421 protein-coding genes, 1 tRNA gene, 1 other RNA gene, 3 pseudogenes and 1 riboswitch (2 of these 427 only partly in view) are annotated in these 449105 nt (G+C 69.6%); of the genes and pseudogenes, 230 read left to right on the top strand and 196 right to left on the bottom strand.

The window, feature by feature from the left end:
• The 4 genes in view from F6X38_RS02335 to F6X38_RS02320 are tightly spaced (at most 9 nt apart) and all read left to right on the top strand, a layout consistent with a single transcriptional unit that may run on beyond the window.
• Positions 1-518, top strand: the 3' portion of a protein-coding gene (locus F6X38_RS02335; protein WP_150967913.1) for a DeoR/GlpR family DNA-binding transcription regulator. It extends 265 nt beyond the left edge of the window; 518 of the gene's 783 nt are visible here — the last part of the coding sequence; its start codon lies beyond the left edge, outside the window; the stop codon is at positions 516-518.
• Positions 515-1477: an N-acetylglucosamine kinase gene (locus F6X38_RS02330; RefSeq protein ID WP_161992589.1), complete on the top strand. Its 963-nt coding sequence runs from the start codon at positions 515-517 to the stop codon at positions 1475-1477. The genes F6X38_RS02335 and F6X38_RS02330 overlap by 4 nt, the downstream gene beginning before the upstream one ends.
• Entirely contained in the window at positions 1474-2571 is a 1098-nt protein-coding gene (locus F6X38_RS02325) for an AgaS family sugar isomerase (protein WP_150967911.1), read from the top strand. The genes F6X38_RS02330 and F6X38_RS02325 overlap by 4 nt, the downstream gene beginning before the upstream one ends.
• Positions 2572-2580: 9 nt before the next feature.
• On the top strand, positions 2581-3882 hold the full coding sequence (locus F6X38_RS02320) for a class II D-tagatose-bisphosphate aldolase non-catalytic subunit (protein ID WP_150967910.1): 1302 nt from the start codon (positions 2581-2583) through the stop codon (positions 3880-3882).
• On the opposite strand, the gene F6X38_RS02315 is transcribed toward F6X38_RS02320, so the two are convergent.
• Complete coding sequence (locus F6X38_RS02315) at positions 3855-4538, bottom strand: helix-turn-helix transcriptional regulator (RefSeq protein ID WP_150967989.1); 684 nt, start codon at positions 4536-4538, stop codon at positions 3855-3857. The genes F6X38_RS02320 and F6X38_RS02315 overlap by 28 nt on opposite strands.
• 75 nt (positions 4539-4613) lie before the next feature.
• On the opposite strand from F6X38_RS02315, the gene F6X38_RS02310 reads away from it, so the two are divergent.
• The 4 genes from F6X38_RS02310 to F6X38_RS02295 all read left to right on the top strand — a co-directional run bounded on the left by F6X38_RS02310 (position 4614) and on the right by F6X38_RS02295 (position 11958).
• Positions 4614-5219: a glutathione S-transferase family protein gene (locus F6X38_RS02310; protein ID WP_150967909.1), complete on the top strand. Its 606-nt coding sequence runs from the start codon at positions 4614-4616 to the stop codon at positions 5217-5219.
• Between the two features lie 184 nt (positions 5220-5403).
• On the top strand, positions 5404-6849 hold the full coding sequence (locus F6X38_RS02305) for a tetratricopeptide repeat protein (RefSeq protein ID WP_150967908.1): 1446 nt from the start codon (positions 5404-5406) through the stop codon (positions 6847-6849).
• Between the two features lie 14 nt (positions 6850-6863).
• On the top strand, positions 6864-9665 hold the full coding sequence (locus F6X38_RS02300) for a FecR domain-containing protein (protein WP_150967907.1): 2802 nt from the start codon (positions 6864-6866) through the stop codon (positions 9663-9665).
• A gap of 13 nt (positions 9666-9678) precedes the next feature.
• A complete protein-coding gene (locus tag F6X38_RS02295) occupies positions 9679-11958 on the top strand; it encodes a CHASE2 domain-containing protein (protein ID WP_150967906.1) in 2280 nt (759 codons plus the stop codon).
• On the opposite strand, the gene F6X38_RS02290 is transcribed toward F6X38_RS02295, so the two are convergent.
• Entirely contained in the window at positions 11939-12463 is a 525-nt protein-coding gene (locus tag F6X38_RS02290) for a metallophosphoesterase family protein (protein ID WP_150967905.1), read from the bottom strand. The two genes, F6X38_RS02295 and F6X38_RS02290, sit on opposite strands and share 20 nt — an antisense overlap.
• A 124-nt stretch (positions 12464-12587) precedes the next feature.
• Between F6X38_RS02290 and F6X38_RS02285 the strand changes: the two genes are divergently transcribed.
• On the top strand, positions 12588-13985 hold the full coding sequence (locus tag F6X38_RS02285; protein WP_150967904.1) for a deoxyribodipyrimidine photo-lyase: 1398 nt from the start codon (positions 12588-12590) through the stop codon (positions 13983-13985).
• Positions 13986-13992: 7 nt separating this feature from the next.
• Here F6X38_RS02285 and F6X38_RS02280 read toward each other — a convergent pair whose 3' ends face one another.
• The 6 genes from F6X38_RS02280 to F6X38_RS02260 form a co-directional block, all read right to left on the bottom strand.
• Positions 13993-14589: an SAM-dependent methyltransferase gene (locus tag F6X38_RS02280; RefSeq protein WP_150967903.1), complete on the bottom strand. Its 597-nt coding sequence runs from the start codon at positions 14587-14589 to the stop codon at positions 13993-13995.
• Positions 14571-15278 carry a PIG-L deacetylase family protein gene (locus F6X38_RS02275; RefSeq protein WP_150967902.1) on the bottom strand — a complete coding sequence of 236 codons (708 nt, stop codon included), beginning with the start codon at positions 15276-15278 and terminating at the stop codon, positions 14571-14573. Before F6X38_RS02275 ends, F6X38_RS02280 begins: the two co-directional genes overlap by 19 nt.
• Entirely contained in the window at positions 15275-16384 is a 1110-nt protein-coding gene (locus tag F6X38_RS02270; RefSeq protein WP_150967901.1) for an acyl-CoA dehydrogenase family protein, read from the bottom strand. The genes F6X38_RS02275 and F6X38_RS02270 overlap by 4 nt, the downstream gene beginning before the upstream one ends.
• Entirely contained in the window at positions 16374-17456 is a 1083-nt protein-coding gene (locus F6X38_RS02265; RefSeq protein WP_210248875.1) for a glycosyltransferase family 2 protein, read from the bottom strand. The genes F6X38_RS02270 and F6X38_RS02265 overlap by 11 nt, the downstream gene beginning before the upstream one ends.
• Before the next feature lie 280 nt (positions 17457-17736).
• Positions 17737-17901, bottom strand: coding sequence for a hypothetical protein (locus F6X38_RS23235; RefSeq protein ID WP_161992586.1), 165 nt, complete (start codon positions 17899-17901; stop codon positions 17737-17739).
• A gap of 235 nt (positions 17902-18136) precedes the next feature.
• Entirely contained in the window at positions 18137-20698 is a 2562-nt protein-coding gene (locus F6X38_RS02260; protein WP_150967899.1) for a PBP1A family penicillin-binding protein, read from the bottom strand.
• Between the two features lie 233 nt (positions 20699-20931).
• On the opposite strand from F6X38_RS02260, the gene F6X38_RS02255 reads away from it, so the two are divergent.
• Positions 20932-21726, top strand: coding sequence for an SDR family NAD(P)-dependent oxidoreductase (locus F6X38_RS02255; RefSeq protein ID WP_150967898.1), 795 nt, complete (start codon positions 20932-20934; stop codon positions 21724-21726).
• 20 nt (positions 21727-21746) lie between these two features.
• Here the strand turns inward: F6X38_RS02255 and F6X38_RS02250 are convergent, their stop codons facing one another.
• Positions 21747-22301 carry an NADPH-dependent FMN reductase gene (locus tag F6X38_RS02250; RefSeq protein ID WP_150967897.1) on the bottom strand — a complete coding sequence of 185 codons (555 nt, stop codon included), beginning with the start codon at positions 22299-22301 and terminating at the stop codon, positions 21747-21749.
• A 10-nt stretch (positions 22302-22311) separates the two neighbouring features.
• Positions 22312-22923 carry a class I SAM-dependent methyltransferase gene (locus F6X38_RS02245; protein ID WP_150967896.1) on the bottom strand — a complete coding sequence of 204 codons (612 nt, stop codon included), beginning with the start codon at positions 22921-22923 and terminating at the stop codon, positions 22312-22314.
• Between the two features lie 188 nt (positions 22924-23111).
• On the opposite strand from F6X38_RS02245, the gene F6X38_RS02240 reads away from it, so the two are divergent.
• Positions 23112-23504 (top strand): GFA family protein, encoded by a 393-nt coding sequence (locus F6X38_RS02240; protein WP_150967895.1) that lies wholly within the window; start codon positions 23112-23114, stop codon positions 23502-23504.
• Positions 23505-23511: 7 nt separating this feature from the next.
• On the opposite strand, the gene dnaJ is transcribed toward F6X38_RS02240, so the two are convergent.
• From dnaJ to cueR, 6 genes are all read right to left on the bottom strand, one after another.
• Complete coding sequence (gene dnaJ, locus F6X38_RS02235; RefSeq protein WP_150967894.1) at positions 23512-24666, bottom strand: molecular chaperone DnaJ; 1155 nt, start codon at positions 24664-24666, stop codon at positions 23512-23514.
• 250 nt (positions 24667-24916) lie between these two features.
• Entirely contained in the window at positions 24917-26839 is a 1923-nt protein-coding gene (gene dnaK, locus F6X38_RS02230; protein WP_150967893.1) for a molecular chaperone DnaK, read from the bottom strand.
• Positions 26840-27039: 200 nt separating this feature from the next.
• Complete coding sequence (locus tag F6X38_RS02225) at positions 27040-27543, bottom strand: MmcB family DNA repair protein (RefSeq protein WP_150967892.1); 504 nt, start codon at positions 27541-27543, stop codon at positions 27040-27042.
• Between the two features lie 52 nt (positions 27544-27595).
• Positions 27596-27883 (bottom strand): type II toxin-antitoxin system RelE/ParE family toxin, encoded by a 288-nt coding sequence (locus F6X38_RS02220; RefSeq protein ID WP_161992585.1) that lies wholly within the window; start codon positions 27881-27883, stop codon positions 27596-27598.
• An 8-nt stretch (positions 27884-27891) separates the two neighbouring features.
• A complete protein-coding gene (locus F6X38_RS02215; protein WP_202617914.1) occupies positions 27892-28203 on the bottom strand; it encodes a type II toxin-antitoxin system ParD family antitoxin in 312 nt (103 codons plus the stop codon).
• A gap of 37 nt (positions 28204-28240) precedes the next feature.
• Positions 28241-28669, bottom strand: a complete 429-nt coding sequence (gene cueR / locus F6X38_RS02210) for a Cu(I)-responsive transcriptional regulator (RefSeq protein WP_150967890.1) — start codon at positions 28667-28669, stop codon at positions 28241-28243.
• A gap of 248 nt (positions 28670-28917) precedes the next feature.
• Between cueR and F6X38_RS02205 the strand changes: the two genes are divergently transcribed.
• Positions 28918-29733, top strand: coding sequence for a L,D-transpeptidase (locus F6X38_RS02205; RefSeq protein ID WP_150967889.1), 816 nt, complete (start codon positions 28918-28920; stop codon positions 29731-29733).
• A 117-nt stretch (positions 29734-29850) separates the two neighbouring features.
• Positions 29851-30210, top strand: a complete 360-nt coding sequence (locus tag F6X38_RS02200) for a VOC family protein (RefSeq protein ID WP_150967888.1) — start codon at positions 29851-29853, stop codon at positions 30208-30210.
• A gap of 11 nt (positions 30211-30221) precedes the next feature.
• Here F6X38_RS02200 and F6X38_RS02195 read toward each other — a convergent pair whose 3' ends face one another.
• The 3 genes from F6X38_RS02195 to F6X38_RS02185 all read right to left on the bottom strand — a co-directional run bounded on the left by F6X38_RS02195 (position 30222) and on the right by F6X38_RS02185 (position 33836).
• Positions 30222-30905, bottom strand: coding sequence for a ceramidase domain-containing protein (locus tag F6X38_RS02195; protein ID WP_246191141.1), 684 nt, complete (start codon positions 30903-30905; stop codon positions 30222-30224).
• 156 nt (positions 30906-31061) lie between these two features.
• Positions 31062-31598: an AAA family ATPase gene (locus F6X38_RS02190; protein WP_150967886.1), complete on the bottom strand. Its 537-nt coding sequence runs from the start codon at positions 31596-31598 to the stop codon at positions 31062-31064.
• A gap of 63 nt (positions 31599-31661) precedes the next feature.
• On the bottom strand, positions 31662-33836 hold the full coding sequence (locus F6X38_RS02185) for a malate synthase G (RefSeq protein WP_246191140.1): 2175 nt from the start codon (positions 33834-33836) through the stop codon (positions 31662-31664).
• 152 nt (positions 33837-33988) lie between these two features.
• Here F6X38_RS02185 and F6X38_RS02180 point away from each other — a divergent pair, with 152 nt between their 5' ends.
• The 14 genes from F6X38_RS02180 (at position 33989) to F6X38_RS02115 (ending at position 49450) form a co-directional block, all read left to right on the top strand.
• Entirely contained in the window at positions 33989-34987 is a 999-nt protein-coding gene (locus F6X38_RS02180) for a Bug family tripartite tricarboxylate transporter substrate binding protein (RefSeq protein WP_150967885.1), read from the top strand.
• Positions 34988-35381: 394 nt separating this feature from the next.
• Positions 35382-38309 (top strand): DNA polymerase I, encoded by a 2928-nt coding sequence (gene polA, locus F6X38_RS02175; RefSeq protein WP_150967884.1) that lies wholly within the window; start codon positions 35382-35384, stop codon positions 38307-38309.
• Between the two features lie 172 nt (positions 38310-38481).
• Positions 38482-39837, top strand: coding sequence for a PAS domain-containing protein (locus F6X38_RS02170; RefSeq protein ID WP_150967883.1), 1356 nt, complete (start codon positions 38482-38484; stop codon positions 39835-39837).
• Positions 39834-40541, top strand: coding sequence for an orotidine-5'-phosphate decarboxylase (pyrF, locus tag F6X38_RS02165; protein ID WP_150967882.1), 708 nt, complete (start codon positions 39834-39836; stop codon positions 40539-40541). The genes F6X38_RS02170 and pyrF overlap by 4 nt, the downstream gene beginning before the upstream one ends.
• Before the next feature lie 55 nt (positions 40542-40596).
• The gene (locus F6X38_RS02160; protein ID WP_150967881.1) at positions 40597-40887 is read left to right on the top strand and encodes a DUF1330 domain-containing protein; all 291 of its coding nucleotides are present in this window, start codon (positions 40597-40599) and stop codon (positions 40885-40887) included.
• A 196-nt stretch (positions 40888-41083) separates the two neighbouring features.
• Positions 41084-42505 carry a polyhydroxyalkanoate depolymerase gene (locus F6X38_RS02155; protein WP_150967880.1) on the top strand — a complete coding sequence of 474 codons (1422 nt, stop codon included), beginning with the start codon at positions 41084-41086 and terminating at the stop codon, positions 42503-42505.
• Positions 42506-42606: 101 nt separating this feature from the next.
• Positions 42607-43047, top strand: coding sequence for a DUF2852 domain-containing protein (locus tag F6X38_RS02150; protein WP_150967879.1), 441 nt, complete (start codon positions 42607-42609; stop codon positions 43045-43047).
• Between the two features lie 108 nt (positions 43048-43155).
• Positions 43156-43905: a M48 family metallopeptidase gene (locus F6X38_RS02145; RefSeq protein WP_150967878.1), complete on the top strand. Its 750-nt coding sequence runs from the start codon at positions 43156-43158 to the stop codon at positions 43903-43905.
• Positions 43906-43949: 44 nt separating this feature from the next.
• On the top strand, positions 43950-44618 hold the full coding sequence (locus tag F6X38_RS02140; RefSeq protein ID WP_150967877.1) for a phosphoribosylanthranilate isomerase: 669 nt from the start codon (positions 43950-43952) through the stop codon (positions 44616-44618).
• Positions 44615-45835, top strand: coding sequence for a tryptophan synthase subunit beta (gene trpB, locus F6X38_RS02135; RefSeq protein WP_150967876.1), 1221 nt, complete (start codon positions 44615-44617; stop codon positions 45833-45835). The genes F6X38_RS02140 and trpB overlap by 4 nt, the downstream gene beginning before the upstream one ends.
• Positions 45832-46281: a hypothetical protein gene (locus F6X38_RS02130; protein WP_150967875.1), complete on the top strand. Its 450-nt coding sequence runs from the start codon at positions 45832-45834 to the stop codon at positions 46279-46281. Before trpB ends, F6X38_RS02130 begins: the two co-directional genes overlap by 4 nt.
• Before the next feature lie 3 nt (positions 46282-46284).
• The gene (trpA, locus tag F6X38_RS02125) at positions 46285-47118 is read left to right on the top strand and encodes a tryptophan synthase subunit alpha (protein WP_150967874.1); all 834 of its coding nucleotides are present in this window, start codon (positions 46285-46287) and stop codon (positions 47116-47118) included.
• A gap of 53 nt (positions 47119-47171) precedes the next feature.
• Positions 47172-48098 carry an acetyl-CoA carboxylase, carboxyltransferase subunit beta gene (accD, locus tag F6X38_RS02120; protein ID WP_150967873.1) on the top strand — a complete coding sequence of 309 codons (927 nt, stop codon included), beginning with the start codon at positions 47172-47174 and terminating at the stop codon, positions 48096-48098.
• A 23-nt stretch (positions 48099-48121) separates the two neighbouring features.
• Positions 48122-49450: a bifunctional folylpolyglutamate synthase/dihydrofolate synthase gene (locus F6X38_RS02115; RefSeq protein ID WP_150967872.1), complete on the top strand. Its 1329-nt coding sequence runs from the start codon at positions 48122-48124 to the stop codon at positions 49448-49450.
• Between the two features lie 59 nt (positions 49451-49509).
• Here the strand turns inward: F6X38_RS02115 and trxA are convergent, their stop codons facing one another.
• From trxA to addB, 3 genes are read right to left on the bottom strand one after another with little or no spacing between them, the layout of a single operon-like run.
• On the bottom strand, positions 49510-49830 hold the full coding sequence (gene trxA / locus F6X38_RS02110; RefSeq protein ID WP_150967871.1) for a thioredoxin: 321 nt from the start codon (positions 49828-49830) through the stop codon (positions 49510-49512).
• A gap of 56 nt (positions 49831-49886) precedes the next feature.
• Complete coding sequence (addA, locus tag F6X38_RS02105) at positions 49887-53534, bottom strand: double-strand break repair helicase AddA (RefSeq protein WP_150967870.1); 3648 nt, start codon at positions 53532-53534, stop codon at positions 49887-49889.
• A complete protein-coding gene (addB, locus tag F6X38_RS02100) occupies positions 53531-56713 on the bottom strand; it encodes a double-strand break repair protein AddB (protein WP_150967869.1) in 3183 nt (1060 codons plus the stop codon). The genes addA and addB overlap by 4 nt, the downstream gene beginning before the upstream one ends.
• A 43-nt stretch (positions 56714-56756) precedes the next feature.
• Between addB and F6X38_RS02095 the strand changes: the two genes are divergently transcribed.
• A complete protein-coding gene (locus F6X38_RS02095; RefSeq protein WP_150967868.1) occupies positions 56757-57086 on the top strand; it encodes a GFA family protein in 330 nt (109 codons plus the stop codon).
• A gap of 7 nt (positions 57087-57093) precedes the next feature.
• On the opposite strand, the gene F6X38_RS02090 is transcribed toward F6X38_RS02095, so the two are convergent.
• The 4 genes from F6X38_RS02090 to ahcY form a co-directional block, all read right to left on the bottom strand.
• On the bottom strand, positions 57094-57828 hold the full coding sequence (locus F6X38_RS02090; protein ID WP_150967867.1) for a nucleotidyltransferase family protein: 735 nt from the start codon (positions 57826-57828) through the stop codon (positions 57094-57096).
• 3 nt (positions 57829-57831) lie between these two features.
• On the bottom strand, positions 57832-59397 hold the full coding sequence (tsaE, locus tag F6X38_RS02085; protein WP_150967866.1) for a tRNA (adenosine(37)-N6)-threonylcarbamoyltransferase complex ATPase subunit type 1 TsaE: 1566 nt from the start codon (positions 59395-59397) through the stop codon (positions 57832-57834).
• The gene (locus F6X38_RS02080) at positions 59394-61949 is read right to left on the bottom strand and encodes a sensor histidine kinase (RefSeq protein WP_150967865.1); all 2556 of its coding nucleotides are present in this window, start codon (positions 61947-61949) and stop codon (positions 59394-59396) included. The genes tsaE and F6X38_RS02080 overlap by 4 nt, the downstream gene beginning before the upstream one ends.
• 206 nt (positions 61950-62155) lie before the next feature.
• Positions 62156-63571 carry an adenosylhomocysteinase gene (gene ahcY, locus F6X38_RS02075; protein ID WP_150967864.1) on the bottom strand — a complete coding sequence of 472 codons (1416 nt, stop codon included), beginning with the start codon at positions 63569-63571 and terminating at the stop codon, positions 62156-62158.
• 231 nt (positions 63572-63802) lie between these two features.
• On the opposite strand from ahcY, the gene F6X38_RS02070 reads away from it, so the two are divergent.
• Together F6X38_RS02070 and F6X38_RS02065 are read left to right on the top strand one after the other, a co-directional pair.
• Complete coding sequence (locus F6X38_RS02070) at positions 63803-65446, top strand: hypothetical protein (RefSeq protein ID WP_161992584.1); 1644 nt, start codon at positions 63803-63805, stop codon at positions 65444-65446.
• A gap of 66 nt (positions 65447-65512) precedes the next feature.
• Positions 65513-65968 carry a cupin domain-containing protein gene (locus F6X38_RS02065; protein ID WP_150967862.1) on the top strand — a complete coding sequence of 152 codons (456 nt, stop codon included), beginning with the start codon at positions 65513-65515 and terminating at the stop codon, positions 65966-65968.
• Positions 65969-65993: 25 nt separating this feature from the next.
• Here the strand turns inward: F6X38_RS02065 and F6X38_RS02060 are convergent, their stop codons facing one another.
• The 7 genes from F6X38_RS02060 to F6X38_RS02030 all read right to left on the bottom strand — a co-directional run bounded on the left by F6X38_RS02060 (position 65994) and on the right by F6X38_RS02030 (position 70800).
• The gene (locus F6X38_RS02060; RefSeq protein ID WP_246191139.1) at positions 65994-66293 is read right to left on the bottom strand and encodes an HPr family phosphocarrier protein; all 300 of its coding nucleotides are present in this window, start codon (positions 66291-66293) and stop codon (positions 65994-65996) included.
• Positions 66294-66333: 40 nt separating this feature from the next.
• Positions 66334-66735 (bottom strand): PTS sugar transporter subunit IIA, encoded by a 402-nt coding sequence (locus F6X38_RS02055; RefSeq protein ID WP_150967860.1) that lies wholly within the window; start codon positions 66733-66735, stop codon positions 66334-66336.
• A gap of 34 nt (positions 66736-66769) precedes the next feature.
• A complete protein-coding gene (locus tag F6X38_RS02050; protein WP_150967859.1) occupies positions 66770-67009 on the bottom strand; it encodes a hypothetical protein in 240 nt (79 codons plus the stop codon).
• Between the two features lie 15 nt (positions 67010-67024).
• Positions 67025-67492: an HPr kinase/phosphorylase gene (locus F6X38_RS02045; RefSeq protein ID WP_150967858.1), complete on the bottom strand. Its 468-nt coding sequence runs from the start codon at positions 67490-67492 to the stop codon at positions 67025-67027.
• Positions 67489-69297: a sensor histidine kinase gene (locus F6X38_RS02040; protein ID WP_150967857.1), complete on the bottom strand. Its 1809-nt coding sequence runs from the start codon at positions 69295-69297 to the stop codon at positions 67489-67491. The genes F6X38_RS02045 and F6X38_RS02040 overlap by 4 nt, the downstream gene beginning before the upstream one ends.
• A 40-nt stretch (positions 69298-69337) precedes the next feature.
• Complete coding sequence (locus F6X38_RS02035; RefSeq protein ID WP_150967856.1) at positions 69338-70036, bottom strand: response regulator transcription factor; 699 nt, start codon at positions 70034-70036, stop codon at positions 69338-69340.
• A 284-nt stretch (positions 70037-70320) separates the two neighbouring features.
• Positions 70321-70800 carry a pyridoxamine 5'-phosphate oxidase family protein gene (locus tag F6X38_RS02030; protein WP_150967855.1) on the bottom strand — a complete coding sequence of 160 codons (480 nt, stop codon included), beginning with the start codon at positions 70798-70800 and terminating at the stop codon, positions 70321-70323.
• 280 nt (positions 70801-71080) lie between these two features.
• Here F6X38_RS02030 and F6X38_RS02025 point away from each other — a divergent pair, with 280 nt between their 5' ends.
• From F6X38_RS02025 to F6X38_RS02005, 5 genes are all read left to right on the top strand, one after another.
• Positions 71081-72673 (top strand): phosphoenolpyruvate carboxykinase, encoded by a 1593-nt coding sequence (locus F6X38_RS02025; protein WP_150967854.1) that lies wholly within the window; start codon positions 71081-71083, stop codon positions 72671-72673.
• A 96-nt stretch (positions 72674-72769) separates the two neighbouring features.
• Complete coding sequence (arfB, locus tag F6X38_RS02020) at positions 72770-73204, top strand: alternative ribosome rescue aminoacyl-tRNA hydrolase ArfB (protein ID WP_150967853.1); 435 nt, start codon at positions 72770-72772, stop codon at positions 73202-73204.
• Between the two features lie 133 nt (positions 73205-73337).
• Positions 73338-73841, top strand: coding sequence for a peptide-methionine (R)-S-oxide reductase MsrB (gene msrB, locus F6X38_RS02015; protein WP_150967852.1), 504 nt, complete (start codon positions 73338-73340; stop codon positions 73839-73841).
• Between the two features lie 207 nt (positions 73842-74048).
• Positions 74049-74480 carry an Hsp20 family protein gene (locus tag F6X38_RS02010; RefSeq protein WP_150967851.1) on the top strand — a complete coding sequence of 144 codons (432 nt, stop codon included), beginning with the start codon at positions 74049-74051 and terminating at the stop codon, positions 74478-74480.
• 95 nt (positions 74481-74575) lie between these two features.
• Complete coding sequence (locus F6X38_RS02005; RefSeq protein ID WP_150967850.1) at positions 74576-74827, top strand: BQ00720 family protein; 252 nt, start codon at positions 74576-74578, stop codon at positions 74825-74827.
• 69 nt (positions 74828-74896) lie between these two features.
• On the opposite strand, the gene ptsN is transcribed toward F6X38_RS02005, so the two are convergent.
• From ptsN to lptC, 6 genes are all read right to left on the bottom strand, one after another.
• Positions 74897-75364, bottom strand: a complete 468-nt coding sequence (gene ptsN, locus F6X38_RS02000; protein WP_150967987.1) for a PTS IIA-like nitrogen regulatory protein PtsN — start codon at positions 75362-75364, stop codon at positions 74897-74899.
• Between the two features lie 71 nt (positions 75365-75435).
• Entirely contained in the window at positions 75436-76023 is a 588-nt protein-coding gene (gene hpf / locus F6X38_RS01995; protein ID WP_150967849.1) for a ribosome hibernation-promoting factor, HPF/YfiA family, read from the bottom strand.
• A gap of 262 nt (positions 76024-76285) precedes the next feature.
• Positions 76286-77632 (bottom strand): RNA polymerase factor sigma-54, encoded by a 1347-nt coding sequence (gene rpoN, locus F6X38_RS01990; RefSeq protein ID WP_150967848.1) that lies wholly within the window; start codon positions 77630-77632, stop codon positions 76286-76288.
• Between the two features lie 172 nt (positions 77633-77804).
• Entirely contained in the window at positions 77805-78626 is an 822-nt protein-coding gene (gene lptB / locus F6X38_RS01985; protein WP_150967847.1) for an LPS export ABC transporter ATP-binding protein, read from the bottom strand.
• Positions 78627-78640: 14 nt separating this feature from the next.
• On the bottom strand, positions 78641-79285 hold the full coding sequence (locus tag F6X38_RS01980) for an LptA/OstA family protein (protein ID WP_150967846.1): 645 nt from the start codon (positions 79283-79285) through the stop codon (positions 78641-78643).
• Entirely contained in the window at positions 79282-80028 is a 747-nt protein-coding gene (gene lptC, locus F6X38_RS01975; RefSeq protein WP_161992583.1) for an LPS export ABC transporter periplasmic protein LptC, read from the bottom strand. The genes F6X38_RS01980 and lptC overlap by 4 nt, the downstream gene beginning before the upstream one ends.
• Before the next feature lie 245 nt (positions 80029-80273).
• On the opposite strand from lptC, the gene sppA reads away from it, so the two are divergent.
• From sppA to lhpI, 4 genes are all read left to right on the top strand, one after another.
• On the top strand, positions 80274-81248 hold the full coding sequence (sppA, locus tag F6X38_RS01970) for a signal peptide peptidase SppA (protein WP_246191138.1): 975 nt from the start codon (positions 80274-80276) through the stop codon (positions 81246-81248).
• Positions 81249-81388: 140 nt separating this feature from the next.
• Complete coding sequence (locus F6X38_RS01965; protein ID WP_150967843.1) at positions 81389-81673, top strand: integration host factor subunit beta; 285 nt, start codon at positions 81389-81391, stop codon at positions 81671-81673.
• Positions 81674-81746: 73 nt separating this feature from the next.
• A complete protein-coding gene (locus tag F6X38_RS01960) occupies positions 81747-82121 on the top strand; it encodes a lipopolysaccharide assembly protein LapA domain-containing protein (protein ID WP_150967842.1) in 375 nt (124 codons plus the stop codon).
• A gap of 14 nt (positions 82122-82135) precedes the next feature.
• Positions 82136-83125, top strand: a complete 990-nt coding sequence (gene lhpI, locus F6X38_RS01955; RefSeq protein ID WP_150967841.1) for a bifunctional Delta(1)-pyrroline-2-carboxylate/Delta(1)-piperideine-2-carboxylate reductase — start codon at positions 82136-82138, stop codon at positions 83123-83125.
• On the opposite strand, the gene F6X38_RS01950 is transcribed toward lhpI, so the two are convergent.
• Positions 83092-83571: an SRPBCC family protein gene (locus F6X38_RS01950; protein ID WP_150967840.1), complete on the bottom strand. Its 480-nt coding sequence runs from the start codon at positions 83569-83571 to the stop codon at positions 83092-83094. The genes lhpI and F6X38_RS01950 overlap by 34 nt on opposite strands.
• 101 nt (positions 83572-83672) lie before the next feature.
• Between F6X38_RS01950 and F6X38_RS01945 the strand changes: the two genes are divergently transcribed.
• The 4 genes from F6X38_RS01945 (at position 83673) to olsB (ending at position 86987) form a co-directional block, all read left to right on the top strand.
• Positions 83673-84686, top strand: coding sequence for an RsmD family RNA methyltransferase (locus tag F6X38_RS01945; RefSeq protein ID WP_150967839.1), 1014 nt, complete (start codon positions 83673-83675; stop codon positions 84684-84686).
• Between the two features lies 1 nt (position 84687).
• Entirely contained in the window at positions 84688-85548 is an 861-nt protein-coding gene (locus F6X38_RS23820) for a TrmH family RNA methyltransferase (protein ID WP_246191137.1), read from the top strand.
• The gene (gene lspA, locus F6X38_RS01940; RefSeq protein ID WP_246191136.1) at positions 85545-86036 is read left to right on the top strand and encodes a signal peptidase II; all 492 of its coding nucleotides are present in this window, start codon (positions 85545-85547) and stop codon (positions 86034-86036) included. The genes F6X38_RS23820 and lspA overlap by 4 nt, the downstream gene beginning before the upstream one ends.
• Before the next feature lie 93 nt (positions 86037-86129).
• Positions 86130-86987, top strand: coding sequence for a l-ornithine N(alpha)-acyltransferase (olsB, locus tag F6X38_RS01935; protein ID WP_343033182.1), 858 nt, complete (start codon positions 86130-86132; stop codon positions 86985-86987).
• A gap of 78 nt (positions 86988-87065) precedes the next feature.
• Here the strand turns inward: olsB and F6X38_RS01930 are convergent, their stop codons facing one another.
• On the bottom strand, positions 87066-87371 hold the full coding sequence (locus F6X38_RS01930) for a DUF1236 domain-containing protein (protein ID WP_150967836.1): 306 nt from the start codon (positions 87369-87371) through the stop codon (positions 87066-87068).
• A gap of 228 nt (positions 87372-87599) precedes the next feature.
• Here F6X38_RS01930 and mutS point away from each other — a divergent pair, with 228 nt between their 5' ends.
• From mutS to F6X38_RS01765, 34 genes and pseudogenes are all read left to right on the top strand, one after another.
• The gene (mutS, locus tag F6X38_RS01925) at positions 87600-90305 is read left to right on the top strand and encodes a DNA mismatch repair protein MutS (protein ID WP_150967835.1); all 2706 of its coding nucleotides are present in this window, start codon (positions 87600-87602) and stop codon (positions 90303-90305) included.
• Between the two features lie 258 nt (positions 90306-90563).
• On the top strand, positions 90564-93332 hold the full coding sequence (locus F6X38_RS01920) for a [protein-PII] uridylyltransferase (RefSeq protein WP_425482814.1): 2769 nt from the start codon (positions 90564-90566) through the stop codon (positions 93330-93332).
• Entirely contained in the window at positions 93329-94945 is a 1617-nt protein-coding gene (murJ, locus tag F6X38_RS01915) for a murein biosynthesis integral membrane protein MurJ (RefSeq protein ID WP_150967833.1), read from the top strand. Before F6X38_RS01920 ends, murJ begins: the two co-directional genes overlap by 4 nt.
• Positions 94942-95334 carry a VOC family protein gene (locus F6X38_RS01910; protein WP_150967832.1) on the top strand — a complete coding sequence of 131 codons (393 nt, stop codon included), beginning with the start codon at positions 94942-94944 and terminating at the stop codon, positions 95332-95334. Before murJ ends, F6X38_RS01910 begins: the two co-directional genes overlap by 4 nt.
• Positions 95335-95407: 73 nt before the next feature.
• Positions 95408-96490, top strand: coding sequence for a tryptophan--tRNA ligase (gene trpS / locus F6X38_RS01905; RefSeq protein WP_150967831.1), 1083 nt, complete (start codon positions 95408-95410; stop codon positions 96488-96490).
• Between the two features lie 43 nt (positions 96491-96533).
• Positions 96534-97025: a universal stress protein gene (locus F6X38_RS01900; RefSeq protein WP_150967830.1), complete on the top strand. Its 492-nt coding sequence runs from the start codon at positions 96534-96536 to the stop codon at positions 97023-97025.
• Between the two features lie 82 nt (positions 97026-97107).
• Positions 97108-97671: a NifU family protein gene (locus F6X38_RS01895; protein WP_150967829.1), complete on the top strand. Its 564-nt coding sequence runs from the start codon at positions 97108-97110 to the stop codon at positions 97669-97671.
• Positions 97672-97678: 7 nt separating this feature from the next.
• Positions 97679-98389 carry a tRNA (adenosine(37)-N6)-threonylcarbamoyltransferase complex dimerization subunit type 1 TsaB gene (gene tsaB / locus F6X38_RS01890; RefSeq protein WP_246191135.1) on the top strand — a complete coding sequence of 237 codons (711 nt, stop codon included), beginning with the start codon at positions 97679-97681 and terminating at the stop codon, positions 98387-98389.
• Between the two features lie 59 nt (positions 98390-98448).
• Positions 98449-98976, top strand: a complete 528-nt coding sequence (locus tag F6X38_RS01885) for a GNAT family N-acetyltransferase (protein WP_150967828.1) — start codon at positions 98449-98451, stop codon at positions 98974-98976.
• 17 nt (positions 98977-98993) lie between these two features.
• Positions 98994-99896 carry a lyso-ornithine lipid O-acyltransferase gene (gene olsA / locus F6X38_RS01880; RefSeq protein ID WP_425482809.1) on the top strand — a complete coding sequence of 301 codons (903 nt, stop codon included), beginning with the start codon at positions 98994-98996 and terminating at the stop codon, positions 99894-99896.
• Positions 99897-99940: 44 nt separating this feature from the next.
• Positions 99941-101338: a tRNA (N6-isopentenyl adenosine(37)-C2)-methylthiotransferase MiaB gene (gene miaB, locus F6X38_RS01875; RefSeq protein WP_246191158.1), complete on the top strand. Its 1398-nt coding sequence runs from the start codon at positions 99941-99943 to the stop codon at positions 101336-101338.
• 2 nt (positions 101339-101340) lie between these two features.
• Positions 101341-102396: a PhoH family protein gene (locus tag F6X38_RS01870; RefSeq protein WP_150967826.1), complete on the top strand. Its 1056-nt coding sequence runs from the start codon at positions 101341-101343 to the stop codon at positions 102394-102396.
• Positions 102393-102932, top strand: coding sequence for an rRNA maturation RNase YbeY (gene ybeY / locus F6X38_RS01865; RefSeq protein WP_246191134.1), 540 nt, complete (start codon positions 102393-102395; stop codon positions 102930-102932). Before F6X38_RS01870 ends, ybeY begins: the two co-directional genes overlap by 4 nt.
• Positions 102929-103975, top strand: coding sequence for a hemolysin family protein (locus F6X38_RS01860; protein WP_150967825.1), 1047 nt, complete (start codon positions 102929-102931; stop codon positions 103973-103975). Before ybeY ends, F6X38_RS01860 begins: the two co-directional genes overlap by 4 nt.
• A gap of 102 nt (positions 103976-104077) precedes the next feature.
• Positions 104078-105679 carry an apolipoprotein N-acyltransferase gene (gene lnt / locus F6X38_RS01855; protein WP_425482813.1) on the top strand — a complete coding sequence of 534 codons (1602 nt, stop codon included), beginning with the start codon at positions 104078-104080 and terminating at the stop codon, positions 105677-105679.
• A 111-nt stretch (positions 105680-105790) separates the two neighbouring features.
• Positions 105791-106216: a helix-turn-helix domain-containing protein gene (locus F6X38_RS01850; RefSeq protein ID WP_150967823.1), complete on the top strand. Its 426-nt coding sequence runs from the start codon at positions 105791-105793 to the stop codon at positions 106214-106216.
• Between the two features lie 133 nt (positions 106217-106349).
• Positions 106350-107564 carry a methionine adenosyltransferase gene (gene metK / locus F6X38_RS01845; protein WP_150967822.1) on the top strand — a complete coding sequence of 405 codons (1215 nt, stop codon included), beginning with the start codon at positions 106350-106352 and terminating at the stop codon, positions 107562-107564.
• Positions 107565-107592: 28 nt separating this feature from the next.
• Positions 107593-108312 (top strand): tRNA (guanine(46)-N(7))-methyltransferase TrmB, encoded by a 720-nt coding sequence (gene trmB / locus F6X38_RS01840; protein ID WP_150967821.1) that lies wholly within the window; start codon positions 107593-107595, stop codon positions 108310-108312.
• A 64-nt stretch (positions 108313-108376) separates the two neighbouring features.
• Positions 108377-108844 (top strand): GNAT family N-acetyltransferase, encoded by a 468-nt coding sequence (locus F6X38_RS01835; RefSeq protein WP_150967820.1) that lies wholly within the window; start codon positions 108377-108379, stop codon positions 108842-108844.
• Positions 108845-108991: 147 nt separating this feature from the next.
• The gene (rimP, locus tag F6X38_RS01830; protein ID WP_150967819.1) at positions 108992-109615 is read left to right on the top strand and encodes a ribosome maturation factor RimP; all 624 of its coding nucleotides are present in this window, start codon (positions 108992-108994) and stop codon (positions 109613-109615) included.
• Positions 109616-109643: 28 nt separating this feature from the next.
• Complete coding sequence (nusA, locus tag F6X38_RS01825) at positions 109644-111236, top strand: transcription termination factor NusA (RefSeq protein WP_150967818.1); 1593 nt, start codon at positions 109644-109646, stop codon at positions 111234-111236.
• A 25-nt stretch (positions 111237-111261) separates the two neighbouring features.
• A complete protein-coding gene (locus F6X38_RS01820; protein WP_150967817.1) occupies positions 111262-111915 on the top strand; it encodes an RNA-binding protein in 654 nt (217 codons plus the stop codon).
• Positions 111916-112002: 87 nt separating this feature from the next.
• A pseudogene (locus F6X38_RS24250) lies at positions 112003-112155 on the top strand (translation initiation factor IF-2 associated domain-containing protein); the annotation flags it as partial.
• A gap of 597 nt (positions 112156-112752) precedes the next feature.
• Positions 112753-115224 (top strand): translation initiation factor IF-2, encoded by a 2472-nt coding sequence (gene infB / locus F6X38_RS01815; RefSeq protein ID WP_425482812.1) that lies wholly within the window; start codon positions 112753-112755, stop codon positions 115222-115224.
• A 124-nt stretch (positions 115225-115348) separates the two neighbouring features.
• On the top strand, positions 115349-115765 hold the full coding sequence (rbfA, locus tag F6X38_RS01810; RefSeq protein ID WP_150967815.1) for a 30S ribosome-binding factor RbfA: 417 nt from the start codon (positions 115349-115351) through the stop codon (positions 115763-115765).
• Entirely contained in the window at positions 115765-116226 is a 462-nt protein-coding gene (locus tag F6X38_RS01805; RefSeq protein WP_150967814.1) for a hypothetical protein, read from the top strand. Before rbfA ends, F6X38_RS01805 begins: the two co-directional genes overlap by 1 nt.
• Positions 116226-117212: a tRNA pseudouridine(55) synthase TruB gene (truB, locus tag F6X38_RS01800; protein ID WP_150967813.1), complete on the top strand. Its 987-nt coding sequence runs from the start codon at positions 116226-116228 to the stop codon at positions 117210-117212. Before F6X38_RS01805 ends, truB begins: the two co-directional genes overlap by 1 nt.
• Positions 117213-117341: 129 nt before the next feature.
• Positions 117342-117635, top strand: a complete 294-nt coding sequence (locus tag F6X38_RS01795; RefSeq protein WP_150967812.1) for an SWIB/MDM2 domain-containing protein — start codon at positions 117342-117344, stop codon at positions 117633-117635.
• 196 nt (positions 117636-117831) lie between these two features.
• Entirely contained in the window at positions 117832-118101 is a 270-nt protein-coding gene (rpsO, locus tag F6X38_RS01790; RefSeq protein ID WP_150967811.1) for a 30S ribosomal protein S15, read from the top strand.
• A 339-nt stretch (positions 118102-118440) separates the two neighbouring features.
• The gene (gene pnp / locus F6X38_RS01785) at positions 118441-120582 is read left to right on the top strand and encodes a polyribonucleotide nucleotidyltransferase (RefSeq protein WP_150967810.1); all 2142 of its coding nucleotides are present in this window, start codon (positions 118441-118443) and stop codon (positions 120580-120582) included.
• A gap of 133 nt (positions 120583-120715) precedes the next feature.
• The gene (gene pabB, locus F6X38_RS01780) at positions 120716-122122 is read left to right on the top strand and encodes an aminodeoxychorismate synthase component I (RefSeq protein WP_150967809.1); all 1407 of its coding nucleotides are present in this window, start codon (positions 120716-120718) and stop codon (positions 122120-122122) included.
• Entirely contained in the window at positions 122110-122709 is a 600-nt protein-coding gene (locus F6X38_RS01775; protein WP_150967808.1) for an anthranilate synthase component II, read from the top strand. Before pabB ends, F6X38_RS01775 begins: the two co-directional genes overlap by 13 nt.
• Positions 122693-123568 (top strand): aminotransferase class IV, encoded by an 876-nt coding sequence (locus F6X38_RS01770; RefSeq protein ID WP_150967807.1) that lies wholly within the window; start codon positions 122693-122695, stop codon positions 123566-123568. Before F6X38_RS01775 ends, F6X38_RS01770 begins: the two co-directional genes overlap by 17 nt.
• A gap of 317 nt (positions 123569-123885) precedes the next feature.
• Positions 123886-124374, top strand: a complete 489-nt coding sequence (locus tag F6X38_RS01765; RefSeq protein WP_425482811.1) for an SH3 domain-containing protein — start codon at positions 123886-123888, stop codon at positions 124372-124374.
• A 42-nt stretch (positions 124375-124416) separates the two neighbouring features.
• On the opposite strand, the gene irrA is transcribed toward F6X38_RS01765, so the two are convergent.
• Both irrA and F6X38_RS01755 read right to left on the bottom strand, forming a co-directional pair.
• Positions 124417-124878: an iron response transcriptional regulator IrrA gene (gene irrA, locus F6X38_RS01760; RefSeq protein ID WP_246191131.1), complete on the bottom strand. Its 462-nt coding sequence runs from the start codon at positions 124876-124878 to the stop codon at positions 124417-124419.
• A 97-nt stretch (positions 124879-124975) separates the two neighbouring features.
• Complete coding sequence (locus F6X38_RS01755; RefSeq protein ID WP_150967805.1) at positions 124976-125416, bottom strand: hypothetical protein; 441 nt, start codon at positions 125414-125416, stop codon at positions 124976-124978.
• Between the two features lie 171 nt (positions 125417-125587).
• Here F6X38_RS01755 and fabA point away from each other — a divergent pair, with 171 nt between their 5' ends.
• The 3 genes from fabA (at position 125588) to fabI (ending at position 128284) form a co-directional block, all read left to right on the top strand.
• Complete coding sequence (gene fabA, locus F6X38_RS01750; RefSeq protein WP_150967804.1) at positions 125588-126112, top strand: 3-hydroxyacyl-[acyl-carrier-protein] dehydratase FabA; 525 nt, start codon at positions 125588-125590, stop codon at positions 126110-126112.
• 67 nt (positions 126113-126179) lie between these two features.
• On the top strand, positions 126180-127400 hold the full coding sequence (gene fabB / locus F6X38_RS01745; protein WP_150967803.1) for a beta-ketoacyl-ACP synthase I: 1221 nt from the start codon (positions 126180-126182) through the stop codon (positions 127398-127400).
• A gap of 32 nt (positions 127401-127432) precedes the next feature.
• Complete coding sequence (fabI, locus tag F6X38_RS01740) at positions 127433-128284, top strand: enoyl-ACP reductase FabI (RefSeq protein WP_150967802.1); 852 nt, start codon at positions 127433-127435, stop codon at positions 128282-128284.
• Here the strand turns inward: fabI and F6X38_RS01735 are convergent.
• The 10 genes from F6X38_RS01735 to mutM all read right to left on the bottom strand — a co-directional run bounded on the left by F6X38_RS01735 (position 128277) and on the right by mutM (position 136875).
• Positions 128277-128777 carry a DUF2937 family protein gene (locus tag F6X38_RS01735; protein WP_150967801.1) on the bottom strand — a complete coding sequence of 167 codons (501 nt, stop codon included), beginning with the start codon at positions 128775-128777 and terminating at the stop codon, positions 128277-128279. The two genes, fabI and F6X38_RS01735, sit on opposite strands and share 8 nt — an antisense overlap.
• An 8-nt stretch (positions 128778-128785) precedes the next feature.
• On the bottom strand, positions 128786-129469 hold the full coding sequence (locus tag F6X38_RS01730; protein WP_150967800.1) for an alpha/beta fold hydrolase: 684 nt from the start codon (positions 129467-129469) through the stop codon (positions 128786-128788).
• A 3-nt stretch (positions 129470-129472) separates the two neighbouring features.
• Positions 129473-129769 carry a putative quinol monooxygenase gene (locus F6X38_RS01725; protein ID WP_150967799.1) on the bottom strand — a complete coding sequence of 99 codons (297 nt, stop codon included), beginning with the start codon at positions 129767-129769 and terminating at the stop codon, positions 129473-129475.
• Positions 129766-130515, bottom strand: coding sequence for a molybdopterin-synthase adenylyltransferase MoeB (gene moeB, locus F6X38_RS01720; RefSeq protein WP_150967798.1), 750 nt, complete (start codon positions 130513-130515; stop codon positions 129766-129768). Before moeB ends, F6X38_RS01725 begins: the two co-directional genes overlap by 4 nt.
• A complete protein-coding gene (gene recF, locus F6X38_RS01715; protein WP_150967797.1) occupies positions 130512-131663 on the bottom strand; it encodes a DNA replication/repair protein RecF in 1152 nt (383 codons plus the stop codon). The genes moeB and recF overlap by 4 nt, the downstream gene beginning before the upstream one ends.
• Before the next feature lie 28 nt (positions 131664-131691).
• Positions 131692-132810, bottom strand: a complete 1119-nt coding sequence (dnaN, locus tag F6X38_RS01710) for a DNA polymerase III subunit beta (RefSeq protein WP_150967796.1) — start codon at positions 132808-132810, stop codon at positions 131692-131694.
• Positions 132811-132927: 117 nt separating this feature from the next.
• Positions 132928-134415, bottom strand: coding sequence for a chromosomal replication initiator protein DnaA (dnaA, locus tag F6X38_RS01705; RefSeq protein ID WP_150967795.1), 1488 nt, complete (start codon positions 134413-134415; stop codon positions 132928-132930).
• 50 nt (positions 134416-134465) lie between these two features.
• Entirely contained in the window at positions 134466-134900 is a 435-nt protein-coding gene (locus F6X38_RS01700; RefSeq protein ID WP_150967794.1) for a rhodanese-like domain-containing protein, read from the bottom strand.
• 647 nt (positions 134901-135547) lie between these two features.
• A complete protein-coding gene (gene rpsT / locus F6X38_RS01695) occupies positions 135548-135823 on the bottom strand; it encodes a 30S ribosomal protein S20 (protein ID WP_150967793.1) in 276 nt (91 codons plus the stop codon).
• Positions 135824-135969: 146 nt separating this feature from the next.
• Complete coding sequence (gene mutM / locus F6X38_RS01690; protein WP_150967792.1) at positions 135970-136875, bottom strand: bifunctional DNA-formamidopyrimidine glycosylase/DNA-(apurinic or apyrimidinic site) lyase; 906 nt, start codon at positions 136873-136875, stop codon at positions 135970-135972.
• Between the two features lie 106 nt (positions 136876-136981).
• On the opposite strand from mutM, the gene ubiE reads away from it, so the two are divergent.
• From ubiE to dut, 6 genes are read left to right on the top strand one after another with little or no spacing between them, the layout of a single operon-like run.
• Complete coding sequence (gene ubiE, locus F6X38_RS01685; protein ID WP_150967791.1) at positions 136982-137761, top strand: bifunctional demethylmenaquinone methyltransferase/2-methoxy-6-polyprenyl-1,4-benzoquinol methylase UbiE; 780 nt, start codon at positions 136982-136984, stop codon at positions 137759-137761.
• A complete protein-coding gene (gene ubiB / locus F6X38_RS01680; protein WP_150967790.1) occupies positions 137762-139354 on the top strand; it encodes a 2-polyprenylphenol 6-hydroxylase in 1593 nt (530 codons plus the stop codon).
• A 55-nt stretch (positions 139355-139409) separates the two neighbouring features.
• The gene (locus F6X38_RS23230; protein ID WP_161992582.1) at positions 139410-139670 is read left to right on the top strand and encodes a FitA-like ribbon-helix-helix domain-containing protein; all 261 of its coding nucleotides are present in this window, start codon (positions 139410-139412) and stop codon (positions 139668-139670) included.
• 2 nt (positions 139671-139672) lie between these two features.
• Positions 139673-140089, top strand: coding sequence for a type II toxin-antitoxin system VapC family toxin (locus tag F6X38_RS23225; protein WP_210248874.1), 417 nt, complete (start codon positions 139673-139675; stop codon positions 140087-140089).
• Complete coding sequence (coaBC, locus tag F6X38_RS01670) at positions 140086-141309, top strand: bifunctional phosphopantothenoylcysteine decarboxylase/phosphopantothenate--cysteine ligase CoaBC (protein WP_150967982.1); 1224 nt, start codon at positions 140086-140088, stop codon at positions 141307-141309. The genes F6X38_RS23225 and coaBC overlap by 4 nt, the downstream gene beginning before the upstream one ends.
• Positions 141303-141758 carry a dUTP diphosphatase gene (dut, locus tag F6X38_RS01665; RefSeq protein WP_246191156.1) on the top strand — a complete coding sequence of 152 codons (456 nt, stop codon included), beginning with the start codon at positions 141303-141305 and terminating at the stop codon, positions 141756-141758. Before coaBC ends, dut begins: the two co-directional genes overlap by 7 nt.
• A gap of 3 nt (positions 141759-141761) precedes the next feature.
• Here dut and F6X38_RS01660 read toward each other — a convergent pair whose 3' ends face one another.
• The gene (locus tag F6X38_RS01660) at positions 141762-142604 is read right to left on the bottom strand and encodes a GGDEF domain-containing protein (RefSeq protein ID WP_150967787.1); all 843 of its coding nucleotides are present in this window, start codon (positions 142602-142604) and stop codon (positions 141762-141764) included.
• A 312-nt stretch (positions 142605-142916) separates the two neighbouring features.
• Here F6X38_RS01660 and cysK point away from each other — a divergent pair, with 312 nt between their 5' ends.
• Both cysK and F6X38_RS01650 read left to right on the top strand, forming a co-directional pair.
• Positions 142917-143945, top strand: coding sequence for a cysteine synthase A (cysK, locus tag F6X38_RS01655; protein WP_150967786.1), 1029 nt, complete (start codon positions 142917-142919; stop codon positions 143943-143945).
• Between the two features lie 151 nt (positions 143946-144096).
• Positions 144097-144960, top strand: coding sequence for a mechanosensitive ion channel family protein (locus F6X38_RS01650; RefSeq protein WP_150967785.1), 864 nt, complete (start codon positions 144097-144099; stop codon positions 144958-144960).
• A gap of 13 nt (positions 144961-144973) precedes the next feature.
• Here the strand turns inward: F6X38_RS01650 and F6X38_RS01645 are convergent, their stop codons facing one another.
• Complete coding sequence (locus tag F6X38_RS01645; protein WP_150967784.1) at positions 144974-145273, bottom strand: hypothetical protein; 300 nt, start codon at positions 145271-145273, stop codon at positions 144974-144976.
• Positions 145274-145489: 216 nt separating this feature from the next.
• On the opposite strand from F6X38_RS01645, the gene gyrB reads away from it, so the two are divergent.
• Both gyrB and F6X38_RS23220 read left to right on the top strand, forming a co-directional pair.
• The gene (gene gyrB / locus F6X38_RS01640) at positions 145490-147925 is read left to right on the top strand and encodes a DNA topoisomerase (ATP-hydrolyzing) subunit B (RefSeq protein ID WP_150967783.1); all 2436 of its coding nucleotides are present in this window, start codon (positions 145490-145492) and stop codon (positions 147923-147925) included.
• Between the two features lie 104 nt (positions 147926-148029).
• On the top strand, positions 148030-148197 hold the full coding sequence (locus F6X38_RS23220; RefSeq protein WP_161992580.1) for a hypothetical protein: 168 nt from the start codon (positions 148030-148032) through the stop codon (positions 148195-148197).
• A gap of 74 nt (positions 148198-148271) precedes the next feature.
• On the opposite strand, the gene F6X38_RS01635 is transcribed toward F6X38_RS23220, so the two are convergent.
• The gene (locus tag F6X38_RS01635; protein ID WP_150967782.1) at positions 148272-148844 is read right to left on the bottom strand and encodes a DUF4142 domain-containing protein; all 573 of its coding nucleotides are present in this window, start codon (positions 148842-148844) and stop codon (positions 148272-148274) included.
• A gap of 334 nt (positions 148845-149178) precedes the next feature.
• On the opposite strand from F6X38_RS01635, the gene F6X38_RS01630 reads away from it, so the two are divergent.
• Together F6X38_RS01630 and F6X38_RS01625 are read left to right on the top strand one after the other, a co-directional pair.
• Complete coding sequence (locus tag F6X38_RS01630) at positions 149179-149676, top strand: DUF892 family protein (protein WP_150967781.1); 498 nt, start codon at positions 149179-149181, stop codon at positions 149674-149676.
• A gap of 355 nt (positions 149677-150031) precedes the next feature.
• Positions 150032-152593: a GcvT family protein gene (locus F6X38_RS01625; protein WP_150967780.1), complete on the top strand. Its 2562-nt coding sequence runs from the start codon at positions 150032-150034 to the stop codon at positions 152591-152593.
• 37 nt (positions 152594-152630) lie between these two features.
• On the opposite strand, the gene F6X38_RS01620 is transcribed toward F6X38_RS01625, so the two are convergent.
• The 5 genes from F6X38_RS01620 to F6X38_RS01600 all read right to left on the bottom strand — a co-directional run bounded on the left by F6X38_RS01620 (position 152631) and on the right by F6X38_RS01600 (position 157211).
• Positions 152631-154112, bottom strand: a complete 1482-nt coding sequence (locus tag F6X38_RS01620; RefSeq protein ID WP_150967779.1) for a carnitine 3-dehydrogenase — start codon at positions 154110-154112, stop codon at positions 152631-152633.
• A 1-nt stretch (position 154113) separates the two neighbouring features.
• The gene (locus F6X38_RS01615; RefSeq protein ID WP_150967778.1) at positions 154114-155016 is read right to left on the bottom strand and encodes a beta-keto acid cleavage family enzyme; all 903 of its coding nucleotides are present in this window, start codon (positions 155014-155016) and stop codon (positions 154114-154116) included.
• Positions 155017-155134: 118 nt separating this feature from the next.
• Positions 155135-156118 carry a GlxA family transcriptional regulator gene (locus tag F6X38_RS01610; RefSeq protein WP_150967777.1) on the bottom strand — a complete coding sequence of 328 codons (984 nt, stop codon included), beginning with the start codon at positions 156116-156118 and terminating at the stop codon, positions 155135-155137.
• 15 nt (positions 156119-156133) lie between these two features.
• A complete protein-coding gene (locus F6X38_RS01605; RefSeq protein WP_150967776.1) occupies positions 156134-156910 on the bottom strand; it encodes a glucose 1-dehydrogenase in 777 nt (258 codons plus the stop codon).
• 118 nt (positions 156911-157028) lie between these two features.
• Positions 157029-157211, bottom strand: a complete 183-nt coding sequence (locus tag F6X38_RS01600; protein ID WP_150967775.1) for a hypothetical protein — start codon at positions 157209-157211, stop codon at positions 157029-157031.
• A gap of 114 nt (positions 157212-157325) precedes the next feature.
• On the opposite strand from F6X38_RS01600, the gene F6X38_RS01595 reads away from it, so the two are divergent.
• A complete protein-coding gene (locus tag F6X38_RS01595) occupies positions 157326-158255 on the top strand; it encodes an AEC family transporter (protein ID WP_150967774.1) in 930 nt (309 codons plus the stop codon).
• Positions 158256-158413: 158 nt separating this feature from the next.
• On the opposite strand, the gene F6X38_RS01590 is transcribed toward F6X38_RS01595, so the two are convergent.
• The 5 genes from F6X38_RS01590 to F6X38_RS01570 all read right to left on the bottom strand — a co-directional run bounded on the left by F6X38_RS01590 (position 158414) and on the right by F6X38_RS01570 (position 161816).
• Positions 158414-158605, bottom strand: coding sequence for a helix-turn-helix domain-containing protein (locus F6X38_RS01590; protein ID WP_150967773.1), 192 nt, complete (start codon positions 158603-158605; stop codon positions 158414-158416).
• A gap of 6 nt (positions 158606-158611) precedes the next feature.
• Positions 158612-159625, bottom strand: a complete 1014-nt coding sequence (locus F6X38_RS01585) for an ABC transporter substrate-binding protein (protein ID WP_150967772.1) — start codon at positions 159623-159625, stop codon at positions 158612-158614.
• Positions 159529-160392, bottom strand: coding sequence for an ABC transporter ATP-binding protein (locus tag F6X38_RS01580; RefSeq protein ID WP_150967771.1), 864 nt, complete (start codon positions 160390-160392; stop codon positions 159529-159531). Before F6X38_RS01580 ends, F6X38_RS01585 begins: the two co-directional genes overlap by 97 nt.
• Positions 160389-161156, bottom strand: a complete 768-nt coding sequence (locus F6X38_RS01575; RefSeq protein WP_150967770.1) for an ABC transporter permease — start codon at positions 161154-161156, stop codon at positions 160389-160391. The genes F6X38_RS01580 and F6X38_RS01575 overlap by 4 nt, the downstream gene beginning before the upstream one ends.
• 45 nt (positions 161157-161201) lie before the next feature.
• A complete protein-coding gene (locus tag F6X38_RS01570) occupies positions 161202-161816 on the bottom strand; it encodes a YkoF family thiamine/hydroxymethylpyrimidine-binding protein (RefSeq protein ID WP_150967769.1) in 615 nt (204 codons plus the stop codon).
• A riboswitch (TPP riboswitch) is annotated at positions 161807-161923 on the bottom strand. It overlaps the preceding gene by 10 nt.
• 104 nt (positions 161924-162027) lie before the next feature.
• Here F6X38_RS01570 and F6X38_RS01565 point away from each other — a divergent pair.
• On the top strand, positions 162028-162795 hold the full coding sequence (locus F6X38_RS01565; RefSeq protein ID WP_202617912.1) for a lytic transglycosylase domain-containing protein: 768 nt from the start codon (positions 162028-162030) through the stop codon (positions 162793-162795).
• 42 nt (positions 162796-162837) lie between these two features.
• Here the strand turns inward: F6X38_RS01565 and F6X38_RS01560 are convergent, their stop codons facing one another.
• From F6X38_RS01560 to F6X38_RS01520, 9 genes are all read right to left on the bottom strand, one after another.
• Complete coding sequence (locus F6X38_RS01560; protein WP_246191130.1) at positions 162838-163836, bottom strand: sugar-binding transcriptional regulator; 999 nt, start codon at positions 163834-163836, stop codon at positions 162838-162840.
• A complete protein-coding gene (locus F6X38_RS01555) occupies positions 163833-165353 on the bottom strand; it encodes an FGGY-family carbohydrate kinase (RefSeq protein ID WP_150967767.1) in 1521 nt (506 codons plus the stop codon). The genes F6X38_RS01560 and F6X38_RS01555 overlap by 4 nt, the downstream gene beginning before the upstream one ends.
• Positions 165354-165363: 10 nt before the next feature.
• Entirely contained in the window at positions 165364-166380 is a 1017-nt protein-coding gene (locus F6X38_RS01550; protein ID WP_150967766.1) for a galactitol-1-phosphate 5-dehydrogenase, read from the bottom strand.
• A 19-nt stretch (positions 166381-166399) separates the two neighbouring features.
• On the bottom strand, positions 166400-167530 hold the full coding sequence (locus F6X38_RS01545) for a glycerol dehydrogenase (protein ID WP_150967765.1): 1131 nt from the start codon (positions 167528-167530) through the stop codon (positions 166400-166402).
• 5 nt (positions 167531-167535) lie between these two features.
• The gene (locus F6X38_RS01540) at positions 167536-168294 is read right to left on the bottom strand and encodes an SDR family NAD(P)-dependent oxidoreductase (protein ID WP_150967764.1); all 759 of its coding nucleotides are present in this window, start codon (positions 168292-168294) and stop codon (positions 167536-167538) included.
• 27 nt (positions 168295-168321) lie between these two features.
• Positions 168322-169827 carry a xylulokinase gene (locus tag F6X38_RS01535; protein ID WP_150967763.1) on the bottom strand — a complete coding sequence of 502 codons (1506 nt, stop codon included), beginning with the start codon at positions 169825-169827 and terminating at the stop codon, positions 168322-168324.
• A 2-nt stretch (positions 169828-169829) separates the two neighbouring features.
• Positions 169830-170822, bottom strand: coding sequence for an ABC transporter permease (locus F6X38_RS01530; RefSeq protein ID WP_150967762.1), 993 nt, complete (start codon positions 170820-170822; stop codon positions 169830-169832).
• A complete protein-coding gene (locus tag F6X38_RS01525; protein ID WP_150967761.1) occupies positions 170819-172339 on the bottom strand; it encodes a sugar ABC transporter ATP-binding protein in 1521 nt (506 codons plus the stop codon). The genes F6X38_RS01530 and F6X38_RS01525 overlap by 4 nt, the downstream gene beginning before the upstream one ends.
• Before the next feature lie 68 nt (positions 172340-172407).
• On the bottom strand, positions 172408-173379 hold the full coding sequence (locus tag F6X38_RS01520) for a substrate-binding domain-containing protein (RefSeq protein WP_150967760.1): 972 nt from the start codon (positions 173377-173379) through the stop codon (positions 172408-172410).
• Between the two features lie 243 nt (positions 173380-173622).
• Between F6X38_RS01520 and F6X38_RS01515 the strand changes: the two genes are divergently transcribed.
• From F6X38_RS01515 to F6X38_RS01495, 5 genes are all read left to right on the top strand, one after another.
• Complete coding sequence (locus F6X38_RS01515; protein WP_150967759.1) at positions 173623-174252, top strand: glucose-6-phosphate isomerase; 630 nt, start codon at positions 173623-173625, stop codon at positions 174250-174252.
• Positions 174249-175214 (top strand): shikimate dehydrogenase family protein, encoded by a 966-nt coding sequence (locus F6X38_RS01510; RefSeq protein WP_150967758.1) that lies wholly within the window; start codon positions 174249-174251, stop codon positions 175212-175214. Before F6X38_RS01515 ends, F6X38_RS01510 begins: the two co-directional genes overlap by 4 nt.
• Positions 175215-175219: 5 nt before the next feature.
• Positions 175220-176146, top strand: coding sequence for an NAD(P)-dependent oxidoreductase (locus F6X38_RS01505; RefSeq protein ID WP_150967757.1), 927 nt, complete (start codon positions 175220-175222; stop codon positions 176144-176146).
• On the top strand, positions 176143-177018 hold the full coding sequence (locus F6X38_RS01500; protein WP_150967756.1) for an MBL fold metallo-hydrolase: 876 nt from the start codon (positions 176143-176145) through the stop codon (positions 177016-177018). Before F6X38_RS01505 ends, F6X38_RS01500 begins: the two co-directional genes overlap by 4 nt.
• An 83-nt stretch (positions 177019-177101) precedes the next feature.
• Positions 177102-177962: an SIS domain-containing protein gene (locus tag F6X38_RS01495; protein WP_246191129.1), complete on the top strand. Its 861-nt coding sequence runs from the start codon at positions 177102-177104 to the stop codon at positions 177960-177962.
• A gap of 4 nt (positions 177963-177966) precedes the next feature.
• Here F6X38_RS01495 and F6X38_RS01490 read toward each other — a convergent pair whose 3' ends face one another.
• The 5 genes from F6X38_RS01490 to F6X38_RS01470 form a co-directional block, all read right to left on the bottom strand.
• Positions 177967-178695 (bottom strand): SDR family oxidoreductase, encoded by a 729-nt coding sequence (locus F6X38_RS01490; RefSeq protein WP_150967754.1) that lies wholly within the window; start codon positions 178693-178695, stop codon positions 177967-177969.
• Between the two features lie 23 nt (positions 178696-178718).
• Entirely contained in the window at positions 178719-179975 is a 1257-nt protein-coding gene (locus F6X38_RS01485) for a sugar ABC transporter permease (RefSeq protein ID WP_150967753.1), read from the bottom strand.
• On the bottom strand, positions 179972-180790 hold the full coding sequence (locus tag F6X38_RS01480; RefSeq protein ID WP_150967752.1) for an ATP-binding cassette domain-containing protein: 819 nt from the start codon (positions 180788-180790) through the stop codon (positions 179972-179974). Before F6X38_RS01480 ends, F6X38_RS01485 begins: the two co-directional genes overlap by 4 nt.
• Positions 180791-180882: 92 nt before the next feature.
• A complete protein-coding gene (locus tag F6X38_RS01475) occupies positions 180883-181953 on the bottom strand; it encodes an ABC transporter substrate-binding protein (RefSeq protein WP_150967751.1) in 1071 nt (356 codons plus the stop codon).
• 79 nt (positions 181954-182032) lie between these two features.
• The gene (locus F6X38_RS01470) at positions 182033-182911 is read right to left on the bottom strand and encodes an AraC family transcriptional regulator (protein WP_150967750.1); all 879 of its coding nucleotides are present in this window, start codon (positions 182909-182911) and stop codon (positions 182033-182035) included.
• Between the two features lie 369 nt (positions 182912-183280).
• On the opposite strand from F6X38_RS01470, the gene F6X38_RS01465 reads away from it, so the two are divergent.
• The 4 genes from F6X38_RS01465 (at position 183281) to F6X38_RS01450 (ending at position 186149) form a co-directional block, all read left to right on the top strand.
• A complete protein-coding gene (locus F6X38_RS01465; protein ID WP_150967749.1) occupies positions 183281-183919 on the top strand; it encodes a LysE family translocator in 639 nt (212 codons plus the stop codon).
• Between the two features lie 233 nt (positions 183920-184152).
• Positions 184153-184701, top strand: a complete 549-nt coding sequence (locus tag F6X38_RS01460; protein ID WP_150967748.1) for a sigma-70 family RNA polymerase sigma factor — start codon at positions 184153-184155, stop codon at positions 184699-184701.
• A complete protein-coding gene (locus F6X38_RS01455) occupies positions 184691-185476 on the top strand; it encodes an anti-sigma factor family protein (protein WP_150967747.1) in 786 nt (261 codons plus the stop codon). Before F6X38_RS01460 ends, F6X38_RS01455 begins: the two co-directional genes overlap by 11 nt.
• A gap of 37 nt (positions 185477-185513) precedes the next feature.
• Positions 185514-186149, top strand: coding sequence for a hypothetical protein (locus F6X38_RS01450; protein ID WP_150967746.1), 636 nt, complete (start codon positions 185514-185516; stop codon positions 186147-186149).
• 60 nt (positions 186150-186209) lie between these two features.
• Here the strand turns inward: F6X38_RS01450 and F6X38_RS01445 are convergent, their stop codons facing one another.
• Positions 186210-187547, bottom strand: coding sequence for a dicarboxylate/amino acid:cation symporter (locus tag F6X38_RS01445; protein ID WP_150967745.1), 1338 nt, complete (start codon positions 187545-187547; stop codon positions 186210-186212).
• 233 nt (positions 187548-187780) lie between these two features.
• On the opposite strand from F6X38_RS01445, the gene F6X38_RS01440 reads away from it, so the two are divergent.
• The 6 genes from F6X38_RS01440 (at position 187781) to F6X38_RS01415 (ending at position 195862) form a co-directional block, all read left to right on the top strand.
• Positions 187781-189646 carry a sensor histidine kinase gene (locus F6X38_RS01440; RefSeq protein ID WP_210248873.1) on the top strand — a complete coding sequence of 622 codons (1866 nt, stop codon included), beginning with the start codon at positions 187781-187783 and terminating at the stop codon, positions 189644-189646.
• The gene (locus F6X38_RS01435) at positions 189643-190983 is read left to right on the top strand and encodes a sigma-54-dependent transcriptional regulator (RefSeq protein ID WP_150967743.1); all 1341 of its coding nucleotides are present in this window, start codon (positions 189643-189645) and stop codon (positions 190981-190983) included. Before F6X38_RS01440 ends, F6X38_RS01435 begins: the two co-directional genes overlap by 4 nt.
• Before the next feature lie 184 nt (positions 190984-191167).
• The gene (locus F6X38_RS01430; protein ID WP_150967742.1) at positions 191168-192295 is read left to right on the top strand and encodes a sugar ABC transporter substrate-binding protein; all 1128 of its coding nucleotides are present in this window, start codon (positions 191168-191170) and stop codon (positions 192293-192295) included.
• Positions 192296-192360: 65 nt separating this feature from the next.
• Positions 192361-193899 carry a sugar ABC transporter ATP-binding protein gene (locus F6X38_RS01425; protein ID WP_150967741.1) on the top strand — a complete coding sequence of 513 codons (1539 nt, stop codon included), beginning with the start codon at positions 192361-192363 and terminating at the stop codon, positions 193897-193899.
• A complete protein-coding gene (locus F6X38_RS01420; protein ID WP_150967740.1) occupies positions 193896-194876 on the top strand; it encodes an ABC transporter permease in 981 nt (326 codons plus the stop codon). The genes F6X38_RS01425 and F6X38_RS01420 overlap by 4 nt, the downstream gene beginning before the upstream one ends.
• The gene (locus F6X38_RS01415) at positions 194873-195862 is read left to right on the top strand and encodes an ABC transporter permease (protein ID WP_246191128.1); all 990 of its coding nucleotides are present in this window, start codon (positions 194873-194875) and stop codon (positions 195860-195862) included. Before F6X38_RS01420 ends, F6X38_RS01415 begins: the two co-directional genes overlap by 4 nt.
• Positions 195863-195897: 35 nt before the next feature.
• Here F6X38_RS01415 and F6X38_RS23605 read toward each other — a convergent pair whose 3' ends face one another.
• On the bottom strand, positions 195898-196065 hold the full coding sequence (locus tag F6X38_RS23605; protein ID WP_202617911.1) for a hypothetical protein: 168 nt from the start codon (positions 196063-196065) through the stop codon (positions 195898-195900).
• 60 nt (positions 196066-196125) lie between these two features.
• Positions 196126-196665, bottom strand: a complete 540-nt coding sequence (locus F6X38_RS01410; protein WP_150967739.1) for a DUF3597 domain-containing protein — start codon at positions 196663-196665, stop codon at positions 196126-196128.
• Positions 196666-196995: 330 nt separating this feature from the next.
• On the opposite strand from F6X38_RS01410, the gene F6X38_RS01405 reads away from it, so the two are divergent.
• Positions 196996-197340: a hypothetical protein gene (locus F6X38_RS01405; protein WP_150967738.1), complete on the top strand. Its 345-nt coding sequence runs from the start codon at positions 196996-196998 to the stop codon at positions 197338-197340.
• 21 nt (positions 197341-197361) lie between these two features.
• On the opposite strand, the gene F6X38_RS01400 is transcribed toward F6X38_RS01405, so the two are convergent.
• From F6X38_RS01400 to F6X38_RS01385, 4 genes are all read right to left on the bottom strand, one after another.
• Positions 197362-197703: a hypothetical protein gene (locus F6X38_RS01400; RefSeq protein WP_150967737.1), complete on the bottom strand. Its 342-nt coding sequence runs from the start codon at positions 197701-197703 to the stop codon at positions 197362-197364.
• Positions 197704-197763: 60 nt separating this feature from the next.
• The gene (locus F6X38_RS01395; RefSeq protein ID WP_150967736.1) at positions 197764-197946 is read right to left on the bottom strand and encodes a hypothetical protein; all 183 of its coding nucleotides are present in this window, start codon (positions 197944-197946) and stop codon (positions 197764-197766) included.
• 148 nt (positions 197947-198094) lie between these two features.
• Positions 198095-198883 carry an anti-sigma factor family protein gene (locus F6X38_RS01390; RefSeq protein ID WP_202617910.1) on the bottom strand — a complete coding sequence of 263 codons (789 nt, stop codon included), beginning with the start codon at positions 198881-198883 and terminating at the stop codon, positions 198095-198097.
• Positions 198873-199409 (bottom strand): sigma-70 family RNA polymerase sigma factor, encoded by a 537-nt coding sequence (locus tag F6X38_RS01385; RefSeq protein ID WP_150967735.1) that lies wholly within the window; start codon positions 199407-199409, stop codon positions 198873-198875. Before F6X38_RS01385 ends, F6X38_RS01390 begins: the two co-directional genes overlap by 11 nt.
• 134 nt (positions 199410-199543) lie before the next feature.
• On the opposite strand from F6X38_RS01385, the gene F6X38_RS01380 reads away from it, so the two are divergent.
• Together F6X38_RS01380 and F6X38_RS01375 are read left to right on the top strand one after the other, a co-directional pair.
• Entirely contained in the window at positions 199544-200209 is a 666-nt protein-coding gene (locus F6X38_RS01380; protein WP_150967734.1) for a hypothetical protein, read from the top strand.
• Positions 200210-200348: 139 nt separating this feature from the next.
• Complete coding sequence (locus F6X38_RS01375; RefSeq protein WP_150967733.1) at positions 200349-201050, top strand: glycosyltransferase; 702 nt, start codon at positions 200349-200351, stop codon at positions 201048-201050.
• A 28-nt stretch (positions 201051-201078) separates the two neighbouring features.
• On the opposite strand, the gene F6X38_RS01370 is transcribed toward F6X38_RS01375, so the two are convergent.
• The 8 genes from F6X38_RS01370 to F6X38_RS01335 form a co-directional block, all read right to left on the bottom strand.
• Complete coding sequence (locus F6X38_RS01370; RefSeq protein ID WP_150967732.1) at positions 201079-201417, bottom strand: hypothetical protein; 339 nt, start codon at positions 201415-201417, stop codon at positions 201079-201081.
• A 224-nt stretch (positions 201418-201641) separates the two neighbouring features.
• Positions 201642-202175 (bottom strand): hypothetical protein, encoded by a 534-nt coding sequence (locus tag F6X38_RS01365; RefSeq protein WP_150967731.1) that lies wholly within the window; start codon positions 202173-202175, stop codon positions 201642-201644.
• A gap of 135 nt (positions 202176-202310) precedes the next feature.
• A complete protein-coding gene (gene iolB, locus F6X38_RS01360; RefSeq protein WP_150967730.1) occupies positions 202311-203117 on the bottom strand; it encodes a 5-deoxy-glucuronate isomerase in 807 nt (268 codons plus the stop codon).
• A gap of 23 nt (positions 203118-203140) precedes the next feature.
• Positions 203141-204046 carry a myo-inosose-2 dehydratase gene (gene iolE / locus F6X38_RS01355; RefSeq protein WP_150967729.1) on the bottom strand — a complete coding sequence of 302 codons (906 nt, stop codon included), beginning with the start codon at positions 204044-204046 and terminating at the stop codon, positions 203141-203143.
• 62 nt (positions 204047-204108) lie between these two features.
• Positions 204109-205953 (bottom strand): 3D-(3,5/4)-trihydroxycyclohexane-1,2-dione acylhydrolase (decyclizing), encoded by a 1845-nt coding sequence (gene iolD / locus F6X38_RS01350; RefSeq protein WP_150967728.1) that lies wholly within the window; start codon positions 205951-205953, stop codon positions 204109-204111.
• Positions 205950-207866, bottom strand: a complete 1917-nt coding sequence (locus F6X38_RS01345; RefSeq protein WP_150967727.1) for a bifunctional 5-dehydro-2-deoxygluconokinase/5-dehydro-2-deoxyphosphogluconate aldolase — start codon at positions 207864-207866, stop codon at positions 205950-205952. The genes iolD and F6X38_RS01345 overlap by 4 nt, the downstream gene beginning before the upstream one ends.
• 43 nt (positions 207867-207909) lie before the next feature.
• Entirely contained in the window at positions 207910-208926 is a 1017-nt protein-coding gene (gene iolG, locus F6X38_RS01340; protein ID WP_150967726.1) for an inositol 2-dehydrogenase, read from the bottom strand.
• A 29-nt stretch (positions 208927-208955) separates the two neighbouring features.
• The gene (locus tag F6X38_RS01335; RefSeq protein WP_150967725.1) at positions 208956-209738 is read right to left on the bottom strand and encodes a TIM barrel protein; all 783 of its coding nucleotides are present in this window, start codon (positions 209736-209738) and stop codon (positions 208956-208958) included.
• Between the two features lie 366 nt (positions 209739-210104).
• Between F6X38_RS01335 and F6X38_RS01330 the strand changes: the two genes are divergently transcribed.
• The 4 genes from F6X38_RS01330 (at position 210105) to F6X38_RS01315 (ending at position 213510) form a co-directional block, all read left to right on the top strand.
• The gene (locus tag F6X38_RS01330) at positions 210105-210383 is read left to right on the top strand and encodes a hypothetical protein (protein WP_150967724.1); all 279 of its coding nucleotides are present in this window, start codon (positions 210105-210107) and stop codon (positions 210381-210383) included.
• Between the two features lie 94 nt (positions 210384-210477).
• The gene (locus tag F6X38_RS01325) at positions 210478-211980 is read left to right on the top strand and encodes a helix-turn-helix transcriptional regulator (RefSeq protein ID WP_150967723.1); all 1503 of its coding nucleotides are present in this window, start codon (positions 210478-210480) and stop codon (positions 211978-211980) included.
• 102 nt (positions 211981-212082) lie between these two features.
• On the top strand, positions 212083-212529 hold the full coding sequence (locus F6X38_RS01320) for a DUF2382 domain-containing protein (RefSeq protein ID WP_150967722.1): 447 nt from the start codon (positions 212083-212085) through the stop codon (positions 212527-212529).
• A 3-nt stretch (positions 212530-212532) separates the two neighbouring features.
• Positions 212533-213510, top strand: a complete 978-nt coding sequence (locus F6X38_RS01315; RefSeq protein ID WP_150967721.1) for a YsnF/AvaK domain-containing protein — start codon at positions 212533-212535, stop codon at positions 213508-213510.
• 115 nt (positions 213511-213625) lie between these two features.
• Here the strand turns inward: F6X38_RS01315 and F6X38_RS01310 are convergent, their stop codons facing one another.
• On the bottom strand, positions 213626-216787 hold the full coding sequence (locus F6X38_RS01310) for a chemotaxis protein CheB (RefSeq protein ID WP_246191127.1): 3162 nt from the start codon (positions 216785-216787) through the stop codon (positions 213626-213628).
• Between the two features lie 168 nt (positions 216788-216955).
• Here F6X38_RS01310 and F6X38_RS01305 point away from each other — a divergent pair, with 168 nt between their 5' ends.
• Positions 216956-217360 carry a response regulator gene (locus tag F6X38_RS01305; RefSeq protein WP_161992578.1) on the top strand — a complete coding sequence of 135 codons (405 nt, stop codon included), beginning with the start codon at positions 216956-216958 and terminating at the stop codon, positions 217358-217360.
• 93 nt (positions 217361-217453) lie between these two features.
• On the opposite strand, the gene F6X38_RS01300 is transcribed toward F6X38_RS01305, so the two are convergent.
• The 11 genes and pseudogenes from F6X38_RS01300 to F6X38_RS01250 form a co-directional block, all read right to left on the bottom strand.
• The gene (locus tag F6X38_RS01300) at positions 217454-220294 is read right to left on the bottom strand and encodes an EAL domain-containing protein (RefSeq protein WP_150967719.1); all 2841 of its coding nucleotides are present in this window, start codon (positions 220292-220294) and stop codon (positions 217454-217456) included.
• A 6-nt stretch (positions 220295-220300) separates the two neighbouring features.
• Positions 220301-221773, bottom strand: a complete 1473-nt coding sequence (locus F6X38_RS01295; RefSeq protein ID WP_150967718.1) for a FecR domain-containing protein — start codon at positions 221771-221773, stop codon at positions 220301-220303.
• A gap of 278 nt (positions 221774-222051) precedes the next feature.
• The gene (locus F6X38_RS01290) at positions 222052-222735 is read right to left on the bottom strand and encodes a trypsin-like serine peptidase (RefSeq protein ID WP_161992577.1); all 684 of its coding nucleotides are present in this window, start codon (positions 222733-222735) and stop codon (positions 222052-222054) included.
• 562 nt (positions 222736-223297) lie between these two features.
• Positions 223298-225571: pseudogene (locus tag F6X38_RS01285) on the bottom strand (trimethylamine N-oxide demethylase); the annotation flags it as partial.
• 75 nt (positions 225572-225646) lie between these two features.
• Complete coding sequence (locus F6X38_RS01280; protein ID WP_150967716.1) at positions 225647-227002, bottom strand: NAD(P)-binding domain-containing protein; 1356 nt, start codon at positions 227000-227002, stop codon at positions 225647-225649.
• Positions 227003-227058: 56 nt separating this feature from the next.
• Positions 227059-228192, bottom strand: coding sequence for an aminomethyl transferase family protein (locus F6X38_RS01275; protein ID WP_150967715.1), 1134 nt, complete (start codon positions 228190-228192; stop codon positions 227059-227061).
• 46 nt (positions 228193-228238) lie between these two features.
• A complete protein-coding gene (locus F6X38_RS01270; protein WP_425482807.1) occupies positions 228239-229294 on the bottom strand; it encodes a heme-dependent oxidative N-demethylase family protein in 1056 nt (351 codons plus the stop codon).
• Complete coding sequence (locus F6X38_RS01265) at positions 229294-230259, bottom strand: PDR/VanB family oxidoreductase (RefSeq protein WP_150967713.1); 966 nt, start codon at positions 230257-230259, stop codon at positions 229294-229296. The genes F6X38_RS01270 and F6X38_RS01265 overlap by 1 nt, the downstream gene beginning before the upstream one ends.
• The gene (locus F6X38_RS01260; protein ID WP_150967712.1) at positions 230256-230852 is read right to left on the bottom strand and encodes a dimethylamine monooxygenase subunit DmmA family protein; all 597 of its coding nucleotides are present in this window, start codon (positions 230850-230852) and stop codon (positions 230256-230258) included. The genes F6X38_RS01265 and F6X38_RS01260 overlap by 4 nt, the downstream gene beginning before the upstream one ends.
• A gap of 71 nt (positions 230853-230923) precedes the next feature.
• Positions 230924-232636, bottom strand: coding sequence for a trimethylamine N-oxide permease (locus tag F6X38_RS01255; RefSeq protein WP_150967711.1), 1713 nt, complete (start codon positions 232634-232636; stop codon positions 230924-230926).
• Between the two features lie 99 nt (positions 232637-232735).
• A complete protein-coding gene (locus tag F6X38_RS01250) occupies positions 232736-232945 on the bottom strand; it encodes a hypothetical protein (RefSeq protein WP_150967710.1) in 210 nt (69 codons plus the stop codon).
• A 109-nt stretch (positions 232946-233054) separates the two neighbouring features.
• Between F6X38_RS01250 and F6X38_RS01245 the strand changes: the two genes are divergently transcribed.
• Positions 233055-233759, top strand: a complete 705-nt coding sequence (locus tag F6X38_RS01245; RefSeq protein WP_150967709.1) for a helix-turn-helix domain-containing protein — start codon at positions 233055-233057, stop codon at positions 233757-233759.
• Here F6X38_RS01245 and F6X38_RS01240 read toward each other — a convergent pair.
• From F6X38_RS01240 to F6X38_RS01220, 6 genes are read right to left on the bottom strand one after another with little or no spacing between them, the layout of a single operon-like run.
• Entirely contained in the window at positions 233710-234063 is a 354-nt protein-coding gene (locus F6X38_RS01240; protein WP_246191126.1) for a DUF6677 family protein, read from the bottom strand. The genes F6X38_RS01245 and F6X38_RS01240 overlap by 50 nt on opposite strands.
• 1 nt (position 234064) lies before the next feature.
• Positions 234065-234754 (bottom strand): hypothetical protein, encoded by a 690-nt coding sequence (locus F6X38_RS01235; RefSeq protein ID WP_150967708.1) that lies wholly within the window; start codon positions 234752-234754, stop codon positions 234065-234067.
• A 13-nt stretch (positions 234755-234767) separates the two neighbouring features.
• Entirely contained in the window at positions 234768-236177 is a 1410-nt protein-coding gene (locus tag F6X38_RS01230; protein WP_150967707.1) for an APC family permease, read from the bottom strand.
• A 12-nt stretch (positions 236178-236189) separates the two neighbouring features.
• Positions 236190-236357, bottom strand: coding sequence for a hypothetical protein (locus tag F6X38_RS23600; protein ID WP_202617909.1), 168 nt, complete (start codon positions 236355-236357; stop codon positions 236190-236192).
• A gap of 26 nt (positions 236358-236383) precedes the next feature.
• Positions 236384-236761, bottom strand: a complete 378-nt coding sequence (locus F6X38_RS01225) for a hypothetical protein (protein ID WP_150967706.1) — start codon at positions 236759-236761, stop codon at positions 236384-236386.
• Between the two features lie 14 nt (positions 236762-236775).
• On the bottom strand, positions 236776-237096 hold the full coding sequence (locus F6X38_RS01220) for a hypothetical protein (protein ID WP_150967705.1): 321 nt from the start codon (positions 237094-237096) through the stop codon (positions 236776-236778).
• Between the two features lie 284 nt (positions 237097-237380).
• On the opposite strand from F6X38_RS01220, the gene F6X38_RS01215 reads away from it, so the two are divergent.
• The 6 genes from F6X38_RS01215 to folD all read left to right on the top strand — a co-directional run bounded on the left by F6X38_RS01215 (position 237381) and on the right by folD (position 243656).
• Entirely contained in the window at positions 237381-238289 is a 909-nt protein-coding gene (locus F6X38_RS01215; RefSeq protein ID WP_150967704.1) for a class II glutamine amidotransferase, read from the top strand.
• A 29-nt stretch (positions 238290-238318) separates the two neighbouring features.
• Positions 238319-239005, top strand: coding sequence for a GltB/FmdC/FwdC-like GXGXG domain-containing protein (locus tag F6X38_RS01210; protein WP_150967703.1), 687 nt, complete (start codon positions 238319-238321; stop codon positions 239003-239005).
• 18 nt (positions 239006-239023) lie between these two features.
• Positions 239024-240352 carry an FMN-binding glutamate synthase family protein gene (locus F6X38_RS01205; protein ID WP_150967702.1) on the top strand — a complete coding sequence of 443 codons (1329 nt, stop codon included), beginning with the start codon at positions 239024-239026 and terminating at the stop codon, positions 240350-240352.
• A gap of 92 nt (positions 240353-240444) precedes the next feature.
• Positions 240445-241752, top strand: a complete 1308-nt coding sequence (glnT, locus tag F6X38_RS01200) for a type III glutamate--ammonia ligase (protein ID WP_150967701.1) — start codon at positions 240445-240447, stop codon at positions 241750-241752.
• A 130-nt stretch (positions 241753-241882) separates the two neighbouring features.
• Positions 241883-242767 carry a formyltetrahydrofolate deformylase gene (gene purU, locus F6X38_RS01195; RefSeq protein ID WP_150967700.1) on the top strand — a complete coding sequence of 295 codons (885 nt, stop codon included), beginning with the start codon at positions 241883-241885 and terminating at the stop codon, positions 242765-242767.
• 4 nt (positions 242768-242771) lie between these two features.
• Complete coding sequence (folD, locus tag F6X38_RS01190; protein WP_150967699.1) at positions 242772-243656, top strand: bifunctional methylenetetrahydrofolate dehydrogenase/methenyltetrahydrofolate cyclohydrolase FolD; 885 nt, start codon at positions 242772-242774, stop codon at positions 243654-243656.
• 12 nt (positions 243657-243668) lie between these two features.
• On the opposite strand, the gene F6X38_RS01185 is transcribed toward folD, so the two are convergent.
• The gene (locus tag F6X38_RS01185; RefSeq protein ID WP_246191125.1) at positions 243669-244607 is read right to left on the bottom strand and encodes a GlxA family transcriptional regulator; all 939 of its coding nucleotides are present in this window, start codon (positions 244605-244607) and stop codon (positions 243669-243671) included.
• Between the two features lie 113 nt (positions 244608-244720).
• Between F6X38_RS01185 and F6X38_RS01180 the strand changes: the two genes are divergently transcribed.
• The 6 genes from F6X38_RS01180 to F6X38_RS01155 all read left to right on the top strand — a co-directional run bounded on the left by F6X38_RS01180 (position 244721) and on the right by F6X38_RS01155 (position 252563).
• The gene (locus F6X38_RS01180) at positions 244721-245974 is read left to right on the top strand and encodes a sarcosine oxidase subunit beta family protein (RefSeq protein ID WP_150967698.1); all 1254 of its coding nucleotides are present in this window, start codon (positions 244721-244723) and stop codon (positions 245972-245974) included.
• A gap of 24 nt (positions 245975-245998) precedes the next feature.
• Entirely contained in the window at positions 245999-246283 is a 285-nt protein-coding gene (locus F6X38_RS01175) for a sarcosine oxidase subunit delta (RefSeq protein WP_150967697.1), read from the top strand.
• The gene (locus F6X38_RS01170; RefSeq protein ID WP_150967696.1) at positions 246280-249258 is read left to right on the top strand and encodes a sarcosine oxidase subunit alpha family protein; all 2979 of its coding nucleotides are present in this window, start codon (positions 246280-246282) and stop codon (positions 249256-249258) included. Before F6X38_RS01175 ends, F6X38_RS01170 begins: the two co-directional genes overlap by 4 nt.
• Entirely contained in the window at positions 249251-249835 is a 585-nt protein-coding gene (locus F6X38_RS01165) for a sarcosine oxidase subunit gamma (protein ID WP_246191124.1), read from the top strand. Before F6X38_RS01170 ends, F6X38_RS01165 begins: the two co-directional genes overlap by 8 nt.
• 702 nt (positions 249836-250537) lie before the next feature.
• Positions 250538-251305: an SDR family NAD(P)-dependent oxidoreductase gene (locus F6X38_RS01160; RefSeq protein WP_150967695.1), complete on the top strand. Its 768-nt coding sequence runs from the start codon at positions 250538-250540 to the stop codon at positions 251303-251305.
• A gap of 13 nt (positions 251306-251318) precedes the next feature.
• Positions 251319-252563: a D-arabinono-1,4-lactone oxidase gene (locus F6X38_RS01155; RefSeq protein ID WP_150967694.1), complete on the top strand. Its 1245-nt coding sequence runs from the start codon at positions 251319-251321 to the stop codon at positions 252561-252563.
• A 40-nt stretch (positions 252564-252603) separates the two neighbouring features.
• Here the strand turns inward: F6X38_RS01155 and F6X38_RS01150 are convergent, their stop codons facing one another.
• The 3 genes and pseudogenes from F6X38_RS01150 to F6X38_RS01140 all read right to left on the bottom strand — a co-directional run bounded on the left by F6X38_RS01150 (position 252604) and on the right by F6X38_RS01140 (position 255785).
• Entirely contained in the window at positions 252604-254115 is a 1512-nt protein-coding gene (locus F6X38_RS01150; protein WP_246191152.1) for an amino acid permease, read from the bottom strand.
• A gap of 586 nt (positions 254116-254701) precedes the next feature.
• Positions 254702-255443: pseudogene (locus F6X38_RS01145) on the bottom strand (transposase); the annotation flags it as partial.
• Between the two features lie 252 nt (positions 255444-255695).
• A tRNA-Ser gene (locus tag F6X38_RS01140) sits at positions 255696-255785 on the bottom strand.
• 263 nt (positions 255786-256048) lie between these two features.
• On the opposite strand from F6X38_RS01140, the gene F6X38_RS01135 reads away from it, so the two are divergent.
• From F6X38_RS01135 to F6X38_RS01125, 3 genes are all read left to right on the top strand, one after another.
• Positions 256049-256345 (top strand): hypothetical protein, encoded by a 297-nt coding sequence (locus tag F6X38_RS01135; RefSeq protein WP_150967692.1) that lies wholly within the window; start codon positions 256049-256051, stop codon positions 256343-256345.
• Positions 256346-256374: 29 nt separating this feature from the next.
• Positions 256375-257040, top strand: coding sequence for a peptide-methionine (S)-S-oxide reductase MsrA (gene msrA / locus F6X38_RS01130; RefSeq protein WP_150967691.1), 666 nt, complete (start codon positions 256375-256377; stop codon positions 257038-257040).
• Between the two features lie 159 nt (positions 257041-257199).
• A complete protein-coding gene (locus F6X38_RS01125; RefSeq protein WP_150967690.1) occupies positions 257200-258207 on the top strand; it encodes a BMP family lipoprotein in 1008 nt (335 codons plus the stop codon).
• Positions 258208-258264: 57 nt separating this feature from the next.
• On the opposite strand, the gene F6X38_RS01120 is transcribed toward F6X38_RS01125, so the two are convergent.
• Positions 258265-258465: a SlyX family protein gene (locus F6X38_RS01120; RefSeq protein WP_150967689.1), complete on the bottom strand. Its 201-nt coding sequence runs from the start codon at positions 258463-258465 to the stop codon at positions 258265-258267.
• 115 nt (positions 258466-258580) lie between these two features.
• Here F6X38_RS01120 and F6X38_RS01115 point away from each other — a divergent pair, with 115 nt between their 5' ends.
• Genes F6X38_RS01115 through deoA form a run of 7 tightly spaced genes read left to right on the top strand, consistent with a single transcriptional unit; the run spans position 258581 to position 265165 of the window.
• Complete coding sequence (locus F6X38_RS01115) at positions 258581-260113, top strand: ABC transporter ATP-binding protein (RefSeq protein ID WP_150967688.1); 1533 nt, start codon at positions 258581-258583, stop codon at positions 260111-260113.
• Positions 260110-260550: a VOC family protein gene (locus tag F6X38_RS01110; RefSeq protein WP_150967687.1), complete on the top strand. Its 441-nt coding sequence runs from the start codon at positions 260110-260112 to the stop codon at positions 260548-260550. The genes F6X38_RS01115 and F6X38_RS01110 overlap by 4 nt, the downstream gene beginning before the upstream one ends.
• A complete protein-coding gene (locus F6X38_RS01105) occupies positions 260547-261683 on the top strand; it encodes an ABC transporter permease (protein ID WP_150967686.1) in 1137 nt (378 codons plus the stop codon). The genes F6X38_RS01110 and F6X38_RS01105 overlap by 4 nt, the downstream gene beginning before the upstream one ends.
• Positions 261683-262651 carry an ABC transporter permease gene (locus tag F6X38_RS01100; protein WP_150967685.1) on the top strand — a complete coding sequence of 323 codons (969 nt, stop codon included), beginning with the start codon at positions 261683-261685 and terminating at the stop codon, positions 262649-262651. The genes F6X38_RS01105 and F6X38_RS01100 overlap by 1 nt, the downstream gene beginning before the upstream one ends.
• Complete coding sequence (locus F6X38_RS01095; RefSeq protein ID WP_150967684.1) at positions 262651-263043, top strand: cytidine deaminase; 393 nt, start codon at positions 262651-262653, stop codon at positions 263041-263043. Before F6X38_RS01100 ends, F6X38_RS01095 begins: the two co-directional genes overlap by 1 nt.
• A complete protein-coding gene (locus F6X38_RS01090) occupies positions 263040-263843 on the top strand; it encodes a purine-nucleoside phosphorylase (RefSeq protein ID WP_150967683.1) in 804 nt (267 codons plus the stop codon). The genes F6X38_RS01095 and F6X38_RS01090 overlap by 4 nt, the downstream gene beginning before the upstream one ends.
• The gene (gene deoA / locus F6X38_RS01085) at positions 263840-265165 is read left to right on the top strand and encodes a thymidine phosphorylase (protein WP_150967682.1); all 1326 of its coding nucleotides are present in this window, start codon (positions 263840-263842) and stop codon (positions 265163-265165) included. The genes F6X38_RS01090 and deoA overlap by 4 nt, the downstream gene beginning before the upstream one ends.
• Here deoA and F6X38_RS01080 read toward each other — a convergent pair.
• The 5 genes from F6X38_RS01080 to F6X38_RS01060 all read right to left on the bottom strand — a co-directional run bounded on the left by F6X38_RS01080 (position 265149) and on the right by F6X38_RS01060 (position 269214).
• Positions 265149-265688, bottom strand: a complete 540-nt coding sequence (locus tag F6X38_RS01080; protein ID WP_161992576.1) for a retropepsin-like aspartic protease family protein — start codon at positions 265686-265688, stop codon at positions 265149-265151. The genes deoA and F6X38_RS01080 overlap by 17 nt on opposite strands.
• A gap of 136 nt (positions 265689-265824) precedes the next feature.
• On the bottom strand, positions 265825-266454 hold the full coding sequence (upp, locus tag F6X38_RS01075) for a uracil phosphoribosyltransferase (protein WP_150967680.1): 630 nt from the start codon (positions 266452-266454) through the stop codon (positions 265825-265827).
• A 35-nt stretch (positions 266455-266489) separates the two neighbouring features.
• Positions 266490-267494 (bottom strand): adenosine deaminase, encoded by a 1005-nt coding sequence (locus F6X38_RS01070; RefSeq protein WP_425482806.1) that lies wholly within the window; start codon positions 267492-267494, stop codon positions 266490-266492.
• Positions 267491-268684, bottom strand: a complete 1194-nt coding sequence (locus F6X38_RS01065) for a phosphopentomutase (RefSeq protein ID WP_150967679.1) — start codon at positions 268682-268684, stop codon at positions 267491-267493. Before F6X38_RS01065 ends, F6X38_RS01070 begins: the two co-directional genes overlap by 4 nt.
• A 68-nt stretch (positions 268685-268752) precedes the next feature.
• Complete coding sequence (locus F6X38_RS01060) at positions 268753-269214, bottom strand: pilus assembly protein N-terminal domain-containing protein (RefSeq protein WP_150967678.1); 462 nt, start codon at positions 269212-269214, stop codon at positions 268753-268755.
• A gap of 239 nt (positions 269215-269453) precedes the next feature.
• On the opposite strand from F6X38_RS01060, the gene F6X38_RS01055 reads away from it, so the two are divergent.
• The 9 genes from F6X38_RS01055 to F6X38_RS01015 all read left to right on the top strand — a co-directional run bounded on the left by F6X38_RS01055 (position 269454) and on the right by F6X38_RS01015 (position 278265).
• On the top strand, positions 269454-269633 hold the full coding sequence (locus tag F6X38_RS01055; RefSeq protein WP_150967677.1) for a Flp family type IVb pilin: 180 nt from the start codon (positions 269454-269456) through the stop codon (positions 269631-269633).
• Between the two features lie 105 nt (positions 269634-269738).
• Positions 269739-270248 carry an A24 family peptidase gene (locus tag F6X38_RS01050; RefSeq protein ID WP_202617908.1) on the top strand — a complete coding sequence of 170 codons (510 nt, stop codon included), beginning with the start codon at positions 269739-269741 and terminating at the stop codon, positions 270246-270248.
• A 130-nt stretch (positions 270249-270378) separates the two neighbouring features.
• Entirely contained in the window at positions 270379-271194 is an 816-nt protein-coding gene (gene cpaB / locus F6X38_RS01045) for a Flp pilus assembly protein CpaB (protein ID WP_150967676.1), read from the top strand.
• The gene (locus tag F6X38_RS01040) at positions 271194-272753 is read left to right on the top strand and encodes a type II and III secretion system protein family protein (protein ID WP_161992575.1); all 1560 of its coding nucleotides are present in this window, start codon (positions 271194-271196) and stop codon (positions 272751-272753) included. The genes cpaB and F6X38_RS01040 overlap by 1 nt, the downstream gene beginning before the upstream one ends.
• Entirely contained in the window at positions 272750-273457 is a 708-nt protein-coding gene (locus tag F6X38_RS01035) for a CpaD family pilus assembly protein (RefSeq protein WP_246191123.1), read from the top strand. The genes F6X38_RS01040 and F6X38_RS01035 overlap by 4 nt, the downstream gene beginning before the upstream one ends.
• Before the next feature lie 13 nt (positions 273458-273470).
• Positions 273471-274736 (top strand): CpaE/TadZ family protein, encoded by a 1266-nt coding sequence (locus F6X38_RS01030; RefSeq protein ID WP_150967675.1) that lies wholly within the window; start codon positions 273471-273473, stop codon positions 274734-274736.
• Positions 274737-274767: 31 nt separating this feature from the next.
• Entirely contained in the window at positions 274768-276237 is a 1470-nt protein-coding gene (locus tag F6X38_RS01025) for a TadA family conjugal transfer-associated ATPase (RefSeq protein ID WP_246191122.1), read from the top strand.
• 13 nt (positions 276238-276250) lie between these two features.
• The gene (locus tag F6X38_RS01020) at positions 276251-277252 is read left to right on the top strand and encodes a type II secretion system F family protein (protein WP_150967674.1); all 1002 of its coding nucleotides are present in this window, start codon (positions 276251-276253) and stop codon (positions 277250-277252) included.
• An 8-nt stretch (positions 277253-277260) separates the two neighbouring features.
• A complete protein-coding gene (locus tag F6X38_RS01015) occupies positions 277261-278265 on the top strand; it encodes a type II secretion system F family protein (RefSeq protein WP_150967673.1) in 1005 nt (334 codons plus the stop codon).
• A gap of 6 nt (positions 278266-278271) precedes the next feature.
• Here F6X38_RS01015 and F6X38_RS01010 read toward each other — a convergent pair whose 3' ends face one another.
• Entirely contained in the window at positions 278272-279084 is an 813-nt protein-coding gene (locus F6X38_RS01010) for a tetratricopeptide repeat protein (RefSeq protein ID WP_161992592.1), read from the bottom strand.
• Positions 279085-279210: 126 nt separating this feature from the next.
• On the opposite strand from F6X38_RS01010, the gene F6X38_RS01005 reads away from it, so the two are divergent.
• Both F6X38_RS01005 and F6X38_RS01000 read left to right on the top strand, forming a co-directional pair.
• The gene (locus F6X38_RS01005; RefSeq protein WP_150967672.1) at positions 279211-280587 is read left to right on the top strand and encodes a leucyl aminopeptidase family protein; all 1377 of its coding nucleotides are present in this window, start codon (positions 279211-279213) and stop codon (positions 280585-280587) included.
• A 76-nt stretch (positions 280588-280663) separates the two neighbouring features.
• A complete protein-coding gene (locus F6X38_RS01000) occupies positions 280664-281524 on the top strand; it encodes a C40 family peptidase (RefSeq protein ID WP_150967671.1) in 861 nt (286 codons plus the stop codon).
• Positions 281525-281528: 4 nt separating this feature from the next.
• Here the strand turns inward: F6X38_RS01000 and F6X38_RS00995 are convergent, their stop codons facing one another.
• The 10 genes from F6X38_RS00995 to F6X38_RS00950 all read right to left on the bottom strand — a co-directional run bounded on the left by F6X38_RS00995 (position 281529) and on the right by F6X38_RS00950 (position 292720).
• On the bottom strand, positions 281529-282182 hold the full coding sequence (locus tag F6X38_RS00995; protein WP_150967670.1) for an NUDIX domain-containing protein: 654 nt from the start codon (positions 282180-282182) through the stop codon (positions 281529-281531).
• Complete coding sequence (locus F6X38_RS00990) at positions 282179-283834, bottom strand: ABC transporter ATP-binding protein (protein ID WP_150967669.1); 1656 nt, start codon at positions 283832-283834, stop codon at positions 282179-282181. Before F6X38_RS00990 ends, F6X38_RS00995 begins: the two co-directional genes overlap by 4 nt.
• The gene (locus F6X38_RS00985) at positions 283831-284859 is read right to left on the bottom strand and encodes a cation diffusion facilitator family transporter (protein ID WP_150967668.1); all 1029 of its coding nucleotides are present in this window, start codon (positions 284857-284859) and stop codon (positions 283831-283833) included. Before F6X38_RS00985 ends, F6X38_RS00990 begins: the two co-directional genes overlap by 4 nt.
• Positions 284859-285293, bottom strand: a complete 435-nt coding sequence (locus tag F6X38_RS00980) for a type II toxin-antitoxin system VapC family toxin (protein ID WP_161992574.1) — start codon at positions 285291-285293, stop codon at positions 284859-284861. Before F6X38_RS00980 ends, F6X38_RS00985 begins: the two co-directional genes overlap by 1 nt.
• On the bottom strand, positions 285290-285532 hold the full coding sequence (locus F6X38_RS00975; protein WP_150967666.1) for a hypothetical protein: 243 nt from the start codon (positions 285530-285532) through the stop codon (positions 285290-285292). Before F6X38_RS00975 ends, F6X38_RS00980 begins: the two co-directional genes overlap by 4 nt.
• 10 nt (positions 285533-285542) lie before the next feature.
• Positions 285543-286664 carry an ABC transporter permease gene (locus F6X38_RS00970; protein ID WP_150967970.1) on the bottom strand — a complete coding sequence of 374 codons (1122 nt, stop codon included), beginning with the start codon at positions 286662-286664 and terminating at the stop codon, positions 285543-285545.
• Between the two features lie 98 nt (positions 286665-286762).
• Entirely contained in the window at positions 286763-287851 is a 1089-nt protein-coding gene (locus F6X38_RS00965) for a microcin C ABC transporter permease YejB (RefSeq protein WP_150967665.1), read from the bottom strand.
• Positions 287852-287888: 37 nt separating this feature from the next.
• Positions 287889-289769 carry an extracellular solute-binding protein gene (locus F6X38_RS00960; RefSeq protein ID WP_202617919.1) on the bottom strand — a complete coding sequence of 627 codons (1881 nt, stop codon included), beginning with the start codon at positions 289767-289769 and terminating at the stop codon, positions 287889-287891.
• Positions 289766-291688, bottom strand: coding sequence for an extracellular solute-binding protein (locus tag F6X38_RS00955; RefSeq protein ID WP_246191121.1), 1923 nt, complete (start codon positions 291686-291688; stop codon positions 289766-289768). The genes F6X38_RS00960 and F6X38_RS00955 overlap by 4 nt, the downstream gene beginning before the upstream one ends.
• Positions 291689-291826: 138 nt before the next feature.
• Complete coding sequence (locus tag F6X38_RS00950) at positions 291827-292720, bottom strand: c-type cytochrome (protein WP_150967663.1); 894 nt, start codon at positions 292718-292720, stop codon at positions 291827-291829.
• Between the two features lie 194 nt (positions 292721-292914).
• On the opposite strand from F6X38_RS00950, the gene F6X38_RS00945 reads away from it, so the two are divergent.
• Positions 292915-293655: a 3-deoxy-manno-octulosonate cytidylyltransferase gene (locus tag F6X38_RS00945; protein ID WP_150967662.1), complete on the top strand. Its 741-nt coding sequence runs from the start codon at positions 292915-292917 to the stop codon at positions 293653-293655.
• Positions 293652-294584: a prephenate dehydratase gene (locus tag F6X38_RS00940; protein ID WP_150967661.1), complete on the top strand. Its 933-nt coding sequence runs from the start codon at positions 293652-293654 to the stop codon at positions 294582-294584. The genes F6X38_RS00945 and F6X38_RS00940 overlap by 4 nt, the downstream gene beginning before the upstream one ends.
• A 3-nt stretch (positions 294585-294587) precedes the next feature.
• Here the strand turns inward: F6X38_RS00940 and nudC are convergent, their stop codons facing one another.
• Both nudC and F6X38_RS00930 read right to left on the bottom strand, forming a co-directional pair.
• Positions 294588-295493: an NAD(+) diphosphatase gene (nudC, locus tag F6X38_RS00935; RefSeq protein WP_246191120.1), complete on the bottom strand. Its 906-nt coding sequence runs from the start codon at positions 295491-295493 to the stop codon at positions 294588-294590.
• Positions 295490-295903 (bottom strand): HIT domain-containing protein, encoded by a 414-nt coding sequence (locus tag F6X38_RS00930; RefSeq protein ID WP_150967659.1) that lies wholly within the window; start codon positions 295901-295903, stop codon positions 295490-295492. The genes nudC and F6X38_RS00930 overlap by 4 nt, the downstream gene beginning before the upstream one ends.
• 82 nt (positions 295904-295985) lie before the next feature.
• Between F6X38_RS00930 and ffs the strand changes: the two genes are divergently transcribed.
• Positions 295986-296082, top strand: an RNA gene (ffs, locus tag F6X38_RS00925) — signal recognition particle sRNA small type.
• An 18-nt stretch (positions 296083-296100) separates the two neighbouring features.
• Here the strand turns inward: ffs and F6X38_RS00920 are convergent.
• Positions 296101-296703 carry a methyltransferase family protein gene (locus F6X38_RS00920; protein WP_150967658.1) on the bottom strand — a complete coding sequence of 201 codons (603 nt, stop codon included), beginning with the start codon at positions 296701-296703 and terminating at the stop codon, positions 296101-296103.
• Between the two features lie 187 nt (positions 296704-296890).
• Between F6X38_RS00920 and F6X38_RS00915 the strand changes: the two genes are divergently transcribed.
• From F6X38_RS00915 to F6X38_RS00890, 6 genes are all read left to right on the top strand, one after another.
• Positions 296891-298783 (top strand): DNA polymerase III subunit gamma/tau, encoded by a 1893-nt coding sequence (locus F6X38_RS00915; protein WP_150967657.1) that lies wholly within the window; start codon positions 296891-296893, stop codon positions 298781-298783.
• Between the two features lie 13 nt (positions 298784-298796).
• Entirely contained in the window at positions 298797-299120 is a 324-nt protein-coding gene (locus tag F6X38_RS00910; protein ID WP_150967656.1) for a YbaB/EbfC family nucleoid-associated protein, read from the top strand.
• Between the two features lie 9 nt (positions 299121-299129).
• A complete protein-coding gene (gene recR / locus F6X38_RS00905) occupies positions 299130-299735 on the top strand; it encodes a recombination mediator RecR (RefSeq protein ID WP_150967655.1) in 606 nt (201 codons plus the stop codon).
• Positions 299736-299801: 66 nt separating this feature from the next.
• On the top strand, positions 299802-300047 hold the full coding sequence (locus F6X38_RS00900) for a type II toxin-antitoxin system ParD family antitoxin (RefSeq protein WP_150967654.1): 246 nt from the start codon (positions 299802-299804) through the stop codon (positions 300045-300047).
• 3 nt (positions 300048-300050) lie between these two features.
• Complete coding sequence (locus F6X38_RS00895; RefSeq protein ID WP_150967653.1) at positions 300051-300362, top strand: type II toxin-antitoxin system RelE/ParE family toxin; 312 nt, start codon at positions 300051-300053, stop codon at positions 300360-300362.
• 17 nt (positions 300363-300379) lie between these two features.
• Complete coding sequence (locus F6X38_RS00890; RefSeq protein WP_150967968.1) at positions 300380-301609, top strand: lytic murein transglycosylase; 1230 nt, start codon at positions 300380-300382, stop codon at positions 301607-301609.
• Here F6X38_RS00890 and F6X38_RS00885 read toward each other — a convergent pair whose 3' ends face one another.
• Positions 301610-303100: a serine protease gene (locus F6X38_RS00885; RefSeq protein WP_150967652.1), complete on the bottom strand. Its 1491-nt coding sequence runs from the start codon at positions 303098-303100 to the stop codon at positions 301610-301612. It lies immediately after the preceding gene.
• 200 nt (positions 303101-303300) lie between these two features.
• Between F6X38_RS00885 and def the strand changes: the two genes are divergently transcribed.
• The 4 genes from def (at position 303301) to F6X38_RS00865 (ending at position 307002) form a co-directional block, all read left to right on the top strand.
• Positions 303301-303816 (top strand): peptide deformylase, encoded by a 516-nt coding sequence (gene def, locus F6X38_RS00880; protein WP_150967651.1) that lies wholly within the window; start codon positions 303301-303303, stop codon positions 303814-303816.
• Positions 303817-303841: 25 nt separating this feature from the next.
• Positions 303842-304819: a methionyl-tRNA formyltransferase gene (gene fmt, locus F6X38_RS00875; protein WP_150967650.1), complete on the top strand. Its 978-nt coding sequence runs from the start codon at positions 303842-303844 to the stop codon at positions 304817-304819.
• A complete protein-coding gene (truA, locus tag F6X38_RS00870) occupies positions 304806-305633 on the top strand; it encodes a tRNA pseudouridine(38-40) synthase TruA (RefSeq protein WP_150967649.1) in 828 nt (275 codons plus the stop codon). Before fmt ends, truA begins: the two co-directional genes overlap by 14 nt.
• A 112-nt stretch (positions 305634-305745) precedes the next feature.
• The gene (locus F6X38_RS00865) at positions 305746-307002 is read left to right on the top strand and encodes an MFS transporter (protein ID WP_425482805.1); all 1257 of its coding nucleotides are present in this window, start codon (positions 305746-305748) and stop codon (positions 307000-307002) included.
• 4 nt (positions 307003-307006) lie between these two features.
• On the opposite strand, the gene F6X38_RS00860 is transcribed toward F6X38_RS00865, so the two are convergent.
• A complete protein-coding gene (locus F6X38_RS00860) occupies positions 307007-307639 on the bottom strand; it encodes a hypothetical protein (RefSeq protein ID WP_150967648.1) in 633 nt (210 codons plus the stop codon).
• On the bottom strand, positions 307599-308798 hold the full coding sequence (gene dapE / locus F6X38_RS00855) for a succinyl-diaminopimelate desuccinylase (protein ID WP_150967647.1): 1200 nt from the start codon (positions 308796-308798) through the stop codon (positions 307599-307601). The genes F6X38_RS00860 and dapE overlap by 41 nt, the downstream gene beginning before the upstream one ends.
• Positions 308799-308971: 173 nt before the next feature.
• Between dapE and F6X38_RS00850 the strand changes: the two genes are divergently transcribed.
• Positions 308972-310477, top strand: a complete 1506-nt coding sequence (locus tag F6X38_RS00850; RefSeq protein ID WP_246191119.1) for a lytic transglycosylase domain-containing protein — start codon at positions 308972-308974, stop codon at positions 310475-310477.
• A gap of 13 nt (positions 310478-310490) precedes the next feature.
• On the opposite strand, the gene F6X38_RS00845 is transcribed toward F6X38_RS00850, so the two are convergent.
• Positions 310491-311258, bottom strand: coding sequence for a phosphodiester glycosidase family protein (locus F6X38_RS00845; protein WP_150967645.1), 768 nt, complete (start codon positions 311256-311258; stop codon positions 310491-310493).
• A gap of 34 nt (positions 311259-311292) precedes the next feature.
• Entirely contained in the window at positions 311293-312150 is an 858-nt protein-coding gene (gene dapD / locus F6X38_RS00840; RefSeq protein WP_150967644.1) for a 2,3,4,5-tetrahydropyridine-2,6-dicarboxylate N-succinyltransferase, read from the bottom strand.
• A gap of 75 nt (positions 312151-312225) precedes the next feature.
• Between dapD and F6X38_RS00835 the strand changes: the two genes are divergently transcribed.
• Both F6X38_RS00835 and F6X38_RS00830 read left to right on the top strand, forming a co-directional pair.
• A complete protein-coding gene (locus F6X38_RS00835) occupies positions 312226-313086 on the top strand; it encodes an LOG family protein (protein ID WP_150967643.1) in 861 nt (286 codons plus the stop codon).
• Between the two features lie 87 nt (positions 313087-313173).
• Positions 313174-313458 carry a hypothetical protein gene (locus F6X38_RS00830; RefSeq protein WP_150967642.1) on the top strand — a complete coding sequence of 95 codons (285 nt, stop codon included), beginning with the start codon at positions 313174-313176 and terminating at the stop codon, positions 313456-313458.
• A 3-nt stretch (positions 313459-313461) separates the two neighbouring features.
• Here F6X38_RS00830 and F6X38_RS00825 read toward each other — a convergent pair whose 3' ends face one another.
• Positions 313462-314187, bottom strand: a complete 726-nt coding sequence (locus F6X38_RS00825) for a pyrimidine 5'-nucleotidase (RefSeq protein ID WP_150967641.1) — start codon at positions 314185-314187, stop codon at positions 313462-313464.
• Entirely contained in the window at positions 314184-315083 is a 900-nt protein-coding gene (gene argB / locus F6X38_RS00820; protein ID WP_150967640.1) for an acetylglutamate kinase, read from the bottom strand. Before argB ends, F6X38_RS00825 begins: the two co-directional genes overlap by 4 nt.
• 411 nt (positions 315084-315494) lie before the next feature.
• On the opposite strand from argB, the gene F6X38_RS00815 reads away from it, so the two are divergent.
• Positions 315495-315857 (top strand): response regulator, encoded by a 363-nt coding sequence (locus F6X38_RS00815; RefSeq protein ID WP_161992573.1) that lies wholly within the window; start codon positions 315495-315497, stop codon positions 315855-315857.
• Between the two features lie 2 nt (positions 315858-315859).
• Here the strand turns inward: F6X38_RS00815 and F6X38_RS00810 are convergent, their stop codons facing one another.
• From F6X38_RS00810 to modA, 4 genes are read right to left on the bottom strand one after another with little or no spacing between them, the layout of a single operon-like run.
• Complete coding sequence (locus F6X38_RS00810) at positions 315860-316204, bottom strand: winged helix-turn-helix domain-containing protein (protein WP_150967638.1); 345 nt, start codon at positions 316202-316204, stop codon at positions 315860-315862.
• Between the two features lie 43 nt (positions 316205-316247).
• A complete protein-coding gene (modC, locus tag F6X38_RS00805; protein WP_150967637.1) occupies positions 316248-317375 on the bottom strand; it encodes a molybdenum ABC transporter ATP-binding protein in 1128 nt (375 codons plus the stop codon).
• Positions 317372-318073 (bottom strand): molybdate ABC transporter permease subunit, encoded by a 702-nt coding sequence (gene modB / locus F6X38_RS00800; protein WP_150967636.1) that lies wholly within the window; start codon positions 318071-318073, stop codon positions 317372-317374. The genes modC and modB overlap by 4 nt, the downstream gene beginning before the upstream one ends.
• A 33-nt stretch (positions 318074-318106) precedes the next feature.
• Positions 318107-318898, bottom strand: a complete 792-nt coding sequence (modA, locus tag F6X38_RS00795; protein WP_150967635.1) for a molybdate ABC transporter substrate-binding protein — start codon at positions 318896-318898, stop codon at positions 318107-318109.
• A gap of 156 nt (positions 318899-319054) precedes the next feature.
• Here modA and F6X38_RS00790 point away from each other — a divergent pair, with 156 nt between their 5' ends.
• Complete coding sequence (locus F6X38_RS00790) at positions 319055-319261, top strand: TOBE domain-containing protein (RefSeq protein ID WP_150967634.1); 207 nt, start codon at positions 319055-319057, stop codon at positions 319259-319261.
• Here the strand turns inward: F6X38_RS00790 and F6X38_RS00785 are convergent.
• Positions 319242-320348 (bottom strand): AbrB family transcriptional regulator, encoded by a 1107-nt coding sequence (locus tag F6X38_RS00785; RefSeq protein WP_150967633.1) that lies wholly within the window; start codon positions 320346-320348, stop codon positions 319242-319244. The genes F6X38_RS00790 and F6X38_RS00785 overlap by 20 nt on opposite strands.
• A 112-nt stretch (positions 320349-320460) precedes the next feature.
• Here F6X38_RS00785 and F6X38_RS00780 point away from each other — a divergent pair, with 112 nt between their 5' ends.
• The gene (locus tag F6X38_RS00780; protein WP_150967632.1) at positions 320461-321789 is read left to right on the top strand and encodes an NAD(P)/FAD-dependent oxidoreductase; all 1329 of its coding nucleotides are present in this window, start codon (positions 320461-320463) and stop codon (positions 321787-321789) included.
• Here the strand turns inward: F6X38_RS00780 and F6X38_RS00775 are convergent.
• The 4 genes from F6X38_RS00775 to F6X38_RS00760 form a co-directional block, all read right to left on the bottom strand.
• On the bottom strand, positions 321786-322682 hold the full coding sequence (locus F6X38_RS00775; protein WP_161992572.1) for an NAD-dependent epimerase/dehydratase family protein: 897 nt from the start codon (positions 322680-322682) through the stop codon (positions 321786-321788). The genes F6X38_RS00780 and F6X38_RS00775 overlap by 4 nt on opposite strands.
• A gap of 6 nt (positions 322683-322688) precedes the next feature.
• Positions 322689-323843: a quaternary amine ABC transporter ATP-binding protein gene (locus F6X38_RS00770; RefSeq protein ID WP_150967630.1), complete on the bottom strand. Its 1155-nt coding sequence runs from the start codon at positions 323841-323843 to the stop codon at positions 322689-322691.
• Complete coding sequence (locus tag F6X38_RS00765; protein ID WP_150967629.1) at positions 323836-324723, bottom strand: ABC transporter permease; 888 nt, start codon at positions 324721-324723, stop codon at positions 323836-323838. Before F6X38_RS00765 ends, F6X38_RS00770 begins: the two co-directional genes overlap by 8 nt.
• Positions 324724-324835: 112 nt before the next feature.
• On the bottom strand, positions 324836-325837 hold the full coding sequence (locus F6X38_RS00760; RefSeq protein ID WP_150967628.1) for an ABC transporter substrate-binding protein: 1002 nt from the start codon (positions 325835-325837) through the stop codon (positions 324836-324838).
• A gap of 194 nt (positions 325838-326031) precedes the next feature.
• Here F6X38_RS00760 and F6X38_RS00755 point away from each other — a divergent pair, with 194 nt between their 5' ends.
• Complete coding sequence (locus tag F6X38_RS00755) at positions 326032-326451, top strand: VOC family protein (protein ID WP_150967627.1); 420 nt, start codon at positions 326032-326034, stop codon at positions 326449-326451.
• 3 nt (positions 326452-326454) lie between these two features.
• Here the strand turns inward: F6X38_RS00755 and glpK are convergent, their stop codons facing one another.
• From glpK to F6X38_RS00695, 12 genes are all read right to left on the bottom strand, one after another.
• Positions 326455-327951, bottom strand: a complete 1497-nt coding sequence (gene glpK / locus F6X38_RS00750) for a glycerol kinase GlpK (RefSeq protein WP_150967626.1) — start codon at positions 327949-327951, stop codon at positions 326455-326457.
• 134 nt (positions 327952-328085) lie between these two features.
• Positions 328086-329867, bottom strand: a complete 1782-nt coding sequence (locus F6X38_RS00745; RefSeq protein WP_150967625.1) for an ABC transporter substrate-binding protein — start codon at positions 329865-329867, stop codon at positions 328086-328088.
• A 95-nt stretch (positions 329868-329962) separates the two neighbouring features.
• Positions 329963-330253: a DUF2160 domain-containing protein gene (locus F6X38_RS00740; RefSeq protein WP_150967624.1), complete on the bottom strand. Its 291-nt coding sequence runs from the start codon at positions 330251-330253 to the stop codon at positions 329963-329965.
• 84 nt (positions 330254-330337) lie between these two features.
• Entirely contained in the window at positions 330338-331153 is an 816-nt protein-coding gene (locus F6X38_RS00735; RefSeq protein ID WP_150967966.1) for a carbohydrate ABC transporter permease, read from the bottom strand.
• 91 nt (positions 331154-331244) lie between these two features.
• On the bottom strand, positions 331245-332132 hold the full coding sequence (locus F6X38_RS00730) for a carbohydrate ABC transporter permease (protein WP_150967623.1): 888 nt from the start codon (positions 332130-332132) through the stop codon (positions 331245-331247).
• On the bottom strand, positions 332129-333214 hold the full coding sequence (locus F6X38_RS00725; protein WP_150967622.1) for an ABC transporter ATP-binding protein: 1086 nt from the start codon (positions 333212-333214) through the stop codon (positions 332129-332131). The genes F6X38_RS00730 and F6X38_RS00725 overlap by 4 nt, the downstream gene beginning before the upstream one ends.
• A 12-nt stretch (positions 333215-333226) precedes the next feature.
• Entirely contained in the window at positions 333227-334309 is a 1083-nt protein-coding gene (locus F6X38_RS00720) for an ABC transporter ATP-binding protein (RefSeq protein WP_150967621.1), read from the bottom strand.
• 67 nt (positions 334310-334376) lie between these two features.
• Positions 334377-335891, bottom strand: a complete 1515-nt coding sequence (glpD, locus tag F6X38_RS00715; RefSeq protein ID WP_150967620.1) for a glycerol-3-phosphate dehydrogenase — start codon at positions 335889-335891, stop codon at positions 334377-334379.
• A gap of 80 nt (positions 335892-335971) precedes the next feature.
• Positions 335972-336763: a DeoR/GlpR family DNA-binding transcription regulator gene (locus F6X38_RS00710; protein ID WP_150967619.1), complete on the bottom strand. Its 792-nt coding sequence runs from the start codon at positions 336761-336763 to the stop codon at positions 335972-335974.
• Between the two features lie 87 nt (positions 336764-336850).
• Positions 336851-338014, bottom strand: coding sequence for an N-acetylglucosamine-6-phosphate deacetylase (nagA, locus tag F6X38_RS00705; RefSeq protein ID WP_150967618.1), 1164 nt, complete (start codon positions 338012-338014; stop codon positions 336851-336853).
• Positions 338014-339021: an SIS domain-containing protein gene (locus tag F6X38_RS00700; protein WP_150967965.1), complete on the bottom strand. Its 1008-nt coding sequence runs from the start codon at positions 339019-339021 to the stop codon at positions 338014-338016. Before F6X38_RS00700 ends, nagA begins: the two co-directional genes overlap by 1 nt.
• A gap of 22 nt (positions 339022-339043) precedes the next feature.
• Positions 339044-339796: a GntR family transcriptional regulator gene (locus F6X38_RS00695; RefSeq protein WP_150967617.1), complete on the bottom strand. Its 753-nt coding sequence runs from the start codon at positions 339794-339796 to the stop codon at positions 339044-339046.
• 287 nt (positions 339797-340083) lie between these two features.
• On the opposite strand from F6X38_RS00695, the gene F6X38_RS00690 reads away from it, so the two are divergent.
• The 11 genes from F6X38_RS00690 to F6X38_RS00640 all read left to right on the top strand — a co-directional run bounded on the left by F6X38_RS00690 (position 340084) and on the right by F6X38_RS00640 (position 349696).
• Positions 340084-341364 carry an ABC transporter substrate-binding protein gene (locus F6X38_RS00690; RefSeq protein ID WP_150967616.1) on the top strand — a complete coding sequence of 427 codons (1281 nt, stop codon included), beginning with the start codon at positions 340084-340086 and terminating at the stop codon, positions 341362-341364.
• A gap of 71 nt (positions 341365-341435) precedes the next feature.
• On the top strand, positions 341436-342362 hold the full coding sequence (locus F6X38_RS00685) for a carbohydrate ABC transporter permease (protein WP_150967615.1): 927 nt from the start codon (positions 341436-341438) through the stop codon (positions 342360-342362).
• A gap of 10 nt (positions 342363-342372) precedes the next feature.
• Positions 342373-343221, top strand: coding sequence for a carbohydrate ABC transporter permease (locus F6X38_RS00680; protein WP_150967614.1), 849 nt, complete (start codon positions 342373-342375; stop codon positions 343219-343221).
• A 64-nt stretch (positions 343222-343285) separates the two neighbouring features.
• On the top strand, positions 343286-343588 hold the full coding sequence (locus F6X38_RS00675; RefSeq protein ID WP_150967613.1) for a nucleotidyltransferase family protein: 303 nt from the start codon (positions 343286-343288) through the stop codon (positions 343586-343588).
• Positions 343585-343938 (top strand): HepT-like ribonuclease domain-containing protein, encoded by a 354-nt coding sequence (locus F6X38_RS00670; protein ID WP_150967612.1) that lies wholly within the window; start codon positions 343585-343587, stop codon positions 343936-343938. The genes F6X38_RS00675 and F6X38_RS00670 overlap by 4 nt, the downstream gene beginning before the upstream one ends.
• Positions 343931-344986: a Gfo/Idh/MocA family protein gene (locus tag F6X38_RS00665; RefSeq protein WP_150967611.1), complete on the top strand. Its 1056-nt coding sequence runs from the start codon at positions 343931-343933 to the stop codon at positions 344984-344986. The genes F6X38_RS00670 and F6X38_RS00665 overlap by 8 nt, the downstream gene beginning before the upstream one ends.
• Positions 344983-346008, top strand: a complete 1026-nt coding sequence (locus tag F6X38_RS00660) for an ABC transporter ATP-binding protein (protein WP_150967610.1) — start codon at positions 344983-344985, stop codon at positions 346006-346008. The genes F6X38_RS00665 and F6X38_RS00660 overlap by 4 nt, the downstream gene beginning before the upstream one ends.
• Positions 346009-346096: 88 nt before the next feature.
• Positions 346097-347089 (top strand): glycosyltransferase family 2 protein, encoded by a 993-nt coding sequence (locus F6X38_RS23815; protein ID WP_161992571.1) that lies wholly within the window; start codon positions 346097-346099, stop codon positions 347087-347089.
• Positions 347086-347769: a class I SAM-dependent methyltransferase gene (locus tag F6X38_RS23810; protein WP_246191118.1), complete on the top strand. Its 684-nt coding sequence runs from the start codon at positions 347086-347088 to the stop codon at positions 347767-347769. The genes F6X38_RS23815 and F6X38_RS23810 overlap by 4 nt, the downstream gene beginning before the upstream one ends.
• Positions 347770-347771: 2 nt before the next feature.
• On the top strand, positions 347772-348176 hold the full coding sequence (locus F6X38_RS00645) for a GtrA family protein (protein ID WP_150967608.1): 405 nt from the start codon (positions 347772-347774) through the stop codon (positions 348174-348176).
• Positions 348173-349696 (top strand): hypothetical protein, encoded by a 1524-nt coding sequence (locus F6X38_RS00640; RefSeq protein ID WP_150967607.1) that lies wholly within the window; start codon positions 348173-348175, stop codon positions 349694-349696. The genes F6X38_RS00645 and F6X38_RS00640 overlap by 4 nt, the downstream gene beginning before the upstream one ends.
• Here the strand turns inward: F6X38_RS00640 and F6X38_RS00635 are convergent.
• A complete protein-coding gene (locus F6X38_RS00635) occupies positions 349659-351179 on the bottom strand; it encodes a YcaO-like family protein (protein ID WP_150967606.1) in 1521 nt (506 codons plus the stop codon). The genes F6X38_RS00640 and F6X38_RS00635 overlap by 38 nt on opposite strands.
• 164 nt (positions 351180-351343) lie before the next feature.
• Between F6X38_RS00635 and F6X38_RS00630 the strand changes: the two genes are divergently transcribed.
• Positions 351344-352318 carry a glycosyltransferase family protein gene (locus F6X38_RS00630; RefSeq protein ID WP_150967605.1) on the top strand — a complete coding sequence of 325 codons (975 nt, stop codon included), beginning with the start codon at positions 351344-351346 and terminating at the stop codon, positions 352316-352318.
• Here the strand turns inward: F6X38_RS00630 and F6X38_RS00625 are convergent.
• Together F6X38_RS00625 and F6X38_RS00620 are read right to left on the bottom strand one after the other, a co-directional pair.
• Positions 352306-353481: a glycosyltransferase family 4 protein gene (locus F6X38_RS00625; RefSeq protein ID WP_150967604.1), complete on the bottom strand. Its 1176-nt coding sequence runs from the start codon at positions 353479-353481 to the stop codon at positions 352306-352308. The genes F6X38_RS00630 and F6X38_RS00625 overlap by 13 nt on opposite strands.
• Complete coding sequence (locus tag F6X38_RS00620; RefSeq protein WP_150967603.1) at positions 353466-354527, bottom strand: glycosyltransferase family 4 protein; 1062 nt, start codon at positions 354525-354527, stop codon at positions 353466-353468. The genes F6X38_RS00625 and F6X38_RS00620 overlap by 16 nt, the downstream gene beginning before the upstream one ends.
• Before the next feature lie 55 nt (positions 354528-354582).
• Between F6X38_RS00620 and F6X38_RS00615 the strand changes: the two genes are divergently transcribed.
• Both F6X38_RS00615 and F6X38_RS00610 read left to right on the top strand, forming a co-directional pair.
• Entirely contained in the window at positions 354583-356676 is a 2094-nt protein-coding gene (locus F6X38_RS00615) for an HAD-IIB family hydrolase (protein WP_150967602.1), read from the top strand.
• Positions 356655-357524 (top strand): glycosyltransferase family 2 protein, encoded by an 870-nt coding sequence (locus tag F6X38_RS00610; RefSeq protein WP_150967601.1) that lies wholly within the window; start codon positions 356655-356657, stop codon positions 357522-357524. Before F6X38_RS00615 ends, F6X38_RS00610 begins: the two co-directional genes overlap by 22 nt.
• Positions 357525-357758: 234 nt before the next feature.
• Here the strand turns inward: F6X38_RS00610 and F6X38_RS00605 are convergent, their stop codons facing one another.
• Together F6X38_RS00605 and F6X38_RS00600 are read right to left on the bottom strand one after the other, a co-directional pair.
• Positions 357759-358865 carry a glycosyltransferase gene (locus F6X38_RS00605; protein WP_150967600.1) on the bottom strand — a complete coding sequence of 369 codons (1107 nt, stop codon included), beginning with the start codon at positions 358863-358865 and terminating at the stop codon, positions 357759-357761.
• 37 nt (positions 358866-358902) lie between these two features.
• Positions 358903-359232 carry a hypothetical protein gene (locus tag F6X38_RS00600; protein ID WP_150967599.1) on the bottom strand — a complete coding sequence of 110 codons (330 nt, stop codon included), beginning with the start codon at positions 359230-359232 and terminating at the stop codon, positions 358903-358905.
• Between the two features lie 35 nt (positions 359233-359267).
• Between F6X38_RS00600 and F6X38_RS00595 the strand changes: the two genes are divergently transcribed.
• The 4 genes from F6X38_RS00595 (at position 359268) to F6X38_RS00580 (ending at position 363397) form a co-directional block, all read left to right on the top strand.
• Entirely contained in the window at positions 359268-360362 is a 1095-nt protein-coding gene (locus F6X38_RS00595) for an SPL family radical SAM protein (protein WP_150967598.1), read from the top strand.
• A gap of 82 nt (positions 360363-360444) precedes the next feature.
• Positions 360445-361500: a phosphoesterase gene (locus F6X38_RS00590; protein ID WP_246191117.1), complete on the top strand. Its 1056-nt coding sequence runs from the start codon at positions 360445-360447 to the stop codon at positions 361498-361500.
• Positions 361497-362546, top strand: coding sequence for a UV DNA damage repair endonuclease UvsE (gene uvsE / locus F6X38_RS00585; RefSeq protein ID WP_150967596.1), 1050 nt, complete (start codon positions 361497-361499; stop codon positions 362544-362546). The genes F6X38_RS00590 and uvsE overlap by 4 nt, the downstream gene beginning before the upstream one ends.
• 5 nt (positions 362547-362551) lie before the next feature.
• A complete protein-coding gene (locus F6X38_RS00580; protein WP_161992570.1) occupies positions 362552-363397 on the top strand; it encodes an SDR family NAD(P)-dependent oxidoreductase in 846 nt (281 codons plus the stop codon).
• On the opposite strand, the gene F6X38_RS00575 is transcribed toward F6X38_RS00580, so the two are convergent.
• A complete protein-coding gene (locus F6X38_RS00575) occupies positions 363394-364407 on the bottom strand; it encodes an SDR family oxidoreductase (RefSeq protein ID WP_150967594.1) in 1014 nt (337 codons plus the stop codon). The two genes, F6X38_RS00580 and F6X38_RS00575, sit on opposite strands and share 4 nt — an antisense overlap.
• 162 nt (positions 364408-364569) lie before the next feature.
• Between F6X38_RS00575 and cyoA the strand changes: the two genes are divergently transcribed.
• The 6 genes from cyoA to F6X38_RS00545 all read left to right on the top strand — a co-directional run bounded on the left by cyoA (position 364570) and on the right by F6X38_RS00545 (position 371699).
• Positions 364570-365517, top strand: coding sequence for a ubiquinol oxidase subunit II (cyoA, locus tag F6X38_RS00570; RefSeq protein WP_150967593.1), 948 nt, complete (start codon positions 364570-364572; stop codon positions 365515-365517).
• A 2-nt stretch (positions 365518-365519) separates the two neighbouring features.
• On the top strand, positions 365520-367523 hold the full coding sequence (gene cyoB / locus F6X38_RS00565) for a cytochrome o ubiquinol oxidase subunit I (protein WP_150967592.1): 2004 nt from the start codon (positions 365520-365522) through the stop codon (positions 367521-367523).
• 35 nt (positions 367524-367558) lie between these two features.
• A complete protein-coding gene (cyoC, locus tag F6X38_RS00560) occupies positions 367559-368221 on the top strand; it encodes a cytochrome o ubiquinol oxidase subunit III (RefSeq protein WP_150967963.1) in 663 nt (220 codons plus the stop codon).
• A gap of 209 nt (positions 368222-368430) precedes the next feature.
• Entirely contained in the window at positions 368431-368853 is a 423-nt protein-coding gene (cyoD, locus tag F6X38_RS00555; RefSeq protein ID WP_150967591.1) for a cytochrome o ubiquinol oxidase subunit IV, read from the top strand.
• 105 nt (positions 368854-368958) lie between these two features.
• Positions 368959-369801 carry a type 1 glutamine amidotransferase gene (locus tag F6X38_RS00550; protein WP_150967590.1) on the top strand — a complete coding sequence of 281 codons (843 nt, stop codon included), beginning with the start codon at positions 368959-368961 and terminating at the stop codon, positions 369799-369801.
• Positions 369798-371699 (top strand): glycoside hydrolase family 15 protein, encoded by a 1902-nt coding sequence (locus tag F6X38_RS00545; RefSeq protein ID WP_246191115.1) that lies wholly within the window; start codon positions 369798-369800, stop codon positions 371697-371699. Before F6X38_RS00550 ends, F6X38_RS00545 begins: the two co-directional genes overlap by 4 nt.
• Before the next feature lies 1 nt (position 371700).
• Here the strand turns inward: F6X38_RS00545 and F6X38_RS00540 are convergent, their stop codons facing one another.
• From F6X38_RS00540 to F6X38_RS00530, 3 genes are read right to left on the bottom strand one after another with little or no spacing between them, the layout of a single operon-like run.
• On the bottom strand, positions 371701-372768 hold the full coding sequence (locus F6X38_RS00540; RefSeq protein WP_150967589.1) for a spore photoproduct lyase family protein: 1068 nt from the start codon (positions 372766-372768) through the stop codon (positions 371701-371703).
• A 43-nt stretch (positions 372769-372811) separates the two neighbouring features.
• On the bottom strand, positions 372812-374020 hold the full coding sequence (gene glcE, locus F6X38_RS00535) for a glycolate oxidase subunit GlcE (protein WP_150967588.1): 1209 nt from the start codon (positions 374018-374020) through the stop codon (positions 372812-372814).
• An 11-nt stretch (positions 374021-374031) separates the two neighbouring features.
• Positions 374032-375525, bottom strand: a complete 1494-nt coding sequence (locus tag F6X38_RS00530; RefSeq protein ID WP_150967587.1) for an FAD-linked oxidase C-terminal domain-containing protein — start codon at positions 375523-375525, stop codon at positions 374032-374034.
• 83 nt (positions 375526-375608) lie between these two features.
• Between F6X38_RS00530 and F6X38_RS00525 the strand changes: the two genes are divergently transcribed.
• Genes F6X38_RS00525 through F6X38_RS00515 form a run of 3 tightly spaced genes read left to right on the top strand, consistent with a single transcriptional unit; the run spans position 375609 to position 376834 of the window.
• Positions 375609-376073: a DUF29 domain-containing protein gene (locus tag F6X38_RS00525; protein ID WP_150967586.1), complete on the top strand. Its 465-nt coding sequence runs from the start codon at positions 375609-375611 to the stop codon at positions 376071-376073.
• Between the two features lie 4 nt (positions 376074-376077).
• Positions 376078-376575: a GNAT family N-acetyltransferase gene (locus tag F6X38_RS00520; protein ID WP_150967585.1), complete on the top strand. Its 498-nt coding sequence runs from the start codon at positions 376078-376080 to the stop codon at positions 376573-376575.
• Between the two features lie 55 nt (positions 376576-376630).
• The gene (locus F6X38_RS00515) at positions 376631-376834 is read left to right on the top strand and encodes a hypothetical protein (protein ID WP_150967584.1); all 204 of its coding nucleotides are present in this window, start codon (positions 376631-376633) and stop codon (positions 376832-376834) included.
• Here the strand turns inward: F6X38_RS00515 and F6X38_RS00510 are convergent, their stop codons facing one another.
• The 3 genes from F6X38_RS00510 to groES form a co-directional block, all read right to left on the bottom strand.
• The gene (locus F6X38_RS00510; RefSeq protein ID WP_150967583.1) at positions 376835-377527 is read right to left on the bottom strand and encodes a metallophosphoesterase family protein; all 693 of its coding nucleotides are present in this window, start codon (positions 377525-377527) and stop codon (positions 376835-376837) included.
• 139 nt (positions 377528-377666) lie between these two features.
• The gene (gene groL / locus F6X38_RS00505; RefSeq protein ID WP_150967582.1) at positions 377667-379310 is read right to left on the bottom strand and encodes a chaperonin GroEL; all 1644 of its coding nucleotides are present in this window, start codon (positions 379308-379310) and stop codon (positions 377667-377669) included.
• Positions 379311-379390: 80 nt separating this feature from the next.
• Positions 379391-379690: a co-chaperone GroES gene (groES, locus tag F6X38_RS00500; RefSeq protein WP_150967581.1), complete on the bottom strand. Its 300-nt coding sequence runs from the start codon at positions 379688-379690 to the stop codon at positions 379391-379393.
• A gap of 362 nt (positions 379691-380052) precedes the next feature.
• Here groES and F6X38_RS00495 point away from each other — a divergent pair, with 362 nt between their 5' ends.
• Positions 380053-380877 carry a TIGR01459 family HAD-type hydrolase gene (locus F6X38_RS00495; RefSeq protein WP_150967580.1) on the top strand — a complete coding sequence of 275 codons (825 nt, stop codon included), beginning with the start codon at positions 380053-380055 and terminating at the stop codon, positions 380875-380877.
• Positions 380874-381857, top strand: a complete 984-nt coding sequence (locus F6X38_RS00490) for a bifunctional riboflavin kinase/FAD synthetase (RefSeq protein WP_150967579.1) — start codon at positions 380874-380876, stop codon at positions 381855-381857. The genes F6X38_RS00495 and F6X38_RS00490 overlap by 4 nt, the downstream gene beginning before the upstream one ends.
• 11 nt (positions 381858-381868) lie before the next feature.
• Here the strand turns inward: F6X38_RS00490 and F6X38_RS00485 are convergent, their stop codons facing one another.
• Positions 381869-382504: a uracil-DNA glycosylase family protein gene (locus F6X38_RS00485; RefSeq protein ID WP_150967578.1), complete on the bottom strand. Its 636-nt coding sequence runs from the start codon at positions 382502-382504 to the stop codon at positions 381869-381871.
• Between the two features lie 183 nt (positions 382505-382687).
• Here F6X38_RS00485 and ileS point away from each other — a divergent pair, with 183 nt between their 5' ends.
• Together ileS and F6X38_RS00475 are read left to right on the top strand one after the other, a co-directional pair.
• Positions 382688-385744 carry an isoleucine--tRNA ligase gene (gene ileS / locus F6X38_RS00480; protein WP_150967577.1) on the top strand — a complete coding sequence of 1019 codons (3057 nt, stop codon included), beginning with the start codon at positions 382688-382690 and terminating at the stop codon, positions 385742-385744.
• A 194-nt stretch (positions 385745-385938) separates the two neighbouring features.
• Positions 385939-386634 (top strand): hypothetical protein, encoded by a 696-nt coding sequence (locus F6X38_RS00475; protein WP_150967576.1) that lies wholly within the window; start codon positions 385939-385941, stop codon positions 386632-386634.
• Positions 386635-386637: 3 nt separating this feature from the next.
• Here the strand turns inward: F6X38_RS00475 and F6X38_RS00470 are convergent, their stop codons facing one another.
• Positions 386638-387069 carry a nucleoside deaminase gene (locus F6X38_RS00470; protein ID WP_150967961.1) on the bottom strand — a complete coding sequence of 144 codons (432 nt, stop codon included), beginning with the start codon at positions 387067-387069 and terminating at the stop codon, positions 386638-386640.
• 89 nt (positions 387070-387158) lie between these two features.
• Here F6X38_RS00470 and F6X38_RS00465 point away from each other — a divergent pair, with 89 nt between their 5' ends.
• The 5 genes from F6X38_RS00465 to F6X38_RS00445 all read left to right on the top strand — a co-directional run bounded on the left by F6X38_RS00465 (position 387159) and on the right by F6X38_RS00445 (position 393403).
• Positions 387159-389057: a pseudouridine synthase gene (locus F6X38_RS00465; RefSeq protein WP_150967575.1), complete on the top strand. Its 1899-nt coding sequence runs from the start codon at positions 387159-387161 to the stop codon at positions 389055-389057.
• 3 nt (positions 389058-389060) lie between these two features.
• Positions 389061-389636 carry a 16S rRNA (guanine(966)-N(2))-methyltransferase RsmD gene (gene rsmD, locus F6X38_RS00460; protein ID WP_150967574.1) on the top strand — a complete coding sequence of 192 codons (576 nt, stop codon included), beginning with the start codon at positions 389061-389063 and terminating at the stop codon, positions 389634-389636.
• A 78-nt stretch (positions 389637-389714) separates the two neighbouring features.
• Positions 389715-391175 carry a M16 family metallopeptidase gene (locus F6X38_RS00455; RefSeq protein ID WP_150967573.1) on the top strand — a complete coding sequence of 487 codons (1461 nt, stop codon included), beginning with the start codon at positions 389715-389717 and terminating at the stop codon, positions 391173-391175.
• 30 nt (positions 391176-391205) lie between these two features.
• Entirely contained in the window at positions 391206-392528 is a 1323-nt protein-coding gene (locus tag F6X38_RS00450) for a M16 family metallopeptidase (RefSeq protein WP_246191114.1), read from the top strand.
• An 8-nt stretch (positions 392529-392536) separates the two neighbouring features.
• The gene (locus F6X38_RS00445) at positions 392537-393403 is read left to right on the top strand and encodes a patatin-like phospholipase family protein (RefSeq protein WP_246191113.1); all 867 of its coding nucleotides are present in this window, start codon (positions 392537-392539) and stop codon (positions 393401-393403) included.
• Here the strand turns inward: F6X38_RS00445 and F6X38_RS00440 are convergent.
• Complete coding sequence (locus F6X38_RS00440) at positions 393400-394440, bottom strand: DNA topoisomerase IB (RefSeq protein WP_150967570.1); 1041 nt, start codon at positions 394438-394440, stop codon at positions 393400-393402. The genes F6X38_RS00445 and F6X38_RS00440 overlap by 4 nt on opposite strands.
• A 151-nt stretch (positions 394441-394591) precedes the next feature.
• On the opposite strand from F6X38_RS00440, the gene F6X38_RS00435 reads away from it, so the two are divergent.
• Genes F6X38_RS00435 through lpxK form a run of 6 tightly spaced genes read left to right on the top strand, consistent with a single transcriptional unit; the run spans position 394592 to position 400146 of the window.
• The gene (locus F6X38_RS00435) at positions 394592-395932 is read left to right on the top strand and encodes a TldD/PmbA family protein (protein ID WP_150967569.1); all 1341 of its coding nucleotides are present in this window, start codon (positions 394592-394594) and stop codon (positions 395930-395932) included.
• Positions 395929-396726 carry a 3'(2'),5'-bisphosphate nucleotidase CysQ gene (locus F6X38_RS00430; RefSeq protein WP_150967568.1) on the top strand — a complete coding sequence of 266 codons (798 nt, stop codon included), beginning with the start codon at positions 395929-395931 and terminating at the stop codon, positions 396724-396726. Before F6X38_RS00435 ends, F6X38_RS00430 begins: the two co-directional genes overlap by 4 nt.
• 12 nt (positions 396727-396738) lie before the next feature.
• Positions 396739-396975, top strand: a complete 237-nt coding sequence (locus F6X38_RS00425) for a DUF4170 domain-containing protein (protein WP_150967567.1) — start codon at positions 396739-396741, stop codon at positions 396973-396975.
• Entirely contained in the window at positions 396972-397793 is an 822-nt protein-coding gene (locus F6X38_RS00420; RefSeq protein WP_246191112.1) for a lysophospholipid acyltransferase family protein, read from the top strand. The genes F6X38_RS00425 and F6X38_RS00420 overlap by 4 nt, the downstream gene beginning before the upstream one ends.
• On the top strand, positions 397790-399118 hold the full coding sequence (gene waaA / locus F6X38_RS00415; RefSeq protein ID WP_150967565.1) for a lipid IV(A) 3-deoxy-D-manno-octulosonic acid transferase: 1329 nt from the start codon (positions 397790-397792) through the stop codon (positions 399116-399118). The genes F6X38_RS00420 and waaA overlap by 4 nt, the downstream gene beginning before the upstream one ends.
• Complete coding sequence (gene lpxK, locus F6X38_RS00410) at positions 399118-400146, top strand: tetraacyldisaccharide 4'-kinase (RefSeq protein ID WP_150967960.1); 1029 nt, start codon at positions 399118-399120, stop codon at positions 400144-400146. The genes waaA and lpxK overlap by 1 nt, the downstream gene beginning before the upstream one ends.
• Here the strand turns inward: lpxK and F6X38_RS00405 are convergent.
• The 8 genes from F6X38_RS00405 to pgi all read right to left on the bottom strand — a co-directional run bounded on the left by F6X38_RS00405 (position 400143) and on the right by pgi (position 413052).
• Entirely contained in the window at positions 400143-400379 is a 237-nt protein-coding gene (locus F6X38_RS00405) for a DUF2093 domain-containing protein (protein WP_150967564.1), read from the bottom strand. The genes lpxK and F6X38_RS00405 overlap by 4 nt on opposite strands.
• 41 nt (positions 400380-400420) lie before the next feature.
• The gene (gene mutL, locus F6X38_RS00400) at positions 400421-402277 is read right to left on the bottom strand and encodes a DNA mismatch repair endonuclease MutL (protein ID WP_150967563.1); all 1857 of its coding nucleotides are present in this window, start codon (positions 402275-402277) and stop codon (positions 400421-400423) included.
• A 5-nt stretch (positions 402278-402282) separates the two neighbouring features.
• A complete protein-coding gene (gene glgX / locus F6X38_RS00395; protein WP_150967562.1) occupies positions 402283-404349 on the bottom strand; it encodes a glycogen debranching protein GlgX in 2067 nt (688 codons plus the stop codon).
• Positions 404350-404359: 10 nt separating this feature from the next.
• On the bottom strand, positions 404360-405988 hold the full coding sequence (locus F6X38_RS00390; protein ID WP_150967561.1) for an alpha-D-glucose phosphate-specific phosphoglucomutase: 1629 nt from the start codon (positions 405986-405988) through the stop codon (positions 404360-404362).
• The gene (gene glgA, locus F6X38_RS00385) at positions 405985-407448 is read right to left on the bottom strand and encodes a glycogen synthase GlgA (protein ID WP_150967560.1); all 1464 of its coding nucleotides are present in this window, start codon (positions 407446-407448) and stop codon (positions 405985-405987) included. Before glgA ends, F6X38_RS00390 begins: the two co-directional genes overlap by 4 nt.
• Positions 407445-408713 carry a glucose-1-phosphate adenylyltransferase gene (glgC, locus tag F6X38_RS00380; RefSeq protein ID WP_150967559.1) on the bottom strand — a complete coding sequence of 423 codons (1269 nt, stop codon included), beginning with the start codon at positions 408711-408713 and terminating at the stop codon, positions 407445-407447. Before glgC ends, glgA begins: the two co-directional genes overlap by 4 nt.
• Before the next feature lie 173 nt (positions 408714-408886).
• Complete coding sequence (locus F6X38_RS00375; RefSeq protein ID WP_150967558.1) at positions 408887-411406, bottom strand: glycogen/starch/alpha-glucan phosphorylase; 2520 nt, start codon at positions 411404-411406, stop codon at positions 408887-408889.
• Between the two features lie 5 nt (positions 411407-411411).
• Positions 411412-413052: a glucose-6-phosphate isomerase gene (pgi, locus tag F6X38_RS00370; protein ID WP_150967557.1), complete on the bottom strand. Its 1641-nt coding sequence runs from the start codon at positions 413050-413052 to the stop codon at positions 411412-411414.
• 288 nt (positions 413053-413340) lie between these two features.
• Between pgi and F6X38_RS00365 the strand changes: the two genes are divergently transcribed.
• On the top strand, positions 413341-413649 hold the full coding sequence (locus F6X38_RS00365; RefSeq protein ID WP_150967556.1) for a hypothetical protein: 309 nt from the start codon (positions 413341-413343) through the stop codon (positions 413647-413649).
• Positions 413650-413773: 124 nt separating this feature from the next.
• Here F6X38_RS00365 and F6X38_RS00360 read toward each other — a convergent pair whose 3' ends face one another.
• Entirely contained in the window at positions 413774-420028 is a 6255-nt protein-coding gene (locus F6X38_RS00360) for a translocation/assembly module TamB domain-containing protein (protein ID WP_210248872.1), read from the bottom strand.
• A 1-nt stretch (position 420029) separates the two neighbouring features.
• A complete protein-coding gene (locus F6X38_RS00355; protein ID WP_246191110.1) occupies positions 420030-422021 on the bottom strand; it encodes an autotransporter assembly complex protein TamA in 1992 nt (663 codons plus the stop codon).
• 382 nt (positions 422022-422403) lie between these two features.
• Here F6X38_RS00355 and F6X38_RS00350 point away from each other — a divergent pair, with 382 nt between their 5' ends.
• Genes F6X38_RS00350 through F6X38_RS00340 form a run of 3 tightly spaced genes read left to right on the top strand, consistent with a single transcriptional unit; the run spans position 422404 to position 426117 of the window.
• Positions 422404-422907: a (2Fe-2S)-binding protein gene (locus F6X38_RS00350; protein WP_150967553.1), complete on the top strand. Its 504-nt coding sequence runs from the start codon at positions 422404-422406 to the stop codon at positions 422905-422907.
• Between the two features lie 47 nt (positions 422908-422954).
• Positions 422955-425306 carry a xanthine dehydrogenase family protein molybdopterin-binding subunit gene (locus F6X38_RS00345; RefSeq protein WP_150967552.1) on the top strand — a complete coding sequence of 784 codons (2352 nt, stop codon included), beginning with the start codon at positions 422955-422957 and terminating at the stop codon, positions 425304-425306.
• Positions 425307-425325: 19 nt separating this feature from the next.
• Positions 425326-426117, top strand: coding sequence for an FAD binding domain-containing protein (locus tag F6X38_RS00340; RefSeq protein ID WP_150967551.1), 792 nt, complete (start codon positions 425326-425328; stop codon positions 426115-426117).
• A gap of 66 nt (positions 426118-426183) precedes the next feature.
• On the opposite strand, the gene F6X38_RS00335 is transcribed toward F6X38_RS00340, so the two are convergent.
• On the bottom strand, positions 426184-426708 hold the full coding sequence (locus tag F6X38_RS00335; protein WP_150967550.1) for a BA14K family protein: 525 nt from the start codon (positions 426706-426708) through the stop codon (positions 426184-426186).
• Positions 426709-426933: 225 nt separating this feature from the next.
• On the opposite strand from F6X38_RS00335, the gene F6X38_RS00330 reads away from it, so the two are divergent.
• From F6X38_RS00330 to F6X38_RS00320, 3 genes are all read left to right on the top strand, one after another.
• On the top strand, positions 426934-428178 hold the full coding sequence (locus tag F6X38_RS00330) for a putative DNA modification/repair radical SAM protein (RefSeq protein WP_150967549.1): 1245 nt from the start codon (positions 426934-426936) through the stop codon (positions 428176-428178).
• A gap of 35 nt (positions 428179-428213) precedes the next feature.
• Positions 428214-429689: a UdgX family uracil-DNA binding protein gene (locus F6X38_RS00325; RefSeq protein ID WP_150967548.1), complete on the top strand. Its 1476-nt coding sequence runs from the start codon at positions 428214-428216 to the stop codon at positions 429687-429689.
• A gap of 115 nt (positions 429690-429804) precedes the next feature.
• Complete coding sequence (locus tag F6X38_RS00320; protein WP_150967547.1) at positions 429805-431319, top strand: helicase HerA domain-containing protein; 1515 nt, start codon at positions 429805-429807, stop codon at positions 431317-431319.
• Here F6X38_RS00320 and F6X38_RS00315 read toward each other — a convergent pair.
• Positions 431316-431897, bottom strand: a complete 582-nt coding sequence (locus tag F6X38_RS00315; RefSeq protein ID WP_161992568.1) for a DUF2585 family protein — start codon at positions 431895-431897, stop codon at positions 431316-431318. The two genes, F6X38_RS00320 and F6X38_RS00315, sit on opposite strands and share 4 nt — an antisense overlap.
• Before the next feature lie 117 nt (positions 431898-432014).
• Here F6X38_RS00315 and F6X38_RS00310 point away from each other — a divergent pair, with 117 nt between their 5' ends.
• The 4 genes from F6X38_RS00310 to F6X38_RS00295 are packed head-to-tail and all read left to right on the top strand — an operon-like array spanning position 432015 to position 436875.
• Positions 432015-433277, top strand: coding sequence for a glycosyltransferase (locus tag F6X38_RS00310; RefSeq protein ID WP_210248871.1), 1263 nt, complete (start codon positions 432015-432017; stop codon positions 433275-433277).
• The gene (gene crtY, locus F6X38_RS00305; RefSeq protein ID WP_150967544.1) at positions 433264-434436 is read left to right on the top strand and encodes a lycopene beta-cyclase CrtY; all 1173 of its coding nucleotides are present in this window, start codon (positions 433264-433266) and stop codon (positions 434434-434436) included. The genes F6X38_RS00310 and crtY overlap by 14 nt, the downstream gene beginning before the upstream one ends.
• Positions 434436-435941: a phytoene desaturase gene (locus F6X38_RS00300; protein ID WP_150967543.1), complete on the top strand. Its 1506-nt coding sequence runs from the start codon at positions 434436-434438 to the stop codon at positions 435939-435941. Before crtY ends, F6X38_RS00300 begins: the two co-directional genes overlap by 1 nt.
• Positions 435934-436875: a phytoene/squalene synthase family protein gene (locus tag F6X38_RS00295; protein ID WP_150967542.1), complete on the top strand. Its 942-nt coding sequence runs from the start codon at positions 435934-435936 to the stop codon at positions 436873-436875. The genes F6X38_RS00300 and F6X38_RS00295 overlap by 8 nt, the downstream gene beginning before the upstream one ends.
• Here the strand turns inward: F6X38_RS00295 and F6X38_RS00290 are convergent.
• Together F6X38_RS00290 and F6X38_RS00285 are read right to left on the bottom strand one after the other, a co-directional pair.
• Positions 436811-437419, bottom strand: a complete 609-nt coding sequence (locus F6X38_RS00290; RefSeq protein ID WP_150967541.1) for a sterol desaturase family protein — start codon at positions 437417-437419, stop codon at positions 436811-436813. The two genes, F6X38_RS00295 and F6X38_RS00290, sit on opposite strands and share 65 nt — an antisense overlap.
• Before the next feature lie 16 nt (positions 437420-437435).
• Entirely contained in the window at positions 437436-438395 is a 960-nt protein-coding gene (locus tag F6X38_RS00285) for a polyprenyl synthetase family protein (protein WP_150967540.1), read from the bottom strand.
• A gap of 259 nt (positions 438396-438654) precedes the next feature.
• Here F6X38_RS00285 and F6X38_RS00280 point away from each other — a divergent pair, with 259 nt between their 5' ends.
• The 4 genes from F6X38_RS00280 to rpe all read left to right on the top strand — a co-directional run bounded on the left by F6X38_RS00280 (position 438655) and on the right by rpe (position 443837).
• The gene (locus F6X38_RS00280) at positions 438655-439650 is read left to right on the top strand and encodes a class 1 fructose-bisphosphatase (protein ID WP_150967959.1); all 996 of its coding nucleotides are present in this window, start codon (positions 438655-438657) and stop codon (positions 439648-439650) included.
• Positions 439651-439755: 105 nt separating this feature from the next.
• Positions 439756-441759: a transketolase gene (gene tkt, locus F6X38_RS00275; protein ID WP_150967539.1), complete on the top strand. Its 2004-nt coding sequence runs from the start codon at positions 439756-439758 to the stop codon at positions 441757-441759.
• Positions 441756-442952 carry a phosphoglycerate kinase gene (locus tag F6X38_RS00270; protein WP_150967538.1) on the top strand — a complete coding sequence of 399 codons (1197 nt, stop codon included), beginning with the start codon at positions 441756-441758 and terminating at the stop codon, positions 442950-442952. The genes tkt and F6X38_RS00270 overlap by 4 nt, the downstream gene beginning before the upstream one ends.
• A gap of 210 nt (positions 442953-443162) precedes the next feature.
• Positions 443163-443837 carry a ribulose-phosphate 3-epimerase gene (gene rpe, locus F6X38_RS00265; protein WP_150967537.1) on the top strand — a complete coding sequence of 225 codons (675 nt, stop codon included), beginning with the start codon at positions 443163-443165 and terminating at the stop codon, positions 443835-443837.
• Positions 443838-443841: 4 nt separating this feature from the next.
• Here rpe and eutC read toward each other — a convergent pair whose 3' ends face one another.
• Both eutC and F6X38_RS00255 read right to left on the bottom strand, forming a co-directional pair.
• A complete protein-coding gene (eutC, locus tag F6X38_RS00260) occupies positions 443842-444630 on the bottom strand; it encodes an ethanolamine ammonia-lyase subunit EutC (protein ID WP_150967536.1) in 789 nt (262 codons plus the stop codon).
• A complete protein-coding gene (locus F6X38_RS00255) occupies positions 444630-445994 on the bottom strand; it encodes an ethanolamine ammonia-lyase subunit EutB (protein ID WP_150967535.1) in 1365 nt (454 codons plus the stop codon). The genes eutC and F6X38_RS00255 overlap by 1 nt, the downstream gene beginning before the upstream one ends.
• A gap of 136 nt (positions 445995-446130) precedes the next feature.
• Here F6X38_RS00255 and F6X38_RS00250 point away from each other — a divergent pair, with 136 nt between their 5' ends.
• Together F6X38_RS00250 and F6X38_RS00245 are read left to right on the top strand one after the other, a co-directional pair.
• Entirely contained in the window at positions 446131-448689 is a 2559-nt protein-coding gene (locus F6X38_RS00250; protein ID WP_150967534.1) for a heavy metal translocating P-type ATPase, read from the top strand.
• Positions 448690-448816: 127 nt separating this feature from the next.
• Positions 448817-449105: the 5' portion of a Bug family tripartite tricarboxylate transporter substrate binding protein gene (locus tag F6X38_RS00245; RefSeq protein ID WP_246191148.1), read on the top strand. The gene runs 644 nt beyond the window's last position; 289 of the gene's 933 nt are visible here — the first part of the coding sequence; its start codon is at positions 448817-448819; its stop codon lies off the right edge, out of view.

Below are 449105 nucleotides of genomic sequence, written 5' to 3'. Positions count from 1 at the left end.
TCGAGCCGCACATGGCGGTGTTCCTCGACGCCGGCACCACGGTGCTGCAGGTGGCGCGGCTTCTGCGCATGGAGCCGATGCCGCTCAGCGTCTTCACCAACGGCCTGAAGGTCGCGCAGGAACTCTACGACGTGCCGAAGCTGAAGGTCTTCGTGCTCGGCGGTCACCTGCGCTACGAGAACGCCTCCTTGATCGGGCCGCAGGCGGAGGCGATGCTGCAGACCCTCTGGTTCGACACGCTGCTGCTCGGGGCCAGCGCCGTGACCGCGGACGGCGTCCTTTGCTCCATCGACGGCAGCGAGGCGAGCCTGAACGGCAAGATGCTCGCCCGCTCGACGCGGCAGGTGCTCCTGGCGGATTCGCGGAAGTTCGGCACCACCGCGACCTTCGCCGTCGGCCCGATCCCGGCTGGTGCAACGATCGTGTCGGACGCCGGGCTTTCCGCCGAATGGCGGCAGCGAATCCGCGACTGGAAGGCGGACCTCTACATCGCCGTGGCGGCGGAGGGCGCGGCGTGACGGTGCTGGCGGTCGACGGGGGCGGCAGCTCGGTCCGGCTCGCGATGGCCGACCGGGAGGGCGATCTCGTCCGCTTCGTCTCCCGCGACGGCGGGATGAACCCGCTCGACAATCCGGACTGGCTCGGGAATTTGCGCCGGGCGCTCGACGCGGTGGAAGCGGAACTCGGCGCGGTGGATTTCGCGGTGCTCGGCGTTCCCGCCACCGGCGAGGTGCCGGACAACGACCGGCGCGTCGCCGCCGAGATCGCCGGGTTCCTGCCCGTGCCGCACGCGATCCGCAACGACGTCGCGCTCGCCCATTACGGCGCCTTCGCCGGCGGCCCCGGCATACTCGTCCTGTCCGGCACCGGCTCGATGGCGATGGCCGGTCCGGGCGGCGATGCAGCGTTGGAGCGCACCGGCGGCTGGGGCGAGGAGATCGGCGACGAGGGCAGCGCGCTTTGGATCGGCCGCGAGGCACTGAGCCTCGCCGCGCGCACCGTCGACGGCCGCGCCGACGCGGTTCCCTTGCGCGACGCGTTGTTCCGCCACCTCGGCCTCGATGCGTCGGACGGGCTGGCGGCGCTGCTCGGCTGGTATTACGGCCAGCCGCACCGCCGCTCGGCGACGGCGGCGCTGGCGAGGGTGATCGACGCCCTTGCCGCCGGGGGCGATGCCCATGCGGGCGCGATCGTCGACCGCGCGGGCGAGCTTCTGTCCGAGCACGCGGACGCACTGCGCCGCCGCCTGCCCGGCGCGGCCGCCTGGCCCTGGAGCCATGCCGGCGGCGCTTTCGCTTCGGAACGGCTGCGCGCCCGCGTCGCGGAGCTGCAGGGAAGCCGGCCGCAGCCGCCGTCGCTTCCGCCGATCGGCGGCGGACTGCTGGAGGCCGCCCGGCGCGGCGGACTGGCGCCGTACGCCGGCTGGATCGCGCGGCTTCGCGGCGCGCTCGCGGCGGCAAACAAGGAAAAGACATGACCACGGCGACCTTCGACTGCGCCACCTGGAACGAGATCGCCGCGCAGCCCGCGATCTGGCGCGCCTTCGCCGGGCCGCTGGCCGAGCGCTCCGCCGAGATCCGGCGCTGGATCGAAGCGGCCGGCATCGGCCAGGTCTGGTTCTGCGGGGCCGGCACCTCGGCCTTTATCGGCGAAACAATCGCGGCCGTCGCCTCGCCAGACGGTCCGGAACTCTGCGCCGTCGCGACCACCGATCTCGTCGCCGCGCCGCGTGACCATCTCGCGGCCGCCGGCAGCGCTCCGCTGCTCGTCGTGCAGTTCGGCCGTAGCGGCGACAGTTCCGAGACGATCGGCACGCTCGACCTCCTCGACCGGCACCTGCCGGACGCGCACCAGCTCGCGGTCACCTGCAACGCGGCGGGCGCGCTGGCGACGCGGCGTCCCGCCGGTTCCGGCCGCGGCGAAGTCCTGCTCCTGCCGGAAGCGACGCACGACCGCGGCTTCGCGATGACCTCCAGCTACACGACCATGCTGCTCGCGGCGCTCGCCTGCTTCGACCGGAGCGGCGTCGACCCGAGCGAGCGGCTGCCGCGCCTCGCCGACGCGGCGGAAGACGCGATCCGGCGGCTGGCCGCGAGCGCGCCGCCCCGTCCGGGCCGGGCGATCTTCCTCGGTTCCGGCGCGCTGAAGGGCGTCGCGCGCGAATCCGCCCTGAAGGTGCTGGAACTGACGGCCGGGCGCACCGCGACGTTCTGGGACGGCACGCTCGGCTTCCGGCACGGGCCGAAGGCCTCGGTGGACGCGTCGAGCCTCGTCACCGTGCTCGTCCATCCCGATCCGCATACCGGGCGCTACGATCTCGACGTCGCGGTCGAAATCCGGCGGCAGTTCCCGCGAACCGAAGTGGTGACCGTCGGCCCGAAGGGCTGCGACGTGGAACTGGCGCTCACCGGCGACGCCCGCTGGGACGCGGTGCTCTACGTGCTTCTCGCGCAGATCCGCGCGGTGCAATGGTCGGCCGCGCTCGGGCTCGACGTCGACGATCCCTTCGCCGGCGAGGGCAACCTGTCGCGCGTCGTGTCCGGCGTCACGCTCTACCCCTTCGCGGCCTGAGGAGACGACATGAGCGAGAACGGGATCGCGGCCGCGGACGTCTTCGCCGAGGGGCTCCGGCGCAACGCAGCCGATGGCGGCTTCAGCTTCGCCTCCGTCTGCTCGGCCCATCCGGACGTGCTCGCCGCCTCGCTCCGCCTCGCCCGCGAGCGGGCGGTGCCGATCGTCGTCGAGGCGACGAGCAACCAGGTGAACCAGTTCGGCGGTTATACCGGCATGACGCCGGCTGACTTCATCGCCGCGGTCGGGCGGATCGCGGCCGAGGTCGGCGCGAACTTGGAAACCGTCGTCTTCGGCGGCGACCATCTCGGGCCGCAGGCCTGGCGGGCGGAACCCGCCGAGGCGGCGATGGCGAAGGCCGCCGACATGATGCGCGCCTATGTCGAGGCCGGCTTCACCAAGATCCATCTCGACTGCTCGGAAGGCTGCGCCGGCGAGGACCCGCAGGTCGGCGACGCGCTCGCGGCGGAGCGCGCCGCGATCCTCGCCGAGGCCTGCGAGCGGGCCGCGCCGGCGCCGGAGCGCCTGTCCTACATCGTCGGCACGGAAGTGCCGCCGCCCGGCGGCGCGCGTGCCGAGCATGCCGAAGCCATCCGCCCGACCGAGCCGGACGCCGCCCGCGCGACGCTCCTCGCCCATAACCAGGCCTTCGCGGCGCGCGGCCTCGGGGCCGCCTGGGACCGCGTGCGCGGCCTCGTGGTGCAGCCGGGCCTCGAATTCGCGCCCGACCACGTCGACCGCTTCGACCTCCAGGTGCCGGACCGGCTCAGCCCGGTGCTGCGCGACTGGCCGCGGATCGCCTTCGAAGCGCATTCCACCGACTACCAGGAGCCGGCGGTGTTTCCCGAACTCGCCCGCCGCCGCTTCGCCGTCCTGAAGGTCGGCCCGGCCTTGACCTACGCCTATCGCTCGGCCGTCTACGCCCTGTCCCATATCGACGGCTGGACGACCGGCGAGCCGCACCTTTCCGAACTGATGGAACGGCTGATGGTGGAAGCGCCGGGGCACTGGCGCAAGCACTACGAGGGCGACGCGGCGACGCTCCGGACCCTCCGCCATTTCGGCTATGCCGACCGCATCCGCTACTACTGGGCGCTGCCGGATGCCCGCGAGGCGGTCGCGGCGCTGGAAGCGCGCATCGATGCCGCGAAGTTCCCTGATCCGCTGGTCGAGCAATACTTCGCGGCCGGCGAGATCGCGCGGGCCGCGACCCTCCGCTCCGCCGCCGGCCTCGGGCGGGCGAAGGCGCTGATCCACGCGCGGATCGAGACGGCGCTCGAGCCCTATCTGTTCCGAAGCTCGGCGAGGTAGGCGCGCAGCAGCGGCACGCGCCGCGGCCGGAAGCTCGCCTCCGTTTCCAGCGCCTCGCCGATGCGGTCCGCCCGGAACATCCGGAAGGCCCGCCGAAGGCAGCACCAGGCCAGCACCGTCATCTTCTCGTCGAGATAGACGATCGACAGCGGCCAGATCGTCCGCTCGGTCGACGTGCCGTCCTTGTCGGCATAGCGGATGGCGACCGCCGTCTCGTTCCAGCAGCCGTTCCGGATCGCCTGCATGTCGAGGCTCGGCGGAAAGCGCGCCTCGAAGCGGCGCACCTGGCTGACGGCGTGGAGGAGATGCCGCTCGTCGCCTTCCGGCAGGGTCGCCGCGACCTTCGCGAGCACGGCGCCCGCTGCCTCGGCCAGCGCCGGATCGCCCATGTGCCGGACTTCGGCGAGGCCGAGCACCAGAGCCTCGATCTCGATCCGGCTGAAGGTCTGCGGCGGCAGCGAGCGGTCCTCGATCAAGCGGTAGCCATAACCGCGCTCGCCCTCGATCCGGGCGCCGGCCGCGCGCAGGGCGTCGATGTCGCGGTAGAGCGAGCGCTCCGACACGCCGGTCTCCTCGGCAAGGCGAGCGGCGGTGAGCGGCGGGGGAAGCACGCGCATCGCCTGGATCAGGCGCAAAAGGCGGTCGGCTCTGGCCATGGCGGGCAACTGACGGAAACTGACAGGTGGCTGCACCTATACCGTTCTCGTCGCCCAACAGGAAGGAACCCGCCAATGCTCACCCTCTTCCATTCGCCTCGCAGCCGCTCGACGCGGATCGTCGCGCTCCTGAAGGAGCTGGATGCCCTCGACGACGTCGGCATCGAGATCGTCTCGACCCGCCGGATGGACGGCAGCGGCGCGCGCGATCCGCGCAATCCCCATCCCGACGGCAAGGTGCCGGTGCTTCGCCACGACGGCGGCGGGCTCGTCTGGGAGTCCGGCGCGATCGTCCTCTACCTCGCCGACCTCTTTCCGGCTGCGGGGATGAGCGTACCGCCCGGCGATCCGCAGCGCGGCACCTATCTGAGCTGGCTCGCCTGGTACGGCGGCGTCATGGAGCCGGTGCTGATGGCGGAGGCCGCGGGCTTGCACCATCCGGTGCTCACCGCGACCTTCCGCGGCGCTGCCGAAATGAAGGCGCGCCTTGCCGCCGCGCTCGCCGACCGGCCGTTCCTGATGGGCGATCGCTTCACCGCAGCCGATCTCCTGCTCCATTCGCCCTTCGCCTTCTTCGGCAAGCCGGGGGAGCCGACCATCGACACTTGGGTGGACCGCTGCGTCGCCCGGCCGGCGACGGCTTTCGCCGCCGAGTTCGACACCCGGCACTCCGCCGCCTGACGCACCGGCAGCGGCGGTGGATCGCCGCTTACATGCTTGCGCGAAGCTTGCATTACGTTGCGGAACATGCTTCGATCGGTGACGCTCAGTGAGTGATAGCGACCCGGCATTGTGGGGATGCCGCGCCGCTTGCCGGGCGTGCAGGGGGCTGTTGATGCGAAGCGTTCAGGATCGGGCGGGGGGCTTGCCGGCTCCCGCCGAATGCGTCGGGGAAGTGCCGGTTACGCGGCGGCCGGGACATCGCGCGCTCGGCGTCGGCGGGGGTGCCGCGGCGCTGGCGGCGATCCTCGCGCTCGCCGCTCCGGCCGCTCTCGCCGACACTCCTCCGGACTCCAGCCGCAACGTCGAGCCCTTGGCCGACGCGGCGCGCCTACCCGCGATCGAGGCCGAGCGCCAGCAGCTCTTCGCCGCGATGCTGCGCGACCCCGCCAACCTCGACCTCGCCTTCCGCTACGCCTCGCTGTCGGCGCAGGCCGGCGATCTCGAGGGCGCGATCGCGACGCTGGAGCGGATGCTGATCTTCGCGCCTGGCCTGCCGCGGCTGCAGCTCGAACTCGGCGTGCTCTACTACCGGCTCGGCGCCTACGACACGGCCAGCACCTATTTCGACGCCGCGCTGGCGGCGCCGAACGTGCCGGAGGAGGTGCGGACGCGCGTCGAATCCTATCGGGTGGCGATCGCCGAGCGGAACGAGGTCGACCGCTTCTCCGGCTCGGTTTCCGTCGGCGTCCGCTACCAGACGAACGCCAACGCCGCGCCCGAGACCCGGCTGGTCCGCACTACGCTGCTGGCCGACCCGCTGCTGCTCGACGAGAACGCGCTGGGGCAGGACGACGTCAACGGCTACGTCTCGACCAACCTTCATTACAGCCACGACCTCGGTGCGCAGGGCGACCGGCTGGAAGCGAACCTCCAGGCCTACGGCGCGCTCTACACCGACGAGACCGACATCAACACCGGCTTCGCCGAACTGACCGTCGGCCCGACCTTCAACCTCGAGCGGATCTCGCTGGAGGACACGACCCTCAGCCTCTACGGCATCGCCGGCGGCCTGGTGCTGAAGGACGATCCCTATCTCGTGTCCGGCGGCGTCGGCGCGGCGCTGAACAAGGTCTTCGGCACCGGCACCCGCACCTATCTCGGCACGGAATACCGGCGCGAGGGCTTCCAGGATTCGGACCTCCGGCCGAACGCCTCCGACCGGACCGGCGACCGTTACCGCCTGTTCGCGGGCGTCAGCCAAGACGTCACCGCCCGCCTGTCGGTTTTCGCGGGGCTGAACGGCGAGCGCCGCGCCGCGGACGCCGACTTCCTCAGCTACACCGAGGGCGGCATCACGGCAGGGGCGCGGCTCGGTTTCCGCTCGCCGTTTCCCACGCAGGACGAGCCCTGGGTGTTCGGCCTGACCGGCGGCTACATCAAGCGCGGCTACGACGACCCCGACCTGATCTTCAGCCTGACGAAGGAGGAAGAGGACGACGAGAGCTTCGTCGAGGGCTCGCTGACCGTGCCGGTCGCCGCCGACTGGGCGGTGCAGACGACGGTCGGCTACCGCAACGTCTCGTCGAACTACGACCTGCGCAACTACGACAACGTCTCGACGTCGCTCGGCGTCGTGTGGCGGTTCTGAGAGGAGATTTTCCGATGCGGCTCCTTCTCGCGACCCTTCTCCTCGCCGGCGTCGCCGCGCCGGCCGGCGCCCAGAACGTCGGCATCACCTCCGCGGTGAACCAGCAGGCGCGCGGCACGCCGCCGAGCCAGGCGGTGCGCACGCTCGCGCTCGGCGACAACATCATCTTCAACGAGCGGATCGACACCAATCCGATCGGCCTCCTGCAGATCCTGCTGGCCGACGGGACGGCCTTCACCGCCGGGCCGAACTCGTCGCTGACGATCGACCGCTTCGTCTACGACCCGAACCGGGGCACGGCGGAGGTTTCCGCGACCCTGACCAAGGGCGTGTTCCGCTTCATCGGCGGCAAGACCTCGAAGACGCCGAACGGGGTGCGCATCAACTCGCCGGTCGGGACGATCGGCATTCGCGGCGCCGTGGTCGACATCGCGATGGGTGGGCGCGGCGACGGCACGGTGTCGATGGTGTTCGGGCGCGAGGTGACGCTGACGGGGCCGAACGGCCAGACGAACCGCGTCTACGAGCCCGGTTATTCCATCGTGGTCGAGACCGGCCCGGACGGGAAGCAGACCCGGCAGGTGGTGAAGACGCCACCCGCGGCCGCCGGCCAGATCCAGACCGCGCTGGCGGGACGCCCCGGCACGACCGGCGGCTCGGCGAACCCGCCGACCGACCGGATCGTCGCCGACAGCGACGTGCCGCGCGACAACTCGCAACTTGCGCTCGTCGTCAACCCGCCCGTGCCGCAGCCGCGGCCCGAACCGCGCAGCGAGGTGCTGACCGCGGTGCAGGAGCAGAACGTCGACGTGGTGCGGGAGGACGTCGTGGAAGAAGCCGGCACCGACACGCCGATCCAGCCTGGTCCGGGGCCGGAGCCGGAGCCTGAACCGGAGCCGAACCCGACGACCTTGACCGCGCGTCTCCTGACGGCCGGCCAGACCTTCACGAACAGCGATGGCGAAGTCGTGCAGAATCCCGGTGCGACCGGGCTCGTCGGCGGTTCGGCGGATGAGGACCGCATCGTCACGCTGCGCGGCGGCGGAACCGCTTCCGGATCGACCAACCGCGGCACGCTGGTGCTGCCGCTGTTCGCCGACGCCCCGTCCGGCGGACTGAGGGCGGAGGTGATCGGACAGGAGGCCGGGGCCTCGCTTGGCGGCGTGCAACTTCTCGGCGGCGGGTTCGTCGGATCGGACGGGTTCCGCTTCTATCAGCTCATCCTTGGCAACGACCTGACGCAACCTGTCTACGCACTCGCCGGCACGCCCATCGCCGACGCGAGCCGCCTGTCGTCCGGCGATATCCGGACCTACTCCTTCACGCCCGACCTCCTCCAAGGCCTGCCCGTTCCTTTTATGCAGAACGGCGTCCTCGGCGTCGACTATTCGACGGCATCGATCACGCCGTTCTACCTCGCCGAGAACACCACGGTCGGCAATCCGAAGCTGTTCCAGTCCTGGCTGGTGATCGACGGCGTCGGGCCGGAACAGCGAAGCGGCATCGGCGTCACCGCCGCCGTACTCGGGACGGACGACTCCGATGCTCTTAGCTTCGATTTCGGCCGTCGCGGGAGCTATCGCGACGACGCCTACGGCTTGTCGTACCGAATGGGCGGCGCCATCGCAGGTTTGAAGGGACCGAACGGCGGCAATCAGCTGTTCGGATCGAACGGACAGTATCTCGTTCTTGGCACCGACATCACCGGCAACAACACGTCCGCAGATGGCATCGCGACCGGCGGTCTGAGTCCTGATTTCGGCACCTTCCATCTCTTGGGCCTGCAGGACGAGCGTTCGGCTGCAGATTTCGCGGCAAATCAGGGAACGACCCGCAATCTCGGCGCGTCCGGCACGCAAGCCATCCGCGGCTTCGCTGCGGGCCTCCAGGAGGGGTTCTCGCCGAACAATGGCTACAACGACGTTTCGGACAGCGGCTCGGACCCCAACGCCGTCTACGTCGAGTTCAACCGTCAGCGGAATTCCGTTGGAGGCGAACTGGAGATCGGCACCACCGGTCTCAGGACGCACGTCGCCTTCGGCGCCGGCGTTCTCGGCAACACCAGTGGCGGCCAGAACGCTTATGTCGACGACGACAAGTTCGGCGCGATCCAAAACGGCAATCGTCAGCGAACGACGGTGACCGTCACCGACGACAACGGCGCGCCGGCGACCTATCCCCAGGTGCGCGACAACAATCCCAACACCTACTTCGTCTCCGGCGACGCCAACCCGCAGCCGAACCTTCTGCCGAACGGCCAGATGTGCGCCTGCAAGTTCCTCGAATGGGGCTGGTGGGGAACCGCAGTGCGCGCCAGGGCCGACAACGTGCCCGACGACGCGGACAACCGGATCCAGTCGCAGGTGCATCTCGGCCAATGGGTGGCCGGCGACGTCACGACGAACGCGCAGGTCGCGACGCTTTCCGGCTCTGCCAGCTATGCCGGCAGCGCGCTCGGCCATGTGACGGTCAGAGACAACAGCGGCATCGGCGACTATCTGGCCAGCGGTTCGATGCGAATGACCTACGATTTCGGCTCGCGCGCCGGGTCAATGAATATCGACAACTTCGACGGGCGTAACTTCGCGGGTACTATTGGCGCAAACACCGGCGACACCCCGGACGCCCTGTTCAACGGCGGCTTGGCGCAGACCAACAGCACGGGTGGCGCAAACGACGCCAGCGGCGCGGTGAACGGCGCATTCGTCAACAACGGCTCCGCGATCGCCGCTGGCGTCATCGGCAACTTCAATCTCGGCAGCGGCGACGGCGCGTGGAACGCCAGCGGCATCGTCGCCGGCGCGCGGACGCCCTGAGGGCGCGACGGCGGTGGCCGACGTCACCTATCCGGCGGGCGGCGCCCACCGCCGGGCCGGGGGAGGGGCGATCGCCACGACTCGCCGCTGGTTCGGCGTGCGCTCGCGACGCGAGGCGCTGATCGTCTGGAGCTACGGGCTCGCGACGCTCATCGCGACGATCGCCTTCGCCGGCACGCAGGTCACCGTGCTCGACCGCTTCAAGGCGCTGGTGTTCGATGCCTACCAGCGCGTCCTGCCACGCGAGGAGGCGCATGCGCCGATCCTCCTCGTCGACGTCGACGAGGCCTCGATCGCGCAACTCGGCCAATGGCCCTGGCCGCGCTCGGCGCTGGCGAAGATCGTCGACCGCCTCGGCGAGCTCGGCGCCGCGACGATCGCCTTCGACATGGTGTTCCCCGAGGCCGACCGCACCTCGCCGGCGCGCGTTGCGGCCGAATTGCAGAAGGCCGGCATCGCGGTGGTGATGCCGGCCGGCGGCGCCGGCCTCGACAACGACGCGTTGCTCGCCGAGAGCTTCGGCCGCAGCAGCGTCGTCGCGGGCTTCGCCGTGTCCGGCGAGACCGACAACGCGCTGCCTGAGCCGAAGACCGGCTTCGCCTATGCCGGCCGCGACCCGACGAGCTTCATGGCGGCATTCAGCGGCGGCGTCGCGAACCTCGCCGGTCTCGATGCGGCGGCGCGCGGCACCGGCTTCTTCTCCTTCCCGCCGAGCCGCGACGGCATCGTCCGGCGCATCCCGCTCGTCGCGAACGCGCAAGGGCGCTTGCAGCCGTCGCTGTCGGTCGAGGCGCTGCGCGTCGCGCAAGGAGCCTCCACCCTGATCCTGCGCACCACCAGCGCCAGCGGCGAGACGGATAGCGGCCGGCCGGCGGTCACAGCGCTGAAGGTCGGCGACTTCGAAGTGCCGACCACCGCCGACGGCAGCTTCTGGATCTACTTCTCGGGTCTCCCCTCGGTGAAGACCGTGTCGGCGAGCGTCCTTCTCGATCCGGAGGCCAGCCAGGCGCTCGCCGACGAGATCGCCGGGCATATCGTCGTGGTCGGCACGAGCGCCCTCGGCCTCCGCGATCTCGTGGCGACGCCGGTGGCCGCCTCGATGCCGGGCATGCGCGTCCATGCCGAGGTGATCGACCAGATCTTCGGCGGCGTGTTCCTGTCCCAGCCGGACTGGGCGCACGGGCTGGAGGTCGCCGCCGCGGCGCTCGCCGGCCTCATGCTGCTCGTCGTCATCCGGCAGGGCAGCGCCACGTTCAGCGCGGTCAGCGCGGTGACGCTGGTCGGCATCGTCCTCGCGGGATCCTGGTTCGCCTTCAGCCGCCACCGCCTGCTCGTCGACCCGATCCTGCCGACCACGGCCGTCGTCGCGGTCTTCGCGATCACGATGCCACTCCTCCTGCTGCTCACCAACCGCGAGAAGAAGTTCGTGCGCGGCGCCTTCTCGCACTACCTCGCGCCGGCGCTGGTGGAGCGCCTCGCCGACAACCCGGCCCTCCTGAAGCTCGGGGGCGAGGAGCGCGAGCTGACGATCCTCTTCTCCGACATCCGCTCCTTCACCTCGATCTCGGAGAAGCTCGGCGCGAACGAGCTGACGACGCTGCTCAACAACTTCCTGACGCCGATGACAGACGTCCTGCTGCGCTCCGAGGCGACGATCGACAAGTATATGGGCGACGCGATCGTCGCCTTCTGGAACGCGCCCCTCGACATCGCAGACCATCGCCGCCGGGCCTGTCTCGGCGCGCTCGCCATGGTGCGCGAGCTCGAACTCCTGAACGCCCGGAGCGCGGTCCCGCTGAAGATCGGCATCGGCCTCAACAACGCCGTCTGCTGCGTCGGCAATCTCGGCTCCGCCCAGCGCTTCAGCTATTCCGCCATCGGCGACGGCATGAACGTCGCCTCGCGCGTCGAAGGCCTGACCAAGGAATACGGCGTCGCCATCGCGGTGACCGAAGCGGTCCGGGCAGGGGCGCCCGATCTCGCCTTCGTCGCGATCGACCTCGTGCGCGTCGTCGGGCGCGCCGAGCCGCTGCCGCTCTTCGCGCTCGTCGGCGATGCGGATTTCGCCGGGACGGCGGACTTCCGGGGCCTCGCCGCGGCGCACGGCGCGATGATCGAAGCCTACCGCGCCGGCCGGTTCGCCGAGGCGAAGGCCAGCCTCGACCTCGCGCGCTCCTACGGTTTCGAGCCGCTCGCGAAGCTCCACCGCATCTACGCCGAGCGTCTGGCGCTGCTCGAAGCCGCGCCGGTCCCGGCCGACTGGGACGGCGTCTTCACCGCGCGGTCGAAGTAGCGGCGCGGCCCCGCCCCGGCCGGGAGGCGAGGATCTCGGCGAGGCTCACCGGGCGGAACGGGAAGGCGTCGATCCCGACATCGAACTGCCGCGGCATCGGCTTCAATTGGGCGTGGGAATGGCCGTGGAGGTCGATCGCGCCCTTGCCCATGCCGTTCCAGGTGCGGAAGGCGTAGTGGCATAGCACGAGCCGCCGGCCGTCGACGGCGAGCTCGGCATAGGCTTGCACGCTCGCCCATCCCGCCGCGCTGAGCGTTTCCGCGCCGTCGTTGTTGCCGACGACGAGGTGTTTCGCGCCGTTCAGCCGTTCGAGCAGTGTCGCCACCCGATCCGCGCTTCCCTTCGCGAAATCGCCGAGATGCCAGACCTCGTCGCCGGGAGACACCGCCGCGTTCCAGGCCGCGACCAGCGCCGCGTCATGGCTCGCGAGATCAGGAAAGGGCCGCCGGTCGAGCCGCAGCACGCGCGGGTCGCCGAAATGCGTGTCGGCCGTGAAAAACAGCATCCACCCGTCTCAAACCCAAGCTGTCCGACGCAAAGGGACATAGGGTCGCAGCGCCGATGCGCACTTCCTGTTCGCGGCTCCGGCTCCATCTCGCCCGAGAGGATGGCGGGCGGCGAGGTGGTCGATGTCGGAAATCGAGGCGGAGCGAATCAGGGTCCTCGCGGACCGGCCGGCGAACGAGAAGGGGACCTACGTCCTCTACCTCCTGCAGCAGGCCAACCGCTCCTCCTTCAACCCGGCGCTCGAATACGCGATCGCCGAGGCGAACCGGCTCGGCCTCCCCATCGTCGCCTGCTTCGGCCTGCTCGACGGCTCGGACGGCTTCCCGGAAGCGAACGAGCGGCACTACGCCTTCCTGCTGCAGGGCCTGTCGGACGCGGCCGCCGGTCTTGCAAAGCGCAGGATCGGCTTCGTGATGCGGAAATGCTCGCCCGCCGAGATCGCGATCGACCTCGCGAAGCATGCCGCGATCCTGGTGCTCGACCGCGGCTATCTCGCCATCCAGAAGCGCTGGTACGAGGAAATCCTGAAGGCCGTGTCGACCCGCGTCGTGCAGGTGGAGGGCGACGTGGTGGTGCCGCTCGAGACCGCATCCGACCACCACGAATTCGCCGCCCGGACGCTGCGCCCGAAGATCGGCAAGCGGCTGGACGAGTTCCTGCAGCCGCTCGCGGCAGTGAAGCCGAAGCACGATGCGGCGGCGCTCGGCCTGAAGAGCCAGCTCGACATCTCCGATCCGGATAAGGTGCTCGCCGGGATGACGCTCGATCGCTCGGTGCCGCCGGTGAAGCGCTTTCGCGGCGGCGAGACCGAGGCGCGGCGGCGGCTGAAGGCCTTCCTCGCCGGTCCCTTCGCCGACTACGGCGAGGTGCGCGGGAAGCCGGAGGCGGGCGCCGCTTCGCATATGAGCCCTTACCTGCATTTCGGGCAGATCTCGCCGGTCGAGATCGCGCTCGTCGTCCGCGCGGCGGCGAAGGGCGGCGAGGACGACAAGTCGGCTTACGTCGAGGAGGTGGTGGTGCGCCGCGAGCTCGCGATGAACCACGTCTTCTACACCGACGGCTACGACGCCTACGACCGGGCCATTCCCGAATGGGCGCGAAAGGCGCTCGCCGAGCACGCGAAGGATGAGCGGCCGCAGCTCTATTCGGACGACGAACTGGTCGAAGGCCGGACGCACGATCGCTACTGGAACGCGGCGATGGCGGAGATGCGCGAGACCGGCTTCATGCACAATCACCTGCGCATGTACTGGGGCAAGAAGATCCTCGAATGGTCGCGCTCGCCGAAAGAGGGCTTCGAGCGGACGCTTCGCATCAACAACCGCTTCTTTCTCGACGGGCGGGACCCGAACTCGTTCACCAATGTCGGCTGGGTCTACGGCCTGCACGATCGGCCCTGGGGGCGGCGCAAGGTGTTCGGCACCGTGCGCTACCAGGGCGACAACACGCTGAAGAAATTCGATGCCGACGCCTATGTGCGCACGGTCGAGAAGCTCTGCGCCGCCGAGCGCCAGGAATGATGCTCGCTCAGCGGGGTTTCAGGTAGGCCGCGCATTCGAAGCGGCCGCGGCTGGCGGCATGGACGCGCCGCATCGTCCGCGCTAGCGCGGCGCAGGCACGGGCCTGCGCCAGCGCCGGCAGTTGCGAGGCGTCGCCGAAGGGGCGCACGTGGTGCAGCACGACGACCCGCCCGCCAGGCGCGGTGATCCGCGCGACCTTCTGCATCAGCATCGCCAGCTCGCGCTTCGTCAGGTAGTAGGCGACCTCCGACAGCACCACGAGATCGAAGCGCCCGCGCGGCACCTCGCGGGGCAGGAGGGAGCGGCGGAAGGCGACGCGGCGGTTGCCGGCGTTCCGCCGCTCTGCCTCGGCAAGGGCGGTCGGCGAGGCGTCAACCGCGAGAAGCCTGAGGCAGCGGGGCGACAGGAAACGCGACGTCTCGCCGATGGCGCAGCCGAATTCCAGCGCCCGGCCGTAACGTCGGTCGCTGCCGCAGGCGCGCAGGAGGACGCCCCGCTTGTAGGCCTCGAAGGGCGAGGCGGCGTAGTTCCAGGGGTCGATGGTCTCGCGGAACTTCACCTCGAAGCCGGCGGCGTCGATCCGCTTCACCGGTGCGGCCGCCAATAGGCTTCCACCGGTCCGGCGAGGCGTTCGATCGTCGCCGGCGTCAGGTGGAAACCGTCCGGATCGTCGTGGATGAGATCGCCCGTCTGCGAAAGATGCGCCGCGACCGCCGCCCGCTTCGCCGGCAGAACGGCGGCGACGTCGAAGTCGACGCGCTCGGCCTCATCCGGCTGCGGCCGGTCCTCGGGGCTACCAAGTTCGTCGAGCCAGATCGCGTATTCGAGCGTGGCGGCAGGCATGTCCGTGGCCGCCAGCGCCCCGCTCGCGAGCGCGAAGGCGTCGCGGTGATCGCAATGCGGGTCGCGCCGCCAGGGCAGGAGGACGAGATCCGGCCGGAAGCCCCGCACGATGTCGACGAAGGCCCGAAGCGCCTTGCCGTGTTCCGCCGTTCCCGCCGCCGGCATGGCGGCATCGGGAAGGCGAAAGAAGCTGCGGGGATGGTCGCCGATCCCGAGCCGTCGCAGCGCTTCCGCCGCCTCCGCCTCGCGCGCCGCCGCGAGCCGCTCGCGCGGCCAGGAAGCGGAGTTGCGATGCGACGCCCCGCCATCCGTCACGAACACCGTGTGGAAGCGCCGGCCGAGCGGCGCCAACGTGGCGATGAGCCCGCCGCAGCCGAGCGACTCGTCGTCCTGATGCGGGGCGACGACGAGGATGCGCGAGGCCTCGATCGAGGCGGGATCGAGCCTCATCGCCCGCCGCCGCCCTTCGCCGGCAGTCCCGCCCGGCCCGGGCGCCAGCCACCCTCCGCGACGGCTTTCCCGAAGGAGGCGAGCGCGCCGTCGGGGTTCGGCTGGCGCAGATAGGTGCGAAGGTCGCGGACGAGCCGCTCCAGCGGATGCGGCGCGATCATGCCGGCCGCGCCGACCGACCGCTCGGCCTCTTCCAGGACGGCGAGGGCATGCGCCTCGATCGCGCTCCGGGCGGCGTTCGCAGTCGCGACGAGCGAGTCGCCCGCCGCCGGATCGGCCGCCGCCGCTTCCCAGGCGAGCGCGGTGCGGTCGAGCCAGTTGTAGCCTTCCTCCACCGCGATCCCCATCCGGGCGAGACGGTGGAGCTGGTAGGGATCGCCGGCGCGCCCGGTCTCCTGGAGATGCTGGAGGGCCGTGTCGAACACCGCATGCATGCCGCCGACATGCACCGCGGCGAAGCGGATCGCGCCGGCGAAGAACCAGGGCGGGCGGACGTAATCGTCGGGGCTGCCAAGCAGCCATTCCGGCCGGATGGGCAGGTCCTCGAAATCGACGATGTGACTGCCGGACGCGCGCATGCCCATCGGGTGCCACCAGGACCGGTCGACCGGTCGCCCGTCCAGCGGCACGACCAGCATCCGGCGTCCCTCTAGGCTCGGCACCGTGACGACCGCCTGCGCGAGGCCGTCGACGCCGGAAGAGAAGTTCTTCGCGCCCTCGAGGCACCCGTCGTCCCCAAACCGGAGCGGCCGGTCCGGCGCGTCCGTGTTCCAGACGCCGAAGAGCTCGCCGCGTGCGGCCGCCGCTTCGAGATGGTCCCGCTGATCCGCCGTGCCGTAGGCGCGGATCAGGAACAGCGCGTTGACGTGGCCCTCATAGATCCGCCCGACGCTGAGGTCGCCGCGACCGACCGCAGCGAGGAGGCGGAGGAGCCGACCGATCTCGCCGGGCGCCAGCGGCGGCCAGCCGACGAGGCCATGCCGCCGCAGCGCGTCGAAGCCTTCCGCCGGAAAGCTGCCATCGCGGTCGTGCTTGGCGGCGTCGCGCCCGATCTCCGCCGCCAGATCGTCGGCGTCGACCGCATGGCGGATCGGGTCAAGCCGCATGGCGTTCGCCTTCCAGCCGGGCGATCGCCGCGCGCAAGGCCGCGCTCGCCGCTTCCACCGGCACGGTCGCCGGCGCGTCCGGTGCGTCCGGCGCAAAGAGCTCGGCCAGCGCGAAGCCAGGCAGCGGTGCGCCGGTCGCGTCCGAGAAACCGCGCGGATCGAGGCCGAACCGTTCGGCGGCTCGGCGCCGCTCGGCCACGCCGGCGCCGTCCAGGTCCCGCAAGGCGCGCCGAAGGACGAGCCGCGCTTCGATCGCGTCGGGCGCTTCCACGAGGATCGGGCGGTTCTCCGCCTCCGCCCGCAGCCATTCCTTCAAGCAGTCGGCCATCCCGCCCGGCGCCCGCCCGGCGAGGCGTGCCGAGACCTCGACGCGGACCAGCGAATCGTGGCGCAGCCGGCCGCCGGCGAGGCGTACGCGGCTGGCGAAGGCGAGATCCTCCCGGAAGGGGAGGGGCGGCATGCCGCCGACCGCCGCATACACCTCGCCGCGAACCGCAAGGCTCGCGCCCGTATGGTCGCGGTGCCGAGGCCAGGGATCGTGCGGCAGCGGGTCGATCAGCGCGGCCAGGCGGTCGGCAAGCGCCGCATAGTCGAGAAAGGCCTCGGCCCGCCGCCGGAAGCCCGGGCCGAGGCGCGCCTCCTCGGCGGGATCGCCGACGATCAGGCCGCCGACGAGGTCCGCGCCCGCTGCGATGGCGTAAAGGTTCGCCTCGATCCAGTCCGGCGCGGGCACGGCGTCGGCATCGGTGGTGAGAAGCGCCACGGAAGTGGGGTCGCATCCCTCCAGCACGCGCTCCATCGCCATGCGGCGTGCTGTGCCGACATGCGCCGCGTCCGGCGGCAGCGAAACCTCGACCACGTCGAGCGCGAGACGCGGCTGCGCGGCCGCAGCCCGGATCGCGGCGCCGGCGGAATCGTCCGTGCAGTTGTTGAGGACGAGCACGACGCGCAGGCGGGCCCCGCCGGCATCGAGCCAGGTCTGGCCGCCCAGCGCCGCGAGGAGAGGCGGCAGGCGCTCCTCCTCGTCCCTGGCAGGAACGGCGACGACGGGAACACGCGCGCAGTTCGTCATCCGGCGCATGCCGCCGCCGATCGGCACTCGCGGCCGAAAGTGGCGATCCCGGCGGCCCGCCTGGAAACCCATGCGCGAAACAGGTCTACTTTGCGGAACATGCGAGAGGCTTTGCCTGCCGGTTCGAAGCTGGAACGGCAACGCGCAGGCCCGAAACGCGGTTCGCGATCGACGGCGACGATAAGCGGACCCGGCTAACGAGCGATGAGCCGCGGGGGTTTCACGGTCTGCGGGTGCGCGAGCCCATCCTCTTTCGGAAGAGATGGTTCGAACCGGAAACTCAGGCGACCGCGTCCTCCTCCTCCGCGAGTTGCTCCGCCTTCAGCCGAAACACCTTCTCGGCTTCCAGAAGCGCATGCTTCACGTCGGCCGGGACGGCCTCGCAAGCGAGCAGGGCCAGATCTTCGGCCCGCTCCTGATAGAATGCACTCCGCGGCTCGTGCATGATTGCAACCTCTGGGAGGCAAGGTTCCCGCAAGGATAGTGTCGCGGGAATTCGAGAAACGCTAGGGGTCCATGGCGCAAGGATACGAATTGTCGCATGGTGCGGTGCGATCGTTGCGGGCATGCAACAATGCCGGGTGAATTCCACTGGCGGTATGATTTATCCCTTGCCGAGTGTGAACCTCGTCATACCAGCACACCTTCCAGTGGCGCGATCGGACGCCGGCCGAACCGGTTCAGCCACCGAGGAAGTCGCGAAGCAGCGACCGGTCGACCGGTCGACCCTGCTCCTCGACCGGACCCTCCAGCACGGCGTCCGGCGGAAGCTGGTCGCGCCGTACCAGCCGCGAGGGGCCGCGCGCCGGCGGCAGGTCCGCCGGCGGCGGCGGAGCGATTTCCCGATCGTCGTAGCCGCCGGCGACGCCGTCCGGCGGCAGTTCCTCGTAGGCGCCGTCGTCCGGCAGCGGCGAGACGCCATAGGGATCGTCCGGCGGCAGGTCGCGGCTATAGGGGGCGCCACTCGCCGGGCCGCGTCCGTCGTCGCGCCGGATGATCCGTCGTTCGGGCTCCGGATATTCGCGGCCGGCGATGGCGCCGATCGGATCCCCCGACTCCGGTTGGCCGTGGCCGGCGACCGCCGGGATCTCGCCCGGCGGGGCGATCGCCTCGCCGCTCGGCGCTTCGCCGGCGATCGCGGCCGGGTCGCCGCCGTCCATGCCGTTCGAGGCGGTCAGCGGCGTGCCCGCTTCGCCGGGCGCCGTGTCCGGCACGCCCGGCAGCGGCATCGGCGGCAGGCCTTCGTGGGCGGCGGCCATGAACTTCTTCCAGACGTCGGCCGGCAGCGTGCCGCCGGTCACCTTCTTCATCAAGGCGCCGTTGTCGTTGCCGAGCCAGACGCCGGTGGTGAGGTTCGCGGTGTAGCCCATGAACCAGGCGTCCTTGAAATCCTGCGTGGTGCCGGACTTGCCCGCCGCCTGCCAGTCCTTCAGCGCCGCGCGCCGACCCGTGCCGCGCGTGATCGTGCCGGTGAGCATCGCGTTCATCATGCCGACGATCTCGGGCTTCACGATCACCGGCGGTACGCCGGCGGGGCGCTCGTAGAGCACCTTGCCGCTCGCCACGTCCGTCACCTTATTGATGAGGTGCGGGGTCGCCTGGTAGCCGCCGTTGGCGAAGACCGCGTAGGCGCTCGTCAGTTCGAGCAGCGTCACCTCGGAGGTGCCGAGGGCGATCGAGGCGTTGTCGACGAGCGGCGTCTTCACGCCCATCCGCGCCGCCGTCTCGATCACCGCCTTCGATCCGACCGCCTCGGTGAGCTGCGCCGCGATCGTGTTCAGCGAATGGGCGAGCGCGTCGGCGAGCGTGACGGGGCCACGGTAGCGCTGGTCGTAGTTCTGCGGCGACCAGTTGCCGATCCGCGTCGGCGCGTCGTTCACCACCGAGTCCGGCCGCCAGCCGGCTTCGAGCGCCGTCTCGTAGACGAAGGGCTTGAACGCCGAGCCGGGCTGCCGCCTGGCGTCCACCGCGCGGTTGAACTGGGAATCGGCGTAGTCCCGTCCGCCGACGAGGGCGCGGATCGCGCCGGTGCCGTCGACCGCGACGAGCGCGCCCTGGCTGACGTTCTGCTTCGCGCCGTCGATCGTGGAGCGGATCGCCTTCTCGGCGTCGCGCTCGAGGCCGAGGTCGATGGTGGTCTCCACCGCGACGTCGCCCTTCACCTCGCCGACGAGGGTCGAGAGGTCGCGCATCACGAGATCGGCGGCGTAGTTCTCCGCGCCGTTCCAGAAGCTCTTCGCCCTGATCGGCTTCTCGGCCTTCGCCGCCTCGAACTCGGCCTCGGTGATGGCGTTCTCGTCGCGCATCGCCTGCAGCACGACGTCGGCCCGCGCCTTGGCGGCCACCGGATCGTTGGCGGGCGACAGCCGGGAGGGCGCCTTCAGGAGACCGGCGAGGAGCGCCGCCTCGCTCAAGCTAACGTCCTTGGCGCTCTTGCGGAAATAGCGCTGGGAAGCGGCTTCCACACCCGTGGAGCCGGAGCCGAAGTAGACGCGGTTCAGGTACATCTCCAGGATCTGGTCCTTGGAGAACTTCTGCTCCAGCCAGAGCGCCAGGATCGCCTCCTGGCCCTTGCGCTTCAGGCTCTGCTCCGGCGTCAGGAAGATGTTCTTGGCGAGTTGCTGGGTCAGCGTCGAGCCGCCCTGCACGGTCGCGCCGGCGGCGAGGTTCTCGGCAAGCGCGCGGCCGATGCCGATCGGGTCGACGCCGTAATGGTCGTAGAAGCGCCGGTCCTCGATGGCCACCACCGCCTTCGGGATGAACGGGCTCATCTCGGCGAGCGACAGCGCCTGGCCGCCGGTGATGCCGCGATTGGCGAAGGGCTCGCCGGCCACCGACACCATCTTGACGTTGGGCGGACGGGCCGGAACGTTCCAGGCTTCCGAAGGCAGGCTCGCGGCGAACCAGACGACGACGCCGACGGCCGCGACCGAGCCCCAGACCGCCGCAAAGAGCGCCAGCCGGAAGAGGTGGCCGAGAAAGGAGCGCCGCCGCCGCGGCCGGCTCTCGCCGCTGCCACCGCGACCACCGCCGAAGAAGCGCCGCCGCTTTTCCGCCGGTTCCGGCTCGTCCTGCCGCGTCCTCGCCGCCGAACGGCGCTCTTTGCCGCGCGCCGGCCGCTCCGGCTCACCGGCCGCGCGCGCCGCGCGGTCGTCGGGCGACAAGCGGATCTCCTCGTCGCGGTCGCGCTCGCGGCCAAAGCTCGGCTCGACGCGTTCGCCCTGTCTGCGGCGTCCGGCCATTGATCCCCTTCTCGCGTGTCCGGCCGGGCGCTTCGCTCGCGCCGCTCCGGGTCGTGCGGTTCGCGCGCCGGTCCATCCCCCGCCGGCCGCACGCTCGCCCGCCCGCGGTGCAACCTAAATACGGCGAATTAACGGGCCGTTGAGGAATCGCGCACGCAGCGTCACCCTTGATCGGGCGCGTCCCAGCCGCATCTGCCGGAGCTCGAAACGGTTCGGGAAAGGACGGCGGAGCGATGCGTATCGCACTCGACGGCAAACGCGCCCTGGTGACGGGGTCGACCGGCGGCATCGGCTTCGCCGCGGCGAAGGGCCTTGCGGCAGCAGGCGCGACGGTGATCGTCAACGGCCGCACCGCGGAGCGGGTCGAGGCAGCGATCCGGGACATCCGGTTGGAAGTGCCGGAGGCGAAGCTGGAAGCGCTTCCCCTCGATCTCGCCGCGGCGGACGGTTGCGCCGCGGCGGCCGAGCGCATTCCCGCCGTCGACATCCTCGTCAACAATCTCGGCATCTTCGAATTGAAGCCGTTCTTCGAGATCGACGACGCGGACTGGGAGCGCTTCTTCCAGGCGAACGTCATGTCCGGCGTGCGACTGTCGCGCAGCTACCTGAAAGGCATGATGGAGCGCGGCTGGGGCCGGATCGTCTTCATCTCCTCCGAGTCCGCGCTGAACATCCCGGCGGACATGGTGCACTACGGCTTCACCAAGACGGCGCAGCTCGCCGTGTCGCGCGGCCTCGCCAAGGTGGCCCGAGGCAGCGGCGTGACGGTGAACGCCGTCCTGCCCGGTCCGACCGCATCGGAAGGCGTTTCCGCCATGCTGAAGCCGATGGCGGAAGAGCAGGGCATCTCCTTCGAGGAAGCCGGAGCCGCCTTCGTCAAGGCCGAGCGCTCGTCCTCCGTCATCCAGCGCCTGGCCAGCGTCGAGGAGGTCGCGAACATGATCGTCTATGTCTGCTCGGAACAGGCCTCGGCCACCTCCGGCGCGGCGCTTCGGGTCGACGGCGGCGTGGTGGACACGATCGCCTGAGGGCGCGTCCCGCCTTGCCCTCAGTAGCGGTGGCGGCCGAGCGCCTGCGCCTTGTCGGCGAGATCGGCGACGAAGAGCTCCAGCATCTCGTAGGCGCCTTCCAGACCCGCCGCGCCGTCAACCGTCGCCTGCCGGCCGATGACCTCGGCTCCGAGGTCCCGGAAGATCGGGCGCCAGCCGTCCAGCGCCCGGAAGCCGCCGGAGCGTCCCGGCGAGGCGGAGGCGAGCGCCACGACGAGGCCGCGGAAGGGCTGGATCGGTCGGCTGCCGGCGCGCCGGACGCGGGCGATCCAGTCGACCGCGTTCTTGAGAAGGGGCGGCACCGAGCCGTTCGCGTCGGGCGAAACGAGGAGGAGCGCGTCGGAGGCCGCGATCCGGCCGGCAAGCCGCACCGCCGCTTCCGGCGGATCCTCGCCCGAGGCGACGTCGATGAGCGGCAGCGGATAGTCGGCGAGCCCGACGAGCGTCACCGTGGCACTGGTCCCGGCGAGGAGCCGCGCCGCCTCGAAGGCGAGCGCGTGGTCGGGCGAGGCGGACTCCAGCGTGCCCGGCAGGACGAGGATTCGCGGGCTCAACGCGGCCGGCTCAGGCTGCCATGCGGCCGGACTTCGCCGGGGCGTAGATCCAGACGCGGGCCGGCGGGATGTTGTCCCAGACCACCGGCGAGGCGGAAACGTCGAACACGCCCGGAACGGGCTTCACGGGCGCCGTCACCAGGTAGGAAAGCTGGGTGATGTTGCCGCCGGGGAGGAGGCGCCTGAAGTAGTCGGCGAAGAGCGCCTGCCGCTTGTCCTGCGGCAGCCCGACGATCGGTACGGCGAGGAGGATCGCGGCGAACTTCTCGCCTCGGCGCTCGCCCAGCGTCCGGTCGAGGTCGAAGGCATCGCCCCGGATCACGTTCACCGCGGGGAACCGGTCCTTCAGCGTCGCCGCGAAACCCGGATCGTACTCGATCGACGTGATGCGCTTCGGATCGACGCCCTTGTCGAGGAGCGCCTTGGTCACGACGCCGAGGCCGGGGCCGAGTTCCAGCACCGGCCCGTCGATCTCGGTCGAGGCGCAGTTCGCCATCGTCGCGCAATAGGCGGCGGAGGACGGCGCGACGGCCCCGAGTTTCAGCGGATGGCGCAGCCAGGTCTTGAAGAAGCGCAGCGCATCGCCCCTGTTCTCTCCGGCCCGTTCGTCGCGTCCGTGCATGTGACTTCGATCCCGCTCGTTTCGCGACTCGCCCTATAGCATGTGGTGCGGGCTTGTCGCGTCTCGAACGGAAAATGGCGCAAACGGATGGCAGTTGTACGAAGCTCGCGGGCCGACGGAACGGTTTAACCGACAGACGACTTCGCTGGCGGAAGAATCATCTCGAGGATCGAGCGAGGAGGCACGGCATGGATCGGCTCGAAGGCGGTTGCGTGTGCGGCGACGTGCGCATCGCGGCGGAAGGACAGCCGTACCGGGTCGGCCTCTGCCATTGTCTCGATTGCCGCAAGCACCACGGCTCGCTGTTCCACGCCTCCGCGATCTTTCCCGAGGATGCGGTCACGATCGAGGGCGAGACCCGCGACTATGCTGGACGGCACTTCTGTCCGCGCTGCGGCTCATCGGTGTTCGGGCGGAGCGGCGACGAGGTCGAGGTGAGTCTCGGGGCGCTGGACGCTCCTGACCAATTCATGCCGACCTACGAGCTCTGGACCGTGCGGCGCGAATCGTGGCTGCCGCCGTTTCCGCTGGAGCGGCGCTACGAGCGCGACCGCGACAGTTCCGGCCGCTCGGAAGGGTAGGCGATCTTCAGCCCTCGCCGAGCCCGCCGAAGAACTCCTTCATGCGCGAGAAGAAGCCGGTCGACTGCGGCGAGTTGTCGGACGAGGAGATGTCCTCGAACTCCTGCAGCAACTCGCGCTGGCGGCGCGACAGGTTCTGCGGCGTCTCGACCTGCACCTGGATGAACAGGTCGCCGGTCTGCGCCGAGCGCAGCACCGGCATGCCCTTGTTCTTCACCCGGAACTGCTTGGCGGTCTGCGTGCCTTCCGGCACCTTCACGCGCGTCGTGCCGCCGTCGAGCGTCGTCACGTCGAAGCCGCCGCCGAGCGCCGCCGTCGTCATCGAGATCGGGATCTTGCAGTAGAGGTCCGAGCCGTCGCGCTGAAAGAACTCGTGCGGGCGGATCGACAGGAAGATGTAGAGATCGCCGGCCGGACCGCCGCGCAGGCCCGCCTCGCCCTCGCCGGCGAGCCGGATGCGCGTGCCGTCCTCGATGCCGGCCGGGATGTTGACGGCGAGCTTGCGCTCTTCCGGCAGCCGGCCCTCGCCGTGGCACTTGGCGCAGGGGTCGGCGACGATCTCGCCGCGGCCCTGGCAGGTCGGGCAGGTGCGCTCGATGGCGAAGAAGCCCTGCGCGGCGCGCACGCGCCCCTGGCCGGCGCAGGTCGGGCAGGTCTTGACACCCGAACCCGGCCGCGCGCCCGTTCCCGAACAGACGTCGCACTGGATCGTGGTCGGCACCGAGATCTCGGCGGTCTTGCCGTTGAAGGCTTCCTCCAGCCCGACTTCCATGTTGTAGCGCAGGTCCGACCCCCGCTCGCGCCCGCCGCCGGCTCCCGCGCGGCCGCCCGCCCCGCCGCCGCGCCCGCGCCCCATCATCTCGCCGAAGATGTCGTCGAAGACGTCGGCCATGGAGGAGGCGAAGTCGCCCCGGAAGCCCGCTCCGCCGCCGCCGTTCTGGAAGGCCTGGTGGCCGAAGCGGTCGTAGGCCGCGCGCTTCTGCGGGTCCTTGAGGACCTCGTAGGCCTCGCCGACCTCCTTGAAGCGCGCTTCGGCCGACGCGTTGCCCGGATTGCGGTCGGGATGGAACTCCATCGCGAGCTTACGGTAGGCGGTCTTCAGGACCTTGTCGTCGGCCGTCTTCACGACGCCGAGAACTTCGTAATAATCGGCCTTTACCAAGACTGGTCCGTCCGTTCGTGTCTGTGGTCAGAGGATCGGGCGTGGAAGGAACGCGTCCCTTGCGCGCCGCCTCCTCGCCGCAATGTGGGAATGCCGTTCCGGCGTTACCATAGGACGAGGCGATGCGAAATCGCGGCCGCGACACGCCTTGGCACCGGCGGCCGATGTGCCTCGCCCGACACACCGTCGCCCAAGAAAAAGCCCCGGCGGTTGCCCGCCGGGGTTCTCGAAGTCGTTCCGGAAGCCGGCGTCAGGCCGATTTCTTGCGGTCCTGCTCGTCGACTTCCTCGAAGTCGGCGTCGACCACGTCGTCCTTCGCAGCGTTCGCCGCGCCGCCGGCCTCGTTCGCCGCCGCCTCGCTCTGCGCGCTCTCGTACATCGCCTGGCCGAGTTTCATCGAGGCCTCGGCAAGGGTCTGCGACTTGGCGTTGATCGCCTCGGCGTCCGGCTCCTCGCGGTCGAGTTCGGCGCGAAGGCCCGCGATCGCATCCTCGATCGCCTTGCGGTCGCCCTCGGAGACCTTGTCGCCGTATTCCTTCAGCGACTTCTCGGCCGAGTGGACGAGGCCTTCCGCCTGGTTCTTCGCTTCCACCGCGGCGCGGCGCTTCTTGTCGCCCTCGGCGTTCTGCTCCGCTTCCTTCACCATCTTCTCGATATCGGCATCGGAAAGGCCGCCCGAAGCCTGGATGGTGATCCGCTGCTCCTTGTTAGTGCCCTTGTCCTTGGCCGAGACGTTGACGATGCCGTTGGCGTCGATATCGAATGTCACCTCGATCTGCGGCACGCCGCGCGGCGCCGGCGGGATGCCTTCGAGATTGAAGCGCCCGAGCAGCTTGTTGTCCTGCGCCATCTCGCGCTCGCCCTGGAAGACCTGGATGGTCACGGCGTTCTGCGAATCCTCGGCGGTGGAGAACACCTGGCTCTTCTTGGTCGGGATCGTGGTGTTGCGGTCGATGAGCCGGGTGAACACGCCGCCGAGCGTCTCGATGCCGAGCGAGAGCGGGGTCACGTCGAGAAGGAGCACGTCCTTCACGTCGCCCTGCAAGACGCCCGCCTGGATGGCGGCGCCCATCGCGACGACCTCGTCCGGGTTGACGCCCTTGTGGGGCTCCTTCCCGAAGAAGTTCTTCACGACCTCCTGCACCTTCGGCATGCGGGTCATGCCGCCGACGAGCACCACCTCGTGGATGTCGCTCTGCGAAAGGCCGGCATCCTTCAGCGCGGCCTTCATCGGGCCGACCGTCTTCTGCACGAGGTCGTCGACGAGGCTCTCGAACTTCGAGCGCGTCAGCTTCATCGTCAGGTGCTTCGGGCCGGTCGCGTCCGCCGTGATGAACGGCAGGTTGATCTCGGTCTGGGAGGCCGACGACAGCTCGATCTTGGCCTTCTCGGCCGCCTCTTTCAGGCGCTGGAGGGCGAGCTTGTCGTTCTTCAGGTCGATGCCCTGGTCCTTCTTGAACTCGCTCGCCAGGTAGTCGACGAGGCGCATGTCGAAGTCCTCGCCGCCGAGGAACGTGTCGCCGTTGGTCGACTTCACCTCGAACACGCCGTCGCCGATCTCCAGCACCGACACGTCGAACGTACCGCCGCCGAGGTCGTAGACCGCGATGGTCTTGCCGTCGTTCTTCTCCAAGCCGTAGGCGAGGGCGGCGGCCGTCGGCTCGTTGATGATGCGCAGCACCTCGAGCCCGGCGATCTTGCCGGCGTCCTTGGTGGCCTGACGCTGGGCGTCGTTGAAGTAGGCTGGAACCGTGATGACGGCCTGGGAGACCTTCTCGCCCAGATACCCTTCGGCGGTTTCCTTCATCTTCTGAAGGATCATGGCCGAGACCTGGCTCGGCGACTGCTTCTCGCCGTGCGCCTCGACCCAGGCATCGCCGTTCGGGGCGTTGACGATCTTGTAGGGGACGAGACCCTTGTCCTTGGCGACGGTCGGGTCGTCGTAGCGCCGGCCGATCAGGCGCTTCACAGCGAAGAGCGTGTTCTCGGGGTTGGTGACGGCCTGGCGCTTGGCGGCCTGGCCGACGAGCCGCTCGCCGTCGTCGGTGAAGGCGACGATCGAGGGGGTGGTGCGGGCGCCTTCGGCGTTCTCGATGACCTTGGCGGTCTTGCCGTCCATCACGGCGACGCAGCTGTTGGTGGTGCCGAGATCGATGCCGATGACTTTCGCCATGAATGTTCTCCTTCGAGTAGCAGGCCGCCCGGACCCTCTATGGAGGCGTTCCGACTGGGTGGCCCCCGGTGGCATGTGAACGTTCGGCGGTGCGCCTTTCAGGTGAAAAGGCCGCTCCCGCCGGGCTGCGAGGTATATATGGACGGGCGTTTTGCCGCGCAAGCCACGCGAGAGGCGGGATTTTTCCGATGCGCCGGGCTTCAGCCGGCCTCGGGCGGCGGACCCGTGAGATAGGGGTTCGCCGCCCATTCGGCGGCCTGCAGCCGGTCGGCTGCTGCCCGGGCGAAGCGCAGCGTCATGACTTTGCGCGTCGAGCCGGCGAGGCGGTGCTCCGGCGCCTCGCGCAGGATCTCCGCGCCATAGCCGTCCGACAGGATCAGCCCGCAATCCTCCGGGAAGATGTCGAGGGGCACGCCTGGATGCGTCGCGAAATACAGCCGGTCGCAGTGGAGGCGGTAGATCGGCCACTTCCGGTCGACGCGGAAATCTTCGATCGAGGACTTGATCTCGACGATCACGACGTCGCCCTTCTCGGTCAGGCCGGCGAGATCGGCCCGGCGGCCGGAATCCAGCGCCATCTCCGGCAGGAGCGAGATGCGCATCGCCCCCATCAGGCGCTGGACGCCGCGGCGCACCAGCATGGCGCGCTCGGACTGGCGCCCGTCGACCAGGGGGTCGCCGCGATGAAGGGAGACGATCGGCATACGCCGGAATGGTAAACGGGCCGCGATTGGCCGGCAAGCGCGGCGCGATGGCTCAGAGATCGTCGAAGCGGATGTCGCGGCCCGCGGCGAAGATGCGGACGATCGTCACCTGGCTTGGCTCCACCCGGAAGGCGATCGTCGCCATTCGCCGGTAGCCGACCGTTCGCAACCCGGGTTCGGCGTCGTGGCGCATCCGGCCGCGTTCCGGGAAAAGGTCGAAACCGAGGCAATGCGAGTAGAGCTCCTCGGCGGCTTCGCCGGCCCGGCGTTTCCCGAACCGGATCGCCAAGCCTTCGTAGATCCGCTCGATGTCCAGAGTTGCCCGTTCGGTGAAGATCACGCGGCGTATCACCGAAGATCGTCGGCCTCGCGGCTTCTCCGCTCGATGTAAGCCTTGATCCTGTGTCCGGCCTCCTCCGCCGACAGAAGGCGTTCGCGGCCATCACGGACCGCATCCATCGTCGGCACCACCTCCTCGCGCAGCCAGCATTCGATCTCCGCCTCGCCGTGCGGCGACGCGTCCTCGTCGAAAGCCAGCGCTTCGAGGCCGCTCGCCACGACGGCGCTCTCGTTCTCGTATTCGCCGGACGCGACCTTCGCCTCCACCAGCCGGACGAGCTCGGCCGGCAGGGTGACGTGCAGCACCTTGGTTTCGCTCAACGGCAGGGCTCCATGCGGGATCGCGGGCGGAGAAAGATTACGCCCGATGTCCCGGTCGCGGAAGGGCCGAGGCCGCGGCGGAAGCGCCGGCGATCTCGTCGAGGATCGGGCAGTCCGGCCCGCTGTCGCCGGGGCACTGTTCGGCGAGGCTCGCGAGCGCCCGTTTCAGCGAATGGAGCTCGGCGATCTTGCGGTCGATCTCGGCGATCCGGCCGTTCGCCATCGCGCGGACGTCCTCCGAATGGCGGTGCTCGTCGCCGTAGAGGGACAGGAGCTTCCTCGCCTCCTCGATGGAAAATCCGAGCGAGCGCGAGCGCTGGAGGAAGCGCAGGAGATGGACCTCCCGCTCGCCGTAGTCGCGATAGCCGTTGCGAGCCCGCGCCGGCCGCAGCAGCCCGACTTCCTCGTAGTAGCGGATGGTCTTCGGCGGCAGGCCGGAGCGGCGCGCGGCTTCTCCGATGTTCATCAGCCCTCCTCGGGTCGAGGGACCGGCATGTGCTTGGTCGGGAAGGCAAATGTCCGCGCGGCGGACGGGGTCAACTGTGACGCCCCGGCAACAAAGACTTTATTAACCATAAGTCGCTCTATTGTCAGCGTTGTCAGCGCCGACGCCAGGTCCTATTCAGGTCGCAGTTGGTCTCGCCCGGATCCCCTACGGCGGCGCATCCCGCAGACTTCCAAGTACCCGTTCGACCGGACCCCGCGATCATGCCGATGCCGCTCAAGACAGTCACGGTCAGCCTCGCGCTCGCCGCCACCCTTCTCGGCTCCGGCTGCGCCACCTCCTCGCGTCAGTCCGCCGGCGTCGTTTCCGACACCACGGCCGCTGTCGCCCGCATCACCGCCTACGTTTCCCCGACCGTCGAGGACGACCGCACCTTCGGCGCGACGCCGCTGGAAGCCTACGGCGCGACGGAGGACGACGGTTTCCACCTGCCGGCGATCCCGGTGAAGAAGATCGATCCGCAGTTCCTGCGCCAGCGCGTCGTCTACGATTCCGGCGGATACGAAGAGGGGACCGTGGTGGTCGATACGCCGCACCGCTTCCTCTACGTCGTGGAGCGCGGCGGCACGGCGATGCGCTACGGCATCGGCGTCGGCAAGGACGGCTTCTCCTGGGCCGGCGAGGCGCGGATCGGCGACAAGCAGCACTGGCCGCGCTGGTTCCCGCCGATGGAGATGATCGAGCGCCGCAAGGACCTCTCGAAGTTCAAGGACGGCAAGGGCATGGACCCGGGCCCGATGAACCCGCTCGGCTCGCGCGCGCTCTACCTCCACCAGAACGGTCGCGACACGCTCTACCGCCTGCACGGCAACCCGGAATGGCAGTCGATCGGCAAGGCCGCCTCGTCGGGCTGCATCCGCCTGATCAACCAGGACATCATCGACCTCTACGAGCGCGTGCCGCTCGGCGCGCGGGTCGTGGTGCTGCAGGGCGCCGAGCGTATGGTCGAGCCGAAGGCGCCGGCCACGGCCAAGTCGCGGAAGGTCGAGAAGGTCGCCTCGGTGCGCAGCCGCGTCGCCGGCTGACCGCAGACGGCCGGCGCGAATCCGTGCCGGCATGAAGAGTTTCGGAGCGGGGGACCGCTCGGCAGGCCGGGCGCTTCGGGGGAAGCGTCCGGCCTTTTTCTTGGTCGGGAGGCGCGCATGGAAGTCCGGCGGATCGTCGCCAACCTCGCCGCGGCCGAGCCGGCATCGGCAGCGGCCTTCTATCGCGACTTCCTCGGTCTCGACCTCGTGATGGACCATGGCTGGATCGCGACCTTCGTTGCGCCCGGCGTGACCGCCGCGCCGCAGGTGAGCGTCGCGCGCGACGGCGGCTCGGGGATGCCCGTGCCGGCTCTGTCGATCGAGGTCGACGACGCCGACGGCTTCCGCGAGCGCGCCGTGGCGAAAGGCATCGCCATCGTCCGGGACATCGCGGACGAGCCGTGGGGCGTCCGGCGCTTCTTCGTGCGCGATCCCTTCGGCAACCTTGTCAACATCCTGTCGCACGGCGGCGGCTGACGCCGTTCGGGCTACGGCCCGATCCGTTTCCGGCTCCGCTGCGTTCTATGCCGGATCGCCGCGAGAACGAGAATCAGCAGCGTCAATGCGTTGAGGACGTGCCAGAGGAAGTGGGTCCCGAGCGGCAGGCTCGGGCAGACCGGCATGTCGAGCGTCCGGAAACTCAAAGAGACGAGGAAGACCAGGCCGGCGGCGAGGAGCGCCCGTCCCGCCGGACGGCCGGCGAGAGCCAGCCACGCGCCGATGCCGAACAGCGCCAGGAGCGCGGGAACGTAACCGGCCGACGAGCCGACCAGCGGCGCGAACAGCGGCTCGGCAAGCCCTATGGACGCCGAGAGGAAGGCGAGCGTTCCTCCGAGCGCGACGCTTGCCGGCAACCCGCCGAAGCGATGGAGCGCCAGCGCGAAATAGCCGTAGATGAAGACGGCGATGGGAACCGTGTCGGCGAGCGCCGACCAGCGGTTCGCAAGCGTGTGGAACAGGAACGAGCCGACCCCGATCACGGAGACCAGAAGCGTGAGCAGCAGGGCGGCAAGATCGAGCGGCCGTCCCGCCCGCCGTTCGGCTCGCCAGGCCGCGAAGGCGAGGCCGGCTGCGAGGATGAAGGCGAGGTTCGTCGCGGCGTTCACCGGTTCCGCCCAGAAGGCGGCACTCGTCCGCTCGCAATAGCCGTCGATCGGGTCGGTCCAGTTCAACGAGTGCTCGCTCCTGTCGCCCGATCGATGCTTGCGGCACGGCCGATCCGGCGAGTGCCGCATTCCATCCGCGAGCGGACTTTCGCTTCGGATGCCGCCTGCCGGCGACTGCGGTCATGCCTGAGCGACTTCCCCGCCCATCGTGAACGAACCCGGCTACAGCGGGTCGATCGCCGTGCATCGCGAGAGAATCTCGTCGACGACCGAACTCAGCGGTCCCGTGGCGTCGATGCGCGCCGCGTGCTTCGGGACGTCCTCTTGCGTCGCGTGCAGTCGCACGATCAGCGCCCTCTCGTCCGGCTTTCCGCCGAACTCGTCCTCCGGACGCGCAGCGAGGCGTTCGTTCAGCGTATCCAGGTCGACGTCGAGCACGAAAACCGCGTCGAACAGATCGATGAAGCGGTGGAAGTTCCTTGCGCCGCCGCAGAAGAAAGTGACCGGCCGGCTTCGATCGGCGGCCAGCAATTCGACCTTGCCGACGTCCCAAAGGTGGTGGCCGTGCACGAAGGCCGCATCCCGAATAGTATATTCCCGCATGCGGTCGCCGATCGGTTCGCCCGTTCGCGGATCGCCTGCGTAAGCCAAGTCACGATCGCCGTGGATCACTTGGTGCCCGCGCCGCTGCAGTTCGTTGGCCACGGCGGTCTTCCCGGTCCCCGAGACGCCGTTGATCAGATAGTTCCTGCGGCCCAAGTGGCCTCCTCCCGGCCGATCGGCCGCGTTCGGTCGCCGGCCGGGAAAGAGGCGACGCTCACCCTAGCCCGCAGCCTTCCGCTCCAGCCGGCGCTTGTGGAGGATCGGTTCGGTGTAGCCGGAGGGCTGGATGCGGCCTTCGAAGACGAGGTCCTCCGCCGCCTTGAACGCGATCGAGTTCGCGAAATCCGGCGCCATCGGCCGATAGGCTCGGTCCCCGGCGTTCTGCGCGTCGACCTTCGCCGCCATCTCGCGAAAGGCGGCGCGCACTTCGTCCTCGGATACGACGCCGTGGTGCAGCCAGTTGGCGAGGTGCTGCGAAGAGATGCGGCAGGTGGCGCGGTCCTCCATCAGGCCGACATCGTCGATGTCCGGCACCGTCGAGCAGCCGACGCCCTGGTCCACCCAGCGCACGACGTAGCCGAGGATGCCTTGCGCATTGTTGCGGATCTCGGCGCGGACCTCGTCCTCGCTCCAGTTCGCGCCGCGGGCGATCGGCGGCGCGAGCAGCGCGTCCAGCGAGGCGCGCGCCCCGCCTCCCGCGATCTCGCGCTGCCGGCCCATCACGTCGACCGTATGATAGTGCGTCGCGTGCAGCGTCGCGGCGGTGGGCGAGGGCACCCAGGCGCAGTTCGCCCCCGCTTCTGGATGCCCGACCTTTTGCTCCAGCATGTCGCGCATCCGCGCCGGCATCGCCCACATGCCCTTGCCGATCTGCGCGCGCCCCGAGAAACCGCAGGCGAGGCCGATGTCGACGTTCCGATCTTCGTAGGCCTTGATCCAGGATTCGGCCCTCATCGCGCCCTTGCGCACCATCGGCCCGGCTTCCATCGAGGTGTGCATCTCGTCGCCGGTGCGGTCGAGGAAGCCGGTATTGATGAAGAAGATCCGCGACTTCGCGGCGCGGATGCATTCCCTGAGATTGGCCGAGGTGCGCCGCTCCTCGTCCATGATCCCCATCTTGATCGTGTTGCGCGGCAGGCCCAGCGCCTGCTCGACGCGCTCGAACAGTTCCGTCGCGAAGGCGACCTCGGCCGGCCCGTGCATCTTCGGCTTCACAACGTAGACCGAACCCGCCCGCGAGTTGCGGATCGGCGCATCGTCCGGCTTCTTCAGGTCGTGGATGGCGATCGCGGCGGTGACCATCGCGTCCATTATGCCTTCCGGCACTTCCGAACCATCGGGCAGGAGGATCGCCGGATTGGTCATCAGGTGGCCGACGTTGCGCACGAGGAGCAGCGAGCGGCCGGGCAGCCGCAGGCGCTCGCTGTCCGGCCCCGTATATTCGCGGTCGCCGTGCAGCGTCCGGCGCACGGTCTCACCGTTCTTCTCGAAGGTCTCCGCGAGGTCGCCCTTCATCAGGCCGAGCCAGTTGCGGTAGACGGCCGTCTTGTCTTCGGCGTCGACGGCGGCGATCGAGTCCTCGAGGTCGCAGATCGCGGTCAGCGCCGCTTCCACCACGACGTCCGCGACATGCGCGGGATCGGTCCGGCCGATCCGGTCTTCGCGGTCGATCCGCACTTCGATATGCAGCCCGTTGTGGCGGAGAAGCACCGCGCCTTTCGCGGCCGCCGGATCGCCGCTGGTTCCGGCGAACTGCGCGGGGTCCTTCAGCCGGGCGACGCGGTCGCCATGCGCGGCGAGGAGATGGCCGCCCTCGACGCGGTAGAGATGGGCGTCCGCATGGCTCATGCCGTCGAGCGGCGCGGCCTCGTCGAGAAAGCGCTTCGCCCATTCCACCACCCGGGCCCCGCGCGCCTCGTCGTAGCCGCCCGCCGGCGGCATGTCGCCCAGCGCGTCGGTGCCGTAGAGCGCGTCGTAGAGCGAGCCCCAGCGGGCGTTCGCGGCGTTCAGCGTGTAGCGGGCGTTGAGCAGCGGCACCACGAGCTGCGGTCCCGGCACGAGGGCGATCTCCGGATCGACGTTCGCCGTCTCGATCGCGAAGGCCTCGCCTTCCGGCACGAGATAGCCGATGCCTTCCAGGAAGCTCCGGTATTCGGCTGCGTCGATGTCGCGGCCCCGGCGCGCCCGGTGCCAGTCGTCGATCAGTTCCTGCAGGTCGTCGCGGGTTTGGAGAAGCTCGCGGTTGCGGGGCGCGAGATCGGCGAGGATGGCGGCGAGGCCCTTCCAGAAGCGCTCCGGCGCGATCTCCGTGCCGGGCAGCGCCTCGTCGTCGATGAAGTCCTTCAGGATCGCCGCGATCCGCAACCCTTCGACCTCGACCATCCCGGCTGCCATGACGCGTCTCCTTCTCTGTCGGAGCGGGAGATCGGTCGAACCGTCCTCGAAGTCAATTCGCGTTGCCCGACGCCGGATGCCGCTTGAGCTTTGCGGCGGCCTGCCGCAGTCTCGGCGGCGGACGCCGGGAGGGCCGTTCGGAGGAGTTCGCCATGACCACCATCGACCGCCGCGCGGCTTCCGCGCTCATCGGCGGCGCGTTTCTCGGATTCGGCCTCGGTCGACCCAAGCCGGCGCTGGCGCAGACGTCGGAATTTCCGGAAAAGCCCGTGACGCTCGTGGTGCCCTTCGCGGCCGGCGGCTCCACCGACCTCGTCGCGCGGGTCATCGCGCAGAAGATGGGCGAGATCCTCGGGGTGCAGGTGCTGGTGGACAACAAGGGCGGCGCCGGCGGCAACCTCGGCGCGAGCTTCGTCGCGAAGGCGGCGCCCGACGGCTACACGATCCTGATGGGCACGATCGCGACGCACGCGCTCGTCGCCTCGCTCTATTCCACGCCGCCCTTCGATCCCGTGAAGGACTTCACGCCGATCTCCTGGCTGGTGACGGTGCCGAACGTGCTCGCCGTCAATCCGGAGTTCCCCGCGAAGACGGTCGCCGACCTCGTCCGGATGGCGAAGGAGAAGCCCGGCGAATACGCCTACGCCTCGTCCGGCAACGGCACGCCGCTGCATCTTTCGGGCGAGCTCTTCAAGAGCCTCACGGGCGTCGATCTCGTCCACGTGCCTTATCAGGGCTCAGGGCCGGCGCTCGTCGACGTGATCGGCGGCCAGGTGCCGATCATCTTCGACAACCTGCCGTCGTCGACCGAGCCGATCCGCGCCGGCCAGCTCCGCGCGCTGGCGGTCACGACGAAGACGCGCGCGGCGAGCTTCCCGGACCTGCCGACCATGGAGGAGGCGGGCGTCTCCGGCTACGAGACGAACACCTGGAACGCCTTCTTCGGGCCGGCGGGCCTGCCGCCGGAGATCGTCGCGAAGCTCAACGCGGCTGCGGTGGCGGCGGTGAAGGATCCGGCGGTCGCCAAACGCCTCGGCGAGGCCGGAGCGGTGGTGGTCGGCTCGACGCCGGACGAACTGGCGACGCACGTTTCCAGCGAGATCGCCCGCTGGAAGCCGGTGATCGAGAAGTCCGGAGCGAAGATCGACTGACGGGGCGCGGAACGGTTCCGCCGAAAACAGCGGAGCCGTCGCGGCCCGAGGGGGGATGGCGGCGACGGCTCCGTCTTTCTCGAAGTTCCATAGGGTCCCGCGAGGGGGGATGGGACCGGGAACTTCTCATGTTCGGCACAAGAGCGGGGGACTTGCCTTGGCCGAAGCCGACGCGGTCCTGCCGCGCCGTTGCCCCACATGTGATCCCCTTTCGTTGCTTTTTCAACCCTCCCGAACCGGCTGCGACTCACTTGCGCGTGAAAACTCCATTACGATTCGGCAAGAATAATCGCAGGTCGCAAAGCAGCGCCAAGTAGGGCCGCCGCCTCCGCCCGGGTGGAACCCGCCGCCCCGCCGCATGGACTCGAAGGGCGCCGCAGGCTAGGCATCGCCCATGCAGAAGGGCGATCATCTCTTTCTCGTCGACGGCTCGGCCTACATCTTCCGCGCCTACCACGCGCTGCCGCCGTTGACGCGCAAATCCGACGGGTTGCCGGTCGGTGCGGTCGCCGGCTTCTGCAACATGCTCTGGAAGCTCGTCGAGGAGTCGCGCGACACGGCGGTCGGCACCGTGCCGACCCATTTCGCGGTGATCTTCGACCATTCGTCGACGACCTTCCGCAACGAACTCTACGAGCATTACAAGGCGAACCGCGCCGAGCCGCCGGAAGACCTTCGCCCCCAGTTCGCCCTGATCCGCGAGGCGGTGCGCGCCTTCGACCTGCCCTGCATCGAGCAGCAGGGCTTCGAGGCGGACGACCTCATCGCGACCTATACGCGCCAGGCGGTGGAAGCCGGCGGCGACGTCACCATCGTCTCGTCCGACAAGGACCTGATGCAGCTCGTCGGGCCGGGCGTCATCCTCTACGACCAGATGAAGGACAAGCGGCTCGGGCCGGAGGACGTGCGCGAGAAGTTCGGCGTCCTCCCGGAGAAGATGATCGACCTCCAGGCGCTCGTCGGCGACACGTCCGACAACGTGCCGGGCGTGCCGGGCATCGGTCCGAAGACGGCGGCCGAGCTTCTGGAGACCTACGGCACGCTGGAAGCCCTTCTGGAGCGCGCCGGCGAGATCAAGCAGGCCAAGCGCCGCGAGAATCTCCAGGCCTTCGCAGAGCAGGCCCGGCTGTCGAAGCGGCTCGTCACGCTGGAACAGGACATGCCGCTCGACGTGCCCTTGGCGGACCTGAAGCTGCACGAGCCGGACGGCGAGAAGCTGATCGCCTATCTCAAGGCGATGGAATTCACCACGCTGACGCGGCGCGTTTCGGCGGCGCTCGGCACGGATGCAGGCTCCGTCGAGACGGCGAAGATCGAGGTGACCGACGGCGAAGTGCGCGGGCCGGATCTCGATGCAGGGGCCAAGCCCGCCCCGGCCGCGAAGTCGGGGGGCGGCCTGCCGCTGCGGCCGGAAAACCTCGCGGCCGAGCGGCGCGAGCAGGCGGCGGCCGAGACGTTCGACCTGAAGGCTTACGCCACGATCCGCGATGCCGCGACGCTCGAAGCTTGGATGGAGCGCGCGCGGGAAACGGGCATCGTCGCCTTCGACACCGAAACCGACTCGCTGCTCGCGACCAATGCGAACCTCATCGGCGTTTCCTTCGCCGTCGCGCCCGGCGAGGCGGCCTATCTGCCGCTCGCCCATGTAGCGGAAGGGGCGACCGACCTCCTCTCCGGCGAGGAGGCGAAGGCGGGCGTCGGCGCGCAGGTGCCGGTGCGGGACGCGATCGCCATCCTGAAGCCCGTCCTGGAAGACCCCGCAATCCTGAAGGTCGGCCAGAACGTCAAGTTCGACTGGCTGGTGATGCGCCGCGAGGGGATCACCATCCATCCCTTCGACGACACGATGCTGATCTCCTACGTGCTCGACGCTTCCGCCTCGCTCGACGGGCACGGCATGGACGAATTGTCCGAGCGCTTCCTCGGCCACAAGCCGATCAGCTACAAGGACCTCTGCGGCTCGGGGAAATCCGCCAAGCCCATCGCGGCGGTCGCGATCGACAAGGTGACCAAATACGCCGCCGAGGACGCGGACGTGACGCTGCGGCTCTGGCGCGTCCTGAAGCCCCGCCTCGTCGCCGAGAAGCTGACCCACGTCTACGAGCGGCTGGAGCGGCCGCTGGTGCCGGTGCTGGCGCGGATGGAGGAGCGCGGCGTCAAGGTCGACCGGCAGATCCTGTCGCGCCTGTCGGGCCGCTTCGCGCAACGGACGGCGGAACTCGAAGCCGAGATCTCGAAAATCGCGGGCGAGAGCTTCAATCCGGGCTCGCCGAAGCAGCTCGGCGACGTGCTCTTCGGCAAGCTGGGACTTCCCGGCGGCAAGAAGACCAAGAGCGGCCAGTGGGCGACCGACGTCCGGAAGCTCGAGGAACTGGCGGCGGAAGGCCACGAGCTGCCCCGGAAGGTGGTGGACTGGCGCCAGCTCACCAAGCTGAAGGGCACCTATACGGACGCGTTGCCGGCCCATCTCGACGGCGAGGGGCGCATCCACACCTCGTTCTCGATGGCCTCCACCACGACGGGCCGCCTGTCCTCGTCCGACCCGAACCTGCAGAACATCCCGGTCCGGACGCGCGAGGGGCGCGAAATCCGCACCGCCTTCGTCGCGCCGGAGGGGAGCCGGCTCGTCTCGGCCGACTACTCGCAGATCGAGCTGCGGCTCCTCGCCCACATGGCCGGCATCCCGCAGCTGATCGAGGCGTTCCGCGAGGGGATCGATATCCACGTCATGGCGGCGTCCGAGATGTTCGGCGTGCCGCGCGAAGGCATGGACCCCGCCATGCGCCGGCGGGCAAAGACCATCAACTTCGGCATCATCTACGGCATCTCGGCCTTCGGCCTCGCCAACCAGCTCGGCATCGGGCGCGAGGAGGCCGGCTCGTACATCAAGCGCTACTTCGAGCGCTTTCCCGGCATCCGCGACTACATGGACGGCACCAAGGCGCTGGCGAAGCGCCAGGGCTATGTCGAGACGCTGTTCGGGCGGCGGGCGCACTATCCCGACATCGCCTCGTCCAATCCGCAGATGCGCGCCTTCAACGAGCGCGCCGCGATGAACGCGCCGATCCAGGGCACGGCGGCCGACATCATCCGGCGCGCGATGGTCCGCATGGAGGACGCGCTGGCAGAGGCGAAGCTTTCGGCCCGGATGCTGCTGCAGGTCCACGACGAGCTGGTCTTCGAGGTCGCCGAAGAGGAGATCGACGCGACGATCCCGGTGATCCGCGAGGTGATGGAGAACGCCGAGAAGCCGGTGGTCGATCTCCAGGTGCCGCTCGTGGTGGAGGCGCGCGCCGCCGGGAACTGGGAAGAGGCGCACTGAGAATTCTGCAGCCGGCCACCGAAAACCGGTTCCCGGCTGCGGCTATTGGTCCCCTAACGGTCGACAGGTTCCGCCGACGCCCTCTATGGTGAGGAACGGCGGCCGGGGCTGGCGCCGTCTGCAACATCCATCCTTGCACGATCCGACGTAACGGGGCCGATCGAACCACGGCATGCAGTCAGACAACACCGACACGTCGGCTCCGAGCGGGATGCCGGACGGCATCACCGCTGCGGCGCTCGCCAAGGTGCCGCTCGCACTGGTTCTGACGAACCCGTATCTCGAAGACAATCCGATCGTCTACGTCAACGACGCGTTCGGGCGGATCACCGGCTACGCGCCGGCGGCTGCGATCGGGCGCAACTGCCGCTTCCTGCAGGGACCGGACACCGATCCGAACGCGCATGTCAGGATCAGCGACGCCCTGAAAGCGCAGAAGGACATCTCGCTCGACCTCGTGAACTACCGGGCGGACGGCACGAAGTTCCTGAACCGGTTGATGATCACGCCGCTCTACGACGGCGAGGGCCGGCTCCAGTGCTTCCTCGGCGTCCAGCGCGACATGAGCGAGGGGCCGCACGATGCGATCACGGCGCGCGACGGCGGACCGGGGACGCTGTCGCTCGACACGCTGCTCGGCGAGATCCAGCACCGCGTGAAGAACCATCTCGCGATGATCATCGGCATGATCCGCATGCAGGCGCGGATGAAGACCAGCGAGGATTCGTTCAACGCGCTGGCCCGCCGCATCGAGAGCCTGCAGCTCCTTTACCAGGAGATGACGGAGGCCGGCGTCGCCCATTCGCGCTCGAAGCGCGTGCCGCTCGGCGCCTATGTCAGCCGCATCGCGGCGACGATCGGCCATCTCGACGGCCGGCGCTCGGTCAGGATCAACGTCGACTGCGACGCGGTGGACGTCAACGTCGACCGCGCCGCGCGGATCGGCCTCCTGTTCTCCGAACTCCTCACCAACGCCTTGAAGCACGCCTTCGACGGGCGCGAGGAAGGGCTGGTCGAGGCGCGGCTGAAGATGCTGTCCTCCGGCGTCATCCGCCTCACCGTCACCGATGACGGCGTCGGCATGGCGGCGAACAGCAAATGGCCGCACGGCCAGGGAGGCGAGCCCGACGCCATCGACCAGGCGGCGGCGCACGAGATCGAGTCGCATGTCGCCTCGGCGAAACCGGGTTCTGCCGGGGAGCCGGCTTCTGCCGAGCCGAACATGGCACGCCAGATCGCCGACGCCATTTCGGAAGGCACCGAAGGCAAGCTGCACGGCCGCGAGCCGGGACAACCGCCGGACCCGCGTCCGAACGCGGTTTCGACACAGGCTGCCCGCACCTCCGCTTTGGCGGAGGAGCCCGGCGGCGACGGGGATAGCGACGCACCGAGCGGCGGCAAGGGACTCGGCGGGCGGATCGTCCTCAGCCTCGTGCGCGGCCTCGACGCCCGGCTCGACGTCAATTCCGACACGATCGGCACCACCGTCACGGTGGATATCCCGCGCGAGGACGAAACCGCCGAATGAGCGCGGTGGCGGCCGACCCGCGGCTGATCGTCGGCCTCGACGTCGCCTCCCGCGCGGAGGCGGAAGCCGTCGTCGCGGAACTCGGGACAACCGTTTCGGCCTACAAGATCGGCTACCAGCTCGGCTTCGCCGGGGGACTGGACCTCGTCGGCGAGCTGGCCCGCGCGGGCAAGTCGGTGTTTCTCGACCTCAAGCTCCACGACATCGACAACACGGTGGAAAAGGGCATCGGGAGCGTCCTTCGTCTCGGCGCGGCGATGACCACGGTCCATGCCTATCCGAAGGTGATGCGCGCCGCGGCGAAGGCGGCGGCTGGCACCGACCTCCTCGTCCTCGGCGTCACGGTGCTGACCTCTATGGACGACGCCGATCTCGTTGAGGCCGGCTACGGGGAAGCGAGCGTCGCAAGTCTCGTGGAGCGGCGCGCGGCCCAAGCGCGCGATGCCGGCATGGGCGGCATCGTCGCCTCGGCGGCGGAAGCCGGGCGGCTGCGCGAGATCGTCGGTCGGGGAATGGCGATCGTCACGCCCGGCATCCGCCCGACCGGTGCGGCGGCGGGCGACCAGAAACGCGTCGTCACACCCGCCGACGCGCTTCGCGCCGGCGCCTCGCATCTCGTGGTGGCGCGTCCGATCGTCGGGGCGCCCGACCGGCGCGCGGCGGCGGCGGCGATCCTCGCCGAGATGGCCGCCGTTCCGGCTTGAAGGCAGAGGCCGGCGGCGCATCTTGCCTGTTCCAACGGAACGGGAGCCGAAACACATGCCGAAAGCCTACTGGATCGCACGCGTCGACGTGCGGGACCCGGAGCGGTACCAGGACTACGTCGCCACCGCCGCTCCCGCCTTCGCCGAATACGGCGCGCGGTTCCTGGCGCGGGGCGGACCGCTGACGGAACTCGAAGGCAAGGCGCGGACCCGCAACGTCGTGATCGAGTTCCCCAGCATGGATGCGGCCAAGGCCTGCTACGACAGCCCCGCCTACCAGGAGGCGAAGGCAATCCGGCGGGAGGTGGCGGATGCCGAGATGGTGCTCGTCGAAGGCGTCGAGTGACGGCCGGGCCGACGCAAGTTTCCGTTCATCCCACCGGCAGGTTTCCGCCGCCGGGCGACGATGCCGCAGCCTCCGGTAAGCTCCGTATGCCTACCTTGGGCTTTGCGGGCACGACGAGGCGGGCCGCAACGCCCGGTGTCGTTTGTGCGCTGCAGCAAGAGGTGCTAGTTCAGTAGCGGATCCCAGGCGAGTGCGGATGATGTACCATTTCTACGAATGGAACCACGCGGCGCTGGCGCCGCTCCGCGCCGTCGCCGACGCGACCAAGCTGCTCTACACCAACCCGCTGAACCCGTTCTCGCACACGGAAGGCGGGCGCGCCGTCGCCGCGATGGCCGAACTGTTCGAGCGCACCACCCGCGTCTACGGCAAGCCGGAATTCGGTCTCGACGAGACCGTGGTGAAGGGCATGCGCGTGCCCGTCGCCGAGCGGGTGGCGGTGGAGAAGACCTTCTGCCGGCTTCTCCACTTCGACCGGGCCCTACCGGAAGGCCGGCCGCGCGGCCCCCGCTTCCTGCTCGTCGCGCCGATGAGCGGTCACTACGCGACGCTGCTCCGCGGCACGGTGGAGGCGCTGCTGCCCTATGCCGACGTCTACATCACCGACTGGATCGACGCCCGCACCGTGCCGCTCGCGGCGGGGCCCTTCGGCCTCGACGATTACGTCGACTACCTGATCGAGTTCCTGCGCTTCATCGGCCCGGACACGCATGTGGTCGGCGTCTGCCAGCCCGCCGTGCCGGTGATGATGGCGACCGCCGTGATGGAGGCGGCGGGCGATCCGGCGTTCCCCGCCACGATGACGTTGATGGGCGGGCCGATCGACACGCGGGTCAACCCGACCGCCGTGAACCGGCTGGCGGCCGAGCACGGCATCGACTGGTTCCGCGACAACGCCGTGATGACCGTGCCTTTCCCGCATGCGGGCTTCGGCCGGGCGGTCTATCCGGGCTTCCTGCAACTCTCCGGCTTCATGTCGATGAACCTCGACCGCCACCTCATCGCGCATAAAGACTTTTTCATGCACCTCGTGAAGAACGACGGCGACGGGGCGGCCAAGCACCGCGAGTTCTACGACGAATACAACGCCGTGATGGACCTCGCGGCCGAGTTCTATCTCGATACGGTCGAGCGCGTCTTCATCCGGCACGACCTGCCGCGGGGCACGATGACCCACCGGGGCGAGCGCATCGACCTGGCGGCGATCCGGCGGACGGCGCTCTTCACGGTGGAGGGCGAGAACGACGACATTTCCGGCGTCGGCCAGACGGAAGCCGCGCACCGGCTTTGCCCGTCGATCCCGGCGGACCGGCGCGCGCACTACCTGCAGCCGAAGGTCGGGCACTACGGCGTGTTCAACGGCTCGCGCTTCCGCGCCGAGATCGCGCCGCGGATGATCGACTTCGCGCTGACCCACGGTGCGGCCGGCGTCGCGGCGCGGGCCGCGCGCGCGAGCGCGGCGGCAGGCGGGCCGGCCGAGGCGCAGCTTCCCGTCGAGGCGGTCGCCGCCGACGCGACCGCGCCGCAGACCGCGAGCGAAGCCGTCGCGTCGCTCGAAGCCGGCCGCGAGCCCGCCGCCCCGGCGAACCGCCCGCCGCGGTCGCGCCGGCCGCGCTGAGCGCGGATTTTAACGAATTCGCATTGAAGCCGGTTTTCGGCGCTCCCATCTCGAATCCGACGCGGCAGCATCGCCGCGGTTCTCGACAAGGAAGCGCCTCGATGACATCGCACGCCCTCATACGACCGGCCTGGACGCCCGCGACCATCGCCCTGATGGTCGGCGGCTTCATGCTCTACTGGCCGCTCGGCCTCGCCGTTCTCGCCTACATCATCTGGGGCGATCGGCTGGAAGCCTTCCGCACGGACGTGAACCGCTCCACCGACCGCTTCATGGGCGGCGTCCGCCGCGCCGGCTGGGGCCGGGGTCGCCGGGGCGGGCCAGTGTTCATGGATCGCACCGGCAACGTCGCCTTCGACGACTGGCGCGAGGCCGAGCTGAAGCGCCTCGACGAGGAGCGCCGGAAGCTCGACGAGTCGCGCGCCGAGTTCGAGGCCTATGCCCGCGAACTCCGCCGCGCCAAGGACCAGGAGGAGTTCGACCGCTTCATGTCGAACCGCCGCGGCCGCCCGGCCGGCGAAGGCCCGATCGTCGAGGGCTGAGCCCGTCCCGCACGAACGTCAACGGAGCGGCGGCCGCCTCTCGCGGCCGTCGCTTTTTCCTGGGCGGCGTGGTTTGATCGCCGCGACCATGCCGCTCGCCTCCTCCCCATGCCGCTGAGCCTGCTTCGCGCCGGACGAAGGCCCGCCGTCCTCCTGCCGGATACGGTGGAGATCGCCGGGCGCGCCGTGCCGCTGCGCCTGAACCGCCATCCGCTCGCGAAGCGCCTGACGCTCCGGCTGAAGGACGGCGGCATCGCGGTGACCGCGCCGCCGCGGGCGTCCTCGGCGTCCGTCCTCGACTTCGTCGAGCGCCATCGCGGCTGGATCGCCGCCCGGCTCGACCGCGCCGCGCCGACGCTCGTCGTGGAGCCGGGGGCGGTGCTGCCGTTCCGTGGGGGCGAGCTCACTCTCGTCCATCGCCCGGATCGGCGCGGCACCGCGTTCCAGGAAATCGATGGTGCATCCCATCTCGTCGTCGGCGGCGGGCTCGAACATTTCTCCCGCCGCGTCGCCGACGCTCTCAAGCGCGCGGCCCGGTCCGACCTGCAGGCCGCCGTCGACCGGCACGCCGCGACGGTCGGGCTGAAGCCGAAGGCGCTCGCCCTGAAGGACACGACGAGCCGCTGGGGCTCCTGCACCGCTGACCGCCGGCTCGCCTTCTCCTGGCGCATCGTCATGGCGCCGCCCGCCGTGCTCGACTACCTCGCGGCGCACGAGGTGGCGCATTTCCGGCAGATGAACCACGGCGCCGACTTCTGGGCGCTCTGCCGCGAACTCTGCCCCGGCACCCCGGCGGGGCGCGCCTGGCTGAAGGCGAACGGCGCGTCGCTCCACGCGATCGATTTCGGCGCGAAGTGAAGCCCTTGCGGCGGCAGTGGCCGAGCGCGATAAGCAGGACCGTCATGGCGATGGACATCAAGATCTGCGGGTTGAGCACGGCGGAAACGATCGAGCGCGCGAGCGCACGCGGCGCGACGCATGTCGGCTTCATCCATTTCCCGAAGAGCCCGCGCCACCTGTCGCTCGACGCGATGGCGGCGCTACGCCCGCTTGTGCCGCCTGGCGTGAAGCTCGTCGTCGTCACGGTGGATGCCGACGACGCGACGCTGGGCGCGATCGCCGCGCGCGTCCGGCCCGACATGCTGCAACTCCACGGGCACGAAACCCCGGAGCGCCTCGCCGAAGTGAAGCGGCGGACCGGGTTGCCGGCGATGAAGGCATTGTCGGTCGGGTCCGCTGCAGATCTGGATGCCGTCGCCGCCTATCGTCCGGTCGCGGATGCCATCCTCCTCGATGCCAAGCGGCCGAAGGGTTCGGAGCTTCCGGGCGGCAACGGCGTTTCCTTCGACTGGCGACTGCTCGCGGCGCTCGATCCGGCCACTCGCTACATGCTGTCCGGCGGCCTCCATGCCGGCAACGTGGCCGAGGCGCTGGCGCTCGTCTCGCCGGCCGGCATCGACGTCTCGTCCGGCGTTGAATCCGCGCCGGGCGTCAAGGACGTCGCCCTGATCGAGGCCTTCTTCGACGCGCTCGACGGCGCACCTCCCATTCAGGAACGGAAAGCCTCGTGAACGAGATCGCCCATCCCAATTCCTTCCGCGCCGGCCCGGACGAGGACGGCCGCTTCGGCCTGTTCGGCGGCCGCTTCGTCGCCGAAACGCTGATGCCGCTGATCCTCGACCTCGAGGAGGCGTGGAAGACGGCGCGGGCGGACGAGGGTTTCCGCCGGGAACTCGACAAGCTCAACGCGCACTATACGGGCCGGCCGTCGCCGCTCTACTTCGCCGAGCGGCTGACGGAGGAGCTCGGCGGCGCGAAGGTCTACTTCAAGCGCGACGAGCTGAACCACACCGGCTCGCACAAGATCAACAACTGCCTCGGGCAGATCCTCCTCGCCCGAAAGATGGGCAAGACGCGGATCATCGCCGAGACCGGCGCCGGCCAGCACGGCGTCGCGACGGCGACGGTCTGCGCCCGGTTCGGTCTGCCCTGCGTCGTCTACATGGGTGCGACCGATGTCGAGCGGCAGGCGCCGAACGTCTTCCGGATGAAGCTTCTCGGCGCCGAGGTGATCCCGGTGACGGCCGGCCACGGCACGCTGAAGGACGCGATGAACGAGGCGCTGCGCGACTGGGTGACGAACGTCGAGTCGACCTACTACCTGATCGGCACCGCCGCCGGCCCGCACCCTTATCCAGAGCTTGTCCGGGAATTCCAGTCCGTGATCGGCAAGGAGGCGCGCGAGCAGATGCTGGCCGCCGAAGGCCGCCTGCCGGACCTTCTCGTCGCGGCGGTCGGCGGCGGCTCGAACGCGATCGGCCTGTTCCATCCGTTCCTCGACGACCGCGACGTCGCGATGGTCGGCGTCGAGGCGGGCGGCAGGGGCCTCGACGGCGAGGAGCACTGCGCCTCGCTGACGGCCGGCTCGCCGGGCGTCCTGCACGGCAACCGCACCTACCTCCTCCAGACGCCGGAGGGCCAGATCAAGGAGGGCCACTCGATCTCCGCCGGCCTCGACTATCCCGGCATCGGGCCGGAGCACTCCTGGCTGAAGGACATGGGCCGGGTCGAATACGTGCCGATCATGGACCGCGAAGCGCTCGACGCCTTCCGCCTGCTTACCCGCGTCGAAGGCATCATCCCGGCGCTGGAGCCGGCCCACGCGCTGGCGGAGGTGGTGAAGCGCGCGCCGAAGCTGGGGAAGGACCGGATCATCCTGATGAATCTCTGCGGCCGCGGCGACAAGGACGTCTTCACGGCTGCGAAGCATCTCGGCGTGGAGCTTTGACCACAGAGGCCAAAGCCGAGACCGCTTACCGCCCCCGCGCGGTGCGCTCTGCCGGGCGATGGGAAGCGGACCACGCGGCGCTGAAGCTATTTACGATCACCGCCACGCCCGAGCCGATGAGCGCGGAGGCGATTGCGCTTGCCCGTGAAACCGTTGTGGCCGACGGTTCGGCCAACGGCCTCGGCTTCGTGATCCTGCATCGCGGCGAGGAGGCGCTTTGGCTGTTGCTCCACTGGTGGCTGCCGGGCGGCATCCTCGGGCAACTCCTGTGGTCCTCGCCGCTCGCCGGCCCGATCCGCTTCGAGGCACGTGACCGGCCGCTGATGGCCTGCGTCTGGGAACTCGTGCCGATCTCCTTCGAGCGCGACCTCTATGTTCGGACGATCATGCACGGTAGAAGCGCCGAGGACTACCTGGCAGCGTCGCTGCCCGACGGAAGCTACTGACCCATGACCGCCCGCATCGACGCCCGGTTCGCCAAGCTGAAGGAAGAGGGCCGGCCCGCGCTCGTCACCTTCCTGATGGCTGGCGACCCGGACCCGGACACGGCCTTCGCCATCATGCGCGGGCTGCCCGAAGCGGGCGCCGACCTGATCGAACTCGGCATGCCCTTCTCCGATCCGATGGCGGACGGACCGGCGATCCAGAAGGCGGGCCTGCGCGCCCTGAAAGGCGGCGAGACCCTGGCGAAGACGCTGGCGACCGTCCGCCGTTTCCGCGAGGCGGAGGGCGAGACGCCGATCATCCTGATGGGCTACTTCAACCCGATCTACGTCTACGGCGTCGAACGCTTCGTCGCCGATGCGCATGCGGCCGGCGTTGACGGCCTGATCGTCGTCGACCTGCCGCCGGAGATGGACGACGAACTCTGCCTGCCGGCGATGCAGGGCGGTCTCGCCTTCGTGCGCCTCGCGACGCCCACCACCGACGACCGGCGCCTGCCGGCGGTGCTCCGCAACACGTCCGGCTTCGTCTACTACGTCTCGATCACCGGCATTACCGGCTCCGCCGCGCCGGATGCGGGCCGCGTCGGGGCCGCCGTCGCGCGTATCAAGAAGCATACCGACCTGCCGGTCTGCGTCGGCTTCGGCGTCCGCACGCCGGACCAGGCGCGCGAGATCGGCCGGGCGGCGGACGGCGTCGTGGTGGGCTCGGCGCTGGTCGCAGCCATCGAGACTTCGCTCGAAGACGGGCGCGCGAGCGATGCCACGGCCGACGCCGTTCTCACGCTCGTGCGCTCGCTCAAAACGGGCATCGCCGAGAAAAGCCTTGCCGAGGCCTGAATTCGGGGCCATCTGACCCGCCAACCATTCGCACCGGCGACGGAACACACGTCTTGAACTGGATCACCAACTACGTCCGTCCGAAGATCACCAGCCTTCTCACGCGCACCGAGGTGCCGGAGAACCTGTGGATCAAGTGTCCCGAGACCGGCGAGATGGTCTTCCACAAGGACCTCGAGGCCAACCAGTGGGTCATCCCGTCCTCGAACCACCACATGCGTATCTCGGCAAAGGAGCGGCTGAAAAGTTTCTTCGACGACGGCGAGTACCATGCGCTGGAATTGAAGAAGGTCGCGGCCGACCCGCTGAAGTTCCGCGACGAGCGGCGCTACGTCGACCGCCTGAAGGATAGCCGCACGAAGACCGGTCTCGAGGACTCGGTCCTCGTCGCCCGGGGCTCGATCGAAGGCCTCGGCATCGTCGCCGCCGTGCAGGACTTCGCCTTCATGGGCGGCTCGCTCGGCATGGCGGCCGGCGAGGCGATCGTCACGGCCGCGGAAAGCGCCGTCGAGCGCCGTCGCCCGCTGGTGCTCTTCGCCGGCTCCGGCGGCGCGCGCATGCAGGAAGGCATCCTGTCCCTGATGCAGCTTCCCCGAACCACGGTCGCGGTCGAGATGGTGAAGGAGGCGGGGCTTCCCTACATCGTCGTCCTGACGAATCCGACCACGGGCGGCGTCACCGCGTCCTACGCGATGCTCGGCGACGTCCATATCGCCGAGCCCGGCGCGCTGATCGGCTTCGCCGGCCAGCGCGTCATCGAGCAGACCATCCGCGAGAAGCTCCCCGAGGGCTTCCAGCGCGCCGAGTACCTGATGGAGCACGGCATGGTCGACATGGTGGTGCACCGCCACGACCTGAAGCGGACGATCGCGCGGCTCCTGAAGGTGATGATGAAGCACCCGGCGGAGGTGCATCGGCCGGAGGCCGCCAACGACGCGGCGCCCGCCGCGCCCGCCGAACTCGCGCACGCGGCCGAGTGAGCGCGTAAGGCACCCGATCCTCCATGCCGGGCCTCGCTGCCGACGCCATCGAGCGGCTGTCGCTCGTCCACCCGAGGGGCTACGACCTCGCGCTGACGCGGATCGAGCGGCTCTTGGACCGGCTCGACAACCCGCACCGCCGCCTGCCGCCGGTGATCCACGTCGCCGGCACCAACGGCAAGGGCTCGACGGTCGCCTTCGTCCGGGCGATGCTCGAAGGGCAGGGGCTCGCGGTCCATGTCCACACCTCGCCGCATCTCGTCGACTGGCGGGAGCGCTTCCGGCTCGGCCGGACGGACGGTCCCGGCCGGCTGGTCGAGGACGCCGTGCTGGCGGAAGCGATCGGGCGCGTCGCCGCGGCGAATGCGGGCGAGCCGATCACGGTGTTCGAGATCCTGACCGCCGCGATGTTCGTCCTGTTCTCGGAGCATCCGGCGGATTGCTGCGTGATGGAGGTCGGGCTGGGCGGCCGGCTCGACGCGACCAACGTCGTGGAGCGCCCGGCGGCATGTGCGATCACCACGGTCTCGCTCGATCACCAGTCCTATCTCGGCGACACGGTCGCGAAGATCGCCGGCGAGAAGGCCGGCATCGTGAAGCATGGTAGCCCGGTGGTGATCGGCCGGCAGACGGAAGGCGCGGCGGAGGAGGTGCTCGTCCGCGCCGCTCGCCGGAGCTTCGCGCCGGTTTCCGTCTACGGCGAGGATTTCCTCGCCTTCGAGGAGCACGGCCGCATGGTCTACCAGGACGATCGCGGCCTCCTCGACCTGCCGCTGCCGCGGCTTCCCGGCCGCCACCAGCTCGCCAATGCCGCGACGGCGATCGCGACCCTTAGGCAAGCCGGTTTCGCGCCGACGCAGAAGTCGATCGAGCGAGGCCTTCTCGCGGTCGACTGGCCGGGGCGGATGCAGCAGATCCGGTCGGGACCGCTGAAGGCGGCCGCCGGCGAGGGGGCCGAGCTTTGGCTCGACGGGGGGCACAATCCAGGCGCGGGCGCGGTGATCGCGGAAGCTCTCGCCGACATGGAGGAGCGCGTGTCACGCCCGCTCGTCCTCGTCGTCGGTATGCTCAACACCAAGGACCCGGCCGGCTTCTTCGCGCCCTTCGCCGGCATCGCCCGCCGCGTCCTCGCGGTGCCGGTCCGCAACTCGGATGCCGGACTCGACCCCGAGGCGCTGGCCGAGGCCGCACGCAGTGCGGGTCTGGAAGCTGAAACGGCGGAGGGCGTCGAGGCGGCGATCCGCAGCGTCGCGGACGGCTGGCCGGAACCGGTCGCACCGCGCTTCCTCGTCTGCGGCTCGCTTTATCTGGCTGGCGAGGTGCTGGGCTTGAGCGGATTGGTCCCGGAATAGAAAAGCCCGGCGCATTGGCCGGGCTTCCTCGATGTTTCACGTGAAACGTGTCGCCGCGCTCAGGCGGCGTTGCTCTTGATCCAGTCGGCGAGCTTCGACTTCGCCGCCGCGCCGATCATCGTGTCGGCGTGCTCGCCGTTCTTGAAGATCATCAGCGTCGGGATCGAGCGCACGCCGTACTGCGCGGCGAGGTCCGGGTTCTCGTCGATGTTGAGCTTGGCGATCTGGACGTCGCCCATCTCGTTCGAGATTTCCTCGAGGCTCGGGGCGATCATCTTGCAGGGGCCACACCATTCCGCCCAGAAGTCGACGACCACCGGTTTGCCGGCGTCGAGAACCTCGGCCTGGAAGTTGTTGGAATCGACTTTCACCGTGGCCATGGAAGGCTCCCCACGCGTTCGTTGAACCGGATAGGTAGAGACCGGCAAGCCCCTGATCAAGCGGGATCGCCGTCCCGTGAACGCGGCGTTTCGCCTTCGGAAACGTGGGCGCGGCGGCGGAGCGCCTCGTCCATCGCTTCCCCCGGCACGTCCACCAGCCACGGCCCTTCGGTGAAGAGCAGCGCGGCGCGCACCTCGCGGTCCGGATAGATCGGTTGGAGGAGCTGCCGGTAGAGCGCGAGCTGCAGGACATAGGCCGGCGGCACCTCGTCCAACGCGGCGGGCGGGGGGCGGACGGTCTTGTAGTCGAGGACGAGCACTTCGTGCTCGGAGGCCGCGATCCGGTCGACGGCCCCCGCCACCGCGTAGGATCGGCCGCCGAGCTCGATCGTGCCGGCGACCGAGACTTCGGCGCGGCTGTCCGGCGCGAAGGCGCCGGCGAAGCGCGCGTCTTCGAGCACGGCCAGCACGGAGCGGGCCATCGCTTCGCGCTCGGTCGCAGCCAAGTCGGACGCGGCTCTCCCGAGATAGGTCCGGGCCGCATCCGCACGTTCCGCGAGGGGAAGGTCCGGCAGCACTTCCAGCATCCGGTGGACGAGCGTGCCGCGCCGCGCCGCCGCGGCATCGTCCCCCGCCGCGCTCAGGACCGGAGAGGCTCTCGTCGGCGTTTCCTCGGTGGGCGTCGTCTCGTCCTCCGCCGATTCCAGCCGGTGCACCTCGCCGGCCGCCGAGGGCGACAGGGGGCGCGGCGGCGGCGCTTCGCTCGGCAGTTCGCGAAGGTCGATGTCGCGCAGCGGTGCCGGCCGCTCGTCCGGCGCGGCTGGGACGGTCGCTTCCGCCGCGAGGCCGCCGTAGCGCCAGCCGGCCGGCTCGCCGTCCGCATCGGGGATCGGCTCGGCATGAGGGGCGAGCGCGGCGGCAACGCGCGCCAGCCAGCTTTCCTCGTGGCCGCCTCTTGTGCCGGCCGTGCCGCAGACCACCAAGCGGTCGGCAGCGCGTGTCATGCCGACATAGAGGAGGCGGCGGTATTCCTCCTCGGCGAGGCGCTTCTCCTCCTCGCGCAGCACCTTCACCGCCGCGTTCTCCAGCGACTTGTCGGCCCGCCATAGGAAACCCGGTGCTTCGCCGGGGCGAAGGCCCGGCATCGTGTCCCAGCGCATCAGCCGCGCCCCGTGCGCGTGGGAGAACGGCGCGGAGCCCGGATCGACTAGGAACACCGCCGGCGCCTCGAGACCCTTCGAGGCGTGGACGGTCATGATCCTGACTTCGGTCCGTCCGTGCTCCATCTCGCGCTTCACCTCCGGCGGCGCGCTCGCGAGGTCGGCGAGGAAGCTGTCGAGGCCGAGCCGGCCTTCCTCCTCCGCGGCTAGCGCGAGGTCGAGGAAGGCGTCGATCACCTCGCCGGCATCGTGCCCGAGCCGAGCCGTCAGCAGCGCGCGGCTGCCTTCCGGCCCGAGGATGCGCGAATAGAACGCGAAGACGCCGACGAAGCCGGTGCGGCTGCGGAGCGCCTCCAACCGCCGGTAGGCCTCGTCCGCCCTGGCGAGCAGCGCCGGGCGAGCTTCCTTCGGCACGAAGGCCGGCACCAGCGACGGACCCTTGCGGCCGGCGAGGTCGCGCAGCGCAAAGAACAGGCCCTGGTACTCGTCGTGCCCGTTGCGCGACAAGGCGAGCGCCATCAGCTCGTCGTCCGTGAAGCCGAAGAGCGGGCTCTTCAGGCAGGCCGCCAGCGACAGCTCGTCCTCGATATTGGCGACGGCGCGGCCGAGCGCCATCAGGTCCTGCACGGCGATGTGGTCGGTGAGGAGCAGGCGGTCGGCTCCGGCCACGGCGATCCGCTCGTCCCGCAGCGCCTTGCCCATGGCCTCGACGAAGCCGGAGCGCTTGCGCACCAGGATCAGGACGTCGCCCGGCGTCAGCGGCCGGGTGGTGCCGTCGCGCTGGCGCACCGGCGTGCCCAGCCACGCCTTGACCGCCGCCGCGATCCGCCGGGCGAGCCGGTTGGCGGGCGAGGATTCCGGCTCGACGTCGACCGCCTCCAGCCAGTCCTCCGGCTCGGCGAGGGGCGAGGCGACGAAGGGCGGCCAGACCTCGACGACGCCCGCCTCGGCGCCTCGCGCCGTCGCGTGCGCCGGGGCGAGGCCGTCCGACGACAGGCCCTGCCGGTTCGCCGGGTCGGCGAAGACGAGGTCCACCGCGTCGAGCACGGTCTTCGTCGAGCGGAAGGACTGGTGGAGCTGCTGCTCGGTGAAGCGCAGGCCGGCATCCTCGGCCCTGGCGCGCAGCCGCCGCCGCTCCTCGGCGAACATCAGCGGCGACGCGCCCTGGAACGAGTAGATCGACTGCTTCTCGTCGCCGACCGCGAAGACGGTGCGCGGTCCCTGCCGCGCCGAGGCGCCGACGAAGAACTCCTCCACCAGCGAGCGCATCACCTGCCATTGCCGGGGCGAGGTGTCCTGCGCCTCGTCGATGAGGACGTGGTCGATGCCGCGGTCGAGCTTGTAGTGCACCCAATTCGCCGCTTCCGAGCGGGTCAGGAGGTCGGCGGTGCGCACCACGAGGTCCTCGAAGTCGAGCCGGCCGCGCCGGCGCTTCAGTTCCGCGTAGTCCTCCTCCAGTCGGTCGGCGATGGCGAGCGCGGCGCGACTCGCCCGGAACAGGCGGAGCGAGGCGAGGCGGTCGTCCAGCGCCTGGATCTGACGGACGAGACGGTCCAGCCGGTCGACGAAATCCGCGTGGAAATCCGCCACCGCCTTGGTCGCGACCGAGCCCGGCTTCTTCGGCTCGCCCGCCTTGGTGAAGGCGAGGGCGCGGAGCGCTTCGAGCCGCGCCGCCGGCTTCGCCGTGTCGCCAGCCGCTTCGAGGAGCTGGGCGAGCTTCCTGTCGGTCGCCTTGTCGCTCGTTCGCGCGACGGCGAGAAGGCTCTCGCGGAACTCCGCGTCGAAGCCCTCGACGGTCGCGAAATGCCGCGCGATGACCGCGTCCTCCGTGTCGTCCGGCGAGGCGAGGCCGAGCGCCCGGGCGGTGCGCGCCACCGCCGCCTCGATGCCGCCGGACGCTTCCACGAAGCGGCGGACGGCGTCGCGGCGCGAGACGATCTCGGCGAGCAGCGCGTCGAGCCCCCATTCGCCGCCGAGCGCCAGCGCCTCGGCGAAGGCGCCCGCCAGCGCCGCCCGTTCCGCCGGCGGGTGGCCGTCGCCGGTGACGAGCCGCCGCCGCGCCTCGGCGAGGACGAGCGCACTCTCCTTGTCGTCCAGCACGTGGAAATGGCCGGGTACGTTGGCTTCCAGCGGGAACTGGTGGAGGATCGCCTCGCAGAAGGCGTGGATCGTCTGAATCTTCAGGCCGCCAGGCGTTTCCAGCGCCTCGGCGAAGAGGCGGCGGGCGCCGGCGCGATCCTTCGCCGCCACGGGCCGGCCGAGCAGTCGTTCGAGTTCCTTCGAGAGCGCCGCGTCGCTCGCGGTCGCCCAGGCCGAGAGGCGCGCGAAGACGCGGGTAGACATCTCGGCGGCGGCGGCCTTCGTGTAGGTGAGGCAGAGGATCTTCGAAGGCTCGGCCCCGGCGAGGAGGAGCCGCACGACGCGTTCGGTGAGGACATGCGTCTTGCCGGAGCCGGCATTCGCCGCGACGATCACGGAGGAAGTCGGATCGGACGCGCCGAGCTGGGCGAGCCGGGTCGCCTCGGAGACCTTCAGCGCGCTCATTCGCCGCCGTCCCCATCGTCGCTGCCGACCGACCATTCGCGGGCGCGAGCCAGATGGTCGTAGTCGCCCGAGAAGTCGCCGGCCATGAACGGGCGCGCCCGCGACGGGAAGGGCGTTCCGGCCTTGGCGTAGTGCGCGGCGAGGCCCCGGAACTTCTCCAGCGCCGCGTCGGCGAGGTCGTCGCCGGTGACGCGGGCGCCGGTGCGGCGGTCGTCGTAGCTGAGCGTTTCCTCGTAGAGCTCGCGCTCGCGCAGGCGCACGTAGGACAGATCGGCGACGGACTTCGCTCCCTCGCCGGTCTCCGCGAAGGCCCCGAGCTTCGCCATCGCCCCTTCCAGCGGCAGTTGCGGGCTGAGCAGCACGCGCGCTTGGCGTACCGACGGGTTGGTGCCGGTCTTGAAGTCGATGATCTCCAGCGATCCATCGGTGGCGACGTCGATCCGGTCGGCGAAGCCGCGGATCGCGGTGTCGATGTCGGCGAAATGGTGCTCGCCGCGCGTTTCCACGAGGCGCTTCGCGATGCGGTGCGCCCGGCCGCGCTCCCATTCGCAGTAGTTCGCCGCAAGCGTTTCCATGCGCGGCCACCAGACGGCCTCGACTTCCTTCGGCAACTTCTCGCGTTCAAAATGCTCGGCCGCGACGGTGAGGAGCCGCGTCTCCGCCCCCGCGCCGCCGGGGTCGGCGTCTTGTGCCGCGAACTCGGCGAGAATCGCGTGGAAGAGATTGCCGCGGTCGGCGGCGCCCGGATTGCGCAGGAGGTCCGGAAAGGGCTCGAGCTTCAGGACGCGGGATGCGTGGACGGCGTAGGGGTCGCGCACCAGCCGCTCCACCTCGGTGACGGAATAGCGCTTCGGTCGCTTCTCCGGCGGCGGCACGGGCGCTGGGCGCGTGGCCCGGGCCGGCGCGCCGGGGCCTTCCGCCGCCTCGTCCAGCCTTCGGGCATGGGCGAGGAAGGTCGCGCCCTCGGCCCGCAGCCGCCCTGCGCCCTCCGTGCCAGCCAGCGTCAGGATGCGCTGCAGCCAGCGCGACGCGATGGTCGGCGCGCCGTCGACCCGCATGGAGCGGGACATGACGACGCGGGGCATGCCGAGCGCCATCTGGATGTCGTGCGCCGCGAGGCCGATCAGCCGCTCCGGCGGCTCCAGCTTGATCTCGGCCCGCATCAGGCGCGACAGGAAGGCGTCGCTGACCGCCCGGTGCGGCCAGGTGCCCTCGTTGAGGCCGCCGAGGATCATCGTGTCGACGTGCTGGAGGCGCGATTCCAGCGCGCCCCAGACGAAGGCGCGGCCCGACAGGCCGCCGCGCGGGCGCACCCGTTCCGGCGCGACCAGCGCTTCCACCACGTCCGGCAACTCACGCGGCGAGAAGGAAAAGCCGGTCGGGACGCAGGCCACCATCTCGCGCAGGAAGTCGGCCAGCGCCCGGCCGGTCTCGGTGGCGTAGAGCGCCTTCGGATCACCCTCCTCGTCGCGGGCAAGGGCTTCCAGCGCCTGAGTGAGCGCGACCGCCTGCGGGCCGATCTCGGAGGGATCGGCGTCGCGAAGCTCGATCAGCGGCCGGAGGGCGTCTTCCAGCCGCTGCGCCACCTCGGCGGCCAGATCGCGATCGGCACGGGAAACGAGGCGCACGGCGCGCGTCACCCGGACCCCCGGCGACGCGGCCCGCTTCGCCGCCGCCGTATCCCCAGTCTCTTCCGCGGGCGGCTCGGCATCGGCGCGCGCCTTCGCGAAGAGCGCGGCTAGCCTCGCCGCGTCGGCGACGCCGACATTGCCGCGCAGCGCCATGATCTCGATCGCGCGGGCGGCGCGACGGGTGTCACCCGGCACATGGCCGAGCCGCACCAGCGGATGCTTCAAGAGCGCCACCAGCGCCACCGGGTCGCCGGGCCGGAGCGCGCAGGCGAGCGCCAGCGCCATCAGCGTGCCGGGCGGCGTCGCCGCGAGCGGCCGGCCGGCGGAATCGTTCGCGGCGATGTTGAAGCGTTCGAGCTCGGCGCAGACCCGGCGCGCGAGGGAGCGATCCGGCGTCGTCAGCGCCACCGTGGCGGCGGGATCCGTCAGGGCGTCGCGCATGGCGCAGGCGATGGCGAGCGCCTCCTCGTGCTCGTTCTCGGCCTCGATCAAGGAAAGACCGTCCAGCGCCTGCGCCGGGTGCCGGTGCGCCGGCTCCCCCCAGGCATCGGTCGTGGAGGCAGGGCGCAACGCGTCCGACAGGAAGGCCTCGCGGAGCGCGAGGGTAGCACCGTCCGGCGGCGCGAAATGGTCGACCGCGCCTCGCGGCAGCAGCATGCCTTGCAGGATCCGCTTCAGCGCGTATTGCGGGTGGCCCGGCGCCGAGCCGGCGCCGATGGCTGTGCCCGTATGGACGGCATCGAAGCCGGCCTCGTCCATGTGCCGGTCGAGCCCCGGCAGCACCACCGCGCCGCTCGGATGGTTCGCGACGGCCCGCATCAGCGCCACCATCGCCGGAGCCGTCGCGGTGGAGCCGGCGACGATCACCGGCCCCGGCCGGCGGCCGCTGCCGATCGCCTCGGCCTCGGCCCGGAGCCAGCGGTTGCGGGCCGCGACCTCGTCGACGCGGCCGCGCTCGGCAAGCACCGCCGGCCAGTGCTCGGTGAGGATGGCGAGGAAGGTCTGCGTCAACTGCCACCAGCCGGCAAGGCTGTCCGGCGCGAGACCGGTGAGGTCGCGAAGCGTCGTGCCCTCCGTTTCAGCCTCATCGAGCAGCGCCAGGAGGTCGCAGGCGAGCCAGAGCGCGTCGGCGCTGGAGGCCGGCACCACATGCTCCTCGCCGTCGTGGAGATCGGCGATCGCCGCCTCGCGCAACCGCGTCTTCCACTGCCGGACGAAGCGCGCGACCAGCATGCGCCGCTCGGTCGGGTCGATCACCGCTTCCAACGACTTCGCGCCGCCGTCGCGGTCGAAGAGGGCGGTCGGGTCCTCGTCGCCGAGCGTGCGGATGGCGGGCAGGATCGCGGCTGAACCGCCGAGCGCGCGGGCGAACTCCTCCCCGAGAGCGCGCACCGCGCGACGGGTCGGCAGGTAGATGGTGAGGCCGGCCAGCGCCAGCGGATCGCCGCGGAAGGACATGCCCGGCAGGATGCGGCCGTCCAGCACGCCTTCCGCGAGCGTGCGCAGGAAGGGGGAGCCGGGCGCGATGGAGAAGAGCTTGGCAGGCATCGCGAAAATGCTATCGCAGTTGGCGTCGGTTTGGGAGAAGCGAATGCTTGCGGCAACCTGCCATTGCAAGGCCGTCCACATCGAAGTCGATGCGCCGCCCGCCGCTTTCAACGCCTGCCAGTGCTCGATCTGCCGGCGCTACGGGGCGCTCTGGGCCTATTACCGGCCGGACGAAGTCCGCATCGCCGGCGAAACGGAATTCTACTGCTGGGGCGACCGGACGCTCGAGTTCCACCGCTGCCGGCAATGCGGCTGCGTCACCCACTGGGCGCCGACGGACAGGACGGAAACCCGCATGGCGGTGAACGGCCGGCTGTTCGACCCGGCCGACGTCGCGACAGTGCCGGTGCGCGGGTCCCCCGGGCCGGCGTGAGACCGTCTCAAGCCGCGCTGGACTTGAAAGCGGCTTCGGCGAGGGGGATGGCTTCAGGGGTGCCGACCGTGAACCAGAGGCCGTCGAGGCGGACGCCGAAGAGGCGGTCGGCCTCGATCGCGCGGTCGAAGATGCGGTTCAGCGAGAACTTCTCCTCCGCCATGCCGGCGAAGAGTTCCGGCTTCAGGATCGCCGCGCCCGCATAGATGAAGGGCGACATGTCGCGCTCGGCGACGCGCGTGAGGCGGCCCTCGACGTCCATCGTGAAGTCGCCGCGCCCGTCGTAGCCGGTCGCCTGCCGCATGTCGGCGATGAGGAGCAGCACGTCCATGCGCGCCTCGTCCCAGATCTCGGCCATGAGTTCGAGGTTGTCGCGATAGCCGTCGATCCAGAACGTGTCGGCGTTGACGACGTAGAACGGTTCGGAGCCGATCAGCGGCAGGGCGCGCACGATGCCGCCGCCGGATTCGAGCAGCGCGTCGCGCTCGTCGGAGACGGCGATCTCGATCCCCTTGCGGCGGCGCAGATGCGCCTGCATCAGGTCGGCGAGGTAGTGGACGTTGACCACCGCCCGCCGGACGCCGGCCCGTTCCAGCGCGTCGAGGCCGTAGTCGATCAGCGCCTTGCCGCGGATCTCCACCAGCGGCTTCGGGATGGTCGAGGTGATCGGCCGCATGCGCTTGCCGAGGCCGGCGGCCAGCACCATCGCCGTGTCCGGCCGCCGTGTCGCGGGAGCTGCCATCGGCTAGCCTTTCGGGTGATCGGGGGCGATGAGGACGCCCCACTCGTCGTAGAGTTCGCGCAGCGAGGCGAGCGCCGGATGCGTGATCGTCCGGCGGAGATAGGCTTGCAGCCGCGGCAGGTGGCGGCGGTAGTACGGCTTGCCGTCGCGCTTCTCCAGCCGGACGAAGATGCCGAGGATCTTGGTCGCGCGCTGCGCTGCCATGATCGCATAGGCCTCCTCGAACGCCTCGGCGTCGAAGCCGGAGCCTTGCGCGCGCCGCGCCGCGCAGTAGCTCGCCACCAGCCGCGCTTCCAGCTCCGGCGCGATGTCGACCCGCGCGTCCTGCGCCAGCGAGGCGAGATCGTAGGCGGTCGGCCCGATCATCGCGTCCTGGAAGTCGATCAGCCCGACCCGGTCCGTGCCTTCCCGCTCGCCGCGCCAGATGACGTTCGGCGAGTGGACGTCACGGAGGAGGATCGACGTCTCCGTCTCGTCCAGCCGGGCGAAGAGGTCGTTCCAGACGGCGAGGAAGCGCTCGCGCTCGGCATCCGTCGCCGGACGGCCGAAGCGATCGGGGAAGGACCAGTCGAGCAGCAGCTCGACCTCGATGCCCATCGCGGTGCGGTCGAAGGGCGGCACGGTATGCGTGAGGCCTTCGGCGACGGGCACCACCGGATCGACGGGTGCGCCGTGCAGCTCGGCGAGTACCAACGCCGTCGCCTCGTAGCGCTCCGGCACGGGCGCGCCATCCGGCCCGAGCATGGTCTCGATGCCGAGGTGTTCGATGACGAGGAAGCCTTGGCCAAGGTCGGCGGCGAGAATGCGGGGCGCGGCGAGGCCCCGCGCGCGCAGCAGCATGTCGACCGCGACGAAGGGCACGACGTCCTCGGCGAGATGCGCGAGCCGGCTGTAGGGCAGGCCGTCGCGGATCGGGGGCCCGAGCGGGCGCGCCGGCGCATCCATCACGATCACCGCCTCGCCGCCGTAGCGCGCCGTCTCGTAGCGGCGGGCGATGGAGGCGTCGCCGAAGAGGCGCCGCCGCTCGGTGACGGGGGCGGGAAGGGTTTCTAGGAAACGGGTCAGCGCGAGGCTGCGGGCGAGCCGGTCCAGCGCTTCCGGCCGGCCGGAGGCGAGGAGGAGCCGCCCGGCGCCGTCCGACACGAGTTCGAGCTGCAGCGCCGCATCCGCGAAGGCTTGCGGGGCGCGCTCCGGCCATTCGCAAAGGACGATGCCGTTCCCGGCGAGTTCCTCGAAGCCGAGTTCGTCCAGTTCCGCCGGGTCGCCGAGACGGTAGAGGTCGAGATGCGCGACCGGCGGGCTCGTCTCATAGGTCTGGACGAGGGTATAGGTGGGCGAGGGCACCTCCAGCGCCGGCTCGCCCGCGAGCGAGCGGATCAGCGCCCGCGCCAGCGTCGACTTGCCGGCGCCGAGATCGCCTTGCAGCGTCACTACGTCGCCGGCGCGCAGCATCATCGCCAGCGCCTCGCCGAGGCGCTGCGTCTCCGCTTCCGCCCCGAGGACGAGGCGGATCGGCGTCGCGCCATCGGCGATCGGCCGGCCGGCGGCGGTGGAGGGCAGGGCGTTCATTCGGCGGCGTCCGACAGGATGGCGCGACCTTCGAAGGGCAAGCGGCAGACGACGGTGGTGCCGTCCTCGCGGTTGGAGCGCACCTCGACCGTGCCGCGATGCAGTTCGACGAAGCTTTTCACGATCGACAGGCCGAGGCCGGCGCCCGAATGGCGGCCGCCGACGGGGTCGGCCTCGAAGCGCTCGAAGATGCGGTCCAACTGGCCCGGCGCGATGCCGGGGCCGCGATCGCGGACGGCGAAGACGAGGTCGCTCCCGTCGCGCTCGGCGGTGAGGTCGATCGCCGTGCCGGCCGGGGCGAAGTTGGCGGCATTCGACAGGAGGTTGAACAGCACCTGCACGACGCGGTGCTCGTCGGCGAAGAACGAGCGACCGGCGCGGGCGACGTCGACCGCGACCGTCAGGTCGTTCTCGCGCAGGCGGTCGGCGAGGCCCTCCATCGCCTTTTCCGCCACCTTGGCGATCTCGACCTCGGAAATCTCGAGGTCCATCGTGCCGGCGTCGATCGAGGCGAGATCGAGGATGTCGTTGACGATGGTCATCAGCGCCGCCGTCGAGGTCGAGATGTAGTCGAGATATTCGGCCTGGCGCTCGGTCAACGGGCCGGTCTCGCTGGCGCGCAGCAGCGCCGAGAAGCCGATGATGTTGGTGAGCGGCGAGCGCAGCTCGTAGTTCACGTGCTTGACGAAGTCGGTCTTCACCCGGTCCGCCATCTCGAGCGCGTCGTTCCTTTCGCGCAGCATCCGCTCGGCGGCCCTCGCGTCGGTGATGTCGGAGAAGGTCAGCATGGTCTGCCCGTTCGGCAGCGGCACGATGCCGTAGGACTGGACGCGGCCGTCGCTCAAGCGGAACTCGCCGGTCTGGTTGCGACGCTCGCCCTCCGCGAAGGCGGTGACGGCCCTGATGAAGCCGCCCCAGTCGATGCCGGGGCTGTCGGAACCGTCCTCCGGCGGCAGGATCGTCACGTCGACGGCCTTGCCGATCGCCTTGATGTGGGGTTTGGCCTGCACGAACTCGTCGGAAAGGCCCCAGAGCTCGGCGAAGGAGGGGTTCGACAAGCGCAGCCGCCCGTCCGGCCCGAACACCGAGACGGCCTCGTTCAGGTAGTCCAGCGTCTCGCCCTGGAGGCGGACGAGGACGTTCAGGCGCGATTCGAGCTCCAGCTTCTCCGTCAGGTCCTCGAAGATCCAGGTCGCGCCGCCCTGCGGGGCCGGGGCGGCGAAGACGCGGAGCGTCCGCCCGTCGGACAGATGCCAGAGCGTCTCGGTCGGCTCCGTCGCGCGGTAGGCGGCGAGGATCTCGTTCTTTAGCTCGCGCAAGGGGCGATCCTCGGGCAGGACGCCCTTCGAGCGCAGGTGATCCATCATCGACACCTGGTCGGGCCGCGCGTCGAGATAGACGGCGCTGAGGCCGAAGAGCTTGCCGAAGGCGGCGTTGTGGTAGACGAGCTGCGTCTTGTCGTCGAACTTGGCGATGGCGGTGGTGAGCTGGTCCAGCGTCTCGGAATGGCTCCGGATGGTCTGGCGCAGTTCCATGCGCACGGCTTCGGTTTCAGACACGTCGATCGCGACGCCCGCCGAGCCGGCGGGGCCGGCCGCCTCGACGACGTGGAAGTTGCGGCGGTCGGCGTCGACCACCGTCGACAGGCGCTCCGACGCCGCGCCCTTCTCCGCGACGGCGGCGGCGACGGCGGAGCGGTCCTGCTCGCCGAGGAACTCGGCCTGGCTCGCGATGGCGGCGGCGGCGTCGTCCGCGTCGACGGACGCCGCATAGGCACGGTTCACCCAGGACAGGCGGCGCTCGCCGTCGCGCAGCCAGACCGGCATCGGCAGGTCGTCGCAGAGCGCCTGCATCGTGCCGATGGTGGCCTGTCCGCGCGCGTGGTCGGCGCGCAGGAGCGCCAGTTCCTCGCGAAGCCCCCCGAGCGCCGAGAAGCGCACCACGGCGTCCGCGCCGATCGCGCGGCCGCAGGCCTCCACCGGCGAGCCGTTCGGCACGCCGAGGATCATGCGGAAGGTCTCGGCCCGGTCCTTCAACTGGCCGACCGCCGCGTCGAGCCGGCGCGCGGTTTCGGCCGGCAGCCAGCTTTCGAAATCGAGGAAGCGCCGCGGGTCGGCGGGCGCGCCGGAGGCGAAGGGCAGCATGCCCTGGACGCTCGGCAAGGCGCCGGCCGAATAGACCACGACGCGCTGGTCGTCGCCGGCGAGGAGCGCCGCGCTCCGCTCCGCCTGGCCGCGAAGCTCGTCCACCGCGGCGCGGAGATCCCGGTTCTCGCCCTCCGTCAGCGACTGCTGGCGGAGCAGCCAGACGAGGGTTAGCATGCCGAAGCCGACCGCGAGCGCGAGGAGCGCCAGCATCAGCGTCTCGTGCGGCGTCATGCCGAACTCCGTCGGCGCGCCGGCCTCCTGCGCGAGGCACGGCGCCGTCCAGGCGAGGACGGCGACCGGCAGGCCCGCGAGGCTCCGCCACGCGCCGCCGCCGGAGTCCTTCGGCGTGGCCGCCGGGGTCCGCACCCCCCGCGACGCTGCCGCCCTGTCGATTTGCGAAGGCATGCCTTCGTCCCTTCCAGCCGCATCAGGACAAGACGGTCCGCACCGTCACGCGGCCTCCGTCCCCGTACGGGTGCCGCGATTCGGCCATGATCGCCGAAGCGAATCGCCGAGCCTATCGCAGGAATGCGACACATGTCCGAAAACGATCGGGGCCGCCGGCGCAGGATGCGCCGGCGGCCCCGAAACCTCGCCCGGAAGGGGCGGTCTCAGTAGCGGTAATGTTCAGCCTTATAAGGGCCTTGCGGGGTGACGCCGATATAGGACGCCTGCTCCTCGGAGAGTTCCGTCAGCCTTGCGCCAAGCTTGCCGAGGTGCAGGCGCGCGACCTTCTCGTCGAGGTGCTTCGGCAGGACGTAGACCTGGTTGTCGTACTTCTCGCCCTTGGTGAAGAGTTCGATCTGGGCGAGCGTCTGGTTGGTGAAGGACGCCGACATCACGAAGCTCGGATGGCCGGTGGCATTGCCGAGGTTGAGGAGGCGGCCTTCCGACAGGAGGAGCATCCGCTTGCCGTTGGGGAACTCCACCATGTCGACCTGGGGCTTGACGTTCACCCATTTCAGGTTGCGCAGCGCGGCGACCTGGATCTCGTTGTCGAAGTGGCCGATATTGCCGACGATCGCCATGTCCTTCAGCGCGCGCATGTGCTCGATGGTCACGACGTCCTTGTTGCCGGTCGTGGTGATCACGATGTCGGCGGTCGGCGCGGCCTCCTCCAGCGTCACCACCTCGAACCCGTCCATCGCCGCCTGCAGCGCGCAGATCGGGTCGACCTCCGTCACCTTGACGCGGGCGCCCGCGCCCTGGAGCGAGGCGGCCGAGCCCTTGCCGACATCGCCGTAGCCGCAGACCACCGCGACCTTGCCGGCCATCATCACGTCCGTGCCGCGGCGGATGCCGTCGACGAGGCTCTCCTTGCAGCCATACTTGTTGTCGAACTTCGACTTGGTGACGCTGTCGTTGACGTTGATCGCCGGGAAGGGGAGAAGCCCCTTCTTCTGAAGCTGGTAGAGGCGGTTTACGCCCGTCGTGGTCTCCTCCGTCACGCCGCGGATCGCGTCGCGCTGGCGGGTGAAGAAGCCGGGCGACGCTTCCATGCGGCTCTTGATCTGGCGGAAGAGTATCTCCTCCTCCTCGTTGCCGGGCTTCGAAAGGATGTCCTCGCCGGCCTCGGCGCGCGCGCCGAGCAGAATGTACATCGTCGCGTCGCCACCGTCGTCGAGGATCATGTTCGAGGGCTGGCCGTCGGCCCATTGGAAGATGCGGTCGGTATAGGTCCAGTAGTCGTCGAGGCTCTCGCCCTTGATCGCGAAGACCGGCGTGCCGCCCGCGGCGATCGCGGCGGCGGCGTGGTCCTGCGTCGAGAAGATGTTGCAGGACGCCCAGCGGACCTCGGCGCCCAGCGCCTGCAGCGTCTCGATCAGGACGGCGGTCTGGATCGTCATGTGCAGCGAGCCGGTGATGCGCGCGCCCGTCAGCGGCTTGTCGGCGCCGAACTCCTCGCGGCAGGCCATCAGACCCGGCATCTCGGTCTCGGCGATCGTGATCTCCTTGCGGCCCCAATCGGCGAGTGCGAGATCGCGCACCGCGTAGTCGGACGTGGCGGAAGCGTGCGTTGCGGACATGGGGAGCGGCATCCTGGCTGGAAGGGTGGGCGCCGGCGAAGGCGCGCGTGCGGGAAATCGGATCGTCGGCTGATTAGCAGCCGTACGAACCTGCCGCAAGAACATATAAGGATATCTTTATATGCCTTTTCCGGTCGCGGCGGCAGGGTTTCGCGTCGGTTCCGATCCGGGCTAGAGCTTGCGGGGAACGCCCGGCGGGGGAGTCGGGCTCGGCGAGGGGAGAGTGCCGGCATGAGAAACCGCGCCATCGCACGGGCAGATGGCGGATCCTTCAGCGGGGGAGGCGGCGCGGCGATGCTCGCGGCCGCCATCTCCTTCGCGGCGGCTGGAACGGCGCTAGCGCAGGACGCGGGCGGCGCGGTGGCGCCCGCCGTCGCGGCTCCGATGCCGGATTCGCTGAGCGAGGCGGTGCTGCCCTATTCGCCCTACCTGTTCGACCTCGCGGTCTCCAGCCTGCGCACCGTGGTGGCGATCACCTACGACACGCGCGCCTACGATCCGGTGCGCCGGAACTTCGTCGTGGCGGGCCTGCGGCTGCACCGGGGGCCGTTCGACGCGCGGGTCGCGCAACTTCGCCTCGGGCCGAGCGCGACGCTGCTGCAGGGGCTGGAGGTGGACACCCGCCGCCTGCCGGTCGATCCGGAGTTCCGCGACGCGCTGCGGCGCCTCGACAGCGAGGTGGTGCGGGGCGACGTCTATCTCGCGGCGGACTTCTTCGCCAATGCCGACCTGACCGTCGCCGCGTCGCTGGACTTCGACCGGATCGGGCGCGCCGACCTCGAGGCCGAGCTGAAAGGCTTCCACATCCTCGCGCCGCTCGGCGAGGCGGCGGGAATCGGCGGCGATCAGCCGGAGGTGCTCGGCTCGCTCGGCCGGGTCCGTTTCACCTACGAGGATGCCGGATTGGCGAAACCGCTGTTCGAGGCGATCGGCCGCGAGCAGAACATGGGCGGCGAGCAGATGCAGGCGACCGCCGCCGCGCTCGCGCGGCCGCTGCTGGCGGGATACGTCGCCGGTCTCCCCGGCGGCGTGAGCCCGGAGTTCGTGCGGCGCGCCGACGGCTGGGGCGAGGTGGCCGGCCGCTTCCTCGGCGATCCGAAGCGCATCGAACTCCTGCTCGAACCGGCCGAGCCGGTGCCGCTCGACCTCCTGAAGGATGGCGCGGTCGACGAGGCCGTCCTCGTGCGCCTGAACCCGACCGTCGCGACCGAGCCGATCGGGCGGACGGCGCTGGTCGACCCGGATGCGGTGCCGGACGCCGGCGGCTCCGTGCCGCTGGCGCGCCGGCTGGTGGACGGGCTCGGCGTGCCGCGCGACGTCGGGCGCGGCGTCGCGCTGGCGCTCGCCGACACCGCGGCGGGAAAGCCCGGCGCGAGCGAGATCGCGGTGGACGGCATGATCGCCGACCCGGCGGCATCGCTGACCGCGGCGAACGCGGCGGACGCCTATGTCATCCTGACGCTCGCCCGCACCCGCGGCCGGATCGTGCCGGACGCGGTGCTGGCGCGCGCCACGGCCTTCCTGCCGGGGCAGGCGCTCGCCGAGGCGGAGGCGCAGGCGCTCGCCGAATGGCGCGGCAGCGAGGCGGGACGCGTCTCGGAAGCGGAAGAGACGCGAGCCATCGCCGCGCGCGACTGGCGGGCCTTGCGCAAGCTCGCCTTCGATCACTACGACGGGACGCGCCGGCCGCTCAGCATGGTGCGCGCCTTCGCGCTCGCGGACGTCGCGGCGGCGGGCGGCGACCGGCTGGCGGCCTCCCTGCGCGACGACCTGACGCTTGCGGCGGGCGACCGGCGGCTCGCCCTGCCGCTCGACGCGGCGCGGCAGGAAGCGGCCGAACTCTGGCGCCGGGTTCTCGCCGCGAAGGCACCCTAGAGGCGCTCGGCTCGAAGACGGTTCGAGCTCCTCTCGACCACGTTCGGATCCGGAAGGAGATGCGGCATGCCGAAGATCGAGATCGCCGCGGTGCCGTCCCGCAAGGGCGTCGGCTATCCGGAACCCTTCGCGGCCCGCACCGCCAACCGCCTGCGTCAGCGCCTCGGCGACGCCGGCGGCCTGACCGATTTCGGAGTCAACCTCACTCGCCTGCCGCCGGGCGAGTGGTCCAGCCAGCGCCATTGGCATTCGCTGGAGGACGAACTGGTCTTCCTCCTCGAAGGCGAACTCGTGCTGATCGAGGACGAAGGCGAGACGGTCCTGCGGGCCGGCGACGCCGCGGCCTTTCCAAAAGGCACCGGAAACGGCCATCACATGGTCAACCGCTCGAACCGCGATGCGGTCTATCTGGAGATCGGGTCGCGGCACCGCGACGACACCACCGTCTGCTCGGACGTCGACATGATGAGCTCGAACGCCGACGGACGCTTCGTTCGCAAGGACGGCACGCCCTACCCGTGACCCGGGACGAGCGGGTCCGCGACCTTCAGGCCTCCTCGCCGAAGCGGTCGGCGACGAGGCGCTCGATCGCGTCCAGCGCATCCGCCGCCTGCGGGCCCGAGGCCGCGACGTCGATCGTGGTGCCGATACCGGCCGCCAGCATCATCAGGCCCATGATCGACTGGCCGCCGACGCTCATGCCGTCGCGCGTCACGGTGATCTCGGCGTCGAACTTCTCGGCCACCTGCACGAACTTCGCCGAGGCACGGGCATGGAGGCCCCGCCGGTTGACGATCGGCAGCGTGCGGAAGAGCGACGACGCGCCGGCTTCGTCCGGGGGCGTCAAAGGGCGGCCCCGCGGCCGCGATGTCGCGCGCAACCCATCGTCATTGTCCGTTGAGGATGCGGCTTGCGACATTGATGTATTTCCGGCCGGCTTCCTGGGCGCAGCGCAGCACCTCGGCCATCTCGCCATCGGCGCGAAGGCTAGCGAGCTTGATCAGCATCGGCAGGTTCATGCCGGCGAGGACGTCGACGCGCGTCCCGTCCATCACCGAGATCGCGAGGTTCGATGGCGTGCCGCCGAACATGTCGGTGACGATGATGACGCCCCGGTCGCGGTCGGCGCGGTTCACCGCGGCGATGATGTCGCTGCGCCGCTGCTCCATGTCGTCCTCGGGGCCGATCGAGATCGTCTCGAAGGCCGATTGCGGGCCGACGACATGCTCCACCGCCAGGCGGAACTCGTCCGCGAGGCGGCCGTGCGTGACGAGAACGATGCCGATCATCGCGGGCCGCCCGCGCGCTGCTTCGTGGCGGCGGTCATGCTTCTCGCTGCGGCGTCTTCGCGTCGACAGGATCGCCGATGGTGGTCGGGCATGCGGCCTTCCGGTGGATGGTGATGTCCGGCAGCATGCGACCGCTGCCGTCCGAGAGATAGCGATGCGCCGCCTTTTCCGCGAGACGCGAACCGCTGAACGTCTCGCGCCTGTGGCCGGTGATGATGCAACAGTCCCTCGGCGTTCGCAACGGCGCGGCAGGTTGGAGCGCTTCCAGCGTCATTGAGCAAGGGTTTCGTCAACTCTTCGTTAACGCTGCCGCGTTCGGGCGCATCGCGATCCCCTGCAGGATGTCGGCGCCGAACGGGGCCTGCCGCGCCGGCAGGACGACGCGGCGGAGCGTAAGCCCGAGCAGCGTCGCGCTGCCGCTCGCCGGCAGGCGCTCGATCGCGGCCGGCTCGGCGAGGTCGACGAGGAGCGTCAGGACGACCTCGTCGACCGTGGGCTCCGGCAGGATGCCGACCCCGGAGACTTCGATGAGGCCGCGGATCGACGCCGGCGCCCTCGCGCGCACCCGCTCCCCCACCCGGTCGAGGAGCACCTGGTCGTCGGCGACGAGAAAAGCCGGAACCCCGAGGAGCTCGGCGCGGCGGAGCGCCGCGAAGGCGAGCGACGACTTGCCGGAGCGCGCCGATCCGCGGATCAGGATGCCAGCCTCGCCGACCGCGATGGCGGTGCCGTGATGGTTCGGCGCGCCCTCGCTCATTCGGCCGGCAGGCGCACGGTGAAGCGCGCCCCGGCAAGGCCCGAAGGCGAGCCGGAGCCGAGGTTTTCCGCTTCCAGCGTGCCGCCGTGGGCTTCCACGATCTGGCGCGAGATCGACAGGCCGAGCCCGGAATTCTGCCCGAAGGCCTCGGCCGCCGGACGGTCGGTATAGAAGCGCTCGAAGATGCGCTCGATGTCTTCGGCGCGGATGCCCGGCCCGTTGTCGTCGACGGTGACGACGACCTGCGAGCCGGAGCGGCGAAGCTGGACGAGGATGCGGCCGCCTTCCATCGGGACGAAGGAGCGGGCGTTGTCGACGAGGTTGGTGAAGACTTGGCTGAGGCGGAGGTCGTGGCCGGAGATCGCGAATGTGCGGCCCGGCGGCAGCGGCGCCGGCTCGAAGTCGATCGCGAGGTTCCAGCCTTCCTTGGTATGGGCGCGCGCGCCGTCCACCACCGAGCCGAGGAGGGCGGCGAGGTCGATCCGGTTCGCCGCCTCGCGGGCGAGCTCGGCGTCGAGGCGGGAGGCGTCGGAGATGTCGGTGATCAGCCGGTCGAGACGGCGCACGTCGTGCTCGATCACTTGGAGAAGCCGCGTCTTGGAGTTCTCGTTGCGGGCGAGCGGCAGGGTCTCGACGGCGCTGCGGAGCGAGGTCAGCGGGTTCTTCAACTCGTGGCTGACGTCGGCCGCGAAGCTCTCGATCGCGTCCATCCGCCGGTACAGCGCCCCGGTCATCTCGCGCAGCGCCGAGGCGAGATTGCCGACCTCGTCGGAGCGGTCGCCGAAATCCGGGATCTCCTCGCGCGCCTTCACCGAGCGCTTCACCCGGATCGCCGCGGCCGACAGGCGGCGGAGCGGTGTCGCGATGGTGGAGGCGAGGAGGATCGACAGGACCACCGTCACGAAGGCGGCGACCGCGAAGGTGCGGACGATCGCCATCCGCTCGGCCTGGACGATCTTGTCGATGTCGGAGCCTTGCGTCGACAGGAGCAGGACGCCGAGGATCGCGCGGAAGCGCTGGATCGGCACGGCGACCGAGACGATGAGCTCGCCCCGGTCGGTGACGCGCACGATCGTCGCGGGACTGCCGGTCAGCGCGTTCACCACTTCCGGATAGGAGGAGCCGGAGCCGCCGGGCGTCTCGGAATAGAGCGGCAGGTCGGAGCGCTGGAAGACGTGGCGGCGCAGCCAGTCCATGCCTCGCGCGGCGACGCTCTCCTCCTCGTCGGCGACGGGCGGCAGGTCGTAGCGCAGGATCTGACCGCGCGAATAGAGGTGGCGCGAGTCGAGAATGAGGTTCGCGTCGCGGTCGTAGAGGCGCGCCCTGGTGCGCGTCGGCGAGATCAGGCGGCGGAGCAGCGGCGCGACGCGCTCCGGATTGATCGGGAAATCGAGGCTGTCGGTGCTTTCCGCGTTCGGCTGCAGCGTCGCGCCGGCTTGGAGCTCGAGGAGCTTCTCGGGATCGAGCGTGATCGAGTTGGTGTCGACGGTCGCCGAGGAGGCGATGGCGCTGGCGATGATCTCGCCCTGCGTGAGGAGGCTCTCCACCCGCGCGTCGATCAGGCCGGCACGGAACTGGTTCAGGTAGAGGATGCCGGAAACGAGGACGATCAGCGCGACGAGGTTGAGGAAGACGATCCGGCGCGTGAGGGACGAGAAGATCGAATGGTCGAGGAGGCCGCGCGTGCCGAGATAGAGGCGGCCGACGATGGGGATCCGGCGGATTCGCGCCCGCGCCAGCGCGCGGCGGCGCTTCCGCCGCATGGAGGCGCGCTCACGCGAATCGATGTCGAAACCTGCGACCATTCAGCCTTGACGCGGCCGGTTCCGTGCCCCGCCTTTCCGCTCAGATTTCCCGGAAGCGATAGCCGACGCCGTAGAGCGTCTCGATCATGTCGAAGTCGTCGTCGATCGCCTTGAACTTCTTGCGCAGGCGCTTGATGTGGCTGTCGATCGTGCGGTCGTCGACATAGACCTGCTCGTCGTAGGCGGCGTCCATCAGCGCGTCGCGGCTCTTCACCACGCCCGGTCGCTGCGCCAGCGAATGAAGGATCAGGAATTCCGTGACGGTGAGCGTCACGGCTTGGGCCTTCCAGGTGCAGGTGTGCCGCTCCTGGTCCATCACGAGTTGCCCGCGCTCCAGCGAGGCTTCCGGCGAGGGGGCGAGCTTGGCCGCGTCCTTCGGCAGGCCGCGCCGCAGCACCGCCCGGACGCGCTCGACGAGAAGCCGCTGCGAGAAGGGTTTGCGGATGTAGTCGTCGGCGCCCATCTTCAGGCCGAAGAGTTCGTCGATCTCCTCGTCCTTGGAGGTCAGGAAGATCACCGGCAGGTCCGACTTCTGGCGCAGGCGCCGGAGCAGTTCCATCCCGTCCATGCGCGGCATCTTGATGTCGAAGATCGCGAGATGCGGCGGGCGCGACTGCAGGCCTTCGAGCGCGGACGCGCCGTCCGTGTAGGTCTCGACGCGATAGCCTTCGTTCTCGAGCGCGATCGACACGGAGGTCAGAATGTTCCGGTCGTCGTCGACGAGGGCGATAGTCGGCATGCTCGTTCTCCTGCAACGCCGGCCGGATCGCGATCCGCCCGGGCTCGGACGGTCGGATCGGGCCGAAGCGTCCAGCATGTTCGTCCGGAAAAACGGCGGAACACCGTGCGTCCGGCGGCGATGGAAGCGCCGATCCGCCGGGGACCGGAACCTGACCCGCGCTTCATTTCACGTGAAGCGGCTCGGACGCAAGAAGAATTTCGGAGAATATTACGAAACGGAAAGGAATCCATGCCGCGGAACGGTGCCCCGGCAAGGATATCCCCGTTTTCCTCACGAGAGCGTCAGAGCTTGACCTTGCGATACTCGGTCGTGTCCGGCCGATCCTTGTCGCCGAGATAGGCCTTGGCGAATTCCCACGCCTGCTTGACCTTGTTCGACGTCACGTCCCAGAGTTCGGCGCCGTCCGGGTCGATCACCAGGACCGCGACGCTCGGGTCGTCCGGCCCCTGCGGCATCCAGGCTTCGGCTTCCGGCGTCCAGATGCTCTTCACCAGGGCGCGGTCGGTGGAAACGCGCGCCCGCCCGCTCACGGAGACGTAGGAGCCGTGCTTGGAGAAGGTCAGCGCCACCTGATCGTCGGCCTCGATCTCCTCGACCTTGTGGGTGTTCCGGTCGGTCAGGAACAGGAGTTCACGCCGCTCCTCCGAGATGTAGGGGGCCATGGGCCGGGCCCTCAGCGTGCCGCCGGAGCGCGTCACCACCATGCAGGTGTCGAAATCCTCCACCATTTCCCAGAACTTGTCGCTCGCGTTCTCCGCCATGCCTGAGACTTCCCGTGCTCGTTTCGCCGGCTCCAAGCCGGCCGTTGTCGCACCGTGAACGCTCGAAACCGGAAAAAGCTGCCGCTCCCTTCCGCGTGCGACACGTCGTCGGGACTGCTCCCGGAACGCGAACCGATTGAAGCTGCGGTTTCAAACGATTCGATTTGCGGGCGAAATAATTCAATCGTTTAATATTATGAAATACTTGATTTCGACTTGCTTTGACTGATCGCGGTCAATAATTTCGCGCCATCCAAAAGGTCGAGCCGAAGGGGACGCCATGAGCCGGACGAACGAGTCGGGGGTTTGCAACCCGTATCGCGACTGGGAATCGATGGGCTTCGCCGAGCCGGCTGCCGTCGCCTGGAATCTCGGCGAGGCGGAACTCGTCGAGGCGGCGGTCCGGCGCGGCGAGGGCCGGCTCACCGCCCACGGCGCGCTGGCGGTGACGACCGGCATCCATACCGGCCGCTCGGCCGCCGACAAGCACGTGGTGCGCGACGCGGCCAGCGAGGACGCGGTCTGGTGGGACGGCAACCGCCCGATGAGCGAGGCTGCCTTCGAGCGGCTCTATGCCGACTTCAAGCACCACATCGCCGGGCGCGACCTCTTCGTGCAGGACCTCGTCGGCGGCGCCGACCCTGCGACCGCGATCAGGACGCGCGTCGTCACCGAGTTCGCCTGGCACGCCCTCTTCATCCGCAACCTGCTGATCCGCCCGAGCGAGGACGAGGTGCGTCGCTTCGAGGCGGAACTGACGATCATCGACCTGCCGAGCTTCCGGGCCGATCCCGAACGGCACGGCTGCCGGACGGAAACGGTGATCGCCTGCGACCTGACGCGCAAGATCGTGCTGATCGGCGGCACGTCCTATGCCGGCGAGATGAAGAAGTCGGTGTTCACCGTCCTCAACCACCTCCTGCCGGAGAAGGGCATCCTGCCGATGCACGCCTCGGCGAATGTCGGTCCCGCCGGCGACACGACGGTGTTCTTCGGGCTCTCGGGCACCGGCAAGACGACGCTCTCCGCCGATCCCTCGCGCACCCTCGTCGGCGACGACGAGCACGGCTGGAGCGAGGACGGCGTCTTCAACTTCGAAGGCGGCTGCTACGCCAAGACGATCCGCCTGTCGGCGGAAGCCGAGCCGGAGATCTTCGCGGCGACGCGCCGCTTCGGCACGGTGCTCGAGAACGTCGTGCTCGGCCCCGGCCGGGTGCCCGACCTCGACGACGGGTCGCTGACCGAGAACACCCGCGCCGCCTATCCGCTGGACGCCATCCCGAACGCCAGCGCCACGGGGCGCGCGCCGCACCCCACGAACATCGTGATGCTGACGGCCGACGCCTTCGGCGTCATGCCGCCGATCGCGCGGCTGACGCCGGACGAGGCGATGATGCACTTCCTGTCCGGCTACACCGCCAAGATCGCCGGCACCGAGAAAGGCGTGACGGAGCCGCAGGCGACCTTCTCCACCTGCTTCGGGGCGCCGTTCATCACGCGCCACCCGGCGGTCTACGGCGGCCTCCTGAAGGAACTCGTGGCCGAGCACGGCGTCCGCTGCTGGCTGGTGAACACCGGCTGGACGGGCGGCGCCTACGGCACCGGCCGGCGCATGCCGATCAAGGCGACGCGCGCGCTCCTCGCCGCGGCGCTCGGCGGCGAACTGGACGCGGCGGAGTTCCGCGCCGACCCGACCTTCGGCTTCGCGGTGCCGGTCGCGGTGCCGGGCGTCGACGCAGGCCTCCTCGACCCGCGCGGGACCTGGAGCGACGGGGCGGCCTACGACCGACAGGCGGCGAAGCTCCTCGCGATGTTCCAGGCGAACTTCGCGAAGTTCGAGCCGGTGTCCGACGTCGCGCTCGCGGCGGAATAACGCTGCCTTCGTTCACGAAATCCGGCGGCGGGCGCTTGCCTGCCGCCGCCTTTCGCTCGACCTTCGCGCGGGAGCGGGCGGAAGGGTCGGAGACGCATGGCGGACGAAGAAGGCCTTCGAGTGAACGCCCGGCTGCTGATCCCGGAAGGCGATCTCGCCGAGAGCTTCATCCGCGCCGGGGGGCCGGGCGGGCAGAACGTCAACAAGGTCGCGACCGCAGTGCAACTCCGCTTCGGCGCGGCGGTGTCCGCCGTGCTGCGGCCCGACGTCCTCGAACGGCTCCTGAAACTCGCCGGGGCCCGTGCGACGAAGCACGGCGAGATCGTCATCGAGGCCTCGCGCTTCCGCACGCAAGAGCGCAACCGCGAGGACGCGCGCCAGCGCCTCGCCGAACTCGTCGCCAAGGCGCTCGTCCCGCCGCCGCCGCCGCGCCGCAAGACGCGGCCCTCGAAAGGCGCGGTCGAGCGGCGGCTCGCCGCCAAGAAACAACGCTCCGGCATCAAGCGCGGCCGCGGCCGGGTCGACGACTGACCCAAGCGCCTTCAAGCAAGCGTGATCGGCGCGTCCGCATTCTTTTCCGCCGCCGGCCGTAACTCCTCCGTCGAACCAGCGAATTGCATCCGTACCGGGATGGATGGTCGGCGGGCGACGAGGGAACGAGACGATGCGGCGGAGAGACTTCCTGATGAGCGCGACGGCGATCGCCGGCCTTGGCCTCTTCGCCAGCCTCGGCTTCGGCTCGCGGCGGAGTGCGGCCGAGGCGGCCTTTCCGGTCACGAAGACCGAGGACGAATGGCGCAAGCAACTGACGCCGGACCAGTTCGCGGTCCTCCGGCAGGAGGCGACGGAGCGGCCCTTCACCAGCGATCTCCTGCACAATGCCAAGCACGGAACCTACAATTGCGTCGGCTGCGACACGGCGGTCTATGCGTCCGAGACGAAGTTCGATTCAGGTACCGGCTGGCCGAGCTTCTGGCAGGAGATCGGCGGCGGCATCGGCACGACCACCGACTACAAGCTGGTCTATCCGCGCACCGAGGTGCACTGCGCGACCTGCGGCGGCCATCTCGGCCACGTCTTCGACGACGGCCCGCCGCCGACCGGCAAGCGCCACTGCATCAACGGCATCGTGCTCGCCTTCCGTGAGACTGCGGCGGCCGCCGGCTGAAATGCCATCGCGGGTGCGGCTAAGCCTTTGTTTACGGGCTGGCGCGACCATGGAAGCGCGTGCCGCCGGCAGCCAACCGAGTTCCTCGTCCGGCCGCGCGGCCGGATATTGAAGTGGGCCGAGCGAACCGCCATATCGTGAAGTGTCGAGCGAGGGTGCCGCTTCTTCGGGCCCCGCCGGCAAGTCGCTTGTGTCAAGGACTTCACGATGAGCAGGGTCACGCCCTTTTCCAGCCCGTTGCTGCTCGGCTTCGACGCCGTGGAGAAGACGCTGGAGCGGATCGGCAAGGCCGGCGACGGATACCCGCCCTACAACATCGAACGGATCCGGGCGAGCGAAGGCGAGAACTCCGCCGCGTTCCTGCGCATCACGCTCGCGGTGGCGGGGTTTCGCCCCGAGGACCTGGAAGTCACCACCGAGGAAAGCCAGCTCACCATCCGGGGGCGGCAGACGGACGACCGGGAACGCGAATACCTGCACCGCGGCATCGCGGCCCGGCAGTTCCAGAAGTGCTTCCTGCTCGCCGACGGCATGCAGATCATCGGGGCGCAGCTCAAGAACGGACTGCTGCTGATCGATCTCGCCCGCCCCGAGCCGGAGCGGGTCGTGCGCCGGATCGCGATCGAGGTCGCGGACTAGGCACGCCGCAGCGAAGACGCCGGAAACCACACGGAAAGCCTAGCGGCCGCGCCGGCCGCAGGTGAAGCGTTTGCCTTCGAAAGGAGACGACCGATATGGCCTCTATGAACGATACGATCTCCACCAACGACCTCGCCGCGATCGGCGAAGGGCATCTGGCCTATCTCCGCCGCATGCGCTCGGACGACATCCGCGCCCGCTTCCCGGCGGCGCAGTCGATCCAGCCCGGTCTCGATCTCTGGGCGCTGTTCTCCGCCGACGGCACGCCGCTCGCGGTGTCGGACGATCGCGGCAGCATCCTCGCCAGCGCGACCGAGAACCAGCTTCTCACCGTCAGCATCCACTGAGACGCTTCCGGCGGAAGCCGGAGGCTCGCCACCGCGGCGGCGCGGCCTTCCGCCGCTGCCGCCGCGACGTCAGTCGGCGCGATGGTTCGCTGTCTGCTCCGTCATCAGCGCGTAGATCGACGCCGCGTCGCGCGACTCGCGCAGCCGCGCGACCGTCTCGGAATTGCGCAGGAGCCGCGCGATCTTCGACAGCGCCTTGAGATGCTCGGCTCCCGAGCCGCCCGGCGCGAGAAGCAGGAAGACAAGGTCCACCGGCTGGTCGTCCAGCGCATCGAACTCCACGGGGCGGTTCAGCCGGCCGAAGATGCCGACGAGCCGGCCAAGCTCGCCCAGCTTGCCGTGCGGGATCGCGATGCCGTTGCCGACCCCGGTCGAGCCCAGCTTCTCGCGCTGCAGCACGGTGTCGAGAATGTCGCGGGCGGCGAGACCGGTGCGCTCCGCCGCCTTCTCGCACAGTTCCTGCAGAACCTGCTTCTTCGTCGCCGCCTTCATGGAAGGCAGGATCGCCTCCGCGTCGACGAGGTCTCCGAGATCCATGGCGATGCCCGTGGGGAGGGAAGGACTGGACGTCATGCGGGGCGTTCGCCGGGATCCGTGCCGGACGCCGCTCAGGCGTCAGTCTTGACGGCGGAAGGGTCGACCCAGCCGAAATTTCCGTCGGCGCGGCGGTAGACGATGTTGACCTCGCCGCTGCCGGCGTTGCGGAACACGAAGAGCGGTCCGTCGCGTCGGTCGAGCTCCATCACCGCGCCGGCCACCGACATGGTGCCGACCTTCAGCGAGGTCTCGGCGATGATCGCCGGCGCGTAGTCGTCGGGCAGCCCGTCGTCCTCATCGTCCTCGCCGGGCGCGGCGACCACCGCATAGGCGATGTCGCGGTTCTGCTGCCCGTTCATCCCGGCGTGATGATCCTTCAGGCGGCGCTTGTAGCGGCGCAGGCGCTTCTCGATGCGCTCGGAGGCATCGGCGAAGCTGGCTTCCGGGTCGTGGGCCTCGCCGGTCGCCTGGAAGACGACGCCGGAATCCAGATGGATGGTGCAGTCGGCGCAGAAGCGTGCGGCGTCCTTCGAGACCACCACGGTGCCGCTGTAGTTGCCGTCGTAGTACTTCGAAACGAACTGGTCGAGGCGATCCTCGATGCGGGAGCGGAACGTCTCGCCGACATCCATGTGCTTGCCCGTAACCCGAACGCTCATCTGAGACACTCCCCCGGACGGATCGCCGCTGTTCCGCGTCGGCCCCGTCCTTTGCTTGCGCCCGCGCACGCCGCGGGCAGTTGCCGGATCGCCGCGAGGGTTCGCGGCGCGGTGACGTGCCGGCCTCTTTCGTCCGGATGCCCGCCGGGCCGTTCCGGACGGCGGGCTTCTAGGAGACCGCGGCACGCCCTGTCAACGCGCAGGGCCGGGTCCGTATCCTTGCGCTACACACGGCAAACGCGCTTTTGTGCGAAGCTGCGGCTCAGGAGGCCATCCGGCGGGCGTTCATCTCGCGCCGGCGCTGCACCGAGGAGGGGATGCCGAGCGCCTCGCGGTACTTCGCCACCGTACGGCGGGCGAGATCGATTCCCTCGCGCCGCAGCCGCTCGGCGATGTCGTCGTCGGAGAGGACGCCCGACGGCCCTTCCGCGTCGACGAGCGTGCGGATGCGATGCCGGACGCTTGTCGCCGAATGCGCTTCGCCGCCCTCGGTCGCCTGGATCGCCACCGTGAAGAAGAACTTCATCTCGAACGTGCCGCGCGGGGTCGCGACGTACTTGCCGCTGGTGACGCGGCTCACCGTCGATTCGTGCAAGCCCACCGCCTCGGCGACGGCGGCGAGCGTCATTGGCTTCAGGCCGGAGACGCCCTGCACGAGGAAGTCGTCCTGCCGCCGCACGATCTCGGCCGCGACCTTCAGCACCGTGCGCGCCCGCTGGTCGAGCGCCCGGGCGAGCCAGTTGGCCGTCGCCAGCGACTCGGTCACGAAGCCCTCATTCGCCGCAGCGGCGCCCCGCACCCGGGCGGCGTAGCGCTCGTCGACGAGGACGCGCGGCACCGCCCTCATGTTCAACTCCACCGCCCAGCCGCCGTCCGGAGCCGCCGACACGAGGACGTCCGGAACCACCGCCTCGCGCCCGTCCGAGAGGAAGCCGTGACCGGGTTTCGGGTCGAGCCGGCGGATCTCGGCGAGGATCTCCATCAGCCCGGCCTCGTCCTCGCCGGTGAGCCGCTTCAGTGCGGCGAAGTCGCGCCGCGCGAGGCGGTCGAGGTTGGCGAGAACCGTTCGCATCACCGGATCGAGGCGGTTCCGGCGGCGAAGCTGGATGGCGAGGCAGTCGGCAAGCCCGCGCGCGAAGAGTCCGGCCGGCTCCACCGCGTCCTGCACGGCGACGAGCGCCCGGTCGAAGGCGGCGGGGGCGAGCCCGAGCGCCGCCGAGGCTTGGTCCGGCTCGCAGTCGAGCCAGCCCGCCTCGTCGAGATGGCCGGCGAGGAATGTGCCGACCCGCCGGGTCTCCGCGTCGCGGCAGCCCTCGGCGATCTCCTTGAGCGCGTGCGCGGCAAGCGAGGGCGGCGCTTCGGGAACGAGGTCCTGCGCGCGGATGTCGGTCGCCGCGGCGGCGGCCGGTCGCGTCGTGCCGACGGCGACGGGGCGGTCGCCCGCCTTGCGCTGCGCCTCCCGATTCAGGAACGGGTTGCGTTCGATCTCGGCATCCACGTAGGCGGCGAGTTCGGCTGCTGAGAACTGCAGGAGCCGGATCGACTGCAGGAGCTGCGGCGTCAGCGCCAGCGATTGGCTCTGCCGAAGCTGAAGGCGCTGGTGAAGCATGCGCGGCGTTCGCCCCTTGCCGGACCGCTGGAAACAGGCCGCGCCTCGGGCGCGACCAGTCGCCAGAAGACTGGCACGCGCCTTGCATGTCAATCCGTATCAGGCGCCGTCCACCGCCGCGCGGCCGGCTTTGTCCCGCATGGTCAACGGCGCCGGGGCGTGGGGGACGGTTCTAGAAGGTGAACTGGTCGCCGAGATAGTGCCGGCGGACGTCGGCGTTGTCGACGATCTCCTGCGGCGTGCCGTGGGTCAGGACCGCGCCGGCATGCATGATGTAGGCGCGGTCGATCAGCCCCAGCGTCTCGCGCACGTTGTGGTCGGTGATGAGCACGCCGATGCCGCGCTGCGTCAGGTGCCGCACGAGGCCCTTGATGTCGGCGACGGCGATCGGGTCGACGCCGGCGAAGGGCTCGTCGAGCAGCATGAAGGTCGGGCGCGAGGCGAGCGCCCGCGCGATCTCGCAGCGCCGCCGCTCGCCGCCGCTGAGGGCGGTGGAAGGGCTTTTCCGCAAGTGCTCGATATGGAATTCCTCGAGGAGGGCGGTGAGCTGGTCCTCGCGCTCCGAGCGCTTCGGCTCCACCACTTCGAGGACGGCGCGGATGTTGTCCTCCACCGACAGGCCGCGGAAGATCGAGGCTTCCTGCGGCAGGTAGCCGATGCCGAGCCGCGCCCGCCGGTACATCGGCACCGGCGTGATATCGTGGCCGTCGAGCTCGATCCGGCCCGAATCGACCGGCACGAGGCCGGTGATCATGTAGAAGCAGGTCGTCTTGCCGGCGCCGTTCGGCCCGAGGAGACCCACGGCCTCGCCGCGCCGCACGAAGACGTCGACGCCGTCCACCACGCGCCGGCCGCGATAGGCCTTGGTGAGGCCGCTGGCGGCGAGCCGTCCGGTGCTGGCGGAGGCCGAGGAGCCTTCGCGGGCGGCGCTGCCCGGATGGGCGTCGGCACGCGGCGGCGCGGCGGCGCGCGCTTGCGCATCCGCATGTCGCATCGCTTCGCCTCGCATCAGTTTCGGGCTTGGTTCTGCCGCTTGGGCTGCTGTGCGGCGGCGCCCTGCGCATTGCCCTTGTTCTCGTCGGGCGCGACGAGGATCTTCACGCGGCCGCCGCCGCCGAGCTGCGCCTGGCCCGTATCCATGTGGATGGTCAGCTTGTCGCCGCGCGCGACGTTGTCGCCCTGGCTCATCACGACGTTGCCGGTGAGGATGGCGATCTGCGTCTTCATGTCGAAGTTGCCGTCCTCGGAGGTCGCCACCTGGTCGGCCGAGCGGACATAGACCTTGCCCGAGGCCACCAGCCGGTCGATCTGGTTGGAGCCGCCCGGCAGGGCGCCGCCCGTCGGCGCCGCGGCGGGCGCCGGCTTGGCGGAACCGTTCGCCGCGCCGCCTTCCGCCGGCGGCTTGGTGTAGTAGACGAGCAGCTTCGAGGTCTTCATCAGGGTGTCGCCCTGCGTCACCTCGACATTGCCGATGAAGGTGGCGATCCGCTCGCGGTCGTCGACGTCGAGCTGGTCGGCGTCGATGGCGATCGGCTGGTCGCCTTTCACCTGCAGGCCGGTGAAGCTCGAGCCGAAGCTCTGGGCACCGGCGGCCTGGAGGCCGGCGAGAAGGAGGATCGGCAGGATCGCCGCACGGGTGATGATGCTCTTCATCGAACGTCGTTCTTCGAAAAGTCTCCGAAGCGCGCCGGGTCGACGGAGGACAGGTTGCTGGAAGTGTCGGCCTCGGCACGCCGGCTGGCGGCGGGACGGATCGTCATGCGGACGCGCTCGCCGAAAGACAAGCCCTTGCCGCCGTCGCGCACCGCGATGCTACCGGCGGTGATGGTGCGCTCGTCGGACACGATCTCCACCGGCCCGCGCCCCGCGAGGGAGCCGGTCTTGAGATCGATGTCGGCCGAGCTGAGGCTGACGGTCATGCCGTCGGAGGTCTGGACATGGATGTCGTCCGCCAGCCGGAGCTTCTGTCCGGCCTGATCGAAGGCGCCTTTGGCGGCCACAATGTCGGCAGTCGAAGAATCGCTTACCGCGACGTTCGCCTTGATCTTCTCGAGATCGACGAGGCCGCCGCCGAGTTGCTGGATCGCGCGCTCCGCGATCATCGTGTAGGGGCGGTTGTTGCGGTCGAAGCCGGACATGCGCGGGTCCTGCATCACGATGCCGCGCGAATCGATCGTGGCGGCGGCGACGGAGACGTTCTCCGGCATGCGCCGCGCCGCCCAGGTGACGACGACGCCCCCGGCGACGATTGCGACGGCCGCGGCGGGCAGGCCGAACCGGAGGAGGCGGACCAGCAGCGTATGACGGCGGGCGCGACCGATCTCGCGGTCGAAACGGCCGGAATCGCCGTTCGTCCGCGCGTGCGTCGCCCTTTCCTTCTGCGCCGTTCCGCTCAAGCGTCGAACCCGTTTCCCTATGGCCTCTCCCGGGGCCGTCGCCATGCCGCTCGCACCGGACGCGCGACGGCGTGCCGGGGCGTCGACATGACGTTCCGGAACAGTCGCATTCCTCGATGACGCGCACAAGCTGCAGAAGCAATATGGGCTTTTTGCGTCGGATCGGGAAGGCCGGACGGCCTTGGCAAGCACGAGCCCGAAGTCTATCGGTCGCCCGGTTAGCAAACGGTAAGCGGGCTGTCGGCTTGAGCAACGCGCAGGAACTGATCGACCGCCGGCGGCTGCGCCGGAAGCTCGGGCGCTGGCGCGTCGCCGCCATCCTCTGCCTCGCCGCCGCCGTGGTCGCGCTCGCGCTGCCGCTCGCGCGCACCGGCCGGCTCGACGGCCTGTTCCGCCGCGATGCGGGCGCGATCCAGACGATCGCGCGCGTCTCGGTGGAGGGCATCATCACCGAGGACGACGACCTGATCGAGCTCCTCGGCGATCTCGGCGAGGAGAAGAACACGCGCGCGGTGATCCTGAAGATCGACAGCCCCGGGGGCACCACGGTCGGCGGCGAGGCGATCTACGAGGCCGTTCGCCGGCTGGCGGAAAAGAAGCCCGTCGCGGCCGAGGTCGGCACGCTCGCCGCCTCCGCCGGCTATCTCATCGCATCCGGGTCCGACCACATCGTCGCCCGCCAGACCTCGATTGTCGGCTCGATCGGCACGATCTTCCAGTATGTCGACGCCTCGCAGCTGCTCGGCAACGTCGGCGTGTCGGTGAACGCGATCAAGTCCTCGCCGCTGAAGGCCGAGCCCTCTCCCTTCGCGCCGGCGCCGGAGGAAGCCAAGGCGATGATCCAGCGCATGGTGCTGGACTCCTACGAATGGTTCGTCGGCATCGTCGCCAACCGCCGGCCGATCGACCTCGCCGAGGTGCGCCGGCTCGCCGACGGCTCGGTGTTCACCGGCCGCCAGGCGCTGCAGAACCGGCTCGTCGACGCGATCGGCGGCGAGGACGAGACGCGGCGTTGGCTGGAGGGCGACCGGCAGGTGCCGAAGGGGCTGGAGATCGTCGAGCGCGAGCCGAAGCGCGAGGGCTACGGCCTGCCGTTCTTCGCCCGCGCGAAGTCGGCGCTGTTCGGCGCCTTCGGCCTCGATCCGAAGACGGTGGTCGGCACCGGCGCCTCCGTCTCGGGCGGAATGATGTCGCTCTGGCGGCCGCCGGCGGGCCTTTGACGCGGAGGGGCGGGCCGGCTGTCGCCGACGAATCCGGCTTGCCTTCGCGCCCGACACCTTTTTAAACTGCGTTAATGGATCGATCGCGCCCCGGCTTTGGTTGAGTTCCGGGATTGCCGATCCGAGGGAGCCTTTTACCCGTGATCAAGTCCGAACTCGTGCAGATCATCGCGAGCCGCAACCCGCATCTCTACCAGCGCGACGTCGAGACCATCGTCAACGCCGTGTTCGACGAGATCACCGATGCGCTGTGCGACTCGAACCGCGTCGAGCTTCGGGGCTTCGGCGCCTTTTCCATCAAGAACCGGCCGCCGCGCTCGGGCCGCAACCCACGCACCGGCGACGCGGTGGACGTCGAGGAGAAGTGGGTGCCCTTCTTCAAGGCCGGCAAGGAACTGCGCGAGCGCCTGAACTCCGACGACTGAGGTCTTCGTCGCCGGTTGACCGGAACAGCGGTGCCGCCATATCGGGGGCAACCCGCGACGCCCGAGGTTCGTGATGATCTCCCGCTTCCTGTCCTTCGTGATCCTCGTGCCGCTTGCGATCCTGATCGTCGTGTTCTGCGTCGCGAACCGCGCGCCGGTGACGGTGTCGCTCGACCCGTTCGGCACGCTGCCGCAGTTCGTCTACCAGATTCCGTTGTTCCTGGCGCTGATGGCGGCGCTGATCGTCGGCACCGTCATCGGCGGCATCGGCACCTGGTTCACGCAGGCGCATTACCGCAGCGCCGCCTGGAAGCGCCGCCAGGAGATCGACCGCCTGAAACGCGAGGCGGACGACGCCCGCGAGCGGCTGCGGCAGGAGCGCGAAAGCCGCGCTGCCGCGCTGCCGCACGCCACCGGAACCGCGCTGGCCGCACCGCGTCCCGTCTGAGCGGCGGCTTCGGCTTGCGCATCGTTTCCGCCGCCGACGTCGACCGGCTCCTCGACTTTCCGCGCCTGATCGCCGCGCTGCGGAGCGCCTTCGCCGGCGCGGTCGTGCAGCCGGTGCGCCACCACCACCGCATCGAGCGGAACGGGGAAGCAGCCGATTCGACGCTGCTCCTCATGCCGGCCTGGACCGACTTCCGCCGCAAGGCGAACGGCTATGCCGGCGTCAAGATCGTGTCCGTGTCGCCGGACAACGCGGCGGTCGGCCTGCCCTCCGTGCTCGGCAGCTATCTTCTCCTCGACGGCGCGACGCTGCAGCCGGTCGCCCTCGTGGACGGCCCGTCGCTGACGGCCTGGCGCACGGCGGCGGCATCGGCGCTTGCCGCGACGTTCCTCGCGAGGAAGGATTCGGCGACGCATCTCGTGATCGGCGCCGGCGCGATGGCGCCGTTCCTGATCCGCGCGATGCGCGCGGTGCGGCCGATCCGTCGAACGCTCATCTGGAACCGCTCGCCCGAGCGCGTCGAGGCGCTCGTCACCCAGCTCGGCGAGGCGGGGATCGCGGTCGAGGCCGCGCCGGACCTCGACGCGGCTGTCGCCGGGGCGGACGTGGTTTCCGCCGCGACGCTGTCGCGCGAAGCGCTGGTGCGCGGGCGGTTCCTCGAACCCGGTACCCATGTCGATCTCGTCGGAGCCTTCGCGCCCGACATGCGCGAATCGGACGACGAGGCGGTGCGCCGCGCGCGCGTCTTCGTCGACACGCGGGACGGGGCGCTCACAGAGGGCGGCGACCTCGTCCAGGCCGTCGCGGCGGGCGCGTTCGAGGCATCGCGCGTCGTGGCGGACCTTTTCGAGCTCTGCCGAGGCACCGCGAGCGGGCGCGAATCGGCCGGCGAGATCACGCTCTTCAAATCCACCGGCGCGGCGCTGGAGGACCTTGCCGCGGCGGTGCTGGTTTTCGAATCGTTGGAGGATCAGGCCACCGCTTCGGTTTCGCCCTCGCCTTGAGACTTGGCGCCGCCGGTGACGTGGGCGGCGAAGTTGTCGAAGAACTGGCCGGACAGCTTCTTCGCCGAGCCCTCGATCAGGCGGCCGCCGAGCTGGGCGAGCTTGCCGCCGACCTGCGCGTCGACCGTGTAGGTGAGGATCGTCTCCGCCCCGTCCTCGGCGAGGTGGACGTCGGCGCTGCCCTTGGCGAAGCCGGCGATGCCGCCCTTGCCCTCGCCGACGATCCGGTAGCTCTCGGGGGCCTGGACGTTCTCCAGCCGGACCTCGCCGTTGAACTTCGCCTTCACCGGGCCGATCTTGGCGGTCACGGCGGCGGCGAGGTTGTCGCCGTTCCGCTCCAGGCTCTCGCAGCCCGGAATGCAGGCGCGCAGCACCGCCGGATCGTTCAACGCTTCCCATACGGTGTCCCGCGGTGCCGGCAGCCGGTATTCGCCCTTGAGATCCATGCGGCCTTCCTTCTCCCTGCCGCGCCCGGCGGACGCGTGCCGCGGAGGATGCCGGTTTTCACGGCTTTCTCAAGCCGCGCGCTATCGCTAAGAGAAGCGCGATGGCGAAAGCGAAGCACGATCGGGGGGCGGAACGGCCCGCCCGCCGGCCGGACGAGGGCGAGAGCGGCGGCGGCGGTGGACGCCGCCTCGAACTTCCGCCGCATGGCGGGGCGCGGCCGGCCGAGCGTTCGGCCGTCATCCTGCGCGTCGAGGGGAGCGACGACTACGCGCTTCTCGATTCGGGCGGAACCGAGAAGCTGGAGCGCTACGGCCCGCTCATGATCCGCCGGCCGGAGAACCAGGCGATCTGGAACCGTCGTTTGCCCATGCGCGACTGGGATGCGGCCGACGCCGTCTTCACCGGCGACACGGACGAGGAGGGGATCGGGCGCTGGCGCTTTCCGAAGGTGCCGCTCGGCGAGACCTGGCCGCTCCGGCACGACGGCCTCGCCTATCTCGGCCGTTTCACGTCCTACCGCCATGTCGGCGTCTTTCCGGAGCAGGCCGAGCACTGGGCCGCGACCGTGGGGGCGATCGAAGCCGTCGGCCGCGGGGCGCGCGTCCTGAACCTCTTCGGCTATACCGGCGTCGCGACACTCATCGCTGCGCGCGCCGGAGCCGAGGTGACGCATGTCGACGCCTCGAAGAAGGCGATCCTCTGGGGCCGCGAGAACGCCGCCGTCGCCGGGTTGGACGCCGCGCCGATCCGCTGGATCTGCGAGGACGCGGTGCGCTACGCCGAGCGCGAGGTGAAGCGCGGCAGCCGCTACGACGTCGTCCTGCTCGACCCGCCGCGCTACGGCCGCGGGCCGAAGGGCGAGGTCTGGGAGCTGTTCGAGGACCTGCCCTACCTCCTCGCCCTCACACGCGAGCTGATGAGCGAGCGGGCCATGCTCGCCATCCTCACCGCCTATTCGATCCGCGCCTCGTTCTTCTCGCTTTCGGCGCTGATGCGCGAGGCCTTCCGCGGCATGGGCGGCACGGTGGAATCGGGCGAACTGGTGATTTCCGAAACGGGGCCGGAGGCGCGCGACCTTTCGACCTCGCTCTTCTCGCGTTGGACGAGGGACTGACATGGCGGACAGGGACAGGCGGGAGCGAGGTCCGGCGACCCTCGCCGCGCCCGGCAGGGTCAAGGACCTGTCGAGCGTCGCCAACCCGATCGTCAAGGACATCCGGGCGCTGTCCCAGAAGAAGCACCGCGACGAGACGGGGCTGTTCCTCGCCGAAGGGCTGAAGCTGGTGCTCGACGCGCTCGATGCCGGCTGGACGCTGCGGACGCTCGCCGTCGCCAAGGCCGAAATCCACGGCGAGCTGCTGCAGAAGACGGCCGCGCGCGCCCGGGCCGTCGGCGCGGACGTGGTGGAGGGGAGCGCGAAGGTGATGGAGGCGATCTCGCGTCGCGACAACCCGCAGAGCGCGATCGGCGTCTTCCGGCAGAAGACGGTGCCGTTGGACAAACTCGGCTTCGGGGCGGACGGCGTCGTCGTTGCGCTCGACCGGGTGCGCGATCCCGGCAATCTCGGCACGATCCTCAGGACCGCGGACGCGGCTGGCGCGAAAGGCCTCGTGCTCGTCGGCGAATGCGTCGACCCGTTCTCGCTGGAAGCGGTGCGGGCGACGATGGGCTCGATCTTCGCCGTGCCGCTCGCGAGGGTTTCGGAAAGCGCTTTCCTCGAATGGCGGAAAGGGTTCAAGGGCCTCGTCGCCGGCACGCACATGCGCGGCACGCTCGACTATCGCGAGCCGGACTACAGCGGGCGGCCCGTGGTGCTCCTGATGGGCAACGAGCAGGCCGGCCTGTCGGAGCCGCTGGCGGGCGCCTGCGACAAGCTCCTGCGCATCCCGCAGGCCGGCCGCGCCGACAGCCTGAACCTTGCGGTCGCGACCGGCGTGATGCTGTTCGAGGCGCGGCGGAAGGCGTTGACGCTGTGAGCCGCCGCACCGTCCTCGATCTCCTGATCGTCGCGTTCGCCGTCCTCCTCGACCAGGGGGTGAAGGCGCTGGTGGTCGCGACCATGCCGCTCGGCTCGGCGATCGAGCTCCTGCCGTTCCTCGCGCTCTACCATGCGCGGAACGAGGGTATCGCCTTCTCGATGTTCGCGGGGCTCGGCGATCTCGGCCTCGCCGCGCTGGCGCTGCTGGTGCTCGTCTTCGTCGGGTGGCTCTGGTGGAAGACCCCCGCCGACCGCCGCCTGTCGCATTTCGCCTTCGCGATCATCGTCGGCGGGGCGCTGGGCAACCTGATCGACCGCGTCCGCCTCGGCTACGTCGTCGATTACGTCTACTTCCACACGCCGGTCTGGAGCTTCGCGGTGTTCAACCTCGCCGACGCCTGCATCTCGGTCGGTGCGGCGCTGATCGTCCTCGACGAGTTCCTGCCGACGCGCCGCGACCGGCGCGTCGTCGAACGGACGGATTGATACGCAGGGCGAAGCGGGTCATCAAATTTTCGCGCCGCCGTGCTTATGTTAGACAGGGCGGGGGCTCGTCGCGAAGATGGGGACGACGATCGGATGAGCATGGCGGCTGACATCGGAACGCTTCCCGCCCCGGCGGCGGGCAAGACCGGACGCGCGGCATCGAGAGTGCTGGGGCGACTCGGAACGCTCGAGGTTCGCCTGGCGCGCTCGGCGACCGAGGTGCGGGCGGCGCAGGAGCTTCGCTACCGCGTCTTCTTCGAGGAGATGTCGGCGAAGGCGTCGCGCCGGCAGCAGGCGTCGCGCCGCGACAGCGATTCGTTCGACCGCTTCTGCGACCACCTCCTCGTCGTGGAAACGGCCAGCGGCACGGACGCGATCGTCGGGACCTACCGGCTGATGCTGCCCGAAGGAGCGGCACGGGCCGGTGGCTACTACACGGCCGGCGAGTTCCGGATCGAGGAACTTCTCAAGCGGCATCCCGACAAGCGCTTCCTGGAACTCGGCCGCTCCTGCGTCCTGAAGGAATACCGCTCGAAGCGGACGGTGGAACTCCTCTGGCAGGGGATCTGGGCCTATGTGCTGGAGCACCGGGTCGACGTCCTGTTCGGCTGCGCCTCGCTGGAGGGCGACGATCCGGCCCTCCTCGCCGCGCCGCTGGCCCTCCTCGGCTCCGCCGCGCCGGCCCCGGCCGAATGGCGCGTCGGCGCGCTGGAAGGCCGCGCCGTGCCGCTGCCGGCCAACGCCGTTCCCGCCGACGCCAAGCGGGCGCTCGGCCTCCTGCCGCCGCTTCTGAAGGGTTATCTGCGGATTGGCGGCGTGATCGGCCCGGAAGCCGTGGTCGACCGGCAGTTCGGCACGGTCGACGTGCTCGTCGTCCTGCCGGTGGACAACATCAACGCCCGCTACGTCACCTATTACGGCAGCGACGCCGGCCGCCGCTTCGTCGCCTGACGGCGGCGGCGGGACGGGGACCGGCGGCAGAGGGCTGGCGGAAAGGAACCGCCGGACCGCTTCGGAGTGGTCCGATCGCTAGTGGCCGATGCGCACGACGCTGCGCGTCGACTGCTCCACGATCACCGGCAGGCCGTTGTAGTAGAAGTAGCTGTAGGTCTTCTCGTCCGCGCAAGGCGTGAGCTGCACGCCGACCGGCACCGACGCGCCGAGGCTCGGCGCGATCTTCAGGGTCGCGTTCTCCACCGGGTTGTCCACCGCGTACTGGTAGACGTTGACGCGCGCGGGCTGCGCGGCCTTCGCCGGCGCCTGTGCGCCGGCTCTCGCCGCCGGCAGCGCCAGCGCGGCAAGAAGGACGAGGGAACGCAACAGCTTCGCTTTCATCGATCAGCTCGACACGGTGCCGGAAGACGCGTCAAACGCGGCCGGCTGTAATTCACATATGCCGATATGGGTACAGCATGATCGAAATTCAGCCATACCGCAATCGTTCCATGAGCGAATGCCACGCAGGCCCCATCGGATGCGTTAAGCCGGCCGGCGCTGGGGACGAATCGGGCCGGCGGCTGTCATTTCCGCCACAGGGAGGATAGGGTCCGGCCCGGACGGCGGATGGCGGAGAACGCGGCGATTTCGGCGACGGACACGAGCGGCGGCGGCGCGCCGACGCCGATGATGGCGCAGTACATCGAGATCAAGGCGGCCAACGCCGACTCGCTGCTGTTCTACCGGATGGGCGACTTCTATGAGCTGTTCTTCGAGGACGCGGCGGTGGCCGCCCGCGCGCTCGGCATCGCGCTGACCAAGCGCGGCAAGCATCTCGGCCAGGACATCCCGATGGCCGGCGTGCCGGTGGTCTCGGCCGACGAATATCTCGCCAAACTCATCTCGCTCGGCCATCGCGTCGCGGTCTGCGAGCAGGTCGAGGACCCGGCGGAGGCGAAGAAGCGCGGGGGCAAGTCGGTGGTGCGGCGCGACGTCGTGCGGCTCGTGACGCCCGGCACGATCACCGAGGAAGCGCTGCTGGAGCCAGGCCGCCCGAACCACGTCGCGGCGATGGCGCGGCTCGGCGGGGCGAACGGGGCCTTCGCGATCGCGTGGGCCGAGTTGTCCACCGGCGCCTTCGCCGTGCGCTCGACCGAGGCCGGGCGGCTTCTCGCCGACATCCGCGCGATCGACCCGGCCGAGCTCGTCGTCGGCGACGCGCTGTTCCACGACGAGGCGTTGAAGCCTGTCTTCGCCAGCCTCGGCCGGCTCGCGCGGCCCGAGCCCGCCAGCCTTTTCGACGGCGCGACCGCGGAAGGCCGGCTCGCCCGCTTCTTCGACGTCGCGACGATGGGCGGCTTCGGCGACTTCGCGCGGGCCGAGCTCGCCGCCGCCGCCGGCCTCCTCGCCTATCTGGCGCGCACGCAGGTCGCGGCCCGCCCGCCGCTCGGCCGGCTCGCCCGCGTCGAGACCGGCGAGACCATGCTGATCGATCCGGCGACGCGCGCCAGCCTCGAACTGACCCGCTCGGTCGCGGGCAGGCGCGAGGGGAGCCTCCTCGGCGCGGTGGATCGGACCGTGACGGGCGCCGGCTCGCGCCTTCTCGCCGCGCGGATCGCCAACCCTTTGGCCAAGGCCGCGGCGATCGCGCGACGGCACGACGCCGTTTCCTTCCTTCTCGCCGAGCGCCGCCTCGGCGACGCGCTGCGCGCCGGCCTGAAGGGTCTGCCGGACGGCGAGCGGGCGCTGTCGCGCGTCGCGCTCGGCCGCGGCGGACCGCGCGATCTCGGCGCGCTCCGCACCTTCCTCGAAGGCGCGCGCGAAACCGCCGCCGTGCTGGCGGGGGCTGAGGCCCTCACGCACGAACTCGGCGAGGCCGCCGGGCAACTGCGCGCGCTGCCGGGCGACCTCGAAGCCGAGCTGTCGCGAACGCTCGGCGACGACCTGCCGCTGCAGAAGCGCGACGGCGGCTTCGTGGCAGCGGGCGCGATCCCCGACCTCGACGAGGCGCGGAGCCTGCGCGACGAGTCGCGGCGGGTGATCATGGAACTCCAGGCAACCTACGCGGCCGAGACCGGCATCCGCTCCCTGAAGATCAAGCACAACAACGTGCTCGGCTACTTCATCGAGGTGGCCGAGGCGCAGGCGGGGGCGCTGAACGGCACGGAGGAGGCGCGCCGCCGCTTCTTCCATCGCCAGACCATGGCGAACTGCATGCGCTTCTCGACGGGCGAACTCGCGGACCTCGAAAGCCGCATCGCCGCCGCCGCCGCGACGGCCCTGAAGCTGGAACTCGACGCCTTCGAGCGGCTCGTCGTCCTTGTCTGCGAGGCGGCCGCCCCGATCCGCGATGCGGCGCAGGCCCTCGCCGTTCTGGACGTCTCCGCGGCGCTCGCCGACCTCGCGAGCGCCGAGAACTGGACGCGCCCCCTCGTCGACGACAGCCTCGCCTTCCGCATCGAGGGCGGGCGGCACCCGGTGGTGGAGGCGGCGCTGAAGAGCGGCTCCGGCGACCCTTTCGTCCCCAACGACTGCGATTTGTCGGGCGAGGCCGGCAGTCACCGCGGCGGCGCGATCTGGCTCGTCACCGGGCCGAACATGGGCGGCAAGTCGACGTTCCTGCGCCAGAACGCGCTGATCGCCGTCCTCGCGCAGGCCGGCAGCTTCGTGCCGGCGGCAACCGCGCATCTCGGCACAGTCGACCGGCTGTTCAGCCGCGTCGGCGCTTCCGACGACCTCGCCGAAGGGCGCTCCACCTTCATGGTCGAGATGGTGGAGACCGCGGCGATCCTCAACCAGGCCGGCCCGCGCTCCCTCGTGATCCTCGACGAGATCGGGCGCGGCACCTCGACCTATGACGGCTTGTCGATCGCCTTCGCGGCGGTCGAGCATCTCCACGAGGTCAACCGCTGCCGGGCGCTGTTCGCGACGCATTTCCACGAGATGACGGCGCTGTCCGCCCGGCTCGACCGGCTGTCGAACGCCACGATGCGCGTCAAGGAATGGCAGGGCGACGTCGTCTTCCTCCACGAGGTGCGGCCCGGCACGGCCGACCGCTCCTACGGCATCCAGGTCGCCAAGCTCGCCGGACTGCCGCCCCGCGTCGTCACCCGCGCCCGCGACGTCCTCCGGCAGCTGGAGCGCTCCGGCGAAGGGCGGCGCGCGGCCTTCGTCGACGACCTGCCGCTGTTCTCGGCGGCGGCCAGCCGGCAGGAGCCGGCGGCGCCGGCCGAACCGCCCGCCGCGGTCGAGGCCCTCAAGAGCCTCGATCTCGACGCGCTGAGCCCCCGCGAAGCGCTGGACGCGCTCTATCGCCTGAAGGCGATGACGTGACGGGCGCGCCGTCGCCGGGCATCCGGGCGCGCTTAACGCCCCGGTCAGCCGTTCGGCCTATCCTCCTGCGGCGATAGCCCTTATAGGGCGACGCTCGAACGGAACGCGACGCTTCGGTGAAGCTTCGCGCCCGGCAGGACCGAACCCTTGATGCCCTTCCTCAACCGACGCGTTTCCGAAGCCGCGGCCCCGCCGGCCGCCGTGCCGCAGCCGGCCGATCCGGAAGGCGTGATCGAGGTCGGCTCGCTCCTGCCGCGGATGGCGGCGCTCGCGGCGGAAGGCCCCGGCGGGGCGGCCTCGCCCGCGGTCAGGGCCAGCGTCCAGGCCTTTCTGAAGGGACGGATCGCGGAAGGCCGTCGCCAGGCCGAGGCGATGCTGTTCTCCGACGGCAGCGGGCTCGGCTGCGCCCGGCGCCTGTCGGCCCTGCAGGACGAAGTGATCCGCGCCATCCTCGATTTCGCGGCGGCGCACGTCTTCGACGCGGCGAACCTGTCGAGCGCCGAACGCATGGCGGTGGTGGCGGTCGGCGGCTACGGCCGGGGCGCGCTCGCCCCCGGCTCCGACATCGACCTCCTGTTCCTCCTGCCCTGGAAGCAGACGCCGCTCGGCGAGCAGCTCGTCGAATACCTCCTCTACATGCTCTGGGACCTCGGCTTCAAAGTCGGGCATGCGACGCGCTCGGTGGAGGAGTGCGTCCGCCTGTCGAAGGAGGACATGACGATCCGCACCTCGATCCTGGAGCGGCGGCTCATCCACGGCGAGCCGGCGCTGTTCGCCGAGCTCTCCGCGCGCTTCGCGAAGGATGTGCAGGAAGGGACCGGCCGCGCCTTCATCGCCGCCAAGCTGGCCGAGCGAGATGCGCGGCATGCGAAGAGCGGCGACACGCGCTATCTCGTCGAGCCGAACGTCAAGGAGGGCAAGGGGGGCCTGCGCGACCTCCACACGCTGTTCTGGATCGCCAAGGACTTCTACCGCGCCGAGCGCGAGGAGGAGCTGGTTGCGGCGGGCGTCTTCTCGCGCGGCGAGGCCGCGACCTTCCGCAAGGCGGCCGACTTCCTCTGGGCGGTGCGCTGCCACATGCACTTCCTGACCGGCAAGGCCGAGGAGCGCCTTTCCTTCGACATCCAGCCCGAGATCGCGAGCCGGCTCGGCTACAACTCGCATCCGGGCCTTCGCGACGTCGAGCGCTTCATGAAGCACTACTTCCTGATCGCTAAGGACGTCGGCGACCTCACCGGCATCTTCTGCGCCGCGCTCGAGGACGAGCAGGCGAAGGAATCGCCCGGCATGGTCATGGGCTTCGTGCGCTCGCTGCGCCACCGCTCCCGCAAGATTCCCGGCACGCTCGACTTCCTCGTCGACCACGACCGCATCACGGTCGCGGACGCCAAGGTCTTCGCGAAGGACCCGGTGAACCTCGTGCGCATCTTTGCGCTCGCGGCCGCCCTGAAGCTCGAATACCACCCGGACGCGCTGAAGCTGATCCGCCGCTCGCTGCGGCTCGTCGACCGGACCTTGCGCGAGAACCCCGAGGCCAACAAGCTCTTCCTCGACGTCCTCACCGACCGCCACGACCCGGAGCTGCATCTCCGGCGGATGAACGAGGCCGGGGTGCTCGGCCGCTTCATCCCGGATTTCGGGCGCATCGTCTCGATGATGCAGTTCAACATGTACCACCATTACACCGTGGACGAGCATCTCCTGCGTTCGATCGCGATGCTCTCGAAGATCGAGAAGGGCGCGTTCGAGCACGACCACCCGGTCTCCACCGAGATCGTCGCGACCATGCGCGACCGCACCCCCCTCTACGTGGCGCTGCTCCTCCACGACATCGCCAAGGGGCGGCCCGAGGACCATTCGCGCGCCGGGGCGAAGATCGCGCTGGAGCTCTGCCCGCGCTTCGGCCTCGACGAGCGCGAGACCGAGCTCGTCTCCTGGCTGGTCGCCGACCATCTCATCATGTCGATGGTGGCGCAGCAGCGCGACCTCGGCGACCGCAAGACCATCCTCGACTTCGCCGAGAAGGTGCAGACGCTGGAGCGGCTGAAGCTCCTGACCGTCCTCACCGTCTGCGACATCCGCGCGGTGGGACCCGGCGTCTGGAACGGCTGGAAGGGCCAGCTCATCCGCAACCTCTACTACGAGACCGAGCCGGTGCTGACCGGCGGCTTCTCGCAGACGCCGCGCGCCAAGCGCCTCGAAGGCGCGAAGGCGGCGCTGGCTGCGCGTCTCGCCGACTGGTCGGCCGCCGAGCGGGAGCGCTACATCGATCTCCACTACCAGAACTACTTCCTGACCGTGTCGCTCGACGATCAGGTCCGCCACGCCGAGTTCGTACGGGCCGCGGACCGCGGCGCGGACCCGATCGCGACGGTTGCCCGCACCGACGCGTTCACGGCGATCACCGAGCTGACCGTCCTCTGCCCCGACCATCCGCGCCTCCTGTCGCTGCTGACGGGCGGCTGCGCCGCGGCCGGCGCCAACATCGCCGACGCGCAGATCTTCACCATGGCGGACGGGCGGGCGCTCGACGTGATCAACCTCAACCGCGCCTTCGCGGAGGATGCCGACGAGATGCGCCGGGCGGCGCGGATCGACGCGCATATCCGGGCGCTGCTCGGCGGCCGGGAGGCGATGCCGGGGCTCATCGCCAAGCGGCGCGGGGCGCGCGGGCCCGCCGCCTTCGCCGTGCAGCCGCAGGTGACGATCGACAACCAGCTTTCGAACCAGTTCACCGTGGTGGAGGTGGAAGGTCTCGACCGGCCGGGCATCCTGTCCGACATGACCGGCGCGCTCGCCGATCTTTCGCTCGACATCCGCTCCGCCCACATCTCGACCTACGGCGAAAAGGTGGTCGACGTCTTCTACGTCACGGACCTCACCGGCATGAAGGTTTCCAGCGAAAGCCGGATCGAGCGGATCGTGCGCCGCCTGACGGCCGTCTTCGAGGAGCCGGACGGCGAGGCGACGTCGCCCGCCGCCATGCGCTCCGACCGCGCCTTCGGCATCCGGACCGCGCAGCAATGAGTCTGGCGGGCAAGTTCGCGACCGTCGGCGGCGCGACCCTCTTCAGCCGCATCTTCGGCTTCGGCCGCGAGATGATGATGGCCTCCGCCCTCGGCATCGGGCCGGTGGCCGACGCCTTCAACCTCGCCTTCCGCTTCCCGAACCTCTTCCGCCGCCTCTTCGCGGAAGGGGCGTTCAACTCGGCCTTCATCCCGCTCTTCGCCCGCTCGCTGGAGGAGGAGGGGGAGGAGGCGGCCCGCGACTTCGCGACCGAGATCTTCTCGACGCTCTTCGTGGTGCTGGGCACGCTGACCGTCGTCGCCATGGTCTTCATGCCGGCGCTGGTGAAGACGATCATCGCGCCGGGCCTCGCGACCTGCGTCGACGACCCGACGGTGCCGGCGCGCCAGGCGATCTCCTGCGACGACCGCCTGGCGATCACCATCGCCTATTCGCGGATCATGTTCCCCTATCTCGCCTGCATGTCGATGCTGGCGATGGTGTCGGGCATCCTCAACGCCTTCCGCCGCTTCTTCGCCGCCGCCGTCGCGCCGTCGATCCTGAACTTCGTGCTGATCGCCGTGCTCGTCTGGGGCTTTTGGCACGGCGCGCCGCAGCGCGAGGTCGGATACCTGATGAGCTGGGGCGTCCTCGTCGCCGGCGTCGCGCAGCTCCTGATGGTGACGGTGGCGATGCGGATCGCCGGCTTCGGCATCGGGCTGCGCGTCCCTCGCTGGACGAGAAAGCTGAAACGCCTCCTGGTTCTCGCCGGCCCGGCCGCGCTGATCGGCGGCATCACGCAGATCAACCTCTTCGTCGGCCAGGCGATCGCCTCCTACAAGCCGGGCGCGGTATCGATCCTGCAATATGCCGACCGGCCGTACCAGCTTCCGCTCGGCATGGTCGGCGTCGCGATCGGCACCGTGCTCCTGCCGGAACTTGCACGTTCGCTGAAGGCCGGCCGCATCGCCGAGGCGCAGCACACGCAGAACCGCTCGCTCGAATTCGCGCTGTTCCTGACCGTCCCGGCCGCCGTCGCGCTCTTCGTCATCCCGGACCCGATCATCCGGCTGATCTACGAGCGTGGCGCCTTCGAGCCCTCCACCACCCACGCCGTCGGCGCGGTGCTCGGCCTCTATGCCCTCGGCTTGCCGGCCTTCGTCCTGATCAAGGTCTTCTCGCCGGGCTACTTCGCGCGCGAGGACACGCGGACGCCGATGGTCGTCACCGGCGCCTCGGCGCTCGCCAACATCGTCCTGTCGCTCGCACTGTTCTACACCATGGCTGAGCAGGGGATCGCGCTGGCGACGACGCTCGCCGGCTGGATCAATGCCGGCCTCCTGTTCGACGGCCTCAGGCGGCGCGGTCTCTGGGAGCTCGACCGGGCGCTGGCGAAGCGGGCGGCGCTCGTCGTCGGCTCGTCGCTGGCGATGGGGGCGGTGCTCTACGTGCTGCGGGCGGAGTTCGCCGCCTGGATCGGACCGGGCTCGAAGGTGCCGGAACAGGTGTCCGGCATCCTGGTTCTCGTCGCCGTCGCGATGGCGATCTACTTCGCCCTCGCGCTCGCCACCGGCGCGGTGGACCGGGCGCTGGTCAAGCGGCTGCTGAACCGTCGGAAGGAGCGTCGCGCATGAGCCGGATCGCGCTCGCGACCGTCCTCGTCGCCGACTACGACGAGGCGATCGGCTGGTACGCCGCCCTGCCGGGCTTCCGCCTCCGTGACGACACGCCGCTCGGGGAGGGCAAGCGCTGGGTCGTCGTCGGGCCGAAGGGCGGATGCGGCCTGCTCATCGCGCTGGCCGCGGACGAGGCGCAGCGCGCCGCGATCGGCAACCAGGCTGCCGGGCGAGTCGCCTTCTTCCTCCATACGGACGATTTCGTCCGCGACCATGCCGCGATGCTGGCGGCGGGCGTCGTCTTCGTCGAGGAGCCGCGGCACGAGCCCTACGGGACGGTGGCCGTGTTCCGCGACCTCTACGGCAACCTATGGGACCTGATCGAGCCGAAATCGGGAGCGGCTTGATCCACTTCCCGGCTTGGCCCATAGAGCGGCCGGCCTTCGTGTCCGCGGGGCCGGCAGTCCGAGGATCCCCGCGATGAGCACCCCATCCGAGCGCGGCTTCAGCCCGCGCGTCTTTTCCGGCATCCAGCCGACCGGCAACCTGCATCTCGGCAACTATCTCGGCGCGATCCGGAAGTTCGTCGAGCTGCAGGCGAGTCACGACTGCATCTTCTGCGTCGTCGACCTCCACGCCCTGACGGCACAGCTCGTGCAGGACGATCTCGTCTCGCAGACCCGCCAGATCGCCGCCGCCTTCATCGCCTCCGGCATCGATCCCGAGAAGCACATCGTCTTCAACCAGAGCCGGGTCCCGGGACACGCCGAGCTCGCCTGGATCTTCAACTGCGTCGCGCGCATCGGCTGGATGAACCGGATGACGCAGTTCAAGGACAAAGCGGGGCGCGACCGCGAGAACGCCTCGCTCGGCCTTCTCGCCTATCCGAGCCTGATGGCGGCCGACATCCTCCTCTACCGCGGCACACATGTGCCGGTCGGCGACGACCAGAAGCAGCATCTGGAACTCGCCCGCGACATCGCGGCGAAGTTCAACAACGACTTCTCGGGGCGGATCGAGGCGCTGGAACTCGGCGTCCCGATGCGGATGGGCGAGGAAGACGTGAACGGCTACTTTCCGCTGACCGAGCCGCTGATCGAGGGACCGGCGACGCGAGTGATGAGCCTGAAGGACGGCTCGAAGAAGATGTCGAAGTCGGACCCCTCCGACCTGTCCCGCATCAACCTCACCGACGACGCCGACACGATCGCGCGCAAGATCCGCAAGGCGAAGACCGATCCGCTGCCGCTGCCGGGCGACGTGGAAGGGCTCGCCGGCCGGCCCGAGGCCGACAATCTCGTCGGCATCTACGCGGCGCTGAAGGGCGTCACCAAGGCGGAAGCGATCCGCGACCAGGGCGGCCGGCAGTTCTCCGAGTTCAAGCCGGCGCTGGCCGAGCTTGCGGTGGAGGTGCTGGGACCGGTGACGGCCGAGATGCGGCGCATCATGGGCGACCCCGCCGAGATCGACCGCGTCCTCGCCCGCGGCGGCGAGCGGGCGAACGAGATCGCGGGAACGACGATGCGGGATGTCAAGCGGATCGTCGGCCTGCTGGACGACTGATCGCCGCTTGCAGGCGGCGCCTCGCCCGCGCATATCTTCGCCCATGGTCTCCATGCGCATCGGCCGGGACGCCGGCGGCAAACGCAAGTTCCTCGCCGTGATCGACGCGACGCCCGAATGCGGGCTCGCCGCGAACTATGCGGCGCGGCGCGCGAAGGCGAGCGGCGGCGGCGTCGTGCTGCTCTACGTCGTCGAGGCGGAGGACTTCTCGCACTGGCTCGGCGTCGGCGAGATCATGCGGGCGGAGGCCGCGTCGGAAGCCAATTCCCGGCTGTCGCGCATCGCCGAGGACATCCGCGAGGCGGTCGGCATCGAGCCGGAGGTGGTGACGCGCGAGGGCGTCGTCGCCGAGGAGATCCTCGCGCTCATCGAGGCCGACCGCGAGATCGCGATCCTGGTTCTGGCCGCCGGCACGTCGAGCGAGGGGCCGGGACCACTCGTCTCCTCGATCGTCGGCAAGCCCGCCGCCTTTCCGATTCCCGTGACGATCCTGCCGGGCTCGCTGACCGCGGATGAGATCGAGCACCTGTCCTGAAGCGTGCCGCCCTTTCGCGGCGGCCCACAAAGGCTTATCTGATAGGCGACGGCTTTTCCTGACGTTCGCACGGAACGGGACGATGTTCATCCAGACCGAGACCACGCCGAACCCGGCGACCCTGAAGTTCCTGCCCGGCCGCGTCGTCTACGAGGACGGCGCGACCGAGTTCCTGACCGCCGACGACGCGCTCGCCCGCTCGCCGCTCGCCGCCAAGCTGATGGCGGTGCCGGGCGTCGCGAGCGTCTTCTTCGGCTTCGATTTCGTGACCGTCACGAAGCGGGACGGCGACTGGGCCCACCTGAAGCCCTCGATTCTCGCGGCGATCATGGAGCACTTCATGTCCGGCGCGCCCGTGATGGCACCTTCCTCCGCCGCCCCCGCCGAGACCGGCGAGGAGTTCTTCGCCGACGGCGACGCCGAGATCGTCGCGACCGTGAAGGAACTCCTGGAAACGCGGGTCCGGCCGGCCGTCGCACAGGATGGCGGCGACATCACCTTCCGGGGTTTCCGTGACGGCACGGTCTACCTCAACATGCGCGGCTCGTGCTCGGGCTGCCCGTCTTCGACGGCGACGCTGAAGCACGGCATCCAGAACCTCCTCCGGCATTTCGTGCCCGAGGTCGAGGCGGTCGAGGCTGTCTGATCCCGGCTTGAACGGCCCGATCCTCGCGATCGATACGGCGGGCTCCCGCTGCTCGGTGGCGCTGGTCGCGGGCGACGGGCGGGCGCTCGCCGCCCGCGACCCGGATCTCGGCCGCGGCCATGCCGAGCGGCTGATGGGGCTCGTCGGCGAGGTGCTCGAGGAAGCCGGCGCGGCCTACGGCGACCTGTCCCGCATCGCCGTCTCGGTCGGCCCGGGCTCCTTCACCGGGCTTCGCGTCGGCGTCGCCGCCGCGCGCGGCCTCGCGCTGGCGCTCGGGCTTCCGGTAGTGGGCGTCTCGACGCTGGAAGCGCTGGCCGAACCGTTTCGCGCCGACGGCCCGACGCTTGCGGCGATCGACGCCAAGCGCGGCGAGGTCTGGCTCGCCGGCTTCGGGCCGGACGACGCAGTATTCCTGCTTCCCATCGCGGTCGCCCTCGACGGCCTGCCGGGGGCGCTCGAAGCGCTGCCCGTTCCGGCGGTCGTCGCCGGCAGCGGCGCGTCGATCCTCGCCGCCTCGTTTCCCGGCGCCCGCGTCGAGAACGGCGAGGGCCGCGTCGACGTCGTCGCGCTGGCCCGGATCGCGATGCGGCGGAGCGCCGGCGAACCGCCGCGACCCCTCTATCTGCGCGGCGCCGATGCCAAGCCGCAACGCTCCGGGCTTTCCGTCCGAGATTCCCGCGACCCGGACCTTGCCCCGACCGGACCGGGCGGACGATAGTGGGCTAAGCGTTCGGCAGGGGGCCGGCGCGTCGACCGCTGGAAGGGGGCGGCCACCCGATGCTTTGGTATCTGCCCTGGGTCTGGACCGTGTCGTTCTTTGACAATCTCGTCGGCGGCGGCGCGCAGGCTGTCGCGACCGAGCTCGATCCCGGCGACGTCGACTATGCCGCCGAACTGCATTCGGAAGCCTTCGACCGGCCCTGGTCGGGCGACGAGTTCGCCGCGCTGCTCGCGACCCCCGGCACCTTCGGCTTCCTGGCGAAGCGCGTCGGCGCGCCGACGCTGTCGCCGGTCGGCGTCGTTCTCGTGCGTGCGGCCGCCGACGAGGCGGAGATCCTCACCATCGCCGTCGCGAAACGGGCGCGGGGGCAGGGGATCGGACGGATGCTGATGGACCAGGTGCTCCAGCGCCTCCACGCCGACCGCACGGCGAGCCTGTTCCTCGAAGTCGACGAGGAGAACGCCGCCGCCCTCGCGCTCTATCGGCGCCTGCGCTTCGCCGAGGTCGGGCGGCGACCGGCCTATTACGCCGACGCGAACGGCCGGCGCACCAGCGCGCTGATCCTGAAGCGGGCGCTCCGCTGACGGCCCTCTCCCCCGGCTTGATCGCCAAGCTCCGTGTCGGCTTCGTCGCCGTCGTGCTTGCCGGCATGACGCTCGCGCTCTGGCCGCTGCAGGCGATCTCGATGCGGCGCGGCTGGCGGCTGCAGCGCCGCCTGCCGCAGCTCTGGCACCGGATCGCCGCGCCCGTCGCGGGCATCCGAGTGCTGACGGTCGGAGCCCCGGCCGCGCCGCGACCGCTGCTCATCGTCGCGAACCATCAGTCCTGGGCCGACATCGTGGTGCTCGGCCAGGCGATGGAGCTATCGTTCATTGCGAAGGAAGAGGTGCGCTCCTGGCCGGGCTTCGGCCTGCTGGCGCGCCTGCAGCGCACCGTCTTCGTGTCGCGCGAGCGTCGCCGCGGGGTCGGTACCCAGGCGGACGCCATCGCCGAGCGGCTGGCGGCCGGTGACGCGATGGTGCTCTTCGCCGAGGGCACGACCTCGGACGGCAACGGCGTCCTGCCGTTCCGCACCGCCCTGTTCGGCGCGGTGGAAGGGGCGCTGAAGCGCTCGGGCGAGCCGGAGATGACGGTGCAGCCGGTCTCCGTCGCCTGGCTCGCGGCGAACGGCCTGCCGCTCGGGCGCTTCGGCCGCCCGCTGGCCGCCTGGCCGGGCGCGGTGCCGCTCGTGCCCCACCTGCCGCGCTTCCTCGCCGAAGGCTCGCTCACCGCCGAGCTCCGCTTCGGCCGGCCGGTGCGATTCGCCGCCGGCGACGACCGCAAGGCGCTCGCGAAAGCCTGCGAGCGGCAGGTGCGGCAGCTTCTGGCGACGAGCCTCGCCGGCCACGGGTTCCGCCTCGCGCCTGCGGCGGAACAACCGGCTAGAGAAACGGTGCTTGCGTCGAGCGGCCCCGAGGCCGATACTGCGCACTCGGCGGACGGGACTTTCCAGAAAGGCGCATGACGCTGCGAAACGAAGGCACCATCCCGGCGCCAGCCGGGGGCGGAATGCAGGATGGGGCTCCCGGCGCGAGGGAGCCGAAGAAGGTCTTCATCAAGACCTACGGCTGCCAGATGAACGTCTACGACTCGCAGCGCATGGGCGACGCCTTGGCGAGCGAGGGTTTTCGCGCGACCGAGCGGCAGGAGGAAGCCGACCTCATCCTCCTCAACACCTGCCACATCCGCGAGAAGGCCGCCGAGAAAATCTATTCCGAGCTCGGCCGCATCCGCCTCCTGAAGGCCGAGCGTGCGCGCCAGGGCAAAGGCTTGAACGTCGCGGTCGCCGGCTGCGTCGCGCAGGCGGAAGGGCGCGAGATCATCGAGCGCGCCTCCGTGGTCGACCTCGTGATCGGGCCGCAGACCTATCATCGCCTGCCGGAAGCGCTGCGACGGGTCGGACGAGGCGAGCGCGTCGTCGATACCGACTACGCGGTCGAGAACAAGTTCGACCATCTGCCGAAGGCCGACCGACAGGCGACGCGCAGGCGCGGGGTCGCCGCCTTCCTTACCGTGCAGGAGGGCTGCGACAAGTTCTGCACCTTCTGCGTCGTGCCCTATACGCGCGGCTCGGAAGTCTCGCGCGCCCCGGACGCGATCCTCGCCGAGGCGAGGGAACTGGCGGAAGCGGGCGTCGTCGAGCTGACGCTGCTCGGCCAGAACGTCAACGCCTGGGAAGGCGAGGCGGAAGGCCGGCACCTCGGCCTCGGCGGCCTGCTCCACCGCCTCGCCGGAATTTCCGGCATCCGGCGGCTGCGCTACACGACCTCGCATCCGCGCGACATGGGCGACGACCTCATCGCCGCCCACCGCGACCTCGACATGCTGATGCCCTACCTGCACCTCCCCGTGCAGTCGGGTTCCGACCGCATCCTGAAGGCGATGAACCGCCGCCACAAGGCCGACGACTACCTCCGCCTCGTGGAGCGCATCCGGCAGGCGCGTCCCGGCATCGCCATGTCCGGCGACTTCATCGTCGGCTTCCCCGGCGAGACCGAGGCCGACTTCGCCGATACGCTGCGGGTCGTCAGCGAGGTCGGCTACGCCTCCGCCTTCTCGTTCAAGTATTCGCCGCGTCCCGGCACGCCCGCCGCCGACCTCGGGGAACAGGTGCCGGAAGAGGTGAAGACCGAGCGCCTCGACCGGTTGCAGGCGCTGATCCGGGCGCAGGCGAGCGGCTTCATGGACAGCCTCGTCGGCACTGAGATGGACGTTCTCGTGGAAAAGGACGGGCGCTACCCGCACCAGAGCGTCGGGCGCTCGCCCTATCTCCAGCCGGTGGTCCTGGCGAAATCGGCCGGCGCGGTCGGCGACATCGTCCGCGTCTCGATCTCGCGCGCCGGGCCGAACGCGCTGATCGCGGCCGGCGGCGAGCCGGAGGCCGTAGCCTTGAAGACGGTCGCGTGAGGATGGAGCGTCCTGCGGTTCCCGGCGCCGCGGCCCCCCGTTCCGGGGCGTCCGACATGGCCCACATCGTCCTGACCTACGAGGACAACCGTCTCGTCGGCGCGCTGTTCGGCCAGTTCGACCAGCATCTCGCCCTCCTCGAGCAGCGGTTGCGCATCGACGCGCGGGCGCGCGGCAACCGCGTCGAGCTGCGTGGCGAGCAGACCGCCTGCGAGCAGGGGCGGCGCGCCCTCGACATGCTCTACGAGCGGCTGCAGACCGGGGCCGACATCCAGGCTTCCGACGTCGAGGGCGCGATCCGCATGGCGATCGCGGAAGGCGACCAGCTCGTGCTGCCGACGCTGGAGAAGAAGGGGCGCATGGCGCTGGCGACGATCGCGACCCGCAAGCGCACCATCCATGCCCGCAACCCGGCGCAGGACGCCTATATGCGCGCGCTGGAGCGGGCGGAGCTGGTGTTCGGCATCGGGCCGGCCGGCACCGGCAAGACCTATCTCGCCGTCGCCCACGCCGCGCAACTCCTGGAGCGCGGGCAGGTCGACCGCATCGTCCTGTCGCGCCCTGCCGTCGAGGCCGGCGAGCGGCTCGGCTTCCTGCCGGGCGACCTGAAGGAGAAGGTCGACCCGTATCTCCGCCCGCTCTACGACGCGCTCTACGACATGATCCCGGCCGACAAGGTCGAGCGCTCGCTCGCCGCCGGCGCGATCGAGGTCGCGCCGCTCGCCTTCATGCGCGGCCGGACGCTGGCCAACTGCTGCGTCATCCTCGACGAGGCGCAGAACACGACCACCATGCAGATGAAGATGTTCCTGACCCGCCTCGGCGAGAATGCCCGCATGGTGGTGACGGGCGATCCTTCCCAGGTCGACCTGCCGCCCGGGCAGAAGTCGGGCCTTGTCGAGGCGCTGCGGGTGCTCGGCGACGTGCCGAACATCGTCACCGTCCGCTTCGAGGCGAAGGACGTGGTGCGCCATCCGCTCGTCATGGCGATCGTCGAGGCCTACGACGCCGACGCCGCGAAGGTCCGCGTGCCGGGCCTCCCCGGAGAGCGGGCGTGAGCGCCGCGGCGCTCGCCGTCGAAGCCGCCGGCGGCGATGCGATCGAGCTGAACCTCGCCCTCGAGGACGAGCGGTGGGTCGAGGCGCTGCCGGACTTCGAGGAACTCGCGCGCGGTGCGCTTCTCGCGCTCGGCCGTCGCCTCGCCGTAACCCCGACGGAACTCGGCCTGACCCTCGCGAGCGACGCGGCGGTGCGGACCCTCAACGCTGAGTGGCGCAACAAGGACAAGCCGACCAACGTCCTGTCCTTCCCCGCTCGCGACCTCACCCCCGGCGAGGCACCGGACGCGTTGCTCGGCGATCTCGTCCTGGCGCTGGAGACGTGCCGGCGCGAGGCGGCGGCGGAGGCGAAGAGCCTCGCCGACCATTTCCGTCATCTCGTCGTGCACGGCACGCTGCATTGTCTCGGCTACGATCACGAGGACGACGCGGCGGCGGACGAGATGGAGGCGCTGGAAGTCCTGATCCTCGGCGATCTCGGGATCGCCGACCCCTACCGAGACATGGAAAACCACGAGGAGCCCGTTCGGGCATGAATCAGAGAAGCCGCAACGAAGCGCGGGCGGAGATCGCCCGCGAGGAGAAGGAGGCGCCGGCCGAGCGCTCGCGCGAGGAGGACCGAAGTCCCGCGGCGGCCGACGCCGCTGCCGAATCCAACTGGCCGGGCTTTCTCGCCGGCATCGCGCATTTCCTCCGCCCCAAGGCGTCGAGTTCGCGCGAGGACATCGCCGAGGCGCTGCTGAAGGGCACCGGCGACGGCGCCTTCTCCGCCGAGGAGCGGGCGATGCTGACCAACATCCTGAAGCTGCGCGAGGTGCGCGTCGAGGACGTCATGGTGCCGCGCGCCGCGATCGACGGGGTGCAGATTTCCGCCAGCCTCGGCGAGCTGATGCTGGAATTCGAGCGCTGCGGCCATTCCCGCATGCCGGTCTACGGCGACGGGCTCGACGATCCGCGCGGCATGGTGCACATCCGCGACGTGCTGCTCCACGTCGTGAAGAGCGCACGCAGCGACGAGGGTGAGGGCGGGCCGCTCGATTTCGGCCGGGTCCGCCTCGGCGGGGCGGTCGAGGAGCTCGGCCTCCTGCGGAAGGTGCTGTTCGTGCCGCCCTCCATGCTCGCTTCCGACCTGATGGCGCGCATGCAGGCGACGCGCACCCAGATGGCGCTCGTGATCGACGAATATGGCGGCACCGACGGGCTCGTCTCGCTGGAGGACATCATCGAGCGCGTCGTCGGCGACATCGAGGACGAGCACGACGAGGCGGAAGCCCTGATCGCCGAGCGGGAGGCGGGCGTGTTCGAGGTCGACGCGCGAGCCGACCTCACCGACGTCCGGCGTGCGATCGGTCCCGATTTCGACATCTCCGCGCACGAGGAGGAGGCCGATACGATCGGCGGACTGATCTTCTCCGAGCTCGGCCGCGTGCCGCCGGTCGGCGAGACGGTCGAGGCGCTGCCGGGCTTCGCCTTCGAAGTACTGGAAGCCGATCCCCGGCGCCTGCGCCGGGTGCGCATCAGCCGCTCCGCCGCGAAGCGCGACGGCACGTCGGGGCCGCGCCTCGAGGCCGTCCACTAGCACGCCAGGCATGCTCCGGATCAGGTTTCGGGCAAGCTCCGGGTCGGAAAGCCCGGGTCCATGACGGCAAGCAGCGGAACCGCGACCGGAAGGGCGTCGATGATCGAAAGGCTGGCGGCGCGCATCGTGCTTCTCGGCGGCTGGCGGCGGGCACTGCTGGCGGTGGTCGCGGGGGCTCTGCTGACGTTCGGGCTGCCGCCGTTCAACTTCCCGGCCGTCGGCTTCCTGTCCTTTCCCGTTCTCGTGCTGCTCGTCGACGGGGCGGCCGGCGCGCCAGATCGCGGCTTCCTGCGCCGGCTCGCGCCCGCCTTCCGGATCGGCTGGTGTTTCGGTCTCGGTTATTTCGTCGGCGGCCTCTGGTGGCTGGGCGCGGCGATGACCGTGGAAGGCGACGCCTTCCTTTGGGCGATCCCCTTCGCCGTCCTGGGGCTTCCCGCGGTCCTCGCGGTCTATTTCGGCCTCGCGGCGGCCTTGGCCCGCGCGGTCTGGAGCGACGGGGCCGGGCGCGTCCTGGCGCTCGCCGCGAGCTTCGCGCTCTTCGAATACGGGCGCGCCAGGCTGTTCACCGGCTTTCCCTGGAACGAGCTCGGCGTTCTCGCCGCGCCCTCACCGCTCTTCATGCAGTCGCTGGAACTGATCGGCCTGCACGGCCTGACGCTTCTCGCCGTCTTCGTCTTCGCCGCGCCCGTGCTGCTTCTCGCCGTCGGGGGGCGCCCGTTCGCCGTCGTCGCGTTGGTGCTTCTCGTGGCGCATGTCGGCTACGGCGCCTATCGCCTCGGCACGGGGCCGGCGGGGACGGTGCCGGGCGTTTCGCTGCGCGTCGTCCAGCCGAACATCGACCAGGGCGAGAAGTGGGACGCGGCGGAGGCGGAGCGCATCTTCGACCGCCTGCTGCAGCTCACGAAGCGACCGGACGCGGGCAACGATGCGGGCCCGCCGCCGCCCGCCGGCCGGACGCTGGTGATCTGGCCGGAATCCGCCTTTCCCTTCATCCTCACCGAGCGGCCCGACGCGGTCGCCCGGCTCGCCGATGCCCTGGGCACCGGCGAAACGCTGCTCGCGGGCGCGGTGCGGCTCGACGCGTCGCCCGGCGCCGAGCCGCGCTACTACAATTCCGTCTACGCGATCGACGAGAACGGCGAGATCGTCGCCGCGGCAGACAAGGTCCACCTCGTGCCGTTCGGCGAATACGTGCCGTTCGAGGGCTTCCTCAAGAACGTTCTCGGGCTGCGCCAGCTCGCCGAACTGCCGGGCGGGTTCTCGGCCGGCGCGGCGCGGCAAAGCATCGCGCTGCCGGGGCTCGGCCCGCTTTTGCCGCTGATCTGCTACGAGGCGATCTTCGGCGACGAGATCGCGGCGCGCGGCGAGCGCCCGGCCGCGATCGTCAACGTCACCAACGACGCTTGGTACGGCAGGACGCCCGGACCCTACCAGCATCTCCGTCAGGCCGAGCTGACGGCGGTGTCCCTCGGCCTGCCGCTGATCCGCGCGGCGAACACCGGCATATCGGTCGTGACCGATCCCTACGGCCGGCCGCTCGACGGATTGGCGCTCGGCTCGGCCGGAACGATCGAGGCCGCGCTTCCGGCGGCACTGCCGGTGACGCCCTTCGCCAAATGGGGCAATTTCATGTTCTGGATTGGGCTTGCCGGTACGGCAACTATCGGTATTTTTGCTGCGGTGCGGGATGCGCGTGTTGATTGATTGACAATCGCCCGCGTGCACGCCTACGCAACTCGATCACGAAACGGCACGTCGGGGGACGGGACGCCGGACGGCATGCAGCCGATGCCGCTGCTGGAAAGTCGGGGGTTCATGTCGGACAACAAGAAGAAGCCCAACCCGGTCGACGTGCACGTCGGCTCGCGGGTGCGTCTCCGCCGCACGATGCTCGGCATGAGCCAGGAACGCCTGGGCGAGGCGCTCGGCATCACCTTCCAGCAGATCCAGAAATACGAGAAGGGCCTGAACCGCATCGGGGCGAGCCGGCTGCAGAAGATCTGCGAAGTGCTGAACGTGCCGATCTCCTTCTTCTTCGAGGACGCGCCGAACGTCGAGGGCACCGGCGAGGGCTTCCGGGAATCCGCCGGCCCGAACTACGTGGTCGATTTCCTGTCCAGCCCGGAAGGTCTGCAACTCAACCGCGCCTTCGTGCGGATTTCCGATCCGAAGGTGCGGCGGCGGCTGATCGACCTCGTGCGCGCGCTTGCCGACGCGGAAGACGAGGCGACGTCGAACTGAAGCGGCAGCGTTCGAGCCGCTATCCCGATCCCGTTACAACGGTTTCGCTTGACGTGTGATCGAGTGGCTTGTCATCGGCTGACGATGCCGCTGGCTGAGCCGGTTCGGCACCGAAATTTCGAAGGGGCGGTTGATGGCATTGGCTGAGTACTTGTTCACGTCGGAGAGCGTGTCGGAAGGGCATCCGGACAAGGTGTGCGACCGGATCTCGGACGAGATCGTCGACATGTTCTACCGGGAAGCGAAGAAGAGCGGGATGGCGGCGTCGCAGGTCCGGGTGGCGTGCGAGACGCTGGCGACGACGAACCGGATCGTGATCGCGGGCGAGGTGCGCTGCTCCTTGTCGGAGAAGGAGATGCGCTCGAAGGTGAAGTCGGCGGCGCGGAAGGCGGTCAAGGCGATCGGCTACGAGCAGGACGGCTTCCACTGGAAGAAGAACAAGATCGACATCCTCCTGCACAAGCAATCGGCCGACATCGCGCAAGGCGTCGACGCCAGCGGCAACAAGGACGAGGGCGCGGGCGACCAGGGCATCATGTTCGGCTATGCCTGCCGCGAAACGCCGGACCTGATGCCGGCGCCGATCTACTACGCCCACAAGGTGCTGGAGCGCCTGGCGACGGCGAGGAAGGGCGGCGAAGGCGAGGCGGGCAAGCTCGGGCCGGACGCGAAAAGCCAGGTGACGGTGCGCTACCGCGACGGCCGGCCGGCGGAGGTGGTGTCGATCGTGCTCTCGACGCAGCATCTCGACGAGACGCTGTCTTCCGAGGATGTCCGGCGCATCGTCGAGCCCTTCGTGCGTGAGGCCTTGAGCGGGTTGCCGATCGCCGAGGATTGCGTCTGGCACGTCAACCCGACCGGCAAGTTCGTGATCGGCGGTCCGGACGGCGACGCGGGGCTGACGGGACGCAAGATCATCGTCGACACCTATGGCGGGGCGGCGCCGCACGGGGGCGGGGCGTTCTCGGGCAAGGACCCGACCAAGGTCGATCGGTCGGCGGCCTATGCGGCACGCTATCTCGCCAAGAACATCGTGGCGGCGAAGCTGGCCGAGCGCTGCACGATCCAGCTTTCCTACGCGATCGGCGTCGCCGAGCCCTTGTCGATCTATGTCGACCTCCACGGCACCGGCACGGTGGACGAGGCCAAGGTCGAACAGGCGATCCGCTCGACGATGCGACTGACGCCCCGCGCGATCCGTGAGCATCTCGACCTGTCGCGGCCGATCTACGCCCGGACGTCCGCCTACGGCCACTTCGGCAGGAAGGCCGGCCGCGACGGCTCGTTCCCCTGGGAAAAGACCGACCTCGCGCCGAAGCTCAAGGCCGCCATCAACGGCGCCGTCTGAGCCGAGCCTTCGAGGAACTCGAAACAGCATGACCACAGCCGAGGAAAACGAACGCCCGCGCCGCCGGCGCGAGGCCTTCTTCGGCCGCGTCATGGGCAAGGCGCTCACCGAACGGCAGGCCGACCTCTTCGAAACCCTCCTGCCAGGCCTCGCCATCGACCTCGGCATGCCGCCGCCGCGCGACCTCCGCAGCCTGTTCGAGACGGCGGTCGAGGCCGTCCGGCTGGAGATCGGTTTCGGCGGCGGCGAGCATCTCCTCGCGGAAGCCGATCGGCATCCGCAGGTCGGCTTCATCGGCGCGGAAGCCTTCCGCAACGGTCTCGCCAAGATGCTGACGAGCCTCGACGAGCGGGCCCGCCCGAACCTCAGGCTGCATGCGGACGATGCGACGCTGCTCCTCGACTGGTTGCCGGCGGGCGCGATGGTGGGCGTCGATCTGTTCTACCCGGATCCCTGGCCGAAGCGGAAGCACTGGAAGCGGCGCTTCGTCTCGCCGCGCAACCTCGACCGGCTGGCGCGGGCGATCCGGCCGGGCGGCCTGTTCCGTTTCGCCTCCGACATCGACACCTATGTCGACTGGACGCTGCAGCATATCCACGCGCATGGCGGCTTCGAGTGGACGGCGCGGCGAGCCGACGACTGGCGACGGCCCTTCGAGGGCTGGCCGGGGACGCGCTACGAGGCGAAGGCGATCCGCGAAGGGCGGACGCCGGCCTACCTGACGTTCCGGCGACGGGACGAGGCGTAGGCGTCGCCTCCCTTGCCTACGACCGCTGCCTTTGCGATGGCGCGAGAAGCATCGGGAGACGTCGTTGTTCCGGATTTCGGACTACCGCAACTGCCGGCACTACGGTCCGCTCATCGCCGAGCGCGTCTGGACCGCGTGGTGGCAGGATTCAGGGGTCGCACTCGTCGATTTTACGCGTCACGTCGACGAGATGGCCGACGACCGGCCGATCCCGGCCGCGTTCGTCGCGCATGACCAGGACGGCTATGCGGGCTCGGCCTTCCTGATCGAGTCCGATTTGGACGAGCGGCCCGAGTGCCGGCCCTGGATCGCGGCGCTCTGGGTCGAGGAGGGCAAGCGGGGCCGGGGCATCGCCACGGCGCTGTTGCGGGCTGCGGCGGCAGGCGCCGCCGAGCTCGGCCACGAGACCGTCCATCTTTGCTGCCGCCGCCATCTCGAATCCTTTTATGAAACCCGCGGCTGGCGCGTCGAGGAACGCGGCGTCGGCCCGCACGACCTCAGCGTGCTGATCCACCGACGGAAGGACGCTTGATCGACCGCTTCGTTTGGCCTATATCGCCGGTGAAATCTCTACGGCGTTGTCGAGAGTGGGTCCCGCCGGTCCCGCTCTTTTTTGTTATCCGGGTCCGGCAAACCCTGCTCTCGCAACGGCGTTACCAGAGGCAAACCGGAGTCGAGGTTGACCGACCTGACCACCATCGACGAAACCGCGCGCGAACCCCGCATCGTCATCGAGACGGGGCTGGAAGCCCGCATCGCGGCGATCGTGGAGCCGGTCGCGGAGCAGGTGGGCTTCCGGCTTGTCCGGGTGAAGCTGTCGCAGCAGAACGGCATGACGCTGCAGGTCATGGCCGAGCGGCCGGACGGCACCATGTCGGTCGACGATTGCGAGGAACTCAGTCGGGCGCTGTCGCCGGTGCTCGACGTCGAGGATCCGATCGACCGCGAGTACCATCTGGAAGTCTCCTCGCCCGGCATCGATCGGCCGCTGGTCCGCCGCAGCGACTTCGAGGCCTGGCGCGGCCACCTGATGAAGCTTGAGGCGAACCGCATGGTGGGCGGGCGCAAGCGCTGGCGCGGCCGCGTGTCCGCCGTGACCGATTCGGGCATCCGCATCGAGCGCGATCAACCGCCGCCGGACGAGGACGCCAGCGCCGAGATCCCGTTCGACGCGGTCGGCGACGCGCGCCTCGTCCTCACTGACGAGCTGATCGAGGCGACGCTGAAGGCCGACAAGCAGGCGCGGCGCGGGCTCTTCGCAGGCGGGGCCGACAACGACAACGACGAAGAGGCCTTCGGCTGAGCCGGAGTTTCCAAGGGAGAAGCCCAAGATGGCAGTCAGTGCGAACCGGCTCGAGCTTCTGCAGATCGCGGACGCGGTCGCGCGCGAGAAGTCCATCGACCGCGAGATCGTGATCGAGGCGATGGCCGACGCCATCCAGAAGGCGGCGCGCTCGCGCTACGGCCAGGAAACCAACATCCGCGTCGACATCAACACCCGCACCGGCGAGATGAAGCTGCAGCGGCTCCTCGAAGTGGTGGAGGACGTCGAGAACCCGGCGACGCAGATCTATCTCGACCTCGCCCGCGACAAGAATCCCGACGCCGAGCCCGGCGACTTCATCGCCGAGCAGTTGCCGCCGATGGATTTCGGCCGCATCGCCGCGCAGTCGGCCAAGCAGGTGATCGTCCAGAAGGTGCGCGAGGCCGAGCGCGACAAGCAGTACGAGGAATACCACGACCGCGTGTCGGAGATCGTCAACGGCACGGTGAAGCGCGTCGAGTACGGCAACGTCATCGTCGACCTCGGCAAGGGCGAGGGCGTCATCCGGCGCGACGAGCAGATCCCACGCGAGCTGTTCCGCTACGGCGACCGGGTGCGCGCCTACATCTACGACGTGCGCCGCGAGCCGCGCGGGCCTCAGATCTTCCTGTCGCGCACCCATCCGCAGTTCATGGCGAAGCTCTTCGCGATGGAGGTCCCGGAAATCTACGACGGCATCATCGAGATCAAGGCGGTAGCGCGCGATCCGGGTTCGCGCGCCAAGATCGCGGTGATCAGCCGCGATTCCTCCGTCGATCCGGTCGGCGCCTGCGTCGGCATGCGCGGCAGCCGCGTCCAGGCCGTCGTCGGGGAGCTGCAGGGCGAGAAGATCGACATCATCCCCTGGCAGCCGGACGCCGCCTCGTTCCTCGTCAACGCGCTGCAGCCGGCGCAGGTGGCGAAGGTCGTGCTCGACGAGGATGCCGAGCGCATCGAGGTCGTGGTGCCGGACGACCAGCTCTCTCTGGCGATCGGCCGGCGCGGCCAGAACGTCCGCCTCGCCTCGCAGCTCACCGGCTGGGACATCGACATCCTGACGGAGGAAGAAGAGTCGCAGCGCCGGCAGAAGGAGTTCGCCGAGCGGTCCGAACTGTTCATGAACGCGCTCAACGTCGACGAGATGGTCGGCCAGCTCCTGGCGTCGGAAGGTTTCCGGACGGTCGAGGAAGTCGCCTATGTCGAGGCCGACGAGGTCGCGGCGATCGACGGCTTCGACGACGACACGGCGGCCGAGATTCAGGCGCGCGCCCGCGACTTCCTCGATCGGCGCGAGGCGGAGTTCGATGCGCAGCGCCGCGAACTCGGCGTCGAGGACGAGCTGAAGGAGATCGAGGGTCTCACCACCGAGCACCTCGTGGCGCTGGGGCAGGAAAGCATCAAGACGGTCGAAGACTTCGCCGGCTGCGCGGCGGACGACCTCGTCGGCTGGACGGAACGCAAGGACGGCGAGGTGAAGAAGTTCGAGGGCGCGCTTTCGAAATTCCCCGTCAGCCGGACCGAGGCCGAGACGATGATCCTGAAGGCGAGGCTGAAGGCCGGCTGGATCACGGAAGACGAGCCGGCGGCGGAAGAGGACGTCGCGGAAGAGGCGGCGGAATAAGCGGGCCGCGGACAGACGGACGGGCATGGCGGGCGACGCGGAACAGGTGGCGGACGACGGGATGAACCCGCGCATGTGCGCCGTGTCGCGCGAGACCTTCGAGGCGGATCGGCTGATCCGCTTCGTCGCCGACCCGGCGGGCGTCGTGGTGCCGGACATCCGGCGCCGACTGCCGGGCCGGGGCGTGCACGTGGAAGCGAAGCGCGCGGCGGTGGAACTCGCGATGCGCCGCCGGCTTTTCGGGAAAGGCCTCAAACGGGAGGCGAAGGTCCCGGACGATCTGGCGGACGTCGTCGACGCGGCGCTGGACCGGGCCGCACTCGGGTTCCTCGGGATCGCGCGGAAGGCCGGCCAAGTGGTGACAGGAGCATCGCAGGTGGATGCGGCCGTCCGCTCCGGCGCGGCGATCGCGGTGATCCACGCGGCCGACGCCGCGGCGGACGGGTTGCGAAAGATCGATGCGGCACGCTTCGCCGCGGCCGCATTGGAGGACAGCGAGGAGATTCCCATCTTCCGCCTGTGGCAATCGGACCAAATGGGTTTGGCCTTCGGGGGCAACAATGTGATACATGCGGCCGTCCTCGGCGGAGAAGCGGGCGCGGCCTTCCTGAAGCGCCTCGAAGCGCTGGCGGGTTATCGGGGCGAAAGCACCGTGGGCCGGGCAAGTCCGGGAACCTGAAACGACTGTGAACAAAGGGACCTTCGATGAGGTCTTGAAACGGATGACGGGCCGGGACCGATCCCGCCCGAGACGAACGGAAGATAGATGAGCGATACGAAATCCGGCGACGACAAGACGCTGAGCGTTTCCACGAAGAAGACCCTGACGCTCCGTCCCGGCGGCGGCGTGCAGCAATCCACCGTGCGCCAGAACTTCTCGCACGGACGCACCAACAGCGTCGTGGTGGAAACCAAGAAGCGGCGGATCGTTTCGCCCCAGGAAGCGAAGGCGGAAGCTGCCGCAGCCGCCACCGCGCCCGCCGCGGCGAAGCCGGCGCCGCAACTGCCGCCGTCCAGCCTGCCGCCGCGCCCGCCGGTGCCGAGCCAAGCCCCGCGCGCCGAAGCGCCCCGTCCGGCGGCAGCCCCGCCGGCTCCGGTCGCCGCGCCGACGCCGGCCCCGGTTGCCGAGCAGCCCGCGCCGCGCGCTGCCGAGCCCGCGCCGGCTCCCGCTGCCGTGGCACCCGCCGCTCAGCCCGCGCCTGCCGAAGCGCGCCCGGCTGTCGCCGCCGCGCCTGCGGCGCCGCAGGCCGCCGAGCCTGCTCGCGCCCCGGCGCCCGCGCCTCGTCCGGTCTCCACGGCTCCGAGCCAGCCCGCTTCCGCTGCGACCCAGCGTCCGGCACCGATGACCTCCGCGGCGCGTCCGGCGGCCTCGGGCGCGCCATCTGCCGGTGCGCCCCGTCCCGGCGCGCCCGCCGGCCGCGACAACCGGCCGGGCAGCGGAGCGCCGCGTCCCGCCGGCGCGCCCGGTGCCCGCCAGCCGCGCGGCGCGGTGCTGAGCGACCTGTCGTCCCGCGAGATGGACGCGCGCCGCCGCGCCCTCGAACTCGCCCGCCAGCGCGAGGCCGAAGACAAGCGGCTGTTCCGCGAGGAGGAAGCGCGCCGCGTCGCCGACGACGAGCGCCGTCGCCGCGAGCGCGAGGAGTCCGAGCTCCGTCAGCTCGAAGAGCAGATTCGCCTGGAAACCGAGTCCGCCGCCCGCCAGAAGGCGGAAGAGGAGGCGGCCCGCCGGGGACCGGTGGAAGAACAGCGCGCTCCGCGCGAGTCGCGCGACGGCCGCCCGCCGGTCTACGGTCGCCACGGCGCGGAGAATCGCGGGCCGCGGCCTGCCGGTGGCGATGCTCGCGGGCCTCGCCCGGGCGGTGAGAGCCGGGGCCCACGGCCGGCCGGCGGCAATCCGAACCGGTTCGCCAGCGGCGCTGGTGGCGGCTTCTCGGCGCCCGCCGCTCCGAGCTTCGGCGGTGACGACGAGATGGGCGCGCGCTCGCGCGGCCCTGGCGGCGGAGCGCGCCGCGCGCCGACTTCCCGTCCGGGTGGTCCGCCCCGCACCGACACCGCGCCGAAACCGGCCCGCACGACGCGCGGCGCGGGCGACGACCGCCGCGGCGGCCGCCTGACCCTCGACAAGGCGCTGACGAGCGAGGACGGCGCGCGCGGCCGCTCGCTCTCCTCGATGCGGCGGCGGCAGGAGAAGTTCAAGCGCGCGCAGATGAACCAGCCGCGCGAGAAGATTGCCCGCGAAGTGGTCATCCCCGAGACGATCACCATCCAGGAGCTCGCCAACCGCATGTCGGAGCGGGCGGTGGAGATCGTCAAGTACCTGATGGCGCAGGGCCAGATGATGAAGCCCGGCGACGTGATCGACGCGGATCTCGCCGAGCTCATCACCGGCGAGTTCGGCCACACGGTGAAGCGCGTCGCGGCCTCCGACATCGAGGAAGGCATCTTCAACGTCGCCGACGACGTCGAGAAGATGGTGACCCGCCCGCCGGTCGTGACGATCATGGGCCATGTCGACCACGGCAAGACCTCGCTGCTCGACGCCATCCGCAAGACCAGCGTCGTCAGCGGCGAGGCGGGCGGCATCACGCAGCACATCGGCGCCTACCAGATCGAACGCGACGGGCATAAGATCACGTTCATCGACACGCCCGGCCACGAGGCCTTCACGGCGATGCGCGCTCGCGGCGCGCAGGCGACCGACATCGCGATCCTCGTGGTGGCGGCGGACGATTCGGTGATGCCGCAGACGGTGGAATCGATCAGCCACGCCAAGGCGGCGGGGGTGCCGATCATCGTCGCGATCAACAAGATCGACCGGCCGGCGGCCGACCCGACGAAGGTGCGCTCGCAGCTTCTCCAGTACGAGGTGTTCGTCGAATCAATGGGCGGCGAGGTGCTCGATGTCGAGGTGTCCGCCAAGACCGGCGACGGTCTCGACGAACTGATCGAGGCGATCCAGCTCCAGGCCGAACTGCTCGACCTCAAGGCCGATCCGACGCGCACCGCCGAAGGCGTCGTGATCGAGGCGCAGCTCGACCGCGGCCGCGGCCCGGTCGCGACCGTGCTCGTCCAGGCCGGTACGCTGAAGACCGGCGACATCGTCGTCGCCGGCGACATGTGGGGACGCGTGCGCGCCCTCGTCGACGACCGCGGCACGCAGCACAAGCAGGCGCCGCCCTCGATGCCCGTCGAGGTGCTCGGACTCAGCGGCACGCCGAATGCCGGCGACCGCTTCGCGGTGGTGGCCGATGAGGCGCGTGCCCGCGAGATCTCCGAGTACCGTCAGCGGCTGGCCCGCGAGAAGCAGGTGGCGAAGGCCGCCGGCCAGCGCGGCTCGCTCGAACAGATGATGTCGCAGCTCCAGTCGAGCGGCCTGAAGGAGTTCCCGCTCCTCATCAAGGGCGACGTGCAGGGTTCGGTCGAGGCCATCCAGGTGGCCCTGGAACGGCTCGGCACCGACGAGGTGCGGGCGCGGATCGTCCATTCGGGCGCCGGCGCGATCACCGAATCGGACGTGCAGCTCGCCGCGACGGTGGACGCCGCGATCATCGGCTTCAACGTCCGCGCCAATGCGCAGGCGCGCCAGGCCGCCGAAGCCCAGGGCATCGAGATCCGCTACTACAACATCATCTACGACCTCGTGGACGACGTGAAGGCGGCGATGTCGGGGCTCCTGTCGCCGGAGCGGCGCGAGACCTTCATCGGCAACGCCTCGATCCTGGAAGTCTTCAACATCACCAAGGTCGGCAAGGTCGCCGGTTGCCGCGTGACGGAAGGCAAGGTCGAACGCGGTGCGGGTGTCCGCCTGATCCGCGACGGCGTCGTGATTCACGAGGGCACCTTGAAGACGCTGAAGCGCTTCAAGGACGAGGTGGCCGAGGTGCCGGGCGGCCAGGAGTGCGGCATGGCCTTCGAGCGCTACGAGGACATCCGCCAGGGCGACGTCATCGAGTGCTTCCGCGTCGAGCACGTGGCGCGGACGCTCTAGAGGGCCAGACCTTCCAGAGCGTCGACCCCGAACCCGGCCGAGCGCCGGGTTCGTCTTTTCAGGGAGCGAAGGTCCGCCGTGCGTTCGGCCGGGCCTTCGCTCGTGAATCCGGACCTTCCGAACCATGGCTCGCCACAAGAACCAGACCAAAGGCCCGTCGCAGCGCCAGTTGTCCGTCGGCGAGGAGGTGCGGCACGGCCTTTCCGCCATCCTCGGCCGGCACGAGATCGACGATCCGCTGCTGGAAAAGGCGGTGATCTCGGTGTCCGAGGTGCGGATGTCGCCGGACCTGAAGCTCGCGACCGCCTATGTCACCGCCTTCGGGCAGGACGACATGGAGCCGGCCGTCGCGGCGCTGAACCGGCACGCGCGCTACCTGCGCGGCCGTCTCTCGCCGATGCTCCGGGGAATGAAATACATGCCGGAGGTGCGCTTCCGCGCCGACGAGAGCTTCGACAACTACGCCCGGATCGACCGCCTGCTGCGCTCCCCCGAAGTGGCGCGCGATCTGGACGACGACACCGACGAGGACGGGAACTGATGCTCGTTCCGATCACTGCCGAGAAGATCGCTACGATGTCGGTCGAGCAGCGGGAAAACCTGTACCGCAACTGCATGAAGAAGATCGAGAACGAGGAAGCCGTCCGGCTGGTCGACCTCATCGTCGGATCCGGCCTGCCGTTTCGCAAGCGAAAGGAGATCGCGCACGGCGATCCAGAAATGCGCACGATCGAACTCGTCGTGAATGCGAGGTCGAACGAGGCGCTGCTGCTCGATGCCGTCGCGGCCGGGCAGGCTCCGCTCGCGGTGCTGGAGCCTTTGATCGTCCGGGAACTGGGGCCGCGGTACAGTGGCGCCAACGGCGGGACGATCGCCGCCGGCTACCTGATCGCCAAACGCCTCTATGCGCTCGGCCACGAGAAGATGCCGAGCCAGCGGATGCCGGCCGGCAGCGTCGCGAAGACCGCGGCTACGTTCCGGAAATCGAAGGTGAAGAACTGATGGCGCGGCGGGGCAAGAAGCCGAAGGGCCGGGCGATCTCCGGCTGGATCGTGCTCGACAAGCCGAAGGGCATGGGCTCGACCGAGGCCGTGTCGAAGATGAAGTGGCTGTTCTTCGCGCAGAAGGCCGGCCATGCCGGGACGCTCGACCCGCTGGCCTCCGGGCTGCTGCCGATCGCGCTCGGCGACGCGACGAAGACCGTGCCCTTCGTCATGGACGGCGAGAAGACCTATCGCTTCACCGTCCGGTGGGGCGCCGAGACCACCACCGACGACACGGAAGGGCCGGTGGTGCGCTCCTCCGACATCCGCCCGAGCCGCGAGGCGGTCGAGGCGCGGCTCGCGGACTATCGCGGCGAAATCTCCCAGGTCCCCCCGCAGTTCTCGGCGATCAAGATCGACGGCGAGCGCGCCTACGATCTCGCGCGCGAGGGCGAGGTCGTCGCGATCGCCGCCCGCACCGTCGTGGTCCATCGGCTGGAGATCGCCGAGCACCGCGACGAAGGCACCACCGTCTTCGAGGCCGACTGCGGCAAGGGCACCTATGTGCGCGCCATCGCGCGCGACCTCGGGCGCGACCTCGGCTGCTTCGGGCACGTGACCGAGCTTCGCCGCCTCGCGGTCGGCGCGTTCGGCGAGGACGACATGGTGCCGCTCGCCGAGCTGGAGGCCGCCGCCGACGAGGGGCGCGAGGAACTGGAACCGGAAGCGATCGAGGCCGGCGCGCGGCCGCGCGTCGTCGATTTCGCCGGGCTCGACGAGTACCTGCTGGAACCCGAAACCGCGCTCGCCGACCTCTACGAGGTGTCCCTCACCGACGAGCAGGCGGGCCGGGTGCTCGCCGGCAATCCGGTGCTGCTGCGCGGCCGCGACGCGCCCGCCTTCTGCGAGGAGGCCTATGCCACCGGCCACGGCCGCCTCCTGGCGCTCGGCTCCGTCGAGGAAGGCTCGTTCCGCCCGAAGCGCGTGTTCGGCGGCAAGGGATAAGCGTGCAGGCGGTCCGCGAGCCTCGGACACCCTCTTAACCAAATCGTGCGAGCGTCCCTGCCGCGGCAGAACCGAGAGGCCTGCCGCGCGTTGCAGTCGAGAATCAATCCGGGAAGACAGGACGATCGCATGGCGAAGAAAACCGAGAAGGTCCCCGCCGACACCAAGAAGGCGGCCGGCCGGACCGACGGCATCCACAAGCCGGTCCAGCCCTCCGAGAAGCTGGCCGCGATCGTCGGCAAGGAGCCGCTGGCCCGCGGCGAGGTGGTCAGCCGCATCTGGACCTACATCAAGGAGCATAAGCTGCAGGACCCGAAGGACGGCCGGCAGATCAACGCCGACGCGAAGCTGGAGCCGATCTTCGGCAAGAAGTCGGCCTCGATGTTCGAGATGAACAAACTGATCTCGCAGCATCTGAGCTGACGGATCGCCGCGCGCCGGCAGGCGCGAAGGCCCGGCCGACGATGTCGCCGGGCCGCACTGGCGTTTCCTTCGACGAGCGGTTATATGCGGCCTCGCCGGATCTCGCCTATCGCGAGATCCGGCGTTTTCGCGGCCCAGGCTGGACGACATCCCGGCTTCGGGCGACCGAACCCTCGATCCGAAGAAAGGGAGCACGATGTCGATCACGGCCGAGCGCAAGACCGCGCTCATCAAGGAATTCGCCACCAAGGACGGCGATTCCGGTTCGCCCGAAGTGCAGGTCGCGCTCCTGTCGGAGCGCATCAACAACCTGACCGAGCACTTCAAGGGCCACAAGAAGGACAACCACTCGCGCCGCGGGCTCCTGAAGATGGTGTCGACGCGCCGCCGGCTGCTCGACTATCTGAAGAGCCGCGACGAGGCCCGCTACGCCGATCTCATCGGCAAGCTCGGCCTGCGCCGCTGAACTGAACCACCGCGTCGGCGGCTCGGGTGTTCCGATCCGCCGATCGCATATGGAGCGGGGCCGCGCGGCCTCGCCCGCAATGCCCCGGCCCTTCCTCGCGCTCCGTCGCGATGCGGGCCGGCCGACATTCCGAACGGCGGAACGGTCATGGGGCAGGATTGCCGGAGGCTTCCCGGCGGAAGACCTTACGACCTCGCGGTCCAGGTCCGAATGCGAAAGGGCCGGAGCGGCCCCCCGAAGCCCCCCGCCGTCTTGCCCATGGCTTCCCGCAACGAGAAGCAACCGGCGCGAACGGGTCCGTGCAAGGACCGCGACGCCGCTATTCGAAGGCAGACATCAATGTTCAAGACCCATAAGGTCGAAATCGATTGGGGCGGCCGCCGCCTCACGCTGGAAACCGGCAAGATCGCCCGTCAGGCCGATGGCGCGGTGCTCGCCACCTACGGCGAGACCGCTGTGCTCGCGACCGTCGTTTCCGAGAAGAAGCCGAAGCCGGGCTTCGACTTCTTCCCGCTGACCGTCAACTACCAGGAAAAGGCCTTCGCGGCCGGCAAGATCCCCGGCGGCTACTTCAAGCGGGAAGGCCGTCCGTCCGAGAAGGAGACGCTGGTCTCCCGCCTCATCGACCGGCCGATCCGCCCGCTCTTCGCCGAAGGCTACAAGAACGACACGCAGGTGGTGGTCACCGTCCTCCAGCATGACCTCGAGAACGATCCGGACGTGCTCGCGATGGTCGCGGCTTCCGCCGCGCTGACCTTGTCGGGCGTGCCCTTCATGGGCCCGATCGGCGCGGCGCGCGTCGGGTATGTCGGCGGCGAGTACAAGCTGAACCCGCATGTCGACGAGATGCCGGAATCCAAGCTCGACCTCGTGGTCGCGGGCACCGGCGAAGCCGTGATGATGGTGGAGTCGGAAGCGCAGGAACTCGACGAGGCGACCATGCTCGGCGCCGTGACCTTCGGGCACAAGAGCTTCCAGCCGGTGATCGACGCGATCATCAAGCTCGCCGAGGTCGCCGCCAAGGAGCCGCGCGACTTCCAGCCGGCCGATCACTCGGCGCTGGAGAAGGAGATGCTCGGCCTCGTCGAGGGCGAGTTGCGCGAGGCCTACAAGAACACCGAGAAGCAGGCGCGCTACGCCGCCGTCGACGCGGTGAAGGCGAAGGTGACGGCCCACTTCCTGCCCGAGGGTGCGGAAGCCACGACCTATACGAAGGAACAGGTCGGCGCGGTCTTCAAGGAGCTGCAGGCGAAGGTCGTTCGCTGGAACATCCTCGATACCAAGAGCCGCATCGACGGCCGCGACCTTTCCACCGTCCGCCAGATCGTCTCGGAAGCCGGCGTCCTGCCGCGCGCCCACGGCTCGGCGCTGTTCACGCGCGGCGAGACGCAGGCGCTGGTGGTGGCGACGCTCGGCACCGGCGAGGACGAGCAGTTCGTCGATTCGCTGACCGGCACCTACAAGGAGCGCTTCCTCCTTCACTACAACTTCCCGCCCTACTCGGTCGGCGAGACCGGCCGCATGGGCTCGCCCGGCCGCCGCGAGATCGGCCACGGCAAGCTCGCCTGGCGCGCCATCCGGCCGATGCTGCCGGCGAAGGAAGCCTTCCCCTACACGATCCGCGCCGTCTCCGAGGTCACGGAGTCGAACGGCTCGTCTTCCATGGCGACCGTCTGCGGCACCTCGCTGGCGCTGATGGATGCCGGCGTGCCGCTGGCGCGGCCGGTCGCGGGCATCGCCATGGGCCTGATCAAGGAGGAGGAGCGCTTCGCGGTGCTCTCCGACATCCTCGGCGACGAGGACCATCTCGGCGACATGGACTTCAAGGTGGCCGGCACCGAGAGCGGCATCACCTCGCTGCAGATGGACATCAAGATCCAGGGCATCACCGAGGAGATCATGCGGATCGCCCTCGACCAGGCCAAGGGCGGGCGCATCCACATCCTCGGCGAGATGGCGAAGGCGCTCAGCGAGTCGCGCGGCCAGCTCGGCGAGTTCGCCCCGCGCATCGAGGTGATGCAGATTCCGACCGAGAAGATCCGCGACGTGATCGGCTCGGGCGGCAAGGTGATCCGCGAGATCGTCGAGAAGACCGGTGCCAAGATCAACATCGAGGACGACGGCACGATCAAGATCGCCTCGGCATCCGGCAAGGAGATCGAGGCGGCGAAGAAGTGGATCCACTCGATCGTCGCCGAGCCGGAAGTCGGCGCGGTCTACGAGGGCACGGTGGTGAAGACTGTCGAGTTCGGTGCCTTCGTCAACTTCTTCGGCTCGCGCGACGGCCTCGTTCACATCTCGCAGCTCGGCGCGGGCCGCGTCGCCAAGACGACGGACGTCGTCAAGGAAGGCGACAAGGTCTGGGTCAAGCTGATGGGCTTCGACGAGCGCGGCAAGGTGCGCCTGTCGATGCGCGTCGTCGACCAGGCGACCGGCGAGGAGATCAAGGAGCCGAAACGCTCGGAAGACGACGCCGCCTGATCCGGCCGCTCACGTGAAACAAGCGAGGCCCGGCGGGAAACCGCCGGGCCTTTTCGTCTGAGCCGGTCGAAGTGCCTTGCCCGCGCGGGTCCGCTTCGCAAGGATAGGCGGGAAACGGAAAGCGGACGGGAAAGTGCGGCGAATCGAGCTCGACTTCGAGGCGGCGATCGACGTGGCCGACGCCCTGTCGGACCGGCCGGGTTTCGCCTTCCTCGACAGCGCCGCGCCGTCCGGCGAGGTCGGGCGCTGGTCCTTCGTCGGGATCGAGCCCTTCGGCACCTTCCGCGTCGCGGACGGCGTCGCCCGCTGGAACGGCGAGGCGCTCGCCGGGCCGCCGCTGGATGCGTTGCGACAGGTCATCGCGAGATACCGTCTCGATGAAGGAGAAGTGGACGGCGCCTCCCCGTTTCGCGGCGGCGGCATCGGCTTCGTGTCCTACGATTTCGGCGCGCGGCTGGACGAGCGCCCGCCGGCGCCCGGTCCACGGCCGGCGGGCGAGGAACTGCTGTTCCGATTCTACGACCTCGTGCTCGCCTTCGATCACCGAAACGGACGGTGCCTGCTCTACTCGTCCGGCTTGCCGGAAACGGACAGGGAGCGGCGTGCGGCCCGTGCGGCGGCGCGGGCGGAAGGGCTGCTGGCGCTCCTGCGCAAAACGCGCGACTCCGTTGCCGCCGTGCAGCCGGTCGGCCCTTGGCGCTCCAACTTCACCGCCGAGACCTACGCCGCGGCGGTGGAACGCGTGCGGGCCTATATCGCGGCCGGCGACATCTATCAGGCGAACATCGCGCAGCGCTTCGAGGCGTCGCTGCCGTCCGGCTTCGACGCCTGGGCATTCTACCGGCGGCTGCGGCACGCGAACCCCGCGCCGTTCGGAGCCTTCCTGGCGCTGGACGGCGGTCGCGCTATCGCCTCGTCCTCGCCGGAACGGTTCCTCCGATGCGGCGCCGACGGCGCGGTAGAAGCCCGGCCGATCAAGGGCACCGCGCGCCGCGCCGCCGATTCGGCGGAGGATCTGGCGGCAGCGCGCACGCTGGCGGCGTCCGAGAAGGACCGCGCCGAAAACGTCATGATCGTCGATCTCCTGCGCAACGATCTGTCGCGGGTGTGCCGGCCGGGCACGGTCGCCGTGCCGGTGCTCTGCGGGCTGGAAAGCTACGCCTCGGTGCATCACCTGACCTCGGTCGTGACCGGCCGGCTGCGCGAGGGTTTCGACGGGCTCGACCTCGTCGCGGCCGCCTTTCCCTGCGGCTCGATCACCGGCGCGCCGAAACTGCGCGCGATGGAGATCATCGCCGAGATCGAGGGCGCCGGGCGCGGCATCTATTGCGGCGCGATCGGCTGGCTCGGTTTCGACGGCGCGATGGACCTCAACGTCGCGATCCGCACCGTCGCGCTGGAGCCCAGCCGCGCCCGCTTCGGGGCCGGCGGCGGCGTGACGCTGCTCTCCGACCCCGCGGCGGAGTATCGCGAGACGCTGGCGAAGGCGGAGCGCATCTTCGCGGCCTTCGAACCCGAGGAGCCGCCATGCTCCTCGTGATCGACAACTACGATTCCTTCGTCTTCAACATCGTCCGCTACTGCGAGGAACTTGGCCGCGAGACGCGCGTCGTCCGCAACGACCGGATCGACCTCGCGGAGATCGAGGCACTGCGCCCCGCGGCGATCCTGATCTCGCCGGGCCCCTGCTCGCCGCGGGAGGCGGGCGTCTCGCTCGACCTCGTCCGTGCGCTGTCCGGCCGCGTGCCGATCCTCGGCGTCTGCCTCGGCCACCAGTGCATCGGCTCCTGCTTCGGTGGCCGGGTCGAGCCGGCGCGGGTGCCGATGCACGGCCGGGCCTCGGCGATCTCCCACGACGGCGACGGCCTGTTCGCGGGACTGCCGGACCCCTTGCGCGTCGGCCGCTACCATTCGCTGATCGTCGTGGAGGAACCGGCGATGGACGAGCATCTGCGTGTCACCGCGCGTTCCCCGGAAGGCGAGGTTATGGCGCTGGCGCATCGGCGGCATCCGACGCTCGGCGTGCAGTTCCACCCCGAATCCGTCCTGTCGGAACACGGCCACGCGCTCCTCGCGAATTTCCTCGGCTCGGCGGATAGATGGTGGCGCGATGGCGGTCTGGCTTGACGGCACGCGGCACGACGCGCCGACCATCCCGCTCGATCCGGCCGACCGGGGCCTCCTCCTCGGCGACGGCGTCTTCGACACCGCGCTCGTGCTGGGCGGCCGGGTCGCCTGCCGCGACGCGCATCTGGAGCGGCTGGCGCGGGCCTGCGAAACGCTCGGCTTCGCGCCGGACATGGAGCTTGCCGGCCGGATGATCGACGCGGCGGCGGCCGATGCCGGCACCGGCTCGGTGCGCCTCACCGCGACGCGCGGGGCCGGACCCCGCGGCCTCGCGCCGCCGGCAGCGACGCGCCCGACGCTTATCGTCTCGAACGCCGCCGGACCGCCGGCCGCCGCCTTCGCGCCCTTGCGCCTCGGCTGGAGCGCCATCCGCCGCAACGAGACGTCGCCGACATCTCGGCTGAAGACGCTGAACTATCTCGACGGCGTTCTCGCTTTTCAGGCCGCCAAGCGGGAAGGCTTCGACGAGGCGCTGTTCCTGAACACGGCTGGGCGCGTCGCCTCTGCGGCGACCGGCAACGTCTTCGCGCTGCGGGACGGCGAACTCGCGACCCCGCCGCTCGCGGACGGGGTCCTGCCCGGCATCGTGCGCGCCGAGCTGCTCGACCTTGCGAGGCGGGCGGGTCTCCAAGCCCGGGAGGCGAGCCTCGTGCCGGGCGACCTCCTCGCGGCCGACGCCGTTTTCGTCACGAGCAGCTTGCGGCTTCTCGCGCCCGCCACGGCGATCGGCGGCGAGGCCTTGGCCGTGCGAGGCGGATCGACCCTCCGCAGGCTGGCGGCGCTGCTTCGCGAGGCGATCGCGGCGGAGTGCGGTGCCGAGGCCGGGTGCACGCTCGGCGCGGACGCCTGGACCTTCTGAGCCGAACGCCGGCGGAGAGCGGACGGTCGTCGCAACGCGTTGTTAACCGCGTTGGGCGATAGTCCGGATGCCGAAGGGCAGGGCGGGGACGGGCAACCGCTTCGCCGCCCGGAAGCGGTTCGTTCCGTTCCAATTCCGCGCCGCGTTTCGCTTCGATGGGGCGATCGGCGGCGTTCGCCCGGAGTTCCCGCCCCGCCATGCCCGCCCGCTCGAACGCCTCCCGCAGCCTCCTGGCGCTGCTCCTGATCGCCGCGACGATGGGTTCGCTGCCGCAGCGGGCGGCGATGGCCGCGCCGACCGACGACGATCCGGCGAGCATGGCCGCTGCGCCCGAGGAGGAGGTGCCGGGCGAAACCGGGGCTGAGGAAGGGTCCGCCTCGAAGCTGCCGCTGCCGCGTTTCGTCTCGCTGAAGTCGGCGCGGGTGAACCTGCGCGTCGGCCCGGGCAAGGACTACGCCGTCTCCTGGCTCTACACCAAGCCGGGCCTGCCGGTGGAGATCGTGCAGGAATACGAACTCTGGCGCCGCATCCGCGACTCGGAGGGCACCGAGGGCTGGGTCTACCACTCGCTGCTGTCGGGCGTTCGCACCGGCATCGCCGCGCCGTGGCTGAAGGGCAAGACCACGACGATCGACCTCCACCGCAACACCAGCGAGGACGCGACGGTCGTCGCCAAGATGGAGCCCGGCGTCGTGTCGAAGGTGAAGGAATGCGCCTTCGCCTGGTGCGAGGTCGAGGTCTCGGGCCGCAAGGGCTACGTGCGCCAGAACGACATCTGGGGCGTCTATCCGGACGAGAAATTCTAGAAGAGACCGCGATCGGCCGGCGGCGCCTCGCGCCGCCTCCGGTCAGTTGGCCGGCTTGGCCGCCGCGCCGGGCTTGCGGCGCAGCCGCACCACGATGTCGACGTTGACGATCTCCATGCCCTCCGGCACGTCGGGCAACTGGTCGAGCCGCACCCCGCCGTTCGGGATGTCCACCATCTCGTTGCTGTCTTCCAAGAAGAAGTGGTGGTGGTCCGAGACGTTGGTGTCGAAATAGGTGCGCTGGCCTTCGCCGGTCAGCGGCCGGACGATACCGGAATCGGTGAACTGGTGCAGCGTGTTGTAGACGGTCGCGAGCGATACCGACTCGCCGGCCCGATGCGCTTCCTCGTAGAGTTCCTCGGCCGACAGGTGCCGGTCGCCCTTCGAGAAGATCAGGTTGCACAGCGCGACGCGTTGGCGCGTCGGCCTGAGGCCCGCCGCCCGAAGGCGCTCGAACACGCAGAACGACTGCTTGCCTCGCCGGGTATCCATCGCCACCGTCATCGCACCACTCGAAACGTCGACTTCCCTTGTAGTGTAAAGTGCGTTCCTGTCGCAAGAGATGGGGTGGCCGCGAGCCGAACCCAAGTCCCGCGATCCGTCAGCTGCAGGCGGCGAGAAGGCTCTTGAGCGCCCGGCCGGAGCCCGCGAGCGGCAGCGCGAAGCGCCCGGCCGGCATCGAGACCTCGGCCGCCTTGCCCTTGGCGAGCGCCTCGGCGAGTTGCCGGAACTCCGTCGGCGGCAGGCGGCGGTCGAGGGCGGGCTCGCCGTCGTCGCTCGCCCGCGCGACCTGAAGGAAGGCGGTGCCGTCCACCGTCACCACCGCGGTCTGGTCGACGCCGCGCTGGAGGCGGGTTCCGCCGGTCCCGATCAGGAGGCGCGCGCCGCCGCCGGCCGTGCAGGCGAACCACAGGCCGCGATAGGTGCCGTTCGACGCGAAGCCGGCGCTGCCGCCGTCCGCGGCGCGGAAGGTCCAGCCGTCCGCCGCCCCGGCGGGCAGGGCTGCGAGAAGCAAGGCGGCCGCCGCCGGAAATCGTCGCATCGTCGGCATCCCGTTCGCATCGCGGCGACGGCTTACGCATTCCCGGCACGCAGGCGCAAGCGCGGCGGGAGAGGCGTTGACGGAATGCGACCGTCTTTCACCTTTCGCGAGACCCGTGCTACAGGGCGCGGCGAACCGGCGCTCGTTCCGCGCCCGGACCGGAAAACAGCGGTGCTCCAGAAGACCAGCTTCACCTACGACGATCTCATCGAATGCGGGCACGGCCGGCTGTTCGGGCCGGGCAACGCGCAACTGCCGCTGCCGCCGATGCTGATGTTCGACCGGATCACCGAGGTCACCACCGACGGCGGCCAGTTCGGCAAGGGCTCGATCCGGGCCGAGTTCGACGTGAAGCCGGACCTCTGGTTCTTCGGCTGCCATTTCGAGGGCGATCCCGTCATGCCCGGCTGCCTCGGGCTCGACGCGCTCTGGCAGATGACGGGCTTCTATCTCGGCTGGCTGGGCGAGCCCGGACGCGGCCGCGCGCTCGGCGTCGGCGAGGTGAAGTTCACGGGGCAGGTGACGCCGAACGTGAAGCTCGTGGAGTACGGCGTCGAGTTCAGGCGCGTGATGCGCTCGAAACTGAAGCTCGGCATCGCCGAGGGCTGGATGAAGGCCGACGGCGAGATCATCTACAAGGCGAGCGACCTGCGCGTCGGGCTGTTCGTCGATCAGGACGAGCCGGCCGGCGGCTGAACGGGCCACAGGCCGGGGCGTTCCCGCGCGCAGCGTCGCGGTCGGCTCCACGGGAGATAGGGAACTGATGAAGCGTGTCGTCGTCACCGGAATGGGCATCGTGTCGTCGATCGGCAACGACGTCGGCGAGGTGCTCCAGTCGCTCCGCGAGGCGAAGTCCGGCATTTCGTTCGCCGAGGACTACGCCGCCCACGGCTTCCGCTGCCGCGTCGAAGGCGCGCCGAAGCTCGATCCCTTCGCCGTCCTCGACCGGCGCACCGCGCGCTTCATGGCGAAGGGCACGGCCTGGAACTTCATCGCGATGGAGCAGGCGATCAAGGATGCCGGCCTCGAAGAGGGCGACGTCGTGAACCCGCGCACCGGCATCATCATGGGCTCCGGCGGCCCCTCGACGCGGATCATCTTCGAGGCGGCGCAGACCACGGTGGAGAAGGGCGGGCCGAAGCGCATCGGCCCGACCGCGGTGCCCAAAGCGATGAGCTCCACCGCTTCCGCCGTGCTCGCGACGCAGTACCGGATCAAGGGCGTCAACTACTCGATCTCGTCCGCCTGCGCGACATCGAACCATTGCATCGGCAACGCCTACGAGACAATCCAGCTCGGCAAGCAGGACGTGATCTTCGCCGGCGGCTCGGAAGACCTCGACTGGACCATGTCGAACCTCTTTGACGCGATGGGCGCGATGTCCTCCGACTTCAACGACCGCCCGGCGGTGGCGAGCCGGGCCTACGACAAGGACCGCGACGGCTTCGTGATCGCGGGTGGCGCTGGCGTTCTCGTCCTGGAGGAGTTGGAGCACGCGAAGGCGCGGGGCGCGACGATCCACGGCGAGGTGGTCGGCTACGGCGCGACCTCCGACGGCTACGACATGGTCGCGCCGTCCGGCGAGGGTGCGGTGCGCTGCATGCGCATGGCGCTGGAAGGCGTCGATACGCCGATCGACTACATCAACCCGCACGCCACCTCGACGCCGGTCGGCGACAAGATGGAGATCCAGGCGATCCGCGAGGTGTTCGGCGACCGGATCCCGCCGATCTCGGCGACGAAGTCGCTGACGGGCCATTCGCTCGGCGCGACCGGCGTGCAGGAATCGATCTACTCGCTCCTGATGATGAAGCACGGCTTCATCGCGAAGAGTGCCCATATCGACGAGATCGATCCGGAATTCGCCGACCTGCCGATCGCGCGTGAGCGCATCGACGGTGCGAAGCTCGACACGGTGCTGTCGAACTCCTTCGGCTTCGGGGGCACCAACGCCACGCTGGTGTTCCGGCGCTTCGACGCCTGATCACCCAACAAGAAGAAACAAAAGGAAGCGGGATGGGCGATTTGATGAAGGGCAAACGCGGCCTCGTGATGGGGGTCGCGAACCACAACTCGATCGCCTGGGGCGCGGCGAAGGCTTTGCACGCGCACGGGGCCGAGGTTGCGCTCAGCTACCAGGGCGAGGCCTTCGGCAAGCGCGTCCGGCCGCTGGCGCGCGAGATCGACGCGACGCTTCTGCTCGACTGCGACGTCGAGGATGCCGCCTCCGTCGCCGCCATGTTCGACAGGATCGAGCAGGAATGGGGTCGCCTCGACTTCCTCGTCCACGCGCTCGCCTTTTCCGACAAGAACGAGCTGAAGGGCCTCTACGCCGACACCTCGCGCGAGAACTTCCAGCGCACCATGCTGATCTCCTGCTTCTCGTTCACCGAGATTACGCGGCGGGCGACGGAACTGATGGGCTCGGGCGGCTCGGTGCTGACGCTGACCTACGGCGGCTCGACGCGCGTCATGCCGAACTACAACGTCATGGGCGTCGCGAAGGCGGCGCTGGAGGCCTCGGTGCGCTATCTCGCGGCCGACTACGGGCCGCGCAACATCCGCGTCAACGCGGTTTCCGCCGGACCGGTGCGCACCCTCGCCGGGGCCGGCGTTTCCGACGCGCGGCTGATGCTGAACTACCAGCGCAAGCACGCGCCGCTCCGCCGCAACGTGACGACGGACGAGATCGGCGGCGCGGTGCTCTACCTCCTGTCGGACCTCGCCAACGGCGTCACCGGCGAGATCCACTACGTCGATTCCGGCTACAACGTCATGTCGATGCCGGCGCTGGACGAGTTGAAGGTGCAGGAGCAGAAGGGCGAGATCCCCGCCGTGCCGGACGCCGTGCCGGAGGCGGTCAAGTAGCGACGCCGCGTCGCCGCCGCGCCATGCGCGCGGCGCCGGCCAAGCTGCTTCCCGTTCCCCAGCCGGCGACGAAGCCGAGACCGGTCAGCGCCAGCCCGTCCGGCGTGACGGGGAGGGCGGGGCGGAAGTCGTCCATCGCCCGCGCCGCGATGCCGCCATCCATGTCGCCGAGCGCGACGAAGGGTCGGAGCAGCGGGGCGGCGGCCGAGAGGTCACGGTAGCGCCGTTCCACCTCGGCATAGCGTGCCGCTGTCGCTTCCGCGTCGCGTCCCTGCCGGGCCGCCAGCGCGTCCGACTGGCTTTTCAGCCGGGCGACCGCCGCCTCGCGGCTGAGGCCGGATGCGGCCGCGCCCTCGTCGAAGCGGCCGACGACGGCGCGGAGTTCGTCCGCCGCCCCGCCGAGGCGCTGGAGATATTGCTGCGTCCATTCGGCGGACTGGCCGAACAGGAAGGCGCCGAGCGCCGCGAAGAGGATACGCGACAGGAGCCGCATCGGCGGCCCTAGCCGGCGAAGCGGGCGCGGATCGCGTCCGCCACGCGGGTGGTGGCTTCGAGGCTCGGCAGGTGGCCGCAATCCGGCAGGACGATGAGTTCCGCGTCCGGCAGGGCGGCCGCTATTTCGCGGGCGGCCGCGACGGGCGAGAAGGCGTCGTGCTCGCCCCAGACGAGGAGGGTGCGGCAGGACAAGGAACCGAGATCGGCGCGCCGGTCCGGACGGCTGAGCAGAGCCTCGTTCTGCGCGAGGAGCGTCGCGTCGGGACAGCGGGCGGCCATGCGGCGGAAGCCGTCCGCCGCGGTCCGGCCGCGCCCGTCCGGCTCGAAGACGATCGCCCGCGCCATCTCCTCCAGCATCTCGGCCCGACGGCCGCTTTCGATCGCGGCGCGGCGCTTTTCAAGCGGAGCCGGATCGGCGACGCCCGCCGCGCCGGCTCCCATGATCACGAGGCCCGCGACGCGATCCGGGGCCGCGAAGGCGGTCTCGCGCGCGACGTGGCCGCCGAAGGAGGTGCCGCAGACGACGAACCGCTCCGAGCCGGCCGCCGCCAGCACCGCGCCGACGCATTCCCGCAGCGTCGGCTGCGCGGGAACGACGGTGATGCAGTCGAAATCCGCGCCGAGACGCTCGATCAGCGGCGCGTAGAGGTCCGCGTCGCAGGCGAGCGCCGGGACGAAGACCAGACGCATCGGCTAGAGCCGCTCGACTTGCGTCGCGTGGATGATCTCGACCACCGCCGACTCGACGAAGGGCTTGCCCGCCTCGCGCCAAGCCTTGATGTGATCGGTGTTGAAATGCGCTTCCAGCGCCTCGCGGCTTTCCCATTCCTCGACGAAGACGAGTTGCGTCGGATCGAGCACGTTCGAGGTGAGGTCGTAGCGCCGACAGCCGGCCTCCTTGCGTGTCGCCTCAATGCAGGGATGCGCGGCCGCGGCCACGTCGTCCCGGGTGCCGGCCTTTATCTTCAGCGTCGCGATCACGGTGATCATTCCGGTGCGTCCTTCCGTTTGCGCCGATAGGTGATCGTCTGGACGCGCATGTCCAGCGCGTCGATCATCAGAAGCCGGCCGACCAGCGGCTCGCCGATGCCGCAGACGAGCTTGATCGCCTCCGTCGCCGCGAGCGTGCCGAGGATGCCGGTGACGACGCCGAGGATGCCGGCCTCGGCGCAGGTCGGCACCAGACCCTCCGGGGGCGGCTCCGGGAACAGGTCGCGATAGGACGGGTGGCTGTCGCGATAGGGCATCAGCACCGTAAGCGAGCCCGAGAAGCGGTTGACGGCGGACGAGACCAGCGGCTTCGCCGCCGCCGCGCAGGCATCGGCCAGGAGGAAACGGGTGGCGAAGTTGTCGGAGCCGTCGAGCACGAGGTCGTAAGAGGCGACGGTCGCGGCGACGTTGCGGTCGTCCAGCCGCACGGCGTGCGGCACGACGGCGACGTGCGGGTTGAGGCGCGCGACGGCGCTCGCCGCACTTTCCACCTTCGGGCGCCCGACGTCGGCGGTGCCGTGCAGGACCTGCCGCTGCAGGTTCGACAGCGACACCGCGTCGTCGTCGGCGATGCCGATCGTGCCGATGCCGGCGGCAGCGAGATAGAGCACGACCGGCGAGCCGATGCCGCCCGCCCCGACCACCAGCACCTTCGCGCGCTTCAGCGCCTGCTGGCCGGCGCCGCCGACTTCGGGAAGCACGATGTGGCGCGCGTAGCGGGCGAGTTCGTCGGGGGAAAGCGTCACGCGGCGACCGTCCCGTTCGACACGGTGAGATGCTGGGCTCGCGGCCCGAGCGCTGCGAACAGCGAGGCGTCGGTGCCGGTCATGAAGGACTGGACGCCGAGGCCCTCGACGATGTCGAAGAGGCTGGCGCGCCGGCCGGGATCGAGATGGGCGGCGATCTCGTCGAGAAGCAGGATCGGCGCGATGCCGGACACGGCTCTGGTGAGGCGCGCATGGGCGAGCACGAGGCCGATCAGTAGCGCCTTCTGCTCGCCGGTGGAGGAGAGGGCGGCCGGCATCGCCTTCGCCCGGTGGAAGACCGCGAGGTCGGCCCGGTGCGGCCCTTCCAGCGTGCGGCCGGCCCGGGCGTCGAGCCCGCGCGCCTCGGCGAGGCGGCGGGCGGCCTCGGTTTCGAGGTCGCTCGCGGCCATGCCCTCGAAGGGGAAAGGATAGCCGCCGTCGAGCGTCAGGTCCGCCTTCGGGAAGGGCGCGTCGTCCGGCGCCTCGCCGATCATGGCGCGAAGCAGGCCGACGAGCTCGGCCCGGGCGAGCGCGATCGCGACGCCGAGCTCGGCCATCTGCTCCTCGATGCCGGCGAGCCAGACCGGGTCGGCCCTCGGCTCCCCAAGCAGGCGGTTGCGCTGGCGCATGGCGCGCTCGTAATCGGCGGCGCGCCGCCCGTGCGCCGGGTCGATCGACAGGACCATCCGGTCGAGGAAGCGGCGACGGTCGTTCGCGGGACCGGTGAACAACCCGTCCATCGCCGGCGTCAGCCACAGGACGCGCAGGTGATCCAGCAGTTCGTCGGCCGAGCGGGCGACGGTTTCGTCGATCCTGACCGCGCGGGCCGCGCCTTCACCGTCCTCGCCGGGTTTCACGAAGGTGGCGAGCCGCGTTTGCCCGAGCGCGCCTTCCGCCTCGGCGCGCACCGAGAAGCCGCCCGAACCGCCGCTCCGCGCGGTCTCGCCGTAGCTCGCCCGCCGGAGCCCGCGGCCCGGGGTGAGCAGCGATACGGCCTCCATCAGATTGGTCTTGCCGGCGCCGTTGTCGCCGGTCAGTACGACGAAGCGCGAGCGGAGCCGGATGGAAAGCGCGGCGTAGTTGCGGAAATCGGTGAGCGCGAGGCTCGTCAGGCCGACGAAGGGCGCGTCGCCGACAGAGGCTGCGATGTCGGCTGGCTGCGAAGCGGCGATCGTCTCACACCCGCATCGGCATGAGGACGTAAAGCGTGCCCTCGTCGCCCTGGTCGCGGATCAGCGTCGGCGAGCCCGGATCGGCCAGCATGAACACCGTCTCCTCGCCGGCGAGCTGGCCGGCGATGTCGAGGAGGTAGCGGGCGTTGAAGCCGATCTCGAGATCGTCCGCCTCGTAGCCGACCGGCAGCTCCTCGGTGGCGGTGCCAGAATCCGGCGAGTTGACGGTGAGCGTGAGTTGGCCGCCGCTGAGCGCCAGCTTCACCGCACGGCCGCGCTCGGAGGAGATGGTCGAGACGCGGTCGACGGCGGCCGAGAAGCTTTCGCGGTCGAGCGTCAGCGCCTTCTCGTTGTTCTGCGGGATGACGCGCTGGTAGTCCGGGAAGGTGCCGTCGATCAGCTTCGAGGTCAGCACCACCGGGCCGATGGTGAAGCGGATCTTGGCGTCCGACAGTTCGACCGAGACGTCCTCGTCGTGCTCGCCGAGAAGCTTCTGGAGTTCGCCGACGGTCTTCCGCGGCACGATGATGCCGGGCATGCCCTTCGAGCCGTCCGGCGCGTCGATCTCGGCCCGCGCCAGACGGTGGCCGTCCGTCGCGACGGCGCGAAGCCGCGTTTCACCGCCGTTCTCGATCGCGTGGAGGTAGATGCCGTTCAGGTAGTAGCGCGTCTCCTCGGTGGAGATCGCGAACTGCGTCCGCTCGATCAGGCGGAGGAGGTCGGCGGCCGGCATCCGGAACGAATGCGTGAAGGTGCCCGCCGTGATGTCGGGGAAGTCGGCCTCGGCGAGGCACTGGAGGCGGAAGTTCACCCGGCCGGCCGAGACGGTCATCTGCCCGCCGTCGCCGTTCGTCGCGAGACGCACTTCCGACCCTTCCGGCAGCTTCCTGACGATGTCGTAGAGGAGGTGCGCCGGGACCGTCGTGCCGCCGGTCTGCTCGGCCTCCGCCGGCACGGTCTCGGTGATCTCGATGTCGAGGTCGGTCGCCTTCAGCCGGAGACCCGCCTCGTCGGTCTTCAGGAGGACGTTCGACAGGATCGGGATCGTGTTCCGCCGCTCCACGACCCGGTGGACGTGGGCGAGGGTCTTCAGGAGGTTCGATCGCTCGATCAGGATACGCATGGAACTTCAACCGGGAAAAGCGCCCGGGACGGGAGGCGCCCGGCAGGGTCTTGCGTTGTAGCGGGAACGGGGCGGCTTGAAAAGAACGGGGGCGGCCCGATAGCCGCCCCGCACCCGCTATTCCTCGATCATCCGGCGGATCAGGTCGAGCTCCTCGCCGAGTTTCGGATCGCCCGCCCGCTCGGCCTCGATCTTCCTCACCGCGTGGAGGACCGTCGTGTGGTCGCGCCCGCCGAAGCGCCGGCCGATCTCGGGCAGCGAGCGCGGCGTCATGGTCTTCGCCAGGTACATCGCGATCTGGCGGGGACGCACCACGGTGCGGGTGCGCCGCGCCGACAGGATGTCGGTCTTCGAGACGTTGTAGTGCCGCGAGACGAAGCGCAGGATGTCCTCGACGCGCACCCGCTTCTCGCCGCCCGTGCGGGTGATCGAGTTGAGGAGGTCGTCGAGATGCTCGGGGCTGAGCGGCTGGCCGACCGAATGGCGGAAGGCGATCTGGTTGAACGCCCCCTCGACGTCGCGGCCCGAGCCGACGACGCGCCGCGCGATCGTCTCCACCGTGCCGCTCTCGATGCGGAACGAGGGGTCCTCGGCGTGCATCTGCTGGATGCGCGCTTCGAGGATACCCTTGCGCATGTCGAAGTCGGGCGCGGCCATCTCGATGCCGACGCCGCCGGCGAGGCGGGAGCGCACGCGCGGGTCGAGCGATTCCAGTTCGTGCGCCGGCCGGTCCGCCGCCGCCACCACCAGCCGCGCCGAGTCGATCAGGGCGTTGAGGAGGTGGCAGAACTCCTGCTGGATCGATTTCCCCTGCAGGAACTGCATGTCGTCGATGACGAGGATGTCGATGCCGCGCAGGTTCTCCTTAAAGGACAGCGCCTGGTTGTCGCGGATGGCGGTGGCGAAGCGCCACATGAAGTATTCGGCGGTGAGGTAGACGACGCGGGGCCGGTCCTCGCGGGCGACGCAGGCATTGGCGATCGCCTGGAGGAGATGCGTCTTGCCGAGCCCGACGCTGGCATGGATGAAGAGCGGGTTGAAGCGCACCGACTGCGGGCCGTTCTCGGCGACCGCCTTCGCCGCCGCCAGCGCCACGCGGTTCGCCGCGCCTTCCACGAAGTTCGAGAAGAGGTAGCGCCCGTCGAGCGGCGAGCCGAACTCGGCCGCGCCGCCGGACGGACGTGCGGCATCGCGCTCCGCCTGTCGCGGGCTGCCTTCCGCCGCCTTCGTCGACATCGGGGCGGCCTGCGCGGCACCGGCCGGGTCGTCGGCGACGGGCGAGGGGAGGGACGCGCCGCGCACGGCGCTGCGCACCGCGACGTCGACCCGGAGCGTGCCCGGCACTTCCTCCGCGAAGATCGCCGCGAGGGCGTCGGCATAGTGCGAGCGGATCCAGGTCTTCAGGAAGGCCGTCGGCACCGACACGCGCACCGTGCCGCGCCCGATCTCGTCGATCTGCATCCGCCCGAACCAGCTCGCGAAAGCGTCCTGGCCGAGCTGGGCCTTCAGCCGCGCATTCACCCGGTCGTGGATTTCGGCCGTGGTCTTCTTCGCACCTGCGGGCACCGGCTGCTGCTGCATATCGTCGTTCATTCCTGAATGCATGAGGAGACCGCTTCCGGCGGGAAGCGGTCGAAAAGGCGAGCGGGCGGGGGCTAGCGCTGTTGCCACGGCAACCCCTCCGCCTTCCAGCCGGCCGCGCGGCCGCGATGGCCGCTCTCGTCCACCGGTCCCTCGAAGCCGTCGATCACGTTGAAGCAGTGGGCGAAGCCGGCCGCCGTCATCGCCGCCGCCGTCGCCATCGAGCGCGCCCCGGAACGGCAAAGGAAGTAGAGGCGCGTGTCGTGCGTGCCGCCGCTGCCGAGGATATGCCGGCCGAGCTTGTCGGCGAAGGCCGGATCGGCCTGCATCGAGGGGAAGCTCTGCCATTCGGCGAAGACCGGCTGGCGGGCGTCGGCCGGCGCAACGGGCACGCCGACATAGGTCCATTCCGCCGCCGTCCGCACGTCGATCAGGAAAGCCTCCGGGTCGTCGGACAAGGCCGACCAGCATTCGTCGACGGTGACGTCGCCCTCGTAGTTGCCGCTCATGACGTTGTGTTCCCCGACTGCACAAGGGCAGGATGCGCGGTGCGGAGACGATCCGGGCTTGCGGCGCCGATGCCGAGGCCCGGGCGACCGGAATACCGGTCCCGCGCTCGTTCGGGCTGCCTCCCCACGCTCGCCGCACGGATCCGTCAAGCCGGACCACCGTGCGCTCCGCTCCCGCAATTCAACCCTTGTGTATTTTCTCTTGGGGAAAAGCTAAGCCGAGGCTCTCGGCCTCCGCAACCACCGAAAAACCGGAATCGCCTTGCGTGCATCCGATGCCGCCCGGACTCGCAGGAGGCGAGCGGCAGGCCGGAAAAGCCAACGATATGATTCAGTTATCCGAATCCGCGGAGTCTGCCGTTGTTGGAATTGCGGCGAAATTATTTTCGCACGCGATTTGCCGCACCTACTTGACTCAAGGGGTTGCGGGAAATTCGTTAGCCGGCATCCGGCTGCCGCGGAGAGACCATCGCTAACTGCTTGAAAAGAGCGATGAATTTTTGACGGTTCGATCCCGGCGGGTTTTCCAACCCACTTGACTCCGCCGTCATAAAGCGATTCCGCACCGGCTCCGGCGGAATCGAAAAGGGCCCGGCGATGCCGAGCCCTTCATGCAATCGTCGTCGAACCGTGCGAGGTTGCGCGACTCAGGCGGTCGCCGCACCGACCGCTTTCACGCGGCCCGACAGGCGCGAGATTTTCCGCGACGCGGTGTTCTTGTGGAAGACGCCCTTCGACACGGCGCGCATCAGTTCCGGCTCGGCGGCGCGGAAGGCGGTCTGCGCCGCTTCCTTGTCGCCGGAGGCGATCGCCTCCTCCACCTTGCGCAGGAAGGTGCGCACGCGCGAGCGGCGGTTCTTGTTGACTTCGGTGCGGCGCTCGATCTTGCGCGCGGCCTTCTTGGCCGAGGGCGTATTGGCCATTCCAGTCTCTCTCAAATACAAGGCGCGGCGCTTGACGCCGACAGCGAAGAACGTCGCAACAGCAAGGGCGGCGCCGCGGGGCACCGCCGAACTTCGCGGCCTTATAGGCAGGGGCGCGCCGTTCCGTCAACCGCGGTGCGGCGATTTCAATGCTGGCAGACCGGGCAGAAGAAGGTGGAGCGGCCCGACTGGACGATCCGCCCGACCGTGCCCCCGCAGGCCTGCCGCCGGCAGGGCTCGCCCTCGCGGTCGTAGACGGCGAAGCGGTCCTGGAAGCTGCCGCGCGAGCCGTCCGCCTGCCGGTAGTCGCGGAGCGACGAGCCGCCGGCGAGGATCGCGTCATCGAGCATTTCGCGGATGTGGCGGACGAGCCGTTCCAGTTCCACCGTCGGCTCGCCGTTTTCGCCGACCACCGTTCCCGCCGCGCGGCCGGGATGCAATTCGGCCCGCCACAGCGATTCGCAGACGTAGATGTTGCCGAGGCCGGCGACGACGCGCTGATCGAGGAGCACGGATTTCAGCGGCGCGAGACGCCTGGCGAAGAAGGGGGCGAGTGAGTCGGCCGCGAGTTCGTTGCCGAGCGGCTCCACCCCGAGACCGCGGAAATGCGGGTGCGCGTCGATCGCGTCGGCCTCGATCAGCGTCATGTAGCCGAAGCGGCGCGGGTCGTTGAACACCACGGCGGCGTGGCCTCGCTCCGGCGAGTCGAGATGGAACACGACGTGGTCGTGCTTGCCGGGCAGCCCGCGCGGGTAGAGGAACTCGCCGGGCGATTCCACCGCGCCTTCGGCCGGCTCGATCCGGAACGAGCCCGACATGCCGAGATGCATGGCGAGCGCGAGATCCTCCATCCCGCCGGACAGGTGGGCGACGAGGTACTTCGCCCGGCGGGCGAGCGAGTCGATCCGCCGCCCTTCCAGTCGCTCGGCGAAGCGTTCGGGCAGAGGGAAGCGGAGGGTCGGCCGGCGCAACTCCACGCCGCGGATCGTCGCCCCTTCCATGAAGGGCTGCAGCCCGCGGCGCACCGTCTCGACCTCTGGCAATTCCGGCATCGGCGTTTAGCTCGGCTGACGAGAAGAACGGCTGCAAAGATGGTACGCGGCACGCTTCTCAGGTAGTGCCTGCCGCGGAACCAACGGAATACGAGGAGACCCAAGCATGTCGGCGAGCCGCACCACGGGCGCGGAAGGCATGGAAACGAGCTACGGCTTTTCCCGCGTCTCGGACGGCGAGGAGAAGCAGGCTCGCGTCAACGACGTGTTCCACCGCGTCGCGGAACGCTACGACCTGATGAACGACCTGATGTCGGGCGGGCTCCATCGTGCCTGGAAGTCGGCGATGGTCGGCTGGCTGAATCCCCCGCGCCGCGCCGGCTGGCGCTTCGTCGACGTCGCGGGCGGCACGGGCGACGTCGCCTTCCGCATCGTCGAGGCGTCGGGCGGCACCGCCACCGGCACCGTCCTCGACATCAACGCCTCGATGCTCGGAGTCGGCGAGGAGCGGGCGCGAAAGCGCGGCCTCCTTCCCAACCTCACCTTCGTCGAAGCCAACGCCGAGGCGCTCTCGCTGCCGGATGCCGCGTTCGACGCCTATACGATCGCCTTCGGCATCCGCAACGTGCCGCGCATCGACTTGGCGCTCGCCGAGGCCTTTCGGGTGCTGAAGCCTGGCGGCCGGTTCATGTGCCTCGAATTTTCGGAAGTCGAGGTGCCGGTGCTGGACAAGTTCTACGACCTCTGGTCGTTTCGCGCGATCCCCGCGATCGGCGGCGCGGTGGCGAAGGATCGCGACTCCTACCAGTATCTGGTGGAATCGATCCGCCGCTTCCCGAACCAGGCGAACTTCGCCGCGATGATCGAGACGGCCGGCTTCGAGCGGGTGCGGCACCGCAACCTTTCCGGCGGCATCGCGGCCATCCATTCGGGCTGGAAGCTCTAGTTGGCCGGCACGGTCCGCGGCACGCTCGCGCTCGTTCGCGCGCTGTTCGTTCTCGCCCGCGAAGGCGTCGTCTCCTCGCTGCCGGTGGAAGGGCTCGGTCCCGGTCCGGCGCTGGGCCTTCGGCTGGCGCGCCTCGTCTCCCGGCGCCAGCCGCGCGAAGGCGAGGGGGTGAGCCCGGAGAACCTGTCGCGCGCCCTGAACCGGCTGGGGCCGTCCTATGTGAAGCTCGGGCAGTTCCTGGCGACGCGCCCCGACATCGTCGGCGCGCGGGTCGCGACCGCGCTCACCGGCCTGCAGGACCGGGTGCCGCCGTTTCCGCGCGAGGCGGCGATCGCAGCGATCGAGCTGACGCTCGGCCGGCGGATCGACGACCTCTTCGTCGAATTCGGCGAGATCGTCGGCGCGGCCTCGATCGCGCAGGTACACCGGGCCCGCGTCCTGACGCCGGAGGGGACACGCGACGTCGCGGTGAAGGTGGTGCGCCCCGGCGTTCGCGCGCAGTTCCGCCGCGAGCTCGACACGTTCGGCTTCATGGCGCGCCAGCTGGAGCGCTTCGTGCCGGCCTCGCGGCGGCTCCGGCCGGTCGCCGTGGTCGACACGCTCGCCCAGTCGACCCGCATCGAGATGGACTTGCGCCTGGAGGCGGCGGCGCTCTCCGAGATGGGCGAGAACATCGCCGAGGACAAAGGCTTCCGCGTGCCGGCCGTCGACTGGGAGCGCACCGGCCGCGACGTCCTCGCGATGGAATGGGTCGACGGGATCAAGATGAACAACGTGCCGGCGCTGATCGCCGCCGGGCACGACCTCGAAGCGCTCGGCGTCGCCGTGGTGCAGAATTTCCTGCGCCACGCGATGCGCGATGGCTTCTTCCACGCCGACATGCACCAGGGCAATCTCTTCGCCGCGCCGGACGGGACCGTGGTCGCGGTCGATCTCGGCATCGTCGGGCGCTTGAGCGAAGCCTCGAAGCGCTTCCTCGCCGAGATCCTCTACGGCTTCATCCGGCGCGACTACCGGCGTGTCGCCGAGATCCATTTCGAGGCCGGCTACGTGCCGCGCGGCCAGGACGTCGCCTCATTCGCGCAGGCGCTCCGGGCGATCGGCGAGCCGATCCACGGCCAGCCGGCCGAGACGATCTCCATGGCGCATCTCCTGACGCTGCTCTTCGAGGTGACGGAACTCTTCGCCATGAAGGCGCGGCCGGAACTCGTGCTCCTCCAGAAGACGATGGTGGTGGTGGAGGGCGTCGCCCGCTCGCTGAACCCGCGTTTCAACATGTGGGTCGCGGCCGAGCCGGTCGTGTCGGACTACATCCTCGGGGAACTCGGCCCGGCGGCGAAGCTCAGGGATGCGGGCGAGGGGATCCAGGCGATCCTGCGTCTGGCGCACCGCCTGCCGGAAGCCTCCGTCGGGCTCGAGATCCTGGCGCGCGAACTGCCCGAGCTCATCGAGAACGGCGTCCGGATCAACGACGACACCTTGGTCGAGCTCGTGAAGGACACCAAGCTCGGCATCATCTCCTCGCATATCGCGCAATGGCTGACGGCGCTGGCGCTCCTCGCCATCGCCGCCGCGCTGCTGACGGGCGGATGATTGCGGCGGCTTGACCGCCGCCGTATCCTCGCGTCGAACGCATGGGAGCGAATGGATGCTGGACCTGACGATCCACGACATCGACGAGGCGGTGGAGCGCGAGTTGCGAGATATCGCCGCCCGCAACGGTCGGTCGTTGGAGGAAGAGGCGCGCTCCGCCTTGACTGCATTCGTGGTCGGCCGGCGCTCCACGGCGAAGCAGGAAACGGCGGGCGACGTCTTGCGGCGATTGCGCGCCGAAGCCGGCGGGGGCGCGGACTTCGAACCTCTCGACCGTTCCGAATGGAAAGACCGGCCGGTCGATTTCGGCCTGTGATCGTGCTCGACACCAACGTCGTCTCAGAGGCGATGCGGAAGTCGCCGAACGAGTTGGTTTGGGCATTCTTTGACCGAAGCCTCGCGCAGGGGCTCGTCATTACGACGGTGACGCTTTTCGAAATTCGCTTCGGCATCGGCATTCTCCGCCGTTCAGCCGAATGCGAGCGCCTGGAGACTTTGCTCGAGCGCTTCGTGCGGGGCGATTGGGGGAAAGTCCTGCCGCTAGATTCCGAAAGTGCGAACCAAGCCGCCCGCTTTCGCGCCGCACGCCAGAAGGCTGGGCGTCCGGTCGGCGTGCCCGACTCGCTGATCGCTGGAATCGCGCTTCGCCACGGGGCGGCGTTCGCGACGCGCAACGTACGGGATTTCGAGGATTCCGGCCTCGAACTCGTCGATCCGTGGCAGGCCTCGACGTGAACCTTCAGAACAAGCGCATCCTTCTCGTCGTTGGCGGGGGCATCGCCGCCTATAAGGCCCTCGACCTCGTCCGCCGCCTGAAGGAGCGCGGCGCGACCGTCGTCCCGGTGATGACGCGCGGCGCGCAGGAGTTCGTCACGCCGCTCGCGGTCGGGGCGCTGTCGGGCGGGCATGTCTTCATCGATCTCTTCTCGCGCGAGGACGAGCAGGACGTCGGGCACATCCGGCTGGCGCGCGAGGCCGACGCGGTGGTGGTCGCGCCCGCCACGGCCGACCGGCTGGCGCGCCTCGCGAACGGCCTCGCGGACGACCTCGCCGGCGCGGTGCTGCTGGCCGCGAAGGTGCCGGTGCTTCTCGCCCCGGCGATGAACCCCGCCATGTGGGCGCATCCCGCCACCGTCCGCAACGTCGAGCGGCTGCGCGGCGATGGGGTGCGTTTCGTCGGCCCGAACGCCGGCGAGATGGCGGAGCGGGGCGAATCCGGCCTCGGGCGCATGGCGGAGCCGGCCGAGATCGCGGATGCGCTGGAGGCGATCCTCGCGGGGAGCCGGCGGCTCGCGGGCAAGCGGATCGTCGTGACATCCGGGCCGACCCATGAGCCGATCGACCCGGTGCGCTTCGTCGCGAACCGCTCGTCCGGCCGGCAGGGGCATGCGATCGCCGCGAGTCTCGCCGCCCTCGGGGCCGAGGTGACGCTCGTTTCCGGCCCCGTCGCCATCCCGCCGCCGACGGGCGTTCGCACGCTCGCCGTCGAGACGGCGCTGGAGATGCTGGCCGCGGTGGAGGCGGAACTGCCGGCCGATGCCGGGGTCTTCGTCGCGGCGGTCGCCGACTGGCGGCCGGCGGAGACCGCCGGGCAGAAGCTGAAGAAGCTGCCCGGCGAAGCGCCGCCGCAGCTCGGCTTCGCCGAGAACCCGGACATCCTGGCGACCGTCGGCCATCATAGGGAGCGCCCGAAACTGGTGGTCGGCTTCGCCGCCGAGACGCAGGACCTTCTCGCCAACGCGCTCGCCAAGCTCGACCGCAAGGGCGCCGACATGATCGTCGCCAACGACGTGGCAGTGGACGAGACCGGCGGCAGCGTCATGGGTGGCGCCGACAACGCCGTGCATATCGTCTCACGGGACGGCATCGAGACCTGGGCCCGCATGTCGAAGGAGGCGGTGGCGGATCGCCTCGCCGGCGTGATCGCCGACCGGCTCGAGGAAACAGCATCGTGACCGCCGTCATGGTCCGCTGCCAGCGGCTCGCCCATGCGCGCGATCTGCCGCTGCCGGCGCTCGCGACGGCCGGCGCGGCGGGAGCGGACCTTCGCGCGGCGCTCGGCGAGAAGCCGCTCGTCATCGATCCCGGCGCGCGGGCGGCGGTGCCGACGGGCTTCCGCTTCGCCGTGCCGGAGGGCTACGAGATGCAGGTGCGGCCCCGGTCGGGCCTCGCCCTCCGCCACGGGGTCACCGTGCTGAACACGCCCGGCACCGTCGACAGCGACTTTCGCGGCGAGGTCATGGCGATCCTTGTCAATCTCGGAACGGAGCCGTTCACCGTCCGGCACGGCGACCGCATCGCGCAAGTCCTCCTCGCGCCGGTTCTCCGGGCAAGTTTCGCCGAAGTGGCCGAACTGGAGGATACGGGTCGAGGCTCAGGCGGCTTCGGCTCGACCGGACGATAGCGCTCAGTCGGATCGGCGGCGGAACTCGGTCGCGATCGTCTCCGGCGCGGGGCCGGCGAGCGAGCGCGTCGACCCCCAGTTCTGCCGCTTCGGGGCGGCGCCGCGAAGCGCGTTGGTGAGGACGGCGCGGTTCCGCCCGCCTTCCTTGGCGCGGTAGAGATTCGCGTCCGCCACCTTGAACAAGGCGTCGAAGGGAAGCGCCGCGTCGAAGACGATGCCGCCGATCGAGACCGACAGCCGGCGCGGGGCCGACTGGGGCCCGACGGCGAGCGTGTTGATCCGGGCGCGCAGGCGCTCCGCGACGATCTCGGCCTCCTCCATCCCCGCGCCTTTCAGGAGCACGCCGAACTCCTCGCCGCCCAGGCGGCCGACGATGTCGTCCGCCCGTACCGAGGCGCGCAGCGTGCCGGCGATGAGGCGCAGCGCCTGGTCGCCGACCGCGTGGCCGAGCGTGTCGTTGATCTTCTTGAAGTGGTCGGCGTCCACGATGAGCAGCGCGAAACCTTGGATGTCGCCGCGGCGGCCGCCGCCGCGCCGCACGAGTTCCGTGTCGAAGCCGGAACGAAAGGCGGTGCGGTTGAGAAGACGCGTCAGGCCGTCCTCGGTCGCCGCGCGATAGAGGCGGTTGTTGCTTTCCTTCAGCGCCAGGAAGCGGAGCACGATATAGGCCTGCACGGGAATCGCGCAGACGAGGAGCGCCCCCAGCGCGAAGACCACCGACGCGCCCGGCGCGCCGCCGAGATTGCCGAAATAATGCCAGGCGGCGACCAGGACGAGGACGCCCATCACCGCGGTGAGCGAGGCGGTTTCGAGCAGGAGACGGGTGACGTTGCCGAAGCGGTTCACGACATTCTCGTTTCAGGACAGCGACTTACTCGCCATCTAGCGAGCCGTCCCGTTGCGGCCGGGTTAACGCCGCAGGTCGCATTCGCCGTAACCGGTTGTTTCGCGCGAAGCGAAATCGATGCGGGGCTCCCGGTTTTCCAAGGAAACGATGACCTGCGAAGCGGGCTCGCGGCGGAACGGATTTCCCTCTCCATGGCGTCGGACCGCATGCCGCTCTCTCGGCAAGCCGTGCCGGCCGTCCTAGTTTCCTCAAATTCGAGAACGATCGTCGCCGGCTTCACCCGGCCATGCAGGTAGGAAGGGAGCGAGGCGATGGACGACAGCCGGCCGAACAGCGGGGCGCGGACGCGGGGCCGCGGCCGCATCTACGATTCGATCGTCGACACGATCGGCGACACGCCGATCGTCCGGCTCGACAAGCTGGCCGCCGAGAAGGGGGTGAAGGCGAAGCTCCTCGCCAAGCTCGAATTCTTCAACCCGACGTCCAGCGTCAAGGACCGCATCGGCGTCGCGATGATCGAGGCGCTGGAGGCGGCGGGCAAGATCACGCCCGGCAAGTCGACCCTCGTCGAGCCGACCTCGGGCAATACCGGCATCGGCCTCGCCTTCGCGGCCGCCGCCAAGGGCTACCAGCTCGTCCTGACCATGCCGGAAACCATGTCGATCGAGCGGCGCAAGATGCTGCGGCTGCTCGGGGCCGAACTCGTTCTGACCGAAGGCGCGAAGGGCATGAAGGGCGCGATCGCCAAGGCCGAGGAGCTGCTGCGCGACATCCCGAACGCCGTGATGCCGCAGCAGTTCGAGAACCCGGCGAACCCCGAGATCCACCGCGTCACCACCGCCGAGGAGATCTGGAACGATACCGACGGCAAGGTCGACGTCTTCGTCGCCGGCATCGGCACGGGCGGCACGATCACCGGCGCGGGACAGGTGCTGAAGAGCCGCAACCCCGCCTTGAAGATCGTCGCGGTGGAGCCCGAGGCCTCGCCGGTGCTCAGCGGCGGCTCGCCGGGCCCCCACAAGATCCAGGGCATCGGCGCCGGCTTCGCGCCCGCCGTGCTCGACCGCGAGATCTACGACGAGGTGGTGAAGGTCTCGAACGACACGGCCTTCGAGCTGGCGCGCCTCGCGGCCCGTCTCGAAGGCCTGCCCGTCGGCATCTCGTCCGGCGCGGCGCTCGCCGCCGCGATCGAGATCGGCCGCCGCGAAGAGAACGCGGACAAGAACCTCGTGGTGATCATCCCGTCCTTCGCCGAGCGCTACCTGTCGACGGCCCTGTTCGAAGGCCTCGTCGATCCGGAGGAGCCAAAGGAGCCGCCGAAGGGTATCCCGAGCATCTGATCGCACGCGATAGAAGAGCGAAAGGGGCGGCGCCTCGACGCGCCGCCCCTTTTCTTTTGCCCGTTCCGTCCTTTCTCCCGCCGGGTTTCGGGAGGAGGAACTACCGGCGGCCGGCAGGGAGGCGGCGCGCGATCCAACGCGAAGGACATCCATGCCGAACGAAACCTTGCAGGCCTCCGGGCAGTTCGCCCGCTCGCTGGCCGCGCAGGCCGCGAGCTTCCTGCCGAACCTCCTCGTCGCCGTCCTGATCCTCGCGGCCGGCTTCGTCGTCGCCAACTGGCTGGCGCGGCTGGTGATCGGCGCCTTCCGCCATTCCACCCATGTCGACCCGACGGTGCTGGGACCTCTCGGCGCGATCGTGCGCTACGTGGTGATTATCCTGGCGCTCCTCGTGGCGCTCGGGCAGGTCGGCGTGCAGATGACCTCGCTCCTCGCCGTCCTCGGCGCGGCGGGCCTCGCCATCGGCCTCGCGCTGCAGGGCACGCTCACCAACATCGCGGCCGGCATCATGCTGCTCTGGCTGCGGCCGTTCCGGATCGGCGACTTCGTCGAGGCGCAGAACATTTCCGGCACCGTGCGCGAGATCGGGCTCTTCGTCTGCCATCTCGAGACCTTCGACGGCGTCTTCGTGTTCGTGCCGAATTCCGGGCTCTGGAACGTCTGGCTGCGCAACCATTCGCGCTCCGGCTCGCGGCTCGTCGCCTTCGCGGTCAGCCTGCCGCGCGCCGTCGACTTCGACGCCGCGAAGGACCTCCTCGTCGAGACGCTGCGCCCGCCGGAGGAGGCGCCCGGCCTCAAGGAAGTCGAAGCCTATCTCGACCAGCTCAGCGGAGATGCGCAGGTCGTGGTGGTGCGCACCCATGTCGATCCGAATCAGGTGGCCGAGGCGCAGCACACGATGCCGGAGATGATCCGCACGGCGCTGAGCCGCCGGTTCGGAGCGGATGGCGAGCCGAAGACCATCCAGCGCCTCGTGCCGGCCGACAGCGACCCGTCCCGCTATCTCGCCGGATGACGGGGCGGCCGCGTCAGTTGGTGCGGCCGCGGCGGCAGCGCTCGTAGGCGCCGTCGCCCGACCTCCGCGCCTGCTGGTAGACGAGGGCGTTCGAGCCGAAGCTGTCCTCGGCGTCGCTGTTCGCTTCGAAGAAGTTGTCCTGCGTCTGCTGCGCGTAGCGGCGGCAGAAGGCGTCCGAGCCGCGGGGGGCGCGGTTGGCGCCGATCGACGAGTCGGGCGACAGGAACACGCTGCCCTGGATCGGATAGGGGTCCGAGACGCAGGCGGAAAGGGCAAGGCCTGCGCCTGCGAGGGCGAGAAGGGGGGCTTTCATGGGAGGTCGTCCGGCATCGTGGGTTTCCTGCAACCGGTTGAATCGTCAAGCGGTTCCGCGGGGTGCGGCATAGCGTTACGGCTGTAGTCCGTTTGCGGGAGGTTGATCGGCGAAGCGGCGGGAAAGCTTGGATTTTCGGGCTTTCCGGCCTATATTCGCAAGGCCGGACGGGTTCGTTCGCGCAATCTCGCCGCGCCCGATCGTTCAAGGAATTTCATGTCTGCAGCAGAGCAACCCGCCGGCGCTCCCAGCGCCGAGTACGGGGCCGATTCGATCAAGGTGTTGAAGGGCCTCGACGCGGTCCGCAAGCGTCCGGGCATGTATATCGGCGATACTGACGACGGTTCCGGCCTCCATCACATGGTCTACGAGGTGGTGGACAACGCCATCGACGAGGCGCTGGCCGGCCACGCGACGCGCGTGACCGTGACGCTGAACGCCGACGGCTCCTGCACCGTCACCGACAACGGCCGCGGCATCCCGACCGACATCCATTCCTCCGAAGGCGTTTCGGCGGCCGAGGTCATCATGACCCAGCTTCACGCCGGCGGAAAGTTCGATCAGAACTCCTACAAGGTCTCCGGCGGCCTGCACGGCGTCGGCGTCTCCGTGGTGAACGCGCTCTCCGTCTGGCTGCGGATGACCATCCGCCGCAAGGGCCGCATCCACGAGATGAGCTTCACCCACGGCGTGCCGGACGCGCCGCTTGGCGAGACCGGCGACGCGGGCACGGAGACCGGCACCGCGATCACCTTCATGCCTTCCTCGGACACGTTCACGAAGACCGAGTTCGACTACGGCACGCTGGAGCACCGCCTGCGCGAGCTTGCCTTCCTGAACAGCGGCGTCAACATCCTCCTTGCCGACAAGCGGCATGCCGACGAGAAGCGGACCGAACTCTTCTACGAGGGCGGGCTGGAAGCCTTCGTCCGGTACCTCGACCGTGCCCGCAAGCCGCTGATCGGCGCACCGATCGTGATCCTCGGCGAGAAGGACGGCATCACGGTCGAGGCCGCGATGTGGTGGAACGATGCCTACCAGGACACGGTGCTCTGCTTCACCAACAACATTCCCCAGCGCGACGGCGGCACGCATATGGCCGGCTTCCGCGGCGGCCTGACGCGGCAGGTGATCGGCTACGCCGAGAACAGCGGCATCCTGAAGAAGGAGAAGGTCGCGCCGACGGGCGACGACTGCCGCGAGGGCCTTTCCTGCGTCCTCTCGGTGAAGGTGCCGGACCCGAAGTTCTCGTCCCAGACCAAGGACAAGCTCGTTTCCTCCGAGGTGCGCCCGGTGGTGGAAAGCCTCGTCAACGAGAAGCTTGGCCAATGGTTCGAGGAGCACCCGCAGGAGGCGCGGATCGTCGTCGCCAAGGTGGTGGAAGCCGCCGCGGCGCGCGAAGCGGCCCGGAAGGCGCGCGAGCTGACGCGGCGCAAGGGCGCGCTCGACATCACCTCGCTGCCCGGCAAGCTCGCCGACTGCCAGGAGCGCGATCCGGCGAAGTCGGAAATCTTCCTCGTCGAGGGTGATTCGGCCGGCGGCTCGGCCAAGGGCGCGCGCTCGCGCCAGAACCAGGCGATCCTGCCGCTCCGGGGCAAGATCCTGAACGTCGAGCGGGCCCGATTCGACCGCATGCTCGGCTCCGACCAGGTCGGCACGCTGATCACCGCGCTCGGCACCTCGATCGGCAAGGACGAGTTCAACCCGGACAAGGTGCGCTACCACAAGATCATCATCATGACGGACGCCGACGTCGACGGCGCCCATATCCGCACGCTGCTCCTCACCTTCTTCTTCCGGCAGATGCCGGAGCTGATCGAGCGCGGCTACGTCTACATCGCGCAGCCGCCCTTGTTCAAAGTCACGCGCAACAAGCAGTCGCAATACCTGAAGAACGAGAAGGCGCTCGACGACTACCTGATACACGGCGGCCTCGACGACGTGACGCTGACGCTCTCGTCGGGCGAAGTGCGCGTTGGGCGTGACCTTCGCAGCGTCGTCGACGACGCTCTCGCCGTCCGCGCGGTGCTGAACGGCCTCCATTCGCGCTACGACAAGCGGCTGGTGGAGCAGGCGGCGGTCGCCGGGGCGCTGAGCTCCGCCACGGCCGAGGACGACGGTCGCGCGACCGCGCTCGCCGCAACGGTCGCCGGGCGGCTCGACGCCTTCGCCGAGGAAGGCGACGGCCCGTGGCGCGGGGAGTCCACCGGCGAGGGCGGCTACCGCTTCATGCGCGAGGTGCGCGGCGTGACTGAGGTGCAGAACCTCGACGCGGGGCTGATCCATTCCGCCGACGCGCTAGCGCTGAACCGGCTGGCCGGCCGGCTCGGCGAGGTCTATGCCGGCACGCCGAAGCTGAAGCGGAAGGACGAGGAGCGGCCGCTGCACGGGCCGGCGAACCTCCTCGAAACCGTGTTCGAGGCGGGCCGCAAGGGTCTTTCGCTGCAGCGCTACAAGGGGCTCGGCGAGATGGATCCGGAGCAGCTCTGGGAAACGACGCTCGACCCGGAGGTCCGCTCGCTCCTGCAGGTGCGGGTCGCCGACGCGACGGATGCCGACTCGCTCTTCTCGCGCCTGATGGGCGACGAGGTGGAGCCGCGCCGCGAGTTCATCCAGGACAACGCCCTCGCCGTCGCCAACCTCGACATCTGATCGGGTGTAGGCGGCTGATGGGAGTTACGCCCGCGTTGTAGCGGCTAGTGCGGACGCGAGCGAGAATACGCTGGCCGGCACGATCCTGAACATGGAGAGCGTCTATGCCCGGAGGAGAGCCGCCGCCCGCCGGCGGCGAGACCACGGAGCAGAAGACCGCACGCCTGAAGGCGGCGCGCCTCCAGGCCGAGCGGGACAAGGACGCCCGGATCGAGCGGGCTACCCGGAAGGCGGCCGCCCGGAAGAAGGTGCTGGGAACCAGCAAACCCTGAGGTGGACCGGCTCCCGGCCGCGCCGGTAGTGGAGGAGGGCGCGAGCGCCCTCGCCGTTCCGCGACGCTTAAGTGTCAGCCGAGGTCGGTCTTGATGTCGGCGAGGAGCTTCAGGTGCTCCTTGATCTGGCCGCGGGCGAGCTTGGTGACGTTCAGGTGCTCGCGGTTCTCGCCGACCTTCAGGTACTCCTCCTGGATGGCGAGGAGCTTCTGGTGCCCTTCGGTCTGCGCCATCACGTACATCTTCGAGAACTCGGTGCCGGACAGGCCCTGCAGCTTCTCGACCATCTGCTTGCCTTCGGCGTCCAGCATGTCCATGACCTCCGCCTCGCTGGGCTTGGTCATGGAACCCTTGGCGGCGCTCTCGCTCTTCTTCATCGAGTTGAGGACGTCGGCGATGGTCTCCTGCTCGGCGACCTCGAACATGGCGAACTGGGCCACCATCGGGCCGGTGTCCTTCTTCTCGGCGATGCGGCTGGTGGCGAGCGACAGCGCGCCGACCTTCATGGTCATCATGGCGTGCTTGCGTTCGGCCTCGCCCATGGCTTCCGGATCGGTCTTCTTCGCCGTCGCCTGCGCGAAGGCGGAGGTCGCGACGAACCCGGCAGACAGAGCTGCGATTGACGATAGAATCTGCCGACGGTGCATGGGAGCCTCCCGAACGTCGAACCGGAATGGTTCGGTCAGGAGGCCGCAGAAAGGGCGGCGGCTCCGGCCGTCCACCATCCGGGCCGGGGCTTTTGCATAGCCAACTGCGCGGGCCGCTGGCGATCCGTGGAGGGTCCCGGTCTCCGCGACATTCTGTAGCCACAACAGCGGGATCGCGCGACTTCCGCCGCTCGCCGGCCGGAGGTTTCGCAGTCTCTTCGCCTCCACGCGCCGTGCCGGCGGACAGAATGCCGCGTTGAAGGCGCGTGGCATCAGGGAAGTTTCGGCCGTTGCCGCCCGACATTGCGGCATCTTCGAACCGCGAGGACGGACCATGAGCGACGGCAACACTGCCCTTGACGTGTATCTGACGGGGCTGCGCAACCAGCACCTCGTCGAAACGCAGGCGATCGGCACGCTGCAGAACGAGATGAGCTACACGACGGACTATCCCGAGCTCCACGCCCGGATGCAGGCGGACAAGGACCGCTCGACCGCCCAGGCGGGCCGGCTGGAGGACCTGCTCGCCCGGCACGGCTCGTCGAAGTCCTACGTGAAGGAAGCGGTCGGCGGCGCGGTCGCGACGGTCGCGGGCTTCGCGCATGCCGGCTCCGACGACGACGTCCTGAAGAACGTGTTGGCGGCCATCGGCTACAAGGCCTACGAGATCGGCTCCTACAAGGCGCTCGTGGTGCTGGCCGAGGCGGCCGGCGCCGCGGACGACCGCACGGTGCTCGAACAGTCGATGCGCGAAGAGGAGGAGATGGGCGACTGGCTCGGCGAGAACCTGCCGAACCTCGTGAACACCTATCTGCGCAAACGCGCCGCCTGAGCATCGCCGGAGGGCTGCCGCGACGGCGCGCAAGCAGGCTGCCGCCGGCCCGCGGCGGGCCTGCTCCTTTCGGACGCTCCCGTCGAACCGGCCCCCTGCCGGTCGCAGCGTTCCCTCACGCCGCCCGAACCCGCGAGGCGGGAAGCGGAAGGGGCCGCGGACGGTGCCGGGAAACGACGCGAATAGACCATTGCTCGCCTCCGACATGGTCGACCTTCCGCCGACGTCGGACGGACCGGCGTCCTCGGTCTCGGGTGTGCCTCGCGTTTGGGCACTCGCCGGGACGGAAGCTCGGCAACGGTCCGCGCCGGGGACGGAAGGTCGGGCACAAGGTTCAAGGCAGGGGTTTGCAGCCGTGGCAGGGTTTCCGGAAAAGGCGAAGGTCGTCATCGTCGGCTTGGGCGGTATCGTCGGCGCGTCGGTCGCCCACCATCTCGCCGAGCGCGGCTGGGACGACATCGTCGGCATCGACAAGTCCGGCATCCCGACCGACATCGGCTCGACCGCGCACGCGTCGGACTTCTGCTACTCCACCAGCCACGATTACCTGTCCTGCTGGACGACGCTCTATTCGATCGAGTTCTTCGAGAAGATGGGCCACTACGCCCGCGTCGGCGGCATCGAGGTCGCCCGCGTCGGCGACGACGAGCGCATGACTGAAATCCGCCGGAAGGTCTCGTCCGGCAAGGCCTTCGGCACCCGCGCCCGCCTGATGGATGCGGCCGAGGTCAAGGAGAAGTTTCCGCTCGTCGAGGAAAGCGTCGTCCAAGGCGGCCTCTGGGACCCGGATGCGGGCCTCGTGATCCCGCGCTCGCAGACCGTCGCCGGCATCCTGATCGACGAGGCCGAGAAGGCCGGCAAGCTGAAGAGCTTCGCCAACACGCCGGCCACTTCGCTGGTGCTGGAGGACGGGCGGATCAAGGGCGTCGTCACGCCGCGCGGCACGATTCTCGCCGACCGCGTCGTCGTCTGCGCCGGCCTCTGGGGCCGCATGATCGCAGAGATGGCGGGCGAGGACCTGCCCGTCATGCCGATCGACCACCCGCTGACCTTCTTCGGGCCGTTCGACGAGTTCTCCGGCACCGGCAAGGAGATCGGCTGGCCGCTGCTCCGCGACCAGGGCAACTCCGCCTACATGCGCGACACCGGCGATCCGACGACGTCGGAGGGCGGCATGATCGAGTGGGGCTACTACGAGGAGCACGCCCCCCGGCTCTGCCACCCGCGCGAACTCCTCGGCAAGGAGGAGGCGCGCCTGTCGCCCTCGCAGCGCGACCTCGACATGGAGCAGATCCTCGAGCCGCTGGAGCGCGCCATTGAGCTGACCCCGATCCTCGGTGAGCTCGGCTACGACGAGCGCCGCTCGTTCAACGGCCTGCTGCAGGTCTCGACCGACGGCAACGCGATGCTCGGCGAGAGCACGCAGCATCGCGGCCTGTGGTACTGCGTCGGCGTCTGGGTGAAGGACGGGCCCGGCATGGGCAAGCTCCTCGCCGACTGGATGACGGACGGGCGCACCGGCATCGACCACTCGCGGATCGACGTGTCGCGCTTCTATCCGCACCAGCTCAGCGAGGAGTTCATCGCGAACCGCTGTGGCGAGGCGGCGAAGAAGGTCTACAATCCCGGCATCCACCCGCGCGAGCCGTTCGAGACCAGCCGGAACCTCCGCCGCTCGCCCTTCCACGAGCGCGAGAAGGAGCTCGGCGGCTACTTCATGGAGCTCGGCGGCTGGGAGCGGGCGCACGGCTACGCCGCCAACGAGCACCTTTTGGAGCGCTACGGCAACCGCGTGCCGGTGCGCGAGAACGAATGGGACAACCGACATTTCTGGCGGGTGTCCAATGCCGAGCAGCTTGCGATGAGCGACGATTGCGGCCTCATCAACCTGTCGCACTTTGCGGTTCTCGACGTCGAGGGACCGGATCACGTCGCCCTGATGGAATGGGTCTGCGCCGCGAGGATCGGCGGCGACGCCAATGTCGGCAAGGGCATCTACACGCACTTCCTCGACGACGAGGGCATGGTGCGCGCCGACCTCACCGTGTTCCGCATGGGCGACCGCTGCCGCGTCGTGGACGGAGCGGACGCCGGCCCGCGCGACTACCACTATCTTCGCCGCGTCGCCGAGGAGAAGGGCTTCGACGTCACCGTCACCGACGTGTCGGAGCGGTACGTCACGATCGGCATCTGGGGCCCGAACGCTCGCGTGAACCTTCAAAAGGTCGTGGCGGATCCTGACGGGCTGAACCCGGAGAACTTCCCCTTCGCGGCCGTGAAGCCCGTCGAGATCGCCGGCAAGAAGATCAGCGCCTTCCGCATCTCCTATGTCGGCGAGCAGGGCTGGGAGCTGCACATGCCTTACGAGGACGGCCTCGCGGTCTGGGACGCGCTGCGTTCCACCGGCGTGATGGCGGTCGGCATCGAGACCTATGCCAATTCGCGCCGGATGGAGAAGAGCCTCCGGCTGCAGAACGCCGACCTCCTGACCGAGTACAACCTCCTCGAAGCCGGCCTCCAGCGCCCGAAGGTGAAGGAAGCCGACTTCCGCGGCAAGGCGAAGCATGTCGAGCACCGCGCCCGCGCCCACCAGCCGGCGACGCTCTGCACGCTGGTGATGACCGACAACCGCGACGCGTCGGGTGTCGAGCGCTACCCGGTCGGCATCCTGCCGGTGCAGGACCCGGAGACCGGCGACACGCTGGTGGACGAGCTCGGCCGCCGCTCCTACACGAGCTCGATCGCCTACGGGCCGACGGTCGGGCGGAACATCGCGCTCGCCTACCTGCCGCACGCCTATGCCGAAGAAGGTCGGAAGCTGCAGGTCGAGTATTTCGGCGAGGCCTTTCCGGTGGAGGTCGCGGCCATCGGCTACAGGCCGCTCTACGACCCCGAGAACCTGAAGCCGCGGAGCTGATGGGAACCGGCCGGCAGGCGCGCCGGCCGAGAAGGGATCAGGATTTCCGGATGCCGACGGCGCGGCCGGCGGCGTCGGGGCGCGGCAGCGCCGCATGCGCGTCCGCCAGACGCCGGACGGCGTCGAGGACGTCCCCCTCCATCGCGGCGGTTCGTTCGGCCCGCGTGTCGACGTGGAGCAGCATTTGTTCCGCCGTCGCGAGGACCGCATCGCCGTCCTTCCGCAGCGAATGGAAGAGATGCAGGCGTTTCGCGTCCGTATCGACGACCTGCGTCTCGACGGTGAGGCTGTCGCCTACGCGGCCCTGGCCGAGATGCCTCAGATGCGTCTCGACCGTGTAGAAGGAGCGGCCCGCGGCGAGATACCCGGCATCGACGCCGATATGCCGGAGCAGAGCGTCGGTCGCCTCGCCGAAGCACTGTAGGTAGCGGTGCTCGGTCATGTGGCCGTTGTAGTCGATCCACTCCGCAGGCACCTGCGCTGCGTAGGTCGCGAGCGGGCCCGAACCGGCCTCTGACAACCTCGGGGCGCCCCGGCCGGCGCGTTCGAACAGCGACTGGCGATATTCCTTGAGCACGCTGCCGGCCCCATAATCCTCGCCCATGAGGCCGCTCATCACGGCGACGAGGCAATCGTCGCGCTTGCGTTCGAGGGCGCGGATCGAGACGCCGGCCGCCTGCTCGTCGGACTGCGCCGAGACGGTGTCGACGAGGTCCTCGGTGAGTTCGGGCGCTTCCAGCTTCGTCCAAGGCAGCTTCAGCGCCGGGCCGAACTGCGCCAGGAAATGGCGCATGCCGGCCTCGCCGCCGGCGATGCGGTAGGTCAGGAACGTCCCCATGAAGGACCAGCGGAGGCCCGCGCCGAAACGGATCGCGTCGTCGATCTCGGCGGTCGTCGCGACGCCATCGTTGACCAGCCAGAGCGCTTCGCGCCAGAGCGCCTCCAGGAGGCGGTCGGCGATGAAGCCGTCGATCTCGTGCCGCACCCGGAGCGGCCGCATGCCGATCCGCCGGTACAGCGCCTCCGCCGTGTCGAGGTTGGCGGGCGCGGTCTTGTCGCCGGGGCAGAGTTCCACCAGCGGCAGGAGGTAGACCGGGTTGAACGGATGGCCGACGATGAAGCGCTCCGGATGCGCCATGCCGGACTGCAGGCGGCTCGGCAGGAGGCCGGAGGTCGAGGAGGCGATCACCGCCTCCGGCCGCGCGGCCGCATCGATCTCGGCGAGGACCCGGATCTTCAGGGCTTCGACCTCGGGCAGGTTCTCGACCACGAAGTCCGCATTTCCCACCGCCTCGGCGAGCGAGGGCGCGACCGTCAGCCGGCCTTCCGGCAGGGCGAGACCGGGCAGCAGCTTGCCTTGCGCCAGCCGGGCGTTCGCCAGCACCTCGCCGATCTTGCGGGCGACTTCCGGGTCCGGATCGAAGACCGCGACGTCGTAGCCGTTGAGCACGAAGCGGGCCGCCCAGCCGGCGCCGATGACGCCGCAGCCGACGATGCCGATGTTTGCGATGTCGGACATATCAGGCGTCCTTTCCGGATCGGCGGAGGCCGAGCTTCTCCCGCACCTCGGCGGGTCCGAGGACCCGCGCGCCCATCGCCTCCAGGATGGTGCGGGCGCGCTCGACGAGCTGGCCGTTGGTCGCCTTGACGCCGCGGCTGAGGAAGAGGTTGTCCTCCAGCCCGACCCGCACGTTGCCGCCGGCGAGCGCCGCCATCGCGACGAAGGGAAGCTGGTTGCGGCCGATCGAGAAGGCCGAGAACACGGCGTCCCTCGGCAGGCGGTGGACGAGCGCCATCAGCGTCAGCGGGTCGTCCGGCGCGCCGTAGGGAATGCCCATGCAGAGCTGGATCATCGGGGCGCCGTCGATCAGCCCCTCCCTGATCAGGTCGTGGACGAAGACGAGATGGCCGGCGTCGAAGACTTCGAGTTCCGGCTTGACGCCGAGCGCCTGCACCTGTCGCGCCATCGCCCGCAGGGTCGAGGGCGTGTTGGTCATCACGTAGTCGCCGAGCGAGAAGTTCATCGTGCCGCAGTCGAGCGTGCAGATTTCCGGCCTGAGCTCCGCGACATGGGCGAGGCGCTCGGTCGGCCCGACCATGTCGGTGCCGGCGGGGTCGAGCGGCAGCGGCGCCTCGCCTGCGCCGAACACCACGTCGCCGCCCATGCCGGCGGTGAGGTTGATCACCACGTCGACGTCGGCGGCGCGGATGTATTCGACCGCCTCGCGGTAGAGCGCCACGTCGCGGGCGCCCTTGCCGGTCTTCGGATCGCGGACGTGGAGATGCGCGATCGCGGCGCCGGCCCGGGCGGAGTCGATCGCGGCGTCGGCGATCCGGCGTGGCGTGACCGGGACGTGCTCGCTCTTGGCGGCGGTGTCGCCGGCGCCGGTGACGGCCGCCGTGATGAAAACTTCGAAATTCATCGAGGATCGACCTCCCTATCCGGCAGGGGAGGGTGGAGTAGAGGCGAACAAAAATTTTGCGTTTTCGCGCACCAGAATAGACAGAAAGCGAACCGCTGCTTGCGCGACGCGCCACCAATCAGCCGTCGATCCGGCCGAGCCGCATTTCTCGCGCGGCGCGCGGCGTCTGACCGAAGCGGGCGCGGAAGGCGCGGGTCAGCGCCGAGCCGGAGCCGAAGCCCGTCATCACCGCGATCTCGGTCATGCTCTTCGCCGTGTCGACCACCAGCCGCCGCGCGCCGTTCAGCCGGAGGTCGAGATAGAAGGCGCGGGGGCTGTCGCCGACCGCGCGCAGGAACAGCTTTTCGAGCATCCGGGTCGACAGGCCGACATGCCTAGCGAGGACGGGGATCGGAAGCGGCGTCTCGATCGCCCCGGCCATCAGGTTCAGGCACGCCGCGACGCGCGGATCGCGGAGCGCCGCGGGCCCGAGCGCCCGCTGCGGCTGCGGATGGTCGGGAGCGCGGACCTGATCGTAGGCGAAGATCCGCGCGACTTCGAGCGCGACCGCGACGCCCTGCCGCCGCCGGATCAGTTCGAGGTTGAGGTCGAGCATCGGCGAGGCGCCGCCGGCGGTGGCGTAGCGCCCGTCGACGACGAAGCGGTCGGCCTTGACGGCGAGGCGCGGAAAGCGGGCCGCGAACTCCTCGAGGTCCTCCCAGTGGACGGTCGCGCCGTGGCCGTCGAGCACGCCCGCCGCAGCGAGCACCCAGCCGCCGGATTCGACGCCCCAGATCGGCAAGCCCCGGCGGTCGAGCCGGCGGAGGCCCGCGAGAAGCGCTCGCCCGGCATGCGCCAACGCATCGAAGGCGGCGACGATCCAGACCGCGTCGCGCGCGGCGTCCGGATCGAACCGCCCCTCGACCTGAACAAGGATGCCGCTCGAAGTGCGGACCGGCGCGCCGGTCATGGACAGGAGCCGCCATTCGTAGGCCGTCTCGCCCGACACCCGGTTCGCCGCCCGCAGCGGCTCGACGCAGGCCGAGATCGACATCAGCGAGACGTCGTCGAGCAGCAGCATGTCGATGCGCAAGGGCTGGCCCGCGCCGCTCCAGATGCTCATCGCCGGATGCGGCCCTCAGACGACGCTGGTCATGCCGCCGTCGACGTAGAGGATCTGGCCGGTGACGAAGCTGGAAGCGTCGGAAGCGAGGAAGACCGCCGCGCCGGCCAGCTCCCCGACCTCGCCCCAGCGGCCGAGAGGGGTGCGCTTGCCGACCCATTCGGAGAAGGCGGCGTCGGCGACGAGCGCGGCGTTCAGCTCGGTCCGGAAGTAGCCGGGGGCGATGGCGTTGACGCGGATGCCCTTCGGCCCGAGCTCGGCCGCGAGCCCCTTGGTCAGCATCTTCACGCCGCCCTTGGTCGCCGTATAGGGCACGATGGTCGGGCGGCCGAGTTCGCTCTGCACTGAGCCGATGTTGATGATCGAGCCGCGCCGGCGCGGGATCATGTGCCGAAGCGCGGCCTGCGACACGTAGAACGCGCTCATCAGGTTGGTTTCGACCACCTGCCGCAGCTTCTCCAGCGGGAAGTCCTCGATCGGGGCGCGGTGCTGCATGCCGGCATTGTTGACGAGCACGTCGAGCGGCCCGACCTCGGCCTCGATCCGCCCGATCCCGGCGGCGACGCCTTCCGCGTCGGTCACGTCGAACACGGCGGCAGCGGCCTCGATGCCGGTCGCGGTAAGCGCGGCGACCGCGCTCCCGGTCTGCTCGGCGCTGCGCCCGTTCACGACGACGCGGGCGCCGGCCCGGCCGAGGCCTTCCGCCAGCGCGAGGCCGATGCCGCGGTTCGAGCCCGTCACCAGCGCGACCCGGCCGCGAAGATCGAAGGGGTTGGCAGGCGGCGTCGTCATGGCTGATACCCGGCGAGGAGAAGGCGAAAGCGCGGGCGCACCTTCTCCTTCGGCTCCCCTCGCTGGCAAGCCCGAAAGCCGATGGGGCGTCCTTGCCTGGACGATTCGGCCGGCTCGACTAAAGCGGCTTCGACGGCTCGGGGCTGACGACGTCCGGTCCCGGCGCGCCGGGAATGTCCGGCGTCGGCGTGTCTTCGTTCGGTTCGTCCGGCAGCGGCCGGCCGACCGCATCGTCGTCGCTCTGACCCGGCAGCTCGGGTTCCGGCACGTCCGTGCCTGGATGCGTCGGCAGGTTCGACATCGCGGCGTTCTCCCTTTTGCGTAAGAAGAAGCGCCGTTCCCGTCCGCTCGTTCCGGACGGCGCTTGCCGCCGCGCCGAAGATCGCGCAAGGGACCGGTTCACCGCGAGACCGCCGTGCCGCACGTCCTGTCGATCACCGCGCCGACCTTCGGCCTCATTTTCATCGGCTACGCGGCGGCACGGCTCAGGCTCTTCGATACGGGCGTCGGCGATGGGCTCGCGACCTATGTCTACACACTCGCGATTCCCTGCCTGCTCCTGCGCACCATCCTCCATTCGCAACTGCCGGACGAGCAGCCCTGGGGATACTGGCTGGCCTATTTCGCCGGCGTCGCCGTCGCGTGGACGCTCGCGACCCTCGCCGCGCGTTGCCTTTTCGGCCGGGATCGGCGCGAGGCGGTGATCTTCGGCTTCACCGCCGGACAGGCGAACACCGCGCTGGTCGGCATTCCGCTCATCCTCGACGCCGTCGGACCGGACGCCGCGACGCCGCTCGCGCTTCTCCTCGCCGTCCACCTGCCGCTGATGACGACCGTCGCCACGCTGCTCCTCGAAGGGGCCGGCGAGGCAGGGCTCGCGCATGCGCGACGGCGCGTCATGCGCACCCTCGCGACGAACCCGATCATGATCGGCATCTATCTCGGCCTCGCGTTGCGCGCGAGCGGCCTCGACACGAGCGGGCCGCTCGACCGCCTCGTCGACCCGGTCGCCGCCTCGGCCGCGCCTTGCGCGCTGATCGGCATGGGTCTGGCGCTGGCGCGCTACGGCGTCGGCGGCGAATGGCGCCCGGCAGCGCTGGTCAGCCTGTGCAAGCTCGTCGTCCACCCCGCGGTGGTCTTCGTGCTGGCGCGCCACGTCTTCGCCATGCCGCACGCGTGGTCGACCGTCTGCGTGCTCTTCGCGAGCTGCCCGTCCGGCGTGAACGCCTACCTGCTCGCGGCCCGCGAGCGCGTCGGTGCCGCGACCGCCTCGGCCTCGGTCTCCTTGTCGACGGTGCTCGCGGCGGTGACGATCTCGCTCTGGCTCGCGATCCTCGCCGTTTAGAGCGTCCGACGGAACCTCACGGGGTCGATCCGCCGGGTCTTTTCCGCCCCTGCATCGTCGCCAATGCTCGCCCATGCGCTGCATGGACTGCGCTCGGCTCCTTGCAGGAGCGAAAAATTCCTCGCCGGCTCTCCGCCCGGAGGTTCCGTCGGGCGCTCTCAGCGCTGCAGGAACTCGACGCTGACGCCGAAATAGGTCGCCAGCGCCTTCAGGGATTTCGGCGGCACGGAGCGGCGGCCGCCCTCGATCGCCGCGACCAGCGCCGGCGGCAGCTTCGCACCGTCCGCGACCTCTTCGATCGTCTTTCCGTCGGTGACGCGCAGGCGAAGGACGTTGTCGGCGAGGGGCATCGGCCTTCAGGGAGCAAGGAAGGAATTCGTATAGTACGCTGCGAAGTCCGGCGCCGCCGTCAAGGGCTTCCCGTCGGCGTCGAGGAGGATGCCCGCCTCGAACAGGTAGCGGCCCATCGCCTCGATCTTGGCCGGCTCGAACGTTCCGACCGCGCCGTCGGGGCCCTTCAGGTAGCCGCCGTCGTTCAAGGTCTTCAGCGAGGCGCGGACGAGCTCCGCGTCGAGGGGCGTCGCGCCGTTCGCGGCGATGAGGATGTCGGCGGCCTCCGCCGCGTGCTCGGCCGCGAAGAGCTGCCCGCGCCGGGTCGCCGCGAGAAAGGCCTTCGTCGCGTCGCCGTTCGCCGCGAGATAGCCGTCGCTCGACCCGATCAGCGTCGTGTGCTCGTCGGGAACGCCGTAGTCGGCGTAGGTGAAGGCGCGCTGCCGGCGGCCGGCGAGCTCGGCCTCGACGCCTTCCCAGGTCGCGACCTCCAGCGTGAAGTCCACCGCGCCGCTCGCCAGCGCCTCGTAGGCGGAGGTGCCGAGCGTCACCGTGCGGAACTCGCCCTTGCCCCCGTCGTGCCGGACGATCGAGTCGATCAGCGCGTTCTCCCAGGCGCTGCCGAAGCCGCCATAGGTGCGGCCGTCGAGGTCGCGCGGGCGCTGGATGTCGTTTCGCCCCGCATCGAAGACGACGCGGCCGGTTTCCTTCCGCGTCACCGCGAAGACGCCTCGGAGATCGGCGCCCGCCGCCTTTTGGGTGCAGAGGCCGATGGTGCTGAGGATGCCGAAATCCGCGACGCCGTTCGCGACGAGCGTGCCGGCCGCGGTGTCGGTGTAGGGCAGGATTTCGACGCCAAGCCCGGCCTCGCCGTAGAAGCCTTTCTCCCGCGCGACGAAGAGGCCGATATGGTTGGTGTTCGGCGTCCAGTCGAGCGCGACGGTCACGCGCTTGCCGGATTGAGCCTTGGCGCGAGGCGCGAGCGCGGCCGTCGCGGCGGCGGCGAGAGCGAGGAAGCGGCGGCGGGAGGGATTGGGCACGGCTGGGCCTCGCGTTTCATCGATGGATCGAGCAGGGTTTCGAGAAGGTCGGCTTCGATCTCGGCCGCGAGCGGCGGCGGCACCGCCGGGCGCGGGCGGGGCAAGGGAACCGAAATCTCGCGCACCACCCGTGCCGGCCGCTCGGACAGGACGAAGATGCGGTCCGACAGGAACACTGCCTCGCGCACGTCGTGAGTGATCAGCAGCGCGGTCCAGCGGTGCCGCTCCCACATCCCGGCCAGCCAGCGCTGCATCGCCGCCCGCGTCAGCGCGTCCAGCGCGCCGAACGGCTCGTCGAGAAGCAGCATGTCGCGCGCCTGGACGACGGTGCGCAGCAGCGCGACGCGCTGGCGCATGCCGCCGGAAAGCTCCGAGGGGTAGTGCCGCTCGAAGCCGGCGAGGCCGAACAACTCCAGCAGGGGCCGGACGCGCTCGCGCGCCTCGCGGCGGCCGAGCCCCTGGATCTCGAGGCCGAGGGTCGCGTTGTCGAGGACGCGCCGCCAGGGCATCAGGACGTCGCGCTGCGGCATGAGGGCGAAGCAGCCGCCGGCTGCCCTTAGCGGCTCGCCGTCGAACCGGATCTCGCCGCCGTCGGGCGCATCGCCGCTGGTAAGCAGCCGGAAGACGGTGGACTTGCCGGCGCCGGACGGCCCGAGGATCGAAACGAACTCGCCGGCCCGGACGTCGAGCGACACGTCCGCCAGCACCCGGAGAGTGCCGAAGGACTTCGCCACCGCGCGCAAGGCCAGCCGAGGCGCTTCCGTCATCGGTCCGCCTCGCGGGTCGGCCGGTTCCACGGCGTCGCGAGGCGCTCGGCGAGAATGGCGAGGGCGAAGAGGGCGAGCGTCAGCCCGGCGCTGACCGCGACCGCGGCGAGGACGAGATCGGGCCGGAAGTTGTTCTTCGCGCCGAGCATGAAGATGCCGAGCCCCTTCGCCGCGCCGGCATATTCGGCGAAGATCGCCCCGACCACGGCATAGGTGATCGAGATGCGGAGCCCCGCGAAGAAGAAGGGCAGGGCCGAGGGCAGCCGCGCCCGCCGGAACACCTGAAGCCGCGAAGCGCCCATCGAGCGGAGCAGCCATTCCATCTCGGGGTCGGTGGAGCGGTAGCCGTCGACGAGCGCGACCAGCATCGGGAAGAAGGTCACGAGCGCCACCAGGAGGAGCTTCGGCAGGAGGCCGAAGCCGAACCAGAGCACGACCAGCGGCGCGATGGCGACGAGCGGCAGGGTCTGGCTGACGATGAACAGCGGAAACAGCGCCCGCCGCAGGAAGGCCGAGAAGTCGATCAGGACCGAGAGCGCGAAGCTCGCGACAAGCGACAGCGCGAAGCCGCCGAGGGTCGCGGCGAGGGTCGGCAGCGCGTTGTCGAGGAGAACGGCGCGCTGCTGCAACATCTGATTGAGGACCCGCGTCGGGGCGGGCAGGAAGGTCGGCCGGACGCCGGCCAGCCGCGCGTAGAGTTCCCACGCGACGAGAACCGCGCCGAGCGAGACGAGGGCGGGCCAGGTGCGCGAGAGGCGACGCATCTTCGATGTCGAAAGCTTGTCGAGCGCCACCGTCGGCGCGTCCCGTCAGGCGCGGCGGCTCGGACTGTTGGCGGACACGGTAAGGTCGATCGCGACATGCGCTTCCGGCGGAGAGAAGCGCAGGAAGGCTTCCGAGAGGGTCGCGAAGACCGGGCCGGCGTCGCCTTCGAGCGCGGTGCAGAAATTCTTCGCGCGACTGAACGTGCCGGAGCCCTTCAGGAAGTCGATCGCGTCGTAGATCTCGTGCATGTGCCGCTCGGCGGCGCTCAGCGGATAGTAGGAAAACTGCGCGGCGACCGTCTGGCCGAGGCGCGGCGCGGCGGCGGCGGCGGCCAGCGCCGCCTCGATCCGCTCGCCCCGATCGGCGAGCATCGTGTAGCCGTCCGGGACCTCGCAGATCTCGGCGTCCGGCTCGCCGGGGCAGCCTCGCGAGACCGTGGCGTGCAGCACCGTGTGGACGCCGGTGCGGGCGGCCGCGACGAAGAGGTCGCGCATGGCGGGATAGAGCTCGTCCGGCGGGCCGACGACGAGCGTCGACAGGTCGTCGGTCTCGATCCGGAAGCGGTCGCGATAGGGATCGAGGGCGCGGAGCGCGCCGAGGATGACGGAGACGAAATCGTCCGTCATCGGATAGAGGGAAACTTGCGCGCCGGAAAACATCGTCCACCTCGCTCCGCTGGCATTACCCAGGTCAGCTTCGAAGGGTCCGGGAGCCTCCGCGCTCCCAATCTCAGCCCCGGCATCGCGGAGCACCCCTGTGATGGCGCGAGGGTTAGCGCCTCCTCGCGCGAAGCGCAACACCCTCCTTGCGCAGCCGGCGCAGGATCGTGCCTGCGGCGGCGACCGCCACGAAACCGGCGGGTTTGCCGGCATGCGTGGCAGGACCATGGCACCGCCCCTCCACACGCTCCTCGCCGCGGCCGGCCTCGTGCTGACGCTCGCGTGCGGTTCATCGCTCGCGGCCGACGAGTCGCTCGCGCGCATCCGCAAGGCATCCTTTGCAGCGGATGCCTGCCGCGTCATCGCGGAGGAAGCGGAGCGGCAGGCGCTGCCCGCCTCGTTCTTCGCCCGGCTGATCTGGCGGGAAAGCCTGTTCAACCCCGCGGCGGTGAGCTGGAAGGGCGCGCAGGGCATCGCGCAGTTCCTCCCCTCGACCGCGGCCGAGCGGGGTCTCGCCGATCCGTTCGACGCGGCCGCGGCCCTGACGGCGTCGGCGCGCTACCTGACCGATCTCAAGGCGCGGTTCGGCAACATCGGGCTGGCCGCCGCCGCCTACAATGCCGGCCCCGGACGGGTCGACGCCTGGCGGCAGGGCCGGGGCGGACTGCCCCTGGAAACACAGGACTACGTGCTCTGGATCACCGGTCATCCGGCGGAGGACTGGCTGCGGGCGAAAACCGAGCTCGCGACGCTGCCGATCGCCGATGGCATGGAGTTCGGCAAGGCCTGCGGAAAGCTCGCGGCGCGGGGCCTCACCGCGAAGCTGCCGGACCGGCCTCTCAAGGCCGCCGCGTGGCAGCGGATGTTCGCGGCCGGGCTCGGCATCACACGGGTGACGGCGTCGCGGCCGGGCCGCATCCGGGTGGTGATCGACCTGACGAAAGGTCCGGCCCGAGCAAAAGCCGGGAAGCGGCCGTGACGAGCGGCAGCCGGCGTAGCCCTCCTGCCCGCGATCGGCAACTCAGCCGGCGTCGGCGTCGGCCAGTAGCAGGCCGGCGGTTTCCTCGTCCGTCACCAAGGCGCTGAGGTAGCCGGCATGGAGGCAGGCACGGGCAACCGCGTGCTTCGCCCGGCCGGCCGCGACGCCGATCGACAGGTCGCGCCCTGACGCAAGGCCGAGATCGAGCGCGATGGTGCGGGCGTCGATCTCCGCATCGACGATCCGTCCTTCCGCGTCGACGTAGCGGCTGAGGATGTCGCCGACCGCGCCCTTTTGCGCCAGCGCTGCGGTTTCCGCCTCCGTCACGAAACCCGACTGGACGAGCACCGAGTCCGGCGCGATCGTGCCCATGCCGAAGCAGATCACCGGCGCGCGCCGGCCGAGTTCGAGGACGCCGGCGATCGTCGGGTCCTGTTCCAATGCGAGGCGGGTCGCGGCGCTGCCGACGATCGCCGGGACCGGCAGCAGCGTCGCCGTGCCGTTGGCGGACCGGGCGAAGAGTTCGGCCGTGTTGTTGGTGCGCACCGAGGGGCTGCGGATGTTCATCGCGCCGTTGAGGAGCACGACCTCGACGCCCTCGTTCCAGAACGGCGGCAGGTGCGCCGCCACCGCGCTCATCGTGCGGCCCCAGGACACGCCGATCAGCGGCACGCGGCCGAGGCCGGCGAGGAACTGCGCCGCGGCCCGCGCGACGGCGTTCAAGACGAGGCGCTCGTCGCTCTCGCCGCCGGTCGGCACGACCACCGCCTCTTTCAGATTCCAGCGGCGCTGCAGCCGGCTTTCGAGCGCCGGAAGACGTGGGGCGCGGGGCATGATCTCGATCCGGACGATGCCGGTCTCGCGCGCTTCCGTCAGGAGGCGGCTCGCCTGCCAGCGGGTCAGGCCGAGCTCCCTGGCGAGGTCGCCCATCGTCATCCCGAGGTCGTAGTAGCGCTTGGCGACCTGCACCATCAGCGATTCCCGCTGCTCGCCCGACATCGTGCGGAACTGGATCTCGCGGTCCGGCACCGGGGCGTTCATGGCGGCGTCCCCCTCGTCTGGCGCGCGGCGAGCCGGCGCGACAGGGGCGCCAGCAGTTCGGTCGCTTCCAGATAGTCCTCCAAGAGCTCGCGATAACGGGCGTGCGCCGCGAGGTCCGGCTCGACCGGCCTCGCCGGCGGCACCACGGCTTTCGCGGCGGCGTCGAGATCCGGCACGAGGCCGGCGCCGGCCGCGGCGCAGGCGCACGCGCCGATGATCGTCAGGTTCGCCTTCGACGGGAGTTCGACGGGCCGCCCGATCGCGTCGACCGTCGCCTTCAGCCAGAGCGGGTTGCGCGAATAGCCGCCGGAGGTGACGATCCGCCGGCAGGGCACGCCGAGTTCGTCCATCCGCTTCAGGACGTTGGCGGAGGCGAGCGCGACGCCCTCGACCGCCGCATGGTAGAGGGCGGCGCGGTCGTGGCCGAGCGACAGGCCGAGCACCGCGCCGCGCAGGTGCGGGTCGCGATAGGGCGTGCGGTTGCCCATGAAGTAGTCGAGCGCGAGGAGGCCGCTGCCGCCGACCGGAATGCGGCCCGCCGCTTCGCAGAGTTCGTCGTGCCCGGCCTGATCGAGCGCGAAGATTTCTCGCGAGAACCACGACAGCACCGAGCCGGCCGACACCTGTCCGGCCTCGACCAGCCAGCGGCCGTCGACCAGCGCGTGCGGGTAGGGGCCCCAGAAGCCGGTGACGGGCTGCTCCGCCCCAAGCTGGAAGAGGTGCACGACGGAGGTGCCGCCGATCATCAGGAGGTCACCCGGCTCGATCGTGTCGGCGCCGACCATGCCGATATGCGCGTCGATGCCGCCCTGCGCGACGACCGGGCGGTTGGACAGGCCGAGATGATCCGCCACTTCTCGACTCAACCGTTCGACAGGTGCACCGACCGGCAGGATCGGCTGCGGCAGCTTCTCCGCCAGGTCCGGCACGCCGAGTTCCGCGAAGAGATCGTCGTGGAAGCGCCCTGCGACGCTGTCCCAGTTCCACTTGCAGGTCGCGTTCATGCGCGAGCCGACCCAGCGGCCGGTGAGCCGGAAGTTGATCCAGTCGAGGCATTCGCAGATCACGCCGGCCCGCGCGTAGACGGCGGGCTCGTGCCGGGCGAGCCACATCGCCTTCGGCACCAGCCATTCGGCCGCGTCGCTGCCGCCGGAATAGGCGAGCACCGGATGGTTGGCACGTGCCGTCGCGTCGGACTCGGCCGCCGCCCGGCAGTCCATCCAGAGCAGTGCCGGCTGGAGCGGAATGCCGTTCCGCTCGCAGGCGACGACGGTGGAGGCGGTGGTCGCGGCGCAGATGCCGGCGATCTCCGGGCGCCCGAGGTCCGCCATGACGGCGCGCGACGCCTTGCCGAGCGCTTCCCACCAGTCGGCCGGCGACTGCTCGGCCCAGCCGGGCTTCGGGTGGCGCGTGCCGTATTCCGCCTCCCGCTCGGCCAGCATGCGCCGGGCGTCCAGATCGAACACGCCGACCCGGACGCCACCGGTGCCGAAATCGAGGCCGAGGAGCAGCGACATGCGGGGAGATTTAGGGGCGGAACATGATCTTCGAGAAGAAGTCGTTCTTGCCTTTCAAAGTCTCGAACATCGCCGGCAGTTCGGCGAGCGGCAGTTCGTGGCTGATCATGAACTCCCATTGGAGCTTGCCGGTGACGAGCGCGTCGAGCGTCACCCGCCACTGCTTGCCAGGGAAGGGCGCGCCGAACGAGTTCCACGAGCCGTGCAGCGACACTTCCTGGCGCAGGAAATGCTGGAAGGTCGCGTTCGCGAGGTTCACGTCGCCGACCGGGATGCCGATGAACACGACATGGCCGCCGGGCGCCGCCATCCGCGCCGCCGCGTTGATCGAGGACGGATGGCCCGCCGCCTCGACGATGAGGTCGCAGGCGTGTTCGGTCGGTACCGCTTCGTTGGCGAGATAGGTGAAGGTCGCGCCTGCCTCGCGCGCCTGTTCGAGCTTGCGCTCGGAGACGTCCACCGCGACGATCTCCGTGCAGCCCATCATCCGCATCCACTGGATGGCGAAGAGGCCGATCGGGCCGCAGCCGATGACGCCGCCGCGATCGCCCATCGTCGGCTTCGCCTTCCAGATCGCGTGGAGGGCGATGGAGGCGGGATCGGTCATCGCGACGGCGCGCGGGTCGGCATCGGCCGGGGCGCGGAGGAGATTGCCGGTCGGCACCGCGACGTATTCGGCATAGGCGCCGTCGCGCCGGCTGCCGAAATAGTCGTAGTTCCGCGCCCGCGAGAAGTTGCCGGTCAGCGACTGGTCGCACGGCTCGGTCGGGATCAGCGGCGCGACAGCCATCAGTTCGCCCTCGCGAAAATCCTCGACCCCTTCGCCCACCGCCTCGATATGGCCGGAGAACTCGTGGCCGCAGATGATCGGCATCTTGTGTGCGCCTTTGATCAGCATGCGCGGCAGGTCCGAGCCGCAGACGCCGACGGCATCGACCTTCAGCAGCACCTCGCCGGGTCCGGCGACGGGTTTCGGAACGTCCTCCAGGCGGATGTCGCCCGGCGTGTACATGACGGCTGCGCGCATGGATGCTGTCCTTCGGATGTCAGGCGGAGCGGGCGAGCCCGCTCGTATAGGCGTCGAGGGCGAGGATCGCGTCCCGGACGATCGTGGGGGAGAGCGGCGTCGCGACCCGGCCGATCACCGCGCCGGGCTTCAGCGCCGCTTCCGCGACGCGGCCGATGTCGTCCGGCGTCGCTTGGCCAAGGTCGAGGTCGGCCAGCGTCGTCGGCAGGCCGACCGAGCGGCAGAAGGCCGCTGTGGCCGCGATTTCGGCGAGCGGCCGACCCTCCAGCATCAGGAGGCAGAGCGTGCCGAAGGCGACCTTCTCGCCGTGGAAGAACTTCCGCGTCGCCGGCAGCACCGTCATGCCGTCGTGGATGCCGTGCGCCCCGGAGACGCCGCAGTTCTCGAAGCCGAGACCCGAAAGCAACGTGTTCGCCTCGATGATCGCCTCCACCGCCGGCGTCAGCAGGTTGCGTTCCGCCGCGAGCTTCGCAGCCAGGCCGTCGCGCATCAGCACCTCGTGGCAGGCCCGGGCGATGGCGATGCCGGCCTCGGGGGCGGGGAGGTTCGGGCGGATGAAGTTCGGCGAGCGGGATTCGAGGTTGGAGCGCGCCTCGAAGAAGGTCGAGAGCGCGTCGCCCATGCCGGAAACGAGGAACCGGGCCGGGGCCTTCGCGACGACGGCGCTGTCGACCACGACGAGGTCCGGGTTGCGCGGCAGCGCCATCGCCTCCTGCATCACGCCTTCCTGGTTGTAGCGCACCGCGATGGCGCTGCAGGGCGCGTCGGTGGAGGCGATGGTCGGCACCACCACGATCCGCGCGCGGTGGCGCATTCCTGCGACCTTCGCCGTGTCGGCCGTCTTGCCGCCGCCGATGCCGGCGACGACGTCCGCGCCGCTTTCCGCGACGAGCGCGGCGACGCGGTCGATCTCCTCCGTGCAGCATTCACCGCCGAAGGTCTCGATCCGGGCCTCCGCCTTGCCAAGCGACGCGCGGATCGCCTCGCCGTATTCCTCGGCGACGATCCGGTCGACGAGAAGGAAGGCGCGGGTGCCGAGGTCCTGCAGATGCTCGGGCAGGCGCCGAAGCTCGCCGGCGCGCTGCACGTAGCGGCCGGGGCCGCCGTAGGAGCGGCCTTCCGCCGCCTGCCAGCCGATCGCGGTCGTCATGGCGCTCACCAGCCGCTGACGACGTAGCCGCCGTCGACCGGCAGCGTCGTCGCCGTGACGAACAGCGAGGCGGGCGAGGCGAGGAACACGACCGTGCCGACGAGGTCCTCCACCGTGCCCCAGCGCTTCAGCGCGGCCTTCCGGGCGATGGTCGGCCCGTGCTCGTCGTGGGTCCAGAGATCCTTCGTCATATCGGTCTTGTGGTAGCCCGGCGCGATGGCGTTGACGCGGATGCCGTCCGCGCCGAAGCGGTGGGCCAGCGCTCGCGTCAGCCCGACGATGCCGGTCTTCGACGCGCCGTAGGCGGGCACGCGCTCGTCGGCGAGGTAGCTCAGCATCGAGGCGGTGTTGATTATCGCGCCCTTCGAGGCCTTCAGGTGCGGATAGGCCGCCATCGACAGGCGCATCGCGCCGTTGAGATTGACGTCGATGACCTCGAGATAGGGCTCCTCCTCGTATTCGAGGTCGGGCTTCACGATGCCGGCGGTGTTGACGAGGACGTCGAGCGAGGCAAGGGCGCCGACGAAGCGGTCCACCGCCGCCCGGTCGCGGACGTCGAGCTCTTCGAAGCGGATGCCGTCGTTGCCGGGATCGGCCTTCGCCGCTTCCAGCTTGTGGGGCGAGGAGCCGGTGGCGATCACCTCCGCGCCGAGCGCCCGGAAGCCGCGCGCGATGGCGACGCCGATGCCGGTCGAGGCCCCCGACACGAGGACGCGCTTGTTGGCGAAGAGGTCCGGCCTGAAGGTCGCGACGATATCGTCCATGAATTCCCTCCCTGAAACGTGCCCGCCTCAACCCGCGGCGAGGCGGTCGAGGTCGTCGTAGAAATCCTGCCCCGCCCGGTAGAGGCGGTCGAAGATCGGCTGCATCCGCGCGTAGCGCTCCGCCCAGCCTAAGTCCGGTGCGACCTCGTCGGTATGGCGGACCAGCGCGGCGGCACCTTCTTCGGCGTTGCCGAACCGACCGGTGGCGACGCCCGCCATCACGGCGCAGCCGACGAGACCGCACTCGGCCTCTTCCGGAACCACGACCGGAATGCCGTAGAGGCTCGCCTTGATCCTGAGCCAGAGCGCCGTCTTCGCGCCGCCGCCGGACGCGACGACGCGTTCGAGCCGCGTGCCCGCCGCCTGTTCCATGATCCGCAGATGCCGCGCGGCGGCGAAGGCGACGCCCTCCATCACCGCGCGGTGGAGGTGGGGCAAGCCGTGCCCCGCGCCGAGGCCGAAGAACTGCGCCCTGGCGTTGCGGTGCGCGCCCAGCCGCTCGCCGGTGAGGTAGGGCACGAAGAACAGCCCCTCCGCGCCGGCCGGCGCTTCGGCGGCCTTGGCGACGATCTCCCCGTAGCCGAGTGCCCGCTCGTGGAAGGCGCGGCGCGCCCAGCGCATCGCGTCGCCGCCGGTTTCCAGCAGCACGAAGCCGCCCCAATGGCCTTCCGGCGTCGCGACGTTGCAGATTTCGGGATCGAAGAGCGGCCTGTCCGCGATGAGCGTCAGGATGCAGGACGTGCCGGTGACGTCGGAGGCGAGGCCCGGCCGGCAGACGCCCGAGCCGAGGAGGGCCACCGGATAGTCCGCCCCGCCGACGAGAACGGGCGTGCCCTCGCGCAAGCCCGTCTCGCGCGCGGCCGCCGCGGTGACGCTGCCGAGGATATCCATCGGCTCGCGGATCGGCGGCAACATGCCCGCATCGAGGCCGAGCGTCGCGATCATCCAGTCCGACCACGCCCTTGTCGCCGGGTTCATCAGGAAGGAACACGAGGCGTCGCCGGTATCCATCGCCCTCTCGCCCGTCAGGCGGAGGTTGACAAAGTCCTTCGGCATCAGCACCGCTTCCGCCGCGCGGTAGGCGCGGGGGTCGTTGTCGCGCAGCCATTGCAGCTTGAAGCCCGGCCAGGCCGGCGTCGGCGGGTTGCCGCTTTCCGTCAGATAGTCCGAGGCCGGAAAGGCGCGTTCGAACTCGGCGACGAGGCCGCTCGTGCGCTTGTCGTTCCAAAGCGGCACGGCGGCGCGGGTCGGGTTTCCGGCTCCATCCACCAGCACGGTGCCGTGCATCTGGCCGCAGGCGGCCACCGCCGCGACGCGCTCCCGCGCCCCGTCGATCTGCCCCAGCACCTCGCGCACGGAAGCCGCGACGCCCGTCCACCAGTCCTCGGCCCGCTGCTCGGCCCAGCCGAAGGCGGGCACGATCTGGTCGTGCTCGCGAGCGGCGATGCCGACGATCCGCCCCGACGCGTCGACCAGCGCCGCGCGGACGCTCCCCGTGCCGACGTCGATCGAGAGCGTGAGGTCGCCGTTCATGGTCAGAGCTTCAGCCGGCCGGTCCCGTACTGCAGCAGCATCGCGATGACGATGATGACGCCCATGTAGACCTGCTGGTGGTAGCCGGGAACGCCGCCGAGATTCATGATGTTGGCGATGATGCCCATGATCAGCGCGCCGAGCAGCGTGTTGATGACGCCGCCGCGCCCGCCCATCAGGCTCGCGCCGCCGATCACCACCGCCGCGATGACGTTGAGTTCCGCCCCGACGCCGACCTGCGCCGAGCCGACGCCGGTGCGCGCGGTGGAGATGATGCCGGCGATGGCGGCCAGCGCCCCCGACACGATGTAGACGGTCAGGATGTAGCGGGGCACCGCGATGCCGGACAGGCGCACCGCCTCCTCGTTCGAGCCGATCGCCTTCACGATGCGCCCGAAGCGCGTGAAGTTGAGGACGATGCCGCCGACGAGGAATACCGCGAACATCAGCCAGACCGGCAGCGGCAGGCCGAAGGCGAAGCCGGAGCCGAAGCCGGAGATCGCCGCGCCTTCCGTTCCCAGCGGGATCGGCCGGCCGTCCGAGATGATCAGCGACAGGCCGCGCGCGATCGCCAGCATCGCCAGCGACATCACGAAGGAGGGGAGCTTGAGATAGGCGACGAAGACGCCGGTGACGAGACCGCAGCCCATGCCGGCGAGGATTACGAAGACGATCGAGGCCGTCTGCCCGTAACCCATGAAGTGGATGAAATGCGCGGTCAGCACCGAGCCGAGGGCGGCGATCGAGCCGACCGACAGGTCGATGCCGCGCGTCAGGATCACGAACAGCATCCCGACCGCCATGATGCCCGCACCCGCCGCGACCTGCCGGAGCACGTTCAGGATGTTGATCCGGGACAGGAAGGCGTCGGACCAGAAGCTCGCCGCGACGACGAGCACGAGGAAGATCGCCAGGGTCGCGAAGTGCTGGATCACGCTGGCGAAATCGAACCTGCGGCCGGCTTTGGCCGGTGCGGCGTCGGCGACCGTGGTCATGGCTCTACACCTTGGTTGGATTGGGCGGCCGCCGCCACCGGGCGGATCATCGCCAGCGACAGGAGGTTCTCCTCGCTGTAGCGGTCGGGCAGGAGCTCGCCGCGCAGTTCGCCCTCGCCCATCACGAGGACGCGATCGCAGAGGCCGAAAAGCTCCTGATGCTCGGACGAGATGACGAGCACCGCCTTGCCGGCTGTCGCCAGCTTGTCGACGAGCGCGTAGATCTCGGTCTTCGCGCCGACGTCGACGCCGCGCGTCGGCTCGTCGAGGATGATCACGTCGCCTTCGGCGTGAAACCACTTGGCGAGCACCACCTTCTGCTGGTTGCCGCCGGAAAGCGACGACACCGGCGCATCGACGCCGGCCGATTTCAGCCGGAGCGAGCGGCCGAGGTCCTCGACCATCGTCTTCTCGCGGCCGCGCCTGAGGAACCCGAGCGGCCCGGTGACGGCCCCCATCCGAGCCATGGTGGAATTGATCCGGATGGCGTTGTCGAGGACGACGCCCTCGTGCTTCCGGTCTTCCGGCACGAGGCCGATGCCGTTCGCCACCGCGTCGCGCGGGCTGGCGAAGCGCACGGGCTTGCCACGCAAGGAGACCTCGCCGGATTCGAGCCGGTCCGCCCCGAAGATCAGGCGCGCGACCTCGGTGCGCCCCGCGCCGACGAGGCCGCCGAGCCCGACCACCTCGCCGGCGCGGACGGTGAAGGAAACGCCCCGCACCTTCGCGCCGCGCCGCAGGTTCTTCGCTTCGAGCAGCGTTTCCCCGAGCGCGCGGCGGCCCTTCTCGGGGAACATCGCGGCGAGCGGCCGGCCGACCATCATGCGGATCAGCCCGTCGATCGTGATGCCGGCCGCATCCACCGTGCCGACGAGCTGGCCGTCCTTCATCACGGTCATGCGGTCGGCGATGCGCATCACCTCGTCGAGGCGATGGGAGATGTAGACGACGCCGACGCCGTGACGCTTGAGATCGGCGATGATGCCGTGGAGGCGCTCGGCATCCTGCGCGGAAAGGACCGCGGTCGGCTCGTCGAAGATGATGATCCTGACCTCGCGCGCCAGGGCCTTGGCGATCTCGACCACCTGCTGGTGAGCGACCGCGAGACTGCCGACGGTGCGGCCGGGATCGATGGCGAAGCCGAGCCGGTCGAGGAGTTCGCGGGCTCTGGCCTTCAGCGCGCCCCAGGAGATGACGCCCGGCAACTCGCCGAGGAAGATGTTCTCGGCGACGGTCAGGTCGGGCGCGAGCGCCAGTTCCTGGTGGATCACCGCGATGCCGCGCGCCCGCGCCTCGCGCGGATCACGCAGCGTCACGGCCTCGTGCCCAAGCGAAACCGTGCCGCTCGTCGGCTGCAACTCGCCGCCGAGGACGCGCATCAGCGTCGACTTCCCCGCGCCGTTCTCGCCGAGGAGCGCGTGCACCTCGCCGGCTCGGACGTCGAAGTCGACGCCGCGCAGCGCGTGGATGCCGCCGAAGGATTTCGTGATGGCCGACAGCCGGGCGAGTTCCACTATTCCGCCTCCAGGTCATGGATGGAGACGCGGCGGCACGAAGCCGGGCCGCCGCTCTTCGCTGTCGGCGGTCAGAACACCGCGTCGGGGCGGTAGTACTTCTCGACGTTGTCCTTAGTGATCACGGCCGGTTCGGTGAGCTTCAGCTTCGGGTAGCCGGGCTCCAGCGTGCCGTTCAGCGCCTTCAGGCCGATGTCGACGGCAAGGCGCGCGACGGCGTCGGGGTCGTTCAGGCCGGTCGCGCCGTACTTGCCGTCCTTGATCGCGGCGAGCGCTTCCTTCTGCCCGTCAGCGGCGGCGAGGACCAGCACGTCCGAGGAGCCGACGCCCTCCAGCGCCTTCATCGCGCCGAGCGCCATCGAGTCGTTCTCGGCGACGACGACGTTGACGTCCGGGTGGGCGGTGAGGAGGTCCTCCATCGCCTTCAGGCCGCCCTCCTGCTCCCAGCTTCCCCAACCCTGGCCGACGATCTCGAACGAGGACTTGCCCTCGTTGGTGAGCTGGCCCTCGACGACGCCGCGAAAGACGCCGAGGCGGCGGTCGCGGCCGACCTCGTTCCCTTGCGCGCCCGAGATCAGGATGATCTTCATCGGCGTGCCCTGCATGCGTTTCGCCAGCCACTGCCCGACCAGGAAGCCGTTCTGATCGTTGGAGGAGCGGACCTGCGTCACGACGTTCGCGTTGGTGTTGATCGAGGAATCCATCACCACGACCTTGACGCCGGCGGCGGTGGCGGCGTTCGCGGCGGCGACGAGGCCTTCCGGATCGCGGGGGTTGAGGATCAGGAGCTTCACGCCCTTCGCCACCATGTCCTCGACGTCGGCGATCTGCTTGTTCATGTCGTTCTGGCCGTCCGAGGTCGAAACCTCGCAGCCGGCCTTCTTGGCCTGATCGAGCGCCGCGGCCTGCTGGGCCGCGAAGTAGGGGGCGGCCAGCGTGTACATCGCGACGCCAACCTTGCAATCGGCCGCGCCCGCGGTGCCGGCGGCCCCGGCGACCATCGCCACGGCGAGCAGGCAGCCCGAAAGGGAAAACGTCCTCATCGATTCCTCCATAGATCGGGCGTTCTCTCCCAAGCCCGCGATGTAGCATAGTTACAAGATAAGCGGCGGGTCAAGTGTCAATAATTATTCACATTCGTGAGCACGAGGCTAGGATGTGATGTGCATTATGGTGCGCTGCGGTATTTTTGTTGATGCCAACGTCGTGCCGCGAACATCAAGCCGCTCCGCTCTTGCGGGATAGCGCCGAGAAATGTAGCATAACTACACAATGTGGAGATTGCGATGAGATTGCGCGAGCCGGGAGTCTTCACGGTCGACGTCGCCGCCGGAGAGTTGAGCGGTGCGGCGACGCGCTACCGCAAGACGTTCGGCGACCTGGCGGGTCTCTATGCCGACGAGGCCGCCTTTCGCCGCCTTCTCGACGAGCGGGGCGCCGACGCCGTCGCCTACGAGGTCACCGACCACAAGCCGTCTTCGGATGCCGGCGACATGATCATCGGCGTCACCCGGATGGCGCCCGGTAAGGTCGGCGCCGAGTATTTCATGACGCGCGGCCATATCCACGCGAAGGCCGACCGGCCGGAAATGTATTACGGCGAGAGCGGACATGGCCTGATGCTGCTCGAGTCGCCGGACGGCGAAGTGCGGACGGTCGAGCTTCGTCCGCGCACGCTCTGCTACGTGCCGCCCTACTGGATCCACCGCTCGGTCAATGTCGGCACAGACGATCTGGTGATGACCTTCGCCTACCCGGCGGACTCCGGCCAGGACTACGACATCATCGCGAAAGCCGGCGGCATGCGCCGGCGCATCGTCGACGACGGAACGGGCGGCTGGACGGCGGTCGACAATGCCGACTGGCGGCCGCGCTCCGCCGCCCTGGTGGAAGCGCTCTACGGCGAGGCCGCATGAGCAACACCGTCGCAGCTCCGTATCCAGCGGCGGAACGGCCGACCTTCTACTTCGTCGGTGTCACGACCGGCAAAAGCTCGATCATGAAGGTGTTTCCGGCCTGGGCCCAGTATCTCGGCCTCGACGCCGAGATGCGCGGCATCGATCTGGCGGTGCATGCCGATCCGGCCGCCTACCGGGAGGTCGTGTCCTTCATCAAGCGCGATCCGAACTCGCTCGGCGCGCTGGTGACGACCCACAAGATCGACCTCTTCAAGGCGGCGCACGACCTCTTCGACGAGATCGACCCGCACGCCCGGCTGATGGACGAGACGAGCTGCATCTCGAAGCGGGACGGCCGCCTCGTCTGCCACGCCAAGGACCCGATCACCTCCGGCCTCGCGCTGGACGGCTTCCTGCCGGAGCGGCATTTCGAGCGGACCGGCGCCGAACTCTTCTCGATCGGCGCCGGCGGCTCCACCATCGCGCTCACCTGGCACATGATGCAGCGGAGCCGCGGCGGGGATCGGCCATCGCGCATCGTCGTCTCCAACCGCAGCCAGGGGCGGCTCGACGAGATCCGCCGCATCCATGCCGAGATCGGCTCCGACGTGCCGGTCGATTACGTGCTCGCCCCGCAACGGCAAGACAACGACGCGGTGCTGGCCACGCTGAAGCCCGGCTCGCTGGTGATCAACGCCACGGGCCTCGGCAAGGACGCACCCGGCTCGCCGCTGACCGACGCCGGCGTCTTCCCCGCGAACGGCATCGCCTGGGACCTCAACTACCGCGGCGACCTCGTCTTCCTGACCCAAGCGCGAAGGCAGGAGGCGGATCGTTCGCTGCAGGTCGAGGACGGCTGGACGTATTTCATCTACGGCTGGACGCAGGTGATCGCCGAGGTGTTCCACGTCGACGTGCCGTCCGCCGGCCCGCGCTTCGACGAGATCGCGGCGATCGCGGCCCGGGCCTCGAAGGGGTGAGGGCGGTGGAGCGCATCCTCGTCACGCCCCGTTCGCTGACCGCCACGCCGCATCCCGCCGTGGAGGCGCTGCGCGCGCAAGGCTTCGACCTCGTCTATTCGACGCCGAACGCGCTGCCGGACGAAAGCGAGCTCTGCCGGCTGCTGCCCGGCACGGTCGGATGGCTCGCCGGCGTCGAGCCGGTGTCGACCCGGGCGCTCGGTTCCGCCGATGCCCTGCGCGTCGTCAGCCGCAACGGCTCGGGCGTCGACAACCTGCCGCTGCCGCTCCTCGCCGAACGCGGCATCACGCTGTGCCGGGCGGACGGCGGCAACGCGGCCGGGGTCGCGGAACTTTCCGTCGCCCTCGCATTGGCGGCGCTGCGCCAGATCCCCTTCGCCGACGCCGGCATCAAGGCGGGCGGCTGGCCCCGCCGGCGCGGCCGGGAGATCCGCGGGCGCAGCGTCGGCGTCGTCGGCTGCGGCGCGGTCGGCGGCGAGGCCGCCCGGTTGTTCGCGGCGCTCGGCGCCGACATCCTCGCCTTCGATCCGGCCCGCCCGCCGCTCGACATCGCGCCCGAACGCGTCCGCTGGGTCGACCTCGCGACGCTGTTCCGCGAGGCCGACATCGTCACCTTCCACTGTCCGATCATGCCGGACGGCCGGCCGCTCCTCGACCGCGCCGCGCTGGCGGCGATGAAATCCGATGCTGTGGTGGTGAATACCGCGCGCGCCGGCCTCGTCGACGAGGCGGCGCTGCTCGAAGCCCTGGAGGCCGAGCGCCTGTTCGCCTACGCGACGGACGTCTTCGCCGAGGAGCCGCCGCGCTCCCTGGTCCTCGCTGGCCATTCCCGCGTCATCGCCACCAGCCATATCGGCGGCTTCACCGAGGAAAGCGTCGACCGCGTCACGGCGCTCGCGGTCGAGAACCTCGTCAGGGCGCTCCGGGCGTGAGCTTCGAGGCGGTCGCGTTCGAAGGGAGGCTCGCCGAGCGTCTGAAGCGCCCGCCGGAGCGGCGTCCGGGCCGCGTTTCGCTGTTCTGGCTCGGCCAGGCGGGCTTCGTCGTCGAGGCGGCAGGCCGCCGGCTGCTGATCGATCCCTACCTGTCGGATTCGCTAGCGCGCAAATATGCCGGGACGGCGACGCCGCACGAGCGCATGGCGCCCGTCCCGGTGCAGCCGGACAAACTCGGTCCCGTCGATGTCGTGCTCCTCACGCATCGCCACACCGATCACATGGACCCGGACACGCTCCGCCCGTTGGCCGAGCGGCTGCCGGACCTCCGCTTCGTCGTGCCGGCCGCCGAGATCGAGGAGGCCTCGCGCCGAACCGGCGTCGGCGCGGAACGGCTGATTCCGATGGATGCCGGCGAGCGGCGGGCGGTGCTGCCCGGCATCGCGGTCCGGGCGGTGCGCGCCGCGCACGAAACGCTGGAAGCCGACCGTGAGGGGCGGTTCCGCTTCCTCGGCTACGCGGTCGAGACGGCGGGCGCGACCGTCTTCCATTCCGGCGACACGGTGCCGTTCGAGGGGCAGGCGGCGGAGGTGCGGGTGCTGAACGCCGACCTCGCCCTGCTGCCGGTGAACGGGCGCAGCGAGGCGCTGGCAAGCGCCGGGATCGCCGGCAACATGACGATGGCGGAGGCGGTGGAGCTTTGCCGCGCTGCCGGCATTCCCGCGATGCTCGCCCACCATTACGGCATGTTCGCCTTCAACACGGCCGCGCCAGAAGCGATCGACCGGATCGCCGCGGCGGCCGCGCCGCTTCGCGCCGGGCGTGCCCGGTTCGGCACCGAGTACCGCCTCGGCCCTGTTGACGAGGCTTGAGCCCGCCCGCCATGCTGGAGCCCGGATGCGCGGCGCGGGATGATTGCGGCTTGTCAGGACCGGATGAGGAAGCGCGAGAGCCCTTGCGCAACGTTCTCGAGATCATCCGGACGAGCTATGCGGACTTGCGCAAATCGGAGCGGAAGGTCGCCGACCTCGTCCTCGCCGATCCGCAGCGCGTGCTCGCCGCGACGCTGGCCGACACCGCGGCGGAGGCCGAGGTCAGCCAGCCGACGGTGATCCGCTTCTGCAACGCCCTCGGCTGCACCGGCTACCAGGACTTCAAGCTGCGGCTCGCGCACGGGCTGGCGCTCGGCACGCCCGCCACCCATTCCGTGCTCTTGCGCACCGACGCGCCAGCCGCGGTGATCGAGAAGATCTTCGACTACACGATCACCAGCCTCGACTGGGCCCGCCGCAACCTCGACGCGCGAGACGTCGAGGCGGCGGTGGCGATCCTGGAGGCGGCGCGCTCGATCGAGTTCTTCGGCTTCGGCGCATCGGGCATCGTCGCGCGCGACGCGCAGCAGAAGTTCCCGCTGTTCGGCGTGCCCTGCGGCGCGCAGCTCGATTCGCACCAGCAGGTGATGTCGGCGTCCGTGATGGGCGAGGGCGACGTCGCGGTGGTGATCTCGAACACCGGCCGCACCCGCTCGATCATCGAGGTCGCGGCGATCGCGCGCGAGGGCGGCGCGAAGGTGATCGCCATCACCGGCTCGCGCAACAGCCTCGCCGCGCATTGCGACGTCGCGATCGTCGCCGAGACGCTGGAGAACACCAACGTCTACACGCCGACGATCTCGCGCATCGCGGCGCTCGTCGTGGTGGACATCCTGTCGACGGCGGTGGCGCTGCGCCGGAGCGAGCGGACGGCGCAACGCTTCGACATGATGAAGCGCCGCCTCAACGACCTCCGCCTCGCCGACGACCGCGAGCCGGACTGACGCTTTAGAGGTCGACGCTGACCGGCAGGATCACGAGGTCGCGGATCATGACGCCCTTCGGCCGGGTCAGCATGAACATCACCGCGTCGGCGACCTCCTTCGGCTGCATCAGGCTGCCGTTGGCGAGCGCTTCCTCCATTTTCGCCTTCGGCCAGTCGTCGAGGAGCGCCGTCACCACCGGGCCGGGGCAGACCGCGCCGACGCGGACGCCGTTCGGGGCGACCTGGCGGCGGACCGTGTGGACGAAGGCCTGCACCGCGAATTTCGAGGCGGTGTAGATCGGCTCCCAGACCACCGGCACGACGCCCGCGACCGAGCTCGTGAACAGGACGTCGCCGCTGCCGCGCTCCACCATGTGCGGCAGCACCGCATGGACGGTGCGGAAGGCGGCGTTGATGTTGAGGTTCAGCATCCGGTCCCACGCGTCCGGATCGCCGTCCACCACCGGGCCGCCGACATAGGCGCCGGCATTGGCGTGGAAGATGTCGAGCCGCCCCGCCGCGGCGAGGATCTGCGGCATCATCGTCGCGACGCTCGCCGGGTCGAGGAGGTCGACCACCACCGGGATCGCGCCGGGCCCGAGCTCGCCGCAAAGCTGCCGGAGCTTGTCGCCGGCGCGGTCGACGAGCGCGACGCGCGCGCCCGCCGCCAGCATGGATCGGGCGCATTCGAGCCCGATCCCGGAGGCCGCGCCCGTCACGGCCGCGACCTTGCCTTCCAGTTCCTGTGCCATCTTCTCTTCCTTGGGCTTGTCGGTCAGCCCCGGCCGTGCGAGGCGCGCGAGCGCCGGGCCAGCGAGTCCACCATCACCGCGAGGGCGAGAACGCCGCCGAGGATCATGTATCGGAGCGACGACGAGAGGTTCAGCAGCGTCAGCCCGTTCGAGATCGCCTGGATGACGATGATGCCGAGCAGCGCCGAATAGGCCGAGCCGCGGCCGCCGAAGAGGCTGGTGCCGCCGATCACCGCCGCCGCGATGGCGTTGAGGTTCACGTCGCCGGCACCCGCCTGCTGCGAGGCCGAGCCGAGCCGCGTCGCCGACAGGAGGCCGCCGAGCGCCGCCAGCGTCGAGCAAAGCACGAAGGCGCTCATGTAGATGCGGCGGACGTTGATGCCGGCGCGGCGCGCCGCCTCGCGATTGCCGCCGACCGCCATCATCGAGCGGCCCCACTTGGTGCGGGTGACGCCGTATTCCATCGCGACGACGAGCGCGACGAAGAGCCCGAACATCCAGGGCACGCCCCGACCGTTGGCGAGGAACCAGACCACCGCGACCAGCGCGATCGTCAGCGCCGCAGCCTTCGTGACGAGGACGCTGAGCGCCCCGCCGGACAGCCCGGCCGCCTCGCGCCGCGCCTTAGCCTTCAGGCCCGACCACATGATCGCGGCGCCGGGCGCGAGGGCGAGGATGAACGACAGCCAGTTCGGCATGTACGCGTTCTGCCCGAACCGGACGAGCGGCTGGTTGAACGGCAGGTTGATCGAGCCGCTCGACCCGAGGAGGTAGAGCTGGAAGCCGAGGAGCGCGAGCAGCCCCGCCAGCGTCGCGACGAAGGACGGCATGCCGACGCGGTTGTAGAGCGTCGCGTAGATCGCGCCGACCGCCGCGCCGAGGAGGAGCGCGACGAGGATCGCGCCGACCGCAGGCCAGCCGTTGTTGATCCAAAGAACGCCGAGGATGGCGGAGGCGAGCCCCGACATCGAGCCGACCGACAGGTCGATCTCGCCGAGCAGCAACACGCAGACGATGCCGAGCGAGATGATGCCGGTGGTGGCGCAGTCGTAGAGGAGGTTCGAGATGTTGCCGGGCCGGATGAAGACCGGATTCAGCGAGGTGAAGATCAACGAGATCACCACGAGGCCGACGGCGACCGGGATCATCCCGAGGTCGCCCGAGCGGACGCGGTCGATGAAGCCGCGCAGGGCGCCGGCGAGGCCCTCGTCCTGGCGGACGCGCGCGTCGGCCCGGTCGAGCGGCCGGCCGGCGACGGAGTTCGGGTTGACGCTGCTCATTGGACTGCCTCCGCTCCACCGGCAAGGCGTTCGGCGCGGCGCGACACCGCGTTCTCGGTCGCACCGGTGATGGCCGAGATCAGGTCGTGATGGGAATCCTCGGGCGTGAAGACGCCGTTGTTCTTGCCGAGCCTGAGCACCACGATGCGGTCGGCGACGGCGCGGACGTCGTCCATGTTGTGCGAGATCACGATGACGCCGAGGCCGCGGTCGCGCACCCGCTCGATGAGGTTCAGGACTTCCGCGGTCTGCGCGACGCCGAGCGCGGCGGTCGGCTCGTCGAGCATGATGAGCTTCGGCTCCAGGAGGAGCGAGCGGGCGATGGCGACGGTCTGGCGCTGGCCGCCCGAAAGCGAGGCGATCGGCTCGCGCACCGAGGGAATGCGGGCGGAGAGTTCGTTGAGGAGCGTCCAGGCCCGGACCTCCATCGCCACCTCGTCGAGCGCGTAGGGGTCCTTTTCGCGGCCGAGATAGATGTTGGCGACGACGTCGAGGTTCTCGCAGAGCGCGAGGTCTTGGAACACCGTGGCGATGCCGAGGTCGAGCGCGGCGGACGGGCTCGACATCGTCACTTCCTTGCCGTCGAAGCGGATCGTGCCGGACGAGGGCTGGTGGACGCCCGCCAGCACCTTCACCAGCGTCGACTTGCCGGCGCCGTTGTCGCCGACGAGCGCCACCACCTCGCCAGGGAAGACGTCGAGTTCGATGTCGGTCAGCGCGGAAACCGCGCCGAAGTGCTTGGACACGTTGCGGAGGGAGATGACCGGCTCGCCGCGCCCCGTCCGGGGGTTCGAGCCCATTGCGGCATCCGTCATGAGAGACCTCGTCGTCGAATTGGCGGGCGGAGGGAAGGGCGAGCCGGCCGCCCCTGCCGTGCGGCGAAGGGCGGCCGGCCGGGTTCGGCGCGCTACTGCGCGGTGATGCCCATCGACTTGCAGGCCTCGGCGTAGTCGCCGGTGCAGACCTCGGCGACCGGCGTGATCTTCTTGTCGAAGATCTCGGCCTTGATGTTGTCCTTGGTGATCACCGCCGGGATGAAGAGCTGCGACGGCGTGTTGTAGAGAGTGGTCTTGGCCTCCGGCGTCTTGCCGGCGAGCAGTTGCACGGCGACGTTGGCGGCGGCGGCCGCGACGATCTCGGAAGGCTTCGAGATCGTGTTGAACTGGTCGCCCGCGACGATGAGCTGCAGCGCCGCGATGGTCGCGTCGTTGCCGGTGACCGGCGGCACCGGGTCGACGCCGGCCGCCTTGAAGGCCGCGATCGCGCCGCCGCCCGTGCCGTCGTTCGCGGCGACGACGCCGACGATGTCGGCGCCGAACCGCGTGATCTGGCCGCTCGCCCACTGCTGCGCGTTGCTCGGCAGCCAGTTCGGCGTGTCGAACTCCGACAGCGTCTTGTAGCCGCTGCTTGCCAGACCCTCGTGGACGCCGTCCCGGATCAGGCCGGCCGCCGCGTCGGTCGGCGAGCCGTTGATCTGGAGGACGCCGCCCTTGTCGGCCGGAACGTTGGCGGCCTTCAGGTGCTGGATCAGCGAGTCGGCGATCGACTTGCCGATCGCCTTGTTGTCGAACGAGACGTAATAGTCGGCCGGCGTGTCGGGGATCGGGCGGTCGTAGGCGATGACCTTGACGTCCTGGCTGTGGGCCTGCTGCACCAGCGAAGCGGCGGCGCTGGAATCCACCGGGTCGAGCACCACGACCTTCGCGCCCTGCGAGATCACCGAGTTGAACTGCTGCTGCTGCTTGGCGATGTCCGCGTCGGCGTTCTGGTAGACGACCTCGCAATCCGGGCAGAGCTTCTTCATCTCGGCCTGGAAGCCGGGGAAGTCGTGCTCCTCGTAGCGTGTCGAACCCTGGTCGGGCATCAGGAAGGCGACGGTGCCGCTGGCACCCTGCGCGTGGGCCGCGCCGGCGAGCAGCGTCAGCCCCAGCGCCGCCAGGCCGGCCGACCTCGAAAGGTTCGCGGTGGTTTTCGTCATCGTATCTCCTCCGTTGGGTGACGTTTGCGTGTCTTCACCCGCGCGGTCGCGCCGCGCGGATCTCTCGTGCCCCGGCCGCTCAGGCGGCCAGGGTGACGTTGTCGGCGAGCAGCCGCCGGAAGCGCGAGGGCGGCATGCCCTTCTCCGCCAGGAACTGGCGGTTGAAGTTCGACAGGTTGTTGAAGCCCGACCCGAAGCAGATGTCGGTGATCGTGGCGTTCTCGTCGCTCATCAGGAGCTGACAGGCGAGGTTGATCCGCAGCCGCTTGATGTACTGGACGAGCGGCATGCCCGTATGGCGGCGAAAGGTGCGCGAGAAGGCGCTGGTCGACTGGCCGGCGATCGCCGCGAGCTCCACCTCGCCGAAGGGCTGCGTCAGGTTCTCGCGGATGAAGGCGAGCGCCTTGTTGAGGCCGACGGACATGTAGCCGGAAGGGTCCGGCAGGTAGCCGGCGCTCGCCAGCGGCTCGGTGCGCTGCGCCCGGCTCAAGGTTCCGGCGACGGTCATGAAGAGTTCGAGCCGCCGCATGCCGTGCGCGCCCATCAGCTCCTCGATCGCGAGGGCGAGCTCCGCGCTCGTGCCCGCGTCGAACAGGACGCCGCGCCGCGATGCCGCGAGCAGAGGCGCGAGGGCGGCGAGCTCCGGCAGCACCTTCGCCGCGTCGTCGATGAAGCATTCGCTGAACTGGACGATCCGGCAGCGCAGCGGCACGGTCGCGCCTTCCGGCAGGTCGCTGACCCAATTGTGCGGCAGGTTCGGGCCGGTGAGGACGAGGTTGCCGGGTTCGAACTCGCCGATGAAGTCGCCAACGAAATACCGCCCGGTCGTCGAGACGACCTGATGCAGCTCGTATTCCGGATGGAAGTGCCAGCGGACGGTATGGTACGGATAGCCGTGCGACCACGCCGCGAAGGATTCGCCGCGCCGTATCTGCACGAGCTCCAGGTCTGGTGCCATCGAGCTTCCTCCCGAAGCCAGGCGCGATGCGTTGCCGCGCCCTGTTCTTCTTCGTCGCCCGGCTCGCTCCCGGCCTGGCCACGATCTGAACGGTAGTGCCGCGCCGCCGGCCGCGCCACCACGATTCGGGGCGCGTGCCGATACTTTTTTGATCTTCTCGCAGGTTCGCGGTTTCGGGGCCCGGTGGCGATTTCGGCCGAGCGCCCGGGAATAAAGCGCACCCGAGCCCGGTTCCTCGTGCGGCGGCAACGCCGGTCGGGGAGGGGCAGCATGCCGCAGCGTCGAGAAGCGGTCGGGAGCGGCAGGGCCCGCTCGGGCCGGCGAAGGTCATGACGCCCCGCGCGCGGCGATGACGGCGGCACCCGCACGATGCCCCCGTTCGAAGCTCTCCTTCCGTTCCTGTTTGGGCTCCTTGTGCTGCAGCTCTCGCCCGGCCCGGACATGCTCCTGATCCTCGACCGCGGCATCGCCCACGGTGCGAAGGTCGCCTTCTCGACGATCGCCGGGATCGTGCTCGTCGCCGGCGCGGTCCAGATCGCCATGCTCGTCTTCGGCTTCGGCGCGCTGATCCGCAGCCACCCGGCATTCATGCCGCTGCTGCGCTCGGCCGGCGCGGCCTATCTCTGCTATCTCGGGATCCGGATGCTGACGACGCGGCTGCGGGCTCCCGATCTCGTCGCCGTCCGGCCCGCCGGGCTCGGGGACGCGCTCTGGGAGGGAGCCGTCAGCAGCCTGACCAATCCGAAGTCGTTCCTCTTCCTGTTCGTCGTCCTGCCGCAGTTCGTCGATCCGCGGGCCGGGCCGGTATGGCTGCAGATGCTGGTGCTCGGCATCCTGCACAAGCTCGCCGGGGCCGTGACGCTCGGCTCCGTCGCGCTCCTCGCCGGGCGGATCGGCGGCTGGATGCGGCGCTGGCCGCGCGTCCTGCCGATCCAGCGCAATCTCTGCGGCCTCGTGATGATCGGGCTCAGCGCCGCTCTCGCCACCCGCATCCCGTATGCTCCGTGAGGTGGTCGGAACGTCGGTTTACCTTGCGAAACATCTGGTCAATTCCGGTCCGCCGATGCATGCTCGGCCGCGTGTCCGGGTGATTCTACTCGACGAGCGCCCGTGACGATTCGAAGGATCGCCATGCCGATCAGGGCCTGCCGGGGTGAGACCCGCATCACCCGGCGGAAGCATCGCCGGCCTTCGGGCGCGGGGCGTCGGGACGGCCTGCCGTGCGGCGGAGGCAGCCCCGCTTGAGCGCAGACGGCAGGATCAGGTTCGACCGGCTCATTCTGCCGCGGTTCGACGACGGCTTCCGGCTGGCCCGCTGGCTGACCGGCAATCCGACCGACGCCGAGGACGTCATGCAGGAAGCGTCCCTGCGGGCCTTTCTCGCCATCGACCGGCTCGTCGAGCACAATGTGCGCGCCTGGTTCCTGACGATCGTGCGCAACGCCTGCTATTCCTGGCTGGAAAAGCACCGTCCGGGAATAACCATATCCAGTGAACAGTTACAGGGGTACGACCAGCTCGTTCTGGAGCGCGGCGGCGTCAGCGCCGATCCCGCTCCCACCCCGGAAGAGGCGTTGATCGCGCGGGAGGACGCGGCTCGGCTCACGGCGGCGATCGACGGTCTGCCGCTCGCGATGAAGGAGGTTCTCGTTCTCAGGGAATATCACGACCTCTCCTATCGGGAGATCGCCGAGATCAGCGGCGTACCCGTCGGCACGGTGATGTCGCGCCTCGCCCGGGCGCGCCGGCATCTCCTGGCGCGCTTCGATGGAGGCGGCGATGCGGCCTGACGAGGAGGATCACCTGCTGCTCGCGGCCTATCTCGACGGCGAGCTGTCGGCGGGCGAGACGATCGAGATGGAGCGCCGGCTGGCCGCCGACCCGGACTTGCGGCAACTGTTCGAGCGGCTGCAGGCGCTGTCCGGCTCGGTTCGCCGCACGCTGGCGGAGACGCCGGTCCCGGCAGGACTGGAGGCCCGGCTCGCCGAGCGGTTCGGCAAGGTCGAGGTGCTGTCCCCGCCGTCCAGGCGGCGCGGGACCCCGCCCTGGCTGGCGGCGGCTGCCTGCCTCCTGCTCGGGCTCGCGGGCGGCGGGGCGATCGGCTACGCCATGTCCGACGCCTGGCGCGCCGGCGGCGGTGGCAGCCGGACGCTGGACGCGGTCTATGCCGGCCACATCAGGGCGCTCGCCGCGCCCGCGCCCTTCGACATCGCCTCCTCCGAACGGCACGTGGTGAAGCCCTGGTTCAACGGCCGGACCGTGGTCGCGCCGGACGTGCCGGACTTCGGCGCGGAAGGCTTTCCGCTGGCGGGCGGACGCGTCGACGTCGTCGGCGGCGAGAAGGTGCCGACGCTCGTCTACCGCCGCCGCCAGCACGTGATCAGCGTCACCGTCGTTCCGCGACGGGAAGGGGAGGGCGCGGCCGATCCCGCGCCGCGCGAGGGCTCGCGGATCCTGCGATGGGATGCCGGCGACCTCACCTACTTCGCCGTGTCCGATCTCAACGGCGCGGAACTCCGGCAGTTCGCGGACCTTTTCCGCTCCCGCCTCGCGCCCGCCGGCTGAGCGCGAACGATCCGGGCCGGGTCATCGTTGGAGCGGGATGACATCCGCGGAAAGCCAGAGCGATTCCCCTCCGCTCGCCGCCGAGTGGCCGTTTCCGGTCGCGGCGGCGCTCGGCTCGGCCGTCAGGGCGACGGGGATCGAGCGCGAGATCCGGGCGCGCCTGCCATGGGGGTTGCGGAACTGCCTCGCAGTCGCCTCCGGCTGCATCGCGCTGCGCATGCCTGACGGCGAAGCGGCCGAGTTCGCGGCCGCGAGGGCGATCGTCGCGACGGCGCTGGAGGGGATCGCCGCGCTGCCGGTGCTGCCGGGCGAGGTCGAGGACATCCTGACGATCTCCGCGCGCGAGCGGCTGAAATGGACCCGCGACGGGCGCCTCAGGAGCGCGGGCACGCGAACCGTGAAGCTGCGCGGCCGCGCCAAGGCCGTGACCTTCCACGTCTTCGACCCGAGGCATGTCGAGGATGTCCTCGACCGCGACCTGCCGACGATCTGGCGGGAGGAGGATGCGGCGGCGATCAGGGAGAACCGCAAGCGCGCCGCGGGCAAGGCGGCGCGGACCCGGGCCGGCGAAGGCAAGGCGGTCGCGGGAACCGAAAGGCGCGCCCCGAGCCAGGCCGTTCGGCCGAGGCTGCAGGGCTGGGAGGCGTTCGAAACGGAAGGGTTGCTGCGCTGAAGGCGCGAGCGGCGGCCGGCCCCGTTTCGCGGACGAGGCCGGCCGCGGCGCCAGCGGCCGCTATTCGGCCGGGACGGCGGCGAGTTCGTCGGGCGCCGGGCCCGGATGGCCGCTGAGTGCCGCCTGCAACTGCACCTTGTCGAGTTCGCCCTCCCAGCGGGCGACCACGAGCGCGGCGACGGCGTTGCCGGTGATGTTGGTCAGCGCCCGGCATTCCGACATGAAGCGGTCGACGCCGAGGATCAGCGCCATGCCGGCGACCGGGACCGAGGGCACTACCGACAGCGTCGCGGCGAGCGTGATGAAGCCCGCGCCCGTGATGCCGGCCGCGCCCTTCGAGGACAGCATCGCGACGAGGAGCAGCAGGATCTGGTCGCCGAGCGACAGGTCGATGTTGGTCGCCTGCGCGATGAAGAGCGCTGCCAGCGTCATGTAGATGTTGGTGCCGTCGAGGTTGAAGGAGTAGCCGGTCGGAACCACGAGCCCGACGACGGAGGGCTTCGCGCCGGCCTGCTCCAGCTTCTTCATCAGCGAGGGCAAGGCCGCCTCGGACGACGAGGTGCCGAGCACCAGGAGCAGCTCCTCCTTGATGTAGCGGATCAGCGCCAGGATCGAGAAGCCGTTGTAGCGGCAGACGAGGCCGAGGACGACGAGCACGAACAGGAGCGAGGTCAGGTAGAAGGTGCCGACCAGCATCGCGAGGTTCGCCACCGAGCCGATGCCGTACTTGCCGATCGTGAAGGCCATCGCGCCGAAGGCGCCGACCGGGGCGGCCTTCATCAGGATCGCGACCAGCCGGAACACGGGGGCTGTCAGAGCCTCGAAGAAGTCGAGCACCGGCCGGCCGCGCTCGCCGACCATGCCGAGGGCGATGCCGAACAGCACGGCGATGAACAGCACCTGCAGGATGTCGCCGGTCGCGAAGGCCGAGATCATCGTGTCCGGGATGATGTTCAGCAGAAAGCCGGTCACGGTCGAATCGTGCGCCTTCTGCGTATAGGTCTGCACCGCGCCGGCATCGAGCGTGGCCGGATCGATGTTGAAGCCGGCGCCGGGCCGGACGACGTTGGCGACGACGAGGCCGATGATCAGCGCCAGCGTCGAGAAGGTCAGGAAGTAGACCATCGCCTTGCCGACGACGCGGCCGACCTTGGCGAGATCGCTCATGCCGGCGATGCCGGTGACGACGGTGAGGAAGATCACCGGCGCGATGATCATCTTGACGAGCTTGATGAAGGCGTCGCCGAGCGGCTTCATCGCCGCGCCGGTGCCCGGATAGAAGTGGCCGAGCAGGATGCCGAGCGCGATCGCGGCCAGGACCTGCACGTAGAGATGCCGATAGAACGGCGTCGGCGCGGGCGGCGCGGCGGCCGGATGCACCGGAGTTGCGGTGAGCATGACGATTCCCTCCAAACCGGCGCGGCGCAAGCAAGGCGCGCCCTTCCTCCTCGGCGACCGCCCGGCACCGGTCGCGAACCCGATCCTGCAAGCGCCATGCCAAACGCCTCGCCGCCGGGTCGGAACCGGTGCTTTGCCGTTCGTCTGCCACAAGCGCCGTTCCTCCTCTTCCAAAGAATGCGAAATTCCGCTCGCGCCTTGCGTCGCTTGTGCGATAATCCGCACCGATGGCGATGCCGCTCGAAAGACCGCTTCGGGAGCGTGCGCGACGCCGATCGGGCGACGGCGCGTGGACGCGCGGTCGCACGGCGGCGGTGCTGCTTCTCGCCGCGCTCGCCGCCGCGGCCGTGTTCGTCGCCGGTGAAACGGCCCGACGCTTCGCCGCGGAGAGCCTGCTCGCCGAGGCGAGGGCGCGCGTGCCGTCCGCGGTTTCCGCCTTGCGGGGCAAGCTGGAAAAGCAGCGGGCCCTGCCGCTGATCCTGCGGGAGGACCCGGCCGTCGCCGCTGCCATCCAGACACGCGACCCGGCGCGGCTCGCCGCCGTCGACGCGAAGCTCGAACGCCTAGCGCGGGCGACCCGCGCCGCCGTGATCTACATCCTCGACGCGTCCGGCACGGCGGTCGCCGCCAGCAACTACCGGGAGCCGACGAGCTTCGTCGGCAGCGACTACGCCTTTCGCGACTACTACCGCGCCGCGCTCGCGAGCGGCGCGGCGGAGCAATACGCGCTCGGCACCGTCAGCGGCCGGCCCGGCGTCTACTTCTCCGCCCGGATCGACCGCGACGATCGTCCCGGCTTCGGCGTCGTCGTGGTGAAAGTCGAGCTCGACGCCGTGGAGGACGACTGGCGGCACGGCGGCCAGCCGGTCTTCGTCGCCGACGAGCGCGGCATCGTCGTCGCGTCCAGCGTGCCGGACTGGCGGTTCCGGACGCTTCGACCGATCCCGGCGGCGGAAGCGGCCGCGATCCGCGACAGCATGCAATTCGGCGCCGCCGGCCTCGCGCCCCTGGGGATCGCCGAGGATGCCGACCTCGCGGGCTTCGTCCGGATCGGGACCGGTGCGGACGAAAGCCGGCTGTTCGCCATGGCGGCGGGCGCGGTGCCGGGCGGGCTGCCCGGCTGGCGCCTGCATCTCCTCGTGCCGGCGGGCCGGGAACTCGCCGGCGCCGCCGGCCTCGCCCGACTGGTCGCCGCGCTGGTTCTGGCCCTGCTCGGACTCATCGGCTTCTTCCTCGTGCGGCGGGGGCGTCTCGCCCGGCTCCGCCGCGAGGAGCGGGTACGGGCGGCGGCCGAACTGGAAGGTCGCGTCGCCGAGCGGACCGCCGACCTCGCCAGCGCCAACCGGCGCCTGACCGGCGAGATCGCCGAGCGCGAGAAGGCGGAAGCGCGCGTCGTCGCGCTGCGCGACGACCTCGCCCAGGCGAACCGCCTCGCGACGCTCGGGCAGGTCACGGCCGGCGTCGCGCACGAGATCAACCAGCCGCTCGCCGCGATCCGCACCTATGCGGAGAACGCGCATTCGTTCCTGGCGAGAGGGGATGCGGAGCGCGCCGACGGCAACCTCGAAAAGGTCGTCGGCCTGACCGACCGTATCGCCGCGATCACCGATACGCTCCGCGACTTCTCCCGCCGTGGCAAGGGCGCGATCGAGCCGCTCGCCGTCGAGGGGATCGTCGACGGTGCGCTCCTGATCCTCAACAGCCGCATCCGCGAAAGCGGCGTCGCGCTCGAGCGCCGCTCGACGGGCGGGGCGGCGACCATCATGGGCGGCCGCATCCGGCTGGAGCAGGTGCTCGTCAACCTCGTCCGCAACGCGCTCGAAGCGCTGGAAGGGCGGAGCGACGGCCATGTCGCGATCGACGTCGCGAATGCCGACGGTGAGGTGCGGATCACCGTTTCCGACGACGGTCCCGGCATCCCGGCCGAGATCCGGCCCGTGCTGTTCACGCCGTTCCGCACCTCGAAGGCGCAGGGGACGGGCCTCGGCCTTGTGATCTCCGCCGACATCGTTACCGAACTCGGCGGCACGCTCGCAGCAGCGGAGCGGCCGGGCGGCGGCACGGTCTTCACCATCCGCCTGCCGAGCATCGCCCCATGACGGACACGAGGACCCCGGTCGCCTTCGTCGACGACGACAGGGAACTGCTGGAGGCCAACGCGCAGACGCTGGACCTTGCCGGCTACGAGCCGCGCCTGTTCGCCTCGGCGGACGCCGCGCTCGCCGCGCTCGACGCCGGCTTCGAGGGCGTCGTCGTGTCGGACCTGCGCATGCCCGGCACGAACGGCCTGACGCTGTTCCGCGAACTGAAGAGGCGCGACCCCGACCTGCCGGTGATTCTCGTCACCGGCCACGGCGACATCGAGACGGCGGTGTCCTCGCTCAAGGAGGGTGTCTACGACTTCATCGCCAAGCCCTATCCCGGCGAACGCCTCGCCGTGAGCCTGCGCCGGGCCGTCGAGAAGCGGCGGCTCGTGATGGAGAACCGGCGTCTGCGCGCGGCCGCCGAGACCGGTGCGCAGGACCTGCCGCTCCTCGGCGAAACGCCGGCGATGGAGCGGCTGCGCCAGACCATCCGGCAGATCGCCGGCGCCGACGTCGATGTGCTCGTTCAGGGTGAGACCGGCTCCGGCAAGGAGATCGTCGCGGCGCTGATCCATCGGCTCAGCTCCCGCCGCGACCGGGAATACGTCGTCCTCAACTGCGGCGCGCTGCCGGAAGCGGTGATGGAAAGCGAGCTCTTCGGCCACGAGCGGGGGGCGTTCACCGGCGCCGACCGCCGGCGGATCGGCCGGATCGAGCATGCCGACGGCGGAACGCTGTTCCTGGACGAGCTGGAATCGATGCCGCCCGCCCTGCAGGTGAAGCTGCTTCGCGTCCTGGAATCGCGCGAGATCGCGCCGCTCGGCATCAACCGGACCCGGGCGGTGGACCTGCGCGTCGTGGCGGCCGTCAAGGTCGACCTGTCGGACCCTGCCTCGCGCGGCGACTTCCGCGAGGACCTCTACTACCGCCTGAACGTCGTGACGCTGCGCGTGCCGCCGCTGCGCGAGAGGAAGGACGACATCCCGCTGCTCTTCGCGCACTTCCTCGCGCGCGCCGCCCGGCGCTTCCGCCGCGAGCCGCCGGATCTGACCCCGGCGCTGCGCGACCGCCTGATGCGCCAGGACTGGCCCGGCAACGTCCGCGAACTCGCGCATGTCGCAGAGCGCGTCGCCCTCGGGATCGAGCCGCAGGGGAGCGCGCCGGAACCTCTGGAAGCGGACGGATCGGGTCTCGCCGAACGGGTCGCGCGCTTCGAGGCAGGGCTCCTGCGCGATGCACTGGCGCGGCACAGGGGCGACGCGCAAGCGGCGGTCGAGGAACTGAAGCTGCCGCGCAAGACCTTCTACGACAAGCTCGCCCGCCACGGTCTCGCGCCGAAGGATTTTCGCTGAACTGCCGGCGCATCACCCGTCTTGCCCAGTCGACAGCCGTTTCCGCTTGGCGCAGAGTGCCGGGCGAGGGACGTCTGCCGCGGCGGCGAGTCGGTTTGGGAGAGCCGTTCGCCCGTCATTCCGGGCCTTGGGCTCGCGGCGCGGCGTTCGGGATCCGGATCGGATCGTTGGGGAGGGGAAGAGCATGTCGAGGAAAGCCTGGATTCTGGCCGCCGGCGTCGCCTGGGCGGCCTCGACGGCGGGCGCGTTCGCCGCCGGGCCGGAAACGGTCAAGGGGCCGAGCGCCGACACGGAATGCTTCAAGCCGCTGACGGCGGAAACGAAGTTCTTCCAATGGAAAAAGAAGGATGGGCCCTTCCGCATCGCGCTCGCCAACGGCTTCATCGGCAACACTTGGCGCATCCAGATGGTGCAGACGGCGAAGGCCTATGCCGAGCAGCCGGACGTCAAGGCCAAGCTGAAGGAGTTCAAGGTCGTCTCCACCGGCGACGACGTCGCCGCGCAGATCGCCGCCGTCGATAACTTCATCAATTCCGGCTACGACGCCGTGATCGTCAACGCGCAGAACCCGACCGCCTTCAAGCCCGTGGTGAAGCGCGCGAACAAGGCCGGCGTCGTGCTCGTCGCCTTCGACAACACGCTCGACACCGACGAGGCGATCAACGTCAACGTCAACCAGAAGGGGCTCGGCGAACTCTGGGCCGACTGGCTGGTCAAGAAGGTGCCCGGCAACAAGGGCAAGCTCCTGGAAGTGCGCGGCGTCACCGGCACCAGCGTCGACCGCGACCGCCACGAGGGCATCGAGGAGGTGCTGAAGAAGTCGGGCGGGCAGTGGGAGTCGGTCGAGGTGGTCGGCCGCTGGGACGACGGCACGGCGCAGAAGGTCGTCGCCGATGCGATCGCGGTCCACAAGCACTTCGACGGCGTGTCCGTGCAGGGCGGCTCGACCGGCACGGTCCGGGCGATGATCGACGCCGGCCATCCCTTCGTGCCGGTCGGCGGCGAAACCGAGAACGGCTTCCGCAAGCTCTGCTCGGAGCATTCCAGCGACGGCCTGAAATGCGTCTCGGCCGGCTCCGGCCCGGCGCAGGTCGCGGTCGCGATGAAGACCGCCATCGCCGCGCTTGAAGGACAGGTCGTGCCGCAGTCGATCGCGCTGCCGCTGTCCGTCACCGAGGACCCGAACTTCAAGGACGGCGAGAACTTCTACTCGAAGGAGTCCGACAACTTCTTCGTCGGCAACGCCTTCCCGACATGCGGCATCAACTTCACCGCCCAGGAGATCATGGGCCAGTCGAAGTCCGACCAGTAACGAGCGCCGCGTTTGGGCCGCCCGTCGCGGCGGCCCGGACGCTTCAGCCTTCCGCGAGACCGCCCATGTCCTCCGGCCGGACGCCGATCCTCGAAATGAAGGGCGTGTCGAAGCGCTATGGCGGCGTCGCGGCGCTCTCCGGCGTCGATTTCGCCGCCTATCCGGGCGAAATCCATGCCGTGCTCGGCGAGAACGGCGCCGGCAAGTCGACGCTGATCAAGATCGCGTCTGGCGTCACCGATCCGAGCGAGGGCGAGCTTCTGGTCGAAGGGCGGCCGGTGCGCTTCCGCAAACCCAGCGACGCCGCGGCGGCCGGCGTCGTCTGCATCTTCCAGGAACTGTCGCTGTTGCCCGACCTGACGGTCGCCGACAACCTGTCGATCGCCGACCCGCCGAAGCGGGGCGGCCTCATCGACGGGCGGGCGCAGATGCGGCGGGCGCGCGAGCTTCTCGCCCGCGTCGGCTGCGAGGACGTCCATCCGCTCCAGCTCGCGCGCGACCTGCCCCTGTCGCGTCGCCAGATGGTCGAGATCGCGAAGGCCCTCGGGCGGAATCCGAAGCTCCTGATCCTCGACGAGGCGACCTCGGCACTCACCGCCGAGGATGTCGAGCGCATCCACGGCGTCATCCGGCGGCTCGCCGCGGAAGGCGTCGGCATCCTCTATGTCTCGCACCGCATGCCGGAGATCGAGGCGCTGGCGGATTGCGCCAGCGTGTTCCGCAACGGCCGGCGCATCGAGACCTTCGCGAAAGGCGAGCGCTCGGTCGGGGCGATCGTCGAGATGATGATCGGCCGCGAACTGACGCACCAGTATCCCGACAAGCCGGCGCGCGACCCCGCCGCCGCGGCGCCGGTCGCGCTCGCCGCGCGGAACCTCGCCTGGGGCCGCGAGCTGCGCGACGTCTCGCTCGACGTCCGGCAGGGCGAGATCGTCGGGCTCGGCGGCCTCGACGGGCAGGGGCAGCGCGAACTGCTCCTGGCGCTGTTCGGCGTCCTGAAGGGCGTCGGCGGCACCCTGGAGGTCGGCGGCCGGCCGGTGCGCCTCGCCGGCCCGCGCGCGGCGATCCGCGCCAAGCTGCCGCTGGCGCTGATCCCCGAGGACCGCAAGACCGAAGGGTTGATGCTGCCGATGAGCGTCGGCGACAACATGAGCCTCGCCTCGCTGTTCCGCTTCAAGCGCGGGGCCGCGATCGACCGTCGGCGCGAGGGGCAAGCGATCGACGCGATGGTCGCGAAGCTGTGCATCAAGCTGCCGAGCCTCGCCGCACCGGTCTCGACCCTCTCCGGTGGTAACCAGCAGAAGGTGGTGCTGGCAAAATGGCTGATGACCGGCCCCGGCGTCGTGCTCCTTAACGATCCGACCCGCGGCATCGACGTCGGCACCAAGCAGGAGATCTACCGGCTCCTGCGCGAGCTCGCCGACGGGGGGGTGGCCGTCCTGTTCTATTCCACCGACTATGCCGAACTGATCGGCTGCTGCGACCGCGTCCTCGTGATGTACGGCGGCACGGTCGCGCGCGAACTCGCCGGCGCGGCGCTCGACGAGCGGGCCCTCGTTTCCGCCGCCCTCAACGTCGACGCAAGCCGAGAGCGCGCGGCATGAACGGGTTGCGCTACCGCCTGTCGCACAATGCCGGGCTTCTCGCGGCTGTGGCGCTGTCGATCGCGATGTTCGCGGTCTATGTCGGCAACCATCCGGCGGGGCTCAGCGCCGGCGTCGTCGCGACGGCCGCCAACAAGGCGGTGCTCCTCGCTTTCGTCGCGATGGCGCAGACGCTGCCGGTTCTCACCCGCGGCCTCGATCTGTCCGCCGGCATGATCTTCGTCCTCGCCAACTGCCTCGCCTCGCGGATCGTGCTCGGCTCGGTGGGAGAGGGGCTCGCCGGCTGCATGGCCGTGCTCCTCGCCGGCACGGCCTGCGGCTTTCTCAACGGCGCGATCGTCGTCTGGGGACGCCTGCAGCCGATCATCACGACGCTCGCGACCGGCGCGATCTACTACGGCCTCGCGCTGCTGGTGCGCCCGGACCCCGGCGGCGACGTGCAGTCCGACATCGCCGACTGGGCCACCGGCCAGCTTTTCGACGCCCTGCCGACGTCGCTCCTGATTCTCCTCGCCGTAGTGCTTGTCGTCTGGCTGCCCTACCGCCATTCGCCGATCGGCCGGGCGGCCTATGCGGTCGGCTCGAACGAGCAGGCGGCCTACATGTCGGGCGTTCCCGTCCGCCGCGCGCGCCTCGCCGCCTATACGCTGAGCGGGCTGCTCTCCGCCGCCGGCGGGCTGATGCTGACCTTCAACACCTACTCCGGCGAGGCTTCCGCGCCGATCGCCGGCACCTATACGCTGAACTCGATCGCGGCCGTGGTGATCGGCGGCACCTCGCTGTTCGGCGGCTGGGGCTCGGCGATCGGGTCGATCTTCGGCGCCTTCGTGCTCCGCACGATCGAGGACCTTCTCTTCGTCTTCGACCTCGATCCCCTCTGGCAGCCGCTGTTCCAGGGCGTCGTGCTGCTGGCCGCGGTCAGCCTCGGCGCGGTCCGCATCTTCCGGATTCGCAACCGCCTGGAGGTCTTCGCGTGAGCGACGCCGAGCCCGCCGCCGCGAGGGCGCGCTTCGCGCCGCCGCTCGGTCTCGACCGGTCCGTCGCGATCGCCTTCGGCTGCATCGCGCTGATCCTCGTCGGCGGCGCGATGTATTCGCGCCAGTTCCTGTCGCCGGAATACCTGCTGCAGCAGCTTCAGATCAGCGCCTTCCTCGGCGTCGTCGCGTCGGGCGCGATGCTCGTCATCCTCCTCGGTCATATCGACCTGTCGATCCCGTGGACGGTGACGCTCGGCGCGATGATGGCGACGGCTGTGGCCGGCTGGTACGGCACGGCCGGCGGCATCGCCGCCATTCCCGTCGCGATCCTCTGCGGCGCGGCGGTCGGGCTCGTGAACGGTATCGGCGTCGCCTATCTGCGCCTGCCCTCGATGATCTTCACCCTCGGCATGAACGCCGTGGTGCAGGGGCTGATGGTGCTTCACACCGGCGGCTCCGCCCCGCAGGATCACGCGACCGACTTGATGCACGATCTCGCCGTCGGCCGCCTCGCGCTCGGCATCCCGAACGCGCTCTTCGTCTGGGTGCTGGTCGGGGCGCTCGTCGTCTTCATCCTGACGCGGACGGCCTTCGGGCGGCGCGTCTATGCGGTCGGCAACCGCGAGCAGGCCGCCTACCTTTCCGGCGTCGACACGAACTTCGTCATCGTGGGCTGCTTCGTCCTTTCGGGCGCGGCGGCGGCCTTCGCCGGCGTGCTGCTCGCCGGCTATTCCACCAAGGCCTATCAGGGGATGGGCGACCCGTATCTCCTGCCGGCGATCGCCGCCGTGGTGCTCGGCGGCACCAACATCCTCGGCGGGCGCGGCAACTATCTCGGCACCGTCGCCGGGGTGGTCCTGATCACGCTTCTCCAGTCGATCCTGGCCGTCATGCAGATGCCGGAAGCGGGGCGGCAGATCATCTACGGCACCGTGATCATCGCGATGCTCCTCACCTACGGCCGCGGCGAGGCCGACCGAAGCTGACGGAACGGGGCGCGGCCGCCGAACGCGCGCAGCCGTTACCGGAAAAAGGCCCCGACGATCGTCCCGCCGCCGATCGGCGCGACGAGAAGCAGGAGTGCCATCACGACGATGAACCACATGAGCGTGCGCTCGTCGCGCGCCGACATGCGGGGCGGGCCGCGATCCGGATCCTCCTTCGGCCGCCAGCCGCTTTCGAGAAACATCGTGGTAGTCCCGCAGGGGGTGGTAGGCCGGCCGTTGGAAGCGCGGCCGGCCGGTCGCCGTCAGTCCGTGAGGTCGGCCGGCACCTTGCCGCCGTTCTCGGCGAGCTTCTTCAGAAGCGCCTTGTGCAGCCAGACGTTCATCTCTGCCGAATCGTTCGCGTCGCCGTGGTAGCCGAGTTCCTCTGCCAGCTCCTTGCGCTCCGACAGGCTGCTGTCGAGGTCGAGCGCCTTCATCATGTCGACGATCGAGTGACGCCAGTCGAGCTTCTGACCGTGCGCCTTCACCGCCTGATCCATGATTCGCTCGACGTCGACCGAGGCGGAAGCCGCGGGCTTCGACTGGGGCGCCGTGCCGGCCGAGGCAGGCTGCTGCGCGGGTGCGCCGGGCGCGGCGGTCGGCTGGGCCGGGCTCGACTGCGGCTCGGGCGAAGCGCCGGACGGGGCGGCCTGCGGCGCGGCCGGGGCGCTGGCCGGCGTCGACGGCTGGGCCGGCGCGCCGCCGGACGAAGTGTTGACGCCCGACTGGCCACCGGCCGGATTTTCGGCGGCCTCGGCGTGCCTGCCGAAGATCGCGTCCTTGATCTTCCCGAATACGCTCATCGTCGTGTCCTTGGCTGCGCCGCGTCCGTTTGAACGCGATCGCTGCGAGAACGGCGGCGAGTCCGGCTCGTTCCGGCGGCGCTTCAGTTCCCGTGCCAGCTCAGCAGGAAGAGAACCACCCCGACGGCGACGATGAGCATCAGGCGGAGGACGAGGCGGATCGCGCCGGCCGCGAACATCGCCCTCATGGCGGAACGCCAGGTGCCAGGGGAGCGGAGGCTGTCGCGATCGCGCTGCATGCGGTGAAATATAGATCGAACCGGACCGAACGGGGAAACTGGACGTCAATCCCGGCATGCGATCTGGATGGCCGGGCCAAGGAGTTCCACCATGCGCCGATCCGCGCTGCCGCTATTCGTCGCCTGTCTCGTCGCCGTCGGCGGCGAGGCCGCGGCCGATCAGATCACCAACGGTCCGCAGCCGGCCGGCACGGTCGTCGCCTCGAAGCGGGGACGGGAGCACGGAAGCCTGGACGCCGCGCGCGCCGCGGCGGCGGTCGCGACCCCGAAGCCGTCGTCCGCAGCCGGCGGCGCGGCGGCCCTTCATCCCGACGAGCAGGCGGTGGCGAAGCCGTTGCAGGCCGCTTCGCTCGGCGCCTGCGTCACTTCCGCCTCGGTCCTCTGCTACGCGGACGGCGAGGTGGTTCCCGGCTGGCCGGCGCCGAGCATCCGCTGATCGCCGGCCTTTGCCGCGAACCTATGCGGCGGCCCGCTTCGGCGCGGCCGGCCGCGCCTCGCGCAGCACCCGTTCGTCGTCCGACCAGGATGCGTCGCGGGCCAGCGCCAGCACCTGCCGTCCGTCGGAGCCGCCGACGGCTTCGAGCGAGCGCTCCGGGCACCGCAGCGCGACCGAGAGGCCGAGCCGGCGCAGGTGGTAGCGGCTGAAGCAGTAGAGCGCGAGCGCCGCTCGCGGCGTCTCTGGCAGCTCGTCGATCATGGCGCGCAGCCGGCCTGCGTCGGAGCGCAGAAGCAGCGCCAGAAGTTCGAGCGGCACCGGGCAGGACGGCGTCGTGGCGGCGGCGGCAGGGCGGCGATTCATCGCGGGCTCTCGTGCAACGGGGGCGTGGAAGGGGAAAGTGTGGATAGGGCCAGGTGACGCTCAGGCCGCCCGGGCCGCTGGGCGGCGCGCGTCCGCGCGCGCCGGCCGGCGCAGTTGCGGCGCGAGTTCGAGGATCGCCATGCGATAGAGCGCGACCATCGTTTCCGCGCCGCTCCGCCGGAGGGCTTCGGCTTCGGTGATGGCGCAGCTTTCGACGGCCCAGATGGTTTCGGTCGCGGTCATGACGGTCTCGCAGGGAACGTGGCGGTCCAACCAATCCCGCAATTGCGGTCGAGTTCCGGCACGACGATGCTGAGGACTTGATCGACCCCGACTATAGTTCGGCAAGGATAACAGCCGGTTAAAACGGACGCGCCGCCTGCGGTTCGCTTCAGCCGTTTCCGCGCGGCGAGCGCACCGCCGGGACGACGGCCGGCGTGACGAGTTGCGCGGCCACGCTCTCGGCCGAGCGGTCGAGCGCTTCGGGGCTTTCGGTTCCGGTCAGCGCGTAGGACACGCCGTCGGCCTGCCAGAAGGCGACCGACGTCGCGCCGTGGCGTACCGCCGCCGGCGACACCGGCGCCGTGGACGGCGCATGCACCGCGAAGAGCGAGACGCGGCTGTGCGCGTCCGTGTCGATCATGATCTGCACCGCAGGACCTTCGTCGGACGGGAAGACCTGGACGTCGGTGATCGTCCAGCCGTCCGGCAGCGGCGGCACGCTGATGCGGGTGCTCGCCTGGAGCTCCTTGGCGTCGAAGGTCGGGCTCTCGATCTGGGAGACCATTGCGGCGCGCAGCAGCCCCGTCTGGTAGGACGTCACCGCGTCCTCGACATAGGATGGCCGGTCGCTCGTCGGCCCGACGACGGCCAGCGGCGCGAGGACGGCGAGAACGGCTCCCGCCGCCATCGCCGCGAGCGGGCCGGCGAAGCGAAAGCCCTGCCTCCCGCCGAGGCGGCGGGCGAGCAGCGCACCCGAGGCGCGGATCTCGCCGGGCATGGGGTCCGTTTCCGCCGCAAGGAGGCGCAGCGCGGTCCGGCCGCGCATCTCGGCCATGAGCCGGGCGGCAGCGTCCGGCCGGCGGGCGAGATGGTCCTCCACCGCCAGACGGCGTTCGAGTTCGAGCTCGCCGTCGAGATAGGCCTCGATCTCCGCGTCCGAAACCGGGCTAGCGCTCATCGCGGCCTCCAATGATCCGGAGCGGCGAACCGTGCGGGACGCCTTCCTCGGCGCGGCGTAGCCGCTCGCGCGCCCGGCTCAGCCTCGACATGATCGTGCCGACGGGAAGCCGGAAGGCTTCCGCCGCCTCGTGATAGCTCATGCCCTCCACCGCCACCAGATGAAGCACGGACCGCTGCTCGACGGGCAGTTCGGCGAAGCGCTCCGCGACCTGCCGGAGGTAGAGGCGGTATTCGGGATCGGCGGGTGCCGCGGCTGCCAGCGCGTCGACACGCGCCGGATCGTCGCGGTGCCGGCGCTCCACTGCCTGCCGCCGTTCGTTGTCGACGAAGCAGTTATGCAGGATCGACAAGAGCCATGCCTTGAGCGAGCGGTCCGAACGGAAAGTCCGGGCCCGCTCGTAGGCGCGCAGGAGCGTGTCCTGCACCAGATCGTCGGCGGCGCCCGGATCGCGGGTCAGGGCGCGCGCATACCGGCGCAGCGCCGGCAGCGCCTCCTCCACGTCGCGGGTCTTCCAGTCCGTCATGCAGCGCATACGAAGCGAAACGCCGGTCTATTCCAAGCCTGCGAACGGTCGCGTCACGAAGCTGAATCCTACCCCGGAATAAAAGCGGCGCCTCCGCGTACATCGCCAGGGATCAACGGGAAGCGGCGGACCCGATGGACAGGATGAACGGTCTCGACCGTTTCGCGCGAAGCCAGCGGCGCTGGCTGGGCGGGCTCGATATGCTCGATCGGCCCTGGTACGTGCTGGGCGGCGCGCCGCAGCCGACCCTCTATCCCGAACTCGCCCGCTCCTACGCGCGCGTCGACATCAACAATTCCGGTCTCACCGCCGACCGGCTGGGGCTCGGTCCCGCCGACCTGACGATCCGGCGGGCGAAGGTCAACTGGACCGTGCACCCGACCCTGTCGACGCACGGCCTCATCTGGTTCACCCGGACGCCGGCGAGCCTGCTCCGGCTGCGTCTGGCGACGAAGCACCGGCGCGTCACCGCCGGCAGCGTGATGCGGATCGCCAAACCCGATCGCTTCAAGGTGGTCGCCGCCGTCATCGGGGCCGAAGTCCGTTCGGTCGGCTCCCACGGCTACCCTTCGAACGGCATCGTCGCCGCCTGCTACGGCCTCTATTTCGGCGTTCCGGAGATCGTCCTGACCGGCGTTTCGCTGGCCCGGCAGGGTCATTCCTACGACACGCTCAACCGGCCGCGGCGGCAGGTGGAGGAGGACACGTTCGCGCTGGCGCGCCTCGCCGGCAATGCCCGCGTCGCGACCACCGAGCCGGAACTTGCGGACGCCACGGGCATGCGCCTGTGGACGCCTTGAGCCAAGCCCCGCACCTTTTCAGGCCGCGCGGGGAATGGAACGACGCGCGGCGCGTACACCTCTTCGGCTTCGCAGCATGCGTCGGCCTGCCGGGGACGGCGCCGGCGGCGACGCGAAGGATCGACGACAAGGCAGCGGCATGACCGGATTCTCCAGGATTTTCATCGGGTGGGACTCGCGCGAGACAGTCGCCTACGACGTCGCGCGCCAGACCGCGCTCGCGCGCTCGTCGGTCCCGCTCGACATTCGCCCGATCAAGCTGCCGGATCTCGTCGCGCAAGGCATCTACACGCGCGAGGTCGATCCGTTGGCCTCGACGGAATTTACCTATTCGCGCTTCCTGACGCCGTTTCTCGCGGATTTCGAGGGTTGGGCGCTGTTCTGCGACTGCGACTTCCTGTTCTTCGGCGACCTCGGCGAACTGGAAGGCTACCTCGACGCTTCGAAGGCGGTGCTCTGCGTCCAGCACGACTACCGGCCGAAGGACGGCGTGAAGATGGATGGGAAAGTCCAGACCAGCTACCCGCGCAAGAACTGGTCGTCCTTCATGCTGTTCAACTGCGCGCATCCCTCCACCCGCAAGCTGACGCCGGAACTCGTGAACCGCGAGAGCGGCGCCTATCTCCACCGTATGGCTTGGGCGACCGATTCGGAGATCGGCGCGCTGCCGACAGAATGGAACTGGCTGGAAGGGTGGAACGAGATGCCGGCGGAGGGCGAGCCGAAGGCGGTGCACTACACGCGCGGCGGACCGTGGTTCAAGGACTGGCAACAGGTCGAATACGCCGACGTCTGGCGCCGCGAGGCCGCTGCCCTCGATCCGGGCTTCACGCCCGGCTGAGGCGCCGGGACCTGCCCCCGCCCGAGGCTCATCGGAACGGATAGCGCTTCCCGCGCTTGTCGATAAGGACGAACACCTTGCCGTCCGTAAAGACCTTGTCGCAACGGTTCCTGCCGCTGGCGAAGGTCACGCAGATCGAGCCGTCCAGGATGCGGTACCGACCCAGCATGCCGCTCCTGAAGGCGAAGCTGCCGTCGCGGCCGTAGGAGAGGCCGCTGCGGAAGCTGCGGCCGACCGCCGCCGCCTCGATCTCGCTGCTCGTCGCGGATCGTTCGCCCGGCCGCTGCCCCGGAGCGAACTCCTCGGCGGCAGTCGCGCCGACCATCGACGCCAGGATGAGCACGAAGGCTGCCGGAAGACGACGCATGGGGGCTCCTGAAGCAACGGCGCTCCGTCGAATAAGCCATGGCGAGGGAGCCGGCGGCAATCCCCGCGGCGCGAGGCCCCCGGCCGGAACCGGGATCGATGACGGCCCGGCCGGAAGCGTCCGTCGAACGGAAAGCCGCACCGTTCGCCGCGAGCCCTCTACCAGAGGTTTCCGAAGGCTGCGTGACGGCGGGATGGCCGCCGCCCGTCCGGTGGTTGGGGACTTCAGCCGTCGATCGCCTCGGCAAGGTCGCGATATTCCTCGCAGGCCTTGCCGCAGATCGATTCGATCGCGGCGAGCTGGTCGCGGGCGAGGTCCTTGCGGCCCTGGATGACGTAGGCCTCGCCGAGATATTCGCGCACCTTGGCGTAGCGCGGATCGAGCTTAACGGACTGGAGGTAGTAGCCGATGCCTTCTTCGGTGCGCCCCAGCTTGCGCGTCGCAAAACCCTTGTAGTTCAGCGCCTTGGCGGTGTTCGGATCGTGCAGCGTGGTGAGGACCGCCAGCGTTTCGTCGTAGCGGCCCGCCTCGGCGAGAGCGTAGGCGTAGTCCGTCAGCTCGTCGTCGGAGAGCGCCGCGGTATCCTGCTTGACGCACTTCTTCAGCTTCTTGTTGTAGACCTCGCCGCGCTTGCAGGTCGGCATGTCGCCGCCGCCATCGCCGGCGGCATAGGCGCTCCCGGCCGGCGCGGCGAGCGCGAGACCGGCGGCGACGATGAGTCCGGCGAGGCGGACTTCAGCCCTCTTGTTGCCGAGCATTGGATTCTCCTGTGGCGAGCGGGGTCGACAGCCCATCATGCGCAGCCGCGCGCGGGGCCGCTTCGGACCAAGGTCCGTCCCCCAGGCGATCCGAAGTCCGATGCCTTTCCGGAAATCGACCTGTCGCCGGGCGCGTCACGCGTCGCGTTGCATGATCCATTCGATGGCGGGGTCGGGGACGAAGCGCCATTTCCTGAGCGGGCCGGCCATGACGTTGAGGTAGTACATCTCGAAGCCGTAGGGGGCGCCGCAGGGGTGATGGCCGCGCGGCACCAGCACCACGTCGCTGTCGTGGACGGCCATCGTCTCGTCGAGGGTGCCGTCGTCGGTGTAGACGCGCTGGACGCCGAAACCCGTGCCCGGGTTCAGGCGGTGGTAGTAGGTTTCCTCGAGATAGGTGATGCGCGGGAAGTCGTCCTCGTCGTGTCGGTGCGAGGGGTAGCTCGACCAGTGCCCGGCGGGCGTGAACACCTCTGTCACGAGGAGACTGTCGCAGAAGTCCTCGTTCTCCATCGCGATGTTGTTGATGTGGCGGGTGTTGGTACCCCGGCCGCGGCTGGTGAGGGTGATCCCGTCCGGGCCGATGCGCCGCGCCGCGTGCCCGCCCCGGCCCGGCGCGAGGCAGACGGCGAGCGTGCAGTCGGTCTCGGCGGTCGCCTGCCATTCCTGGCCGTCCGGCAGGTAGAGGCAGTGCGGGGCGGTCTTCTCGAAGACGTCCATCCGCTCGCCGAGCACGCCCCAGTCCTGCCCCGCCGCCCGGAACGCCGCCTTGCCCTCCACCATGACGAGGATCGCCTCGTTCGCGCCGGTCGCCTCGGCAGCGCTCTCGCCGGCTCGCAGGCGGTAGAGCGAGAAGCCGACATGGCGCCAGCCGGCGCCCTGCGCCGTGATCTCGTGGACTTTGCCGTGGGTGCCGAAGGGCCGGCGAAGCAGCGGGGACATAACCGGATCTCCTTCGGGGGCGTCTACGCGGCCGCCTTGTCGAGGCCGGTTTCGCGGGCCATGCGCTTCAGCGCCCGAAACCCCATGTCCTGGTATTGGAAGGGCTCCCGCACCAAGCTGTCCTGCTCGGCCTCGATCACCAGCCAGCCTTCGTAGCCGTGCTTGGCGGCGATGGCGAGCACCGGTTCGAAGGCGACCGAGCCCTCCGGATCGCCCGGCACCGTGAAGGCGCCGCGCCGCACCCCTTCGAGGAAGCTCAAGCCTTCCTCGCGCACCTGCCGCGCGATCGGGGCCCGCACGTTCTTGGCGTGGATATGCGTGACCCGGTCCATGTAGCGCTCGGCGATCTCGGCCGGGTCGGCGCCGCCGAAGGTGCAGTGGCCGGTGTCGAGGAGGAGTCGCGTCTGCGGGCCCGCCATCGCCATGAAGCGGTGAATGTCGTCGGCCGACTCGATGATCGTGCCCATGTGGTGGTGGTAGCCCATCTTGACGCCCTGGGCCGCCGCGTAGGCCGAGAGTTCCTCGTAGCCGGCCGAGAAGCGCTGCCATTCGGCGTCGATCATGATCGGCCGGTCGTTCACGGGAACCGCGTCATTCCCGTGGACGGTGTTCGAGCATTCGCAGGCGTTGACGTGGTCGCCGCCGGCAAGCCGCACCATGTCGATGAAGCGCTGCAGCGCCGCCTTCTCGGTGTCGAGATCGTTGACGAGGAGGTTGGTGGAATGCCAGCCGGCGGCGAAACGGAGGCCATAGGCGCCGAGCGCGCTTTTCAGCGCCGCGCCCTCGTCCGGCATCTTGTGGCCCTTCTCGATGCCGTCGAAGCCGATCCGTCGGCAGTCCGTCAGGCAGTCGTCGAGGGTCAGATGCGCCCCGATGGAATGGTCGTCGTCGTTCGACCAGGCGATCGGGTTGGTGCCGTAGAGGATCATCGGGCGCTCCCCGCGCGTGAGAAAGAAAGAATGGATCGGTGCCGGCAGAAGGCCGGGCCGCATCAGTTCACCAGGTTCTGCTGGCCAAGGTTCCGCAGATAGCGCTGATGCGCCGCTTCGAGCTTCGCCGTGCGGTTCGTTTCCGGCACGGCGACATCCCACCAGTGGCCGCCGCCGGCTTCGCCGGGGCCGGGCGCGGGATCGGTCTCGATCACGACGACGGTCGGGATGTCCCGGTCGCGCGCCGCAACGATCTCGGCTTCGAGGCTCGCTATGTCGGCCGCCTTGACGGCATGCGCGCCCATCGAGGCCGCATGCGCGACGAAGTCGATCTCCGGCTGCGCCTCGACGTTGGAGTCCTTGTACATGTTGTTGAACTCGGCGCCGCCGCACTCGATCTGCAGCCGGTTGATGCAGCCGTAGCCGCGGTTGTCGGTGAGGACGACGGTGAACGGTATGCGCCGCATCACGGCGGTGGCGAGCTCGGAGTTCGCCATCATGTAGGAGCCGTCGCCGACGAAGCAGACGATCTCGCGCTCGGGGAGGGCCAGCTTGGTGCCCATCGCCCCGGCGATCTCGTAGCCCATGCAGGAGAAGCCGTATTCCATGTGGTAGCCGCCCTGCGCGGGCTGCCAGAGCAGCTTCAGCGCGCCCGGCATGGTGCCGGCGGCGCACATGGCAATCGTCCGCTCGGTGGAGGCCCGCTGCACCGCGCCGATCACCTGCGCGTCGGTCGGAAGCGCGTTGCCGCCGATCTCCGGTGCGGCGCAGTGCCGGTCGACCGCGGCGAGCCAAGCCGACCGCGCCTTCGGATCGAAGCCCGAGGCCTTGTGGTCGCCGAGCGCCTGCGTCAGCCGCTCCAGCGCGACCCGGGCATCGGCGACGAGGCCGAGCGCGCCGTGCTTGTCGGCGTCGTAGGCTTGCACGTTGATCGAGACGAGCCGGCGGCCCGCCGCCTTGAACAGCGCCCAGGAGCCGGTGGTGAAGTCCTGGAACCTCGTGCCGACGCCGATCACCACGTCGGCCGCTTCGCAAAGCTCGTTTGCCGCCGCCGAGCCGTCGACGCCGGCCGCGCCGAAGTTCATCGAATGCGCCTGGGGAAGCGCCGACTTGCCGGCCTGCGTCTCGACCACCGGCACGCCGTGGCGCGTCGCGAAGTCGGCGAGCGCCGCCTCGGCCCCGGAATAGAGGACGCCGCCGCCGGTGACGAGCACCGGCCGCTTCGCGTTCCGGATCAGTTCGGCGACGTCGGCGACCTCGCGCCCGTCCGGCTCCGGGCGGCGGATATGCCAGACGCGCGGCGCAAAGAACGCTTCCGGCCAGTCGTGCGCCTCGGCCTGGACGTCCTGGCAGAAGGCCAGCGTCACGGGGCCGCAGTTGGCCGGATCGGTCATGACGCGCAGGGCGCGCGGCAGCGCGGTCAGAAGCTGCTCGGGCCGCTGGATGCGGTCGAAGTAGCGGCTGACGGGGCGGAAGCAGTCGTTGGCCGAGACCGTGCCGTCGTCGAAGTCCTCGACCTGCTGCAGCACGGGATCGGGGCGACGGTTGGCGAACACGTCGCCGGGGACAAGCAGGACGGGGAGGCGGTTGACATGCGCCAGCGCCGCCGCCGTCACCATGTTGGTGGCGCCGGGGCCGATCGAGGAGGTGACCGCCATCGCATGCCTGCGCTTCTTCGCCTTGGCATAAGCGATCGCGGCGTGCGCCATGGTCTGCTCGTTCTGCCCGCGCCAAGTCGGCAGGGCATCGCCGATGCCGTGCAGGGCCTCGCCGATGCCGGCGACGTTGCCGTGGCCGAAGATCGCCCAGACGCCCTCGATGAAGCGCTCGCCGTCTTCCGTCATCTGGACCGAGAGCCAGCGCACCATCGCTTGCGCCGCGGTCAGGCGGATCGTTTCCCCGCTCATGCCTGGTTCTCCCTGGCCGCCCCCGCCCGCGCCGCGTCCCAGACGTCGCAGAGCCGCCGGTAGCGCGCCGCCATCGCGGCGACCGCCGCCGCATCGTCGATCTCGGCCTTCATCCAGGCGCGCGCCGCGTCGCCGAAGATCGTCCGCCCGACCGCGAAGCCCTTCACCAGATCGAAAGCCGCCGCGACCCGGAACGAGGCCGCCAGTTCCGCTTCCGGCGCGTCGAGCCCGAGCACCACGATGCCGCGGGTGCGCGGATCGTTCCGACGGATCGCCGCGATCGCCTGCTCCCAGGCCGCCTCGGTCTTCAGCGGCTCCAGCTTCCACCAGTCCGGATAGACGCCCGCCGCGTAGAACTGCTCGATCAACGTGGCGTTCGTCGCATCGTCCACCGGCCCGACCTTCGACGGGATGATCTCCAAGAGGAACTCCAGCCCGTTGCGGCGCGACGCCTCGAACAGCCGCTTCACGGTCTCCTCTTGGGTCGCGCGCCGATCGGCCGCGTCGGTGGGATGGCAGAAGCACAGGACCTTCACGACGTTGTCGCGGGCCCATTCCTCCAGCCCGCCGCAGTCGAGGCCGAGCTCGGGCTCGAGCCGCAGCGGCCGCGAGCCCGGCCATTCGCACGGGCGGCCCACCCAGAGGCCGGTCCCCGCCGCCGCATGCAGCGCCCGCCGACCGATGCGGTTGTCGCACAGGATGCCGTAGCCGGACCGCCCGCCCTGCACCTCGAGCGCCGCCCTGAGGCACAGCTCCTTGAAGGCGCCGCCCTTCTCGAGCGTATAGCCCTCCATCTCCTCGAGCTGCATGCGGTGGTCGAAAGCGAAGACCCGCATCGTCCGCCAGTCGCCGTGGCGGTTGGTCGCCCAGTGCACCTGCTCGAGCTCGCGGTCGTTGCGAAGGTCCGGCCGCACCACGCCGCGCCGGAGGAAGAACTCCAGCTCCTCCAGGCTCGGATAGGCCGGCGTGCAGCCGTGCCGCGACACCGCGAAGGCGCCGCAGGCGTTGGCGTATTCCAGCGCTCGCGGCCAGGGCTCGTCGTCGAGCCAGCCCTTCAGCAACCCGGCAAAGAAGCCGTCGCCGGCGCCGAGCACGTTGAACACCTCGATCGGAAAGCCCGGCCCGGACTGCCCCTCGTCGAGGCTGGCCGGGATCGCCCCTTCGATCGCCACCGCCCCCTTCGCGCCGCGCTTGCACACCAGCACCGCGTCCGACACCGCCCGCACCGCGCGGAGCGCCGCCAGCGTGTCGGTCGAGCCGCCGGCGATGTGGAACTCCTCCTCCGTCCCGACGATGAGGTCGAAGAGATGCAGCGTCGATTGGAGCTTCGCCGTCACCGCCGCGCTCTCGACGAAGCGGCTCTCGCCCGCGCCGTGCCCGGCGACGCCCCAGAGGTTCGGGCGGTAGTCGATGTCGAGCGCCGTCCGCGCGCCATGCTCGCGGGCGAGGTGCAGCGCCTTGAGGACGGCCGCCTCGGTGGCCGGGTTCGACAGATGCGTGCCGGTCGCGAGAACCGCGCGGGCCTCGGCGACGAACGCCTCGTCGATGTCGGCCTCGACGAGCCCCATGTCGGCGCAGTCGGTGCGGTAGAAGATCAGCGGAAACGTCGCCTCGTCGCGGATGCCGAGCAGCACCAGCGCCGTCAACCGCTCGGGGTCGGTCTTCACCCCCCGCACGTCGACGCCCTCGCGCACCAGCTGTTCCCGGACGAACCGCCCCATGTGCTCGTCGCCGACCGCCGTGATCACCGCGCTCCTCAGCCCCAGCCGTGCCGCCCCGCAGGCGATGTTGGTCGGCGAGCCGCCGATGTACTTGCGGAACGACCCCATGTCCTCCAGCCGCCCGCCCACCTGCGCCCCGTAAAGGTCGACGCTGGACCGGCCAATCGTGATCACGTCGAGGGACTTGCTCATCTCCACCATGCCTCCGCGCGGCGACCGCTTCCTGCCGCCTCGCTCAGCTTCCGAGCATTTCCGGCGTCAGCGCCACCGTTTCGCCGCTTCCGGCGGAACGGGTCGCGGCCTCGGCGCAGGCGAGCGCCGCGACGCCGTCGCGGAGCGTCACCGGAAAATCCGAGCCGGCCCGCACCGCGTCGATGAAGGCCGACCACTCCGCCTCGTAGGCGCGCATGTAGCGCTCGAGGAAGAAATAGACCGGCTTGGCCGACGACGCGCCGTCGGCAGTGATCTTCTCGACGGTGTTCTCGAGGACGTTCCGGGCGGAAAGGAGGCCCTTCGAACCGAGCAGCTCGACGCGCTGGTCGTAGCCGTAGCCGGCGCGGCGCGAGTTCTTGATCACCGCGAGGCGCCCGTCGGCCCAGGTCAGCGTCACCGCGGCCGTGTCGACGTCGCCCGCCGCGCCGATCTCCGGATCGACGAGCGAGGATCCCGCCGCCGCGACCTTCGCCGGGGCGCCGCCCATCAGCCAGCAGGCCATGTCGAAGTCGTGGATCATCATGTCGCGGAAGAGGCCCCCCGACACCTTAACGTAGGCGACCGGCGGCGGCGCGGGATCGAAGGAGGTGATCGACAGGAGTTCCGGCTTGCCGACTTCGCCTGCCTCCACGGCCGCCTTCAGCGCCGCGAAGTTCGGGTCGAAACGGCGGTTGAAGCCGATCATCACCGGCTTGCCGGCGACCTTCCGCTGGCAGGCAAGGGCTCGTTCCAGCGAGAGGTCGACCGGCTTCTCGCAAAGCACAGCCTTGCCGGCCGCCGTGCCGCGCTCGATGAGGTCGGAATGGGTGTCGGTGGAACTCGCGATCAGAAGCGCGTCGATCGACGCGTCGGCGAGGATCTCGTCGACGGAGCGCGCCGCGGCGCCGTACTGCGCGGCGAGCTTCCCCGCCGCGTCCACGATGACGTCCGCGACGGCCGCGAGCCTGCAGCTGGGATTGGCGGAGATCGACTTCGCGTGGACCTGGCCGATGCGGCCGGCGCCGATCAGCGCGACGTCGAGGGGACGGGACTGGGACATTTCCATGCTCCGGATGCGGCGGCTGCGGTTCAAAGGGTGAAGGCGTCGCGGAAGCGCCTGAGCGCGAGGTCGCTGTCGCTTTCCGGCCAGGCTTCGAGGCCGACGACGCCGCGATAGCCCATCGCGTCCAGCGCCCGGGCGATGGCGGGATAGTTGATCTCGCCGGTGCCCGGCTCGTGCCGGCCGGGAACGTCGGCGACCTGAATCTCGCCGATCAGCGGCAGCGCCCGGCGGCAGAGCTCGATCAGGTTCCCCTCGCCGATCTGGGCGTGGTAGAGATCGAGGTTCAGCTTCAGCGACGGGCGGTTCACCGCTTCCACCAGAGCGATCGTGTCGGCGGCCTTGGCGAAGGGCGTCTTCGGATGGTCGACCGCCTCGTTGAGGTTCTCCAGCACGAACGTGACGCCGTGCTTCTCGCCGAGGTCGGCGACGCGCTGGAGCGTGTCCACCGCCTTCAGCCACATCGCTCCGGTGACGACCTCGGACTTGGCGACGGGCAGGCCCTGGCCGTCGAGCCCGGTGCCGTGCAGGTTGAGACGCGGGCAACGCAGCTCCTTGGCGATAGGGATCGACTCGGCGGCGGTGCGCAGGAGCTCGTCGGCACCCGCCTCGTCGGCGAGGGTGCCGGTGACGTAGCCAGTCATGGAGGAGAAGGTCGCGCCGGACGAAGCCAGCGCCTTGATGTCGTGTTTGGTCCAGTCCCAGATCTCGGCGATGAAGCCGGCGTCCGTGATGCGCTTCAGGCGCTCGGTCACGGGCTGGTCGCGGAACACCATCTCGGCGCAGACGGCGAGTTGGAAGGGCTGGTTCATGGTCACTCGCAGTGCCCGGCGGCCGACGTCGCGCCGAGCCCCGGCACCTTCAGCATCCTCCGCATGCCACTCCCCCAAACCGGACCCGAGTCACCCGCGCGCGGCCACGAGCCGCGGTACGATTTCGACGCCGTTCCCCGCAGCACCAGGCTCAAGGCCTCCGCCCCCGTGCCGCGCGGTGCAGGCGATTCTCTGGATATCAAGATCGCGAATCGAAAGCGACCGGCACATTGCACGCGCCGAAGCGGACGACGAGATCGACGGCATGCCGGCCGGCGACCGCTTCACGGGCGGTCGCCGCACGCTCGTCCAGCCTCGCGTCAGCCGCGGCTGCCATGCTGGTTCGACCGATGCCAGGGCCGATCCATGTCCTCGATCTCGGAAGCGCGTGCGGCCTATTCGGCTTCGGGCCGGAAGAATCGCTCCTCGCCCGACGGGGGGAGCCGCGACGCCGCGACGCCGACCGAATCCGCGGATCCGTCCGGCCCGGAAGACGAGGCCGGCGGCGCGGACCTCACCACCGAAGCCACCGTCAGCGACCTCGCCGCGTCGGCCATGTTCGACGCCGGCATCGCCCATCACCGGGACCAGCGGCCCGTGACGCTCGACGACGCCCTTGAGGCCTATCTCGGGGACGAGGGCTAGCTGCCCCCGAACCGGGCGGATCGCATGATCATGCCGGAACCGCCGTGCGCCGAGCGTTGTTCGCTTTGTCCGCGAGGAATGCGTGGGAGCGACGATGAACGCCAGGTCGACGCCGCCGGTGCATTTGAGCCGCCAGCTTCGCCAGCTCGTTTCCGGCCTCGACGACGGCATCGTGCTGGTCGAGCTCGACCAGACCATATCCTGGGCCAACGAGCGGGCCCTCGCGCTCCACGGCGTCTCCCACATCGCCGACCTCGGCGCGACGGTCGACGAGTATCGCAAGCGCTTCCACGTCACCTACCGCAACAAGCGGCCGGTGAAGACGGAGGACTTTCCGGTCGAGCGCGCCGCGAAGGGCGAGCGCCCGCGCGAGGTGACCGTGATGATCTCGCCGATCGACGAGCCGAACGATTCCTGGACGCACGATCTCCGCTGCTTCGTGATCTACGACGCCGACGACCGGCCGAGCTTCATGGTGCTCGTCATTGACGACGAGACCGACCGCTACGCCGCCGAGGACCGGTTCGAGAGCGCATTCCGGGCGAATCCGGCGCCGGCCCTCATCTGCCGCCTGTCGGACCTGCGCTTCGTGCGGGTCAATGCCGGCTTTCTCGAAATGACGGGCTATCGCAGCGACGAACTGATCGGAACCGCGGCGCACGAGTTCGACATTTTCGCGGGATGCGAGGACCGCGAGCGGATCATCGAGCTTCTGAAGGCCGGCCGGACCATCCCGCAGAACCCGACCGAGATCGCGCTGCCGGACGGCGGCCGCAAGCATGTCATCGTCGCCGGACAGCCGATCCGGGTCGGCAAGGAGCATTGCATGCTCTTCACCTTCGCCGACATCGAACCGAGACGCCGGGCGGAGGCGGCGCTCAGGGCCAGCGAGGAGCGCTTCTCGAAGGCATTCACGCTGTCGCCGATCGCGCTCGCCATCGCCTCGCTCGACCGGTTCGAGTTCGCCGACGTCAACGACGCCTTCACCGTCCTGACGGGTCTCGCCAAGGAGCAGGCGCTCGGGCGCAGCGGCGCCGAGCTTCGCCTCTGGCACCACACGGCGACGCAGCAGCACATCCAGCGCGCGATCAAGGAGAGCGGCACGCTCGCGGCGACCGACGTCCGGTTGCGGGCGAGCGACGGATCGCCGATCGAGTGCTCGCTGACGGCCGGCGCGATCGCGATCGGCGAGGCGGCCTGCGTGCTCCTCGTGTTCCACGACATCACGGAGCGCAAGCGATCCGAGGAGGAACTGATCGAGGCGATCGAGGCGGTGATGACGGACGCTTCCTGGTTCAGCCGCTCGATCGTCGAGAAGCTGGCGAGTTTCAAGCAGATGACCGGCGGCACGATCGCGGCGGCCGGGCTCGACACCCTGTCGGACCGCGAGCGGGACGTGCTCGGCCTGATCTGCCAGGGGCGGAACGACAAGCAGATGTCGGAGACGCTGCATCTGTCGCCGCACACGATCCGCAACCATGTCGGCTCGCTCTACCGCAAGATCGGCGTCGGCAGCCGCTCGGAAGCCGTCGTCTGGGCGCGCGAGCGCGGCGTGACCGGACCGACGGCGCGAAAGCCGGCGCCGAAGAAAGGCTGATACCTACCAGTCCGACTGGTAGGTTTCGCTCTGGAGCCGACCGCGTTTCGCCCAACCTCTTCCCGAAGCCAGCCTGCAGAGGCGGGCGGCAGGGAGACAGCGATGAGACCGGACCGGATCGCCGACGAGCGGGCCGCAGCCGTGCCCGCCCATCCTGAAGGCGAGGACGCGACGCTCGTCGTCGCGGAGGAAGCTCTGCGGGTCAACAAGCGCGATGTCGTCACCGGCCGGGTCCGCGTCCGGACGCGGACCACGAGCCGCGAGGCGATCGCCGCGGCGGACCTCGCCGGCGAGACGGTGGAGGTCGTCCGCAAAGCCGTCGACCGCGAGATCGACGCCGTGCCCGAAGTCCGGACGGAAGGCGACGTCACGATCGTTCCCGTCGTCGAGGAGGTGCTCGTCGTCGAGACCCGGCTCGTCCTCAAGGAAGAGATCCACATCCGCCGAACGCGCTCGGTCGAGCGGTTCGAAACCCCGGTCGTCCTGCGCCGGCAGGACGCGAGCGTCGATCGGCTCGCCGACGACGAAACAGGCAACGAGGAGACCTGAGAGATGAAACGCACGATCACCGCCTTCTTCGATTCGCGCTCCGACGCGCAAGCCGCCGCCGACAAGCTGCGCCATATCGGCCTGACCAGCGAGGACGTCAGCATCCACGACCAGTCGTCGGCCCGGACCACCACGACGGCAGAAACCGAGGACAAGGGGTTCTTCGCCTCGCTCAGCGACTTCTTCCTGCCCGACGAGGATCGCTACGCCTATGAGGAAGGCATGCGGCGCGGCGGCTCCGTCGTGACGGTGCGGGCCGACGACGCCGACTTCGACACGGTGTCGGACATCCTGGAGGAGTCCGGCTCGGTCGACCTCGACACCCGCGAAAGCGAGTGGCGTTCGGAGGGCTGGTCCGGCGAAACGGTCGGCGACCGGACCGCGACCGGCACGGACGCATTCGCGACGACGGGCTCCACGGCGGCGGGCGGGGCGACCGCCTCGCTCGCGGGCAGGGGCGGCGGCACTGCCGGCTCGACGGCGAGCGCCTATGGCACCGGCCGCGAGACCGGCGTCGGAACCGGAACCGCGCGCGCCACCGACTTCGGAACCGGCGCCGGCGTAGAGGACCGTGACGGAACGATCGACGTGATCGAGGAGAACCTTCGGGTCGGCAAGCGCGACGTCGGTCACGGCCGTGTTCGCGTCCGCTCCTACGTTCGCGAGGAACCGGTCAGCGAGGACGTGTCGCTGCGCTCCGAGCGTGTCGAGATCGAGCGGCGTCCGGTGGACCGGCCGGTGGAAGCCGGCGATGCCGCGTTCCGCGACCGGACGCTCGAACTGGAAGAGCGGGCCGAGGAGGCCGTGGTCTCGAAGGAGGCCCGCGTGAAGGAAGAGATCGACTTGAGGAAGGTCGGCTCGGAGCGCACCGAAACCGTGTCCGACACGGTGCGCCGGACGGAGGTCGACGTCGAGGACGAGCGCCGCGGCCGCTCGCTGACCGAGGACGAGGTCCGGCGTCAGGGCGAGCGCAAGCTCTGAAGCAGACGTGAAATGGGCCGGCGCGCGACTGCGCCGGTCCCACTCGCCGTCCAGCCGGATCGCCCGAAGGTCGATGCCAAGCGCGATGACGGCGAAGGCATGGTCGGGATCAGCGCTACAACGGCAGGTCGATGGTGCAGTCGAGGCGGTCGCGGCCGAGGGTGTAGGTCGTCGTGGCCTTGAGGGTGTAGGGCAGCGCGCGCTCGATCAGCTCGCGGCCGTAGCCACCCTTCCGCATCGGGCCTTCCGTTTCCTCCACCTGCGCATCGATGCCGGTCTCGGTCCAAGTGAAGCGCAATCGTCGCTGCCCGTCCTCCCCGACATCGATGTCCCACCGGACGGCGAGCACGCCTTCGTCCGCCTGGAGCGCGCCGTACTTCTTGGCGTTGGTCGTCAGTTCGTGGATCGCCAGCGCCAGCGTCTGCGCGGTCGAGCGCGCCAGCACGACAGGTTCGCCGTGGATCGAAAGGCGGTCGCTCGCGAGGTCCGCGCCGAGCGCGTCGAGTTCGAGCCGGACGATCTCGCCGACGTCGGTCCCCTCGTCGCCGCGGCGCGACAGCATGCTCTGGACGCGGGACAGGGCCTCCAGGCGCTCGGTGAAGCGAGCCCGGAAGTCGGCGAGCGAACCGCTCGATCCCACCAGTTGCCGCATGATGGTGCCGACGATGCCGATCAGGTTGCGGGTGCGGTGGTGCAGTTCGGCGACCATGACCTTCAACTGCGCCTCGCGCTCGCGCACCGCTTCCTCCGCTTCGCGACGCGCCGAAACGTCGACGAAGGTCATCACCGTGCCGTTGATGTTGTTCTCGACCGTGCGGTAGGGGCGAAGCCGCAGCATGTACCAGCGGCCGTCCTTGCTCCGCACCTCCGTCTCGATCGGCGCGAGGTCGCGCAGCACCTGGCGCACGTTGTCCTCGACCCCCTCGTAGACGAGGCGATGGGTGAAGTCGGTGATCGCCCGGCCGACGTCGGCCTGCGTGATGTTGAAGAGGTCGGCGACCGGCGGCGTGAACATCCGGATGCGCAGGTCCGTGTCGAGGAACAGCGTGCCGATCTCGGTGGCGGCGGTGAGGTTCTCGAGGTCGCTGTGCGCGGCGGAGATGTCCTCCAGCTTCGCCTTCAGCTCGGCGTTGACCGTTTGCAGCTCCTCGTTGATCGACTGCAACTCCTCCTTCGAGGTTTCCAACTCCTCCGAAGTCGAGCGGTATTCCTCGTTGATCGATTGCAGCTCTTCGTTGGCGGCGCGCAGGTCCTGGACCGACGCCTCGTGCTCGGTCCGCGCCGACAGCAGGGCTTCCTGCGTGCCCTTCAGCTCGGCATAGAGACGGCGCGTTTCGTCGGGCCTGGTCTCGCCCTCGATCTCCAGCGCGTCGTCCTCTTCGGCCGGACCGCCGTCGACGAAAAACACCAGCGCCTGGGTCGGCGCGTGCGCGTCGACGAGGATCGGCGCGACCTGCATCGCGATGCGCCGCCGCGCGCCGTCGAAGTCGACGGCGACGGGATGCGTCAGCGTCGGCAGCCGTCCCTCGAAGGCGCGGTCGAGCGCGAGCTTCAGATCGAGCCGCAGTTCCGGCCGGACGACGCCGCTGAGGCGCGGCGAGAACGGGCCGGCGGAATGCAGGATGAAGCGGCCGGCGGTCGGCGACAGGTGGACGATCGTCTGCGACTCGTCGACGAGGATGCTGGGGGGCGAGGCCTGCTCCAGCGCCGCCGCGTGCGTCTCGGCGGGCTGGCCGACGCGTTCCGCCAACCGCCAGTTGCTCTGCCGGGCCGCCGTGATGGCGAGCGGCATCACCGGCGCCTGCGGCACGATCGGCAAGGCCGAGCCGGCCTGCGGGCGCGAGCGGTAGATGCGCGCCTCGCGGTCGACCGCGACGAACTGATCGGGGTTCGAGTCGATCGTCTCCGCCGAGCCGAGGAACAGGAAGTGGTTGGGCTTCAAGCCGTAATGGAAGATCGAGCAGACCTGCGTCTGGAGCGAGCGCTCGAGGTAGATCAGGAGATTGCGGCAGGACACGAGGTCGAGCCGCGTGAAGGGCGGATCCTTTAGGACGCTGTGCGAGGCGAACAGCACGGTGTCGCGCACCTCCTTCCGCACCCGGTAGTGCGTGCCCTCGTCGACGAAGAACCGCTTCAGCCGCTCGTCCGACACGTCCGCCTCGATGGAGCGCGGATAGCGGCCCTCCCGGGCGGTCGCCAGTGCGCCCTCGTCGAGGTCGCTGGCGAAGATCTGGATCGGGACGTGGACCTTGCGCTGCGCCGCTTCCTCCAGGATCACCATGGCGAGGCTGTAGGCTTCCTCGCCCGTCGCGCAGCCGACCACCCAGGCGCGAAGCCCCTCGTCCGGAACGTCCTCGAACAGCGGTCCGATCACTTGGCGCTGGAGCTCGCCGAACGCCTTGTTGTCCCGGAAGAACATCGTGACGGAGATCAGGAGGTCGGCGAACAGCTCCTGCGCCTCCTCCGGCGTCTCGCGGAGCGCGTCGGCATAGTCCGCGAGGTTGGTGACGCGCCGGACCTGCATGCGGCGCTGGACGCGGCGCATGACGGTGGCGCGCTTGTAGGACGAGAAGTCGTGCCCGGTTCGGGCGCGCAGAAACGAGACGATCCGCCGGAGGTCGTTGGCCGCGCCGTCCATGTCGAGCGAGCGCACCGCCTCCTTGCTCTTCGCGACCTCCCCCATGCGCTCCACGAGCCGCGCGATCGGGGCGACGAAGTCGGCGGCGCCGGTGGCGATGGCGCTCTGCGGCATGGACGGGAACTGCGCCTCGGCCGGCTCCTGCACGAACACGACGCCGCCCGCTTCCTTGATCGCCCGGATGCCGAGCGAGCCGTCGGCGCCGGCGCCGGAAAGGATCATCGCGAGACCGTCGCCCCGCCCGGCGGCGACGGACCGGAAGAAGGAATCGATCGGGGCACGTTGGCCGCGCGGCTCGTCGAACGGTCGCAGCGTGACGTTGTCGCCGTCGATCACCAGTTGCCGGTTCGGCGGGATGACGTAGACGCAGTTCGGCTTGAGGGTCGGCGAGTCGTCGACCTGGTTCACCGGCATCCTCGTGCAATTGCCGAGGATCTGGCCGAGCGCGCTCGGCTGGTCGGGCGCGAGATGCACGATCACGACGTAGGCGAGGCCGAGGTCGGGCGGCACCTGCCGGAAGAAGGTCCGCAGCGCCTCCACGCCGCCGGCCGAGGCGCCGATCGCGCAGACGGCGGTGAATGGGCGGCCGATCCCGGCTGGCAGCGTCGCGTCGTTGACCATCGCCGTCGCCTCCAACATGTTGTGCGGCCATCGGTATCGGACAACGCGAGGGTCGTCTACGGCGGCGTCGGAAGCCATGCATTCGCGTTGCTGGCCAAGCTTATTTGCTGAACCCGGGAGCAATCTTTCGAGAAACCGGATGCGTATTAGGCGATAGGGCATCGGTTCCGGGCTTCGAAGCGTATGATGATCGAGCGGGACTTCGGCGATCTGGCCGGCAAGGCCGTGCTCGTCGTCGAGGACGAGTACTTCCTGGCGAAGGAGACGGTGGAGGCGGTGCGTCGGGCCGGCGGCGCGGTGCTGGGTCCCGTGCCGGACGTGGCGGGCGCGATGGCGATCCTCGCAGGGACCCATGTCGACGCCGCGATCCTCGACATCCGGCTGGGCGAGGAGACCTCGTTCCCCCTCGCCAAGGCGCTGCGCGAGAAGGGTGCGCGCGTCGTGTTCGTCACCGGCTACGAGGACTGGTACGTGCCGGGCGACCTCGACGACGTGCCAGTGTACAGGAAGCCCGCCGACCCCGACAACGTCGTGCGCCTGCTGTTCGAGCCGAAGGCCGATGCAAACGGCGAGCAGAGCGGGAACGGCTAGCGCAGCCGGCGCAGGCGCCTGGCGGGAACGGCGTCCAACTTGCCGGGCGCCGGAGCGATCAGGCGCTCGTCGGCGCCGAGTTCGCCGTTCCCGCTAAGCGCTTGCAGCTCGCGTTTCGGTGTCTCCGGCTCGGAGCCAGCTTACGAAGTCGTCGGCGGGAAGAGGTTTAGCGAACAAGTAGCCTTGCCCATCGTCGCAGCCGAGGATCCGCAGGGTCTCCGCCTCCTCCCGGGTCTCGATGCCCTCCGCGATGGTGCGAATGGCGAGGCCCTCCGCCAGCGCCATCACCGAGCGCAGCACGGCCATGGACGAGCCGACCCGCGGAACGCCGGTCACGAAGCTGCGGTCGATCTTGATCTTCGAGATCGGGAACCGATGCAGGTAGCCGAGCGACGAATAGCCCGTGCCGAAGTCGTCGAGCGCGAAGCGGATGCCCATCTGGCGCAGCGCTTCGAACGTCTCGTTCAGGCCGGCGCTGTCGTCGACGAAGGCTGATTCGGTGATTTCGAGCTCCAGGCGCTCGGGCGGCAGCGACGAGGCGCCGAGCGCGTTTTCGACCGTCTGCACGAGATCGCCGGCCGAGATCTGCAAGGCGGAAACGTTCACGGCGACCTTCAGCCCGCCGGGCCAGCCGGCGGCCTCGCGGCATGCCGCCTCCATGGCGAAGGCGCCGAGCCGATGGATAAGGCCCATCTCCTCCGCGACTGGTATGAAGACGGCCGGCGAGACGAAGCCTTTCTCCGGGTGGAGCCAACGCAGCAGCGCTTCCGCGCCGACAGCTTCCCCGCTGCGAAGCCGGACCTGCGGCTGGTAGGCGAGGCGGAACTCGCCCGCGTCGAAGGCCCGCAGGAGATCGCGCTCCATTTCCAGACGCGCCATGCGGTCGGCGTCCATCGACGGTTCGAAGACGACGACCTTCCGTGTCGGCGAGCGCTTGGCCCTATAGAGGGCGACGTCGGAACGGCGCATCGCCGACGGGGCGGTTTCCGCGCACGGTTCCCACCAGGCGATGCCGACGCTCGTCCCGACGCTGACGCGGTGTCCTCCGACGAAAAAAGGCCGCTCGATCGCCTCGACGAGCTTCGTGCCCACCTGTCGTGCGTCCTCCAAGCCGGTAGCGGGAAGCAGCATCGCGTACTCGTCGCCGCCGAGACGCGCGAGATGCCCGGAATCGCCGAGGACGGAGCGCGCCCGCACCGCGACTTCCACCAAGACCTTGTCGCCGATGCCGTGCCCGAGCGCGTCGTTGACCGTCTTGAAACGGTCGAGATCGAACGCCAGCAGCGCGCTCCCCGGGACCGTATCGATGCCGACGAGCTCGTCGAACTTCTGCTCCAGCGAATGTCGATTGCCGGCCCCGGTCAGGCCGTCGTGCAATGCGAGGAAGCGCACGCGTTCGTTCGCCCGTTCGCGCTCCGTGACGTCGCGCAACGTCAGGCAGACGAAGACGAGCTCACCTGCGCCAACGGCTCGGTCGCCGTCCAGCGCCGTCATAAGGAACGGCGCGACCGTATATTCGAGGATGCGACCGGGGGTTTCGAGGCCGATGGAACACATCGTCCTGTTCGTCGCGCCATCATCGCGAAAGGCCGCCACCGCGGCGCGAACGTCCGCCGCGATCCCCCGGGGCAGATCGTCGACATGCCGAAGGGCCGCGGGGACCACAGAACTGAGGATGATCCGCGCTTCGCTGTTCGCGCGCGTCACGTGCAGGGTCTCGTCGAAGATGATCACCCCGTCGAAGCCGTCCTCGACCACGCGCTCGAGGACGGTCTGGTCATTGTGACTGCGCGCTTCGGCCAGCCAGAGGAGCACGCGGCGCAGATCGAACGCTCGCAGCAAGGCTGCGGCCGTCAGAAGCATGAGCAGGACATGAAGGCTCGCCGTCTCGACAGCGATAGCCCGGCGTATCTGCAGAACGACGGCTGCCAGTTCGATCCCGAGCGCCAGCGACGCCGCTGCGGCCACGGCATGACGAGGACTCAAGCGGCGAACCACCAGCCAGCCGGCGAACCCGGCGAAGGCGACGAGCCATAGAGGCAGGGTAACGAAGCGCAGCTCGCGTTCCTGCAGAAGCGTTTCGGCGGCTAGCGCCAGCACGGACGCACCTGAGACTGTCCCTTGGATGGGCACCGGAAAGAGATCGCGCAACTCGATCGCGCTCGCGCCGACGATCAGCGTTTTCCCCGCGATCGCTTCGGGCGCGATCCGACCTCGCAGCAGGTCGATGAACGAGACATGCGGGATGCGCCCGGCTGCGATCGAGAAGTCGATGCCCTCGTATCCAGTCGTGGCCATGCGATCGGCGAGGAGTGACGGCAGCGCGGCAAGCGCTTCGCCCTCGGCGGCGAGGTTGCCCGGCAGACGGCGCACACGGCCGTCGCTATCGAGTGGCACGTTGACGGCGGCCGGCCATGAGGACCGAAGAAGCGTGCCGATCGGCAGCGATACGCGGGTGCGGTCGTTTTCCGAAGTGTCGGCCTGCGCGATGGCGGCGAGGAACGTCTCGATGCCCGTCGTCGAAAGCGCCGACGCGAACGCTTCGTCGTCCGCAGGATTGGAGCGGGCGCTGAAGTCGATGTCGAAGGCGACGCGCGCCGCGCCGGCATCGGCGGCCGCGTGCAGCAGATCGCCGTAGAGCCGGCGCGGCCACGGCCAGACGCCGATCTCGGCAAGGCTGCGCGCGTCGATGTCGACGAGCACGATCCGTCCGGTCGGCTGTCGTTGATGCAGAAGCAATCGCCATTCGGCAAGCTGTCGGTCGAGTGCGGGCGTCAGTCCGGCCATGCCGGCGAGAGGCAGCAGAAAGCCGAGGACCAGGAGCGGCCACGAACGACGGAAGGCGCGCGTCAATCGGAGTGGTACCCGCAGCGTCGCGAGCGCCCGCCGCAAGGCCGACGATACTCCGAAGCTTCGCCCCGAGGTCTTCGCCATACGAGCTTACTTCTTGTCGTTTCCGCCCGCTTTGCTGCCGTTCGGACCGCCGTTGCCCTTGCCGTTGCCGTTGTTTCCCTTGCCGTTGCCTGACTTGCCTGGACCCTTCGGCCCATCCGCGCCCGGGCCCTTCGGTCCTCCTGCGCCTGAGCCCGCAGGGCCTTCGCTGCCCGGTCCGCTCGGACCTGCAGGGCTCTTGCCGCCGGCGTCGCCGTCCGGACCCTTCGGGCCGTCGCCACCGGGGCCCTTGCCCCCGGGACCTTTTGGTCCGTCGTTGCCAGGCCCGTTCGGACCCTTGCCATCAGGCCCTTTCCCGCCGTCAGGACCCTTTCCGCCACCGGGTCCTTTGCCGCCCGGGCCTTTCGGCCCGTCGCCTGCATGATCGGCTGGTCCATGACCGGACGGGTCCTTCCCGGGACCGCCGGATTCCTCACCCGGTCCGGTAGGACCATTGCCGATGCCGGTGCCTTTGCCAGGGCCTGTCGGACCCCGACCGGGTCCGGCGTCGTTGCCGCCGCCGCTCGATACGGTTCCGCCGTTTCCAGCACTCCCGCTCGTATTGCCGCGGGTCGTGTTGCCGCCCGTGTAGCCATGACCGCCGGGATCGGCTCTATGGCTGTCGCCCGAATGGCTGTTGGATCCGCCTCCGCCGAAACCGCTGTTGCTGCTCGAAGCGCTGCTGCTAGCCCCCACGCTACCCGTGCCGCTGCGGCCACCGACCCCCGTCGTGTCGCTGTCGTTGGTATCGCTGGGCGAAGCTGTTGCCGCGTTTGCGGCGTAACCGAATTGATCCGAGGCCTTCGCTGCGGCAGCGTTCGCCCTCACAGTAGCGTCCGAGGCCGCCGCCATCTGGTTGCTGAAGGTTTTCAACTCCTGGCCGAGCGGCGCGACGGAGGGGCGAGAGGGTTTACCGGAGGAGACCGCCGGCGCCTTCGGGCCGGCCGTCGAGAGGCCACGACCCTTCTGCGACACCGAAGCGCGCTGTCCAACGCCGATGCCGGCCGTTTCGCCGGTGCGAAGATCGCTGACCTGCACGAGACCGCGAGAAACGCCGATCTTCGTATCCTTCTTCGACACATCGATCGTGAATCTGGTGCCCTTCACGACGGCCGCCATGAACGGCGTGTCGACGGAAAAGTGCGGGCGATCCCGTTTCTCGACGTCGAACTCGACGCTACCGTACTGCTCGAGCACCTGCGTCTTCGAGGAGAAGAAGCCTTTCGGCACCACGGATACGACGCTGTTCGGCGCCAGCGTCATGACGTTGTTCTCGCTGGTCAGGCGAACCCGGCCGCCCGCCGCGGTCTGGATCGTGCGCCCCTCCGGGATCCTCATCTGCGGCTCGATCTTGGTGCGTCCCTTGGCATCGATCGCCCAGACCGTGCCGCTGACCCGCTCCACGAGCCAATCCCGCGCGGAAGCCGCGTCGACGGCGAGCAGGCTGACGAAGGAAGCGAGCAGGATGGACGAGGTGCGCATGGCTGTTCCGGACCTTGATCCGGTTATTCAACTCGGTGCCCTCTAATGCCCGATGAAAAGACAGCAGGAAGTCTTATCGGATGCGAAGAAGCGCTTAACGGCGAACTAAATCGACATCGCCCTCGGATGGCGACGGCCATTCGGCGAACGCCACGCCGCTCCACTGAAGTGTTCGGTCAAGAAGCCGGCACAGATGGCCGCGGGCGACGCTCGGCCGTTGTCGAGGCGATCGGGCATGTCGATCTCGTCGGCGTGGAGACCGAGACGACGAACCGGCATTATTGCCGCCCGTCTTCCGCTTCAATCCAGGCCGACGGAGGAACAGCCAAGGCGACGTCCTTGCCGCCCAGCCTGCCGCCGGCCACCTGAATGCCGACCAGCCGTCCTTCGCCATCCAGCAACGGCCCGCCCGAGTAGCCGAAGGTGATGGGACATTCCGTCATGAGCAGTCCGGCGGCCGTGGTCGCCAGATAGCGGCACGATGCCACCGCCGTCAGGGCGTAGGCGCGGTCGCGCCCGTAGCCGGCCGACGCGACAACATCGCCACGCTTCAGATCCGATGTCGCGATCGAGACCGGCGCGAACCGGGCGGGCGCCGGATCGGCGAGCTCGAGCCATGCCCAGTCGTTGGCGGCCGATGCGGTCTGTCCGGTTGGCTCGTAGTCCTTGGCCATCCGCACGGCGCGAACGGTCGACTGGAATGCGTATGTCCCCCGGTCGTAACCGAGCACGAAGTGGACCGAGGCCGGCTGCACGAAGCGGCCGGTCGACTTGTTGAACAGGCAGTGCGCGGCGGTGATCGCTGCCTGCGGGGCAACGAGAACGCCTGTGCAGCGGCCATACGAGCCGTTGTTCACCTGCCCGACGGCGGTCCAGGGCCTGGTCGTGACATCGACCCGTAGGCGCTCGGTTGCAGGCTGCGCATAGGCTCCAGCGACGATGCCGGTGGCGAGGATGGGCAACGACCACAACAGCCTCGAACGACAGATCCTCATCCGTCGTCGCCGTCCTTTCGCTCGCACATGGCCGAGAAGACACCACAGGACGATGCCGTCGTCCAGCGGCGAGAAACGGGCCTTTCAGCGGCGAGGCGAGGGTACGGCTGCGGAATGCAGGCTGAGCGTCATTCGACCCGATATGACCTAAGTGACTGTGCGGAAACCGTTTCTTCCAGTTTCACACCATCTGCGCGTGTGAGAAGGGCGTCGGTGCATGAGAGTGCACTTCTCCAAGAAGCCTCAGCCCGCTCGGTTCGCCGCAGCGGGCCTTTTTGTCGGTCGGCGCGTCCAGCATAGTGGACATGCTTGGGTTGATCGCCGAGATCATCGGTTGCTCGTCGACGCACCGGCATCCGACTTGGGAGGTTCATCGACGCGACAGGCACTTCTGTCCGTTGTACGGCCGATGCCGACCACGATTTCTCTAGCGAGAGCGGTTTACGCTGCCGCGAGGGTCATCCGCCACGACGGAACCTGCCTGCCCCGAGGCGGCGATGCGTTCCGGCGCCTCGTCCACCGGCGGATCAGCCCGGACCCGCGTCTTCCGGGGATCGAAATGCGGGAACGCGACGACCATCGCGGGTATGCGTTTCTGATGGCCGTCGAGCTTGCCGATCTCCACCGGCGTGCCGGGTTCGGCGACCGAAACGTCGAGCCGGGCGAGCGCGATGGTCTTGCCGAGGATCGGCGACCTGACGGCGCTCGTGACGACCCCGACCTGCGCGCGGCCGACATGGATGCAGTCGCCGTGGCCGATCGGCTCGTTGCCGGCGACCTCGAGCCCCACCAGGCGGCGATGCGGGCTTTGCCGGCGCCGCTCGATCGCCGCCGCGCCGACGTAAGGGTCGGGCTTGTCGTTGGGGACCGTGAAGCCGATGCCGGCCTCGAACGGGTCGGTCTCGTCCGAGAAGTCGTATCCGGCGAAGACGAGGCCGGCCTCGATCCGGACCATGTCCAGCGCCAGAAGGCCCATCGGGGTCAGCCCGTCCGGCACGCCGGCTTCCATCAGCGCGTCCCAGACGGTCTCGCCGTCGTTCGGATGGCAGAAGATCTCGTAGCCCAGTTCACCCGTATAGCCGGTGCGCGACACGAGGACCGGCCGATCCGCGATGCGCCCGATCGTGAAGCGGAACCATTTCAGCTCGTTCAGCGTCGGCTGGTGCGGCGGCGTCACGAGGAGGCGCTTCAGGATGGCGCGCGAGCGCGGACCCTGGACCGAGAGATTGTGCAACTGGTCGCTGGAGTTGCGCACGAAGACCTTCATCCCGTGCTTGGCGGCGAGTTCGCGCAGCCAGACGCCCGAGAACTCGTCGCCGCAGATCCAGCGGAAGTTGTGCGTCCCCAGACGGAAGATCGTCCCGTCGTCGATCATGCCGCCGTGGTCGTAGCAGAGCGGCGTGTAGACCACCTGTCCGACCGCGAGCTTCTTCACGTTGCGCGGCACTGCCAGTTGCAGCAGGTCCTCCGCGTCCGGTCCGGTGATCTCGAACTTGCGCAACGCGGACAGATCGGTGACGACCGCCCGCTCGCGGCACGCCCAATACTCCTCGATCGGGCCGCTGCCCGAATAGCAGGACGCCAGCCAGAAGCCGCGATAGTCCTCGAACTTCCGGGTCAGGGCCGACGTGCGCGAATGGAAGCCGGTTTGACGGCTCATGCGGGGTTCGGCGTCGGGTGTCATGCGGTGGGCGCTCCCGTTGGGGAATTGGCAGGCGGCGTCGTAGACCCGCACGTGGATGTCGGTCGGCGACCAGCCGTTCGCCGGATCGATGTCGTCGGTGCACGACGACGACGCGCAGACGAGGTCGGTGAGCGCCCTGAGGAGAACGTAGTCGCCGGGCCGCGACCAGGGCTCGTCCATGGAGATGCGATCGTGCGCGTCGACGAAGGTGTTGTAGAAGAAGTTGATCGCCGGCCATCCCTTGCGCGCCGTCACGCCGAAGGGCGCGAGGGTACGGTTGAAGTTTTCCGTACAGTTGGAGTGGCCGGGATAGCCCATGTCCTCGTAGTACTTCGCCGTGCAGGCGAGCAGGAACGTGTCGTGGCGGCCGACCGTATCCTGAACGACCTCGACGAGCGGGCGCATGCGCGTGTCGAAGTACTTCGAATGCAGACCGGGACCGGAGAAGCTCGATCCCATCAAGGTGCGCGTCGTGGTGGGGTCGATGTCGTACTCGCGCCCAGCCCGCAGCTCGGCTGCGTCGAAGGCCAGGAAGTCGGAACACTGCCGGCCGTCGACGTCGATGATCTGGATGTACTGGCCGGCCTTCACCTCGTAGGCGGACGCGCTCGCCGCGGCGATGCGCAGCTCGAGCACGACGTCGGGCGCGAGCGGCGGCGGCAACTCGCCCGAGCGTTCCACCGCCGGCAGCACTTCCACGAGCAGGTCCGTCGGCGTGTCCTGTCTGTCGGGAGCCATGATGCCGCCGGGGACGCCGACGACGCAGACGAGTTCGCCCGCCGCCTCCAGCGTGATCCCCGCGCCGGCGGCGGCCTCGCCGTCGAACAGTTGGACGGCGGGTCCCGCCTGCCGCAGCAGTTCCTCGGTCGCCGGCGACGTTTCGAAAGCCGCGTCGGAAGCCCCGGCCGGGACGGTGCCGCCTTGGGGGAGTCCACGCAACGCGCCGGCTTCGCCGACGATCCGGACCCACGCCGGCTGGCCGCCCTCGAGGTTGCGAACGGTCATCCGGTCGCCCGGCCGCAGCGAGAAGGCGCGGGCGCGCCCGCCCCTGACGATCGCCGAGGTCAGCCGGAGCGCCGGGGCCGGCTGCGCCGAAGGCGAGGCTTCACCACACCACACTCTCGTCAAAGCTCGCCTCCCGCCTTGCCGTGTCGCGCCGCCCCGGTCCCGTTCGGGCAGGGCCGTTAGAACCCGCTACTGCGCCGCTTCCTGCATGCCAAGGAAGGCGTCCAGGGAATCGTCGAGCGCCTTCATCCAGGTCGTATGGTGCACCGGGGCCATCGTGCCGGTCAGAACCGACGGGTACGACTTGTCCCTGTAGGTCAGGATTCCGTCGACCTTGTGATGTTCCCATTCCTTGAACAGCGCGGCGACCTTGTCGACGTCGAGGAAGGGATAGTCGGTCATCGAAAGCAGATCGCGCACGTAGTCGGTCTGGAAGTCGATGGCCTGGAACGGGTCCTGCAGGCCCTCCTCGCGGCCGCGCCAGGCCTTGATGTCGGCGTCGCGTTCGGCGGCGGGGGGAAGCGGCAGGCGGCCGAGAATGACGTCTCGCGCGAACCAGGCCTGCGCATCGAACATGTTGAACGTGTAGTACTGGTCCTGCATGCCGATATAGAAGAGATGCGGGTTCCCTTCCCAGACCACGCCCTTGTAGAGCCCGAGCGGGTAGAGTCGGTTGTTGGTCTTGAGGCGCAGGTCGTCGGGCAGGAACGGGTACGAGTGCTGGTAGCCGGTGCACAGGACGATGGCGTCGACGTCCTTGCTCGTGCCGTCGATGAAATAGGCCGTCTTCCCGACGAGACGCGACAGCAGCGGTTTCTCCTCGAAGGATGCCGGCCAGTCGAAGCCCATCGGCTTCGTGCGGTAGCTGAAGGTGACGGAGGCCGCCCCGTACTTGTGGCACTGCGTGCCGATATCCTCGGCGGAATAGCTGGAGCCGACCATCAGCATGTGCTTGCCGGCGAACTCGTCCGCCGCGCGGAAGTCGTGTGCGTGCATCACGCGGCCGAGGAACGTCTCGATCCCGTCGAAGTGCGGGACGTTCGGAACGGAGAAATGTCCGTTCGCGACCACCACGTCGTCGAACTCCTCCGTGTAGTGCTCGTCCCGCTGGAGGTCCTTCACGGTCACGGAGAACTTGCCGATCGCGTCCGACCAGGCGACGCGGCGCACCGGCGTCCGGAAGCGGATATAGCCGCGCACGCCGCTCCGCTCGACCCGGCCCGCGATGTAGTGGTGCAGGACGGCGCGGGGCGGATAGGACGGGATCGGCCGGCCGAAATGCTCCTCGAACGAATAGTCGGCGAACTCGAGGCATTCCTTCGGCCCGTTGGACCAGAGGTAGCGGTACATCGAGCCGTGGACCGGCTCGCCGAACTCGTCGAGCCCGGTGCGCCACGTATAGTTCCAAAGGCCGCCCCAGTTCGCCTGCTTCTCGAAGCAGACGACCTCCGGCACGTCCGCGCCGTTGCGCCGGGCGGTTTCGAACGCTCTCAGAACGGCGAGGCCGCTGGGGCCGGCGCCGACGACTGCCACGCGCTTCTGCATTCCGACTTCCTCCTCCGAACCGAACGCTGTTGGAATCCGATCTGCCGCCAGCCGCCTCAGCCCTTCGCCGTGCGCTTGAGCTTCTTCGGGTCGTCGAAGGGCAGGGGATGGGCCTTGGCGCGGACCGGTCCCGAAGCGTTGCGGACCTCCAGCTCGACATCCGGGACGGCGCAGTCGACGTCGAGCCGGGCGATGGCCATCGAAGCCTTCGCGAGCGGGGAATACATGCCGCAGGTGGCGACGCCGACCTGTCGCCCGTCCCTGAAGATCGGCGCGCCCTCTTCGGCGGGCGCGGTGCCCTCGAGCCGGATGCCGAAGATCCTGAAGCGCTCCTTGCCCTTCAACCGGTAGTGCTCCTCGGCCCCGCGGAACCCGGTCTTGCCGGGGCTGACGGTGAAGTCCAGCCCGAGTTCCCAGAGCGTGTCGCCCGGTCCCTCGTTCTCGAACGGATACTTCTGCGAATTGTCGTAGGGGTAGAACAGCAGGTAGCTTTCCACCCTGAGCATGTCGAGCGTCGTGAAGCGGCACGGAATGATGCCGAGTTCGGCGCCCTCGTCGAGGATGCGGTCCCAGATCGTCGGCGCGTCCTCGCCGCGGCAGAAGATCTCGTAGCCGCGCTCGCCGGTGTAGCCGGTGCGCGAGATCATCACGGGCAGCTCGAAGAGCCGCGTCTGCATGTGGTGGAAGTAGGGAAGGTCGCGGATGCCGGGCACGTGCCGCGCCAGGTAGTCGACCGCGAGCGGGCCCTGCAGCGACAGGTCGTGCAGGTCGTCGTCGAAGCGGATCGAAAGGTCGCGGCCCATCGCCGCCTTCTGCAGCTCCTCGTGCCCGGTTCCGGAACCGTGCACGACCATCCAGGAATTCGGCGCGATGCGATAGACGACGCAGTCGTCGGTGAACTTGCCCGCCTCGTTCAGCATGCAGGCATAGACCGACTTGCCCGGATAGATCTTCCGGACGTCGCGCGTCGTCGCGAGGTCGATGACGTGGGCGGCGTGGGGGCCGTTCAGGTGGACCTTTTTCAGGCCCGAGACGTCCATCAGCCCCGCCTTGGTCCGGATGGCGACGTATTCCTCGTCCGCATCCTTGTCGTACGACCAGGCCGTGCCCATCCCGCTCCAGTCCTCGAGCTTGGAGCCGAGCGCCCGGTGCCGGTCCGCGAGAACCGAGAATCGCCAGGATGCCGTCATGTGTTTCCTCCCTTCCGAATGTGCTGCAGGTCGCCGCGGCGGTGCTTCAGTCCGGGCCGAAGCCGGGCGACGTGGGCCGGCCGTCGTCGTGGCGCGACAGCCAGTCGACGGTGGTCTGGCGGTAGCGCTCGAGCCCCTTGTAGCCGGCGATCGGCGGCGGCAGGTCCTTCAGGACGCGGTGGAAGCGGCGCGCCCATTTCGGCTGCGTCACCAGTTCCCGCATCTTGATGAGGTAGCAGCGGATCGAGAAGACGATCGCGTTCGAGCGCGGCAGGCGCCAGAGAGCCTGCAGCTCGACCCGGAGATGAACCTTGTCGCCGACGTTCTCCGGCGTGACGCCGGCCTTTTCGATGCCCCAGCGATGGTAGTTCTCGGGGCTCGTGTCGAGGCGCGGATTGATCGTCATCGTCCAGTTCAGCCGGCGCACCGGCCGGCCCTGCTGCAGGTTGAGCAGGAACTTCAGCGCCCGGTCGAACACGCCGAGGTCGTGCGCCAGGGGCACCGGACCGTGCCATTCGATGAAGTTCATGCCGAGGTCGAAGTCGAGCGACCAGTCGGCCTGCGTGGTGACGATGCCGGCATCCATCCAGAGGTTGTTGTCCCGCTGATCGAGCAGGCAGAAGTCGCCCTGGCACTGGCGGGTGACGTACTCCATCGGACCGCACGGCAGGGTCGCGGCGTCGCCGAAGGTGAAGCTCCGGTCGATGCCGAGCGGCCGGTTGACCCAGCGCCAGCGCGCCCCGTCGCGGGTCAATGTGAAGTGCTCCGGATAGTTGCGGGCCATCGAGGTCATGAGAAGCTCGAGGAGATCCCATTCCGCCGTCAGCATGTGCGGCAGCGACTGGCAGCGCAGCGGGTCCTCCTTCAGGACGATCGCCCGGTCTTCCATCTCGGCGACGTAGTGCTCGTCGATGTCGATCGGGAATTCGGTGGTGCTCTGCACCGCGCCGGGAACGTGCTGCTCGATGTTGATCGAGTACATGTACTCGTCCCGGTCGAACGGGAACGGGAAGCGACGGATCGCCTCCGGGCTGTTGGAGAAGGTGTAGTCGTCGCGGAAGGTTTCCGACTTGAACGCGAGGGTCAAAGCCTTGTCTCCCATCAAAGATCGAGCACGAGCTCGCGGCCGCGCAGCCGCGAGACGCACGTCATGATCGCCTTGCCGGACGCCTTCTCGGCATCCGTCAGGTAGTGATCGGCGTGGACCAGCTCGCCGTCCGCTTCCACGACGGCCGTCTGGCACTGCCCGCAGGCGCCGCCGCGGCAGAGATACGGAGCATCGACCCCCGCCGCCTCGATCGATTCGAGCAGCGTCTCGTGCGCCCCGACGGTGGTCTCGATGCCGGAACGGGCGAGCCGCAGCCGGAAGGGCTCGCCGCCTTCGGGCGCGAGAAAACGCTCGCAATGCAGCGCGCTTTCCGGCCAGCCGCCCTGGCGCGCATCCTCGAGCACCGCCTCGATCATCCGTTCGGGACCGCAGACGTAGAGATGCGTGCCGATCGGCTGGTGCTCGAGGATCGCGCCGACGGCGATCCGCTCCTGCCGGCGACTGACGTAGAGGCGCACCTTCGCCCCGTGCCGCGCGACGAGCGCGTCCGCGAAGGCACCGCTCGCCTCGTCGCGCATCGCGTAGTGGAGCTCGAACGGCGCGTCGGCCGCGGCGAGTTCCGCCGCCATCGCGGCGACCGGCGTAATGCCGATGCCGCCGGCGACGAGCACGTGGCGCCGCGCCGTCCGGTTGACCGGGAAGAGGTTCACGGGGGCGGACAGGGCGAGCCGCGCGCCCGGCGCGAGGGCGTCGTGGATGAAGGCGGAGCCGCCGCGCGACTGCGGGCTGCGCAGCACGGCGATCTCGTAGGCGCGGCCGCCTGCCAGCGTCGATCCGAGCAGCGAATAGGCGTTGCGGAAGCGCCGTCCCTCGACGTCGAGCGTCAGCACCGTGTGGGAGCCGGCCGAATAGGGCGGCAGTTCGCCGTCGTCGAGGCGCTCCATACGCAACCGCCTGACGTTCGGCGAGACGGGTTCGGCCTCGGCGACCCGCACGTCGAACTGCACGCCGCCGCTCACGGTTGAAACTCCTCGGCCGCCGGGACCTCGTCGGGCGCCTCGGCGTTGACGGAAACGCCCATGAAGGCGCCGAGCCGGCGGGAATAATGGTCGCGCACCAGCAGCAGGTTGCCGCAATGCGCGCAGGGCACCGGCGATGCGGTGACGTCCGAGATGAAGCCCTTGCAGTGGACGCACTGGACGCGGCGCGCCAGCGAGCCCCGGTGCTCGCAGTGGACGGCGTCCGCATCGAGCCCGGACGCGGCGGCGAGCGCCCGCACCTGCCCGATGAAGTCCTCGCTGCCGGCAACGTAGAGGCGGGTGCCCATCCGCGAGGCCGCGAGGAGGCCGGCGAGCCGCGTCAGCGCGGTTTCCGTCGACGGCAGGACGTGCAGCGCGTCGGCCCTCAGCGCCGCGAGCCGGTCGCCGTGCGAGGCGCTCGCGCCCGGCGTATAGATGATCGTCGTGCGGCCGAGGACGTCGGCGTCGTCGGCGAAGGCGGCTTCGATGCCGAGCGCCCCTTCGCCCTCCGCGGCGGCGATGTGCCGTTTCGCGTTCCTGTCGGGCCGCAATGCGTCGTAGATGGGTCTGCTCTTGATGTCCGAGAGCTGCATGATGAGGTCTTCGAAGCTGCGACGGGGAGGCCGGCGTGACGGATCGCGCCGGCCCTTTTCGGAAGCCGGGTTCAGACGGTGAAGAGCCAGTTGGCGAGGAGAAGCACGATGACGCCGCCGACGAGCGTCAGGTAGGGCAGCGCGCCGGCCTTGCGTTCCATGCGCGCGCCCGGCTCGACGCCGAGGTCGCGCAGCATCTCGGCCGGGAAGCGGCCGCCGTCCTGCACGTAGTGGCGGTAGCAGAAGACCGGGATGATCAGGGCCGCGGTGATCAGTCCCGCCCAGAGCGCCATCGGATTCCAGACCTTGGCGCCCGCTCCCATGAAGACGACGTTGACGAAGGCGAAGATGCCGCCGAGTGCGATCAGGATCGTCGGCGCCCGGTAGGGCCGCGGCAGATGGCCGGAGTCCATCCGGTGGATCCATCCCGCGTTGAGGTTGAGGAAGTTGAAGATGATGTAGCCGCAGTTGGAAACCGCGAGGATGAAGAAGAAGCTCGTCGCGTCGGCGCAGGCGATGGCGAGGACGACGAGGTTGACGACGAGATCGGTCCACATGGCGCGCGTCGGCGCGCCGTGCTCGTTCACGTGGCTGAGGTAGCGCGGCAGCCAGCCGTCCACCGATCCCTGGTAGAGGGTGCGCGAGGAACCGGCCATCGCCGTCATCAGGCACAGCATCAGGGCGAGGATCATCAGCATCACCAGGATGCCTTCGAGGAACTTCCCGCCGCCCACCATGTGCGCCATGGCGGCGGCGACGCCCGAGCCGTCGACGATCGGCGTCGCGAGCATGCCGTTGAGGCCGAGCACGCCCTGGAAGGTGAACGGCACCAGGCTGAACAGCGCGAGGCAGAGCAGGCCGGAGTAGAAGATCGCCTTGAACGTGTCGCGGCCGGGATCGCGGAATTCGCTGGTGTAGCAGACGGCGGTCTCGAAGCCGTAGGTGGACCACGCCGCGATGAACATGCCGCCGAGCGCGAGCGTCCAGCCTGCGACGTTCCAGGAGCCGGGCTCGGGCGCATAGGCTGTGGCGAGCGGAACGAAGGGCGAGAAGTTCGACCAGTTCACGCCGCCGTTGAGGAGCGGCACGATCCCGACGATGGCCATCGGCACGATCACGATGAGGCCGATGTACTTCTGGACCTTGGCGGTGCCGAGGATGCCCCGGTGCTGCACGGCGAAGGTGCCGAGCATCAGCAGCGCGCCGATGAAGAAGGCGGCGTTCAGCGAGAACGAGACCGGACCGATCGTTGTCTGGAACAACGTCCAAGTGCGGATCGAAGGCGTCAGCGCGGAAACGGCGGCGGCGGCCTTCTCGGCGTCGGGCACGGTGAGCGCGGCGCCGTTGGCGGCGACCCAGTCCGCCACGGTGGAACTGTCGACCGCCGGGACCGGCGCGAGCGCGTTCAGGATGTAGGCGGCGGCGATCGAGCAGCCGAGCGACAGGACGGGAGACCAGGCGAACCAGTTGCACCAGACGGAGAGCGGGGCGACCAGCTTGGTGTACCGCACCCAGGCCGAAGCGCCGTAGATCGAGGCGCCCCCGGACTTGTTGGGAAAGAGACCGGCGATCTCGGCATAGGTGAAGGATTGGATGAAGCCCATGAGCATGGACACGATCCACACCGCGAAGGCGAGGTTTCCGACCGTGCCGCCGATGGAGCCAATGGAGAAGAGCACGAGCGCTGGAACGCCGCTCGCCACCCAGAAGGCTCCTGTCCAGTCGATACTCCGGTGAAGTCCTCCGGAGGTCTGTACTTCGCTTGCGGCAACAGTCGTCGACATGGATATGACTTCCGGTTATTCGGAATGGACTATGAGGATCGCCTTCTCGCAGTTCGGTCGTCGTCGCGATGTCTTGATGCGGAACCGAATTGCGCTGTACTATCGAAACTTACTTTCAGCGAAAGCAACGGTCGACTTGAAGCATTCGCCGCGATTGACCGTCCCCACGGCCAACCCTGTCTTCGCGATCATGATCCGCCGATTTTTACCTGTCAAAGGAATTTCCTCATGGGAAAAGAAATTTCTCCCGAAATCCGAATGCAACGACGGGGAATACTTCCTTGCATGCGGGATCTGGGCGGTCGACATGCCTCCGTCTCCTGACGTTGGAGGCGCGTTCGTGCCCGGCGTCGTCTCCAGAGGTCGACAAAATTCCCCTGTGAGATAACTGTTGCCTCTCTTCACCAAGCGGAACCGCATGAAGCGTCGTGAAAAGGAGCCGTCGTCCGAGCCCGGCATCGATGCAGGAAGCTCCCGTCCCGGCGCGACGGCGCGAACGGGGCTCCTGCAGGATCCGCACGCGGTGCGCGAGCCGCGGGAAAACAACCTCGAACTCGCGATCGGCCACGAGGTTCGGTCGTACCGCAGGGCACTCGGCATAACGGTCGCCGATCTCGCGGCGTCGACCGGCCTGTCGCTGGGGATGCTGTCGAAGATCGAGAACGGCAACATCTCCCCGTCGCTGACGACCCTTCAAACGCTGTCCCGCGCGCTTGGCGTGCCGTTGACCGCCTTCCTGAAGCGCTACGAGGAGGAGCGGAACGCCGTTTTCGTGCGCGCCGGAGAGGGGATCGAACTGGAACGCCGCGGCACGCGGGCCGGCCATCAGTACAATCTCCTGGGTCATATCCACGAGAACACCAGCGGCGTCACGGTCGAACCGTACCTTATCACGCTGACGGCGGCCTCCGACGTCTTCCCGACCTTCCAGCATACCGGCATGGAGTTCCTGTACATGCTGGAGGGCGAGGTGATTTACCGACACGGCAACCGGCGCTTCCACATGCGCCCCGGAGACAGCCTGTTCTTCGATGCCGACGCACCGCACGGACCCGAGGAACTGGTGGTGCTGCCTAGCCGCTATCTGTCGCTGATCTCCTATCCGCAGGCGCGCTCCGGCTGATCTCGCACGCACCACGCCGGACTTTCCAGACGGCAGCCAGGAGCCGCGCCCGTCGATAGGCGTCGGGGACCGACAGGGCCCAGACGAAGAGACCGCCGGCATGGCGTGCCACGAAGGACTGGTCCGGAGTCGTCGTCGCGAGCGTCAGAAGGGCGAAGAGCACGATGAAGAGGACGAAGATCAGTCCGCGTCCCGGCTTGCCCACCATGATGTGACCAACGCCGGGAAGAACGATCGCCAGAAACAGCACGAGGCGAGGAGCGGGAGGCTTTCCGGACAGGACGGCGCCGGGCAGCAGACGCATCTCACGCCGCTTCCGCGAGGCGGGGAGCGCGGGTCCGCAGCGTCGCGCCCAAGTGCTCGGCATCGCGCAAGGCGGCCTGCAACGTATCGCGGTCTACGGGCTCGATGCCGAAGCGCGCCTGTCGCAGCAGCAGATGCGCACCGCGGTCGCCTTGGCGGACCTGACGGACCGCCCGCACCCCGCGCGGCGTCGCCACCGCTTCCTTCAGCGCCGGGTCCTCGAACAGTGCGGCGAGCACGGCCCCGTGCCGGGCAGCCGCGTCGGCCGAAAGGTTCGCGCCGCGCACGAGCAGCGGCGCGTCCGAGGCAGGCGGCTCGAACCAGTCCGGCATTTCGTGCGTCAGGGCATAGAACTCCGCACCGGTCGGGCGCGCCAGAACCCCGAGCGTGAAGTCACGCAACGGCGTCGGCTCGCGAAGGGTGAGACTCAGCCAGAGCTGCGGCAGGCGCCGCGTCACGAGCGTGTCGGCGACGAGCGCCAAGGCGATCTCGCCGCCGCCCGGACGAGGCGCGGCGAAGCAGGGGAAACCGTCGGCGCCGATCACGGTCCGCCCGCCCGGAAAGAGCGCCGCCGCCGCGTCGAGGAGCCGGCCGCGGGCGGCGAGCGCTGCCGCGTGCTCGCGGCCGGCGAGGCGCCACAGCGCGCCGCCGGCGAGACACGAGGCGGCGACGGCGATGCCGGCGGTCAGCATGGCGGCCGCCCCGTCAGTAGCCGGCCGGCCGCGGCCAGGGCATGGTGAACTGGTCGCCCCGGCGCACGTAGCGATAGCGTCGGAAGTGGAACCAGAGCGAGGCGAGGATGTAGAAGCACATCATCGCGATGAGCTGCGAGCCGTAGCCGAGGAACACGGCGAAGTAGGTCGCCGAGCAGATCGCGAGGAGGAGGATCGCCGGGAACGGGTGGAACGGGTGCACGTAACCCCGCTTGATGCTGCCGAGCGGCCATTTGCGGCGGAACATCACCATGTTGAACGTCATGAATGTGTAGCCGAGCAGGCCAGACAGGATCGAGAACGTCACCACCTGGTCGAGCGGGGCGCCGAGCGCGAAGACCAGCGCGATCGGTACGAAGAACACGATCGAGCGATAGGGCGTGCGGTACTTCGGGTGAACCGCGCCGAACCATTGCGGCAGGTAGCGGTCGCGACCCATCGAGAACCAGGCGCGCGAGGCGTCGTTGATGCAGCCGTTGGCCGAGGCCAGCGTCGAGAAGATCGTGCCGACGAAGAGCAGCACCATCAGCGGCGTCGAGCCGGTGACGCGCGCCGCGTCGAAGATCGGCGTTCCGGCCTGGCCGAGATACTCCCAGGGCAGGAGGCCGGAGCACACGTACCAGGTGAGGGTCGCGGCGATCAGCAGTGTCATGATGCTCGCCATCGTGCCGTAGGGCAGCGAGCGGGCGGGCGAGCGGACCTCTTCGGCGGCCTGGCAGGTGCCCTCGACGCCGAGATAGTACCAGAGGCCGAAATGCAGCGCGGCGAGGATGCCGAGCCAGCCGTAGGGCAGCGAGTCCGTCGAGATGGCGGAGAAGTCGAGCGGCACCGACGAGACGCCGAGCTGCACGGCGACGAACAGAACGATGATCGCGAGGAAGGCCACCGCGGTGATGACGAGGTTGAAGGTCAGCGTCGCCAGGACGCCGCGGTAGTTCAACCAGGCGAGGAACACCACCGCCAGAATGATGAAGGGCTGCTGGTTCAGCCCGCTGTGGCCCTGCAGGCCGGCGACGGTGTCGAGGAGGACCCCGATCGTGATCGCGTTGCCGGATTCCAGCATGGTGTAGGCCATCACCAGGAAGAGCCCGACGTTGAAGGCCATCAGCGGCCCGACGATGTGCTTGGCCTGAGCGTACTGCCCGCCGGCCGCCGCCACCGTCGAGGTCACTTCCGAGTCGATCATCGCGACGCAGGTGTAGAGGAGGCCGGCCAGCCAGCACGCGACGAGGCCGGCGATCATGCCGCCTTTGCCGACCGCGAAGTTCCAGCCCATGTATTCGCCGACGAGGACGATGCCGACGCCGAGCGCCCAGACGTGCCCGGGACCGAGCACGCGGAGGAGTTGCAGCCGCTCGCCTTCCGGAGCGCCGGCGGTCGTCTGATGCGGGATCGCGGACATGGCGGCGTCCCTCTAGAGCTTGTGGAGTTCTTGGGTGAGTTCGATCTCGCCCTCGCGCGACGAGGTCAGGAGCTCGTTGCTGTAGGTCGTGTCGACCTTCGCCATGTCGTAGAGCATGTGCCCCGCGAACACGGCCGACAGCCCCCAGGCCAGGTATTCGAACAGATTCCAGACATCCATCCCCACCCCTCCCAAGGCATGTGCGGCTACTTGCGGCCGAAGCGTTCTTCGATGACTTCGCGGTATTCCCTGTCCGACAAGCGGACCACCAGCACGAAGTAGCCGATCACCAGGACGGCCATCACGACGAGGGCGGCCCAGGAGAAGGTGTAGTCGAAGCGCGCGGTGATGACGTCGTTGGCGGCAGCCGGATCGGTGATGCCGAGCGCGGCCCACTGCGCCTGCTCGGCGCCGTTCTGGCCGAGCGCCTCCCATGTCGGGTTCTGGATCGGACGCGGCGTCTTCGTGGCGCCCGCGAGGCCGAGATAGAGCGGCACGTAGAGCGCGCCGATCGTCATCGCCAGGAGGACGACGACGTCGACGATCTGCGCGAGCGCGCCCTGTTTCGGCGGTTGATAGGCCATCGCAGTCCCCTCCCTCAGGCGCGCTTGCGCCGGCGCATCTCGTCGAGATGCGTCAGATCGAGCCCGTAGATGAATTCCTTGTCGCTCTCGTAGTGCCGGAGCATCGCGAAGATCGCCGCCGTGTTGAGGATCAGGAGCCCGGCACCGCACACCGCGAGGATCGCGCGGATCGCGCCGTCCGTGATGTGCGGCCAGATCGTCACCAGCACGAAAAGGAGGACGAACCAGAGCGCCGCGACGAAGGTGAGCGCGCCGAGCCGGTCGCGGCGATGCATCCGATCGATTCTCGCCGCCAGCGACAGCGCATGAGTCTCCGATCCGAGCGTGACGGCCATGAATCCCCTCCCGCGGCGTTTTCGCCTTGTTGTTTCTCAGGCAAGAAACTTACCTCCGAGGAATTTCGTGCCGGCTGCGACGGATTGTCAAGCGAAGGATGTGCTGCGCTGCAGCACAAAAGCCTAAGGTTGCGAGGTATGGAAAGGCGTGTCACGCATCGGGCGAACGCAGCACCCGGTGCGTCGAGCCGTTATAGTTCTTCTGGAGAATTTTTTATTCTTACCGATTGATTTCGGGTGAGCGATCCGTCATCACTTCGTCATCCCTGCTCGGAGGTTCGGTCATGTGCGGAATCGTCGGTCTCTTCCTGAAGGATCCTTCGCTGGAGCCGCAGCTCGGCAAGCTCCTGTCCGAGATGCTGGTGACGATGACGGACCGTGGTCCCGATTCGGCCGGCATCGCGATCTACGGCGGGGCCGCCGGCGGCACGGCCAAGATCACCGTGCAGTCGGCGCGGCCCGAGCGCGACTTCGCCGGTCTCGCCGAGCGGCTGGCCGAGGCCTCCGGCGGGACGGCGAAGGTCGAGGTGAAAAGCACGCACGCCGTCGTCACGGTGGCCGCCGACAGGCTCGACGCGGTACGCGCGGCGCTGAAGGACGTTTCCGAGGACCTCCGCGTGATGGGCAGCGGCGAGAGCGTCGAGATCTACAAGGAGACCGGCCTGCCGCGCGACGTCGTCGAGCGCTTCGGCATCGCTGCGATGGGCGGCACGCACGGGATCGGCCACACACGCATGGCGACCGAATCGGCGGTGACGACGCTCGGCGCCCACCCGTTCTCGACCGGCGCGGACCAGTGCCTCGTCCACAACGGCTCCCTGTCGAACCACAACAACCTGCGCCGCGAGTTGCGCGCCAAGGGCATGACCTTCGAGACGCAGAACGATTCGGAGGTCGCCGCCGCCTATCTCACCGGCGAGATGGCCAAGGGCAAGGACCTGGGCCAAGCGCTCGAAGGGGCGCTCAGCGACCTCGACGGCTTCTTCACCTTCGTAGTCGGCACCAAGTCCGGCTTCGGCGTGGTGCGCGACCCGATCGCCTGCAAGCCCGCGGTGATGGCCGAGACCGACCAGTACGTCGCCTTCGGTTCGGAGTACCGGGCCCTCGTCGGCCTGCCGGGTATCGAGGACGCGCGGGTCTGGGAGCCGGAACCGGCGACCGTCTACTTCTGGGACCAGCGGCAGGCCGCCTGAGGATCGAGAATACGGGGGACTCGCGTTCGATGCCGCATTACGACCTCGCCGTCACGCCGCTCAGGGAGTTCAACCAGGCGCTCCACGCCCTGCGCGAGGGCGCCAACGACACCGCCTTCGAGGTGGTGAACCCGCGCGGCCACCATTCGGTCGCCGTCGGAATCGATTCGCCGGTGTCGGTCGACGTGCGCGGCTCGGTCGGCTACTACTGCGCCGGCATGAACGACGGCGGCACCGTGACGGTGCACGGCTCGGCCGGGCCGGGCGTCGCCGAGAACATGATGAGCGGCACGGTGGTGATCGAGGGCGACGCCTCGCAATATGCCGGCGCGACCGGTCGCGGCGGCCTCCTCGTCATCAAGGGCAACGCGGCGTCGCGCTGCGGCATCTCGATGAAGGGCATCGACATCGTCGTCCACGGCTCGATCGGGCACATGTCCGCCTTCATGGCGCAGTCCGGCGCCCTGGTGGTCTGCGGCGACGCCGGCGAGGCGCTGGGCGACTCGCTCTACGAGGCCAAGCTCTTCGTGCGCGGCACGGTGAAGAGCCTCGGCGCCGACTGCGTCGAGAAGGAGATGCGCCCCGAACACCTGGAACTCCTGTCGGGGCTCCTGAGCCGGGGCGGCGTCGAGGGCGTCCGGCCCGAGGAGTTCCGGCGCTACGGCTCGGCGCGCAAACTCTACACGTTCAACATCGACAACGCCGAAGCCTACTGAATCCAAGGAGAGCCGGCGATGACCTACCACAACCCGCCGATGCCGCCGCGCAAGTCCGCGACCTTCGACGACCAGACCATGGCCGAGATCCGCCGGGCGGCGGCGACCGGCATCTACGACATCCGCGGCTGGGGTGCGAAGCGCAAGGTCCCGCATTTCGACGACCTCCTTTTCCTCGGCGCCTCGATCTCGCGCTACCCGCTGGAGGGCTACCGCGAGCGCTGCGAGACGGCGGTGACGCTCGGCACGCGCTTCGCGAAGAAGCCGATCGAGCTGAAGATCCCGGTCACGATCGCCGGGATGAGCTTCGGCTCGCTGTCGGCCAACGCCAAGGAGGCGCTCGGGCGTGGCGCGACGGTCGCCGGCACGTCCACCACCACCGGCGACGGCGGCATGACCGACGAGGAGCGCGGCCACTCGAAGCTCCTCGTCTATCAGTACCTGCCGTCCCGCTACGGCATGAACCCCAAGGACCTGCGCCGCGCCGACGCGATCGAGATCGTGGTCGGCCAGGGCGCCAAGCCCGGCGGCGGCGGCATGCTGCTCGGGCAGAAGATCTCGGACCGCGTCGCCAAGATGCGCGACCTGCCGAAGGGCATCGACCAGCGCTCGGCCTGCCGCCATCCGGACTGGACCGGGCCGGACGACCTGGAGATCAAGATCGGGGAACTGCGCGAGATCACCGACTGGGAGAAGCCGATCTACGTCAAGGTCGGCGGCGCGCGTCCCTACTACGATACGGCGCTCGCGGTGAAGAGCGGCGCGGACGTGGTGGTGCTCGACGGTATGCAGGGCGGCACCGCCGCGACGCAGGACGTCTTCATCGAGCATGTCGGCCAGCCGACCCTCGCCTGCATCCGCCCGGCCGTGCAGGCGCTGCAGGACCTCGGATATCATCGCAAGGTCCAGCTCGTCGTCTCGGGCGGCATCCGCAGCGGTGCCGACGTCGCGAAGGCCTTGGCGCTCGGGGCCGACGCGGTGTCGATCGGCACGGCGGCGCTGATCGCCATCGGCGACAACGACCCGAAGTGGGAGGAGGAATACCGCAAGCTCGGGTCGACGTCGGGCGCCTACGACGACTGGCACGAGGGCAAGGATCCGGCCGGCATCACGACGCAGGACCCCGAACTGATGACCCGCCTCGACCCCGAACTCGCCGGACGGCGGCTCGCCAACTACCTCAAGGTGATGACGCTGGAAGCGCAGACCATCGCGCGGGCCTGCGGCAAGAATCACCTGCACAACCTCGAGCCGGAAGATCTCTGCGCCCTCACGATGGAGGCCGCCGCGATGGCGAAGGTTCCGCTCGCCGGCACCGACTGGTATCCGGGCAAAGCCGGCTTCTAGCTTTCGATCCCCTCCGGGCGCGGCGCCTTTCGGGGGAGGGCGCCGGGACCGGATCGCCCTTTCCCGCCAGACCGACCACCGAGGGAGACGCCGTGCCTACCGATCTTTCCGCCTACGCCGCCGAGCACGGCGTCAAGTACTTCATGATCAGCTACACCGACCTGTTCGGCGGGCAGCGGGCCAAGCTCGTGCCGGCGCAGGCGATCGGCGACATGCAGCGCGACGGGGCGGGCTTCGCCGGTTTCGCCACCTGGCTCGACCTCACCCCGGCCCATCCGGACGTCTTCGCGCTGCCGGACCCGGCCTCCGTCATCCGCCTGCCCTGGAAGCCGGACGTCGCCTGGGTCGCGGCCGACTGCACCATGGAGGACGAACCGGTCGCGCAGGCGCCGCGCGTGGTGCTGAAACGCCTCGTCGAGCGCGCCGCGGCGGAGGGCCTGCGCGTCAAGACCGGCGTCGAGGCCGAGTTCTTCCTGCTCAACCCAGACGGCTCGGCGATCTCGGACCTCTACGACACCGCCGAGAAGCCCTGCTACGACCAGCAGGCCGTGATGCGCCGCTACGACGTCATCGCCGAAATCTGCGACGCGATGCTGGAACTTGGCTGGAAGCCCTACCAGAACGACCACGAGGACGCGAACGGCCAGTTCGAGATGAACTGGGAATACGACGACGCGCTCGCCACCGCCGACAAGCACTCGTTCTTCAAGTTCATGGTGAAGTCCGTCGCCGAGAAGCACGGGCTGCGCGCCACCTTCATGCCCAAGCCCTTCAAGGGCCTGACCGGCAACGGCTGCCATTGCCACATCTCGGTGTGGAACACGGACGGCACGCGCAACGCCTTCGCCGACAAGGAGATGCCGTTCGGCCTGTCGGCCAAGGGCAAGTGCTTCCTCGGCGGCATCATGAAGCACGCCTCGGCCCTGGCGGCGATCACCAACCCGACCGTCAACAGCTACAAGCGGATCAACGCGCCGCGCACGATCTCGGGCGCGACCTGGGCGCCGAACTCGGTCACCTGGACCGGCAACAACCGCACCCACATGGTGCGCGTGCCGGGACCCGGCCGCTTCGAACTGCGCCTGCCGGACGGCGCGGCGAACCCCTACCTCCTCCAGGCGATCGTGATCGCCGCCGGCCTCGACGGGATCGCGTGCGACGCCGATCCCGGCCCGCACCGCGACATCGACATGTACCGCGAGGGGCACACGATCACCGACGCACCGCGCCTGCCGCTGAACCTCCTCGACGCGCTGCGCGAGTTCGAGAAGGACGAGGGGCTGCGCGGGGCGCTCGGTACGGAGTTCTCCTCCGCCTACCTGAAGCTCAAGCACGGCGAGTGGAACAGCTACTGCTCCCAGTTCACCCACTGGGAACGGGACACGACGCTCGATATCTGACGAGAAAGGTCCGGCGGCCGGCGATGGCGTCGCGTCCTGTCGCGATTGCGCCAGATCGGGTCGCGGGAACTCGTACGCACGCGGCGGAGCGGATGCCACAACGCCGGAACCCGGTCGCGAAGGAAGGATCATGATCGAGCACGTCCTCACCGTCACCTGCCGTTCGCGGCGCGGCATCGTCGCGGCGGTCGCCGGTCATCTGGCGGCCAGGGGCTGCAACATCGTCGATTCGGCGCAGTTCGACGACCTCGACACCGGGCGCTTCTTCATGCGCGTCGGCTTCAACTCGGAAGAAGGCCTCGGCCTCGCCGAAGTCGAAGAGGGCTTCGCCGCGGCGGCCGCACCCTTCGACATGACCTACGCCTTCCACGACGCGACCGCCCGCGCGAAGGTGCTGGTGATGGTGTCGCGCTTCGGGCACTGCCTCAACGACATCCTCTACCGGACCCGCATCGGCGCGCTGCCGATCGAGATCGTCGGTGTCGTGTCGAACCATTTCGACTACCAGAAAGTCGTGGTGAACCAGGACATCCCCTTCCACCACATCCAGGTGACGAAGGCGAACAAGGCGGAAGCCGAGGCGCACCTGATGCAGGTGGTCGAGGGGTCCGGCGCCGAACTCGTCGTGCTGGCGCGCTACATGCAGGTCCTGTCCGACGCGGTGTGCCAGCGCATGTCCGGCCGGATCATCAACATCCACCATTCCTTCCTGCCGAGCTTCAAGGGCGCCAACCCCTACAAGCAAGCCCACGAGCGCGGCGTGAAGCTGATCGGCGCGACGGCGCACTACGTCACCGCCGACCTCGACGAGGGCCCGATCATCGAGCAGGACGTGGCGCGCGTCACGCACGCGCAGTCGCCGGCCGACTACGTCTCGATCGGCCGGGACGTCGAGGCGCAGGTGCTGTCCCGCGCCGTCCACGCCCACATCCACCACCGCGTTTTCCTGAACGGCAACTCGACCGTCGTCTTTCCGGCATCGCCCGGCAGCTACGCCTCCGAGCGGATGGGCTGAGGCGATGAGCAGCGGCACGACGGCACGGATCATCGACGGCAAGGCGATCGCGGCAGCGATCCGCGGCGAGGTGGCGGACGAGGCAGCGGGCTTCGCGGCACGGGCCGGCCGCCGGGCGGGACTTGCCGTGGTGCTGGTCGGCAACGACCCGGCGAGCGAGGTCTATGTCGGCTCCAAGGTACGCCTGACGCGCGAGGCCGGCATGGAGAGCTTCGAGCACCGGCTGGCCGCCGAGACGAGCGAAGCGGACCTCCTCGCGCTTGTCCACCGCTTGAACGACAATCCCGCCGTCGACGGCATCCTCGTGCAGCTTCCCCTGCCGCGGCACATCGACAGCGGGCGGGTGATCCTCGCGATCGACCCGGCCAAGGACGTCGACGGCCTGCATCCCGAGAACGCCGGCCGGCTGATGAACGGCCTGCCCGGCCTCGTGCCCTGCACGCCGCTCGGCTCGATGCGGCTGATCGAGCGCACGGTCGGCGACGTCGCGGGACTCGACGCGGTCGTCGTCGGCCGCTCGGTGCTGGTCGGAAAGCCGGTGGCGCAGATGCTGCTCGCCGCCAACGCCACGGTGACGGTGGCGCATTCGAGGACGCGGGATCTCGCGGCGCTCTGCCGGCGGGCGGACGTGCTCGTCGCCGCCGTCGGGCGGCCGGAAATGGTGCGCGGCGACTGGATCAAACCGGGCGCCACCGTGATCGACGTCGGCATCAACCGCCTCGCGCCCGCGCCGGACGCCGCCAAGGGACGGCTCGTCGGCGACGTCGCGTTCGCCGAGGCGAAGACGGTCGCCAGCGCGATCACCCCGGTGCCGGGCGGCGTCGGCCCGATGACCATCGCCTGCCTGCTCCAGAACACGCTCCAGGCCGCCCAGCGCCGGGTCGGCTGAGCGGTCGAAGCGTCACCGGCCGGCGCGCGGCGACCGGCCGAAGCGCCGCTTGAAGGCCCGCGAGAAGTGGCTGGCGCTCGCGAACCCGGTCGCCACCGCGATCTCGGTGACGGACAGGCTCGTCTGCTGCAGGAGGCCGGAGGCGCGCTCGAGCCGCAGCGCTAGGTAGTAACGCTCGACGCTGGTGCCGAGCCGGGCGGCGAACAGGCGGTCGAGCTGGCGCACCGAGACGCCTGCGACCTGCGCGATCTCGGACCGTGCGGCCGGGTCCTCGATCCGCCGCTCCATCAACTCGACCGCGGCCTCGACCGCCGGGCTGTGGATGCCGAGCCGCTCGGGCACCGCCAGCCGCTGGCCGCCGCTGCCGGGGCGGACGTGCGCCTGCAGGAACCAATCGCTGACGGAGCGCGCGAGGTCGTAGCCGTGGTCCTCGCCGATGATCCGGTGCATCATGTCCAGCGCTGCGACGCCGCCGGCGCAGGTCAACCGTCGCCGGTCGATCTCGAACAGCGTCGCCTGGAGGAGGACGCGCGGAAACGCTTCCCTGAACGCGGCGGCGTGCTCCCAGTGGACGGTCGCGCGGTGTCCGTCTAGCAGCCCGGCCCGGGCGAGGACGTAGGGGCCGCCCGACACGCCGCCGACGCGAAGGCCGCGCCGGGCGAGTGCGCGCAGCCAGGCGAAGACCGCCGGATCGTCGAAGTTTGCCGGGTTGCCGCCGGCGCAGACGAGCACGGCATCGACCGCGGCGTCCTCCTCCAAGTCGCCGTCGACGCCGAGCATCACGCCGCTCGACGCCCGCACCGGAGCGCCGTCCGTCGACAGATGGCGCCAGCGGTAAAGCTCCTCCTCCGCGAGGGTGTTGGCGGCCCGCAGGGGCTCCAGCGCGGAAGCGTAGGACATCGTCGCGAAGCCGGGAAGCAAGAGGAAGGCGTAGGTCCGCGTCTCCGCCACGGCGTCCTCCAGAGACAAGAACACGTCTTCCTCGAGCAAGTAGCGTCGCGTCGGGCCGTGCACAGATGCTGGATGCCGACCAACGAATCGCGGCAGCCTCGAACGGGCGTCTGATGGGTTATTCCTTCTTCTCGCTGGCGGCGAACGCGCTGACCGGCCACCGGCGCTGGAAGCCGACCTGGCGCGACGCCAGCCCTCGCGACCGCTACGACGTCGTCGTGATCGGCGGCGGCGGCCACGGGCTCGCCACTGCCTACTACCTTGCCAAGAACCACGGCATCGCGAACGTCGCGGTGATCGAAAAGGGCTGGATCGGCTCCGGCAACGTCGGGCGCAACACGACGATCATCCGCTCGAACTACATGCTGCCCGGCAACACCGCCTTCTACGAACTGTCGATGAAGCTCTGGGAGGGCCTCGAAGCCGATCTCGGCTACAACGCCATGGTCTCGCAGCGCGGCGTCCTCAACCTCTTCCATTCCGACGCGCAGCGCGACGCCTACGTGCGACGCGGTAACGCGATGATGCTGGAGGGGATCGACGCGGAACTCCTCGACCGCGAGGGGGTCAGGCGCGAGATGCCGTTCTTGAACTTCGACGATGCGCGCTTTCCGATCAAGGGCGGCCTCGTCCAGCGGCGCGGCGGCACGGCGCGGCACGATGCCGTCGCCTGGGGCTACGCGCACGGCGCCTCGGAGCGCGGCGTCGACATCGTCCAGAACTGCGAGGTGACCGGCTTCGTCCGCGACGCTTCCGGCGCCGTCGCGGGCGTCGAGACCTCGCGCGGCACCATCCGGGCGGGCAAGGTCGCGATGGCGGTCGCCGGCAACTCGTCGCGCGTCGCCGCGCTGGCGGACTTTCGCCTGCCGATCGAGAGCCACGTGCTGCAGGCCTTCGTGTCCGAGGCGATCAAGCCGCTGATCGACAACGTCGTGACCTTCGGTGCCGGGCACTTCTACATCACGCAGTCCGACAAGGGGGGCCTCGTCTTCGGCGGCGACATCGACGGCTACAATTCCTACGCCCAGCGCGGCAACCTGCCGACCGTCGAAGACGTCTGCGAAGGCGGCATGGCGCTGATGCCGGCGATCGGGCGCGTGCGGATGCTGCGCTCCTGGGGCGGCATCATGGACATGTCGATGGACGGCTCGCCGATCATCGACCGGTCGCCGGTGGACGGGCTCTACGTCAACGCCGGCTGGTGCTACGGCGGCTTCAAGGCGACGCCGGCCTCCGGCCACTGCTTCGCGCGCCTGATCGCCACCGGCGAGAGCGACCCGACCGCCGCGGCCTACCGGCTCGACCGGTTCGCCCGCGGCTACACGATCGACGAGAAGGGCCAGGGGGCCCAGCCCAACCTTCACTGAGAACCGCCGTCCGGACGCCGCCCCATGCGCATCGACTGCCCTTACTGCGGGTCGCGGGACCTGCGTGAATTCTCCTTCCTCGGCGACGCCGAGACCGCCGGCAGCGGTCTTGCCGACGCGACGCCGGAAGCGGCCGTCGCCGATCCCGCGCGCGAGGCGACGCGCGTCTACTTCCGCCTCAACCCGGCCGGGCGCCACGTCGGTCTCTGGTACCACGAAGGCGGCTGCCGTTCCTGGCTGCGCGTCGAGCGGGACACGCGCACGCACGAGGTCTTCTCGGTCGCCTTCGCCGGGGAGCGCGCGCGATGAGCCAATCCCATCGTCTCGCCACGGGCGGGCAGATCGACCGGGCCCGCCGCCTCGGCTTCGAGTTCGACGGCCGCCGCATGCAGGGCCATGCCGGCGACACGCTGGCTTCGGCGCTCCTCGCCAACGGCGTCAAGCTCGTCGGCCGGTCCTTCAAGTACCACCGGCCGCGCGGCGTCGTGACCGCCGGCCCGGAAGAGCCGAACGCGCTCGTGGAACTGCGCGACGGCGCGCGGCGCGAGCCGAACACCAAGGCGACGACCGTCGAACTCTACGACGGGCTCGCGGCGCGGAGCCAGAACCGCTGGCCGAGCCTCGAACGCGACGTCGGCGCGGTCAACGGGCTGTTCTCGCCGCTCTTCGTCGCCGGCTTCTACTACAAGACGTTCAAGTGGCCGTCGGTCTTCTGGGAGAAAGTCTACGAGCCGGCGATCCGCCGCGCCGCGGGACTCGGGCGCGTCAGCGGCCTCGAGGATCCCGACAGCTACGAGAAGGCGTTCGCCTTCTGCGACCTGCTCGTCATCGGCTCCGGCGCCGCCGGTCTGTCGGCGGCGCTCGCAGCGGGGCGAGCCGGTGCCCGCGTGATCCTGTGCGAGGAGGATCACGCGCTCGGCGGCCGCCTCCTCTGCGAGACGGAGAACGAGGTCGACAGCATGCCGGCAGCCGAATGGGCGAAGGCCGCGCTCGCCGAGCTGGCTTCCCTCGACAACGTCACCCTCATGCCGCGCACCGTGGCGTTCGGGTCCTACGACGGCGACACGTTCGGCGCGCTGGAGAAAGTGGCCGACCATCTGCCGGTGCCGCCCCCCGGTCAGCCGCGCCAGCGCCTCTGGCAGATCGTGGCGCGGCGCACCGTGCTTGCCGCCGGGGCGATGGAGCGGCCGCTGGTGTTCTCGGGCAACGACCGGCCGGGCGTGATGCTGGCGGCGGCCGTGCGCAGCTACCTGCACCGCTTCGGCGTCCTCCCGGGACGGCGCGTGGTGGTTTTCACCAACAACGACGACGGCTGGCGCACGGCCTTCGACCTCGCCGGCGCCGGCGCCGAGGTCGAAGCGGTCGTGGACGCGCGACGGGACGTGCGCGGCGACCTCGCGGAACGCGCCCGGCGCCTCGGCGCGCGCCTCCTGCCCGGCGGGCGGATCGTGGCCACGCATGGCGGGCGAACGCTCGAGCAGGTCTCGATGGTGGACGGCGAGGGCCGCGAGCACCGCGTGGTAGCAGACCTCCTCGCGATGTCGGGTGGTTTCAACCCGACGCTGGCGCTGACGACGCACCGTGGCGCCAAGCCGATCTGGTCCGAAGCCATCGCCGCCTTCGTGCCCGGCGATCCGCCGGCCCGGATGCGGGTCGCGGGCGCTGCCGCCGGCGCCTTCGGTCTCGGTGCGGCGCTCCGCCAGGGTTTCGAAGCCGGAACCGAGGCGGCGGCCGACTGCGGCGCTGCCGGCTCGTCCGGCCGCGCGCCGGCGAGCCCCGAGGACCGTCCCTTCGGGATCGCGCCGCTGTGGCACGTCGAGGGCCGGGGCAAGGCCTTCGTCGACTTCCAGAACGACGTCACCGCCTCCGACGTCGTGCTCGCCCACCGCGAGGGCTTCCGCTCGGTCGAGCTCCTGAAGCGCTACACGACGCTCGGCATGGCGACCGACCAGGGCAAGCTGTCGAACGCCAACGGCCACGCGATGATGGCGGGCCTCGTCGGCAAGACAATGACCGACGTCGGCACCACCGTTTCCCGCCCGCCGCACGTGCCGGTCGCGATCGCGGCCTTCGCCGGCCATTCGCGTGGCCGCCATTTCAAGCCGACGCGGCTGACCGCGGGTCAGGCATGGGCGGAACGGCAGGGCGCGACCTTCGTCGAAGCCGGCCAATGGCTGCGGGCCCAGTGGTTCGCGGCGCCCGGCGAGACCGACTGGCTCCAGACCGTCTCGCGCGAGGCGAAGGGGGTGCGCGAGAGTGTCGGTATCTGCGACGTCTCGACCCTCGGCAAGATCGACCTGCAGGGGGAAGGCGCGGCCGAACTCCTCAACCGGGCCTACGTCAACGCCTTCGCGCAGCTTCCCGTCGGCAAGGCCCGCTACGGCGCGATGCTGCGCGAGGACGGCTTCGTGATGGACGACGGAACGGTGGCGCGGCTCGCACCCGATCACTTCGTCCTGTCCGCTACGACGGCCAACGCCGCGCGCGTCATGAAGCACCTGAACTTCGTCGCGCAGGTTCTCTGCCCGTCGCTGGACGTGCAACTCGCATCGGTCACGGAAGCCTGGGTGCAGTATTCGGTCGCCGGGCCGAACGCGCGTCGCCTGCTCCAAGCGATGCTCGGCGAGGCGATCGACCTGTCCAACGCGGCCTTCCCGTTCATGGGCGTGGCCGAGTTCGAATGGGCGGGCGTCCTGGCGCGGCTGTTCCGGATCTCGTTCTCGGGCGAGCTCGCCTACGAGATCGCCGTGCCGGCGAACTACGGCGAAGCCCTCGCGGAACGGCTGATGGAGGCCGGCCGGCCGTTCGGCGTCGTTCCATACGGCACGGAAGCGCTCGGAGTGCTGCGCATCGAGAAAGGGCACGTCGCCGGCAACGAGCTGAACGGCACCACCACGGCCGCCGACCTCGGCCTCGGGCGGATGATGTCGACGAAGAAGGATTTCGTCGGCCGGACGCTGAGCCAGCGCGAAGGGTTGCTCGATCCGAAGCGCATCCGCTTCGTCGGCTTCAAGCCGGTGGACCGGACGGCGAGGCTGTCGGGCGGGGCGCATTTCCTCGACCTCGGGGCCGAGGCGACCACGGCGAACGATCTCGGCTATGTCACCTCGGTGGCCTTCTCGCCGACCCTCGGCCATTGGGTCGGCCTCGGGCTTCTCCGAGGTGGCATGGAGCGCGCCGGCGAGCGCCTGCGCGCCGTCGACCTGCTCCGCCGCTCGGACGTCGAGATCGAGATCTGCTCGCCCGTCTTTGTGGATCCGGAAGGAGCGCGCGTTCATGCCTGACCCAGACCTTCGAGGCGTTTCGGCCTTCGCCGCGGTTCTCCATCCGCCCCACGCGCGCAAGCGCGCGGCGAACGTCGCGATGACGGAACGCGTCGGCCTCGGCATCGCGACGCTCACGGCTCGAAAGGACCGGACTGCGGATTTGGCCGAGGCGTTGCGGACCGCCCATGGCGTCGATCTGCAATCCGGGCCGAAGGTGTCGCGCGCCGGGTCGCTGGCCTTCGTCGGCACCGGTCCCGACACTTGGCTCGCTGTGTGCGAGGACGGCGGCTGGCGCTTCGCGCGCGACCTCGCCCGCGCGGTCGAGGGGCGCGGCTCGGTCTGCGACCAGTCGTCGGGCTACGGCGTGCTGCGACTGTCGGGGCCGAACGTCCGGGACACGCTCGCCAAGGGCGTGCCGATCGACCTCCATCCCGCCGCCTTCGCTCCGGGCGATGCGGCGGTGACCCTCGCGTCGCATGTCGGGATTGTCCTCTGGCAGGTCGACGAAGCGCCGACCTACGACGTCGCGGTGTTCCGCTCCTTTGCCGCGAGCTTCGCGCATTGGCTGGTGGCGAGCGCCGAGGAGTTCGGCTGAGAACGGTCCTCGCGCGGTCAGCCGCTCGCTTCGAACCGAAACCGACGCCGCGCAGCGAGATGGCTCGGCCGAGCGGGCCGACGAAACGCGTTTTCTGGAAATAGACCGTGTCGAGCGGCTCGGAATCGGCCGGTCGCTGGGGTCGACGCTGCCGCAGGACCGTTGCAACGCCGGTTCGTCGAGGCGCGTCGTCTCGGCCGGCGCCAGCGCGGCGCCGACCGAATGGTTCGAGATGTCCGGCACTGGCAACGCAGGCGGCCCGCGGCTCCCCGGCGCATCGCGGCTGCGCACCATCGCGGTGACGCCGCCTCACCCGGTCCGGTTGTGCCGTCCGCATCTGGCGAAGCTGCAGGGAGGCCTCCGAGCGGCACGCAGAAGTCGTTGGCGAGCGCCGGCACGCTCCCGTCTCGAAGGCGGTCGGTGATCCCACGCGTTTCCCGCCGATCGGTCGCGGGGCTCGCTCCTTCCGATTTCAACAGTTGCCAGCATGCCGCTTTGGCGGGGGGCCTTCGCATTTCTATGGCTTGGTCCTCACCAGCATCCTAAGGTCGTTTCGCGCCGTCGCCGATCACCGGGAGGATCATCGGCGCTGCAACAGATCGGAAAGACGAGCGCCAAAATCGTGAAGCTGGGTCGCGCGTCTTCGGCCTCATTCTCCGGCATCGCGCGGGGAAGCGCTTTGGCAAGATCGGGAGATTTGCGATGCAAGGCCGATTGGAAGGCAAGGTCGCCTTGATCAGCGGCGGGGCCGGGGGATGCGGCCTCGCCGCGTCCGAACTCTTCGCCCGGGAAGGCGCGGCGGTCGGCATCGTCGATCTGCCCCGGAGCGATGGCGAGGCGCTCGCCGCCCGGCTGCGCGAGGCCGGCCACCGGGCGGTGTTCGCGCCGGCCGACGTGTCGGACGAGGCTCAGGTCGGCGCGGCGGTCGCCGCCGTGTCGGCGGCTCTCGGTCCGGTCACGGTGCTGTTCAATCATGCTGGCACGATCGTGGTGAAGCCGTTTCTCGATACGACGCTCGAGGAATGGGATCGCCTGATGGCGATCAACGTGCGCTCGATGTTCCTCATGACGCGCGCCGTGCTGCCGCAGATGATCGAAGCGGGCGGCGGCGCGATCGTCTGCACGTCCTCGATCTCGGCCGTCGCCGCGACACCGATGGAAGTGCTCTACGACACCACGAAGGGCGCCTGCCACATGTTCGCCCGCGCGATCGCCGTCGAGTTCCGCGACCGGAACGTCCGCTGCAACGCCGTCTGCCCCGGCTTCATCCAGACGCCGCACGGCCGAAGGGAGGTCGAGGAACTGTCCCGGTACGGCGTCGATGTTTCGGACGCCGCGATCGCCGTGAGCCAAGGCCGTATGTGCCGGCCCGACGAGGTTGCGAAGGCGGCGCTCTACCTCGCCAGCGACGACGCGAGCTTCGTCAGCGGCGCGCAGCTCTTCGTCGACAACTGCTTCACCGCCGTCTGAAGGGAGCGGGCACATGGGTTTCGAGAAGGGAGGCGTCTGGCGCAACTGGGTCGGCAACCAGTACTGCGTCTCGCAGTTCAAGGCGGCACCCGCAACGGAAGAGGAGCTTCGCGAGCTCGTCCGCGAGGCTGACCGACGTGACCTGAACGTCCGCGTCGCGGGTTCGGGCCACTCGTTCACGCCGGTCGTCGGCACCAGCGGCGCGCTCCTGTCGCTCGCCGATCTCCGCGGCGTCCAGACGATCGACCATCAGCGCAAGCAGATCACGGTGGCCGGCGGCACGCGCATCAACGAGGTCGGCCGATCCCTGAAGGAACACAGCCTGTCCCTCGTCAACCAGGGCGACATCGACAGCCAGGCCGTCGCGGGCGCCTTCACCACCGGCACGCACGGGACGGGTGCGAAGCTCGGCAACCTCGCCTCGTCGATCGCCGGGATGCGCATCGTCAAGGCCGACGGCGACGTGCTTGAGATCGACGGGTCCGACACGGACCTCCTGCACGCGGCGCAGGTCTCGGTCGGCTCGCTCGGCATCATCTCGACGATGACGCTGAACGTCATGGACAGCTACAACCTCCACGAGCGGCTCTGGCGGGACAGCTTCGAGACCTGCATGGAGCGGCACGACGAACTGGCGGCCGAGCACCGCCATTTCGGCTTCTTCTGGTGCCCGGTGCCGGAAAGCCGCCACCTCTACTGCCTCGCCGACACCTCCGCCTCGCCCTGGTCGAGCACCGCGGCGCAATCGGACGTCTGCGAGATGAAGGTGATGGACATCACGGACGCAGCGCCGATGGAGGCCGAGTTCGAGAAGATCGCCTACTCGTCCGACGTCTATCCGATCGAATACGTTCCGAACTTCGTTGAGCTCGAATACGCGGTTCCGGTCGAGCACGGCAAGGCAACGGTCCGAGCCGTGCGCGAACTGATGCTCACCAGGCACACGAACTGCATCTATCCGATCGAGTACCGCTTCACGGCCGGCGACCCGGCCTGGATGAGCCCGTTCCACCATCAGGACTCGATCACCTTGTCGGTCTCGGGCGGTCCCGGGATCGACTATTGGGCCTTCCTCAAGGACGTGGACCAGATCCTCCGGCGCTACGGCTCGCGCCCCCACTGGGGCAAGATGCATTTCCTGGACACAGAGGACGTGACGCAACTCTACCCGCGCGCGGACGACTTCCGCCAGTTGCGTCGCGAGCTCGACCCCAAGGGCCGATTCCTCAACGACCACGTCCGGATGCTGCTCGGTTAGAGCGAGGCGTCGCGTCCGCGCCCGCGTCGTTTTCCGGGCGTCAGGCGGTTTCGCCGACCGCGGACTCGGCCGCGCGGATGGCGGCCTGGCGGCGCTGGATCTCGTCGCCGATCGGCGGGCCGCGAAAGCGGCGGCGCTCGAACAGGAACCAGACGAGCGCGGCGATCACCAGGAAGCCGAGCGTGATGTAGAGCGCGTTGCCGTTCGGCGGCTGGACGCCGAGAGCGAAGATCAGCACCATCGCCGCGATCGAGAGCACCGCGACGAGCGAGAAGGCGGCGCGCCCGATGTTCCAGGGACCCATGGTCGGCCATTTCCGCGTGCCGTAGGCGAACAGGCCGACGGTGATCGGGATGGCGAAGGAAAAGAACAGGAAGATCACCGTGCAGGACACGACGATCGCGTAGGCGGACGCTTCGCCGAACGAGACGAGCGAGGTGCCCCAGACGAACAGCACGCAGAGGGCGGAGCCCGTCCAAATCGCCGCGACGGGGGTGCGGAAACGTGGGTTCACCCTGGCGAGCGCCTTCGAGGCCGGCAGGCCGCCGTCGCGCGAGAAGGCGAAGATCATGCGCGACACGGAGGTGACGGTCGCGAGGCCGCACAGGAACTGCGACACGAAGATCGCCGCGTAGAGCACGTTGCGGATCACCGGCGGCACCTGCGCGTCCATCGCCCAGAAGAAGACGTTCCAGCCCTGCGCCGCCGCCGCGTCCATGTTCGGGATCATCAGGACGAAGGCGCACAGCACGACGTAGCCGGCGATGCTGGACCAGAGCACTGCCGAGACCATGCCTTTCGGCACGGACGTCGCGGCGTCGCGCGTTTCCTCCGAAGTGTGGGCGGAGGCGTCGTAGCCGGTGATCGTGTAGATCGGCAGGAGCAGGCCGAGCAGGAAGGCCCAGCCGGTGGAGACCTCCGGCCAGACGTTGCCGCCGGCCGCGCCGGAATAGTTGTGGAACGTGAACAGGCGGGCGACGTCCCAGGACGGCGCGAAGGCGAGGCAGGCGAGCGTCAGCGCCACCGAAGCGACGAGGATCAGCGTGCCGGAGAAGTCGGTGAGCTTGGCCGTCAGGCCGATGCCGACATGGTTGATCACGGCCTGGAGCGCGGTGATCGCGGCGAGGAACAGGACGCGCACGGTGATCGTGTCCTCCATGCCGAGCATCGGGCCGAAGGCGCCGAAGAAGAAGTAGTAGGTGCCGACGTTGATGGCGCCGAGCACGGTGACGAGGCCGAGCAGGTTGAACCAGGCGGTCAGCCAGCCGACGAAGCGGTTCCCGAGGATCGAGCCCCAATGGTAGAGGCCGCCCGCCGTCGGGTAGGCGGAGGCGATCTGCGCCATGGCGATCGCGAACACGGCGGAGACGAGGCAGCCGAGCGGCCAGCCGATGCCGATCGCGGCGCCGCCGGCACCGGCGGTCGCCTGCGCCAGCGAGTTGATGCCGCCGGACAGGATGCAGATGATCGAGAACGAGATCGCGAAGTTCGAGAAGCGGCTCATCCGCCGCTCGAGCTCCTGCGCGTAGCCCATCGAATGCAGGACCTGCATGTCGGCGTGCTTCTTGTCGTCGGTGTAGCCGGCCGGCGCGCTGCCGGCGTTGGGAATGGGAGCGGTGGTCATCAACGTCTCCACGTGCGGCGACAGGGCCGGGGTTCGAATCGGGGTTGGGCGCACGACTTCCCGAACGGGCTTCGCGCGACAATCTGAACGATTTCGTTGTTTATGCTCAAGACCTGCCGATGTGTTTCCGACACGTGCTGGCCGAAGGGTGCCTTTGGCGAGTTCGCACCGACGCGGCGGGGAGGAGGCGCAAAGGATCGTCCGATCGACCCTGGCGGCCTCCGGCAGCTACGAGAAGGGTGAGACACATCTCCCAACGTCGACCATGATCTGACTGCAGATCGCCGGGTCGAGTTTCGGGCCGCTCGAAGGTCTCGGTGACGGCGTCGAGTTTCCTCGTCCAATCAAGCTGCCTGCAGATGAACGAAGCGGAACGGCAATCAAGACAAACCCCGACGCGCGCATGACCCAAACCGCAACTCCTGAACAGGTTTCGCCGGCATGATGCGTGATCGGAACATCCCTTTCCGGTGGTCGGCTTCATCGATCGCCATGCGGGACGGATGCGCACCGGCCGCCGTGCCATCCGGCCGGACAGCGAGGTGTCGACCACCAGCGCCAGGCACTCGGCGTGCGGTCGTCGACTACAACCAGGATGCGGAACGCCGGCCGTCTTCCGGCGTGTCCGAGACGAAGCCCAGTCTCCAGCACTGATTGGGCTCCTGCGGTACCGCGGCAGGAACTCGGGTGCCGAGTGCTTGGCTGCGCCCACCGCGCCGGCGCACCGACAGCCGCTCCTCCCGGTAGAGGCGGAACAGCGTCTTGTGGTCGAGGCGCAGCCCCTTCCCGGCGCAGCATGATCAGAAGCCGCCGGTAGCCGAACCGACGACGCTCGCCGGCGAGGCTGCGCAGGCGCGCTCGCACCGGCGCATCGTCGCTCCGCGTTGCGGCGCAGCGATACGTCTTCGGCTCCATGCCTATCGGCGCGCAGGCACGCCGCTGACAGTCACCCTTCTTCTCGATCGCCCAGCTCACGGCCGTTCTCCGTGCGGCCTAAGCGTCAGAAGTTTTTTCCCCAGCGCTTCCCGCAACGTCGCCACGTCAAGCATCGCCTCGGCCAGAAACTTCCTGAGCTTGCGGTTCTCCTCGTCGAGCGCCTTCAGACGCCGTGCGTCCGACACCTCCATGCCGCCGTAGCGCGAACGCCACGTGTAGAACGTCGCGTCGCTGATGCCGTGCTTGCGACAGATCTCGGCCACCGGCAGTCCAACCGCCTGCTGCTTCAAAATCCCGATGATCTGCTTCCGGCGAGCCACGCGTCTCGCCTACAATCGCTGAACCTGCTCCTCTTCATCATCCGTCTTTCCTGTCGACGGACCCTAGCTTCAGATCGAGGGCATTTCAGGGGGCAAGGTCACAGCTCGGAAATAGAAAACCTTACCTCGCCGTACGGGTCGGTATAGTCGCGGCATCAGCGAACCCTGCTGGGACAAAATGCTGTATCAGGGTGCGGATTGCGACCAACAAATGCCTGAAAACGCTTACGACACAACTGATTGGCTGGTCGATGGCGGAGAGAGCGGGATTCGAACCCGCGATACGGTTCCCCGTATACACACTTTCCAGGCGTGCGCCTTCGACCACTCGGCCACCTCTCCGCGCCCGTCGCGGCTCCGAAGCAGCCCGGCAGGAACGCTCACGCGCCGCGGGAAGCGGCACCGTGACGGTCGGCGCGGACTTATAGCCAGATCGCCATCCCGTTCAAGCCGCGAAATCGCACCGGATGCGCGCGAGGTCCGCAGCCGTCGAAGCGATCGGGGCGCGGTTGCTGTTCGACGCGCACATGACCATCTATGAGTGCGGATGCGCGGGCGGTCGTTCGTCCTGCGGTCTTGCCATCAGTCCTTCTTCCGGCCCAGCGATGCGCTTCATTCTCAACCTCGTCGGCGGCATCCTTCTGGCGCTCGCCCTCGTCTTCGCCGTTGGGGACATCGCTCGCTCGCTCGCCGACGGCGCGACGCGGCTCGGCTCGATCGGCGAAGCCTTCGCCGCCGTCGGCCTGCCGCTCGGGCCCGGCGACGGCATGTCGGCGAACGCGGTCGACCTCGTCGCCACGGTCGCGAACTGGCCGGCCTCGATCACCTTCGGCCTGGCGGCGTTCGTGCTTCTCTTCGTCGGGCGCCCGCCGCATCGCCGCCACGGCCGGCTCGTCCGCTGACGCCCCGTTCTGATTGAGGGAGACCGCGAATGTATATCCTCGACATGTTCTCGAAGAAGACCCGGATGCCGGCGCCCGGCGAGGCGCTGCCCGGCCGCACCGAGCCCCTGCCGACGGCCGACAGGCATTTCGTCAACGGCAATCCGCTGAAGGGCCCGTTCCCGGAGGGCACCGAGACCGCGCTGTTCGGCCTCGGCTGCTTCTGGGGCGCCGAGCGCGCCTTCTGGAAGGTGCCGGGCGTTTTCGTGACGGCGGTCGGCTACGCGGCGGGATCGACGCCGAACCCGACCTATCAGGAGGTCTGCACCGGCGGCACGGGCCACAACGAGGTGGTGCTCGTCGCCTTCGATCCGGCCGTGGTCGACTTCGCCACGCTGGTGAAGCTGTTCTTCGAAAGCCACGACCCGACGCAAGGGATGCGGCAGGGCAACGACGTCGGCACGCAGTACCGCTCCGGCATCTATGTCGCGAGCCCCGAGCAGCGGCGCGTGGCGGAAGAAGGCAAAGCCGCCTATCAGCGGGCGCTGGCGGAGGCCGGGCATCGCGGCACGATCACCACGGAAATCCTCGACGCCCCGACCTTCTACTACGCCGAGGACTACCACCAGCAGTATCTCGCCAAGAACCCGAACGGCTACTGCGGCCTCGGCGGCACGGGCGTTTCCTGTCCGGTCGGGCTCCACGCGGCGCATTGACCGGCGGATTAACCCGCCGCCGAGATTTCAGGTGAAATCGCCGCCCCGCCATGCCAGTGTCCCTCGCATGGCGGGGCGGTTTCCTATCGCCCGCCGGAACGATCCGCCGGGACTGCCGTCCCGCGAGCCACCAACCGACCAACGAGGTCCGACGAGGCGATGAAGAAAACTGTTCTTGCGACTTTGGCGGCGAGCGCGATCGCCCTCTGCGCCGCGCTGCCCGCCGCCCGTGCGGCCGACGCCGAGCCCGCGATCATCTACGACCTCGGCGGCAAGTTCGACAAATCCTTCAACGAAGCCGGCTACAACGGCGCGGAGAAGTGGAAGAAGGATACGGGCAAGAGCTATCGCGAGTTCGAGATCCAGAACGACTCGCAGCGCGAGCAGGCGCTCCGCCGCTTCGCCCGCAACGGCTCCTCGCCGATCCTCGCGATGAGCTTCTCGGCGGCGAGCGCCGTCGAGAAGGTCGCGAAGGAGTTCCCCGACACCAAGTTCGTGATCATCGATTCGGTGGTCGACCTGCCGAACGTCCGCTCGGTCCTGTTCAGCGAGGAGCAGGGCTCCTACCTCGTCGGCATGCTGGCGGCGATGAAGTCGCAGACCAACAAGGTCGGCTTCGTCGGCGGCATGGACATCCCGCTGATCCGCAATTTCTCTTGCGGCTACAAGGGCGGCGCGAAGGCGGCGAAGGCCGACGTGCAGGTGTTCGAGAACATGACCGGCACCACGGGCGCGGCCTGGAACGACCCGGTGCGCGGCGGCGAACTGGCGAAGTCGCAGATCAGCCAGGGCGCGGACGTGATCTACCATGCGGCCGGCGGCACCGGCATCGGCGTCCTCCAGGCAGCCAACGACGCCGGCAAGTACGGCATAGGAGTCGATTCCAACCAGAACATGCTGCATCCCGGCCATGTCCTGACCTCGATGCTGAAGCGCGTCGACGTCGCGGTCTACAAGGCCTTCGACGACGTCGCGAAGGGCAATTGGTCGGCCGGCAACCAGACGCTCGGCCTCAAGGAGGACGGCGTCGGCTACGCGGTGGACGACAACAACAAGGACCTCATCACGCCCGAAATGGCGAATGCGGTGGAGCAGGCCAAGGCCGACATCATCGCCGGCAAGGTCCAGGTCCACAACTACAACTCGGACGACAAGTGCCCGTACTGATCGGTTGACGATCGAAGCGGGAACGACGGCCGGCGCCCTCTGGGCGCCGGTTGCGTTTCAATAGTGCGGCGGCTTGGTGATTTCCGGCGCGGGGAGGGCGGCCTCGACCGAGGCGAACCGCTCGGCGAGGAGGCGGATCGAGCGCTGCAGTTCGTCGATCAGGAGACCCTGCCGGCGCACTTCTTCCGACAGGTCTTCGATCGCGATGCTCTGATGCGCGATCGTCTCCTCCAGATGGCGGATGCGCTCGTCGCTCATTGCGTCTTCCCCGGTGGATCAATGCCTTGCCGCTTTTGGCCGCTTCGATTGCCTCTGGCAATCGCCGGGCCGCCTCGGTAGGTTCCGGCGGCTAAGGACAGGCGCGGACGGACGAATGGCTGCGGCGATCGAGCTGATCGGCATCGACAAGAGCTTCGGCGCGGTGCACGCCAACCGCGACATCAACCTCGCCGTCGAGAAGGGCACGATCCACGGCATCGTCGGCGAGAACGGTGCCGGCAAGTCGACGCTGATGTCGATCATCTACGGCTTCTACCAAGCCGATCGCGGCGAGATCCGCGTGGACGGCAAGTCCGTCGCCATCGCCGACACGGACGCCGCCATCGCCGCCGGCATCGGCATGGTCCACCAGCACTTCATGCTGGTCGAGAACTTCACCGTGGTCGAGAACGTCATGCTCGGCGCCGAGCAGTCGCCGCTGCTCCGCACCGGCATCGGCAAGGTGCGCGCCGAGCTGAAGCGGCTGGAGCGCGAGCACGGGCTCGACGTCGATCCGGACGCGGTGGTGGGCGAGCTCGCGGTCGGCCTGCAGCAGCGGGTCGAGATCCTGAAGGCCCTCTATCGCGGCGCTGAAATCCTGATCCTCGACGAGCCGACGGGCGTACTGACGCCGGCCGAAGCCGACCAGCTCTTCGCCGTGCTGCGGGAACTGCGCGACCAGGGGAAGACGGTGATCCTGATCACCCACAAGCTGCGCGAGATCAAGGCGATCACCGACACGGTTTCGGTGATGCGGCGCGGCGAGATCGTCGCGACGCGGCCAACTGCCGACGTCTCGGTCGGGGAACTGGCGGAACTGATGGTCGGGCGGCGAGTGCTGCTCACCGTCGAGAAGCGGCCGGCCGCGCCGGGCGCGGTCAAGCTCGGCGTTCGGGGCCTGTCCGTCCGCGACGCGCGCGGCGTGCGCATGGTCGACGACGTGTCGTTCGAGGTGCGGGCCGGCGAGATCGTCGGCATCGCCGGGGTCGCCGGCAACGGCCAGTCGGAGCTTCTCGAAGCGCTCGGCGGCATCCGCCGCGCCGAGGCCGGCACGATCGAGCTGGACGGCCGGGCGCTCGATCCCGTCGCCTCGCGCGACCCGGCGGAACTGCGCCGCCGCGGCCTCGCCCACGTGCCGGAGGATCGGCATCATATGGGCCTCGTCCTGCCGTTCGAAGCCTGCGAGAACGCCGTGCTCGGCTACCAGCGCGATCCGCGCTTCTCGAAGGCCGGTTTTCTCGACCTCGCCGCCATGCGGCAGGAGGCGCAGGAGCGGATGGAGGCCTTCGACGTCCGCCCGCCGAACAATCGGCTGAAGACCGCGAACTTCTCCGGCGGCAACCAGCAGAAGCTGGTCCTGGCGCGCGAGATGGAGCGCGGCCCCTCCGTGCTGCTCGTCGGCCAGCCGACGCGCGGTGTCGATGTCGGCGCGATCGAGTTCATCCACCGCCGCATCGTCGCGATGCGCGACGAGGGCCGCGCCGTGCTGCTCGTTTCCGTCGAGCTCGACGAGATCCGCGCGCTGTCCGACCGCATCCTGGTGATGTTCGCCGGCCGCATCGTCGGCGAGCGCGGACCGGGCACGGACGAAGGCGAACTCGGCCTCCTGATGGCCGGCGTGTCCGAGCACCGCGAGGCGGCGGAATGACCCCGGCGCGCGTCACCCTCGTCACGCTCGGCGTCGAGGACGTCGCGCGCTCGACGGCGTTCTACGAGGCGCTCGGCTGGGAGCGAGCGCGGCAGAGCGTCGAATCGGCCGCCTTCATGATCGGGGACGGCGTGGTCCTGTCGCTCTGGCAGCGGGCCGAGATGATCGCCGACGGCGGCGAGGGCGATCTGCCGCCCGGCTCCGGCTCGGCGGGACTGGCCGTGAATTTCGCCTCCGAAGCCGAGACGAGCGAAGCGTACGACAGGGCGGTCGCGGCGGGCGCGAGCCCGGTGAAGCCGCCGGCCAAAGCTTCGTGGGGCGGCTTCTCGGGCAATTTCCGCGACCCGGACGGCCATCTCTGGGAATTCGCCCACAACCCGTTCTTCGCGCTCGACGAGCGCGGCCGGATCGACCTGACCAAGGAGCCCGCGGCTTGAGCCGTCCCTATGCGAAGCTGCCGCCGGCGGTGGACTACGTCGTCATTCCCCTCGTTAACCTCGCGGTCGCCTTCCTCGTCGCGGGTGTCGTGGTGCTGGTCGTCGGCGAAAGCCCGATCGAGGCGGCCAAGCTGATGATCCAGGGGGCCTTCGGCTACGGCGAGGGCATCGGCTTCACCCTCTACTACGCGACGAACTTCATCTTCACCGGCCTCGCCGTCGCGGTCGCCTTCCACGGCGGCCTGTTCAACATCGGCGGCGAGGGGCAGGCCTATGTCGGGGGCCTTGGCGTCGCGGCCGTCGCGCTGACCTTGCAGAACGTCTTTCCCTGGTGGCTCAACCTGCCACTGGCGATCCTCGCCTCCTTCGCCTGCGGCGCGCTCTGGGCATTGATCCCGGCGATCCTGCAGGCGCGGCGCGGCAGCCACGTCGTGATCACCACGATCATGTTCAACTTCATCGCCGCGAGCCTGATGGTCTACCTGCTCGTCGGCCCCTTGAAGGCGCCGGGCCAGATGGCGCCGGAAACGCTGACCTTCACGGAAGGCGCGCAGCTTCCGAAGCTCGCCGGCCTCTTCGACCTCGTCGGGTCCGATCTCGGCGGCGCGCCGCTGAACGTCTCCTTTCTCGTCGCGCTCGTCGCGGCGGTCGCGGTCTGGCTGCTGATCTGGCGCACCCGCCTCGGCTACGAGATCCGCACCCTCGGCCATTCTCCCAGCGCCGCGCGCTATGCCGGCATGCGCGAGACACGCCTCATCGTGACGGCGATGATGATCTCCGGCGGCCTCGCCGGGCTGATGGCGCTGAACGCCGTGATGGGCGACCAGTACCGCGTCCAGATCGAGTTCCCGGCCGGGGCCGGCTTCGTCGGCATCGCGGTGGCGCTGATGGGGCGGGGCCATCCGCTCGGCATCGTGCCGGCGGCGATCCTGTTCGGCATGCTCTACCAGGGCGGCGCCGAACTCGCCTTCGACATGCCGGCGATCTCGCGCGACATGATCGTCATCATCCAGGGCCTCGTGATCCTTTTCGCCGGCGCGCTGGAGAACATGCTGCGGCCCGGCGTCGGCACCGTGTTCCAGTGGATCCGGCTGAAGCCGGCGCCCGCCGCCCCGGCGGAAGGAACCGCCTGATGGAGTTCGGCGCCCTCGTCGACGTCGCGGATTCCGCCATCCGCCTGTCGACGCCGCTGGTCCTCGCGGCGCTGGCCGGCCTCTATTCCGAGCGCGCCGGCGTCTTCGACATCGGGCTCGAAGGCAAGATGCTGGTGTCGGCCTTCTTCGCAGCGGTCGGCGCGGCGGCCTTCGGCTCGGCCCCGCTCGGCCTCCTTTGCGGTGTCGCGGCGGCGCTGGTGCTGGCGCTCGTCCACGGCCTCGCCTCGATCACCTATCGCGGCAACCAGATCGTCTCCGGCGTCGCGCTGAACTTCGTGGCCTCGGGCCTGACGGTGATCCTCGGCCAGAACTGGTACGGGGAGGGGGGACGCACGCCGAACCTCGCCGGCCCGGCCCGCTTCGGCGACGTGACCCTGCCGGGCGCGGAGGCGCTGCGCGACGTGCCGGTCGTCGGCCGCATCTATTCGGACATCCTGTCCGGCCAGAACGTCCTCGTTTACGTCGCCTTCCTCGCCGTCCCGCTGACGTGGTGGGTGCTCTACCGCACCCGCTTCGGCCTCCGCCTCCGCGCTGTCGGCGAGAATCCGGCGGCGGTCGATACGGCCGGCATCTCGGTGACCTGGCTGCGCTACCGCGCCGTCCTGATCTGCGGGCTGTTGACCGGCATCGCCGGCGCGTATCTGTCGACGGCGCAGGCAGCGAGCTTCAACCGCGAGATGACGGCGGGGCAGGGCTACATCGCGCTCGCCGCCCTGATCTTCGCCAACTGGCGGCCGGTGCCGGTGATGTTCGCCTGCCTGCTGTTCGGCTTCCTCAACGCCTTCTCGATCCGCATCCAGGGCGTGCCGCTGCCGCTCGTCGGGCAGATCCCGGTGCAGGCGGTGCAGGCGCTCCCCTATATCCTGACGGTGATCCTGCTCGCCGGCTTCGTCGGCAAGCCAAGCCCGCCGAAGGCCGGCGGCGTGCCTTACGTCAAGGAGCGTTGATGGCGGACGATCTGTTCGATGCGGCGCGCGGCGCGATGCGTCATGCTCACGCGCCCTATTCGCGCTTTCCGGTCGGCGCGGCGATCCGCGACGCGGAGGGCCGCATCCATGCCGGCGCGAACATCGAGGTCGTCAGCTTCCCGGAAGGCTGGTGCGCCGAGACGACGGCCATCGGCCACATGGTAATGGCCGGCGGCCGGCGTATCGCCGAGATCGCGGTGATCGCCGAGAGGATGGCTCTTTGCACCCCCTGCGGCGGTTGCCGCCAGCGCATCGCCGAATTCGCCGACGCCTCGACGAAGATCCACCTCTGCGACGAGACCGGCGTGAAGCTGACGATGACCATGGCCGAACTCCTCCCCCGCGCCTTCGAGAGCGAGGGCTTCGATTGACCGTCGACCTCGACACCCTGCGGGCCAGACTCGGCGACCGCCGTCCCCGCATCGCGCTGGTGCTCGGTTCCGGCCTCGGCGACCTCGCCAACTCGGTCGAGGCTGCGATCCGCATCCCTTATGCCGATGTTCCTGGTTTTCCGATCAGCGCCGTGTCCGGCCACACGGCCGAGCTCGTCACCGGACGAATCGGCGAGACGGAGGTGCTCGTCCTGTCCGGGCGCGTCCACTATTACGAGGCGGGCCGCGCCGACGCGATGCGTCCCGCCCTCGAAGCGGTGAAGGAGCTGGGCATCGATCGGATCGTGCTGACCAATGCGGCCGGATCGTTACGGGAGGACCTGCCCCCCGGATCGGTGATGCTGATCGAGGACCACATCGCCTTTTCCGGCATGAACCCACTGATCGGCGAGCCGACCGACGCGCGCTTCGCCAACATGACCGAGGCCTACGACCCGGCCTTCCGGGCGGCTCTCGCGGCGGCGGCGGACGGCGAAGCCGTCCCGCTCGGACGCGGCGTCTACATGTGGTTCTCGGGCCCGAGTTTCGAGACGCCCGCCGAAATCCGCATGGCGCGGACGCTCGGCGCGGACGCGGTCGGCATGTCGACCGTGCCGGAGACGATCCTCGCGCGGTTCCTCGGGCTCCGCGTCGCGGCGGCCTCCGTGATCACCAACTACGGGGCCGGTATCGGCACGGACAGGATCAGCCACGCCGAGACGAAGGAGATGGCTCCGCGCGGCGGCGCGGTGCTCGCCCGCATCCTCCGGCGCGCCCTGCCGGCCCTGGCTGCCGCATGACCTTCCTGCCGCAGGAGACGATCCGCCGCAAACGCGACGGCGGCACGCTGGAGCCGGCCGAGATCGGACGCGTCGTCGCCGGCTTCGCGGACGGCGGCGTTACCGACGCACAGGTCGCGGCCTTCGCGATGGCGGTGTTCTTTCGAGGCATGGAGCGGGCGGAGGCGGTGGCCCTGACCGAGGCGATGCGCGATTCGGGCGATGTCCTCGACTGGCGCGGCCTCGACCGGCCGATCCTCGACAAACATTCCACCGGCGGCGTCGGCGACAACGTCTCGCTGATGCTGGCGCCGATCGTGGCAAGCTGCGGCGGCTATGTGCCGATGATCTCGGGCCGCGGGCTCGGCCATACCGGCGGCACGCTCGACAAGATGGAGGCGATCCCCGGCTATTCGGTGACGCCGGACAACGAACTCTTCCGCCGCACCGTCGGGCAAGTCGGCTGCGCGATCATCGGCCAGACCGGCCGCCTCGCGCCGGCCGACAAGCGCTTCTACGCGGTCCGCGACGTGACGGCGACGGTGGAATCGATCCCGCTCATCACCGCCTCGATCCTGTCGAAGAAGCTCGCGGCCGGGCTCGAAGGCCTCGTGCTCGATGTGAAGACCGGCTCCGGCGCCTTCATGGCGAGCGAGGAAGCGGCGCGCGAACTGGCCGAAAGTCTCGTCGCGGTCGCGAACGGCGCCGGACTGCCGACGACCGCGCTGATCACCGACATGAACGAGGCGCTGGCCTCCGCCGCCGGCAACGCGGTGGAAGTGCGGAACGCCGTCGACTTCCTTGCCGGCACGCATCGCGATCCGCGCCTCCTCGACGTGACGCTGGCCCTCGCCGGCGAGATGCTGGCCTCGGGCCGGCTTGCCGCCGACGCGCAGGACGGCCGGCGCAAGGCGGAGGCCGCCTTGAGCGACGGCCGCGCGGCGGAGGTCTTCGCCCGCATGGTCGCGGCGCTCGGCGGCCCGGCGGACTTCGTGGAGCGGATGGATTTCCATCTGCCGCGCGCCCCGATCGTCGCGGAGGTCAAGGCGGACGAGGCTGGATTCGTCGTGGGCGTCGACGCCCGTGCGCTCGGTCTCGCCGTCGTGGCGCTCGGCGGCGGCCGGACCCGGCCTGAGGATACCGTCGACCACGCGGTCGGCCTCACCGATCTGGCATCGATCGGCACGAGGCTGGAAGCGGGCGAGCTGCTGGCGCGCGTCCATGCCCGCTCGGCGGAAGCGGCCGAAGCCGCGGCGCGGACGGTTCGCGCCGCCTACCGGCTCGCCGGAGAAGCTCCGCCGACCCGCCCGGCGGTGGTCGCGCGGATCAGCGAACGAGGTTGAGCCTCCCGTCCGCCACCTCGTAGCGCTTCAGCTTCTTCATAAAGCTCATGCCGAGCAGCACCGTGTTCAGCCCGTCGCCCTTGGTCACCGCCGCTTCCACGTCGCGTACCTCGACATTGCCGACCTGGACGCGGTCGAGCGTCGCGACCGCGACGGTGGTGCGGCCGTTCGCGGTCTCCGTCTCGTAGCGGAAGTCCGACGGCGCAAGCGTGACGCCGAGCCGCCGGGCGGTCGCTTCGTTCATCGCGACGAAGGTCGCGCCGGTATCCACCAGCACCGGCACCGAGCGGCCGTTCAATCTGGCGTCGGCGCGGAAATGGCCGTCCGGCCCGGCCTCGAGGCTGGCGGTGCCGGGGCGCGGCGGCGAAGGGGGCGGGGCGGAAGCTTCCACCAGCTTCGCCGGCGGGCGCAGCGCCTCGATACCGCCCTCCGCCGCCAAGCGCTTCTGGTATTCCTGGAAGGCGGACGGAAAGCTGATGGCGAAGAGCGAGGCGGCGACGGCGACGATGATGAACTTCGACAAGGGGCGCATCCGGTGGAAGCGCCGGCGGGCCGCCCGCCGGACACGCGGGGAATAGTCGATGCGGGAGCGTTAAGAAGCCGCGAAGCGACAGGACCCGATCACGCGCGACGGTTGCCGAACCCTTGCCGTCCTCGCGCTATTTCGTGCCGTAGAGCCGGTCGCCCGCGTCGCCGAGGCCCGGCACGATGTAGCCCTTCTCGTTGAGATGGCTGTCGATCGAGGCGGTGAAGACCGGCACGTCCGGATGGACCTCGTGGAAGCGCTTGATGCCTTCCGGCGCGGCGAGGAGGCAAAGGAAGCGGATGTTCTTCGCTCCGCGGCTCTTCAGCCGGTCCATCGCCGCGATCACCGAATTGCCGGTGGCGAGCATCGGGTCGACCACGATGACGAGCCGGTTCTCCAGATCCTCCGGCGCCTTGAAGAAGTATTCCACCGCTTCCAGCGTCTCGTGGTCGCGGTAGACGCCGATATGGGCGGCGCGCGCTGCCGGCACGAGGTCGAGCATGCCTTCGAGGAGACCGTTGCCGGCGCGGAGGATCGAGGCGAAGACGAGCTTCTTGCCCTCCAGCGTCGGGGCGTCCATCGCGACGAGCGGCGTCTCGATCGGCATCGTGGTCAGTTCGAGATCGCGCGTCACCTCGTAGCAAAGGAGGGTCGAGATTTCGCGCAGGAGCCGGCGGAAGCTCGCCGTCGAGGTCTCCTTCTTGCGCATGATGGTGAGCTTGTGCTGCACCAGCGGGTGATCGATGACGGTGACGCCGTCCATGGCTTGCCCCTCTCGGCTCGTTCGCGCGGCGGACACTAGTCGCGGCCGGAGGCGGAGCCAAGCGCGTCGATGTCGAGACGGTGAAGCAGGTCCCGCCGTGTCGCCTCGTCGACGAAAGCCGCTTCGATCGCGGTGCGGGTTGCGGCGAGAAGATCGGCGTCCGAGAAGTCCATGGCATCCCGCGCCAGCACGTATTCGCCGGCCAGCGTCGTGCCGAAGAAGGGCGGGTCGTCCGAGTTCAGCGTCACGCGGCAGCCGCTCGTCCGCAGCCGGGGCAAGGGATGCGCGTCCGGGCTCGGATAGACGCCGAGCGCGAGGTTGGAGCCTGGACAGACCTCCAGCACGATCCCCACCGCCGCGATGCGCCGGACGAGGTCCGGATCCTCGACGGCACGGACGCCATGCCCGAGGCGCGACGGCTGCAGCGCGTCGAGCGTCCGGCGGATGGCATCCGCGCCCCGGAACTCGCCGGCATGGGCGGTGAGGCCGAGGCCCGCGTCACGGGCGATCGCGAAGGCGCGCGCGAAATCGGCAGGATCACCCGCTCCCTCGTCGCCGGCAAGGCCGAAGCCGGTGACGAGCGGCGGCATGCCGGCTGCGAAGCGCGCCGCGCGCTCTACCGATTCGACCCCCAGATGCCGGACGCCGACGACGATGAGGCGCGCGACGATGCCGTGTTCCGCCTCGGCGCTGCGGATACCTTCCGCCACCGCGGCGGCATAGGCGCCGGGCGAGAGCCCGGCGGCCTCGGCGTGATCGGGCGAGATGAAGAACTCGGCGTAGATCGCCCCACTGCCGGCGATCGAGGCCAGGTAGGTCTCGGCGAGCTCGGCATAGTCCTCCTCTGTCCGAAACAGCGCGCTGGCCGCGCCGTAGGCGCGCAGGAAGCTCGCGAAGTCGTGCCAGCGGTAGCGATCGCCGTCGAGGAGCGTGGCGATGTCGACGCCGTAGCGCGCCGCCTGCCGCCGCACCAGCGGCGGGCTCGCCGTGCCTTCGAGGTGGCAGTGCAGTTCCGCCTTCGGGATCGGCGCGGCGTTCACAGGAAGCTCGCGCCGTGCCGGCCGGGGGCGAGGCCGAGATGCGCGGCGACGCTCTCGCCGATATCGGCGAAGGTCGGGCGGCTGCCGATCGGGCGCGGGGCGATGCCGGGCCCGAAGGCGAGCACCGGCACCTCCTCGCGCGTGTGATCCGTACCGCGCCAGGTCGGGTCGCAGCCGTGGTCCGCGGTGATCACGCAGAGATCGCCGGGCTGGAGCTTGCCGATGAGTTCCGGCAGGCGGCTATCGAAGGCCTCCAGCGCCGCCGCGTAGCCCGGCACGTCACGGCGGTGGCCGAACTCCATATCGAAATCGACGAAGTTCGCGAAGACGAGGTCGCCGTCCGCCGCCTCGTCGATGCCCGCCAGCATCGCCTCGAACAGCGCCATGTTGCCGGCGGCCTTGCGAAGCCGCGTGACGCCGCGATGGGCGAAGATGTCGCCGATCTTGCCGATCGCGATCGTCTGCCGCCCGGCGGCCGCGGCGCGGTCGAGCAGCGTGTCCTCCGGCGGCGGCACGGAGTAGTCGCGCCGGTTGGCGGTGCGGCGGAAACCCGCCGCGTCCTCGCCGACGAAAGGCCGGGCGATGACGCGGCCGATGTTCAGCGGGTCGGCGTGTCGGCGCGCCGCCTCGCAGAGGGCGTAGAGCCGGTCGAGGCCGAAATGCGTCTCGTGCGCGGCGATCTGGATCACCGAATCGGCGGAGGTGTAGAAGATGGGCTTGCCCGTCGCCACGCTCTCCTGCCCAAGCTCGGCGATGATCTCCGTGCCCGACGCGTGCCGGTCGCCGAGGATGCCGGGAATGTCCGTGTCGTCGCGGATGGCCGCGACGAGTTCCGCCGGGAAGCAAGGCTCCGTGCGGGGGAAGGTTCCCCATTCGAAGGAAACGGGCACGCCGGCGATCTCCCAATGGCCGGACGGCGTGTCCTTGCCGCGCGACACTTCCCGCGCCGAACCCCAGAGCCCGCCGGGCTCGGCCGACCCGGCGACGCCCGCGGCGCGATGGAGGCCGAGCGCGTCGAGGTGCGGCAGCCGGAGCGGACCCGCGCGCAAGTCCGCACGATCCGCCCGGCCGCTCGCCGCCGCTTCCAGGATATGTCCGAACGTGTCCGCGCCCGCGTCGCCATAAGCGTCGGCATCCGGCGCGCCGCCGATGCCGAAGGAGTCCATGACGATCAGGATCGCGCGGGCCAATCCGTTCCTCCCGACAACCGGCGCGCCGCGCCGCCGGCGGGGAGACTAGAGGATCGGAACGCGAAGGGCTACTTCGCGGCGCCCGACGCCATGCCTTCGCGCGTCGAGAACTGGCCCGCCGACCGGCTGAAGGCGAAGTCGTTGTCGCCGATGGTGACCGTCGGCTCGCAGACCGGCGAGCAGGACAGCGTCTCGCGCTCGGCCTGCCGGTAGATGCGAACCGTGCCGTCCTCGAAGCTCTTCACGCCGATCGACTCGTCCACCATCGTCCGGCCGTCCTCGTCGAGGACGATGAGGTTCGTGATGCCGTAGGAGCGCCCGGTCAGCACCATCGTGCTGGCGTCCTGCACGCTGACGTCGGCGATCGCCGGGTTGCCGACGATCACGGTCGCCGCGGGCCGCGGCACTTTCAGGACGCGTGCATGGTCGACCTCGACCGAGATCATGCCGGCATCCGCCGGGCTGACGATCCCGTGCGCCGCCAGGGCGAAAGCGATTGCGCCCCAAAGGGCGGGGGACCTGAAGGTCATGGCGGGACTCGGCGGAACGCTTGAAGTCCCACGATGCTATGTTCTGGTGAACGAAGACTTAAGGCGCCTTCGGCACAGGTCGGAAATACCGTGGTTCCGCCGCGTCCGGCAAATTTCGAATTCGGCGCAATTTAACGCTGTTCCTTAAGCGGCCTGCAATTCGGCCCGGCTAATGTCCTCTCATCCGATCGGCGGAAACAAGTCGACGGCAGGCTCAACCAGCGTCCCAGGAGTTTTGAATGTCCAACCTCATCGCCCGTTTTGCCAAGGACGAGTCCGGCGCGACCGCCATCGAGTACGGCCTCATCGCGGCCTTCATGGCCGTCTGCCTCATCGCCGTGCTGCCGAAGCTCACCAGCGGCCTGAACACCCGCTTCACCGCGATCAACACCTCGCTGACGACCACGCCGACCCCGTAACAGGCGCGGCCTGGGCCAGCTGGCGGGCGGATCGTCGATGGGCGATCCGCCTTCGCCGTTGGGCAGGGTGCCAAGCATCGAAACCAGAGCCGCAGGACGACGATCGTGCTCACAGCCGCGTTGCTGATCATCTTCCCCTTCGCGATGGCCTTCGCGGCGGCGTCCGATCTCGTCACCATGACGATCGCCAACCGCGTGCCGATCGTCCTTGCCGTTTCCTTCCTCGCGCTCGCGTTCGCCACCGGCATGCCGCCGGCGGTGATCGGCCTGCATTTCGTCGTCGGGCTCGCGGCGCTGCTCGTCACCTTCGGCTGCTTCGCGGCCGGCTGGATGGGCGGCGGCGACGCCAAGCTCGTCGCCGCGACGGCGCTGTGGCTCGGCCCGACCGAGGCCATGACGCAGTACCTGCTGCTCGGCGCGCTGCTCGGCGGCGCCCTGACCCTCGGCCTTCTGTCGCTCCGCTCCGTCCTGCAGCCGGTCACCACCATCGACTTCGTCGACCGACTCCTCGAGGAGAAGACCGGCATTCCCTACGGCATCGCGCTGGGCTTCGCAGGACTCGCGGCCTATTCGCAGAGCGCCTGGATCGATCTCGCGGTCGCCGGCGCGATCTGAGCGACGCGCGAATCTGACCGAAAGCTTACTGTTTCGGCTTCCTCTCCACGCTTCGTTAACCATGCGTTGACCGTTTTGCGGCGATAACGTTTCGGCCGACCGCCATCGCGCGGTCATTCGAGGGTCGAAGATGAACGTTTCGCGCCTGGTGGTGCTGGGGGCGGCGCTGCTGGCGGCGGTGGGGGCCGGCTACGTGGCGCTGCAGTTCTCCACCCCGCCGCCTGCCGAGCCCGTGATCATCACCGCCAAGACCGAGCCGGCCGTGAAGCTGGCAGAGGTCCTCGTCGCCACGCGCGACATCGCCATGGGCGCGACGGTCGACGGCGCGCTCGGTTGGCAGAGCTGGCCGCAGGACGCCCTCGGCCCGGCCCTCATCACCAGGACGGCGCGGCCGGACGCGATCGAATCCCTCAAGGGCGTCATCGCCCGCCAGTCCTTCGCGACCGGCGAGCCGGTACGCGACTCCAAGCTGGTGCGCACCGACCACGGCTTCATGTCGGTGGTGCTGCCGGCCGGCAAGCGCGCGATGTCCGTGCAGATCTCGGCCGAGACCGCGGCCGGCGGCTTCATCCTGCCGAACGACCATGTCGACGTCATCATGACCCGCAAATCGCTGAACGGCGGGCAGGCGGGCGCTCAGGTCGAAACGGAAACCGTGCTCGCCAACATCCGCGTTCTCGCGATAGACCAGACGATCGAGGAGCAGGAAGGCGCCAAGGTCGTCGTCGGCTCGACGGCGACGCTGGAGGTCGATCCGAAGCAGGCCGAAGCGCTCACCGCCGCGCAGCAGATCGCCGACCGCCTCGTCCTGTCCCTGCGCTCGCTGGAGGATTCCGTTCCGGGCGGAAGCGGCTATGCCGCCTTCCTGCTCGCCGGCGAGCCGAAGAACGGCAAGGTCCGGGTGGTGCGCTACGGCCAGCCCACCGAAATCAACGCCAAGCGGTGATGCTGAAAATGACCCGCCGCCGCTCCTTCCTCCGCACCACCGTCGCCTCGCGCTCCTTCGCGCTCGCTCTGTCGCTCGTTGCCGGCCTCGGCCCCTGCCTGCCGACCCTTGCCGACGACTCGCCGACCGTCCGGATCACGCGGCCGCAGCAGTCGCTGACGCTCGGCCTCGACAAGTCGAAGGTCATCGACCTGCCGGCGGACGCGCACGACATCCTCGTCGCCAATCCGGGCGTCGCCGACGCGGTGACGCGCACGGCGCGCCGCCTCTACATCTTCGGCAAGTCGGTCGGCCAGACCAACATCTTCGTGTTCGACAAGGACGGGCACGAGATGGCGATCCTCGACCTTCGCATCGAGCGGGACATCTCGGGCCTCGAGAAGACCATCGCGAAATACATCCCGAACTCGGCGGTGAAGGCCGAGATCCTCAACGACAACGTCGTCCTGACCGGCAGCGTCGAGACCCCGCAGGACGCGGCGCAGGCGGTGCGCCTCGCGCAGATCTACGTGACGGGCGGCGAGGCGACCACCAGCCAGTTCATCAAGTCGGCAGCTGGCGCGGGCGGCTCGGGCGGCGGCGGCGACGTCAGCCAGGCCTTCGAGGAGCGCCAGAAGAGTCAGATCATCAACCTCCTGCAGATCGCCGGCGAGGATCAGGTGACGCTGAAGGTCACCGTCGCCGAAGTGCAGCGCTCAGTGATCAAGCAACTCGGTTTCAACGGCCTGACCCAGGGTGTCATCGACGGATTCTCCTTCGGTGTGACCTCCGATAATCCGTTCGGCCTCGGCAAGGCGCTGTCCGGTGCCGGTGCTTTCGCTTCCGGCACTGCCGGCAACACGACGATCGACGCTGAACTCAGCGCACTTGAGCAAGCCGGCGTAATGCGCACGCTCGCCGAGCCGTCGCTGACCGCCATCTCAGGCGAGCAGGCGAGCTTCAAGGTTGGCGGCGAATTCAGCATTCCCGACGGTAAGCAGGAAACCCCGCCGACTGCCGCGCAACCGCGGCCGACGGTCACTTACGAACACCGTATCATCGATTACGGTATCGGCTTGGATTTCACGCCGGTCGTATTATCGCCAGGCCGCATCAGCTTGAAGATTCGAACGGCGGTATCCGAACCGACCTTCGAATCCCCCTTTAGCGTACCGAGGGGCTTCGCACCCGGCGTCAATCTGATCGGCATCCGCAAGCGCCTAGCCGATACGACGGTGGAACTGCCTTCCGGTGGTTCGCTCGTCATCGCCGGGCTCGTGCGCGACGAAATCCGTCAAGCGATTTCCGGCTTCCCGGGCTTATCGAAGGTGCCGGTGCTTGGAAGTTTGTTCCGGTCACGCGACTTCCAGCACTACGAGACCGAACTCGTAGTGATCGTTACCCCCTATCTCGTCAAACCGACGACCCGCACTGCGCTGGCACAGCCGAACGACGGCCTAGACTTTGCCGCCGACGGCGCCGCGAACTTCCTCGGCCGCATCAACCGCGTCTACGGTGCGATGGACACCGATCTCCCGCCCGGCCGGTACAACGGCGTCGTCGGATACATCTACAAATGAGCGCTCGCCGCCAGACCCTTCCGATGCCGCGCCCCGTCCTGCGGCTCGCCTTCGCCCTCGGCGCCTCGCTCCTCGCCGCCTGCGCCGACCGCCATTCGATCGAGGTCGGCTCGGTCCCGGACGACTATCGCACCCGCCATCCGATCGTCGTGGACGAGGACACGGCGCTGCTGGAGATTCCGGTGACGAGCTCGGACATCCGCCTGTCGGTCCCGGCGAAAGGCCGGATCGAGGATTTCGCCGGCCAGTTCCGCGCCTCGCGCTCGGCGGCGATGCGCGTGCTCCTGCCGGCCGGTTCCGCGAACGAGCGCGCCGCCGAGCTCGCCTCGCGCGACGTCGTGGCGACGCTCCGGCACGCCGGCGTGCCGCGCGACCGCATCCTCCTCCAGCCCTACCATGCCGACGGCCAGGCGGGCGCGGTGCCGATCCGTCTCTCCTATGCGACGCTTGCCGCCAAGACGGCCCCCTGCGGGCGCTGGCCGGAGGATCTCGGCGAGACGTCCGAGAACAAGCAGTACTTCAACTTCGGCTGCGCCTCGCAGCAGAACCTCGCCGCGCAGGTCGCCGACCCGCGCGACCTCCTCGGCCCGCGCGGCCGCAGCCCGATCGACGCCGCCCGGCGGACCGAGATGCTGGAAAGCTACCGCACGGGCGACAAGACCTCCTCGGCCGCTCCGGCGGTCGAGAGCGACTACGACTGGTAAGGGAGTAAGGGCGATGAGCGACGCCATGAAGGGGGCGGACACCTCGCTCCTTCACGACGAGTCCGCCTCGGTGGACGGGCTGCGGCCGATCCCGCGCGTGTCGGTGCAGGCCTTCTGCGAGACGGAAGGCGTGGCGAAGCCGATCCAGCGCGCGAGCGAGGATCGCCGCATGGCGAAAGCGCACCTGCGCGTCCACATGGGCGGCATCCGCGCCGCCGTCGAGCACTACGGCTCCGCGCCGACGCCGAACCTCATCATCCTCGAATCCCGGCTGCCGCCCGACGGGCTCGCGGCCGAGCTCGAAGGGCTGGCCGACGTCTGCGATCCGGGCTCGAAGGTGGTGGTGATCGGCCATCACAACGATATCGGCCTCTACCGCGACCTGACGCGGCGCGGCATCTCGGAATATCTCGTCGCCCCGGTGACGATGCCCGAGGTGATGGCCGTGATCGCCGGCCTCTTCGCCGATCCGGATGCCGCCCCCCTCGGCCGCACGATCGCCTTCGTCGGCGCCAAGGGCGGCGTCGGCGCGTCGACGGTCGCGCACAACGTCGCCTGGTCGATCTCGCGCCTGTTCTCCTCCGACGTGCTGCTCGCCGACCTCGACCTGCCCTTCGGCACCGCCAACATCAACTTCGATCAGGACCCGGCGCAGGGCATCGCCGAGGCGGTGTTCTCGGCCGACCGGCTGGACGAGGTCTTCCTCGACCGCCTCCTCGCCCGCTGCGCCGACCACCTGTCGCTGCTCGCCGCGCCCTCGCTCCTCGACCGGACCTACGACTTCGGCGCCGAAGCCTTCACCGCGCTGATCGAGACGGCGCAGCGTACGACGCCGGTCGTGGTGCTCGACGTGCCGCATAGCTGGAACGACTGGACGCGGAGCGTCCTCGCCAAGGTCGACGAGGTCGCCATCGTCGCCGCGCCCGACCTCGCGAACCTGCGCAACGCGAAGAACCTCGTCGACACGCTGCGCCGGCTCCGCCCGAACGACAGGCCGCCGCGCCTCGTCCTGAACCAGCTCTCGATCCCGAAGCGCCCGGAGATCGCGGCCGCCGACTTCGCGGCGCCCCTCGAACTCGAGCCCGCCGGCCTCGTCGCCTTCGACCCGGCGGCCTTCGGCAACGCCGCCAACAACGGCCGTATGATCGGCGAGGTCGACGGCAAGCACCCTGCCGTCGAAGTGTTCAACACGCTCGCGCACGCCTTCACGGGACGGAACGAGGCCAAGCGCGCCAAGCGCCCGGGCCTCGATCTCTTCGCCCGGCTGCGCCGCAAGTAGCAGCGTTCGGTAGCAGGGCAGGGATCAGGCGATGTTCGGAAAGCGCGCCCACGAAACCGCCGAGCGCGGCCCCGCGAAGGCGACGGAGCGCCCGCGCCCCGCGCCCGGCACGCCGCCGGCCGCGCCGATGCCGATCGGCGGCGGCATCGGGATCGAGCTGCCCGCCGCGGCGGTGACGGCGCCGCCGCCGCCCCCGGTCGTCGCCGATGCCGGCGGGCGCGACCGGCCGGCCAGCTATTTCCAGACCAAGGCGCAGGTCTTCTCGGCGCTGATCGACACGATCGACCTTTCCCAGCTCGCGCGGCTCGACAACGAGTCGGCGCGCGAGGAGATCCGCGACATCGTCAACGACATCATCGCGATCAAGAACTTCGCGATGACCATCGCCGAGCAGGAGGACCTGCTCGCCGACATCTGCAACGACATCCTCGGCTATGGGCCCCTCGAACCCTTGTTGGCCCGCGACGACATCGCCGACATCATGGTGAACGGCCCGAACCGGACCTTCATCGAGGTCGGCGGCAAGGTGCTGGAAACCAACGTCCGCTTCCGCGACAACATGCAGCTCCTCAACATCTGCCAGCGGATCGTCAGCCAAGTTGGCCGGCGCGTCGACGAAGCTTCGCCGATCTGCGACGCCCGCCTGCCGGACGGCAGCCGCGTCAACGTCATCGCGCCGCCGCTCGCCATCGACGGGGCGACGCTCACCATCCGCAAGTTCAAGAAGGACAAGCTGACGCTCGACCAGCTCGTCCGCTTCGGCGCGATCTCGCCGGCGGGCGCGCAGATCCTGCAGATCATCGGGCGCGTGCGCTGCAACGTCATCATCTCCGGCGGCACGGGTTCCGGCAAGACGACGCTCCTGAACTGCCTGACCCGCTACATCGACCAGGACGAGCGGGTGATCACCTGCGAGGACACGGCCGAACTGCAGCTCCAGCAGCCGCACGTGGTGCGCCTCGAGACCCGTCCGCCCAACATCGAGGGCGAGGGCGAGATCACCATGCGCGACCTCGTGAAGAACTGCCTGCGCATGCGGCCCGAGCGGATCATCGTCGGCGAGGTGCGCGGACCGGAAGTGTTCGACCTCCTGCAGGCGATGAACACCGGCCACGACGGGTCGATGGGCACGATCCACGCCAACAGCCCGCGCGAATGCCTGAACCGCGTCGAGTCGATGATCGCGATGGGCGGCTTCTCGCTGCCGGCCCGGACCGTGAAGGAGATCATCGTCGGCTCGGTGGACGTCATCGTCCAGGCGGCGCGCCTGCGCGACGGCTCGCGCCGCATCACCCACATCACCGAGGTGGTCGGCATGGAAGGCGACGTCATCACCACGCAGGACCTCTTCCTCTACGACATCACCGGCGAGGACGCGAACGGCCGGCTGGTCGGCCGCCACCGCTCGACCGGCGTCGGGCGCCCGGCCTTCTGGGACCGCGCCCGCTACTACAACGAGGAGCAGCGGCTGGCGCAGGCGCTCGACTCCGCGGCCGACTGACGGGACGGAAGCGATGGCGCAGGTCTTGTTCTTCGCCCTTTTCGCCGCGCTCGCGGCCTCGGGCCTCGCCTACGCGGTGCTGCAGCCGCGCATCGCGAACGAGAAGAAGGCCGCTTCGCGGCTCGGCCAGTACTCGCGCGTCGAGACGAACGGTGCGGCGCGCGTCGCCGCGCGCGACCGCGTCGCCGAGACCGCCAAGCGCCGCAAGACCATCCAGAACTCGCTGAAGGAGCTCGACGACCGCGAGAAGGAGCGCTCGCGCCATGCGAACAATCCGCCGCTCCGGCGGCGCATGGAACAAGCGGGCCTCTCGCTCACCGAACGCCAGTTCATGATCTTCAGCGCCGGCGCCGGCCTGGGAGTGGCGGTGCTGCTCCTTGTTCTCACCGGCTCGCTGCCGGTCATGCTCGGCGGGGCGATCGTCGGCGGCCTCGGTCTGCCGCGCTTCGTCATCGCCACCCTGCGCAAGCGCCGCCTGAAGAAGTTCAGCGAGGAGTTCCCGAACGCCATCGATCTCATCGTGCGCGGCGTCAGGGCCGGCCTGCCGGTCAACGATACGCTGCGGATGATCTCCACCGAGGCGGCGGAGCCGGTCCGCTCGGAGTTCCGCAAGATCGTCGAGGCGCAGCAACTCGGCATTTCCGCCGGCGAAGCCGTCGAGCGCCTGTACCAGAACGTGCCGCTCTCCGAGACCAACTTCTTCGCCATCGTGATCGCGATCCAGAGCCAGGCCGGCGGCAACCTGTCGGAAGCGCTCGGCAACCTTTCGAAGGTCCTGCGCGAGCGCAGGAAGATGCGGATGAAGGTGCAGGCCATGTCGATGGAGGCGAAGTCCTCCGCCGCCATCATCGGCGCGCTGCCGGTGCTGGTGGGCACGCTCATCTACATCATGAGCCCCGAATACATCTCGCTCCTCTTCACCGAATCCATGGGCCACATGATCATCGGCGGCGGCATCCTCTGGATGACGATCGGCGTGGTCGTCATGCGCCAGATGATCAACTTCGACTTCTGAGAACGGACATGGATCAGGCGTTCGCTCTCGTCGGCCTTTCGCCGCAAGTCGTGGTCGGCCTCCTCGTCACCTTCGCGGTGTTCGCGACGGCCGTGACCGTCGCCCTGCCGATGCTGCAGGGCAACGAGCTGAAGACCCGCATGAAGGTCGTGGCGCTGGAGCGCGACGAGTTGCGGGCGCGCGAGCGGGCCAGGCTCGCGAACGAGAAGGACCGCAGCGGCAACACGCGCCGCGCGAGCGCCCGCCAGCTCGACGATGCCGGCCTCGCCTCCAAGGTGGTGAACCGCTTCAACCTGAAGAACGCCCTGTCCGACGAGAAGACCGTCACCAAGCTTCGCCAGGCCGGCTATCGCGGCCAGCGTCCGCTGACGCTGTTCCTGTTCGCCCGGTTCGCGCTGCCCTTCGCCGCCTTCGCGGCGAGCCTCGTCTACGTCTTCGCGCTCGGGGCGCTGGAGGGACAGCCGCTCGGCATCCGCCTCGTCGCCTGCGTCGCCGTCGCCTATGCCGGCTTCTACCTGCCGAACGTCCTGCTCGCGAACCGGCTGAAGAAGCGCCAGCTCTCGATCGGCCGCGCCTGGCCGGACGCCCTCGACCTCCTCCTGATCTGCGTCGAGTCCGGTCTCGCGAGCGAGGCGGCGTTCCGGCGCGTGTCGGAGGAGATCGGCATCCAGTCCGTGCCGCTCGCGGAGGAACTGGTGCTGCTCTGCGCCGAGCTGTCCTACCTGTCGGACCGGCGCGTCGCCTACGAGAACCTCAACAACCGGATCGGGCTGGAGACCGTGCGCTCGGCGACGACGGCGCTGATCCAGGCCGAGCGCTACGGCACGCCGCTCGGTCAGGCGCTGCGCGTCCTCGCGCAGGAAAGCCGCGACCACCGCATGAATCTCGCCGAGAAGAAGGCCGCCTCGCTGCCGCCGAAGCTGACCGTGCCGATGATCCTGTTCTTCCTGCCGGTGCTGTTTTCCGTGATCCTCGGGCCTGCCGCCATCCAGATCATGCAGGCCATGCAGTAGGGGCGGTCAGCTCTTCGGCGGCGGCGCCTGCTTCTCGTCCTTCAACGCGGCCCAGGTGTTCTGCTGGGCGAGCATCTTGCGCAGGTACGCGACGTTGGCGGTCGCGTCCTCCGGCGAGAGTTCGGCGCCGGCGATCCGCTCGGCCTCGTCGAAGCGCCCCTGCAGGCCGACTACGAGCGCGAGGTTCTGGCGCACGCGGCTGTCCGCGCCCGGCCGCTCCGCCGCCTGCCGCAAGTAGGTCTCGGCGCTCTTCAGGTCGTTGGTCAGGACGTAGGACATGCCGAGATTGGACAGGACCGAAGGCTCGTTCGGCTGGATGTCGAGCGCCTTGCGATAGGCGACCCGCGCCTCGTCGGAGCGTCCGAGCTGGTCGAGGATCGCGCCTTCCGCCGACAGGAGCCGCCAGTCCGGATAGTCGGGGGTCTGGGCGCGCCGCACCGTTTCCAGCGCCTTCGGCAGGTCGCCGGCCGCGGCCAGCGCCTTGCCGTAGGCGGCCAGCACGTCGCGGTCCTTGGAGTTCGCGATCGCGATCTGCCGCATCACCGCCAGCGACTGGTCGTTGCGCCCGGTCATCTGCAGCAGCGAGGCGTAGGACATGCCTGCCTGCTTGTCTTTCGGGTTCTTCTCGTAGGCCGTGCCGTAGGTCTCGGTCGCGCTCCTGAGTTCGGTCTGCGTCATCCGGTCGAACGAGGCGCCGGCAGCCGGACGGCGGATCGAACCCGTGATCTCGCGCGAGGTCGATTGGCAGCCCGCGAGGGCGAGCGCGGCGAGGCCGGCGAGGAGAAGGGGAGTCCGGGCGCCCGACGAACTCGCGCGAATCGAGATACGCAACCTTGTTCCTTCCCGAAACGGCCTTTGCGGCGGCGGCCGAATTCGTTAAGCCGCCTCGCGACGGACAATGTTCGCGGAACCTTGTCTGGCAATGGATGCGAGGGAGTTCTCCGAATGGTCGAGGCGGCGAACGGGGAACGTCCGGTCTGGCCCGTCTTCGCCGACGGCTTCGAGACCCTGCCGGACGACGTGCGGCGCTGGTGCGCCGCCTGCCGGTTCAAGGGCGGGGCCGGCGAGGTGCTGCTCGTACCGGATGCTTCCGGCGAGGTCGGCGCGGCAGTGCTCGGGCTCGGCAAAGAGAAGCAGAGCGGCTCGGCGGCCGGCCGTTCCATGCTCGCCGGCGCGCTGGCGAACGCCTTGCCGGACGGCGCGTGGCGGCTGGCGGACGGGCATCCGCTCGATCCCGATCTCGCAAGCCTCGCCTTCCGGCTGGGCGCCTATCGCTTCGACCGCTACCGCGCGAAGCCCGAAGGCGATGCAGCCCCGACGATCGCCGCCGGCGCGGCGGACGAGGCGAAAGCGACGCTCGTCGCCTCCGCCGTCCACCTCGTCCGCGACCTCGTGAACACGCCCGCGAACGATTTCCTGCCGGACGCGACGGAGCAGGCGGCGCGCGATCTCGGGGCCGAGTTCGGAGCCGAGGTTTCGTCGATCGTCGGCGACGATCTCCTCGCGGAGAACTTCCCGATGATCCACGCGGTCGGGCGCGCCGGCTCGGTCGCCCCGCGCCTCGTCGATCTTTGCTGGGGCGCGGCAGACGCGCCGCGCGTCACCCTTGTCGGCAAGGGCGTCTCGTTCGATACCGGCGGCCTCGACATCAAGCCGGCTTCCGGCATGCTCCTGATGAAGAAGGACATGGGCGGCGCGGCGAACGTCCTCGGCCTCGCCCGGATCCTGATGGGCCGGAAGCTGCCGATCCGGCTGCGCGTCCTCCTGCCGGCGGTGGAGAACTCGATCGCGGGCAACAGCTTCCGGCCGGGCGACGTGCTCCGCAGCCGCGCCGGCAGGACGGTCGAGATCGGCAATACCGATGCGGAAGGCCGTCTGATCCTCGCCGACGCGCTCACCCTCGCCGACGAGGAGGCGCCCGACCTCCTTCTCGACATGGCGACGCTGACCGGCGCGGCGCGGGTCGCGCTCGGGCCCGACCTGCCGCCCTTCTTCACGGACGACGAGGCCTTCGCCGCCGAACTCGCCGAAGCGTCCTTGGCGGTCGCCGACCCGCTCTGGCGCCTGCCGCTCTGGACCCCTTACGCCAAGAACCTCGCCTCGAAGATCGCCGACACCAACAACGTCACGTCCGACGGCTTCGCCGGCTCGGTGACGGCGGCGCTGTTCCTGCAAGCATTCGTCAAGCAAGCGAAGACCTGGGCGCATTTCGACGTCTTCGCCTGGCGGCCGCAGGCAGGGCCGACCGGGCCGGCCGGCGGCGAGGCGCAGTGCATCCGCGCGCTGCACCGCCTGATCGAGACGCGCTTTCCGCCGGAATGACTCCCATGTTTCACGTAAAACCTTTTCGAAAGGTTTCACCCGCAACGCTGACCAGCCGAACCGTGCCGCTCCTGCCATGACCGAAACCCTCGACCGCCGCATCAACGCCTATCGGCCCGACCTCGCCGACGCGCGGCTGCGGGGCCAGATCGAGGCGGAGCGCTTCGTCGAAGGGGTGCCGATGCGGGTCGAGCGTGGCACGGCCGCGCTCCGGCGCGAGCCGCGCGCCGCGGCGATGCAGGAGACCGAGGCGCTGTTCGGCGAGCGCGTCCACGTCTTCGAGACGGATTCCGACGGCTGGAGCTGGGTGCAGCTCGACGCGGACGGCTATGTCGGCTGGATGGAAGCGAGCGCCCTCGGCGAAGCCGGCGCGGCCGCGACGCATCGCGTCTCGGCTCCCTCGACGCTCCTCTTCCCCGAGCCCGACATCAAGCGACCGTCGCTCGCCATCCTGCCGATGGGCGCGCGCGTCGCGAAAGCCGGCGAGGCCGAGGACCGCAACGCCACCTACGCGATCGTGGAGCCGGCCGGCGCAGTGGTGGTGCAGCATCTGGCCGCGGTCGGCGACGCCGCGCCGGATTTCGTCGCGGTAGCCGAACGCTTCGTCGGGGCGCCCTACCTCTGGGGCGGTCGCACCGTCGCCGGGATCGACTGTTCCGGTCTCGTCCAGATCGCGCTGGCGATGGCGGGACATGCCGCGCCGCGCGACACCGACATGCAGGAAACCGCGCTGGGCGCGAGGATCGCCGGGATCGAGCCGCTGCGGCGCGGCGACCTCGTGTTCTGGCGCGGCCATGTCGGCATCATGCTGGACGGCGAACGGCTCATCCACGCCAATGCCTTCCACATGGCGACCGCCGTCGAGCCGCTGGCCGAGACAGTCCGCCGTTATGAAGCGAAGGGCGTCGCCGTTTCCAGCATCCGGCGGCTCGGATAGCGCATCAGTCCGCTTCGAGCAGCGCCGTGAGCGTGGCGGCGCGCGCCCGGCCGTGGCGGGCGAACCAGTGGGTGCAGGCGATCAGGAAGCCGTTCTCGACGCGGCCTCCGTCCACCGCCTCGATCAGCGCGTCCGCCGGAGCGGCGATCGGCCGGATGTCCTCGTGCTCGTCCGCGATGCCGGCGGCGGACTTGAGCTCCGACGCGTCGACGATCGCGAGGTAGACATGGGCGTATTCGTCGGTGAGGCCGGGCGAGGGGAGCATGGTGAACAGCTTCTCCACCGCCTTCGCCTCGAACCCGCTTTCCTCCAGGAGCTCGCGGCGGGCGCTCGTCTCCGGTTCCTCGCCGTCGTCGCAGACGCCGGCCGGCAGCTCCAACGCGGCGGCATTCGCGGTCTTCAGCGCATGACCGATGCGGAACTGGCGGATCACGACGATCCGGTCGAGCGCCGGATCGTAGGGGATCACCACGACGACCGAGCCGGTGGTCAGCAGCTCGCGCCGCAGCGGGCCGATGCGGCTCGCGCCGTCGAGCGACTCGTGCTTCACCGTCACGGCGTCGAAGTTGCGGAAGCCTTCCTTCAGCCGCTCGCGCCCGGTGATCTCGACGTCGAGCGGCTGGTCGGCGAGGGCGTCGCGATAATGGCTGGCGGTCATTGCGCGGCGGCTCCGGTGTTCGTCGCCTCGATGCGGAAGGCGGCGGCCATCAGCGCCTTTGTGTAGTCCGTCCGCGGCCGCTCGAAGATCTCGTCGGCCGGGCCCCGCTCCACCACCTGCCCGTTGCGCATGACGATCACCTCGTTGGCGAGCGCGCGCACCACCTTCAGGTCGTGGCTGATGAAGAGATAGGCGAGGTCGTGCTTGCGCTGCAGGTCGCGCAGCAGGTCGACGACCTGCGCCTGGACGCTCATGTCGAGCGCCGAGGTCGGCTCGTCCAGCATCACGAAGCGCGGGTTCAGCACCATCGCCCGCGCGATCGCGACGCGCTGGCGCTGGCCGCCGGAGAATTCGTGCGGGTAGCGGAAGCGCGCTTCCGGATCGAGCCCGACCTCTTCGAGCGCCGCGACGACGCGCCGGTCGCGCTCAAGGCCGGAAAGGCCCGGCTCGTGCACCTGCAGCCCCTCGCCGACAATGTCGGCGATCGACATGCGGGGGCTGAGCGAGCCGAACGGATCCTGGAAGACGATCTGGATCTCGCGGCGGAGCGGCCGCATCGCCCCGAAGGAGCGCTCGTCGATGCGCGTATCCCCGAAGGCGATGCGGCCTTCCGACGAGATCATGCGGGTGAGGGCGAGGCCGAGCGTCGTCTTGCCGGAGCCGGATTCCCCGACCACTCCGACCGTCTGCCCGGCGCGGACAGCGATGTCGATCCCGTCCACCGCCTTCACGTGGTCGGTGGTGCGGCGGAAGAAGCCGGTCCTGATCGGGAACCAGACCTTGACGCCTTGCCCGTCCATCACGAGCGGCGCGTTGGTGTTCGCCGCCGGCGGGCGGCCCTTCGGCTCGGCCGCGAGCAGGCGCTTCGTGTAATCGTGCTGCGGGTTCGCGAAGATGCGGCCCGCCGGGCCTTCCTCGACGATCCGACCCTTGTACATGATGCACACCCGGTCGGCGATGCGCCGGACGATGCCGAGATCGTGGGTGATGAACAGCATCGCCATGCGGCGCTTCTCCTGCTGCTCCTTCAGGAGTGCGAGGATCTGCGCCTGGACGGTCACGTCGAGCGCCGTGGTCGGCTCGTCGGCGATGAGGAGGTCCGGCTCGTTGGCGAGCGCCATCGCGATCATCACCCGCTGCCGCTGCCCGCCGGACAATTGGTGCGGATAGGCGCCGAGCCGCTTCTCCGGCTCGCGAATGCCGACCTGCCGGAGGAGGTCGAGCGTGCGGGCGGAAGCCTCCCGGTCCCGGAGGCCCCGGTGCACCTTCAGGATCTCGCCCACCTGCCGCTCGATCGTATGGAGCGGGTTCAGCGACGTCATCGGCTCCTGGAAGATCATCGAGATCTTGTTGCCGCGGATGCGGCGCAGGGTCCGCTCGGCGCCGTCGATGAGGTTCTCGCCGTCGAAGAGGATCGCGCCGCCGGGATGGCTGGCGGCGGGGTAGGGGAGGAGCTTCAGGACCGACAGGGCCGAGACCGACTTGCCGGAACCGGATTCGCCGACCAGCGCCAGCGTTTCGCCGCGACCGATCGAGAAGGACACGTCGTCGACGGCGAGCGAAGTCCGGCCGCCGCCGTGGAAGGCGACCTTCAGGCCGCGCACGTCGAGAAGCGGCGCGTCCGCCGGCCCGGCTTCGCGAACCGCGCTCATGCCGGCGATCCGATCATGCGGTGGACATGCCCGTGATGGTGATGCGGGTCGCGCCGGTGGCCGGTATGGTCGTGTGCGCGATGCGGATGCGCTTCGGCGTGATCATGGTCGTGATCGTCCGGCACGCGGTCGGCGCAGCGGCCGTGCTCGATCTCGACGGTCGCGTGGGAAATGCCGAAGCGCGTTTCCAGCACCGCCTTCAGCGCCCGGATCACCGCCATGCCGTCCTGTCCTTCCGCAATGACGGCATGCAGCGTCGCGGCCTTCCGCTTCGGCGTGATCGCCCAGACGTGAACGTGGTGGATGTCGGCGACGGCGGGGACCTCGCGCCGGAGCGTCGGCGCGATCTCGGCGGTCTCGACGCCCGCCGGCGCGCCTTCGAGCAGGATATGGCCGGCGTCGCGCACCAGCCGCCAGGCATTGGCGAGGATCAGGAGGCAGACGAGCACCGACAGGATCGGGTCGATCGGCGTCCAGCCGGTCCAGAGGATCACCAGCGCCGCCGCGATGGCGGCGACCGAGCCGAGAAGGTCGCCCATGACGTGGAGGAGAGCGCCGCGAAGGTTCAGGTCCTCCCGGTCGCCTCCGTGCAGCACGAAGAAGGCGGCGACGTTGACGAGGAGGCCGCCCACCGCGACGGCGAGCATCGTGCCGCCGAGCACCGGCGCGGGGTTCCTGAGCCGGGCCCAGGCCTCGAAGCCGATCACCGCGGTGATGCCGAAGAGCACGAGGCCGTTGGAATAGGCGACGAGGATCTGCAGGCGGTCGTAGCCGTAGGTGTTGCGGGCGTTCGCCGGCCGGTGGGCGATGCGGAAGGCGAGGAAGGCGAGCGCGAGGCCGGCGAAGTCGACGAACATGTGGCCGGCATCGGCGAGAAGCGCCAGCGATCCCGAAACGAGGCCGCCGGCGATCTCCGCCAGCATGAAGAGCCCCGTGAGCCCCGCCGCGACCGCCACACGCCGCTCGGAAGCGTGGCCGGCATGGTCGTGGTCGTGATCGTGGGAGTTTTCCTGCGGGCCGGACATCATCCCCAACTCCTGATCAGTGTGCCATCGATCTCGTCTGCCGCGATCTTCCGAAGTCCTTCCGGAACCCGCAGTCGTCGATCCGAGGAGACAAGGTAAGCGCATTCCCCGGCGATCGCGGTCGCCACATGGATGCTGTCGGGTGTCTTGCCACCCGTTGCAGCGCGAATGGCAGCACTCCGGCGCAGGATGTCGAGGCTGATCGACTTCATTCCGACGACACGATCCTCGACCAGCAAGCCCTCGTAGAGTTGCAGCAGCCAGTCCTCCGCCCGCTGCAGCGGGCGGACCAGCACCTCCGCGAGCGTCAACTCGCTTGTCAGCAACTCGACAAGACCCCTCTCGGCATGCGCGAACAGGAGTTCAAGGCCGGCGTGCCGTTGCTCGACGAAGGCGATGATCGCGTTCGTGTCGAGATAGATCGACGGCCTCATCGATCGTCCCATTCGTCGCGCAACGCTCGGACACGCGCGACCGCTTCTTCGGTCGTCGTACCGAGATGCGCGGCTGCACCCCAGTAGCGTAGGTACTTCGGCAGTTTCGCCGTCTCGTCGTCCGGAATCGGCAGCACCAGCACGACGACTTTCTGATCGGGCGGCAGATCACCGCGGAAACGCTCCGGCAGTTCCGCGGCGGTCGCATCCTCGGTGACGATCTTCTTCGCTTCGCCCATGGCCGCCATCCTACCTGAACGTCTTCCTCGGGTCGAAGGCGTCGCGGACGGCCTCGCCGATGAAGACGAGGAGCGAGAGCATCAGCGACAGCACCGCGAAGCCGGAGATGCCGAGCCAGGGCGCGTTGATGTTGTTGCGCCCCTGCTGCAGGAGTTCGCCCAGCGACGGCGAACCCGGCGGCAGGCCGAAGCCGAGGAAATCCAGCGAGGTCAAGGTGGTGATCGAGCCGTTCAGGATGAAGGGCAGGAAGGTCAGCGTCGCCACCATCGCGTTCGGCAGGAGGTGGCGGACGATGATCGTGCGGTCCTTCACGCCAAGCGCGCGGGCGGCGTTGACGTATTCGAAGTTGCGCGCCCGGAGGAACTCCGCCCGGACGACGCCGACGAAGGCGACCCAGGAGAAGGCGAGCATGATGCCGAGCAGGATCCAGAAGCCGGGCGGCAGGATCGAGGCGATGATCAGGAGGATGAACAGCGTCGGGATCGACGACCAGATCTCGATGAAGCGCTGGAACAGGAGGTCCGTCCAGCCGCCGAAATAGCCCTGAACCGCGCCGGCCGAGACGCCGACGATCGCGGAGAAGAAGGTCAGCGTCAGGCCGAACAGCACCGAGATGCGGAAGCCGTAGACGATCCGCGCCAGCACGTCCCGCGCCTGGTCGTCGGTGCCGAGCCAGTTCCAGTTGCCGGGCGTGCAGTTCGCGTCGGAGACGCCGTTCGGATATTTCGCGCAGCGCTCCTCCTTCGACAGGAGCCACCAGGGCGGCGAGGGCGCGTTGGTCGGGATCTCGTTGTTGACTGTGCCGTAGGAGTAGCGGATCGGCGGCCAGATCATCCAGCCGTTGTTGCCGATCTCCTCCTGGATGAAGGGGTCGCGATAGGTCGTGGTCGGCAGGAAGCCGCCGAAGGTCGTCTCCGGATAGTCGACGAGGAGCGGGTAGTAGAAATCCCCCTTGTATTCGACGAGGAGCGGCCGGTCGTTGGCGATCACCTCGGCGCAGAGGGTCACGACGAAGAGCGCCGCGAAGATCCAGAAGGACCAGTAGCCGCGCCGGTTCGCCTTGAAGTTCGCGAGCCGACGCCGGTTGAGCGGCGACAGGCGGGAGCGCACCACCCGCGCGGCGGGCGCCATCTGCGCGACGCCGGCGGACGCGTCGATGGCGCGGTCCTGCCGTGCCTCCTCCGGCGCGGGAACGGTCTCGCGGGGTTCGGACGTCGGATTGTCCACGCTCAGACCGCCCGCCGTTCGAAGTCGATGCGCGGATCGATCCAGGTATAGGTGAGGTCCGACAGGAGCGCGGTCAGGAGCCCGATCAGCGAGAAGATGTAGAGCGTCGCGAACACCACCGGATAGTCGCGCTGGTAGACGCTGTCGAAGCCGAGCAGGCCGAGGCCGTCCAGCGAGAAGATGGTCTCGATCAGCAGCGCGCCGGTGAAGAAGGACGAGATGAAGGCGCTCGGGAAGCCGGCGACGACGATCAGCATCGCGTTGCGGAAGACGTGCCCATAGAGGACGCGGCGCTCCGAGAGGCCCTTGGCGCGGGCAGTCACGACGTACTGCTTGCGGATCTCGTCGAGGAAGGAGTTCTTGGTGAGGAGCGTCGTCGTCGCGAAGGCCGAGAGCGACAGGGCGATCAGCGGCAGCGTCAGGTGCCAGAAGTAGTCGCCGATCCGGGCCGGCCAGGAGAGTTCCGCCCAGTTCTCGGAGGTGAGGTTGCCGAGCGGGAACCAGTCGAAGAACGCGCCGCCGGCGAAGAAGACGCGCAGGATGACGCCGAACAGGAAGCCCGGCACCGCATAGGCGACGATCACCACGGCAGAGGTCCAGATGTCGAAGGCCGAGCCGTCCTTCACCGCCTTGCGGATGCCGAGCGGGATCGAGATCGCGTAGGACAGGAAGGTGATCCACAAGCCCAGCGAGATCGAGACCGGCAGCTTCTCCTTGATGAGGTCGATCACCGAGACCGAGCGGAAGTAGCTCTCGCCGAAGTCGAAGCGCAGATAGTTCCAGATCATCAGGGCGAAGCGCTCGAGCGGCGGCTTGTCGAAGCCGAATTGCTGTTCGAGCTTGGCGATGAAGGCGGGGTCCAGCCCCTGCGCCCCGCGGTAGCCGGACGCGTCGCCGCCGCCTTGCGCCCCGAAGTCACCGCCGGCGCCGCCGACGCGATCGCCCGCCCCGCCGCCCTGGCCGGAAAGGTTGGCGATCACCTGTTCCACCGGGCCGCCCGGCGCGAACTGGATGACGACGAACGAGATCGCCATGATCCCGAACATGGTTGGGATCATCAGGAGGAGGCGTCGGAGGATGTAGGCGCCCATGAACCTCTTTCGTCTGCGGCCGGCGGCGCGGCCTCGCTCAGGTGCGGCCGATCGACTTGGCCTTCGCCTCGTCGTACCACCAAAGCGATTCCACCGGGAAGCCGAGACCGTATTCGGGCTTCGGCTCCCTGAAGCCGAACCGGTCCCAGTAGGCGACGCGGTGCTCGTCGGAATGGATGTTCGGTATCCAGTCGAGACGGGCGCGCAGTACGCGGTCGAGGCAGCGCATGGCAAGCGTCATCGCCTCGCGCGACTTCGCGGCGACGACCGTGTCGATCAGGTTGTCCACGGCCGGGTCGCCCATGCCGACGAGGTTGTAGGAGCCGGGGCGGTCGCGGGTCTCGCTGCCGAAGAGACCGATCAGCGTGTCGCGCGTCGGGGTCGAGCCCAGCGACATGGCCGAGCCGATCATGTCGTAATCGAAGCCGTTCTGGCGGTTCTGGTACTGCGACGCGTCGACCAGCCGGATGCGCGCGTCGATGCCGAGCCGGCGGCAGTTCTCGATGAACTTGGCGTAGACGCGCTCGAAGCCAGGATCGTCGATCAGGTATTCCAGCGCGAAGGGCTCGCCGGCGGCGTTCACCAAGCGGCCGTTCCGCTGCGTCCAGCCGGCCGCCTGCAAGAGCTCGTAGGCCTCGCGAAGCTTTCGCCTGTCGTTGCCGGACCCGTCCGAGACCGGTTGCGTCCAGACGTCCCCGAACACCTCGTCCGGCACCTTGCCGCGAAGCGCCTCCAGGATCGCCAACTCCTCCGGCCCGGGCCGGCCGACCGCCTTGAAGTCGGAGTTCTCGAAGCACGAATCGGAGTGCTTGTAGAGTTCGTAGAAGACCTTGGCGTTGGTCCACTCGAAGTCGAAGCACAGGTTGATCGCCCGGCGCACGCGCGCGTCGCGGAAGCGTTCCCGCCGCTGGTTCAGCGCCCAGCACTGGAACGAGGCCGACTTCTCGCGTTCGAAGGCGCGCTTGACGACCTTCTTCTCGCGGACGGCGGGGAAGTCGTATTCCGTCGCCCAGCTCTTCGAGGTCGCTTCCTCCCGGTAGTGCGAGTCGCCGCGCTTGAAGTTCTCGAGGTCGACCTGCCGGTCGCGGAAGAAGGCGAGACGGATCGTCTGGAAATGGTCGAGGCCGCGCGCGAAGGGCATGTCCTTCGCCCAGTAATCGGCCCGCTTTTCGTATTCGATGAAGTTGCCGGCGGCGAACCGCCCGACCGCATAGCGCCCGCTGCCGGGGATCGGCTCGAAGCCGCCGCTGGCGAAATCGCGGCTCGCGAAATGCGCCGCCTCGACGATCGGGAAGGCCAGAACCGACAGGACGTCCACGAACGCCTTGCCGCTGGTGAAGACGAGGCGAACGGTCCCGTCGCCTTCTGCCGTGGCCTCCTTCATGTCGGCGAGCGCGATCGCCAGGGCCGGATGCCCCTTGTCCTTGAAGGACTGGTAGGAGAACGCGACGTCCGCCGCCGTGACCGGTGCCCCGTTCGAGAAGCGCGCTTCCCGCCGCAGCCGGAAGGTGAAGGCGTTGCGATCCGGCGAGACCGATACGGATTCCGCCAGCGCGCCGTAGAAGGACGCGGGCTCGTCCAGCGACGACACCATCAGCGAATCGTAGAGCATCTCGATCCGCGGCGGCGCGTTGCCCTGAAGGACGAAGGTGTTGAACGTGTCGAAGGTCTGGGTGCTTTGGTTCAGCGTCCAGTTCGGCGCGGACATGGCCATCCGCCCGCCGCTCGGCGCGTCCGGGTTGGCGTAGGCGAAGGCCTTGAAGTCGGCGGCGTACTTGAGGTCGCCGAAGGCCGACAGGCCGTGGACGGGCGTGTCGGCGGGCGTTTGCGCGAAAAGCTCGGCCGGCAGGGCGGCCGCGCCGCCGAGCGCCAGCACGAACTGGCCGAAGCGGCGGCGGGAGAAGGAGAAGGCGGTCACGGCGCGGCCCCGGCCGGCGCGGCTTCCGCGATCCACCAGGAATAGGGGTCGATGCTGGTATATTCCGGCTGGCGCTCCGGCATGCCGAACCGGTTCCAGTAGGCGAGCCAGATGTCGGCGCGGAACCATTGCGGTACGACGAAGAAGTTCCAGAGCATCACGCGGTCGAGCGCTCGCGTCGCCGCCACCTGGGTTTCGCGGTCGGGCGCGAAGACGATCGCGTCGATCAGCCTGTCGACGGCCGGGCTCTTCACCCCGGCATAGTTGCGGCTGCCGGGCGCGTCCGCGGCGCCGGAACTCCAGAAGTCCCGCTGCTCGTTTCCCGGCGACAGCGACTGCGGATAGTATTTCATCGCCACCGCCTCGAAGTCGAAGGCGCGCATCCGCGCGGTGTACTGGTTGGCGTCGACGATGCGCACGTTGGCGCGGATGCCGAGCCGGCCGAGCTGCTGCACGAACGGGTCGAGCACGCGGTTGTCGCTCGGGTCGTCGCCGAGGAACTCGACCGTGAAGGGCTGACCCTTCGCGTCGACGAGCGCCGAGTTGCGCATCGCGTAGCCGGCCGCCTGCAGGAGATCGAAGGCTTGGCGCAAATAAGTCCGGGCGCTCGCGGGCGTGTCGTAGACCGGCAGCTTGAACTCCGAGGTGAAGACTTCCGGCGGCACCTGATCGCGCAGGGGTTCGAGCAGCTTCAGCTCGGCCGGCGTCGGCAGCCCGGTCGCCGCGAGTTCGCTGTTCGCCCAGTAGCTCGAGATCCGCTGGTTCAGCCCGAAGAACAGCGTCCGGTTCATCGTCTCGAAGTCGAAGGCGAGGGTCAGCGCCTGGCGCACCCGCCGGTCGGCGAACTTCGGCAGCCGATTGTTCAGGACGAACGCCTGCATCGATTCGACGCCGTAGCTCTTCAAGGTCTTGCGGATGACCTTGCCGGACTTCGCGGCCGGGAAGTCGTAGCCTTCCGACCAGCGCTGCGAGGAGTATTCGATGCGCCAGTCGTCGATGCCGCCCTTGCGGAAGGCATCCCAACTGGCGTTCTGGTCGCGGAAATAGCTGTAGACGATCTCGTCGGCATTGTAGCGTCCGACGCGCGTCGGGCTCATGGCCGCCCAGTAGTCCGGCACGCGCTTCCAGCGGATCGAGCGTCCGGTGTCGAAGCTCTCGATCCGGTACGGGCCGGAGCCGAGCGGCGGCTCCAGCGTCGGCTGCGAGATGTCGCGCTTCGCGTCCTTCGCGTCCGTGCCTTCCCACCAGTGCTTCGGCAGGATCGTCAGATCGCCCATGATCGCGGGAAGCTCGCGGTTGTTCGCCTGATCGAAGCGGAACGTCACCTCCCGTTCGCCGGTCGCCTCGGCGGCGATGACGTTCTTGTAGTAGGTCGCCCACTGCGGGTGCAGCGTCTTCAGCGTCTCGAAGCTCCAGACGACGTCCGCCGCGGTGATCGGCCGGCCGTCGTGCCAGCGCGCCGCCGGGTCGAGCCGGAAGGTCGCGGACCGGAAGTCGGCCGGATAGCGCACCGCTTCGGCGACCATGGCGTGCGAGGTCGCCGCCTCGTCGACCGACTGCTCCATCAGCGTGTCGTAGAGGAGGCCGCCGCCGAAATTCACGAGGCCGGCGGCCGGCGTGCCGCGCACGATGAACGGGTTGAAGCTGTCGTAGGTGCCGAGCGTCGCCGAGCGCACCGTGCCGCCCTTCGGCGCGTCCGGGTTCACGTAGTCGTAGTGCTTGAAGTCGCCCGGATACTTGGACGGCCCGATCAGCGAGGTGGAGGCCTTCCAGTCGCCGTCGAGCGGCGTCGCGGCGAGCTTGGCGGCCGGAGCCTCGCCGCCGGCCGGCGCGTCCTCGGCGAAGCCGAAGCGGGGAGCGAAGGCGAAGCCCGCTCCGGCGAGGAGCATCTGCCGGCGGGAAGGGCGAAGGAACGTCAACGGGCTCTCCAAGATGGTCGGGCGCACGTCAGACGGATTTTGTGGCCATCCTTCGGCGAACGCGGACGTCTCGCGAAAAGCTGATCCGTCCCGCAACGAAAAGGCCGCCTCGCGGGCGGCCTTTTCCGGTCGGATGGATCAGTTGGCCGGCGCAGGGGCCGCCGGGGCCGGCGCAGGAGCCGCCGGAGCCGGAGCGGCGCCGGGTGCGGGCGGAGCCGGCGGAGCAGGGGGGGCGGCCGGCGGCGTCGCGGGAGCCGGGCCGGGCGAAGCGGGCTGCGCGCCTTCCGCCGGCGCGGCGTTGCCGGCCGCCGGGCCGGGCGGCGTCGAGGGGGTCGCCGGCGTCGCGCCGACGCCCGCGGCCGGAGCCTGAGGCTGCGTGTCGTTGCTGGAATCGGTGGTCGCGCCGGGCGCGGTCTGCGCGCCGCCGGAAGCGTTCGGCGCGGGCGCGGCGCCTTCGGCGGGGGCAGCGGCCGCTTCCGCCTTCGGCAGTTCCTTCGGGCTGTCGGACAGGGTGCGGAGATAGGCCAGGAGGTCGCCGCGGTCCTTGTCGCTCTTCAAGCCGGCGAAGCCCATCGCCGTGCCCTTCACGTAGTCCTTCGGGCCGTGGATGAAGTGGTTGAGCTTGTCCCAATCCCACTTGCCGTCGCCTTCGGCGGCGAAGGCCTTCATGCCGGCCGAATAGGCGAACCCTTCGTGCTGCGCGATCGGGCGCTCCACCACGTCCCAGAGGTCGGGGCCGACCTTGTTCGGGCCGCCCTTCTCGCCGGAATGGCAGGCCTGGCACTTCTTGAACTGCGCCGCGCCGGCATCCGGGCTGGCGCTGGCGAGAAGCTGGGCCACCGGCGTCACCTGGTTCGGATCGGCGGCCGGCGCGCCGCCCGGCGTCGGCGCTTCCATGGCCTCGATGGCGTAGCCCGGCTTTTCCGGGGCTTCGGAGTGGAAGATGCCTTCCGCGAGGAGGCTGCCGCCGAACAGAACGAAGATCACGCCGAGGATGGCCCCGAAGATCTTGTTGGCCTCGAATGAATCCATGAGAAGGGCGGTCCCCGTCGGCTGTCGGTCGGGCGTTTGCGCTGCGCCCTTCCGGCTGTCTCGTCTGAAAGCAAAAGTCGCGCACGGCTTTTGCGAATTCGTTGCGCCGCCTGTAAGGAAGCGCCGTGGCGCTCCTTTTGGCACCCCGCACGCGATTTCTCAATCCGTTCCCTGGCATCTTTCTAAATACGGCGATGTCCGCTCTCGTACTGGTTCCCGCCCGCCACGCCTCCACCCGCCTGCCGGGCAAACCGCTCGCCGACATCGCCGGCAAGCCGATGATCGTGCGCGTCGCGGAGCGGGCCGCCGCGGCGGCGATCGGCCGCGTCGTGGTGGCGACCGACACGGCCGAGATCGCCGGCGCCGTCGAGGCCGCCGGCTTCGAGGCGGTGATGACGGACGCGGCGCACCAGTCCGGCTCCGACCGCATCTTCGAGGCGATGCGCCGGGTCGATCCGGCGGGCGAGGCGGACACGATCGTCAACGTGCAGGGCGACCTGCCGACGATCGAACCGGAAACGGTGCGCGAGGTGCTGGAAGCGCTCGGCGAGCCGGCTTGCGACATCGCGACGCTTTGCGTCGAGATCCGCGAGGCGGCCGAGAAGACCAATCCCAACGTCGTGAAGCTCGTCGGCTCGCCGACGGGGCAGCGGAGCCTCCGCGCCCTCTACTTCACGCGGGCCACCGCGCCCTGGGGGGAGGGGCCGCTCTTCCATCATGTCGGCCTCTACGCCTATCGGCGCGCGGCGCTGGAGCGCTTCGTCGCGCTCGGCCCCTCGGTGCTGGAACGCCGCGAGAAGCTGGAGCAGCTCCGGGCGCTCGAAGCCGGCATGCGGATCGACGCGCGGATCGTCGATGCCGTGCCGCTCGGCGTCGACGCGCCGGACGATCTCGAGCGCGCCCGCGCGCTCTACGCCTCGGGAGCGGTGCGATGAGCGAGCGTCTGAAGATCGCCTTCCAGGGTGAGCCGGGGGCGAATTCCGACATGGCGGCGCAGGCCGTGCATCCGGAACTGGAGCCGCTGCCCTGCCCGTCCTTCGACGACGCGCTCGCCGCCGTGAAGGGCGGCGAAGCGGTGCTCGGCATGATCCCGATCGAGAACACGCTGGCCGGCAGGGTGGCCGACATCCACCACCTGATGCCGCGCTCCGGCCTGCAGATCGTCGGCGAATACTTCATGCCGATCCACTTCCAGCTCATGGCGCTGCCGGGCGTGCGGCGGGACGAGATTCGCAGCGTCCACAGCCACGTCCACGCGATCGGCCAGTGCCGCGAATATCTCCGCCGCAACGGCTGGCGCGCCGTGATCGCCGGCGACACGGCGGGCGCGGCGCGCGAGGTCTCGGAAAACGGCAACCGCAGCCAAGCTGCGCTCGCGCCCGAACTCGCGGCCGGGCGCTACGGCCTCGACATCCTGGAGCGCAACGTCGAGGACTCGGAATCGAACGTCACCCGGTTCGTGATCCTGCAGGATCCCGACCGCCTCGACTTCGCCGATCCGGACGAGCGTCGCCTCAGCCTCTGGACGCCGCGCGACCCGCATCCGGCCGACGGCGGACGCGCCCATATCAGCCGCGACGTGGTGACGACCTTCGTGTTCCGCGTGCGCAACCTGCCGGCCGCGCTCTACAAGGCGCTCGGCGGCTTTGCGACCAACGGCATCAACATGACGAAGCTGGAGAGCTACCAGATCGGCGGCACCTTCGCCGCGACCCTGTTCTACGCCGACATCGAGGGCCACCCGCACGACCCGGCCGTGGCGCGGGCGCTGGAGGAACTGCGCTTCTTCTCGGCCGAGTTCCGCAACCTCGGGGTCTACCGCGCCTCCCCCGACCGCCGCGCGCTGCTGACGCCGGCGGAGTAGGGCTTAGCCGATCCGCCTTTCCGCGAACGCCTTCACGAGATGGTGGGCGATGGCGAAGGGTTTCGGCAGCGTCAGGCCGCCGGGGTGCCGCTCGGCGAACATCTCCTGAACCTCGTGGCGGCCGAACCAGCGGCAATCCTCCAGTTCGGCGTGGTCGAAGGTGATCTTGCGGCTCGTCGCCAGGCCATGGCAGCCGAGCATCAGCGAGCCGGGGAAAGGCCAGGGCTGCGAGGTGAGATAGCCGACCTCGCCGACCGCGATGCCCGCCTCTTCCTCGACCTCGCGCCGCACCGCGTCCTCCAGCGTCTCGCCGGGCTCGACGAAGCCGGCGAGGCAGGACCACATGCCTGGTGCGAAATGCGCACCGCGCCCGAGGAGGCACGAGCCGTCGCCGTCGTGGATCAGCATGATCGACACCGGGTCGGTGCGGGGAAAATGCGTCTCGTTGCAGGCGGTGCAGCGGCGGCGGTAGCCGGCGGCCTCCGCGACGGTCGGGCCGCCGCAAAGCCCGCAGAACCTGGCGCGCCGGTGCCAATTGAGGAAATGCTCCGCTTGCGCGAGCTGTCCTTCGAGGTCGCTCTCCAACGCGCCGGACATAGCGAGCGCCCGCAAGGGCTGCGCCTGCGATCCGTCGTCCGAACCGACTGCCGGGATCCGCATCGCCAGCCGCGGCGCGCCACCCGGCTCCGTGCCGAGCAGCACCGCGTCCTCGCCGCCGAGCCGCTCCGCGACGCCGACGGGAAACAGGAAGCCGTCCGAGCCGGACAGCCAGCCACCCTCGCCGCGCAGGAGCACGCGCGCGGCGGGATGCGCCAGCGCCTCTCCGAGCGTCGCCTCGGTCCGCTCCTCGCCGGCGCGCCGAAGCCGGTTGCCGCTGAAGCCGAGATGCGGCGGCGTTCTGATGTTCACGATTGCAGCACTTCCGTTTTCAGGCCGTCCACGAAGGCCCGCAGTTCCGCGTCCTGATAGGGTTCGGGGGTGCCGAAGCCCCAGACCGGCCCCGGCCAGTTCGGGTCGTCCATGTGGCGCGCCACCACATGCAGGTGGAACATCGAGACGATGTTGCCGAGCGTCGCGATGTTCAGCTTGTCGGCGCGCGCCCAGCGCTTCATCGCGCGCGACACGAGCGAGGTCTCGAAGGTCAGCATCGTCTGGTCGAGCGGGCTGAGGTCGTGGAACTCGACGATGTCGTTGCGCTTCGGCACCAAGATCGCCCAGGGCCAGCGCCGGTCGTTCATGACGCGAAGGTCGCAGAGGCCCAACGGCGCGACGTGCCGCGTGTCCTTCGCCAAACGGGGGTCCAGCGCGAAGCGTCGCATGCCGTCCATCGATATTCAGAGCGTCCGCATGAATCTAGGCGGCGGCTTGCAATTCAAAGGGGGACGGGCGATATGGGGCGCGGGAGGTTGGTGGTGGACGAGCCACTCGCCAACCGGGTCAGGTCCGGAAGGAAGCAGCCCCAACGAGCCCGGCACGGGTCATCGTGCCAGCCTCCCACCCTTTTCCTCCGATGCCGTCAGTAGAGGCGCAGCGCGACATGGATCGCGCCCGTGCCCTGCAGGTATTCCACCGCCTCGAAGGCCGGCATGGCCGCGAAGAACGGCAGCGCGTCGATCAGCGTGCGGCGGACGCGCGACGTCGTGACGGTGATCGTCGCCGAATCGGCGTAGAGGCGGAAGTTCGGCCAGAACCGCGGGACGCGGCCGAGATACTGGCGATAGGCCTCGCCGAAGGCTTCGGCCAGAAACCCCTCCTCGCGCCGGATCACGATCTGGAAGGCGAGGGCGCAGCCGAGGAGGAAGAAGGCCGCCACGGCGACGCTGCCGGTCTGCGCGCCGACGCCGCAGGCCGCGATCGAGGAGAAGACGTAGAGCGGGTTGCGGCAGACCGAATAAGGCCCGATATCCACGATCTCGGCGGCCTTCCGGCCGCCGATGTAGAGGGTGCACCAGAGGCGCCCCGCGATGCCGACGACGATGAGCCCCATCCCCGCGGCCTCGATCGTCTCGTGCGTGTCGCCGGTCCAGGCGGACCGTACGAACAGGAGACAAAGGAAGGCGATGGCGACGAGGCCGATGAGCAGGAGGCGGCGCAGATGCTGGAATTCGCTCAGCGTCATCGGTGATTCCCTCGGCGCCGGTCGCGGCTCGGCGTCCGCATGCCAATCCGATCGCGGCGGCATCATGGCCGAGCGAGCCCGGGCGAGGCGAGGGCGCCGATTGCATCCTGCCGAAAGCCGTTTAGGCTTCGCGGCGAGACGTCGCGGGCGGACCCGCCGCCGCGCCGAGGACGCGACCTGAACCGGCATGCCTGACGAACCGAACGCTGAAAGCACCGGCGGCGCCTACCGGGTCCTCGCCCGGAAGTACCGGCCGACCAGCTTCGACGACCTCATCGGCCAGGAGCCGATGGTGCGCACCCTGACCAACGCCTTCGAGACGGGCCGCATCGCGCAGGCCTGGATGCTGACGGGCGTGCGCGGCGTCGGCAAGACCACCACCGCCCGCATCCTAGCGCGCGCCCTGAACTACCGCACTGGATCCTGCGACCAGCCGACGATCGCCATGCGCGAGGAGGGGATCGACGACCGCGCCATCATGGAAGGCCGGCACGTCGACGTGGTGGAGATGGACGCCGCCTCGCATACCGGCATCGACGACATTCGCGAGATCATCGCGCAGGTTCGCTACAGGCCGGTCTCGGCCCGCTTCAAGGTCTACATCATCGACGAGGTGCACATGCTGTCGACGCAGGCCTTCAACGGCCTGCTGAAGACGCTGGAGGAGCCGCCGGAGCACGTGAAGTTCGTGTTCGCGACGACCGAGATCCGCAAGGTTCCGATCACCGTCCTGTCGCGCTGCCAGCGCTTCGACCTCAGGCGCGTCGACGTCGCGACGCTGATGGCGCACCTGAAGCGCATCGCGGCGGCCGAGCGCGTCTCGTTCGACGAGGAGTCGCTGCGCCTCATCGCGCGGGCCGCGGAAGGCTCGGTGCGCGACGCGCTGTCGCTCGCCGACCAGGCGATCGCGCATGGCGGCGGCCGGGTCGAGGCGGCGGCCGTGCGCGACATGCTGGGGCTCGCCGACCGCACCCGCGTGATCGACCTCTTCGAGCACCTTATGCGCGGCGATGCGACGGCGGCGCTCGCCGAATTCCGCGCCCAGCACGCGAGCGGGGCCGACCCGGTCGTGGTGCTGACCGACCTCGCCGACTTCACCCATCTCGTCTCGACGCTCCGCTTCGTGCCGGAACAGGCGAAGGACGCCGCCCTGTCGCCGGCGGAATCCGTGCGCGGCCTCGAGATATCCGAGCGCCTGACCGTGCGCGCGCTGGCGCAGGTCTGGCAGATGCTCCTCAAGGCGATCGAGGAGGCGCGGCTGGCCAGTTCGCCCCGTCAGGCCGCCGAGATGGCGATGATCCGCATCGCCTATGCCGCCGACCTGCCGGGACCGGCCGACCTCGCGCGCATGGTCCGCAGCGGCGAAGCGGGGGACCTGCCGGCCCTCCCTCCCGCCGCCGCCCCGCGCGACGCACCATCTCCGCCGGCACAGCGGATGGCGTTGCCCGCGGCCGCGACGGCGACGGCTGCGCCGGCGGCGGTCGCGCCGGCTCCCGTCGCCCGCCCGCTCGCCGCGGCGAGCCCGGCGCCGCACCTGACGGTGGCCGCGCGCGGGCCCGCGCCATCGCCGCAGCCGAGCGCTCCGCAGCCGGTCGCAGCCGAGGCTCCGCCCGCCGCGCCCCCGATCCGCTCGATCGCCGACCTCGCGGCGCTCGCGGAAGAGAAGCGCGATTCGCTGATGCGCGTGCACCTGCGCCGATCGGTACGCCCGGTGCGCGTCGAGGACGGTCGGCTGGAGATCGCCCTCACCGAGGGTGCGCCGCGCACGCTGCCGGGCGACCTGCAGAAGCGGCTGCTCGACTGGACCGGCAAGCGCTGGATCGTCTCGATCGCGACCGATGGCGGCGCGCCGACGTTGGAGGAGATCGAGACCAGCCGGCGCGACGCGCTCCTGACCGATGCCGAGCTCGACCCGCAGGTCGCGGCGATCCTCAGGAGCATTCCCGGCTCGCGCGTGATCGACGTGCGTCTGCGCGACGGCGCGCTGGCGGCGGTCGAGGCGGCGGAGACCGCGATCCCCGACAGCGCCGACGCGGCCGAACTCGCGGCCGACCCTTCGCTCGCTCCCGACGACGATTGAGAGGAATTTTTCCATGAAGGACATCATGGGCCTGATGAAGCAGGCGAAGGCCATGCAGGAGAAGATGCAGGGGCTCAGCCAAGAGATCGCCGACGTCTCGGTTTCCGGCCAGTCCGGCGGCGGCCTCGTGGAGGTGACGCTGAACGGGCGCAACGAGATGGCCGCGCTGAAGATCGACGATTCGCTGCTGAAGCTGGAGGAAAAGGACATCCTCGAGGACCTGATCCTCGCCGCGCACAACGACGCGCGGGGCAAGCTGGAAGCGAGGATCGCCGAGAAGACGCAATCGCTGACGGCCGGGCTGCCCCTGCCGCCCGGCATGAAGTTCCCGTTCTGAGGGGTCTCGATGGCGAAGCCCATCGCAGGTCCGGAGATCGAACGGCTGATCCAGCTTCTCGCCAAGCTGCCGGGCCTCGGCCCCCGCTCGGCGCGGCGCGCGACGCTGCATCTCGTCAAGCGCAAGGAGCAGTTGCTCGGCCCCCTGTCGGAGGCGATGGGCCGGGCGCGCGATTCGGTGCTCGTCTGCTCCAACTGCGGCAACATCGACACGCGCGACCCTTGCACGATCTGCGCCGATGCGGCGCGCGACCAGTCGACGGTGGTGGTGGTGGAGGACGTCTCCGACCTCTGGGCGCTGGAGCGGGCGAAGGCGCTGAACGCCGCCTACCACGTGCTCGGCGGGGTCCTCTCGCCGCTGGAAGGCGTCGGGCCGGAGGACCTGACCATCCGCCGGCTGGTCGAGCGGGTCGCGGAAGGCGGGATTACCGAGATCATTATCGCGGTGAACGCCACCGTCGAAGGCCAGACCACGGCGCATTACGTCATCGACCAGCTCGCCGGCTTCGACATCAAGGTGACGCGCCTCGCGCACGGCGTGCCGGTCGGCGGCGAGCTCGACTACCTCGACGAAGGCACGCTCTCCGCCGCGATGCGTGCGAGAACGGCGTTCTGAGCGGGACTGCCGTTTCCGGCCGGTCTCTGCTAGGATCACGCCCGCAACCTGATGGGAATTCGCCGCATGGACGTCAGCGTCGGCAAGTCCTGGGACGGGATGGTGGACACGCTGGTCCGGAGCGGCCGTTACGCCTCGCCGGCCGAGGTCGTGGAAGAGGGGCTCCGGCTGGTGAAAGAGCGCGAGAAGCAGCTCGACTGGCTTCGCGCCAGATTGCAGGACGCGCTCGAAAAGGGGGGCTCTCACACTGATGAGGAAGTGGAAGCCTATCTGGACGACATCGAACGGAAACTTGTGGTCGAGGGCCGCTGAGGGGTGCGTCGGGTTCGGTATTCCGATGCTGCCCTTCGAAGTCTCGGGGAAATCTTCGTACACGTTCGGGAGACATCCGGCAGCGCCGCGGTCGGTCGCAGGCGGGTGGCTGCGATCAGAGCTCGCTGTTCGCAACTCGCCGGGCTGCCCGGAACAATGGGGCGAGCAAGATCTGAACTGGGTCCCGATCTTCGTTACGCTGTTTCCGAAAGCCACGTCATCTTTTTTCGGTATGCCGGCGGGGATGTGTTCGAGGTCGTAGAGATTCTGGACGGACATCGAGACTTGGACGCATATTTCGGGTCGGGTGCATGAGACGACCGCCGGGGGCTATGCTGCTGAGTTCTCTGGCGGTGATAGTGGCTGCTATGTCACCCGCCGTCCACGCCCAGACCGCTGGGCAGACGGCCGACTTCCGCCGATTCCTCGAAACCGACATCTGGCCGGCGGCGGCGAAGCGCGGCGTGCCGCGGGCCGTGTTCGATGCGGCGTTCGACGGGGTGAAGCCGAACCTGAAGCTGCCGGACCTCGTCCTGCCCGGCGAGAAGCCGAAGATCGAGGAGAAGTCGAGCCAGGCCGAGTTCCGCGATCCGGCCGCCTATTTCGACGAGAAGGCGATCGCCAGGCTCGTCGCCAAGGGGCGTGCGCTTGGGGCGGAGAATCGCGCGACGCTCGCGCGGATCGAGCGGCAGACCGACGTTCCGGCCGGGATCGTCCTGGCGATTTGGGGGCGCGAGTCGAATTTCGGCGCGGCGAAGATCCCCTACGACGCTTTCGAAGTGCTCGGCACGAAGGCCTGGGCCTCGCGCCGCAAGGAGATGTTCCGGGGCGAGCTCCTCGCGGCGCTCGGCATCGTCGCGGACGGGCACCTGAAGATTTCCGAGATGCGCTCGTCCTGGGCCGGGGCGCTCGGGCAGCCGCAGTTCATGCCCTCGAAGTTCACCGAATACGCGGTCGATTTCGACGGCGACGGGCGGCGCGACATCTGGCGATCGACGCCCGACACGCTGGCGTCGATCGCGCATTACCTGCAGCTCAAGGGCTGGCAGCGCGGTCGCGGCTGGGGCGTCGAGGCGACGGTGCCGACGAGCCTGTCTTGCACCGGCGAGGGGCCGGACAAGGGGCGGCCGGTCGCCGACTTCGCCAAGGCCGGCGCGGCGCCGCTGGGCGGCGGTTCCTTCGGCAAGGGGGAGGGCCGGGCGACGGCGCATCTCCTGATGCCGGCAGGGCGGATGGGCCCGGCCTTCGTGGCGACGCCGAATTTCTACGTCATCAAGGAATACAACAACTCCGACACCTACGCCCTGTTCATCGGGCAGGTGGCGGACCGGATCGCGGGAACGGGCGGGGCGTTCAGAACCCCTTGGCGCATGGCCGGCGGCATGAGCCGCGGCGACACCGCGCGGCTGCAGGAGAAGCTGCAGGCGCGGGGCTACGACGTCGGAAGCGCGGACGGTCTGCCGGGCTTCAAGACCCGCCGCTCGATCGGCAGCGCGGAGCGGAAGGCGGGTATGCCGGAGACTTGCTGGCCCTCGAAAGCTTTCGCCGCCGGCTTGGACTGATCACTTCGCGGCGAGGCAAAGGACGGGCATCACCGCGTCCTGCACGGTTTCCGTTGTGTCGGCGACGCTGCCGAAGGTCTTCGAAGCCGGGGCGGAGGCGAAGTCGATGCCGTTCTTCGCGAGGAAGGCCGAGGCCGCGTCGGGCCGGATGGCGAAGTTGATCGACTGCGGGATGTCGCCGGTGGCGTCCGCCACTGCCATCGCGTCGAGCTTGGCGGTGACGACGCCGACCACCCGGCCGGACAGGTCGACCAGCGGCCCGCCGGAATTGCCGGGCTGCACGGGGGCCGAAATCTGCAGGTAGCGCGGGTCATTCTGCAGGCCGAGCAGCGAGGAGACGTTGCCGCGCGTGACGTTCAGGCTGTCGGCCAGGATGGAACGGAGCGGGAAGCCGAGCGCCAGCACATCCTCGCCGAGCCGCGGGGTGCCGGCGGCGAGGCGGAGCGGCTTGGCGAAGGTCGCGCCGACATGCACGGCGGCAAGGTCGTTCGCCTCGTCCACAACGACGCGGTCGGCGATGCCCTTGTCGCCCACCATGACGGTGCGGCACGAGCCGGCGACATGCGCGTTGGTGAGCACCCAGCCGTCGCTGGACACGGCGAAGCCGGAGCCGGACGAATCGGCCTTCTCCTTGTTCGGACGCTCTTCCTCGCTCTTCACGCGCGATTCGAACAGTGCGGAGAGCCGGTGCTTCGGAGCCACGGCCGCCGCGGTCTCCGGAACCTGTCCGATGCCGGTATCGGCCGCCGCCACGATCTCGCTACCGTTCGCCGGGATCGATAGATCGAAGAGGTTCGCGGCGACCACGGCATAAGGCAGGATCGACGCGCCCGCCGCGGCGTCGAACGAGACGCCGAAGCCGCGCACATCGCCGTCGACGCCCTTGAAGCGCATCACGTACTTGCGGCCCGCCTCGGTGCCGGAAACGCTGAAGCCGTCTTCCGAGCGCGTGGCAGCATCGACCGAGCGGCTCGCCGTCGGATGCGACAGGGTGGCGTAGAGGCCGTCGAGCGTCTCGTCCGTGCCGGTCAGGCGGACGGTCTCCACCTCGACGGAGCGGTCCGCCGAGCGCCAGACGCGCCCGATCGGGGTGCGGCCGTTGTCGCTGACGAGGTCGAGCGGCAGCGCGACGCGCGCGCCGGTCACCGTATCGTCGACGAGCCGGAAGCCGACACCCTGCTGGGCGCGGTCGCTTTCCGAGACGAGAAGCTTCAGGAACGCCTCGTCGATGACGCCACTGGCTTCCATGCCGTGGCGGGCCTGGAAGTCGCGAATGGCGCGCAGGCTCGCGGGATCGATCGCCCCGGAAAAGCCGCCCTTGTAGTCGCCGGTCCAGGCAAGGCGCATCTGCATGCCGACGCGGAAGTTCCGGTCGGTCTGGTGGTTGTAGGCGTCGGAAAGCTCGGACGCCGCCGCGGTGCTCTGGCCGAGCGCCATAGGCGCCGCCGCCACGAGGAGGGCGGTCGCAAGTGCTTGAACTGCCCGCAACATGCGAGGCTCCGGAGGAATGGCTGTGTCGGCTTTGAGAACGTGGATCGGCGAAAATCGATCCATCCACGTGTTTACCCTCTGATAACACTTGCGTCAGCGCGGAAAACGCCGGCCTTCACCTTAAAGGTGATGCGGCGGTATGAAATGGCGCTGCGGGTACTCCGATTGACCCCTCGAACGGCAGCGATTACCTGACGCGCATGACCGTGAAGCCGCTCGTGATCCTGCCCGACCCGTTGCTGCGCAAGGCTTCGCGCCCGATCGAGCGCGTGGACGACGAGTTGCGGCGCTTCGCCGACGACATGCTGGAAACGATGTACGATGCGCCCGGCATCGGCCTCGCCGCCGTGCAGGTCGGCGAGCCGATCCGCATGCTGGTGATCGACGTGTCCGGCGAGGACGAGGAGAAGCGGCCGCAGGTCTTCCTCAACCCCGATATCGTCCGGCGCTCGGACGAGATGTCGACCTACGAGGAGGGCTGCCTGTCGATCCCGGACTATTATGCCGAGGTGGAGCGGCCGGCGACCGTGACGGCGCGCTTTCTCGGCCTCGACGGCGAGATGCACGAGATCGAGGCGGACGGCGTGCTGGCGACCTGCCTGCAGCACGAGATCGACCACCTGAACGGCGTCCTGTTCATCGACCACATCTCGAAGCTGAAGCGCGACATGGTGGTGAAGAAGTTCACCAAGGCCGCGCGCCGAACCGTGGCTTGACCGGCCGGGGAGCGCGGGGCCGCCGATGCCGCTGACCGTCGCCTTCATGGGGACGCCGCATTTCGCGGTTCCGACGCTGAGAGCCCTCGCGGAAGCCGGGCACCGGATCGCCGCGGTCTATACGCAGCCGCCCCGCGCCGCCGGCCGGCGCGGTCTCGAACTGACGCCCTCGCCGGTGGAGGCGACCGCGCGCGGCCTCGGGCTCGACGTCCGCACGCCGCTTTCGCTCCGCCGCGAGCCGGATGCGATCGAGGGTCTGCGGGCCCTCGGCGTCGATGTCGGAGTGGTGGTGGCCTTTGGCCAGATCCTGCCGCAGGCCGCGCTCGATGCGCCGCGGCTCGGCTGCCTCAACGGCCATGCCTCGCTCCTGCCGCGCTGGCGCGGCGCGGCGCCGATCCAGCGCGCCGTGGAAGCGGGCGACGCCTGCACCGGCACGATGGTGATGCGGATGGAAGCCGGCCTCGACACCGGTCCCGTCGCGGTGACGCGGGAAACGCCGATCGGGAGAAGCGAAACCGCCGGCGAACTACACGACCGCTTGGCGCTGCTGACCGCAGAGGCGATGGTCGAGGCGCTGGCGCTGCTGGAGGCGGGCACGCTCCGGTTCGAGGATCAGGCGGCGATCGCCGGGCGGACCGGCCGCGAGCCGCTCTACGCGCCGAAGATCGAGAAGAACGAGACGCGGATCGATTTCGCGGGCGACGCCCGGCTGGTCGCGGCGAAGATCAACGCCTTCTCGCCGTTTCCGGGCGCCTGGACGGAGATCGATGCGGGCGCAGGAGCCGAGCGCGTCAAGCTCTTGCGCGCGGAAAGTGCGACCGAGGAGGGCGCGGCCGGCACCGTTCTCGACGACGCGCTCCTCGTCGCCTGCGGCGGCGGCGGTGCGGTGCGGCTCCTCGAACTGCAGCGCGCCGGCGGCCGGGCGATGCGGGCGGCCGACTTCCTGCGCGGGACTTCGCTCAAGCCCGGCATGCGGATCGGCGGCGGCGATGCCGCGCTTTAAGCTCGTCGTCGAGTACGACGGCGGCCCCTATGCCGGCTGGCAGCGCCAGGCGAACGGCCCGTCCGTACAGGGATCGCTGGAAGAGGCGGTGTTCCGCTTCGTCGGCGAGCGCGCCACCGTGTTCGGCGCGGGGCGCACGGATGCCGGCGTCCACGCCACGGGACAGGTGGCGCATCTCGACCTTGAGCGCGATTGGCGCACCGACACCGTGCGCGACGCGATCAACGCCCACCTTCGCGAGGAGCCGATCGCGGTCCTGTCGGCGACGCGCGTTGCCGACGATTTCGACGCGCGCTTCTCGGCGAAGCGGCGGCACTACGTCTATCGCATCATCGACCGCCGGGCCCCGGCTGCGCTGTTCCGGGAGCGGGTGTGGTGGGTGTCGCGCCCGCTCGACGCGGACCTTATGGACGCGGCGGCGAAGCGTCTCGTCGGCACGCACGACTTCTCGACCTTCCGCGCCGCCAACTGCCAGGCGAAGAACCCGGTCCGCACGCTGGATCGGCTCGACGTCAGGCGCGCCGTGGACGGCGGGGTCGAGATCCTCGCCTCGGCCCGTTCCTTCCTCCACAGCCAGATCCGCTCCTTCGCGGGCTCGCTGAAGCTCGTCGGCGAGAAGCGCTGGACGGCGGACGAGCTCGAAGCCGCGCTCGCCGCGCGCGATCGCGTCGCCTGCGGTCCCGTCGCGCCGCCGGGCGGCCTCTACTTCGTCGGAGTGGACTACGAGACGGCGGAGGGCGACGGCGCGGCCCGATCACTTCTGCCGACACATTCGTTCACGTCCTTGGCAGCATCGAGCGAGCGGCGTAACTAGCCCGTCATATCGCAATGCGAAAACGATTCAGCGCCGGCGGACGGGAGGTCGCCGCGACGGATCGGATTTTCGTGGCGCGCGAGCGCCGAAGCAGCCGTGCAGGAGCCTCCCCTTGAGCGAAGCCACCCTCGTCGACATGGATACCCTTGCATCGACCGCCGCGCCGCCGGTTTCGCGCCGGACCGCGGCGATCGTGACCCTCGCGCTGGCAGTCGGCAGCTTCGGTATCGGCACCGGCGAGTTCGCGATCATGGGCCTCCTGCCGCAGGCGGCGGAAGGTCTCCACGTCTCGACGCCCGAGGCCGGCCACCTGATCAGCGCCTACGCCCTCGGCGTCGTCGTCGGCGCGCCGGTGATCGCGGTCCTTGCCGCCAAGCTGCCCCGCCGCGCGCTGCTCCTTCTTCTCATGCTGGCCTTCGCGGGCGCTAACGGCCTCAGCGCGCTGGCGCCCGGCTACCTGTCCATGATCGTGGCCCGCTTCCTCGCCGGCCTGCCGCATGGCGCGTATTTCGGCGTGGCGGCGCTCGTCGCCGCGTCCATGGTCGCGCCGAACCGGCGTGCCCAGGCGGTCGGGCGGGTGATGCTCGGCCTGACGGTCGCGACGCTCGTCGGTACGCCGATCACCGCTAGCCTCGGCCAATGGTTCGGCTGGCGCGCGATGTTCGTGCTGGTCGGGGCGATCGGCGCGGTGACGGTCGGGCTCCTCGCCCTGACGCTGCCACGCGACCGCGTGAAGGAGGGGGCGAGCGCGCTCACCGAACTCGGCGCCTTCGCGCAGCGGCAGGTCTGGCTGACGCTCGCCATGGCGGCGGTCGGCTTCGGCGGCATGTTCGCGGTGTTCAGCTACATCGCCTCCACGGCCACCGAGGTGGCGGGCCTGTCCGCCGATTGGGTGCCGCTGATCCTCGCCGTGTTCGGTGCCGGCATGGTCGGCGGCAACGTCGCCGGCTCGTGGCTGGCCGACCGCTCCCTGATGGGAACGCTCGCCGGGATGATGAGCTTCAACGTCGCCGACCTCGCGCTCTTCGCGCTGACCGCGCAGCATCCGGTGATGCTGGCCCTTTGCGTCTTCGCGGTCGGCTTCGGCGTCGCGATCGGGCCGGCGGTGCAGACGCGGCTGATGGACGTCGCCGGCGACGCGCAGACGCTGGCCGCCGCTTCCATGCACTCGGCCTTCAACATCGCCAACGCGCTCGGTGCCTGGCTCGGCGGTCTAGCGATCGCCGCCGGCTACGGCTACGCCTCGACCGGCTGGGTCGGGGCGCTGCTCGGGCTCGGCGGCCTCCTGATCTTCGTCGTGTCCTGGCGCGAGGAGCAGGCAGCGGTCGCCCGCCGCCGCGAAGCCGCCGCCGCTCCCTGCTGCGCCTGAACGCTCAGATCAGCGAGATGCCGGTGAGGTCGGCGATCGCGCCGTAGGAGAAGATCGAGGTCAGGACGATCAGAAGCGTGATGCCGACGGCCGCCTTCAGGTCTTGGCCGAGCGCCGTCGCGATGAGCCGAACCATCAGCACCAGCGCGACGATGGAGGCCGCGACGGCGAGAAGCAGCACGGCGCTCGCCCCGTTGGTCGCGATCACGAGGAGCTCGATCGGCACCATCGCCCAGGCGAGCAGCGCGTTGCCCCAGTTCGTCGCCACCACCAGCGGCAGGATCCGGCGGCCGAGCCCGATCCAGTTGGCGAGCGCCATCAGGAGCACGATCGGCAGGACCCAGGCGGCGAGGTCGGCGAAGGCGTGCGCGCCGTAGATCACGACCGGCCCGACATCCGCCATCGGCGCCTCGCGCTGCACGTCCTCGTATTCCACCCAGGACAGCGCCATCGGCGGCAGGGCGACGACCAGCGCCAGGAACGAGGTCCAGAAGCCGTCGGCGGTGAGATCGAGCCGCCTGAGGCCCTCGGCGCGGCCTCGCATCATGTCGATCGTGCCGGCGAAATAGCCGAGGATGTCGGCCAGCCCAGGCGTTTCAGGCGAAGGCGGCGAACCAGCGGGTGATGAAGAGCTCATAGATCTCCGTCAGCGTGTCGAGGTCGGAGAGGGCAACCCGTTCATTGGCCATATGCATGGTCCGGCCGACAAGCCCGAATTCCGCCACCGGGCAATAATCCTTCACGAACCGCGCATCCGAGGTGCCGCCGGAGGTCGAAAGTTCGGGCGTCCGGCCGGTCACCGCCTCCACCGCGCCGGCGAGGATGCCGACGAGCTTTTCGTCCCGCGTCAGGAAGGCGTCCGACGGCGGCTCCTTCCACTCGACGCGGTAGCGGATCGGATCGTTCCGATCGGCCCGCAGCCTCTGGATGGAGGCGGCTTCGTCCAGCCGGCGCAGGATTTCCGCCTTCAGCGTGTCCGGCGTCCATTCGTCGTTGAAGCGGACGTTGAACGAGGCGGAAGCGCGCGCCGGGATGACGTTGAACGAGGCGACCCCGCCGCTGTCGAGGACGGTGGCTTCGAGGTTCGTCGCCTGGAAGCGCTCGTTGCCGCGGTCGAGCGGCTCGGCGTGGAGCGCGTCGAGCAGCGTCACGAGGCCGCGCACCGGGTTCTCGGCGAGGTGCGGATAGGCGACGTGACCCTGCCGCCCTTCCACGGTCAGCGTGCCGGAAAGCGAACCGCGCCTGCCGATCTTGATCATGTCGCCTATGGCATTCGGATTCGTCGGTTCGCCGACGAGGCACGCGTCGAACCGCTCGCCCTTTTCGGCGGCGAAACGGAGGAGCTTCACCGTGCCGTTGATCGCCGGCCCTTCCTCGTCGCCGGTGATCAGAAAGGAGATGCGTCCGGGCGGCGGACCTTTCGCTAGGACGCGCGCGACCGCGGCCAGAAAGCAGGCGATGCCGCCCTTCATGTCCACCGTGCCGCGTCCGAACATCTCGCTGCCGTCCACCGCGGCCGAGAAGGGCGGGTGCCGCCAGTCCGAATCGGGGCCGGGCGGCACCACGTCGGTATGGCCGGCGAAGGCGAGATGCGGACCTTTATCCCCAGCGGAGGCGAGAAGATTCTCGACGTCCGGCGTTCCGTCCTCGCGGAACACCGGCCGCTCGACCGCGAAGCCGAGCGATTCCAGCATGATCTCAAGCTCTTGCAACGCGCCGCCCTCGGCCGGCGTCACGGACGGGCACCGGATGAGGCGCGCGAGAATCGCGGCGGGGCTTGCGTCGAACTGGAGCATCACTGCCCCTTAGAGGCAAGCGGAGCGTTTCCCAAGCCGGAAACAGTTGCCAAAAGGTTTCACTTCATTACAGGATGGTTACCCGAGAGCGGGATTAGTGGCCGGCTGCCTTTTCGCCGCCACTTTTCGTCACAATCGCTGAACGATCGAACGCAACCAGCGCGGAGATGGGAATGCCGGCGGCACGGGGGACGATCATTCGGGCGCTTTCGATCGAAACGCGCAAGGTTCGTTCCCTCGGCATGGTGGCGCTCGCAGCCCCGCTCGCCCTCGGCGCCTGCGTCGCCGAAAACAACGCCATGCGATCCTCCGCCCTGGTCCGCAAGCCGCCGCAGGCCGCGGCTCCGACCGGCGGCCCGGATGCCTACGGCTATGCTCCGGTACGGCTCGCGGCGCTGGAGGACGGCGCCCGCATCGCGCTTCCTTCCGCGAAGCCCGACTGGGAGAAGCTGCAGGCGGCGGAAGCGCAGCGCGCCGCGGCCCCGGACGCAGCGGCGACCTTGGCTGGCGGAACGGCGAAGCCGGCGACGGTCGCCGCATCCGCCACGGCAGTGCCGCAAGCCGCCGCTTCGCAGCCGCCGGTGGACGAGATCGCCGCACTCAAGGCGGATGTCGCCGAACGCCGCGCCGCGCTGGTGATCATGAGCACCGGAAAAGGCGACAGGCTCGCCACACAGTCGACCGAGACTCAGGCCGCCGCCGCACAGACGGCCGCCGTCGCGAAGCCGGCGGAAGTCGCCGCGGCGCGGGCTCCCGCGACGATCGCCTCGGCCCGCGACATCCTCGATCCGCGGAAAAGCGTGCCGGTCGCGCTTTCAACCGTCGCCCAGTCGGCGAGCGCCCTGAAGGTCGCCGCGGTGGATACGACCGCCGCGGCGGTGAGCGGCACGAAGCGGGCCTTCGACGTCGTCGGCAGCCGGATCGGCGATACGTTCATGACCGACGACACGATCACCGGCAGCGCCGCGATCGACCGGATGATCGAGAAGTCCGCCGCCGAGAACAACATCCCGAGTGAGCTCGCCTACGCGGTCGTGCGGGTGGAAAGCCATTACAAGCCGAACGTCGTCGGCGGCGGCGCCTACGGCCTGTCGCAGATCAAGCCGGCGACGGCGCGCTCGCTCGGCTTCGACGGGCCGGCGAAGGGCCTTTTCGATCCTGAGACGAACCTTCGCTACGGCATGAAGTACCTCGCCGGCGCCTGGGAGAAGAGCGGCCACGACATCTGCGGCACCGCCATGCGCTACAAGGGCGGCCACCGCACCACGACGATGACGCGGGCGGCGGCCGACTACTGCTCCAGCGTCAAGCGTCATATGGCGGCGATCGAGCGCAGCCGCGCTCCGGCGAACCGCGAGACGCTGGTCGCCGCGGCCGAGCGCCAGAAGCACATCGGCGAGGCGAACCGCGCCATCGTCGACCTCAACGCCAGGGCCCGGGTCCTGGCCGCCGGCGTCGCGACGAACGCGCCGGCGAAGGCGCCGGTCGCCGTCGCCGCTGCTTCGCAGCCCGGCCGCACCGTCGCGGCCTCCGGCGCGCCGGTCGCGACGAATGCCGCGGCCACCGTATCCGCCGGCAGCATCGTGCCCGCGAAGTCCGGCCGCATCGTCCGCGTCTTCTCCGACGGCGCCGCGTCCAGCACGATCGCCGCCGACGGTCGCTTCGGCTACGCCGACTGAATTCCGGAAGGCCTCAGCGCTCGGTGACCGCGAGGATCGGACCCAGCCGGTCGCGGCGGTAATCGATGCCGAGCGCCGGGTAGAACAGGCTCGACACCTGCCCGTCGAAGAACAGCGCGTCGCGGCAGCCGAGCCGGTCGCGGAAGAACACGGCGAAATCCCAGAAATTCACCGGCCGGCGCGACAGGACGAGGTGGACCAGCCGCCCGTCCCCGCCGGTGCAGACGCCGTTGCGGACGTAGCGGCTGTCCGAGCCTTCGATGAAGCGCGGGTGGAGCTTGCCGTCGGCGAGCAGCATCGGGCCGGACTGCGTCGCGAGGTCCGGCCTGTGCCTCTCCTCGACATAGCGATTGGTCTCGCGCACGAAGGCGCGGCCGCCTTCGACGAAGAACACGCCGTTCGGCTTCATGGTGAAATTCGCGTTCCGCCCGTCGGCGGTGTTGACCGGCGCGACCTCGCGGCCGTCTTGGACGGCGAGGCCCACCGGGCGGCGGTCCTCGTGATACATGCCGGCGTTCATCGCCAGCACGGCGGGCTTGCCACGCTCACCCAGAAAGCCGTTCGCGGCCTGGAAGGTCTCGAACGGCCGTCCGGCACCGTCCTCGGCCAGAAGATGCAGGCCGTAGCGGTCGAGGTCGACGTCGCAGACGACGTATTCCGCGCCGTTCGCGTCGGCCACGGTGCGGCATAGGCCTTCGTGCTCCGGCGGGATCGCCGGGACCGGATTCAGCCAGGCGAAGAAGCCGGACAGGAGCAAAGCCAGAGGCTGGAGCAAAGCCATGCGCTGATCCGATGCGAAGCGAACGAGGGCCCTGTCAGCTCCGCAGGAGATCGTTGATCGAGGTCTTGGAGCGCGTCCGCTCGTCGACGCGCTTGACGATCACGGCGCAGTAGAGGCTGGGGCCCGGGCTGCCGTCCGGCATCGGGCGGCCCGGCAGGGAGCCCGCCACCACGACGGAATAGGGCGGCACCTCGCCGTAAGTCACCGAGCCGGTCTCGCGGTCGACGATCTTGGTCGACTGGCCGATGAAGACGCCCATGCCGAGCACCGAGCCCTCGCGCACGATGCAGCCCTCGACCACCTCCGAGCGCGCACCGATGAAGCAGTTGTCCTCGATGATCGTCGGCCCGGCCTGCAGCGGCTCCAGGACGCCGCCGATGCCGACGCCGCCGGAAAGGTGCACGTGCGCGCCGATCTGCGCGCAGGAGCCGACCGTCGCCCAGGTGTCGACCATCGTGCCCTCGCCGACCGACGCGCCGAGATTGACGAAGCTCGGCATCAGGATGGCGTTGCGGCCGATCGAGGCCGAGCGGCGGACGACCGCGCCCGGCACGGCGCGAAAGCCCGCCGCGCGGAACTCGGTCTCGCCCCAGCCGGCGAACTTCGAGGGCACCTTGTCCCACCACGGCGCGCCGCCAGGGCCGCCGTCGATCAGGCTCATGTCGTTGAGGCGGAAGGAGAGGAGCACGGCCTTCTTCAGCCATTGATGCACCGTCCAGGCGCCGTCCTCGCCGCGGGTCGCGACGCGAAGCTCGCCGCGGTCGAGAAGGTCCAGCGCGGCGTCGACGGCCTCGCGAACCTCGCCACGCGTCGCGGCGTTCACCCCGTCTCTGGCGTCGAAGGCGCGCTCGATGGCGGATTCCAGGGCTCGGTGGCTCTCGTCGGCCGGCATCGCGGGTCCTTTCTCGAGGTCAGGTGCTTCCAGTATGAAAGGGCCTCTCGGGCGTCAATCGGAGGAGAGCGGGATATGGCGGAGCGGGAAGCGGCGGACCGGCACGATGATGGATCATTCGATCCGCTTCCGTCTTCCGAGGAGGGGCGGGAGGCGGCGCGCGCCAAACCCGACACGCCGCAGACTCGCTCGCCGACCTACCGCCTCGCCTACGACGACCCGGACTTCCTGACCAGCGACGCGACGCGCGGCGTCCGGCTGCAACTCGAACTGATGAAGCCGGAACTCGCTCTCACCGAAGCCGGCATCCTGTCGACGATCGTGCTCTTCGGCGGCGCGCGCATTCCGGAGCCGGGCAAGGCGGCCTGGGCGGCGCGCAATCCCGGCCAGAAGGCGCGGCTGGAGGCCAACGCCGTCTACTACGACGAGGCCCGGCGCTTCGCGCGGCTCGCCTCGCAGCATTCGGCGAACACGTCCGGCGGCAAGGAATACGTCATCGTCACCGGCGGCGGACCGGGCGTGATGGAGGCCGGCAACCGCGGCGCGGGGGATGTTGGGGCGGTGTCGGTCGCGCTCAATATCACCCTGCCGCACGAGCAGATGCCGAACCCCTACGTCACGCCGGAGCTCACCTTCAACTTCCACTATTTCGCGATCCGCAAGATGCATTTCCTCCTTCGCGCCAAGGCGATGGCGATCTTCCCCGGTGGCTTCGGCACGATGGACGAGCTGTTCGAGGGCCTGACCCTGATCCAGACCGGCCGCATGGCGCGGATGCCGGTGATCCTGTTCGGCACGGAGTTCTGGCGCCGCGTGCTCGACCTCGATTTCCTGGCCGGGGAGGGGACGATCGCGCCGGACGATCTCGACCTCATCACCTTCGTCGACAGGGCGGAGGACGGCTGGGCGGCGATCCGCGGCTTCTACGGGTTCTGAGCGCCGTCGCGGAACCGTCATGCGTCTCCCCGGTTGAATCGGTGAGGGATCACGACATCGCGGCACGCGCCGCGAAGGACAAGGACGATGACGGATACCGATTCGGAACTGATGCGCCGGCAGCAGCAGATGGACGTGCCGCAGACGATCGAGAACGACGGCCGAACCCGAGGACCGGCGGATCTCGACGACCGGGACGGACGCGACCGCCGGCAGGCGCTCGGCGGCGGTACTGCGCCCGGCGACACGCAGCAGGACGCGGTATTCGCGCAGAATACGCGAGGCGGCCGGCAAGCCGGCGCTCACGCGGCCGCCGGAGCCCGACGCGCCGGCGGGCTGGTCCGCCGCGGCCGCTCGCTGCTCGGAAACTAGCCGCTACCGTTCGATCCGCCGCAGGAACTCGGCGAGGTCGTCGGTGACGAAGTCGATGTGGTCGCCCTCACGGCCCTGCCGCTCCCAGGCTTCGGCGATGTCGGCTTCGAGCGGGGGCGGCACGATTAGCACGGTGCGCATGCCGAGCCGCTTCGGCGCTTCGAGATTGCGCGCCAAGTCCTCGAACATCGCCGCTCGCTCCGGCGCGATGCCGAAGGCGGCGACGAAAGCCTCGTACGTCGCCTGCGCCGGTTTCGGATTGAGCTTGGCCGCGACGATGTCGAAGATATCCTCGAAATGGTTGAGGATGCCGAGCGCACGCGCCGTTCGCTCGGCATGGCCGCGGTCGCCGTTGGTGAAGATGAACTTGCGGCCGGGCAGGGCCTTGATTTCGTCTCCGAGCGCGGGATCGGCGGGAATGCCCGAATAGTCGATGTCGTGGACGAAGCGCAGGAACGCGTCGGGGTCGACGTCGTGGAGCGTCATCAGCCCGCGCAGCGTCGTACCGTGCTCGCGGTAGAAGCTTTTCTGCAGCGCGCGCGCTTCCTCCCGCGGAACCTTCAGGAAGTCGGCCACGAAGGCGGTCATCCGCGCGTCGATCTGCGCAAACAGGTCGATGCGGCGCGGATAGAGCGTGTTGTCGAGGTCGAAGATCCAGGTTTCGACCCCGGCGAAATCGACGGGCCGGGCCTCGTGCGTGCGGCCGATCTCGGCCTCCCCCTCCGTCACGGCACGATCAGCGTGCCGGCGCCGTGCTCGGTGAGGAGTTCGAGCAGGACGGCATGCAGCACCTTGCCGTTGAGGATCACGACGCCCTCGACGCCGCGCTCCAGCGCCTCGATGCAGGTCTCGACCTTCGGGATCATGCCGCCCGAGATCGTGCCGTCGCGGATCAGCGCGCGCGCTTCCGATACCGTCAGCTCCTTGATCAGCCGCTTGTCGCGGTCGAGGACGCCCGGCACGTCGGTGAGGAACAGGAGCCGCGAGGCGGCGAGCGCCCCGGCGATCGCGCCGGCGAAGGTGTCGGCGTTGATGTTGTAGGTGGCGCCGTCGCGGCCGGGCGCGACCGGTGCGATCACCGGGATCATCTCGGAGCGGGCAAGAAGGTCGAGGAGCGTCCGGTCGACCTCCACCGGTTCGCCGACGAAGCCGAGGTCGAGGACGCGCTCGATGTTGGAATCGGGATCGGTCACGGTCTTCCGCGCCCTTTCGGCGAAAACCATGTTGCCGTCCTTGCCGCAAAGCCCGATCGCCCATTCGCCTTCGGCGTTGATGAGGGCGACGATCTCCTTGTTGATCGAGCCGGCGAGAACCATCTCGACCACCTCCACCGTCCGCTGGTCGGTGACGCGCAGGCCGTGCTCGAAGCGCGACTCGATGCCGAGCTTGTCGAGCATCGCGCCGATCTGCGGGCCGCCGCCGTGTACGACGATCGGGTTGATGCCGGACTGCTTCAGAAGCGCGATGTCGCGCGCGAAGGCCCGACCGAGCGCCGGATTGCCCATGGCGTGGCCGCCGTACTTCACGACCACCGTCTTGTTTTCGTAGGCCTGCATGAAGGGCAGGGCCTCGGCGAGAAGGCTCGCCTGCCGTTCACCGCTCGTAGCCGGCTCCGCGTCCGCCATGACGATCCTCTGGAAACATGCGGGTGACGCGTCGCGTTTAGCGGCAATCGACGCCAGCGGCAATCGCAGGGAACACTTCTCGAACTCGCGATCCGCTGGGCCCGGCGAAACCTGCCGGAGGCAATTCGTCACCTGCTCGAACTTTTTTCGTCGAGGCGCGGAACCTTGCTACGTGAATGTCGTTGCGGAGTTACGGATTGCTCACTGGAAACGTGTTCTCTTAAGCAAAACGGGTGTGTGGCGTGACAACGAGGGGCATCCGGAATGCGAGCGGGCGACCAAGCGTTGCCTATGCGCGGGGTAAAACCGGGTGAGCGTATCGATGATCGACATCGACATTCAGTTCCGATCCGCTCGGCTCGTTGCCAGCGGCTCCTCGTCCTGCCGTGGCATCGGTTCGGAGATGGTGGCGTGAAGGCGAAGCGCGTCCTGATCGTCGAGGACGAGTTGCTGATCGCCCTCGACATCGAGGATGTGCTGATCTCGGCGGGCCACGAGGTGGTCGGCGTCGCGGCGGACATGCATCAGGCGATGGAACTCGCCGAAGCCTTCCGGCCCGATCTCGCGATCATGGACGTCAACCTCGCTCGCGGCACCAACGGCATCGAGACCGCCCGCCGGCTGCGCGAGCGCCTCGACGTGCCGTCGCTCTTCGTCAGCGGCAATCTCGACGCCAAGACCCGCAAGGTCGCCGCCGACTGCCGTCCGCTCGGCTTCGTGATGAAGCCGTGCTCGTATACCGATCTCCTGACGCGCATCGCCGCCTCGGCCTGAGCTCAGTCCCCGGCGAGCGCCGCCGCGATCCGCCCGATCTCCTCCTTCGCCGACGCCGTGGCCTTGCGCTCCGCCTCGCGATAGAGCGCGACGACCTTGGCTCCGAGCTCGGTCAACTGCGCGCCGCCGCCACCCGCGCCGCCACCTCGCGCCGATACGAGCGGGGCCTCGAACATGTGGTTCACCTCGTCGACCAGCAGCCAGGCGCGCCGGTAGGACATGCCGAACTCGCGGCCGGCCGCGGCGATCGAGCCGTGCCGACCGATCGCTTCCAGGAGCGAGACCTTGCCGTGCCCGAGGCGGCGGCCGTTCGGAAAATCGAAGCGAAGCGTGATCCGCGGCGTCATCCGTCGCTCCTTTGCCGGACGATCCTCCGGCAGCGGCCCGCGGTCAAGGCGACCCGCCGGTCGGCGCAACGGGGCGAGCGTCCGCGTCTTCGCCGAAGCGCCGGTCGAAGGACACGGATTTCAGCACCGCGAAGACCGCCATGCCGGGCGCGAGCCGCAGCTCGTCGAAGGACCGGCGCGTGATGCGGGCCAGGAGTTCCTGCCCGCCGCAGTCGAGCGAGACCTCCATGCCCGACAGGCCGTCCGGGCGCGCCGTCCCGACGCTCGCCGCGAGGACGTTCAGCGCGCTGACGCCGACAGGCCGCTCCAGCGCCAGCATGACGTCCCGGGCGCGGACGCGCAGGCGAACGGACTGCCCGAGCGACAGGTCAAGGTCCGGCACGACGATCTCGCCGCCTTCCAGGACGAGTGTGGTCAGACCGTAGCGCTCGTCGCGGCGCGTGGCGACGACGTCGAGGAAGCGACCGGGCTCGACTTCCGCCGCGGCCGGCAGGAGATCGAGACGCCGCGCGACGGCGAGCGGTTCGCCTTGCGCGACGACGCGGCCGGCATCGAGAACGACCATGTCGGCGGCGAGCCGCGCCACTTCGCCGAGCGAATGGCTGACATAGAGGATCGGGATGCCCGCCTCGTCCCGCAGGCGCTCGATATAGGGGATGATCTCGGCTTTCCGCGCTTCGTCGAGGGCGCTGAGCGGCTCGTCCATGAGGAGCAGACGCGGGCGAGCGAGCAGCGCGCGGCCGATCGCGACCCGCTGGCGCTCGCCGCCCGACAGCGCCCCCGGCCGCCGGCCAAGGAGATGCGTAATCCCGAGCAGCGCGACGACGCTGTCGAGGTTCGGCTCGCCCTCCGTCGCGCGGGTGAACCAGCGCCCGTAGAGGAGGTTGGAGCGGACGCTGAGGTGTGGGAACAGCCGCGCGTCCTGGAAGACGTAGCCGATCCGCCGGCGGTGGCGCGGCACGTCGATCCCCGCCGCACTGTCGAAGAGCACCGTGTCCCCGACCGCGATGCGCCCCGCGTCCGGCCGGGCGAGCCCCGCGACGAGGTGAACCAGCGTCGTCTTGCCGGAACCGGACGGGCCGAAGAGCGCCGCGAGCCGTTCCCCGCTCCGGAACGCCGCCCGCAGTTCGAACGCGCCGAGGCGTTTGGCGACGTCGACCGCGATCGTCACGTCGCGTGCGCCCGGCGCCCGACGCGCGCTGCGAGCACCTCGGAGCCGAGCAGCGCCGCCATCGAGATCGCGACCGAGACGAGGGTGAGGCGCAACGCGCCGGTATCGCCGCCGGGCACCTGCGTGAAGGCGTAGATCGCGGCGGGCAGCGTCTGCGTCTCGCCCGGGATCGCGGAAACGAAGGTGATCGTCGCGCCGAACTCGCCCATCGCCTTGGCGAAGGTGAGGATCATGCCCGCCACCACGCCCGGCAGGATCAGCGGCAGGGTGACGGTGGCGAAGACGAAAAGCGGCGACGCGCCGAGCGTGCCGGCGGCCTCCTCCAGCCGCCGGTCCACCGCCTCGATCGACAGGCGCACGGCGCGCACCAGCAGCGGAAAGCCCATCACGGCGCAGGCGAGCGCCGCACCCGTCCAGCGGAACGAGAAGACGAGGCCGAAATGCTCGGCGAGGAAGGCGCCGAGCGGCCCGCGTCGCCCGAACAGGAGGAGGAGCACGTATCCCGTCACCACCGGCGGCAGCACCAGCGGCAGGTGGACGAGGCCGTTGAGGAGCGAGCGGCCGGGAAACCGGCCGCGCACGAGGAGCAGCGCCACCGCGACGCCAGGCACGAGGCTGCCCGCCATCGCGACGAGCGAGACGCGGATCGACAGACGGATGGCGACCCATTCCTCGGGACTAGGAGTCAGCCACTCCAAGCCATCCTCGTTTCCGGTGGTGTCGGCGGGCGCTCAGCGCAAGACCGTGAAGCCCTGCCGCTCGAACAGCGCCTTCGCCTTGTCGCCTTCGATGTAGCGCAGGAAGGCGGCCGCGTCATCGCCCTTCGCGGAAGCGGTGAGCGCCACCGGATAGACGATGGCTGGGTGCGTGTCGGCCGGGAAGGTGCCGACGACCTTGACGTTCTTGTCCGCCGCCGCGTCGGTCTTGTAGACAATGCCGAGCGGCGCTTCGCCGCGCGAGACGAGGAGCAGCGCGGCGCGGACGTTCTCGGCCTGCGCGACCTTCGGTGAAACCGCGTCCCAGACCCCGAGCGACTGGAGCGCCGCCTTGCCGTACTTGCCGGCCGGCACGGAGTCGACGCTGGCCATGGCGAGCTTGCCGTCGCCGAGCTTCTCGGCCAGCGGAAAGCCCTTGGCGATCTCGATCGAGCCGGCGGCGTCCGCTGGACCGACGAGCACGATCGAGTTGCCGAGAAGCTGCCTGCGGGTGTCGGCCTTGATCAGGTCCTTCTTCGCGAGCGCGTCCATCCAGTCGAGGTCGGCGGAGAAGAACACGTCGGCGGGCGCGCCGGATTCGATCTGCTTCGCGAGAGCGGAGGACGCGGCGTAGGAAATCGTCGCCGACTTGCCGGTTTCCGCCTTCCAGGCGGCGTTGATGTCGTCGAGCGCGTTCTTCAGGCTCGCCGCCGCGAAGACCACCGGCCCCTTCTCCTGGGCCTCGGCTGCGGGAACCGTGCCGAGTCCCAGGCCTGCGAGGGCGGCAAGCGCGAGGCAGCATCCGATCAGCGATCTGCGCGAGAACATCGAGGGCGGCTCCGAACGGTTCGAGAAGCGGAATGTCCGAGGAGATATAGCGGCAGGAGCGGTTCGGGAAGCGTGATATCCAAGCGAAACCTGCGGATTGCGTCGGCGGCCCCAACCGCGCTACGGGGCTTTGCCAGCAACACGAGGAGACGCCGGATGCGGATCAGCGCACGCAACCAGTTGAAGGGCACCGTGGTCGCGGTGGAGAAGGGCGCGACGACGGCGCATGTCCGCATTGATGTCGGCGGCACGATCGTCACCGCCTCGATCACCAATCAGGCGGTGGACGAACTTGGGCTTGCGGCCGGGAAGGAAGCCTATGCCGTGGTGAAGGCGTCGGACGTCATGGTGGCGGTGGACTGACCGTCTCTCGGCGCTTTTCGCGCGCCAGGTGGCGCTTGGCGACGAAGCGCGCCAGCGCCGGTCCGCCGGCGAGAACGGCGAAGAAGCGCAACGCCTGCAACGCCATCACGAAGGGGCGGTCGACGTTGGAGTTCGCCGCGATGATCGCGACGGAATCCATGCCGCCCGGGCTCGTCGCGAGATAGGCGGTGACGGGCTCGATGCCGCCGAAACGGACGAGCAGCAGCGCCAGTCCGCCGCAGAAGGCGATGAGGAGCAGCATCGCGAGGAGGATGCGCGGCAGGGCCTTCGCCGCGGCCGCCACCGTCTCGCGCGTGAAGTTCAGGCCGATGCGCCAGCCGACCACGGCATAGGCGAGGCCGAGCAGGACCTGCGGCGGATGCGGATCGAACACCCCGGCGACGTTCAGTCCCGCGCCGACGAGCATCGGACCGACGAGCCCGCCGGCGGGCAGGCGCGCCAGCCGGCCCAGCACGACGCCTGCCGCGGCGACCGCGAGAACGCCGGCGAGATGCGCCGGATCGATCGGGAAGAGGGCGGATGGCCCTGGTGAGGGCGCTGAACTCGGACCCGCGAACAGCAGCGACAGGACCGACGCCACCACCGAAACGGCGACGACGCGCGTATAGGTCATCACCGCGACGAGGCGCGCATCCGCACCATAGGCCTGCGCCATGATCACCATCGCGCTCGCCGCGCCCGGCGATGAGCCCCAGACCGCGACCGTGCCGGGTAGGACCTGCCAGCGGGCGAGCGCGTAGCCGATGAGGGCGCTGACGAGGATCGTCGAGGCGGTGACACCGACGAAGAGCGGCCATTCCGCCGCGACCGTCGCCAGGATGCCGGGCGTGATCGAGGCGGCGATCAGGCAGCCGATCAGCGCCTGCGCCGCCGTGAAGGGGAGATTCGGCACGCGCAGCGGCCGGCCGGTCGTCGACACGATGATGCCCACCAGCATCGGCCCGAGCAGCAGCGCCGCCGGCAGCCCGGCGAGTTCGAGAAGGCCGGCGAAGGCGGCGGAAAGGACGAGGAGCGCGAGCCAGCGCCGCCAGGGGAGCGGTGCCGCTCCGCCGGCGGGATGCGGCATGAGGCGGTTGGTCTTCCGGTGCGGTTCCTCCGCATCACGCTGGCCGGCGCAATGCAAGCCGGTTCGCGCGCCGCCCCTTCGATTCCGCCGGCCGATGCAGTAGATCGGCACCATGTCTCCCGATGTCGATCCCGTCGAAAGCCACCCCGCCATGCCCGCGGAGGCGGACGTCGTCGTGATCGGCGGCGGCATCGCGGGCGTTTCCACCGCCTTCTTCCTGCGCCGCAAGGGTCTGCGCGTCGTCCTCTGCGAGAAGGGGCGGATCGCCGGCGAGCAGTCGAGCCGGAACTGGGGCTGGTGCCGGGCGATGGGGCGCGACCACCGCGAAATCCCGCTGATCCAGGAATCGCTGCGGCTCTGGCGGCGGATGGACGAACTGACGGGCGGCGACACGGGGTTTCGCGCCTGCGGCATCCTCTATCTCTGCGAGACGAAAGCCGAGATGGACCGGTACGAGCCCTGGCTCGAGCATTCGAGGCTGCACCAGATCGGCTCGCGGCTCATCGGTGCGGACGAGGTGCGGGCGCTGCTGCCGGGACTGAAACGTCCGGTCGCGGGGGCGCTCTACACGGCGAGCGACGGGCGCGCCGAGCCGGCGCGGGCGGCGCCCGCCATCGCGGCGGCCTTCGCGAGTGCCGGCGGCACCGTCCTGACGGATTGCGCGGTGCGTGGGGTCGAGACGGAAGGTGGGCGCGTGTCGGGCGTCGTGACGGAGCGCGGACCCATCCGCGCCCGGGCGGCGGTGCTGGCGGGAGGCGCTTGGTCGCGGCTGTTCTGCGGCAACCATGGTCTCGACCTGCCGCAGCTCAAGGTCCTCGGCTCCGTCTTAAGGACCGCGCCGATCGCGGACGGGCCGGACACATCGGCGGCGGGGTCCGACTTCGCCTTCCGTCGCCGCGCGGACGGCGGCTACAACGTCGCGCATGGCGGGCTGTCGACGGTGGACCTCGTGCCGGACTCGTTCCGCTTGTTCCGCCCGTTCCTGCCGGCGCTGCGAGCTGAGCGCAAGGGACTGAAGCTCCGCCTTTCCGGCCGCTTCCTCGACGAATGGCGGACGCCGAAGCGCTGGGCGCTCGATGCGGTCTCGCCGTTCGAGCGCGCGCGCGTCCTCGATCCAGAGCCGGACGGCAAGCTGCTGGACTACGCCTTTGCGGCCTTCCGGGCCTCCGACGCCGCCTTCGCCGGCGCGCGCGAGGTGCGGCGCTGGGGTGGCCTCATCGACGTGACGCCGGACGCGGTGCCGGTGATCTCCGGCGTGCCGAGCCTCTCCGGCTTCTTCGTCGCCACCGGCTTTTCCGGACACGGCTTCGGCATCGGACCCGGGGCCGGGCGGCTGATGGCGGACATCGTCGCGGGCGACGATCCCGTGGTCGACCCTGCGCCCTTCCGCTTCGAGCGCTTCTCGGAAGGGCGGCCCGCCGTGATCGACGGGGGGTTCTAGAGGTCGCCGGTGGCGGCCATCGCCCGCAGCGCTTCCCGCGCTTCCGCCGGCCTCCAGCCGAGCGTGTTCCGGGCTCGGGCATTGCTGACGACGAGCCCGCCCGTCGCGGTCGCGAAGGCGTCCCCTTTGCCGAGGAGCCGGGCCGCGGCCTTCGCCAAGCCGCTTGGCGCGGGCAGCACGCGCCGGGCCCGGCCCGCGCCTTCGCGCAGCGCCGCGACGATCTCCGCCGGGTCCAGCGGGCCGTCGTCGGCGACGAGGAAGGTGCCGCCGGCTGCTCCATCGGCGGCGAGCGCGAGGAGGATCGCGTCGCAAAGGCTCTCGACCCAGACGAGCGAGCGCGGCTCCCCGAGCCCGCCGAGCGGCAGTGGGAACGGCGTCCGGGCGAGCCGGGAGAGCGCCGCGGTGAGATTCCGCGCGCCCGGCCCGAACACCGTCACCGGCCGCAGCACCACGCCTTCGGTCATGCCGCGATGTTCGGCCAAGGCCGTCCAGAAGGCCGTTTCGGCTTCGGCCTTCGAGAGGGCGTAGGGCGTCCGCGGCGCGGGCGCATCCGCTTCCGAGACCGGTATCGCGCCATTCGGCGAATGGATGGCCGCGCTGCCGACGAAGACCATGCGCCGGACGCCGGCGCGGGCCGCTCGGCCCGCGAGGTCCCGCGTCGCCTCGACATTGGCACGGCGGAGCGCCACGAGGTTCCGCGCGTCCGGGTCGCCGCGACGCGGGTTGAGGGCGGCGAGATGGACGACGCCTTCCACGCCGTCCGGCCAGTCAGGCAAGAAACCGTTGCCGTCGGCGCGCCGGGGCAGGGTGACCGCCTCGTGCCCGGCGGCCAGCGCGCGCGCCATGAAGTGCCGGCCGACGAAGCCGCCGGCCCCTGTCACGAGAATGCGCAAATCCCGTCAGCCAGCCTGGGCGCGCACAACGCTGCGGCCGATGTTCTCCAGCGGCGGCAGCGTCTCGTCGTCGATCGGCGGGGGGGCGACGTCCGGCTCAGTGGGTGCGACGCTCGCGGGCTTCGCCCCGTGCGGCGTCGCCATCGCGGCGACGATCTGGCGAAGCGTGATGCGGCCGATCCGCTCGCCGCTCCCGTCGACGACGTCGAGCGCGTCTTCGGTGGAGTGCGCCAGCACTTCGGCCGCCGCTTCCAGCGTCGTCCCGGCCGCGACGGTGGCGGCGGTCGGCACGGCATCGCGGCCCGGCGTCATCACGCCCTCCACCGCGATGACGCGGCCGCGGTTCACGTGCCGGACGAATTCGGCGATGTAGTCGTCGGCGGGCCGGAGCACGATGTCCTGCCGCGTGCCCTGCTGCACCATCTCGCCGTCGCGCAGGATCGCGATCCGGTCGCCGAGCCGCAGCGCCTCGTCGAGGTCGTGGGTGATGAAGACGATGGTCTTGCGAACGTCCTTCTGGATGTCGAGCAGCACCGTCTGCATGTCGGTGCGGATCAAGGGGTCGAGCGCCGAGAAGGCCTCGTCCATCAGGAGGATCGGCGCGTCGTTGGCGAGCGCGCGGGCGAGGCCGACGCGCTGCTGCATGCCGCCGGAAAGCTGGTTCGGATATTTCTGCTCGAAACCCTTCAGCCCGACGCGCTCGATCCAGCGCATCGCGGCATCAACCTGTTTCGCGCGCGGCAGGCCCTGGATCTCGAGGCCGTAGACCGTGTTCTCGAGGACGTTGCGGTGCGGCAGGAGCGCGAACTTCTGGAACACCATCGCCGTCCTGTGGCGGCGGAATTCCTGCAGCGCCTTCGGGTTCAGCTTCACGACGTCGGTGCCGTCGATCACCACCTCGCCGCTGGTCGGATCGATCAGGCGGTTGACGTGGCGGATCAGCGTCGACTTGCCCGAGCCCGACAGGCCCATGATCACCTGGACGGCGCCGCCCGGCATGGCGATGCCGATGTCGCGAAGGCCGAGCACGTGACCGGTCTTCGCGTTCAGCTCCGCCTTCGTCATGCCGGCCTTGACGGCCTCGACATGCGCTTGCCCGTTCGCGCCGAAGATCTTGTAGAGATGGCGGATCTCGATCGAGGGGGCGGTCGTCTCAGGCATGGACCGTCTCCCGATGCCGCTGGAGCCGCCGGCCGTAGGCCTGGCTGACCCGGTCGAAAATGATCGCGATGCCGACGATCGCGAGGCCGTTGAAGACGCCGAGCGTGAAGTACTGGTTCGAGATCGCCTTCAGCACCGGCTGGCCGAGACCCTGCACGCCGATCATCGAGGCGATCACCACCATGGCGAGCGCCATCATGATCGTCTGGTTGATGCCGGCCATGATGGTGGGAAGCGCCAGCGGCATCTGCACCTTCCAGAGCTTCTGCCACCCGGAGGAGCCGAAGGCGTCGGCGGCCTCCAGCGTGTCGCGGTCGACGAGGCGAATGCCGAGGTCGGTCAGACGGATCATCGGCGGGATGGCGTAGATCACCACCGCGATGACGCCCGGCACCCGCCCGATGCCGAGCAGCATCACGACGGGGATCAGGTAGACGAAGCTCGGCATGGTCTGCATCACGTCGAGCACCGGGTTCACCGCGCCGCGCAGACGGTCGGAGCGCGCCATCAGGATGCCGATCGGCAGGCCGACGAGGATCGCGATGACGGTGCACACGAAGATCATCGAGATCGTGCGCATCGTGTCGGTCCACATGTCGAACCAGCCGATCAGGAGCAGCGTCACGACGGTGCCGAGCGTGATCTTCCAGGAGCGGCTGGCGAGGAAGGCGATGGCCGCGATGGCGAGGAGGACGATCGGCCAGGGCGTCTGGGTGAGGAGGCGCTCGGCCCAGATCAGGAAGGTCTGGAGCGGCGAGAACAGCGCCTCGATGCCGTCGCCGTAGGCGCGGGTGAAGGTGCGGAACCCGTCGTCGATGCCCTTCTTCACGACGCGCAGCGTGTCGTCGTTCATGTGCGGGAACGAGGAAAGCCAGTCCATCGATCGAGCCCTTTCCGATGGGGCACCGCGCCGGCGCAGCGAAGCTTGCGGGAGTTCGAGAGGCTTGGCAAGAGGGACGGCGGAGGCGTGATCCGCCGTCCCCTGCGGGATGTCAGAGCGAGGACTTGATCTTCTCGGCGGCCTCCGGCGAGACCCACTTCGTCCAGAGGTCCTCGTTGTTCTTCAAGAAGTACTTCGCGCCGTCCTCGCCGGTGGCCTGGTTGTCGGTCATCCAGGCCATCAGCTTGTTGACGGTGTCGTTCGACCAGGCGCGCTTCCCGAGATAGCCCATCACGTCCGGGCCGGCCTTGTCGGCGAAGGGCTTGGCGACCAGCGTGAACACCCGGTCCACCGGCCAGGAATTCGGCTTCGGGTCCGGGCAGTCGGCGACGGTGTTGCAGCGCTTCCATTCGGCGGCGTCCTCGGGAACGCCGGCGTCGAGCTTCACCATCTCGTACTTGCCGAGGAGCGAGGTCGGAGCCCAGTAGTAGCCGACCCAGGGCTCTTTGCGCTCGTAGGCCTTGGCGATCGAACCGTCGAGACCGGCGGCCGAGCCTGTGTCGACCAGCGTGAAGCCGGCCTTCTCGGCGTCGAAGGCCTTGTAGAGCTGCGTCGTCACCACCGTGCCGCCCCAGCCCTGCGGGCCGTTGTAGATCGCGCCCTTCGACTTGTCCTCCGGCCCCGGGAAGAGGTCCGGATGCTTCAGGACGTCGCCGATGGTCTTGAGGTCGGGATGCTGGTCGGCGACGTATTTCGGGATCCACCAGCCCTGGTTGCCGCCGTCCGGCAGGGACTTCGCGGCTTCCACGATCTTGCCCTCGTCGAGACCGCGCTTCACCACGTCCGGCAGGAGGTCGATCCAGCCTTCCGGCGCGATGTCCGGCTCGCCCTTCTCGACCATGGACGTGATGGTCGGCACCGTGTCGCCGGTGGTGATCTCGGCGTTGCAGCCGTAGCCCTCGCTGAGGATGATCTTGTCGACGTTCGACATCACCTCCGCCGACTGCCAGTTCATGCTGGCGATGGTGACGTCGCCGCATTCGGCGGCGGAAGCGGCACCCGCGGCCGCAAGGAGGCCGACGGCGAGACAGGTCGATGCGAGCAGCGTCTTCATGAAGGCTTCCTCCTGTTTGCGTTCGCGGCGACATCGTCGTCCGGCCTGTCGGGAAACGTCGTCCATGTTGACGCGGGGGATTGTTCTGTTAGCGTCGTTCTAATGTGAATTCGCGGCTATCTGCTTATTTTGTTCCCGCATTCGCGGATGCAAAATAAATAGGCAGTCCGCGTTCGTTCGTGGGGTGGAAACGCATGGCGAAACTGATCTTCGTCAATCTGCCCGTATCTGACGTCGCGCGCTCGACCGCCTTCTACGAGGCAGTCGGCGCCGCGAAGAACCCGCAGTTCTCCAACGATCAGGCGTCCTGCATGGTGTTTTCGGACACGATCCACGCGATGCTGCTCGCGCACGACTTCTACCGGACCTTCACGAAAAAGGAGATCGCCGACACGAGGCGCGTCAGTGCCGCGCTGATCTGCGTTTCGGCCGACAGCCGCGCCGAAGTGGACGGGATCGTCGAGAAGGCGGGCCAAGCCGGCGGCACGCTGGATCCTGGGCCGGTGCAGGACTACGGCTTCATGTACGGCCGCTCGTTCGAGGACCCGGACGGCCACGTCTGGGAAGTGATGTGGATGGACCCCGAAGCCGCGAAGAACGGCCCGCCGGCCTGAGCCTTACGAGCCAGGGCCGGTCAGCGTCCGCCTGACGGCATCCGCCCAACCGGTGAGCTTGCGGCCGCGCTCCACGGCCGGCATACGCGGCTCGAAGCGGCGCTCCAGATGCCAGCTCGCGGCGAAGTTCTCCTCCCTCGGCCAGACGCCGGCCTTGTGGCCCGCGAGCCAGGCCGCGCCGAGGGCAGTGGTTTCCAGCACCACCGGCCGGTCGACGGGACTGTCGAGGATGTCGGCGAGGCGCTGCATCGTCCAGTCGCTCGCGACCATGCCCCCGTCGACGCGCAGCACCACGTCGCCGCTGCCGCGCCAGTCGCGCCGCATCGCGTCGAGGAGGTCGGCGGTCTGGAAGCAGACCGCCTCCAGCGCGGCGCGCGCCAGCTCGTTCGGGCCGGTGGAGCGCGTCATGCCGAAGATCGCGCCGCGCGCCTCCGCGTCCCAGTGCGGCGCGCCGAGGCCGACGAAGGCCGGCACCAGATAGACGTCCTGGCGGTCGTCCGCCTGCTCCGCCATCGGCCCGGACTGCTCGGCCCGCTCCATGATTCGGAGGCCGTCGCGCAACCATTGCACCGCCGCCCCGGCGACGAAGATCGAGCCTTCCAGCGCATAGGTCGTGACGCCGTCGAGCCGGTAGGCGACCGTGGACAAGAGGCGGTTGTTCGAGTGCGCCCGTTCCGTGCCGGTGTTCAGCACCGCGAAGCAGCCGGTGCCGTAGGTCGACTTCGCCATGCCGGGCCGGAAGCAGGCCTGGCCGAGGGTCGCGGCGTGCTGGTCGCCCGCGATGCCGAGGATCGGGATCGCCGCGCCGAAGAGCGATGGGTCGGTGGTGCCGAACTCCGCGGCGCAGTCCTTCACCTCCGGCAGGAGCGCGCGCGGCACCCGCAGGAGCCGCAGCAGTTCGTCGTCCCATTCGTGGCGGTCGACGTCGAACAGCATCGTGCGCGAGGCGTTCGTCGCATCCGTCGCGTGGACGCGGCCGCCGGTCAGCCGCCAGAGCAGGAACGTGTCCACCGTGCCGAAGGCGAGCTCGCCCTTCTCGGCCCGCGCTCTGGCGTCGACGACGTTGTCGAGCAGCCAGGCGATCTTCGTGCCCGAGAAATAGGGATCGACCACGAGGCCGGTCTTCGCGATGATCGTCGCCTCCGCACCCTCCGCGACGAGGCGGCGGCACTCGTCCGCTGTCCGCCGGTCCTGCCAGACCAGGGCGTTGTGGATCGCCTCGCCGGTGGCGCGGTCCCAGACGATCGCGGTCTCGCGCTGGTTGGTGATGCCGATCGCCGCGATGTCGGCGGCCGACAGCGAGGCGCCGGCGAGCGCCGTGCGAACCGTCGCGACGACGGAATTCCAGATGTCCTCCGGGTCGTGCTCGACCCAGCCGGAGCGCGGAAAGATCTGCCGGAACTCCTGCTGCCCGACGCCCGCGATGCGGAAGCGCTCGTCGAACACGATGGCGCGGCTCGACGTCGTGCCCTGATCGATCGCGAGGACGTATCCGGCCATGGAGGTTCCCGAATTAAACCAGCTTGAAAGGGCTCGCGCCGAAGCCTTTCCCGGCCAAGGGAAGGAAGAGGCGTCGGCGGCTCGCCACATGGAAAGGGCCGGGATCGCTCCCGACCCTTCGCCGCGTCCCGACCTTACTGCGCCGGGGCGGAGGCCGGCGTCATCGTCGCGCCGCCGTTGGCCGAGGCGTTGGCGTCGGCCCAGCTCTTCACGAGCTCGTCGTAGCCGATGGTGACCGGCTTCTCCTTCTCGTTGTCGAGCTTGGGCTGCGGGGCGAGGGTGCCGTTCTTCTTGGCCTCCGCCACCCAGTAGTCCATGTCGTGCTTCTTGTTGAGCATCGGCCCCTTGTCGCCCTGGACCTTGGAGCGCTCGATGCGCGCCATCACCTTCTCCTGCTCCTCGCAGAGCGAGTCCATCGCCTCCTGCGGGGTCTTGTTGCCGGCCGCCGCGTCGCCGATCGCCTGCCACCAGAGCTGGGCTAGCTTCGGATAGTCCGGAACGTTGGTGCCGGTCGGCGACCACTGCTTGCGGGCCGGCGAGCGGTAGAACTCGACGAGGCCGCCGAGGTCCTTGGCGCGCTCCGTGAAGCTCTTGTCGCGGATGGTGGATTCGCGCACGAAGGTCAGGCCGACATGGCTCTTCTTCACGTCCACCGTCTTCGAGGTGACGAACTGCGCGTAGAGCCAGGCGGCCTTGGCGCGGTCGGCCGGCGTCGACTTCATCAGCGTCCAGGAACCGACGTCCTGGTAGCCGAGCTTCATGCCCTCCTTCCAGTAGGAGCCGTGCGGCGAGGGGGCCATGCGCCACTTCGGCGTGCCGTCCTCGTTCACCACCGGCAGGCCCTTCTTCACGGCGTCCGCCGTGAAGGCGGTGTACCAGAAGATCTGCTGGGCGACCTCGCCCTGCGCCGGCACCGGGCCGGACTCCGAGAAGTTCATGCCCTGCGCGGCCGGCGGTGCGTAGGCCTTCAGCCAGTCGAGATACTTCTGGATCGAGTAGACGGCGGCCGGGCCGTTGGTGTCGCCGCCGCGATCGACGCACGAGCCGACCGGCTGCGACTTGTCGTTGACGCGGATGCCCCATTCGTCGACCGGCAGGCCGTTCGGCAGGCCCTTGTCGCCGTTGCCGGCCATCGACAGCCAGGCGTCGGTGAAGCGCCAGCCGAGCGAGGGGTCCTTCTTGCCGTAGTCCATGTGGCCGTAGACCTTCTTGCCGTCGATCTCGCGACCGGTGAAGAAGGCGGCGATGTCCTCGTAGGCCGACCAGTTGACCGGCACACCGAGGTCGTAGCCGTACTTCGCCTTGAAGTCGGCCTTGTTCTTCGCGTCGTTGAACCAGTCGTAGCGGAACCAGTAGAGGTTGGCGAACTGCTGGTCGGGCAGCTGGTAGAGCTTCTTGTCCGGCGCCGTGGTGAAGCTCGTGCCGATGAAGTCGGCGACGTCGAGCGTCGGCGAGGTCACGTCCTTGCCCTCTCCCTCCATCCAGTCGGTGAGCGGGCGCACCTGCTGGTAGCGCCAGTGGGTGCCGATGAGGTCCGAGTCGTTGACGTAGGCGTCGTAGATGTTCTGCCCGGACTGCATCTGCGTCTGGAGCTTCTCGATCACGTCGCCTTCGCCGATCAGGTCGTGCGTCACCTTGATGCCGGTGATGGCGGTGAAGGCGGGAGCGAGCACCTTCGACTCGTATTCATGCGTCGTCAGCGTCTCGGACACGACCTTGATGTCCATGCCCTGGAAGGGCTTGGCCGCGTCGATGTACCATTGCATCTCCTTCTCCTGGTCGGCGCGCGACAGGGTGGAGAGGTCCTTGACCTCGGTGTCCAGGAACTTCTTCGCCGCGTCCATGTCGGCGAAGGCCGGCCCCGCGGCGAGGGTCAGCGCCAGAACGGCGGCCGAGCCCATCCAGTGTCGTTTCATGTGAGATCTCCTCCCAGAGCAGATGGCCGAAGAAAGAACGGGCCGGGTCGCGTCGGTCGGCCGAAGACGCGGTGGCCGGTAGAACCGCTTGCGTCTCAGACGAAGCGGAAGACGAACAGCGCCCAGACGACCGAGACGCCGAGGGCGTACCAGAGATTGGCGTCCTCCTCGCCCCAGAACACGAAGCCGAGGCAGATGAAGGCGGCCCCGAGCAGCGACACGAACAGGCGGTCGCCGCGCGTCGTCTCGAAGCGGAGCAGCCCGAAGCGCGGGCCGCCGCCGGGCGAGATCGCCTCCCAGACGCCCATCAGCGCGATAAGGGCGGCGATCGTGACGAAGAACAGGACGGTCGGCAGCGTCCAGGCCATCCAGGAAAAGTCGGGCATGGTCACACCCTCCCTTCAAACCCGCCCGAGGGCGAAGCCCTTGGCGATGGTGTTGCGGGCGAACTCGGATGTTCGTGTCATGGCTCAGACCCTCCCTAGGGCGAAGCCCTTGGCGATGTAGTTGCGCACGAACCAGATCACGATCGCGCCGGGAATGATCGTCAGGACGCCGGCGGCGGCCAGGACGCCCCAGTCCATGCCGGCGGCCGACACGGTGCGCGTCATGATCGCCGAGATGGGCTTGGCTTCCGTCACGGTCAGGGTGCGGGCGATCAGGAGCTCGACCCAGGAGAACATGAAGCAGAAGAAGGCCGCGACGCCGATGCCGCTCGCGATCAGCGGCATGAAGATCCGGAAGAAGAAGCGCGGGAACGAGTAGCCGTCGATATAGGCTGTCTCGTCGATCTCCTTTGGCACGCCGGACATGAAGCCTTCGAGAATCCAGACCGCCAGCGGCACGTTGAACAGGCAGTGCGCCAGCGCGACCGCGATGTGCGTGTCGATCAGGCCGAAGGCCGAGTAGAGCTGGAAGAAGGGCAGGGCGAACACCGCCGGCGGCGCCATGCGGTTGGTCAGAAGCCAGAAGAACAGGTGCTTGTCGCCAAGGAAGCGGTAGCGCGAGAAGGCATAGGCGGCCGGCAGCGCGACCGCCACCGAGATCGCCATGTTCATCACGACGTAGGTGATCGAATTGACGTAGCCCATGTACCAGGACGGATCGGTGAAGATCGTCCGGTAGTTGTCGAGCGTCGGGTTCGCCGGGACGAGCGTGAAGGCGCCGATGATCTCTTGGTTCGTCTTGAAGCTCATGTTGACGAGCCAGTAGATCGGCAGGAGCAGGAACAGGATGTAGAGGATCGGCACGAAGGCGCGCCGCTTGAAGCGGCCGGACGTCGCCATGCGGGCGCGCGCCTTGAACGCCGCCTCCGAATGCAGCGCCGGCGGCAGGACGGCGGCGCCCGGCGCGGCTGCGGGATGGGTGGCGCTCATCTCAGGCGTCTCCCTTGGAAGCCGGTCGATCGACGCCGGCATTGGTCATCACGGTGTAGAAGACCCACGACAGGAGGAGGATGATCAGGAAGTAGATCAGGCTCATCGCCGCCGCCGGGCCGAGATCGAACTGGCCCACCGCCATCTTCACGAGGTCGATCGACAGGAAGGTCGTGGAGTTGCCCGGTCCGCCGCCCGTCACCACGAAGGGCTCGGTGTAGATCATGAAGCTATCCATGAAGCGGAGCAGCACGGCGATCAGGAGCACGCGGCCCATCTTCGGAAGCTGGATGAAGCGGAACACCGCCCAGCGCGACGCGCCGTCGATCTTCGCCGCCTGGTAGTAGGCGTCGGGGATCGAGACGAGGCCGGCGTAGCAGAGCAGGACGACGAGGCTCGTCCAGTGCCAGACGTCCATCACCACCAGCGTGATCCAGGCGTGGAGCGGGTTCTGCACGTAGTTGTAGGGGATGCCGAGCATCGCCACGCCCCGGCCGAGCAGCCCGATGTCGGTGCGCCCGAACACCTGCCAGATCGTGCCGACGACGTTCCACGGGATGAGGAGCGGCAGCGCCATCAGAACGAGACAGACCGGCACCCAGATGCCCTTCTTCGGCATCGACAAGGCCACGATGATGCCGAGCGGCACCTCGATGGCGAGGATGATCGCGGAGAACAGGAGGTTGCGCCAGAGCGCGTCGTGGAAGCGGTCCGAGGTCATGATCTCGGCGAACCAGCCGATGCCGTACCAGGAGAACTCGTTGTTCCCGAAGGTGTCCTGCACCGAATAGTTCACCACCGTCATCAGCGGGATCACCGCCGAGAAGGCGACGAGCAGCAGGACCGGCAGCACCATGAACCAGGCGCGGTTGTTCAGCGTCTTGTTCATCGGCGCGCCTCCGTTTCGACGAGCCAGGAATCGGCGTAGAGGTTGAGGGCGCGGGCGTCGAAGGCGACGTCCGCTTCGGCCGGCAGCGCCTCGCCTTCCGGCACGACGGATACGATGCGCTGGCCGCCGAGGTCGGCGCGCACGATGCGCTCCGAGCCGACGTCCTCGACCCGGTCGATCCGGACCGGAATGCCGGAGCCGCGCGGCACCAGTTGCACGAATTCCGGCCGGATGCCGAGTTCCGTCCGCGCCGCGCCGCCGGCGTTCGCGATCCCGGCCGGCAACGGCACCCTCGCGCCGGAGACCACGGCCTCGCCGCCCTCGAGCTTGCACGGGATGACGTTCATGCCGGGCGAGCCGATGAAGTAGCCGACGAAGGTGTGGCGCGGCCGCTCGAACAGCTCCTCCGGCGTGCCGATCTGAACGACCTGGCCTTCCGTCATCACCACGACTTTCTCGGCGAAGGTCAGCGCCTCGGTCTGGTCGTGCGTGACGTAGACCATGGTCATGCCGAACTGGCGGTGCAGCGCTTTGAGCTCCGAGCGGAGCTGCCATTTCATGTGCGGATCGATGACGGTCAGCGGTTCGTCGAAGAGGATCGCCGCGACGTCGGAGCGCACCAGTCCGCGGCCGAGCGAGATCTTCTGCTTCTCGTCGGCGGTCAGCCCCTGCGCCTTGCGCTTCGCCTTGGCCTCCAGCCCGAGGCGGCGCAGCATGTCGGACACGCGCCGCTCGATCTCGGCTCTCGCGACGCCCCGGTTCTTCAGGGGAAAGGCGAGGTTCTCGGCGACCGTCATCGTGTCGTAGATCACCGGAAACTGGAAGACCTGTGCGATGTTGCGATCTTCCGGCGACAAGGTGGTCACGTCGCGGTCGCCGAAGCGGATCGTGCCCTCGGACGACGTCAGCAGTCCGGAGATGATGTTGAGGAGTGTCGTCTTCCCGCAGCCGGAAGGCCCCAGCAGCGCGTAGGCGCCGCCGTCCTCGAAGACGTGGTCGACCTCGCGGAGCGCGTAGGTGCCGGCTCTCGCCAGTTCCGGCGTGTAGGCGTGGCGGATACGGTCGAGATGGATGCGCGCCATCGGTCGTCCTCCTCAGGCGGCCAGCGCGGGGGCGGGGGCACCCGCCGCCCGGCCCGCGGCATCGAAGATGAGCATTCCCGCCGGATCGAAATGCAGCGAAACGTCCTCGCCCGGCTCGATGCGCTGGATGCCCGGCACCAGCGCCACCATGCGAGCGCCGCCGATGTCGGCGTGGACGAAGGTCTCCGATCCCGTCACCTCCGAGACCACCGCGGTTCCCCGCAGCGGCACGGTGTTCGGGCGCTCGCCGAGCGACAGGTGGTGCGGCCGGATGCCGGCGCGGTACTCGCCGTCGGGCAGGGCGGCATGGACGCCGCGCGCCGGAATGCTGACGCCGAGCGGCGAGACGAAGGTGCCGCCCTCTTTCGCGACGGCGAGAACGTTCAGCGGCGGATCGGAGAAAGTCGTCGCGGTGACGATGTCGGCCGGCCGGCGATACACTTCGGCGGTCGGGCCGAACTGCGTGATGCGGCCCTTCGAGAGCGTCGCGGTGTTGCCGCCGAGGAGCAGCGCTTCCGTCGGCTCGGTGGTGGCGTAGACGAAGACCGCGCCGGTCTCGGCGAAGATGCGCGGCAGCTCTTCGCGCAGTTCCTCGCGCAGCTTGTAGTCGAGGTTCGCCAGCGGCTCGTCGAGGAGCACGAGGTCGGCGCCCTTGACGAGCGCGCGAGCGAGGGCGGTGCGCTGCTGCTGGCCGCCCGACAGGTTCAGGGGCGTGCGCTGCAGATAGGGTTCGAGCTTCAGGAGCTTCGCCGCCCGTGCCACCGCCGCCTCGATCTCGGCGGCCGGCTTGCCGGCGACGCGCAGCGGCGAGGCGATGTTCTCGTAGACGTTGAGGGCCGGATAGTTGATGAACTGCTGGTAGACCATCGCGACGTTGCGGCGGCGCACCGGCACGCCGGTGACGTCGGTGCCGTCCACGAGGATGCGGCCGCTCGTCGGCTTGTCCAGCCCGGCCATCAGCCGCATCAGCGTCGTCTTGCCGGCGAGCGTCGGCCCGAGCAGGACGTTCAGCGAGCCACGCTCGAGCCGCAGGGAAACGCCGTCGATATGCGTTTCCGCCCCGACCTTCCGCCCCACATCGATTAGTTCCAACATCGAACCCTCCCGAGGTTCGGACAGATCCGCTTGAACCGGGCGGCGCCGCGCGGGCGCGCCCGACGCCTCAGGCCGCGACCGTCCTCCCCGTCGTCATGTTCATCTTTTCGAGATGCGTCTCAAGAGCCTTCGTCTCAGCCGTCGAGAAGCGCAGCCCGAGCTTCGAGCGCCGCCAGAGGACGTCCTCGGCCGAAGACGCCCATTCCTTCTCCACCAGCCAGCGCAACTCGCCCTCCGTCAGGCCGTGGCCGAGGTCGCGGTCGAGCCCGGCCTTGGCGATCGCCAGCGCGTCGCGCCCGTAGGAGCGCACCAGCCGCGCCGCCGTCTTCGCGTCGAGGCTCGAGGCGGCGCTGCGCAGTTCCGCTTCGACGGCGCCTGCGCCCTCTACCGGGAACTCGCCGCCCGGCAGCGGCTCGCCGCCGGTCCAGGGCTTGCCGCGCTTGCCGAGGCGCTCCTCGATCCGCTCCAGCACTTCCTCGGAAAGCTTGCGGTAGGTAGTGATCTTGCCGCCGAAGGCGTTCAGCACCGGTGCTTCGCCGCCGATCGCCTCGCCCTCGACGCGCAGCACGTAGTCGCGCGTCGCTTCCTGCGCCTTCGAGGCGCCGTCGTCGAACAGCGGCCGGACACCCGAGAAGCTCCAGACGATGTCGCTTTCCGTCACCGGGCGCTCGAAGTATTCCGAGGCCGACCGGCAGAGATAGCTCTTCTCTTCCTCGCTGATCGCGACGGCGCCGGGATCGCCCTCGTAGTCGCGGTCGGTGGTGCCGATCAGCGTGAAGTCGTCCTCGTAGGGGATCGCGAAGATGATGCGGTTGTCGGCGTTCTGGAAGATATAGGCCCGGTCGTGCTCGTAGAGCTTTCGCGTCACGATGTGCGAGCCCTGGACGAGGCGGATGTTGCGCGCGTCGTTCCGGCCGAGCGCCCCGCGGATGACGCGGTCGACCCACGGGCCGGAGACGTTGACGAGGAAGCGCGCCGTCACCTCGCGCTCCGCGCCGTTAGCGCGGTGATCGCGAAGCCGGATGCGCCAGACGCCGCTCTCGCGCCGGGCCTCGACCACCTCGGTGCCGACCATCACGTCGGCGCCCCGCATCGCCGCGTCGCGGGCGTTGAGGACGACAAGCCTCGCATCGTCCACCCGGGCGTCGGAATATTCGAAACCACGCGCGAACTCCTTCTTCAGGGGCACGCCGCGCGGATCGCTGGAGAGCTTCACCGTCTCGGTCGCGGGCAGCTTCTTCCGGCCGCCGATATGGTCGTAGAGGAACAGGCCGAGACGCAGCAGCCAGGCCGGCCGCAGCCCCTTCTGGAACGGCAGGATGAAGCGGAGCGGACGGATGATGTGCGGGGCGATGGCCCAGAGCACCTCGCGCTCCATCAGCGATTCGCGCACCAGCCGGAACTCGCGATGCTCAAGGTAACGCAGGCCCCCGTGGATCAGCTTCGTCGACCAGGACGACGTGCCGGAAGCAAGGTCCTTCATCTCCGCAAGGCCGACGGTGAAGCCGCGGCCGGCCGCATCGCGCGCGATGCCGCAGCCGTTGATTCCCCCGCCGATGATGAAGACGTCGAACTGCGTCATCGCTCCGCCCGCTTTCGCATCGCAGCATGGCTGCGCTCCCCGCGAAATCGAAGGAGAGCGTAACGAAAGAAAAACGAAAGTCAACCGAACTCGGCGTGCGCCTGTGCGCTTTCGGCATCGGTCTCGATCAGCCGCACCTCGCCCTCGGTGCAAGCGCGGCGGAACTCTGGGCTCGGGCAGCGGTCGGTGACGAAGGTGTCGATCTCGCGGATGTTGCCGATGCGGACCGAAGCCGTGCGCTCGAACTTCGACGAATCGCTCGCCAGGATCGTATGCCGGGCATTGGCGATGATCGCCTGCGCGACGCGCACCTCGCGATAGTCGTAGTCGAGCAGCGTGCCATCGTGGTCGATGGCGGAAACGCCGATGACGGCGAAGTCGACGCGGAACTGGCGGATGAAGTCCACCGCCGCCTCGCCGACGATGCCGCCGTCCGAGCGCCGGACCGTGCCCCCCGCGATCACCACCTCGATCTCCGGAAAGGGGCGCAGCGTCGTCGCGACGTTGATGTTGTTGGTGACGACCATCAAACCCTGGTGCCGGGAGAGAGCCGTCGCCACCGCCTCGGTGGTGGTGCCGATGTTGATCGTCAGCGACGCGCCGTTCGGCACGAGGTCGGCGACGGCGCGTCCGATCGCCGCCTTCTCGTTCGCCGCGATCAGGCGGCGGGCGTCGTAGTCGACGTTCTCGACGCCGAAGGAGACGACCGCGCCGCCGTGGACGCGCGACAGGAGGCGGCCATCGCAAAGGTCGTTGAGGTCCTTGCGGATGGTTTGGACGCTGACCGAGAAGCGATGCGCGAGGTCGTCGACCTGAACCCGCCCGCTCGTCCGCGCAAGCTCGACGATCTGGCTCTGGCGTTCCGACAGCATGGGCGACCGCTCCCGAGGGGCCCGCTATCGTAATGCGAAACCGTGCGGCGGAAAAGCGAAAGTCGTTCGGTGCGAAAGCGAAACCCGTCAGTGTGGCGGCGCGTGGACTTCCCGTTCCCCGCCGATCCATGTGGATGCGACGCGGTCGTCCGCGTCGATCCAGACGAGGTCGGCGCGGGCGCCGGGGGCGAGGCGGCCCCGCGAGCGGTCATGGAGGAAGTCGGCGGGATAGAGCGAGGCCATACGCAGCGCCTCCTCCATTTCGAGGCCGACGACGTCGCGGAGATACCGCACCGCGCCGATCATGGTGAGGTCGGAGCCGGCGAGCGTGCCGTCCTCCAGCGTCAGGCGGCCGTTGTGGCGCGTCGCACGCCGGCCGTTCAGCTCGAACACGTCGCTGGAAACCCCGACCGTCGGCATGGCGTCGGTGATCGCCAGCACCCGGCCCGGCCCGCGCTTCGCCCGGATCGCCAGCGCGATCGCCGCCGGGTGGACATGGTGCCCGTCGGCGATGATGCCGCAGGAAACTTCGGCCGCCTCCAGCACCGCGCCGACGAGGCCGGGCTCGCGGTGGCCGAACTGGCTCATCGCGTTGAAGAGATGCGTGCCGCAGCTCGCCCCGGCGGCGAAGGCGGCGGATGCGGTGGCGAAGTCCGCGTCGCTGTGACCGATCGAAACGGTGATGCCGGCGGCGACGAGCTGGGTGATCTCGTCCGGCCGGGCGTTCTCGGCCGCGACGGTGAGGAGCAGCGGGCGGACGGCCGTCGCGACCAGCCGTTCGACGTCCTCGTTCTCGAGCCGGCGGATCAGCGCCGGGTCGTGCGCGCCCTTTCGCGCCACCGACAGGAAGGGCCCCTCGACATGGATGCCGATGCAGCCGGGCACCCCTTGCCGCATCGCCTCGCCGACGGCCTCGATCGCGGCATAGGTGACTTCCGGCCGGTCGGTGATGACGGTCGGCAGCAGCGCCGTCGAGCCGTAGGGCCGGTGCGCCGCGCAGATGGCGCGGACGCCTTCCACGGTCGGCGTCTCGTTGAGAAGGACGCCGCCGCCGCCGTTCACCTGGATGTCGACGAAGCCGGGGGCCAGCAGGCCGCCGTCGAGGCGGACGCGGGCCACGTCCCAGGGCACGTCGGCGAGGTCGACGATCGCCTCGATGCGCCCTTCGCCGATCAGCAGGGCGCGGTCGTCCCGCGTCGTCTCGCCATCGAAGATCGCAGCTCCGACCAGCGCGGAACGGGTGGCAGCCATCAGAGCGTCTCCGTCACCTTCTTCAGGCCGCGCGGGTTGTCCGGATCGTGGCCGCGCCCGCGCGACAGCGCCTCGGCGAACCGGTAGAACGACAGGATCATCGATACGGGTTCCGTCAGCGGGTGCCCGGTCGCCGCGTGCGGCAGAACGGTTCCGACCGGGCTCTCGCCGATCGCGAACAGCGCCGCTCCCTGATCGGCAAGCCGCCGGCAAAGGTCCTGCATGCCGGGGCGGCTCGCGTCGTCCGGTAGGAAGGCGAAGGCGGGAAAGCCGGCTTCCACCAGCGAGACCGGCCCGTGGATCAGTTCCGCGCCGGAGAAGCATTCGGCGTGGAGGATCGAGGTCTCCTTGAACTTCAGCGCCGCTTCCGCCGCGATCGCGAAGCCGGGGCCGCGCCCGACCGTGTAGAGCGAACTCGCCGCGCGGCACGGCTCCAGCGCCGCCGACCAATCGGCCTCCAGCGCGCGGGCGAGGTGGCCGGGAAGGGCATCGAGGGCGGCCGCGAGCGCCGCATCCTCGATCCAGTGCGCGAGGATCGCCAGCGCCGCCACGGCGGAGGCGACGAAGCTCTTCGTCGCCGCCACGCTCTTCTCCGGGCCCGCCTCCAGCGCGATCTCGCGGCCGGCCACCTGTCCCAGCGCCGAGCCCGGCGCGTTGACGAGCGCGATCGTCTCCGCTCCGGCTTCCCGCACGGCCTTCAGGAGCGCCACGATGTCCGGGCTTTGGCCGGACTGCGACACGGCGAGCGCTGCCGCTCCCTTCAGCCGAAGCGGAGCGCGGTAGACGGAGGCGAGCGAGGGGCCGAGCGAGGCGACGGGCACGCCGGCCATGATCTCGGTCGCGTACTTGAAGAAGGTCGCGGCGTGGTCCGAAGAGCCGCGCGCGACCGTCGCCACCACCGGCGGCCCGAGCCGGCGCAGGAATGTGCCGGCTTCCCGGAGTTCCGGCCCGGAGCGCTCGAGCAGCCGGGCGACGGCGGCGGGTGCCTCGGCGATCTCGCGATGCATGAGGGAGGTTTCGGTCAAGGGGTCAGCTCCGCTGGGACAGCGACAGTTCAGCGACGAAGTCGTAGGCGTCGCCCCGATAGAGGGAATGGGTCAGCTCGACAGGGCGCCCGCCTTCGTCGAAGGCGACGCGCGTCATGGCGAGCGCGGCGGTAGCTTCGGGAAGGCCGAGCAACTCGGCGTCATCGCTCCCGAGATTCGCCGCGCTGATCCGCTGCAGCGCCCGGACGGGACGGTGGCCGAGAGTGCCCATCACCTCGTAGAGCGAGCCCGACACGATGCCGGGATCTGAGAGGATCGAGGCCGGCACGCAGGTGCGCTCCACCACGATCGGCATGGCGTCGGCGCGCCGGACGCGGGCGAGGCGCGCCACCTCTTCTCCCGGCGAAAGCGCCAGTCGCAGCGCCTCTTCCGGCGTCACGCGCCCGACGGAGCGGTCGAGCCATTGCGAGCTCGTCCCATGGCCGCGCGCCCGCATGTCCTCCGTGAACGAGGTGAGGTGCGACAGGCCCTGCTGGAACTTGCGCTGCGGTGCGGACACGAAGGTGCCGGAGCCGTGCCGCTGCTCGATCAGCCCTTCCGAGACGAGCCCCTCTAGCGCCTTGCGGACGGTGACGCGCGACACGCCGACGCTCGCCGCGAGTTCCCGCTCGGCCGGCAGCGCTTCCAGCGGCTTCAACTCGCCGTCGAGCACCGCCTTCCGGATCCGGGCCTGAAGCCGGAGATAGAGCGGGCCTCCTTCCGAAAGGAAGCTGTCCGGATGGAACAGGGCATCCATGGGTTCTTCGAAGGCTCCGCCGCCGCGGTCGATGCATCGGATAGATACCAAAGCAGACCATTTGGCAAGCGAGCTCGTGCCGGGTCGTGCTGGAATCAGCTGGCGCAGCGTCGAAGCTCCCAAAAGCGCCCTTCATCAGGATGTTGCGGTTGTCGGTTTGGGAGCGAAGCGCTTTTCTCATCGCCGCCGCTTGCGGAATGGTTTTGTTTTGGTAATGCTCCGGCCTCGTGGCGCACCGAATCGCGCCGCGCCCGTTTCAGATGGCCCAACCCGGCGAGGACCGCACGATGACGAGACAATTCCTGACCGTTTCGATCAGCCTGGCGGCACTCGCCGCCGCGACGGCCGCGCGAGCCGATACGACGCTGACGATCGAGAGCTGGCGCAACGACGACCTCGCCACCTGGCAGGAGCAGATCATCCCCGCCTTCGAGAAGGAGCACCCGGACATCAAGGTGGTGTTCTCGCCCTCCGCGCCGACCGAATACGACGCGGCGCTCGGCGCCAAGCTCGATGCCGGCTCCGCCGGCGACCTCATCGCCTGCCGCCCCTTCGACAAGTCGCTGCAGCTTTTCCAGAAGAAGCAGCTCACCGATCTTTCGAAGCTCTCCGGCATGGAGAACTTCAGCGCCATCTCGAAGACCGCCTGGTCGACCGACGACGGCTCGCAGACCTTCTGCGTGCCGATGGCCGCCGTCTTGCACGGCTTCATGTACAACGAGACCGCCTTCCAGGAACTCGGTATCCAAGTGCCAAAGACCGAGGACGAGTTCTTCGCCGCGCTCGACAAGATCAAGGCCGACGGGCGCTACGTGCCGATGGCGATGGGCACCAAGGACCAGTGGGAAGCCGCGACCATGGGCTACCAGAACATCGGCCCGAACTACTGGAAGGGCGAGGACGGCCGTAAGGCGCTGATCGAGGGCAAGGAGAAGCTCACCGACGCGGCGTGGACGAAGCCCTACGAGACGCTCGCCAAGTGGAACGGCTATCTCGGCGACGGCTTCGAGGCGCAGACCTATCCCGACAGCCAGAACCTCTTCACGCTCGGCCGCGCCGCGATCTATCCGGCCGGCTCCTGGGAGATCGCGACCTTCGAGAAGCAGGCCGACTTCAAGATCGGCGCCTTCAAGCCCCCGGTCCAAAAGGCGGGCGACACCTGCTACATCTCCGACCATCCGGACATCGCGCTCGGCCTCAACGCCGCGAGCCCGAACAAGGCAGCGGCGGAGACCTTCCTGTCCTGGGTGGCGAGCCCGGCCTTCGCCGACATCTACGGCAACGCGCTGCCGGGCTTCTTCCCGCTGAACGAGAAGCCGATCGAATTGAAGAACGACCTCGCCAAGGAGATCGTCGGCTGGCGCAACGACTGCCAGCGCACGATCCGCTCGACCTACCAGATCCTGTCGCGCGGCACGCCGAACCTCGAGAACGAGACCTGGACCGAGTCGGCCAACGTCATCAACAAGTCGGAAACGCCGGAACAGGCGGCGGAAAAGCTGCAGAAGGGCCTCGACGCCTGGTACAAGCCGGGCCAGCCGACGCCGGTCGCCGCCCCCGCCAAGTAAGCTGCATGGCGGCGCGGCGGCCTTCGGGCAGCCGCGCCGCCGATGTTTCGTTCCACCGGCGAGTTCCCGTCATGACTGAGGCTCGACAGATCGCGAAGGCCCGGCGGCGGACGCGGTGGCACATCGCCGTCTTTCTCCTGCCGGCGCTCGTCGTCTACACGGCGATCATGATCGTGCCGCTCGCCGAGACGCTGCGCCTGTCGCTCGACCGCGGCGCGGAGTTCGTCGGCCTCGACAATTTCCGAACGCTGTTCGGCGACCCGCGCTGGTCGGACGGCTTCTGGAACGCGCTCCGGAACAACACGGTCTTCTTTCTGATCCACATGGCTGTTCAGAACCCGCTCGGCATCGCGCTGGCGGCCCTGATGGCCGTGCCGCGCCTCCGGGGCGTCGTTCTCTATCGGACGGCGATCTACCTGCCGACCATCCTCTCCTTCGTCATCGTCGGCTTCATCTGGAAGCTGATCCTGTCGCCGCTCTGGGGCATCGCGCCCTCCGCGCTCGACCTCGTCGGCCTGAAGTTCCTGTTCGCGCCCTGGCTCGGCCGGGAAGGGAGCGCCCTCGTCGCCGTCTCGCTCGTCTCGGTCTGGCAGAACGTCGGCATCCCGATGATGCTGATTTACGCCGCGCTGATCACCATCCCCGACGACGTGATCGAGGCCGCCGAATGCGACGGCGTCACCGGCTTCGCGCAGTTCTGGCGCATCAAGCTGCCGCTGATCCTGCCGGCGATCGGCCTCGTCTCGGTGCTGACCTTCGTCGGCAATTTCAACGCCTTCGACCTCGTCTATTCGATGCAAGGGGCGCTCGCCGGGCCGAACGCCTCCACCGACATCCTCGGCACCTTCCTCTACCGCACCTTCTTCGGCTTCCAGCTGCAGCAGGGCGACCGCAACATGGGGGCGACGGTCGCGACGGCGATGTTCGCCATCGTGCTGGGGGGCGTTTCCTTCTATCTCTTCGTCGTGCAGCGGCGCATCCGCCGCTACCAGATGTGAGAAGGGCGCGATGACAACGAAATCCGCGTCCCGAGAGAATCCGTTCCGGCTCGGTCTCGTGCATCTGGCGCTTGGGCTCTACACGCTGGTGGCGCTGGTGCCGGTGGTCGTCGTCGTCATGAACTCGTTCAAGACGCGCCGCGCGATCTTCGCGAGCCCCGTCCTGCCGCCACTGCCGGATTCGGCGAGCCTCGCCGGCTACCGCACCGTCGTCGCGCAGGGCGACTTCCTGCTCTACTTCCAGAACAGCCTGATCGTGACGGTGGTGACGCTGTTCCTCGTCCTCCTGTTCGGCGCGATGGCGGCCTTCGCCCTGTCGGAATACCGCTTCCGCGGCAACGCAGCTCTCGGCCTGTTCCTGGCGCTCGGCATCATGATCCCGATCCGGCTCGGCACCGTCGCGATCCTCGAAATGATGGTGGCGGCGGGGCTCGTGAACACGCTGACCGCGCTGATCCTCGTCTACACGGCGCAGGGGCTGCCGCTCTGCGTCTTCATCCTCTCGGAGTTCATGCGGAGCGTCTCCGACGACCTGAAGAACGCGGCCCGCGTCGACGGCCTGTCGGAATACCGCATCTTCTTCGTCCTCGTCCTGCCGCTGGTGCGGCCGGCGATGGCGACGGTCGCGGTATTCACCATGATCCCGATCTGGAACGATCTCTGGTTCCCGCTGGTGCTGGCCCCCGCCGAGCGGACGAAGACCGTGACGCTCGGCGCGCAGCTCTTCCTCGGCCAGTTCGTGACGAACTGGGAGGCGGTGCTCGCCGCCCTTTCGCTCGCGATCCTCCCCGTCCTCGTGCTCTACGTCCTGTTCTCGCGCCAGCTCATCCGCGGCATCACGGCGGGGGCGGTGAAGTGAGGCCTCGTCCAAGCGCTGATCCGCTACCCTTGCCTGATGGCTGCGTAACCCCGGAGCATCGGACATGAGCCATAGGCAGTTGCCCTCCACGACCCTGAAGAAGAATATCGACGCGGTTCGCGCGATCATTGCCCGTTATCCCGTCAGCAATCCCCGCTTGTTCGGTTCGCTGGCGCGAGGCGAGGAAAGAAGCGACAGCGACATCGACATCCTCGTCGATAAGGGGGAGGGGCTGACGTACTTCGGGCTCGGAGGTCTTTCGATCGAACTGGAGGAACTGCTCGGAGCCAGGGTCGACATCGTGCTTTCCAACACTTTGCGCGACCATGTCCGACCAAGCGTCCTGCGGGATGCACGACCGCTTTGACCGAGAAGGACGATTCCCGCCCCTATCTTCGCGATATCCTCACATGGGGTGGGAGACTCGCGGCCCACGTCGCGGGATCGACGCAGGACGCTTTCTTACGGGACGACCAAAAGCAGGATGCGGTTCTCTATTGCTTGACCGTGATCGGCGAAGCGTCCGGTCAAGTGCTGAAGCGAAGTCCGGGCTTGAGTGCGCAAGCCGCCGGTTTCGATCTGAAACAGGCCCACCGAATGCGGAACGTCGCCGCCCACGGCTATTCGTCGGTCGACTACGGCACGGTTTGGGAAACGGCCGTTCGCGACGTTCCCCGCCTTGTCGAACATGCCCGCAGGTTGCATCTCGATGACTGAACCGCTCACCGTCTTCGTCGCCGGCCTCGGCCAGATGGGTCGCTCCCACGCGCTCGCCTACCACGCCGATCCGGGATTCCGCATTGTCGGCCTCCACAACCGCTCGCCGGCGAAGGACCTGCCAGAAGCGCTGCGTTCCTACCCGATGCTGGACAGCTTCGAGGCCGGCCTCGTGCTGAAGCCGGACCTCGTCTGCGTCGCCACCTATACGAACAGCCATGCCGACTATGCGATCCGCGCGATGGAAGCCGGCGCGCACGTCTTCGTCGAGAAGCCGCTCGCCGCGACGGTCGCCGATGCGCGCCGCATCGTCGATGCCGCCCGGCGTACGAACCGCAAGCTCGTCGTCGGCTACGTCCTGCGCCATCATCCGTCCTGGGAGCTCTTCATCGCGAAGGCCCGCGAACTCGGGCCGCCTTACGTCTTCCGCCTGAACCTCAATCAGCAATCGGCGGGCGCGGCCTGGGAGATTCACAAGCGCCTCCTCGAGACCACCTCGCCGGTGGTGGATTGCGGGGTCCACTACATCGACGTCATGTGCCAGATCACCGACGCGGCTCCCGTCGAGGTGCGCGGCATGGGCGTGCGCCTCGGCCACGAGATCGCGGAGACCCAAGTGAACTACGGCCACCTGCAGGTGCTCTTCGCCGATGGCTCGGTCGGCTGGTACGAGGCCGGCTGGGGCCCGATGATCTCCGAAACCGCGTTCTTCGTGAAGGACGTGATGAGCCCCAAGGGCGCCGTCTCGATCGTCATGGACGAGGGCGCGTCCTCCGCCGACATCGGCACGCACACGAAGACGGCGCGCATCCGCGTCCACCACGCGGCGACGGGGGCGGACGGCGCGTTCGCGCGAGGCGACGAATGGGTCTCGACCGCCGACGAACCGGACCATCAGGCGCTATGCGAGCGCGAGCAGCGCTTCGTGCTCGACGCGATCAGACAGGACCACGACCTCGCGCGCCACAACGAGGATGCGGTCAGAAGTCTCGCCGTGGTGCTGGCGGCGGACGAGAGCATGCGCGAAGGAAGGATCGTCCGCCTATGAAAGCCAAGGCTTCGGAACCCGCGCTGCGGCTCCGGGACATCGTCAAGACCTTCGGCAAAGTCGAAGTGCTGCGCGGCATCGATCTCGAGGTCGGGCGGGGCGAGTTCGTGGTGTTCGTCGGGCCGTCCGGCTGCGGCAAGTCCACGCTACTCCGGATCATCGCCGGGCTCGACGACCAGACCTCCGGCACGATCGAGATCGGCGGCCGGCGCGTCGACGGCGTCGAGCCGGCGCGGCGCGGCATCGCCATGGTGTTCCAGTCCTACGCGCTCTACCCGCACCTCACCGTCGGCGGCAACATGGGGCTTGCCCTCCGCCAGGAGGGGATGCGCAAGGCCGAGATCGACGGCCGCGTGTCGAAGGCGGCCGGCCTCCTGCAGCTCGCGCATCTGCTCGAGCGCCGGCCGGCGGAGCTTTCCGGCGGCCAGCGTCAGCGCGTCGCCATCGGCCGCGCCATCGTGCGCGATCCGGAACTCTTCCTCTTCGACGAGCCGCTGTCGAACCTCGACGCGGCGCTTCGCGTCAACACGCGGATCGAGATCGCGCGCCTCCACCGCGAGCTCGGCGCCTCGATGATCTACGTCACGCACGACCAGATCGAGGCGATGACGCTCGCCGACCGGATCGTCGTCCTGAACGGCGGCATCGTCGAGCAGGTCGGCCGGCCGATCGACCTCTACAACAAGCCGGCGAACCTCTTCGTCGCCGGCTTCATCGGCTCGCCGAAGATGAACTTCCTGACGGGTGCGGCGGCCGCGCCGTTCGATGCGCCGACGATCGGCATCCGGCCGGAGCACCTGCGCCTCGCCGCCGAGGACGAGGACCATTGGGGCGGCCAGGTCCGCCATGTCGAGCATCTCGGCTCCGACACCTACGTCTATGTCGGTCTCGGCGAGGGCGAGGAACTGACGGTGCGGCTGCCCGGCGAGCAACCGGTCGGGATCGGCGAGACCGTGCGCCTCACCCCGGAGAAGGGCAGGGTGCACCGCTTCTACGCCACCGGCGCGGCGATGCAGTCCTGACGGAAAGACGGCGAGCAGAGCGCAACGCCGTCTTAACGCGCGCCGGGTCATTATGGGAGAGGCACTTCCCGACCCCCGCAGACGGATCATGTCACCCGCCGCCGCCGAGACGCCTGTCTACAGCATCGTCATCCCCCTCTTCAACGAAGAGGCGGCGCTGCCGATTCTTCTCCACCGGCTGGAGATGCTGCTGGAGCGGCTCGATGGGCCAGCCGAGGTCATCCTCGTCGACGACGGCAGCCGCGACACGACCGGCATCGTCGCGGCCGGCCGCGCCCGCACCGACCCGCGGTTCCGCTGCATCCGCCTGTCGCGCAACTTCGGCCACCAGGTCGCCATCACCGCCGGCATGGACGCCGCGCGAGGCAGCGCGACCGTCGTCATGGATGCCGACCTGCAGGACCCGCCCGAGGTGGTGCTCGAACTCGCCCGCAAATGGCGCGAGGGCTACGAGGTCGTCTACGCGCAGCGCAGCGGCCGGGAGGGCGAGAACTGGCTGAAGAAGGGCACTGCCGCCCTGTTCTACCGGACCCTCGCCCGTGTCGCGGAGATCGACATCCCGATGGATGTCGGCGATTTCCGGCTGGTCGACCGGAAGGCGCTCGACGCCTTCCGTGCCATGCCCGAGCGCGACCGCTTCGTGCGCGGCATGTTCGGCTGGATGGGTTTCCGCCAGGCGGTGGTGCCGTTCCGGCGGATGCCGCGCGCGGCAGGCGTGACCAAGTATCCGTGGCGGCGGATGCTGCGCCTCGCCTCCGACGGCATCGTCGGCTTTTCCGACGCGCCGCTGCGCGCCGTGCTCTGGCTGGGTTTCGCGATTTCCGCCGCCGCTTTCGGCTTCGGCCTCTTCGCCATCGGCGCTGCGCTCGCCGGCTCCGTGGTGCCGGGCTGGGCCTCGCTGGCGGTGCTTCTGTCCTTCCTGTCCGGCGTCAACCTCACCATGACCGGGGTGGTGGGCCTTTATGTCGGGCGCATCCACAACGAGGTGAAGCAGCGGCCGCTCTACGTCGTGTCGGAGGCGGTCGGGACGGACTCCGCGGCGGCCGCCATGCCGGCCGAGCGGGCGCGGGCGGTCCGGTGAGCGCGGAATTCGACATCCATGCGGATCGCTACGCGGCGACCGTCGAGCGCTCCATCGCCTTTTCCGGGCTCCGCCACGACTTCTTCCTGCGTGCGAAGGCGCGCCTCCTCGGCGAGGTCTTCGCCGCGCGCTTCCCCGAAGGTCGGCCGACGCTGCTCGACGTCGGCTGCGGCGTCGGCGAACTGCACGGGCTGCTCCTGCCGCTGACCGCCGCGCTGTCCGGCTGCGACCTGTCGGATGAGTCGCTGGAACGGGCCGCCCAGCGGCATCCGTCCGTCGCCTACCGCCGGTCCGGAGAAGCCGCGCTGCCGTTCGGGGACGCCTCGCACGACGTGTCGCTCGCGGTCTGCGTCTTCCACCACGTGCCAAAGCCGGCGCGTCCGGCGCTCGTCCACGAGATGCGCCGCGTGACGCGTCCGGGCGGCATCGCCGTCGTGATCGAGCACAACCCGTTCAACCCGCTGACGCGGCTCGCCGTCGCGCGCTGCCCGTTCGACGCCGACGCCGAACTCCTGCGCGCCGGCGAAACCGAAGCGCTCCTGCGCGAGGCGGGCTTCGCGGCGGTCGCCAGCCGGCATTTCCTCCTCTTGCCTTCGGAATCTGCTCCGGCGCTGCGCATCGAAGGTGCCTTCCGCCGGCTGCCCCTTGGCGCGCAGTACGCCACGATCGGAGCGGCGTGAGGATGGGACCGCAGGCGCCGGCCGAAGCGCTCCGCTTCGCGGGAGTCGGGCTGCTTGCCACGGCGCTCTATGCCGCTCTCGCCTCGTGGGGAACCGCGAGCCTCGACCTGCCGCCGGCGATGGCCTCGCTTTTCGCCTACGCGCTCGCGGGCGTGTTCTCCTATTTCGCGCACCGGCGCGTCACCTTTCGCTCGAACCTCCGGCACCGCGAGACCTCGCCCCGCTTCGCGCTCCTCTCCGTGTCGGGCTACGCGATCGCGCTTGCCGCGCCGATCCTCCTCGTCGACATGGCGGGCCTTCCCGCGCCCGTCGCCTTCGCCTTCGTCTCGCTCGCCGTGCCGGCGCTGAACTTCCTGCTGATGCGACGCCTTGTCTTCCGCAGCGCGGCGCATGGAGACCCGCGATGACGGCGGCATCCTTCGAAGCCCGGGCGGACGAGCGCGCGCGGGCGATGGATGCCGTGAGCGGGCGCCTGACCGCCGGCGGAGGGCTCGCGGCCGCGGCGGTCTTCGCGGCGGTGCTCGCGCTGGTCCTCGTCCGGAACGACCTTCTCGCCGACCCGGACACGCAATGGCACATCGCGACCGCCAAGTGGGCGTGGGCGAGCGGCCGGCTGCCGACGGTCGACGTCTTCTCGCATACCTTCGCCGGCCGCCCCTGGATCGCCAAGGAATGGCTGGCGCAGTTCGCCCTTGCCGGCGTCTTCGCGGCTTTCGGCTGGACGGGCGTGGCGCTCGCCGCCGCGGCCGCCGTCGCCGGCGCCGTCGCGGCTCTCTTCGCCTTCGCCCGAAGCCGGCTCGGCCTTCTCGTCGGGCTGCTCCTCGGCCTTTCGACCTTCTGCCTCCTGCAGTCGCAGATCCTCGCGCGGCCGCACGTCTTCGTCTTCCCGATCGCGGTCCTCTGGACGGTCGAGCTTGGGCGGGCGGCGGAAGAGGGGCGACGGCCGTCCTGGTGGCTCGTGCCCCTGATGTTGCTCTGGGCGAACATCCACGCGACCTTTCCCCTCGGCCTCGCGATCGCCGGCGCCCTCGGCTGCGAGGCGATCGTCGCCGCGCCGAAATCGGGCCGGCGGCAGGTCCTCCTCGGCTGCCTCGGCTTCGGGGTCGCCGCGCTCCTTGCCTGCGGGCTGACCCCTTACGGCTTCGAGCCGCTGGCGATCATGCTGCGGATGAGCGGCGGCGGCAACGAGGCGGTGGCGCTCATCACCGAATGGCGGCGGCCGCTGCTGGACTTCCGCGCGGCCATCGCCGGCGCGCTGGTGGTCGCGGCGCTTTACGCCTTCGGGCGGCGCATCCGGGTCTATCTGTTCCGCGCCCTCGTCTTCGCGCTTCTCGCCTATCTCGGCTGTCGTCACGAACGTTTCAGCGGTTTCGCGGCGGTCGTCGGCACGGTGCTCCTCGTCGGTCCGCTGGCCGCGGCCCTCGATCGCGGCGAGCGTCTCGCCGCCCTCAAGCGTCGGATGCCGCGCCGCGGCTGGCTGCTCGCCGTCGCCGCGGTCGGCATGGCGGTTTCGTTCGGTTCGCTGGTGGTGAACCCGCCGATGCCGAGGCCGAACATCGCGCCGCGCGCCGCTCTGGCTTTCGCCGAGGCGCGAGGCCTGACCGCCGGTCGGGTCTACAACTTCTACGACTACGGCGGCTTCCTGATCGCCAAGGGCGTGCAGACCTTCATCGACGGACGCACCGACCAACTGTTCCTCGGTGGCTTCATGCGGCGACTGGTGGAACTGGAGGACGGGACGGACCCCACCGCCTTCGCCGCCTTCATCGAAGCCCACGGGGCGACATGGGCGCTGACCGACGTGAAGGCCAGCGGCTTCCGCCAGCTCTCGAAGGCGACGGGCTGGCGACGCGTCTACGACGACGGGTCCGCCGCCATCTTCGAGCGGGTCAATGTCGCTGCCCCTGCCGTCGCTCCTCCCGGATGACATGCGCGACGTGGTGCGCTTCCGGCTCGCGATAGAGCGGGTAGAGCGCGCCGACCGTGCGGTCCACCGCCGCCGTGTCCAGCATCGGCTGCCGGCCGCCGAAGCGCTCCAGGGCCTCCCGCGTCAGCCGGACGGGCCGCAGCGACGCCGATTCCGCGCCGAAGCGGACGAGGTTCGAGCCGCGCTCCAGGAGTTTCCGGGCGTTGCGCTCGCCGATCCGATGGTAGCTCATCGTCTCGACTTCGAGGCCGGGGACGATAACCTTCGCGACGCCGACGCGCCCGTCGCGCGGTCCGCAATCCACCGCGAGGACATCGAAGCCGGCGGCTTCGAGCACCCGGCGCGCATGCCGCCCGCGCTCGCGCGCATCGGTGAAGTCCGCCTGCGGCAGGTCGGCGAAGCGCTTCGTGACCGTTCGGGAATAGACCGTGCGTTGCAGATGGCTTCGCAGCGCCGCCGGTTCCATCGTGGCCCATGCGTGCATCGCGTCGAGCGCGCGGTTCTCGCCGGAAACGAGGCTCGGCATCGCCGTGTCGAGGAAGCGGTCGAGGAAGCCGGCGGGCGCGACGCGCATCGCTTCCTCTATCGGCCCGTGCGCGTAGGTCTTCCGGACCCGCGCCGAGCAGAATTCGAGCAGCGCCTTGCGCAGCGCCGTTTCGCGGTCGGGATCGCAGGCCTCGCCGCAGGCCGACAGCATGATCGGGACGCGGGGACCGTGCCCTTCGCGGTCGTAGCCGACGACGTAGAGGTTGCAGAAGCCGAACTCGTCGGTGGCGAACTTCGGCATCGCCTCAATGCCGAGCGCGTCGAGCTTCGCGAGGAGGTCGCGCGTCGCGGGTTCGAGGTCGGCGGGGTCGATGTCGAGCGTGACGCCGGCGTCGAGCGCGCGGAATAGGAGGCCGTTGCCGTCGCGCTGCAGGAGCTCGAACAGGCCGTGGCCGACGGCCCATTCGAAGTCCGGCCCGGCGCCGAGCCCGTTGGTGATCAGCGGCGTGAACGGCTCGTAGCCGCCCGGCAGTTCGAAATAGTCGGTGGCGGCGACGTCCATCGGCACCAGCACCGGCTCGCCCGTCGCGAGGCGGATCGCCTCCACCCAGGCGAGCGTGGTGTCGTGGTCGACCGGACTGCCGGCCGGCAGGCACAGCGTCAGCGGGTCGGCGATGCCGCGCGCACCCCGTTCACGCGCGAGGTCGCGGTAACTGCCGATCACGTGCGGCTCCTGCAGAAGGCGCAGGGTCGGCAGGATGGCTTCGGCGATCTCGGCGACGGCGCCGATGATCGCGGCTTCGTCGCTCATGCCGTAGCCGTAGCCGGAGGGCATGTTGCCCGGCATCGACGCGTCGTCCATGAACAGCGCCACCTTCCAGGCCGGGACGCCGGTGCGGTCCAACGGCGCCAGAGGGAAGCCGACGTAGCGGCCCTTCGGCAGGGCGTCCATGTAGGCGAGAACGGGGTCGGGAAGCCGCTCGGGCAGGTCGTGCATGCGAAGGGTCGCCGTTGCGCGCAGCCTCGAGAGCGGCCGCCTTGGATCGGAGGTTTTCGCGATGTGACGCGGCGGCCCCGCCGATCAAGGCGAAGAGCGCCCGGCATCTCGTCGCACCGGTCAGCGGTTGACCGGCACGGGCGCCAGCGCGACTTGCGTGCCGCATGAACGACCTCGCTCCCCGCTGCTTCGTCTGCGCCGCGCGCGATTGGCTCGCCGCCGGGCGGGTTCTCCGCTTCGAGGGAGGCGAGCGACGCTACGCGCTGCAATGCAGCCATTGCGGCCTGCTCGCCGATGCGGACTGGTCGGCGCGGAACGCGCCAGAGCACCTCGCCGCCGCGCTGGAGGAGCCGCGCTTCCGCTCCGATCCGGCCGCCCCTTACGGTCTCGACGTCTACACGCTCCGCACCGCGGCGACCGCGCGGCGCAAACGCCTCCATTCGCTCGGCCCGGAGCAGGGGCAGGTTCTCCGCCACCCGCACGGCGAATTGCCGGCGGAGGCCGTGCTGGAGGAACTCGCCGCGAGCGAAAGGGCGAAGAACGTCGCGCTCGCCATCCTTTGCCGCGAAGAAGAAGAGGGTGCGGCGGTTGCGAAGGCTGCGGCTCTCGCGCCAAGTTTTGTGGAAGTGATCGTTTTCGTGGATGGGCCGCCCGGTCCGCCGCGCACGGTCGACGGCGTCCGTGTCCTTTCGCGCCCGCTGGATGGCGACTTTGCCGCGCAGCGCAACGCCGCGCAGGATGCTGCACGCGTTTCATGGGTTTTTCAGCTCGATCTCGACGAGACTGTAGGCGTAGACATCCTCCAGTTCCTCGACGCCCTGGCGGCGGTCGCGGATACGGATGGCATCCTGTCGGTCGGCTTCCGCCGCCGGAATTTCGTCGACGGACAACGCGCCGACGTCTATCCCGACATCCAGTATCGGCTGAACCGGCGCGAGGTGCGCTATGCCGGCCGCGCCCACGAACGCCCGGATCTCGGCGGCCGCTGGCAACGGAGCTTCGTCGCGCTCACCGGCGACATCCGGCACGACCTGACCCGCGCGCATGTCCTCGCCCGCTCGGCGCGCTACGAGGCGCTGCGGCCCGGGGAAGGGCGCACGCACGAGCGGGACGATCTCCTGCGGCCCTACCGCGGCTGAGCCAGCACGTCGCGGTAGAAGGCGAGCGTCTCTTCTCCGAGCGTCTCGCGCGTGAAGCGCCCTGCCGCCGCGAGCGAGTGAGCGCGGAGCTTCTGCCTGAGGTCTGGGTCGGCGATCACCCGGCGCAGCGGTTCGGCGAGTGCCGGGCCGGAGGCTTCCGACGCCATGAGGCCCGCGCCGCTCGACCCGACGAACTCGCGGGCGCTGGCATCGAGCGCGCAGGCGACGACCGGCCGGCCGTAGGCCATCGCCTCCTGGTAGACGAGGCCGAAGGACTCGAACCGCGACGGCGCGGCGACCGCATGGGCGGCCTCGTATTCGGCGTGAAGCGCGTCCGCTCCGACGCGGCCGAGCGCGGCGATGCGTTGCCGCGTCGCGACCGGCATGATCGGCAGGTCGCCCGGCTCGATCCCCACGAGCCGCAGTTCGAAGGCGGGCAGCGCGCCGGCATCCGCCTCGAGGCTCAGCATTTCCGTCGCCCGCATCAGGCAGTCGAAGCCCTTGCGCGCCTCGGCCCGGCCGACGAAGAGGACGCGCACCGGCTCGACCGCTTCCGGGTAGGCGGCGCGCCGTCCGGCTGCCAGCATGGCGGGCGGCAGGCTGAGGCCGATCACCCGGCGCGGCTTGTCGGGCGCAAGCCCGTAGGTCTCGACGATGACGCGGCCGCCCTCGCCGGTGTTGGAGATGACCCCGGCGCAACGCCGGACGGTGCGCCGCTCCAGCCGGTCGGCGAAGGCGCAGTCGGCGCGGTCGCGCAGGGAGACCGGCGGGTCGCGCGAGAAGGCGGCCGGCGTCGAGTTCCGCACGACGAGCGGAAAGGGCGCGCGAGTGGCGAGCAGCGCGCCCGGTGCGTACCAGTTCGTCGCCTCCACCACGTCGAAGGGTCTCTCGCGATGGGCGGCGAGCACCGCCCGCCGGAAGGCGAGGGGTGCGGCGAGATGCCCGACCGCCGCGCGAAGCCGCAGATGCGCCAGCGCGCCGCCTTGCCGCGGGCGGCATCCGACGATCGCGACGCCGTTCGCCTCCTCGCGTCCCGTCCGGTCGCCGGCGAAGACGGTCACGTCGACGCCGGCCTCGACGAGGCTTTCGGCGATCTCGCGGGCGGCGGTGGACAGGCCGCTCGGCGAGGGCGGATAGTCCCAGGCGATCAGGCCGACGCGCATGCGCGCTCCATCAAGGTCCGGTAGATCGCGACGTAGTCCGCCGCCATGCGGTCCGCGGTGAAGCGCGCCTCGAAGCGCTGCCGGATCAGGCGTCGGTCGAGTTCGCCGATCCGGCCGAGCGCTTCGAGTGCCTCCGCCTCGTTCTCGACGACGAAGCCCGTGACGCCGTCCTCCACCACTTCCCGGACGCTGCCACGGTTCCACGCGACGACCGGCGTGCCGCAGGCCATCGCCTCGATCATCACCAGCCCGAACGGCTCCGGCCAGTCGACCGGGAGCAGCAGCGCCGACGCGCCCGCCAGCAGCTCGCGCTTCGGCCCGTCGGCGAGGGGGCCGAGATAGACCGCGTCGCCGCCGAGCAGCGGCCGCACCTCGCGCTCGAAATAGGTCGGGTTGCCGACGTCCACCGTCCCGGCGAGCCGGATCGGCAGGCCGGCCGCCCGCGCTACGCGGATCGCCGTGTCGGGGCGCTTCTGGTCGGTCATCCGGCCAACGAAGGCGAGGTGCCGGCCCGGCTCGAAGCTCGGCGCGTAGCGATCCCGCTCGATGCCGTGATGGACGATGCCGGCGCGGTTCGGCAAAGGGATGCCGCTTTCCTGCGAGGCCGAGATCGCCGCGACCGGCAGGTCGGGGAAGGCCGCGAAGAACAGGCGGCGATCGAGTTCGTCCACCCGCCAGTGGATCGTGGTGACGCTCCGCCCGCGCCGCTCGCCGAGCATCGCGGCATGGGCGAACTCGCCGTGGCAGTGGACGACGTCGAACTCGTGCAGCCGGCGCCGAAGGAGCTCCATCTGCACGGCCTCCAGCACGGCCGGGATCGACGGCGGCACCTTGCCGTATTCCCGCTCCAAAGCCGCCAGACTTGGTAGACGGCTGACGAGAGTCGATTCTGTCGCACTATCCGATGGGGCGAACAGCGTTACGTCGTGACCTGAGCAGGAAAGTGCCGTGCAAAGATCGGCAACAATTCGCTCTGTTCCGCCATGATCTATGGGTGGAACCGGAAATATGTTAGGGGAAATTTGAGCAATTTTTAACTTAGTCATGCGTGGAGAAATCTCGCGCGACGTTCGAACTGAATTCAAATGCGATGGAGGTTGTGTGTTTGTACTTCATGTAGCATTACAAGGTTGTTTGAGAAGCCATAATGTCGAATATGGCCTGACGCCCGACACCGGCGGGCATATCCGCTACCTGCTCGATCTCGTGCGGGCCTCCGCCGCGGAAGGTGCGGCGAAGCGGATCGTCGTCGCGACGCGCGCGTTCGCGAGCCGCTACGGCGATGATTACGCCGTGCCGTCGGAGCGCGTCGATGCGCGGACCGAGATCGTCCGCTTCCCCACGGCGAATTCCGGCTACCTTCCGAAGGAGGAGCTCTGGCGCGAAACGGAGAGCTTCGCCGAACGGCTGATCGAATGGATCGAGGCGCAGCCGGATCGGCCCGACTTCCTCCACGCCCACTATGCCGATGCGGCGACGGTCGCGGCCATCGTGAAGCGGCAACTCGGCATCCCCTTCCTGTTCACCGGCCATTCGCTCGGGCGCGTCAAGGCGGAGGCGATGGGCGTCGGTTCCGGCGGGGCCGAGCCGTTCCCCGGTTTCTCGCACCGCATCGCGGCGGAGGAAGGGGCGTTGCGCGAGGCCGACCTCGTCATTGCCTCGTCGCGCGACGAGGCGGAGGTGCAGTATGCCGGCTACCGCGCCTACGATCCCGGCCGCATCCGCATCCTGCCGCCGGGCAGCGACCTGCAGCATCTCAGCGGGGCGGCGTCCTGCCCGGACTTCGAGGCGTCCGTCGCACGTTTCCTGACCGATCCCGGAAAGCCGGTGCTGCTGGCGCTGGCACGGCCCGTCGCGAAGAAGAACCTGCGGGCGCTGGTGCAGGCCTTCGGCGAGAGCCCGGCGCTGCGCGAGAAAGCCAACCTCCTCGTCGTCGCCGGCTGCCGGGACGACCTCGCCGATCTCGACGAGGAGTCCGGCGCGACGATGCGCGCCATCCTCGACCTCGTCGACCGCTACGACCTCTACGGCTCCGTCGCCTATCCGAAGCAGCACCGGCCGGAGGACGTCGCGGCGATCTACGCCTATGCGCGGGCGCGGCGCGGCGTCTTCGTCAATCCGGCGCTGAACGAGCCCTTCGGCCTGACGCTCCTGGAAGCTTCCGCCGCCGGACTGCCGCTGGTCGCGACCGACAGCGGCGGCCCGAACGACATCATCGAGATGTGCGGCAACGGCGAACTGGTCGATCCGCGCTCGACGGGCGCGATCGCCGCTGCGGCGCTACGCATCCTGAACGATCCGGTCCTCTGGGACCGCTATTCGGCCGCCGGCGCGAAGGCGGTGGCCGCCTACGACTGGGCGAAGCACGCGGCGCGCTATCACGGGCTCCTCGCCGCCCTGAAGCAGCGGCGCGCGCCGTCGCGCTTCCTGCGCCAGCTGCTCGTGTCCGACATCGACAACACGCTCGTCGGCTGCAACGACGGCGTCCGCTCCTTCACCGACTGGCAGCGCCTTCAGGGCGATCTCGCCTTCGGCGTCGCGACGGGCCGCTCCTTCCACAGCGCGATGGCGATCCTCGAACAGTGGGACGCACCGCGCCCGCGGGTGATGATCACCTCGGTCGGCTCGGAGATCTACCACCTCCAGCCGAACGGCACGACCTACGCCGCCGACCGGAACTGGGAAGCGATCGTGCGGGAAGGCTGGAACCGCGAGGCGGTCCGCGCCGTGATGGAGACGGTTCCCGGCATCCGCCCGCAGGCGCCGCTGGAACAGCGCCGCTTCAAGCTCAGCTACTTCACCGACGGCGACCGGCACGTCGCCCGCGACGTGCGCGAGCGGCTGGAGCGGGCGGGGCTCCTCTGCTCGGTGATCCACAGCCACGGCCGCTACCTCGACATCCTGCCCGTCAGCGCCTCGAAGGGAACGGCGGTGGACTACGTGCGGCATCTTCTCGGCCTGCCGGAGAGCGCGGTCTTCGTCGCCGGCGATTCGGGCAATGACATCGAGATGCTGCGCACCGCGAGGCAGGCGATCATCGTCGGCAACTTCTCCGACGACCTCGCCAGCCACCCGGAGCTCACGCATTCCTACGTCGCGCGCCAGACCCATGCGCGCGGCATCATCGAGGGCGTCGACCATTTTCGCCGGATGGCAGCGGCCACGAGCCCCGCATGGCCGGCAACAGCGTCCTGACGCTCGTCCGGGGACGCCGGACCCATCTCGCCAACCTGATGCGAAGTCTGGCGGTGCAGACCGTGCCGCCGGCCGAGCTGGTGATCGCCTGGATGCAGCCGGAGCCGGCAACCGATCTGCCGGACCCCGGCTGCCCGGTGCGGCACGTCCTCGTGGCCGGCGAGCCGATGCCGCTCGCAGCGGCGCGCAACCGCGCGGCGGAGGCCGCGTCGTCCGACCAGCTCGTCTTCCTAGACGTCGACTGCATCGCCTCGCCGACGCTGGTCGAGAACTATGCCGCCGCGGGGGCCGAGGCGGACGGGCTGTTCCTCGGCGAAGTCTACTATCTGCCGGCCGGCGCGGTCGGGGAGGGGGAGCTCGATTTCGCCGCGCTCGACCGGATCGGCACGCGCCATCCGGCAAAGCCCGAACCGCCGAAGCATGGAATCCGTCTTGAGCCGGATGCGGGGGAACTTTGGGGCCTGTCTTTCGCCCTGCCGCGCGAGCGGTACCTTCGCATCGGCGGCATGGACGAGCGCTTCGCCGGCTACGGCGCGGAGGAGACCGACTTCGCCTGCCGCATGGCGGATTCGGATCTCCCGACCTACTGGCTCGGGCGAGCCCGCGCCTATCACCAGCACCACGCCGTCCACGTGCCGCCGCTGCAGCACTTCGGCCACATCCTGCGCAACGCCGCGCTCTACCTCGAAAAGCACGGCGCGTGGTGCATGACGTACTGGCTTGGCCAATTCCGCGACGCCGGGCTGATCGATTGGCGGGAGGATGGGGACAGCATCGCGGTCCTGCGCGAGCCGGAAACCGCCGAGATCGTCGCTGCCTTGCAGGGGGACGAGCGGCTGTTCAGCTAAGTACTGCGACGACTCGGATCGTCACTGCTTCGATAGGCCAAGCCGTAGCAGTAGGAAATAACCAGAATGCCGCCTCCGATCAAAACGGAGTGCAATAGTAGATGACCTCTAATCCTGCTATTCGTGTCTAAGGGTTTCCATCTCAGTGTTCTGAAGTTGTAAAGGTCAAAGCTCCATGCAATGATCATTCCCAGCAGGCCAACAAGAAGAAGGTAGATTCCGGACTTCATAGCCTTAGTCCGCGTTCCACAATTCGTCCGTCAGCGTCTCCAGCCAGCGGGCGGCGCGTTTCGCCGCGTCCGGCGCGTAGAGCGCCTTCACCGCCTCGCCGTCGAGGGCGCGGCCTTCGGCGAGAAGCGCCTGCCAGCCGGCGATGTCGCCCGGCCAGCTCGGGGCGTGGACGGCCGCGCCGACGCGCGCGAAGGCCTCGGCTTTCCGCACCTGCTCGCCGAAATAGCGCCATTCGGGGATCACGACGAAGGGCCGGCCGACGCGGGCGATCTCGTGGACGGTGTTGTCGCCGGCCGACGCCATCACGAGGTCGGCCGCCGCCAGATAGTCGGTGACGTTCGGCACCCAGCCGAGTTCGGTGAGGTTGGAGAAGTCCGTCTCGTGGCCCTCGCGATGCGTCGGCCCGAGCGTCAGCCAGAGCGAGTCCGGCGCCGCCCGTGCGCCGACGGTGAGCGGCGCGTAAGGCGTGCCACTGCCGCCCCCGCCGGTGAGGACGACGATCACCTCGCGGTCCGGCGGCAGCTTCAGCTTCGCCCGCGCCGCCTGCCGCTCCGGCACGGCGTCGCGCGTCGTCGACAGGCCGCCGGAATAGAAGGTCTTGGCGCGGAGCACGGCCGGATAGTCGTCCTGCTCGATCCGCTCGTCGAACGGCGCAAGCATCCCCACCGATGCCTCGTAGGAGCCGACATGGCCGACGTCGCCCCGGTCGCCGTGCATGCGGATCTGCACCGCCGGCACGCTGGCGATGCGGGACAGGAGCGCGATCTCGGCCGAAACGTCCACCACGAACAGCCCGCAGTCGCCGTCGTCGAGATGGTCGAGGATGGTGCGCATCGTTCGGCGCATATCCTTCAGCCCGAGCGGTACGCAGTGGAGCACGCTCGGCGTCGCCTCGGCATAAAGGCGCGGCGTCGGCACCGCGCCGCCGATCATGTTCGGCAGGGCGACGAGGTCGATCGGGCGCGCGAAGCCGTCGAAGAGCTGCGGGCCGGCGGTCAGCACCGTCACGGGCCGGTCGGGCGAGAACTCCGACACCAGCGCCATCGTCCGGTTGGCATGGCCACGCCCCTGATGGTGCACGAAGAACGAGATCCGGCGCTTGTTCGTCATGAGCCGCGAGCGTCCCTGATTCGCTTGGGAGACCCGCTTAGCCTTCCTTGTCCGATTCGTTGAGTGCGGCGAACCAGCCCGCATAGGGCGTATTCTTCGCCATGTGGCGGTTGTAGTCCGGCGCGCCGTCGCTCCACCACACCGGGCCGCGCTCGCCGAGGCGCCGTTTTGCCGCATCGACGGCCGCCCGCGCGGCTTGCCGTTCCTCGGCGGTCTTGGCGTCGCGGACGGCCCGTCGCCCCGTCATCAGCTCCTTGACGAAGTGCTCGCGTTCCGCCGGTTCGAGCTTCGGGTTCGACAGCCGCCAGAGCCGGCCGCGCACCGCGAAATACCGGCCGTCGGGCGTGTGCGGATGGTCGCGTTTCACTCGAACCTTTCGCGCCGAATCACCATTTACGGGGCATGAACTTCCCCGTTTCCGCCGCGGTTGCGAAGCGCGAGCGTCTTTGGCTGCCGCGGCGCGTCCTGGTGACGAAGTCGGCGCTCGGCCACTCCCACGGGCGGGCGATCGCGGAGCGGGCGGTGGGTTTCGGCCTGCCCGTCGAGGAATTGAAGTCCGACCGCCTGCCGCTCGCCTTATCCGACGATCCGCGCCGCGCCTACGCGGAGGCGAAGATGACGCTCGCCGTCACCGTCGCGCCGCCCTCGAAGCTGAAGCTGCAGCCGATCGCGCCCTCCGCCGATTGGCGCGTCGATCTCGCCGAAGGCTGCCCGGCGCATTGCAATTACTGCTATCTCGCGGGCTCGCTGAAGGGCGCGCCGATCACGCGGGCCTATGCCAATCTCGACGAAATCGTCGCGAACCTCAGGCCCTATGTGGGCGAGGGCACCGTCACCTCGCGGCAGGCGGCGCGCCAGGCGGAGGGCACGACCTTCGAGGCCTCCTGCTACACCGACCCGCTCGGCGTCGAGCACCTGACGGGATCGCTGGCGGCGATGATCGAACATTTCGGCCAGTGGAATGCCGACGCGCAGCTTCGCTTCACCACGAAGTTCGCGAGCGTCGACCCGCTGCTCGACCTCCAGCATGGCCGCCGGACGCGCGTGCGCTTCTCGCTGAACCCGGCGCTCTACGGCAGGTTCGAGGGCGGCACGAGCCCCGTCGCGGCCCGGCTTCAGGCGATGCGGCGGATGGCCGAGGCGGGATACCGCATCGGCCTGACGATCGCGCCGATCATCCTCGTGGAGGGTTGGGAGGACGCCTATCACGGCCTCGTCCTCGATGTCGCGGCGGCGCTGGACGGCGTCGCGGCCGACCCGGACCTCACCGTCGAACTGATCACGCATCGCTTCACGGAAGGGTCGCGTTCCGTGCTGCAGAGCTGGTATCCGGGCTCGGCGCTGGACATGACGAGCCTGAACCGCACCGAGAAGCGCACGAAGTTCGGCGCAGTGAAGCACGTCTACGACCGCCCGACCATGAAGGAGGCGAGGATCTTCTTCGAGCGAGGGATCGCCGAACATCTGCCGCAGGCGCGCATCCTCTACTGGACCTGAGACAATCATCCACAGGAACCGGAGGATCGATTCCGCGACCCCGAAGTTAGCCGCTCGGCATTCGAAGCGATTGAGGTTCGGCGTGGCACGAGACGGCATATCGGGACCGGAAGCGTTTCCGGCGGCGCTGGAAGCCTTCGGATCGGACCCGCTGATCGTCTGCCACAACGACGCCGACGGCCTGTCGGCCGGCGTGATCCTGAAGAAAGCGCTGGAGCGGTCCGACCGCAGTCCAAGGATTCGCATCGTCGGCAAGGGCGAGAACGCCTATTCCGCCGAGTTCCAGGCCGAGTTGCAACGCATGCGCTTCGGCGGCCTGATCCTGGCGGACGTCGGCACCTCGTCCGTGCTGCGGACTTCCGTTCCGGCGATCGTGGTCGATCACCACGTGCCGACCGGGTTGCCGGCGGGTGCCACGACGATCTCCGGTGTCGACGACGATCCCATCCCGACCTCGAGCCTCCTCGCCTTCCGCTGTGCGCGGGCGTGCGGCGATGCGGACGACCTGCTCTGGCTGGCCGCCATCGGCATCATCGGCGACATGGCCGACGACGACGGCTTCGCCGAGTTCGAGGAGGCGAAGGCCAAGGGGGGCATCACGGCGCTGCGGAAGGCCGTCAGCCTCGTCAACGCACCGCGTCGCACGGCATCGGGCGACGCATCCGCCGCCTTCGCGCTCTTGGAGAAGGCGGAAGGACCGAAGGCGGTGCTCTCCGGCGAGCACGCGGAGACGGAAGCGCTCCTCGCCGCGAAGGCGGAGGTGAACCTTGAGCTCGACGCCGCCCGCAAGGTCGGGCCGAAGGTCTTCGGCGACGTCGCGGTGATCCGGTTCGCCTCGCCCTGCCAGATCCATCCGCTCGTCGCGCAGGCCTGGCGCGGTCGGCTGAAGGACAAGATCGTCATCGCCGCGAATGCCGGCTATCGGCCGGGCTGGGTGCATTTCGCCGCGCGGACCGCGATGGACCGCGACCTCATCGCCTTCTTCGCCGAGCATCGGCCGCCCGGCGCGACGGAGCAATACGGCAACGGCCACCGCGCGGCCTCCGGCGGCGCGCTGGAGTTCGCCGACTGGAACCGGTTCATCCGCTCCGTCGGCTTCGGCGCGGAGCTGGAGATCTTGGGATTGCAGGCCGCATGAACACCCGCATCTCGCGCCTCGGCTTTCCCGTGAAGGTGATGGCGAGGCAGGACCTGAAGAGCAACGACGCCCGGAAGTCCGGCAGCAATCCGCATCTCAAGGTCTCGCTCGAATATCTCGACGCGATCCTCGACCATCTGGATCGGCACGATGTGCGCATGTACCGCATGTCGTCGGACATCGCGCCCTACGCGACGCATCCCGACATGCCGCAGTTCCACGGCATGGTGGCCGAAAGCAGGGCCGAACTCGCGGCCTTCGGCGCGAAGGCGAAGCGGCTCGATATCCGCCTGTCGTTCCACCCCTCGCAGTTCATCGTCCTGAACAGTCCCGACCCGGAGCTGATCCGGAAGAGCACGTCCGATCTCGTCAGCCAGGCCGAGATGCTGGACCTCATGGAACTCGGTCCCGAAGCCGTGCTGGTGATCCATGTCGGCGGCACCTACGGCGACGTGCCGGCCTCTCGCGCCCGCTGGGCCGAGACGTGGAAGACGCTGCCGGAACCCGTGCGCCGCCGGCTCGTGCTCGAACACGACGACCTGCGCTTCTCGGCCGCCGACGTGCTCTGGATCCACGAGCATACCGGCGTCCGGCTGATCTTCGACTACCAGCACTTCTGGTGCCTGAACCCGGAAAAGCTGGAGCTTCGCGACACCCTGTCCCGCATCCTCGGCACATGGCCGGACGGACAGCAGCCGAAGCTGCACTTCTCCTCGCCGCGGACGGAACTGCGCGAGCAGGTGCGGGTCGACCGGAAGACGAAAAAGAAGAAGACCGTCTTCGTCGCGCCCGTCTTCACCGGCCACGCCGACTTCTGCAATCCGTTCGAGTTCGCGACCTTCATGCGGGAAGCGGAGGGGCTCGATTTCGACGTGATGCTGGAGGCGAAGTCGAAGGATCTCGCGCTGCTGCGCCTTCGGCCCGATCTCCTGCGCTACGCGCCGGACGTCGCCGCTCGTTTCGGCATCGAGCCGAAGGATGCGGTGGAACTCGAAGCGGAGGAGGACGACGTTATCGAAGAAGAAGCGGTGGCGGGCGGGGCGTGACGGGCATGGATGCGGCGTCGCGCAAGACCGCGGTGGTGACGGGCGGCACCGGGGGCATCGGCCGGTTCGTCGCGCTGGGACTGGCGCGTGCCGGCTATCATGTCGTGGTGGTCGGGCGCGATCCGGCGAAGGGCGAGGCGGTGCTGGCGCGCATCGCGCGGGAGGCGCCGGAGGGCTCGGCCGAGCTCGAACTCGTCGACCTCTCCTCGCTCGCGGCGACGCGCGACCTCGGTCGGCGAGTGGCGTCGAGCCATCCGAATCTCTCGCTCCTCGTCCTCAATGCCGGCATCTTCGCCGCGCGGCGGGAGGAAACGGACGAGGGTCACGAGCGGGTGCTGGCGGTGAACCACCTCGCCCCCTTCGTGCTGCTGCGCGAGCTCGCCGCCACTCTGCGCGCCAATGCGCCGGCACGCATCGTCACCGTCGGCTCGAGCTCGTCCGACCGTGCCTCGATCGATCCGGACGACCTGGAACTCAGGCGTGGCTGGAACATGGTCAGCGCCTATTCCCGCTCGAAGCTCGGCGTGATGATGACGACCTTCGAATGGGCGCGGCGGCTGGAAGCGTCGGGCGTCACCGCCAACGTCGCGCATCCGGGGGCGGTCGCGACCGGGCTCGTGCGCACGCCCGGCGTCATCGGCCTCGCATGGCGCGGCTTGGCCGCCTTCTTCCGGACGGAGGAGGAGGGGGCGGAAACCCCGCTGCATCTCTGTCTCGCGCCGGACCTCGCCGCGGTATCCGGCCGCTATTTCAAGGACCGGCGCGTCGTCCGGCCCAACCGCCGCGCCGAAGATCCGGCGCTGCTCGCCCGGGTCTGGGCCGCGACGGAGCGCCTCGTCGGCCCTTCCTAGCGGCGGCGGACGAAGAGGGCCGCGAGGACGGCGCCCGCGCCGGCCGCGGCGAGCGCGCCGCGATGCCGGTCCGCCCAGGTCTGCAGGCTGAACCCTCGCGCCTCGTCGCCGAAATCGCCGCGCGCGCCGGAGGCCTTCGCCGACGGCTCGAACAGCGTCGGGTCGCGCGACAGCGCCGCCTTGTGGCTCGCCGTCGTCTGGCCGTCGTAGCCGAGGCGGCGGATGACCTTGTCCATCAGCGCGGGGCTTAGCTTGTTCGCGAGGGCGAAGAGGACGGTCGTCGTCGAGACCTCGACCTCGCGGCGGGGCACGAGCGCCGCGCGGAAGATCGCCTCGGCCACGACTTCCGGCTGGTAGACGGGCTTCGCGGGGCGCGGCGGCAGGTCGAGATGCGAGGCGGCGTGCCGGAAGTAGGGCGTGTTGACCGCCGGCGGAAAGACCGTGGTGATCCGGACGCGGCTCGCCTCCTGCAGGAGTTCGCTTCGCACCGCGTCGGCAAAGCCGCGGACGGCGTATTTCGCGCCCGAATAGGAGGACAGGAGCGGCATGCCGTGGAAAGCGACGCCGGAACAGACGTTGATCACGACGCCGGCGTCGCGCGGCCGCATGCGCTTCAGGGCGGCGCGCGTGCCGTTCACCGTGCCGCCGTAGGTGACGTCGGTGACGCGCCGGAACTCGGCGTCGGAAACGTCGAGGAACCGGCCGAAGACGCCGTTGCCGGCCGAGTTCACCCAGACCGTAAGGGGGCCGAGCGCGGCTTCGAGCGCGGCCGCCGCGCGTTCCGTCTCGGCATCGAGGGAAACGTCCGCCACCGCCGTCGCGCATGGGGCGCCGGAGCGCTCGATCTCGCGCCGCGCGTCCTCCAGGCCGGCCGTGCCCCGGGCGATCAGGCCGACCCGCCAGCCGGCGCGCGCGAAGCGCAGCGCCGTCGCGCGGCCGATGCCGGACGAGCCGCCGGTGACGACGACGGTCCGGGGCGGCGAGGCGGGCTGGTTGCGTCGGGGGATCATGTGCCGGAGGCGCTAACCCGCCGCAGCCCGGCCTCGCAAGGGATCGCGTTGCGCCCGGAGCGCGATTTGCCGCAATTCTTCGGCGCCAGAGAACTTTTATCTACGAGTCGGCAACGGGCGTGGTAACGAAACGCCTGCCGGAATGCATGTCCGAGGGGGCCGATGTCGTCCGAAAGCGAGATTTCGCGCCGCGATCCTGCCCGGGTCGGATCGGCGTTCCGGCTCGGCCGGATGAAGCCGGCGCTCGCGCTCGTCCTGGCGCTGCCCTTGTCCGGCTGTCTCGGCATCCTCGATCCGGCCGGTCCGGTCGGGGCGGCGCAGCGTCTGATGCTGCTCAACGCGTCGGCGATCATGGTCTTTCTCGTCCTGATCCCGGTGATCGGCATGGTGATCGGCTTCGCCTGGCACTACCGCGCCGACGGCGGGCGCGGCACCTACCGGCCGACCTGGGCCTATTCCGGCGCGGTGGAACTCGTCGTCTGGGCGATTCCCGTGCTGATCATCTTCTTCCTCGGCGGCATCGCCTGGATCGGCTCGCACGAGCTCGATCCGCCGAAACCCCTCGATTCCGGCCGCGAGGCGATGGAGGTGCAGGTCGTCGCGCTCGACTGGAAATGGCTGTTCATCTACCCGACGCTGAACGCCGCCAGCGTCAACGAGCTCGTGCTCCCGGTCGGCCAGCCGGTCCGTTTCCGCATCACCTCCGCCACCGTCATGAACGCCTTCCACGTGCCGCAGCTCGGCACGATGATCTACGGCATGAACGGCATGGAAACGAAGCTGCACCTCCAGGCCGATCGCACCGGCACCTTCGAAGGCCTGTCGGCGCACTACAGCGGCGACGGCTTCTCCGACATGCGCTTCCAGGTCCGATCCCTCCCTGCCGGCGAGTTCAACGAGTGGATCGGGAAGGTGCGCGCCAGCGGCGAGGCGCTCGATACCGCCGCCTACGCGAAGCTGGCGGAGGAGAGCCAGGACGTGAAGCCCTACACCTACCGGTCGGTGCAGTCCGGCCTGTTCAATTCCATCGTTCTGCAGACCGCGCCGGACGCGCCCGGGCCCCGTCAGGGTGAGCCGAGCGTCGACGTGTCGCCGCGGCCGGAGGGCTGAATATGCTCGGCAAGCTGTCCTGGGACGCGATCCCGTTCCACGAGCCGATCCCGATGATCACCTCGGGCATCGTCGCTATCATCGGCGTGTCGATCGTCGCCTGGATCGTCCTGAAGGGCCATCTGCCGTACCTCTGGCGCGAGTGGATCACCTCGGTCGACCACAAGCGCATCGGCATCATGTACTGCATCCTGGCGCTGGTGATGCTCTTGCGCGGCTTTGCCGACGCGCTGATGATGCGCTCGCACCAGGCGCTCGCCTACGATGCGCCGGGCTACCTGCCGCCGGAGCACTACGACCAGATCTTCTCCGCGCACGGCACGATCATGATCTTCTTCGTGTCGATGCCGTTCGTGATCGGGCTGATGAACTTCGTCCTGCCGCTGCAGCTCGGCGTGCGCGACGTCGCCTTCCCGACCTTCAATTCCGTGTCCTTCTGGATCACGGCGTCCGGCGTCCTCCTCATCAACATCTCGCTCGTCGTCGGCGAGTTCTCGCGCGCCACCTGGCTCGCCTATCCGCCGCTGTCGGAGCTGAAATTCTCGCCCGGCGTCGGCGTCGACTACTATCTCTGGGCCCTGCAGATATCCGGCGTCGGTACCCTGATGTCGGGCGTCAACCTGGTGACGACCATCCTCAAGATGCGCGCGCCCGGCATGACCTACACGCGCATGCCGATCTTCTGCTGGACCTCGCTCGCCTCCAACCTCCTGATCGTCGCGGCCTTCCCGATCCTGACGGCGACGCTCGCGATGCTCCTCCTCGACCGCTACCTCGGCTTCCACTTCTTCACGAACGACGGCGGCGGCAACCAGATGCTCTACATGAACCTCATCTGGGCATGGGGGCATCCGGAGGTCTACATCCTGATCCTGCCGGCCTTCGGCGTGTTCTCGGAGGTGATCTCGACCTTTTCGGGCAAGCCGCTCTTTGGCTACCGCTCGATGATCGCCGCGACCATGGTGATCTGCATCCTCTCTTTCATGGTCTGGCTGCACCACTTCTTCACGATGGGGGCAGGGGCCAACGTCAACGCGATCTTCGGCATCATGTCGATGATCATCGCGGTGCCGACCGGCGTGAAGGTCTTCAACTGGCTGTTCACCATGTATGGCGGGCGCATCCGCTACGAGGTGCCGATGCTCTGGGCGGTGGCCTTCATCGTCACGTTCACCATCGGCGGCGTCACGGGCGTGCTCCTCGCCATCCCGCCGGTGGATTTCGTCCTCCACAACTCGCTGTTCCTCGTCGCCCACTTCCACAACGTCGTCATCGGCGGCGTTCTGTTCGGCGCCTTCGCCGGCTACACCTACTGGTTCCCGAAGGCCTTCGGCTTCAGGCTGGACGAGCGGATTGGCAAATACGCCTTCTGGTGCTGGGTGGGCGGCTTCTACCTCGCCTTCATGCCGCTCTACGTCGTCGGCCTGATGGGCATGACGCGGCGCATGCAGCATTTCGAGGTCGCGGCCTGGTATCCGTGGATCCTGGCGGCGGGCGTCGGCGCGCTCCTGATCCTCTGCGGCATCGCCTGCCAGGTCTGGCAGCTCGTCTACTCGATCCGCCACCGCGAGAGCTTGCGCGACGTGTCGGGCGATCCGTGGGACGGGCGGACGCTCGAATGGATCACCACCTCGCCGCCGCCGGTGTTCAACTTCGCGGAACTCCCGAACGTGAAGGGCGAGGAGGTCTACTGGGGCATGAAACGGGCCGCCGTCACCCAGGCGCAGCTCTCGCAGATGCCGAAATACGCGCCGATCGAGATGCCCCGCAACTCGCCGACCGGCTTCGTCTCGGCCTTCTTCGCCACCATGGTCGGCTTCGCGATGATCTGGCACATCTGGTGGATGGCGATTCTCGGGCTCGTCGGCGCCTTCGGCGTGTTCGTCGTCTTCGCCTGGCGCGACCACGACGAGTACGAGATCCCGGCTGCCGAAGTCGAGCGGCTCGATGCCGAGCGGCGGCGTCAGAAGTCGGCGCTCCTGCTCAGCGAAGGGGTGCGGGCATGAGCCACGGCGCCGTCGGCAATCCCGCCGACCCCTACATGCTCGGCCACGGTCGCGGCGAGACGAGCCGCGAGGGCGATCCCTACAATGTCGGCCACGGGGCGGAATCGGACGCGCCCGGCCACGGCGCGGGCGGCCCCGCGCCGAAGCGCATCGTCGTCGGCTACGGGTTCTGGATATTCCTCCTGTCCGACATCATCATGTTCTCCGCCTTCTTCGCCGCGTTCGCGGTGCTCAGGGGCGAGACGGCGGGCGGACCCTCGGGGCGCGAACTCTTCGACCTGCCGTTCGTCGCGGTGGAAACCACGCTGCTGCTCGTTTCGAGCTTCTTCTGCGGCATGGCCGGCATCGCCATCGCGCAGCGCAACATGTTGTGGTTCCAGGCCATGATGGCCGTGACCTTCGTGTTCGGTGCGGGCTTCCTCGTGATGGAGGTCTACGAGTTCCACCATCTCGTCACGATCGGCGCGGGACCGTCCCGCTCGGCCTTCCTGTCAAGCTTCTTCGCGCTGGTCGGCTGCCACGGCCTCCACGTCTTCGGCGGCTGCCTGTGGCTGCTCACCATGATGGCGCAGGTCTTCGTGAAGGGCTTCCGCCCGACCATGGAGCGGCGCTTCCTCTGCTTCTCGCTGTTCTGGCACGCGCTCGACATCATCTGGGTCGCGGTGTTCACCATCGTCTACCTGTTCGGTGCCGGATGAAACGGCGGCGCGGCACCCCGAGGACGCCCGCCCGCCGCCGGCCGGCGTCGAGCGACGCGCGGCGGACGGGCGAGAACCTTGCGCTCGCCGGTGCGGCGACCCTCGGGGCCGCCGGTCTCGTCCATTCGCTGAAACGCTTCTTCGTTCGCCCTGCCAGTCGCGAGCCGGACGACGTCTCGATCGAGCGGTCCGCCTTCAGGAGATCCACGATGGCATCCACCTCCGCGGAGACGCCGGAACACCGCGCCCACGGCAGCGACGTCGCGCCCGGCGACGACAAGTTCGGCCACGAAGGCGTCGGGGCGGGCATTCGCGGCTACCTGATCGGGCTCGGCCTCGCGGCCGTGCTCACCGCCGCGTCCTTCTTCGTCGCCGGCACCAACCTCGTCTACGGCCCGGGCATCCCGATCGCGCTGATCGTGCTCGCCATCGCGCAGATGGGCGTCCATCTCGTCTTCTTCCTCCACATCACCACCGGCCCCGACAACACCAACAACACGCTGGCGCTCGCCTTCGGCGTCCTGATCGTCGTCCTCGTCGTCGGCGGCTCGATCTGGATTATGTCGAACCTCAACACCAACATGATGCCGTTCGACCCGAACACGCAGATGGGCACCATGCCGATGGGCTGAGGCGCGCTCACGCGCGTCTCCGTCGAACGTGACGATCCGGCGCATTGGGCTGGAAGCATAGCCGCCTATCTCGGGGGTTCCCGCCAGCCCCCCGGATGCCCCCGCGTGCCGCCGAAATTCCTGATCGTTTCCAGTGAAACCCCGCCGCAGCGGGACGCGCGGCGCGAGGCCGTCGGCGCGGCGTCCGACGAGTCCTACGCCGAAACGCTGCGGCGGATCGCGCCCGGCTGCGAATGCGAGCATCTGTCCTGCATTGACGGTTCCGCGCCGCCCGAGGCGGAGGCCTTCCGCCGCTTCGACGCGGTCTTCCTCGCCGGCTCGCCGATCCAGATGCACGAGGGTTCGGCGGAGGCGACACGCGCCAGCGCCTTCATGCGGCAGATCTTCGCCTCCGGCGTGCCCGCTTTCGGCTCCTGCGCCGGGCTGCAGATCGCTGCCGTCGCGGCCGGCGGCACCTCCAAGCCGCACGAGCCCCGCATGGAGGCCGGCTTCGTGCGCGGCATCGTCGCGACCGAGGCCGGACGCTCGCATCCGCTGCTGGCGGGGCGACCGGTCGCCTGGGACGCGCCGGCCATGCATTCCGCCGAGATCGACCGCCTGCCGGAAGGCGCGGTGGTCCTCGCCGGCACCCGCACGACGCCGGTCCAGGCGCTGGAGATCCGGCAGGGCGGCGGGGTGTTCTGGGGCGTCCAGTACCATCCCGAGCTGACCCTTGCCGAGATCGCCGCCTCGCTCCGCCGCAACGGCGAGGACCTCGTCGAAGCCGGCGTCGCCGGCGATATCCGGGATGTCGAAGCCCAGGCCGAGCGGATCGACGCGCTCGGGGCCGAACCGGAGCGGCGCGACCTCGCCTGGCTGCTTGGCATCGACGAGGAGATCGTCGATCCGGCGCGGCGGACGCGGGAACTCAGCAACTTCATCTCCCACTTCGTGCCGGCCGGAGCTTGAGCGCTCCGGTTGCGGGCGAAGTGTCGCTGCGCCGCCCGGCCATCCGCGCCCTAGAACAGGCGGCGAGTGTCATGGAGTTCCCGTCGGTCATGCAGCCCTATCCGCGTTCAGGCCGGCTTCCGGACCGCAGCGAGCTCGGCGGCATGCCGCTCTCGTCCTATGCAGCGCTCGGCGACGGACGCTCCGTCGCGCTCGCCGGCGCGGACGGATCGATCGACTGGTGGTGCGTGCCGAACATGAACTCGCCGCCGCTGTTCGACCGCCTCGTCGCGGAAGATACCGGCGGCTGCTTCGTGATCGCCCCGACGGAAGCCTTCACGGTCGAGCGCGGCTACCGGCCGGGCAGCAACGTCTTCGAAACGGTCTTCACGACGGCGGGCGGCAAGGCGAAGCTGACCGAATCGCTGAATTCCGGCCGTGCCGGCCGCCTGCCGTGGTGCGAACTGGCGCGCCGGATCGAAGGGCTGGAGGGGAGCGTCGACTTCAAGGTGCGGATCATGTTCGGCACCCATGCCGACTCGATCTGCCCCTATCTCGCGCGCAACGACAACGCCACCACCTTCAACGCCGGGGAGGTGGTCGGTCTCGTGCGCGTCAGTTCGGGCGTCACGCTCGACAAGGAGGACGACCTCGAAATCCACGGCTCCTTCTCGGTGCGGAAGGGCGACCGCGAGCTGGTGGCGCTGCTGGCTGGCGAGAACGAGCCGCTCGTCGCCGCGACCGTCGAGGAGATCGACGGCCGGATCGACGTGTCCGACGGCGAATGGCGGCAATGGTCGGACGACATCGGCTACGACGGCAAGTTCGGCGCGGAAGTGAACCGGAGCGCGCTGGCCCTGAAGCTGCTGCTCTACTCACCGAGCGGCGCGATCGCCGCCGCTGCCACGACCTCGCTTCCCGAAGGCTTCGGGTCGGGCAAGAACTACGACTACCGCTTCGCCTGGGTGCGCGACGCCTCCTACACGATCAAGGCGTTCCTGCGGATCGGCGCTAAGGCGGAGGCGAAGGCGGCGTTCACCTGGCTGATCAAGTGCCTCGACGAGCGCGGCGCCCACGTCTGCTACGCGCTGGACGGCCGGCTCGCCGAGGACGTGAAGGAATACGACCTGCCCGGCTATCGGGGCGAGCGCCCGGTGGTTTCCGGCAACCAGGCCGCCAAGCAGCACCAGCATGGCATCTTCGGCGACATCTTCGAGACCGCGGCGCGCTTCGTCGCCGACGGCCACATCCTCGACCCGCGTTCCGGCGCGGTGCTGGCACGCCTCGCCGACCTCGCGGTGGAAAGCTGGCGGGTGAAGGACTCCGGCATCTGGGAACTGTCCGAGCTCGAACACTACACGATGTCGAAGATCTCGACCTGGCAGGGGCTGGCGCGCGCCGTCGAGCTTGCCGACGGCGGCCACATCCCGTCCACCTTCCGCGATCGCTGGGCGCGCGGGCGCGACCGGGTGCGCGAATTCATCGACGCGAACTGCTGGTCGGAGGAACGGCAGGCCTACGTCTTCCATCCGGGCTCGGACAGGATCGACGCCTCGCTGGCCCTCGCCGTCCGCTTCGGCTTCGACGGCCACGAGCGGATGGAGAAGACGCTCCGAGCCATCGACCGCGAACTGAGCAAAGGCAGCTTCCACTATCGTTATTCCGGCGTCGAGGAGGACGAGGGCTGCTTCCTCGCCTGCACCTTCTGGGTGCTGGAGGCGCTGGCTCTCCTCGGCCATCGGACGGAAGCGGAGGAGCGCTTCGCCGCGGTGCTGAACGCGCTCGACACCGGCTGCGGCGTCTTCGCCGAGATGATCGACGCCGACAGCGGCGAATATCTCGGCAACCTGCCGCAGGGCCTGACGCATCTGGCGCTGATCCAGACCGCCGCGACGCTCTCGGGCGAGGATATCCGCTGACTCAGAACGCGTAGCGCACTTCGCAATAGGGCAAGCGCTCGCGCATCCAGCCGAGGAACTGGTCGAGCCAGCGGCGCTTCCAGGGCGTGCGGTAGCGCACGTTCCGCGCGCCGTTCTGGCTGGTCTTGTCCTCTTGGATGTCCGGGCGCCAGAGCATCGCTTCCGCCTTCGGGTGCCAGTCCATGTTGACGCGGTGCAGGCCCTCGTTGTGCGTCAGCATGATGATCTCGCACTTGAGCTGCGCCTTGGCCGCCGGCTCCAGCGCGTCGTCGATCTCGGCGAAGAGCTCGCGCCATTCCGCCTCCCAGTCCTCGTGCACGATCACCGGCGAGAAGTTGGCGTGCACCTCGTAGCCGGCGCGCACGAAGTCGTTAATCGCCCGGATGCGCTCGCCCATCGGCGAGGTCCTGACGTCGACCAGCTTCGCCATCCGCTCCGGCATCAGCGAGAAGCGCACGCGGGTGCGCCCCTGCGGGTCGTAGGCGAGGAGGTCCGGGTTGATGTATTTCGTCGCGAACGAACCCTTGGCGTTCGGGATGGCGCGGAACGCCGCCACGAGGTCGCGGACGTTGCCGGAGACGGTCGCGTCCACCGACAGGTCGCCGTTCTCGCCGAGGTCGTAGACCCAGTCCTTCGGATCGACGGTGTTCGGCTCCGGCTTGGCCCCGAACTTCGCGGCGTGCCGGGCGAGGGCGCAGGTGATGTCGTCGATGTTGACGAAGACCGAGACCGGGTTGCTGTAGCCCTTGCGGCGCGGCACGTAGCAATAGGAACAAGCCATCGCGCAGCCGTTCGAGGAGGACGGCGCGATGAAGTCGGCGCTGCGGCCGTTCGGGCGCATGGTCATGCCCTTCTTGACGCCGAGCACCAGCACGTCGCGCTTCATGCGCAGCCAATCCTCGGCGAGCGCCTCGTCCTCGAAGAGCTGCGGGATGCGCCAGTGGCTGTCCACCTCGACCTGTTCGGCTGCGGGAAAACGCTCCAGCACCTCGCGGCCGCGCGGATAGGCGCGGACGGCGGGTTCGAGATAGATGCGCTTCGGCTCGATCAGGGCGCGGGGCAAGGCCATGCGATGGAGATGGGCCTGCCGTCCGGCCTGCCAACGCGGCCGATCAGCCCATGCGGCCGGGATTGAGCACGCCGCGCGGGTCGAACTGCTCCTTCAGCCGGCGCGACAGCGCCGCGAGGGCCGGCGGCTGCGGCTGGAAGACCGCCGTCGCGGCGCGCACAGTCGGCGCGGCACGTACCAGCGTCGCGTGGCCGCCGCCATGCGCCGCGACGATGGCTCGGACCGTCTCGGCTTCGGCTTCCGCTTCGAGGCGCAGCCAGACGAGCCCGCCCTGCCAGTCGTAGAAGGCATCGGCCGCCATGCGCATCCTCACCGCCAGGACGATGTCGGGCGCGCGCGTCGGCGTGACGGATAGCCGCCAGATCGGCCGCTCCGTTCCGTCCACGAAGGGACGGACGTCGCGCACGTTCCGCCACAGCGCGGCAGACGCCTCGCCGTCGCGGCGCTCCAGCGTCCCGACCCTGGACAATGCCGCCGAGAGGTAGGCGGCCCGCGCTTCCACCGAGACGCCGAAGCCTTCGAGGCGGATCAGCGTCGCCGGCGCGTCGCCGAGCGTGCCGTCCGCTATCCGTCCGGCGACGTAGGCCGGCAGGTGCGCCGCGCCGGACACCTCGGCGGAGGAGCCCATGGCGGCGGCCATCGCCTGCACCGACGAAGCTTCGTCGAGATCGCGGACGGCGAGCGTCGTCTCGGTCTCGGCGGCCGGCAGGACCTTCAGCGTCGCCTCGGTCAGGACGGCGAGCGTGCCGAACGAGCCGGCCATGCCCTTCGCGAGATCGTAGCCGGTGACGTTCTTCACCACCCGTCCGCCGGAGCGGAACGCCTCGCCGCGCCCGGACACGGCCTTGATCCCGAGGACATGGTCGCGCGCCGCACCCTTGGCGATGCGCCGCGGCCCCGACAGGTTGCAGGCGAGGACGCCGCCGAGCGTGCCGAGGCCCGGCCCGAGCCCATGCAGCGGACCGTAGTCCATCGGCTCGAAATCGAGGCGCTGCCGGTTCTCGGCGAGGAGGCGTTCGATCTCGGCGATCGGCGTGCCGGCCCTGGCGGAAAGCACCAGCTCTTCCGGCTCGTAGAGGGTGACGCCCGAAAGTTCGGCGAGCGACAAGGTACGCGCCGCCTGGACCGGCCGCCCGAGACCGGACTTCGAGCCGGTCCCCTCGACCCCGAGCGGCGCGCCTTCCGCAAGCGCGTCGCGGATCGCCTCGACGACGTCGGCGTCGCTTTGCGGATGAAGAATGGTCGCGTCCACGCCGCCTGCCGTCAGAACCGCGGCAGATCGGGGAAGGGCAGGGTACCCTTGTGGACGTGCAAGGCGCCGAGTTCCGCGCAGCGGTGCAGTACGGGGAACACCTTGCCGGGATTGAGCAGGTGCTTGCCGTCGAAGGCGCATTTCACCCGCTGCTGGTGGCGAAGATCGTCCTCGCCGAACACTTCCGCCATCAGGTCGCGCTTCTCGATGCCGACGCCGTGCTCGCCGGTGAGGACGCCGCCGACCTCGACGCAGAGCCTCAGGATGTCGGCCCCGAAGGCTTCCGCCCGCTCGAATTCGTCGTCCTTCGACGCGTCGTAGAGGATCAGCGGATGCAGGTTGCCGTCGCCGGCGTGGAAGACGTTCGCGACGAGGAGCCGATGCTTCTCGGACAGCGCCTTCATGCCGGCCAGCACGCGCGGCAATTCCTTCCGCGGGATCGTGCCGTCCATGCAGAGATAGTCCGGCGAGATGCGCCCGACCGCCGGGAACGCCGCCTTCCGGCCCGCCCAGAACAGGGCGCGCTCGGCTTCGCCTTGCGACACGCGGCACTCGCTCGCGCCATGCTCCAGCGCGATCGCCTCGACGCGGGCGAGGAGATGGTCGACCTCCGCTTTCGGCCCGTCGAGCTCGACGATGAGCAACGCCTCGACGTCGCGCGGATAGCCGGCATGGACGAAGTCTTCCGCCGCGTGGATCGCCGGCCGGTCCATCATCTCCATGCCGGCCGGGATGATGCCGGCCGCGATGACGGCCGCCACCGCCGCGCCCGCCGTCTCGCTCGTCGGGAAGCCGATCAGCACCGCGCGCGCGGTTTCCGGCGCCTGCAGGATGCGCACCGTCACTTCGGTGACGACGCCGAGCAGCCCTTCCGAGCCGGTGAGGAGGCCCAAGAGGTCGTAGCCCTCGGCGTCCAGATGCTTGCCGCCGAGCCGGACCACCTCGCCCTCCATCGTCACGAACTCGACGCCCAGCACGTTGTTGGCGGTGAGGCCGTATTTCAGGCAATGGACGCCGCCGGAATTCTCCGCGACGTTGCCGCCGATCGAGCAGGCGATCTGCGAGGATGGGTCCGGCGCGTAGTAGAATCCCTCGTGCTCGACCGCGCGGGTGATGCCGAGATTGGTGACGCCGGGCTGCACCACCGCGCAGCGGTTGTCGAAGTCGACGTCGAGCACGCGGTTGAAACGCGACATCACGAGAAGGATGCCGTCCTCCAGCGGCAGCGCCCCGCCGCTGAGCGAGGTGCCGGAGCCGCGCGGCACGACCGGGATGTCCGCCGCGTGGCAGTAGCGCAGGATCGCCGCGACCTGATCGACGGTCTCCGGCAAAACGGCGACCAGCGGCATCTGCCGGTAGGCGGTGAGCCCGTCGGTCTCGAAGGCGCGCATCTCCTCGGCGCCGTCGACGGTGCCTTCGCCCGGCACGATGGCGCGCATGGCGCTCGCGATCTCCCGGCGGCGAGCGAGGATGCCCGCATCCGGCTTCGGCATGGTGATGGCCATGTTCCGGTCTCTCCTGACTATGTTTCGAAACGCGGCCGAACAAGTGTAGGGTGGAAGGCCGCAACGAAAAAGGCCGAGATCCCATGAGCCTGGCCAAAGGGAAGCCGTATTTCAGCGATCCGGCCGACTACGAGGACGATGTGCATGCCTGGGCTTACGAGCAGGCGCAACTCCTGCGACTCGCGCGCTTTTCGGAAGTCGACTTGCCGAACGTCATCGAGGAGATCGAAAGCTTGGGTCGCGAGCAGAGGCACGCTTTGAAGTCGAGTTACCGTGTCCTCATCTCGCATCTGCTGAAGTGGCAGCATCAGCCGCAACGTCGCTCCCGGTCATGGCTGCTGACCATCGGGCGTGAGCGCGACAAGATCGAGGATAGGGAAGAAGACAACCGCTCCCTGCGACGCGAAGCCCAGGAACTGGTGGACGGCGTTTATTCCAAGGCGGTGAGGGAAGCGGCGCGCGAAACGAAACTGCCGCGCGACGCTTTTCCAGCCTTATGTCCCTACACGGTAGAGCAGCTTCGCGATCAGGAATTTTTCCCGCGATAAGCCCATGTCGCCGCCTGCAATCCGCCGCCTCGGTCGCGACGATGCGGCGGCCTTCCGCGATCTGCGCCTCACCGCTTTGCGCGATCATCCGGACGCCTTCGGGGCGGCGTTCGAGGAGGAAAGCGCCTGTCCGATCGAGCGATTCGCCGAACGGCTGGAGGGCGGCTTCGTGCTCGGCGGCGGTGAGTCCGGCAGGCTCGACGGCATGGCCGGCGTCTATGTGCCGAAGGACCTGAAGGCGCGGCACAAGGCGCATCTCTGGGGCATTTACGTCCGGCCGGAAGCGCGCGGAACGGGCTTGGCGCAGGCGCTCATCCTCGGCTGCGTCGAGTATGCGCGGAGCGTTGCGGAGGAGGTGATCCTCGGTGTCGCGACGGACAACCAGGCCGCGGTCGCGCGCTACCGGTCGATGGGATTCGAGGAATGCGGCTTCGAGCAGCGGGCGCTCAAGACCGGCGGCCGGTACTACGACGAGGTGCTGATGGCGATCCGGTTCGTTTAGACGGAACGGCTGCCGTTCCTCCTTGTTTCGAGTCGGAAACCAGACGAGGACACCCATGTCGAAGCTCGACCAAGGCTCCAACGCCACATCCGACCGCTCGAAAGGCGCGCCGGAGCCGGCGATCCCCGCCGATCCGCAGCCGCGCGGCGACCAGGAGCGCCCGATGACCGACGAGGAGCAGTTGGACGAAGGGCTGGACGAGACGTTCCCGGCTTCCGACCCGATCGCGCCGAGCCGCATCGACGGGCCGAACAACTGATCAGAGGATTTCGGCGCCGTCGCGGTCGATCCGGAGGCAGGTCAGCCGGCCGGTGAACACCGCGCCGGTGTCGATGTTGATGCGGCTCGGCCGGAATTCCGGTTCCTCGATCGGCGTGTGGCCATGGACGACCACGGCGCCGAGCGGGTCGTCGTAGTCGAGGAAGTCGTCGCGGATCCAGACGAGGTCTTGCGGATCCTGCCTGTCGAGCGGCACGCCCGGCCGGACGCCCGCATGGACGAAGAAATAGGGCCCATGTCGATGCGTCAGCCGCAGCGACTGCAGGAAGCCGAGGTCGGCGGCCGGGAACCGGCCGAAGGGCGAGGGATCGGACGATCCGAACAGCGGCGGCGGAATGCCGTAGGAGGCGAGCGTGGCATCGCCGCCATTGTCGAGCCAGTGCGAAGCGTCGAGGTTGCCGGTCAGGACGTCGAGCAACATCGCTTCGTGATTGCCGAGCAGGCAGACGATCGAGCGTTCCGCTCCGCGCGCCCTGAGGCGGCGGATGACGCCGGCGCTGTCGGCACCGCGGTCGATGTAGTCGCCGAGGTAGATTTCGAGGATCTCGGCATCCGGCCGCCGCGCGCGGTCGGTCTCGATCCGCTCCAGCAACGCATCGAGAAGGTCGGCGCAGCCGTGAACGTCGCCGACGGCGTAGACGATCTCGTTCGCGCCGATGCCCGGGTAGTTCATGTCGCCTCCTCCCGTCCGAGGGTGGGCGGAACGTGTAAACGCAAGGTTTACGCCCCGGCGGCGAGGGTGCCGGGAAACGTCGCAAAAGAAAAGGGCGGCATCGCTGCCGCCCCGTTTCATCTGCCGATGGAGGCTGGACTTAGAAGTCCATGCCGCCCATGCCGCCCATGCCGCCGCCGGGCATCGCGGGAGCGCCCGAGTCCTTCTTCGGAGCCTCGGAGATCATGGCCTCGGTGGTGACCAGGAGACCCGCGACCGAAGCCGCGTCCTGCAGCGCCGAGCGCACGACCTTCACCGGGTCGACGATGCCAGCCTGGATCATGTCGCCGTATTCGCCGGTCTGGGCGTTGTAGCCGAAGGTGGCCGACGAGTTGTCGAGCAGCTTGCCGACCACGATCGAGCCCTCGCCACCGGCGTTGACGACGATCTGGCGCAGCGGCGACTGGAGCGCCTTGCGGACGATGGCGATGCCGGCGTCCTGATCGGCGTTCTCGCCCTTGATGTCGAGGCTGTTGCCGGCGCGCAGCAGCGCGACGCCGCCGCCCGCCACGATGCCCTCTTCCACGGCCGCGCGGGTCGCGTTGAGTGCGTCGTCGACGCGGTCCTTCTTCTCCTTGACCTCGACCTCGGTCGAGCCGCCGACGCGGATCACCGCGACGCCGCCGGCGAGCTTCGCCAGACGCTCCTGCAGCTTCTCCTTGTCGTAGTCCGAGGTGGTCTCCTCGATCTGCGCCTTGATCTGCGCGACGCGGCCCTGAATCTGCGAGGACTCGCCCGAGCCGTCGACGATCGTGGTGTTCTCCTTGGTGATGGAGACCTTCTTGGCGCGGCCGAGCATGTCGAGGGTGACGTTCTCGAGCTTGATGCCGAGGTCCTCGGAGATCACCTGGCCGTTGGTTAGGATCGCGATGTCCTCGAGCATGGCCTTGCGGCGGTCGCCGAAGCCCGGAGCCTTGACGGCGGCGATCTTCAGGCCGCCGCGCAGCTTGTTGACGACGAGCGTGGCCAGAGCCTCGCCCTCGACGTCCTCGGAGATGATGAGGAGCGGCTTGCCGGACTGCACCACGGCCTCGAGCACCGGCAGCATCGCCTGGAGGTTCGAGAGCTTCTTCTCATGGAGGAGGATGTACGGGTCCTCGAGCTCGGCCACCATCTTCTCGGCGTTGGTGACGAAGTACGGCGAGAGGTAGCCGCGGTCGAACTGCATGCCTTCGACGACTTCGAGCTCGGTGTCGGCGGTCTTGGCTTCCTCGACCGTGATGACGCCCTCGTTGCCGACCTTCTGCATCGCGTTCGCGATCATCTGGCCGATTTCCTTCTCGCCGTTGGCGGAGATGGTGCCGACCTGCGCGACCTCGTCCGAGGTCTCGATCTTGCGGGCCGAAGACACGAGCGCGTCGACGACCTTGATGACCGCCGCGTCGATGCCGCGCTTGACGTCCATCGGGTTCATGCCGGCGGCCACCGCCTTGGCGCCTTCCTTGACGATCGCCTGGGCGAGGACGGTCGCGGTGGTCGTGCCGTCGCCGGCCTTGTCGTTGGTCTTCGAGGCCACTTCGCGCACCATCTGGGCGCCCATGTTCTCGAACTTGTCCTCGAGCTCGATCTCCTTGGCGACGGAAACGCCGTCCTTGGTGATGCGCGGAGCGCCGAACGACTTGTCGATCACGACGTTGCGGCCCTTGGGGCCGAGCGTGACCTTCACCGCGTCGGCGAGGATGTCGACGCCGCGCAGCATCCGCTCGCGGGCGTCACGGCCGAATTTTACGTCCTTGGCTGCCATGTCTGTTCTCTCCTAAGGGCGCGTTCCTGAGAGAAGCGCCGTTCTCGGATGGATGGGAAGAGTGGGAAGGAAGGCGCCGATCAGGCGGCGATCACGCCCATGATGTCGCTCTCCTTCATGATGAGGAGATCTTCGCCGTTCACCTTGACCTCGGTGCCGGACCACTTGCCGAACAGAACGCGGTCGCCGGCCTTGACGTCGAGCGCCTGCACCGCGCCCTTGTCGTCGCGGGCGCCGGGGCCGACGGCGACGACTTCGCCTTCCTGCGGCTTCTCCTTGGCGGTGTCCGGAATGATGATGCCGCCGGCGGTCTTCTGCTCGGACTCGACGCGGCGAACCACGACGCGGTCGTGCAGCGGACGGAAGTTCAGGGTTGCCATGGTGAGTTTCCTCAAGCTCGTAAAGCGAAACCGGACACTCGAAGCGAGGCCCGGCCGGATGGTCTGGCACTCGATATGAACGAGTGCTAACAGGCGGCGAGATAGTTCGGCGGGGGTCCGGCTGTCAAGCTTCGCGCAAGGCGAGGCGGCGTGAAATTTTCGCGACAGCCGCCGGGCGGGCGTCGCCGGCCCCGATATGGCTGCGGGCTCCGCGCGCCGCAAGGGCTCGGCCGGAGCCATCCACCGCCCCGGCTGCGACCAGCGGCTCGCTTGACGCCACGGCGCATGCCACTTAATCGCGCTCGGCGAAGCCTTCGCGCCTTTCGCCGGGCGGCTTTTCCATCGGAAGACCGCGACCGATCATGACCGCTCCCGAAGCCATCGCCGACCTCGGCACCGTGGTTCCGCGCTACGAGGCGATCTTCTGCGACGTCTGGGGCGTCATCCACGACGGCGTCGAGAAGCACGCCGCCGCCGAGGCGGCGCTCCGGCAGGCGCGGCAGGCCGGCCGCACCGTGGTGCTGCTGACGAACTCGCCGCGACCCTTGGAAGGCGTCGCGCGCCAGCTCGATTCGTTGAGCTTCTCGCGGGAAGCCTACGACCGGATCGTCACCTCCGGCGATGTCACGCGCGACCTCATCGCCTCCGGCCCGCGGCGGCTCTTCCACATCGGGCCGGAGCGCAACAAGGACATCTTCACCGGTATCGAGGTCGATTTCGTCGGGGAGGCGGAGGCGGAGACGATCGTCGCGACCGGTCTCTTCGACGACGAGACGGAAACGCCGGACGACTACGCCGAGCTTCTGGCGCGGCTGCGCGAGCGCAACCTGCCGATGGTCTGCGCCAACCCGGACGTCGTCGTGCATCGCGGCGCGAAGCTGATCTTCTGCGCCGGCGCGCTCGCGAAAGCCTACGGGGCGGAGGGCGGCGCGGTCGCGATGGCGGGCAAGCCCTATCGCCCGATCTACGATCTGGCGGCGCGGGAAGCGGGCACCGCCGGGCGGCCGACCGCGGTGCTCGCGATCGGCGACGGCCTCCATACCGACATCCGCGGCGCCAACGACTACGGCGTCGACGTGCTCCTCATCGCCGAGGGCGTCCACCGCGACGAACTGGGGGCGGGCATCGGCGAGGCGCTCGGCGCACAGGGTCTCGCGGCGCGCTACGTCATGCCGACGCTGCGATGAGCGCCGCCGGCATCCGCCGTTTCGGCCCGGCCTCGACGCTGGCGGAAGGGTTTCGCGGCGGCGTCGTCGCGATCGGCAATTTCGACGGCATCCATCGCGGCCATCAGGCGGTGCTGGGGGCTGCGATCGAAATCGCCGGGCGGGACGGCATTCCGGCGCTCTGCCTGACCTTCGAGCCGCATCCGCGCAGCGTCTTCGCGCCGGACCGGCCGGTGCTGCGCCTGACGCCGCCGCCGGTGAAGGCGCGGCTCCTCGCCGCGCTCGGCTTCGCGGCGGTGGTGGAGCAGCCCTTCGACCGGGCCTTCGCCGCCCTTTCGGCCGACGAGTTCGTGCGCGCCGTCCTGGTCGAAGGACTCGGCGCCCGGCACGTCGTGGTCGGCTTCGACTTCTGCTACGGCGCGAAGCGGAGCGGCACGGTCGCGACCTTGCGCGCCGCGGGCGAGCGGTACGGCTTCGGCGTCACCGCCGTCGAAGCCTTCGCCGACGAAAGCGGCGCGCCGGTCTCCTCCAGCCGCATCCGGCACGATCTTGGGCAGGGGAACGTCGCGGGCGCGGCGGCGCTCCTCGGCTATCGCTGGACGATCGAGGCGCCGGTGATCGGCGGCCAGAAGCTCGGCCGCCAGCTCGGCTATCCCACCGCCAACATGGCACTGGTCGAGAACGGCCTCCTCGCGCACGGCATCTACGCGGTGCGCTTGCGCCGCTCGGACGGCACCCTACTCGGCGGCGTCGCGAGCTACGGGCGGCGGCCGACCTTCGACAACGGCGCGGCGCTGTTCGAGACCTTCCTCTTCGACTTCGCCGGCGACCTCTACGGCGAGACCTGCGACGTCGCGCTCTTCGCCTGGCTGCGCGGCGAAGAGAAGTTCGACCGCGTCGAGGCGCTGATCCGACAGATGGACCGCGACGCCGAGGAGGCACGCGCCGCGCTGGCGGGCGCCCAGCCCCTGTCGCCGCTCGACCGGTTGCTGTCTTTCTAACGCTCCGCCGCCTAACGCTCCGCCGCTTCGCGCGCCTCGCGCAAGGTCGCGACGATGCCGGGCGCGATGGTCGGCTTCGTCACCACGTAGACCGGGCTCGGATGCGGCATCTCGAACAGGGGGAGGCCGGGCCGCAGCCGTTCCAACTCCGGCCGGCAGCGCTTCGCGAAGCGCCCGGCCATGACGGCGGCCTTGAGGTTCGGCAGGAGGTCGAGGAGCGGCGGCAGCCAGCGCATCCCCGCCGCCGCTTCCCCTCTGGTCGGCGCACGGTTGCGGGCACCTTCGGCGTGGATGATGAAGGGCACGGCGTTCCAGATCACGACGTCGCGCCGTCCGATCCCGGCTTCGCCGAAGAACCGGCGGAGGTTGCGGCCGGTGCCCGTCGCGTTGTCCTGGCTGACGAACCGCGCCGGGCCGATCCGCGTGCCGGGCGTTTCCAGGAGGAGGAGGATGGACGCTTCGGCTCCGCCCCCGAGCGGGTCGAAGAACGGCGCGGCGCCGTGCTCCGCCGCGATCCGGCGGGCGAGCGCGTTGAGCCCCGCCACGTGCGGCGCGTCGACCAGCGCCATCCGCGCCGCGACCGCATCCTCGCCGTCGAGGCGGCGCGGTTCGTCCCCCGCATCGGCGATGCTTTCCTTGCGGCTCATGAGTTGTTACAGGCTTGCGCCATGGATTTTCCGCGCGCCCTTTCGATCCTTCGAATTAGCCGCCCGGCCTTCTAGCGGCGGTTCTGCCGTCCGAAGCGCCGGGACGACGAGCAGCGCAACCCATTCCTTTGCCGATCCGTGCCGCCGGGCTGAACGCCTGTGCCGCCGACAGGTTCGAACCCGATGAACGACAAGCCAGCGAAGCTAGACACCGGCGTCGACTATTCGAAGACGCTCTACCTGCCCGAGACCGAGTTCCCGATGCGCGCCGGCCTGCCCAAGCAAGAGCCGGAATGGCTGAAGCGCTGGGACGACATGCGGCTCTACGACCAGCTTCGTGCCGCCGCGAAGGACCGGCCGAGATACGTCCTCCACGACGGCCCGCCCTACGCCAACGGCCATCTGCACATCGGGCACGCGCTGAACAAGATCCTGAAGGACGTGATCAACCGCTCGTTCCAGATGCGGGGATACGACGCGAACTACGTGCCCGGCTGGGACTGCCACGGCCTGCCGATCGAGTGGAAGATCGAGGAGGAGAACTACCGCTCGAAGGGCAAGCCGAAGCCGGACCTGAAGGATTCGGCCGCGATGGTGGCCTTCCGGCAGGAATGCCGCGCCTATGCGGAGCACTGGGTTGGGGTGCAGTCGGCCGAGTTCCGCCGCCTCGGCGTCGAGGGCGACTTCGCCAACCCCTACCTGACGATGGCCTACGACGCGGAAAGCGTGATCGCCGGCGAACTCATGAAGTTCGCCATGTCGGGCCAGCTCTATCGCGGCTCGAAGCCGGTGATGTGGTCGGTGGTCGAGAAGACCGCGCTCGCCGAGGCCGAGGTCGAGTACGACGACTACGAGTCCGACACGATCTGGGTGAAGTTCCCGGTGCTGGGGCGGTTCGAGCCGGGTGTGTCGCTCGGCGAGGATCGCGAGGCCTTCCGCGATGCCGTGCGCAAGCAGAACGCGGAAGGGCGCGACGGGCCGATCGGCGACCTTTTCAGCGCCTGCGTCGTGATCTGGACGACGACGCCCTGGACGATCCCCGGCAACCGGGCGGTCAGCTATTCCGATCGGGTATCCTACGGCCTCTACGAGGTGACGGCGCCGAACGATCCCGACAAGCCGCGCTGGGCGATGAAGGGCGAGCGGCTGCTTGTCGCCGACAAGCTCGCCGCGGATGTCTTCGATAAGGCGCGGGTACCGGAGGGCGGCTTCCGGCGGCTGCGCGACGTGCCGGCAGCGGAACTCGCCGCGTTGATCTGCATGCATCCGTTCCGCCAGTTCGGCGGCGGCTACGACTTTCCTGTGCCGCTGCTCGCGGGCGAGCACGTCACCGACGAGGCCGGCACAGGCTTCGTCCACACCGCGCCGTCCCACGGCCGCGAGGACTTCGACGTCTGGACCGCGAACCGCCGGGAACTCGAAGCGCGCGGTATCGACACCGCGATCCCGTTCCCGGTGGACGACGACGGCTACTACACGGTGGACGCGCCGGGCTTCGGACCGGATGCGGAAGGCGGCCCCGCGCGCGTCATCGACGACAAAGGCAAGAAAGGCGACGCCAACGCGCGCGTGATGAGCGAGCTCATCACCGTCGGCGAACTCCTGGCGCGCGGCCGGATGAAGCACCAGTACCCGCATTCCTGGCGCTCAAAGAAGCCGGTGATCTTTCGCAACACGCCGCAATGGTTCGTCCATATGGACAAGGACCTATACGGCGAGGGGGATACGTTGCGCACGCGGGCGCTGAACGCCATCGACGCGACGCGCTTCGTGCCTGCGGCGGGCCGGAACCGCATTGGCGGGATGATCGCCGACCGGCCGGACTGGGTGCTGTCGCGCCAGCGCGCCTGGGGCGTGCCGATCGCCGTCTTCGCCAACGCGGACGGCGAGGTCCTGAAGGACGAGGCGGTGAACGAGCGCATCCTCGCGGCCTTCGCGCAGGAGGGCGCGGACGCCTGGTTCGCGGCGGGCGCCAAGGAACGCTTCCTCGGCAACCGGCACGACGCGGCCGAATGGACGCAAGTGAAGGACATCCTCGACGTCTGGTTCGATTCGGGCTCGACCCATGCCTTCTGCCTGGAGAAGCGGCCCGACCTCAAATGGCCGGCCGACCTCTACCTCGAAGGCTCCGACCAGCATCGCGGCTGGTTCCACTCCTCGCTCTTGGAAAGCTGCGGCACGCGCGGCCGCGCGCCCTACGACGCGGTGCTGACGCACGGTTTCGTCATGGACGAGGAAGGGCGGAAGATGTCGAAGTCGCTCGGCAACGTCGTGACGCCGCAGGAGGTGATGCAGCAGTCCGGCGCCGACATCCTGCGGCTCTGGGTGGTATCGTCCGACTATTCGGAGGACCTGCGGCTCGGCAAGACGATCCTCCAGACCAACATCGACAGCTATCGCAAGCTCCGCAACACGGTGCGCTGGATGCTCGGCACGCTTGCGCACGACACCGGCGAGACGGTGCCGCTCGACGAGATGCCGGAACTGGAGCGGCTGATGCTCCACCGCCTCGCCGAGCTCGGCAAGGTCGTCGAGAAGGGCTACGACGACTTCGACTTCAAGCGCATCTCCCGCGCGCTCCTAGACTTCGCCGTAGTGGAGCTTTCGGCCTTCTACTTCGACATCCGCAAGGACGCGCTCTATTGCGACGCGCCGTCCTCGCGGCGGCGACTGGCCGCCATGCAGTTGGTGCGCGAACTCTTCGACCATCTCGTCACTTGGCTCGCCCCGATGCTGCCCTTCACCATGGAGGAGGCTTGGCTGGAACGGCACAAGGAAAGCCGCTCGGTGCATCTGGAGGCGATGCGAAAGGCGGATCCGGCCTGGGAAGACGCGGAACTGGCCGCCAAGTGGCAGAAGCTCCGCCGCGTCCGCCGTGTCGTCACCGGCGCGCTGGAAGAGGAGCGGCGGGCGAAGCGCATCGGCTCGTCGCTGGAAGCGGCTCCAGTCGTCTTCGTCGAGGACGCGGAGCTTCGGGCGTTGGTCGCCGAGGCGGACTTCGCCGAGATCGCGATCACCAGCGGCCTCACGCTCGGGGAGGGCGCCGCTCCGGAAGGCGCGTTCCGCCTGCCCGACGTGCCGGGCGTCGCCGTGATGCCGGCGCGGGCGGAAGGGCGGAAGTGCGCCCGCTCCTGGCGGATCACCGACGACGTCGGCTCCGATCCGGAATTTCCGGACGTCTCTGCGCGCGACGCCGGGGCGCTGCGGGAACTGAAGGCGGCCGGACGGCTCGCCGCTTGAAGCGGTGGCGCGAGCTTGTGGAAAGCGAAGTGGCCGATCGGCCACAGCGCTTCGCTTTCTTGCCCGGGCGATGGTTCTTCGGTAAGGAACGCCCGGAATTCGACAGATTCGGATGGGATCGCCGACCGCACAGGTGTCGGCGGGAATCCGTCGAAGCCGTGAGGGTTTATCGGCGATAAGGGGGCCGGTGGGGCATGACGATCGGCAGGACGCGCGCCGCCTCGGCGCTCGCGATGATTGGCGCGACGGCGCTGCTGTCCGGATGCCTTGGCCCGACCTACGGCACCGGCAAGTCGGCCGGCACGCAGCTCTTCGACGACCTCGACGGCATGCTCGCCCTCGGCTCGACCAACAAGCAGGACATCGACTATTCGCCGCGTGCCGAGCTGGTGCGGCCGACGAACCGCTCCGTCCTGCCGCAGCCGCAGGAAGCCGCCAGCGCCGCGAACAGCCCGAACTGGCCGGAGTCGCCGGAAGCCCGCAGCGCCCGCATCCGCGCCGCCGCTGACGCCCAGTCGTCCGACGGCGCCATTCCTCCGGACCAGCTCATGGCCGACAAGGAAGGCATCAGCGAGGAGCAGAAGGCGCGCAACACGGTCGGCAACGGCAAGCGTTGGGCGCCGATGGACGATCGTAAGACGAACGTGCTGCCGCCGGATCAGCTCAGCGCCGGACGGGACCAGTTCAAGAAGCGGCTCGCGGAAGCACAGCAGGGCAGCCCGGCGCAGCGGAAATACCTTTCCGAGCCGCCGCTCGCCTACCGGCAGCCGGCCGCCACCGCGACGGCCGGCGATCCCGGCGAGGACGAGGAGGTGAAGGAGCGGCGCATGAAGGGCAAGGACCAGAGCTTGCTCTCCAAGCTCGCGAAGCTGAACCCCTTCGACCGCTGATCCTTAAGTACGCCGCGCGGCGAAGAAGCCGCGCAGGAGATCGGCGCTCGCCGTCTCGGCGATGCCCGAATAAACCTCCGGCGCATGGTGGCAGGTCGCTTGCGCGTAGAAGCGAGGCCCGTGCGCGACGCCGCCGCCCTTCGGATCGGCCGCGCCGTAGTAGAGCCGCCTGACCCTCGCGAAGCTGATCGCCGCCGCGCACATCGCGCAGGGCTCAAGCGTGACGTAGAGGTCGGCGCCGGCGAGCCGCTCCTGCCCGAGGCGGACGCAGGCGTCCCGGATCGCCAGCATCTCTGCATGGGCGGTCGGGTCGTTCCGTTCGCGCGTCCGGTTGCCGGCGGCCGCGATCACCGCGCCGTCCAGCACCAGAACGGCGCCGACCGGCACTTCGCCGCGTGTCCCCGCTTCCCGCGCCTCGTTGAGCGCCAGATCCATATAGCCGCCGCGCACCGTGTCGGGCCTCGTCATGACTTCCCTTCGTGCCGAGCGACCTGATAAGCAGCGGCCGAACCGAAAGAAAGATCATGAGCGACAGAAGCGGCGGCGACGGACGCGGCCCGGGCGGGCGTGACCGGAACGGCGGACGGACGGGACGTCCGGGTGCGGGCGGCGGCGGCCGCGCCGGTGCGCCGGGGCCGGGCAAGGGCGGCGAGCGCGGCGGCAAGCGAGCGTTCGCACCGCGCGGCGACGGCCCGAAGGACGGGGTGCGCGAGGGCAAGCCCTTCCGTCCCTGGCCCGCGCGGCGGGACGATGCGCCGCGCGAAGAGGGCGGCGAGCGCCGCTTCGAGCGGCCGCGCAAACCCTTCGCCGGCAAGGGTGAGAGCAAGGGCGGCGGCGAAGGCAAGGGGGGCGGCGAGGGCAAGGGTGGCTTCCGGCGCGAAGGGCGGGGCGAGCATCGCGGCAGCCCGGCCCGCGCCGAGGGCGGCCCCAAGCGCTTCGAACGCCGGCCGCCGGCCGCTGCGGGCGACGAGACCGAGAGCGGCGGCGCGGTGCGGATCGCCAAGCGCCTGGCGCGGGCCGGCATCGCCTCGCGGCGCGACGCCGAGGCGATGATCGCCGACGGGCGGGTGCGGCTGAACGGCCATCTCGTCGAGACGCCGGCGATCACCGTGAAGCCGACCGACCGGATCGAGATCGACGGCGAGGCGCTGCCGGCGACCGAGCGCACCCGCCTCTGGCTCTACCACAAGCCGGCGGGCCTCGTGACCACGAACCGCGACCCCGAAGGCCGGCCGACCGTGTTCGACCGCCTGCCGGACGACCTGCCGCGCGTCCTCACCGTAGGGCGGCTCGACATCAACACGGAAGGCCTGCTCCTCCTCACCAACGACGGCGGGCTGGCGCGGACGCTGGAACTCCCCTCCACCGGCTGGCTCCGGCGCTACCGCGTCCGCGCGCACGGCGCGATCACGCAAAGCCAGCTCGACGAGCTAAAGCACGGTATCGCGATCGACGGCGTGTTCTACGGCGCGATCGAGGCGACGCTCGACTCGGAGAAGGGCGCCAACGTCTGGATGACGCTGGGCCTGCGCGAAGGCAAGAACCGCGAGGTGAAGCGCATCCTCGGCCATCTCGGCTTGGAGGTGAACCGCCTGATCCGCCTCTCCTTCGGGCCGTTCCAGCTCGGCGATCTGCCGGAAGGCGCGGTGCGCGAGGTGCGCGGCCGCACACTCCGCGACCAGCTCGGGGCCACGCTGATCGAGGAGTCGGGGGCCGATTTCGACGCACCCGTCGTCAACCAGTTCTCGAACGACGTGGTGGAGGCCGCGCCGCGCCGCCGCGACGAAGCGACCGAGCCGGCTCGCGAGGAGCGGAAGTCCGAGCGCAGCGAATGGGTCACGGCGAAGGGCGACGGCAAGCCGGCGCGGAAGCCCGGCCGCCGCGAGTTCGGCAACGCCAAGCGCGAGTCGGCGCTGGCGCGGCTCGACACGCGGCCCGACCGGGGGCCGCGCCGCGACCGGGACGGCGATGCGCCGCGCCCGTTCAAGCGCGCCAACCGCGACGAGGCGCTAGGCGAGGATCGCCCGGCGCGGCCGAAGCCCGGCGCGCGCCGCAGCGCCAATGTCTGGATCGCGCCCGGCGGTCGGCCGCTCGGCGAGAAGCAGGCCGCCGCGAAGCGCGAGCGCGAGGCGCGGGCCGCGACAGAGGGCAACGCGAAGCCGTTCCGCTCGCGCGGCTTCCGCGACCGCCCGGACGGTGCGCAATCGAAATCCGATGGCGACAGGCCGCGCCGGTCGAGCGGCTTCCGCGACCAGAAGCCGGGCGCGTCGTTCGAGAACAGGGGAGAGCGCCGCGAGCGTGCCGATGGCGACAAGCCGCGCCCGCCGCGCCGCGACGGCGACCGGCCGAAGCGCCCGTTCGGCGGCGGTGGCGGCAAGCCCGCCGGCGGCGGCAACCGGCGGCCGCCGCGCGGCGGGGCCTGAGGCTTGCGCATCGTCGGCGGCCGTTTCCGTGGCCGCGCCATCGCCACGCCAAAGACCGATGCGATCCGCCCCACCACCGACCGGGCGCGCGAAACGCTGTTCAACATCCTCGGCCACGCCTTCCCGGGCGCGCTCGACGGTGCGCGCGTCCTCGACCTCTTTTCCGGCACGGGGGCACTCGGCATCGAAGCGTTGTCGCGCGGCGCCCGGTTCTGCCTGTTCGTGGAGAAGGGCGTCGAGGCGCGCGGCCTCCTGCGCGCCAATATCGAGGCGTTCGGCCTGACCGGCGCGACGAAGCTCTTCCGGCGCGACGCGACGAAGCTCGGCGACGCGGCCCCACAGGAACCGTTCGATCTCCTGTTCGCCGACCCGCCCTATACTCGCGGCCTCGGCGACAAGGCCCTGGCGAGCGCCCGCGACGGCGGCTGGCTGAAGCGACAAGCGCTCTGCGTCGCGGAGGAAGCGGCGGGGGCGCCCTTCGAGGTGCCGGATGGTTTCGCGGTTCTCGACGAACGGCGGATCGGCGACAGCCTGTTCCGCTTCCTGCGCTTCGAGCCAGCCGCCCTAACGAAAACGTAAATTGCGGCGAGAGTCCGGGGCCGCTAACCCGGCGGCGCACTTGCCGCCTGCCTGAAAAGCTTCGAGGACCGACCGCTGATGTTCCGCAACTCCCGCCTTCTCGGCGTCTCGGCCTTCGCCCTCGTCGTCGCTTTCGCACCGGCCGGTGCAAGGGCGGAGTCGCAGAAGACGATGACCGCCGCCGAGCGCATGGCGGATGCGGAAGCCAAGCGCCCGAAGATCGAGAGCTTCGCCCTCGCCAACGGGCTGCAGGTCGTGGTGCTGCCGGACCATCGCGCGCCGGTCGTGACGCAGATGGTCTGGTACAAGGCGGGCGCGGCGGACGAGGTGGCCGGCACCTCCGGCATCGCCCACTTCCTCGAGCACCTGATGTTCAAGGGCACGAAGAACCACAAGGCCGGCGAGTTCTCGTCGGCCGTGTCGAACATCGGCGGCGAGGAGAACGCCTTCACCACCTCCGACTACACCGCCTACTACCAGCAGGTGCCGGCCGATGCGCTGGAGGAGATGATGCGCTTCGAGTCCGACCGGATGGAGAACCTCGTCCTCGACGACGCCGCCGTCCTGCCGGAGCGGGACGTGATCCTCGAGGAGCGGCGGATGCGCACCGAGAACGATCCCGGCGCGCAGCTCGGCGAGGCGATGGACGCGGCACTCTACCAGAACAGCCACTACGGCATCCCGGTGATCGGCTGGCGGCACGAAATGGAGAAGCTGTCGCGCGAGGACGCGATCGCCTGGTACGACCGCTACTATACGCCGAACAACGCGACGCTGATCGTCGCGGGCGACGTGACCGCGGACCAGGTGCGCCGGCTCGCCGAGAAGACCTTCGGGCAGGTGAAGCGGCGCGCCGAGCCGGGCGACCGCGCGAGCAGCCGCGCCGTCGAACCCGAGCCGCTGGCGGCCCGCACCGTGACGCTGCGCGACGCGCGGGTGACGCAGCCCTCGATGCAGCGCTCCTACCTCGCGCCGTCCGACGTCACAGCCGCTCCCGGCGAGGCGGAGGCGCTCGACGTCCTGGCCGACGTCCTCGGCGGCGGCACGACGAGCCGGCTCTACCGCTCGCTGGTGGTGGAACAGGGCATCGCGGCAGGAGCGGGCGCCTTCTACCAGAGCGGCCGGGTGAAGGAGGGGGAGTTCGGCGTCTACGGCACGCCGCGCGGCGACGCCGATCTCGCCCGCGTGGAGACGGCGATCGAGGCCGAGCTCGCGAAGGTGCTTGCCGACGGCATCACTCCGGCCGAACTGGAGCGTGCCAAGAACCACGTGCGCAAGGGCGTCATCTACGAGCGCGACAGCCAGACCTCGCTCGGCCGCCGCTACGGCGCGGCCCTGTCGATCGGCCGCACGATCGCCGACGTCGACAGCTATCCGGACCGCATCGAGAAGGTGACGGTGGAGGCGGTGAACGCAGCGGCGCGGAAGTTTCTCCAGCCGAAGCGCTCCGTCACCGGCTACCTCTTGCCGGACGGCCCGGCCAAGGCGGCCGCCGCCGCGCCTGAGCCTGCGGCGTCGCCCGCCGCGAACCGTTCCTGATATCCGATGCGCTTGAAGGACCCGTCCCGCGTGACCGCGACCATCCGAACCCTCGCCCGGTCCGCCGCTGCGGCTGCCGCCTTCCTGCTCGTCGGGATCGTCGGGGCGCAAGCGATCGAGATCAAACAAGTCACCAGCCCCGGCGGCATCAAGGCGCTGCTCGTCGAGGACTACACGAACCCGCTCGTCGCGGTGAACTTCGCCTTCAAGGGCTCGGGCTCGACGGCCGACGAGGCAGGCAAGGAGGGAACCGCCAACCTCCTGTCCGGTCTCCTCGACGAGGGCGCCGGCGACGTGAAGAGCGCCGAGTTCCAGGAGAAGCTCGACGAACTCGGCATCGGCCTCTCGTTCGATGCCTCCACCGACAACTTCTCCGGCTCGTTTCGCACGATCGTCGAGAGCGAGGACCAGGCCTTCGACCTCCTGCGCCTCGCGCTGAACGAACCGCGCTTCGACGAGGAGCCGGTGGCGCGCATCCGCGGCCAACTCCTCACCGGCATCCTCGCCAACGAGAACGATCCGGACCAGCTCGCCGGCAAGGCCTGGCGCGAGGCGATCTTTCCCAACCATCCCTACTCGCGCCCCTCCGAGGGCACGAAGGAAACGCTCGCGGCGGTCGGCAAGGCGGATCTTCAGCGCTTCCGCGGACGGGGCTTCGCGCGGGACAACCTCATCGTCGGCGTCGTCGGCGCGATCGACCCGGAAGCGCTAGGCGCTGAACTCGACCGCGTCTTCGGCAAGCTGCCGGCGAAGGCCGAGCTGCCGAACGTGCCGGAGATCGCGCCGGCAACGGGCAAGAGCGTCGCGGTGCCGCTCGACGTGCCGCAGACGTTGATCCGCTTCGCGCTGCCGGGCGTGAAGCGGGACGACCCGGACTTCTTCGCCGCCTACCTGATGAACCACATCTTCGGCGGCGGCACCTTCACCTCGCGCCTGTTCCAGGAGGTGCGCGAGAAGCGCGGTCTCGCCTACGGCGCGAGCTCGTTCCTCGCTTCCTTCGACCATTCGGCGGTGCTCGGCGTTTCCACCGCGACGCGCGCCGACAAGGCGCAGGAATCGATCGCCGTCATCAAGCGCGAGATGGCGCGGCTGGCGAGCGACGGGCCGACCGCCGACGAGCTGAAGGCCGCCAAGGATTTCGTGAAAGGCTCCTACGGCATCCAGAATCTCGATTCCTCCGGCGCGATCGCCGCGACGCTGGTCGGCATCCAGCTCGACGACCTCGGCATCGACTACATCCAGAAGCGCGAAGGGCTGATCGACGCGGTGACGCTGGACGACGTGAAGCGCGTCGCGAAGAAGCTCCTGTCGGCCGAGCCGACGGTGGTGACCGTCGGCGCCGCCAACTCCTGAGCGCCCGCTTGCCGGCGGGCCGCGAGCAGACTGTCGGCCTCGCCCTCGGCGGGGGCGGGGCGAGGGGCCTTGCGCATCTCCACGTCCTCCAGGCCTTCGACGACCTCGGGCTGCGGCCTGCCGCAATCGCCGGCTCCTCGATCGGCGCGATCATGGGCGCAGGGCTGGCGTCCGGCATGGCGGCTGCGGCGATCCGCGAATGGACGCTGGACGCCTTCGCCGGGCCGCGGCAGGTGATGGGCCGGCTCTGGGCGAGCCGCCCGGCGAGCTTCGCGGCTTTCCGTGCCGATGGCGGCGTCCGGCTCGGCCAGCTCAACGCCGAACGCCTCCTGGCCGCCTTCCTGCCGCCGCCGCTGGTCGATCTCGACCTCGACGCGCTCCCCGTGCCGCTCGTCGTCACGGCGACGGACTTCTACGCAAGGCAGGAGGTCGCGATCGAGACGGGACCGCTCGTCAGCGCGCTCGCGGCTTCCGCCGCGCTGCCGGCGGTGTTCCGCCCCGTCCGACGCGACGGCGCGGTGCTGATCGACGGCGGCATCTATAATCCGCTGCCATTCGACCGCCTGAAGGGCCGCTGCGGCGTCACTGTCGCCGTCGACTTGAACGGCGGCCCGGAGGGCGGCCCGGACCGGCTGCCGACGCCGTTCGAGGCGGCGGTGGGCGGCTCGCAGCTCATGCAGCAGTCGATCATCGAGACGAAGCTGAAGGCCGACCCGCCCGACATCCTGTTCCGCCCGCCGGTCTCGCGCTGGCGCGTCCTCGACTTCATGAAGGCGCGCGAAATCCTCGCCGAGACCGAGCCGTTGCGCGAGGAGGTGAAGCGCAGTCTCGGCGACATGCTAGACCGCCCGGTGCGCGCATCCCCTATGGCCTAGTTCGTCGCGACCTCTTCGAGGAAGCGCATCAGGCCGGTCTCGACGCGGTTCAGCCCGTCCCGCTCGCGGCCACGCAGGAGCGCCGGATCGAGCCGCTGCTCCTCGAAGGCCGTGACGATCTCCGGGTGGACGTAGGAAGCGCGTGCGACGGCCGGCGTGTTGCGCAGGCGCTCCGAGACCGAGCGCATGGCGGCGGCGACGGCGCGCTTGCGCTTCGGCTCGGTATCGGCCGTCCCGCCCACTTCGTCGATCAGGAAGCGCAGCGCCTCGGCCGAGCCGTGGAAGGTGCGGAAGTCCTTCGCCGAGATTTTCGATTCCGCCGCCTCGCGCAGGTACTCGTTCAGCACCGGCGCGGTCAGGTTGCGGCGCTTGGCGCCGGTCTCCTTGAACGAGAACAGCCGCTTGCCCTTCAGCTTGCGGATGCGCCCGATCGAGCCCAGCAGCCGGCGGTCCGAGATGGCGATCTCGTTCAGCTTCGACGACTTGCCCATGAACTTGAGCTGGCCGCCATTGCCGTTGCCGGCGAGGCGGATGTCGCCCTTCGTCAGGGAGGCGACGCCCCGGCCGCCGTCCTCGGCGTATTTCTCGTGGCCCGGCCGCATCGCGGCGATGTCGACGAGCCGGGCGGCGGTGGCCGAGGCGGCGCGGCGGTCGACCTCCTTCCGGCGCATGTCGCGCGAGATGCGCTTGCGAAGGCGCGGCAACGACTTGCCGAAGCGCAGCAGGCGCTCGGTTTTCACAGCGTTGCGCACGTTCAACCAGTCCGTATGGTATCGGTACTGGACGCGGTCCTTCTCGTCGCGGCCGATCGCCTGGATATGGCCGTTCTCTTCGAGGCAGATCCGGACGTCCCGCCAGGCCGGCGGGATGCCGAGCGCCTTGATGCGCTTCTTGATCTCCTCGGTCATCGGGCGGTCGCCCGCCGTGAAGCAGATCGTATGGCCGCGCCCGCGCGGCCGGCGCTCGATCAGGAACTCTTCCGGATCGACCACGACGAGCCCGAACCGCTCGGCGTGAAAGGCAAGGCGCTTGTCCATCGCAATACTCGGTGACCGGGCGGATTCAACGGCCGCCCGGCGGCGCGGGTTCCGCGGGGCGGGCGCGACCGAATGTGCCGCGTCCGGCTTCGGTTGGCAGAACCGGTCCCGCACCATAGATGGGGTCGATCCCGACGAACCGGACGCTCCGATGGACAGCGCGACGCAAAGCCTTCTCGATACCGCCGCGCGCCTCGTGGAAGCGGCGAAGCGGCTCGGCGCCGACGCCGCGGACGCCGCCGTGGTGCGCTCGCGGGCGCGGGGCGCGACGGTACGGCTCGGCAAGCCGGAGGAGATTGAGGCCTCCGAAAGCGAGGACATATCGCTGCGCGTCTTCGTCGGCCGCCGCAGCGCCTCCGTGTCCGCCGATGCGCGCGTCGCGGTCGATGCCCTGGTGCAGCGGGCCGTGGCGATGGCGAAGGTCTCGCCGGAGGACCCCTATGCCGGGCTCGCCGACCCGGCGCTGCTCCTGAAGGACGCGCCGGCCGAGCTCGACCTCTTCGATCCGACCGAGCCTTCCGGCGACAGCCTTCGCGAGGACGCGCTGGCGCTGGAGGAGGCCGCCCGCACCGTGTCGGGCGTGACGAACTCGCAAGGGGCGTCGGCGGGCTACGGCCATTCCGGCCTGGTGCTCGTCACCTCCGGCGGCTTCTCCGGCCAGCGGACGCGTTCGTCCTTCTACCGGCAGGTCGCGGCCGTCGCCGGCGAAGGCGTGAAGATGCAGCAGGACTACGACTTCGATTCCCGCCTGCATTTCGCCGATCTCGAAGCCAACGAGGCGATCGGCCGGCGCGCCGGCGAGCGGGCGGTGCGCCGCGTCAACCCGCGCATGATCGCGACCGGCCGCTACGAAGTCGTGCTCGACCCGCGCGTCGCGCGCGGCGCGGTGGGAACCCTGCTTGGCGCGCTGAACGGCGCTTCCATCGCCAGAGGCACGAGCTTCCTGAAGGACCGGATGGGCGCAAAGGTGCTGCCGGACGGCGTGTCGGTGACCGACCGCCCGAGCCTCGCCCGCCGGCCCGGCTCGCGCGCCTTCGACGGCGAGGGCGTTAGAGGCGACGATCTGGAACTAGTGGCCGACGGCACCTTGCGGAACTGGCTGCTCGACAGCGCCACCGCGCGCGAGTTCGGGCTCGCCACGAACGGACGCGCGTCGCGCTCGTCGGGCGGCGTTTCGCCGTCCTCCACCAATGTCGAGATCACGCTCGGGCGCAGCTCGGCGGCCGAGCTTATCCGCGCGACCGGCACCGGCGTCTACGTCACCGACACGATCGGCCACGGCGCGAACCTCGTGACCGGCGACTATTCCGCCGGCTTCTCCGGCTTCATGATCGAGAACGGCGAGCTGACCTTCCCGATCTCGGAGATGACGCTTGCCGGGCACCTCGCGGACATGTTCCTCGCGATGCAGCTCGCGAACGACGCCGACACGCGCTTCTCGATCGTCGCGCCGACGCTGCGGGTCGGGACGATGACGGTGGGCGGCGCTTGAGCGCCGATGCCGATCTCCGCCTCCTCGTCGACGCCGCGGCGGAGGCCGGCCGGATCGCGCTCCGCTACTTCCGCATGGACCCGCATGTCTGGTGGAAGGAAGGCAATTCGCCGGTCAGCGAGGCCGATCTCGCGGTCGACACCTTCCTGAAGGAAACATTGCTCGCCGCGAGGCCGGACTACGGCTGGCTGTCGGAAGAGACGGTCGCGGAAGCGCCGGCCGCCGGCGCGCCGGAGCGCTTCTTCGTGGTGGATCCGATCGACGGCACCCGCTCGTTCCTGCGCGGCGAGGAGACGTGGTGCGTCGCGCTCGCGGTGGTCGCGGGCGGCCGGCCCGTTGCGGGTGCGATCGACGTTCCGGTGCGGGAGGAGGTCTTCGAGGCCGCCGCCGGCGAAGGGGCGCGGCTGAACGGCCTGCCCCTCGATGCCGGCGAACGGGTGGACGCGGACGAGGAACTGCGGGTCGCCATGCCGGACGCGCTCCGCCGCAAGCTGTCACCGGACATGCTGCGGAACGTTCGCGCCGCCGTCAGCGCGCCCTCGCTCGCCTACCGCATCGCGCAGGTCGCGGCCGGTCGGCTCGACGGCACGCTGATCCGACCGAGCGCGAGCGACTGGGACATCGCGGCGGCGGACCTGATCCTCGCCGAGGCCGGCGGCCTGCTCGGCGACATCGAGGGCGAGGAAAGGCTTTACAAGATCGAGGGCAGGAGGCATGGCCTCTTAATCGCCGGAACGAAGGCCGCATGGCCCGAGCTCCGGCGCATCGCGAGATCGGCGACGGCGGCCGCCTGACGGACGGAAACGATGGTTGCGGAAACGGAAAGCAAACAGCGGCTCCACCTCGTCTTCGGCGGCGAGCTGAAGAGCCTCGACGGCGCCGAGTTCGCCGATCCCTCCAAGCTCGACCTCGTCGGCGTCTTTCCCGACTACGCCTCCGCCCTGAAGGCATGGCAGGGCAGGGCGCAGCAGACGGTCGACAACGCCGCGATGCGCTACTTCATCGTCCATATGCACCGCCTGCTCGATCCCGAGCTGCCGTGACGGAGGCGGACGCCTCCGCCGCCGCCACGGCGGCGACCGCGGCCGGGCCGGAGGACAGACCCGAACGCGCGGCGCGGCGGAAGCCATCCCGGCTGCATACCCGTTTTCGCCAAGGTCGCAGACGCCTGTTCCGCAGCCGTTTCGCGCTCAGCACGGCGGCGAGGCTCGCCTACGGCTGGCTGCGCTTCGTCGGCTGGACGCAGCGGCGCGTGCCGGAATGCTCTGCCGCCGAACGGCGGATGCGCGAGAACCACCCCTCCATCGTCGCCTTCTGGCACGGCCAGCACCTCCTCGCGCCTTTCTTTCGTCCCGCTGACCTGCGCTTCGTGGCGCTCCTGTCGAAGAACGTCGATGCGGAGGTCAATGCCTGGGTGGTGCGCAAATTCGGGATCGACACGGTGCGGGGTTCGGGTGGCCGGGAGCAGGGCCGCGTCCTCGAAAAGGGCGGCGCGCGGGCGTTGATCGCGCTACGGCGGCGCGTGGCCGAAGGCTCCAACGCCTTCATGATCGCCGACATCTCCAAGGCGACGGCGCGCGAGGCCGGGCTCGGCGTCGTGACGCTCGCCCGGATCACCGGCCGGCCGATCATCCCGTCCGCCGCGGTGACCAGCCGCCGCCTCGTCCTCGCCCGGACCTGGGACCGCACCACGATCCCGCTGCCGTTCGGGCGCATGGCGATCGTCATGGGCGAGCCGATCTTCGTTCCCGCCGACGCCGACGAGGCGGTGATGGAGGCGAAGCGCCAGGAGGTGACGCGCGCCATCGAGGCCGCGAACCGCCAGGTGGCGGCGCTCGCCGACGGCAAGCGCGCGCGATGAGCGAGCGGATGGCGCGCGCCGCGCTCGCGGCCTATCGCATGGCGGGTGCCGCGGCCTACCCGATGCTCGGCGCCTACGTCACCTGGCGCGCCTCGCGCGGCAAGGAGGAGCGGCCCCGCCGCCGCGAGCGCTACGGCTTCCCGAGCGTCGAGCGGCCGGCGACCGGCCCCGTCGTCTGGGTGCATGCCGCGAGCGTCGGCGAATCGAACGCCGTGGTGCCGCTGGTGCGCGAGATCGCCGGCGAGCGGATCCACGTCGTGATGACCACTGGCACGGTCACCTCCGCCGCGATGGTGCAGGACCGTCTCGGCGACAGCGTCATCCACCAGTACGTGCCGCTCGACCTGCGGCCATCGGTCATGCGCTTCCTCGACCATTGGCGGCCGGACCTCGCGATCGTCGCGGAAAGCGAGATCTGGCCGACGACGATGATGGAACTGCAGCGCCGCCGCGTGCCGCAGGTGCTGGTCAACGCCCGGCTGTCGGACCGCTCCTTCCGCCGCTGGAAGGCGGCCCCCTCGATCGCCGAGGCGCTGCTCGAGAACCTGTCTCACGTCGTCGCGCAGTCCGACATCGACGGCGAGCGGTTCCACGTCCTCGGGGCGCGGGCGATCACCGTCGCCGGCAACCTCAAGGCCGAAGCCGGCCCGCCGCCTTTCGATCCGATGGCGCTGCGGGAGGTGGAAATGGCGATCCGGGGACGCGCCGTCTGGGCAGCCGTCTCCACCCATCAGGGCGAGGAGGCGGTGGCGGTCGACGTGCACCGGGCGCTCCGCCTGATGCGGCCCGATCTCCTCACCATCGTCGTGCCGCGGCATGTCGAGCGTGCCGACGCGCTCGGTGCCGAGTTCGCGGCCCGCGGCCTCAACGTCGCGCGCCGCTCGGCGGGGCAGGTGCCGGACGGCTCCACCGACATCTTCCTCGGCGACACGATGGGCGAGATGGGGCTCTATCTCCGGCTCACCGAGATCGCCTTCGTCGGGCGCTCGCTCGCCGGCCACGGCGGCCAGAACCCGCTGGAGGCGGCGATGCTCGGCACCGCGATCCTCTCCGGCCGCTACGTCCAGAACTTCCGCGACATCTATCTCCAGCTCCTGCGCCGCGGCGGCGCGCGGCTGGTCAAGGACGGCGACAACCTGCGCGACATCGTCGCCCACCTTCTCGACCGGCCGGACCTTCGGCGCGGCATGATGGCGGCGGCGGGCGACGCCGCCGGCGAGATGCGCGGCGCGCTGACGCGTACCATGCAGGCGCTGGAGCCGTTCATTCACCCCTTGCGGATCGCGGCCAGCCTCGAAGGCCGCGCGCGAGGTCCCGCCCGATGATGGCGGGGGAGACGCCCGCCTTCTGGTGGCGGGCGCCGGGCTGGCAGACGGCCTGTCTCGCACCCTTCGCCAGCGCCTACGGCGCGGCGGCCGCCCGCCGCCTCGAACGAGGCGAGCGGGCGGAGGCCGGCGTGCCCGTCGTCTGCGTCGGCAACTTCACCGTCGGCGGCGGCGGCAAGACGCCGACCGCGATCGCGCTCGGTCGCGCCGCCCGCGCGGAAGGTCTGTCGCCGGGCTTCGTGTCGCGCGGGCACGGCGGCGCGCTTCGGGAGGCGACGCTCGTCGACCTCGCGCACCACCATGCCGGTCTCGTCGGCGACGAGCCGATGCTGCTCGCGCAGGAAGCGCCGACGGCGGTGGCGGCGGACCGCAAGCGCGCCGCGGCGCTCCTCGTCGCGGCCGGCGCGGATTTCCTCGTCATGGACGACGGCTTCCAGAGCGCGCGGCTCGCCGCCGACCTCACGCTCGTCGCGATCGATGCGGGACGCGGCCTCGGCAATGCCCGCGTCGTGCCGGCGGGGCCGCTTCGCGCGCCGCTCCGCGACCAGATCCGCCACGCCGACGCCCTGCTCGTGATCGGCCGCGGCTCGGCCGGCGACGCCGCGATCCGGCTCACCGCGCGGAGCAACCGGCCGGTCTTCGAGGCGCGCCTCCTGGCCCGCGAGGCCGAGCGTTTCCGGGAGCGGCGCGTCTTCGCGTTTGCCGGTATCGCCGACCCGGAGAAGTTCTACCGCTCGCTCCGCGAGGCCGGCGCGACGCTCGCCGGCGCGCGCGACTTCCCCGACCACCACCGCTTCTCGGAGGAGGAGATGCACGACCTCCGCGAGGCCGCGCGCCGCGCCGGGGCGGACCTCGTGACCACTGCGAAGGACCTTGTGCGGTTGGAGGGTGGCGGCGAGACGGCAGCGAGGTTCCGCGAGGCCGTCGACGTCTTCGCGGTCGACCTCGTCTTCGAGCCGCCGGAACTCGCCCGGCGCTTCGTGCGGGAAGCGGTCGCCGCTTTCAAGGCCCGGCGGCTGAGGCCCTAGCGGGCCGCCATCGCTTGTCCGAGCTTCGGATCGGCATCCAGTTCGCGCTGCAGCGAGACCTGCGCGCTCGCATAGGGCTCCTGCCGCGCGACGCTCCAGTAGCGCAGCATGTCGAGCGGGATCGCCTCGTTCGTCACGGCGCAGCGCACGTAGGCGCCGGGCTTCAGCACCTCGAAGTCGCCGTCGCCGTAGCGAAGCCGCGCCTCGCCGCCCGAATCCATCCGGTTCATCATGCCTGTCGTCCGATCGTTCGCGGGTTTCTATAAACCGCCTTTCAGCGGCGGCCAAACAGCCGTTCGATGTCGCCGAGCTTCAATTCGATGAAGGTCGGACGGCCGTGGTTGCACTGGCCGGAGCCGGGCGTCGCCTCCATCTGCCGCAAGAGCGCGTCCATCTCGGCCGGCCGCAGCGCCCGACCGGCCCGCACCGAGCCGTGGCAGGCCATGGTGGCGGCGACCCGGTCGATCATCAGCGACAGGCCCTCGCCGATCCGCTCGTCCGCGAGTTCGTCGGCAAGCTCGGCGAGCACCGCCTTCGCGTCGACCTCGCCGAGCATCGCCGGCGTCGCGCGCACCGCGACCGCGCCCGGTCCGAAGCGTTCGAGCGATAGACCGAAGCGCCCGAAGTCCGCTGCGGACGCGACCAGCCGGTCGACATCCTCCTCGGGCAGGTCGACGATCTCGGGGATCAGCAGCCCCTGCGAGGCCAGCGGCGCGCCGTGGATCGCTGTTTTCAGCGCCTCGTAGACGAGCCGCTCGTGCGCGGCGTGCTGGTCGACGATCACCAGGCTGTCCGGCGTTTCGGCGACGATGAAGGCCTTCTGGATCTGCGCCCGCGCCGCGCCCAGCGGATGCTCGTCCTGCCGAACCGGTACCGGCACCGCGACCGGTTCCGGCCGGCGCGCCTGCGGCTGGAAGCCGGCGAAGGCGGCGGTCTCTTCCGCGAGGCCGCGGTCGAGCACCGCCGCCTCGCCGTCCAGCGGCCGGAACGGCGAGGTCGCCGGGTCGAAGCTCTCGCGCGGCCGGGCCGCATGGTAGCCCGGCGACCGGGCGCCCCCGAAGGGCGAGTGACGGGGCGCGGCACTCGCGCCAGCGAAACCGGGGGCGCGGAACGCGTCCATCATGCCGGCCGCGCCGGCGGTCGAGGGACGGAGGCCCGAGGTGCCGAGCGCCTGCCGGATCGCGCCGACGACGAGGCCGCGCACGAGGCCGGGATCGCGGAAGCGCACGTCCGCCTTCGCCGGATGAACGTTGACGTCGACGTCGGCCGGATCGATCCCGACATGGAGGACGGCGACGGGATGCCGGTCGCGCGCCATCACGTCGGAATAGGCGGCTCTCAGCGCCGAGAGCAGCATCTTGTCGCGCACCGGCCGGCCGTTGACGAAGACGTATTGCTGCAGGGCGTTGCCGCGCCCGTAGGTCGGGATCGAGGCGAAGCCGGTGAGCCGCACGCCTTCGCGCTCCGCGTCGATGGGGAGGGCGTTGTCGATGAACTCGGCCCCGAGCACGTCGGCGATGCGTTTGCGCTCGTCGCCCGGTTCGAGGACGAGGTTCGAACGGTCGGTGCCGGAGAGCTCGAAGCGCACCTCCGGGTGTCCGAGCGCGATGCGCCGGACGACGTCGGTGACGGCGGCGCTTTCCGCCCGCTCGCCTTTCAGGAACTTCAGCCGCGCCGGCACCGAATGGAAGAGGTCGCGCACCTCCACCACCGTGCCGCGGCCGAGGGCCGCCGGGCGCGGCCCCTCGCAGCGACCGTTCTCGACGAGCACCTCCTCCGCGCCGTCGCCCTTCTCCCAGCGCGAGCGGAGCGTCAGCCGCGCCACCGAGCCGATGGAGGGCAGCGCCTCGCCCCTGAAGCCCAGCGAGCGAATAGCCAAGATGTCGGTGCCGAGCTTCGAGGTACAGTGTCGGCGGATCGCCAGCGTCAGCTCGTCCGGCGGGATGCCGCCGCCGTCGTCGGAAACGCGCACCAGCGTCTTGCCGCCGCCGGCGGTGGCGACGGCGATGCGCGTCGCGCCGGCGTCGAGCGCGTTCTCGACCAGCTCCTTCACGACGCTCGCCGGCCGCTCGACGACCTCGCCGGCGGCGATCTGGTCGATGACGTCATCGGGAAGCTGGCGGATCGGCATCCCGTCTAGATAATCGATCCTGCCGGCTGCGGCGAGCGCGACGCGTTTTCCTCGACGAGGACGAAAACGGAGCGTGCCGCGACGGGGAGGGGGCGCTCGGGATCGAGCGGTGCGGCTTCGGCATCGGGGCGGTCGGAGCGGAGTGCCAGCACGAGGCCGCTGCCGCGGCGCGGGGACTGGAGCGTCGCCAGCACCTCGTCACGGCCGGCATTGAGGTAGACCGTCGCCGCCTCGCCGCCGGGGGCGTGGAGGCGTAAGCCGAGGAAGCGCCGGTGCGGTTCGTTCCAGTCGGCGACGGTCATCGCCGCGCCGTCCTCGCGCAGCCATTCGACGTCCGGCTGGCCGCCGCTTGCTGCCTCGCCGGTCAGGAAGGCGTCGGCCGCGAGGGCGGGGTGGCCGCGGCGGAGGCGCTGCAGCCGGCCGACGAAGTCGACGAGCTCGCGGTCGGCGCGCCGCCAGTCGATCCAGGTGATCTCGTTGTCCTGGGAGTAGGCATTGTTGTTGCCGCCCTGCGTGCGGCCGAGCTCGTCGCCGGCGGTCAGCATCGGGTTGCCGCGCGCGACGAACAGCGTCGCAAGTAGCGCCCGGACGTCGCGGCCCCGCGCCTCGCGGACGGCCGGATCGGTCGTCACGCCTTCGACGCCGTTGTTCCAGGAATGGTTGTCGTTGTGGCCGTCGCGGTTGCCCTCGCCGTTCGCCTCGTTGTGCTTCTGCGTGTAGGCGACGAGGTCGGCGAGCGTGAAGCCGTCATGCGCCGCGAGGAAGTTGACGCCGTCGGAGGGCTTGCGGCCGGGCGCGCCGAAAAGGTCGGCGGAGCCGGCGAGCCGCGTCGCCAACGCCCCGACGGTGCGGTCGTCGCCGCGCCAGAAGCGGCGCACGTCGTCGCGGAAGCGGTCCTGCCATTCGAGGAAGGGCGGCGGGAAGTTGCCGACCTGATAGCCGCCCGGCCCGATGTCCCAGGGCTCGGCGACGTGGATGCGGTCCTTAAGGACCGGGTCCTCGGCGACCATCGCGAAGAACGGCGCCGAGCGGCTGAAGCCGTTCGGCAGGCGCCCCAGCACCGTGCCGAGATCGTAGCGGAAGCCGTCGATGCCGGTCTCCTCCACCCAGCGCCGGAGCGTCGCGCGGAAGAGATCGAGCACCGGCCCGCGGTCGGCCGCGAAGGTGTTGCCGGTGCCGGTGTCGTTGACGAGGCGGCTCGGATCGTCGGCCGCGTGGCGGTAGTAGAGGGCGTTATCGAGGCCGCGGTAGCAGACGGTCGGGCCGAACTCGTCGCTTTCGCCGGAATGGTTGAGGACGATGTCGAGGAGGGCGCGGATGCCCCGGCCGTGCAGCGCCTCGACCGCGGCACGGATTTCGGCGAAGCCGCCCGGCGCGAGGCGCGGATCCGGCGCCATCTGGCAGATCGGGTTGTAGCCCCAGGCGTTGGTCAGCCCGAGCGTCGGCAGGTGCCGCTCGTCGAGCGAGGCCGTCAGCGGCATCAGCTCCACCGTCTCGACGCCGAGGCGCGAGAGATGGTCGAGGAGCGGCGCTTCGCCGAGCGCCGCGACCGTGCCGCGCAGCCGCACCGGCACGTCCGGCCGCAGTTGCGAGAAGCCGCGTACGAGCATCTCGTAGGTGAAACCCGGCGGCGCGAAGGGGAGCGGGCGGCCTTCTTGGCTCGGACGCTCGGCGATGCAGCGCGGCACGAAGGGGCCGCTGTCGACCCCGCGCGACGGCGGGGCGGCGAGCTCGGGTCGGTAGACGAAGGGCCGGTCGAGCCGGATCGCGTAGGGGTCGACGAGGAGCTTCGAGGCGTCGAAGCGATGCCCTTCCGCCGGTGCGAAGGGACCGCGCGCCCGGAAGGCGTAGCGCGTCCCCTCCGGCAGCTCCGGGGCGAAGCCGAAGCGGGTGTTGCCGTCGCGGCCGGGCAGGCGCAGCCGCTCGGTTTCCCGCGCGCCGTACTGGTCGAAGAGACAGAGCGTCACCTCGTCGGCGTTCTCGGAATAGACGGCGAAGTGGATGCCGTCATCCTCCACCGTCGCGCCGAGCGCCGGCGGGCGGCCGCGCTCGGCGGTGAGGGCGGTCGTCATGCCGCGCCGGTCAGGTGATGACGTCCGGCTCGTTCCGCCCCGTCCAGCGGCGGATCTCGCCGACCGCCTCCGCCGTCTCGATGAGTTCCTTCAACGCTTCCGCGGGCGCCTGGCCGTGCTTGGCCGGGTCCGCTTGGTAGGCCTCGATATAGACGCGCAAGGTCGCGCCCTTCGTGCCGGTGCCGGACAGGCGGAACACGATGCGCGAGCCGCCGGAGAAGACGATCCGCACGCCCTGGCCGGTCGAGATCGAGCCGTCCACCGGGTCCTTGTAGGAGAAGTCGTCGGCTTCCGAGACGACGAGCGTGCCGAAGCGCTGGCCGCTCATCGAGGCGAGACGGTCGCGGAGCGAATCCATCAGCGCGTTCGCGCCCTTGGCGTCGACCTCCTCGTAGTCGTGGCGCTGGTAGTAGTTCCGCCCGAACTCGCGCCAGTGCGCTTCGAGGATGTCCTTGACGCTTTTCTTCGTCGCCGCCAGCACGTTCAGCCAGAGGAGCACCGCCCAGACGCCGTCCTTTTCGCGCACGTGGTTGGAGCCGGTGCCGGCGCTTTCCTCGCCGCAGATCGTCACGCGGCCGGCATCGAGGAGGTTGCCGAAGAACTTCCAGCCCGTCGGCGTCTCGTAAATGCCGATGCCCCGTTTGTGCGCCACGCGGTCCGCCGCCTGGCTGGTCGGCATGGAGCGCGCGATGCCGGCGATGCCGCCGGAATAGCCCGGCGCGAGATGGGCGTTGGCGGCGAGAACGGCGAGCGAGTCGGACGGCGAGACGACGATGCCGCGCCCGACGATGAGGTTGCGGTCGCCGTCGCCGTCGGAGGCCGCGCCGAAGTCCGGCCCGTCCGGCGCCATCAGGTGGTCGATGAGGTCCTTGGCGTAGACGGCATTCGGGTCCGGGTGGCCGCCGCCGAAATCGGGCAGCGGCGTGCCGTTGACGACGGTGCCGGCCGGCGCGCCGAGATCGCCCTCGAAGATCGCCTTCGCGTAGGGGCCGGTCACGGCATGCATCGCGTCGAAGCGCATGCGGAAACCGCCCGCGATCATCGCCCGGATGCCTGCGAAATCGAACAGCTCGCGCATCAGGGCGGCGTAGTCGGCAACCGGGTCCACGACTTCCACCACGAGGTCGCCGAGCCGGTGCTCGCCGATCCGCGAGATGTCCGGCGCTTCCTCCGAGACGATCCGGTACTCGCGGATCTCCTTCGTCCGCGCGAAGGTCGCCTCGGTGATCTTCTCCGGCGCGGGGCCGCCGTTGGCGATGTTGTACTTGATGCCGAAGTCGCCGTCCGGGCCGCCCGGATTGTGGCTGGCCGAGAGCACGATGCCGCCGGACGCCTTGCGCTTGCGAATGAGGTTCGAGGCGGCGGGGGTCGAGAGGATGCCGTCCTGCCCGACGATGACGCGGGCATAGCCGTTGGCGGCCGCCATGCGGATCGCGATCGCCACCACCTCGCGGTTGAAGAAGCGCCCGTCGCCGCCGATCACGAGAACGGCGCTTTCCGGACGCTCCACCACGTCGAACAGCGCCTGGACGAAGTTCTGGACGTAGTTCGGCTGCTGGAAGTGCGGCACCTTCTTGCGCAGGCCCGACGTGCCGGGCTTCTGGTCGTCGTAGGGGCTCGTTGCGACGGTCTCGATCATTGCGGCGGTTCTCCCTCGATGAGCCCGCGATAGAGCTCGACGTAGCGGGCGGCGCTCGCCGTCCAGCTCACGTCGGTGGCCATGCCGCGTTTCTGCATGCTTTGCCAGAGCGCCGGCTGGCGGTAGAGGTCGCGCGTCCGGACCACCGCGTCGTGCAGCGACTTCGCCGTGACCGGGGCGAAGATCGTGCCGGTCGCGACGTTCGACTGCACGGCGGCATAGTTGGCGTTGATAACCGTGTCGGCGAGGCCGCCGACTCTGGAGACGACCGGCACGCAGCCGTATCTGAGGCCGCAGAGTTGCGTCAGGCCACAGGGCTCGAACCGCGACGGGATGATGATCGCGTCGGCGCCGGCCTGGATGCGGTGGGCCAGCGCCTCGTCGTAGCCGATCTTGACGCCGATACGGTCCGGGTGGCGGGCATGGGCCGCGTGGAACGCGCCCTCGATCATCCGGTCGCCGGAGCCGAAGATCGCCAGCCTGACGCCGCTGGAGACGATCTCGTCCGCCGCTTCCGCCAGGAGGTCCATGCCCTTCTGCCAGGTGAGGCGGCTGATGACGCAGAACACCGGGTCGTCGTTGTGCGCCAGCCCGAACTCGGCCTCCAAAGCGCGCTTGTTCCTGGCCCGCGCCTTCAGCGTCTTCACCGAATAGGTCTGCGGCAGCGCCGCGTCGGTCGCCGGATCCCAGGCGTCGGTGTCGATGCCGTTGACGATGCCGACCAGCCGGTTGCCGCGCCCGGCAAGCAAGCCGTCGAGGCCCATGCCGCCTTCGGGCGTCAGTATCTCCTCGGCATAGGTCGGCGAGACGGTGGTGACGACGTCGGCGGCGTGGAGGCCGCCTTTCAGGTAGCCGACCGAGCCGTAGTACTCGACGCCTTCCAACGACCAGGCCGAGCGCGGCAAGCCGAGTTTCGCGAAGATGTCCGGCGCGAAGGCGCCCTGGAAGGCGAGGTTGTGGATGGTGACGACCGAGCGCACGCCCTTTGTGCCGTTGAAGGCGAGGTAGACGGGGGCCAGCGCCGCCTGCCAGTCGTGCGCGTGGAGGATGTCCGGCTGGAAGCCCGCGATCGCGCCGCCGGCGATCTCCGCCGCGGCCTTCGAGAGCGCCGCGAAGCGCGCCCAGTTGTCGGCGTGGTCCTGCCCCGTCTCGGTGATGTAGGGGCCGCCCGGCCGGTCGAAGAGATGCGGGGCGTCGAGGAGGAGGAGGTCGAGGTCGGCGTAGCGGACGGTGAGAACGCGCGCGTTCCCGCCGAAAAGATCGGGCAGGTCGAGGATCGGCTCCGGCGTCGAGCCGTTGGTGAGCTTGGCCATCACCGTCGGATAGGCCGGCAGGAGACTCCGCACCCGAAGCCCCAGGTCTTCCAGGGCGAGCGGCAGCGCGCCCGCGACGTCCGCGAGGCCGCCGGTCTTGATCAGAGGGTAGATCTCCGAGGCGACCGACAGGACGACCGGGTTCATCGATAGGTGAGCCTGTCGATCATCGGCTTGGTGACGAGGCAGACGCCGCTCGACGTGCGGCGGAAGCGCTGCGCGTCGAGATCCGGATCCTCCCCGATGACGAGGCCGTCCGGGATGTGGACGCCGCGGTCGATCACGACGTTGGAGACGCGCGCGCCGCGGCCGATCTGCGCGTGCGGCAGCACCACGGCATGGTCCAGGGTCGAATAGGAATGGGCGCGCACGCCGGTGAACAGCAGCGAGCGCTTGAGGTAGCCGCCGGAGATGATGCAGTCGCCCGACACCAGCGAGGAGACGGCCGAGCCGCGCCGCCCGTCCTCGTCGTGGACGAACTTCGCCGGTGGGGTGATCTCGCTATAGGTCCAGATCGGCCAGTCGCGGTCGTAGATGTCGAGCGGCGGCACGACGTCGGTGAGGTCGATGTTCGCCTGCCAGTAGGCGTCCACCGTGCCGACGTCGCGCCAGTAGGCGTCGGTCTCCTGCGCCGAGCGCACGCAGGAGCGGTTGAAGGAATGGGCCTGCGCCTTCCCGTGCTTGACGATGTGCGGGATGATGTCCTTGCCGAAGTCGCGGTTCGAGTTCGGGTCCGCCGCGTCGCGCCGGAGCTGGTCCATCAGGAACTTCGTCTCGAAGACGTAGATGCCCATCGAGGCGAGCGCGATGTCCGGCCGCCCCGGCACGGAGGGCGGATCCTTCGGCTTCTCGATGAAGTCGGTGATGAGGCCGGTCTCGTCGACATGCATGACGCCGAAGCCGACGGCCTCCATGCGCGGCACTTCGAGACAGCCCACGGTCACGTCCGCACCCGAATCGACGTGGTGCTGGAGCATGATCTCGTAGTCCATCTTGTAGATGTGGTCGCCCGCGAGGATGATCATGTATCTCGGGGCGTAGTCCTCGATGATATCGGCGTTCTGGTACACCGCGTCGGCCGTGCCGGCATACCACTGGTCCTCTGACACGCGCTGCGAGGCGGGGAGCACGTCGAAGCTCTCGTTGCGCTCGGGGCGCAGGAAGTTCCAGCCGCGCTGCAGGTGGCGGATCAGCGAGTGCGCCTTGTACTGCGTCGCGACGCCGATGCGGCGGATGCCCGAGTTCAGGGCGTTGGAGAGCGCGAAGTCGATGATGCGCGTCTTGCCGCCGAAATACACCGCCGGCTTGGCGCGGGTATCCGTCATTTCCATCAGGCGGCTGCCGCGACCGCCCGCGAGCACATAGGCCATCGTGTCGCGCGAGATCGGCGCGTGGCGCTTGCGGTCCGTCATACTTCAGCTTCCTCCCGAAACCCGGCACGGTCGTGTCGTTGCCGTCGACGCTCTCCCGCGCCGCGGCTTTTCCACGATTCTAGCATCTTCCGCGGTTTCGGGAAGCGGTGGCGGCGGGCCTTCGCCCGGTCTTTTCACCGGAAAGGGCCGCCGCCTCGCCTTGTCTCGAATTCTCAGACGCTGGTCGGCGCGTCCCAGATGTCCTTGGCGTATTCGCGGATCGAGCGGTCGGAGGAGAACCACGCCATCCGGGCGGTGTTGCGCACCGCCTTCGTGCCCCAGGCGTCGCTGTCCTGCCAGAGGGCGTCGAGCCGGCGCTGCGTCTGCCAATAGGCCTCGAAGTCGGCGGCGATCATCCACCAGTCGTTGCCGTAGAGGTTGTCGACGAGGTTGTTGTAGCGGCCGGGCTCGCCGAACACGCCGTGCGAGATCGAGTCCAGCGCACCCTTCAGGATCGGCGAGGCATCGATGATCTCGCGCCCCGACTGGCCCTCGGCCCGCCGCGCCGCGACCTCCGCGGCGGTGAGGCCGAAGATGAAGATGTTGTCCTCGCCGATGTGCTCCAGCATCTCGACGTTCGCGCCGTCGAGCGTGCCGATCGTCAGCGCGCCGTTCAGGGCGAACTTCATGTTGCCGGTGCCGGACGCTTCGAGGCCCGCGGTGGAGATCTGTTCGGAGAGGTCCGCCGCCGGCATGATCAGCTCGGCGAGGCTGACGTTGTAGTTCGGCAGGAACACGACCTTCAGGAGGTTCTGCACCGACGGATCGGCGTTGATGACCCGCGCCACGTCGTTGGCGAGGTGGATGATCTGCTTGGCGTTGGCGTAGGAGGGCGCCGCCTTGCCGGCGAAGATCTTGACGCGCGGCTGCCACGCGATCTCGGGATGCGAGCGGATCTGGTCGTAGAGCGCGACGGTCTCGACGAGGTTCAGGAACTGGCGCTTGTATTCGTGGATGCGCTTCACCTGTACGTCGAACATCGCGGTCGGATCGACGGTGATCGCGAGCCGTTCCTCGATCGTCTTGGCGAGCCGCTGCTTGTTGGCGAGCTTCACCGCCATGAACTTCTCGCGGAAGCCCGCGTCGTCGGCGAGCTTGTCGATGCCGCTGATCTTGGTGATGTCGTCCTTGAAGCCGGGGCCGATCGCCTCCGTCACGAGGTCGGTGAGGCCGGGATTGCATTCGAGCAGCCAGCGCCGCGGCGTCACGCCGTTGGTCTTGTTCTGGATGCGCTCGGGATAGAGCTCGTGGAACTGGTTGAAGACGGTCTTCTTCATCAGTTCGGTGTGCAGCGCCGAGACGCCGTTGATCGCGTGGGAGCCGACGAAGGCCAGCGAGCCCATGCGCACGCGGCGGCCCGAGCCCTCGTCGATCAGCGAGATCGCCGAGACCTTCGCCCCGTCGAGGCCCTTTTGCGTCGCCTCGCGGATGATCTGCGCGTTGATCGCGTAGATGATCTGCATCTGGCGCGGCAGGAGGCGCTCGAAGAGGTTCACCGGCCAAGTCTCCAGCGCTTCCGGCAGAAGGGTGTGGTTGGTGTAGGAGAAGACGCGCTTGGTGATGTCCCAGCTCTCGTCCCAGCCGAGGCCGTGGACGTCGACGAGGAGCCGCATCATCTCGGCCACCGAGACGGCAGGATGCGTGTCGTTGAGCTGGATCGACACCTTGTCCGGCAGGGTCGAGAGGTCGCCGCCGTTCCGCTTCAGGTGGTGGCGGATGATGTCCTGCAGCGAGGCGGAGGAGAAGAAGAATTCCTGCCTGAGGCGCAGTTCCTGGCCCGCCAGATGCGAATCGGCCGGGTAGAGCACCTGCGTGATCGACTGGGCGCGGTTGGCTTCGAGCAGCGCGCCGATATGGTCGCCCGAGTTGAAAGCGTCGAGCAGGATCGGGTCGAGCGCCTGCGCGCTCCACAGGCGCAGCGTGTTGACGCGCGTGCCCTTCCAGCCGACCACCGGCGTGTCGTAGGCGACGGCGAGGATGCGCTCGGCCGGGCGCCAGACCTGGCGCGGCGGCTTGCCGGCTTCCTCGATCGTCGTGACCTTGCCGCCGAACCCGATCTCGAAGGAGCGCTCGCGGCGCTCGAACTCCCACGGATTGCCGTGCGCCAGCCAGTTCTCCGGCAGTTCCACCTGCTCGCCGCCGACGATCTCCTGCCGGAAGAAGCCGTGGACGTAGCGGATGCCGTAGCCGAAGCCCTGGATGCCGACGGAGGCCATCGATTCGGCGAAGCAGGCGGCGAGGCGCCCGAGGCCGCCGTTGCCGAGCGCCGCGTCCGGCTCCAGCGTCTCCAGGAGGTCGATGTCGACGTCGTAGGCCGAGAGCGCGTCGCGCACCGCCTCCGACAGGCCGAGATTGATGATCGCGTCGCGCAAGAGGCGGCCGATCAGGAACTCCATCGACAGGTAGCAGACGCGCTTCGCGCCGCTCTGCACGTTGCGGGAATTGGAGGCGAGCCAATGGTCGACGATGCGGTCGCGCACCGCCAGCGTCACCGCCTCCAGCCAGTCGTGGCGGCGGGCGGTCGCGGGGTCCTTGCCGATGGCGTAGGTCAGCTTCTCGGCGATTTCCTTGGCGAGCGAGGCGGAATCGTTGCGGCGCGGGGTCGGCTTCGGCGCCGCCACCGCGACGTCGCCGGCATCCTCCGGCGCGGCCGTCTCGCTGTTGCGGCGGCTCTTCTCGGCGGCGGAACTCATGGCCCTCAGCTCCTCATCTGGCGGATCGCCTCCACCAGCCCGGCGGTGGATCCGTCGTGGCCGCTGGAATCGGTTTCCCCGGTCACGACCGGCAGGAGGCTCGTCGCCAGTTCCTTGCCCAGCTCGACGCCCCACTGGTCGAAGGAATTGATCCCGAACAGGGCGCCTTCGACGAAGACGCGGTGTTCGTAGAGGGCGACGAGCCGTCCGAACGTGAACGGATCCAGCAACTTGTACACGATGGTTATGGACGGTCTGTTACCGGCGAATTCGCGGTGCGGCGCTATTCTTGTCGCTTCCGCAGCGTCGGCTCCCTTGTCCAAGAGCTGCTGCTTCGCTTCCGCGATGGTGCGGCCGCGCATCAGCGCCTCGGACTGGGCGAGGCAGTTGGCGAGGAGCAGGTCCTGGTGGACCTTCAGCTCCGGCTCGTGGCTGTTCGCGCCGACCATGAACTCGCACGGAATGACGTCGGTGCCCTGGTGGAGGAGCTGGTAGAAGGCGTGCTGGCCGTTGGTGCCGGGCTCGCCCCAGACGAGCGGACCCGTGACGGTGCGCGTCGGCTCGCCGTCGAGGCCGACATGCTTGCCGTTCGATTCCATGTCGAGCTGCTGCAGATAGGCCGGCAGGCGAAGCAGCCGCTGGTCGTAGGGCAGGATCGCGCGGGCGGGATAGCCCTGCGCGACGCGGTGCCACCAGCCGACCAGGCCGAGGATCATCGGCAGGTTCTCGGCCGCCGGGGCGGAGCGGAAGTGCCGGTCCATCGCCCGCGCGCCTTCGAGAAAAGCGCGAAAGTTCTTCGGCCCGATGGCGATCATCACCGGCAGCCCGATCGCCGACCAGACCGAGTAGCGCCCGCCGACCCAGTCGCGGAAGCCGAAGACGCGGGTCTCGTCGATGCCGAAGGCGGCGACCTTGTCGAGCGCGGTGGAGACGGCGGCGAAATGCTGGCCCACCGCCTCGTCCCCGAGCGCCCTGGCGACGAAATCCTTCGCGGTTTGAGCGTTGGTCATCGTCTCGATCGTGGTGAAGGTCTTCGAGGCGACGATGAACAGGCTCGTTTCGGGATCGAGCAGCTTGATCGTGTCGGCGATGTGCGCCCCGTCGACGTTCGAGACGAAATGCGCCCGCGGCCCATCGTGATAGGGGGCGAGCGCCAGCGTCGCCATGGCGGGGCCGAGATCGGAGCCGCCGATGCCGATGTTGACGACGTCGGTGATTCGCTTGCCGGTGGAGCCCTTGATCTCGCCGGAGCGGATGCCGTCGGCGAAGGCGCTCATGCGCGCGAGCACTTCCTCGACCTCCTGGCCGACCGGCTTGCCCGCGGCCTCGAAGCCGTCCTCGACATGGCCGCGCAGCGCGACGTGAAGCACCGAGCGGTTCTCGGTCGAGTTGATCGGCGCGCCGGAGAACATCGCGTCGCGTTTGTCGGCGACGCCGGCCCGGCCGGCCAGTTCCACCAGCGCGTCGAGATCGTCCTTGCCGAGCGCGCATTTCGACACGTCGAGCAGCATGTCCTCAAAGCGGAAGCGGAACGCCTCGAAGCGTGCCGGGTCGGCGGCGAAACGCTCGCGGATGCCTTCCGCTCTCGCCGCCGCGCCGCGCTGGCGCAGCGCCATGAAGCCATCGTTCTGGGCTGTCTCGCTCATGGCGTTCCTCGATCCGGTTCGAACCGTTTCCGAGCGGGACTTATCATCCGCGCGAGGATGGTCGATAGGCGGAGGGTTAATTTCATCTCCCCGTCGCAGTTCGGCGGCCGAGACGGCCGGAACCGGTCGCCGCGGCGCCGGCGCGGCCGGACGCAGGTATTCCCCCTGTCGGAACGGAAACGCCATTCGACTGTTTCAGCACCGTCACGCCCGCAGCGAGGGCCATCGGAGCAACTCGGTCCGTCCCGACAAAGGCGGATTAATGGGCACTAGTTAAGGATTACCATCATGAAGAAGACCATTCTGGCCGCCGCCATCGCCCTCTTCGCGGTTTCGCCCGCCTTCGCGCAGGCGACTTCCGCGACGCTTCCGGAAGCCAGCGGGTCGATGGCGGCCGGCACCGACTACACGATCGTGACGCGCCGTTCGGAGGCCTCGAAGGCCGCCAATACCAAGACCGACCCGATGTCGATCCAGAACACGATCGCGGCGAACCCGGGTCTCGCCGACAAGCTCGCGGCGCAGAACGTGCCGGTCGACTCGATCGACTCGATCACCGTGAAGCCGAACCGCGAAGTGACGATCTACGTCAAGTAAGCTTCGCGCGACGACGTGTGCGAAGGGCGTGGCGCCTGCGGGTGCCGCGCCCTTTTCGTTTGCACTGATAAGGCTGTCCGGAAAGTCTCCCGGGCCGATCCGGCGGGACTTTCCACACAGCCTCCTAGTACTCGTTCTCGTAGAAGATGCCGACCTCGCCGCCGCCTTGGCCAGTCACCGAACCGCGCGCCTTCAAGCCCTTCGCGATGTCGATGTTGACCGAGGCGCGCCCGGTGGAGTCGACGCCGAGATAGGTGCGGTCGTTCAGATACTTGCCGACGCCAACCGCCGTCTGGCCGTCCGCCGTGGTGCGGATGTCGATGTCGTCGACGCCGATCTGCGAGCGTAAGGATTCCAACAGGCCGGTCGAGCCGCCGACGCCCGCGAGCTGCGCGGCGGCCTCGGCGAGCTGCGCGATCTGGAGCGGCGAGAGGTTCGTCGTGCCCTGGTTGAAGATCAGGCGGGCCAACACCTCGTCCTGCGGCAGGGCGGGGGAGGACGAGAAGTTGAAGCTCGGATCGTTAGCCGGCCCGGTCACCGCGATGTTGATCGTGGCATCGCCCGATTGCGAGGTCGCGAGGAAGTCGAGGAGGGGCAGGAGGTCGCCGGTGAAGGCGAGGCGGCCGCGCTGGAAGTCGAGCCGCTTGTTGAGGACCACCAGCCGGCCGCGCTGGAGATCGAAGCCGCCGGTGATCTCGGGCGATGCCGCCGATCCCTGGATGCGCAGGGAACCGCCGAGCTGCGCGTCGAGGCCGCGGCCGCGCACGAAGATGCGGCTCGGCGCATTCAAGGTCAGGTCGAGGTTGATGCCGCCGCCCCCGCCGCTCTTCTGCGGCGGAAAGAGCTGGCGCTGCTGGCGGATGACGCGTGCCGGCGCGTTGCGGCGCTTGACGTCGATCCGCGCCAGCGAGGACGGGAAGGACGACGGCACGAGGATGTTCAATTCGGCGACGTTGATCGTGCCGGCAAGAAGCGGCGTCGCGGTCAACTGTCCGGTGATCGTCAGGGCCGCGGAAAGCGTCGTCGCGACGAGCTGTCCATCGGCGTAACGCGCATTGTTCGCCCGGATCTGGATATTCGCCGGGAAGCCACCCGTCAGCCCGACCGTGCCGCTGGCCGAGATCGAACCGCCGGCCGCGAGATTGCCGCTGAAATTGGCGATCGTTGCCGTCTGGCCGTTGAGCTCGATCCGGGCGTTGATGCCGCGGAGCGCGACGTTGAAGCCCGTATCGGTGAAGGTCGCGCCGGAAGTCGAGATCGTGCCGGTGACGTTGGGCGCCGCCGCGGTGCCGGACGCCGCGACGTCGATCCGCACCGTCCCCTGCGCCGCGCGCCCGCCTTCCGCCAGGATGCGGTTGGCAAGGGAGAGCGGCGCAGTGCCGTTGGCGCGCACGTCGAAGCGTGGGCTTCCGGCGACGTTCACCGTGCCGTTCGCGGTGAAGGCGAGCCCGCCGCCGGTGAGGTTCGTGTCGAACCGGAGGTTCCGGTTCTCGAACGCACCGTTCGCGCGGATGCCGAGGGCGGCAACGCCAGCGTCGCGGGTCTGTTTCACCGAGAAGCCGGTGAGGTTCAGGTCGAAGGTGGCGGCGGGGTTCGATGCCGCCCCCGTCGCCCGCGCCGTGCCGTTCAGGGTGCCGGTCGGGTCGATGCCGCTCGCGGCGGCCGAAGCCAGCGAGGCGGGCAGGTTGCGGATCGCGACGTTCAAGTCGAGCTGCTGCCCGGCACGCCCGGTCACCTCGACCGCGCCGCTGCCGACCGTGACCCGCGCCGTGCGGATCGCGACGGTCCGGTTCTCGTAGGTGCCGCTCGCCACTGCGTCGAGCGCCGGGGTGCGGGCGGCGCGGGTCTGCGTCGTCGAGACGTCGTCGGCGCGGATGTCGAACGTGGCGGTCGGGTTGGCGATCGGCCCGTCCGCCGAGGCTTTGCCGGAGACGGTGCCGCGCGCGCCGAGGCCGGGCACGAAGCCGTTGGCGAGCGCGACGGGAAGGCGCGTCAGCGTCACGTCGACGTCGAGGTTCTGGCCGACCTTGCCGGTGGCGATCACCGAGCCGTCGCCGACCGTGATCCGCGCCGTGCCGATCTCGGCATTCCCTCCAGCATAGCGGCCCGAAAGGTCGAGCTCCAGCGGCGCGACGCCGGCCGCGCGGATGTCGGCCGCGGTGATCTGCCGGCCCTCGATCTCGAAGGTCGCCTGCGGGTCGGCAACCGAGCCCGTCGCTTCGGCGCTGCCCGAGATCGTGCCGGACGCGCGGAGGTTCGGCACGAAGCCGTTCGCCAGCGCGACCGGCAGGTCGTCCAGCGCGACGTTGAGGTTCAACTGCTGCCCGACCGTGCCGCTGGCGGTGATCGACCCGTCGCCGATGTCGATGCGGCCAGAATCGATCGTCGCGGTGCCGCCAGCGTAGCGGCCGGCAAGGTCCAGTTCCACAGGCCGGATGTTCGCGGCCTTGAGCTGATTGGCGGTGAGGCCGTCGCCGGACAGGCGGAAGTTCACGCTCGGATTCGCGGTCGAGCCGGTGGCGGTCGCCTGGCCGGAGATCGTGCCGGCCGCGCCGAGACCGGCCGAGAAACCGTTGGCGAGGCCGACAGGCAGCCGGTCGATGTCGACCTTCAGGTTCAGGTTGTGGCCGACCGTGCCGGTGGCGTTCAGCGAGCCGTCGCCGACCTGCACCCGGCCACGCTCGATCGTGGCGGTCATGGCCGCGACGCGGCCCGCGACGTCGAGCGACAGCGGCTTGATGCCGGAAGCCGCGATCCGCTCGGCGGTGATCCCCGAACCGGTGAGATTGAAGGCGGCGTTCGGATCGGCGAGCGTGCCGGTCGCGGTGGCGGCGCCGGAAATCGTGCCGGTGGCCCCGAGGCCCGGCACGAAACCGTTCGCAAGCCCGATAGGCACGTCGGCGAGTTGCACACGGAGGTCCAGCGCCTGGCCCACCCGGCCGCTCGCCTGGATCGCGGCATCGCCGACGTTGACGACGGCCGTCTGGAGGTCGGCCGTGCCTTCGGCATAGGTGCCGTTGACCCGAAGCTGCGCCGGCGGGATGTTGGCCTTGCGCGTGCCCTCCGCCGTGATGCCGTTCCCTGAGATGTCGAAGCGGGCGTTCGGGTTCGCCGCCGAGCCGGTCGCAGTCGCCGTGCCGGAGAGGGTGCCCGTCGCCTTGAGGCCGGGTACGAAGCCGTTGGCGAGCGCGACCGGCACGTCCTGCAGCCGGGCGTTCAGGTTCAGCGTGTCGCCGGCCGTGCCGGACGCTTCCACGAAGGCCGCGCCGATCGTGGCGCGAGCTTGGGCGAGCGTCAGCAACGCGTTCGCGTAGGAGCCGTTGGCGACGAGTTCGATCGGCGGCACGCCGCCCTCGGCGATCTCCTTCGCCGTGATGCCGGTGCCGCGGACATCGAACGTCGCGTTCGGCTGCGACGGCGAGCCGGTGACGCGCGCCGAGCCGGAGATCGTGCCGGCGGCGTTCAATTGGTCGACGAAGCCGTTGGCGAGCGCGACCGGAACGTTCTCCAGCGTCGCGGTGAGATCGAGGAGGTCGCCGCCCGCCCGGCCGCTGGCGCGGATGCGCCCGGTGCCGAGGTTCACGTCGGCGCCAGCCAAGTTCAAGATGCCGCCGGCGAAGTCTCCGTTGGCGTTAGCGGCGATCGGCGGCAGCTTGCCGGCCCGTGTCTGGCTGGTCTCGACTTGCTTCGCTTCGATGCGGAAGCGCGCCTGCGGATCGCTGGCCGCGCCCGAGATCGTCGCCTCGCCGTCGAGGGTGCCGGACGCGGCGAGGTTCGGCACGAACGGGTTCGCGGCCGCGACCGGCACGGCTTCGAGCTTGGCGTCGAGGTTGAGCTGCCCGCCCGCCGTGCCGCCGAGGCGCAGGCGGCCGTTCCCGATCTTCAGCACGGTCGGATCGATCGTGGTGGTGCCGTTCGCGATGCGGATGCGGGACGCCTGTTCCAGCGCGACGGCAGCATCCGGGATCGCGGCGTTCAGCGTCTCCAGCGCGATCGCGGTCTCGGTCGGCCGGATCGTCGCGACGCCGGCAAGCTCCACCGGCACGCCGTTGGCGCGCGCCCTGGCGTCGAGCCGCGTGCCGTCGCCGGCCTGGGACAGGTCGATCGTCAAGCCGTCGACGGCGACGCCGCCGGCTTCGATCGCGTTCGCGCGGATCGTGCCCTTCGGCAGCGGCTTGCCGAGATAGTCGGTCACGGAAAGGTTCAGCGCCGCGCCGGTCAGCGTGTTGCCGGCCGCCGTCAGCTTGTTCGAGCGCAGGTCCACGGTCGCGACCGGGAAGTCGTCGGCGCCGACCGAAAGGTCGATGCGCCCGGCGAGGTCGCCGCTCGCCTGCTGCAGCGCGAGGGCCGCGAGCGGCGCGACATCCGTCACCGCCACGTCGAGCCGGCCGGTCGGCACGGCGGCGGTGGTCAGCGTCAGGTCGCCGGTGACGGCGTTCGGCCCCTGCCGGATGGCAAGGTCGGTGATCCGCCGCTCGCCGGAGGGCAGGGTCGCGAGGTTGGCCGCGCCGGTCAGCGGCGCACCGTCGAGCGTGCCGGAAAGATTGACCGATCCCTTCGGCGTCGCCCCGGTGAAGCTGCCGCGCGCCGCGACCTTGAGGTTGGCAAGCTCGCGGCCGTTGACGCGCAGGCCCTGGCTGTTCAGCGCAAGATCGAGGTCCGGCTGCGCGGTCGGGCCTTTGGCGGTGAGCGCGAAGTCCGCCTTGCCGGAGATCGCGGCGTCGTTCGCGTTGTCGGCGTCGATCGTGCCCTTGACGTTGGCTTCCACCGCGTCGCCCGCGAGCCGCGCCGAGCCGTCGATGTTGAGGCCGGTCGAGCGGACGGCGAGGTCCTGCGCGGCCAGCGCCCCGCTCGCGTCGCGCGAGACGCGGCCGGAAAGGCTGGTGCGGTCGCCGGCGAGCGGCACCGCCGCAGCGGAGAGCGCGAGCGTCTGGAAGTCGCTGGAAAGCGCCAAGTCGAAGGTCGAGAAGTTCAGCGCCGCGGTGCCGGTGATCGCGGCATTCGCCGCGCCGGTCGTGACCGCGCTTCGGTTCAGCGTCAGGCTGTCCGGGCTGAGCGCCCCGTCGGCGGCAATCCGTACGCGCCCCTCGGTGAAGCGTGCCCCGACGCCCTCCGGCATCTCCACCGCGCCGGCATTCGCTTCCAGCGTCAGAGGGCCGGAGACTTTCGTGACGTCGAAGCCGCGCGACGTGACGGCGAGGGTGAGGTCGCGCGCTCCGTACGGGCCGTAGCCGGCCTGCGGCAGCGTGGCGTTGAGGTCGATATCGGCGGCGGACAGCGCGCCGGCGAGCTTCGCTCGCAGCTCCGTGAGGTCGACGCGGGTCCCGGCATCGCCTTCGCCGAGCCGCACCGCGATCGGGCCGCCGTCCGGGCTTGCGAGCGCCACGTCGAGCGCCGTCTGTGGGCCGGCGCGGTCGAACGTGCCGTTCGCGGTGAGGCGCAGCGCCTGGCTCGCCACCTGCGCCTGCTCGATGCCGATGACGCCATCGGGGCGAAGCAGCACGCTCGCGTCGAGATTCGCGCCGCCGCGCACATAGGCCTGATAGGCCGCCGGCGCGAAACGCTCCGCCGCGACGTTGAGCGAGGCGGTGACGCGCCGACCGTCCGGCGCATCGGCGACGCGGGCCGTCAGCATCGCGGCGTTCCCGTTGTCGACGTTCAGCGAGCCGTTCGCCATGAAGTCGCTCAAGGGGCCCGAGCCGTTGACGGTGAGCTGCACCGGCGGCGCGTTCGGGATCTTGAGCAGGGTCGCGACGAGGCCGCCCGCCGGCTCGCCGGCATCCACCTGCACTTGCAGCCGGTTCTCGTTCGGCGCATAGGCGATATTGGCGGTGATGCGGCCCGGCTGGTCGAGCCGGTTGAGGTTCAGCGCCGTTTCCAGCCGCGTCGGATCGGCTTCGAGCACCAGCCGGGCGTCGAGGGAAAGCCGGGCCTGGCGGCCGGCGATCGCCTCGCCGACGACGAATTCCGAGATCGCGAGCTTCTGGACGTTGGCGGTGAGGTTCGGCAGCCCGCCACCGCCGGACGAGGCATCCGCGCCCTGCGAGGGCGGCAGGCTCGGCAGCCGGTCCAGCACGATCTGCCCGGCGGTGAGCGACTGGATCTGGATGTCGGAGCGCACCACGCTGAGCGGCGACCAGTCCATCGCGAGGTCGCGCGCGGTCAGGAAAGGCCCCTGCGGATCGGACACGGTGACGGATCCGATGCGCAGGTTCCCGGTGAGCGCGCCGGACAGCCCGTCGATCTTCACCTTCAGGGAGTCGGTGGAAACGAGGTTTTCGATCTGCCGCGCGACGAATTCCTGCGCCCGCGCCGGTGCGCCGCCGAAGCCTACGAGAACGGCGAGGAGGATCAGGATCGGGCGGAGCGTCTGCATCATATCAGAAGGCCTGTCCGATGCCGGCATAGATCTGGAAGCTTTCGTCGCGCGAGCTCGGCTGCGCGGGGAAGCCGACATCGACGCGGATCGGGCCGAAGCTCGTCAGGTACCGGGCGCCGATGCCGTAGCCGAGCTTGAAGTTGCCGAAGTCGGGAACGAGTTCGTCGCCGACCGTGCCGGCATCGACGAAGGGCACGATCTGGATGTTCTCGGTGACGCCGATGCGGAATTCGAGGTTCGCCTCGAACAGGGAGCGGCCGCCGCGCGGCGTGTCGTTGAACGACTCGTCGCCGGTCGGGCCGAGCTCGTCCGGGAAGAACGGTCCGATCGTCTGGAACTGGTAGCCGCGCACCGAGCCGCCGCCGCCGGCATAGAAGCGCCGGTCGTTCGGCACGTCGTCGCGGTCCGCTCCGAACACCGAGCCGTAGGCGACGCGCCCCGCGACGATGAAGCGGTCGTTGTCGGTGACGGAGACGTAGGTCGAGGCATCGGCCCGGGCGCGCAGGAACGGCACGCCGCCGCGGATCTCGTAGGACGGTTCGGCGAGAAGCTTGCCGAGGAAACCTTGCGTCGGGTTCAGCTTGTTGTCGCGGCTGTCGTAGGTGTAGGCGATCGGCACCGAGGCGATGAAGTAGTCCTGGTCGCCGAGATAGTCGCGGATCGCCTCGTATTCGAGCCGGATGCGCGCGTCGACGCTCTGGACGTCGTCGATCGCGTACTGGACGCCGCTGGTGCCGGCGATGGAGTTGCGGTCGTAGGCGAGGGGATGCTCGCTCACCGCCTCGATTGAGCCGACATAGACCGAGTCCGGCCCGAGCACGCCCGGCTTCTTGAAGACCAGCGAGGCCTTGTAATCGATGTCGCTCGTGTCGCGCACCGTGTCCGAGGATAGCGCCGTCGCGCCGATGCGCGAGACCGAGGCGTCGAGGCGGAGGGACTCGGCCCGCCCGAACAGGTTGCGGTTGCCGATATAGCCGGAGACGCCCGCGCCGTCGGTGTTGGAATAGGTACCGCCGATGCCGAAGAAGTTGAACTTGCGCTCGGCGACCTCGACCTGAACCGGCAACGTCCCGTCGGCCATCTGCTCCTTGCCCTCGCGCACGTTGACGGAGGAGAAGACGTCGAGCTTGACGAGGCGGTCGCGCGCCTTCTTGAGTTCCGCCGGCGAGAAGACCTTCCCCTTCTCGATGCCGGTCATGTAGGCGACGAAACCCGGGTCCACGTCCTTCGTGCCGTCGACGAAGATGTCGCCGTAGGGCACCTGTCCGCCGGGCGAGACGGCGAGGCGGTAGTCCAGCTTCGCCGTCGCCGAGTCCGCCACGACGTCGCGGCGAGTGATCGCGACGAAAGGCCGGCCCTCGTTGCGCAGCGCCTCCAAGAGGTTCGACTCCTGTTCGAGGACGCGCGTCGAGGCGGCGTTGGAGCCGCTTGCCAGATCGTAGGTCGAGGGATTCACCGGCACGCCGTTCGCGGTGATCTCGACGCGTCCGATCGTGAAGACCTGTCCCGGCTCGACGATGACCTGCACCGGCACGGGGCGGGACGTGTCGAACGTCGCGTCCGGCGCGAGCGTCGCGATGTCCTTGCCCTCGATGAGGATCGTCACGATGCCGTCGTAGCGCGCGTTCTCGTAGAGCGCCGCGACGAGGCGCTTCTGGTCGGTCTTCGCCTGCGACAGGAGGCCGAGCGATCCCGACACCGGGTTGTCCTCGTTGGCGACGAGCGACGAGGCCTTCTCCAGCGTGTCCTGCAGGTCCTTGTCGGCCGGCATCACCGAAAGTGTGACGCTGTAGCGGATCGGGTCGATCACGCCTTCGTTCGGGTCCTTGTCGCTTTCGAACAGCTTCAGGCCGAAGATGTTGATCGCGCTCGCCGGTGCGGCGCTGCCGAGTGCGGCGATCCCGAACACCACCCCCGCCAGCAACAGCCGGGAGCAGCGCGACGCGACAAAGCGGTCGCGAAAGGGGACGCCGAACTCGAACCGCACTCTCACCCGCACGCCTTGGACATTTCGCCGCGTCATCCTCGCCCGGACGCTGCCGCGAGGGCATGGCGGCATCGTCCCACGCGATCCGCCTTCGCACGTCGATGCCTAGGATGCCCGAAAATCGAGGCGGAACAACACAGGAAGCTTGCGTCATCCTGACATTCGCGAGGCCGCCGGACGATTCAAGCCGCCGTTGTGCCCGGGGCGTCACAGATTGCGGCGAAGGCAAGGCGAACGCTTCCGCCGAATATAGCGGCTGGAATCGTTCTAAAAAACGCTTGCCGGCCGCCCGGCATCGGAGGCAGTCTCGCGGGCGGAGACGCCGGAGGGAGAGCCGGCCTCAAAGGATCGAAGCGGCGCGAGCGCGTCGGCATCGCTTGGAGGATAAATGACCGCGGTTTCCCTGACGGTGAACGGACGCGCGATCGAGGGGCAGGTCGAGGACCGGACGCTTCTCGTGCAGTTCCTGCGCGACAATCTCAACCTCACCGGCACGCATGTCGGCTGCGACACGTCGCAATGCGGCGCCTGCGTCGTCCATGTCGACGGGGTGGCCGTGAAGAGCTGCACGATGCTGGCGGTGCAGGCGTCGGGCTCCACGGTGCTGACGATCGAGGGCCTCGCGCCGAGCCAGAGCGAACTCCACCCGGTGCAGGCGGCGTTCCGCGAGCATCACGGCCTCCAGTGCGGCTACTGCACCCCCGGCATGATCATGACGGCGGTGGACATGATCCGGCGCCACCCGGAAGGGCTCGACGAGAAGACGGTGCGCGAGGAACTCGACGGCAACATCTGCCGCTGCACCGGCTACCATAACATCGTCAAGGCGATCCTCGCCGCTGCCTCCGCGGCCGGCGTGGCGGCCGAACCGCAACTCGCCGCGGCCGAATAAGCCCGAGGCGGAACGCGCCCGACACGAAACTGGGAGGTTTCACGCAAATGGGTATCGAAGGCATCGGCGCCAGCGTCCTCAGAAAAGAGGACCGGCGCTTCATCACCGGGCGCGGGCGCTACACCGACGACATGGTGGTGCCGGGCATGAAGTACGCGGCCTTCGTGCGCTCGCCGCACGCCCACGCGACGCTGTCCGGCATCGACGCCGAGGCCGCGAAGGCCATGCCGGGCGTCATCGCCGTGCTGACCGGGCCGGAACTGCAGGCCGACGGCATCGGCAACCTGATCTGCGGCTGGGCGGTGACCTCGAAGGACGGCTCGCCGATGAACATGGGCGCCTGGCCGGCGCTCGCGGTCGGCACCGTCCGGCATGTCGGGCAGGCGGTCGCCGTGGTGGTGGCCGAGACGAGGAGCCAAGCCCGCGATGCGGCGGAAGCCGTCGAGGTGTCCTATGCCGAACTGCCCTCCGTGGTGCAGGCGACGGATGCGCTGAAGGACGGCGCGCCGCAGCTTCATCCGGAAGCGAAAAGCAACCTGATCTTCGACTGGGAACTCGGCGACAAGGCCGCGACCGACGCCGCTTTCGCCAAGGCCGCCCACGTGACGAAACTCCACATCGTCAACAACCGGCTCGTGCCGAACGCGATGGAGCCGCGGGCGGCCTTGGGCTCGTACGACCCGGCCGAGGACCATTACACGGTCTGGACGACCTCGCAGAACCCGCATGTCGCGCGCCTCGTGATGAGCGCCTTCTACAACGTCGCGCCGGAGCACAAGCTCCGGGTCATCGCGCCGGATGTCGGCGGCGGCTTCGGCTCGAAAATCTATATCTATCCGGAAGAGATCGTCTGCCTCTGGGCCTCGAAGAAGACCGGCGTGCCGGTGAAATGGACGAGCGACCGAACGGAGGCCTTCCTCACCGACGCGCACGGCCGCGACCACGTGACGGAAGTGGAACTGGCGCTCGACGCCGACAACAAGTTCCTGGGGCTGAAGGTCGACACGGTCGCCAATCTCGGCGCCTACATGTCGCTGTTCTCCTCCGCGACGCCGACCTACCTCTACGGCACGCTCCTGTCCGGCCAGTACGACATCCCGGCGATCTACGTGAACGTCAAGGCGGTCTACACCAACACCGTTCCGGTCGACGCCTATCGCGGCGCGGGGCGGCCGGAGGCGACCTACGTCGTGGAGCGCACGGTGGAGACCGCGGCGCGCGAGCTCGGCCTGTCGCCGGCCGAGCTCCGGCGGAAGAACTTCGTCCGTGCCTTCCCGCACCAGACGCCGGTGATCATGTGCTACGACGCCGGCGACTTCGAGGCCTCGCTCGACGCCGGCATGCAGGCGGCGAACGTCGCCGGCTTCGAGGCGCGGCGCGAGGAGGCCAAGGGCCGCGGCAAGCTGCGCGGCCTCGGCATGAGCTGCTACATCGAGGCTTGCGGCATCGCGCCCTCGAAGGCGGTCGGCTCGCTCGGCGCGGGCGTCGGCTTGTGGGAATCGGCCGAGGTGCGGGTGAACCCGGTCGGGACGATCGAGATCCTCACCGGCTCGCACAGCCATGGCCAGGGCCACGAGACGACGTTCTCGCAGCTCGTCGCGGAACGGTTCGGGTTGCCCATCGACAACGTCCAAGTGATCCACGGCGACACCGACAAGGTGCAGTTCGGCATGGGCACCTACGGCTCCCGGTCCGGCGCGGTCGGCATGTCGGCGATCGTCAAGGCGCTCGACAAGGTCGAGGCGAAGGCGAAGCGGATCGCCGCGCACCTTCTCGAAGCCGACGAGGGCGACATCGAGATCGCGAACGGCGAGGTGCGCGTCGCCGGCACCGACAGGAAGCTCGGCTGGCACGAGGTGGCGCTCAACGCCTACACCGCGCACAACCTGCCGGGCGGCATGGAGCCCGGCCTGAAGGAAGGCGCGTTCTACGACCCGCAGAACTTCACGTTTCCCGCCGGCTGCTACATCTGCGAGGTCGAGGTCGACCCGGACACGGGCGGCGTCGAGCTGGTGCAGTTCGTCGCGGCCGACGACTTCGGCACCGTGGTGAATCCGATGATCGTCCACGGCCAGGTGCATGGCGGCATCGCGCAAGGGGTGGGCCAGGCGCTGCTCGAAGGCACGCTCTACGACGATTCGGGTCAGCTCATCACGGCGAGCTACATGGACTACGCCATGCCGCGCGCGGCGAACCTGCCGAACTTCGCGGTCTCGACCACGTCGACGCCTTCGCCCTCGAACCCGCTGGGTCTCAAGGGCTGCGGCGAGGCCGGCGCGATCGGCTCGCCGCCCGCCGTGATCAACGCCATCACCGACGCGATCGGCAACAACGAGCTGACCATGCCCGCGACTCCCGAAAAGGTCTGGGCGGCGCTCCACGCGGTCGCGGCGAACTGACGGGACGGGAAGGGAAACGATGTACCAGACGAACTATCACCGCCCGTCCAGCCTCGCCGAGGCGGCGGAAGCGATCGCCGCGGCCGGCGGCGAGGGCAAGTACCTTTCCGGCGGCATGACGCTGATCCCGACGATGAAGCAGCGGCTGGCGAGCCCGACCGACCTCGTCGATCTCCGCCATATCAACGAGCTGAAGGGCATCGCGGTCGACGGCAGACGCGTGCGGATCGGCGGCGGCACGACGCACGCGGAGATCTCGGCATCGGAGGAGATCAAGGCGGTCTGCCCGGGCTTCGCCGAACTCGCGCACCTGATCGGCGATCCGGCGGTGCGCCACATGGGCACGATCGGCGGCTCGGTCGCGAACTTCGATCCGGCCGCGGACTATCCGGCCGCGCTCCTCGCGATGGACGCCACCATCCACACGACCGACCGCGAGATCGCCGCGAGCGACTTCTTCCTCGGCCTGTTCGAGACCGCGCTGGAGGAGAACGAGATCGTCACGGCCGTCTCGTTCGAGGCGCCGGACGCGACGGGCTACGAGAAGTTCCGCAACCCCGCTTCCCGCTACGCGATGTGCGGCACGTTCGTCGCGAAGCGCGGGAACGACGTGAAGGTCGGCGTCACCGGCGCTTCGCAGTCGGGCGCGTTCCTGTGGGAGGAGGGCGGCGAGGCGCTGTCGAACGGCGGCGACCTGAATGCCCTGACGGTCGATGCCGGCGACATGCTGTCGGACCTCCACGGCTCCGGCGCCTACCGCGCCAACCTCGTCAAGGTCCTGACGAAGCGCGCGGCCGCCAAGGCGCATTAGGGACCACCCGAACGAAAAAGGGCCGGCGCGAGGCCGGCCCTTCCAGAACGAATTCCCGCCGTCTGCCTAGAGCCGGCAGGGCCGCACGACGCCGCCGTACCCGATGAACGTATCGGTCCGGTAGTCGTAGGTGCGGTAGCGCGCGGCGCAGGCGTCCGCATGGCTGTAGGCCCGCACCGGGCGGATCTCGCGATAGACTGGCGCTGGGCGATAGTAGACGCGGCGCTCGCGATAGACCGGGCCTTCGACCACTACGTCGGCCGGACGGCCGTAGTAGCCGCCGCCATCATAGCCGTTGCCGTAATAGCCGCGGCCGTAGTAGCGGCCGCTGGAATACGGGTCGCTGGTGATGGCGCTGCCGAGCAGCGCCCCCACGCCGAGACCGATCGCGCCGGCCGCGAGCGCGTCGCCGCCGCCCCAACCGTTGTGGTGGCGATACCGCCAGCGATCGCCACCCCAGCCGCCACCGTGATAGCCGCCGTGCCGGTAGTAGCCGCCGCGCCAGGGATCGGCCGAAGCCGTTTCCGTCGTCGCGACCATGCCGGCCGCGAGCGTCGCCGCCGCGCCGAGGGACAAGAGAAGCTTTCTCATGAGTACACCTATCGAACGAAAGAGCGCTTTCCGGCCCTGCGGACGATGCCGCGATCCGGATTTGCTCCCTAAACCCTTCGCCGCAATATGTGTTCCCGTTTGGTGCCGATGCAATGGGTCGGCAGCGCAAGGGCCCAACGATCGTTGCAGAAGGTAAAAGCGGAAAGCTTTGGATAACCATGCGGACGCTATGGTAGAACATATCACGAACGCTAGATTGTCCGCATGGCCGCACTCACCGTTCAGCAGAAGCTCGCGATCCTGTCCGACGCCGCGAAATACGACGCCTCCTGCGCGTCGAGCGGCTCCGAGAAACGCAATTCGCTGAAATCGAAAGGCATCGGTTCGACGGAAGGCTCCGGCATCTGCCACGCCTATGCGCCGGACGGGCGCTGCATCTCGCTTCTGAAGATCCTGCTGACGAACTTCTGCATCTACGACTGCATCTACTGCGTGAACCGTTCGTCCTCGAACGTCGCGCGCGCCCGGTTCAGCGTGGAGGAGGTCGTGACGCTCACGATGGACTTCTACAAGCGGAACTACATCGAGGGGCTGTTCCTCTCCTCCGGCATCATCCGCAACTCCGACCACACGATGGAGGAGATGGTGGCAGTGGCGAGAAAGCTTCGGCTTGAACACGGCTTCAACGGCTACATCCACCTGAAGACCATCCCCGATGCCTCGCCGCTCCTGATCGAGGAAGCCGGCCTGTTCGCCGACCGCCTGTCGATCAACATCGAGCTGCCAACCGACCTGTCGCTGCAGGCGCTCGCGCCCGAAAAGGACGCGCGCGACATCCGCCGCTCGATGGGGCACCTGCGCGCGAAGATCGAGGCCCATCGCGGCGAAGCGAAGGATCGCGCCAAGCCGAAGCGCTTCTCTCCTGCCGGGCAATCGACGCAGATGATCGTCGGTGCCGACGGGGCGAGCGACGACGCGATCCTCGGCCGGTCGGAGAACCTCTACGGCAATTACCAGCTCAAACGTGTCTACTACTCCGCCTTCTCGCCGATCCCGGATTCGTCCAGCCGCCTGCCGCTCCTCAAGCCTCCCCTGATGCGCGAGCACCGGCTCTATCAGGCCGACTGGCTGATGCGTTTCTACGGCTTCGAGCGGCGCGAGATCGTGGCGGGCGGCGAGGCAGGCATGCTGGATCTAGCCGTCGACCCGAAGCTCGCCTGGGCGCTGAAGCACCGCGAACGCTTCCCGGTCGACGTCAACCGCGCCGACCGCGAACTGCTGCTCCGCGTGCCGGGGCTCGGCACCAAGGCGGTGAAGCGCATCCTGTCGACCCGCCGCCATCGCCGACTGACGCTGGGGGACGTCGCGAAGCTTTGCCAGTCGGTGGAGAAGGTGCGGCCATTCCTTGTGGCGAGCGACTGGTCGCCGGGCCACTCGACCGACCGCGAGAACCTGCGCTTCGACTTCGTGCCCCGCGACACGACGCCCCGGCAACTGGCGCTGTTCTGAGCGCGTTGCTCCGCACCCGGCCCGGAGTTTCACCGATGTTCTTCGCCCGCCTCGACCATCCCGCCGATTTCGACGGCTGGCGCGAGGCGGCGCGACGCGCGGTCACTTGCCGGGTGCAGCCCGACGCGATGAGCTTTACGGTCGGCGACGAGGCGCCGAGCCTCTTCGCCGAGCCGCTGCCCGAAACTGTGCCGGACGACGCGCCGCAGGTGACCGTCGCGAAGGCCTTTCCCGAACTGGCGAAGCACGTCGTCTGCAACGCCGACCCGGAGCGCTTCGTGCTCGCCTATCGCCTGCTCTGGCGGCTGCAGTCGGAGAAGGGCCTGCTCGAAGTCGCCTCGGACGACGATGTGATCCGCGCCCGCGAGATGGAGAAGGCCGTCTATCGCGACGCGCATAAGATGAAGGCCTTCGTGCGCTTCCGCGAGATCGGGACGGGGGAGGGCCGGCACTACATCGCCTGGTTCGAGCCGAGCCATCATGTCGTGGAACTGACCGCGCCGTTCTTCATGCGCCGCTTCGCCGGCATGGTCTGGAGCATCCTGACGCCGCTGCGCTCGGTCCACTGGGACGGCGCGGATTTGAGCTTCGCGCCCGGCGCCTCGATCGAGGACCGGCCGAAGGAAGACGCGACGGAGGATCTCTGGCTCACCTACTACGCCTCGATCTTCAATCCGGCCCGGCTGAAGGTGAAGGCGATGCAGGCCGAGATGCCGAAGAAGTACTGGAAGAACCTGCCCGAGGCGACGCTGATCCAGCCGCTGGTGCGCGGCGCGGAAGCGGCATCGCGGCGCATGCTGGAAACCGCGCCGACCCTGCCGAGTTTGCGCCACGAACGGGTGGCGGAGACGATCGGGATGGCACGCGCGGCGAAGACGGCGGAGGATCCGCTTCTCGGCAACCAGCCTCGGACGCTCGACGAGGCGCGGGCGGAAGCGAAGCACTGTCAGGCCTGTTCGCTCTGGGAGCCGGCGACGCAGACCGTGTTCGGCAAGGGGCCGGACGACGCCCCGGTGATCTTCGTCGGCGAGCAGCCGGGCGACCAGGAGGACATCGCCGGCGAACCCTTCGTCGGCCCGGCCGGCAAGGTGTTCGACTCGGCGCTGGCGGATGCCGGCATCGACCGCAGCCGAGCCTACGTCACCAACGCGGTGAAGCACTTCAAGTTCGTGCCGCGCGGCAAGCGGCGCATCCACCAGAAGCCGTCGATGGGCGAGGTGAAGGCCTGCCGCTTCTGGCTGGAGATGGAGCGGGACATCGTGAAGCCGAAGCTCGTCGTCGCGCTCGGCGCGACGGCCGCCGCGACCGTCCTCGGCAAGTCGGTCACGATCCGCGACACGCGCTCGAAGCTGATCGACCTCGACGCCGAGACGAAGCTGCTCGTGACGGTGCACCCCGCCTACATCCTGCGCCTGCCGGACCCGGACCTGCAGGCCAAGGAAACCGAGGCCTTCAACCGCGACATGGCGCTGGTGCGCGAGACGGTTCCGGAGATCGCGCTGGCGGCGTGAGGCTGCGGCCATCCACAGCTTTCCTTTGCTGTGGAAGGGAGCGTTGCACCTCGACTCCCGTTCTTGGCGGCGTGGTATCTCACGCCATTGTCCACCATCCCGGAATCAGTGCCTGATGAAGGTTGCCGTCGATCTCGGAACCGTCGCCAACGGTGAGCCCGCCGAGCTCGATCTGGAGGAACTCCTGTCGACGCGCCTGCTCGTGCAGGGAAATTCCGGTTCAGGCAAGTCGCATCTCCTGCGCCGGCTGCTCGAACAGAGCGCTCCCTACGTGCAGCAGGCGATCATCGACCCCGAAGGCGACTTCGTCTCCTTCGCCGACCGCTTCGGCCATCTGGTGGTCGATGCCGACCGGACGCCGGCCGAGCTGCAACGCATCGCGCTGCGCATCCGCGAGCACCGCGCCTCGGTGGTCCTCAATCTCGAAGGTCTCGACGCCGAGGTGCAGATGAGCTGCGCCGCCGCCTTCCTGAACGGCCTGTTCGAGGCCGACCACGCCCACTGGTTCCCGATGCTGATCGCGGTGGACGAGGCGCAGCTCTTCGCGCCCGCCATCGCCGGCGAGGTGTCGGACGAGGCGCGCAAGGTCTCGCTCGGCGCGATGACGAACCTGATGTGCCGCGGGCGCAAGCGCGGCCTCGCCGGCATCGTCGCGACGCAGCGGCTCGCCAAGCTCGCCAAGAACGTCGCGGCGGAAGCCTCGAACTTCCTGATGGGCCGCACCTTCCTCGACATCGACATGGCGCGCGCCGCCGACCTCCTCGGCATGGACCGGAAAGGGGCCGAGCGCTTCCGCGACCTGGAGCCCGGCCATTTCGTCGCGCTCGGGCCCGCCCTGTCGCGCCGGCCGGTGGCGGTGCGGATCGGCTCGGTGGAAACCCGCGGGCGCACCGGCCGCCCTTCGCTCCTCTCCCTGCCGGAAGCGGGCGGCCAGGCGATGCACGACCTGATCTTCGCCGCCGCGCCGGCCGAAGATCTGCCGCCGCCGGTGTCGCGCCCGGTCCGCGAGCACGTCTCGACGCACGATCTTCTCGGCCGCGTCGTCGCGGCGCGCGAGAAGCCGGCCCCGGAGGCCGACGACGAGCGCAGCGAGGCCGAGCGCGCGGCGCTCGTCGAGGACATCTTCGCCGAGATGCTCGCCGATCCGGCTTCCGCCTTCCGCCCCGTGCCGGTGCTCTACCAGGACTTCCTCACGCATTGCCGCCTGAAGCGGCTGCGGGGCGCTGAGACCGACATGGCGGCCTTCCGCCGTCGGCTGAGCCTCGCGCGGGCCGGCGTGACGGCGGCGGATGCGGACGAGGCGTGGCAGACGGTGCTGGACGCGTCCGACGCCCTGCCGGAGGACATGCAGGGCGTGTTCCTGATGCTGGCGCGGGCCGCCCGCGACAGCGCGGACTGCCCGGACGACGCGGCGCTGGCGCGGGCTTACGGCAGCCACTCGCCTTCGCGCGGGCGTTTCCTTCTCGGCTACATGGCCGAGCGTGGCCTCCTGACGGCGGAAGCGGACTTCCGCGGCAACCGCGTCGTCACGATCCTCTCCACCGGCTGGCGCGCTGTCCAGAAGGCCAAGCCCCTGAAGCTCGACGATGCGCGGGCGCGCCGCGCCGCGCGGCAGTCGACGAAGTTCTAGATATCGACGCCGAACAGCCGGAGCGTGCCGACGACGAAGCCGTCGCCGACGCCGAAGGTGACGGCGGCTTCCACCGCGACGACGACGAGCGCGACCGCCGGCCAGCGGAGAAACGGCATCAGGCCCGCGCCGCCGAGCGCGAACACCGTGTCGCCGAAGGAGTTCAAGAGGCTGTCGCCTTCGTAATGCGGCGCGTTCGCCCCGCCGGAGAAGATGCCGATGATCAGCGGCGTGTTCTCCGCGACCTCCCAGATCGAATGGCCGAGGATGACGGCGAGGAACACGGACGGGAGCGACCAGTGCGGCCGCAGACGCCGGACGCCCGCGAAGAGCGCCATGCCGAACACGACATGGAGGAGCGAGTACCAGTCGGCGAAGGCCTGCGAGTTCTCCGCCGGATCGCGCGACCATTGCCACACGGACACCGTGCCGCAGGGACAGACCGGATGCCGGCCCATCAGGAGGAGGATGGCGGCCGCCGTGCCGAGCATCGTGAAGGCGATGCCGACCTGCCGCCAGCCCTTGTCCGGAAAGGGACTGCGCTCGTTTTCGGGGATGGGCTGAACCGCGCTCGACATGCCTCGCTCGAACGTTTCGGGCCGGTTCCCGGTTGCCCCACATGTGGAGAGCCGATGTCGCATTCTGTCAACCGGCGCGATCCCTGCTAGATTTGCCGGCAGATGGCACGTTTCGCATTGATCTCGGCCCCGTTCGCCAGTCACATCCGCGTCTTCGAGGCGCTGGCGGACCGTTTGATGGGCCGCGGTCACGAAGTGCTTTTCGTTCTCAACGAGGGGGCGCGGCACGTCGTGGTGTCGAGCGCGCCGGTGCGCACGGTGCGCTCGGCGGGGCGGGGCGGCCTCGACGCGGTGATCCGCCGCGCCGCGCGACCGACCGGGCCGCTCGGCATCCTCCGCACGGTAGCCGACGGCGCGGACCTCACCGACGCGCTCTGCGAGGACGCGCCGGCGATCCTGAAGGCCTGGCGCGCCGACATGATCGTCGGCGACGAGATGGAGCCGGCAACGGGCCTCGTCGCGGCGGCGCTCGGCCTGCCCTTCGCCTCCGTCGCGGCGGCACTGCCGATGGACGTCTCGCCCGGCATGCCGCTGCCTTTCCTCGACTGGCCGTTCGATCCGAGCCCGGAGGGGCTGAAGCGCAATGCGGGCGGCGAGAAGATCGCGAACGCGCTGCTGACCCGCCAGCGGCACGGGATCGAGGCCTGGGTGCAGCGTTTCGGCCTCTCCCCCCGCCATGCTCTGGCCGACTGCCTGTCGCCGACGCTGCGGATCGCGCAGATCGTGCCTGGCTTCGATTTCCCGCGACCGCCCTCGGCGATCCGCCATTTCGTCGGGCCGATCCGCGGCGAGCCGCCGCCGGTCGCGCCGCTGCTGCCGTTCGAGCCGGATCCCGCGCGGCCGCTCGTCTTCGCCTCGCTCGGCACTATGCAGGGACACCGGCTCGGCTTCTTCCGCAAGGCGGCGGAGGCCTGCCGCGAGGTCGGTGTCCAGCTCGCCGTCGCCCATTGCGGCGGCCTTTCGGCTCGCGAGGCCGCGGCGCTCGGGGCGGACTTCGTCACCGACTTCGTGCCGCTCGCCGCCGTCATGCGCCGCGCCGATCTCTGCCTGACCCACGGCGGCCTCAACACGGTGCTGGACGCGCTCGGGGCGGGCGTGCCGCTCCTCTGCGTGCCGATCGCCTTCGACCAGCCGGGCATCGCCGCGCGGATCGTCCACCACGGCGTCGGCGAGAAGCTCGGGCGCGTCACGTTGTCTTGCGGCCGGCTCGCGGCTTCCATCGAGCGCCTGCTTGGCGCATCCAGCACCCGCGAAAGGGCGGCCGCGATCGGCCGCGAGATCGCGCGCGCGGGCGGAGGCGACTTGGCGACGGACCTGATCGAGGCAGCCTTGAACGGCACGCGCGCCAGCCGGCCGGAGCCGCGCGTTGCGCTCGCCTGAACGCTTCGACCTCGTTCTCGTCGGCGGCGGGCTGGCGAACGGGCTCGTGCTCCGGCGCCTCCGCGAGAAGCGTCCGGACCTGACGGTCCTCATGCTGGAGGCCGGCGAGACGGTCGGCGGCAACCACACGTGGTCGTTCCACGAGCACGACCTGACAATCGCGGAAGGCGCCTGGGTCGCGCCCTTCGTCGCGCATGTCTGGCCGGACTACGAGGTGCGCTTTCCCCTCCGCCGCCGACGTATCGGCACGGGCTATCGCAGCGCGACGTCGGATCGCTTCGCCGCCCTGATCGGCGAGTGCGGGCCGGCGGTGCGCACGGGCGCGCCCGTCGCAATGGTCGAGCCTCGCGCCGTGACGCTCGGCGACGGGACGCGCATCGAGGCGGGTGCGGTGCTCGACGGGCGCGGCCACGCGGCGAGCCCGCATGTCGACCTCGTGTTCCAGAAGTTCCTCGGGCTGGAGATCGAGCTGGAAGCGCCGCACGGCCTCGAACGACCGATCGTGATGGACGCGACGGTCGAGCAGGACGACGGCTACCGCTTCGTCTACGTCCTGCCCTTCGCCGCTGACCGGCTGCTGGTCGAGGACACTTATTATGCCGACGGCGACGCGCTCGACGCGGAAGCGTTGCGCCGACGGCTCGCCGACTATTGCACGGGGCACGGCTGGCGCGTCCGGCGGATCGTGCGGGAAGAGCAGGGCGTGCTGCCGATCGCGGTGGACGGCGACATCCGCCGGTTCTGGGACGAGCGCGGAGGCATCCCGGCGTCGGGCCTCGCGGCGGTGCTCTTCCACCCGACCACCGGCTACTCGCTCCCCGACGCGGTGCGCCTCGCCGACCGGATCGCGAGTGCGCCGGACCTGTCCGCCGACGCCCTCTTCGCCCTGACGCGCGATCACTCGGTCCAGACCTGGGAGGATCGGCGCTTCTTCCGGGGACTGAACCGGATGCTGTTCTTCGCGGGCGAGGCGTCACGGCGCTACGAGATTCTGCAGCATTTCCACCGCCTGCCGGACGACCTCGTCGGGCGCTTCTACGCCACCAACCTCTCGGCCGGCGACAAGCTGCGCATCCTCACCGGCCGCCCGCCGGTGCCGATCTCGAACGCGATCCGCGCACTCGCCATGTCGCGCCGGTCCATGAAGGAATCCGCCTGATGCTCGACCGCCCGACGCCGAAGAAGCGCGCCGTCGTGATCGGCGCGGGGTTCGGCGGCCTCGCGCTCGCGATCCGACTGCAGTCGGCCGGCATCGCGACGACGCTGCTCGAGCGCCGCGACAAGCCGGGCGGCCGCGCCTACGTCTACGAGGACGGGGGCTTCACCTTCGACGCCGGGCCGACCGTCATCACCGACCCGTCCGCGCTGGAGGAACTATGGACCGCGGCGGGCCGGCGCATGGCGGACTATGTCGAGCTCTTGCCCGTTTCGCCCTTCTACCGCCTGTGCTGGGAGGACGGCTACAGCTTCGACTACGTCAACGACCAAGCCGAGCTCGACCGGCAGATCGGCGCGAAGAACGGGCGCGACCTCGCCGGCTACCGCCGCTTCCTCGACTATTCGAAGGCCGTGTTCGAGGAGGGCTACGTCAAGCTCGGCACCGTGCCCTTCCTGCAGTTCCGCGACATGGTGCGCGCCGGCCCGGCGCTGGCCCGGTTGCAGGCGTGGAAGAGCGTCTATGCCAAGGTCGCCGAGTTCATCGAGGACGACCAGCTCCGGCAGGCCTTCTCGTTCCATTCGCTGCTGGTCGGCGGCAACCCTTTCGCGACGTCCTCGATCTACGCGCTGATCCACGCGCTGGAGCGCAAGTGGGGTGTGTTCTTCCCGCGCGGCGGCACCGGCGCGCTGGTGCGCGGAATGGTCAGGCTGTTCGAGGACCTCGGCGGCCAGGTGGAGCTCGACGCCGACGTGGAGCGCATCGAGACCGCCAGCACCAGGGCGACCGGTGTGGTCTGCAAGGACGGGCGGCGCTTCGATGCCGATCTCGTCGCCTCGAACGCCGACGTGGTCCACACTTACGAGGCGCTGCTCGGCGGGACGAAGCGCGGTGCGGCGGAAGCCAAGCGATTGAAGGGGCGCAAGTTCTCGATGTCGCTCTTCGTCATCTACTTCGGCCTCCGGCGGCATCGGCCGGAGATCATGCATCACACGGTCTGCTTCGGCGCGCGCTACCGCGACCTCATCGCCGAGATCTTCAACGGCAACACGCTGCCGCGCGACTTCTCGCTCTACCTGCACAACCCCTGCGCCACCGATCCCTCGCTGGCGCCGCCCGGCATGGGCTCGTTCTACGTCTTGGCGCCGGTGCCGCATCTCGGCAACGCCGCGATCGACTGGGAGCGGGAGGGGCCGCTCTACCGCGACCGCATCCTCGCCTACCTCGAAAAGCACTACATCCCCGGCCTCGCCGAAGACCTCGTCACCAGCCGCATCTTCACGCCCATCGACTTCAAGTCGGAGCTGAACGCGCATCTGGGCTCGGCCTTCTCGCTCGATCCGGTGCTGACGCAGAGCGCCTGGTTCCGGCCGCACAACCGCGACGCGGAAATCGGCAACCTCTACATCGTCGGCGCGGGCACCCATCCCGGGGCCGGGGTTCCGGGCGTCGTCGGCTCGGCCAAGGCGACGGCCGGCCTGATGATCGAGGATGCGCTGCATGAATGACGCGGCGGCGGATCGCGCCGCGATCGTCCGGGCCGCGGCGGAGACCATCGCGAAGGGCTCGAACAGCTTCGCCGCCGCGGCAAGGCTGTTCGACGCCGAGACGCGCGCCGACGCAATCATGCTCTACGCCTGGTGCCGGCATTGCGACGACGTGGTGGACGGCCAGACGCTCGGACACGGCGCGACGGGCGCATCCGGCGTGCCGGAACGGCTCGCGGAACTGGAGCGCGAGACCCGGCGTGCCTTCGCCGGCGAGCGGGTCGGGCAGCCGGCCTTCCGCGCCCTGCAACTGGTGGCGGAGCGCCGCGGCATTCCGCTGGCGCTGGCTCTCGACCATCTCGACGGCTTCCGCATGGATGTCGACGGGCGGGTCTATGAGAGCGTGCCGGAGCTTCTCGACTACTGCTACCACGTCGCGGGCGTGGTCGGCGCGATGATGGCGCTGATCATGGGGACGCACGATCCGGACGTGCTCCGCCGCGCCTGCGACCTCGGCCTCGCCTTCCAGCTCACCAACATCGCGCGCGACATCGTGCCGGATGCGGAGGTCGGGCGCATCTACCTGCCGCGGCAATGGCTGCGCGAGGTCGGCCTCACGCCAGAAACGCTCGCCGATCCGGCGGCGCGGGGGAAGCTCGCGGTGCTGGCGAAGCGTCTCGTCGATCTGGCCGAGCCGTATTACGCTTCGGCGCGGATCGGTGTGGACGCGCTGCCGCGCCGATCGAGCTGGGCGATCGCGACCGCGCTCGGCGTCTACCGCGAGATCGGGCTGAAGGTGGTGGCGCGAGGGGCCGCCGCCTGGGACGAACGGGTCTCGACGAGCGGCGCGGAAAAGCTGCGGAACGTCGCTGGGGCCGGGCTCGTCGCGCTCAAGCCGCGCCGCGCGGCATCTCCGCCTCGTCCGGCCGCTCTCTGGACGCATCCGGCGGCGTGACGGTGGCGGTGGCTGCACGCGCCGCCGCCTTTGCTTCCCGTGCCGCTCGGCGCTCGCGCTCGACGACGCCGGAGGCCTTCAGCTGCGCGTGCAGCCGGTCGGCCGGCGGGGCGTAGAGGAAGCCGAAGGAAACGTTGTCCTCGCGGCCTTCCACGGCATGGTGGAGGCGATGCGCCTGCACGAGGCGCTTGGCGTAGCCCCGGTGCGGGATGTTGCGGAACGGCCAGCGCTGGTGGACGAGGCCGTCGTGCACGATGAAGTAGAAGATGCCGTAGAGCGTGATGCCGGTGGCGAAGGCGAGCACCAGCGGCAGGCCGGCGAGCGAGCCGACGACGAAGAGCACGATGGCGATGCCGGAAAAGACCACGGCGTAGAGGTCGTTCTTCTCGAAGAGCTCGTCGTGTTCCTCGTGATGCGACTTGTGCCAGCCCCAGCCCCAGTCGCCATGCATGACGTATTTGTGGGTCCACCACGCCACCCATTCCATGGCAAGGAAGGTGACCAGGGCGACGCCGATCAGGACCGGCCAGCTCGTCAATGTCATCGCTTTCTCCGCGCCGTCAGCGGGCGCCGATCTCCTGCGGCGCTTCCGCCGCGAAGCCGTCGACGCGGTGCGGACGGCCCTCGCCCTGTCCCTGCCGCATCGCGTGCTCGAACACCAGCGCCAGCAGCCCGTGCATGCGGCTCGATGGCCCGAAGACCCGGGTGAGGCTCGCCTCGGCGCGCGAGACGTGCCGCTCGATGCGCCGCCGCGCCGCCGCCGGCCCCATCATCGAGACGATCGTGGACTTGTTCCGGTCCTGTCCGACGTCTTTCCCGAGCGCGCTGGAGCTCGGCGCGCGGTCGAGCAGGTCGTCGACGAGCTGGAAGGCATGGCCGAGCTCCTCGGCGAAGCCGCGAAGTTCGGCCCGCACCCCGCCGGATGCGCCGGCGACGACGCCGCCGATCTCGACCGCCGCGCTGAACAGCGAGCCGGTCTTCAAGCCGTTCGCGGCGGCGATCTCGGCGACGGCGCGGCGGTGCCGGCCGCCGCGCAGGTCCTCGAACTGACCGCCGACGAGACCCCGGACGCCGACCGCGGCGGAAAGGATCGCCACCGCTTCGACCCGGGCTTCGGCCGACAATCCGTCGATGCCGGCGATGAGCTGGTAGGCCCCCGCCAGCGAGCCGATCGCGACGAGAACCGCGACGTCCTCGCCGTGCCGCACGTGCAGCGCCGGCTGGCCGCGCCGGAGCGTGGCGTCGTCCATGCAGGGCAGGTCGTCGAGCACGAGCGAGGCCGCATGGACCATCTCGACCGCGCAGCCGGCGTCGAGGGCCGCCGCCGCGGACCCGCCGAGGTCCTCGGCCGCCAGCAGCGTCATCAGCGGACGAAGGCGCTTGCCGGGGGCGAGAACGCTTTCGCGCAGGGCGTCTCCCAACGGCGCGTGGCTCGCGAGCGTCGGCGGCAGCAAGGCTTCCAGCCGTTCGTCGATGCGCCGGAGCGCGGCTTCGAAGCCGGCCTTTGGGTCCGATGTCATGCTTGCGCGTTCGCTTCCCTGACCCGAATCGAATGCCGTCCTCTGACCGCGCGCGGCGGGACGGTTTGACGGGGATAGTTGCCGCTAACGGCGCGGGTGCCAAGAGGCGTAGTGCCGCAAGCCGCCGCTTGCCGACAGGTTTCGCCGCGTTGGCGGCCGCTTGCCCCATCACGATCGGGCGAGGACGCCGCTATGTTATGCCATGCGTTTGCCCTATCTCGCGGCGGTGCGGCCGGCGCGGAAGGATGGAAGGGTGGCGATGGATACGGAAAAGACGCTCGAAGGCTTCCTGCGCGACGGTGCGGAAAACCGGCCGGAAGGGAAAGCGGTCGCCGCTACGATTCTCGCCTTCGCCGATGCGGCGGTGATCGTGCAGGAGACGATCGCGCGCGGCGGGTCCGGCGACGACCTCGCCGCCGCGCAGAACCACCAGAACGCCGGCGGCGACATGCAGAAGGAGCTCGACGTCGTCGCCGACCGCGCCTTCCTCGACGCCGCGAAGCGCTCGCCGGTGGGCTTCTACGGCTCGGAGGAGCAGGACGAGGCGGTGCAACTCGGCGACGGGCCGCTGGCGCTGGCGATCGACCCGCTCGACGGGTCGTCCAACATCGAGACCAACGTCTCGATCGGCACGATCTTCTCGCTGCTGCCGGCGACCGACGCGCATCGCGCCGATCCTTCCAGCGTCTTCCGGCAGCCGGGCACGAACCAGCTCGCGGCCGGCTTCTTCATCTACGGGCCGCAACTCCTCCTCGTCGTGACGCTGGGGGCGGGCACGCGCGTCTTCATCCGCGCGCCGGGTTCGGGCGGCTTCGTCGCTTTCGGGCCGGCCCCCGCGATCCCGACCGAAGCGAAGGAGTACGCCGTCAACGTCTCGAATCGCCGCCACTGGGCGACGGGCATGCGCCGTTACGTCGACGATCTCGACGCTGGCGCGGAGGGCCCGAGGGGGCACGATTTTGGCATGCGCTATGTCGGCTCGATGGTCGCCGACGCCTATCGCATCTTCCGGCGCGGCGGCATGTTCCTCTACCCCGGCGATACCCGGAAGGGCTACGAGCGCGGTCGCCTGCGCCAGCTCTACGAAACCAACCCGATGGCCTTCTGCATCGAGCAGGCGGGGGGCGCGGCGAGCGACGGAACGGGGCGGATGCTCGACATCGTGCCGGACGGCCTCCACGCCCGCACCCCCTTCGCCTTCGGCTCGAAGGCGGAAATCGAGGCGCTGGCGGGCTATCTCGGCAAGGACGCGTGACGCGCGGCGACGCGTCATGGATTTGTCGGCGGACCTGCGATAAGCCTCCGGCACGAATCGATTGAAACGCCGCTTCGCGCGGCTCGAACGTCCGAAGGGAAGCCGATGTCCGAAGTCGCCGCGCAGCCGAAGAGCGGAGCCGCCGACCGCGACCCGCGCGACATGGCGAATGCCATCCGGGCGCTGGCGATGGATGCGGTGCAGCGTGCCAATTCCGGCCATCCCGGCATGCCGATGGGCATGGCGGACGTGGCGAGCGTTCTGTTCCGCGACTTCATCAAGCTCGATCCGGCGCGCCCCGACTGGCCGGACCGCGACCGTTTCGTCTTGTCGAACGGCCACGGGTCCATGCTCCTCTACGCGCTGCACCATCTCGTCGGCTATTCCGACATGACGATCGAGCAGTTGCAGAACTTCCGGCAGATCGGCTCGAAGACCGCCGGCCACCCGGAATACGGCCACGCGCTCGGCATCGAGACGACGACCGGCCCGCTCGGGCAGGGCATCACCACGGCGGTCGGCATGGCGCTCGCCGAGCGCATGCTGAATGCGCGCTACGGCGACGACCTCGTCGACCACTACACTTACGTCTTCTGCGGCGACGGCTGCTTGATGGAGGGCATCAGCCACGAGGCGATCGACCTCGCGGGCCACCTGAAGCTGTCGAAGCTGATCGTCCTCTTCGACGACAACGGCATCTCGATCGACGGCAAGACCTCGCTCGCGACTTCGACCGACCAGGTGAAGCGCTTCGAGGCGGCTGGCTGGCACGCCGAGCGCGTCGACGGCCACGACACGAACGCGATCCGCGCCGCGATCGAGCGGGCGAGGAAATCCGACAAGCCGGCGATGATCGCGGCGAAGACCATCATCGGCTACGGCTCGCCGAAGCTCGCCGGCTCCGAGAAGAGCCACGGCGCACCGCTCGGGCCGGACGAGATCGCGGCGACGCGCGAGAAGCTGGTCTGGACGGCGGAAGCCTTCGCGATCCCGGACGAGATCGTCGCCGGCTGGCGCGAGGTCGGGGTGAAGGGCGCGGCGGCCCGCGGCGAATGGGAGAAGCGCCATGCGGCCTCCGGCAGAAAGGCCGAGTTCGACGCCGCGATGGAGGGCGAACTCGGACCCGACTTCGCGAAGACCATGGCGGACTATCGCCAGAGGCTTTCCGAGGAGAAGCCGAAGCTCGCGACCCGCAAGTCCTCCGAGGCGACGCTGGAAATCGTCAACGCTGCGACGGAACTCACCGTCGGCGGCTCGGCGGACCTGACGCACTCCGTCTTCACGCTGACCAAGAACATGCACGACGTGCAGGCCGGGCACTACGACGGCCGCTACATCCGCTACGGCATCCGCGAGCACGCGATGGCGGCGGTGATGAACGGCCTCGCCGTCCACGGCGGCTTCATCCCCTATGGCGGCACGTTCCTCGTCTTCTCCGATTACATGCGCGGCGGCATGCGCATCTCGGCGCTGATGGGCGTTCGCGTCATCTACGTCCTGACGCACGATTCGATCGGCCTCGGCGAGGACGGTCCGACGCACCAGCCGATCGAGCACCTGACTATGCTGCGCGCGACGCCGGGCATGCTGGTCTTCCGCCCGGCCGACGCGATCGAGACGGCGGAAGCCTGGGAGATCGCCTTGACCGAACATCGCCCGTCGGTCCTGTCGCTGTCGCGCCAGAACCTGCCGACGGTCCGCGCCGGCGACGTCGCCGAGAATCGGTCGCGGCGCGGCGGCTACGTGCTGAAGGAAGCGAACGGCGAGCGGCAGGTGACGATCCTCGCCAGCGGTTCCGAGATCGAGATCGCGCTCGCCGGCGCCGAGAAGCTGGCGGGCGAGGGCATCCGCGCGGCGGTGGTCTCGATGCCGAGCCACGAGCTCTTCCTCGAACAGGACGAGAGCTACCGCCGGTCCGTTCTCGGCACCGCGCCGCGCATCGCGGTCGAGGCGGCGGGCGGCCTGTCCTGGGATCGCTTCATCGGCACGGAAGGGCGCTTCGTCGGCATGCGCTCCTTCGGCGCTTCCGGCCCCGCGCCGAAGCTCTACGAGCATTTCGGCATCACGCCGGACGGCATCGTGACGGCGGCGAAGGAGATCGTCCGTTGAGCCGGCTTCCCTCGATCGGCGACGCGGCGGTTTCCGGCAAGACTCTGCTCATCCGCGCCGACCTGAACGTTCCGGCCAAGGACGGCAAGGTGACGGACGCCACAAGGTTGGAGCGTTTCGCCCCGACGGTGAAGGAGCTGGCGGGGAAGGGCGGAAGGATCGTCATCCTCGCGCATTTCGGCCGGCCGAAGGGCAAGCCCGATCCGGCCTTCACCTTGAAGCCTGTCGCCGACAAGCTCGCCGAGATCCTGGGATCGAAGGTCGCCTTCGCCGAGGACTGCGTCGGCGAGCCGGCGAAGTCGGTCGTCTCGGCGCTGCAGGACGGCGAGGTCGCGGTTCTGGAGAACCTGCGCTTCCACGCCGAGGAAGAGAAGAACGACGAGGGCTTCGCGCGACGGTTGGCGGAGCTCGGCGACATCTACGTCAACGACGCCTTCTCCTGCGCGCACCGCGCCCACGCCTCGACGCACGCGATCGCGAAGCTCAAGCCGGCCTATGCCGGACCGTCGCTGCTGGCGGAGGTGAACGCGCTGGAATCGGCGCTGAACGAACCGCAGCGCCCTGTCGCGGCGGTGGTCGGTGGCGCGAAGGTCTCCAGCAAGATCGGCGTCCTCGAATTCCTCGTGCCGAAGATGGACCATCTCGTCATCGGCGGCGGCATGGCGAACACCTTCCTCGCCGCGCAAGGGCACGACGTCGGCAAGTCGCTCTACGAGGCGGACGCCAAGGAGACGGCCCTGAAGGTGATGAAGCTCGCCGAGACGAGCGGCTGCAAGCTCCACCTGCCGGCGGATGTCGTCGCGGCAAGCGAGTTCAAGGCCCATGCCGAGAACGAGACCGTTCCGGCGGACGCCATTCCGGCGGACAGGATGGCGCTCGATGTCGGCTCGAGGACGGCGGACTCAATCGTCGAGGCACTGTCGTCCTGCCGGACCCTGCTCTGGAACGGCCCTCTCGGCGCCTTCGAGATCGAGCCCTTCGACGCCGCGACGAACAAGGTGGCGCTGGCGGCGGCGAAGCTGACGAAGGAGGGCCGGCTCGTCACCGTCGCCGGCGGCGGCGACACGGTCGCGGCGCTGAACGCCAGCGGTGCGGCGGACGACTTCACCTATCTTTCCACGGCCGGCGGCGCCTTCCTCGAATGGCTGGAAGGCAAGGAGCTTCCCGGCATCGAGGTGTTGCGGAAGGGCTGACGCGACGGTCGGAGGCCGTGTGCCATTCTTTCCCTCGCGGGGAGAGGGTGGATGTCGCGGAGCGGCGGACGGGTGAGGGATATGCGGTGGTGACGAATGCCGACCGCGCCTTTCGAGATGGCACCCCTCATCCCCTGCCGGACCTTCTCCCCGCTGGGGACAAGAAACCTAAGTTTTCGACGCCGCATGCTGTTCGTGAGCCAAAGTCATATGCCCAACCCGCTCGTCATCGCCCCGTCGATCCTGTCCGCTAACTTCGCACGGCTCGGCGAGGAGGTCGCGGCCGTGGCCGAGGCGGGGGCGGACTGGATCCATCTCGACGTGATGGACGGGCATTTCGTGCCGAACGTCACCTTCGGCCCGCCGGTGGTGAAGGCGCTGCGTCCGGCGACGGCGAAGTTCTTCGACTGCCACCTGATGATCGAGCCGTGCGACCCGTATCTCGAAGCCTTCGCGGCAGCCGGCTGCGACATGCTCACCGTCCATGCCGAGGCGACGCGGCATCTCGACCGCTCGCTTCAGGCGATCAGGGGGCTCGGCAAGCAGGCCGGCGTCGCGCTGAATCCCGGCACGCCCGAGACGGCGGTGGAATACGTGCTCGATCGCGTCGACATGGTGCTGGTGATGACGGTCAATCCCGGCTTCGGCGGGCAGGCCTTCATCCCGGCGACGCTGGCGAAGCTTCGTCGGCTCCGGGCGCTCATCGGCGACCGGCCGATCCGCATCGAGGTCGACGGCGGCATCGCCCCGGACACGGCGAAGGCCGTGCGCGAGGCGGGAGCCGACACCTTCGTCGCGGGTTCGGCCGTGTTCAAGGGCGGCGCCCCGGCCTATGCCGGCAACATCCGCGCGCTGCGCGAGGCCGCCGGCGAGCCGGAGGCCTGAACCCTCATTCCGGCGGCCCGAGCGCCGGCGGCATCGCCCCTTCGATCGAATCCTCGTCCTTCAGCCGCGTGCCTGTCAGGCCGAGCGAGCGAGCGCGGACCAGCAGGCGGGCGAGCTTCGGGGCGGCGAGCGACGGGGGCAAGCCGCCGGCGCGGATGTTCGAGACGCAGTTGCGGTCGGCGTCCGTGGTGCGCCCCGGCTTCGGATCGAAGGTGAGGTAGGCGCCGAGGCTGTCGGCGGCGGACAGCCCCGGCCGCTCGCCGACGAGCATCAGCACGAGCTTCGCGCCGAGAGCTTCGGCCGCCGGATCGGACAGGGCGACGCGGGCTTGGGACGCGACGAGGACGGGCGCGACGCGCCACGCCATCGGCACGAGGGCGAGCGTTCCCAGCGCCACCGTCGTGGCATAGGCATGCGCCGCGGTGGCGGACAGCCCGTCGGCGAGGATCACCGCGAGATCGAACGGGCCGTCCTTCGCCGCCTCCAGAAGCGCGGCGCGCGACTCGTCCGCGAGCCGGCGGCCGAGGTCGGGGCGGCGCAGGTAGGTGGCGCGGTCGGGAGCCTCGCTGGAGATGCGCAAGGTCTCGCGGCCGGCGTCCCGCATCGCCCGCTCGACCGCGTCAGCATCGAAAGGCGCGTGCACCGCGTCGCGCGCCTTCGCATGCGCCTCGGCGAAGTCGAGATGGGCGGCGGTCGGCAGCCCCGCGCCGGCGCGTCCGAGGCCGATCCGCGCCTCGGTGTAGCGGCGGAGCGCCGCGATCGGGTGCGGCGGTGCGACCGGGCGGTCCGTCATCATGAGGCCTCCAAGAGCCGCGAGCGGTCGAGGAGGTCCAGCGAGCGGTCTCCTCCCGCCGGCGCCAGCATGCCGTCGGCATCGAAGATGCCGAGCTCCTCCGCCCAGCGCTCGAACTCCGGCGCGGCGCGCAGGCCCAGCGTGCGGCGGATGTAGGCCGCGTCGTGGAAGGAGGTCGACTGGTAGTTCAGCATGACGTCGTCCGAGCCCGGCACGCCCATCACGAAGTTGACGCCGGCGACGGCGAGGAGGGTCAGGAGGCCGTCCATGTCGTTCTGGTCCGCCTCGGCATGGTTGGTGTAGCAGACGTCGACCCCCATCGGCAGGCCGAGCAGCTTGCCGCAGAAATGGTCCTCCAGCCCAGCGCGGGTGATCTCCTTGCCGTCGTAGAGGTATTCGGGCCCGATGAAGCCGACCACCGTGTTGACGAGGAGCGGCGAGAACTCGCGCGCGACGGCGTAGGCCCGCGCCTCCATCGTCTGCTGGTCGACGCCGTGATGGGCATCGGCGGACAGCGCCGAACCCTGGCCGGTCTCGAAATACATGGCATTCCGCCCCACCGTTCCGCGGTTCAGCTCGGCCGCGGCATCGTGCGCTTCCCGCAGCATCGCGAGGTCGATGCCGAAGGAGCGGTTGGCGGTTTCCGATCCCGCGATCGACTGGAACACGAGGTCCACCGGCGCGCCGCGTTCCAGCACCGCCAGCGCCGTCGTCACGTGCGCGAGGACGCAGGATTGCACCGGACAGCCGAGCCGCAAGCGCAGCTCCTCGATGAGGTGGAGGAGACGGATCATCGCCTCCGGACTGTCGGTGGCGGGGTTGATGCCGATCACCGCGTCGCCGCAACCGAACTGGAGGCCGTCGACGATCGAGGCCGCGACGCCCATCGGGTCGTCGGTCGGATGGTTCGGCTGGATGCGGACTGCGAGGTGCCCGGGCAGGCCGACCGTGGTGCGGAAGGCCGAGGTCACCGGACGCTTCCGCGCGATCGCGATGAGGTCCTGGCTGCGGCAGATCTTCGAGACGGCGGCGACCATTTCCGGCGTCAGGCCCCATTGCAGGGCGGCGATGGCGTCGGGTGTCGCCTCGTCGCCGAGCAGCCATTCGCGGAACGTCCCGACTGAGAGATGGGAGATCGGTGCGAAGGCGTCGTCGTCGTGGCGGGCAAGGATCAGCGCGGAGACCTCGTCCGCGTCCGGGTCGACGAGCGGCGTCTCCAAGAACTCGGCGAGGCCGGTGTCGGCGAGGCGACGCTGCGCCTTCACGCGGGTCTCGGCGGTGTCCGCCGCGATGCCCGCGAGGAAGTCGCCGGATCGGGCCGGCGACGCCGCGGCCATGAGGGCCCTCAGGTCTTCGGGCGACATCGCGGGTCTCCGGTCGGTTGCTGGCCGATGAAACGGCAAGACGCCGTCGCGGTCAAATCGGCAGCAACGGCATCGATCCTTGACCTTCCAGCAACGGGAAGCCCCATCTCCCATCGCTCGCATCAGGACCCGACGCATGACCGACCGGCATCACGACGGCGGCGACCACGCCGCCCATCACCACCACGACCATCATGCGCACGCATCCGCCGCTGCGCCGGAAGCCGTCCGCGATCCGGTCTGCGGGATGATGGTGGACCCGGGCGCCGGCAAGCCGGAGGCGACGCATGCCGGGCGGACCTTCCGTTTCTGCTGCGAAGGCTGCCGGAAGAAGTTCGAGGCTGCGCCGGAGGGCTACCTGACCGCGAAGGACCCGGTCTGCGACATGGAGGTGGACCGCGCCTCCGCCCGATATATGGCGAAGCACGAGGGGACGCGCTTCTATTTCTGTTCCGCCGGCTGCCAGGCGAAGTTCGAGGCCGATCCCGCCGGCTATCTCGGCAACTGGCCGCGCCCCGAACCGGCGGCCGCGCCCGGTTCGAAATGGACCTGCCCGATGCATCCGGAGGTCGTCAGCGACGGGCCGGCGGACTGCCCGAAATGCGGCATGGCGCTGGAGCCGATGACGCCGGCAGCAGGAGATGGCGGACCGAACCCGGAGCGGGTGGATTTCACCCGCCGCCTGCTCGTCAGCGTCGCCTGCGCCGTGCCGCTGCTGCTGATCTCCATGGGGTCGATGCTCGGCCTGCCGTTCCGCGCCTGGCTCGGCGAACGCGCGGCGGTCTTCGCCGAGTTCCTCCTGGCGACGCCCGTGGTGGTCTGGGCCGCCGCGCCCTTCTTCCGGCGGGCGCTTGCCTCGCTCCGCAACCGCTCGCCCAACATGTGGACGCTGATCGGGCTCGGCGTCGGCGCGGCCTATGGCTACAGCGTCCTCGCCGCCTTCCTGCCGGGGCTGTTCCCCGCCTCGTTCCGCGCCGGGATGGCGGGCATGGAAGCGAGCGTGCCGGTCTATTTCGAAGCCTCCGCCGTGATCGTCGCGCTGGTCTTCGTCGGGCAGATCCTGGAACTCAGGGCGCGCGAGCGGACCGGTTCCGCCATCCGCGCGCTGCTCGACCTCGCGCCGAAGACCGCGCGCCGCATCGGTGCGGACGGAACGGAGGCGGACGTGCCGCTCGGCGAGGTGCGGACGGGCGACCGGCTGCGCGTGCCGCCGGGGATGAGCGTGCCGGTGGACGGCGCGGTGATCGAGGGCCGCTCCTTCGTCGACGAGAGCATCCTCACCGGCGAGTCCGCACCGGTCGCGAAGGGGGAGGGCGACCGGCTCACCGGCGGCACGCTGAACGGGCGCGGTGCGCTCGTCATGCGCGCCGAAGCGGTCGGGGCCGACACGGTGCTCGCCCGGATCGTCGAAATGGTGGGGAAGGCGCAGCGCTCGCGTGCGCCGATCCAAGGGCTGGCGGACCGAGTCGCGGGCGTCTTCGTGCCGGCGGTGGCGGCGGTCGCGCTGCTCGCATTCGCGCTCTGGTGGGCGCTCGGACCCGAGCCCGCCTTGGCGCACGGCCTCGTCGCGGCGGTGTCGGTGCTGATCATCGCCTGTCCCTGCGCGCTCGGCCTCGCGACGCCGGTCTCGATCATGACGGCGACCGGGCGCGGCGCGCAGGCCGGCGTCCTGATCCGCGACGCCGAGGCGCTGGAGCGTCTCGCGAGCGTCGACACGCTGGTGGTCGACAAGACCGGGACGCTCACCGAAGGCCAGCCGCGCCTCGTCGACGTCGTTCCTGCCGAGGGCGGCGACGGCGAGGCGATGCTGCGGCTCGCCGCGGCGCTGGAGCGGGGCTCGGAACACCCGCTGGCGGCGGCGATCGTCGCCGGTGCGGCAGGGCATGGCCTGCAACTGCCGGATGCGACAGGCGTCGAGGCGGCGACCGGCAAGGGTCTCGCCGGCACGGTCGAGGGACGCGCGGTCGCGATCGGCAACCGGGCGATGCTCCGGGACGGCGGCGTCGAGGTGGCGAAGGCGCTGGAGGCGGAGGCCGAACGGCTGCGCGGCGAAGGCAAGACCGCGATGTTCGTTGCGGTGGACGGCAAGGCCGCCGGCCTTCTCGCCGTCGCGGACCCGATCAAGCCTTCCGCGCGGGATGCGATCCGAGCGCTTCACGCCGAAGGTGTCCGCGTCGTCATGGCGACCGGCGACGAGCCGGGCACTGCGGCCGGCGTCGCCAAGGCGCTCGGCATCGACGACGTCCGGGCCGGTCTCCTGCCCGAGGGCAAGCTGGCGCTGGTCGAGGAGTTGCAGGGCCGGGGCAGGCGCGTCGCGGTCGCGGGCGACGGCGTGAACGACGCTCCGGCGCTGGCCGGCGCGGCGGTCGGCATCGCCATGGGCACGGGGGCGGACGTCGCGATGGAAAGCGCCGGTATCACGCTGGTGAAAGGCGACCTCGCCGGCATCGCCAGAGCCCGGCGCCTCGCGAAGGCGACGATCCGCAACGTTCGGCAGAACCTGTTCTTCGCCTTCGTCTACAACGCCGTCGGCGTGCCGGTGGCGGCGGGCGTGCTCTATCCGGTCTTCGGCTGGCTGCTGTCGCCGATGCTGGCGGCCGCCGCGATGAGCCTGTCCTCGGTCTCCGTGATCGCCAACGCCCTGAGGCTGCGGACGCTGGACCTTCGGGAAGCGCCCCCGACGCAAGGCCGCTGACGCGCGGGGATGCCGGCGGCCGCCGGACCGCCATATTGCCGCCGGGCGGCATCCGCGAGCGAGCGGTGCGCATCGCCCGCTCGTTCGGGAGAAACGCATGAAGGGATCGCTTCTCGGCGCGGCCGCGATGATCGCGCTGGCACTCCTGTGCGGGCGGGCCGGCGCGCAAGCCGCGCGATACGAGATCACGGCTCCGGCCGCGGCAGGCGGCGGCTGGGACCGGACCGCCCGCGCCATGCAGGCCGCGATGCGGGACGCGAAGATCGCCAGCGACGTCGCCGTCGTGAACATACCGGGCGCCGGCGGGACGATCGGCCTCGCGCAGTTCGCGGCGGAGAAGGAGGGCGACCCGTCGGCTCTCATCGTCGGCGGCGACGCGATGGTCGGCGCGATCCTCGCCGACCGCTCGACGGTGA

Origin of the sequence: Plantimonas leprariae (assembly GCF_008802405.1) — a bacterium.
GTDB classification, from domain to species: domain Bacteria; phylum Pseudomonadota; class Alphaproteobacteria; order Rhizobiales; family Rhizobiaceae; genus Plantimonas; species Plantimonas leprariae.
The sequence above is the reverse complement of the archived record's forward strand: the minus strand, read 5'-3'. Positions and strand labels throughout refer to the sequence as shown.

Excerpts from the sequence above, each read along its gene's own strand:
- mutS (WP_150967835.1), top strand. The coding sequence starts at position 87,600 with ATGGCGGAGAACGCGGCGATTTCGGCGACGGACACGAGCGGCGGCGGC.
- F6X38_RS00630 (WP_150967605.1), top strand. The coding sequence starts at position 351,344 with ATGAACGACCTCGCTCCCCGCTGCTTCGTCTGCGCCGCGCGCGATTGG.
- F6X38_RS01535 (WP_150967763.1), bottom strand. The coding sequence starts at position 169,827 with ATGAACGGCGACCTCACGCTCTCGATCGACGTCGGCACGGGGAGCGTC.
- F6X38_RS01300 (WP_150967719.1), bottom strand. The coding sequence starts at position 220,294 with ATGGCGAAGACCTCGGGGCGAAGCTTCGGAGTATCGTCGGCCTTGCGG.
- F6X38_RS00830 (WP_150967642.1), top strand. The coding sequence starts at position 313,174 with ATGACGGATACCGATTCGGAACTGATGCGCCGGCAGCAGCAGATGGAC.
- F6X38_RS00645 (WP_150967608.1), top strand. The coding sequence starts at position 347,772 with ATGGGACCGCAGGCGCCGGCCGAAGCGCTCCGCTTCGCGGGAGTCGGG.
- F6X38_RS01700 (WP_150967794.1), bottom strand. The coding sequence starts at position 134,900 with ATGAGCGGCAACTACGAGGGCGACGTCACCGTCGACGAATGCTGGTCG.
- F6X38_RS00680 (WP_150967614.1), top strand. The coding sequence starts at position 342,373 with ATGACAACGAAATCCGCGTCCCGAGAGAATCCGTTCCGGCTCGGTCTC.
- F6X38_RS00295 (WP_150967542.1), top strand. The coding sequence starts at position 435,934 with ATGAATGACGCGGCGGCGGATCGCGCCGCGATCGTCCGGGCCGCGGCG.
- arfB (WP_150967853.1), top strand. The coding sequence starts at position 72,770 with ATGGCGGACGAAGAAGGCCTTCGAGTGAACGCCCGGCTGCTGATCCCG.
- F6X38_RS01420 (WP_150967740.1), top strand. The coding sequence starts at position 193,896 with ATGAACGGGTTGCGCTACCGCCTGTCGCACAATGCCGGGCTTCTCGCG.
- F6X38_RS00780 (WP_150967632.1), top strand. The coding sequence starts at position 320,461 with ATGTCTCCCGATGTCGATCCCGTCGAAAGCCACCCCGCCATGCCCGCG.
- fabB (WP_150967803.1), top strand. The coding sequence starts at position 126,180 with ATGAAGCGTGTCGTCGTCACCGGAATGGGCATCGTGTCGTCGATCGGC.
- F6X38_RS01310 (WP_246191127.1), bottom strand. The coding sequence starts at position 216,787 with ATGTTGGAGGCGACGGCGATGGTCAACGACGCGACGCTGCCAGCCGGG.
- F6X38_RS00785 (WP_150967633.1), bottom strand. The coding sequence starts at position 320,348 with ATGCCGCATCCCGCCGGCGGAGCGGCACCGCTCCCCTGGCGGCGCTGG.
- F6X38_RS00435 (WP_150967569.1), top strand. The coding sequence starts at position 394,592 with ATGGACAGCGCGACGCAAAGCCTTCTCGATACCGCCGCGCGCCTCGTG.
- infB (WP_425482812.1), top strand. The coding sequence starts at position 112,753 with ATGGACGCGCGCCGCCGCGCCCTCGAACTCGCCCGCCAGCGCGAGGCC.
- F6X38_RS01520 (WP_150967760.1), bottom strand. The coding sequence starts at position 173,379 with ATGAGGACGTTTTCCCTTTCGGGCTGCCTGCTCGCCGTGGCGATGGTC.
- F6X38_RS01480 (WP_150967752.1), bottom strand. The coding sequence starts at position 180,790 with ATGACGGATGCCGCAATGGGCTCGAACCCCCGGACGGGGCGCGGCGAG.
- mutM (WP_150967792.1), bottom strand. The coding sequence starts at position 136,875 with ATGCCGGAATTGCCAGAGGTCGAGACGGTGCGCCGCGGGCTGCAGCCC.
- F6X38_RS00860 (WP_150967648.1), bottom strand. The coding sequence starts at position 307,639 with ATGAGCTCTTCATCACCCGCTGGTTCGCCGCCTTCGCCTGAAACGCCT.
- F6X38_RS02225 (WP_150967892.1), bottom strand. The coding sequence starts at position 27,543 with ATGCCGATCGTCTCCCTTCATCGCGGCGACCCCCTGGTCGACGGGCGC.
- F6X38_RS01645 (WP_150967784.1), bottom strand. The coding sequence starts at position 145,273 with ATGAAAGCCCCCCTTCTCGCCCTCGCAGGCGCAGGCCTTGCCCTTTCC.
- deoA (WP_150967682.1), top strand. The coding sequence starts at position 263,840 with ATGACCTTCCTGCCGCAGGAGACGATCCGCCGCAAACGCGACGGCGGC.
- F6X38_RS00320 (WP_150967547.1), top strand. The coding sequence starts at position 429,805 with ATGAAGGTTGCCGTCGATCTCGGAACCGTCGCCAACGGTGAGCCCGCC.
- F6X38_RS01775 (WP_150967808.1), top strand. The coding sequence starts at position 122,110 with ATGCTCCTCGTGATCGACAACTACGATTCCTTCGTCTTCAACATCGTC.
- F6X38_RS00520 (WP_150967585.1), top strand. The coding sequence starts at position 376,078 with ATGTCGCCGCCTGCAATCCGCCGCCTCGGTCGCGACGATGCGGCGGCC.
- F6X38_RS02270 (WP_150967901.1), bottom strand. The coding sequence starts at position 16,384 with ATGCGGCTTGACCCGATCCGCCATGCGGTCGACGCCGACGATCTGGCG.
- eutC (WP_150967536.1), bottom strand. The coding sequence starts at position 444,630 with ATGACGGACCGCCCGGTCGCACCGCCGCACCCGATCGCGGCGCTCCGC.
- F6X38_RS02140 (WP_150967877.1), top strand. The coding sequence starts at position 43,950 with ATGGCGATGGACATCAAGATCTGCGGGTTGAGCACGGCGGAAACGATC.
- F6X38_RS00730 (WP_150967623.1), bottom strand. The coding sequence starts at position 332,132 with ATGAACAAGACGCTGAACAACCGCGCCTGGTTCATGGTGCTGCCGGTC.
- F6X38_RS01545 (WP_150967765.1), bottom strand. The coding sequence starts at position 167,530 with ATGACGACCGCGATCGGCTGGCAGGCGGCGGAAGGCCGCTCCTACGGC.
- F6X38_RS00745 (WP_150967625.1), bottom strand. The coding sequence starts at position 329,867 with ATGAAACGACACTGGATGGGCTCGGCCGCCGTTCTGGCGCTGACCCTC.
- F6X38_RS23220 (WP_161992580.1), top strand. The coding sequence starts at position 148,030 with ATGCCCGGAGGAGAGCCGCCGCCCGCCGGCGGCGAGACCACGGAGCAG.
- F6X38_RS00700 (WP_150967965.1), bottom strand. The coding sequence starts at position 339,021 with ATGCATCGCGAGATCGCCGAGGCACCCGCCGCCGTCGCCCGGCTGCTC.
- F6X38_RS02200 (WP_150967888.1), top strand. The coding sequence starts at position 29,851 with ATGGAAGTCCGGCGGATCGTCGCCAACCTCGCCGCGGCCGAGCCGGCA.
- groL (WP_150967582.1), bottom strand. The coding sequence starts at position 379,310 with ATGGCAGCCAAGGACGTAAAATTCGGCCGTGACGCCCGCGAGCGGATG.
- F6X38_RS01515 (WP_150967759.1), top strand. The coding sequence starts at position 173,623 with ATGAGATTGCGCGAGCCGGGAGTCTTCACGGTCGACGTCGCCGCCGGA.
- upp (WP_150967680.1), bottom strand. The coding sequence starts at position 266,454 with ATGGACGGCGTCACCGTCATCGATCACCCGCTGGTGCAGCACAAGCTC.
- nusA (WP_150967818.1), top strand. The coding sequence starts at position 109,644 with ATGGCAGTCAGTGCGAACCGGCTCGAGCTTCTGCAGATCGCGGACGCG.
- glpK (WP_150967626.1), bottom strand. The coding sequence starts at position 327,951 with ATGGCCGGATACGTCCTCGCGATCGATCAGGGCACGACGTCGAGCCGC.
- F6X38_RS23235 (WP_161992586.1), bottom strand. The coding sequence starts at position 17,901 with ATGCACGAGCCGCGGAGTGCATTCTATCAGGAGCGGGCCGAAGATCTG.
- F6X38_RS02150 (WP_150967879.1), top strand. The coding sequence starts at position 42,607 with ATGACATCGCACGCCCTCATACGACCGGCCTGGACGCCCGCGACCATC.
- F6X38_RS00475 (WP_150967576.1), top strand. The coding sequence starts at position 385,939 with ATGACGATCGGCAGGACGCGCGCCGCCTCGGCGCTCGCGATGATTGGC.
- F6X38_RS00835 (WP_150967643.1), top strand. The coding sequence starts at position 312,226 with ATGGCGGAGCGGGAAGCGGCGGACCGGCACGATGATGGATCATTCGAT.
- F6X38_RS01435 (WP_150967743.1), top strand. The coding sequence starts at position 189,643 with ATGACGGACACGAGGACCCCGGTCGCCTTCGTCGACGACGACAGGGAA.
- F6X38_RS02030 (WP_150967855.1), bottom strand. The coding sequence starts at position 70,800 with ATGGCGGAGAACGCGAGCGACAAGTTCTGGGAAATGGTGGAGGATTTC.
- polA (WP_150967884.1), top strand. The coding sequence starts at position 35,382 with ATGCAGAAGGGCGATCATCTCTTTCTCGTCGACGGCTCGGCCTACATC.
- F6X38_RS01820 (WP_150967817.1), top strand. The coding sequence starts at position 111,262 with ATGGCGGGCGACGCGGAACAGGTGGCGGACGACGGGATGAACCCGCGC.
- F6X38_RS01870 (WP_150967826.1), top strand. The coding sequence starts at position 101,341 with ATGGAGCGTCCTGCGGTTCCCGGCGCCGCGGCCCCCCGTTCCGGGGCG.
- F6X38_RS01370 (WP_150967732.1), bottom strand. The coding sequence starts at position 201,417 with ATGCGTCGTCTTCCGGCAGCCTTCGTGCTCATCCTGGCGTCGATGGTC.
- F6X38_RS02180 (WP_150967885.1), top strand. The coding sequence starts at position 33,989 with ATGACCACCATCGACCGCCGCGCGGCTTCCGCGCTCATCGGCGGCGCG.
- F6X38_RS01395 (WP_150967736.1), bottom strand. The coding sequence starts at position 197,946 with ATGACCGCGACCGAAACCATCTGGGCCGTCGAAAGCTGCGCCATCACC.
- pnp (WP_150967810.1), top strand. The coding sequence starts at position 118,441 with ATGTTCAAGACCCATAAGGTCGAAATCGATTGGGGCGGCCGCCGCCTC.
- F6X38_RS01770 (WP_150967807.1), top strand. The coding sequence starts at position 122,693 with ATGGCGGTCTGGCTTGACGGCACGCGGCACGACGCGCCGACCATCCCG.
- F6X38_RS00250 (WP_150967534.1), top strand. The coding sequence starts at position 446,131 with ATGACCGACCGGCATCACGACGGCGGCGACCACGCCGCCCATCACCAC.
- def (WP_150967651.1), top strand. The coding sequence starts at position 303,301 with ATGACCGTGAAGCCGCTCGTGATCCTGCCCGACCCGTTGCTGCGCAAG.
- F6X38_RS00465 (WP_150967575.1), top strand. The coding sequence starts at position 387,159 with ATGAGCGACAGAAGCGGCGGCGACGGACGCGGCCCGGGCGGGCGTGAC.
- tkt (WP_150967539.1), top strand. The coding sequence starts at position 439,756 with ATGTCCGAAGTCGCCGCGCAGCCGAAGAGCGGAGCCGCCGACCGCGAC.
- rpsO (WP_150967811.1), top strand. The coding sequence starts at position 117,832 with ATGTCGATCACGGCCGAGCGCAAGACCGCGCTCATCAAGGAATTCGCC.
- F6X38_RS01135 (WP_150967692.1), top strand. The coding sequence starts at position 256,049 with ATGCGCTTCATTCTCAACCTCGTCGGCGGCATCCTTCTGGCGCTCGCC.
- truA (WP_150967649.1), top strand. The coding sequence starts at position 304,806 with ATGCCGCGCTTTAAGCTCGTCGTCGAGTACGACGGCGGCCCCTATGCC.
- F6X38_RS01305 (WP_161992578.1), top strand. The coding sequence starts at position 216,956 with ATGATCGAGCGGGACTTCGGCGATCTGGCCGGCAAGGCCGTGCTCGTC.
- F6X38_RS02160 (WP_150967881.1), top strand. The coding sequence starts at position 40,597 with ATGCCGAAAGCCTACTGGATCGCACGCGTCGACGTGCGGGACCCGGAG.
- rpe (WP_150967537.1), top strand. The coding sequence starts at position 443,163 with ATGCCCAACCCGCTCGTCATCGCCCCGTCGATCCTGTCCGCTAACTTC.
- F6X38_RS01885 (WP_150967828.1), top strand. The coding sequence starts at position 98,449 with ATGCTTTGGTATCTGCCCTGGGTCTGGACCGTGTCGTTCTTTGACAAT.
- F6X38_RS01035 (WP_246191123.1), top strand. The coding sequence starts at position 272,750 with ATGAGCGCTCGCCGCCAGACCCTTCCGATGCCGCGCCCCGTCCTGCGG.
- F6X38_RS01725 (WP_150967799.1), bottom strand. The coding sequence starts at position 129,769 with ATGATCACCGTGATCGCGACGCTGAAGATAAAGGCCGGCACCCGGGAC.
- F6X38_RS02010 (WP_150967851.1), top strand. The coding sequence starts at position 74,049 with ATGAGCAGGGTCACGCCCTTTTCCAGCCCGTTGCTGCTCGGCTTCGAC.
- F6X38_RS01580 (WP_150967771.1), bottom strand. The coding sequence starts at position 160,392 with ATGACGGAAGCGCCTCGGCTGGCCTTGCGCGCGGTGGCGAAGTCCTTC.
- F6X38_RS01280 (WP_150967716.1), bottom strand. The coding sequence starts at position 227,002 with ATGCAGAAGCGCGTGGCAGTCGTCGGCGCCGGCCCCAGCGGCCTCGCC.
- pgi (WP_150967557.1), bottom strand. The coding sequence starts at position 413,052 with ATGAGCGAGACAGCCCAGAACGATGGCTTCATGGCGCTGCGCCAGCGC.
- F6X38_RS02255 (WP_150967898.1), top strand. The coding sequence starts at position 20,932 with ATGCGTATCGCACTCGACGGCAAACGCGCCCTGGTGACGGGGTCGACC.
- F6X38_RS00770 (WP_150967630.1), bottom strand. The coding sequence starts at position 323,843 with ATGCCTGAGACGACCGCCCCCTCGATCGAGATCCGCCATCTCTACAAG.
- F6X38_RS01100 (WP_150967685.1), top strand. The coding sequence starts at position 261,683 with ATGGAGTTCGGCGCCCTCGTCGACGTCGCGGATTCCGCCATCCGCCTG.
- F6X38_RS01920 (WP_425482814.1), top strand. The coding sequence starts at position 90,564 with ATGGCGGCGCTCGCGGCGGAAGGCCCCGGCGGGGCGGCCTCGCCCGCG.
- F6X38_RS00660 (WP_150967610.1), top strand. The coding sequence starts at position 344,983 with ATGAAAGCCAAGGCTTCGGAACCCGCGCTGCGGCTCCGGGACATCGTC.
- F6X38_RS01735 (WP_150967801.1), bottom strand. The coding sequence starts at position 128,777 with ATGCGGCTCCTGTCGCGTATCCTCTTCGCGGCGCTCGGCGCCTTCCTG.
- F6X38_RS01795 (WP_150967812.1), top strand. The coding sequence starts at position 117,342 with ATGGCGAAGAAAACCGAGAAGGTCCCCGCCGACACCAAGAAGGCGGCC.
- F6X38_RS01860 (WP_150967825.1), top strand. The coding sequence starts at position 102,929 with ATGAATCAGAGAAGCCGCAACGAAGCGCGGGCGGAGATCGCCCGCGAG.
- dnaN (WP_150967796.1), bottom strand. The coding sequence starts at position 132,810 with ATGCGTATCCTGATCGAGCGATCGAACCTCCTGAAGACCCTCGCCCAC.
- F6X38_RS00290 (WP_150967541.1), bottom strand. The coding sequence starts at position 437,419 with ATGACATTGACGAGCTGGCCGGTCCTGATCGGCGTCGCCCTGGTCACC.
- F6X38_RS02240 (WP_150967895.1), top strand. The coding sequence starts at position 23,112 with ATGGATCGGCTCGAAGGCGGTTGCGTGTGCGGCGACGTGCGCATCGCG.
- F6X38_RS02055 (WP_150967860.1), bottom strand. The coding sequence starts at position 66,735 with ATGATCGGCATCGTTCTCGTCACGCACGGCCGCCTCGCGGACGAGTTC.
- F6X38_RS02275 (WP_150967902.1), bottom strand. The coding sequence starts at position 15,278 with ATGAGGCTCGATCCCGCCTCGATCGAGGCCTCGCGCATCCTCGTCGTC.
- F6X38_RS00980 (WP_161992574.1), bottom strand. The coding sequence starts at position 285,293 with ATGAGGCCGTCGATCTATCTCGACACGAACGCGATCATCGCCTTCGTC.
- metK (WP_150967822.1), top strand. The coding sequence starts at position 106,350 with ATGGCATTGGCTGAGTACTTGTTCACGTCGGAGAGCGTGTCGGAAGGG.
- F6X38_RS01365 (WP_150967731.1), bottom strand. The coding sequence starts at position 202,175 with ATGCTCGGCAACAAGAGGGCTGAAGTCCGCCTCGCCGGACTCATCGTC.
- F6X38_RS00900 (WP_150967654.1), top strand. The coding sequence starts at position 299,802 with ATGGACGTCAGCGTCGGCAAGTCCTGGGACGGGATGGTGGACACGCTG.
- F6X38_RS01095 (WP_150967684.1), top strand. The coding sequence starts at position 262,651 with ATGGCGGACGATCTGTTCGATGCGGCGCGCGGCGCGATGCGTCATGCT.
- F6X38_RS01630 (WP_150967781.1), top strand. The coding sequence starts at position 149,179 with ATGAGCGACGGCAACACTGCCCTTGACGTGTATCTGACGGGGCTGCGC.
- F6X38_RS00915 (WP_150967657.1), top strand. The coding sequence starts at position 296,891 with ATGCCTGACGAACCGAACGCTGAAAGCACCGGCGGCGCCTACCGGGTC.
- mutL (WP_150967563.1), bottom strand. The coding sequence starts at position 402,277 with ATGCCGATCCGCCAGCTTCCCGATGACGTCATCGACCAGATCGCCGCC.
- F6X38_RS00790 (WP_150967634.1), top strand. The coding sequence starts at position 319,055 with ATGCGGATCAGCGCACGCAACCAGTTGAAGGGCACCGTGGTCGCGGTG.
- F6X38_RS01180 (WP_150967698.1), top strand. The coding sequence starts at position 244,721 with ATGGGTTATTCCTTCTTCTCGCTGGCGGCGAACGCGCTGACCGGCCAC.
- F6X38_RS01260 (WP_150967712.1), bottom strand. The coding sequence starts at position 230,852 with ATGCAGCTCTCGGACATCAAGAGCAGACCCATCTACGACGCATTGCGG.
- F6X38_RS00605 (WP_150967600.1), bottom strand. The coding sequence starts at position 358,865 with ATGACGAACAAGCGCCGGATCTCGTTCTTCGTGCACCATCAGGGGCGT.
- F6X38_RS01175 (WP_150967697.1), top strand. The coding sequence starts at position 245,999 with ATGCGCATCGACTGCCCTTACTGCGGGTCGCGGGACCTGCGTGAATTC.
- F6X38_RS01025 (WP_246191122.1), top strand. The coding sequence starts at position 274,768 with ATGTTCGGAAAGCGCGCCCACGAAACCGCCGAGCGCGGCCCCGCGAAG.
- F6X38_RS00940 (WP_150967661.1), top strand. The coding sequence starts at position 293,652 with ATGAGCGAGCGTCTGAAGATCGCCTTCCAGGGTGAGCCGGGGGCGAAT.
- F6X38_RS01755 (WP_150967805.1), bottom strand. The coding sequence starts at position 125,416 with ATGCGACGATTTCCGGCGGCGGCCGCCTTGCTTCTCGCAGCCCTGCCC.
- F6X38_RS00640 (WP_150967607.1), top strand. The coding sequence starts at position 348,173 with ATGACGGCGGCATCCTTCGAAGCCCGGGCGGACGAGCGCGCGCGGGCG.
- F6X38_RS01385 (WP_150967735.1), bottom strand. The coding sequence starts at position 199,409 with ATGACGGACTGGAAGACCCGCGACGTGGAGGAGGCGCTGCCGGCGCTG.
- F6X38_RS01275 (WP_150967715.1), bottom strand. The coding sequence starts at position 228,192 with ATGACGGCATCCTGGCGATTCTCGGTTCTCGCGGACCGGCACCGGGCG.
- F6X38_RS00375 (WP_150967558.1), bottom strand. The coding sequence starts at position 411,406 with ATGAGTTCCGCCGCCGAGAAGAGCCGCCGCAACAGCGAGACGGCCGCG.
- argB (WP_150967640.1), bottom strand. The coding sequence starts at position 315,083 with ATGGCGGACGCGGAGCCGGCTACGAGCGGTGAACGGCAGGCGAGCCTT.
- F6X38_RS00530 (WP_150967587.1), bottom strand. The coding sequence starts at position 375,525 with ATGGCCATCACCATGCCGAAGCCGGATGCGGGCATCCTCGCTCGCCGC.
- F6X38_RS01330 (WP_150967724.1), top strand. The coding sequence starts at position 210,105 with ATGTCCTCGATCTCGGAAGCGCGTGCGGCCTATTCGGCTTCGGGCCGG.
- F6X38_RS00485 (WP_150967578.1), bottom strand. The coding sequence starts at position 382,504 with ATGAGCCGCAAGGAAAGCATCGCCGATGCGGGGGACGAACCGCGCCGC.
- F6X38_RS02155 (WP_150967880.1), top strand. The coding sequence starts at position 41,084 with ATGATGTACCATTTCTACGAATGGAACCACGCGGCGCTGGCGCCGCTC.
- F6X38_RS01455 (WP_150967747.1), top strand. The coding sequence starts at position 184,691 with ATGCGGCCTGACGAGGAGGATCACCTGCTGCTCGCGGCCTATCTCGAC.
- F6X38_RS01270 (WP_425482807.1), bottom strand. The coding sequence starts at position 229,294 with ATGGGAGACAAGGCTTTGACCCTCGCGTTCAAGTCGGAAACCTTCCGC.
- F6X38_RS01540 (WP_150967764.1), bottom strand. The coding sequence starts at position 168,294 with ATGGACGATATCGTCGCGACCTTCAGGCCGGACCTCTTCGCCAACAAG.
- F6X38_RS01400 (WP_150967737.1), bottom strand. The coding sequence starts at position 197,703 with ATGAATCGCCGCCCTGCCGCCGCCGCCACGACGCCGTCCTGCCCGGTG.
- F6X38_RS02300 (WP_150967907.1), top strand. The coding sequence starts at position 6,864 with ATGCGGCTCCTTCTCGCGACCCTTCTCCTCGCCGGCGTCGCCGCGCCG.
- F6X38_RS00300 (WP_150967543.1), top strand. The coding sequence starts at position 434,436 with ATGCTCGACCGCCCGACGCCGAAGAAGCGCGCCGTCGTGATCGGCGCG.
- F6X38_RS00575 (WP_150967594.1), bottom strand. The coding sequence starts at position 364,407 with ATGATCCCCCGACGCAACCAGCCCGCCTCGCCGCCCCGGACCGTCGTC.
- iolB (WP_150967730.1), bottom strand. The coding sequence starts at position 203,117 with ATGTCCCCGCTGCTTCGCCGGCCCTTCGGCACCCACGGCAAAGTCCAC.
- modA (WP_150967635.1), bottom strand. The coding sequence starts at position 318,898 with ATGTTCTCGCGCAGATCGCTGATCGGATGCTGCCTCGCGCTTGCCGCC.
- ptsN (WP_150967987.1), bottom strand. The coding sequence starts at position 75,364 with ATGGATCTCGGAGACCTCGTCGACGCGGAGGCGATCCTGCCTTCCATG.
- ileS (WP_150967577.1), top strand. The coding sequence starts at position 382,688 with ATGAACGACAAGCCAGCGAAGCTAGACACCGGCGTCGACTATTCGAAG.
- F6X38_RS01550 (WP_150967766.1), bottom strand. The coding sequence starts at position 166,380 with ATGCGCGCAGCCGTCATGTACACGCCGGGCGACATCCGCCTGGAGGAC.
- F6X38_RS01030 (WP_150967675.1), top strand. The coding sequence starts at position 273,471 with ATGAGCGACGCCATGAAGGGGGCGGACACCTCGCTCCTTCACGACGAG.
- F6X38_RS02265 (WP_210248875.1), bottom strand. The coding sequence starts at position 17,456 with ATGACGAACTGCGCGCGTGTTCCCGTCGTCGCCGTTCCTGCCAGGGAC.
- F6X38_RS01650 (WP_150967785.1), top strand. The coding sequence starts at position 144,097 with ATGCCGAACGAAACCTTGCAGGCCTCCGGGCAGTTCGCCCGCTCGCTG.
- F6X38_RS00315 (WP_161992568.1), bottom strand. The coding sequence starts at position 431,897 with ATGTCGAGCGCGGTTCAGCCCATCCCCGAAAACGAGCGCAGTCCCTTT.
- F6X38_RS01020 (WP_150967674.1), top strand. The coding sequence starts at position 276,251 with ATGGCGCAGGTCTTGTTCTTCGCCCTTTTCGCCGCGCTCGCGGCCTCG.
- F6X38_RS01425 (WP_150967741.1), top strand. The coding sequence starts at position 192,361 with ATGTCCTCCGGCCGGACGCCGATCCTCGAAATGAAGGGCGTGTCGAAG.
- F6X38_RS01295 (WP_150967718.1), bottom strand. The coding sequence starts at position 221,773 with ATGCGCACCTCGTCCATCCTGCTCGCTTCCTTCGTCAGCCTGCTCGCC.
- trpS (WP_150967831.1), top strand. The coding sequence starts at position 95,408 with ATGAGCACCCCATCCGAGCGCGGCTTCAGCCCGCGCGTCTTTTCCGGC.
- F6X38_RS01960 (WP_150967842.1), top strand. The coding sequence starts at position 81,747 with ATGATCTCCCGCTTCCTGTCCTTCGTGATCCTCGTGCCGCTTGCGATC.
- F6X38_RS00845 (WP_150967645.1), bottom strand. The coding sequence starts at position 311,258 with ATGGCTTTGCTCCAGCCTCTGGCTTTGCTCCTGTCCGGCTTCTTCGCC.
- F6X38_RS00710 (WP_150967619.1), bottom strand. The coding sequence starts at position 336,763 with ATGCTGTCGGAACGCCAGAGCCAGATCGTCGAGCTTGCGCGGACGAGC.
- nagA (WP_150967618.1), bottom strand. The coding sequence starts at position 338,014 with ATGGCTGCCACCCGTTCCGCGCTGGTCGGAGCTGCGATCTTCGATGGC.
- iolG (WP_150967726.1), bottom strand. The coding sequence starts at position 208,926 with ATGTCCCAGTCCCGTCCCCTCGACGTCGCGCTGATCGGCGCCGGCCGC.
- hpf (WP_150967849.1), bottom strand. The coding sequence starts at position 76,023 with ATGAGCGTTCGGGTTACGGGCAAGCACATGGATGTCGGCGAGACGTTC.
- F6X38_RS01345 (WP_150967727.1), bottom strand. The coding sequence starts at position 207,866 with ATGAGCAAGTCCCTCGACGTGATCACGATTGGCCGGTCCAGCGTCGAC.
- F6X38_RS01565 (WP_202617912.1), top strand. The coding sequence starts at position 162,028 with ATGCGTGGCAGGACCATGGCACCGCCCCTCCACACGCTCCTCGCCGCG.
- F6X38_RS02320 (WP_150967910.1), top strand. The coding sequence starts at position 2,581 with ATGAGCGAGAACGGGATCGCGGCCGCGGACGTCTTCGCCGAGGGGCTC.
- F6X38_RS01570 (WP_150967769.1), bottom strand. The coding sequence starts at position 161,816 with ATGTTTTCCGGCGCGCAAGTTTCCCTCTATCCGATGACGGACGATTTC.
- F6X38_RS01390 (WP_202617910.1), bottom strand. The coding sequence starts at position 198,883 with ATGAGCGCTAGCCCGGTTTCGGACGCGGAGATCGAGGCCTATCTCGAC.
- F6X38_RS00760 (WP_150967628.1), bottom strand. The coding sequence starts at position 325,837 with ATGAAGACGCTGCTCGCATCGACCTGTCTCGCCGTCGGCCTCCTTGCG.
- F6X38_RS01215 (WP_150967704.1), top strand. The coding sequence starts at position 237,381 with ATGTGCGGAATCGTCGGTCTCTTCCTGAAGGATCCTTCGCTGGAGCCG.
- msrB (WP_150967852.1), top strand. The coding sequence starts at position 73,338 with ATGCGGCGGAGAGACTTCCTGATGAGCGCGACGGCGATCGCCGGCCTT.
- F6X38_RS00965 (WP_150967665.1), bottom strand. The coding sequence starts at position 287,851 with ATGGGCGCCTACATCCTCCGACGCCTCCTCCTGATGATCCCAACCATG.
- F6X38_RS00255 (WP_150967535.1), bottom strand. The coding sequence starts at position 445,994 with ATGTCGCCCGAAGACCTGAGGGCCCTCATGGCCGCGGCGTCGCCGGCC.
- glpD (WP_150967620.1), bottom strand. The coding sequence starts at position 335,891 with ATGACGCAGTTCGACGTCTTCATCATCGGCGGGGGAATCAACGGCTGC.
- miaB (WP_246191158.1), top strand. The coding sequence starts at position 99,941 with ATGCAGGATGGGGCTCCCGGCGCGAGGGAGCCGAAGAAGGTCTTCATC.
- F6X38_RS01230 (WP_150967707.1), bottom strand. The coding sequence starts at position 236,177 with ATGTCCGCGATCCCGCATCAGACGACCGCCGGCGCTCCGGAAGGCGAG.
- pyrF (WP_150967882.1), top strand. The coding sequence starts at position 39,834 with ATGAGCGCGGTGGCGGCCGACCCGCGGCTGATCGTCGGCCTCGACGTC.
- F6X38_RS00695 (WP_150967617.1), bottom strand. The coding sequence starts at position 339,796 with ATGGATGCCCTGTTCCATCCGGACAGCTTCCTTTCGGAAGGAGGCCCG.
- ahcY (WP_150967864.1), bottom strand. The coding sequence starts at position 63,571 with ATGTCCGCAACGCACGCTTCCGCCACGTCCGACTACGCGGTGCGCGAT.
- F6X38_RS01805 (WP_150967814.1), top strand. The coding sequence starts at position 115,765 with ATGCTCGTTCCGATCACTGCCGAGAAGATCGCTACGATGTCGGTCGAG.
- F6X38_RS00740 (WP_150967624.1), bottom strand. The coding sequence starts at position 330,253 with ATGCCCGACTTTTCCTGGATGGCCTGGACGCTGCCGACCGTCCTGTTC.
- F6X38_RS01375 (WP_150967733.1), top strand. The coding sequence starts at position 200,349 with ATGACCGGATTCTCCAGGATTTTCATCGGGTGGGACTCGCGCGAGACA.
- F6X38_RS00425 (WP_150967567.1), top strand. The coding sequence starts at position 396,739 with ATGGTTGCGGAAACGGAAAGCAAACAGCGGCTCCACCTCGTCTTCGGC.
- F6X38_RS00690 (WP_150967616.1), top strand. The coding sequence starts at position 340,084 with ATGACGAGACAATTCCTGACCGTTTCGATCAGCCTGGCGGCACTCGCC.
- F6X38_RS01445 (WP_150967745.1), bottom strand. The coding sequence starts at position 187,547 with ATGCTCACCGCAACTCCGGTGCATCCGGCCGCCGCGCCGCCCGCGCCG.
- F6X38_RS02310 (WP_150967909.1), top strand. The coding sequence starts at position 4,614 with ATGCTCACCCTCTTCCATTCGCCTCGCAGCCGCTCGACGCGGATCGTC.
- F6X38_RS01465 (WP_150967749.1), top strand. The coding sequence starts at position 183,281 with ATGCCCCCGTTCGAAGCTCTCCTTCCGTTCCTGTTTGGGCTCCTTGTG.
- F6X38_RS01250 (WP_150967710.1), bottom strand. The coding sequence starts at position 232,945 with ATGTCGACCGCCCAGATCCCGCATGCAAGGAAGTATTCCCCGTCGTTG.
- F6X38_RS01205 (WP_150967702.1), top strand. The coding sequence starts at position 239,024 with ATGACCTACCACAACCCGCCGATGCCGCCGCGCAAGTCCGCGACCTTC.
- iolD (WP_150967728.1), bottom strand. The coding sequence starts at position 205,953 with ATGAGCGGGGAAACGATCCGCCTGACCGCGGCGCAAGCGATGGTGCGC.
- F6X38_RS00930 (WP_150967659.1), bottom strand. The coding sequence starts at position 295,903 with ATGCGACGCTTCGCGCTGGACCCCCGTTTGGCGAAGGACACGCGGCAC.
- F6X38_RS01450 (WP_150967746.1), top strand. The coding sequence starts at position 185,514 with ATGACATCCGCGGAAAGCCAGAGCGATTCCCCTCCGCTCGCCGCCGAG.
- F6X38_RS00490 (WP_150967579.1), top strand. The coding sequence starts at position 380,874 with ATGAGCGCCGCCGGCATCCGCCGTTTCGGCCCGGCCTCGACGCTGGCG.
- F6X38_RS01490 (WP_150967754.1), bottom strand. The coding sequence starts at position 178,695 with ATGGCACAGGAACTGGAAGGCAAGGTCGCGGCCGTGACGGGCGCGGCC.
- F6X38_RS00675 (WP_150967613.1), top strand. The coding sequence starts at position 343,286 with ATGAGCCATAGGCAGTTGCCCTCCACGACCCTGAAGAAGAATATCGAC.
- F6X38_RS01575 (WP_150967770.1), bottom strand. The coding sequence starts at position 161,156 with ATGCGTCGCCTCTCGCGCACCTGGCCCGCCCTCGTCTCGCTCGGCGCG.
- F6X38_RS01850 (WP_150967823.1), top strand. The coding sequence starts at position 105,791 with ATGTCGGACAACAAGAAGAAGCCCAACCCGGTCGACGTGCACGTCGGC.
- cyoB (WP_150967592.1), top strand. The coding sequence starts at position 365,520 with ATGCTCGGCAAGCTGTCCTGGGACGCGATCCCGTTCCACGAGCCGATC.
- F6X38_RS02185 (WP_246191140.1), bottom strand. The coding sequence starts at position 33,836 with ATGGCAGCCGGGATGGTCGAGGTCGAAGGGTTGCGGATCGCGGCGATC.
- F6X38_RS00360 (WP_210248872.1), bottom strand. The coding sequence starts at position 420,028 with ATGATGCAGACGCTCCGCCCGATCCTGATCCTCCTCGCCGTTCTCGTA.
- F6X38_RS01210 (WP_150967703.1), top strand. The coding sequence starts at position 238,319 with ATGCCGCATTACGACCTCGCCGTCACGCCGCTCAGGGAGTTCAACCAG.
- F6X38_RS23230 (WP_161992582.1), top strand. The coding sequence starts at position 139,410 with ATGCTGGACCTGACGATCCACGACATCGACGAGGCGGTGGAGCGCGAG.
- F6X38_RS01325 (WP_150967723.1), top strand. The coding sequence starts at position 210,478 with ATGAACGCCAGGTCGACGCCGCCGGTGCATTTGAGCCGCCAGCTTCGC.
- F6X38_RS01590 (WP_150967773.1), bottom strand. The coding sequence starts at position 158,605 with ATGCCCCTCGCCGACAACGTCCTTCGCCTGCGCGTCACCGACGGAAAG.
- purU (WP_150967700.1), top strand. The coding sequence starts at position 241,883 with ATGATCGAGCACGTCCTCACCGTCACCTGCCGTTCGCGGCGCGGCATC.
- murJ (WP_150967833.1), top strand. The coding sequence starts at position 93,329 with ATGAGTCTGGCGGGCAAGTTCGCGACCGTCGGCGGCGCGACCCTCTTC.
- F6X38_RS01510 (WP_150967758.1), top strand. The coding sequence starts at position 174,249 with ATGAGCAACACCGTCGCAGCTCCGTATCCAGCGGCGGAACGGCCGACC.
- F6X38_RS01620 (WP_150967779.1), bottom strand. The coding sequence starts at position 154,112 with ATGTCCGACATCGCAAACATCGGCATCGTCGGCTGCGGCGTCATCGGC.
- trmB (WP_150967821.1), top strand. The coding sequence starts at position 107,593 with ATGACCACAGCCGAGGAAAACGAACGCCCGCGCCGCCGGCGCGAGGCC.
- F6X38_RS02115 (WP_150967872.1), top strand. The coding sequence starts at position 48,122 with ATGCCGGGCCTCGCTGCCGACGCCATCGAGCGGCTGTCGCTCGTCCAC.
- dapE (WP_150967647.1), bottom strand. The coding sequence starts at position 308,798 with ATGCTCCAGTTCGACGCAAGCCCCGCCGCGATTCTCGCGCGCCTCATC.
- groES (WP_150967581.1), bottom strand. The coding sequence starts at position 379,690 with ATGGCAACCCTGAACTTCCGTCCGCTGCACGACCGCGTCGTGGTTCGC.
- addB (WP_150967869.1), bottom strand. The coding sequence starts at position 56,713 with ATGCCTGCCAAGCTCTTCTCCATCGCGCCCGGCTCCCCCTTCCTGCGC.
- F6X38_RS02045 (WP_150967858.1), bottom strand. The coding sequence starts at position 67,492 with ATGAGCGAGGGCGCGCCGAACCATCACGGCACCGCCATCGCGGTCGGC.
- F6X38_RS00525 (WP_150967586.1), top strand. The coding sequence starts at position 375,609 with ATGAGCCTGGCCAAAGGGAAGCCGTATTTCAGCGATCCGGCCGACTAC.
- F6X38_RS01485 (WP_150967753.1), bottom strand. The coding sequence starts at position 179,975 with ATGAGCAGCGTCAACCCGAACTCCGTCGCCGGCCGGCCGCTCGACCGG.
- F6X38_RS01600 (WP_150967775.1), bottom strand. The coding sequence starts at position 157,211 with ATGTCGAACCTGCCGACGCATCCAGGCACGGACGTGCCGGAACCCGAG.
- F6X38_RS01475 (WP_150967751.1), bottom strand. The coding sequence starts at position 181,953 with ATGACGAAAACCACCGCGAACCTTTCGAGGTCGGCCGGCCTGGCGGCG.
- F6X38_RS00350 (WP_150967553.1), top strand. The coding sequence starts at position 422,404 with ATGACCGCGGTTTCCCTGACGGTGAACGGACGCGCGATCGAGGGGCAG.
- F6X38_RS00540 (WP_150967589.1), bottom strand. The coding sequence starts at position 372,768 with ATGGCCTTGCCCCGCGCCCTGATCGAGCCGAAGCGCATCTATCTCGAA.
- F6X38_RS00755 (WP_150967627.1), top strand. The coding sequence starts at position 326,032 with ATGGCGAAACTGATCTTCGTCAATCTGCCCGTATCTGACGTCGCGCGC.
- F6X38_RS00325 (WP_150967548.1), top strand. The coding sequence starts at position 428,214 with ATGTTCTTCGCCCGCCTCGACCATCCCGCCGATTTCGACGGCTGGCGC.
- F6X38_RS00340 (WP_150967551.1), top strand. The coding sequence starts at position 425,326 with ATGTACCAGACGAACTATCACCGCCCGTCCAGCCTCGCCGAGGCGGCG.
- F6X38_RS01605 (WP_150967776.1), bottom strand. The coding sequence starts at position 156,910 with ATGACGACGCCGCCTGCCAACCCCTTCGATCTTCGCGGCCGGGTCGCG.
- F6X38_RS23815 (WP_161992571.1), top strand. The coding sequence starts at position 346,097 with ATGTCACCCGCCGCCGCCGAGACGCCTGTCTACAGCATCGTCATCCCC.
- F6X38_RS01895 (WP_150967829.1), top strand. The coding sequence starts at position 97,108 with ATGTTCATCCAGACCGAGACCACGCCGAACCCGGCGACCCTGAAGTTC.
- F6X38_RS01320 (WP_150967722.1), top strand. The coding sequence starts at position 212,083 with ATGAGACCGGACCGGATCGCCGACGAGCGGGCCGCAGCCGTGCCCGCC.
- lptB (WP_150967847.1), bottom strand. The coding sequence starts at position 78,626 with ATGCGACATGCGGATGCGCAAGCGCGCGCCGCCGCGCCGCCGCGTGCC.
- F6X38_RS01160 (WP_150967695.1), top strand. The coding sequence starts at position 250,538 with ATGCAAGGCCGATTGGAAGGCAAGGTCGCCTTGATCAGCGGCGGGGCC.
- F6X38_RS00440 (WP_150967570.1), bottom strand. The coding sequence starts at position 394,440 with ATGGACAAGCGCCTTGCCTTTCACGCCGAGCGGTTCGGGCTCGTCGTG.
- F6X38_RS00620 (WP_150967603.1), bottom strand. The coding sequence starts at position 354,527 with ATGACTAAGTTAAAAATTGCTCAAATTTCCCCTAACATATTTCCGGTT.
- addA (WP_150967870.1), bottom strand. The coding sequence starts at position 53,534 with ATGAGCGCGCTGAAGGTCTCCGAGGCGACCCGGCTCGCCCAGCTCGGC.
- F6X38_RS00515 (WP_150967584.1), top strand. The coding sequence starts at position 376,631 with ATGTCGAAGCTCGACCAAGGCTCCAACGCCACATCCGACCGCTCGAAA.
- F6X38_RS23820 (WP_246191137.1), top strand. The coding sequence starts at position 84,688 with ATGGCGGACAGGGACAGGCGGGAGCGAGGTCCGGCGACCCTCGCCGCG.
- F6X38_RS02095 (WP_150967868.1), top strand. The coding sequence starts at position 56,757 with ATGCTTGCGGCAACCTGCCATTGCAAGGCCGTCCACATCGAAGTCGAT.
- uvsE (WP_150967596.1), top strand. The coding sequence starts at position 361,497 with ATGAACACCCGCATCTCGCGCCTCGGCTTTCCCGTGAAGGTGATGGCG.
- F6X38_RS00910 (WP_150967656.1), top strand. The coding sequence starts at position 298,797 with ATGAAGGACATCATGGGCCTGATGAAGCAGGCGAAGGCCATGCAGGAG.
- olsB (WP_343033182.1), top strand. The coding sequence starts at position 86,130 with ATGAGCATGGCGGCTGACATCGGAACGCTTCCCGCCCCGGCGGCGGGC.
- F6X38_RS00635 (WP_150967606.1), bottom strand. The coding sequence starts at position 351,179 with ATGCACGACCTGCCCGAGCGGCTTCCCGACCCCGTTCTCGCCTACATG.
- F6X38_RS00285 (WP_150967540.1), bottom strand. The coding sequence starts at position 438,395 with ATGACATCGGACCCAAAGGCCGGCTTCGAAGCCGCGCTCCGGCGCATC.
- F6X38_RS01765 (WP_425482811.1), top strand. The coding sequence starts at position 123,886 with ATGGCCGCTGCGCCCGAGGAGGAGGTGCCGGGCGAAACCGGGGCTGAG.
- F6X38_RS01900 (WP_150967830.1), top strand. The coding sequence starts at position 96,534 with ATGGTCTCCATGCGCATCGGCCGGGACGCCGGCGGCAAACGCAAGTTC.
- F6X38_RS00975 (WP_150967666.1), bottom strand. The coding sequence starts at position 285,532 with ATGGGCGAAGCGAAGAAGATCGTCACCGAGGATGCGACCGCCGCGGAA.
- trpA (WP_150967874.1), top strand. The coding sequence starts at position 46,285 with ATGACCGCCCGCATCGACGCCCGGTTCGCCAAGCTGAAGGAAGAGGGC.
- F6X38_RS02050 (WP_150967859.1), bottom strand. The coding sequence starts at position 67,009 with ATGACGCTGGAAGCGCTCCAACCTGCCGCGCCGTTGCGAACGCCGAGG.
- F6X38_RS00345 (WP_150967552.1), top strand. The coding sequence starts at position 422,955 with ATGGGTATCGAAGGCATCGGCGCCAGCGTCCTCAGAAAAGAGGACCGG.
- folD (WP_150967699.1), top strand. The coding sequence starts at position 242,772 with ATGAGCAGCGGCACGACGGCACGGATCATCGACGGCAAGGCGATCGCG.
- F6X38_RS00335 (WP_150967550.1), bottom strand. The coding sequence starts at position 426,708 with ATGAGAAAGCTTCTCTTGTCCCTCGGCGCGGCGGCGACGCTCGCGGCC.
- F6X38_RS00280 (WP_150967959.1), top strand. The coding sequence starts at position 438,655 with ATGGATACGGAAAAGACGCTCGAAGGCTTCCTGCGCGACGGTGCGGAA.
- F6X38_RS00765 (WP_150967629.1), bottom strand. The coding sequence starts at position 324,723 with ATGGACTGGCTTTCCTCGTTCCCGCACATGAACGACGACACGCTGCGC.
- recR (WP_150967655.1), top strand. The coding sequence starts at position 299,130 with ATGGCGAAGCCCATCGCAGGTCCGGAGATCGAACGGCTGATCCAGCTT.
- F6X38_RS02285 (WP_150967904.1), top strand. The coding sequence starts at position 12,588 with ATGTCGGAAATCGAGGCGGAGCGAATCAGGGTCCTCGCGGACCGGCCG.
- cyoD (WP_150967591.1), top strand. The coding sequence starts at position 368,431 with ATGGCATCCACCTCCGCGGAGACGCCGGAACACCGCGCCCACGGCAGC.
- F6X38_RS01410 (WP_150967739.1), bottom strand. The coding sequence starts at position 196,665 with ATGAGCGTATTCGGGAAGATCAAGGACGCGATCTTCGGCAGGCACGCC.
- cueR (WP_150967890.1), bottom strand. The coding sequence starts at position 28,669 with ATGAACATCGGAGAAGCCGCGCGCCGCTCCGGCCTGCCGCCGAAGACC.
- F6X38_RS01040 (WP_161992575.1), top strand. The coding sequence starts at position 271,194 with ATGCTGAAAATGACCCGCCGCCGCTCCTTCCTCCGCACCACCGTCGCC.
- F6X38_RS01610 (WP_150967777.1), bottom strand. The coding sequence starts at position 156,118 with ATGAGCATCTGGAGCGGCGCGGGCCAGCCCTTGCGCATCGACATGCTG.
- F6X38_RS00885 (WP_150967652.1), bottom strand. The coding sequence starts at position 303,100 with ATGTTGCGGGCAGTTCAAGCACTTGCGACCGCCCTCCTCGTGGCGGCG.
- F6X38_RS00685 (WP_150967615.1), top strand. The coding sequence starts at position 341,436 with ATGACTGAGGCTCGACAGATCGCGAAGGCCCGGCGGCGGACGCGGTGG.
- F6X38_RS01945 (WP_150967839.1), top strand. The coding sequence starts at position 83,673 with ATGGCGAAAGCGAAGCACGATCGGGGGGCGGAACGGCCCGCCCGCCGG.
- F6X38_RS00625 (WP_150967604.1), bottom strand. The coding sequence starts at position 353,481 with ATGCGCGTCGGCCTGATCGCCTGGGACTATCCGCCCTCGCCGAGCGGC.
- trxA (WP_150967871.1), bottom strand. The coding sequence starts at position 49,830 with ATGGCCACGGTGAAAGTCGATTCCAACAACTTCCAGGCCGAGGTTCTC.
- F6X38_RS01470 (WP_150967750.1), bottom strand. The coding sequence starts at position 182,911 with ATGGCACCAGACCTGGAGCTCGTGCAGATACGGCGCGGCGAATCCTTC.
- F6X38_RS02260 (WP_150967899.1), bottom strand. The coding sequence starts at position 20,698 with ATGGCCGGACGCCGCAGACAGGGCGAACGCGTCGAGCCGAGCTTTGGC.
- rbfA (WP_150967815.1), top strand. The coding sequence starts at position 115,349 with ATGGCTCGCCACAAGAACCAGACCAAAGGCCCGTCGCAGCGCCAGTTG.
- F6X38_RS01315 (WP_150967721.1), top strand. The coding sequence starts at position 212,533 with ATGAAACGCACGATCACCGCCTTCTTCGATTCGCGCTCCGACGCGCAA.
- truB (WP_150967813.1), top strand. The coding sequence starts at position 116,226 with ATGGCGCGGCGGGGCAAGAAGCCGAAGGGCCGGGCGATCTCCGGCTGG.
- F6X38_RS01380 (WP_150967734.1), top strand. The coding sequence starts at position 199,544 with ATGGACAGGATGAACGGTCTCGACCGTTTCGCGCGAAGCCAGCGGCGC.
- lpxK (WP_150967960.1), top strand. The coding sequence starts at position 399,118 with ATGGCGGGGGAGACGCCCGCCTTCTGGTGGCGGGCGCCGGGCTGGCAG.
- F6X38_RS01165 (WP_246191124.1), top strand. The coding sequence starts at position 249,251 with ATGCCTGACCCAGACCTTCGAGGCGTTTCGGCCTTCGCCGCGGTTCTC.
- F6X38_RS00725 (WP_150967622.1), bottom strand. The coding sequence starts at position 333,214 with ATGGCGCGCATCCATCTCGACCGTATCCGCCACGCCTACACGCCGGAA.
- F6X38_RS02145 (WP_150967878.1), top strand. The coding sequence starts at position 43,156 with ATGCCGCTGAGCCTGCTTCGCGCCGGACGAAGGCCCGCCGTCCTCCTG.
- F6X38_RS00810 (WP_150967638.1), bottom strand. The coding sequence starts at position 316,204 with ATGACGCCGCGGATCACGCTTCGCTTCGATTTTCCGAACGGCCGCCGC.
- rpoN (WP_150967848.1), bottom strand. The coding sequence starts at position 77,632 with ATGCTTCACCAGCGCCTTCAGCTTCGGCAGAGCCAATCGCTGGCGCTG.
- F6X38_RS00390 (WP_150967561.1), bottom strand. The coding sequence starts at position 405,988 with ATGATCGAGACCGTCGCAACGAGCCCCTACGACGACCAGAAGCCCGGC.
- F6X38_RS02205 (WP_150967889.1), top strand. The coding sequence starts at position 28,918 with ATGCCGCTCAAGACAGTCACGGTCAGCCTCGCGCTCGCCGCCACCCTT.
- F6X38_RS01060 (WP_150967678.1), bottom strand. The coding sequence starts at position 269,214 with ATGACCTTCAGGTCCCCCGCCCTTTGGGGCGCAATCGCTTTCGCCCTG.
- glgC (WP_150967559.1), bottom strand. The coding sequence starts at position 408,713 with ATGACGGACCGCAAGCGCCACGCGCCGATCTCGCGCGACACGATGGCC.
- F6X38_RS01910 (WP_150967832.1), top strand. The coding sequence starts at position 94,942 with ATGAGCCGGATCGCGCTCGCGACCGTCCTCGTCGCCGACTACGACGAG.
- F6X38_RS01730 (WP_150967800.1), bottom strand. The coding sequence starts at position 129,469 with ATGCGTCTGGTCTTCGTCCCGGCGCTCGCCTGCGACGCGGACCTCTAC.
- F6X38_RS01015 (WP_150967673.1), top strand. The coding sequence starts at position 277,261 with ATGGATCAGGCGTTCGCTCTCGTCGGCCTTTCGCCGCAAGTCGTGGTC.
- F6X38_RS00510 (WP_150967583.1), bottom strand. The coding sequence starts at position 377,527 with ATGAACTACCCGGGCATCGGCGCGAACGAGATCGTCTACGCCGTCGGC.
- F6X38_RS00720 (WP_150967621.1), bottom strand. The coding sequence starts at position 334,309 with ATGTTGGAACTAATCGATGTGGGGCGGAAGGTCGGGGCGGAAACGCAT.
- cysK (WP_150967786.1), top strand. The coding sequence starts at position 142,917 with ATGGACGACAGCCGGCCGAACAGCGGGGCGCGGACGCGGGGCCGCGGC.
- F6X38_RS01110 (WP_150967687.1), top strand. The coding sequence starts at position 260,110 with ATGACCCCGGCGCGCGTCACCCTCGTCACGCTCGGCGTCGAGGACGTC.
- cyoC (WP_150967963.1), top strand. The coding sequence starts at position 367,559 with ATGCTCGGCCACGGTCGCGGCGAGACGAGCCGCGAGGGCGATCCCTAC.
- F6X38_RS00580 (WP_161992570.1), top strand. The coding sequence starts at position 362,552 with ATGGATGCGGCGTCGCGCAAGACCGCGGTGGTGACGGGCGGCACCGGG.
- glgA (WP_150967560.1), bottom strand. The coding sequence starts at position 407,448 with ATGAACCCGGTCGTCCTGTCGGTCGCCTCGGAGATCTACCCTCTGATC.
- F6X38_RS01615 (WP_150967778.1), bottom strand. The coding sequence starts at position 155,016 with ATGAATTTCGAAGTTTTCATCACGGCGGCCGTCACCGGCGCCGGCGAC.
- F6X38_RS00890 (WP_150967968.1), top strand. The coding sequence starts at position 300,380 with ATGCTGCTGAGTTCTCTGGCGGTGATAGTGGCTGCTATGTCACCCGCC.
- rpsT (WP_150967793.1), bottom strand. The coding sequence starts at position 135,823 with ATGGCCAATACGCCCTCGGCCAAGAAGGCCGCGCGCAAGATCGAGCGC.
- iolE (WP_150967729.1), bottom strand. The coding sequence starts at position 204,046 with ATGATCCTCTACGGCACCAACCCGATCGCCTGGTCGAACGACGACGAC.
- F6X38_RS00610 (WP_150967601.1), top strand. The coding sequence starts at position 356,655 with ATGGCCGGCAACAGCGTCCTGACGCTCGTCCGGGGACGCCGGACCCAT.
- F6X38_RS00920 (WP_150967658.1), bottom strand. The coding sequence starts at position 296,703 with ATGACGCTGAGCGAATTCCAGCATCTGCGCCGCCTCCTGCTCATCGGC.
- F6X38_RS00850 (WP_246191119.1), top strand. The coding sequence starts at position 308,972 with ATGCCGGCGGCACGGGGGACGATCATTCGGGCGCTTTCGATCGAAACG.
- F6X38_RS01240 (WP_246191126.1), bottom strand. The coding sequence starts at position 234,063 with ATGCGTCTGCTGCCCGGCGCCGTCCTGTCCGGAAAGCCTCCCGCTCCT.
- fabI (WP_150967802.1), top strand. The coding sequence starts at position 127,433 with ATGGGCGATTTGATGAAGGGCAAACGCGGCCTCGTGATGGGGGTCGCG.
- F6X38_RS01005 (WP_150967672.1), top strand. The coding sequence starts at position 279,211 with ATGGTCGAGGCGGCGAACGGGGAACGTCCGGTCTGGCCCGTCTTCGCC.
- F6X38_RS00495 (WP_150967580.1), top strand. The coding sequence starts at position 380,053 with ATGACCGCTCCCGAAGCCATCGCCGACCTCGGCACCGTGGTTCCGCGC.
- F6X38_RS01125 (WP_150967690.1), top strand. The coding sequence starts at position 257,200 with ATGAAGAAAACTGTTCTTGCGACTTTGGCGGCGAGCGCGATCGCCCTC.
- F6X38_RS01335 (WP_150967725.1), bottom strand. The coding sequence starts at position 209,738 with ATGAACCAGCCCTTCCAACTCGCCGTCTGCGCCGAGATGGTGTTCCGC.
- ubiE (WP_150967791.1), top strand. The coding sequence starts at position 136,982 with ATGTCGGCGAGCCGCACCACGGGCGCGGAAGGCATGGAAACGAGCTAC.
- F6X38_RS00990 (WP_150967669.1), bottom strand. The coding sequence starts at position 283,834 with ATGAGCGCGGTTCGCGAAGCCGGGCCGGCGGACGCGCCGCTTCTCGAC.
- F6X38_RS01055 (WP_150967677.1), top strand. The coding sequence starts at position 269,454 with ATGTCCAACCTCATCGCCCGTTTTGCCAAGGACGAGTCCGGCGCGACC.
- dapD (WP_150967644.1), bottom strand. The coding sequence starts at position 312,150 with ATGCCGGCCGACGAGAGCCACCGAGCCCTGGAATCCGCCATCGAGCGC.
- F6X38_RS00735 (WP_150967966.1), bottom strand. The coding sequence starts at position 331,153 with ATGGCGACGTCCGGCCGCTTCAAGCGGCGCGCCTTCGTGCCGATCCTC.
- F6X38_RS01115 (WP_150967688.1), top strand. The coding sequence starts at position 258,581 with ATGGCTGCGGCGATCGAGCTGATCGGCATCGACAAGAGCTTCGGCGCG.
- F6X38_RS01555 (WP_150967767.1), bottom strand. The coding sequence starts at position 165,353 with ATGTCGCTGCTCCTCGGCCTCGATTTCGGCACCGGTGGCGTCCGGGTC.
- F6X38_RS01930 (WP_150967836.1), bottom strand. The coding sequence starts at position 87,371 with ATGAAAGCGAAGCTGTTGCGTTCCCTCGTCCTTCTTGCCGCGCTGGCG.
- waaA (WP_150967565.1), top strand. The coding sequence starts at position 397,790 with ATGAGCGAGCGGATGGCGCGCGCCGCGCTCGCGGCCTATCGCATGGCG.
- F6X38_RS01235 (WP_150967708.1), bottom strand. The coding sequence starts at position 234,754 with ATGCTGACCGCCGGCATCGCCGTCGCCGCCTCGTGTCTCGCCGGCGGC.
- F6X38_RS00595 (WP_150967598.1), top strand. The coding sequence starts at position 359,268 with ATGAACTTCCCCGTTTCCGCCGCGGTTGCGAAGCGCGAGCGTCTTTGG.
- glgX (WP_150967562.1), bottom strand. The coding sequence starts at position 404,349 with ATGACGACCGCCCTCACCGCCGAGCGCGGCCGCCCGCCGGCGCTCGGC.
- F6X38_RS02070 (WP_161992584.1), top strand. The coding sequence starts at position 63,803 with ATGAGAAACCGCGCCATCGCACGGGCAGATGGCGGATCCTTCAGCGGG.
- F6X38_RS01170 (WP_150967696.1), top strand. The coding sequence starts at position 246,280 with ATGAGCCAATCCCATCGTCTCGCCACGGGCGGGCAGATCGACCGGGCC.
- F6X38_RS01440 (WP_210248873.1), top strand. The coding sequence starts at position 187,781 with ATGCCGCTCGAAAGACCGCTTCGGGAGCGTGCGCGACGCCGATCGGGC.
- F6X38_RS02090 (WP_150967867.1), bottom strand. The coding sequence starts at position 57,828 with ATGGCAGCTCCCGCGACACGGCGGCCGGACACGGCGATGGTGCTGGCC.
- F6X38_RS01430 (WP_150967742.1), top strand. The coding sequence starts at position 191,168 with ATGTCGAGGAAAGCCTGGATTCTGGCCGCCGGCGTCGCCTGGGCGGCC.
- F6X38_RS00665 (WP_150967611.1), top strand. The coding sequence starts at position 343,931 with ATGACTGAACCGCTCACCGTCTTCGTCGCCGGCCTCGGCCAGATGGGT.
- F6X38_RS00405 (WP_150967564.1), bottom strand. The coding sequence starts at position 400,379 with ATGATGAACCGGATGGATTCGGGCGGCGAGGCGCGGCTTCGCTACGGC.
- fmt (WP_150967650.1), top strand. The coding sequence starts at position 303,842 with ATGCCGCTGACCGTCGCCTTCATGGGGACGCCGCATTTCGCGGTTCCG.
- F6X38_RS02315 (WP_150967989.1), bottom strand. The coding sequence starts at position 4,538 with ATGGCCAGAGCCGACCGCCTTTTGCGCCTGATCCAGGCGATGCGCGTG.
- F6X38_RS01950 (WP_150967840.1), bottom strand. The coding sequence starts at position 83,571 with ATGGATCTCAAGGGCGAATACCGGCTGCCGGCACCGCGGGACACCGTA.
- F6X38_RS02005 (WP_150967850.1), top strand. The coding sequence starts at position 74,576 with ATGGCCTCTATGAACGATACGATCTCCACCAACGACCTCGCCGCGATC.
- F6X38_RS01150 (WP_246191152.1), bottom strand. The coding sequence starts at position 254,115 with ATGCAGGTCCTGCATTCGATGGGCTACGCGCAGGAGCTCGAGCGGCGG.
- F6X38_RS01155 (WP_150967694.1), top strand. The coding sequence starts at position 251,319 with ATGGGTTTCGAGAAGGGAGGCGTCTGGCGCAACTGGGTCGGCAACCAG.
- F6X38_RS01980 (WP_150967846.1), bottom strand. The coding sequence starts at position 79,285 with ATGAAGAGCATCATCACCCGTGCGGCGATCCTGCCGATCCTCCTTCTC.
- tsaE (WP_150967866.1), bottom strand. The coding sequence starts at position 59,397 with ATGAACGCCCTGCCCTCCACCGCCGCCGGCCGGCCGATCGCCGATGGC.
- F6X38_RS02065 (WP_150967862.1), top strand. The coding sequence starts at position 65,513 with ATGCCGAAGATCGAGATCGCCGCGGTGCCGTCCCGCAAGGGCGTCGGC.
- F6X38_RS01225 (WP_150967706.1), bottom strand. The coding sequence starts at position 236,761 with ATGGCCTATCAACCGCCGAAACAGGGCGCGCTCGCGCAGATCGTCGAC.
- F6X38_RS00970 (WP_150967970.1), bottom strand. The coding sequence starts at position 286,664 with ATGGCGCCCGCCGCGCGGGTGGTGCGCTCCCGCCTGTCGCCGCTCAAC.
- F6X38_RS02040 (WP_150967857.1), bottom strand. The coding sequence starts at position 69,297 with ATGGTCGCAGGTTTCGACATCGATTCGCGTGAGCGCGCCTCCATGCGG.
- F6X38_RS00950 (WP_150967663.1), bottom strand. The coding sequence starts at position 292,720 with ATGGATTCATTCGAGGCCAACAAGATCTTCGGGGCCATCCTCGGCGTG.
- dnaK (WP_150967893.1), bottom strand. The coding sequence starts at position 26,839 with ATGGCGAAAGTCATCGGCATCGATCTCGGCACCACCAACAGCTGCGTC.
- gyrB (WP_150967783.1), top strand. The coding sequence starts at position 145,490 with ATGTCTGCAGCAGAGCAACCCGCCGGCGCTCCCAGCGCCGAGTACGGG.
- F6X38_RS02080 (WP_150967865.1), bottom strand. The coding sequence starts at position 61,949 with ATGCCTTCGCAAATCGACAGGGCGGCAGCGTCGCGGGGGGTGCGGACC.
- F6X38_RS00470 (WP_150967961.1), bottom strand. The coding sequence starts at position 387,069 with ATGGATCTGGCGCTCAACGAGGCGCGGGAAGCGGGGACACGCGGCGAA.
- F6X38_RS00455 (WP_150967573.1), top strand. The coding sequence starts at position 389,715 with ATGTTCCGCAACTCCCGCCTTCTCGGCGTCTCGGCCTTCGCCCTCGTC.
- cpaB (WP_150967676.1), top strand. The coding sequence starts at position 270,379 with ATGAACGTTTCGCGCCTGGTGGTGCTGGGGGCGGCGCTGCTGGCGGCG.
- F6X38_RS23605 (WP_202617911.1), bottom strand. The coding sequence starts at position 196,065 with ATGTTTCTCGAAAGCGGCTGGCGGCCGAAGGAGGATCCGGATCGCGGC.
- F6X38_RS01530 (WP_150967762.1), bottom strand. The coding sequence starts at position 170,822 with ATGACCACGGTCGCCGACGCCGCACCGGCCAAAGCCGGCCGCAGGTTC.
- F6X38_RS00995 (WP_150967670.1), bottom strand. The coding sequence starts at position 282,182 with ATGACCGCCAGCCATTATCGCGACGCCCTCGCCGACCAGCCGCTCGAC.
- F6X38_RS01000 (WP_150967671.1), top strand. The coding sequence starts at position 280,664 with ATGACCGAAACCCTCGACCGCCGCATCAACGCCTATCGGCCCGACCTC.
- F6X38_RS02025 (WP_150967854.1), top strand. The coding sequence starts at position 71,081 with ATGAGCCGGACGAACGAGTCGGGGGTTTGCAACCCGTATCGCGACTGG.
- F6X38_RS02245 (WP_150967896.1), bottom strand. The coding sequence starts at position 22,923 with ATGCACGGACGCGACGAACGGGCCGGAGAGAACAGGGGCGATGCGCTG.
- F6X38_RS01245 (WP_150967709.1), top strand. The coding sequence starts at position 233,055 with ATGAAGCGTCGTGAAAAGGAGCCGTCGTCCGAGCCCGGCATCGATGCA.
- F6X38_RS00985 (WP_150967668.1), bottom strand. The coding sequence starts at position 284,859 with ATGTCCGGCCCGCAGGAAAACTCCCACGATCACGACCACGACCATGCC.
- F6X38_RS01405 (WP_150967738.1), top strand. The coding sequence starts at position 196,996 with ATGCGCCGATCCGCGCTGCCGCTATTCGTCGCCTGTCTCGTCGCCGTC.
- F6X38_RS23600 (WP_202617909.1), bottom strand. The coding sequence starts at position 236,357 with ATGGATGTCTGGAATCTGTTCGAATACCTGGCCTGGGGGCTGTCGGCC.
- F6X38_RS02290 (WP_150967905.1), bottom strand. The coding sequence starts at position 12,463 with ATGCTGTTTTTCACGGCCGACACGCATTTCGGCGACCCGCGCGTGCTG.
- F6X38_RS02325 (WP_150967911.1), top strand. The coding sequence starts at position 1,474 with ATGACCACGGCGACCTTCGACTGCGCCACCTGGAACGAGATCGCCGCG.
- msrA (WP_150967691.1), top strand. The coding sequence starts at position 256,375 with ATGTATATCCTCGACATGTTCTCGAAGAAGACCCGGATGCCGGCGCCC.
- F6X38_RS00330 (WP_150967549.1), top strand. The coding sequence starts at position 426,934 with ATGGCCGCACTCACCGTTCAGCAGAAGCTCGCGATCCTGTCCGACGCC.
- F6X38_RS01560 (WP_246191130.1), bottom strand. The coding sequence starts at position 163,836 with ATGAACGCCCCGGTGCCGGACCGCGAGATCCAGTTCCGCACGATGTCG.
- irrA (WP_246191131.1), bottom strand. The coding sequence starts at position 124,878 with ATGACGGTGGCGATGGATACCCGGCGAGGCAAGCAGTCGTTCTGCGTG.
- dnaA (WP_150967795.1), bottom strand. The coding sequence starts at position 134,415 with ATGCATTCAGGAATGAACGACGATATGCAGCAGCAGCCGGTGCCCGCA.
- F6X38_RS01120 (WP_150967689.1), bottom strand. The coding sequence starts at position 258,465 with ATGAGCGACGAGCGCATCCGCCATCTGGAGGAGACGATCGCGCATCAG.
- F6X38_RS00945 (WP_150967662.1), top strand. The coding sequence starts at position 292,915 with ATGTCCGCTCTCGTACTGGTTCCCGCCCGCCACGCCTCCACCCGCCTG.
- F6X38_RS01635 (WP_150967782.1), bottom strand. The coding sequence starts at position 148,844 with ATGCACCGTCGGCAGATTCTATCGTCAATCGCAGCTCTGTCTGCCGGG.
- F6X38_RS02170 (WP_150967883.1), top strand. The coding sequence starts at position 38,482 with ATGCAGTCAGACAACACCGACACGTCGGCTCCGAGCGGGATGCCGGAC.
- cyoA (WP_150967593.1), top strand. The coding sequence starts at position 364,570 with ATGTCGTCCGAAAGCGAGATTTCGCGCCGCGATCCTGCCCGGGTCGGA.
- F6X38_RS01255 (WP_150967711.1), bottom strand. The coding sequence starts at position 232,636 with ATGTCGACGACTGTTGCCGCAAGCGAAGTACAGACCTCCGGAGGACTT.
- F6X38_RS02035 (WP_150967856.1), bottom strand. The coding sequence starts at position 70,036 with ATGCCGACTATCGCCCTCGTCGACGACGACCGGAACATTCTGACCTCC.
- F6X38_RS00365 (WP_150967556.1), top strand. The coding sequence starts at position 413,341 with ATGAAGAAGACCATTCTGGCCGCCGCCATCGCCCTCTTCGCGGTTTCG.
- F6X38_RS01220 (WP_150967705.1), bottom strand. The coding sequence starts at position 237,096 with ATGGCCGTCACGCTCGGATCGGAGACTCATGCGCTGTCGCTGGCGGCG.